Origin of the sequence: Polaribacter sp. Q13 (genome assembly GCF_016858305.2) — a bacterium.
Classification (GTDB): domain Bacteria; phylum Bacteroidota; class Bacteroidia; order Flavobacteriales; family Flavobacteriaceae; genus Polaribacter.
The window spans coordinates 1,980,832-2,442,204 of the sequence record NZ_CP074436.1 but is presented as its reverse complement, the minus strand read 5'-3'; the positions used below and the strand labels follow the sequence as shown (position 1 = coordinate 2,442,204).

Genomic DNA, 461,373 nt, shown 5'->3' with positions numbered 1-461,373 from the left:
GAATTTTGTTTCTTATCTTATATTTACGTTGATTGTAATTATAGCATTGTTTAATGTTATTGGTGCAATTATAATGATGATTATTGATAAAAAATCGAATTTAAAAACCCTGTTCAGTTTAGGCGCTTCTATAAAAGAGATTAAAAAAATATTTATTTTACAAGGTTTTCTTTTAACCTTTTTAGGAATGATTATCGGTTTAACATTGGGTATTATAATTGTTTTTATTCAGAAAGAATTTGGCATATTTATGATTACCCAAAACTTTGCTTACCCGGTAGAATTTAGATTTTCGAATCTTTTTGTTGTAATCGCTACTATTACGGTTTTAGGTTTTATTGCCTCTAAAATTGCCAGTAGTAGAATTTCTAAAGAGTTTGTAGAAAGATAAAAATTTTACCTGCAAGGTTTCAAAAACCTTGTAGGTATTTATTTAAAACTGCGGAATAATGGTATTCCCAAACTTAGCTTCCACTTCATCAAACGTAGCAAACACATCTTTTGCATCGTCAGAAGTTACCATTTTCATTCTGTATTCTTTAAAATGCGGAATTCCTTTAAAGTAATTAGTGTAATGTCTTCTAGTTTCAAAAACTCCTAAAACAGGTCCTTTCCAGTCAATGGCCATTTGCAAATGCCTTCTTGCCATTTCTACACGTTGTGCAATTGTTGGTTTTGCTAAATGTTCTCCAGTGTTAAAAAAATGTTTTACTTCGTTAAAAAACCAAGGATACCCAATAGCAGCTCTACCAATCATACAGCCGTCTAAACCGTAAGAATCTCTCATTTCCATCGCTTTTTCTGGAGAAGTTACATCTCCATTTCCAAAAACAGGAATGTGCATTCTTTGATTGTTTTTAACCTGGGCAATTGGTTTCCAATCTGCCTCACCTTTATACATTTGGGCACGTGTTCTACCATGAATAGAAATTGCTTTACAACCTACATCTTGCAAACGTTCTGCAACTTCTACAATTCTAATAGAATCATGATCCCAACCAAGGCGAGTTTTAACTGTAATAGGTAAATTAGTGTGTTTTACCATCGCTTCAGTTAATGAAACCATTAAATCTATGTCTTTTAAAATTCCTGCTCCTGCGCCTTTAGAAACTACTTTTTTAACAGGGCAACCAAAGTTGATGTCAATAATATCTGGCTTCGATTTTTCTACAATCTCGACTGTTTTTAACATCGATTCTAAATTGGCTCCAAAAATCTGAATTCCTACCGGACGTTCTTTTTCATAGATATCTAATTTCATAATGCTTTTTGCCGCATCACGAATCAATCCTTCAGAAGAAATAAACTCGGTATATACCACATCTGCTCCTTGTTCTTTGCATAAGGCTCTAAATGGTGGGTCCGATACATCCTCCATTGGAGCAAGTAATAAAGGAAAGTCTGGTAATTCTATGTTGCCAATTTTAATCAAAACGATTTAATTTTTTGCAAATTTAGTGATTTTTTCAACCTTTAAGATGAAAAATATTTTCTTCAATATTTGAACCAGAAAATAGCTTTTGTATTCATGCTGTTCATTTGCTCTTAGAAATATGAAAAGCGTTGTACTTTTAAAATAAAAATTATATATTACAGTATAAAAGAATCATTTTAAATTATGGGAGCAAAAGAAGATATTTTAAAAAAAATTAATTTTTTAATTACTGATAAATTTCAAAGTCCAGCAGAAGCTTTTCTTTTTTTTGATAAAGATAAAGACGGAAAATTAAACAAAGGTGAAGTAAAAGATTTACTAAAGGACGCTGATATCAGTGGTTTTTTTAGAGGAATTGTAGCCGGTGAATTGATAAAAGGATATGACAAATCTGGTGATGAATGTATAAGCCTAGATGAATTTAAGGTTGCCATTGCAGAATTAGAAAGAGATTTGTAAATATTTTCTAATTTTTTAGAGATACCCTAAAAGGATGCACTTAACAAGGTTTTAAAAAAGCTTTTCTTGTAAACTGCATAAAAATAGCTGTGAGCAGCAAAAATTAAGGCACTTATAGTTATTTAATTCACAAACTTATTTACCTATCTTTGTCAGTTGAACGCAGTTAGAAAACGAAGTATGAAAAACATTAGAAACTTTTGCATTATCGCACATATAGATCATGGTAAAAGTACGTTAGCAGATAGATTATTAGAGTACACAGGTGCTGTAACAGATCGTGAAAAGAAAGATCAGTTACTAGATAATATGGATTTAGAACGCGAACGCGGAATTACCATAAAATCGCACGCTATCCAAATGGATTATACCCATAATGGAGAACAATATGTCTTAAATTTAATTGACACTCCTGGTCACGTAGATTTCTCATACGAAGTTTCTAGATCAATTGCCGCTTGTGAAGGCGCATTGCTAATTGTAGATGCTGCACAAAGCATACAAGCACAAACAATTTCTAATTTATATCTAGCTTTAGAGAACGATTTAGAAATTATTCCTATTTTAAATAAAGTAGATTTACCTTCTGCAAATCCAGAAGAAGTAACAGACGATATTGTAGATCTATTAGGTTGCGACCCAGAAGAAGTGATTCACGCAAGTGGAAAAACAGGTTTTGGAGTCGAAAATATTTTAGCTGCAATTATTGATAGAGTTCCTGCTCCAAAAGGAGATCCAGATGCGCCTTTACAAGCCTTAATTTTCGATTCTGTTTACAATTCTTATCGTGGAATTGAAACTTATTTCCGTGTTTTAAACGGAGAAATTAAAAAAGGACAACAAATTAAGTTTATGGCTACGGGTAAAAATTATTTTGCCGATGAAGTTGGTACTTTAAAGCTAGAGCAAGTTGTAAGAAAATCTGTTAAAACAGGTGATGTAGGTTATTTAATAACAGGAATTAAAACAGCAAAAGAAGTAAAAGTAGGAGATACAATTACAGATGCAATAAACCCAACTCAAGAAATAATTGATGGTTTCGAAGATGTAAAACCAATGGTTTTTGCAGGGATTTATCCGGTAGACACAGAAGATTTTGAAGAATTGCGTTATTCTATGGAAAAACTGCAATTAAATGATGCTTCTTTGGTTTTTGTACCAGAAAGTTCTGCCGCTTTAGGTTTTGGTTTCCGTTGTGGATTCTTAGGAATGTTACACATGGAAATTATTCAAGAACGTTTAGAACGTGAGTTTAATATGACGGTTATTACAACCGTTCCCAACGTTTCTTACCATGCGTATACCAAGAAAAACCCGAACGAAATATTACTTTTAAATAATCCTACAGATTTACCAGATCCATCGAGATTAGATAGAGTAGAAGAGCCTTTTATTAAAGCAAGTATTATTACAAAGTCAGATTTTGTTGGACAAGTAATGAGTTTGTGTATCGAAAAACGTGGCGAAATTGTAAATCAGACCTACTTAACCACAGAAAGAGTAGAATTGATTTTCGATATGCCTTTGGCAGAAATTGTTTTCGATTTTTACGATCGTTTAAAAACGGTTTCTAAAGGATATGCTTCTTTCGATTATTCGCCAATTGGTATGAGAGAATCGAAATTAGTAAGAGTAGATATTTTATTAAACGGTTCTGGAGTAGATGCACTTTCTGCGTTATTACACGCAGATAATGCGTATACGATTGGTAAGAAAATTGTAGAGAAATTAAAAGAATTAATTCCTCGTCAACAGTTCGATATTCCTATTCAGGCAGCAATCGGAGCAAAAATTATTGCACGTGAAACTACCAAAGCATTACGTAAAGATGTTACTGCAAAATGTTATGGTGGAGATATTTCGCGTAAACGTAAGTTGTTAGAAAAGCAGAAAAAAGGTAAAAAGAGGATGCGTCAGGTTGGTAATGTAGAAATTCCACAAGAAGCATTTATGGCTGTTTTAAAGTTGAATGACTAAGTAAATAATAAGATTTTTAGAACTAAGAATCAAGACTAAATAAATAATATAGAAACCTTTTTGAGAAATCAAGAAGGTTTTTTTTTGAAGCTATTTCCAGCTTTTCACTATATCTTTTTTTCGTCTCTCAAAAAAAGGATAAAGCCTGTCTTGAGCGAAGTCGAAAGGTTTCAATCTAGGCTAAACTTGTTTGGAAAAATTCTTTCTAATTTTTAAAATTAGAGCATATCAATTAAGTCTAGATTCTAAAAATCTTGATTTTTTTAACTCTCCAACCATTTTCTAAAATCTGCAGTTGTAGAAGAGCTTGTCATTACTTTTTCTTTGTGTTGTTTTACAGAAATCAGCAATCGATTTTTAAAATGACTTTCTATTTTCTCTATAAAATCGATGTTTACAATTTCACTTCTATTAATTTTAAAGAACTTTTTAGGGTTTAATTGCAGATACATACTTCCTAAATTTTGTGATATTGTATGGCGTTTTCCATCTTTATCAATCACTAAGCAAAAATCACCAGAAGCAGAAACTAAAGCAATATCTATTGCATTTAACAATTGAATTCCAGATGCTTTTTTTATTACAAATCGTTTTTTATATGTTGTGTATTCTTCCTGTAAAGCAGATTTTAAAGCATCAATGGTACTGTTGTTTAAAGGATTGTAATCTCCTTTATTAAATAAAGATTGATATTTATGAATGGCTTTGTCAAAATCGGTTTGAGAATAAGGTTTTAAAATATATGCAATTCCGTTTGTGTTAAATGCCTGAAATAAATAATCGTCATGTGCAGAACAAAATATAATTGGCGCTTCAATTTTTGAATTATTAAATAAATCAAAAGAAGTACCATCTAACAACTGAATATCAGACAAAATAAAATCGTATGAATTTTCTTTTAGAAACTTTTTTCCATCTACAATAGATCTTCCCCAATCGTGAGTGATTTTTATATCAAAAAAACTGTTTAAACATTTTGTTAGTTTTTGATATGCCGGAATTTCGTCTTCCAAGATTAAAATATTCATGTTTAATGTTTTTTAGTTTCATTTCAACTATATATAGAAATACACAATAATAAATAAGTTATGAGATTTCTCAATCGCTGAAAAGGTTCATTTAGATATGACAACTACTTTAATTACTTAACTTAATGATGGGGATAAAAGCTTCAAACTTTGTTTCGATATCAGTAATTTTTATTTTTTCATCGGAAAGCAATTTATAGCGTGTTTTTAAGTTTTCTAAACCGGTACCAAAAGATTCTTCTTTAGAGTTTATTTTAGATTTAGAATTGGTAATAATTAACCAACCATCATTAATTTTAATTGTTGTTATTATCGGGTTGTTTCCGTCTGATTTGTTATGCTTTACAACGTTTTCTAATAAAGTTTGTATGGCTCCTGTTGGTATAAATTTATCAACCAAAGAAGTGTTTTCTTCAATAGTGAACTCATAATCATCACCAAATCTAGTATTTATTAAAAAAATGTAATTTTTTGCGAATTCAACTTCTGAAGAAAGTTCCATTACTTCGGCATCTTTCGTTTTTATTAAATATCTGTAAATTAAAGATAATCTATTAATGTATTCTTTTGCTTTTTCGGGATTACTATCAATTAAACTATCTAAAGTATTTAAATTATTGAATAAAAAATGAGGGTCTATTTGCGAACGTAATAATTTTAATTCGTTTTCTTTTTGTTGTTTTTCAATTTTTAAGTATTCGGTTTGACCTTCATAGAATTTTTTAGCTAGAAATAAAGCAAACGGAAATGCAGCTTGTTGCGTACCTAGACTTATTAATAGTAAAATTAAATTAATACCTTTTGGAAATTTATCCCAATTATTTGCGCCCGACCAAAAACCTATAACGTAATCGATTCCTGTTATAAAAATTAAAATTAGAAGTCCGTAAACTAAAAATAAAATATATTTTTTTTGTGCTACAACTTTTGGAATAAGCCAAAAAGTGAATAAAAAGATAATACTTGTAACGCTTATAATTTCTACAGGGAAATCTATAAAATATTCTCGTACTAAAGCGCCTCTATCTAAATACCCTTTTCCTTGAAGAATAAATGAGACAATAAAGTAAGAACTTAAAATTAAAAAATCAGATTTATTTAGTTTTGTATTCATCTTAAACAAAGATATTAATTATCATCACCAATTCTATTTTCTTCATCGTTATTAGAGTTTCTACTCTCTTTTTTCTTTCCAAATTTAGAACCAAAACTATACACCATCTTTAATTGAATGTTTTGTCTAGAACCATTGCTGTTAACAGCAGCTAGTCCATTTCCATAATCAATAGTCCCAATAAATCCTCTGTTTAGCATTTTGTTAAAACCTAGATTTACTTTTAGTTTATCGTCTAAGAACTTTTTACCGAAAGAAAAATCCAATCCAGCAAGCCAGTCTACTTCAATTGGACCTTCTAAGGCACCTGTTCCGTAATTTGCACTTAATTCAAAATTAACATCCCAAGGTAATTGATAATTAGCTTGTATAAACCAAATTAAATTCCATTTGTTTAAATCTACGCCGTAAGTAGAAGATTGATACTCTTTATTCGTAACAATAAAACCAGTATAACCTTCTAAGCCTTTTGTGAAATTTAAAGGAGCAAATAATCTAAAATTCCAGTTGTCACTGTTTTCTACATTTACGTCTTGTCTACGTATTTGTGCAGTTTTGTTATCTTGTTTTATCAATTTAAAAATAATATCATCTGTTTTGCTATAACCTATCGTAAAAAAAGGTTGTCCTTCATAGGTTAAATTAAATTGATAATTATTGGTGTAAGCTGGTGTTAAATTTGGGTTTCCTTCACCTGCAGAATAATGGTCTAAATATGTTTCAAAAGAGTTTAAACTACTGTAAGAAGGTCTTTGTATTCTATAACTATAAGATAAACTTGCTCCTAAGACTTCAGTCAGCTTTCTACTAACGGAAGCACTTGGAAATACTTTTTTAATTGGTCTTTTTTTAACGGTTATTATTTCTGTTCCGTTATCCATAAAGATGGAAGTACCATCTGTATTACTGTTTTCATAACGCAATCCTCCAGAAAAAGACCATTTTCCGGCAGTAGCATTTATTTTAGAATACAAAGCAAAAATGTTTTCATCAATTAAAAACTGACTACTTGTATCTTCATCAAATTCGAAAGTACCATTTGTATTGTTAAAAGATTGTAAATCATTATCAGTAGTTACATTAGCGTAACGTGTACCTGCACTTACTTTTAAGTTATCGGAAAATGTTTTTGTATAATCTGCTTTGTATGTTTTAATAGAATACTTTCCGTTTTGTATGTATTTTCTGTCGTCAAAAGAAATTGTACTTCCTGGGGTTTCAGATAATATATTGGCGTTGTCATTTGCATAATCTATATAATTAAAATCTATGACTAATTTATCAGTTTCTGTTTTGTACTGATAATAAGGATTGATATTAAAGTTTTTACGATTTGTATCAAAACTGTTTTCAGAAAACAATGTGTTGGTTGTAGTTGCATCTGTAATAATGGTTTTACTACTTGTAATTCTATCGGAATTTCTAGAACTTATTTGTGCTCCAAGGCCAAAAGAATGTTTATCGTTAATATAATAATCGATGCTACCGCCAAAGTTAAAACTCGTAGGATTGTTAGGTTCTATTGTTTCTTGATTGTAGGTTTCGTTTTCTACAGTTCTATCTAAAAATAAATCATCTCGCCAAGTTGGTTGAGAGTAATTTACATTTGTCTGCCAATTTAGTTTGTTTTTGTAACTAGCAATAGAAAAACCTGCTCCATACTCAAAGCCTTCATCTTCACCAACCCAAAGATTTGTACTTCCATGAGTTCCTAATTGTACATTTTTCTTTAAAATTATATTGATAATTGCACCAGTACCAGAAGCTTCGTATTCTGCGCCCGGTTGTTCTACCAATTCAATTTTAGATATATTATCTGCAGGAAAATCTCTTAATAACGTTTCAACATCCATATATTCTGTCGTTTTTCCGTTGATTAGAATTCTAACGCCACTATTTCCAGCTACAGAAATTCCGTTATTAGTTACCAAAACACCAGGCACTTTGCGCATAACGTCTTGTAAGCTGGTATTTACCATTTCAGATTTTTCTAAATCTACAATTAACTTTTCTGCAGTTTGTTTTATGATAGGTCTTTTGCTTTTTACAACAACTTCATTTAAAGTTTGAGATTCTTCTTTTAAAGTTCTGTTGAAGGTTTTATTAGAATTGAGATCAAATTCTTTAATGTTTTCAGTTTCGAAACCTAACATAGAAATTTCAATTCTATATTTTCCTGAAGAAATGTTTTCTAATTTATAGATTCCTTTATCGTTAGAAACTGCTCCTATTGGGCTTTTTTTACTTCCTGTTTCATATAAAACAATATTAGCATAAGGTAAAACTTGATGTTGTTGATCAACTATTTTTCCGCTTATTTTGTGTTGAGAAAAGCTAGGTAATATTCCGAAGAAAAAAAAGATGGTAATTTTTAAAGTTTTCATTGCAAGTAGTTTTTCATTAGACTTCAAAAATGCTTTTTTTGTTACAATTGTAAAATCAAAATTTGATGAACTGGGTTAAATTTCGGTTAAACAAGTATTTCGTGTCTAAAAATAAGATGTTAGAAATCAATAAAAAGTTTCCTGCAATAAAAAAAGCTCCTGAAAACAGAAGCTTTTTTTATAAAAATAAGATTACGGTGTGTGTAAAAAGCATCCGCGATGCTAATCTCTTCCTCCTAAAATTTGTAAACCCCAATATAATAAAGACGCTAAAGAACCTAAAGCGGCTACTAAATACGTTCTAGCAGCCCATTTTAAAGCATCTGTAGCACCAGCCAATTCTTCTTGAGAAACCATGTTGTTGTTTTCTAACCAAGCTAATGCTCTATTACTAGCATCATATTCTACAGGTAAAGTAATAAAACTAAAAAGTGTTGCAAAACCCATAAAAACTAAACCAGCAATGGCAATGTAAAAACCGATTCCGGTAGCTCCAGAAGCTGCTCCCATAATTAAACCACCAATTACCAACCATTGAGAGAATTTAGAAGTAACACTTACAATTGGTACTAACTGAGATCGCATTGTTAAATAACTATACGCTTTTGCATGTTGTACGGCGTGTCCGCACTCATGCGCAGCAACTGCAGCCGCAGCCGCATTTCTCTGGTTGTACACAGATTCACTTAAATTAACCGTTTTATCTGCAGGATTGTAATGGTCTGTTAATCTACCAGGAGTAGAAATTACTTTTACGTTAAAAATGCCGTTATCAGCCAACATTTTTGTGGCAATTTCTGCACCACTCATTCCGTTTCTAAGCTGAATTTTAGAATATTTCTTAAACTTGTTTTTTAAAGTGTTACTAACCAACCAACTTGCCAAAGCTATAGCGCCAATTAAAATATAGAATCCTATCATAAATTATATCGTTTAAAATTTTTATATCATTTTTGTTTGATAAATTTACAACATAAAGTATTCCAATTTATTGTTTATAGAATAAAAATGACAAAATGACAACAAAACCGAACATATTACTGATATATACAGGAGGAACAATTGGTATGATGAAAGACTATAAAACAAATGCATTAAAAGCATTTGATTTTAGTCAGATAGTAGAAAAGATACCCGAGTTGCAACAGTTAAATTGTAATATAGAAAGTATTTCTTTTGAAGAACCTATAGATTCATCAAACATGAATACTCGTTATTATATAGATATAGTAGAAATTATTGAAGAAAATTATAAGAAATTTGATGGTTTTGTAGTCTTGACAGGTTCCGATACAATGGCATACACATCTTCTGCTATCAGTTTTATGTTAGAGAATTTACAAAAGCCAATTATTTTTACAGGATCTCAATTGCCTATAGGAGATTTAAGAACCGATGCAAAAGAAAATTTAATTACTTCTATAGAGGTTGCATGTGCCTATAAAAATGGAAAGCCAATAGTTTCTGAAGTTTGTTTGTATTTCGAATATAAATTATATAGAGCCAATAGAACAACTAAAATAAGTTCAGAATTATTTGAAGCGTTTACTTCTCTAAATTTACCTCCATTAGCAGAAAGTGGCGTGCATCTTAAATTTAATGAGCATTTAATCCATCAATTAGAAACAGAAGAAACGGATTTAATTGTTAGAAAAAATTTAGTTGATGAGGTTGTTATTTTAAAATTATTTCCTGGAATATCAAATTTGGTAGTAGAAAGTATTTTAAATATACCTAATTTAAAAGGAGTAGTTTTAGAAACCTATGGTTCTGGAAATGCGCCAAATTCTGATAAATTTATAGCTTTACTTAAAGAAGCTATAGGTAAAGGAGTCAAAATTATAAATGTTACCCAATGTAAAAGTGGTAGAGTGATGATGGGACATTATGATACCAGTTTGTTGCTTAAGGAGATAGGTGTTATTAATGGTAGAGACATTACTACAGAGTCTGCTATAGGCAAGTTAATGTACTTATTAGATAAAAACTTATCAGCGAATGAGTTCAAACATTTTTTTGAAAAATCATTAAGAGGTGAATTAACTGATAATTATCATTTTTAAATATATTATTAGGTAAAATCACCTTTTTAACGATAAATAGATTGAATTTTTTTTTAAATGTTCAATAATTTTTTGTTACTTGGCAGTCTCAAAAGGATAGTGAAGATTAATTCTTTCTAATTATTTTAGTTAAATTGTCTTTGATATTATTTTTTTGAGATGAAAATCAATATCTTTAACCCGTTAACTATTAAAAATTAATTATAACAAAGATGAAAAAAGTAGTAAATGTCCTATCCGTAACAGGATTTATGTTTTTTGGAGCTATTCAATCAACTTTCGCACAAGAAGCAGCTGAAGAGTCAAAAACTTTCCACCAAGAATTAAAACAACGTTTTATTGAGGGTGGCCCAGAATTTATGGGAATTGTATTAGTAGCCTTAATATTAGGTTTAGCAATTGCAATTGAAAGAATTATTTATTTAAACATGGCAACAACGAATACTAAGAAATTAGTAGCAAGTGTAGATGATGCTTTAAGTTCTGGTGGTATAGAAGCTGCTAAAGAAGTTTGTAGAAACTCTAAAGGACCAGTTGCATCTATCTTTTATCAAGGTTTAGATAGAGTAGATGAAGGAGTAGATGCTGCAGAAAAAGCAGTAGTTTCTTATGGAGGTGTTCAAATGGGACTTTTAGAGAAAAATATTTCTTGGTTATCTTTATTTATTGCTTTAGCACCGATGCTTGGGTTTATGGGTACGGTAATTGGTATGATTCAGGCCTTTGATATGATTGCAGTAGCAAATGATATTTCTCCTGGTGTTGTAGCTGTAGGTATTAAAGTAGCTTTATTAACAACTGTATTTGGTTTAGTTGTGGCTATTATTCTTCAAATTTTTTATAATTATATCGTTTCTAAAATCGATAGTATTGTAAATAACATGGAAGATGCATCTATTCAATTGATAGATTTATTAGTGAAATATAAAAAATAAGATATATTATGAAAAATAATTTATCAAAAATTTTAAATATATTTATAGCTGTAATAGCTGTAATAGGAGCTTTTCTCTTCATCAGAATTTTTATGACTGATGAAGGAGATTCAGGAGCCTTAAGTGGGGCTGTGGGTAGTATTGTAACTTTTTCTACTATATTACTGTACTTTGCAGTTGGTGCAACTTTAATTCTTTCTTTAATTAGTCTTTTTACAAATATTGAAAATTTAAAAAAGACTTTATTAGGGCTAGCTGTTTTGGGTGTAGTATTAGTTTTTGCTTACTTTTTAGCAGATAATAATGCTGTTTTAGATACACAAGGTAAAGTATTAGAAGGTGGAGAAGCAGGAACATCATTAAACCAATGGGTTGGAACAGGTATCTGGTACAGCATTTGTTTAGGACTTGTTGCTAGTTTGTTTTTTGTATACGATTTACTAAAAGGATTAATAAAATCATAATAATATGGCAAGAAGAGAGAATCCAGAAATTAATGCAGGTTCTATGGCAGATATTGCCTTCTTGCTGTTAATCTTTTTCTTAGTAACAACAACAATGAATGTGGATTCAGGAGTTTCTAAAAAACTTTCTGAAAAGCCGCCAGCAGATTACGTACCACCGATTATTAAAGAGAAGAACATTTTTGAGGTAAACATTAATAGAAATAATGAGCTTTTAGTTGAAGGCGAAAGAATGGAAATTAAAGACCTTAAAGAAGCCGCTATCGATTTTATAGATAATGGTGGAGGTGAAGGTAAAGTTGAGAATGGTGTTGCTACTGGACCATGTAATTATTGTAAAGGTGAAAGAAGCGAGTCTTCTTCAGATCATCCTAACAAAGCAATTATTTCGGTGCAAAGTGATAGATTAACAGAGTATGGAACGTATTTAACAGTTCAAGATCAATTGTTAAAAGCATATAGTTTTTTAAGAAATAGGTTAAGTGTTGAGAAATATAAAGTACCTTTTGAAGAGCTTGAAAAAGAGTATAAAGACAATATGACTAACGAGAATTTGAAGAAAAAGGTTGAGTTTATTAAAACTGCTTATCCTCAAATTATATCAGATCAAGAACCAACAAAATAATTTTTAAAATTTAACCGTATGTCTAAATTTAGAAAAAAGAAAAAAGGAATGCCAGCAGTAAATACTGCTGCTTTACCAGATATTGTATTTATGTTGTTGTTCTTTTTCATGGTAACTACTACAATGAGAGAAACTTCTTTACAGATTGATGCTCCAAGGTTGCCTTCTGCTACAGAAGTAAAAAAATTGGAACATAAAAGTTTGGTAACTACCATTTACGTTGGTAAAGCAAAAGATACTAAATATGGAACCAGTTATAATAGAATTCAATTAAATGACAAAATTGGTTCTGCTGATGATGTTCCTGCTTTTATTATAAATGCAAGATCTAAGGTTTCTGAAGCAGAAGTGCCATTTATGACAACTTCTATTAAAGCAGATAAAGAATCTAGTGTAGGTACAATTACTGATATTAGATTAAAATTAAGAGACGTAGGTGCTCTTAAAATTAGTTATTCTGCTTCAAAAAAGACTGAGTAATCAATATAATATAACTTTACTAAAGGATAATTCATTTGAATTATCCTTTTTTTTTATCCTTTTTTTTAGAAAACAAAACTATTAATGAAATTTTGTATCTTTATGATACGTTTAATTTGTGTATGAAAACAACGCTTACTTTACTTTTATTGTTATTGAATGTAATTGGATCTTTTGCTCAGAAAGATTCCTTAGAACTAGGGAATAGATATGCAGATGATCAAATTTATGTTACAGTTTCTTACGCTCAGTTTTTTGACCAACCAACAGAAATTTCTAAAAGTAATTTTTCTTATTCACTATCTCTAGGGTTTCTAAAAGATGTAATTTTAAATAAACAAGGTAGTATATCTGTAGCTGCTGGTGTAGGGTATGGATTCGATTTTTTTAATCATAAGTTAAAAGTAACAGAAATAAATAATACGACAGCTTTTACTAGTGATGATGAGATTAGTGCAAATTTGTTTAAATCTCATAACTTAGAATTTCCGTTAGAATTAAGATGGAGAACTTCTACAGCGAATAAGTATAGTTTTTGGAGAGTATATGCAGGTATTAAATTCTTATATAATTTATCTAATACATTTCAATTTGAGGATGCTACAGGAACTACTTTTAAGTATTCAGATGTTTCTAATTACAATAAATTTCAGTACGGTTTAACACTTTCTACGGGCTATGATGAATTTAATATAAACCTATATTATGGTCTAACCCCAATTTTTAATAATAGTACTATTAACGGGGAAGTAATAAATTCTAAAGTATTAAAATTTGGTTTAATTTTTTATATTCTATAAAAAATAGAAGACTATTATAGGTGATAAGAAACCTAACAGAAATCCTAAATAAACTTCCTGTTGCGTATGTGCTTTTAAATGTAATCTTGCACTAGCAAGGATACCAGATAGTAGTAAAGAGCAGGCTATAACTATTATTAAATTTTGGTTATAGATAAGGTTTAATATAAAGAAGAAACCTGTAGTAATACCTAGCGACATTAAATGAATACTCGTTTTTATTTTAAATGCAAATAATATATAAATAAATACCAAACCTAATGTAGTAGCATAAAAAAGGATGCCTAAATCTCTTAAGTTCGTTACTCCGTATAATGTATTACCTAGTAAATAGAATAATACTATCATCATGGCAATTGGTATTTTTCTTTCCTGTATGCTATCGGCCTTAAAAGATTTTATAAGTTTAAACCTTTTAAAAAGAATGAGTATAAGTAATGGAATAAAATAAGTAGTTACAAAAATTAGACCTAATACTGCAAATTTTTGGTTACTGTTAAAATTACTTTGTATTAAAATAAAATATAAGAGTATTCCAATTGTAGGTATTACAATTGGGTGCAGTATTACAGATATAAATTTATGAAATTTCACTAAATTTCTTTTCTTAGTCGTGCTACAGGTAAACCTAACTGTTCTCTATACTTTGCAATAGTTCTTCTAGCAATAGGATATCCTTTTTCTTTTAAAATTGCAGCTAGTTTTTCGTCTGTTAGAGGTTTTTTCTTATTTTCTTCTAGTACTACAGTTTCCAGTATTTTCTTAATCTCTTTAGTAGAAACATCTTCTCCTTGGTCATTTTTCATAGATTCAGAGAAGAATTCTTTGATTAATTTTGTACCATAAGGTGTAGAAACATACTTACTATTGGCAACTCTAGATACGGTAGAAACATCCATATTAATTTTATCGGCAATATCTTTTAAAATCATAGGTTTTAACTTGCGCTCATCACCTGTTAAGAAATAGTCATACTGATACTGCATAATAGTATTCATAGTAACTAAAAGAGTTTGCTGACGTTGTTTAATAGCGTCAATAAACCATTTTGCAGAATCTAATTTTTGTTTGATAAAGAATACTGCATCTTTTTGAGATTTACTTTTAACAGTTGCTTCTTGATATCCTTTTAGCATATTATTATACTCTCTAGAAATATGCAATTCAGGTGCATTTCTAGAGTTTAAAACTAAATCTAATTCACCATCAACTAATTTTATAGAAAAGTCTGGAACTATTTGTTCTGCAATTTTGTTATTACCGGCATAAGAACTTCCGGGTTTTGGGTTTAATTTAGAAATTTCTTTATTTATTTCTTTTAATTCTTCTTCAGAAATATTAAACTTTTCTTGTAGTTTTTTATAGTGTTTTTTTACAAAATGATCAAAAGCCGTCTCTAAAATCTCAATAGCTAAGCTTCTAATTTTGTTACTTCCTTTTCTTTTAAGTTGTATAATTAAACATTCTTTTAAATCTCTGGCTCCAACACCAATAGGATCTAAAGTATGAACTACTCTTTTTAATATAGATATTACTTTTTCTTCTGTTGTAAATACATTTTCTGTAAAAGCTAAGTCGTCTACTAAGTCTATTATTTCTCTTCTAATATAACCACTGTCATCTATACTGCCAACCAAAAATTCTGCTATAGCAAGTTCTTCATCATTAAAGCTATAGGTGCTTAATTGATTTTTTAAGGATTGATGAAAACTTGTTCCTGCGGCATAAGGTACATTCTTTTCTTCATCATCTGCAGAGTAATTGTTAGCTTGAGTTTTGTAGCTAGGTATTTCATCATCACTCAAGTAATCATCAATATTTATGTCTTCTGCTTCAATTTTTTCTGTTCCAGCATCATCATATTCATTAGATAAATCATCATCTATGGTGTCAGATTCGTCTTTACCTGTATCTAAAGCAGGGTTTTCTTCTATTTCTTGCTTTAGGCGTTCCTCAAAAGCTTGCGTAGGCAATTGAATTAACTTCATCAACTGTATTTGTTGAGGAGATAATTTTTGTAATAGCTTGTATTGTAAACTTTGTTTCAGCATATATACAAATATATGAAATAGGTTAAAATAAAAAACGTCATTCTGTGAGGAATGACGTTTAGTTCTTTAAATTTATATAATTTATTTAAAATTCAGCATTTTGTGGAGTTCTAGGAAACGGAATTACATCTCTTATATTATTCATTCCTGTTGTAAATTGTACTAGTCTTTCAAAACCTAATCCAAAACCAGAGTGCACTGCTGTTCCAAATTTTCTTAAATCTAAATACCACCACAATTCTTTTTCTTCGATACCTAGAGCTTTCATTTTATCAACTAAAACATCATAACGCTCTTCTCTTTGAGATCCTCCAACTATTTCTCCAATTCCAGGAAATAATACATCCATAGCTCTTACTGTTTTACCGTCATCATTTAAACGCATGTAAAAAGCTTTGATGTCTGCAGGGTAATCAAACAATATAACAGGACATTTAAAGTGTTTTTCTACTAAGAAACGTTCGTGCTCAGACTGTAAATCTGCTCCCCATTCATTAATTGGGAACTGAAATTTTTTCTTTTTATTTGGTTTTGAATTACGTAAAATATCAATTGCCTCAGTATAAGAAACTCTTTTAAAGTTATTATCTACTACAAACTTTAATTTATCTAACAAACACATTTCGCTTCTTTGTGCTTGCGGCTTGCTTTTTTCTTCTTGTGTTAATCGTTGATCTAGAAAAGCTAAATCATCTTCACACTTATCTAAAACATAGTTGATAACATATTTAATAAAGTCTTCTGCTAAATCCATATTACCATCTAGATCCATAAAGGCAACCTCTGGTTCTATCATCCAAAACTCTGCTAAATGGCGAGTTGTGTTCGAGTTTTCTGCTCTAAATGTTGGTCCAAATGTATATGCTTTTCCTAATGCCATTGCAAAAGTTTCTGCTTCTAACTGACCAGAAACGGTTAGGTTGGTTTCCTTACCAAAAAAATCTTTAGTATAGTCAATTTTACCATCTTCTGTAACGGGTGCTTCATTGTCTTTAAATGTAGTAACTCTAAACATTTCTCCTGCTCCTTCCGCATCAGAACCCGTAACAATTGGAGTGTTTACGTAGTTAAAATCTCTCTCTTGAAAATACTGATGCACAGCAAAAGACAATTTAGAACGTACACGCATTACAGCGCTAAAAGTGTTTGTTCTTACACGTAAGTGTGCATTTTCTCTTAAAAATTCGAAACTGTGTTTTTTAGGCTGAATTGGGTATTCATCTGGATTAGAATCTCCCAAAATTTCAATTTCTGAAACCTGAATTTCTACAGACTGACCTTTACCTTGGCTTGCTGCCAAAGTACCTTTTATACAAATAGCGGCACCAGTTGTAATTCTTTTTAGTGTTTCTTCATCTGTGTTTTCAAAATCGATAACACATTGTATATTGTTAATAGTAGTACCATCGTTTAGTGCAATAAAACGATTGCTTCTAAAAGTTCTTACCCATCCTTTTAGTTGTACTTCTTGTAGTAATAATCCTTCCGACTTTAAAAGCTCGGCAACGTTGCTGTTTATCATATTCTTATAAATAAAAGTGATATAAATATATGTTAATAATTAATTGTATAACCTTGATTTTTAGTCTTTTAAAAAAACTAATTATAAAGTAAAAATCTTTTTTTGGTATATCTTTTAAAAAACTACATTCTTATTCATAGAATGAATTTAGAATATACAAAACTATTTTTATTAAAGAGTAAAGATACTTTTTTGATATAAGATGAGCAATGAATTTTTAAGTAGTTTATTTTTGATTTTTAGGAAGTTCTCTGTAAAATAGTGTAATTTTTTTATTATAAAATCAATATAAAATTAGGGCTATTTTCTTTTACTAAAAATCGGATGTAATATAACATCCGATTTTTAAATAGGGTAAAGATCTTATAAATCTAAATACTTACTCATCTATTTTATCCTCCTCTGGAGGAATAATTCTTATTGATGGTTCTTTAAATACTTTTTTGTTGGCTATTTTCTTTTCAAAAGTTAATAACAAAGAAGGTAATAATAACAAGTTAGAAACCATTGCTAATAATAATGTGATAGAAACCAAACCTCCTAATGCAATGGTACCTCCAAAACTAGAAAGCGTAAAAGTTAAAAACCCAAAAAATAAAACAATAGAAGTATAGAACATACTTACTCCTGTTTCTCTAAGAGCCGCATAAACAGAATGTTTTACACGCCAGTTATTAGCTATTAATTCTTGACGATATTTGGCTAAAAAGTGGATGGTATCATCTACAGAAATACCAAAAGCAATACTAAATACTAAAATAGTTGATGGTTTAATAGGAATACCAATGAAACCCATTAATCCAGCCGTAATAAGTAATGGTAATATATTTGGTATTAAAGATATAAGGATCATTGGTGGAGATCTAAACATCCAAGCCATAAAAATGGCAATTAAGAAAATTGCTAAGGATAATGAAATAACTAGATTATGTATTAAATAATTGGTTCCTTTTATAAAAACTAAGGCTTTTCCGGTAATGGAAACATCATATTTGTCTGATGGAAATTCTTTAGCAATAACGTCTTTTAAACGTTCTTGAATTACGTTCATCTTTTCTGTACCAATATCTTTCATAAAAGTAGTTATTCTAGCATAACGCCCTGTAGAATCTACAAAGTTTTTAAGCATGCCAGCTTCACTATTTGAGTTTTTTGTATAGGCTAAAATGTAACTTTGCTCTTGACTTGTTGGTAATTGATAATACTTCGGATTTCCGTTGTAGTACGCTTGTTTAGAGTACTTTACTACATTAGTGATAGAAATTGGTTTAGAAAGCTCCGGAAAAGTTTCTATGGCTTCGTTTATCTTTTCCATCTTTTTTAAGGTGGATAAATTCATAACGCCTTTTTCTTTTTTAGTATCCACTAAAATTTCTAAAGGCATGATACCTCCAAACTCAGTTTCAAAGAATTTTATATCTTGATAAAATTCTAAACTTTTGGGCATATCTTCAATTAAACTACCAGATACCTTTATCTTATAAACGCCTATAATTGCAGTAATTATAACAATAACTGTGGCAAAATAAATAGTAATTCTTTTGTTTTTCACTGTTTTTTCCATCCAATTCACTACATTTTCAATCCACTTGGTTTCAAGATGATTTAAATGTTTCTTCTTAGGAAGTGGCATAAAACTATACAAAATAGGTATAATTAATAAGGCCAAAATAAAAATACTAATGATGTTTACAGAGGCTAAGATTCCGAATTCGCGAAGCAAACTACTTTTTACAAAAACAAAGGTAGCAAAACCAGATGCAGTTGTAATATTGGTCATTAAGGTAGCATTACCTACTTTAGAAATTACACGTTGTAATGCTTTTGCCTGTTGACCGTGTTTTTTTATTTCTTGTTGATATTTATTAATTAAAAATACTGCATTAGGTACTCCAATTACAATAATTAATGGAGGTATTAATGCAGACAATACTGTTATTTCATAACCGAACCATCCTATAAAACCAAAGGCCCAAACAACACCAATCATCACTACCAATAGTGTAATAAAAGTAGCTCTAAAAGAACGGAAGAAAAAGAAGAAAATAATAGCGGTAATACCTAAGGCACCAGCTACAAAGAGTAAAATTTCATCTTGTATATTTTGAGCATTTAGTGTTCTAATATAGGGCATTCCAGAAACACGTACGTCTAGGTTATTTTCTTTCTCAAATTTTTTAATTGTGGGTACTAAAATATTAAAAATGAAATCTCTACGTTTGGGTGTATTTATAATAGATTTCTTTATATAAATAGCGGTTTGTAGTGTACCTGTTTCTTTGTTATATAGTAGATTATCGTAGAAAGGTAGTTTTTCGAAAAGCTGTTTTTTTATGTTGTTAACTTCTTCTTTGGTAGTAGGTTCGGTTTCGTATAAAGGCTCTAATATAAATTTTCTTTTTTTTCTATCTGCTTTTAATTTTTTAATATCTGCAATAGAAATGGTGAAATCTATTTCGTCTAAACTATCAAATTGTTGTACTAAGTTATTCCAAGCATTAAACTTTTTTGGAGTAAAAACAGTAGCGTCTTTAACTCCTAAAATAACTAAGTTACCTTCTTCACCAAAAATTTTTAGAAACTTATTGTATTGTAAATTGGCTTCATGATCTTCGGGTAATAAATTGGCTTCTGTATATGAGAATTTCATATACTTCATTTGTGATGCTAATAAGCCTGTAATGATTGCAATACCTAGTAAAACTATATAACGGTTTCTTAAGATAAGGCCAGCAACTTTTGTCCAAAAATTCATTTAGTAAAATTTACGAAAATGTAGTTAAATTGTATATTGTTGTAAATAAAAAGAGAGTGCTAAGAAACACTCTCTTTTTATTGGTTAGGTTTTTTTTAAACCTTCATTATTTCTACTTCTTTAACAGCTAGTTTTTCTTCTATCTGTTTAACAAAAGTATTAGTTAGGTTTTGGATATCATCTTCAGATACTTTTTTTAAATCATCAGAAACATCAGTTTTTTTGATGTCATTATTAGCATCTTTACGAGCATTTCTAATACCAACTTTAGCATGTTCTGCCTCGGCTTTTGCTTGTTTTGCTAAACCGATTCTTCTTTCTTCTGTTAACGGTGGTACATTAATCATAATAATGTCTCCATTGTTCATTGGGTTAAAACCAAGATTAGCAACCATTATGGCTTTCTCTATAGGTTGTAACATGTTTTTTTCCCAAGGTTGTACAGCTATTGTTCTTGGATCTGGTGTAGTAACATTTGCAATTTGACTTAATGGAGTTTGAGCTCCATAATAATCTACCATTACATTTGCTAACATTGCAGGTGTAGCCTTACCAGCTCTAATAGTACGTAATTCTTTAACTAAATGCTCAATAGCATTATTCATCGCTTCTTTAGCGCTATCAAGAATAAATTCAATTTCTTCGTTCATGGTCAGTAAATATTTAAAAAATGCTATTATTGAGTATTAACTATCGTACCAATTTTTTCACCAGAAACTAATTTTAATAGGTTTCCGTATGTATTCATATCAAAAACAATTATTGGTAATTTATTTTCTTCACTTAATGTAAATGCTGTCATATCCATTACTTTAAGGCCTTTTTTAATGACATCTTTAAATGTAATATTTTCAAATTTGATAGCATCTTTATTTTTTTCTGGATCTACATCATAGATTCCGTCTACACGGGTTCCTTTTAAGATAGCATCTGCGTCTATTTCTATAGCTCTAAGAACTGCAGCTGTATCTGTTGTAAAGTATGGGTTTCCTGTTCCGGCTCCAAAGATTACAACTCTTCCTTTTTCTAAGTGACGAATTGCTTTTCTTTTAATATAAGGTTCTGCAACTTCTTTAATTTCTAAAGCTGTTTGCAAACGCGTATGAACATCTTCATCTTCTAAGGCACTTTGCAAGGCTAAGCCGTTAATACAGGTTGCTAACATACCCATGTGGTCTCCTTGTACGCGATCCATACCATTTGCAGCACCAGCAACACCTCTAAAGATATTTCCACCGCCAATTACAATGGCAACTTCTATTCCTTTTTGTACTACTTCTTTAATTTCTTTTGCGTATTCAGCTAAACGTTTAGGATCAATTCCGTATTGTCTGTCGCCCATTAAAGCTTCTCCACTTAATTTTAAAAGAATTCTTTTGTATTGCATAGTTTATTTTGAAAGTTGTGCAAAATTAAGCTTTTTTTTTGAGTTTTGTTTTTTTGAGATACAAAAAAACCTCGCAATTCTAAAATTATAGAATGCGAGGTTTTAAATATTTAAATTCTTGTCTTCACAAGAATATTAGATAAATGTTTATCCTAAAGTAACTCTTTTGAATCCACTTACTTCAACATCACCATATGTTTTAACATATTGTGCAACATTTTTCTTTTCATCTTTAATAAAAGCTTGGTCTAAAAGACATTGCTCTAAATCTAAAGTTGTGTTATCAGAAATGAATCTTTCCATTTTTCCAGGTAAAATTCTATCCCAGATTTTTTCTGGTTTTCCTTCTGCAGCTAATTCTGCTTTTGCAGCTTCTTCAGCTTTTGCTAAAACTTCTTCAGATAATTGAGACATAGAAATAAATTGAGGAACGTTTTTCAACGTTTTTCCTAATCTTCCTAATTCAATATTATCTTTTTCAATCACAGCAATTCTTGCTTCTGTTTCAGCAGCAACAAATGCAGGATCAAAATCTTTGTAAGATAGAGATGTTGCACCCATAGAAGCTACTTGCATAGCTACGTCTTTAGATAAAACATCTGCATTATCTACAGCAGCAGTTAAACCAACTAAAGCAGCAATTTTACCAATGTGAGTATAAGCACCAACATAAGCAGCTTCGATTTTCTCAAAAGCTGTTATCTCTAACTTTTCTCCAATAACACCAGTTTGCTCAATTAATTTATCAGCAACAGTCATTCCACCAAAATCAGCAGCTAAAAAAGCTTCTTTATCTACGCAGTTTAATGCGATTTCAGCAAATTGAGCTCCTAAAGCTACAAAAGCATCGTTTTTACCAACAAAATCAGTTTCACAAGCTAATACAATTGCTACACCAGCAGTATTATCAGCATTGATTTTAGTTACTGCAACACCTTCGCTAGATTCTCTATCTGCTCTTTTTGCAGCAATTTTTTGACCTTTTTTACGTAAAATATCAATTGCTTTATCAAAATCACCAACAGACTCTACTAATGCCTTTTTACAGTCCATCATTCCAGCTCCAGTTGCTTCTCTTAATTTTTTAACATCAGCAGCACTAATCTTTACTGTTTCCATGTTATTTATATTTTTAAGTTATACTTATTTTTTTTCTTCAGCAGGAGTTTCAGTAACTTCAGCTTTCGCTTCTTCAACTACAGGAGCTGCTTTTTCTGCCTTTGGAGCTGCAACTTCTTTAGTTTCTTTTACTTTCTCTTTGTCTGCTTTTCTATCTGATAAACCTTCTGCAATTGCATCAGTTACAAAAGATAATACTTTGTCTATAGACTTAGAAGCATCATCATTTGCTGGAATGATAAAATCTACTAATCTAGGATCAGAGTTTGTATCAACCATTGCAAAAATTGGAATGCTTAATTTTTGAGCTTCTGCTACAGCAATGTGCTCTTTTTTAATATCTACTACAAATAATGCACCAGGTAAACGAGTCATATCAGAAATAGAACCTAAATTCTTTTCTAATTTTTCTCTCTGACGATTGATTTGTAATTTTTCTCTTTTAGATAATGCATCAAAAGAACCATCTAACTTCATTCTATCAATATGAGCCATTTTCTTAACAGCTTTTCTAATAGTTACAAAGTTAGTTAACATACCACCTGGCCATCTTTCTGTAATGAAAGGCATGTTTACTGCTTTTGCTTTTTCTGCAACAATATCTTTTGCTTGCTTTTTAGTAGCTACAAATAAAATTTTACGTCCAGAGTTAGCGATCTTTTTTAAAGCTTCTGAAGTTTCTTCTATTTTTGCTGCTGTTTTATACAAATCGATGATGTGTACACCATTACGTTCTGTATAAATGTATGGAGCCATGTTTGGGTTCCATTTTCTAGTTAAGTGTCCAAAGTGTACACCACTATCTAATAATTCTTGAATGTTTACGTTTGCCATTTTCTTAAATGTGTTTACTTTCTGTTTTGAAATCAATAGTTAGGTAGTCTTTCGAGTCCTAACTATTTAGATGCTAAACTGTTTAATATTAAAATATAATAACAGTTCTCGATATAATATAGTCCAGAATAAATTCTGAATAATATTAACGTTTCGAGAATTGGAATTTTTTACGTGCTTTTTTCTGACCGAATTTCTTACGTTCAACCATTCTTGGATCACGAGTTAATAAACCTTCTGGTTTCAATACTAACCTGTGCTCTGCATCAATATGAACTAAAGCTCTTGTAATTGCTAAACGAATAGCTTCTGCTTGTCCTGTTACACCACCACCGTAAACATTAACTTTGATATCATAAGATTCTAAGTTTTCTGTTAACATTAAAGGTTGTTGTACTTTATACTGTAAAGTTCCAGTAGTAAAGTAGCTTTTGTAATCTTTTTTGTTTACTGTAATGTTTCCTGTTCCTTCAGAAAGGTAAATACGAGCAACAGCTGTTTTTCTTCTACCGATTTTATGTACTATATCCATTATTTAAGATCGTTAAGGTTAATAGCTTTAGGTGCTTGACCTGCGTGTTTGTGCTCTGTACCTGCATATACATACAAGTTTCTGTAAAGTGCTGCTCCTAAAATATTTTTAGGTAACATTCCTTTTACTGCTTTTTCGATTAATCTTGTAGGATCTTTCTCAAACATTTCTGTTGCAGTTAACGATCTTTGTCCTCCTGGATACCCTGTGTGACGAATGTAAGATTTGTCTCTCCATTTGTTACCAGTTAAAACAATTTTTTCTGCGTTGATGATAACCACGTTATCTCCACAATCTACGTGAGGAGTAAAATTTGGTTTGTTTTTACCTCTAATTAGCTTTGCTACTTTAGAAGCTAGACGACCCAACGTTTGCCCGTCTGCATCAACTAAAACCCACTCCTTGTTTACGGTAGCGCTGTTTGCTGATACTGTTTTGTAACTTAATGTGTTCATAATTACACTATTAGTTTTTGTTTATTAATAATTTAATTTTCCTTAAAAAAGGAGTGCAAATGTACTGTATTTTATTTGATTGACAAATAGTGCTTTAGATTTATTTTAAGATTGTTATATCTTACTAAAATAAGTTTTAGTTTTTTTGATAATATAAAAGCTAAGTAATTGGTTTTAAAGTTTGTAATTGTCCTCTTTAATTGTTCCTTTAAAACCTGTTCCTTTTGAATTTTTCTCTCTCTAAATTTTCTTTTTTTTTGACGTGTAAAGAAGATGGAAAAAGCAAATATTGGTATGAAGTATTAATAGTTTAAGCGTAGTATTGATGGATAAAAAAAAGCATCAAAATTAATTGATGCTTTGGTGTTTTCTGTTTTTAAGTTTAAATTGGTACTAATGGCCAACTGTTTACTAAATCATCACTCTCCATCCGTAAGGATCTTTCGCTTTGTTTGTTTGAATATCTGTAATAGCCTTTTTTAGAGTTTCTGCAAAAGAAGTCTCTAATTCAGGTAAATCATAATCGGTACCTTGGTAACCAAAAGTAGAAATTGGAGAAATAACAGCAGCAGTTCCTGCTCCAAACATTTCTTTTAAACGACCACTTTGCGCTGCGGCAATTACTTCAGAAACAGTAATTTTTCTAACTTCAACATCAATATTCATGTCTTCAGCAATTTGAATAACACTTTTACGTGTAATTCCATTTAAAATTCTATCGCTAGTAGGACTTGTAATTAAAGTGTCATTTATTCTGATAAAAATATTCATCGCGCCAGCTTCTTCAATATATTCGTGCGTATTGTCATCCGTCCAAATTACTTGATTATAACCTTTGTCTATAGCTAATTGTGTAGGGTAAAACTGTGCGGCATAATTACCTCCAGCTTTTGCAAAACCAACACCTCCATTTGCTGCACGAGCATATTTTTCTTCAATTAAAACCTTTACTTTACCAGAAAAGTACGCACCAGAAGGAGCTGTACAAATTATAAATTTGTAAGCATCAGCAGGTGACGCATGAAATCCTATTCCAGAAGCAAACATAAAAGGTCTAATATATAGAGAGCTACCTTCGTTTGTTGGTATCCATTTATTATCAACTTCTAATAATTTCTTTAAACCATCCATAAAAATGTCTTCTGGAATATTTGGAATGACCAAACGTTCTGCGGATTTATTTAAACGCTTACAGTTCTCTAAAGGTCTAAATAACATGGTGTTTCCTTCTGCATCTTTGTAAGCTTTCATGCCTTCAAAAATGGATTGTCCATAATGGAAAATCTTTGCTGACGGATCTAAAGATATGGGAGCATATGGTTTAATAACTGGTGTTTGCCATTCGCCATTTATAAAATCACATTCTAACATGTGGTCAGAATATACACTACCAAATGGTAGATTATTAAAATCTACAGAATCGATCTTCGATTTTTCTATACGTTGAATTTCTATATTAGATTTCATTCTATTTTAATTGAATTGAAACACAAATGTACATAAAATATTCATCGGACAATATAACTAATCATTGCTTTTGCTCATTATAATATGTACTTTTGTTGAATTCACAATTAATTTTGAATTTATGAAATATTTGATACAATTTTTTTTAGTTATTTTGTTTGTATTTACGGCGTGTAAAGACGGAAAAAAACCAGCGAATAAAATAGCAGAACAAAAACAAGAAGTTAATTATGATTCTTTTGGCACCAAAATAGATTTAGACAATGCAATTAGTTCAGAACAATTACTAGCTAAATTTAAAACCATGAAAACTGGTGATACAATTAATGTAAAATTTGGTTCTACCATTAAAGAAGTTTGTTCTAAGAAAGGATGTTGGATGAAGTTGCCTTTAGATAAAGAAGCAGAAACTATGGTACGTTTTAAAGACTACGGTTTTTTTATGCCATTAGATGCTAAAGGAAGAGAAGTGGTTTTAAATGGTAAAGCATTTGTACAAGAAACTTCTGTTAAAGAATTACAGCATTATGCAGAAGATGCAGGAAAAAGTAAAGAAGAAATAGCAAAAATTACCCAACCTAAAAAAGAATTTACTTTTGAGGCAGATGGTGTTTTAATAAAAAAATCAATCTAAATATTTTGAAAAGAGAAATTTTAATAACTTCAGATGGTTCATCTACCATTCATTTACCAGATTGGAATGAGCAATATCATTCTAAAAACGGGTCTATTAATGAAACCTATCATGTTTTTATAAACAGCGGATTAAGCCAAGTTACAGAAGACAAGGTTGCTATTTTAGAAATTGGTTTTGGTACAGGTTTAAATTGTTTTATTACCTATTTAGAAGCTAGAAAAGACATCGATTATGTTGGTGTAGAAGCGTATCCTGTTACGCCAGAAGAAGTAGAAAAAATGAATTTTATAGCTGTCTTAGAGGCAGAAAAGGAAAGTGAAACCTTTAAAAAAATGCATACCGTTTCTTGGGAAGAAAAACATCAAATTTCAGACACATTTTCATTAACCAAAAGAAAACAATTCTTTGAAGATATTGAAGATAAAGACGCCTTTAACTTAATTTATTTTGATGCTTTTGGTGCTCGTGTACAACCGCAATTATGGACGGTAGAGATTTTTCAGAAAATGTATGACTCACTAAAAGAAAACGGAATTTTAGTAACCTATTCTGCAAAAGGAAGTGTTAGAAGAGCTATGCAAGAAGTCGGGTTTGTTGTAGAGCGTTTGCCAGGACCTCCTGGAAAAAGAGAAATGCTAAGAGCAACAAAAATTACCAATAAAAACTAACCACTTAAAATTTATTTTCAAATGCAATTTAAAAGAAAATTTGGAAGGCAAAAGCAAACCAAACCAACAAAAGGACTTTTTTTAATTGTGGTTTTAGCCTTCGTTTTAATCCTTTGGTTTAAAGCAGAAGATATTATGAATGCTTTGTTTTAGATACAATTTTTTAGCAGCTATTTCCTGCTTTCACTGCTCGCTTTTTTTATCCTGAAAAAGGATAAAAAAGAGCTCAAACAAATAGCCTGTCTTGAGCGAAGTCGAAAGGTTCAATCAGGGCTAAACTTGTTTGCACTCTAAATTCATTTACCTGAAATAGAAATTATTTTTTAAAACGTCTTCCTTTCCAATGATATTTAAAAAAGAGCGATTTGAAAATAACAAGAAGGCTAAAAAAGGGATATAAAAAACTAGCAAAAATGTACCATTTATAAAAATTACTTTTTATCTTAAAAAACTGAATTGTTGGCAAGAATAAAAACAAATCAATAATTATTTTTAACACAAAGGGAATAAAAAGCATTTTTAGGCTTCCAAACAATAAATAATAAACAACAACAAAGTTGGTAAGTAAAACTAACAAACCAATTAATTTTACCTTTAAAGAACTAAAATTACCTGTCTTTGCAGCCCATCTTGTTCTTTGGTTTATTAAGTCAATCCAAGTTTTTACAGGGAACGTAGTTACAATGGCGTCAGAAGATTTTAAATAACCAACACTTTTTTTATCAGCTTTTATAAACTTTTCAAATAGAAAAATATCATCTCCGCTGGCAATATTGTTATTGCCATTAAAGCCATTAAGTAGTATAAAATCTTCTTTTTTATAAGCTAAGTTTGCTCCGTTACATAAAAAAGGAAAACCCATACCAAAACCACCAATAGTAGTTCCTTGCATGCTCATAAAATCTAATAATTGAAACTGCTCTAAAAAGTTGTTTTTAGCTTTATAATTAACAGGAGCAACTACCATTTTGGGGTTTGTGTTTTGAATAAAGCTATCTATGCTTTGTAACCAATTTTCAGGTAAAATACAATCTGCATCCGTAGTAACAATCCAGTTGTATTTTGCGACCGAAATTGCGGTTGTAATAGCGTCTTTTTTTGGAGAGTTAGAAGTTCTTATATTTTTTAAGACAGAAAACCTTTGAGGTTTCTGTATAAACTTATTAATTATTTCAACCGAATTATCTGTAGAAGCATCATCAACCAAAATAAATTCTACCAATTCTTTTGGGTAGTTTAACTCTGCGATTGATTTTAATAAAATAGGTAGGTTTTCAACTTCATTTCTAAAAGGAATAATTACTGAAAATGAGGTTTTATTTACTGTTACTATTTCCTTAAATGTATCAACCTTTTTAAATCCAACTGCCAACCAAACAATTAGAATAGCATAAAAAGTAACTATAAAAATGAGCAACCAAATCATTTTGCAAAACTAGGTTTAAAAGTTAACACAAAATAACTGCCAATAATTGCAGGTAATACAAAATTTAAAATCCACATTAAGGTGGTTGTAGATAAAATGATAAGAGGTTCTATATTGAAAAAAGAAAATACCCAAATAGCTACAGATCCTTTTAAAACAACATCAAATAAAGATAACATTGGTATTATAGAAGCAATTAAATAGATAGAAGTAATGGCAGAAATAGCGTCTATATAAGAAATATCAACTTTAAAAATGAGTAATAAAAAGTAAAACTGATGCGAGAAAAATACAAACCGAAGCATTGATAAAACACCTACTTTTACGTTTAAATTTAACGGAATTTTCTTGATAAAATTACTGGCTTTATCAAAAGTGAATCCCTTAACATTTATTTTTTTTAGTACCAAAAATAGAATAGAAATTATACTGATTCCAATGAGTAAAACTTTTAAGGTACCATAAAAATCAATTTCAATCCTATGATAAAACACAAAATAACTGAAACCTATACAGCCAAAAAATAGGGTCATAAACATCTGATAAAAGTTTCCTACTAAATTTAAACCTAATATTTGCTTTCTATGGTTCTTGTTAAAATACAGTGCTTTTGCTCCGTATTCTCCAATTCTATTGGGTGTAATTAAAGAAGTTGTTAAAGAAGCTAAGGATTGCTTTGTAGCCTCAAAAAATGAAATTTGTTTTACAAAACCGACAAGAGATTTCCATTTTATAATTTCTAAAAGCCAGTTTAAAAATGTAAAAAGTAGCAGAAATAAGAGGTTTTTGATTGAAAAAACTTCATTTTTAACTAAATTATCATAAAAAACAGAAAATTTTAGTTGTTCATTATCAATCAGTTTTGTGTAAATAAAATATCCGCAACCAATTACAATCGATAGTTTTATTATCAACCAAAAGAATTGTTTAGATTTGTATGAAAGCGAATTATACATGGTTTGCAAAGTAACAAATAATCATCAGTATATTTGATGATGTATACAAAAACAATCTACCACTTTGGCGATAGAAAAAATTATTTTAGGCATTGATCCAGGAACCACTATTATGGGTTTTGGATTGATAAAAGTTGTTGGTAAAAAGATGGAATTTATTCAAATGAATGAATTAATGTTAAAAAAATACGACGACCATTATCTGAAATTAAAACTCATTTTTGAACGAACAATTGAACTAATTGATACTTATCACCCAGATGAAATTGCTATTGAAGCACCTTTTTTTGGGAAGAATGTGCAGTCTATGTTAAAGTTAGGGAGGGCGCAAGGAGTTGCCATGGCAGCAGGTTTATCTAGAGAAATTCCGATTACAGAATATTTACCAAAGAAAATAAAAATGGCGGTTACCGGAAGCGGAAGTGCCAGTAAAGAACAAGTTGCTTTGATGTTAAAATCTCTTTTAAACTTAAAAACATTGCCAAAAAACTTAGATGCAACAGATGGTTTAGCCGCTGCAGTTTGTCATTTCTATAATTCAGGGAAAGTAGTTGGAGGGAAAAATTATACAGGTTGGGCTAGTTTTGTGAAACAGAATCCTAAAAAAATCAAATAATTTTTTTTAATTGTCATTTAACAATAAACAATTATCAATAATATGAAGTTGAAAAATAATCCATTACAGAACAAAAGTTATGATTTGGCTTTATTAATTGTTAAATTGAGTAAAAGGTTAATAAAAGAAAATAAAGAGTATGTTTTGTCAAAACAAATTTTAAGAAGTGGAACTTCTGTAGGAGCAAATATAATTGAAGCTAATGGTGCAATTTCAAAAGCAGATTTTTCGGCTAAAATGTCTATTGCTTATAAAGAATGTTTAGAAACTAAATATTGGTTGCACTTGTTAAAAGATAGTGGAGATTTAGATATAGACAGTTTTAATGACCTTTTTGAAAAGGCAGATGAAATAGGAAGAATTTTATTCTCTATTTTAAAAACTAGAAGAATAAACAAGTAGTTGCGATAATTGATAACCGATAATTGATAATTTATTTTGGCAGGAATCTACATTCACATACCATTTTGTAAACAAGCATGTTTTTATTGCGATTTTCATTTTTCTACTTCTTTAAAGAAGAAAGAGGATATGATTTCATCACTTGTAAAAGAGATAGAAATTAGAAAAGATGAGTTAGAAAACACCGTTATAGAAACTATTTATTTTGGTGGTGGCACGCCCTCTGTTTTAAATACAGATGAAATTCAATTATTGATTGATGCTGTTTATCAAAATCATACGGTTGTTGAGAATCCAGAAATTACGTTAGAGGCAAATCCAGATGATTTATCTGAAGAAAAAATAATAGAGCTTTCTAAAACTCCCATCAATAGATTAAGTATTGGAGTGCAATCTTTTTTTGAGAAAGATTTAAAACTGATGAATCGTGCGCATAATTCGTCGGAAGCAAAAAACTGCCTATCTATAGCGATTCGCCACTTTAGTAATATTTCTGTCGATTTAATTTACGGAATTCCAGATTGTACAAATGAGGAATGGAGAGATAATATACAAACTGCATTGAGTTTTGGAATTCCTCATATATCTAGTTATGCGTTAACGGTAGAGCCAAAAACGGCATTAGCGACGTTGATAAAAAAAGGGAAAATTAAAAATGTTGATGATGAAAAAGCAGAGGAGCAATTCCATATTTTAATAGAAGAATTAAAAAAGGTAGATTTTGTGCATTATGAGTTGTCTAACTTTGGTAAAGAAGGTTTTTTTAGTCAAAATAATTCTTCTTATTGGTTAGGAAAATCGTATTTAGGTATTGGGCCTTCTGCACATTCCTTTAATGGTATCCAACGAAGTTGGAATGTGAGAAATAATGCAATATATATAAAAGCTATTCAAGAAAATACACTTCCTATAGAAAGAGAGACTTTAACAAAAACAGATGGTTATAATGAGTATATTATGACAGGTTTACGAACCATTTGGGGTGTTTCCTTAGAAAAGATTGAAAAGGATTTTGGAGAAAAACATCTATGGTATCTTAAAAAACAAGCCGAAAAATATTTAGAACAAGAACTGTTAATCATCGAAAATAGAATTTTAAGGACCACAGAAAAAGGAAAGTTTTTATCAGATGGTATTTCTTCAGATTTATTTATGGTCAACTAGTTTTAGGGCTGTTAATTGTTGTTAAATATAAAGATTGAACAACCTAAAAATAGAGAAAACAAATTTAAAAACTTATATTTGAGTCTGTGGTAAAAACTAAAATTTACTGAAATAAGTAAGGCAAATATGAAAGCGGTTATAGAATACAATTCAAGAAAAATAGAGATAAATGTATCGGAACCTATAGATATTTCTATTCCTATAGATGTTACAAAAAATAATATAAATGCTTGGGGAATTGAAGACCCTAAAATAGGACCAGCATCTTTTGATGGTTACGAAGTTAGTGTGGCTAATGGTGCAGTGGTTAATTTTAATAATATTCAATTTAACCCACATTCTCATATTACACATACAGAATGTGTTGGTCATATTACCAAAAAAGTGCATTCTGTGAATCAGAATTTAAAACATTATTTCTTTGTGGCAGAATTGGTTACGGTTGCTCCTGAAAAAATAGGAAGTGATTTTGTGATTTCTGAAAAACAGTTAAAAACAGCGTTAAGAAATAAAAAGAGAGACGCTATTGTAATTAGAACTTTACCAAATTTATCAGACAAAAAAGAAACGAGATATTTTAATACCAATCCGGCGTATTTATCTAATGAAGCGGCTAGTTATTTAGTAGAAAAAGGGATTAGACATTTGTTAATCGATTTGCCTTCGGTAGATAAAGAAAAAGATGATGGTAAATTAGAAGTTCATAACATATTTTGGAATACTTCAGGGAAATTAAGAATGCATGCAACCATTACAGAATTTATTTTTGTACCAAATGATGTTGCTGATGGTGAGTATTTATTAAATTTAATGATTGCACCTTTTGAAAATGATGCTACTCCAAGTAAGCCAATTTTGTATAAAATTATAAAGTAGATTTAGATATATGTTGAGAAGTTTTTAAATGAAAAAAGTTAATTTAAAACTTGTTAAGGTTTTAGGATTGTCATTACTGTCATTGGTTTTCTATTTTCTATTGGAACATTCTAATAAGATAAATTCAATTATAAATACATTACAGAAAAGTGATTCTAGTAAAGGTTTTGGAATTTATTTAACTATCAATTTGGTGAAATGGTTTTTGTTGATATTTGGTGCTATGGCCTTAATTGTTGTAATTTGTGACCTTTTAAAAGAAAGGTAATCTAAAACCACTTTTTACGTTTAAAATACCATACAGAAAAAATGGTGATTACAACCATTGCAGCTAATAAAATAAAGTAGCTATATTCATATTTTAACTCAGGGATATTTTCAAAGTTCATTCCGTAAATTCCTGCTAAAAAAGTAAGAGGAATAAAAACGACGGATAAAATAGTTAAGGTTTTCATTACCTCATTTAATCGATGTCCTTGAATACTGAAAATTAAGTTTATTTTACTTTCTAATTCTTGTAGTTCAAAATCTATATTAGAAATTAAATTATTGGATTGTTCTTTTAATTCGCTAAAATACTTTATGTTAAAACCTTCAATATGTACTTTTTCCAATTTTATAATAGTGTCTCTTAAGGTAAGTGTTGCTTTTTTAAAATTGAATAATTCTTGTTTCCTTTTTTCAACCAATGATGTAAATTCTGGTGTTGGTTTTATATTCGAAGAACTTAATTTGTCTGAGCTTAATTCTGCATTTTCTAAATAAGTGTCTTGGTAATTGTCTACAATAGATTCCAAGATTAAAAAGAGTAAATAATCTGCATTCTTTTTTCTAACAATACCTTTATTACCTTCCAGACGTTCTCGAATCCATCCAAAATAATCTCCAGACCTTTCTTGAATAGACCATAAAAAATCTGGCGAAACTATAAAAATCATTTGTTCAGAATCTAACTTATTATCAGTTGTAATTAATACGCGTGTAGTTAAAAATAAGATATTTTCTAGTATAATTACTTTGTTAGGATGGTCTGAATCACTCAATAATTTAATTAAAAAATCATCTAAATTATTCTGACTAATTACCTTTTTACATTCGTTTTCGTAATGAATTCCATAGGTATTTACCCATTCTATAATTTCTGTTCCTTGTGTTAATTTAATTTGAGAAATGTCAGAAAAATCAGATTTTTCATAAGTATTACTAGAATACTTAATTACATTGGTATTGTCTAAAAAATCATTTTCCTCCATATAAAATAGTTGTAAATTTGGTTTATAAAGATACTTTTTAAATTGTAATAATATCAATTTTAAAATAAAGAGTTTATGCATATAGAACAATTAAGAGATTATTGTATTTCTAAAAAAGGAGTTACGGAACATTTTCCTTTTGATGATGTAACGTTGGTTTTTAAAGTGATGAACAAAATGTTTTTATTAACAGGTTTAACTTCTTGGGAAAAAAGTGAGGCTAAAGTCAATTTAAAATGTAACCCAGAAAAAGCAGAAGAATTACGTGAAGAATACGAAGGTATTTCTGCAGGTTTTCATATGAATAAAAAACATTGGAATACTGTTTTACTAAATTCTAGTGATGTTTCAGATGATTTGGCAAAAGAATTGATAGATCATTCTTACGATTTGGTGGTGAGTGGTTTAACTAAAAAAATAAAAGAAGAACTGACTAGTTTATGATAATCAATAAAAATGAAATTGTAAAAAAGCATTGCTATACAAAACTCGTTTATGGACGGATCAATAAAAAATTAAAAAGCAATTTTTCTAATGAGGAGAGTGAGGCACTCATCAAAAAAGTACTAGAAGAAAGTCCTTTAGAAAATTACATAAAAAAAGGAAAGAATTTTTATATTTCTAACGAGGAACATCATATAAAAATCACCATTAATTCAAGTACTTTTAGCGTAATCACGGTAGATAAATTATAAAAAGTATTTCACTTTTTTTTAGGAAGATATATATTTAAAACATTTTTAATTCATGAAAAAGCAAGACCTTAGAGTTCGTTATAAGCAAAAACGCCAAGATTTAACGGGAAATCAAATTCAGAAATTTCAAGAAAATATCTATCAACAAGTTTATGATTTGGATATCTCTAAAGTTAAGAATGTGCATTTATTTCTATCTTTAAAAAAGTTTAAAGAAATAGATACAAAACCATTAATTGCCTATTTTAGAAATAAAAATAAACGAGTTGTTGTTAGTAAATGTAATTTTAAAGACAATACCTTATCTCATTTTTATTTAGAAGAAAACACCATATTAGAACTGAATAAATTTGGCGTTCCAGAACCTATTAATGCACAAGAAGTTTTAGAAAAGGAGCTAGATTTAGTTTTTGTACCCATGTTAATTTCTGATACAAAAAATTACCGAGTAGGTTACGGAAAGGGTTATTATGATCGTTTTTTAGCTAATTGTAGAAAGGATGTAAAATTAATGGGTTTAAACTTTTTTAAGCCAATCGATATCATTCAGGATGTAGATAAATATGATATTGCTTTAGATAAAGTAATGTATCCAAAGCAATAGTTTTTTAGAAATAACAGCATTAATATATTTCTGTAATGCAGTTATTTAATTAGTTATAATTGCACAAACTTATAGATTAGCAGACCCCAACCTATTATTAAGAATAAACCTCCTAATGGTGTAATTGGACCTAAAAATTTTAGTTTTTTATTATTGGCAGATGAAATTACCAAGCCATAAATAGAAAATGAAAATAAAAGGATTCCAATAATAAATGTATAAACGATGTAGTTGTCAATGGTAAGTTTATGGTTTAATTGAAAACCTAAAACGAGCAATACAATGGCATGATACATTTGGTATTTTACACCAGTTTCAAAACTTTGTAGTTGGTCTGTTGATAATTTTTTCTTTAATAAATGAGCCCCAAATGCGCCAAATATTACGGCTGTTAATCCAAATATTGCTCCTGAAATTAATGCTATTTTATCCATATTTATTAAAAGTTGAATCCTAAATTAACGGTTGCTCTTACTCCATCATTACTGTTAAACACAGCCACGTTTGCAACTAACATATTTGCCGCATTAAAGAAAACGCCACCACCAATAGACGTATTAAATTTAGTGTTGTTAAACGTAGTATTTTGTTGCCCCCAAACAGTTCCGTAATCAAAACCACCATACATACCAATGCTTAAAGGAACAATACTTGTTTTAATTTTTGTTAAAAGTAGGCGTATGTCTGTAGATTGATATAAAGAATTTTTGCCTGTAAATCGTTGATTTCTATATCCTCTTAAACCATCATTTCCTCCAACGCTTGCAGCTTGATAAAATTCATAAGAATCACCAAAATTAAAATGACCTTTTACTTTAGTTGCAAATACTAATTTTTCGCTAGAAATTAATTTATGATTAAATGAAATAGCCGGAATTAAATACCCGAAATTATTGCTGTTGTTTAAGTTTGAAGTATATCCTACTTTCAATGATGTGTTCATTCCTATTGTAGGGAATGCTGCATTATCGGTGTTTTCGAATTGGTAACCTGCTTCTGTATTAATAAATTGTTGGTTGTTAAAAATAGTACTGTTTGTAACCAATGGTTTACTTACAATTCTATCAGGTGTTTTTTCTACTTTATAGTTTTGAAAATTTACTCCTACTTTAAACTTGGCGTCTAAATCTCCTTTCCAATGAACAAAAGAACCTACGGTAACTTCTTTTATTCGGACTCTATTATATTCTTCTTCTTTTTCATTATTATGCTTATTTGGGTCAATAGTGTAATTGCCTAACCCAAAATAGTTCATTGCAAAATTAGGACTTGTAAAGCGTGCTTTTACTCCTAAATTCCAACTTTTAAAAACGTTTGCAAATTCACTAGTGTAATTCAGTTCAAAACCATTGGTTTCAAAGTAGTAAGCAGCGTTTAAAATATGTTGTGCACTAAATGGGTTTCTCTCAAAACCATAGACAGTGTATACATTAGAAACCCCAACTTTTACCCCATCATCTGGGTTGAAACCTAATGTTGGTGCTATCATAAACTGATTGTTTTTTAGCTTTTTATAATCATACACATTGGTTTCGTAATGATCCGTTAATTTCTTAAGTCCTTTATTAGTTGTAAAAGTGTTTTTCTTTGATTTAAAGTCGTATAATTTCACCTTTTTACCATTTAAAATACTATAAGTATCATTGTTTTGTCCACCAATAATTCTCACTTTAATAAGGTCTTTATCTGCTCCTTTAACAACAAAAGTATCTTCATCATCTAAACCATAAATCCAAATTTCTTTGGTTATAGATTTGTTGTAAGTTCGTTCATGAAAAACAGTACCTTTTTCACCTTTTATTATACGATACCCTGTAACTTTTGTGTTTCCGTTAGGTAATCTTTCAATATCAAACCAATCGTCTTTATTAGTTCCTTTTATAACTTGAAATTTATTTATATGATGAAAATAAGAATCAGAAATTTTCTGTAAATTTCGTCTTCTACCTTGTAATTTTATTTTTATTTCAGAGATGGTTTTGTCTTTAACTTCTTTCGGAAAATTAGTAAAAGCATCATCTATCACCGCATCTGTAAGTTGTGTTGTTATTAAGTTTACTTGTGCATCCCAAACACTTTTATTAGCAGTTGTAATTAATGCCATATCTAAAGGATACGGTTCTAAATTAAACCATTTTGGGCTATTTAATTCTTGTTCGTAAGATTGCATTAAACGTAAGGTTGGAATTATCCTTGTGGCTATATTTAGTAAAAATCCATCTGCAAAAACTGAAAAGGCTTGGTCTCTATCTCTAGGAACTGGTCTGTAAATTGTTTCTTTTCCTTCTTTAAAAACGGCCCATCTCCATTGGTCTTCATGTCTATCCCAATCACCAATTAGCATGTCAAACAAACGTGCTCTAATGTATGCCTTTTCATCTAAAACATGATTTTCGTTTTTACTTAAACTCTTTAATAAGTCGTCTGTGCTAATTATTTTGTTTGCAAAACCAAAACTTTTTTTGTCTCCATGACCAGAAGCCGCTCGTTCTTCAATCATATACAATTCATCACCAAATTCATTATTAAAACTTCCTAAACTATTCTGCTTAGGAATGTAATATAAAACAGGGTTTGTGTGATAAACACCAACAGCGTCAGACAATTTTCCAATAGTAAATGGCGCGTAAGGGTGAGAGCCTGTAAATACATCGCTTAATAAATCTTCGGTAGCCGTATCATTAAATTGTCCTTCTATATATTGGTCTTGAAAAGCAACGGCTTGTAAATATTGAACGGCATTTTTTCGCAAGGCACGCATTACGTATTCGCGTCCTTTTTTATCTTCTAGTCTTAACGATTTAGATTGATGTCCACCACCTTTTCTTACCGGTCTTAATCCTCCAAAAAGGGTATCTAAATCTACAGTTGGCGCATTTACTTCTGTACCAAAATATTTTCTGTAACGCTCTCCCCATAAAAATCGGTAAACCCCATTTTTTGTAACCTCTTTTTTAGTGTAGATAGGTGCTTTCTTTTCGGTAATTGTAAGTTTAGGGTACGTGGTGAAATTTTTATTTTTATTAGCAGGTAGAACTTCCGTTTCATAAACAACTTTATCATCTTTTACACTATAAAAACGCACGTTAGACGAACCATCTTTATATACGTCTAATTTAGTAAAACCTTGAGTTCCATAAGTAAACTTTGCATTTCCGGTTAATTTTGTTGGTGTGGTTTTAGAACCAGAACCACTAACTATTTGTGGTAGGTTGTCTTCTACAATATATTGTAAATTATGATCGTGACCTGATACAAAAATTGTTTTATCATTCTCTTGAGATAATGTTATAATGCGTTTTCTAAGTTCGTTGTATTTTTTATTTTGGATGTCTGTATTTGATAATCCAGATGTTTCTCTAATTAAGTTTTTTAGAGAACCTAAAATAGGTAAAGGATTCATGTGGCTCTTTAAAGAATATTTTCCGCCATGAGAACCATTTGTAAACATTGGGTGATGCAGTGCCACAATAGTTGTTTTTCCGCGCGCTTTTTTTATCAAACCTTCAAACTCGTCTAAGAATTTAGTTCTTGTTTTAATCTCACATTCATCATTAATTGTTGGGTGGTTGTCCCAATTTGTTAAGTACCAATGTGTGTCTACAATAATTAAAACAATGTCATCAGATATGTTTACTTTCTCTAACGGACAGCCATTATTCGGTAAAAAAGATGATTTCCCTAATGCTTTTTCTACTAATTTTTCTTCTCTTTTTAAGCCATCTAAACCATGGTACCAATCATGATTTCCAGGAATAAATATTGAGTTTCCTTTAAATTGTTTGGCAACATCTGTCTGCGCTTCAATTCTTCTTTTTGCTAAAGGATATTTTTTTGATTTTTTCTTCGGAATTCCAGTTTCATATACATTGTCTCCTAAAAAAAGTAAAGTAGAGTTTTCTGAAGCATTTTTAATTTGATTCTTTAAATACTTTAAAGCGGCAGAATCTTCTGTAAGAGATGAGTTTCCTGCATCTCCTATTAAATAAAAAGTATGTTCAATTTTAGTACTATCTTTTTTTATTACATTGGGTTGATTATCTGCAATTTGCTTCTTTATGGTCGCGCAAGCAGAAATCAATAAGAATAGTAAAGTGAATACTGAGTATTTGAATAGTTTCATAGGCACGAAAATAGCTATTTTAAAATTGAATTTTTATACCGATGCAAATCTTCTTTCGTATCGATGTCAAAAAAATTGGTAGTTTCTTTAGGGCAAAGCACTTCTTTTTTCTTTTTATTGATGAATTCTTTTGCGCCCTTGTCTCCTTTTATCAATAGTAAATCTGAAAAATATTTTTTAGGAAAAATAGCAGGAACACCTAATTTTTCTCCATAGTTAGATGCGATAATCCTATCCTTATTTTGTTGAAACAGATGAAGCATGGCTTCTAAATAGGTAACATCAATAGCTGGTTGATCTGCCAGTAAAATAAAAATACCCTCAAAATTTAACTCCTTTTCTTTAAAATAATTGATTCCCGCAATGATGCTTGAACTTAATCCGTCTTCAAAATTAGTGTTCTCAATAAATTGGATGTTTTCTAAAGGTGTTTCCGATTTAATTTTATCCGCATTTGCTCCTAAAACACAAAAGATAGTTGAAGAAGAAATGGTTTGTACTTTCTCTAAAGTAAGCTCTAAAAGTGTTTTATTATTGATTTTTTCTAGCTGTTTTATACCATTCATTCTCGATGATTTTCCAGCAGCTAAAACTAAAAATGCAATATTTCTCATCAACTTAATTATTGATTTTTCCTGTAAGGTTTCTCAAAGAAAAGGGTTCTTTTTTTCTGATAACAGATAGAATTTCGGCAACAATAGAAACCGCAATTTCTTCTGGAGTTTGTGCACCAATATGCAAACCTGCTGGCGTGTAAATGTTGTCTAAAAATTCGTCGGAAAGATCTGGGACAAACTCAAAAAGCTCATTAAACAAACGCTCTCTTCTGTTTGGTGCGCCTAGAATACCAATATATTTAGGTCTGTATTCAGATAATTTTATAACATATTTTAAATCTTGCACGTAACTATGATTCATAATTACAATAGCCGTGTTTTCTTCAATATTTTTAAACTGAATGGATTCTGGAGAATCACCATTTACCGAATTTGCTCCCGGAAAATCTTTTATTTGTTTACTATCTTTTACGCAAGTAATCACATCAATTTCCCAACCTAAGGTAGCGGCTACTTTACAGAGTTTAACAGCATCATGTTCGCCTCCAATTATAATCAACCTAAAACTAGGTTGTATTATTTGAGAAAAAATGGCAACCTCATTTTTCTGCTGATAATTGAAGAAGTCTGAAAATATAAATTGTTCTTTGTTCTCAAAAGTTATTACAGAACCAAAATTACCAAAAGCTTCATTTTCGGCTGTAAAATAACTTTCTATTTTTATAGTTTCTCTGTTATCATTTACTTTAGAAAAGTGATTTAGAAACGCATCAGAAACTAAAAAGGGTTCAATTAAAACATATAAAATGCCTTCGCAGCCTAATTTGTATCTACCATCGTAGGTAATCATTTTTGGTTTGTTATCAGCAAAAACACTTTTTGCTCTGTGTATAATTTCTTTTTCTACACAACCACCACTTACGGCACCAACAGAATTTAAATCTTCAGAAATTAACATTCTAACACCTGGTTTTCTGTAAGAAGATCCTTTTAAATGTACTACAGTAGCCAAAACATTTTTCAACCCCTTTTGCTGATTGATGGCTGCTTGATTGATGATTTCTTTGAGTTCGTGATTCATTGATAAAAACTAATTTGGAAATTTAAATATAAAACTTTTAACCAACCTATTTTTGGTGATTCTAAAAAGAATACCCAATGGCAAAGTTTAAAACGGGTTCGTCTGCTCTAAAATCCCAACGTTTTCCTTCTTCTAAAGAAGGATCATGAAAAGGAGCCGCTAAATCGAAACGGATAACAAAACCTTGCACATCTACCCGCAAACCAAAACCTGCACCCATACCTAATTCATTTATAAAGTTCGACGTAAATTTATCTGTAATATTACCATCATCATCATTAAAATCGGCATTTGAAACAGTATTCCAAACATTTCCTGCATCTGCAAAAACAGCACCTTTTAGAATAGAATATATGGGAAAACGATATTCTAAATTTGCTTCTAATCGGACATTACCTGTTTTATCAAAAAAAGAACTATCATCATCTGTATTATTACCGTCATAAGTCCCAGGGCCTAGAGACCTAGTACTAAAGGCTCTTACACTATAAGGTCCGCCAGAATAATATTGTTTTACAAACGGAATAACATCAGAATTGCCGTAAGCATACCCATAGCCAGCAAAGAATCTGGAAGCAATGGTTTGTTCTTTTTTAGAACCAAAATTATAATGATACCTTACATCTAGATCTGCTTTTGCATATTGTGCATATTCTAAACCCAAAAATGTATTCGTTTCAGCTGTTTTTTTATCAAACAAACTAATAGAATTACCAGCAACATCTAATGTAGTTTGTAAATAAAATTGATGCTCTTTTGCCGCACTCAGCATTTCATTATAGGTAAAAGAAAAGGTAAGTCCGCTTATAAATTGCTGTTCAAAACTGCTTTCTAAATACGAGTTGTTGTCTAAGATTTCTTGAAATGCATCGGTAGTATTTGATAAACGAGTATAACTTACCGAAATAGGATTAAACTCGTAGGTGATGTATTTATTTGCATTCCAAGTATACCCAAAAAGACCTGTACCAGATAACAGTGTATACAAATCGCTTCTGTTTAAATACGTGGCACTTAAACTCATTTTAGTTTTCGGAATAGAATAATCAAAATAATCTTTATTTATAGAAAAAGGAGCGATCACTCTAGGGAAAATGAGTTCACCTTTTAGTCCCAATTCTAAACTAGTTAATCCAGAACTACTGCTAAATATTTGCGTTTCATAACCAATATTTGTGCTAATGTTTAAAGTTTCACCGCCTTTAAATAAATTTCTATTACTATAGGTAAGGGATAACTCTGGGCCAGCAAAATTGTTAGATTTAGAAACCGCTTGTAGTTCTGCACGTATGGCGCGTTTTGTTAATGGAGATAAAAATATATTAGCTTCTAAACTACCTAGGTTTGTTAGGGAGTCTGTTATTTCTTTGTATTGTATGTTTACAAATTTATATACACCAATGGAAGAGAGTTTTCTAGCAGTATTTTTAGAAGTTAATGGATTAAATAAATCACCTTCTTTTAAAGTGATAAATTCATCTAAATATTTTGGTTCAAAAAACACTGTATCCTGATGATATGTTTTTTCTTGAAAACGATTGTTTTTTACATCTGTAGAATCATTTAAATTATAATTCGGATAAACATTGATGCTTTTAATTTGATAAGGAATGGTAGCTTTTTTAGGAACGTTGGCTTTTAATTTTAAAAATAAATCGAATTTTTTACTTTTATATCTATTCGTATCAGCTTCAAAAAGTAGAAATTCCGAATTAAAATTATAGTATCCTTTGTTTTTTAATTCGGTATCTAATCGTTGTCGTTCTAATTTTAAACTTCCCAAATCGAAGCGCGAATCGTTTTTGATAGGAGAGGAGGTCGTTAAATTTTTTACCTCTTCATAAATTGGCGAAACCATACTGTCTATTTTGTAAGTAGCCATTTTATAAGGTTTCGGTATTTTTAAACGATATATTATAGATGCTTCTTTTTCCTTTTCCTTAAATGTAGAATTAATAGTACTGTAGAAAAAGCCATAATTTTCTAATTTATTTCTTAAAATGTCTTTATTCTCTAACTGATTTATATCCGATTGATAGACCGGGTTTTGTCCGAATTTTTTAAACAACCATCTATTTAGAAAGTTGGTTTTTTCTTGCTGATTTTTATAGAAATAATACAACCCCAGGTGCATGCCAAGGAATTTTGTATTCGGTTGCTGACTTAATACAGAAGATAAATCTTGTTGTAATTCAGATATTTTCTGTACCGTAGAATCTGCTTTAATTTCTATAGAAGCACCCGTGTATAAACGTTTATTTTCTGGTATGTAATTTTTAATACCACAACCGTAAATAAACACGAATAGTACTAATAAAATGCTATATTTTTTATAGGATGCTTTCAAAATTTAGTTACTTTTTATTTTCTAAATTATCAACGTTACTCGTTTTTTGGCGCTGTTTTGTTTTCCTTTTTATTTGTGTTCTCTTTTTCCTTTTTCGAACGTAAAATAGAATTCCAAAGTTGTTGAAATTCATTAAATTCTTTGGTGAAAATTAAGGCAATTCCGTTTACAATTATTTGTCCGTCTATTACATTTTCAAATTCACTTTTTCTAAAACCTTTAAGTCTATATCTTCCGTCTTCAGTAATTTTGTACTCTAAACTCACGTTACCAATTAATGGAGATTTCTCTTCCGTAGAACTACTTCCTTGTATGTCTACTTCGCTACCAACTCTTACGGTTAAACGATCATTAAATAATTTTTTCTGAGCAGCAACATCTAATTGCGTTCTATCTGTTGGCGCGTCCCCTTGGTAATCTGTAAAACTATTTAATCCAAAATCTAATTCGATACCAGAACCTCCGAGAATTTTATCAGAAAAAGCATTTAATTGCCCCGAAACAGCATCATTTAAATTGTTTCTAGCAATCGTAGCAAAACCACCCGAACTACCATCACTACTCGTATCTGGGTAAAACCTACTTAAAACTAGTAAAGAAAAAACTTGCTTATTTAACTCGTCTTCTTGTTGATTAACTTGTTGCACACGTTCGTAAACCTGACCGCCAATGGCACCCTGCTGCTCTTCTGGCATGTCTAAATTAAAAGATATTTTTGGTTGTAACAATTCGCCACCAATATTTAAATACACATTAAAAGGCAATACTTGTTTGTACTTATTTTTTGTTGATGAATCTTCCCCTGAAATTTGTGAGGCCATTAAATCAGACGCTGAGGTTTTTAAAGTATACGTTGTACGAATATCTAACTTGGCATCAAAAGGATCTCCGGACCAAGAAATTCTACTTCCAGGAACTAAAACAAATTTTCTATCAACAACATTGTATAAGTTAAGTTCATAGTGTCCGCTTGCAACTTCATAAGCACCTGTTAAAGACAAACGCCCATTTGGCGTCATTTGAAAGATGAAATCACCATCACCAGAAACCTTAAAGTTGTCGCCAGTATTTTTATCAATGATAACTTTAACGGCTGCTTTTTTATCAATTTTCAGGAATGCTTTTACATCAAAACCAGTAATGGTTGCAGTTTGTTCTTCTTTTTGTGTTAAAATGGCATCAGGATTCTCTCTATTTACAAAAGCAACAACACCATCTCTTTCTTCTATATTTGTATAGCTAGATGGCAACACATAGGTAACATCTGTATCTGAACCAACTACTAATTTTGCATTTAATTTAGGGACTTGCAAATTTCCAGTTAGTTTTGCATCCACATTAAAAGATACTTTTCCGTAAAGAGATTCGTTGTCTTCTTTTGTAGCATTTAGCACTCTAAATTTATTTGCTTTAATCTCTAAATTAAATGTAGGGTTTATAAAACTCTTGGTTTTAATGTCTCCAGAAACTACGAGTGCGTTTTTTTCTGCATCTAATATGGTAAAATTAGACATGTTAAAACCACTGTTATCTACCTGTAAAGTTTCATCCTTTAAATTGAATTTTGCATTTAATTTGGCAACTTTAAAAGCTGCATTTGTAAAATGTAAACTTCCTTTATATTTTGGGTCGGATGTTTTTCCGGTTACTTTAAAATCTCCAGAAAAACTGCCAGAAGTTTCTTTAATTTCGCCTAATGAAAATGTGTTTAAAGCTTTCATTTTAAAATCGTTAATTAGTAAATCTAAATTTAAACTAGCATCATTATTTTCTACCAAATAGTCACCTTTTAAATCTAAATCTACTGTTCCTTCTTTTAAGGATGCGTTAAAATCATATTTTCCGTTTTCTAAAGACTTTGCATCTACACTTAATTTACCAAAGTCTGTTTTTAAAACTTGTAGTTTACTAATGCTTAGATTGGCAATAATACCAGTATCACCAAAAGGTTGTTCTAAAATAAAATCGCCATTTAAAACTCCGGTTGTAATTTCTTTTTCGGGACTTAAATAATTGAAAACTTCATTGATCTCAAAGTTTTTATAATTGATGGCAATATGATCATTAGCAATACGCGGAATTTTATCTGTAATTTCTATAGATTGATTTCCAAGATTTATTTTAAAATCGTAAAATGTTAGTTTATCATTCTCAAAAATAATGGCATTGGTTTTAGGGATTTTCCAATTATTGCTATTCAATAATAAACTGTCTTTGTCTATGGTAAACTTTAATTTATCGCTATTTCCAGTGATGGACGTGTTTACATTCATCAATTTTTCTCCCTTATAAAAACCTAAAAAATTAAGAGATAATTCGTTGTCTTTTTGGGTTCCGGTAATTATAGTTTTTGGCACATTTAAAGGGCCTGCGGTAATTTCCTTAAATCCTAAATTAAAGTTGAAATCCTCTTTATCTGTATGCATAGAAAAAGCCAAACTGTCTAGTTCATTATCGCTAAAATTAATGTGAGGAGCCGTAATATTAGCAATCAGTTTTCTTTCTTTCTCTTTAAAATCCACATCAATATTTATGGTGTCTAAATCTTTTAAATTAACCAAGAAGACATCTCTTAAAAGTGGCGTTTGAGAAATTTTTGCTTTTAATTTTAAATTTACAGGGCTTTTAATAGTGTCAGAAACAGTAACATTTCTATAAAAATAACTAGCAACATGACGTTGTAAAGCGGTGCTAAAAGTTTGTGGGTCTGTGTTTGATTCTAAATTTAAATCAATCATCTTATTTTTGATAGAAACAGCTGTTGTGTCTTTGTCTACAAAGGCATTTGCAGTGAAGTCTCCTACCAAAAAGGTGCTATTATTATAGACGGCCACACCATTTTTTATATTGCTTTTTAGCGTGTAACTTTCGGCGTTTCCTTTAAAATCTAAAGAAAGTTTTAATCCGGTCTTTACCTTACGCTGCATGATACCAAGCGCCTCTAAATCTGCACCAATTAGATTTAGATTTACAGTTGCTTTGGTGTTTATAGAATCTAAATTTACATTCGCATTTAGGTCTAAGTTTAAATTATCATCTTTATAGTTGGAAGAAAATGTTCCTTTACCGTTTTTTAATTCGCCTTCTATATTTAGGTCTTTAAGGGGATAGTTTTCTAATTGAAACTTAGAAATAGTCGTTTTTAAAGTGGCGTCCAAATCCTGAATATTCTTACCACTTCCTTTAGAGTTTAGGGTAATGCTTAATTCACCAAACTTAGGGTTCATTAAAAGAGTACCAACATTGTAATTTTCAATTTGGATATCGGTAGTATAGTTGATTTTAGTTCCGTTTTTAAAGATTCCTTTAATTGTAGCAATACCTTGCGATGTCTTTATTTGTGTATTAGTACTAATATTACTTAAAGTACCATTGATGTTGCTCGTTATTAAAATGTCTTCCGGTAAATGAATACCTAATGCTTTTTCATCTACAATTTGTAAAAGATCATTTCGTTTTGTCTTTGCTTTAAAGTTAGAAATGTTCAGTTGTAATTTATCTGTATCGGTAACGTTTTTAAAGTTTCCGTCTAAAGAAATTTTTGTGGAATTTCCCCAATTAATATTGGTGTTAGAAATGTTTACATCAGCCAAAGAACCATCAATATTTACAGTTCCGGTAAGGCTTCTTTTACTTAGTTTATTAATGTATTCGTTCTCTTTTAATGTTGGTTGAAACTTAAAAAGAGTTTCTAACCAAAGACTAAACGATGGTATTTTTAATTGAATATTTGTTTTTTCTGGTGATGAAATTAATTGCGAAATTGATTTGTAATTTGCTTTTGCAAAACCAGAGATTTTATTTTTATCAATCTGAATATTTATATCTGAAACTTCAAATTCGTTGTCACTAAGTTTTGTGTTTAATGCGAATTCTTTTAAATTGAATCCAGATTTTTCTTCAAAATTAAATGCATTTAATTGTAAACCTGCTTTTTTGTCTTTTAAGAAAATATCAGCAACTTTTAGTGTCAAGTTTTCTAAAACAATCGCATTCGGATTAAAAGTGTTTTTAACAACCTTTTCATTATTTACAAAATACTGAATCTTGTTGTTTTCTATATTAATATCGTCTATTTGAACCTCAAAATCTGGCCAAACAAAATCATTGTTGACATTTGTTGTTTCTGTAACAGCTGAATTCGTTGAAGTTGTTTTTAAGAGAATATCAGAATTTTTAAGCTGAAGAGTGGTAAGGTTAATTATGTTTTTTGATAAATTAATTTCAGGGATTTCTGTATAAAACTCAGCAATCTTTACATCTGCTATTAATTGATCTTGCGGGTTTTCAAAATAAGCTTCAACCTTGTTTAAAGTAAATTTGTTTACAGATAAAGTTGGTAAATCAGATTCTGTAGTTGGCGTATTTGAAATTACAGGCTTTTGAATAAGTCTAATATTTGTGTTAGAAAGTGAAATTTCATCAGCATTAAAAATCATTTTTTGCAAATCAACTTTATCCATATTGGCAGTTAGATTTCCAATTTTAAAATGACTGTCAATTCCAAGAACATCATCTTTAAAAACAACATTAATATTTGATAAATCAATATTTCCAAGAACAATATCTATAGGCTCCGAGGTTGTTTCTTCAACAACAAGAGTTGGTTCTTCTGATGCAAATGCATCTATTAAAAACTGAAAGTTATATCCAGAAAGACTGTCTTTTCTTATAATATTGGCACGTAAACCATTCCATTTTAAGTTATCTACACCAACGGCACCTCCTTTAATCATTCCCCAAAGAGGTAGGTTTGCTTCTAAAGATTTAGAATACACCAACGTATCTCCTTTGGTGTCTTCTAAATACAAACCATCTAATTGCAAACCACCTTTAAAAGTTAAAAATAGTTTGTCTACAGTAATTTTAGTGTTTGTTTTACCCGTAACATAGTTTACCGCTTTATCAACAATAATATTTTGTCCCCACGGACTTCTAATCATTAGAATCAATAGCGTAATAAAAATAAAAAAGCCTGAAAGGACTCGCAAGAATCTTCTTAAAAAGCGATATTTTTTATTCTTTATTTTTTTAGACACTGTTACATACAATTTTAGTTGAGCAAATGTAACTTGCTATTTCTATTCAAATTATCCTTATATCATAAACTTTTAACTCTTTTGCTAAAATTTAACGATTATAGGTCTTTTAAAACGGTGGTAATATATTTTAACCTGCTATTTATAGCCAATTTTACAAGTTTCACACTGATACGTGTCTTTATTTATAATAATGCCACTAATATTATTTTCTACAATTTTATTGATAAAATTATTATAGGTTTGATCATCTCCTAGTAATTTGTTTCCTTTATTTTGCTTGTAGAATTCTCCTTCCCATTCTTGTTTTCCCCAACAATTTGGGCAAAGACCAACAGGTGCTTTTTTTGCAGTATTTCCTTCCGCTTTATCGTTAAAGTAATTTTTAATATTTGTTAGAATGCTCATAAATTGTGGTTTTTGGTTATACGATTTCTGTTTCTATAATAATATCACTTAACAAGGTTTTATGAACAGGGCATTTAGCAGCAATCTCTTTTAAACGTTGCTTTTGTTTATCATCTAGATTGCCAACAAACTTTAATTTCTTCTTTAAATGATCAAAATGAGTTGGTTTTTCTACATCAATATTTAAATCGTCACTATGTTTTTTAGAATAGGTGATATAAACAAAAACCTCTTGTAAATCCCATTTTTTACGTTCGGCATACATTTTTAAGGTCATTACTGTACAAGCAGCCAAACCTGCACTTAAAAAGTCATACGGAGAAGGACCAAAATCATCACCACCAACACTTGCAGGTTCATCAGCAATAAACGAGTGTTTTTTAGTCTGAATAGAAGTGGTAAAATTGTCTTCTAACAAGTTTAAATGACCAACTAATTGCTCACCCTCCGTAGAAATCATGTTATTTTCTTCAGGTTCAAAATAACGCTCCACCCAAGTACCAATCATATTACCCACATAAATGCTATCTGAAGGTTTTGACAATAAATGATCTGCATCGTCTAAACTTATAAAACTCTTTGGATGCATGGCATTATGGTAAATTTCATGCGCATTTTCTATTCCGACTACTTTATCGAAAGGAGCGTGCATTACCAAAATTGGCTTGCGTAAGTCTTTTATGATTTTTGGTAAATCGGTTTTGCCAAAATCGTTTACAAAATCTTGATTTATTTTAAAAGGACGACCTCCAATTTTTACTTCAACATCTCCTTTTTCTGGAATTTCTTCTGTTCCATGTGAAAATAAATGGGTTACATGCCCAACAGTTGCAGGTGCGCCAACAGTGGCAACCGCTTTTATGTTTGCTAATTTTGAAGCTGCTACAATAACAGCTGCTCCACCCAAAGAATGACCGACTAATAAAGAAGGTGCTTTATAGTTTTTTTCTAAAAAATCATTCACCGCTAATAAGTCTTCTACATTGGCAGAAAAGTGACTTTCAGCAAATTCGCCTTCACTTCTTCCTAGTCCTGTAAAATCGAAACGTAAAACGCCAAAACCATGATTAGACAAAGAACGACTGATATTTTTTACGGCATTAAAATTACTATTGCAAGAAAAACAATGTGCAAAAATGGCAAATTGATTCGGTTTTTCATTTGCAGGTAATTCTAAATACGCTTGTAATTTTAAGCCTTTTTTATTTTCAATTTCTAATCTAATAGTGTTCATGCTTCTGTTTTTTAGGTAGTCGGAATAAGGTGACTAACTTTACGTTTGTCTATGTTTTGTGAAAATTGCTGTAATAAAAATGTCAACTTAGGGTTGATGTAATTCTGACAAAAAGGTTTATCAGGATTTGATTGGTAATAATTCTGAAATTCTTCTGTATTCGGTTTAAACTCTTTAAAGGTTAATACTTTTGTAATTATTTTATCTTTAAAACTGACTTGTAATTCTTTAATTATTTTTAAACAATCTTCTTTTTGTTGATGTGTGAAATAATAAATAGCAGAACGGTATTTTGTTCTCATAGAATGATTACTCGTACTTTTATGTGTGAATAAATGAATTTCTATCAATGTTTTTAAATTGATTTTATCAGTATTAAAAGACACAATAACGGCTTCAGAAAACGTGTTATTTTTTTCTGTGGATGCAATCCAACCTTGTTCCACTTTATTTACGCCAACTAAGGTTTGAAAAACGGCTTCTGTACACCAATGACAACAACCACCAAAAGCAATTTTGGTTAATTCCATGTCAGTTGTTTCCTTTCTGACCAATAAGATTCTGGATCAACTTTTAAAGTATTTAAGACTTCAATTTCATCAGCAGACAAGGTAAAATAATTCAGTTTTAGATTTTCTTTTAGTTGTTCTGTTGTTCTTGCTCCACTTAAAACAATACTTTTCGGAATTGTTTGCTCGCAATATTTTAGAGAAATAGCATCTACACCTACGTTGTGTTTTTTAGCTAATTTTTCTAAAGTAGCATACATTTTATTGTAATTCGGATAGCTTTCATTCTTAAAAACTCGTCCATTAGCCAAAGCTTCTTTAATGACAATCGATTTATTCTGACGAGTTAATTCGGCAATTACTTCTTGTAAACTTTGGTCTAAGAAATTATAAGTTACTTGGAATACATCAAATACTTGCTCTCCATCAACCAAAACATTCAGTGCTTTTTTAATTACTTCAACCTGGTTGGTTCCTGTGGTGGTCAATCCTATTTTTAGGTTGAATTCTTTTTTTAAATAAGCTAAATATTCTAAGACTTCTTTATTTTCTAAAACACCAGTTTCTAAAGTTGCAGAATGAATTTGATACACTTTTAAATAGGGCAGGAGTTGTTTAGAAAAATCCCATTGCTCATTTAACTTAGACAAACTATGTTCTTTTACTTCATGAACCGTTGCGTTAACATCAAAATTGGCCGTGTAGGTATAGCCCCATTTTGTGGCGATTTCAATAGTGTTGTCGTTTTTAGTTTGCACCCATTCTAATAATAATTCTTCTGCCAAACCATAACCAGGAGCGGTATCAAAATATCGAATTCCTAAATTATACGCTTCTTCTAATACAGAAAAACTGTGTTTTCTAAATTCAGCTAAGTTGGAGTTGTCACAGCTTTCTGTTCGGACATTAATGTATTGTGGTCTTCCTAAAGCTGCGGTTCCTAATCCTAATTTCATATTTGTATTATTTTAAGAGACCTCACAGGTTTTTAAAACCTGTGAGGTCTTAATTGTATATAGTTTTAAGAGCTACAAGATAACATAGAGCAACCTACTTTGTTTCTCGCCCATTCTGGTCTTTTTGCAAACCATTTTTCGTTTGCTGGCTGCTCTGAATATGGTTTCTTTAATAGTTGAAATAATTCATCAATTAAAGTATAATTTCCTTTATCCGCTTCATCAATTGCCATTTGAGACATGTAATTTCTAAGCACATATTTAGGATTTACCAAATTCATTTGTTCTTTTCTTTCTTCGGATGAAAGGCGTTCTATAGCAAGTCTATCAGCATATTTTTTAAACCAAGTATTCCATCTGTTTTCTACTTCTTCAGAAATATTTTCTAAATCGTAAAAAGCATTTTCTATCAATTTGAAACCTGATTTCTCCTCCGTAAAATCACTTAAATTTCTAAAGAAAATAGTCATGTCTGTTTCTACCAATTGCAAAGTATCTTCTAATTCTTGTATCAATTTTAAATCGTCTTCATCGGAAGAAATCAAGCCTAACTTCGATTTCATCATCTGTAAAGATTGCTTTTCAAAATCGATTTTATATTGCTCTAAGATTGCATTTAACGGTGCTATTTCTTCAATGATCGGATACAATGCATTTGCCAATTGATACAAGTTCCATAAACCTATATTTGGCTGATTTCCGTAACGGTAGCGTTTGTGTTGACTATCGGTTGTATTTGGTGTCCAGCCAAAATCGAAACCTTCTAACCATCCGTAAGGTCCAAAATCTATGGTTAAACCTAAGATAGACATATTGTCCGTATTCATTACTCCGTGTACAAAACCCACACGTTGCCAGTCGATAATCATTTTTAAAGTACGCTCAGAAACTTCCTTAAAAAAGTTGATATAACTTTCTTTTGATGTAGCTCCTAAATGCGGAAAATGATGTTTGATAGTATAATCAACTAACTTCTTTAAATTCTCGGTGTCTTTTCTAGCTGCAAAAATCTCAAAACTACCAAAACGTAAAAAACTCGGAGCAATTCTAGAAACAATGGCACCTTTTTCATACGCGGGATTTCCATCATATAAAACATCACGTAAAACTTGATCTCCAGATAAACTTAGAGACAGAGATCTTGTAGTTGGCACGTTTAAATGGAACATGGCTTCTGCGCACAAATATTCTCTTACGGATGATCGTAAAACCGCCAAACCATCTGCAGTTCTAGAATACGGAGTTTCGCCTGCACCTTTTAATTGTACTTTCCAGTTCTTATTTTGATGTTCAACTTCAAATAAATTAATGGCTCTTCCATCGCCTAATTGTCCTGCCCAATTGCCAAATTGATGTCCGCCATAACACATAGCAAATGGTTTTGTTTCTGGATAAATTTCGTTACCGGTAACAATGTTTTTAAAAAATTGTGATTTTAAATCTTCTTCAGAAATATTTAATTCAGCAGCCATTTCAGGAGAAACATGTAAAACTTTTGGTTTTGCAGTTTTCTTAGGGTTAGCAAAAGAATAAGCTGCGTTTTCTACTTGTCTTCTTGAGTTCTCTAAATTAGAATCTGAAGGCAATTCTGTGGTAAAAGTTTCTTTTATATTTAGTTTTATCATAATGTATCAATCCATTTCAAAAGATTTTTATCAGAAGGATTTCTTAATTTTTTATCCTTAATAGTAATTGTAGGGGAATTTAGTTTTCTATTTTCATACAAGTTACGTAATTCTTCTGCAAAAAGTTCATTCTTTTTTACATCTAAAAACGCGTAATCTAAATTACGCGTTTCTAAAAATGTTTTATAATATTGGGTTTTATGGCAGCTTTCTGTGCCAAATAGCTTTATCATTTTATTTACTGAAAAAGGATTCCTGCTTGCGCAGAAATGATAATATCACTTCAATTTATCGGCATGTAATTTTCTCAATTTAGCCAATTTGGGTTCAATTACAAAACTACAGTATCCTTGTTGTGTGTTTTCTCTATAATAATTTTGATGCGCTTCTTCAGCTTCATAAAATATAGGTAATGCAGTTAATTCAGTAACAATAGTATCTGTATAATACGGTTGAATTTGTTTCAACACTTCTGTTGCAATTTTTTGCTGATTTTCATCATGATAATAAATCACAGAACGATATTGAGTTCCTCTATCTGCACCTTGCTGGTTCATTGTAGTAGGATCATGCGTAGTCATAAAAACGACCAAAATATCCTCGTAAGAAATGATGTCTGCATCAAAAGTAATTTGAATAACTTCTGCATGACCTGTTAAACCAGAACAAATTTCTCTATACGTAGGTTTGCCCGGAGCAGTGCCACCAGCATAACCAGAAACCACTTTTTCTACGCCTTTTACTTCTTGGAATACAGCTTCTGTACACCAAAAACATCCACCACCTACAGTGGCTATTTGTAAATTTTTATTCATTTATATGTTCCTTGTTATTTAGACGATACCAATAATCTCGATGATTGTGAGATTCCTCTTCGTTTAGAATGACCTTAGATTATTTTTTAAATTAAATTATTTTTTATCAATAACCATCGATTCAGAGTTAATACAATAGCGCAAACCGCTTGGTTCTGGACCATCAGGAAAAACGTGTCCTAAATGTCCATCGCACGTATTGCACATCACTTCAACTCTAACCATACCAAAAGAAACATCTTTATGATATTTTATGGCATTTTCTTTAATAGGTTGCGTAAAACTTGGCCATCCAGAACTAGAATTGAACTTTATAGTAGAATCAAATAAAGGCGTATTACAACAAACACAGTTATATTGGCCTTCATCATAAATACTACACAGAGCACCAGAATTTGGTCTTTCTGTTCCTTTTTGTCTTGTAATTCTAAATTGTTCTGCCGTTAATTTAGCTCTCCATTCCTTTTCGGATTTCTCAACTTTTTTATCTGGAGTTGGATTTCCTTTTACACTAAAGTTGATAATTTCTTTCCAAGTAAGCATATTTGTTTCCTTTCTTTTTAAATTAATACTATAATGCTATCGGTTTTTTTAGACATAAAAACACTTGTTACCTTACAAATAATTGTTAATTTGTGAGCCGTTGAAAGCAAAACATAAATTTACGACCAATAATGATAAAGTAGCAGAACGAATGATCATTTCTTCCTATTTATTTATAAAATAATTTTACAATGAAAACATTAATTGTTGCTGCAGAAAAGCACGTTTTTAATTTATTAAACAAAGAGTTAGATGCTGCTTATGTGTATCATAATATTACACATACGCAAAATGTTGTTGCTTATGCGATAGAGCTTGCAGAAAACTTAGAGGTTGATGAAGTTTCTAAAGAGAATTTACAACTTGCAGCATTGTTTCATGATACTGGTTTTATAAAAGGAGCTACAAATCATGAAGAAGAAAGTGTGAAAATTCTTACACACTTTTTAAAAGATAAAAATATTGAAGCAGAAAGGGTAAGGGTGATTTCTAAGCTGATATTAGCTACTAAAATGGGGTATAAACCTGATAATGATTTAGAGCGAATTATGATGGATGCAGATTGTGCTCATTTAGGCAGTAAAGGTTTTGAAGACAAATTAGAGTTGTTAAGAAAAGAATGGGAAAATATAGAAAATAAGAAGTTTTCGGATACAAAATGGATTACATTAAATGTCGATTTTTTAACTCAAGGACATCGTTATTATACAGCCTATGCATTAAAAAAATGGAGTAAAGGAAAAGAGAAAAATCTATCAAAATTATTAAAAAAACAACATAAAGTAAAAGACGATTTAGTAAAGTTTAAACAGAAAAAAGAGGCTTTAAAAATTAAAAAAAATAAAAGTGAAGTGCCCGAAAGAGGCGTGGAAACGATGTTTAGAGTTGCTTTAAAAAACCATATGACGTTAAGTAATATTGCAGATACAAAAGCCAATATTTTACTTTCTGTAAATGCTATTATTATTTCTTTAGCAATGTCTAATTTAATACCAAAATTAGATAAACCATCTAACAGTTATTTAATTATACCTACTATTATATTTGTTCTTTTTACAGTGGTTTCTATTGTATTGTCTATTTTAGCGACAAGACCAAATGTAACAAGAGGTAAGTTTACCAAAGAAGATGTTGCTAATAAGAAAGTAAATCTTTTGTTTTTTGGAAATTTTCATCAAATGAAATTGCCCGATTTTGAATGGGGAATTCAAGAGATGATGCAAGATAGAGAGTATTTGTATAGTTCTTTAACGAAAGATTTATACTTTTTAGGACTTGTTTTAAATAGAAAATATAAAATTTTAAGAATTACGTATGCTGTTTTTATGACAGGTATTATAGTAACTGTAATTGCATTTGCCATTTCTTTTAAAATGCAAGCAGCATAGTGTTATTGTTTAATTTTATGTCAGAAAATAATGGAAAATAAGACGTTTTATTACAATTGTTTCAAATGTATAAAATGTCTTATCGTGTTAAAATTAAGCTTCTATTTCTTTAATTAAATCATTAAAAGTAATTGTTTTGTTTTGGTTAAAATCTTTTTGATATTTAACTTCTACACGTAATGCTTTTAATCCGGAGGCACCTTGCAAATCTTCTAATTCTAAAAATTCTATTTTACCTAACTGATTTTTAGATTGTAAATAGTTGATGTATTTAATGTACTCTAGTGCATCTTTATCTTGAGAATATACAATGGCAATTTTTCCAGGAACCGTTAAACGATCGTTTGTTCCTTTTAGGTTTGCTTTGTCAATTCGCTTTTTAATAATTTCGTATCTAATATTGTAAGCACCATCTACATCAAACTGCTTTTCATCCATTCTAAATTTGATAGCCATTGCGTTGCTATGTACCAGAATTAAAGATGCAACTTGTAAATCATGTTTCATGTTTTTACGCTCATAAAATGCTATATTTTCCATTTCATAAGTAGTTTGCAATTGCCATAAACGAAGGTTGTACAGGTACAAATCGTCAAAAGTTTTACTCTTTGTTATAGATTGTCCAATATACATATTGTACTCTACACCATCTGTTTTGTATCGCTCAAAATAATGAGGAAACATCTCTTGTGCTTGCTTTTGTTTGTTGTCTAAGAACTGAGCTAATTTATCATTTAAGAGGGTTACACTGTTTTCGTACTCTTTTCTTTTCTCATAAACCACCTTTAGGTTTTTATCTAAACGATTCATATATACACTTACTTTCTGAGAAAGTTCTGTACTAATATTATTAATATGATTAAAAACAGGGTATATTTCTCTACTTAAAAAATCTAAAATACTTACTTCATCACCAGCATTTAAACCTTTTTTCACATCGTTTAAATAAGATGCTACTCTAAACATTAACTCATTATAAATGGGTAATTTTTCTGTTTTACAAGCGTCTTTTAGTACCGTAATTGCTAAGGTTAGTTGCGTGGTTAAATCTTCTTGAATTGCTTTATTTCTAGCAATAGAAGATCCTTTAATATCACTTTGACCAAACAATGGATATACGTTATTAAACACAATTTGATCTAATTTTGCGTCTCTATTTGTTTGTCTTTCTGCATGGTATTTTTCTGCAGCTTCATAAAAACGCCATTTTACAGAACTATGTATAGAGGTATAGTTCTCTTGGATAGTAGCTTCTAAAACATTCTGACGCTCTTCTGAAGTTCTTTTTACAGCAGCTTCAAAAACAGGAATAATATCCTTTAATTTATTGATGTTTACAGAGTTTAAATCGTAGGCTCTTGGAGATGCAATTTCTAACAATGCTAAATCTCCATTGTCTGTCGCTTTGATGGGAATTAGTATAATACTCTGAATTCCATTTTCTTGAAGGTTCTTAGAAAAAAGATTATGATTTGTTTTTACTCCATAATCGGCTACATCAGAAATAATAAAAGTTTCATGGTTTTTAAAAACTTTTTGCATTATTGTGTTGCAAAAGTAACCTGAATCACAATTAATTTCTGAACTATGATTTAATATTAAACTGTGAGATTTATTTACCTTAGTTTCACAAACTTTGGTATTAATATTGTCAAAAAAAGAATAGCCTAGCTTTAAATCTTTTATACTATAAAAATCTCTTAAGTTGCTTTGTAGTTTTGGTATTAAATCTTGCCCACCTTCTAATAGATTTGCTTTTATTGATGAAAGCATTTCTTCGGAAGTAACATCGAACAAACTAATAATACCAAAGCCTTTAAAAATATAGCTATTTGGAGGGAATTTTTCTTTCCATAAGTCTATATTATCAAAATTATTAAGTAATTCTTTAAAATCTTGTTTTGTTATTTTTGGTGCATTTTCTGTAGCTTTAACTTCAGAAAAATCTGCATTAAAAGTAGTTCTGTAATATTTTATTGTTCCGGTTGTATTGTCTGGGATGTCAAAATAAAAGGGTCTTTTTACATCTACATTAAAATCATAAACGTAGCTTAAAATAAATGTACATGCCATAATATACATACCGCCATCCTCAAAATTACGAACATTTAATTCGAAATTTTCACCTGCATTCTTAATAATTTTTTCAAAACGATCTGTAAATTTAAAAGAAGTAAAAGAGAAAGGAATACTTGCTGCTTTTATTTCATTTAACAATAAAGGTTCTGGAAATAAAGGGTTTAGTAGTAAGTCTATTTGCTCTTTATATTTTTCTAATAAAGTATAGTCTGAAAAACCATCCTTTAATTCTGGATGCTTGTTAATAAGTTGTACCATTTCTTTAGCAGAACTATGGTACGGATGTTTTGCATATTCTATATCCGCATACTTTTTAAACAAATTAAAAACCTTGTTAAAAGATACGTTTAGTTGTAATGGTAATTCAGTTTCAGAAACTAACCTCGATTTAATAATTTTCATGCCTTATAAAAGAAAAATATATTACAATATTACTAATCAATTAGACGTATAAAGGTAACAAAAGTTACAGTATATTTCTATTTCTGTCTAAAATATATAGTAATTGGTACTCCAGAAAAATCGTAAATGTCTCTTAATTTGTTTTCAAGAAAACGTCTGTACGAATCTTTTACATATTGCGGTAGGTTACAGAAAAATACAAATTGTGGTGTTTGTGTAGGCAATTGTAAACAATATTTAATTTTAACAAACTTTCCTTTTATGGCAGGAGGTGGAGATGTTTTAATAATCTCTAACATTGTTTCATTAAACTTACTTGTTTGTATTTTAGTCTTTCTTTTTTGAAAAACTTCTACAGCTGTTTCTATTGCTTTAAACAAACGTTGTTTTGTTAAAGCAGAAATAAATACAATTGGCACGTCTGTAAATGGTTCAATTTGTTTTCTAACCATAGCTTCAAAATCTCGCATGGTGTTGGTTTCTTTCTCAACTAAATCCCATTTGTTAATTAAGATAACAATCCCTTTTCTGTTTTTCTCTGCCAACCAAAATATATTTTGATCCTGACCTTCAAAACCACGAGTAGCATCGACCACTAAAACAATCACATCAGAATATTCTATGGTACGTACTGCACGCATTACAGAATAAAATTCTAAATCTTCTTTTACACGAGATTTTTTACGAATCCCGGCAGTATCTACTAAATTAAAATCGAAACCAAAACGATTGTATTTTGTATCAATTGAATCTCTTGTTGTACCCGCGATATTGGTTACAATATTTCTATCTTGACCAATTAAAGCGTTTATAAAAGATGATTTTCCTGCGTTAGGTCTTCCAACAACAGCAAATCTTGGTAAAGCTACTTCTTCTAAATCTACTTCTTCTGGAGCTGGCATTTTTTCTGCTAACGCATCTAATAATTCTCCAGTTCCACTTCCATTAATAGAAGCAATTGTATAGTATTCTCCTAAACCTAAGTTATAGAATTCTATAGCGTCTGGTTCACGCATTGCATTATCTACTTTATTAACTACCGTAAAAATTGGTTTTTTAACCTTGCGTAAAAGTTTCGCAACTTCCGCATCCATAGGTGTAATTCCGTCTTCTACATTTACTACAAAAACAATTAAATCTGCTTCTTCTATGGCAAGATTTACTTGTTTTCTAATTTCACCTTCAAAGATATCATCAGAACCCGTAATATATCCACCAGTGTCTATCACAGAAAATTCTTTTCCATTCCAGTCAGATTTTCCATAATGTCTATCTCTTGTAACTCCGCTTACAGAATCTACAATGGCTTCTCTTCTTTGCACCAATCTATTAAAAAGCGTTGACTTTCCTACATTTGGTCTTCCTACAATGGCAACAATACTGTTCATCTCTATTGAAAATTTTTGCAAAGATACAATTTAAGGTTGTAAGAAAGATGCTAAAAACAAAGTCTTTAAAACAGCAAAAACCAGCAAATTGCTTTGCTGGTTTAATTTTTTAAAAATTAATTGGTAATTAGTTGTTTTCAAAAATAGTTATAGTACCACTATCTTCATTAGAAACTACTAATAAATCTTTACCTGTAGGGCTATCATCTGCAGAAATAACTAACAATCCTTCTGGAGCTTCATCACCAGAATGAGAAAGGATTTGTAAGAATTGAGGAGCCGTTGGGTTGGTAATGTCATAGACTAAAACTTGATCGTTTCTTTCTAAACCTACAAATAAAATGTAACGTTGGTTGCCAAGGTTTAATACTTCTACGCTTTCTGGTTCTGCTCCTTTATCATCACTTCTTTTATCACCATCATTAAATCTATCTGGAGTTTGGGCTAAAGTTTCTGTTGCAATGCTATTTCCACTATCATATACTAAACTTCCGTTTGCAGACCAAATACTAAAAGAACGGGCTCCATAACTAAATAATTCTTCTACTTTACCATCATTATTTGCATCTCCTAAAGTGGTAGTCGTTTTTAATCTACCTAAATTTATTTTGTTTAAATAATCATTAGATGCAGGAAAAACGGTTTCATCTAAAACTAAATCATCCATTCTAACTTCTTCGCTAAAACCATCATAGTCTCTAGAATCTCCTTCGTTTGCAGAAATCACATACTCTGCACCATTAATTTTTACTGACACAATTGCATCTGGCATATAAATACCTTTTACTGGCCAGTTTTTTAGTTCTGTAACATCATCTTTATCACTTGCATCTATAGAATTGTTTGCTAAAGAATAATCTTTATAACCTAAGGGATAAATTTCTTCTATGGTTTTTGTTTGAAGATTTATTTTTGCAATTCCGTTGTTTTCTTGTAACGAAACCCAAGCGGTTTTAGAATCTTCTGAGATAGCAACATATTCTGGTTCTACGTCTTTAGCCAAGTCTGCGCCAGGGCCAAAAACTCTAAATCCTTTACTTTCTAAAGCTGCTTCTTGATTGTTAAAACTAGTAAATCCTAAAGTAGTTACGGTATTGTTTTCTAAATTAATGATACTTACACTTCCTTCCGGATCGTTTGTGTAATCATCACTAGGCTCTCCTTCATTTGCAGAAACAATTGTTTTTCCGTCAGGAGAAAACTTAACCATATCTGGCAAAGCACCAACTGTATATTGGTTTAATAAAGAGTTATCTGCAGTACTGAAAACTAATACTTTTCCAGGATTTTGTTTTATGTGATCTTCTACAGCAACCGCTAATTTTCCTTCGGAAATGGCAACACTGTTTGGAGAACCATAAGAACTTAAATCTATAGATGTTTCTCTTATCGGTGCGCTTAAATTACTAATGTTGTTTACAGAAATCTCATCCGATTCTACATTAACAGTAAAAAGTTTTTTTGATACTTTATCAAAGGCAGTAATTTCTGAAGCACCTTCGCCACCTACATTTATAGTCGTTTTATGTGTAAAATTAACAGACGTGTCTACGGGTGATAAATTTGGTTCTGAATTATTTTGGCAACTTACTATTATTGATAATAAAGTTACTAAAATAAGTTTTTGTAAAATTTTCATTATTTGGTTTTTATTTTTGTGCAAAAATGCTTCCAAATATTGAAATTAATGTTAAGCTAATTATAAGTAAATATTAGTGTTTTAGTCTATTTGTAAAGAAATAGGTTGTTTATTAGGTGAAATTTGATTGATTTGTTAACAAAACGTAATTTTTGATTACATTTAAAAAATAATACCAAACTAATGAATGTTCAAGAAAAAAGAAATAGTGATTTTTTTTTACGTCCAAGATTTTCTATTGATATAAAAGAGAATCCTGATGAATTACTACAAAGAATTACAACGTATCTAAAAAGTGATGCTTGTATATATAGAAGTAGAGTAGCAGAAAGACATGTTTTTATTGATATTCCAGTAAAGAAGAGTCATTTTTGGTCGCCTCAATTGCATTTTGAGGTAGAAGAGGTTGATGAAAATTCGTCTACGTTAAAAGGATTATTTGGTCCAAAACCACAAGTTTGGACTCTTTTTATGTTTGTCCATTTTGTGGTGGCAACGTTGTTTTTAGGTTTTGCAGTTTTTGCTTATGTAAAACATCGTTTAGGAGAAAGTTTAATCTTTCCTATTGCAATTTTGGTGGCGCTTCCTTTAATATGGTTATTGTTGTACTTTTTAGGAAGTATAGGGAAAGAAACCGGAAAAGGTCAGATGAAAGAATTACACGATTTATTAATAACTATTATTGAGCAATAAAAAATTAGTTTAAATTCCCGTTACTTATTAAAGTAGAATATAAGTAGCGGGAATGATAATTTTAATAGCAATCTTTATGCTATATAAAGGAGTGTTCTTTTATTAACTTTGATTATATCCAAATCGTTTTAATTGCGTTTTATCGCTACGCCAGTTTTTGTTGACTTTTACATACAATTCTATAAAGACTTTTTTCTCAAAGAATTTTTCTAAATCTTTTCTTGCCTCAGCACCAACACGTTTTAGGGCAGATCCTTTATGACCAATAATAATACCTTTCTGAGTTTCTCTTTCTACCATTATAATAGAACGAATTCTTACAATGTTTTCTTCTTCTGTAAATTCTTCTGTTTCTACTTCTACAGAATATGGAATTTCTTTTTTGTAATGCATTAGAATTTTTTCTCTAATTTTTTCATTTACAAAGAAACGTTCTGGTTTGTCCGTTAATTGGTCTTTCGGATAAAAGGCTGGTCCTTCTGGCAATAATTCTTTTATTTTTTCGAAAACTGCAGGTACATTAAATTTTTCTAGTGCAGAAATTACAAAGACTTCTGCATTGGGTACTTTATTTCTCCAGTACTCGATTTTTTCTTCAACTTCATCTTGCGAAGACTTATCAATCTTATTCAATAATAAAATAACAGGAATTTCACTATGGATGATTCTTTTAAAGAAAGCTTCATTTTTTAATTCTTTCTCGCCAATTTCTACCATATAGATTAGTATATCTGCGTCTTCGAAGGCAGATTTTACAAAATCCATCATAGAAGATTGCAGTTCGTAGGCAGGTTTTAGAATACCAGGAGTATCTGAAAAGACTATTTGAAAGTCGTCTTCATTTACTATTCCTAAGATTCTATGCCTCGTTGTCTGTGCTTTAGATGTGATAATAGATAATTTTTCACCTACTAAGGCATTCATCAATGTTGATTTACCTACGTTAGGATTTCCGATAATATTTACAAAACCTGCTTTATGCGTCATGATGCAAAGGTAATTCCTTTTTATATTTGATTAGAATTTAGTGTATTAAAAAATAATTAAAAAAAAGATCTAAAATAATTTGGTCAGTACTTTAAATAAGTCGTATATTTGCACCCGGAAATAACGGGTCGAGTTTATGAGTCGAAAGTTAAAAGCTAAGAAGTTATTTTTGAAATTACAACGCGGGATAGAGCAGTAGGTAGCTCGTCGGGCTCATAACCCGAAGGTCACTGGTTCGAGTCCAGTTCCCGCTACTAAGTATAGCAAGGCTTCACAGAAATGTGAAGCCTTTTTTTATTACAATAGGTACAGAATTAGTTGATTTTCAAAACTGAATTACTGCCGCTAATAAATACTTGCATTTGGTTTTAAGTTAAATTATTTTCAAAGCATCTCTAAAAAAGATATTGGACTGGACGCATCAACACAAAAAGTTTTTAAGTAAAACAGCAGAAGAAAGGTTTTGGATCAAACATTATTTCTGGGGAGCGTTAAAAATTATGCATATAATTTAGTTAGTCTATAGAGGAAGAATTTGACATCTCTTACACCTCTAAATTGTGTTCTAAATTCCTTTATTTTAGCATTAAAAGATTCAGCAGAAGCATTTGTACTTCTATTATTAAAGTAGTTTAGTATTGCATCATAATGTATTTGTATAGATTTAGCTATGGTGTTGAAGGATTTAAATTCTGATTTATGTACCTTATCATACCAATGTGCTAATTTTAATCTAGCTACATTTTTATCTGAATTTGTTTCAAAAATATATCTTAATCCCTGTGAGAGATTATATGCTTTCTCAATGGTTGGATATAACTGAAATAGTATTTCTGCTCTTTCAATTTGTCTTGGTGTCCACTTAGTTTTGGATTTAAATAATAAATACCTACTTCTAGCGAGCAACTGTCTATGAGTATCTCCGTTTCTAAGAAGTTCTGGTTGATAGTGTTTATCTGTTTTTTGAGCTTCTGATATTGCTTTATTTTCCTGATCTATGATTTCCCATCTTAAACGAATACGTTCTTCTTGCACCGCTTCTGAGGCTAGTTTTTGAACATGAAATCTATCAGTTACAATGTCTGTTTTCGTGAAACATATTTTAGCAATTAAATTCATATTTCCAGCCATATCTACAGTAACTTCTTTAACCATGTTTTGTCTTTCTCTTGAAATTTTATGAATCACATCAATGACATCCTGAGCTTTGGTACCCTTTACAATAGCGACTATACTTCCTTTTTTACCGTTGGCATTTTTATTGGTTAAAATAGTATAAAGCTCACCATTGGATAGAGAGGTCTCATCTAAGCTTAAATATTTACCTAAATTCTTTGGGTATAGTAACCAATTTTCTGCGTGGTCTTTTTGAGTCCAATCATTGAAATCACTTAGATGGTTTTTGTATTGATGTTGTAAGGTTTTACTGTTAATTCTGTAGTAATCTCCAAAGCGCTTAGAGCTCACAGCATGATTATTAAGAGAGTTCTTTTAAAAAAGAGGCAAACTCCTTAGTTATACGAGTGCCTTTAGCTACTAAATTCCAATCTCTTTTTATGATTTTACCGGTATCAATAAGTGTCCAACGTCTTCTTTTTATATGGAGTAGTACCGGTTTGCCTCGAAGGGGGAAATCTTCTATGGTTATTTCAGATAAGAAACCTTTTGATTGTGCTATTTCAGAACGGTATTCTTGTGGAAGCATGTTTTTTTCTTCTAAATAGAAGTGGGTTTGATTATCAGTGGTAATATCTGCTACAATATCAAAATATTCTAATAGCCCTTCGGGCAACAAATAACGGGCTAATTCTGTATTCAAAATCTAATTACTTTTTTTCCAAAGATAAGATTCTCCCCAACAATTATTCTTGATCCGAAGAACTTTGACTTTAATTAATTCTATTTAACAGTGGCATTTTTTTGGAACTATGTTTTTTACTGTCTAAATAGAAGTGAGTTTAATTATAGGTAGTATTATCTGCTACAATATCAAAATATTCTAATAGCCCTTCGGGCAATAAATAACCGGTTAATTCTGTATTCAAAATCTAATTACTTTTTTTCCAAGAGAATATTCTCCCTAGGTTTTATTCTTGATCTAGAAGGCTAAAAGATCTACTAAATTTATAGCAGAAAAGCCTAAAAGTATTTTCATTGAAAGGAATGAAATAAGAGAGCATTTCGTTGCTCATAAAATCAATAGAAAATTGAATTATTAAGGGTGTAAAGTTCACCTAAATAATCGTTTTAGTTTTTCTGATTTTTTAATCTACTTCCTGTCTATTATAAGAGATAATCTGAAATTTCTCTTTATTAATAGGGACATTTGCATATTCTATAATACATCATGCACGTTTTTTGTTAGTAGCTTATTGTGTTTAAAAGTAATTTTATTACTCGATAAAAGGCTTCAGAATTATAAACTGTGTTAAGCCATTTTTTTTAACTTAAAACAAGAAGGTTTGTATTATTTAGGATTAGACATTGGGAGTTCTTCTATAAAAGCGGCTTTAGTAGAAGTAGTAACAGGAAAAAGTTTAGGAGTTGTACAAGAACCAAAAGAAGAAATGGGCATGTTTGCTCAAAAAAATGGATGGGCAGAACAAAAACCAAACGATTGGTGGCTACATATTTGTAACGCAATCACGAAGCTGAAAAAAGAATACAATATAAGTAGAACCCAAATAAAAGGAATCGGTATTTCATATCAAATGCATGGTTTGGTGTTGGTTGATAAAAAGGGAAATCCGCTTCGTAAAAGTATTATTTGGTGCGATAGTAGAGCTGTAGAAACAGGTAATAAAGCTTTTGATGAAATAGGCGAAGAAAAATGTGCTTCCAATTTATTAAACTCTCCAGCCAATTTTACCGCATCAAAATTAAAATGGGTTAAAGAAAATGAGCCGGAGATTTACAGTCAGATTCATAAATTTATGTTACCCGGAGATTATGTAGCTTATAAATTTTCAAACAAAATAAATACTACTATTTCAGGATTATCAGAAGGAATCTTTTGGGATTTTAAGAACGATACCATTGCGGATTTTCTTTTAGAATATTATGGAATTGACAAATCTTTAGTGCCAGATATTGTAGACACCTTCGGAATTCAATCTTTAGTAGATGATAAAGGAGAAGCAGAAAGTGGTATTGCTGCAGGAACTCCAATTTATTATAGAGCAGGAGATCAACCTAATAATGCCTTGTCTTTAAACGTATTTAATCCTGGAGAAGTTGCGGCAACAGGAGGAACATCAGGAGTGGTATATGCCGTTACCGATAGTTTATCAGCCAAAGAAAGCTCAAGAGTAAATAATTTTGCGCACGTAAATTATCAAAAAGGAGCAGCCCCAAGAATTGGTAAATTATTGTGTATCAATGGAGCCGGAATTCAATACAGATGGCTACTAAATAACTTGGCAGTGGATTCTTATGAAGAGATGAATAATTTGGCTTCCGAAATTCCAGTAGGTTCAGATGGTGTTTGCTTAATTCCTTTTGGAAATGGAGCTGAAAGAATGTTGAATAATAAAGAAATTGGGACTCGTATTGTAAACATGAACCTTAACAATCACCATATAGGACATTTATGTAGAGCAGCCCTAGAAGGTATTGCGTTCTCTTTTGTGTACGGAATGGAGATTCTAAAATCAGACGGAATTAAACCTAGTGTTATTAGAGCGGGTAATGATAACTTATTTCGTTCAGAAATTTTTGCAAATACAGTGGCCACTTTAATAGAACAAGAAATAGAAATCTATAATACAACAGGTGCTATTGGAGCAGCGAGAGCGGCAGATTTACATAAAGGCGATTTTGAAGCTTTTGGAAAAGCAATTATGGACAATGATCACGTAATGACATTTATGCCTTTTAAAGATAAAAAACCATATCAAGAAGCTTATAATAATTGGAAAAAAGAATTAGAACTCGTATTAAATAAATAGTATTTGGGCGTTCCCTAAAAAGGTCGGGCTTTTCATTCCAATCTTTTTATTCGTACCTCAAAAAAAGGATTTCCACTGCAATCCCTAACGCAAAAGCAGTATAGAATACAATTACACGATTAAACACATAAACAATTAAACAATTTTAAAATGGCAAGTAAAGAATATTTTAAAGGAATCAACAAAATTCAATTCGAAGGTAAAGAATCAGACAATCCGTTAGCATTTAAATACTACAACCCAGATCAGGTAGTTGCAGGAAAAACAATGCGTGAGCATTTTAAATTCGCTATTGCATACTGGCATACATTCTGCGGACAAGGTGGAGATCCTTTCGGACCAGGAACACAAAATTTTGCATGGGATCAGGCAGCAGACCCAATTCAAGCAGCAAAAGACAAAGCAGATGCCGCTTTTGAGTTTATTAACAAAATGGGTTTTGATTATTTCTGTTTTCATGATGCCGATTTAGTGCAAGAAGGCGCAACCTTTGCAGAATCAGAAAAAAGATTAGATACCATTACAGATTACATTAAAGGAAAAAAAGCAGAAAGTGGCGTAAAATTATTATGGGGAACAGCTAACTGTTTTTCAAATCCACGTTACATGAATGGAGCTTCTACCAATCCAGATTTTGATGTTGTTGCAAGAGCTGGTGGTCAAGTAAAATTGGCGATAGATGCAACCATTAAATTAGGTGGAGAAAATTACGTTTTTTGGGGAGGAAGAGAAGGTTACATGTCTTTATTAAACACAGATATGGGACGTGAATTAGACCACATGGGTCAATTCTTAACCATGGCAAGAGATTATGCAAGAGCACAAGGTTTTAAAGGAACGTTCTTTATTGAACCAAAACCAATGGAGCCAATGAAACATCAATATGATTTTGATTCAGCTACAGCAATTGGTTTCTTAAAAGAATACGGTTTAGACAAAGATTTTAAATTGAATATTGAAGTAAACCACGCTACTTTAGCACAACATACTATGCAACACGAAATGGCAGTTGCAGCCAAAGCAGGAATGCTAGGAAGTATCGATGCAAACAGAGGAGATTACCAAAATGGTTGGGATACAGATCAATTTCCAAACAACGTTCAAGAAGCAACAGAAGCAATGCTAGTTTTCTTACAAGCAGGAGGTTTACAAGGAGGTGGAGTTAATTTTGATGCAAAAATCAGAAGAAACTCAACAGATATGGACGATGTTTTCCATGCACATATTGGAGGAGCAGATACATTTGCTAGAGCATTAATTACTGCAGATAAGATTTTACAATCTTCTTCGTATAATTCACTAAGAGAAAAAAGATACAGCTCTTTTGATGGCGGAAAAGGAAAAGATTTTGAAGCAGGGAAATTAGAATTAAAAGACCTATATAACATTGCTCAAGAAAATGGAGAATTAACATTACAAAGTGGTAAACAAGAGTTGTTTGAGAATATTATCAATCAATATATCTAAAATAAAAAAAAACCTTTCAGATTTAAAAATCTGGAAGGTTTTTTTATAGAATTAAATTTTGAAAAAAATGAACAAAAAAATAGACCAACAATCAGCAGATAATATTAGAGCATTATGTGTTGCCATGGTAGAAAAAGCAAATTCTGGACATCCAGGAGGACCAATGGGAGGTGCAGATTTTATGCACATCTTATATTCAGAATTCTTTAATTTTGACCCTTCAGATATGACTTGGGCTTTTAGAGATCGTTTCTTTATGGATGCAGGGCATTTATCAACCTTAATGTACGCACAATATTATCTTTTAGGGAACTATGAAAAAGACGATGTTGCCAACTTTAGACAATGGGGTTCAATCACTCCTGGTCACCCAGAAGTGGATGTAAAAAGAGGAATTGAAAATACCTCAGGACCTTTAGGACAAGGACATACTATGGGTGTGGGTGCAGCAATTGCAGCAAACTTTTTAAAAGCACGTTTTGGAAATTGGATGGATCATAAAATTTATGGTTTTATTTCTGATGGTGGAGTTCAAGAAGAAATTTCTCAAGGAGCAGGAAGAATTGCAGGGCATTTAGGCCTAAGTAATTTTATCATGTTCTATGATTCTAATGACATTCAATTATCTACACCTACAGATGAGGTTACTTCGGAAGATACGGAGATGAAGTATAAAGCTTGGGGTTGGAATGTTGTTACTATTGATGGTCATAACCATGATGAAATAAGAAAAGCCTTAAAAGATGCAAATGCCGAAACAGAAAAACCAACACTTATTATTGGAAAAACAATAATGGGTAAAGGTTGTGTTACTGCAGATGATAAAACTTTTGAAGGTGAATGTGAATTACACGGTCAGCCAATTGGAGCAACAGGAGCAGATTACACAAAAACCTTGTTACATTTAGGTGCAAATCCAGAAAATCCTTTTGATATTTATGAAGACGTAAGTGTTTTTTACAAAGATTTATTAGATAGAAAAATAGTAGAAGCAAGAGATAAAAAAGCAGATATTTCTATTTGGAGAGAAGCAAACCCTGAATTAGCAACAAAATTAGATTTCTTTTTATCAGGAGAATTACCAGAATTAGATTTTGAAGGAATTGAACATAAAGCGGGCTTAGCAACAAGAGCCGCTTCTTCCGGAGTTTTAGGATATTTAGCAGAAAAGGTAGAAAACATGATTGTTTCTTCTGCAGATTTATCAAATTCAGACAAAACAGATGGATTCTTAAAGAAAACACATGCACTTAAAAAAGGTGATTTTTCAGGATCCTTTTTACAAGCAGGTGTTGCAGAATTAACGATGTCTTGTATTGCAAACGGAATTGCATTACACGGAGGAATTATTCCTGTAGTGGCAACTTTCTTTGTGTTTTCAGACTATATGAAACCAGCAATTCGTTTGAGTGGAATTCAAGAATTAGGTGTAAAATATGTGTGGACACATGATGCTTTTAGAGTTGGAGAAGACGGACCAACGCATCAACCTGTAGAGCAAGAAGCGCAAATTAGATTGTTAGAAAAATTGAAAAACCATAGCGGAAATCCTAGTTTCATGGCTTTACGTCCTGCAGATTCTGCAGAAACAAGCGTTGCTTGGAAAATGGCGTTAGAAAATAAAAACACACCAACAGGTTTAATTTTATCTAGACAAGGAATTAAAGATTTACCAACAAAAGGAGCATCATCAAGATATCAAGAAGCATTAGCTTCTGAAAAAGGAGGTTATTTGGTAAAAGAAGTAGCAAATCCAGATGTTGTTTTAGTTGCAAATGGTTCAGAAGTAGCAACTTTAGTAGCTGCAGCAGAAATTTTAGAAGCTAAAAATGGCTTAAAAGTAAACATTGCTTCGGTAATTTCTGAAGGAGTTTTTAGATTACAATCTAAAGAATATCAACAAAGTGTTATTCCTAAAAACAAACCATTATTCGGCTTAACAGCAGGTTTACCAGTAAACTTAGAGGGTTTGGTTGGAGATGCAGGTAAAGTGTTTGGATTAGACCATTTTGGCTATTCAGCGCCAGCAACCGTATTAGACGAAAAATTTGGATTTACCGGAGAAAAAGTAAGTCAACAAGTATTAGCATATTTAAAAACAGTATAAAATTAAAGACAAATGAAATTTTTTATAGATACCGCAAATTTGAATGATATTGCCGAAGCAGAAGCTTTAGGAGTTTTAGATGGTGTAACTACCAATCCATCTTTAATGGCAAAAGAAGGAATTACAGGAGCAGCAAATATTTTAAATCATTATAAAAAAATATGTGACCTTGTAGAAGGAGATGTTTCTGCAGAAGTAATTGCAACAGAGTATGATGGAATGATTCAGCAAGGAGAAGAGTTAGCTGCTTTACATCCACAAATTGTAGTAAAATTACCAATGATTGCAGATGGAGTAAAAGCGTGTAAATATTTTTCTGATAAAGGGATTAAAACAAACATGACACTTATTTTTTCTGCAGGACAAGCATTATTAGCAGCCAAAGCAGGAGCAACGTATGTTTCTCCTTTTTTAGGAAGATTGGATGATATTTCTACAGATGGATTAAATTTAATTTCAGAAATGAGATTAATTTATGATAACTACGGATTTAAATCACAAATTTTAGCAGCCTCTGTACGTAATACAATGCATGTTATTAACTGTGCAAAATTAGGATCTGATGTAATGACTGGACCTTTATCATCTATTACAGGATTGTTAAAACATCCATTAACAGATAGTGGATTGGCACAATTTTTAGCTGATTATAAGAAGGGAAATTAGTATTGGAATTATTGTTATAAAGAAGAGAAAAAGGTAAATTCTATTTAGAGTTTACCTTTTTTTTATGCAATAATAATTACAGTAAAATTCTCGTACATTCTAAGTCAATAGTACTTTTTGATCAATCTATAACACTTCATGCACGATTTTTGTTATCTATATATTATGTTTAAGCGTATTTTTATTCTTTTAATAAGTTCTATCAACTCAAAATTTTATGGCCATAAATAAAAGAAGCTTTAGTCTCTATTTTTTACTACTCATTTTTAATTTCACTTTTTTTTCTCAAGGAAAAATTGAAGGAAAATTAGAGAAATGGAACAAAATAACCATTCATTTTAATTATGAAGAATTTAGTGAAAACGATGAAGACAATCCATTCTTAAATTATAGGTTAAATGTTACTTTTAAAAATGGAAATGAAGAAATAACGATTCCTGGTTTTTTTGCTACAGACGGAAATGCTGCAGAAACAAGTTCTAAAAAAGGTGTTGTTTGGCAGGTGCGTTTTATGCCCAATAAAATTGGAAAATGGACCTACAAAGCTTCTTTTAAAAAAGGAAATGAAATAGCCATAAATGATGATGAAAAAACTGGAGAATCGGTTGGTTTTGACGGGACTTCTGGAAGTTTTATAATCAAAGAAAGTAAAAATAGAACGGAAGGAAGATTAGTTTACAAGAACGAACGTTATTTACAATATTCTGAATCTAATAAACCATTTTTAAAAGGTGGTGCAAATAGTCCAGAAACCTTTTTGGCATATTATGAATTTGATGAAACACCAGCAACTCATAAATATCAACCGCATTTTAAAGATTGGACAAAAGGAGACCCAACTTGGCAAAACGGAAAAGGGAAAAATATTATTGGAGCACTCAATTATTTGGCTTCTACAGGAATGAATTCTGTCTTTTTTTTAACAATGAATGTACAAGGAGATGGAGATGATGTTTGGCCTTGGGCTACTAAAAATGACCGAACTCGTTTTGATACAAGTAAACTAGATCAATGGGAAATTGTCTTTGATCACATGGATAATTTAGGTTTAATGTTGCATATTGTTACGCAAGAAACAGAAAACGAATTACTATTAGATATTGGCGAGTTAAAAACGCAACGTAAATTATATTACAGAGAGTTAATTGCAAGATTTGCACATCACTTAGCAATTACATGGAATTTAGGTGAAGAAAATGGACCTGTTCATTGGTCTCCAAAAGGACAAAACGATGCTGATAGAAAAGCAATGGCGAAGTATATTAAAACACATGATCCTTATCATAATTTTGTGGCTTTACATACACACTCTATACCAAAAGAGCAAGATTTGTATTTAGAGCCTTTATTAGGATATGAGTATTTAGATGGGCCTTCTATGCAAACAGCAAACCCTAATTTAATTCATAATATCACAAAAAAATGGGTGAATGAATCTCAATTAACAGGGAAAAACTGGGTGGTTTCTCAAGATGAAATTGGGCCTGCGGATGCAGGAGCAAAACCAGATGCAGATGATCCAAATCATGATGCTATTAGAAAGGAAGTTTTATGGGGGAACTTTATGGCTGGTGGTGCCGGAGTAGAATGGTATTTTGGTTATAAATTTGCGCATAACGATTTAAATTGTGAAGATTGGAGGTCTAGAGAAAACGTTTGGAATCAAACAAAATATGCATTAAACTTTTTTAATAAGTACTTACCTTTTAATAAAATGCATGCTGCAGATGGTTTAACAGATAATTTAGACGATTATGTTTTTGCAGAAAATGATAACACGTATGCTATTTATGTACCAGAGGTAAAAGAAACTAAAATTAATTTATTTGGTTCAACAAAAAAGTACATTATTAAATGGTATAACCCAAGAACTGGAGGAGAATTGGTAAATGGTACTGTTAAAAAAATTACAGGTGGAGGTGAAAAATCTATTGGTTTTCCACCAAATAAAGATAAAGATTGGGTTGCACTTATTAAATCAACCAAAAAGGAAAAAGAAAGTTCTCAAGAAAAGGAACAAAAAATTATCAGTTTAAATGCTATTCAAGATTTCGATTTATTAGAAAAGGATGGTTTGTCTTATTACAAGGATTTTCCAAACAACGTATTGGCAATTAATGCATCCGAAGAAAATAATAGAAACAAGTTTGCAACTGCAATTGCTAAATTTAAAGGAGTTACAGGTGTTTATAATTTTACTTTTGTAACCACTGCAGAAAATGATGGAGAATCTGAATATGTTATTAAAATTAATGGGACTACTTTAGATACTATTAAAAACGCTAGAGTTTCTGAGTCTTTTAAAAGTATTAGACATCAGGTTAATGCTGTTTTTTTACATGTAAATGATATCATCGAAATAACCTCTAAAGCAGTGACCAATGGTTTAATTCCTGAAGGAAATGAAACGGCTTGGTCTAGAGGGAGATGGAATTCTATCACTTTTACGCCTAAAGATTATTCGTTGCTAAAAATATTAGCAGATACAAAACCTTTTGAAGAAAAAGACGGAATGTTAGAAATTGAAGCAGAAAATTATCATTATAAGAGTAATAATAGCACCAAGAGAAATTGGGTTGTAAGATCTTTAGATGATAAAATAAGTGCAACAAACTATAGTAAATCTGCTCATAAAAATAGCTATATCCAAGCATTACCAGATACAAGGGTTACACATGAAGATACACTTATTTTAGGTGAAAATTTCTTTCCAGTTTCTGGTACTGGAGGTGTTATTTCTTATAAAATAATAATAAATAATCCAGGAAAATATTATATTTGGGTCAATGCACTTTCTACAGGTACAGAAGATAATGGGGTACATGTTGGTTTTAATGAAAATTGGCAAGAAAGTGGCGCAAGAATGCAATGGTGCGATGGTAAAAATAAATGGACTTGGTCTTCTGCACAAAGAATGCCTGACAATCACTGTGGTAAGGAAAAAACAATTTATTTAAACTTCGATAAAACAGGTGAATACGTTTTGTCCTTTTCGATGAGAGAAGATGGTTTTAAAATGGATCGTTTTATTCTAACAAAAAACAGTAATTTTAGTCCTAATTAAAATCCCAAATTATGCAACTTAAATGGTGTCTTACTTTTATTTTGTCTTTATGCACATTGTTTTGTGCACCTATTGAGGCACAAAATAAAACGCAAAATTTTAATTTTGAAACGATAAAAGAGGGGATTTCTAAAGTTGGTATTTATACCATTATTCAAGATAATTACGGTTTTATTTGGATAGGAACCAATGGGGCTGGTTTGTATAAGTTTGATGGTCTTGATTATACTTCTTATAAATTTAAGCAAGAAGATGCAACGTCTATAAGTAGTGACTTGGTGTTTTCTTCCTATTTAGATAAAAATAATAATCTTTGGATTGGTACAGAAGATGGTTTAAATCTTTATGATAGAGATTTAGATCAGTTTAAAAAAATATCTGTAGGTCTATTAGAGAATGCTAATATATCTGTTTTGAGTATATTAGAATGTAGAGGTAACCTTTATATTGGCACAAGGTTAAATGGTTTATTTAAGCTTAATCTAAAAACCAATAAAATACAAAGAATAGCTTGTAAAGATGCTAGTAAACCTGCTATAAATAGTATACAAAAGAATAAAAATGGTACAATATTTCTTGGTACAAGTTTAGGGTTAAGAAAACTAGATACGCTAAACTCTGTAATTTTAAAACCAAAAAAAATAGAGGGTGCTACTATTTTAAATTTTGATACGCCTATTCAAACTTTGTTGGTAGATACTAATAATAATTTATGGGCAGGAAGCTACACAAAAGGTGTTTTTAAGTATCAACTTAAAGACAATAATATTGTTAGTTTCTCGCAATTTCCGATAACCGAAAAACGCATATTATCTTTAGTGGAATTAGCCGATAAAACCTTTTTGTTTGGTTCTGAGAATGATGGTCTTTTTCACATGGATTCTAATGGAGTTTTAATAAAAAACTATCGCTATAATAAAAAAGACAAAAATAGTATTCGTTCAAATTCAATTTGGTCATTATTTGTTGATAATAATCAGCGAATATGGATGGGATATTACAATAGTGGTGTTGTTGTTAGTGATCATTTATTTGATAAATTCGATAACATAGAAAGCGTAGAAAATAACCCGAATTCTTTGCAGATAGGGTCAGTTACTGGTATCGTAAAAGATGCCAATGATAAATTATGGATAACGATGGATGGTGGTGGTATTGATGTTTTTGACATCAAAACCTCTAAAATAGACCATATCAATAAAGCTAATGATAAAACATATTCAGGGCTTACAAGTAATCACATTCAAACTATTTTTATTGATAGTAAAAAGAATATTTGGGCAGGAAGTTGGGATAATGGGATTTACGTCTTAAAAGATGGATTTAAAAATATTACAAATATTAATATCGAAAACTCAAATGGAAAATTATTATCTAATGCCATTTTAAGTTTTGCAGAAGATAAAGACGGTATTATTTGGATAGGGACTTTTTACACAGGTGTTTGTAGTTTTAATCCAAAGACACATGTTTTAACACACCATAATTCACAAGAATTTTCAAAATATGGTATAAATACAAGTGATGTTAGAAAAATATTGGTAGATAGTGATGGTGCTATTTGGTTAGGAACAACTATTGGCCTTTTTAAGATAAACAATAATCAAGGCGTATTAAGTGTAAAATCTTTTGTGAAGCCAATGGCTAATTCTAACAATAATCAAAGAAGTTCAACACATATATTATCCTTATATGAAAGTACAGATAATTATCTTTGGATTGGTACAAGAGGTGCTGGATTGTGTAGGTATGATAAAAAAACAGACGAATTTAAATGGTTTAATAAGTCTTTTGGGCTAGAAGAAGAAAATATTGCAAGTATCATTGAAGATAATAAAGGGGATATTTGGGTAAGTGGAAATTCGGGAATTACAAAACTAGATTTAAAAACAAATGAAGTTGTTAATTATACCATGAATGATGGTTTGTTGTCTGATGATTTTAATTTTAATGCAGTATTAAAAGATGAAGAAGGAAAACTTTATTTTGGAAATTATAAAGGAGTAGATTTTTTTAACCCAAAAGACTTAAGTACAAATTCTAGCGTACCTTCTCTATATTTAACTGGGTTAAAAATATTTAACAAAGACGTGGTTCCTAATGAAGAAAACTCGCCACTTACAAAAACCATAACAGAAACACCAAGTATAGAGTTTAATCATAAACAGTCTGTATTTACTATAAATTATACAGGGATTAACTATACAAGACCAGAGAAAAATCAATATGCTTATTATTTAGAAGGTTTAGAAAAATCTTGGAATTATGTAGGCAATCAAAGAAGTGCTACTTATACCAATTTAGATTACGGAGACTACATTTTTAAATTAAAGGCAGCAAATAATGATGGTCTTTGGAACGAAAAACCATTAGAATTAAAAATAACAATCTTACCACCTTGGTGGAAATCTAACTTGGCTTTGATTATTTATGCGCTACTTTTTGGGTTAGGAGTTTACCTTTTAAATAAAATAACACAAAATAGGTTAAAAGAAAAAGAACTCATTAAAAACGAGAGAACTCAAAGACTTCAACAAGAGGATTTAAATAAAAAGAAGTTACAATTTTTTACAAATATTTCTCACGAATTTAGAACTCCTTTAACGTTGATCTTAAATCCTTTAAAGGATATGATGAGGGATGAAACTTTAAACTTACCAGAAAAAGTTAAATCTAAACATAGTACTATTTATAGAAATTCTGATAGGTTATTTAGGCTTATAAATGAGCTAATGGATTTAAGAAAGTTAGAATTTGATAAATTAAAAGTAAGAGCATCAGAATTAAATTTGGTAGATTTTACCAAGAATATTGTGCTGTTCTTTAAAGAAGAAGCTGCAAATAGAAATATATTTTTGACTTTAGATACAGAAATGTCGTTGATAAAAACATGGGCAGATCAAAATATGCTCGAAAAAATTATCTTCAATATTTTGTCAAATGCAATGAAAGTAACTCCAGATAATGGAGTGATTAATGTAAATTTAATAGACAATGATGAAGACTATATTTTACCACTTATTTCATCAACCAAAGCAGTAAAAGTAGTAGAAATTGTAATATCTGATACAGGAAAAGGGCTTGAGGAAGATCAGGTAGATAAAATATTTGAAAGATTTTATCAAGTAGAAAGTCTTAATAAAACTTACTATGGTGGTACAGGTATTGGACTGGAAGTAGTTAGTAGTTTTGTTAATTTACACAAAGGTAAGATTGAAGTAACAAGTAAAATAAATGAAGGAACTACGTTTAGAATAATTTTACCAAAAGGGAAAGAACATTTTTCTGCAGATGAAATTAAGAGTTTTAAATTAGAGGCAGATCTTCCTAAAAAAGAAATAAACTTTATTCCAGAAAATAAAATTTCAGGAACAGAAGAAAATGAAGAAATCGAAAAAATAGCCTCTAAAAAATATACTATTTTAGTTGTAGAGGATAATACAGAGTTAAGAAATTATTTAAAAACGGAATTAAGTAAAACATACAAGGTTTTATCTGCTATTAATGGTGTGGAAGGTTTAAAGATTGCTGAAAAATCTTTTCCAGATGTTATTTTAACAGATGTTATTATGCCAGAAATGGATGGTTTTGAGTTTTGTAGACGTATTAAAACAGATATTAAAACAAGTCATATTCCTTTATTAATGCTTACTGCAAAGGCTAGAATTGATGATCGTATTGAAGGAATAGAACATGGTTCTGATGCTTATATGACCAAACCATTTGATATGCGTTTGCTTACTTTAAGACTAAATCAATTAATTACCAGTAGAAAATTAATTTTTGATAAATACTTTAGTGAAGTTAGTGGCGCAAAAGAGAACACGAATGCTACCTCTATAGACAAAGAGTTTATTAATAAAGTTTTGGCATACATAGGAGAAAACATTAGCAATTCTAGTTTAAGTGTAGAGGAATTGGCTAATGAATTAAACCTAAGTAAAAGTCAATCATACAGAAAAATAAAATCTCTAACAGGACAAACTCCAAACGAACTGTTAAGAAGAATTAGATTAGAAAGAGCATATCAAATATTAGAAACGGGTTCTGCATTTATAAGCGAAGTTGGTTTTAAAGTAGGTTTCTCTTCTGCATCTTATTTTACAAAATGTTTCAAAGCACATTTTGGAAAACTTCCAACCGAGGTTGTTATCAAAGAAAAGTAATAACTCTTTCCCTTTTTATTTCTTGAATGTAAAATTAGCTACCAAAAGCTAATAGAGATAGTGTATTTGTACTATTTTACCTTAAAAAGAGCCAAAATTAACATCTAATGCATTCTTTTTTTTACTCAAAAGTGCAACAACTTTCTATATTTGGATAGTAGTATGAGTTAATTATGCAGAAAAAATATCCAATAAGAAATATCATTATAGAAATCTTAATCGTAGGTGTTTTAATACTGTTACTAGTTTTAATCTTTAATTAATGACCTTGAATAAAAGTAAAATAAATATCGAAAAACTAAAATCTAATGTTGCATTTAAAATCTGCTTCATTTCGTTATTTCTTGTTTTCTCATGCAGTAAAAAAGAGACTGAATTTAAATTTCAAAATCAATCTTTATCAACAGAAGAAAGAGTAGTAGATTTAATTAGTTTAATGACATTGAAAGAAAAAATATCTCAAATGAGATATGATGCACCTGCAATAGAAAGATTAGGTGTGCCAGAATATAATTGGTGGAACGAATGTTTGCATGGCGTTGCAAGAGCTGGTGAAGCAACTGTTTTTCCGCAAGCAATAGGAATGGGTGCAACCTGGAACCCAGACTTAATTTTTAATATGGGAACTGTTGTTTCTGATGAAGCTAGAGCAAAATATCATCAATTTATTAGTAAAGGACAAAGAAGAATGGGACAAGGTCTAACTTTCTGGACTCCGAACATTAATATTTTTAGAGATCCACGTTGGGGAAGAGGACAAGAAACGTATGGAGAAGATCCTTATTTAACAAGTAGAATAGGAGTAAACTATATAAAAGGTTTACAAGGTGATAACGAAAAGTATTTAAAAGTTGTTGCTACTGCAAAACATTTTGCTGTTCATAGTGGTCCAGAAAAATCGAGACATCAAGATAATTATGTAACAACTAAAAAAGATTTATACGAAACCTATTTACCTGCTTTTGAAGCTGCTGTTAAAGAGGCTAAAGTCCATTCTGTAATGTGTGCATATAATAGATATAATGGTAAACCTTGTTGTGGAAGTGAAATGTTACTTCAAAAAATATTAAGAGAAGATTGGGGTTTTAGTGGTTATGTAGTTTCCGACTGTTGGGCAATAAATGATTTTTGGGAAGAAGATAAACATGCAGTTGTAGAAACACCTGAAGAAGCTGGTGCTTTAGCTGTAATGAGTGGTACAGATTTAAATTGTGGTAGTGTTTATGACCCTAATTTAAATGAGGCAGTTTTAAAAGAATTAATAGATGAAAAACAACTAGATGTTGCTTTAATCAGATTGTTTACAGCTCGTTTTAAGTTAGGTATGTTTGATGATCAGAAGGATGTTGAATGGTCTAAAATACCATATGATGTTGTTGCAAGTGAGAAACATTACAAATTGTCTGAACTAATTGCCAAAGAATCTATGGTGTTGTTAAAAAATGACAATAATATTTTGCCTTTAAGTAAGAGTATTAAATCGATAGCGGTAATTGGTCCGAATGCAGATTCTAAACAAGCATTGTTAGGTAATTATCATGGAACACCAAATAACTTTATTACACCGTTAAAAGGATTGCAAGAGAAATTGCCAAACACAACTATTAATTATGCTTTAGGTTCATACATTGCAAAAGAATGGCCAACCTTAAAAGCAATTCCTAAAGAGGTTTTAAAAAATGAAAAAGGTGCAGGTCTTAAAGCTGAATATTACAACAACAGTAATTTAGAAGGAGAACCAGTATTTACAAAAAGTGATGCAACTGTAAACTTTATTTGGACACCTGTTAGACCTATAAAAGATTTAAAATCTGATGATTTTTCAGTAAGATGGTCAGGAGAAATCGTACCAGAAGAAGCTGGAGAATATAGAATTGGTTTAAAAGCAAGTAGCTATGCAAAGCTTTATATCAATGATTCTTTAAAGTTTGAATACAGTGCAGATTATGAACCAAAATTAGAATATTTTGATGTAAAATTAAAAGCAAAAGAAGCTTATAAAGTAAGAATAGAATATAGTAATACACTTTCAGACCCTCAAGCACATTTAGTTTGGGCAAAATTAAATGAAGACTTATTATTGCCAGCTATAGAAGCTGCAAAAAAATCTGAAGTTGTAATTCTTTGTTTAGGATTATCACCAGAAGTAGAGGGTGAAGAAATGCCTGTAGTTATAGAAGGTTTTGATAAAGGAGATAGATCTATAATTACATTACCAAAAACACAATTAGAATTAGTTAAAAAGATTCAGAAGTTGGGTAAACCAACAGTGGTTGTTTTAATGAACGGAAGTGCTTTGGCTATTAATTGGACTGCAGAAAATATTCCTGCAATTCTAGAAGCATGGTATCCTGGTGAATTTGGTGGTAATGCAATTGCAGATATTCTTTTTGGTGATTATAATCCGTCAGGAAAATTACCAGTCACTTTTTATAAGTCTGTAAAAGACCTTCCCGATTTTAAAAATTACGACATGGAAAACAGAACTTATAAATACTTTAAAGGAGAACCACTATTTCCTTTTGGTCATGGTTTAAGTTATGCTAAATTCGAGTATTCAAATTTAAAAATATCAAATAAGATTGCAAAGAATGAGGATATCGTTATTTCTGTTGATGTAAAAAATAACAGTAAATATTCAGGAAAAGAAGTTGTACAATGTTATGTTACGCATGAGAATGATACCATTAAAAACAATCCAATAAGAAGTTTGGTAGACTTTAAGAAAGTACTTGTAAAACCGAACGAAACTAAAACAGTAACATTTAAAATTCCGTCTAAAAAATATGCAAGAATATCTGAAGAAGGAAAAAAAGTAATAGAATCTGGTATCATAAATATAAGTATTGGTGGTAAACAACCAGATAAGTCGGTTACACCAGAAGATAGCGTTTTAATTACAAAAGTTCAAATTCAATAAATAAGTAAAAACAAACAAATTCAATTAATTAAAATTACTCAAAATGATAAAAATGAAAATCGCAATCATAGCATTGGTTATGATATGTTCTCAGAGTATGTTTTCGCAATCCAAGACCGTTAGCGGTTCTGTGAAAGATAATACAGGAGAATTATTACCAGGAGTTAGTGTAGTTATAAAGGGTACACAAAAAGGTGTACAAACAGATTTTGACGGTCTATTTAAGATTGAGAATATTTTGCCTACAGATGAGTTAGTCTTTTCTTACATTGGTATGACAGGTAAAACAGTTCTTGTAGGTACAAGTACAAAAATTGATGTTGTTCTAATGGAATCATCAGAAAGTCTTGACGAAATCGTTATTGTAGGTTATGGAAAACAAAGTAGAACAACAGTAACAGGTGCAATAGCTACGGTGAAGTCTGAAGATATTTCTACATTACCAGTAACAAATGCAGAATCTGCTTTACAAGGTAGAGCAGCGGGTCTTACAATTACTAATAGTGGTTCGCCAGGATCTTCACCATCTGTATTAATTAGAGGGTTAGGTTCAGTGGGTAATAATAGTCCATTATATGTAATTGATGGTGTTATTGTAGGAAACTTGTCTGGTATTAGTCCTAATGATATAGAGTCAGTTTCTGTATTAAAAGATGCTTCTACTACAGCGGTCTATGGAGCACAAGGATCTAATGGTGTAGTGGTTGTTACTACAAAACAAGGTAAAAATGGAAAAGGAAAATTAAGTTTTAATACATATACCGGTTTTCAAACAGTAACACAAAGATATGATGTATTAGAAACCATAGATTATTTAAAATATGCAGGTGAATTAGGTGTGTTTCCTAATAGACCTTTATCTACTTACAAAACCAATACAAATTGGCAAGATGAAATCTTTAGAGTAGGTATAATTCAAGATTATAATTTAAGTTATTCTGGAGGTACAGAAAATTCAACACATCTTTTTTCTGGTGAATATTTAAAACAAGAAGGAACTATAATTGATTCAGGTTATGAAAGATATTCTTTTAGAGCAAATAGTAGTGCTAAATTTGGGAAAGTTAAAGTAGGAGAATCTATGTCTATTTCTTTCGGAAAGCAAAACCCAGAAAGAGATGAAGAAGGTAGATCACTTATAGAGCACGCCATTAAATCGGCTCCTTATTTATCTGTATATAATGCAAGTAACTTAGGTGGTTTTCAAGGGCCTTCTTCATCAGCAGATGGACAAGATGCTGTAAACCCAGTAAGAGCTCAAACAATTGGTAATGCAATAAATAAATCATTAGGAATTATAGGTAATGTGTATGCAGAAGTAGAAATTATGGATGGATTAAATTTTAAATCTCAAGTAGGTTTAGATTATTACACATACGATAATAGTAGTTTTAAACCTTCATACAGTGATGATAGTGTAGAAGGAAGTACAACACACGCTCAAAACTACGCAGCAATTACACGTAATACAGGTAGTGGTCAAACAATTATATTTGATAATAGTTTAACCTACAATACAACTATTGCTGATAAACATAATATTGAAGCATTACTATTGGTTGAAAAATATCAAGGTCAGAATAAAAATCTAAATGCTAGTAGTAGAAATGCTGTTACAGATGAAGTAAATCAAATTTCTAATGAAGACTCAAGTGTTAGTTCAGGTTCTTCAGAATTAAATAAAATTGGATACTTAGGGCGTATCAATTACAATTATGATGGTAAATACATTGCATCTGCATCTTATAGACGTGATGCTTCAGCAAGATTTGGATCAAACAAACGTTGGGCTAACTTTTACTCAGCATCTGCTGGTTGGAATATTGCAAAAGAATCTTTTATGCAAGATTCTCACTTCAGTAACTTAAAATTAAGAGGAAGTTACGGTACTGTAGGTAGTGATGCTATTAATAATTATGCATATGCACCTTCTCTAGTTCAGAATTTTGAATATCCTATAGGTGGTGAAAACGCAATTGGTGTAACAGCCGACGGAGGTTCAAATCAAGATTTACAATGGGAAAGCAAAGAAATTATAAATATTGGTTTAGACGCAGGTTTATTTAATGAAAAATTTACAGCCTCTTTAGAGTACTATCAAAATACTAGTGATAATTTATTAATTAATATACCTACTGTATTATCAAGTGGTATTAATGCGGGTGTTTTACCTGTAAATGCTGGTTCTGTAGAAACTAAAGGTTTTGAATTAGTATTAGGATTTAATGATTATGATGGAGACTTTACTTGGTCTGCAAACTTAAATTTAGGAACTTCAAAAAACGAAGTATTAAGTTTAGGAGCTAGAGATGAAATTACAGGGTCTCAGTACAAATTAGGTGGAGCAGATGTTACACGTACAATTGTAGGAGAACCATTATTTCATTTTTATGGTTTAGAATCTGATGGAATTTACCAAAATCAAGATGAGGTAAATGCAGTGTTTACCGCAAACCCAAATCAAGTTATTGTGAAGCCAGGTGATATTCGTTTTAAAGATTTAAATGGTGATGGAACTATTAATTCTGATGATAGAACTATTATTGGTAATCCATTTCCAGATGTAACATATGGTTTAAATTTAGACGCTAAATATAAAAACTTTGATATGAGTCTATTCATTACAGGTGTTGCAGGAAACGAAATTTTTAATACAAATACATTCGATTTAGTAGGTGGATCAAATAGATTATTTAATGTAAGTCAATCTTATTACAATAATAAATGGTCTGCAGCAAACCCAACAGGTACAGAGCCTAGAATTTTAGGAGCACCTCAAAATAACGGAATTTCAGATCGTTTTGTAGAAGATGGATCATACACCAGGTTAAAAAATGTTTCTTTAGGGTATACGTTGCCAAGTGAAATGTTTGAAAAATATTTTTCAAAATTACGTGTGTATGTTAGTGGTACCAACTTACTAACTATAAGTGATTATTCTGGTTTAGATCCAGAAATTGGAGGTGGTGAATATGGAATTGATAGAGGTAATTATCCACAACCTAAATCTATTTTGTTAGGAGTTCAAGTTTCATTTTAAAAATTAAACAATTATGAAAAAATATATATTAATACTTATAGCGTTTTTAGGAGTTTTTACAATAAACTCTTGTTCTGAAGATGATTTAGAACTATCAAACCCAAGTACATTATCGCCAGATACTTTTTTCTCTACTGAAAATCAAGTAGAATCATCAGTAAATGCAGCGTATGCAAATTTACAACCATTCGGATTGTATGGTAGATTAGTATTTTACATGATGGACAACATGTCTCACGAAAATTCTGGCAACGGACAACAAGAAGGAGATAAAGTAACCTTTGCAGATTTTTCTTTTGATTCAAGTCTTCCTTCTATTAAAGATTATTGGGATGGATGTTTTAGAGGAATTAACAAAGCAAATTTTGTAATTTCTAATTCTGAAAAAATTAATGCATTGCCAGAGGGTACATTAACCGCAGCTAAAAAAGCAAAATTTATTGGTGAAGCACGTTTTTTAAGAGCATATTATTACTCGCTTTTAGTAAATCGTTTTGGAGGAGTTCCTATTTATTTAGGAGATGGAACCGACAATGTAGAAGGCCAACCAAGAAGCACAAAAGCTGCAGTGCTTGAATTAATTATAGACGATTTAAAATATGCGGCTACTAATCTATATGATAAAAGTGCAGAAACTACGGGTAGAGCAACAAAAGGAGCAGCGCAAGCTTTGTTAGGAAAAGTATATTTATACCAAGAATCTTATGGTTTAGCTTTAGCAGAGTTTAATAAATTATCTGGTTACGCTCTTGAAACAAATTACTATGATAATTTTATGGAAGAAACAGAGCATGGTGTAGAATCAATTTTTGAAGTTGAATACGATATCGCTTTAGGAACTGAGCAATTCTGGTGGTCTCCAGTTAATGGTACAGGTCCAATTAATGCAACTAAGAGAGGGCAAGATTATGGCGTTTTAGATTGGTTTAATGTGTATCCATCAGACGATTTAGTGGCTGAGTTTGAAACAGGAGATAAAAGATTTGCTGGTAGTTTTTACGTAGCAGGAGACACCTATAACAATGGAGATAATACGTTTGTTGAATCGGATTTTGCTGAAAACGGAGGTAATATTAGACCCGCAGCTTGGAAAAAATACCAAAATTATTACAAACAACCTTCAGAAAATGGAGAATCTGGAATTAATGTGAAAGTACTTCGTTATTCAGATGTGTTATTAATGATGGCAGAATGTGAAAATGAAGTTGGTTCTCAAGCATCAGCAATTGGTTATATAAATAAAGTAAGAACAAGAGCAGGATTAGCTGATTTAGATGTAAGTTTATCTAAAGATGCTGTATTTAAAGCTATTGTTCATGAACGTAAAGTAGAGCTTGCAGGAGAACAAGTAAGATTTGATGATATGCTTAGATGGGGTATTGCAGCTACTGAATTAGCAGGTACTAATTTTCAAGTAGGTAAAAATGAATTATGGCCAATACCAGATGCTGAAATTAGTTCAAATATTAATATTAATTCAGAAGATCAAAACCCAGGTTTTTAATACTTGAGTTCATGTAAATTAAGTTTAGTTTTAATAATGGTGTGTAACAAGGCACACTGTTATTAAACTATTTAAAGTTAGTTGTTTATAAAGTAGATTGTAGAGTATTTGGTTGTAAGGAAGAAAGCATTTATAGCAACTTGCAATTTTATTTTACAGGATTAAAATAATTATAATAAAAATACAATTATGAAAAAATATAAAATATTAGGTTTATTATGTTTGTTCATGGCTTTTTGTTCATGTACAAATAACGATGATGATGTTGCTGCATTAACGCAACCAACATTTACAGTAACAGAATCTGCTGAAAATCCAGGTGTTTATTCTTTTGAAAATACAACGCCAAATAAAGGTGAGTTTTATAGCTATTGGGAGTTTGAAGTTGCAGGAAATAAAGTAGCTGATAAAGCAGGTGCTGTAGAATACAAATACAAAGAGTCTGGAAGCAAATTTGTAACACTTACAATGGTTAGTGTAGGAGATGCTTTACAAACGTCTCAAACTATTGATGTAATTGTACCAGTAGCGGAAGTAATCGTAACAAATCCAGAAAATTTACTATTAAACGGATATTTAGTTGAAGGTGATGGCGATGACTTTACAAACTGGAGCGCATATAATGGAGGCGATAATATTTTTGCTACAACAGATGCACTTATTGGAGGTAGAGCAGCTACAATATCAAATTCTGCAGATGCAGATCCTTGGAGTGTTCAATTTGTAAGTGATGCTATTGAAACAGTAGTAGGAGATCAATATACTGTTTCGTTTTGGGGTAAAGGAAATGGAGAAGTAGTTCGTTTTTCAACAAAACCAGATGCATCTGCTCAATATGGGCCAGATTATACATTAACATCAGAATGGCAACAATACACTTGGACAATTACTGCAAATGAAGCAGCCACTAATATCTCTTTAGATATGGGTAAATCTGCAGGTACATTTGTAATAGATGTTATTGAAGTTGTAAAAGGAGACACAGCACCAGCACTTCCTTCTGATACTAGTTTAATTTTAAACGGTGGTTTTGAAGATGGTTCTGGTAATGATTTTACAAATTGGGGAAAATACAATGGAGGAGATTTTATTGTTGAAGAAACAAGTGATGTTTTATCAGGTGCTAGAGCCGTTAAAGTATCAAACTCTGCAGCTGGAGATCCTTGGAGTGTACAATTTGTAAGTGATGCCATAGAAACAGAAATAGATGCAGAATATGAAGTTACTTTATGGGCAAAAGGAGACCCTGCTGTAATTCGTTATTCAACAAAACCAGATGCAACGGCAAAATATGGACCTGACTATACAATTACTGCAGATTGGGCAAAATATACTTGGACTTTTGTAGCGAATGAAGCAAATACAAATATATCTTTAGATATGGGTGCATCAGCAGGTACATTCATTATTGATGATTTAAAAGTAGAAAAAAAATAATAGTAAAACCTTAATTAACGAAATATAGATTTTATGAAAATAAATAAATTAATAATATTATTAATCTCAACGCTATTCTTATTCTCTTGTTCAGAAGAGGATGAGAGTATCATGGGGGCTGAAGGTGAAACACCAATTTCAGTTAAAGCTTCTTTTAGTTATACAGTTTCAACAGCAGATCCTTATGTAGCAGTTTTACAAAGTACTACAGAAAGTTCCGTTGAATATCAAAGTTTTTGGGACTATGGTTTAGGAGGTGGAATTGTAAGTGATAACGCAGGTATTGCTGAGGTGAGATATAATGATGCAGGAGAATATGTTGTGAAATACTATGTTATTTACGATGGACTTACAACAATAGCAACTCAAACAATTAGGGTTGATGAAAATGGAGTTTGTCCAGATGGATTATGTGGCTCAACAAGTAATATAAGTTTAAAAGATGCTGCAACTACTTTTTCAGTAGGTACAATCACTAGAGCATCTTGGGTAAAAGCAGGAGGAAAACATACAGAAATCTTAAAAAAGGAGTTTAATAATATAACTTCAGAATATGAGATGAAAATGAATGTGATGTATCCATCGCAAGGAAACTACGATTTTAGTGCAGCAGATGCTATGGTAGATTTTGCGCAAGCAAATGGTATGAATGTTCACGGACATGCATTAATTTGGCACAATGCAACACCTTCTTGGGTTGAAAATTTTGCAGGAACCAATGCTGAATTTGAAGTAATGGTGAAAGATTATATTACAACCACTTTAACAAGATTCAAAGGTAAAGTTCGTTCTTGGGATGTGGTAAATGAAGCTTTTGAAGATGGATCAGGTCATCCACTTAGAAATTCTGTTTTTAGACAAAAAATGGGTGATGACTATATTAAAAAATGTTTTCAATTTGCAAGAGACGCAGATCCAGATGTATTGCTTTTTTATAACGATTATAACATGGCTTCTAGTACAACAAAAAGAGCAGCAATGTTTAAAATGGTCGATGAGCTAGGTGATTTAATTGATGGTGTTGGAGCTCAAATGCATATTTCTTATGAAGGTCCTTCAAAATCTAATATTGAAGCAGTGGCAGATGGTACTGTATCTAGAGGTTTAAAATTACACTTTGCTGAGTTAGATATTAGAGCAAATCCAAACAAGGATATAACTACTTTAACAGATGATAGAGCTCAAGAACAAAGAGCAAAATATAAAGAAGTAGTTCAAATATACAATTCTATTCCTTTAGCAAATAAATTCGCCCTAACAATTTGGGGAGTAAGAGATAATGAATCTTGGCTGATAGATTTTTGGGGAAATGCAGATTGGCCTTTATTGTTTGATTCAAATTATAATAAAAAAGCTGCTTATTTCGGTTTTTTAGAAGGATTACAATAAATAAGTTATTTGTTAAGTGTAATTTGAATTTAGAATCAGTTAAACTTTTCTGCGAAGTTTAACTGATTTTTTTTTTAGAATAATAACCAGTTAATTTTTTATATATCATACGATGAAAACAAAAAATCTTATAAAACTAGCTTATATATTGGTGATTTTTACAAGTGTTATTGCGTGTAATAATTCAAAAGAAAAGAAGGAAGTAATAGGTTTAAAAAATGCGGCAACTTTTCCAATTGGTACGGCAATAAATATCAATAGGTTATTAAATGATGCGAAGCTTCAAAAATTACAAATTGAAAATTTCAACAGTATTACTGCCACTAGTGATATGAAAATGCAGTCCATTTTGCCAGTTGAAAATCAGTATAACTGGAAAACTTCCGATACTATTTTACAGTACGCTACAAAACACAATCAAAGGTTATTTGGACATAATTTAATTTGGCATAGTTCTACACCAAAATGGGTAGAGGAGAAAGGTGAAAAAGATCGTATTTGGTTGGGTGATTTTATGCAAGAGTATATAAAAACCTACGTAGGAAGATATAAAGGAAAAGTAGCAGCTTGGGATGTAGTTAATGAAGCTTTTGAATCTAGTGGAGCAAATTATAGAGAATCATTTTGGTATAAAAAACTAGGCAAAAGTTATATAGAAAAAGCATTTCAATATGCTCATGAAGCAGACCCAGAAGCTATTTTATTTTATAATGATTTTAATATTGAAAGAGATACAGTAAAGTTAAACGCCGTATTAAATATGGTAAATGAGTTTAAATCTAAAGGAGTTCCAATTTCTGGTATTGGTTTTCAAATGCACATAAGAATGGATATTCCTGACGAAATTATAGCGTTTGCATTAAAAAAAGCTGCGGAAACAGGTTTGCAAATTCATCTATCTGAAGTTGATATTATTTTTAATACTCATAATGATGAACGGTTAGGTGGTATTCAGAATTATAGCGTTTTAACCGATGAAATGAAACAAGCGCAAGCCGAGAAGTATAAAAATTTGATTAAAATGTATAAAGAGATAGTACCTAGAGAGCAACAATTTGGAATTACGTTTTGGGATTTTACAGATAGAGATTCTTGGATTAAAGGCTTCTTTAATTTGAAAGATTGGCCGTGTATATATGATGATAATTTACAACCAAAGCCGGCCTATTTTGGTGTGTTAGATGGTTTAAAAGAGTAAAAATATATCGTATGAAAAAATGTGCAATAGCAATGTTATTTGTAATTGCCGTAATTGGCTGTACAAATAAAAAAGAACAAATTAAAGCAGTTAAAAAACAGCTAAATACATTTTCAAACCCAATTTTACAGGGTTTTTATCCAGATCCAAGTATTTGTAAAGTAGATGATAGTTATTACCTTATAAATTCAACATTTGCTTATTTTCCAGGAATACCTGTTTTTAAAAGTGATGATTTAGTAAACTGGAAACAAATAGGAAACGCTTTAAACAGAGCAGAACAATTAGATTTAGAAGGTTTAGAAGTTTCTCAAGGCGTTTTTGCTCCTGCAATTTCTTATCATAATGGAGTGTTTTATATTATTAACACGATTGTTGGTGGTAAAAATAATTTTATTATTTCCGCTTCAGATCCTGCCGGACCTTGGTCTAACCCAACTTGGTTGCCAAAAGTAGAAGGTATAGATCCATCTATGTTTTTTGATAAAGAAGATAAAACGTATGTTGTTTTTAATAGTAATCCTCCTAATAATTCACCAGAATATGATGGGCACAGAACTATTAAAATTATAGAATTAGATGTTAAGAATCTAAAAACAGTTGGTGAAGCTAAAATAATTATAAATAAAGGAGCAAAACCAGAAGACAAACCTATTTGGATTGAAGGTCCGCATATTTATAATAGAAACGGGTTTTACTATGTAATGGCTGCAGAAGGTGGTACCGCAGAAGAGCATTCTGAAGTTGTGTTTAGAAGTAAAAATATTTTAGGTCCTTATAAAAGTTATAAAAATAACCCGATTTTAACGCAACGAAATTTAGACGTTAATAGACAAAATCCAATAACGTCAACAGGTCACGCAGATATTATTAAAGATATCAATGGTAATTGGTGGGGCGTTTTTTTAGGATGTAGACCTTATAATAAAAATTATTTTAACACTGGTAGAGAAACTTTTATGGCACCTGTAAAATGGAAAAATGATTGGCCAGTTTTTGATTTGGAAGGAGATGTTGTAAAAGATCGCTATCAAATAACATTAAAGAAACCTCTTGCTAATGTACAGTCTGTTAACGCCGATTTTATCGATGAATTTAATACAGATACTTTAGCGTTTGATTGGCTTTTTTTAAGAACTCCTAAAGAAAAATGGTATTCACTTTTAAACGGAGAATTAACAATAAAAACTCGTCCAGAAACTACTTCAGGGACATCAAACCCAAGTTTTATTGGGTATAGACAAAAACATCTATTAGGTCAGGTAACTACAAACCTATCTTTTAAACCAGTTTCAGAGAATGAAAAAGCAGGCTTAATTGCTTTTCAAAATGAAACGCATTATTATTACTTATGTAAAAGCTTAAAAGATAATATGCCTGTTGTTCAGTTATTAAAATCAACAGAAAACGGAACAGAAGAAATCGCCTTTACATCAATAAAAGAGAGCGATAAAATATCTTTTAAGATTCAAGCAAAAGGAACATATTACAATTTCTACTACTCAATAAATAATACAGATTGGCAAGTTTTAAATAAAAATGTAGATGCTCGTTTTTTAAGCACCAAACAAGCCGGTGGATTTGTAGGAACTATTTACGGAATGTACACAACTTCATCAGGTATTAAAAGCAAAAACAAAGCTGTTTATCATTGGTTTAAAAACAAGAATATAAATTAATAGTAATCTGTAAACTAGTGCGTAAAAAAGGCAAATATTGCTAATATTTATGTTGATTTTTAAATGCTATTTACAAAAAATTTTAAAAAATGATAAAATTAATAGGTTCATTATTTTTAGGTAAGTTAAGTTTAATTATTCTATTGTTGTTTTTGCAAAATGGATTTAGCCAAGAGGTAAAACCTCGTTTTAATTACAATGCTAAATACGAACCAGAAAAAGGAATTTATCACGGTGCTGGTCAAGATAAAAATGGGTTTCACGATTATGTAAATGCTGTAGGACAAGATAAAATGCCTGCAATTTATATGACGTATGTTAATATAACTTCACCGGTAAAAAGGATTGAGCGTTGGGGAAAAAGTTTAAAACAGGTTTTAGATAGTTTGCCCAAAGGGATAATGCCTCAAATTGGTTTAGGGTTTACTGGCGGTAAGGATACTGGAGCAGGTTTGGATAAAGAAGTCGCTGATGGAAAATATAACAAACAATTACAAGCATTTTATAAAGTGCTTTTAGATTTAGACAGACCCTCTTTTACTAGAATTGGTTATGAGTTTGAAGGCGATTGGAACGGCTATTCACCTGAAAGTTTTAAAAAAGTGTTCATCACTATTTCAAAGGCATTTAAAGAAAAGAATATAAAATCGGCTACGGTTTGGTGCTCAGGTGGGGGCTCTGCAGATTTTATAAGTCTTGATAAGTTGATGGAATACTATCCTGGTGATGAATATGTAGATTGGTGGGGTATCGATATTTTTAGTCCTGAAGAATTTGATCATATTGGTTTACAAAACTTTTTTGATGCAGCGCATATTCATAAAAGACCCGTTATGATTGGCGAGTGTACTCCACGATTTGTAGGTGTTTTAGATGGTGAAACTTCTTGGGGAAAATGGTTCAAACCTTTTTTTAGAATGTTACATGATACCCCAGGAATAAAAGCATTTTGCTACATCAATTGGGATTGGGAATATTGGTCTAACAGAAATGGTTTTCCATGGCATGATTGGAAAGATGCACGTATCGAAAAAAATCCATTTGTATTAGAGGCTTATAAAAAAGAAATGGAGAAGCCATTATTTATTCACCTTAATAATAAATAAGTAAAGATGAAAAAGGTTATATTTTTAGTTATTTTTCTAATGACATTTATCGGTTTTGCTCAAGAAAACTACAGTATTACTTCTCAAAAAGAGAGACTAAGACAATATTCTGGTCAGTGGGTAAGTGCTATGAATCCGAGCACTGATAGTGTTGCAAAATTTCCTGAGATAAAAATGAGTAGTTTGAGTAATTTCAATAATCATTCGCTCACAGTTAAAGTTTTACAAAAAGACAGCGCCAACCAATACAATTCGATACTTCAAGAAATTATTGGTTATGATAGTGTTACTGATACTATTTTTGCTGCAGGTCATAATGCACAAGGCGCATTTTTCACTGGAAAAGGAAGTTTTGCTTCAGAAAAAAAATGGACGATGCAAGACAAAGACCTTAATGGAAATAAAACAATGAAGGTTGATTTTAACTTTCAAAATTATACGGATGTTATATTAGAAGGGTTTGATACTAATGAAAAGAGTTTATGGAAAACCAGATATATTAAAAACAATCCTAAAGACAAAAATATTGGTATTCAGCTCGTTTCTGTTCACAAAGAAATGCTTAAAAACCCGGAACAAACCTTAATTCAGTTAGGCAGAATGGGGTATAGCTATGTGGAGACCTTTGTATATAAAAACGGTAGTTTTTACGGTCAAAGTCCAACGCAGTTTAAGACTATGGTTGAAAAAGCAGGTATGAAATTTTTGGGTTCTATGACTTTTTTCGATCCTGAAGATAAAAATGATGATGCCGCAATATATGCATGGTGGAATAAAACGATACAAGACCATAAAAAAGCGGGTGTAGCATATCTATCTACTTCAAATAGTAAATTAAAAGGCATCAAGACGATTAAAGAACTTCAAGAGTATTGTAATTATTATGATAAAGTTGGAAAACTATGTAAAGAGAACGGACTTAAATTTGTGTATCATAATCATGCTGATGAATTTCTAAAGGTAGAAGGTGTAACCATTTATGATTATTTTCTTCAAAACACCAACCCAGAATATGTCTATTTTCAATCTGATGTATATTGGATGCAAGTGGGCGGTGTAAATCCTGTTCATTATTTTAAAACCTATCCTAAACGATTTATTAGTTGGCATGTAAAAGACTATAAAGAATTAGGCGAAAGTGGTAAAATAGATTTCAAGGATATTTTCAACTATCAAGAAATAGCTGGAGTTCAATACATTTTATCTGAAGTAGAAGAGTATAGTTTTCCACCATTGTATAGTGTTGGTTTAGCTTGGGAATATATTTATTATGAATTATTAAAATAAACGTTTGATTATGAAACCTTTTACAATGAAGTATCTTTTATTAACTATATTTTTCTTTACAATGATTAAAACCAATGCGCAAGACCAGTTTCGTGTTTTATTGTTTACCCAACATGATACTTGGCATTACAATACCATTCCTGTTGCTGTTGAAGCATTTAAGGAAATGGCAGCTGAAAATCAGTTTAAGTTTGATTGGACGCAAAGACCAGATGATCTTATAACTAAATTACCAGAATATGATGTTGTCATATTTATGAACGCCAATGCCAATTTTTTGACTACAAAACATATGGATGCTTTAAAAGCATTTATGAAACGAGGCGGAGGCTTTGTAGGCATACACGGAACAGCAGATGGTGAAAACGACAATGCTTGGTTTGATGGTCTTGTAGGGGCAAAATTTGTGAATCATCCAAAATTACAAGCAGCAATTGTAAACGTTGAGAATAGTGATTTTCCGGCAACATGGCATCTGCCAAAAAAATGGCTTCGTAGTGATGAGTGGTATAATTTTGAAAATATGAATTTAGAGAAACTAAATATTCTATTGAATGTTGATGAAGCTTCTTATGATTTTACTGCGGGTTATGATGGCATTCCGTTAAAAGGTATGGGAGCGGAACATCCCATTTCATGGTATCAAGAATATGAAGGTGGAAGATCCTTTTACACGGCTTTAGGTCATAAACCAGAATCGTTTAAAGACAGAAACTTTTTGAATCACATTTTTGGTGGTATTTACTGGACATCTAATAAATAGGTTTTTCACAAACTTTTTAGCACTTATTTGCAGAAACCAATGCATTAAATTTTTTATAATATGACTATTTAGTTTTATCAAAAAATTTCAATTAATGATATCTTTACTTTAAAATATTTAGTCAAAAAAACTCAACAAACAATAAACACTACCTAACTAGAAAACCATTTGTTTAAGAAAAAAATAAATTTAAAATAAATAAGACATGATTAAAAATATGATGATAATTTCAATGGCCTTGTTTTGTGCTATTGGATATGGACAAACGAAACAAAATGCAAAATATGTATTTCTGTTTATTGGAGATGGTATGGGAGTAAGTCAAGTTTATACAACCGAAATGTATTTAAATGCAAAACCCAACGAGATTAAAACTGAAAAACTATTAATGAGTAGTTTTCCGGTTAATTCGAATATGACGAATTATTCAGCTAGTTCTTATGTTACTACCTCTTGTTCAGCAGCAACAGCAATGTCAACAGGATTTAAAACGGCTAATGGTATTATAGGAAAATCGCCTGACAAAAAAATAGCGTATGAAAACATATCTCAAAAAGTAAAAAAAGCAGGTTTTAAAGTAGGTATATTGTCTAGTGTAATGATAGATCACGCTACTCCTGCTTCCTTTTATGCACATCAAGATTCTCGTAATATGTATTACGAAATTAGCATGGAGCTACCCAATTATAATATTGATTATTTTGGAGGAGGAGGCTTCCATCATCCTAAAGGAAAAAAAGGAGATCAACCAGATTCATTTGAAAATGCTATTAAAAAGGGCTATACCATAGCAGACTCTCATGAGGAATTTAATAAACTGAAAAATGGCGATGAAAAAATAATTGCCATAAACCCTGAAAAGTATCCTACAGGAGAATTTTACTGGGCTATTGATAAAAAAGAAGACGCGCTTTCTCTTGCCGATTTTACAAAAAAAGGGATTGAAGTGATTGATAATGATAAAGGTTTTTTTATGATGGTAGAAGGCGGTAAAATTGATTGGGCGTGTCATGGAAACGATGGTGTATCTATGGTGCATGAAGTACTTGCTTTTAATGATGCTATTAAAGAAGCTTTTGAGTTTTACAAAAAACGACCAGATGAAACATTAATAATAGTTACTGCAGACCATGAAACAGGGGCCTTATCTACTGGGATAAATTATGTCACAAATCCTGAATTGTTGAAATACCAAATAATTTCAGTTCAAGAGTTTAAAAGAAAAATGACAGAACTTAAAAATACAGATCCAAAAGTCTCTTTCAATACTATTTTAGAGTTAGTACAGGCAGATTTTGGCTTAGGAAACAAGGATATCGGTTTGTCTTTAGATGATAAAGAATTGACCTTATTAAAATCTGCCTACAACAAACAGTTTAAAGGACATAAGGAAGTAAACGCAGATGCCGATTATTTAAGTAAAACTAAGACAAAATCCATTGCAGAAACAGCAGCCTACATTTTGAATAAAAAGGCAGGAATAAGATGGGGTTCTGGTGATCATTCTGGTACACCGGTTCCTGTTAGAGTTATAGGTAAAGGTCAAGAAGAGTTCTCAGAATATTTCGATAATACCGATTTACCAAAAAAAATTCTGAAACTTATGGGTATTTAAATGAATCATTTTTAGATGAAATTCTTTTAAAAATATCCTCAATTAATAGGGTGAAAAAAGGAATAATATTCCATAATCGAATTTCCACCTTACTTTTTGTCAGCAAACATAACAAGAAGCATTAACTTTATAAAAACACCATAGATCTAAAATTTATAAAATATGAAATACTCATTATTACTCGCGCTATTCTTAATACAATTCATTGGTTATTCGCAATCGACTGATGTAAAAACCGGTTCTGAAAAAGGTGAAGACAAGTTGTTATTAACAGTTTTTCTTAAACATGATCAAAGTATGAATTTAAATGAAATTGAAAAGATAAGAACCGATCAAGGGTTTTATGAAAATTTCCCACCAGAAGGCGTTTCTGTAGTTAATTGGTTTGTAGTTATGGGAATTGGTCAAATGGTTGTTTTGGAACTGCCTGCTTCAAAATTATCAGCAGTAAACCTTGCTATTGAAAGAACAGCATGGAAAGCTTTTAAATCAGAGATGTATCCAACCTATGATTTATACCCTATTATGGAAAAAAAGTTAAAGAATAAGTCGAAGGTTACTTATTAGTACTTTAGCTGTAGAATTGCGTTATCTTAATAACTCTTTTTTAATGCGAATAAAATAAACTATTAATAAGGTATCACTAAAAATAAATATATGAAACGTAAAATAATATTATTAACTATAAGTTTAATTTGTTTTCTTGCTGTAGATGCACAAAACATTGTTTATGTATATGGAGATGTTGCTGCGGATGGCACGCTACCATCGGGAAGTAAAAAACCATTTCACCAAATGCGTTTGAATGATGAAGGAGCTTTAGGAATGAGTGGTTTTAAAAAAGCATTAGATGCTGTTGGGTTTACGGTAAACGAAGTTTACGATCAAGAAATTGTAATTAATGCCGAATTTTTAAAGTCGATTGATGTTTTAATTTTAGGCTCAAATCAGCGAGTTTTTAACAAAGCTGAAGCTAAAGCCTTAAAGCGTTGGGTGAAAAAAGGTGGCGGAGTAATTGCTTGGTCAGATAGTGGATTTGGTGGTGAGTATAGCATTGTAGGTGTGGATAATGAAGTAGGGAGAATTTCTGACAATGCTTTAATGGAGCAATTTGGTATGTATTTTTTGACTGATAATGGTGCTGGAAACTATTTGGTGAATGAGTATACACAAGATCACTTTATTAATAAAAAAAATAAACATAAAGGCGTTGCTTTTAGGGGAGAAGGCGTAAGTTTTATTCGTGTTTCTAAACCGGCAGTAATTTTAGCGAAAGCGCAAGAAGGCGGATTAGGCGGTAGGTTAGTTGTAAATTCTAATGATGGTAAATTTAATGAAAATACCGATGTAGCTTTAGCAATAGCTGAAATAGGTAAAGGTAGAGTAATAGGTGTTTTTGATCGTAATTTGTTTTGGAATGCTGGGGCTGGTACCCGTTTAAGTCATTCCGATAATAGAGTGTTTGCACAACGAATTGCACTTTGGGCAGCAGGTCTCGAGGATGAGCAACGTTTTGCAAATGACACCAATGCTATAGTTTCTGCAATAAATACACCACCCACTATTACTATCGATTATACGTATTCAAAAACAGATAACAGTCTTGCAATTACAACTGTGATTACTGACGAGGATAAAGATGATATTAGCCCAGAAATAGTATGGAAGCAAGTAAAAGGTCCTGCCGATTGTGCGTTCGAAAATAATAACCCAAATACTATAACACCACGTGTTTTTATTCCCAAAGCAGGTAAATATGTTTTTAAAGCAACTGTTTTAGATGGTGAGTTTAAAATTAATAAATTCTTAAACTATACAAGGGAGTAAAAATTATTTAAATGAAAATAAATATAAAATTGTTTAAAACCTTTTTAGGTTTTAAACATATCATTTTCTTTATAGTATTATGCACCTCATGTAATGCTCAAAACAAAAAGAGCAATCAAATTATAGGCGATGGTGCAGAATTGGTCTTAATTTCAAATGATTTTGAATTTACGGAAGGGCCAGCAACAGATAAAGAAGGGAATGTTTTTTTTACCGACCAACCCAATGACAGAATTTTAAAATGGGATGCAAAAACCAATTTAGTATCTGAGTATATGAAACCCTCAGGTCGTTCAAATGGGCTTTATTTTGATAATAATGGTAACCTATTGTCTGCCGCAGATAAAAAAAACGAATTATGGCGTATTAAACCAAATAAAGAGGTAACTGTACTTGTAGATAACTATGAGCATAAAAAACTTAACGGCCCAAATGATCTTTGGGTTAATGCTACAGGAGGTATTTATTTTACAGACCCTTATTATCAACGTGATTGGTGGTCTCATAAAAAGCCACAACAAAAAGAAAATAGAGTCTATTATTTAGCCCCAAATACAGATAAACCTATTATTGTATCTAATGATAATTACGTACAGCCCAATGGTATTATTGGTTCTAAAGATGGTAGAAAATTGTATGTAGCAGACCAAGCAGACAATAAAACCTTTGTTTTTGATGTGCAAGAAAACGGAAATTTAACGAATAGAAAATTATTTACAACTATGGGATCTGATGGAATGACGATAGATAATAAGGGAAATATTTATTTATCAGGAACTGATGGTGTTACAGTTTTTAATGTTGATAGTGAAAAAATTCAACAAATTGCAGTGCCGCAGGGTTGGACTGCGAATGTAACTTTTGGTGGGAAAAATCAAAAAAAACTTTTTATAACAGCGATGAGTTCAGTGTATACTTTAGAGATGAATGTACAAGGTGTTCGATATGGGAATTAAGATAGTTTAGAAATCAAATTTTATGAAAAAAACAAAATTCACTTTTATGCTAATTGGTATTTTAATGCTTGCAATTACTGCATGTAATAATGATAAAACACCAAAAGAAACTAGTAATAATTTATCTGTATCTAAATCTAACGAGGATATGGCACTAAAACACGCTTTTGAAAAACGTTTTTTATTAGGTAGTGCAATAAACGATGATATTGTTTCTGGAAAAGAGAATGTTTTAAACCAAATTGTAAAAAAGGAGTTCAATACAATTACACCAGAAAATTGTATGAAAGCAGAATCTGTAAATCCAGCTCCTGGAGTTTATAATTTTAAAGCTGCAGATGAATTTGTTGCTTTTGGAAAAGAAAATAACATGTTTATTGTTGGACACACTTTAATATGGCATAACCAAACACCTGCTTGGTTTTTTACCAATAAAAAAGGAGAGGCTAATACTCCTAAAGAGCAAAAGGAGCAGTTACGAACCTACATTAAAACAGTTGCAGGTAGATATGCAGGAAAAGTACAAGCTTGGGATGTGGTAAATGAGGTAATGGATAATGATGGTTCATACAGACCAACAATATGGGTAAATAGTATTGGTGACGGTGATGAAATGGTAAAACTAGCCTTTAAATATGCAAGTGAATATGCACCAGATACAGAACTGTATTATAATGATTTTAATGCTTGGCGACCAGAAAAGAGAGAAGGTATAGTACGCATGGTAAAAATGCTTCAAAAAGAAGGAATTCGTATAGATGGAGTTGGTATTCAAGCACACTGGGGTCTTAATTTCCCTAAAAACGAATACATTCAGCAAGCTATTGATGCATATTCTGCACTTGGGATAAAAGTAATGATTACGGAGTTAGATGTTGATGTTTTGCCTTTAACAAAAGAAGGGCAAATTATTGGAAAAAGTATGATGGAACCTCAATTTCAATTGGAAGAATTTAAAACTTTTTTTGATCCTTATAAAAACGGTTTGCCAGAAGATGTGGAAAAACAATTGGCAAATAGATATAAAGAAATATTTGAGATTTTCTTAAAAAATAAAGATAAAATAGACAGAGTAACTTTTTGGGGTGTTCATGATGGAATGTCTTGGAAGAATGACTATCCTATACCAAATAGAACAAATTATCCTCTTTTGTATGATAGAAATATACAACCTAAATTGGCCAGAGAAGCTATTTTGGAAACAGTATTAAATTGGATTAATTGATATCGTAATCATTCTAAATACCGGTAAAAAGATAACTTATCTTTTACATAATTAGGCAAGTTATCTTTATATTTAATTACAAATACGAAATATAAGTATTGATAAGGGTAGATGACAAAGCATGTAATATGATGTTGCATTTATCTTTTAAACTTACAAATTCATAAAAATAATCGCTATTTGTATTCCATTTGAGAGCAACATTATTAGAAATTAAGCAACATAGAATTATAACTATCTTGAACAGATTGAATAAAATAAGACTTATCTGAATTCAAACCCTCTATATCGTTTATTTTATTAAATTCTCGCATATTAGTATCGCCCCACAAACTGAATTCAACGATTATTGGAGTTAATCGAATTCCTTTTTCGGTTAACAAATAAATATTCTCTTTTTTATTTTCAGGTATTTTTGTCTTGGATATTAATTTATAAGATTCCAATAACTTTAATCGTGCAGACAAAATACTTGGAGCAATCCTTTCGTCTGAATCAGATATTTCTTTGAATGTTTTTTTATGTTTAATTAACATATCTCGGATAATTAACAAAGACCATTTATCACCTACAACATCTAATGCAGAAGAGATTGGACAGCCAGAGCGAAATTCTTTTATCATCTTTAATTAATTATTACTATTAATTCGATAGTAATTATTACTTTTGCTATCGAATTGAAAGCAAAAATACAAAAATTATGTTAGCAGGTCATTTTACTACCGCATTAATAGCGAAACAAAAATTCCCAAAAGGAACATTACTTTATTTTTTAATTATATCACAATTACAGGATTTATTGTGGTTTACTTTTCATTATTTAGGACTTGAACGTACTGACCCAAGTGATGCCTTTGATGCCACTTTAAGTAATATGGCAGTTGATATGTTATATAGTCATGATTTAGCCCCTTTATTACTCTGGTTAGCTATTGCATTTGTAATTGGAAAATTATTATTTAAAAGCACGAAAATAGGATTAGTAAGTATGGCTTTAGTCTTTATACACTTTGTATTAGATTTCTTTTCTGGTCATATGCATCATCTGTTTGGGGCGGGTACAATGGAAGCTGGTCTTGGTCTGTACGCTTCCAATGTATATTTAGCCATTTTCATAGAAGTAATATTCATGATTGGAGCACTTTGGTATTTCTTTAGAGGAGAGGTAAAAAAAGGAATTATACGAACTACTAAAAATAAAGTAGCTATTATTTCTGTTTTCGCTTATGGAATTGTTTTTATGTCACTAATTGCAACACGTTCTTTTAGAGAGCTTCTAAGTATTCCTGAATTTAATTTAGGATTTAACACCAATATGCCTACCTTGATTTTTACTTATGGTGCAATGTTGTATTGTTTAATTTTTTTTGTTCCAAAATACAAGGTTGAATAAAAAATAGAACTATGATTGAAGGAATTATCAGCTTTATAAAAGAATTGAAACTTCGTAACGAGTACTTATTTTATTTTGGCCTGTTATGTTTAATTCTTTCCATAATTTGTATGGTTCTTACCAAAACAACATCGACACAGATTCACGGGGTAAATGCCTGGGTCAAGCCTTTCAAATTTGCTGTATCAATAGGCTTATATTCTTGGACTATGGCTTGGTACTGCCATTATCTTTCAGATTTTAATGGAACACCTTTTAATTGGACAGTAATTACGTTGTTCGGTTTTGAACTTTTATATATTATTTTTCAAGCATCAAAAGGACTATTATCTCATTTCAATATTAGCACACCAACGTATTCACTTCTATATTCGTTAATGGGTTTAATAGCAGTAGTTGTTACACTATATACTGCTTATATTGGCTTGTTATTTTTCACACAGTCTTTTCCAAATTTACCGAGTTATTACGTTTGGTCAATTCGTTTGGGAATCTTTATTTTTGTTATTTTTTCATTTGAAGGAGGTTTAATGGGGTCTCGTATGAACCACAGTGTTGGAGCTATCAATGATAATTCGAATTGGTGGATTCTAGGTTGGAGTAAAATTGTAGGAGATTTAAGAGTCTCGCACTTTATTGGTATGCACGCTTTACAAGTACTACCATTACTTTCTTTTTACATTTTTAAAAACACAAAAGCAACAATAGTTATTTCATTACTTTATGGACTTCTTGCAACATCAACTTTAGTTCAGGCATTAAAGGGCAAACCTATTATTTCTCAAAAGAAGGTAAAAGAATTGGAATGAAAAACGGCATCCAACGATGTATCAAAGCACTAGTGGTTTAGGTTTTAACTCGAACCGTTTTTCTTTTTTTTAAGTATATTTCGATACGAAAGCTAATGCGTTTTAATCCGCTACTGTTCTTATACTAAACGATGTATCATTGCTTACAAAAGAAGGGCAAATTATTGGCAGAAGTATGATGGAATCTCAATTTTAATTAGAAGAATTTGAAACCTTTTTTGACCCTTATAAAAATGGTTTGCCACAAGATGTAGAAAAACAATTGGCAAATAGATACAAGGAATTATTGGAGATTTTCTTAAAGAACAAACATAAAATAGACAGAGTAACTTTTTGAGGTGTGTATGATGGCATATCTTGTAAAAATGGTTACCCAATACCAAACAGAACAAATTATCCTCTTTTATATAATAGAAATTTACAAACTAAACTTGTTAGAAAAGCTATTTTAGAAACTGTAAAATAAACCCATTAACTTTGATTATAAAGGTTTTTATAAAGTAGATAAAAATCAAATCCTCTTCTATAAAGTCATTACTTGAGCAAAATTATAGTGCTACCAAGTATTTATAAATTTTATGTAGTATTTAATCATTTGCTAAAGAATTTTTTTTTCAGTTGTTCAAATAACAAAACGAATGCAATAATTGTTTTACTCAAAGCACTATTTGTCTTACAGTATTTTAGCGATTATAATTAATTTTAAAATTGAAATTACTAAATTTTAATCTGTCAAATAATAAATTTAATTTTTTAAAGTTTGACAAAAATAAAACACCTTAAAATATTGGAAAGAAAATCTTTTATTAAACAACTTTTAGCGGGGTCTACAGGTATAACACTATTTGCATTGCAAATGCAAATGTTACAAGGTTGTACAACTTCTGATAAAACTAAAAAATTAGGCATAGCTTTAGTTGGCTTGGGTTCTTATTCCACAACACAATTAGCACCAGCTTTATTAGAAACAAAGCACTCTTATCTGTCTGCAATTGTTACTGGTACCAAAGAAAAAGAAGGTGTTTGGGCAAAAAAATACAACATCAAAAAAGAAAATATTTACAACTATACTAATTTTGATGAAATTGTAAATAATGATGCTATAGATATCGTATATATTGTCTTACCAAATAGTATGCATGCAGAATTTACTATTAGAGCAGCAAAGGCAGGTAAACATGTTATTTGTGAAAAACCGATGGCAACTTCTGTGGAAGATTGTCAAAGAATGATCGCTAGTTGTAAAAAAGAAAATGTAAAACTATCTATAGGTTACAGATTACATTTCGATCCTATTAATGGCTATTTGATGGAACTTGGGCAAAATAAAGTTTTTGGCAAAATGAATACTGAAGCTGGTTTTGCGTTTACTTTAAAAAATCCTAAAAAATGGAGATTGCAAAAATCTTTATCTGGTGGAGGACCTTTAATGGATTTAGGAATTTATGTATTACAATCTGCGATCTATATGTTTGGTGAATTACCAACATCTTTATGGGCAAAAGACACAACTAAAGACATTACCTTTTTTAACAAACAAAATATTGAAGGAAGTTTAGAATGGGAAATGACATTTCCATCAGGAAAAGCCTTGTGCAAAACTTCATATGAAGAAGATTTTTATTGTTATATAACTGCATCCACAGAAAAAGGAGAAATAGAATTAAATCCTTCATTTACTTATGGTGGTTTAGAAGGTAAAACCCCAAATGGCCCTATAGAAATTGAAAACGTAAATCAACAAGCACTTCAAATTGATGCTTTTGCATTAAATATTTTAAATGATACTAAAAGTATCGTTCCTGGTGAAATGGGGTTACGTGATATGTATATCATTGAAAAGATTTATGAATCAGCAAATGAAAATAGCAAGGAAGTTTTTTTAGATGAAATTCCTAATATTCTAGACTTAAGAAAAAGAGGTGATTAAAAATCGCTCCAAATTTGACTATTTCAGATAAAGATGATACAAGTATTGCTATTTTATTTGTTTAGATACCTACAAGGTTAAAATATCTAATTGCAGAAGTAGAAGATTACACCTATCCAAGAATTACAATTGTGGGTTTAGCATAGGAATATATGTATTATTAAAATAAACGTTTTATGATGAAATCTTTTACAATTAAATATCTGTTATTAACTATAAGTTTCTTGACAATGATGAAAACAAATGCGCAAGACCAGTTTAGTGTTCTATTGTATACCCAACATGATACTTGGCATTACAATAACATACCTGTTGCTATTCAGGCTTTTGAAGAAATGGCAAAAGAACATCAATTTAAGTTTAATTGGACACAAAGACCAAATGATCTTATAACGAAATTACCAAAACATGATGTAGTAATATTTATGAACGCTAATGCTGATTCTTTAAAGACAAAACATATGATTGCTTTAAAAGTATTTATGAAAAGAGGCGGAGGCTTTGTTGGTATACATGGAACATCAGATGGTAAAAACGATAATTCTTGGTTTGATGGTCTTGTTGGAGCGAAATTTGTGAATCATCCAAAATTGCAAGCCGCAATTGTAAAAGTTGAAAATAATGATTTTCCAGCAACATGGCATTTGCCAAATAAATGGCTACGAAGTGATGAATGGTATAACTTTAAAAATATAAATTTAGAGAGACTAAATATTCTATTGACTGTTGATGAAGCTTCTTATGATTTTACTGCGGGTTATGATAACATTCCGTTAAAAGGTATGGGAGAGAAACACCCCATCTCATGGAATCAAGAGTATCAAGGAGGAAGATCTTTTTATACAGCTTTAGGCCATAAACCAGAATCATATAAAGACAAAAATTTCTTAAATCACATTTTTGGAGGCATATACTGGGTTTTAAATAAAAATAAGCAATACTGAACTAAAATGATAAAATTAATAGATGCTAATAATTTTTCAAAAGATTTTGAAAAACAGGGGATTCAATTATTTACATTAAAAAATAAAAATGGAATTGTATCTCAAATAACCAATTATGGGGGTAGAGTTGTAAATCTATTTGTTCCTGATAAAAATGGTGTATTTGAAGATGTTGTTTTAGGCTACGATTCTGCAAAAAATTATTTAGAAAAGCCAGATCATTTTTTTGGGGCTATTATTGGTCGATATGGTAATAGAATTGCAAATGGTAAATTTAGTATAGATAATAATGAATTTTTATTAGAGAAAAATGAAGAGGAAAACCAATTACATGGAGGTGAAAAAGGTTTTCATGCAGTTGTTTGGCAAGCAAAACAAATATCCGAATCCGTTTTAGAATTAACTCATTTTTCAAAACACTTAGATCAAGGATTTCCTGGTAATTTAGAAGTGAAAGTAGAGTATACGTTAACCGATGAAAATGAATTACAAATAAAATATTTTGCAGTTTCAGATGCAAAAACCGTTATAAACTTAACAAATCATTCTTATTTTAATTTATCGGGTAATTTTAATAAATCAATAGAAAATCATTTATTTCAGATAAAGGCAGATTATTATTTACCTGTAAATGATAAAATGGTTCCTGTAGGGATTTTAGAAAATGTTGCCAATTCTCCTTTCGATTTCAGAAAATTAAAAACACTGAAGCAAGCTCTAAATAAACAACATAAACAAATAGATTTAGGTAGTGGTTTTGACCATAATTTTGTTTTAGATGATGTGAATACAGGTTTTGTAGCAAAAGTAATTGATGAAAATTCTGGGAGAAGTTTAGAGGTTTTTACTACTGAACCTGGCATACAATTTTATTCAGGAAATCATCTAAATAACTTAGAAGGCAAAAACGATGTTTTATATCAAAAAAGAGCCGCGTTTTGTTTAGAAACGCAACATTTTCCAAATAGTCCTAATCAAACCAATTTTCCATCAACCTTATTACTATCTGGAGAAAAATATTTTTCAAGAACTATTTATAAGTTTAGTGTTTATAAGTGATTGCTAGAATTTAGTAACACTTTTAAAATAGAATTAAATTCTTATAATGCAAGAATTGTTCTACTAAAAGCAGTATTTGTTTTACAGCAATCTACATATTACAGTTAATTTTAAACCAATATTAAGTGCTATTTTTTTAAACTACTTATTGGTCGGTTTATATAAAAAAAAACTCACTTAATAGCAGTAAGTGATATTCATAGAGATTTACAAATAAATACAATATAGATATGTTTAATAAAATAAATACAACTTTACTCTTATTATCAATTTGCTTTTTAAGCTGTAAAGAGACAAAAAAAGAAGCTGTTAAAGAAACACCTCAAAACAAAACTTCTTTGAAAGATAGTTTTAAAGAAGACTTTTTAATAGGTACGGCACTTAATACAGGGCAGATTAAAGAAGTAAATGCGGAGCAAACAGCTTTAATAACTAGAGAGTTTAATGCGATTTCTCCAGAGAACGATTTAAAATGGGAGCAAATTCACCCTAAAAAAGATACTTATAATTTCGATGTCTCGGATGCTTATGTTGCTTTTGGTCAGAAAAATAATATGCATATCGTTGGTCATACCTTGCTTTGGCATAGTCAATTGGCACCTTGGGTTCATGAAATTACAAATAAGGATACTTTAGTAAATAACATTACAAAACACATTAATACCATTGCAGGTAGATATAAAGGAAAAATTGATTCTTGGGATGTTGTAAATGAAGCTTTAAATGAAGATGGGTCTCCAAGAGAATCTATGTTTTATAAAATTTTTGGCGATGAAAGTTATTTAGAATTGGCCTTTAAACTTGCTGAAAAAGCAGCACCAGATGCAGATCTAGTTTACAACGATTACAATCTTTGGAAACCAGCAAAAAGAGAAGGAGTTATTAGAATTGTAAAAAATTTACAAGCAAAAGGTATTAGAATTGATGGTGTTGGTATGCAAGCACATTGGAGTTTAGAGGGGCCATCTTTAGAAGATATTGAAAATAGTATAATTGCGTATTCAGAATTAGGAGTAAAAGTTATGTTTACAGAATTAGACATTACCGTTCTGCCAAATCCTTGGGAACTGGATGGAGCTGCGGTAGAGCAAAGCTATGAAAGATACGAGAATGATCCTAAAATGAATCCTTATCCAAATGGATTAACGGAAGACATTAAACTAAAAATAGCAAAACGGTATGAAGATATTTTTAATCTTTTCTTAAAACACAAAGATAAAATTAGTCGTGTAACTTTTTGGGGAGTTAACGATGGGCAATCTTGGTTAAATGATTGGCCAATAAAAGGACGTACAAATTATCCTTTACTTTTTGGAAGAGATGATAAACCAAAAGAAGTATACAATAATGTAATTGCGCTTAAAAATAAGGCAAACTAATACCTCCTAAAAATGACAACTATTTCACACAAATTATCAGTAAAAGAAAAAGTAGGTTATGCTCTTGGAGATTTAGCAGCCAATTTAGTTTTTCAAACTTTAGTAACCTATCTCTCTTATTTTTATACAGATATTTATGGCTTAAAGCCAGAAGATGCCGCATTAGTAACCTTAACCGTTGGTCTTATAGCTGCGTTTGGTTTTAACCCAATAGTGGGTGCTTTGGCAGATAGAACAAATACTAAAATGGGTAAATTTAGACCCTGGATTTTATGGACTGCAATACCTCTAGGGCTAGCTGCATTATTAGCTTTTTCTACGCCAGATTTTGAGTATCAAGGAAAGGTTATTTATGCTGTAATTACCTATTCTTTATTGCTCTTATTATACTCAGCAAATAATTTACCGTATGCTGCTTTAAGTGGTGTTATTACAGGAGATATGAAAGAGCGTAATAGCTTATCTGCATATCGATTTGTGGGTGTTTTAGGAGCACAGTTTTTTGTACAAGTTTTTATGTACGATTTAATTTTAAAAGCAGGTGATGGTAACAAAGCAGCAGGTATGGAAACTGTAATGACCTATTTGGCAATTATCGGAACCATAATGTTAATGATTACATTTTTTACAACAAAAGAAAGAGTAATACCTAAGCCAGAACAAAAATCTAGTTTAAAAGAAGATTTATCAGATTTGTTTAAAAATAAACCTTGGGTAATTATGTTGGTGCTTACCACTCTAATATTTATCACATTAGCAATGAAAGGGGGTTCTTATGTTTATTATTTCGAAAACTTTGTAAATGAAGATAAACTAAGAGTGTTTTTAGATCCATATAAATCAATATTACCCACATTTGAAAATGAAACCTCTTTTGGTTTAGGAGTGTTTAACGGAATTGGAATTTTAGTTGGGTTAATAGGAATCGTTCTTTCTAAACGTTTGGCAGATAAATATGGAAAACGAAATGTTTTAGGTATTTCGCTCTTTATTTCAACCTTATTTATCATTGCTTTTTATTTTTATCAACCAGAATCTATAGGACTCATATTTGGTACTCAGATTTTACACATGTTTTTTTACGGAATTGGTACTCCAATTCTTTGGACGATGATTGCCGATGTAGCTGATTATTCTGAATGGAAAACAAACAGAAGAGCCACTGCTATTATTTTTTCTGCAATGATGGTTGGTTTAAAAGGAGGTATAAGTATTGGTAGTGCTTTAGTTTCATCAATTTTAGGAGGCTATGGATATGATTCTCATTTAGAAATACAAAGTGAAGCAGCCATTAATGGTACAAAGTTATTAATTAGTGTGTATGCTGCAGTTCCATTTTTAATAGGAGTAGGACTATTATATTTTTATGAAATTGATAAAAAAATGGAATTAAAAATAGAAAAAGAGTTAAAAGAAAGAAGAGCAATTTAAAAAAGAATACCATGCCAGAAAAAAGTATAGAACACATCAATTTTGATGAATTAAATAAAAAAGCCATTTCGCAACCATTAGTTTCTCACATTTATACCGCAGATCCATCTGCACATGTCTTTGATGGTAAGATATATATATATCCATCTCATGATATTGATGCAGGAGAAGCTTTTGACGATTTAGGTAGCCATTTTGCTATGGAAGATTATCATGTATTATCTATGGATAGTATAGATAGTAAGGCTGTAGATAATGGTTTGGCTTTGCATGTAAAAGATGTGCCATGGGCAAAACAACAAATGTGGGCGCCAGATGCAAATGAAAAAGATGGGACTTACTATTTGTTTTTTCCAGCAAAAGCACATGATGATATTTTTAGAATTGGGGTGGCTACAAGCACCTCACCAACAGGTCCGTTTAAAGCAGAACCAGAAGCAATTAAAGGTAGTTTTTCTATAGATCCAGCAGTTTTTAAAGATGATGATGGAAGTTGCTTTATGTATTTTGGAGGTCTTTGGGGGGGACAATTGCAACGTTGGAGAACTGGCGAGTTTAATGCAAGCCAACCAGAAAGCCCTACAGCATTTCTTCCTGAAGGAGATGAGCCTGCATTATTGCCATATATTGCAAAAATGACGGATGATTTATTAGAGTTTGATGAAAAGCCAAAAGAAATTGAAATTGTTGATGAAAATGGAGATTTATTAGTAGCAAATGATACTGATAGACGATTTTTTGAAGCTGCATGGTTACATAAACATAACGGAAAATATTATTTCTCATACTCTACAGGCGATACGCATTTTATTTGTTATGGAATAAGTGATAGTCCTTATGGGCCATTTACGTATGGTGGTAGAATTTTAGAACCAGTTGTAGGTTGGACATCTCATCATTCTGTTTGTAATGTAGAAGGAAAAGATTATTTGTTTTATCATGATTCTAGTTTATCAAAAGGAGTAACACATTTACGTTCTGTAAAAGTTATAGAAATTAATTATAACGAGGATGGAACAATACAAACAATAGAACCTTATAGGGATTAGTTTTTGCAAGTTGCAATTTGTTGATTGACAAACATCCCTACAAGATATGAAATAGATAAAAAGGCAACGAGAACTGTTCAAGCTCAATTAAAAGTTGATATTAATGGTTTAGACGGATAAAAGTAAGTATATCGAATTTTTTTAGTGTTATTTATAATGAATGAATTAAAATTATAGCACAATTATTGTAAAATCTGGATTTAAGGAAGATATTTTAAATATGCTGAAAGCCGTTACCGATGTGAAACGGAAAGAGGAAGGTAATATCTCATATACATCAGCTCAAAGGTTGTGATTTTGGAAGAATGGCAAGCTCAGGAAGCGATCGACATTAATAACCAAACAGCTCATTTTTTAATATTAAAGACCCAAATAGGGAAAAAGGCTGATAGTTTAACGATAGATATAATAAGAGAGTTTTATTAATTTTAAATGTATATGAAAATAGATGAAACGGCAGTAGATTTAAGGTTTTTGACTCATCTCAAACTTTGTACTTACTCGAAATCGTCTACTTTTCATATACTAACCGTTAGCACCAACAGTTGCAATTTCCGGCATTAAAACATACTAGATCTCTATTAAATTACAGTTCGTATCAATTTATTGACTTAGGTCAAATAGTTTGGCTTGAAACAAGATTAGTTTTGCTAATTCAAAAATTAAATTAGTAGAATTAGATACGATACAAACAACTAGTACCGAAAGTTAGGAAATCTTTTAAAATAGAAATTTATCCTATGTAAGATTTATATCTCCTGTTAGAAGATAAGTTGAAGAATACATCAAAAGTAACTTACTATGTTTTTGATAGTCGTAAATAGTTATATAAGATCTATTTTTAAGTCGTAAATAAGACATAAAAAAAACTAAGATTTCACAAACAAACATATGGACTTAAGACTTTAATAAAACAACAAATAACTATGGCTATTTACGCAATTGGAGACATACATGGTTGTCTAAATGCTTTAAAAACCATTTTTCAACAAGGCATAATTAAAGAGCAAGATAAAGTAGTTTTTCTGGGAGACTATGTTGATAAAGGAGCTGACAGTAAGGGAGTACTGGATTGGTTATTAGAAAAAAGAAAAGTATTCGACTTTGAATTTATACTTGGTAATCATGAAATAATGATGACAGCTGCCAAATCTTCACCACAAAAATATGCTGAATGGGTCCAAAATTATGGAGGCTTCCATACTTTATATTCGTATAAAATGGCAGATAACCTAAACTGGATGAACCACGTAGATAAAAAGTATTGGGACTTTATCGATTCTTGCTTGCCATATTTGGAAATAGAAGAGTTCATTTTCGTTCATGCGGGCCTTGAAAGCAATAAGCATCTAGACGTACAGAATGAGCATCATTTATTTCATAAGAAATATGAAACCCCTGTAATTTATAATCTAGGAAAAACTGTAATTTGCGGACATACTGCTCGTAAAAATGGAGAAATAGCCGATTTTGGTCATACTATTTGTATTGATACTTTCGCACACGGTGGCATGTGGTTGACTTGTTTGAACGTTGAAACAGGTGAGTTTTTAAAAGCGAATGAAAAGGGACAAATAAAAAAAGGAAAACTAAAACGATTTTCTAACACTATGCAAAACGTAATAAAACGCTTCTTTCACTAATCGCTACCGGTTTTTATATAAAATAAAAAAGTTAAACGATTAAATACGAGTTATTTAATTTTAGGCCAATGGTCTAGTATCAAAAAAGAAAGTATATTTTAAAAATTAATTTTACTACTATTTATTATGAGCAAATTAAAAATTATAGCTACAATTATTGTAAAACCCGGATTTAAGGAAGATGTTTTAAATATGTTGCAAACCGTAACTGATGCAACACGGAAAGAGGAAGGTAATATCTCCTATATATTACATGAAGATATTAATAACAGCTCAAAGGTTATAATTTTGGAAGTATGGAAATCACAGGAAGCGATTGACTTTCATAACCAAACAGAACATTTTTTATTATTAAAGACCGAACTAGGGAATAAGGCTGATAGTTTAACAATAGATATAATAAGAGAGTCTTATTAGTTTTATAATTTAAAATTTTATACAAAATGAAACGTTCAATTTTAATAGTATTCTGTCTTACAGTATCTTTTTTAGCAAACTCACAATCAAACTCTAAACTTTACACTTACAAGCAGTTTGGTAACACGTATGTTGTAAGTATTCAAAACCATTCTGAAATTACAAAAGCAATCACTGCATTTGTGAAAAAGCTAGATATAAAAGCAGGAACAATTTCTGGTCTTGGAGCTGTAAATGAAGCTACATTAAGAATTTTGGATCCAGCTACTAAAAAATTTGTAGATAAAACTTTCACCGAACAAATGGAAATTACCAACATAACAGGTAATATATCTCAACAAAATGATAAGCATTACATACACATGCATGTAACACTTGGACGAGGTGATTACACAGCATTAGCAGGACACTTACTTACAGCTAAAATTAATGGAGCTGGAGAATTTGTTATAGAAAGTTTTGAAGGAACCGTTAATCGTTATTCTGATGAGGACACCGGTTTAAACTTGTATAAGTTTTAGAAGTATAGAAAAGAAAATCGGTAATAAATATAGACAAATTACTGCCTCAGTAGATTACTAGTATTTCAGTGATTATAAATCGTTAAAAAACAGAATAAAACAGTTGGGAAACTATAAAACGCAATAGATGAAATCGAGAAAATTATTAATGATACCTGGTCCAATAGAATTTGAAAGTGAAGTTATGCAATGTATGGCAGTACCAACTCCTAGCCATGTTTCCCCGGGTTTTATAGACCTCTTTGCCAATAGTTTAAAACTAATGAAAGAGGTTTGGAAATGCCCATCTGGTCAGGCATTTATAGTGGCAGGAACAGGTACGCTTGCTATGGATATGGCTGCTGTAAACCTAATAGAAACCGGTGATAAAGCACTTGTAATATCTACAGGCTACTTTGGTTTACGTTATGCCGAAATCTTAAAACGATATGGAGCTCAAGTAGATATTCTTGAAGCTGAAGTAGGTAACATTGTACCCTTAGAGCTTATAGAACAACAACTAAAATCTAAAAGCTATAAACTTTTAACCTTTACACACGTTGACACATCAACAGCTGTTTTAAATGATGCTAAAAGTATTGGTGCTTTAGGTAAAAAGTACAACGTATTAACCATTCTTGACGGTGTTTGCTCTGTTGCGGGCGAAGAAATTAAACAAGAAGATTGGGGAATTGATGTTGTACTTACAGCTTCCCAAAAAGCAATAGGAGTTCCTCCAGGACTTGCTCTTTTAGTTGCTTCTAAAAATGCGATGCAAACATTTGAACAACGAACAAGTCCTGTTGCTAATTACTATGGAGATTGGACTAATTGGTTACCAATAATGAAAGCTTATGAAAATAGACAAGCCTCATATTTTGGAACACCTGCCGTTAATCTTGTAATTGCTCTAGAAAAAAGTTTACAACTCATTTTAAAGGAAGGTTTAGACAGTCGTTTCGACCGACACAGAAGAGCAGGAAAAGCCATGCGAGCTGCAATCAAAGCTTTAGGCTTAGACTTATTATCAAAAAACGAACAAGTTTCTGCAAATACCTTATCAGCGCCTTTATATCCAAACCAAATGGACACAGCCTCTTTTTTAAAGGCCGTAAATCAAGAAGGAGTTATACTGGCTGGAGGTCTTTTGCCTCAATTAAAAAATAGTTATTTTAGAATTGGACACATGGGGTCGGTAAACAAGAATGATTTACTCGCAACGGTTGGAGCCATTGAATCAGCGTTGAAGAACAATGGGTATTCACATGAATTAGGATTAGGAACAGCTCAAATATTGAAATACTTCTAACTAGAATAAAGAAACCATTACATTGTCATTATACCTATTTAAGGTAGAAATAATTTAAGTGTGAAAGTTTTTAATTTTATCTTACTCAATGATAATTGTGTTAATAGAGCATCTATTTTAAAAAAAGGAAAACCAAAATAAATAGATATTTTGGTTTTCCTTAATTCCTTAAAATGATGTAGAATTATTTTATGTCTAAGAATATTCCTCCAGAGAAAGAAGGGCTAGCGGCTATTATTCTACCAGAAAAAGCAGAATCGAAGCCAAGTGAAACGCCTAGTTTTTTAGTAATATAGTAAGCCGTTTCAAAACCAAAACTACTGTATTCAATATCATTTGCAAAAATACTTCCATTACTATTGGTAGCATTTAACGACCCGTTTTTAAAAGATTTTACAACATTTAATCTTGTAATAAGCCATAGCTTATTGTTTATTAAATTGATTCCTGCTTCTAAGCCAGTTCTAAATTCATCAGAAAAACCTTCACTTCTATTGTTGTACCCTAAATAAGATTTTAAATAAACAGGTTTGTCTTTATAAGATGTAGAATAACCTAGAGATGATGATATAATCTGATTAAACTCTCCATCTCCGTTTTGAAAACTACCATCGCTACCACCATTATTATCACCTGTTGGTAAGCCTAATATTAGTTTTATATCAGCAGCCCAATTTCCTTTTTTGTATAAACCATATCTAAAACCTAAATCTACATCTCCAAATGAATTGATAGTTTCTCCTTGGCTAATAGTTTCTCCTGTGGTTCCTGAAATTTGATTGTTTTGAGAAGAGCTAGCAAAGAACGGTACGTATGCAATAACATCAAACTTATTACCTACCCCATATTCTGCATACAAACTAGTGTTAAATAAAGTTCTAGTTCTATTAGGGTCTTTTGCTCCTGTATCTGTATAATGCTCATCATACTGTAATTGCCAACCTGCAAGTTTGTAATATCCCTTTCCTTTTCCTTTAGTCCATTGCGCAAAACCAATGTTACTTGCTAATACTATTAAAAGTAATGTAATTATATGCTTTTTCATATTTCCTTTATTTAATTTCTCCATTTCCTACATCTACACCAAAGGGTTTGCACCAATATAATAAATGCGAAAAATCATTAATACCTGTATTTTTTATAATGTATGTATGGGCTCCTTTAAAAACAGTAACTTTTTCTATTTCTTTAGCATTTGCTACTGTATTAATATTATTGGTAAAGTATAAATATAAACCAGGTAGTCTGTCTGATGCTTTGTAGTTTTCATCAATTGTTAATTCTAAATCATTAGTATTTGGTATTTCTTTTAAAGTAAAACCTCCTTTAAGTTCATAACTGCTAGATGTTTTTAACGTTCCTGTTTTTTCTTGAGTTGTATTGCCAATAACGGTTACTGTATCTTGTATTGTAAGCGTATTATTAGAAGAACTTACTGTTGCAGTAATAACAGCTTCTCCCGGTGCAATTGCAGTTATTAACCCCGTATTAGTAACAGTTATTACGTTTGTGTTAGAACTTTGCCAAGTTATAGTAGTGTTCTCTGTTTCTCCACTACTGTTTGTGTATGTTGTGGTATACTGATGAGTATTGTTAATGTTTAACTCTTCTATTGGGTTGTTAATACTTATACGTTCGTTTATATTTACTACCGTTACGGTATCTTCTGTGTTAATTATTTCTCCGTTTGCTGTTGTAATACTTGCTGTAACGGTTGCTGAACCTTCACTAAGCGCAGTAATTAAGCCCTCGTTAGAAACTGTAATAATAGAGGGGTTAGAGCTATTCCATGACGTTTTTAAATCTTCGATCTCTCCAAGTTCATTTGTAAAAGATGCAGTGTATTGGTGTGTGTTAGAAATAATTATTTCTTCAATAACATTATCTATTGTTAGTTTTTTATCAACAGCTATAACTTCTATATTGTTTTCGTTTGTAATAATACTTCCATTTTCGTTTGTTACAGAAGCTGTAATTACAGATTCTCCAATGGATAGTGCTGTAAGTAATCCAGCGTTAGAAACAGATATAATGTTAGAATTGCTGCTATCCCAATTAATTTTAGGAGTTGTTACTTCTCCAATATTATTGGTGTATTTAGTGCTGTATAGATGTGTGTTTTTTATACCAAGTTCTGTGATTGTATTGTTAAAACTTAATATTTCTATTTGGTTGTCTGCGATAATATCATCTTCAATACAGCTATTAAAAGTGAGTGAAAGGAATAGAATAAATTGTAAATATCTCATTAGTGTTATTTTTAAATTCTAAAAACTTGGTCGTAGAAAAAAATGATTGTTTACAACCATCACTAGAATAGTCGACTTTTTTTTAAAAAAGTAGTTAAGAATATGGAAACCCGTATAAAAACTATAAAATGATAAATTAAATTTGAAATTAAATTAGTGATAAGTTTTAAAGTAACTTTTCATTTTAAAAGATAAAAATGTTTAAAAAAGTTCTAGTTGCAGAAGATTTTGATGTTATTAATAACGGAATTAAAATGGCATTAAAAGAAATTGGAGTTCAAGAAATAGATTCTATTTCTTATTGTGATGAAGCGTATGCTAAAATTAAAAGTGCTTCTTTAAACAATGAGCCTTACGATTTAATTATTTCTGATTTGTCTTTTGAAAATGATGGAACTCCACAAGAATTAAAATCTGGAGAAGAATTGATAGAGAAAATTAGCAATGAATTTTTAGATTTAAAAATTATTGTTTTTTCTATTGAGGACAAACCGTATATAATTCAGCATTTATATAAGAACCTAAAAATAGATGGGTATGTTTGGAAGAACAGAAATGGATTAAAAGAATTAAAGAAAGCAATTCATACAATTTCAACGTCAAAACAGTTTTATATTTCACCCGGTTTAAATAGTGCAATACAGTCCAAGCAAGCAGTAGAAATTACAGCTTTCGATGTCTTTTTGATTGAAGAACTCTCTAAAGGACTACTTCAGGAAGATATTAGTAAAAAGTTAAAAGAAAAAGAGATTTCTCCTTCTAGTACGAGTGCTATAGAAAAAAGATTAAGATTTTTAAAAGAACATTTTAATGCCAATAATCCAGCACACTTAGTGGCTATAGCTAAATATTTTGGATTGATTTAAGAAAATAATTAAAACAAATAAAGCCGATTACGGAAACCCGTAATATTTTATGGTTTTATTAGTATACTTTTGAAAAGTAGTTCTAAAAAGAACCTATTGAAAAGGAAAGAATGCTAATACCAGGCCTTACGGATTTTCGTAAGGCTTTTTTTAGGAATGTTTTTTTTTGTTTGTTTCTTAGGTTTTTTGAATGATTTAGATCATTTTTTGAAGCCGATAATTATATTGAATAAGGGGGTTGAGGTAGAGTAGAGTGATTTAGAAATAAATTGTTATTTAAATAAATTTATTACAACTTCATTTATTATGATTTTTTATTCGAGATAGTGTTGGGGAGTATTATTTGAATGATTAAATTATTTCATTTGGAGTTGTTTTTCTATATAAAATAAATTAGTACTGAAAAGGATACTAAATGATAGAAATCTTCAAATTAGTGAGTTTATTGGTATTAAATTATAAATAAACTTACTAGATATTAAATTCTAAAAATACTGGTAAATGATCAGAAATCATTCTGGCATTTATTAAGTTGTTGCAATTGTCTACAAAATCTACAACTCCAGTATTTATTGCATTAACTTTATTGGCATTATAGTAAATATTATCAATAGCATGGTTTGTGTAGTTGCCGTTTTTACATTTCTTTTTTAAGGTGGTTGCCGTATTTTTTATGGCAGGCTTAAAGCCCATTTTGTAGAGTGGATTCCATACATTATGCTTTTCATTCAAGTTAAAATCGCCTAAAATAAAAAGATGGTCCGTTTCTAGTTTTTTAGGATATTTTTTAAAATGTGCTATTTCCATTTCTGGATGTTTATTGTAAATACGAGCATGTATATTGATGAAATAAAAAGTGGTGTTACTTTTTTTGATTTCAAATTTTGCTAAGTAGGGTTCTCTTTCAATTATGTTTTCTAAAGAAACGTCTAAAGTAGCTTTTTTTACAAGTCTTAATTTAGAAGTTTTCCAAATGTAGGCATAACGTTCGCTTATATAACTAGAGGGACTTTTGGTTGGGTTGCTTATAGTGTAATTCCATTTGTTACCTAATCTATTTAACGCACTTACAATTTTAGCAACTGCCTGCGCACCTTTTGGATCTTTGGCAACAACTTCTTGAATAGCAATTACATCGTAGTTTTTTATGGTATTAGCTATAAAATTTAGCTCTTCATTATTTTTTGTTCTTCCTAGGTTTTGAATATTCCATGTAAGAATTTTTAAAGTTGTCTTTTTCTCTGAGTTTCTTTCTACTGCAGTATCCTTGTTTTTATTATTTTCTTTGTCGGAATTATATGGGTTTGTAAAACTGTAAAACAATATAATCAAACATAAAAACAAGTTATTTCTCATAAGGTGTATTTTTTTTCAAATTTAGAAAAAAGGTACACATTTATATCTATCTAATGCTCTAATGTTTATTTCAAAATCATAAGAAATGGAAAACTCATGAATACCACTTGTGTGTATCAGTTCTTAGTTGCCAAAACAATAAGAATACCCAAAATGAAAGCCTTTCTAAATTTGTATACGTATTTAAAAATATATTAAATATTAATAAGAAAGAGATGCCATAGGTTTTAGGCCTATAGTTAAAAGATTGTAGTTTTTTAATTTTCATGCTTGTTTACTGAAATTAGCATATAATATTTATTTATAAAATAGTTGGATTCTAAATTAGAGAGGGAAGTTTTTAAATTTCTTAGGTGGCCAAGGATAGTAAAACCTGTGTATAAATATTTTTTTAATCGTTGATTTATTGATTAAAATTGTGAGTATAAGAGATCATATTTATTGGGTAAAAGCAAAAAGCTTCTCATAACGAGAAGCTTTTTAAATTTCTATAAGTTTGTAAATGCTACAAACAGTCTTTGATCATTTTTACCGCTTGTTCTGCCGTAATATCTCTTTGTGGGGTTCCAAACATTTCGTAACCTACCATAAATTTCTTTACAGATGCGCTTCTTAATAAAGGTGGATAAAAACTCATGTGGAAATGCCAATGTTTGTTTTCATTACCATCTGTTGGCGCTTGATGAATTCCGCTAGAATATGGAAAAGAAGTATTAAAAATCTTATCGTATGCTTTTGTTAATACAGAAATTGCTTCTCCGTATTGTAACGTTTCTGCTTCCGTCATTTCTAAGATGTTAGCCAAAGGTCTTTTAGGAACAATCATAGCTTCGAAAGGCCAAATAGCCCAGAAAGGAACTAAAACAACAAAACCATCATTTTCAAAAATAATACGTTCTTGTTTTTCTAATTCTTGCGCTAAATAATCGCCCAATAAACTACTGTTATTGTTATTGTAGTAGTTTAATTGTTGTGTATTTTTTTTATCAACTTCATTAGGTAAAGAAGATTGACTCCAAATTTGACCGTGAGGATGCGGATTACTACAACCCATTACTGCACCTTTGTTCTCAAATATTTGAACGTAGTTAATGTTAGGGTTTTCAGACAATTCTTTAAATTCTTTTTGCCATGCAAAAACAACCTTTTGAATTTCCGTTGCAGACATATCAGCCAAACTTTTTGAGTGATCCGGGCTAAAACAAATTACCTTACAAATACCCGTTTCACTTTGTGCTTTTAAAAGTCCGTCGTTTACACTAAACGTTGGCGAATCATTTTGTAATGCAGCAAAATCGTTTGTAAAAACAAAAACATCTTTATAATCTGGGTTTACTTCTCCGTTAATTCTAGTGTTTCCAGCACACAAATAACAAGAATCGTCATGTGTTGGTCTTTTTTCGTTATTAACAGCTTCATTTTGTCCTTGCCAAGGTCTTTTAGCTCTATGTGGTGAAACTAACACCCATTCTCCTGTAAGAATATTAAATCGCTTGTGCGAATAATCTTGTAAATTTGTATTGCTCATTTTCTTGTGTTGTAATTATTGTTTTACGATATGTGTTCCTTCAGAAAGTTCAATAAAATAGACTGAACATTCGTTGTTAAATTTATTTTTATAAGCTTTGGCTGCCGTTTCAGCAAATGCTTTTGCTTCGCTTTTGTCAATTAAATTAATGGTACAACCACCAAAACCTCCACCCATCATTCTTGCCCCAAGAACGTGTTTGTTTTTCTTTGCTTGTGCAACTAAAAAGTCTAATTCATCACAACTCACTTTGTATTGGTTAGATAAACCTTCGTGAGATTGGTAAATTAATGAACCTAACAATTCTAAATCATTATTTTCAATAGCATGTGCAGCTTTTATAGTTCTATTATTTTCTTGAATTACAAATAATGCCTTTTGATAATTAGCAGGCGTAACTTTGTCTACAATCGTTTCTAGATCTGCTTCAGTAGCGTCTCTTAAAGCTTTTATGTTTAATAATTCAGAAACGCTTTCGCAAGCAGAACGTCTGTCGTTATAGGCACTGTCAGATAAACTGTGTTTAACGTTGGTGTTTATCAACATTAATTGATGATTTTCGAAATCTATTTTATAAGGCTTAGATTCTACAGTTCTACAATCTAAATGTAATGCATGGTCTTTAATACCGAACATACTTGCATATTGGTCCATAATACCACAATTTACACCCACATAATTATGCTCTGCTTTTTGTGATATTAAAATCATTTCGTGTTTGGTTAACCCTAAATCAAACAATTCATTTAAACCAAAAACAACACTATTTTCTAAAGCTGCAGAAGAAGACATACCAGCTCCACCAGGAATATTTCCTTTAAACACAATGTTAAAATCGCCAATTACTTTGTTTTTATTTTGTATTTCTGCTACAACACCAAAAACATAGTTTTCCCAACTACCTTCCTTAGACGGTTTTATTTTATCTAATTCAAATTTTATGGTACTGTCTAAATCTAAAGCGATGGCTGTAGAGCAGCCAGAATCACTTTTTTGAATAGCTGCTGCAATTCCTTTATTTACAGCTGCAGGAAAAACAAAACCATCATTATAATCTGTGTGTTCTCCAATAATATTTATTCTTCCAGGAGAAAAAATTAATAAAGGTTCCGTTTTAAATTTTTTGATGAATGTATCTTTGACATCCTTAATTAGTGTTGCACTCATAATTTGCTTAGTTAATTGTTAATTATGTTTATTTTCCAAACAATGGAATATTTTTCGTGAGGTTTTAATGTTTGTAAGCCAATTTTATTATTAAAGCTATTAGAAACACCTGTTGTAGGCTCAATAGCTATCGTATTTAATCTTGGTGGAGTGTATGTTTGTAAATAAATGTCTTTACCCGATGATTGAAAATTTAATTGATATTTAGGAGTCTTAAATGTAACTTTGTCAGAATTTAATCCCCAGCAATCATCTAATTGTTTATTTTCAATAGCTAAATTGATCATTGACTTTACATCTTCTGATCCGGTAGTAATATTTCTATCTCCAATAATTAATTTTTGATCACAATCAAAATTTAATGAACTTTCCGCTAAATTATCACTGATAAAATAGGGATGCCATCCTAAAGTAAATGGAAAAACTTTAGTGTCGGTGTTTTTAACGGCAAGAGTCAAATCTAAACCATCGTTTGTAAAAGTATAAGTTACTTGAATAGCATACGTATACGGAAAACCAGCGTTTCGTGTTTTTTCAATATATTCTAAAGTTATTTTTGCGGTATCTGCGGATACTTTTTTATCAATTACTTTAAAAGTTTTATTATACACAAAACCATGTAGTGCATTTTGCTCTTCTTCTTGATTTTTTTCTAGTTGAAAATCTTCATTGTTAAAAGAATATTTTCCATCTTTAATTCTGTTTGCAAACGGAAATAAAATGGAGGATGCAAATGTAGAATCGTATGTTAATGGATTCAAATCTTGAATGATGGCATTTCCGCCTAAGGTTAATTCTTGCAAACTAGCTCCTTTATTTAGGTAAATTTTACCAAAAACGGTGTTTTCAGTATTTGTTACTTCTAAAGTATTTTTTTCGGTGTTTTGGTTTATAGTATACAATGTGTTGTTAAATTGAGTTTCTAATAATTAATTTATTCGGGTTTTCTATTTTTCCCTGTTCTTTGTTCAAAATCATTTTAGCCAATCTTTTCCCCATTTCATTAAAGTCTGTAGTAATGGTTGTAATGCCTCCTTCAACTATTTCTTTTAATAACGTGTCATTATAAGAAATTACGCCAATATCATTCACTAAAGTCATATTCTGACTCTTCATTTTCTTGATAATTCTAAGTAGGCTTATATCATCTAGCAATACGTAGAGTTCTCCTTTTATTAAGGGAGCTGTTTTTACTTTACTTAATACTTTAAAAGGTATTGTGTTTTGTTCGCAGAAGCGTGTAAATCCTTTAAGTATACCTCTAGGTTGTTTTTGCTCTGAAAAGATAAGATTTATTTTGCTATATTTTGAAATAAATTTTAATGCTTTATTTAAATTATCATAGATAGTATTTTCGAAATTTTGATATATGGATGGATAATCTTTGAGATCTTTGGGTACTTGATCTAAAATGTATACTTTTTCTTTGGGTAAAAGTTGAACAGTTTTAAAAGTATCTCTAAAATTTGCCGGCATAATTATGTAATAATTATAAGCACCAGCATTGTCTTTTATTAGTTTCTGAAAAATAGTTTCATTAAAATGATGAAAGAAAATATCTACTTGAATAGTTTCGTCTAGATTTTTTAAAAATGAATTATATAAATCTTCTTTAAATGAATTTAATTCATCAAAAAGTAAAAATATTTTTTGTAGAACATTGATGTCTTCATTTAAAACATAATACCCTTTGCCAACAATAGATTCTATAATGCCTCTATTTTTTAATTCATTAAAAGCCATTAAAACGGTATCTCTAGATAACTTGTTTTCGCTTTTTAATGTATTAATTGATGGAAGTTGATCTCCTTTTTTTAAAGAACTATTAGAAATAGCATTTTCTATAGCAATAATTATTTGCTTGTATTTAGGAATGCCAGATTTGTTTTTTATAGAAATCATGAGTACAACAAATTTATAACTTTTTTATATACTAACCAACTAGTAGGGTCTAGTATGTTTTTTTTTAATATTTTATTGATTTTAGTATTGAAAATAATATTATTTTTTCCATCTTTGTTCGTGATTTTTTCTAAATTATCTCTTAAAAGGTGCAGATAAACGTCTTATTTGTAGAAAACCAACATTTGAGTTAGTAAAAAAGCTATTTGTTTCATCTTTTTACTAAAAAAGACATTTAATTTACGGATGTAAACATTTTTTAAAAAGAAAAAATCAATATTTACATATTAAATAATTAACTAAACAAAAATAACAATTATGAAAGCAGGATTTGAAATGTGGGACTATGTAGTCTTCATTGCGTATGCCATTTTAATTTTAGGTGTAGGTTTATGGGTATCTCGAGATAAGAAGGGACACCAAAAAAATGCAGAAGATTACTTCTTAGCAAGTAAATCTTTGCCTTGGTGGGCAATTGGTACTTCTTTAATTGCAGCAAATATTTCTGCAGAGCAATTTATAGGAATGTCTGGTTCTGGTTTTGCTTTAGGTATTGCAATTGCATCTTACGAGTGGATGGCAGCCTTAACGTTAATAATTGTTGGTAAATATTTCTTACCTATTTTTATAGAAAAAGGATTGTATACCATTCCTGAATTTGTTGAAAAACGTTTTTCTACCAACCTTAAAACAATCTTAGCCGTATTTTGGTTAGGTTTATACATATTTGTTAATCTTGCTTCTGTTTTATATTTAGGAGGATTAGCTATTGAAACCATTATGGGTGTAGATATGATGTATGCCATTATTGGTTTGGCACTATTTGCAGCTGCATACTCTTTATATGGTGGTTTATCTGCCGTAGCATGGACAGATGTTATACAAGTAGTCTTTTTAGTGTTAGGTGGTTTGGTAACTACTTATTTAGCTTTAAATACGGTTTCTGGAGGAGAAGGAATGTTGGCTGGTTTTTCTAAAGTATTGGATGCAGCACCAGAAAAGTTTCATATGATATTGGATGAATCTAATGATAACTATGTAAACTTACCTGGTATTTGGGTATTAGTTGGTGGTTTATGGGTTGCCAACTTATATTATTGGGGTTTCAATCAATATATTATTCAAAGAACTTTAGCCGCTAAATCTTTAAAAGAATCTCAGAAAGGTATTTTGTTAGCTGCATTTTTAAAATTAATTATTCCTTTAATTGTTGTAATTCCTGGAATTGCGGCTTATGTAATGGTGAATGATCCGTCTATTATGGCTAATTTAGGATCAGTAGGTCAGTTAAACATGCCTTCTGCCGGACAAGCAGATAAAGCGTATCCTTGGTTGTTGCAATTTTTACCTACAGGTCTTAAAGGTGTTGCTTTTGCTGCTTTAGCTGCTGCAATTGTTTCTTCTTTAGCTTCTATGTTAAACTCTACATCTACCATTTTTACAATGGATATTTATAAGCAATATATCAACAAAAATGCAGATGATAAAACAACAGTAAATGTGGGAAGAATTTCTGCAGCAGTTGCTTTAATAATTGCTGTTATTGTGGCTCCACTTTTAGGGGGTATCGATCAAGCATTTCAATTTATTCAAGAATACACAGGTATTGTAAGTCCAGGTATTTTAGCGGTATTTATCTTAGGTTTGTTTTATAAGAAAACAACGAATAATGCAGCTATTTGGGGAGCCATTTTATCTATTCCAATTGCATTAGCCTTAAAATTCATTCCAATAGCAGCATTTGAGCCTTGGATGCATCAAATGGGAATTACAGCTGTCTTAACGCTTATTATCATTATGGTAATGAGTAATATTCAAAACAAAGGGAAGGATGATCCTAAAGGGATTGATTTTGGAACAGATTTATTTAAAACTACACCGTTGTTTAACTTAGGTTCTATTGCCGTTTGTATTTTAGTAACTGTGCTATATTGTTTATTCTGGTAAGAAATTAGCAATAGGTAATAAGGTTGTCTAAAAAGTACATCCTTGTTATACTAAACTTGTTTCAGTATCTAAGTTTACTGAAATAAATTCTGATTAACATAAAAAATCGTCTAAAGAAATTTAGACGATTTTTTTTATAAATTATTTTAGTTGATAGCTGATTAAGAAAATAAGCTGCAGAAACAAGTTCTGCATGACAAGATTTAAACGATTAGTTTCTTGTTAGAACTATTTCTTCAAAGGCATCACTTTTTTCTGCAATATCAAACAAATGTTTCGCTTCTTCTGGAGGCGTAGTTAGTTTTCGTTTTGTTAAATCTATCCAAGCTCCATACACTTTTATAACTGCGGAAAGTTGGCCAGCTTCATTAAAAACCTGATGTGTAATTTTCCATCGTTCTCCGTTTTTAGATAAACCAGATAGTTTTAAATCTACGGTGATATTTTCTCCTAAATGAATTTCTTTTCTAAAGGAGGTTTCTTCGGTAAATAAAATAGGACCAATATTATGTCTTGTAAATTCTTCTATAGAAAAATTTTGATCTCTAAAATACCGAACTCTTACTTCTGCAGCATAATCATTATACGCTGTATGGCGCATGTGTCTGTTTGGGTCAAAGTCTGACCATTTAGTGTGAAATGTTACTTTAAAACTCATGTTAGCTCTTTTTTTAAACCATAAACCTGATAACATTAGATAATATTATCAGGCTTGTAGTTATTTAATATTTGGTAATTATTGTTTTACTATTTCGTTTTTTGGATTCATTTTTAGTTCACTTAAAACATTTATAGCTTCAAAAACATATACATCTTTAGAAAGGTTTTTATGCCATGCTATTCTTTTATCGGCTAATGCTGTATCTTTTTTAATTAATGAAAGTTCATAAGTAGGAGAATTAAAAGTTAAATCTGATTTATAATCAAAAACAGATTTGAATTTTTCGGCATCTTTTTCATTCGCAACATTTACTTCATCAAATAGTTTGTAATTTAGAGAGTATGAAGTGTCATCTTGCTTCTGTTTTAACCATTTTGCATATTCATTTATCAACTTAAACTTAGAATCGGCAGCAATTCTTTGTTTGCTTTTATTAATTACATCAGAAAAGTTTTCATAAGAATTTGTTTGTACATAATCTGCTTGTTTTACTTTGTCCCAAACTAATGCATTATCTAGATCTCTTTCACCAAATTTCATATAACTATATCTGTCTGGCATTGCAATATCAGAATATACACCTTCAATTTGAGTAGAACCGCCATTAATTCTGTAGAATTTTTGAATGGTCATTTTTAAAGCTCCTAAATCTTTATCGTATTTTGTAAATTGATTAATAGGTAACACACTTTGTACTGTTCCTTTACCATATGTTTGGTTTCCACCCATTATAACCGCTCTTTTATAATCTTGCATTGCAGCTGCAAAAATTTCTGATGCAGAGGCAGAAAATTCATTTACAAGGACAACTACAGCACCATCCCATTGAATTTTAGGATCAATATCTTTTTTTATGATTGGGTCTTCACCTCTATATTTTACCTGTACAATTGGGCCTTCGTTTATAAACAACCCGCTAATTTCAATGGCTGTTTTTAAAGAACCACCTCCATTATTTCTTAAATCTACAATTAAACCAGTAACTCCTTCGCTTTTTAATCGTGCAATTTCTTTCTCCATGTCTTTTGCGGAGTCTCTATAGTTTTGTTCATCAAAATCTATATAAAATTTAGGTAAATCTATAATTCCGAATTTCTTACCATCTTTTTCTACAATGCTAGATTTTACAAAAGTTTCTTCTAGTTCTACAACATCTCTAGTAATAGAAATTACTTTGGTAGAACCGTCTAGTTTTTTCTTAACCGTCAATCTCACTTCAGTACCTTTTTTACCTTTTATAAATTTAATGGCGTCATCTAAACGCATACCTACAATATCTAAAGGTTCTTTAGATCCTTGTGCAACTTCTAAAATAATATCACCAGGTTCTAAGTTTCCTTCTTTCCATGCAGGACCTCCAGAGACTAATTCAAAAATTTCTGTATAAATACCTTTTTTTACCAAACGAGCTCCAATTCCTTCTAATTTACCAGACATATCTTGGTCAAAACGTTCTTTTATACTTGGCGCCATATACGTTGTATGCGGGTCAAAAGCACCAACAACAGTGTTTAAAAAAGTAGAAAACCAGTCTTCATGCTCTAATTCTTCAATTCTAACATATAAATCGTCCATGTTTTTAAGAACTTCTGCACGCGCTTCTTTTTCTAACTCGTCAAAGCTTTTAGTTTTAAAGTTTTTGTCTTTGAGTACGTCTGCTTTTTGTTTTTCTAATTTAGCTTCAATTCTAATTAAAGTGCTTAATTTAAGTTGTTTGCGCCAATAGTCAATCAGTTCGTTTTCGTTTTTAGCAAACGGAACTTTTTCGTAATCTACATCTATCGTTTCTTTTTTCTTAAAGTTAAAAGGGTGTTCTAATAAACTACCATAGTAAGATTTTGCATTTTTAATCTTGTTAGAAAAACGTTCATATACCAAGTTGTAAAAAGAAATATCTTCTTTTAAAAGTTGATTATCTATATCATATTTATATTTAGAAAAATCTTTAATGTCTTGTTGTGTAAAATATCTTTTATTTGGGTCTAAGCCATCAATAAATTCGGTAAATACATATTCAGAAAAATCATCATTCATATCTTTAACTACAAAATGACTTCTGGTAAGGATATTTCTAAGAATATAAATTAAAATTTTATCTTTTTCAGGATCTGATTTTGTGCCTATATTAGCAGCGTTTGCTTGTAAACTAGTTGCAAATAATAGCATTGCTAATAAAAAGGTGGTGATTTTATATTTAGTTTTCATGTTGTCTTTTGTCGTTGTTTTAATGCTGATATTACTCCTTGTGCTTTGCTAAACTACTAAAATAATGCCAAAATTATTGAGTATGCAATTACCTTGCTGTTTTTTAGAACGTTTTAAGTCCTATTCAGAAATAACATTTTGTCTTAATTTATTATTCTTTAACTTTAAAATACAGCTTTGTATACTACAATATTACATAAAAAAGAGAAAATTTATTCTTTACAAAATGTTAAAAAGGAAATCGTAATAAAATCAATTATCTTTGCTTAAAATAATTCGAAATTTAAAGTTCAATATTTAAATTGAAAACTACCTCAAATTTTGAATTTTAAATTCAGAAAATCAAACTAAAAAGATGCAAGACAAGCCTTTAATTTTACTTACAAATGATGATGGAATTACAGCTCCTGGTTTAAGAGCTTTAATTGGAATAATGAATAAAATTGGTGAAGTTGTTGTAGTTGCACCTGATAGTCCACAAAGTGGAATGGGACACGCAATTACGGTAGATAATGTTTTAACCTGCAATGCAATTACGGTTGATGAGGGCCCGCAATTAGAATATACTTGTTCTGGTACGCCTGCAGATTGTGTAAAAATGGCGGTGAATGAAATTTTAAATAGAAAACCAGATTTATGTGTTTCTGGTATTAACCATGGTTCTAATGCGTCCATTAGTGTTATTTACTCTGGTACTATGAGTGCTGCAATAGAAGCAGGAATAGAAGGAATACCAGCAATTGGTTTTTCTTTATTAGATTTTAAATGGCATGCCGATTTTAAACCAGCGGAAGAATATATAAAAAATATTACATTAAATGCTTTGTTAAACGGTATACCAGAAGGTATTGTGTTAAACGTAAATATTCCAAAATTAAAAAAAGAAGAAATAAAAGGTGTTAAAATTTGTAGACAAGCAAATGGGTATTGGAAAGAGATTTTTGATAAACGAAAAAATCCAATGGGTAAAGAATATTACTGGCTTTCTGGTGAGTTTGTAAATAAAGATAAAGGCCAAGATACAGATCTTTATGCCTTAGAAAATGGGTATGTTTCTGTTGTGCCTGTTCAGTTTGATATGACGGCACATCACATGATTCAAAAATTAAACGCTTGGGAACTGTAAAAAAACATATTTTAATAGGAGTCTTGGTTTCGTTATTTGCCACTTTTGGAGGCATATTCTTATATTTAGAATATATTTCAAAATTCGGATTTTATGAAACTATCGATTTAATTAAAGAAGGAGAATTATACGGAAAAGTGTTGTCTTTGGCAGCAATTCCTAATTTATTTGTCTTCTTTATTTTTATCAAAAAGAAACAAGATAACAAAGCAAAAGGAGTTTTGTTAGCAACTATTTTAATTGCATTAACTACTTTGGTTTTAAAATTTTTCTAATAGAGATAATGGCTCCTCGAGCGCAGTCGAGAGGTTTTATTAAGGTCTCGACTGCGCTCGACCTGACAATTTAATACTATGAAATATTACATTATTGCTGGTGAAGCTTCGGGCGACTTACATGGTTCTAACCTAATGAAAGCATTGTATAAAGAAGATGCAAATGCAGACATTCGGTTTTGGGGTGGAGATTTAATGCAAAATGTTGGCGGAACATTGGTAAGCCATTATAAAGAGCGCGCTTTTATGGGCTTCTTTGAGGTGATTATGAACCTTTCTAAAGTACTAGGATTTATTAAGTTTTGTAAAAAAGACATTGCTCAATTTAATCCAGATGTCCTTATTTTGATTGATAATTCTGGCTTTAATTTACGCGTTGCAAAATGGGCAAAAGAGCAAGGTTTTAAAACTAATTATTATATTTCTCCACAAGTGTGGGCAAGTAGAGCAAGCAGGGTAAAAGACATTAAAAGAGATATCGATAAAATGTTTGTAATTCTTCCTTTTGAAAAGGAGTTTTATAAAAAATACGATTATAATGTTGAGTTTGTTGGGCACCCTTTAATTGATGGAATTGCAGGTAGAAAACAAGTAAGTGAAATTGATTTTAGAAAAGAGTACAACTTAACGGATAAACCAATTATAGCACTATTACCGGGTAGTAGAAAGCAAGAAATCACCAAAATGTTGTCTGTAATGTTGTCTTTAATAGATGATTTTTCTAAGTATCAGTTTGTAATTGCAGGTGCGCCAAGTCAAGATTTAAGTTTCTATCAAAATATTATAGGTAACAGAAAGGTGGCTTTTATCAGTAATAAAACCTATGATTTGTTAAGTGTTTCTTATGTTGCAATTGTTGGGTCTGGTACAGCAACTTTAGAAACCGCCTTATTTAAAGTGCCGCAAGTGGTTTGTTACAAAGGTGGAAATATTTCTTATCAGATAGCCAAAAGAATCATCACCTTAAAATTTATTTCTTTGGTGAATTTAATCATGGATAGAGAAGTGGTAAAAGAGTTGATTCAGAATGATTTTAATAAGAAGAATTTAAAAATAGAATTGACAAAGATTTTAGATGATGAATATCGAGAAAAATTGTTTTTAGAGTATTTTGAATTAGAAAAGAAATTGGGAGGAAAAGGAGCTTCAGAAAAAGTAGCTAAAGCTATTGTAAACGATTTTAAAAAGAGTTAGTTTGAAAAAAGTAATGTTTTTAATGGTGGTTTTTTCATTGATAATGAGTTCTTGCTCATCCACTAAAAGTGTTGTAAAAAAAACACCTAAACCAACAACTAAAGTAGATAGAATAGTAGCTAATGCATTAGAGTATAAAGGTGTTCGATATAAATTTGGAGGAATTACTAACAGAGGAATGGATTGCTCTGGAATAGTGTATGTTGCTTTTGATAGCGAAAACGTACAATTGCCTAGAATTTCTAGAGATATGGCGAAAAGAGGACAGAAAATTGCTCTTAGTAAAGTTAAAAAAGGGGATTTATTATTCTTTAAAACAAAAAAAAATAGACGAGGAGATATCAATCATGTTGGTTTGGTGGTTTCTCATATAAAAAGACAAATTAAGTTTGTGCATGCCACTACTTCTAGAGGAGTAATTGTTTCTGCATTGTCAGAAAAATACTGGAAAAATGCCTTCGTAAAAGCAACAACAATCTTATAATTAGTAGTTAACGTTTTTTTTAGTAACTTTAACTTGCTATGAAAAGGTTGTACAATTACATACCCTTGCACTTTGTTGTGCTTGTAATTCTTGGAATTTGTTTCCAATTTTTTACGCATTTTTGGGTTTTCAGTTTTCTAAAAATATTCTTGTTTTTAGGTGTTTTAATCCTGCTTTTTTTTCTGATAAAGCATAAAATACTAAGAACTTGTGTCTCTTTTATATTATTCTTTTTTATTGGAGTTGCTGTTGTTTATATTAATGATGATAGAAATTACGATTCTTTTTACAAACATCATATAGAAGAAAATGCTACGGTAATTTTACAGATTCATAAAATATTAAAACCTGGTAATTATTATCAGAAATATGAAGCTAATCTTATTAATGTTAATAATCGCAAAACAAAAGGAACCGTTCTCTTAAATGTTAAAAAAGATAGTTTTATAAGTTCTTTACATGTTGATGATCAGTTGCTATTGAAACCTGTTTTAAAAGAGTTAATTCCGCCTTTAAATCCGCATCAGTTTAATTACAAATCTTATTTAGCCAAACAAGGTGTTTATCATCAGGTATTTATAACAAAAAATCAGTTTTTAAAGTTGAATTCTAAAACAACAACTTTATTTGGATTATCAGCTAAATTTAGAAATATAATTCAAGAAGCGTTAGAGAAATATCATTTTAAGCCAGACGAATTAGCGGTTATTAATGCATTGTTATTAGGGCAACGACAAGATATCTCTAAAGAATTGATTGTAGACTATCAAAGAGCAGGAGCCATCCATATTTTGGCAGTATCTGGTTTGCATGTTGGGGTTATTTTATGGATTTTATTTTTTATATTTAAACCTGTAGAAAGAATTAAATACGGAAAGTTTATAAAAACAATTGTCATCATTTTTTTACTTTGGCTATTTGCTTTTGTCGCAGGTCTTTCTGCATCTGTGGTTAGAGCTGTAACCATGTTTACTTTTTTAGCCATTGGGTTATCTTTTCAAAGAAAAAATGTAGTTGAGTTCTCCTTTATTTCTTCCATGCTTTTTTTATTATTGATAAAACCCATGTTTCTGTTCGATGTTGGTTTTCAACTTAGTTATTTGGCTGTTTTTGGTATTCTTTGGGTACAACCAAAGTTGTATGGAACTTATAAACCAAAATTTTTTATTGACAAAAAAATATGGCAATTGTTTACCGTTTCAATAGCTGCGCAAATAGGAATTTTACCTTTAAGTATTTATTATTTTCAACAATTTCCAGGATTATTTTTAGCCTCTAACTTAGTGATAATTCCTTTTTTAGGAGCCGTTTTAATAGGTGGAATTTTAGTCATTATTACAGCGGTTTTAAATATTTTACCACCATTTTTAGCAGCTATTTATGGGTTTGTTATTTCTTGGATGAATCGTTTTGTAAGTTGGATTTCTCATCAAGAAACCTTTTTGTTTAAAGAAATTTCTATTTCGTTTATTGCCATGTTATTTTGGTATATATTTCTCTTTTTAGGAGTGTATTTCTTTATGAAAAAGTCGTCTAAAAGACTCGTTTACTTTTTAATTTCAATAGTATCTCTACAAACTATTTTTCTATTAGAATCGAATACTAATAAAGTAAAAGAAGAGTTAATTGTATTTCATAAAAGTAGATTTTCAATTATAGGAGAAAGGATAGGTGAGCAGCTTTTTTTACAGCACAATCTAGATAGTACAAGGTTTAAAAATGAAAATAGTATTAAAACGTATAGCGTTTCAGAAGGTATTGATGAGGTTAAAGAAACCAATTTTAAAAATTTTATTCAATTTTCTAACAAAGACATTTTATTGATAGATAGTCTGGGTGTTTACATGGTTTCCGGAATGCGTAAACCAATTGTTGTGTTGCAATATTCTCCAAAAATAAATTTAACAAGATTGATAAAGATTATAAAACCTTCACAAATTATTGCAGATGGTTCTAATTATAAAAGTGATGTAAATCGTTGGGAAAAGACGTGTTTAAATAATAAAATTCCTTTTCATTATACAGGTCAAAAAGGTGCGTTTATTATTCAGTAGGTTTTCTATTAAGTTTTATAAAACTAGAAATTAAAAGTTGCAGTATTGTCTTCTTTTTCTAAGAGATTCTCGTTAAAAAGAAACACATTTATAGATTTATTATTTTTCATGGAATAAAAAAAAGAGTTCTATTTTAGATTCAATGATTAAAATAAGAATGATAAACAAATGATAAAAGGATATGGTAATTTTTCTTTGTAAATTTGCTTTAGAAATAGAAAGCAATGATTGTACAAGGAAACATAGTAGATATACAAAATAAACGAATTTTTAAGGGAGAAGTTGAGGTTGAAAATGGAAAGATTCTAGAAATTAGAGAAGTAAATCACCAACAAGAAAATTATATTTTACCCGGTTTTATAGATGCGCATATTCATATAGAAAGCTCTATGTTAGTACCTTCTGAATTTGCTAAAATTGCTGTAAAACATGGTACAGTTGCAACTGTTTCCGACCCGCATGAAATTGCCAATGTTTTAGGTGTAAAAGGTGTCGATTTTATGATAGAAAACGGAAAGAAAGTTCCGTTTAAATTTAATTTTGGAGCACCAAGTTGTGTGCCTGCAACTTCTTTTGAAAGTGCCGGAGCAATTATCGATTCTGAAGATATTAAATTGATGATGGAAAATCCGGATATTAAATATCTAGCAGAAATGATGAATTATCCCGGAGTTTTATTTGATGACGCTGAGGTTTTAGCTAAGATTCAACACGCAAAAAATAACAACAAACCAGTTGATGGTCACGCGCCAGGTTTAAGAGGCGCTGATGCTACCAAATATATTGCAGCCGGTATTTCTACAGATCACGAATGTTTTTCTTTTGATGAAGCTTTAGAGAAACTTCAAAAAGGCATGAAGGTAATTATTAGAGAAGGTTCTGCAGCCAAAAACTTCGAAGCGTTAATAGATTTATTGCCAGAACATTTTGAGAATATGATGTTTTGTTCAGACGATAAACATCCAGACGATTTGTTGTTAGGGCACATTAATCAATTATGTGAAAGAGCTGTTGCTAAAGGAATCGATGTATTTAAGGTATTGCAAGCGGCATGTATAAATCCTATAAAACATTATAATTTAGATGTTGGGTTTTTACAAAAAGGAGACGATGCCGATTTTATTTTAGTAGAAGATTTAAAGAAATTCAAGGTTTTAGAAACGTATATTAATGGAGAATTGGTTGCTAAAAACGGAGTTTCTTTTGTGAAATCTGTTCCTTTTGAAGTATTGAATAACTTTGATACAGATAAAAAGAAAGCTTCCGATTTTAGATTTGAATCTACATCAGAAAAAATTAGAGTCATTGAAGCTTTAGATGGCGAATTAGTAACCAATCAGATTGAAGCAAATGCTTTAATTGTTGATGGAAACTTAGTGTCAAACACAGAAACTGATATTTTAAAAATGACAGTTGTTAATCGTTATCAAAATGATGTACCAGCAATTGCTTTTATTAAAAACTTTGGAATTAAAGAAGGAGCAATAGCAAGTTCTGTTGGGCACGATTCTCATAATATTATAGCGGTTGGAGTTTCGGACGAAGCCATTTGTAAAGCTGTAAACCTTATTATAGAAAATAGAGGGGGAGTTTGTGCGGTAAACGCAACTGAAGAAAAAATAGTTTCTTTACCCGTTGCCGGAATAATGTCTGATAAACCAGCTGAGATTATTGGAAAAGCGTATGCAGAGTTAGATGAAATGGCGAAACAAATGGGTAGCAAATTAAGAGCGCCTTACATGAGTTTATCTTTTATGGCGTTGTTGGTAATTCCATCTTTAAAATTGTCAGACAAAGGTTTGTTTGATGGAACTTCGTTTCAATTTACTTCTTTAGAGGTTTTTTAGGGCTTTAAAAGTAACAAAGTAACAAAGTAACAAAGTTTCAAAGTTTCAAAGATTCAAAGTGTCAAAGGTTTTAAGCCTAATTGTCATTGCGAGTTTACGAAGCAATCTCATTTTATATTTAGCGGTTATGCATCTGTATGAAATGAGATTTCTCAATCACTAAAAAAGCTCATTTCGAAATAACAAAAAGCTAGCAAACAAGTTTAGCCCTGATTAACTCTGCTTTTATCTTTTCTGGAATCGTTGAATGCTCCGCATTTGAGCGGTTTGTTTGAGCTCTTTTTTATTTCCTTTTTAGGAATAAAAAAAGCGAGTAGTGAAAGCAGGAAATAGCTTCTAGTTAAAATTTTGTCAAATTCTTAATTTAATGCACACTTCTTTAGGTAATAATTAGCATCTTTCATATAAAAATGTACTTTTGCATAATTAAATAAAAAATTATGAGTTTACAACAAGATTTAGAAAACAGAAGTGGAAATCAATGCGAATTATGTGCATCAAAAGATAATTTATCAATTTATGATGTAAAACCAACCATAACTGGTGGTGGTGGAGTAGATGGAAGCATTCTTGCTTGTGAAACTTGTATTACTCAAATAGATAATCCGGAAGAAACAGATGCAAATCACTGGCGTTGTTTAAATGACTCTATGTGGAGTGAATATAGAGGTGTAAAAGTAGTTGCTTGGAGAATGTTGTCTCGTTTAAGAGCAGAAGGATGGCCGCAAGATTTGTTAGACATGATGTATTTAGAAGATGACGATTTACGTTTTGCTAAAGAATCTGGAGATCATTTAGATGATAGCGAAAAAATTATTCACAGAGATGCAAACGGCGCTATTTTAGAAGCAGGAGACTCTGTAGTTTTAATTAAAGATTTAAAAGTAAAAGGATCTAGTATGGTTGCTAAACAAGGAACTGCGGTGCGTAGAATTTCTTTAGATCATGAAAACGCAAAATATATTGAAGGTAAAGTTGGTCCAACGCAAATTGTAATTATTACAGATTACGTTAAAAAAATGGCAGAAAAAGAGTAGGTTTTTAACATAGATCATTTCGAGTGATTTTCTGAAAGAAAATTGTATCGAGAAGTTGGGAGTTCCCTTACAGGTCGCGCTTTCCGCACTCGCTTTTTTTCTGAAAAAGAAAAAAGAGCTCAAACAAATGCTACAATCGCTAACGCGCTAGTTGGCTAATAAATCGCATTAAAGTTTAGTTTAAGGCTGATTAAAAAGCATAAAAAAACCTCGAAATTTCGAGGTTTTTTTATGCTTATATTTTAGAGTTTCTTCTTATTACGACTCTTAAGTTCTTCAAATAAATATCAAAATAATAAATTAAATTCGTTTCTGTTCTATCACTAACAGATGGTTTAATATAAGATAGAACCATAATTATGGCTATGATTAGATTTTCTATTTCATATTCAGAAAAAGTAATTCAAATTGATTCTCAACTATTATAAAATTCATTTGTATAAGAGTTGTTTAGCATCCTAAGTTTTGTTTCTGTATTAATTTGATAAAAAAAATAAAGGAAGTACTAACTTTTGTATATAAAAAAAACAACCATCAACAATTAAATTGTTGATGGTTGTTCTATTATTATAATAAAGAATAACGAACTCTTATTATTTTTGAACTCTAATAGCTACTCTTCTTGCTAATTGTCTAGCACTAGAAGTTGCAGTAGTATCTTCACCTACACCTTTGTAAGATAATTTGTTAGCGCTTACACCTGCATCAATTAAAATATTGTATACAGTTTTAGCTCTTTTTTCAGATAAAAATTTGTTGTACCCTTCTGGTCCAGTTTCATCAGCATAACCAATTAATTCAGCTTTTGCAGAAGAATTGTTCTGTAAGTATTGTTTTAAGAAGTTAATTGCACTAGTAGATCCAGTTTGAACGTTAGCTCTGTCAACATCAAAATAAACATTTACATAACCATTGTCAATTAATTGCTTAGCAAAATCGATGTTACCTGTAGTACCTGCTTTTGCATATCTGTTGTCTAATTCAGTAACTAATTTATTTTTATTTAATCCTTTAGCTTTTAATTCAGTAATTTCTTTTTCAGCTCCTTTTAAACGTTTGTCTAAAGTAGCAAAATCTTCTGCTGATACAACTTCAGGTACTTCTGCGTAATACCAGTCTGCATGTTGCTCTTTATTACCTAAAGCAATGTTAACACCTACAGAATAGTTTACAAGTCCTCCACTGATACCATTTCTAGAAGTAGTAGCTGCACCATCAAAAGTATAGCTTTGGTAAAAATTACTGATACCAGATACGTCTAAAAATAAAGAAACTCTATTAGACAATTTATATTGTGGTGTAATACCTGCCATTACATGTAACATTTTATCTACATTTCTATCTATTGGCTCATTAGCGTATAATCTAGATATACCTGCACCACCATGTACTAAAACATTAAAACTGTTTGTCCAGCTTTTAAAGTTTAAAAGGTTACCAGCATTAATAACTCCTTCTAATGTACCTCTATAGTAGTTAGATTTAAAAGGTGTACTACCGTCATCTTCACTAATGTTGTTGTAACCAAAATCTAAACGTAAACCAAACTTTTCATTAATCATGTATCTCGCACCTATGTTCGCTTGCCAGAAATCTGGGTTATGTGTTCCATATCCAGAAGCTCCTGGGAATACAATTGTCTGTACACCAGCTCCAAGATCTATAGACCATTTGTTGAATTCTTGTGCACTTAATTGAAAAATAGAACCTATAAATAAAGCCCCTAAAATTAATTTTTTCATCTTTTAAATTTTTTAAATGTGATTTAAGCCACAAAAATACAATATTTTTTGTATATACAAACAATACTTTCTGTTTAAAAAAATACATTAATCAACTTAAAAATTATTTTTTTTTAGACTTGTTATATATTGTTACAGAATCGTCATAGTTGTTTAATATTTAACGTTTTATTTTAGTTGGTTTTTTCTTTACTATGTCTAATTTTAGAGACTATTTAGCCTGTTAATCACTATAAGTGATGTAAGGTTTTGAATACATCCTAAATCTTTACAATAAATGCGCTAATAAATAGGGATTGAAACATTATTCTATTCAGTAAAAGGGAGATTGTTTTCTCCGAAAAAAGGAACAGATAATAGATTTTATGCAAAAACCTTATATTTTAAAATAGTTAGTAATTATTTAATCTATTTCTTTATGGTAAACATAAAAATTTACATCTACCTTTAAGATGGATTTTTCATTTGATAATTTTAATGTTTGCCATTTCTCTGTTGGATAAATCCAATGGTTTTTAGTATTTACACCTACTTTTAAAGGCATTTTAAAGTTAGCGACTACGTTTGCCCATCGGTATTTTAATTGCTTATTTTTAATAGAATACTCTAAAGTTGGAATTTTAATATCTCTTAAGTATTGGTTGAAAAAGGCTGTTAAATTAATTCCTGTTTCTGTAATTAAAAAACTTTCAATTTGCGCTGTTGTTACTGTTTGATGATAAAAGGTTTTGTTCATTTTTCTTAGAATAGAACGCCATTTTTCGTCATTATCAACCAATTGTCGTAACGTGTGCAACATGTTTCCACCTTTGTTATACATGTCTCCAGAACCTTCGTTGTTTACATTATATTGCCCAATAATTGTACTTTTGTTACCAATTGTTTTTCTTAAACCAATAACATATTCTGCCGCCGCTTTTTTGCCGTAATAATATTCAACAAAAAGACTTTCTGAGTAATTGGTAAAGCTTTCGTGAATCCACATGTCTGCAATATCTTTATTGGTAATGTTGTTGGCAAACCATTCATGTCCAGATTCGTGAATAATGATAAAATCGAATTTTAAACCCCAACCAGTTCCAGATAAATCTCGTCCTAAATAGCCTTGCATATACTTGTTTCCATACGTTACCGAACTTTGATGTTCCATACCTAAATAAGGTACTTCTACTAATTTATAGCCATCTTCATAAAAAGGATACGGTCCAAACCAATATTCAAACGCTTTCATCATTTTAGGAGCGTCTTTAAATTGTTTTTTGGCTTTTTCTAAGTTGTCTTTTAATACGTAATAATCCATCTTTAAAGGGCCTTTTTCACCTTTATAAATTTCAGAAAAATGAGTGTAATCTCCAATATTTACGTTTACTCCGTAATTATTGATAGGATTATTTACAAACCAATTATAGGTTTTTGTAGTTCCATGATCTTCTACACTTTCTAAGGTGCCATTAGAAACATCCATAAGGTTTGAAGGAACTGTTACGCTAATTCTCATGTTTTCTACTTCGTCGTACATGTGGTCTTTACAGGGCCACCAAAGACTTGCACCTACACCTTGACAAGAAGTGGCTACAAAATCGTTTCCGTTTGAATCTTTTTTCCAAGAAAAACCACCGTCCCAAGGAGCTTTTATTGCTTCTTTTGGGTTTCCTTTATAATAAACAACAACGCTTTCTGAGTTGCCTATTTTTTGATCTTTTATAAGCTGCACAAAATGGGCATTACCATCATGTATTACCTTTAATTCTTTATCATCTTGTGTAACTTTGGTTATTTTTAATGGCGCTTGTAAATCTATTTGCATAGAATTATTAGCATTTAAAACGGTGTATTTAATAGTGTTTTTACCTGAAATATATTTTTTACTTGGATTTACTTCTATATCTAAATGATAATAAGTTAAGTCCCACCAAGCTCTCTCTGGGGTTATAGATCCTCTCAAAGTATCTAGTCGGGTAAAACTGTTTTTCTCACTTAATAACCCTTGGGGTTTTACTTTACATGCGCAAATTAAAACAAAAAAGACAAGTATATAAAGGGGGTATTTCATTCGGTTTTATTTAGGTGAAAACTTTTTATGGTTTTAAATTATGGATAAAAAAACTGTTACTTTTTTCTGATTAAAAATCATAAAATTAATTATTTTGTCAAAAAAAAATAACAGTCTTATTGTTTAGCAACTAATCAGTGTTATTCTATTATTTACAATAATCGCAGAGAGGCAAAGAAAAGGGCAAAGTTCTCAAAGAAATAAATAGTAAATGCTTTGCTTTCTTTCCGCAAACCTTTGTGTTTAAATAACCATACTGATTAGTTAGATGGTCTTATTTAGATAATTCTGTAAAGTTTTTATAAAAATACGGAATTGTTTCAATTCCTTTTAAGTAATTGAAAACGCCAAAATGTTCGTTTGGAGAATGAATTGCATCAGAATCTAAACCAAAGCCCATTAGTATTGTTTTACTTTTTAAATGTTCTTCAAATAGAGCTACAATAGGTATACTTCCTCCACTTCTTTGTGGAATTGGCGTTTTACCAAACGTAGTTTCATACGCTTTACTAGCTGCCTGGTATGCAATATTATTTGTTGGAGTTACATAACCTTGCCCTCCGTGATGCGGTTTTACAACTACAGTTACAGATTTAGGTGCAATACTTTCAAAATGTATTTTAAATAATTCTGTAATGTTTTTCCAATCTTGGTTTGGTACTAAACGCATAGAGATTTTAGCAAATGCTTTGCTTGCAATAACTGTTTTTGCGCCTTCACCCGTGTAACCTCCCCAAATTCCGTTTACATCTAATGTTGGACGAATAGCATTACGCTCGTTAGTAGAGTAACCTTTTTCTCCGTACACTTCATCAATTTTTAAAGCGTCTTTATATTTCTCTAAAGAAAAAGGTACTTTTGCCATTTCTGCTCTTTCTTCTGTAGATAATTCTTCTACCTTATCATAAAAACCAGGAATAGTAATATGATTATTTTCATCGTGTAAAGAAGCAATCATTTTTGTTAAAATATTGATAGGATTTGCAACTGCTCCTCCGTATAAACCAGAATGTAAATCTCTATTTGGCCCAGTAACTTCTACTTCTACATAACTTAAACCACGTAAACCTGTTGTTATAGAAGGAATATCGTTGGCAATCATTCCTGTATCAGAAATTAAGATTACGTCATTTGCTAATTTTTCTGTATTTCTTGGTACAAACCAAGCTAAACTTTCCGATCCGACTTCTTCTTCACCTTCAATCATAAATTTTACATTACAAGGCAAGTTCCCAGTAGAGGTCATGTATTCTAATGCTTTTACGTGCATATACATTTGACCTTTATCATCACAAGCACCTCTTGCAAAAATTGCTCCCTCTGGGTGATTTTCTGTTTTTTTGATGACTGGCTCAAATGGAGGAGAGGTCCAAAGTTCTATTGGATCTGCCGGTTGTACATCATAATGACCGTAAACTAATACGGTTGGTAAGTTCTTATCGATGATTTTTTCTCCGTAAATAATAGGATATCCTGGAGTTTCACACATTTCTACGTTGTCGCATCCTGCTTTTTTTAAACTTTCTAAAACAAAATCTGCTGTTAGTAAAACATCTTTTTTATATGCCGAATCTGCACTAACAGAAGGGATTTTAAGGAGTTCTACGAGTTCATTTAAGAAGCGTTGTTTGTTGTCTTTTATATAAGATTGTATGCTATTCATAAGATATAATTTTATTTCTTCATCAAAAGTAGAAAAATTATTATGAACTGCTTTGCAGTTTGCAAGGATTGTTTATATTTGCAGCCCAATTATATTGGAAAAGTTGCAGGCGTGGTGGAATTGGTAGACACGCTAGACTTAGGATCTAGTGCCGCGAGGTGTGAGAGTTCGAGTCTCTCCGCCTGTACAATAAGAGAAAGCTGACTTTTTAAGTCAGCTTTTTTTTTGCACATAACACAACTTAATGTGATGGTAACACTTATTTTATGATCAAAAAAAAACAGATCAAGTCCAAAAGTTGAGGGATTTAGAAGTTAGGCATAAATATTTGAGAGTCTAAAAAGGAAAAATTTGATGTTTCTAACACCTCTAAATTGTGCTCTAAAGGCTTTAATTTTAGCTATAAAAGATTCTGCAGAAGTATTTGTGCTTCTATGGTCAAAAATAGTGGAGTATATTCTGATAATGTATAACCATTTTTGAAGGATTCTAATAATATCTTCTCCTTTAGTGTCTTTAATCATGGCAAGTAAAGTACCTTTCTTTCCATTGGCATTTTTATTTGTAATGATAGAATATAAATCTCCATTAGAAAATGCTGTTTCGTCTATTGAAAGATAGTTTCCGATATTTTTAGAAAAAAACAACCATTGTTCGGTACGAGATTTTTGTTCCCATAGCTTAAAATTACTTAAATAATCTTTGTATTGCTTCAGTAAGATTCTTGGGTTAAATCAGTGAAAATTAACGTATTCAAATTAATAAAAATAACTATATAGAAAAGGGGGGTAGCCGGTGGGGATGGTTAGAAATTACAATAAGAGTTAAAATATTTCTTTAAAAAAAAACTCTTAATAACCTTTTCTATATAGTTTTCTGTGGAAGTAACTACGCGATGATTTTTTATTTAATTACAACTTTTTTACTTAAGGTACCTTTATTGGTATTCATTTTTACAATATACACACCTGTTATAGTTTGTTTTTTAATGTCTAATTGGTATGTAGCTTTTTGTTCATTAATATTCCAAGTACTTATTTTTTTACCAAGTATATCGAATAATTCTACTTTTTGAATGTTTACTTCTTGATTTTTAGAGATTACAATAGTGCTATTGTCGTTATCTGCATAAATAGTAGTTTTTCCAGCAAATATATCTTCCTCTACACCAAGTACTGAACCTTCTGCGGCCTCAAAAGCTAAAACAAATCTGTCGGTGTACGTACCTTTAGGTAATTGATAAGCGGCACTTTTTTTGTTAATTTGCTGTGTTTTACCTGTTAATTTGTCTTTGATATATACATTTTGATTGATGTTGTTTATTTCATCAATACCAATTGTAATAATACTGTTTTCACTTACAATAACTTCTAGTGGCACTTCTAATGCGTTTGTTATTTCTTGAACTCCAGAAATTACATAGTTATCTGAATTATTTGGAAACTTCCAATAGAAATCTGTAGGATTTAGATCATACATTTCAGAGTCATATCCTTTTTCATAACCAAAAGAGTTAGATTGATTAAAAGAAATACCAATTTGGCGATGTAAATTTCTACCTTCATCATTAGAGTAGCTCATTCCTAATTTTAATATAGGTAGGCTACTATTCGTGGTTTTTACTGCTGTTTTCTGATCACTTTTTAGGAATATAGAAGTACCATTTCCTTCTGTTTTATATTCTCTTTGACTATTGTTAAATTTAATTTGTCCGGTACCAATACCTTCTACAAAGAATCCTTGACCGATGGCAACATAAGGTTCTGGAGTTTTGTATAAGCTTGCATATGCAGCTTCTCCTGAGTTAGCAACACAAGGTATAAGGCCGTCATCATCTTGAAATATTAGTTTATCTATAGAAAGCGCACCCTCGTCGTTTGTTGCGGTTATAGTAATATCACTACCTGCTGGTATGCATAAATTAAATGTTACATCATTATAAAATAGATTGGTAGAAGGAAAAGTAAAATCTCCTTTATCTACATTATCAATTTTTATATTAAATTTCTTAGTTAAACTTGATGCGTAGTTTATTTTTAAGTTTTCTACCCCTCTAGGAATATTTGAAAATTTAATATAATCTTGATTATTTAAAGAGACTACTGTGCCTAAAATATTTGAAATGAGTTGTTTATGGCTATTTGTATCTGCATCAGGCACATGCTCCGCTTCAAGCGTGAAGTCAACAGGTCCTGTTTCTCCTGTTTTTACAGCTGTTGCCATACTTACGTTCTGAGCAGCATATCCACCAATATAACCTCCAAAGTTATGACCAGCAGTTCCAGAAGCATTTGTTTCTGCTACATGTTGCCAAAAATAAAGTGTTGATATTAAAGCGTTATTGTCATCTAAAAATTTTCTTGCATTTAAGGCAGAAGGGAAGGGATTTCCTATTAAATAAGATTGTCCTTTAGTTATCTTTTTGGTTTTAAATTCACCATCATTAGGGGTACCAACAAATGTGTAGTTTTGTTTTCTTCCCGGTCCTTTAAAAGTATATCCATCACCTCTGTTTATGGTTCCATTTTTATATTTATGTAACCAATTAGCTCTTCCATCACTAGCAGGAGCATACGTGTATACCCAATAATCTGCTAAGGAAATGCCAGTTCCTGTAAATGAACCATCATATCCACCAACAAAAGTAATCGCTTTAGCTGTGTTTGCTGTTGTACCATCTCTAAGAACAGACTCTAAAGTATAGGTATCTGTATTTAAAGTTGTAACTGGTGAACTCATGTAGTTATAACGATACAAACTAGGTACTTCTGAGTTTTGATCTACAAATAATTGTCCATTACCAGAAACTGTACTAGCATCTGTGTGTGTTTGTATTAGTTGAGCAGAAGAACCAGATAAACGAATGTCTCCATTTAATTCAATATCATTTGTAACCACTAATAATTGATCTGTTACTCTTAATTCATTGTTCTTAGCAACCTTTAATTTTCTTGCACTTAATCGATTGTTTATATGATTGTAATCTTGATCTACTATCACATAACGAGATCTGTCTGGAAAACCATTATCCCAAGTACCATCCTTATTTGTGGTAGTTTCCTTAATTCTGTGTAAACCTAACAATGTATTTGCTTGTTTATCGGAATTTTTTATTTCTGAGATTAATGGATCTTCAGGATGTCTTTTAGTATTACTATCTGCTGTGACATATCCCGATTGATACGTCTCTATTGCGTCATCTATAAATACTACCCATTCCTTAGCATCATATTCTTTATTAGGTGCTGTTACTTTATCTATTCTAACAAATGAAGTATTGTCTGTAATATTAGAAACGATATCATATCTATTTGCCCATGCATAATTTCCTATAGCAGATGAAAGTGTAATAATGTCATTTGCTCCATTAATATCCGTTAATGCGCTGTTTTGTATAATTGTTGCACCTCCTAAATTTGTTATATCAGAAGTTTTTTTGTTTTTAAACAAGATAGATTTACCTACTTTTAGTTCAGAATCTACTATTACTTCAGTAGTTGGTGTTGCTATTGTTAACGCATCAACTTCGGCAATAGTTTTATCTTTATACAATTGAATTTTTATTGTATTCGCAGGAATATCAGTTGTACCAATATTTGTTATCTCTATCCATCTTTCTTTACCAAATTGATAGACTTGCGTAATCATAGCGTCTGCAGCTTCTGGAATATCTCTATAGTCTAGATTACCTTCAGCTGGGTTCTTTGGATCAAAATTACCATCTGTATCTCCAAAAGAGTTTTCTAAAGTAGTTAAAGATGTTATTTTGTTGTTAGGGGTTGTTCCTCCATCATTTACGGTAAAACCAATAGTAGGGTTGTCTGTATTATCATCAAAAGCATCATCTAAACCATCACCGTCTGTATCTTTTCCTGCAAGTGTGTTCCGTGGGGCTCCATTTTCTGCAATGTCAAGAATACCATCATTGTCTGAATCTGCATCTAAATAATCTGGTATTTTATCACCATCGGTATCTACAGGTATAAAAACTTTACCACCTACTTCGTAAACATCATCGATACCGTTATTATTGGTGTCTGTAATGGCAGTACCAATACCACTTGGAGGAATATAACCTGCTGTAGTTTGTACTTCTATATTATCTGGTATACCATCATTGTCTGCATCAATATCTATATAGTCTGGTATTCCGTCTCCGTCTGATGATGTTAGCGAGTTACCTGTATCTGCACTACTTGGAATTCCGTTAGTTGATGGTGTTTTACCAATAACTCCATCTGCCATTCCATCATGATTCTCGTCTTTACCTCCAGTTTCTATAACATCTGGAATACCATCGTTGTCTGAATCTAAATCTAATCGATTTGGGATGCCATCTCCGTCTGAATCTGTATTACATAATTGTCTTACTATAATGTCATCAATAGCTAAATCGTTTCCAAATGTTGCTTTTGTATTGTTTCTGATTACAACAGTAATGTCGCTGTTATTTAATGTAGTTAAAGGAGCATTTGTACCGTAATATTTCCATGCATCTTTACTGCCTGCTTTTTCTCTAACAATGTTTCCTGTATTTACAGAAGGGCCTAAAAGTTTTCCGTTTTGCCAAAGTTCTATTTGTATGTTTGGTAAAACTCTAAGAGGATCATCATTAAGGTTATTGTCAACATCTAAATTTAATACCCAAAAAGATACGTCTAAAAGAGCACCTGCTGTAACACCTTTTATTGTTTTTTTATAAATAATGTCAAGAGTTTCACCTGCATTTACCATTAACATATTGTCATTTGTATGTGTTAAGCTACCACTTGTGTGATCTCCTACGGTTTGCCATCTATCATTTGCCCAACTTGCAGAGTTAGGTATGTTATTAAATACTGCGTAAAGATCATCTTGTAAATCACGACTATAATCATTACTACGTGGATTTTTTAATTCTTTATATGTATAATTTGTAATTATATCATTAGATAGTGGTGTACTCGTAGTGGCATTACTAGATCCAAAATTTTCATAAAGTAGAGGGGTTCCATAGTTTCCACATATATCTTCATCAACATCTAAAATACCATCATTGTCATCATCTAAATCACAAATATCACTAATACCATCTCCGTCTGTATCTAAGTTGCCAGAAGAAGCTGCATCACAACGATTCCCTACAGTAATATCTTCATCATTAGAATCTCCCGAGTCATAATTTGTAATTACGGTATCATTTGGAGTTGTTACTTTAGCTGTTACTCCGTTTTGATAGGTGCCTAATTTTTGGTTTTCAGGTACTGCTATATCAAAGATAATGGTTACACTTCCTTTACCATTAATATTAAATTCCCCCCAATTAAGCGTAGTATCTCCAACTTGTGGTTTTGTTGTAGAAGTTTGTTGAGCATCTTTTAATATAATATTAGCGCCAGATGCATAGGTGAAACCTGCTGGTAGAATATCTTTAGCTGTTACTCCTTTTAAATTTACATTGGTAGCATTTGTTAAAGTTATTTCGTAGGTACCGTTTTCGCCAATATTAACATTAGGTGTGGTTGTTTTTTTAGTTACAACTAAACCTCCTGTTGGAATTTTTAATACAATTAAATCTAACATAATAAGGTCTTGCCAAGAACCTGCATGTAGATTTAAACTAGTTGAACCTGGCGTAAAGTTACTATTTACAACATCTATATCCCAAGCTCCATAAGGGCTACCTGTAGAAGCATTATTACCAGGAGCTGGGTCTGAAACCCCTCCTGAATTTGCGAAATCTTTAGGGAAGTCTGCAAAGGCATTATCTGAAACTTTAATGCTTTCTCCAGCTATAGAAGCATCTCCTTGTAAAGAAGCTACAGATATACTGCCTGCTACATCACCCGAATATACTTTGTAACCTGTTACAGGAACAGTAATGTCTCCATATACAAAACCTTTTAAGCCATCATACACATATACTTGATTAATCCCAGTTTCATCAGTTGGTGATTTGTAGACTACCAACATTTGCCATGCTCTTACATTTTCTTGAGAGTAGGCGCAGGCTGAATTGAATCTTAATTGAACAGTACTATTTGGAGATGTTGAAATCACATCTGCAGTATAAGTTCCAGAAGGATTAGGCTGTGCTAAAACTTCTGTAGTAATATCAGCTAAAAAACCTTCGTATATAGGGTTATAACTACTAAATGGTACCGTTTCTCTATAACTTTTATCTTTTGTTATAGTTTTTGTGGTTCCGTTAGGAAACGTAATAGGAATGGTAGTAGATAAAGGATTATATGATGTTAAACCAGATCTGCCATGTTTAACAAGCGCAAACCATTGTACATATACAGCTTGTATAACTGCATCTGCAGGTATTGATAAATTAGCACTTGTAGCTGCCCCGTTACCTTTAGTACAAGTATAGGTTGTTCCACTTGTATTGTATTTAACCTCACTATTCCCTATTTGTTTATAGGTAAGGTTTGCACCAGAAAATTTCTTGTAAAATTGAATATTATCATTGGTGTCGGGTCCTGGTCCTTGCGCACTCATAGAAAAGGAAGTGGCAAATAATAATACGGTAAGTATTGTTAAGCTTTTTAAGCTGTTTTTAAATAGGTGTTGAATTTCCCCAAATTCACATACCTGAAAAGTAGTATCCTTCATAGTTTCTTTTAAAAAAAATGTTTTTTGTGGGGGAGTCGATAAAATGTAGGGAGTATCAAGATATCACTATCTTAATCTTTGCAAATGTACAAATAAATTGTTTTGTACAAAAAAATAACAAACTTATTTTTCTATTAATTGTGAGTCATTTTTTATTTACAACAGTATCCTATAAGACCTCTAAAAATTACGTTTATTTAATTTAAAATGCTACTCTTTTGTTAAAATTAAAGTTTCAATAAACGTAGTCTTCTTGAATTATTTATATTTGATGATTGAAAGAAATTAAAATAGGTAATCTCTTATTTAATCACTCTTTTAGCTATTAGTTTTACCTTATGAAAAACATATTTATTTTTTTATTCCTAACAATTAGTTTAGGAATGTTCTCTCAAATAGAAGATCCTATTAAATGGTCTGCCTCTGTAGAAAAAGTTTCTGATACCGAATTTATTTTAGTATCTACAGCAACCATAGAAAAAGGATGGCATTTGTATTCTCAAAATGTGCCAGAAGATGGGCCAATACCCACAACATTTACCTATAATAATTCACAAAATAATTTTTCTTTAGAAGATAAAACATCCGAAGAAAAAGGACATACAATAGATGATCCTGTTTTTGAAATGAAAATTAAGTTTTTTGAAAACAGTGCTGTATTTAAACAAAAGGTAAAAATAACTTCAGACATCAATACTATTAAAGGAGTTGTAGAATTTATGGTTTGTGACGATTCTAAATGTTTACCTCCTACGGAAATAGATTTAATATTTGAAATCCCTAATAAAACGAATAATAAATTTGATACTCAAGATAGTTTCTTAAATCCTATAAAATGGAAAACATCTGTAGAAAAAATTTCTGAAGATGAATATGATTTAGTTATAAATGCAGAAATAGAAGAAGATTGGCATGTGTATTCTCAATATTCTGCAGACGGTGGTTCCTTGCCGATTATCATTACCAAAGCAAATAAAAATGATGATTATGTATTAAAAGGAAAAGCTGTAGAAAGTGATACTATCAAAAAATTTAGTACAATTTTTAATGTAGAAGAAACTTATTTTGATAAGAAAGCTACTTTAAAGCAAAGAATAAAATTAAATAATAGAGATGTTTCTACGGTTGCTTTAAATTTAACCGGTCAGGTTTGTAAAGAAGCATGCATACAAATAGATGAGGATTTTACTTTTTCTTTAAATGGTGAAAATGAAAGTACCAATGCTGTAAATACGCCTATAGTAGATAATAAAGTTACAAATAGCCTTTTGTATGGTATAAATACAGAAGATGTATCTTTTTCAACTGTAAAATGCGACACAGAAGTAAGTAGTAACTCTAACGAAATACAAAAAGGAGGAAAGTCTTTATGGAGTATTTTTGGACTCGGTTTTTTAGGCGGATTATTAGCCTTACTAACGCCTTGTGTTTTTCCGATGATTCCTTTAACGGTTAGTTTTTTTACAAAGAAAAACGGTAAAAATAAAGGAGAAGGAGTTTCTAAAGCTTTATTATATGGCTTCTTTATTTTTGCAGTTTACATTATTTTAAGTATTCCTTTTCATTTATTAGATTCTGTAAATCCAGATATTTTGAATGAAATTTCTACCAACATTTGGTTAAATAGTATCTTCTTTATCGTTTTTGTGTTTTTTGCATTTTCTTTCTTCGGATATTATGAGTTAACATTACCGTCTAGTTGGACATCAAAAACTACGGAGGCAGAAAGTTCTGGTGGTATTATCGGTATCTTTTTTATGGCATTAACTTTAGCAATTGTCTCTTTTTCTTGTACCGGTCCAATTTTAGGGTCGCTTTTAGCAGGCTCTTTAACAGGAGATGGTGGCGCATGGCAATTAACTGCGGGTATGGCAGGTTTTGGTGTTTCCTTAGGATTACCTTTTGCTTTGTTTGCAATGTTTCCGAATATGATGAATGCCTTGCCAAAATCTGGTGGATGGTTAAATACAACCAAAGTAATCTTAGGGTTTTTAGAATTTGCTTTAGCGTTTAAATTCTTATCAAATGCAGATTTAGTAGCCCATTGGGGAATTTTAAAAATAGAACCTTTCTTAGGACTTTGGATTATAATTTTTGCAGGTTTAGCCTTATACTTATTGGGGAAAATAAAATTTCCGCATGATTCTCCCATTAAAAAATTATCATTTTCTAGAATTGCAGGAGGTGTTTTAGTGACTGCTTTTGTTATTTATTTAGCATCAGGATTTATGGTGAATAAAGAAACAAAAACATTTACTCCTCTAATGCTATTAAGTGGTTTAGCGCCACCCGTTGGATATAGTTTTTTATACCCGAATGAATGCCCTAATAATTTAGATTGTTTTAAAGATTTAAAAACAGGAATTGCGTATGCTAAAAAAGTTAACAAACCAATTATCTTAGATTTTACTGGTTATGCGTGTGTAAATTGCAGAAAAATGGAAGAACATGTTTGGCCAAATCCAGAGATTGATAATTATTTAAGAAACGAATATGTTTTAATATCTCTTTATGTTGATGATAAAAAAACACTGCCAAAAGAAGAACAAATTTTAGTGAATCGTATTAATGGAGGAACTAGAAAACTAGATAATTACGGACACAAATGGGCGAATTTTCAAACGCAGTTTTTTAAAACTAATTCGCAACCCTATTATGTGTTATTAAATGCTGATGGAACAAAAATATTAAATCAGGCAGTTGGGTATACGCCAGATGAAAACGAGTATGCACAGTTTTTAGAATGCGGATTAGAAGTGTTTAAAAAGCAGTAATTAAAAATAAGGATGAAACTCTTGTAAGTTGTAATTTTATCAAAATAAAATATGGAAAAGTCAGATTTAGAACATTATTTTTATCCATTTAGAGAAAATATTGTAGGTATCAATCAGACCTTTTTATCTCCTTATGGAGAACAGAAATTAATTTATACGGATTGGACCGCAAGTGGAAGATTATATGCACCAATTGAAGATAAAATATTACATCAATTTGGACCTTTTGTAGCAAATACCCATACAGAAACCTCTACTTCTGGTGCGGCAATGACATTGGCGTATCATGAAGCTAGAAACATTATTAAACATCATGTAAATGCAACCGATCATGATGTTTTAATTACTACAGGTACCGGAATGACAGGTGCTGTCAATAAATTTCAACGTATTTTAGGTTTAAAAGTATCTGAAAACTTAAAGAATTACACAACCATTCCGCAAGATTTAAAACCCATTGTTTTTGTTAGCCACATGGAGCATCACTCTAACCAAACATCTTGGTTAGAAACGATTGCAGATGTTGAGGTTGTGCCGTGTAATAAGGAAGGATTGTTGTGTATAGAAGAGTTTGAAAAATGTATTTTAAAACATCAACATAGAAAAATAAAAATTGTTTCTATAACATCATGCTCTAATGTAACAGGTATAGAAACTCCATATCATGAAGTTGCAAAATTAATTCATAGTTATAACGGCTTGTGTTTTGTTGATTTTGCCTGTTGTGCGCCTTATGTTGATATAAATATGCATCCAGAAAATGAAGAAGAGTATTTAGATGCCATTTTCTTTTCTCCGCACAAATTTTTAGGAGGTCCGGGAACTTCTGGAGTCTTAATTTTTAATAAAAAACTATATAAAAACACCATTCCAGATAATCCAGGAGGTGGTACTGTTAGTTATACAAATCCTTGGGGACAACATGATTATTTTAATGATGTAGAAACAAGAGAAGATGGTGGTACTCCAGGTTTTTTACAAACGATTAGAATAGCACTTTCTATTCAGTTAAAAGAAAAAATGGGTGTTGCAAACATCAAAAAAAGAGAAGAAGAAATTAATAAAGTTGTATTTAAAACGTTAGAAAGTTTACCAGAAGTAAAAATTTTAGCACCAAACCAAAAAGAACGATTAAGCATCTTTTCCTTCTATTTTGAAAAATATCATTTTAACCTTGTTGTAAAATTATTGAATGATAGATTTGGAATACAAACCAGAGGAGGATGTTCTTGCGCAGGAACGTATGGGCATTTTTTATTAAATGTAGACCACGCAACTTCCGATAGAATTAAGGAAGAAATTTTACATGGCTGTAATATCCAAAAACCAGGTTGGGTGCGTTTGTCTGTGCATCCAACAATTACAGCCGAAGAACTAGATTTTATCTGTAACTCTTTAAAAGAACTTGCAGAAAACATTAAAGAGTGGTCTAAAGACTATATTTATGAGGCAATTAAAAATGATTATAGCCATAAAACAGTAGCGCCAATAGAAAAAGAATTAGTAACAGCATGGTTTAAAATTTAGAATACTGTTCCGAATTCCTTTTTAGTTGAAGAAATTCATAATGGCAGCCATTTTATTTATGTAGTTTTTAATAATTTATCAATTTTTTTATAAAAAATGCTATTTAGTTTGTTTGTTTCAATTTAATCTTTAGATTTGTTCCTTCAAACAAAGAGAATACAAATGTTAAACAACACTTTTACTCGTTTCTATTTTTACTTTTACTTTTTTAGTAAGAGAGGAGACTTTGTAACATGTTGTTAAGTAACATTCATATCATATAAAGTCTCGAAATTATTTCGAGGCTTTTTTTTTGACATTATTTTTAATTAATGAATAAGATTATTGCTATACAGGGAGCTGAAGGCTCAAACCACCATAAAGTTGCACGCAATTTTTATGGAACCACTATACAATTAAAAGAATGTATGTCTTTTGATGAGTTGGTAGACAGTTTGTTAGATCATACCGCAGATTTGGGTGTTATGGCTTTAGAGAATACTATTGCGGGTTCTATAATTCCTAATTACGCCTTAATTGATAAATATAATTTACACATAACGGATGAAGAGTATTTAAATATTCATCATCATTTAATGGCATTAAAAGGTCAGAAAATAGAAGATATTAAAGAAGTTTGGTCGCACCCAATGGCATTGTTACAATGCAAGGAGTTTTTTAAAAAACATCCGCATATAAAATTGGTAGAAGATGTAGATACAGCAGAAGTTGCCAAAAGAATTTCGAAAGAAAATTTAGTAGGTATTGCAGCCATTGCACCAAAAATTGCAGCTGAAATATTTAATTTAGAAGTAATTGAAGATAAACTTCAAACCATAAAAGAAAACGCTACACGTTTTGTAATTGTACAAACTGATGAGCCAGAAGTTGATGTAGAGGTAAATAAAGCTTCTTTAAAATTTCAATTGAATCATAAAAGAGGTAGTCTGGCAGCAATTTTAAATGTGTTGAGTGATTGTAAAATGAACTTAACCAAAATACAGTCTTTACCAGTGATAGAAACTCCTTGGAAATATTCTTTTTTTGTGGATGTAACTTTTGAAGAATATAAAGAGTACGAAAAAGCGAAAGCGATTTTAGAAATAATGGCAGAAGAATTCAAGATTTTAGGAACTTATAAAAACGGAAGGCTATAGCCTTTCCTGAATTTATTTCAGGATCTTTATTATAAAAAGAGATGATACAACCAGCTAAAAGATTAGACACAGTGCAAGAATACTATTTCTCTAAAAAATTAAGAGAAGTTAGAGGATTAGCAGCGGCAGGAAAACCAATTATCAATATGGGAATTGGGTCTCCAGATTTGCAACCACCAATAGAAGTTTTAGAAGCAATTTCTAATAGTTTGGGAGATGCTAGTGCGCATAAATATCAATCGTATCAGGGCTTACCAGAACTAAGAACTGCCATTTCTAAATTCTATAAAAACAAGTTTTCTGTAGATGCAAATCCAGAAAATGAGATTTTACCTTTAATGGGAAGTAAAGAAGGAATTATGCATATTTCTATGGCTTTTTTAAACGAAGGCGATAAAGTATTAATTCCGAATCCTGGGTATCCAACCTATACATCAGTAACGAAGTTAGTAGGTGCAGAACCATTATTTTATAATTTAAGTGATGCTACAGATTGGCAACCAGATTTTGAAGCTTTAGAAGCGCAAGATTTAAGTGATGTAAAAATTATGTGGGTCAATTATCCGCACATGCCAACAGGTACAAATGCAACTTTAAAAACATTTGAAAAATTAGTTGCTTTTGGTAAAAAACACCATATTTTAATTATAAATGACAATCCGTATAGTTTTATTTTAAATGATAAACCTATCAGTATTTTACAAGTAGAAGGCGCAAAAGACATTGCTTTAGAATTAAATTCTTTAAGTAAGACTTTTAATATGGCCGGTTGGCGCGTTGGTATGTTGTTAGGAAAAGCAACGTACATTAACGAAGTTTTAAAAGTAAAATCTAATATGGATTCTGGTATGTTCTACGGAATTCAAAAAGGAGCTATAGAAGCTTTACAATTGTCTGATGACTGGTTTTTAGCTCAAAATAAAATTTACGAAGAACGTAGAAGTTTAATTTGGCAATTGGCAGATAAATTGGATGCAGTTTATGATAAAAACTCTACAGGATTGTTTGTTTGGGCAAAAATACCCGAAGGAAAAAAGTCTGAAGAAGTAACAGATGCTGTTTTGTATGATAACGATATTTTTATTACTCCAGGAACCATTTTTGGCTCTCAAGGAGAAGGATATATCCGTTTTTCATTATGTGTAACAACAGATATTATAAAAGAAGCAATTTCAAGGCTATAAGCTATTGGCCTCTAGCTTTGCGCAAACAGCTAAAAGCAAAAAAGAAACAAAATGAAGAATATATACATGATTGGTATTGGTTTAATTGGCGGTAGTTTTGCTATCGACATTAAAAAGAACCATCCAGACGCCGTAATTCATGGAATTAGTAGAAAAGATGAAACCTTAAACAAGGCTTTAGAATTGAACCTAATTGACAAGAAAGCAACTTTAGACGATATTGAAAATGCAGACTTGGTAATTATATCAATTCCGGTAGATGCAACGGTAAAATTATTACCAACAATTTTAGATAAAATATCTGATGACGGTTTAGTGTTTGACGCTGGATCCACAAAAGAAGCAATTTGTAAAGTGGTTGAACATCATCCCAAAAGAAGAAATTTTTTAGCATGTCATCCAATTGCCGGAACAGAAAATTCTGGACCAACAGCAGCTATATCCGGCTTATACGTTGGAAAAACCAATATTATTTGCGAAGTAGAAAAGACAACTTTTAAGCTTCAAGAAAAAGCATTAAAGCTTTTTATGGATATTGGAATGCGTATTCGTTACATGGACCCGGTTTCTCATGACAAGCATATTGCGTATGTTTCGCACTTGTCTCACATAAGTTCATTTATGTTAGGAAAAACGGTTATAGATAAAGCAAAAAATGAACGCGATATTTTTGATATGGCGGGTTCTGGATTTGCATCCACAGTTCGTTTGGCAAAAAGTAGTCCAGCAATGTGGACACCAATATTTAAACAGAATAAAGAAAACGTAATAGAAACATTAGAAGAATACATCAATAATTTACAACAGTTTAAAGAGTTGATGCAAAAAGATGATTTCTCTGAAATTTTTAACGAAATGGAGAGCACAAATCACATAAAACAAATTTTAAACGGCATAAAATAATAAGCCAAAACAAGTAGAAAAATGGAGAATACTAAAGAATTGAGAACATGGTTGGACGATATGAAATTAAATCATCCACTAGTAATAGCAGGGCCTTGTAGTGCAGAAACCGAAGAACAGGTTTTAAAGATTGCACACGAACTAAAAGATTCTGATGTAAGCTATTTTAGAGCAGGAATATGGAAACCAAGAACAAGACCAGGAATGTTTGAAGGTGTTGGTGAAATTGGTTTACACTGGTTAAAGAAAGTAAAAGAAGAAACAGGTATGAAAACCTGTACAGAAGTTGCAAATGCAGCCCACGTAAAGTTAGCTTTAGAGCATGACGTAGATTTATTATGGATTGGTGCACGTTCTACAGTATCACCTTTTATCATGCAAGAAATTGCAGATGCTTTGGCAGGAACAGACAAAATTGTATTGGTTAAAAACCCAGTAAATCCAGATTTAGCTTTATGGTTAGGTGGTATTGAAAGATTATATACTGCAGGAATTAAAAACTTAGGAGCAATTCATAGAGGATTTTCTACATATGAAAAATCTAAATACAGAAATACTCCAGAATGGCAATTAGCGATTGAGTTTCAAAATAAATTTCCAGATTTACCATTAATCAACGATCCATCTCATATTACTGGTAAGAGAGACATGATTTTTGATGTTTGTCAAACAGCTTTAGATTTAAACTTCGATGGTTTAATGATTGAGACTCACTTTGACCCAGAAAACGCTTGGTCTGATGCTGCGCAACAAGTTACTCCTGATGCTTTAAAGCAAATAATGCAAGACTTAAAAGTGAAGAAAGAAACTGAAACAGCGGTTAGTTACAGAGAACCTTTAGAAAACTTAAGAGCTCAAATTAACGTTGTAGACGATCAATTAATTGAGTTGTTAGGTAAAAGAATGCAAGTTGCCGACAAAATTGGTCAATTAAAGAAAGACGAAAACGTTGCTGTTTTACAATCACGTCGTTGGAACGAGATTTTAGGAAACATGGTTATGGAAGGTAGCGGTAAAGGTTTAAGTGAAGAATTTGTTTTAAAAATGTTTAAAGCAATTCACCAAGAATCTATCGTTCATCAAGAAAAAATTATCAACGGATAATAATCTAAGAAGATTATGCTGAACTTGTTTCAGTATCTGTTATCATTTTATATTTTAAATACCTTCAAGTTTTATAATTTGAAGGTATTTTTTTTGGGCGTTACCAAGCAAAAAAGCTTGGTCAGGCTTTCACACTCGCTTTTTTTGTTAAAAAAACAAAAAAGAGCTCAAACAATTGCTCAATCCTTAACGCTTAGTGAGAACCTAAAAGTGAGTTTCTTTAAGATTACTAGTCGGCTATTCAGACCTCACAGGTTTTTAAAACCTGTGAGGTCTTTTTTTAATATGCGATAAATTACAACAATTGTCACTTTTTAAGTGTAGTTAAGTGACTTAAATACAGTAATATAACGATAATATTTGCAGGCGTGTCATTTCGACCCAGCTAGTGCTCGTTTGCAACGAGTACCGAAGCTAATATTCTATATGTTATTGGCACTCTTTACAAACGAGCGCGAGCAAAGTAGGAGAAACAACATTTAGCTAACAAAAAAGACCGCCAATAGGCAGTCTTTTATCTAAATAATAATATTTAATTATTACGTTATTTTGTATACGGAATTCTTCTAGACACCTTTCTCATTAAAACATTAATTAAATCTTGAGCATCAGAACCAAGACTTCCTTTTATTTTTTTATGGTAATTAACCACTAATTCATCATCAACAGTGCTGGTAAAATCCATATTCATAGTTGCGCTATTTGTAGCAAACATTCCGCCAGTTAAAACAGCAAGTCCAATTGCAGCTCCATTAGACATTGGTTTAGAAGTTTCGTAAGTACCAGTAATTATTGCTTCTACGCCTAATATTTTCCCTAATTCACTTGGTAGGTATTCATCATATGAATGAATATCTATTCCATTCTTTTTTAATAAAGCATTTGTTCTTGTAGGGTTTTGAACACCAACTAATAAAGTGCCTCTTTTTTTTCTAGTTAAAAACCAAGTATGCATCGCTTTTTGTATATCTAAAGCTTCATTTTTACCCATATCAATAATTTGTTCAGGACTAAAATCTTTTAATTGTTTTGGTCTTAATTTAACTTGAACATGTAAAGGAAGAATTGCTATTGTTTTTGTGTTTTCAACATACGTTTCAGCATCATCATGTACATACAATTTTGTTTGTGCATTTGTTACTGTTATACAAATTACAAGTGCAAATAGGGAAATAATTTTTTTCATAATAAATTTTAAAATTTAAAAACGAATATAAGGGGAACTTTAACAATTATTTTAAGATTTAGTTTATTTTTTAACTGGCCTATTGAAAAAACTATTGAATTTGTTACATTAATTCAGCATCTTTGTAGTAATGAAAGGAATCGTATATAAATCTACTGGAAGTTGGTATCAAGTAAAAGCTGATAACGGAGAATTTTACAAATGTAGAATTAAAGGGAAATTCAGAATAAAAGACATCAAAAGCACCAACCCAATTGCGGTTGGAGACAAAGTTGTGTTCGATTTAGAGAAAAAGAATGATGAAGAAACAGGTGTAATCAAAAAAATTATAGATAGAGATAATTTTATTGTGCGTAAATCTGTAAACCTTTCTAAGCAAATACACATTATTGCGTCTAATATAGATCAGGTTTTTTTATTGATTACTATTAATAATCCGCCAACATTTACCACCTTTATAGATCGTTTTTTAGTAGCAACTAGAGCTTATAGAATTGATACTATTTTGGTGTTTAATAAGGTAGATTCTTATGCCATTGAAGAACGAGCTGAGATTTTATACTTAAAAGATATTTACGAAGCTATTGGTTATCGTTGTGTTGAGGTTTCATCAACCCAAAATAAAAATGTAGATACTATTAAAGAAATGATGACCGGTAAAACCTCTATGTTTGTTGGGCATTCTGGTGTTGGTAAATCTACATTAGTAAATGCTATAGAACCTTCTTTAAATTTAAAAACTAAAGAAATTTCAGATCAACATAATCAAGGTAAACACACTACTACTTTTGCGGAAATGTTCGATTTAAGTTTCGATGCAAGAATAATAGACACACCAGGTATTAAAGGTTTTGGTGTTGTAGATATTGACAAATATGAATTAGGAGATTATTTTCCTGAGTTTTTTGCTTTAAAACAAAATTGTAAATTCAATAATTGTATTCATACCAAAGAACCACAATGTGCTGTAAAAGAAGCCTTAGAAAAAGAAGAAGTTTCTTGGTCTCGTTATAAAAGTTACCTGCAAATTTTAAGTGGAGATGAGGACAAAGAACATTTTAGAACAGATGTTTGGAATGAAGAAGATAATGAGTAAACTATGAAAATTGTAATTCAAAGAGTATCGGAAGCCAGTGTAACTATAGATGATCATAAAGTTGCAGAAATAAAAAACGGACTTTTAGTATTATTAGGTATTGTAAATGAGGATACTGAAGAAGATATTAATTACTTGGTTCGAAAAACGGCCAATCTTCGCATTTTTAATGATGAAAACGAAGTGATGAACAAATCTCTGATAGACATTGATGGCGAAGTAATTGTTGTGAGTCAGTTTACGTTACAAGCGGCTACTAAAAAAGGAAACAGACCTAGTTATATTAAAGCAGCAAGACCAGAAGTGGCAATTCCGTTGTATGAGAATTTTGTAGAAACGTTAGAAAAAGAAGTTGGTAAAAAAGTGCCAACAGGTCAGTTTGGTGCAGATATGAAAGTAGCTTTGGTAAATGATGGTCCGGTTACAATTATTATAGATTCTAAAAATAAAGAGTAATTTTTATGCTTTTTTTTGATGTGCATACACATAGCATGTGTGCTGACCAGCATGTGTTTTCGATTTTAAATAAATATCCAAATGCTACTAATTTTTCTAAACCTTTTTCAATAGGAATTCATCCTTGGTATATCAAAGAAGAAACAGTAGAACAGGATCTTTTAATTGTTTCGTTACAACTTCAACATAAAAACTGTTTAGCGCTTGGTGAGTGTGGTTTAGATAAAATTTCAGAAACTAATTTTGAACTTCAAAAAGCTATTTTTAAAAAACAAGTGCTACTTTCAGAGAAATATAAAAAACCTTTAATAATTCATTGTGTAAAAGCACATCAAGTAATTATAGAAATTAAAAAAGAATTAAAACCAACTCAAACTTGGGTACTTCATGGTTTTAATAAGAATATTGAAATAGCAAAAAGTCTCCTTAAAAACGGAGTTGTTTTATCTATTGGAGCTGCTATTATCAAAAATAATAAGTTACAAAAAGTAATTTCCGAAATTTCACTTTCATCTTTCGTATTAGAAACAGATGCCGCAGAAATAGAGATTCAAGAAGTGTATCAGAAAATTGCAACAATAAGAAATATAGAAATAGAGGAACTTGTATCTATAATGAATAAAAATTTTAAAGAGATATTTATAAAATGAGTTGGTTAGAGCGTACGGAATTATTAGTGCAAAAAGAGGGCTTAGAAAAATTGCAAAAAGCCAATATTTTGTTAGTTGGTTTGGGTGGTGTAGGCTCTTATGCCGCAGAATTTATAGCGAGAGCAGGTGTACAAAAAATTACAATTGTAGATGGAGATGTTTTTGATGAAACCAATAAAAATCGTCAATTAACAGCATTAGATTCTACCATTGGTAAATCGAAAGCAAGAGTGTTGGCAGAAAGGTTAAAAGAGATAAATTCGGAAATTGAATTGACTGTTTTAGAAGAATTTTTATCACCAGAAAGAGCTTATGAGATTGTAACCAATGAATATAATTATGTTCTAGATTGCATTGATAGTATTACACCAAAAGTGAATTTAATTGTAGCAGCCAAAAGAAAAAAAGTAAAAATTATATCTTCTATGGGTGCAGGTGGTAAATTAGATGCCACCAAAGTAAAAATAAAAGACATAGGCAATACTAAGAATTGCACAATGGCTCGTGTGTTAAGAAAAAGATTAAAAGAACGTAAAGTAGATAAAGGTGTAAAAGCCGTATATTCTGAGGAAGTGCAAATTTCTAACAGTGTAAAAATAACAGATGGTACCAATTTTAAAAAATCTTATTACGGCACAATAAGCTATATGCCAGCACTTTTTGGCTTGCAAGCGGCGGCTTATGTTGTTAATTTCATCATAAAACAAAAATAATATTTTCCAAGGGAAATAAATTATGTATATTTGCCATGGAAAATAAAACAAAAATCAATCTAAATTAAATTTAAAATGAAGAAAATAATTTTATCATTAGTAGTAGTGGCATCAGTTTTAACTGCATGTAAAGGAGAAAAGAAGGAGAAAGTAGAAGCTAAAGAAGCTGTAAAAGTTACCGTTAATGTTGCTGAATTAAATAATGTTGATACTTCTGTATCAGTTTTAAACTGGGAAGGAACAAAACCAGGAGGCGCACATAATGGAACTGTAGCTTTAAAAAGTGGAGGTTTATTAATAGAAGATGGTAAACTTACTAATGGCGAGTTTGTAATTGATATGAGTAGCGTTACAAATGTTGATATGAAAGGAGCTGAAGGAGCAGGGAAAATTGAAGGTCATTTAAAAAGTGCAGACTTTTTTGATGTAGCTGTTTATCCTATTTCAAAATTTGTAATTACTAAAGTAGAAGAAGTTGATGGTAAATTAGCCGTTACAGGAAATTTACAAATTAAAGATGTAACAAAAAGTATTACAATACCTGCAACTATCTCTACAGAAAATGGTGTAACAGTTTTTAAAAGTGAATCTTTTAATGTGGATAGAGCAGATTTTAATGTAAAATATGGTTCTAAAAAATTCTTTGAAGAATTAAAAGATAAATTTATAGATGATATTATGACTTTCTCTTTTGTTGTAAAAACGAAAGCGTAAATTAGATTAATTCAAATTCAATTTTAGAGGCCAAAAACGTATGTTTTTGGCCTCTTTTTTTTTGGTTTTAAGAAGGGAATCCCAACATACTTCCCATACCCACAGTAAATAACCAACAACCATAAATACTGTGTTCAATAGAAACTAGCAGTGTAGATTTTGTGTTTTTAAAGGTAATAGCAAAAAGAATTCCACCAATAAAAGTAAGTAATAATACCAAAGTGTTTTTAAAAAACAAATGTGCTAAAGAAAATAAAAGTGCATTTAAAAGTATAAATAGGGTTTCATTTTTAAAAAGATTTTTATAGCGTTTAAAAAAGAACGTTCTGTACATTACTTCTTGCGGATATACCGAAAACAACGAATAAAATAGTAAGATAAGAACCCATAGTTTTGGTTTGTTTAACATTACAGTAAAGAGACTTTTAGAATCTGTAAACCAAACATAAACTAAAGTTAACACTGCAATAATTACAAGTTTAATTAATGTTGTTATCCAAAATTTTTTCCTGTTGATTTTTTTATCAATTTTAAATTTCAAATTTTCAACTTTAAAAAGCACATAAATAATATAGGTAAACCCTGCAACACCAATAATTAACTTTAAAATTGGCGAGTAAGTAAAGGCAAAGCTTATCGGAATTAATACAAAGATGAATAACAGTTCAAGAAACTTATAGCGTGTAGATTGCATATTTTATAGTTTTATAGCGGTGGTGTTTTTTACTTGTTCAATGGTAAATATACTATGTGTACTGCCAATATATTTGATTGCCGTTAATTTTGTAACCATAAAATTACGATATGCATCCATATCTTTTACGTAGATTTTTAGAATATAATCATAATCTCCACTAACATGAAAACATTCTGATACTTCTTCTAATTTTAAAACTTCACGCTCAAAAGTGGTTACATATTCTTTAGAATGTTGAATCAATTTTATATGGCAGAAAACTAAAAAAGACTTCTCAATTTTATTTTTATTGATGATGGCCACATACTTTTTAATCACTTTCTGATTTTCTAACTTTTTTACACGCTCATAAACAGCCGTAACAGATAAATTTAAATGAAGTGACAATTGTTTAGTAGTTTGTTTACAGTTTTCTTGTAATAAGTTGATGAGTTTTTTATCGATAGTATCTAACATGTAAATTTTCTAAAAAATGAATTTTAAACAACGTTTTGTAGTTTTTTAAATTGGTAATTAAATCAAATTAAGTAAAATAATCTATACTTTACGCATAGTGTTGATTTATTTTCTAATTCATCGTTTTTTTGTAAATAATATATAACTATAGAAACTACAGAAAATCAATACAATTATGGCTTTTAAACCCGCAGATAAAATTCAAGATTTACAATACTTTGGCGAATTCGGAGGCGTTAATCCGTCAATATCCGATTCATCAACCTATACATTTATATCAGCAAAAACCATGTTCGATACTTTTGAAGGAAATGCAGATGGCTGTTATTTATATTCTCGTCATTCATCACCTTCAAATTTATATTTAGGAGAAGCTTTGGCAGCCATGGAAGGTACAGAAACAGCCAATGTTTCTGCTTCTGGAATGGGGGCAATTACACCTGTTTTAATGCAGTTGTGCAATGCCGGAGAGCATATTGTTTCTAGTAGAACAGTTTACGGAGGTACCTATGCTTTCTTAAAGAATTTTATTTCTAAATTTAATATTAAAACCACTTTTGTAGATATTACAGATTTAGATGTTGTAGAAGCCGCTATTACCAAAAATACCAAAGTTTTGTATTGTGAGGCTGTAAGTAATCCGCTTTTAGAGGTAGCAGATATAAAAGGTTTATCCGCTTTAGCGAAAAAGCATAATTTAAAATTAGTGGTAGATAATACCTTTTCTCCATTGTCAATTTCCCCAGCAAAGTATGGTGCTGATATTGTAATTCATAGTTTAACAAAATTTATAAATGGGTCTTCAGATACAGTTGGAGGTGTAGTGTGCGGAACTCAGGAATTTATCAACGATTTACGAAATGTAAATAGTGGTGCAAGTATGTTGTTAGGAGCTACCATGGATAGCTTAAGAGCTGCATCAGTTTTAAAAAACATGAGAACCTTGCACATTAGAATGAAACAACACAGTTTTAATGCGGGGTTTTTAGCAGACAAATTTGAAGCTGATGGATTGAAAACCGTGTATCCAGGTTTGGTGTCTCATCCTTCTCACCTGTTGTTTAAAAGTATGATGAATGCAGAATATGGTTTTGGAGGCATACTGACTATTGATGCTGGCACGTTAGAAAAAGCCAATGAATTAATGGAGTTGATGCAACATGAAAATTTAGGAAATTTGGCGGTAAGTTTAGGTTTTTATAAGACGTTGTTTTCTTCTCCCGGAAGTTCTACATCATCAGAAATACCAGCAAAAGAACAAAAAGAAATGGGACTTTCAGATGGATTAATACGTTTTTCTATTGGTTTAGATAATGATATTGAGAGAACTTACCATAGAATGAAATCTTGTATGGTTAAAGTAGGTGTTTTAAGTTAATTTAAAAATAGAAAAACCATTTTATGTATTTTAAAATGGATAAAAATTAATTAGAGTAGTATATTTTTCATTTTTGTTAAAAATAATTGTTCAGAAGTATTCAATTTGCATAACTTCTTGTAAAATCGTAACATTACACAAACAAAATGATACGCATGCCAGAGGACAAGAATCTTTCAGAAATAAACATAGAAGACCAATTAATTATAGAAAATAAGGAGTTAAGTCTTTTAGAATCTTTAATTCCTGTAGTAGTTTTAATGGGGTTATTGGCATATAATATCTTTTTTGTGGATGATCAAGAATGGTTTGGCGGGTATACAAATCAGTTTATTTTATTAATCGGAGGTGGAGTTGCCGCTGCCGTTGGTTTTTTTAACAAAGTTTCTCTTACGGTAATGATTGCAGAGGTTTGGGAAAACTGGAAAAGTGTTTTTGTGCCAATTATGATTCTTTTTTTAGTAGGCGCTTTAGCAGGTACTTGGTTAGTTAGTGGCGTAATACCTGCCATGGTATATTACGGGTTACAAGTTTTAAGTCCGGGTATATTTTTACCGGCATCTGTAGTTATTGCCGCAATAATTTCTATTGCAACAGGTAGTTCTTGGACTACTTCTGCAACGGTTGGTATTGCTTTGGTAGGTATTGGTAGTGCTTTGGGAATTCCAACAGGAATGATTGCCGGAGCCGTAATTTCCGGAGCCTATTTTGGAGATAAAATGTCGCCACTTTCCGATACTACAAATTTAGCACCAGCAATGGCAGGGACAGATTTGTTTACGCATATAAAATACATGACTATTACTACGGTACCAACAATTATAGTAACCTTAATAGTGTTTGCTATTTTAAGTGCTACTATAGATACCACAGGTACTGCAGATATTAGTGATTTACTGGCAACTATAGATAACACATTTCATATTTCACCATGGTTATTTTTAGTTCCTGGTATTGTTATCGCAATGATTTTAATGAAAACAAAACCTTTAATTGCTTTGGTAACAGGTGTCGTGTTAGCAGCTGTTTTTGCGTTTATTTTTCAAAGTGATGTTTTAGATAGTTTATCAGATTCTAAATTTCAATCAATAATAAATGCCATTTTAACAGACACTAATATTAAAACAGATGATGCTAAATTATCAGAACTTTTTTCTTCTGGAGGAATGAATGGAATGATTTGGACCATTTTATTAATTGTTTGCGCCATGGTTTTTGGAGGAATTATGGATGCCATTGGGGCACTAGCAAAAATTACAAAAGGGTTATTGTCTATAGCAACTTCCGTTTTTGGATTATTTGCCAGTACCGTACTAAGTTGTTTAGGATTAAATATAATTGCTTCAGACCAATATTTGGCAATTGTAATTCCGGGTAAAATGTTTAAAAAAGCGTATGAAGATAAAGGTTTAGCACCAGAAAATTTAAGTAGAACTTTAGAAGATTCTGGTACGGTAACTTCAGCTTTAATTCCATGGAATACCTGTGGAGCATATCAATCTACTGTATTGGGCGTTTCAGTGGCAGATTATGCCGTTTATGCTATTTTTAATTATTTAAGTCCAATTACATCCTTATTGTTTGCCGCTTTAAATATTAAAATTAGACAGTTAGTAAAAAAATAATATGATAGTTTCTGCGCTTATTTCTGATGCAAAAATACTTACAGAAGTTGCTTTAAAATCGAAAGCTTATTGGGGGTATTCTAGTAAATTGATAGAAGGTTGGAGAGCAGACTTAACTGTTACCCCTGAAACCATAGAAACTTGCAACGTATATAAACTTATGGTTGATGACGTGGCTGTTGGTTTTTATGTATTGAATAATCCTAAAGAAGATCTAGTTAAATTAGAAATGTTGTTTGTTTTACCTCTTTTTATTGGTAAAGGCATCGGAAAAAAGTTGGTAGTACATGCGTTAAAAAAAGCAATAAAGGCTAATGCGACAACAATAGAATTAGTGGCTGACCCAAACGCAATCCCTTTTTATAAATCTCAGGGGTTTCTAGAAAAGGGTAAGATAGGTAGTGCTGTATTGGGACGTTTTTTGTCTTTAATGCAAAAAGATCTGAATTAAAAAAAAACGACTTTTAAAAATGATATTTAAAAGCAACTAAATATTCATTATTAGCACTATTAAAAGTAAGTTCCATGTGCTCTTGTTGATATTCTGTAGTGAATAATAAATTACTTCCCAATCCTATTGCTGCTCCAGCTAGTACATCCAGAATGTCATGTTTATTAGAATCGATTCTACTCGCCGCAGTAAAACCAGCAATTAAATAAGCAGGAATACTATATTTAAAACCATAGCGTCTATGTATAAAACCAGCACTATGAAATGTAGTAGAGGTATGACCTGATGGAAATGAGTTGTTATTACTTAAATCCGGACGTTGTTTATTAACTCCAATTTTTAAACCGTAGGTAACTGCATTAGTAATTAAAAGGCCTTTTGTAAATTGCCAAGTTCCTTTTTTATCACCTATAATAAAAGTAGAGCTTAAAGTAGCCAATGGTAAAGCAAAGAGCGCTATATCTCCTATTTGTTGTGTTGTTCCGGATTTTTCTTTAGCGACACTAGCATCTTGAGCTAAAATTGTTGAACATGTGAAAAATAATACAATAAAAGGCAGTAAAATAAATTTTGTATGTTTTGGGTTCATTACTTTTAAAAATTAAATTTTTAAAAGTAATGAAGAATTCTAAAGAAAATTTAAAGATAAATGGTGTATTAACTTAAGTTAGTATGTATAAAGATCTTTCCTTTACAGAAATGAAAAGTAATTCTTCTTCAATCTTAGCAAGTTCTCCATCTATTTGTGCTTCAAAAATAGGGCCTCTTTTTCTTGTTAATTTTATTTCCCTTTCTTGAAAATATTTTACTTCCTTTAATAAATTGGGTTTTTTAATAAATACACAAAAACCAAAAAAAAGCATCTTTAATTTGCCTATTTTGGGAACAATTATCACGTCTAAAAGTCCGTCTTTTAGAGATGCTTTAGGTGTTAAGCTAAAGTGATACCCCAATTCATTTGAATTAGAAATAAATATTAAAAAAGGATTTAAGACTTCTGAATCGTCATTAATAGTGATGCTAATTTCCGCTCGTTTATCAAATTCACGGAAAGATTTTAAAGAAGATTTTATATAAGAAAGAAGTGTTCTTTTTAATGAAGCTTCATAGTTTTCTATAACATTTGCAGTAAAGCCAAAACCTGTATTACTAAAAAAATAACGATCATTTACACAACCAACATCTATGGATGTTTTCTTATTATTTTTTATGGTGTAAAAAGCTTGCAGTATATTTTTTGGAATACTCAAATTAGAAGCCAAACCGTTACCAGAACCAATGGGTACAATTCCTAAAGGAATAGTTGTTCCTACAAGTGTAGACGCCACTTCGTTTATAGTTCCGTCTCCACCACATGCTACAATAATTGCAGCTTTATCAAGAATAGATTCTTTAGTGAGGTTTATGGCATGTCCTTTAAAATTAGACGTTTTAATGGTAATTTTATAGGTGTCTACTTCAAAATATTGTTGAAGAAATGTTTTAGAAAAACGATGTTTTCCAGAACCTGCAATAGGGTTTACGATAAAATGAATAGCTATCAAACTTGTTACTCTTTTATTTTTAATCCGTTAGTTCTATACAAATCATCTGCAACTTCATAAAAAGAAATAGCTTTGTTTTTAAATTTTTTATCTGTAGGAACGAGTTTTAAACTGTTGTCAGAAGGATTCCAAGAATAGAAATTGGCGTTTTTTTGTTCGTCTAATATCAATACTTTTTTATCTTTTAGATACCCTAATTTTCTATAATTACCAATAAAAGCTCTTTCTTTATTCGGTAGCATAGTTAAAATGTTTTGGCCAAAGAGGTTAGAGGTGTAATCCCAATTAAAGGTAGCAAACAATGTAGGAAATACATCTATTTGTGAGGCAAGTTTGTCTATCTTTTTTGGTTGCTGATTGGGTAAATTAAATATAATTGCAGGTATATGGTAATTTTTCACGTCTAATTCCCAACGTCCGGCACTGCTAGCACAATGATCACTCATAATCACAAAAACAGTATTGTGAAACCAAGGTTTTTGTTTTGCTTTTTTTATGAATTGTGCAATAGCATAGTCTGTATACTTTACAGCTCCATTTCTTCCTGTTCCCGAAGGAATGTCTATTTTACCTGTCGGATACGTATATGGTTTGTGGTTTGATGTTGTCATTACAAAATCGAAAAAAGGTTTGCTAGAATTGTGCGCTTTGTCTGCTTCTTTTATTACTTTATTATAAAGATCCATATCACAAACTCCCCAAGCATTTTCAAAAGTAACTTCGGCATCTTCAATGTTGGTTCTTGTAGTTGAAATGCTTTTGTCTAATAAAAATCCACGACCCCTATCTACAATATTAAACCCATTTCCTCCAAAAAAAGTATTCATGTTATCAAAATATCCATCACCTCCATAGAAGAAATTACGCTCGTATCCTTTTTGTTTAAACACTTCACCAATTGTAAATAGCTCTTGATTTTCTTTTCGTTTTACAATACTTCTTCCCGCTGTTGGCGGAATGGATAAAGTTATAGCCTCCATACCTCTTACAGTTCGTGTTCCCGTAGCAAAGAGGTTTTTAAAAAACAAACTATTATTTGCTAAAGAATCTATAGTTGGTGTAATGTTGTTTGTGTTTCCAAATTCTTTTAAAAAATTAGCACTTAAACTTTCGATACAAATAAAAATTACATTGGGTTTAATGGCTTTTGATATACTATCAGAATTTAAAATTGTTCTATAAATAGCATTTTTATTTGGGTTTATAAATGTATTGTTTGAATCCAGCAGGCTAGCTTTTACCGATTTGTATGCTGCTTCTTTCGGAATAATTTTATAGAATTCATTATAGGGTAATTCGTTGTTTCTAAATGCCGCAAAGAAAGAGTAAATCCCTGCTTTTGCCAATTCATTATTATATCTATTATTAGAGAAGTCAGCTTGTTTGTTTGTAATAAATAAGGTGCTTATTGCTACAATTATAAACCAAGGAATGGTAGCAATTAATTTTGATGTAAAATTAGTTTCACTGGTAAAAACTTTGCCAAAATAGCCTAATTTATAAACCAAAACAATACTAATTAAAACCAATGCTAACATTGCCGAAATAAGAATAGGCAAAGGGTACGATTCATTTATATTTTCAACAACTTCATAAGTATAAATTAAATAATCTACTGCAATAAAATTATAGCGTCTCTGAAATTCTTCCCAGAATGTAAATTCACCAAAAAAAGAAAAGAATAGTATGAGCACCCCTAAAGAGAAACCAAAATAGGTGATAATTTTATCTATTATAGAACCATAAAAATGCTTTGGAAAAAGAAGTAAGTAGATAAGATATGGTATTGTAAAAAATGAAATTGTGGCAACATCAAATAAAAAGCCAATTAGAAAAGTTTTTCCTAATGTAAAACCACTTTTGTCTAGTTCAGAAAAGTTCCAAATTAAGAAACTCAATCTAATAATAAATGATAGTATAAGAAACAAGCTAATGTAAGCTTTTAGCAACGCAAAACGAGAAGGGAAAATTTTGTTCATTCGTAATAGATTCTATATTAAATATGTCAAAATTAATTTATAATTCTAAAGTAATTTTAAAGGAAACCTTAAGGAAATCTAAAGCGTATTGTAGCTGTTTTTTATGATATAATTATTTATTTTCATAATTGATATCGATTTTAATTATAACTATAAAACGAATCATCAATTTTAAAGGAAACCTTAAGACAATTAAGTAGGATTAAAACTTATAAGTATACCCTAAACGAATTACTTGAGTTTCATAATAATTATTACTAGTGTAGCTAAAACCTTTCCCTTCAACTGTTTTTTTAATTACCATGGTGTTTAATAAATCTGTAGCATTAAAAAAGAGTTCTCCTTTTCCTTTCTGAATTGATTTTTTAAGTCCTAGATCTAAAGAGAACATAGATTCCCTTCTACCTTGCGGAATAATATCTGGGGCTAAATAGCTTGCCGTTAATTGTGCGTCTAACTTATTTGAAAAATGAAAGGTGTTGTTTAGTTTTAACGTTCCGGAAGTTATTTTTTGTTGATCCGCAGAAAAAATATTTTCACTTGGATATAAATTTACAACAGAAAAAGCATCTATTTTATTTTGATAGATGTTTCCATTTAAGTTAAATGAATAGCTATCGGAAACCTCTTGCTCATAAACCATTTCTAGACCACTATTAGAACTTTTACCTGCATTTTGAAAAATGGCATAAATTAAAGGATCATTGCCAATAGAACTAGAAATTCTTGTGATGGTTCCGTCTGCAAAACGATGATAAATGGCACTGTATAAACTACCAGAATTCCAACTGGTTTTATAACCGAATTCTAATAAGTTGGTAAACTGCGGACGTAAATTAGGGTTTCCTACTTTAATGATTTCTGCATCATCATATTTTGGAAAAATACGAATATCAACTTCATTGGGTCTGTCTACACGTCGGTTATAGAAAATAGAAATTTTATTGTTTTCATCAATTTTTTTAGCAAATCGAACATTTGGGAACGGCTCAAAATAATCATAACCACCATTTTTGTATGTGTTATGATCTGGGTTTACGTTATAGTTTAAATCTACATATTCTACACGCAAACCTATTTCTGCTTCGTAATTTTCATTCTCAAAAATATAGTTTCCATACACAGCAGGAATCAATTCTTTGTATTCTGCTTCGCCACCTGCTTCAATATCAAGAGGTGTGTTGGTTCCTGGGAAAAACTGCATGTTAATAGGAATATTTCTTTTTCTGAATTTTAAACCTGTTTCCATTTTACCATATTTTAATGGCTTTGCATAGTCGATATTAAAATCATACACTTGCTCATCAGAAAGTAATTTAAATGAGTTTTCACTTACGGGTTCGTTTGGTAAAATATTATCGAAAAAATATTTTTCATCTTCTCTATGAAAGGTATAATTGAAACCAAGCGTTAAATTATGTCCGGCTTCTTTAAATTTATGTACAAAGTTAGCGGTTGCCATTGCAGTAATTTTTACTTCATCTTCTAGAAATTGCCAAAGTCTTAAACGATTGCTTAAGTCTTCATTAAAAAATGGTTGGTCTCCATTGTCAATAATTACTTCAGTACCGTATAAACCAGAAAAAGTGAAACTGTTTTTATCATCTATATTCCAATCTATACCTGATTTTAAGGTTGAAAAATGTGTGTCCCTATTTCGTTTAGATTGTTGCTTAATAATAGTTCCATCATCATACGTACGAGTAACAAACTCGTTTTTATTCAGCGTTTCGGTGTATAAATAATCACCTTGAAAAAAAACATTGATATTGTTTTTTCTGTAATTTAAAGATAACGATGGATTAATTTTTGGAGTTGCCGAATATTGAGGTCTTATACTTGGTAAGTTTTCTTTGCGTTCCCACAAAGCGCCTAAACCTCCCGTAAAACCTACTTTACCATTAAAACCTTGTACTTTGTTTTTTTTGTAAATAATGTTGATAATCCCTCCATTTCCATTGGCATCATATTTAGAAGACGGATTGTTAATCACCTCAATTCTATCAATAGCAGAAGAAGGAATATTGTCTAAACCAGCTTGATTTCCAAAACCAGTAAGCGCAGTTTGTTTGCCATCAATAAGTACAATTACTTTATCATTTCCACGTAATTTTACCTTACCATCTAAAACACTTACACTTGGTAAATTTTGCATGGCTTGTAAAACGGAACCACCACTTTGATTAATGTTATCTTTTAAGGAATAGGTTTTCTTATCCATTTTCGCACTAATTTCATCTTGTTTCGTGTCAATTACAATTTCACTCAAACTGGTAACGTCTGGGGTAAGTTGAATGGTTTTTAAATTGATGAAATTAGATAAGGTTCCTATGTAAATGGCTTCTTTGTAGGTAAGATAACCTATGCTAGAAATTTCTAAAAAGTAGTTTCCAGATGTTACGTTGCTTATGGTAAAAAAACCATTATCGTTTGTTGCGGTTCCAACTATAAAGGCTTTCTGTGTTTTCGATTTCAGAACTACATTTGCGTATGCAATTGCATTATCATTATTATTTTCTTTTACGTTTCCAGAAATAGTAACTTTATTTTGAGAAAACAAGGGTGTAGAAAATGAAAGTACTACAACAAATAATAATATTTTTTTGAGCATTATTTTAAGATTTCCTGCAATAATAAGGCTCAAATCTTAAGTTTTTCTTAAGTTTTGATAACTTAATTATACCAAATGAATTTTGATGTTTATTTGGTACTATTTAAAACGAACAGAGAAAATATGTTGATGCTCTTTAAAAGAATAGGATGGAGTAAATCCATAAAAATCGCAAATCTTTTTTACAATGGCTAAACCCAATCCTGTTGAATGTTTTCTATTGGATTCTTTATAAAAACGTAAAAATATATTTTCAGGATTTACCAGTGCTTTGTCTCCAAAATTAGAAATACTTAAAATAGAACCATTGGTGTAAACTGTAATTTCTTCTTCCTTTTTACTATGTTTTATAGCGTTGGAAATTAAATTGTTTATAAGAATATCTGCCAAGTAAGAATCCATAGAAATGGTTAATTCTTTTTCTATGTTGAGAGAAAGGTGTACTTGTTTTAATTCTTTAAAGTTCTCTATTTTTTCATTGATAAGTTTCGTGAGATTTACAACTTCAAGATTTATAAACTGATGGTTGTCTATTTTGGTAAGTATTGTTATTTTTTTATTCAGTTGTTTTAAACGTTGAATATCTTTTTGAATGGAAGTTACTTGTACAAACTGTTTGTCATTTATGCCATGCTCATTTATGAGATTGTCAATTTTAGCTTGAATAATAGCTAAAGGAGTTTGCATTTCATGCGATACATTTTCAGAGAATTGTTTTAAATTCTCGTAATCTGTTTTTACTTTTTCCGTAAGCAATATAATTTCATTTTTTAATTCAGAAAACTCTAAAACATCGCTATCTATAAGGGCTATTGGTTCTTTAGAAGTTAGAGAAAAATGTTTCATTTGCTCTAAGTTTTTAAAAAAAGGATGCCATAATTTTAGATTTCTTTTTCTATTAAAATAAAAAAGAAACATAAAGGTTGCAACCAATATCAGGATATTAGAAATAACGATTGCCACCAAAAAACTTTCGGACTCTACCACCAAATTCCGCACCGTTATTTTATAGTTTTTTCCATTAATTTTTTTGAAAGTAGATAACTCTCTAAATAGTTCCATTTCATCTTGTGAAGGGTCGTAAATTAAGGTGTCTTTTAATACTTTACTTTTTAAGTGGTCTGTTATAATTACTTCGGTAACTGGAGGAAGTGATAAGCTGGTACTTCCATTTTTTAAAGCATTAATCACTCGTGCTTCGGTGGAATAAAGTTCTTCTTCTATTTCACTTTTTAAAAGATTTTTTGTGTAAAAATATAAGATTACAGCGCTTAAAAAAGCCAAAATAAACCCAGTTAAAAGGAATGTTTTAGATGTCTTTTTTAGAAGCGTTACTTTTTTTGACATGTGTTTAATCCTCTATAAATTTATAACCGCTTCCGTAAGCAGTCTTAATATATTTAGCGCCTTCTATTGTTAGTTTTTTACGTAAATTATTGATATGAACATAAATAAAATCAAAATTATCTAGTAAATCACTATTATCTCCCCAAAGATGTTCCGCTATAATTTCTTTGGATAAAACACGTCCTTTATTAGAAATGAAAAAGACTAATAAATCGTATTCTTTGCGGGTTAACGATATTGGTTTTCCTTCAATATGAGTGGTTCTGGCGTTGGTGTTAATTTGTATTTCATGAAACGTTATAATTTCATCGCCGCCATATTTACCTCTTCTAAGTACTGCGTTAATTCTGGCGTTAAGCTCTGCTAAATGAAACGGTTTTGTAATATAATCATCTGCTCCTAAATCTAAACCTTCTAATTTGTCTGATAATGAGTTGTTGGCAGAAATGATAATTACACCCGCCTTTTTCTTATTTTGTTTCAATGATTTTAGTACTTCTAAACCGCTGCCCGAAACCAAATTAATGTCTAAAATAATAATATCATAATCATATATGGCGGTTTTTTCGGAAGCTTCATAAAAATCTGATGCTACTTCACAAATATTTCCATCGCGTTGCAAGTAAGTTACGATAGATTGTTGTAAATCTAGTTCATCTTCAGCTATTAGATATTTCATGCCTATAAATTTAAAACAATAAAATTAGTATTCGATTCTAAATTTAATCTAAAGAGAAGGTTTTTTAATTTATGTTAAGAGAAAGGTAAGAGTTCTATTGTTTCTTATGGTTGTTTCCTTGTAAAGAAAAAAGATTTAAAACAATAGAAATGATTAAAAGCAACCACGGACTTCCGTGTAGCAAAACATCAAACCAATCTTGAGGTTGCATGGCGTGTTCCCCAGAAAAAGCTCCTCCACCTAAAATCCATTGAAGTTTACCCAAAATATGTGGCGGATTAAAAGGCGCAAGCCCTAATGTTAAACTTGCCATTAAAAAGAGTTTCCAGTTATCTTTAAGTTGTTTTATCATTTTTCCTTAATTTAAAATTTTTGTAAATTGAAAATATAAAAATTATAGCTGATTGAAGGGTTGTATACGTTAGAATTCTAAAGTAGAAACCAAAATTATAGTTGTTATTTGTAAAATACATCAAAGTAATATAAATAATGATTATTGATATATTTAGTAAAATAAAAGTTGCTAAATTTTTCCATTTGAATAAGAGTATTAAACTAAGAACACTTGTTGTTATTAGAATTAAAACTAAAGAAAGAATCAAAATCATAATAAAATTAATTTATGAGCAAACTAGCTAAAAGTCCTTCCCTTCGGGAAGGATTTAGGATGGGCTTATATAAACCAGTTCCAAACCAATCCAAAACGAATGGTAAAATCTCTATATGGATAATTAGGTGCAGAGTAATAGTTTTTTTCTGTAAAGCTAGAAGTTACATTCTCTATTTTTAAAAACAAACGCGTTCTTCGTACTTGTGCGTTAAAGAAAACATCTATAGAAGGAAAGCCAATTTCTTGGTCATTTTGCAAGGTGAATTCTGCCAATAACGGATTATAAGCATTCATTTTATACTTTGTAAAGTAGTTAAAAGTTGCTCCCATATTTACCAACATTGGTTTTCCTTTAAACCAGTAATCTTGGTAATAGAATGTGTTTCTGGTAACCAATTCTGGTACTCTAAAAACAGAACTTCCGCTACTTACGTTTTGGTACATTATGGTATTGTCTAAAGCAAACTTTTTATAGCGAAACTCTCTACTAACTTTTACTTTTAAATAGGTAATTTGGTTATTAAATTGTTGCGGTTTGTTATCGGCATCAAAATACGTGTAATTATCTATGTTGGTAAAATTAACCGAAGCATTTAACCATTTAGAACTTAAATCGAACCCTAAATCTCTGGTGTTTACAGAGCTAAAGTCGTTATACCAGTTATAAGCATCGTATTTACTTTGGTGTAGTAAGGTGTTAAAATTTGGCGACTTAGAACTAATTAACAAGCTTCCTTTTATTGCAAAAACGCTATCCTTTTTATACAAAGCCTCTCCTTGTAAAAAGTTACCAGACAATCTACCACTTCCTGGAGATAAATTACCCGTAGCATTTAAATGAAAGTTTTTAATCTTAGCATTCCAATCTGCACCAACAGAGATGGCACTACCTTCTAATTTTATTTTAGAAATGTTACTATTTGAGTTTAAAATAGAGTCATATCCGTAAGAATAATTTATAATATTTACTTTCGCTTTAAATTTACCCAGTACGTATTTAGAATTAAATTCTAAGTTTAACTCATTATTAGTAATGGTATTTTTAGCTTGGTTATTGCTTGCTCCAGAATCATTAGAATCACCAAAAAACTCTGTAGTTATTGTAGGTTGCGTAAAACTATATTCTTTGGTTTCTGTCGTAAAAACATGTCCAACTTTTAAGTTGCTAAAATCTTTTTTATGGACGCTGTCTTTATTTGATATCAGTTTATAACTATGCTCTAAATAAAGCCTTCTACCTTCAAAATTATTTTCTGCATCATCTAAATTTACATCTAAATAAGACCTTGTAGTATAGTCTGGATCATTACTTTCAAACTTCTCAATTTCCGCTTGTGGCAATCCACCACTTTCTTCGTTAAAGAAATCTTGAGATGTTAAGTGACCACGAATTTCATATTGGTTTTCTTTAGTTCTGTAATGAAAAGCACCTCTAAAATTACCATGACTTGCTAAAGATCTTCTGTAAGCACCTAAAGAACGAATCCCTTTATAAGAAAGAGATACGTTTAATCTCGGAGAAAAGTTTGCCGTAAAAATAGCGTCTAGAATTTGCCCTTGTTGCAAACCAGTTCTGTATGTAATTTCTGTTGTTGGTGTAGGAACCTCGTAATATTTTATTTCATCAACATCTAAATAACTAAACTGTTTTGCGGTAAAACCAATATCTGGTAATAATTTTAGATTATTAAAATCATACCCTAAATTGGTGAAAGTTTGTCCTTGATTATGAAAAGCCAATAACTCAAAGTTATCAGTTCTTAAATAATTAAACTTATAGTCTTTTTGTATCGATAAAGTAGTATCTATATAGGTAGTATCTCTATCGTGAGAAAATATTTTGTAGTCCGTATACTTTGTTTTACCAGATAACTTTACCTTAATTTCTCCCGTATTTCTAAGGGTGTCATTTTGTGTGGTATTATAACCGTTTTCTTGAACTGGGTTAAAAGTTCTTTGAGAAAACAAGGTGTTTGTTATAAAGAGAACAAAAATTGATAAGAAAAATAACGATTTATTCATAGACTGTTTGTGCAATGGCAAATGTAAAATAATTAAACGAAAATAATTGTTAATAATTATTATGAAATCTGTTAATTAAGGCATGTTTCTTCAAATGTATTTAAACTTTTCTTTTCTTTGCAAAATGTTAGCATCAAATTATAGTGGTTTTTCTTTAGAAGCCGGCACAGATGAAGCCGGTAGAGGTTGCCTATGTGGGCCTGTTGTGGCAGCTGCGGTAATTTTACCAAAAGATTTTACACATCCTTTTTTAAACGACTCTAAGCAATTGTCCGAAAAAAAGAGGGATCAATTGCGTCCGTTTATAGAAGAAAATGCCATTGCTTTTGGAGTTTCTTTTGTTTGGCAAGAAGAAGTAGATCAAATAAATGTGTTGCAAGCCTCTATTACAGGCATGCATCGTTCTATCGAAATGCTTAAAATTCAGCCAGAATTTATTATTGTAGACGGAAATAAATTTAGAGATTACAAAGATATTCCGCATGAAACTATTGTAAAAGGTGATGCTAAATATCTAAGTATTGCCGCCGCTTCTGTATTGGCAAAAACCTATAGAGATGAGTATATGGCAAAGATTCATCAAGAATTCCCAATGTATAATTGGGCAAAAAATAAAGGATATCCAACTAAAGAACACAGAAACGGAATTAGAGAATTTGGCGCAACAAAGTACCACAGAAAAACGTTTAAGTTGTTGCCAGAACAGACAAAATTAAAGTTATAAATTGTTTTTTAGAAGCTATTTCCTGGTTTCACTACTCGCTTTTTTACTTCTGTTCTCGATACAAATTTGCTCATTCTTCACAAATTCACTCGAACTGACAGTAAAAAAGAGCTCAAAAAAATAGCCTGTCTTGAGCGCAGACGAAAGGTTCAATCAGGGCTAAGCCATTTTGCTAACTTTTAGAAAATCTCATACAATTATTTCCTTTTTATTTAAAAACTTCAACTATTTTTACGCTCCAAAAATTTAAGTAATGATTAGAAAAACCAAAGCAGAAATTACCAAATGTATTTTACATAAAGTAGCCAATAAATTTAATAGCGGACAAAATGTTTTTTCTGAAGACTTAATTCGTTTCGATCAAGAAAGTTACGATTTAATGAAAGGTTTTTTATTAAAGCCATTCGGAAATTTAACTCAAAGTTACCGTTTTACAAAACATGAAGACGTACGTTTAAACGAGGTAAATAAATTTGCTTCAGAGGTTTTTACAGACGAAGAAAGTTTTGTAGAATACTCTAAAAGCATTGTAAACCATTTATTTGAACAATCTAATTCAGCACAAATAAAAACTGGTGATGTTTTGGTGGTTTATATAGAAGGTATCGAGTATAAAGATGTTTTAACAGAAGCAATTGGAGTTTTTAAAATAGAAAATAAAGTAGATTTCTTTCAGACTTATTTAGACGATAACGAAAGTTTTGATATTGTTGTACAAAAAGGAATTTCTACAAAAAGAATAGATAAAGGATGTTTGGTTTTAAACACCTCAGATGAAGAAGGTACCGTTGTATTGTCTGTAGATAATAATAATTACGATGCACAATATTGGGTTAAGAACTTCTTATCTGTAAAACTAGCAGACGATTATAATTCACATACACAAAACTATTTAGAAATGTGTAAAGAATTTTCTGAAGAAGTAATTCAGCCAGAATTAGGCATGCACGAAAAAGGAAACTTCTTAGCAAGTACAGTAGATTATTTTAAAGAAAATGAAGCTGTAGATTACGCTACTTTTAAAGATGAGGTTTTTGATGATGAGAAACATAAAGAAAAATTTGACGAGTATAAAAATCACTTCGAGAAGTTAAACGATGTGTTAATCAGAAATAATTTTGATGTTTCTGGAGTTGTTTTAAAGAAGGAAAAAAACAAACTAAAAACAGAAATTAAGTTAGATACCAACATCAACATAAAACTAGATGTAGATGCACCAGAAGCGGCATCAGAATATTTAGAAAGAGGATATGATGAAGAAAAGAAAATGAAATACTATAAAGTGTATTTTAACGAAGAGAAATAGATTTAAGAATTTAGAAACAAGATTCTAGAAACAAATAGACACAGACTTCAGTCTGTGTTTTTTTGTTTTAGAAAGCGATAAAGGCTTTAGCCAAATTCTAAGATTCAATAAATGCTTCCACTTCAAAAAGCACTTTAAAATGCTTTAAAATTTTAGCTTTTACTTCCTCTACATCTACTTTTCTATTGAGTTCTGCTTCCATAGAAGTGACCGCTTTTCCTTTAATTCCACAAGGAATAATATTATCAAAATAACCAAGGTTTACGTTTGCATTCAAAGCAAAACCATGCATGGTAACCCAACGAGAAGAACGAATTCCCATAGCGCAAATCTTACGAGCAAATGGTGTTCCAACATCTAACCAAACACCTGTTTCACCAACGCTTCTTTCTGCTTTTATACCATATTCTGCAATGGTTAAAATAATAGCTTCTTCTAAAAAGCGTAAGTATTTATGTATGTCTGTAAAGAAGTTTTCTAAATCTAGAATTGGGTATCCAACAATTTGACCAGGACCATGATAGGTAATATCTCCACCACGATTTATTTTATAAAAAGTAGCCCCTTTTTCTGCCAACTGCTTTTCATTTAGTAATAAGTTACTCATATGTCCACTTTTACCTAAGGTGTAAACGTGCGGATGCTCTACAAATAAAAAGTAATTTTTGGTAGGGTTTTTGTTTTCACTTTTACGATTATCAATCTTAACATCTACAATTTCTTGTAATAATTCAGTTTGGTAATCCCAAGTTTCTTTGTAATCTTTTACGGATAAGTCCTTTAATAGTATGTTTCTATTCATAATGTCGACTACAAAGATAATTATTTCATTATATTTGATAACAATTTTATATAAATTACTGCTTTATGAATACAAGATTTTCTGTATTATTTATTTTTATAATATCTTTTTCTTCTATAGGTGTTGTAAATGCTCAGAATTTTTTAAAAAAGATTGATAAAAATAGTTATACAATTAAGGAAGACAAAGTTTATCAAAAGAAAAATTTTCCTAAAGCATATGATCTAGTCTCAATAGATGTAAATAGCTTTAATACAGTATTAAAATCAAAATCTAAAAGGGCACAAAAAACAATACAACTGCCAAATGCTAAAGGAGGCTTCTCTAATTTTTTAATTAAAGAAGATTCAAATTTTGAAACGAAGTTATCAGAAAAATTTTCAATGATTAAGTCGTATTCTGCTCAGGGGATAGAAGATCCTACGGCAGTAGCAAAAATTAGTGTTGGTACAGATGGTTTTCATGCGGTAGTGTATTCTGGTGTAGAAAAAACAGTATATATAGATCCTTATTCTAAAGATAATAAATCTTTAATAGTTTACAAAAGAAGTGATTTAGAACCAGATAAAGATGGTTTTACGTGTCATGTAGAAGAGGTTTCAAGAAGAGTTATTACGCAAGTAAATGCTTCTAAAAATGCTAATGACGGAAAATTAAGAACTTTTAGGTTAGCTTTAGTCTGTAGTGGAGAATACGCTCAATTTCATTTAACCAATCAAAATATATCAACTGCAGCAACAGATGAAGTAAAAAAAGCAGCAGTGTTATCTGCAATGAATACGACCATGACAAGAGTAAATGGTGTTTATGAAAGAGATTTATCTGTAAAGATGGTTATTGTTGGAGATAATGATAAAGTGATTTTTTTAGATGCGGCTACAGATAATATTACCGATGGAGATCCTGATACAATGCTTAACGAAGTACAAACAATCTGTGACGCAGAAATTGGAAATGCCAATTATGATATAGGACATGTTTTTAGTATTGGAGGAGATGGTTTAGCAGGTGGGGGCATAGTTTGTATAACGGGAAGTAAAGCACGCGGTGTAACAGGAAGAAGTCAGCCTATTGGAGATGCTTATGATATAGATTATGTGGCACATGAAATGGGACATCAATTTGGCGCAAATCATACACAGAATAATGATGATTGTAATAGAAATAACGGAACAGCAGTAGAACCAGGAAGTGCTTCTACTATAATGGGGTATGCCGGTATTTGTTCGCCAAATGTACAATCTAAAAGTGATGATTATTTTCACGCAGTTAGCATTGCGGAAATGTGGAGTACCATTCAATCTTCTGCAAGTTGTGCTGTGTTAACAGATGCAAATAATTCAGCTCCCACTGCAAATGCAGGGTTAGATTATAGTATTCCAAAATCTACACCTTTTTTATTAAAAGGAATTGGGACGGATGCAGACGGAACCGCTAGTTTAACCTATAATTGGGAGCAAACAGATAATGAGGTAGCAACAATGCCTCCTGTTGCAACAAATTCAGGAGGGCCAATGTTTAGATCTTTACCTTCTGCAACGAGTTCAGAAAGATACATGCCAGAATTAGCAACTGTGGTTGCAGGTAGTATTGCTTCAACTTGGGAAGTGTTGCCTTCTGTAGCAAGAGATTTAAATTTTTCTTTTCTAGTAAGAGATAATCATGCGGGTGGGGGAAGTACCGCAAGAGATAATATGAAAGTGACCGTAGAAGACGCAGATGCTTTTACCGTTTTAACACCAAGTACTCCGGTTACTTGGTATGGTGGTTCAACTCAAGCAATAACTTGGAATAAAGGAACCACGGATGTTACTCCTATTAATTGCCAAAATGTAACGATTAAATTGTCTATAGATGGCGGATTAACTTTTCCTATTATTTTAAAAGAAAACACACCAAATGATGGTACTGAAGATGTTGAAATTCCAGAGAATCCAACAACGTCTGCAAGAATTATGGTGGAAGCGGCAGATAATATTTTTTATAATGTAAATGCAACAAACTTTACAATAAACTCATCAACGCCAACTTTTGAAATGACGAACACAAGTGGAACACAGTTTGCTTGTAATACAGGAAATCAATCTGTAAGTTATCTTTTAAATTTTGATTTTGTAAACGGATTTTCGGAGGCGGTGTCTTTTACTGCAACGGGGCAACCAGCAGGAGCTATAGTGTCTTTTAATCCAACTACTATAAGTGGCGATGGCAATGTTACAGTGAACATAACGGGTTTAAATGGTGTAACTCCGCAAGCTTATACCATAAATGTAATAGGGAATTCTTCGAGTATAAATAACAATATAGATCTAGGACTAAATATAACAACTGTTAGTTTTGGCGCTTTAACCTTAACATCTCCAGCTAATAATACAGATGAAATAGATTTAAGTACAACCTTAAATTGGGTTGCAGATTCAAACGCCAGTAATTACGATGTGCAAGTGGCTGCTGACAGTGGTTTTACGAATATAATAACCAGTGAAAACGTAACTTTAAATGAGTATTCTTTATCAGGACTAGCTGTAAATACTTCTTATTATTGGAGGGTAAAAGCTAAAAATAGTTGTGGAGAAGGAAGTTTTTCGAATGTATTTCAATTTAAAACCTTAACACCTACGTATTGTGCTTCTAACTTTACAGACGATGTTAAAGGGACAGAATTTATTACGAATGTAACATTTAATACCATTAATAATGATTCTGGAAATGCAGCTGTTAATGGATATGAAGATTTTAAAACGATTGAAACCACTGTTAAAAGAGGAGATGAACATCAAGTATCTGTAACTTTAGATACAGGAGGATATCAAGATCATGTGTATGTATTTGTAGATTGGAATCAAGATTTTGTTTTTGATAAAACTTCGGAAAGATATGATTTGGGGACTGAGTTAGCAGATATTGGAACTAAAACTTTTATGATTACAGTTCCTACTGATGCCAAATTTGGAAGCACAACAATGAGAGTTGTTATAGAATATGATGATTCTACAGGAGGTTATGGAGATGGAGCCTGTGATTCTGATCATTTAACGGAATGGGGCGAAACCGAAGATTATACTGTAGTTGTAGATAATACGGCTTCTATTGATAAGGTTGCTTTTGAAGGTTTTAATTTATATCCAAACCCAACAAAAGGAGAATTTACACTGAATCTTCAGTTAGTGAATACAGATAAAGTATCTGTACAATTATTTGATGTTAGAGGAAGATTGATTGATGAAAAAAAATATTATAATACTGTAACCAATTTTTCTAAAAGAGTGTTTTTTGAAAAAGCTGCTTCAGGCTTGTATTTGTTAAAAGTTACTAATGGATATAAACAAACAACAAGAAAGTTGATTATAAAATAGATATTAATAACCGGTTGAGTTTTCGTTTGGATGAGATTTCTCAATCGTTTAAAAAAGCTCATTTCGAAAAGACAATACAGTATGTCAGTTCGAGTTAAATTTCTCTTTCAGAAATTTTGTATCGAGAACTAATTTAGAAGCTAAAATTCATATTCTTAATAAAAATTTCAATATTAAAACCTTCTAGATAGTTGAAATTTCAATAAAATATACAATACACTAGGTAAAAACAGTGCTATAACCACATCTTTAAAAGTGATGTTTTTTTTTATGGTTAACTACCAAAAAAGAAAGTGTGTAAAAATCTACCCGGAGTTAAAGTAAATCCGCCAGCAATAACGATGGCTCCAAAATAAAGGAATATCATTTTTAGGTTGTGTTTTTTAATTTGTCCTTTTTTTACGGCAATTATAGCCGTTGGTACACTATAGATTGTTAGAAAACTGAATAAATGAATATACCCAAAGTGATTCAATAATTGTGGACCTACGTAAGCGGGCATAAATAATGTAATGATTGCGGTAATCATCATTAAAGACATGTAGATTTTTCCTAGTAACTTATGAAACGGAGTTCCTTTTCTTAAAGCTAATAGATAAGCACCCATAAAAATACAAGGAATAACTGTTATTAAATGCGAGTACATTAGGTATTTGTATTCCATAGTTTATTATTTTATTTCTCTAAAATAAGAGAAATAAAAAGCCCCATCAAATTTGATGGGGCTTTTTTTATAAAATGATATTTTTGACTATCCTAAGAAAGGATATTTATAATCTGTAGGTGTTACAAAAGTTTCTTTGATCAATCTAACAGACGTCCAACGTAATAAGTTTTGTGCAGAACCCGCTTTATCATTTGTTCCAGAAGCTCTTGCTCCTCCAAATGGTTGCTGACCAACAACAGCTCCAGATGGCTTGTCGTTAATATAAAAGTTTCCTGCAGCATTTTCTAATGCTTTAGAAGCTTTTTCTACAATGTATCTATCTGTAGAAAAGATTGCTCCTGTTAATCCGTATTCTGTAGATTCATCAACTAATTTTAATGAAGCTTCCCACTCAGCATCTTCATATACATAAACCGTCATAACTGGGCCAAATAACTCAGTTACCATCGTTGCGTATTTTGGAGATTGACTAACAATTACCGTTGGCTCTATAAAGTAACCAACAGATTTATCATGATTTCCACCAATAATTATTTCTGCATCTTTATCTGTTTTTGCAGCATCTATATAACCTGCAATTTTATCAAAAGAACCTTCGTGAATAACTGCATTTACAAAGTTAGAAGTATCTTCTGGAGATCCCATTTTTAACTCGCTAGCTTGTGCAATTAAGTGTTTCTTAACTTCTGGCCAAAGAGACGCAGGAATGTAAGAACGTGAAGCAGCAGAACATTTTTGACCTTGGTACTCAAAAGCACCTCTTGTCATTGCGGTTGCAATTTGTAAAGGATTTGCTGAATTGTGTGCCCAGATAAAATCTTTTCCACCTGTTTCTCCTACAATTCTTGGATATGTTTTGTAAGTATGAATATTGTTACCAATTTGTTTCCATAATTCTTTAAAAACATGAGTAGAACCTGTAAAGTGTAATCCAGAGAAATCTGGAGAACTTAAAACGGTATCAGAAATCATAACAGGATCTCCGTAAACTACGTTTATAACACCATCTGGCAAACCAGCTTCTTTAAATAAATCTACAATTACTTGTGCAGAATATGCTTGGTGATCAGAAGGTTTCCAAACAACAACATTTCCCATTAAAGCAGCAGATGCAGGTAAGTTTGCAGCAATAGAAGTAAAGTTAAAAGGAGAAATTGCATATACAAATCCTTCTAAAGGTCTGTACTCAACTCGGTTCCATACTCCTGGAGATGATGCTGGCTGATCTTTAAAAATATCAGTCATATATTCTACATTAAAACGGAAGAAATCAATCATTTCGCAAGCAGCATCAATTTCTGCTTGAAATACGTTTTTAGATTGTGCAATCATTGTTGCCGCATTCATTCTTGCTCTATAAGGACCCGCTAATAATTCTGCAGCCTTTAAGAAAATAGCAGCTCTTTCCATCCAACTTACATTAGACCAAGCTTCTCTAGCAGCCAAAGCTGTAGAAATAGCGGCGTCTACATGTGTTTTATCTGCTGTATGATATTGCCCAACTACATGTTTATGATCATGAGGAGGTGTAATATTTTTGGTGTTTCCGGTTCTAACTTCTTCACCATTAATGTGCATTGGCACATCAATATTGCTGTTAAACATTGTTTTATAAGTAGCTAATAATTCCGCTCTTTCTGGAGAGCCCGGAGCATACCCTTTTACAGGTTCATTTACTGCTTTTGGAACATTAAAAAATCCTCTTGCCATTTTGTATGTTTTTTAAATTTTAATCGACTAATTTTGAGTTTCAAAGTTACAATTTTTGTTTCAATAATTTTAGTCAGATTTTAATGTCTTTTGTTAAGGAATATATAAAGATATCGTCTAAACGTAAAGTTTATCATAAATAATTAAAAGATATATGTGTACAGTAACCTATCTGCCCTTAGAAGGTGATAATTTTATTCTTACATCTAATAGAGATGAGGCTCCTTTAAGAAATACAATTTCACCAAAAAGATATATAGAAAATGGGGTTGAGTTAACCTATCCTAAAGATGAATTAGCTGGTGGAACTTGGATTGGTTTAAGTGATAAAAAACGATTGGTTTGCCTTTTAAATGGTGGTTTTGAAATACATATAAGAAAGAGTTTTTATAAAATGAGTAGAGGGGTTATTGTAAAAAATATTTTAACAGCTACTGATGGCGTTTCTTTTATTAATAATTATGATTTTAGCGACATTGAACCTTTTACTTTAATTTTAGTTGATTGGCAAAATCAATTAGAAATCTATGAGTTGGTTTGGGATGGTACTACAAAACATTTTAATAAATTACCACAAGAACCTAAAATTTGGTCTTCCTCTACCTTGTATACAAAAGAAATGAAAGAGATGAGAGAAGAATGGTTTGCGAATTGGTTATTAGAAAATGATGAATTTCATCAAGAAAATATATTAGAATTTCATCAAAATGAAAACTTAGGGACTTTGGGTACTTCTCCTAAAATGAAACGTAAATCAGTGGAAACGGTTAGTATTACTTCGGTGGTTAAAGTAAATTTAGAAGTTAAAATGCACTATTTAGATTTTGTAAATACATCTAAAATAATGCAAAAGCAATAAATGAAATAAAAACAACACCAAGCGAAGTGAAAATCATAAACAAAACATTTGCCAATAGGTATTTAAAAAAAGTTTTAATAAAACCTTGTTCATAGAAATTCTTCATTGCTAGAAATAAATATAATAAGAAAACTAATAAAAATAAACCTGCGTAACTGTCTGTTTCTATAAAGAAATTTAGAATATAAAAAATTGAAAGCAATAGAAAAAAGACAGTTTGAGTATGGAAAACAAATATTAGATGTTCTACGTACGTAAACTTTCTTCGGATGTAAATAAACCTTAAAAAGAGTGTAAATAAAGGTAATAATATAAATAGTGCAACGGTAGAGTAAGAAAGTAGCTGTTTTCTTAATTTTTTAGAAACAGCGCTATCTGTTAAAATATTGTTGAGTAATTTAGATCTTGAATACCAAAATTTGTTTGAAAAACTTTTATTTATTTTTAAACTGTCTAAAGCGTCGTCCACATAAATTTCAGGATGTTTTTTCTGAAAATTTAGCATTTTGATAATCTTTATTTCTTTGCCAGCAACTTTAAGAAATGGCTTTTTAAAAATAGTATCTTTAAGAGCTGTTCTTAAAGAATCTATTTCTTTTAAGTTTAGAATAGAATCCTTTTTATGGTCTTTTTTAAAATTAAGATTAATGCCAGGGAATAAATTATTACTCGATTTTTTTCCATTTCTAAAATTGTTGAAATCATTATAACTATCCGTAAGCCCCACAATTAAAAAGAAGAGGACAGAAACGGTTAGGTAAAATTGAAAAGGACTTGAATAGCGTTGCCTTTTACCAGCAATGTAATTTTTAGATACTTCTCCTGGTTTTGTTAAAAGTGGAATTAAGGTTTTCCAAAACTTTGCATCAAAATTAAATAAGCCACTAAACAGTTCATGAATAAAACTTGAAAAAGTAATCTTGTTTCCTTTGTTTTTCTGCCCACAATCCGGACAAAATTTTTCTTGTCCGTTAAAAGGGTGTCCGCAATTTAAACATGCAGGATCTTTTATGGTAATTGCTTTCTTTTTAGATTTAGCTAGTTTAATGTTGCTTGGGTTGTTAGTTGAAAAGTTGGTATAATTACTTTAAATTGCTCAAAAGTCTCTAGGTTTATCATGGTGTAAAAACCTTTCATGGCACCTATGTTAGATTCTAAAAAACATCCAGAACTATAGGTGTATGTGTCATTTGGTTTTAAAGTGGGGGTTTGTCCTACTACACCTTCTCCGCTAACAATTTCTGTATTATTAAGTGTGTCAAAAATGGTCCAAAATCTATCTGTAAGTTTTACCGTTTCGGTAGATTTATTTTCAATCGTAATTATATACCCAAAAATATGGTGCAGTCTGTTGTTTCTATAGTTTGTGCCTTTGTATTTGGTGTCAACAGAAATTTTTATGCCTTTTGTAATTTGGTTTATCATTGCTAGTAAAAGTAGTTTTTTTGATAATAAATTACAAATGATTTTTCACTTCATTTATATTTTTTTGAAATGTGTAATGAGAATTGATGGATTTTCTTACTACAAATTCTAAATATTTATAAAAGCTACTAGTTGTGTATTCATGTAATTTTGATTTAGGTTCTCATCTCGTTTTGTATGAATATACTTTTTAAAATAAAGTGGGTGCTATTTTATATTGAGTAAAAGTTACTCAATCAGATGATTCATTACACGTGTTTTACACGAGTTATAGATACTGAAATAAAATAAAAAAAACTTAAACAATTGTTTTTTAGCGCTTTAGTTTGTTTTTTGCAATGCTAGTTCTTTGCGGCATATTTATTTCTATATACTAATCGTAAATAATAATAACCTTAAAACTTAAATTATGAAAAAATTAATTTTAACAGTAGCAGTAGCAATCTTATCTAGTGGAATTTCAATCTCTGCAGCAAACATTAACAACAACATCAATTCAGGCGAAGTAATTGTGATGACAATTAATGAAGACTTTAAAGAAGTTGCTTTAGAAGATTTACCAGAAGCAGTAAGTAATGCAATTTTAAAAGATTATGCAACGGCTATTATTGGTAAAGCCTATGTAAACGGAAGTGAACAATATAAAATTGAACTTACTATTGATGAAACAGAAACGGTAGTTTATGCAGACAAAGAAGGTAATTGGTTAAAAGAAGAAGATGTTCTTGCTAAAAAAGTAGACTAAATTTTAGGTCTAAGTATTTTTTAACTCAATTTTAAAAATCCCCAAACAATAATAATATTAAAACATATAATCATGAAGAAATTAATTTTAACAGTAACCGTAGCGCTTTTAACAAGTGGAGTATCCGTATTTGCAGCAAACAATATCAATACTAACAATGCAGATGAAATTGTTGTGGTAGTAAATAATGATGATTTTAAAGAAATTACAGCAAAGGAATTACCAGAAGCAGTTTCTAACGCAATTGTAAAAGATTACACAGAAGCTACAATTACTAAAGTATATGTAAATACAAGTGAGCAGTATAAAATTATACTTACTGCAAATGGCACTGAAAATGTAGTTTATGCGGATAAAGAGGGTAATTGGTTAAAAGAAACAGCTGTTATTACAGTAAAAGAAGGAGAAAACGTTAGTGAAGAGGAGTAGATTCGTTCTAATATGTAAAGATTTTTAATCCCCTAATTTTTCAATAGGAAGACATTTTTTAATTAAAATGTCTTTTTTTTTATAACAATCAATTTATCTTAATATTTTTGTAAGAAATGTGTAAGCTTTATGAAGGAGATTTTATTAGTTGAAGACGATGTGGCTTTCTCAGAAATGTTGAAGCAATTTCTTAAACGACATCACTATGTTGTTGAGGTAAGTTATAATTTAAAAAATGCTTTGCAGCAAATAGAAAAGAAAAACTATGATTTAGTTTTTACAGACTTACGTCTTCCGGATGGAGATGGCATTGCCTTGCTAAAAAAAATAAAACTGAGTAAACAAGTTGTTCCTGTGGTTTTAATGACTAGTTACGCAGAGGTTTCTACGGCTGTACAGGCCATGAAACAAGGTGCTTTTGATTATATTTCGAAACCTTTTAACCCAAGTGAAGTTTTAGAAGTTATTAGCAATGCTTTAGAAGAAAAAAAAGATGATATTATTGTTCATCAAGAAAAACAAAAAAAAGGAACACAAGAAAGTAGCACCACTACAACAGATTTTGTAAAAGGAATAAGTAATTCTTCAAAAACTTTAGATGAATATATTTGTTTAGTGGCTCCCATAAATATGTCTGTACTTATTACTGGAGAAAGTGGTACAGGAAAAGAAGTAGTAGCTAAAACAATTCACTTACAAAGCCCTAGGCACAATAAACCATTTATTGCTGTAGATTGCGGTGCAATACCTAGAGAAATTGCTTCGAGTGAGTTTTTTGGTCATAAAAAAGGTTCTTTTACAGGTGCTAATGAAGATAAAATAGGGCATTTTGAAGCTGCAAATGGAGGGACACTTTTTTTAGATGAAGTTGGTAACTTAACGTATGAAAACCAAATTCAACTATTACGAGCTTTACAAGAAAGAAAAATTAAACCTATTGGAAGTAGCAAAGAAATTAAGGTTGATATTCGTTTAATTACAGCAACCAATGAAGATTTACTTTTGGCTGTAGAAAAAGGTGATTTTAGAGAAGATTTGTATCATCGTTTAAATGAGTTTTCTATTAAAGTGCCTAATCTAAAAGATAGAAAAGACGATTTAATCTTATATGCCGATTTCTTTTTAAACAAGGCAAACCAACAGTTGAATAAATCTGTAATTGGTTTTTCCAAAAAAGTATTAACTATTTTTCAAAATTATCAGTGGCCAGGTAATTTAAGAGAGCTGTCTAATGTTATAAAAAGGGCTTGTTTATTAACAAAATCAGAAGTTATTGATGTAGATGTGTTACCTAGCGAATTAATGAAAGTAAAAGAAAATACTATTTCATTAAATAAATTTTCTACCAAAGAAAACGAAAAAGTACTTATTATAAGTGCGCTAGAAGAAGCAGGAAATAATAAAACGCAAGCGGCAAAATTATTAAATATTACTAGAAAAACGCTTTATAACAAGATGAAAGAGTATGACCTTAATTAAGGTACTCTTTTAAAGTTGTTATAAAAATATTTAACTGTTTCTCAAAATTAATAAAATCTGTATTATCAATAGATTTAGTGGTTTCAAATACCTCTAAATAAGGGATAACGGCTTTTACTTCTAGCTGCTTAAACATGCTAAGCATTTTATGACTTATCTTATTTAGGGTCTTAACATCAGTGTCCTCTTTGGCCTTTTTTAATGTTAAGTGATTCTTTTTAGTGTCTTCTAAAAAAATATGTAAGGTGTTTTCTATAGCAGCAATATCATTACCTAAAAAAGATTGTAAAGATTTGATACTAAAACCTGTAGTTACTTTTTCTGGACTGTTTGCTTTTTTAGATTTAAGAGGTATGCTATTCGACTTAAAAAATAGCTGTAAAATATCTTGCAGTTGGTTGGAGTTGAATGGTTTTATCAATATTTCTGCAAAGCCAATTTTTAAATACTCTTCTCTAGAAATATTTGCACGCCCGGTCATAGCAATAATCGGTTGGTTTTTGTAAAGCTTATGGTTTTTAAGGATTTCCATAAAATGGATACCATTCATCTTTGGAAGTTGAATGTCTGTTATCACAAAATTATATGAAATTTTATCAATAGCTTTAATGGCATTTTGTGCATTCTCAAAGGTGAATACTTTAATATTAAATTGTTTTAAAAAATCATTTAAAAGTAAGCGGACAGATGCGTCGTCTTCTACAACCACAGCCGTTAAGTTAAAATCGGTAGAGGTGTTTTTAATTTCTTCAATTTTTATAATTGGTTTGTCAGATAATTTTACCGGTATTTTTAAGGTAAAAGTACTGCCTATGTTTAGTTTACTCTCTAAAGTTAGTTTTCCTCCTAAAAGTTCTGCTAGTTTTTTAGAGATGGTTAAACCCAAGCCAAAACCCTTTAAATTGTTGTCGCTTGCATTTTCTGCCTGATTAAAAGCTTTAAAAATAGTGGCTTTTTGGTCTTTACTAATCCCGATTCCAGTATCAGTTATTAAAATTTCTAAGGTGCTTTTGTGGTCTTGTTGCTTTATAGAACTTTTAATGGTAATAGTGCCTTCGTTTGTAAATTTACATGCATTTACAATTAAATTGTATAAAATTTGCTTAATTCTAAACGGATCACTAATAATAAGACTGTTAATGGAATCGTCTTGTTGCACCACAAAACGTACAGGTTTATCTTGAATAATATTTTTTGAATTTAGAATAATTTCATGAATATAATTTTCTAAATTAAAAGGAATCGATTCTATGGCTATACTGCCATTTTCTAGTTTAGAGAACTCTAAAAGATCATCTACCAATTGCCCCATATAAGTGGATGCACTTCTAATATGGTCTAAGTAATTTTTGTCTTTTGTGCTTTCTGTAGATTTTTGAAGCAGTTCACTAAAGCCAGAAATAGTACTAAGTGGTGTCCTTAAATCATGACTTACCATAGAAATTAGCTGTTCTCTACTTTTTAAAAGCGACTTTGTAGTGCTATTCGCTTTTTCTAATTGCATACGGTAGCGTTGTGTTTTCCAGAAATCACTTAAAATAATGATAGAGAAAATGATAATGATTATAAAACTAATACCTGCAGCAAATATAATAATCGTTCTACTATGATTTAAGGTTTCCTCTCTTTGTTGATCCATATTACTCGTATAAAAGAGAATATCTTTTTCTAGGTTTTCTATTAGCTCCTGTAATTTTCTAGAAATGGTTAAATCATTTTTAATAAGTTCGTTTTGTTTTTTTCTAAGATAAAAACGTTGGCTATTGTTTTTGTTTTGAGCCTCTTTTAGCATTTTTCTAGAAATAGAGACTAACGAGTCTATTTGTTTTTGCTCAATATTATTAATAGAATCTTTGGGTACATATTGGCTTAGAGCTAATGCGAAATTTTCTAATTTAGAACTAGATTCATTATCAAAATATAGGGGGTTTTTAATAAAATCATTTATTGTAATTTTTAAAAGAAGAGAATCTATAGAACCTAGTTTATTAATAGCTTCGTTTATGGGTTTGTTAGAATCATAGTTGGTATTTAATTCTTTTAAATCGATAATGTTTTTTAGTTTTTTATCAATAATTAATTTAATACTATCTAAAATAAATTCTTGAGAATTCTTAGCAACAATAATACTAAGTGAATCTATTTTTGATATTAGTTTTTTATTTTCATCTAGGTATTCCTTAAATTTTGTAGGCGAATTGAATTGTAGCGCAGCTCTAGCCATGCTTTCATTTTTATAAATATTGGCTATTAAAGTTCCTGTTTTAACAATTATATTCCTGTCTGATACATCTTGTTTTTGTGAATCTGTAAATGTTTTTACTTCAGATAGCACTAAAAAACCAGCAATGGTAGCTAAAAGGCCCAGCATTATGTAGCCTATTAAAACTTTAAAAGTGAATTTATTTTTTAATGATTGCATAAAATTAAGGCTATAATTATTTTTTTTCCTAGCGGTTTAAGTTGATGAAAATAATAAATAAGATGCTTATTTTTAAGTAAATAAACAAGTGTTTGTTTACCTATTCTGATTAAAATACCCTGATCCAACACCAATTACACGCTCATAAAAACTGCCAAAAGGTTTGTAATAGACAATAACTGTATATTCATTTTCTGTTTCATAAAATGTACCCAATACATCATTTGTATTTACTTTACCTTCTGTGCCTATAGTAGCAAATGTATAATTGTAAAAACCTTGTTTTAAAAGGATGTTTGCGGTGTAGTATTTTTCTTTGGCATTATACTGCATTTTGTTTTCATCGCTAATATCAAAATCATTAAAGGCGCCATAAACATATAGGTCTTTATCTGTAAAAGGTTCATCAACTAAAACAGAAAAATGCATCATGGCGTAATCGGCTTCCGTTTCAGCATCATTGGCTTCTAGAGTTCTTACAACAAATTGACCATTAATGTCTGGGCTGTATTTGTATTCGCTGTAGGGTTTATAAGTAAAAGGGTATAAATAATTATGATAGATATCTTCCTTAATCACTTTTACAATATTTAAACTATTATTTCTGACAATTTTATTATCGAAGTATAGATACTCGTTTCCTCCCCAAAAGTTGGTTTTGTTGGTATACGTATATAATAACTGATTTGGTTTAAAAAAAGTTGGTTGTAAGTTGGTTATTTTCTCGTTCCAATTATTGTTTTTTAAGATAACCACATTTATTTCTTGACCAGGGTTATTGATGGTAATATTAGGATGATTTACAGAAAACTGTACCGTTTGTTGGGTGTTTAATGTTTTTGTATTTCTACTTCTTTCTACAGATACGCCAATGGTGGTTGCTCTTTCATACAAAACAAAACGCCTTGTAAACATAGGCTCATCATAACTATTTAAAACGGTTAGAAGGTAATTTCCGCTTTTGGTAATTACGGTATTTATATTAGGTATTTGAACAGAATAATGAGAATAGCTTTGTAATGTGTTAAAAGAATTGGTGACCTCAATAATAGTGTTTTGGTCAAAACCATCTATGTATTGGCTAGATGATAATCGGCTAGATTGCCAATCATGCGTCATGTGTTCAATTTTATATTGATAATCTTTGCTATCTGCATCTAAATCATCAAAAGATAACTCTAAAACAGTGCCTAAAGGAACAATCGAAGAAAAGCTGTTTTCTTGCAAAGGTCTTAATTGTATCGATTTTAAGTTTTGCGAAAAAGAGTTTAGGCAAAACAGGATAGAAATAGTAATTAGATGCTTTTTATACATATTACAAAAATAGTGTTCATTTATTTTAATTATCAATATTTAAGCCAAAATTTATTACTACAACGTTTTCATTTATTTCTACTATTTAGAGTTGTTATAAATAAGAATATTTATCTAAGATAAAAGTTAAAATATTTCCATGATACATAGCAAAAAGCCTAAATTTGCTTGATTTTTTAAGATAACTAACAATTCCAATTTACTATGTCAAAAGACATTCGTATTAAAAAAGGCTTAGATATTAAGCTTGTTGGCGCTGCAGAAAAAACAACTACAAGGAGTGTTCTTAGTAGTGTTTATGCAATAAAGCCAGAAGATTTTCATGGAATTATACCTAAACTTGTTGCCAAAGAAGGAGCAGAAGTAAAAGCGGGAGATACACTTTTTTATTCAAAAAGTGACGAACGTATTTTATTTCCAAGTCCGGTTTCTGGTAAAGTTGTAGAGATAATTCGTGGAGCAAGAAGAAAGGTGTTAGCAATGAAAATTGCAGCAAATTCAACACAAGAATATAAAGATTTTGGCACTAAAGATGCGGCAAAAATGTCTGCAGAAGAGGTAAAGAATCATTTATTTGCTTCGGGTTGTTGGCCATTTGTAAAACAGCGTCCGTATGACGTGGTTGCAAATCCTAACCAAACACCAAAAGCAATTTTTGTATCTGCTTACGCAAGTGCACCTTTAGCAGCAGATCTAGATTTTACTTTAGCAGGTAAAGAAGCCGAATTGCAAGCAGCAATTACAGCGGTTTCTAAACTTACCGAAGGTAAAGTACATGTTTCTGTTGGCGCAAATTCTAATTCGCCTTTAGCTAAAGTAAGCGGCGTAGAGTTGCATAAAGTTTCTGGCCCACATCCATCAGGGAATGTGAGTACTCAAATTGCAAACATAGATCCTATTAATAAAGGAGAAGTTGTTTGGGTAATTACACCACAAGATTTAGTTATAATTGGTGAGTTACTTTTAACAGGTAAGTTTAATGCAACAAGAACGGTAGCTTTAACAGGTTCTAAATTTAGCAAGCCGCAATATGTAACTGCTATTGCAGGAGCAATTATTGCAGATGTAACGGCTAAAAATTTAGTAAACGATAATACAAGAATCATCAGTGGAAACGTACTTTCTGGAAAGCAAGTAAAAGAAGATGAATTCTTAGGGTATTATGACAATCAAATTACGGCAATTCCAGAAGGAGACGATTATGAGTTTTTAGGATGGACAGCGCCAGTTTTTAATAAAATTTCAACTTCAAGAGCGTTGACTTTTTCTTGGTTAACTCCAAAGAAAAAATACGATTTAAATACCAATACAAACGGAGAGCATAGAGCATTTGTGGTTACTGGTTCTTACGAAGAGGTTTTTCCTTTAGATATTTATCCAATGCAATTGTTAAAAGCATTTATGTATAAAGATTTAGATGAAATGGAAGCTTTAGGAGGTTATGAAATAGCTCCAGAAGATTTTGCACTAACAGAATTTATTTGTGTATCTAAACAACCTCACCAAAGTATAATACGTGAAGGTTTAGATTTAATGAGAGAAGAATTAGGATAAGATTATGGGCTTAAAACAAAATTTACATAATTTAAAAGAGAAATATAAAGGAACTAAAATGGCACCTGCGTTTAATGCAATCCATACCTTTTTATATTTACCAAATGATGTTACTCACGGAGGAACACATATAAAAGCAGCAGACGATTTAAAGCGTACCATGAACACGGTAATATTGGCTTTAATTCCTTGTTTGATTTTTGGAATGTTTAATGCAGGTTTTCAACACTACGCGGCTATAGATAGTTCTTTAAGAACAGATGTCTTAGCTAACTTTTTTACGTTTGATAATCTTTGGATTGGAATTATAAAAGTATTACCATTAGTAATTGTTTCTTATGCAATTGGTCTAGGAGTAGAATTTATTTTTGCTATTATTAAAGGTCATGAAGTAGAAGAAGGATACTTAGTAACAGGAATGTTAGTTCCTTTAATTGTGCCAATTGATACTCCGTTATGGATGTTATCTATTGCTGTAATTTTTGGAGTTATAATTGGTAAAGAAGTTTTTGGAGGAACTGGGATGAATATCTTAAACCCTGCATTAACTATTAGAGCATTCTTATTCTTTGCATATCCTACATGGATGTCTGGAGATAAAGTTTGGGTATATGACGCTGTTAATAAAGCAGGAACTGCAGATGCAATATCTGGAGAAACTATTTTAGGAGCGTATGCTCAAAATCATGAAGTAGTCTATACTATTTGGGATAAATTCTTCGGATTTATACCCGGTTCTATTGGAGAAACATCAACGTTTTTAATTCTTTTAGGAGCAGCCTTTCTGATTTTTACAAAAATTGGAAGTTGGAGAATAATTGTATCAACATTTTTAGGAGCCGCGGTAATGGGGTTCATTTTTAATCAAATTGTTGCAGCAGGGATTATTACAGATTCTAGTAAGTTTTACGGTTTAATGAATACTGTTTGGTATGAGCAATTACTAATAGGAGGTTTGGCATTTGGAGCTGTGTTTATGGCTACAGATCCTGTTACGGCAGCACAAACAACCAAAGGAAAATGGATTTACGGTTTCTTAGCCGGTTTTATGGCTATTATGATTCGTGTATTTAATCCGGCATATCCAGAAGGGGTAATGTTGGCCATCTTATTGATGAATGTTTTTGCACCAACCATAGATCACTACGTAGTTCAAGGAAACATAAAGAAAAGATTAAAACGTACTAAAGTTAAAACTGCCTAATTATGAGTAAGAGAACAGATAGTAATGTATATACAATAGTTTTTGCTGTTGTAATGGTAGTAATTGTGGGGTCATTGTTAGCTACGGTTTTTTCACTAACCAAGCCAACAATTACAACCAACCAAAAGATAGAGAAGCAACAAAACATCCTTTATGCAATGGGTGTTAATGATAATGATGAAACAAATGCAAACTTTGTTTCAACTAAAGTTGCTCAAACAGAATTTTCTAAATACATCAAAAAACAACTTGTTATAGAAGGTGATAAAATTACCGAAAATGACAAAGCGTATTTAATTGATGTTAAAAAAGAACAATCTAAAGCAAAAGAAGGGAAAACTAGACGTTTGCCACTTTTTATTGGAGAGAAAGATGGAAAAACATTTTACGTTGCCCCAATTAGAGGTAAAGGTTTATGGGATGCCATTTGGGGGTATGTTTCTATGGATAAAAATATGGTAGTACAAGGTGCCTATTTTGATCATAAAGGAGAAACACCAGGTTTAGGAGCAAACATTAAACAACGTTTTTTTATGGACGATTTTATTGGAGAGCATTTATTAAAAGATGATGGAAGCTTTGCAGGAATTACTGTAGCCAAAGGAAATAACGATCCAAAGAACGAAGATAAGACAGATAATGAGGTAGATGCAATTGCAGGAGCAACCATTACAGGTAATGGAGTATCTGCAATGATTAAAACTGATTTAAATCTTTATGTACCTTATTTTAAAACTTTAAAAAAATAATTTATGGGACTTTTATCAAAAAAAGACGCAGCATTAATCACAGATCCATTATTGGATAATAACCCAATTACTATTCAAGTATTAGGTATTTGTTCTGCACTGGCAATTACAGCAGAGTTAAAAGCTTCTATTGTAATGGCATTATCAGTAATGGCAGTTTTAGCTATTGGTAACGTTGTTATTTCTTTAATGCGTAACATCATTCCTTCTAAAATTAGAATTATTGTACAACTGGTTGTTGTTGCTGCTTTAGTAATTATTGTAGATTTAGTGTTAAAGGCATTTGCTTATGAACTAAGTAAAACATTATCGGTTTTTGTAGGTTTAATTATTACAAACTGTATTATTATGGGACGTTTTGAAGCTTTTGCTTTAGCAAACGGACCTTGGAAATCTTTCTTAGACGGACTAGGTAATGCAGCAGGTTATGGTTTAATCTTAGTTATTGTAGGTTTCTTTAGAGAGCTTTTAGGTTCTGGTACTTTATTAGGATTTAAAGTTTTAGGAGATCCAATAGAAAAAACAGGATTGTATGCAATAGGATATGAAAATAACGGATTTATGTTATTATCGCCAATGGCATTAATTGTTTTAGGTATCATTATCTGGATTCAACGTAGTAGAAATACATCATTAATAGAAGAGAACTAAACACAATTATCAGTGTTCACTTATCAATGAACAAAAACATTGAAAACTGATTACTGATAACTGATAATTGAAAAAAATATGGAACATTTAGAATTATTTTTCAAATCGATATTTATAGATAACATGGTATTTGCAACCTTCTTAGGAATGTGTTCTTACCTTGCCGTATCTAAAAAAGTATCCACTGCCGTAGGATTAGGAGCTGCTGTAATTTTTGTATTAGCGGTAACTGTACCTTTAAACTGGTTATTAGATCAGTATATTTTAAAAGAAGGTGCTTTAGTTTGGTTAGATGCTAAATATGGAGTAGACGGAGCAGAAACATTAGATTTAAGTTTCTTATCATTTATTATGTTTATTGCAACTATTGCAACCATGGTACAATTGGTAGAAATTATTGTAGAGAAGTTTTCACCATCGTTATACAACTCGTTAGGTATTTTCTTACCGTTGATAGCAGTAAACTGTGCCATCTTAGGAGGAAGTTTATTTATGCAATCAAGAGAAATTCCTTCTTTAGGTTTGGCTTTAACGTACGGTGTAGGTTCTGGAATAGGATGGTTTTTAGCAATTTTGGCAATTGCTGCTATTCGTGAAAAAATTAGATACTCAAGCGTTCCACCGGCATTAAGAGGCTTAGGAATTACCTTTATCATTACAGGTTTAATGGCAATAGGGTTTATGAGTTTTGGAGGTATGTTAACTGGTGGTGATGAAAAGAAAGAAGAGGCTCCGAAGGTAGAAGCTAAAGCTGATAAAAAAGACCTTTTAAAGAAAGAAGATGCTAAAGAAATTATAGCAGAAAATACTAAAATAAATAAGTAGTAAGATGATATTAGCAGCAGGTACAACAGGAACCATTATTGCGACAGTAACAGCTTTTTTAATAATAACACTGTTATTAGTGGCATTATTATTATTTGTAAAGCAAAAATTATCGCCATCTGGTCCGGTAACAATTACTATTAATGGTGAACGTAAAATAGAAGTTGGTTCAGGTAATTCACTTTTAACAACATTAGGTAACGAGAAAATATTTTTACCATCTGCTTGTGGTGGTGGTGGAACTTGTATTCAATGTGAGTGTCACGTAAATTCTGGTGGAGGTGAAGCTTTGCCAACAGAAATACCTAACTTTACTCGTAAAGAATTAAAAGAAGGAATTCGTTTAGCTTGTCAAGTAAAAGTAAAACAAGATATGGATATTTCTATTCCAGAAGAAATCTTTGGAATTAAGAAATTCGATGCCGTTGTTGTTCGAAATTACAACGTAGCTACATTTATTAAGGAGTTTGTAGTTGAAATTCCAGAAGATATGGGATACAAAGCAGGTGGGTATATTCAAATTGAAATTCCAGCTTGTGAAGTAAAGTATGCTGATATGGATATTACAGCACATCCAGAAGAGCACGATACACCAGATAAGTTTGAAGCAGAATGGGATAAGTTTAACTTAAGACCATTGGTAATGAAAAATACTGAAACTGTAGAAAGAGCATATTCTATGGCTTCTTATCCTGCAGAGGGAAGAGAAATTATGTTAAATGTACGTATTGCAACACCTCCTTTTGATAGAGTGAAAGGTGGATGGATGGATGTAAATCCTGGTATTGCGTCATCATATATTTTTAACCTTAAAAAAGGAGATAAATGTGTTATTTCTGGACCTTATGGAGAATTCTTTATTAATGAATCTGATGCAGAAATGTTATATGTAGGTGGTGGAGCAGGTATGGCACCTATGCGTTCTCACTTATATCACTTATTCAGAACTTTAAAAACTGGAAGAAAAGTAACATATTGGTATGGTGGTCGTTCTAAAGCAGAATTATTCTATATCGAACACTTTAGAGCTTTAGAAAAAGATTTTCCAAACTTTAAGTTTTATATTGCTTTATCTGATCCAACAGAAGCAGATAATTGGACAAAGAAAAAAGACATTAATGATGAAGCTGGAGATGGTTTTGTAGGTTTTATTCACAACTGTGTAATTGAAAACTACTTAAATCACCATGATTCACCAGAAGATTTAGAATTATATTTCTGTGGCCCACCTTTAATGAACAACGCAGTTCAAAAAATGGGTGAAGACTTTGGTCTTGCTGATGAAAATATTCGTTTTGATGACTTTGGAGGATAGACAGTAATGTTATACTGAACTTGTTTCAGTATCTTTCATCAATATAAATAGTATTATTAAAACCGATTCAGAAATGAATCGGTTTTTTTATTCCCTTAAAAGAAGTAGTTTTGTGTAAAGTTTCTAAACAAAATGTATGTATTATTAATCTTAGGATGCCTTTTTGTATTCGTTGCTATTGTCATTTTTAGCTTTCAAGAAAAATTTATTTTTTTAAATGGAGATCAACTAGATCAAAACTATCCATTTAAATTTACTAACAAGTTTAAAGAAATCTTTATAAAAACGGATAAGGACACTCAAATTAATGCACTACACTTTCAATTACCAAACCCAAAAGGAGTTGTTTTGTTTTGCCATGGTAACAAAGGGAATTTAACAAAGTGGGGTGATAGAGTTGCTTACTTTTTAGATTACAATTATGAAGTTTTGGTGTATGATTATCGGAATTATGGAAAGAGTATAGGTAGATATAATGAAACCGCTATGTACAATGATGGTTTGTCTGTTTACACGCACCTAAAAGAGCTCTTTAAAGAGGATGAAATTGTAATTTATGGCTTTTCTATAGGTGGTACTTTTGCAACAAAAATAGCTTCTTTAAATAAGCCTAAGGAATTAATTTTAGAAGCTCCATTTTATAATTTTAAAAAGGCGGCTCAATATAAATCTATATTTGCTCCAACTTTTTTATTAAAGTATCAATTTAGGTCTGATAAGGACATTTCTAAAGTAACTTGTCCTATTACCATTTTTCATGGAAATAAAGACAGTACCACATCCTATATACAATCTAGAAGGTTATTGGAACTCAACGCATCAACTCAAAATAAATATATTGAAATTGATGGAGGAACGCATCATAACCTTAGGGAGTTTACAATATATAAAGAGAATCTGAAAGAAATTTTAGAACGATAGTACTTCTTAAAATTTATAAATCGTATTTTTGATATCTTCAAAGAATAATAAATGAGTAGTATTGAGAAAATTTTAAAGAAGAAGAAATTCGTTAAAATAAAATTAAAGAGAATTGCCACCAATCATTTAGAGTTGAAAGCAATTATTAATGGTGTAAAAGGACGTTTTATTTTAGATACAGGCGCTTCTAACTCTTGTGTAGGATTAGACATGATCACTCATTTTAATTTGGAAGCTGAAGAAAGTGAAACCAAAGCGGCTGGGGCAGGAGCAACGGATATGGAAACTTTGCAATCAGATAACAATTCTCTAAAAATAGGAGATTGGAAAACTAAGAAATGCCATTTGGTATTGTTTGATTTATCTCATGTAAATACGGCTTTAACACAGCACAAGGCTAAAGAAGTACACGGTATTATTGGCGCAGATGTGTTACAAAAAGGAAAAGCATTTATAGATTATCATCAGAAAGTTTTATACTTAAAAAAAACGAAAAAATAATTAATTAAAAATAAAATACAATGAGTTTGCAAAAACAAGTAATGGATAAAATGAAAGAAGCAATGAAAGCAAAAGATACTGTTGCTTTACAGGCTTTAAGAGCAGTAAAATCTGCCTTTTTATTAGCGAAAACAGAAACAGGTGTTCAAGCAGAAATTACAGAAGAGCAAGAAATTAAAATTATTCAGAAGCAAGTTAAACAAAGAAAAGACAGTGCTGCTATTTTTATAGAACAAGGAAGACAAGATTTGGCAGATCCTGAATTGGAAGAACTTGCTGTTTTAGAACAGTTTTTACCAGAAGCTTTATCCGAAGAAAAGGTAGAAGAAGTGGTGGTTGCAGCTATTAAAAAATTAGGAGCTGCTGGTATGAAAGATATGGGAAAAGTTATGGGAGTTGTTTCTAAAGAATTAGCAGGACAAGCAGATGGTAAAGTTATTTCTACTTTGGTGAAAAAGAATTTAATGTAAAAAATATTTTTTGTTTTCCTTTATAGAAAACAAAATGGCTGCGTAGTTCAACTGGATAGAATATCAGATTTCGGCTCTGAGGGTTGGGGGTTCGAATCCCTTCGCGGTCACAAAAAAAAGGCTAAGAATTACATTGTGTAATTCTTAGCCTTTTTTAATTTATAGAATTAAAGTGGTTTTCTAATAAAGGAGTTTCATGTCTTTCCGAATTTATTTTAGATGCTTATGAAGGTTTAACTTCATAAGGTTAAGGTTTTTAAACAAGTTCAGGATGACAATTTTCAATAATTTATTTTTAATTTATGATAATAAAAAACCAGCGAAAATGAATTCGCTGGTTTAAATTTAATAATTGTTCTGCTATTTTTAGTACTTCTTTAAAGCACTATTCAATAATAACTTTTTTACTTATGGTACCTTTATTGGTATTCATTTTTACAATATAGACACCCGTTATTATTTGTTTTTTAATGTCTAATTGGTATGTAGGTTTTTGTTCATTAATATTCCAAGTACTTACTTTTTTACCAAGGATATCGAATAACTCTACTTTTTGAATGTTTACTTCTTGATTTTTAGAGATGATAATATTGTTATTATCATTGTCTGCATAAATACTTGTTTGTGCAGATAAAATATCTTCATTTAAACCAAGTACTGTAGCTTCTTTAAAGGCAAGTACAAAACGATCTGTATACACACCTTTAGCTAAAGTTAAAGTAGCTTTCTTATCTTTAACGTTATAAGAAGTTCCTGTAAGTTTATCTGTAATGTAAATGTCTCTAGAAACATTCTGAATTTGATCTACCATTAGATTTACTTGACCTGTATAGTCCATTGTAAGTTCTAAAGGCACTTCTAATTCATTAGAGATTTCTTGTACACCTGCAATTACATAATTGTTATCATCTGAAGGGAATTTCCAGTAAAGGTCTGTTTTACCAGTTTCATATACTTTAGAATCATATCCGTTATCAAAATCAAAAGAATTTACTTTATCAAAAGAAATTGCTATTTGATGGTGTAAGAATAAGTCTTCAGCATTTTTATATTCGAAACCTAATTTGATAATAGGTAATAAATTGCTTTTAGTTTCAGTTTTACTGCTTTTTGCATTTGTTTTAAAGAATACAGATTCTGCATTTATACCTCCTTCTTCGGTTACATAAGCTCTTTGACTATTATCAAATTTTATAACTCCACCAGTTCCGTTTCCTTCTACAAAGAAACCTTGTGCCATAGCAATATATGGTTTAGGTTCATTATATTTAGCAGTACCTAAACCAGAAGTTCCGTTATCTTTATTACTAGGGATAGAACTATCTGCAGCTGTTCCTGTTGCTAAGTTAAGTGTTGCATATCCACCAATGTATCCACCAAATATGTGTCCATCGATTCCTTTTCCTTCACCGATAGCACTTTTGTGATGTTCCCAGAAATATAGTGTTTGATTAATAGAACTAACATTGTCTTCCATAAACTTTCTGGCATTCATAGCAGAAGGGAAAGGGTTTCCAATTAAATAATCGTCATTAGCACCAATTTCGGCTACAGTATTAAATTCCCCATCATTAGGTGTACCTATAAATGTGTAATTTTGCACTGCACCTGGCCCTTTAAAAATAAAGCCATCTCCACGATTTATTGCTTTATCTTCATATTTATGTGTCCAATTAGATCTACCGTCAGAGGCAGGAGAATAGGTGTATATCCAGTAATCTGCAAGTGAAATAGGATCTGTTTTAGCACCATCATACCCAGCAACAAATTTAATGTTTTTAGCTACTGTTTTTCCTAATGGAGAAGTGGCATCTAATGGAGTAGTACCATCTTTTAAAACATCTTTTATGGTATAAGTGAAACCTGTATGGTTTACAGGAGAACTCATGTAACCATATCGATATTTACTATCTATCTCTGAGTTCTGCTCTACTAATAGTTTTCCAACACCAGATATTTGAGTTGTTTTTGTGTGCGTTTGTACTAGTTGAGAAGTACCTACTAAACGAATATTTCCTTCTAAAGTAATATCATTGGTAACTACTAATAACTGATTTGTTACTGCTAGTTTTTTAGCTGTGGCTACTTCTAGTTTTCTAGCGCTTAATCTACTTCCTGTATGTTCAAAATCTTCATCAACTACTACGTAACGAGATCTGTCTGGAAAACCGTTGTCCCAAGTACCATCAGATTTTGTTGTGGTTTTCTTAATTCTATGTAAACCTAATAACGTATTCGCATCTGTACTAGATTCTTTTATTTCTGAGATTAAAGGATCTTGAGGATGTCTTACAATAGCTGTTATGTCTTCTTTTTCAGTACCTACCGGTTGATAAGGAGTAATTGCATCATCAATAAATACCACCCATTCACTTGGTGTGTATGTAGTGTTAGTTGTTAGTGTTTCATCTATTCTTACCACTGATGTTTTATTAGTAATATTGGAAATCACATCATATCTATTGGCCCAAGAATAAATACCAGAGGCAGATGAAAGTGTAATAATATCATTAGCACCATATAATTTCGTTAAATCGTTATTAATGATTACTGTTGCATCGGCTGCTATCTCACTCGTAGAAATAATACTATTTGTACTCTTTTTGAATAATACAGATTTACCAGCTTTTAGTACTGTACCAACAATATAAGAAGCATCTGGAGTTACACCTGTTTGATCACCAGTTTTATCTTTGTACAATTGAATTTTAATAGTGTTTGCAGGAATATCAGTTGTACCAATATTGGTTATTTCTATCCATCTTTCTGCACCAAATTGATACACTTGCGTAATCATAACGTTTGCTGCGTCTGGTTTATCTCTATAATCTAAATCTCCTCCCGTATTAATGTCTAGATCTGCATCTCCAAAGGCATCTTGTAAAGAAGTGTCTAAAGTACCCGTATTGGTTACTTTATCCTCATTACCTAAACCGTCATTTACTGTAGATCCTGCAATAGCCGAATCATCATTATCATCAAAGGCATCGTCTAAACCGTCTTTGTCTAGGTCATTACCTGAAGCAACATTATCAGTATCTCCGTTTTCTACAATATCTAAAACACCATCATTGTCAGAATCATCATCTAAATAATCAGGATTATCTGTACCATCTGTATTTTCTGGAATAACACCAAAACCATCATGTCCTCCTATAGTTTCATAGGTATCATCTACACCATTTTTGTTAGTGTCAGTTATACCAGAAACTCCGCTACCAATACCTGTAGGTGCTTTATAGCCTGCAGTTGTTTGTCCTTCTACATTATCTGGAATACCATCATTGTCTGCATCAATATCTAAGAAGTTAGGGATATTGTCTGTGTCTGTATCTCCTTTAGTATATGAATTTGGTTTACCATTGTTGTCTGTATCCCCTCCTGTAATAATTAAAGGAGTACTTGAGCTTAAAGAACCATCTACAACATCATCAAAACCATCATTATCTGTGTCTGTTGTTAATTTACCTGTAGCATCAATATTATCTACTTTTCCGTCTCTATTAGCATCGGTTCCTCCGGCTTCAATAATATCTACGATACCATCGTTGTCTGAGTCTAGGTCTAAATGATTAAGTATTCCGTCTCCGTCTGTATCACCAGTTTTGTAAGAGTTTGGTTTACCATTGTTATCTGTGTCACTACCAGTAACAATTAGCACATTTGCTGTGTTTTCTGAAACACCATCTTGACCAACATCTCCATCTACTTTGTCGTTAAAACCATCGTTGTCTGTATCTATAAAACCATCTGCAATACCATCTCCGTTAGTATCTGTACCACCTGCTTCTATAACATCTGGAATACCATCGTTGTCTGCATCTAAATCTAAAAGATCTAATATTCCGTCTTCATCTTTATCGCCATTAGGGTACGAGTCTGGTTTACCATCTTTATTGTTATCTGATCCTGTAGTTATTAGTGGATTTGTATTAACAACAATAGTGTCTGTACCACTTGTTAAGTTGTTTCCAATATCACCATCTACAGTATCATCTAGACCATCATTGTCGGTATCGTTTTTAAGTGTACCATCTTTGTTTATGTTGTCTACTTTTCCGTTTCCGTCTGTATCTACACCACCAGCTTCTACTATATCTGCAATACCATCATTGTCTGCATCTAAATCTAAGTGATTTGGAATACCATCATTATCTGTGTCTCCACTAGTGTATGAGTCTGGTTTACCATCATTGTTACCATCATTAGCAGTAACTACTAAAGCATTTGCTGTATTTGCAGAGGTACCATCTTGACCAACGTCTCCATCTACATTATCATTAAAACCGTCATTGTCTGTGTCAATAAAATTATCTGCAATACCATCTCCATTAACATCTGTACCACCAGCTTCTATAACGTCTGGAATACCATCGTTGTCTGCATCTAAGTCTTTTGCATCAGAAATACCATCACCGTCAGTATCTGGGTTTGTAATTGTATTGGTATTTGTACCACTATTTACATCATAAAAATCGTCTAAACCATCTCTGTCTAAATCATTTACAAGTGTACCGTCTGCATTAATATCGTCTATTTTTCCATTTCCATCTGTGTCAATTCCACCAGCTTCTACAATATCCGAAATACCGTCATTGTCTGAGTCTAGGTCTAATGCATCTGCAATACCATCACCATCTGTATCTGGGTTTGTAATAGCAGTTCCGTTAGTTCCACCTGTAACGTCCGCATCATAAAGGTCATCTAAACCATCTTTATCAACATCGTTTATTAGTGTACCGTCTGTATTGATATTATCTACTAAACCATCATTATTAGTATCTACACCACCAGCTTCAATAATATCTGTTATACCATCGTTATCTGCATCTAAATCGAAATGATTTGGAACACCATCTCCGTCTGTATCGTATACATCTGGAATACCATTATTATCCGTATCTGTATAATCTGTTGTGCTTCCGTCTCCAGTAGTACCTTTGGTATTTTCTGTGTCTTTGTAATTAGGAATACCATCACCGTCGGCATCACCATCAGGATTGTTTCCTCCATTTTCTACTAAATCTGGAATACCATCATTATCATCATCTAAATCTACAGCATCTGCAATACCATCGTTATCGTTGTCTTTTATATCTCTATAATCAAGATTACCGGTAGCAGGATTTGCTGGGTCAAAGTCATTATCTTCATCTTTAAAAGAGTTTTCTAAAGTAGTTAGCGTAGTAACTGTATTATTACCATTTGCTCCGTCGTTAACAGTTGCTCCGTTTGTACTAGAGTCGTCATTATCATCAAAAATATCAAACAATCCATCACCGTCAGTATCAGCTCCTGAAATTACATTGTGTGTTGTATTACCATTTTCTGCAATATCTAAAACACCATCATTGTCAGAATCGTTGTCTAAATAATCTGGGGTATCTGCACCATCAGTATTTTCTGGAACGATACCTAAGCCATCATATCCTCCGATAGTTTCGTAAACATCATCTATACCATTGTTGTTTGTATCTGCAATAGTAGTTCCTGTTGGAGGAGTATATCCAGCAGTACTTTGTCCTTCTATATTATCTGGAATACCATCGTTATCTGCATCGATGTCTAAAAAGGTTGGTTTACCATCGTTATCTGCATCACCTCTAAGGTAAGAAGTTGGTCTACCATCTGGACTAGTTGGGTTTGTAGGGTCTTTATCTAAGCCTGTAATTATTAAAGCATTTGCTGTATTTGTACCATCAGCATCTTTATTAGTTGTTAAAGGCAATGCATTTGTAGGATCTGCGTCTACTGCATCTAAAAAACCATCATTATCTACATCTAAGAAAGTATCTGCTACATTATCGCCATTGGCGTCAATATCTGCTTTTCCGTCTCTATTGATGTCTGTACCACCTGCTTCTATAACGTCTGTGATACCATCGTTGTCTGAATCTAAGTCTAAATAATCTCTTATTCCATCTCCGTCAGTATCTCCTGTTGTTATAGTGTCTGGTTTACCGTCATTGTTGCTGTCTACACCAGTAGTAAGCAATGGATTTGCACCAGAAACTAATGTGTCTATTCCGTTAATTAATGAGTTTGTAGGGTCTCCATCTATAACATCGTTAAAACCGTCTTTATCTGTATCTTTAAAGTTATCTGCTCTACCATCTCCATTAGAATCTGTACCACCTGCTTCTATAACATCTGGTATACCATCATTATCTGCATCTAAATCTAGTAAATCTAATATTTGGTCTCCATCTGAATCTCCATTAGGATAACTATTTGGTTTTCCGTCATTATCATTATCAGCCCCAGTTATAATTAAAGGATTTGCATTTGTTACTAAAGTATCGTCGTTAAAAACTAAAGTATTAGTAGGATCTCCGTCTACTTTATCATTAAAACCATCTTTATCTACATCTATAAAACCATCTGCTTTACCATCTCCATTAACATCTGTACCACCTGCTTCTATAACATCTGGTATGCCATCATTATCTGCATCTAAATCTAGGTGATTAGGAATGTTATCTTTATCTGAATCTCCTTTTATGTAAGAGTTTGGTTTACCGTCTGGTGTAGTATTTGTAGGATCTGTATCACTACCTGTTAATATTAAAGCATTTGCTGTATTTTCTGATGTTCCGTCTTGTCCAACATCACCATCTACTTTATCATTAAAACCATCGTTATCAGTATCTACAAAACCATCTGCTTTACCATCTCCATTTGTATCTGTACCACCTGCTTCTATAACATCTGGTATACCATCATTATCTGCATCTAAATCTAATGTGTCTGGTATGCCATCTCCATCTGTATCTGGATTTGTAATAGCATTTCCATTAGTACCACCTGTTACATTTGTATCGTAAAGGTCATCTAAACCGTCTTTATCTTTATCGTTTACAAGAGTACCATTTGTATTAATACTATCTATTACTCCATTTCCGTCTGTGTCAATTCCGCCAGCTTCTACTAAATCTGGAATACCATCATTGTCTGAATCTAAATCAAAAGAATTAGGAATACCATCTCCATCTGTATCTGCACAATTATTTGCAAAAACACTTACTAAATCTAGTGAAGCACCAATACCTATAGAACCAGGTACAGGAGGAGATGCTTGAAACTCTATTGAAGTTTCTGTAGTTGTAGCTATAAAAACAGTAGTAAAGCTATACCATTTTTTTGGACCAACAATTCCGTTAATTGTACCTTCTGCTTTTGCTTTTAATGTTTGATCATAAATAGTAGAACTACCTGCATCTTTTACTTTTACATTTAAAGTAACATCTTGACCTGTTCCATGACCAATATCTTCTCCCCAATAAAAAGAAAGTGTATATGTATTTCCTGGTACTGTAGTAAAAGTTTGTGAAAGAATATTGCTTACACCTCCATCGCTTTTATCGTTATTACCAAGAACGTCTATGTATTGCTTTCCATTATAAGCGTTTGCATATGTATTAGGAGACCAACTTGGAGATTGTCCTCCAACCCATCCGTCTAGGTTCTGTGTATAATTCCAACCTGTTAAAGTGTTTGTGTTTAATGTTTTTCCTATAAATGTACCAGAACTATTTGTTCCTCCGTTTGGAAATTCAGATGTACTAGAAAAATCTTGAAGTTCGAAATCACCATTTATAATTAAGTTACCACAGCCTTCATCTGTATCTAAAATTCCGTCATTATCATCATCTAAATCAAAGAAGTCTGATACTCCATCACCATCATTATCTTTAAAATCTCTATAATCTACATCTCCACCTGAATCTAAATCTGAATCTTCATCTCCTAAATTACTTGCATTTGGTGTATCTATTTCATCATTTACGTCATAAGGATCATTCTTATTTGAACCTTCAAAATTATCATCTAAACCATCTCCATCGGTATCTATACCAGACAAACTGTTACTCTCATTTCCATTTTCGGCAATATCTGCAATACCATCATTGTCTGAATCTGAGTCTAAATAATCTGGGCTATCTGTATTGTCTGTATTTGTTGGAGTAATACCTACGGTACCTACTTCATATTTATCGTCGATACCATTATTATTTGCGTCAGCCATAGCTGTACCAACACCACTTGGAGCAATATAATCTGCTGTAGTTTGTGCTTCTATATTGTCTGGAATACCATCATTATCTGCATCGATGTCTAAAAAGTTAGGTAGATTGTCTGTATCAGCATTACCTTTTGTGTAAGTGTCTGCTATTCCATCAGTATTCGTATCTGTACCTGTTGTAATTAAAGCATTACTTGAGTTGTCTGTTCCGTTTACATTACCATCTACAACATCATCAAAACCATCATTATCTGTGTCTGTTGTTAATTTACCTGTAGCATCAATATTATCTACTTTTCCGTCTCTATTAGCATCGGTTCCTCCGGCTTCAATAATATCTACAATACCATCGTTGTCTGAGTCTAAGTCTAAATGATTCGGAATACCATCACCATCGGTGTCAATAGTATTATTATTGCCACCTACCATAGTACCAGTCGCATCTGTTTTTACAAGTGCATTACCGTTTGTACCATTAGTTCCTGGACCGTCTGAAGCATTTGTATCATAAATGTCTGCCAAACCATCGTTGTCTGTATCTGTATCTTCATCTACACGTCCGTCTCCATTAGTATCTACTCCGCCAGCTTCTATTAAATCTGGAATACCATCGTTGTCTGCATCTAAGTCTTTACTGTCTAATAAGCCGTCTCCGTCTGTATCTCCATTCGGATAACTGTCTGGAACACCATCATTATTACCATCTTCACCTGTAATAATTAGTGCTTTTGTATCGTCTGTAGTTCCATTTACATCTCCATCTACAGAATCTGCAAATCCGTCGTTATCATTGTCTGTTGTATCATCTATTCTACCATCTATTCTACCATCTCCATTTGCATCTATACCACCAGCTTCTACAACATCTGGAATACCATCGTTGTCTGAGTCTAAGTCTTGTGCATCTGAAATACCATCTCCATCTGAATCTGGATTAGCAATAGGTGTTCCATTAGTTCCACCTGTTACATTGTTATCATAGATATCTGCTAAACCATCATTATCTGCATCTACCATTGATGTTGGATCTCCATCAGTTGGGTTATCGATTACACCATCTCCATTAGTATCTACACCACCTGCTTCTACAATATCTGCAATACCATCGTTGTCTCCGTCTAAATCTAAATGATTAGCAATGCCGTCTCCGTCTGTATCGTATACATCCGGAATACCATTTCCATCAGCATCTGTATAATTTGTTGCACTACTATCTCCGGTATTACCATTGTCTGTAGTGTCTTTGTAGTTAGGAATTCCGTCTCCATCTTCATCTCCATCAGGGTTGTTTCCTCCGCTTTCTAAAATGTCTGGAATACCATCATTATCATCATCTAAATCTATGTCATCTGTAACCCCATCATAATCAGAATCACCTTGTTTAACAATAATTGTTACTGTTGCTGTATCACAAAGAGAAGTATTTGGCGCAGGTAAACATACTTGGTATTCAAAAGTATCAATTCCTGTAAAATTATCATTTGGTGTATATGTATAAGTACCGTCTGCATTAAACTCTAAAACTCCATTACTAGGGCCAGAACCAACATTGCTGTAAGTAGAACCTACTGGTACCTGATTATTATCTGTAACATTACCATTTATAAAAGGTTGGTTCCAGATAATTTTTGTCTGTGAGTTTGTTGCGTAAGATTGAACAATAAAAAACTTTCCATCACCATGATCGCTTGATGCTGCAGTTAATTGAACTCTAGTAATTTTAGAACCCGTAGGCGCTATTTCGTTTAAATAAAATAAGGCGATACCTAGAGTTCCACCTGTATCTACAACACGGTCTGATAACCAATAGTCAGAACCATCACTTGGTTTTGTTACTGCTCCAGAAACTCCTGTTCCTCCTGGACCAAATTTAGCAGAACCATATGGTTTTACAAAAGTTTCTCCTAAAGAGTGCTCTGTGTTATTAGTGTTAGTTGTACCAAAAACTTCAATATGATAACAGTTGTTAGCGTTTCGTTCTGTAATTGCTACAATTGCTCCTTGGTTAGAAGGAATTGCCGGACTGTATAATAATGATTGTCTTTGCGTTTTTGTATTTATATCTTCTTCCAGAGTAAAATTATCACAAATATCTGCTCCGTTTGGTTTGGCCGTAAAATAATGGTTTAAGTTTTTATCTTGAAAAGCGGCTAAGGCTGCTGTATTCCAAGCAGCACTTCCGTAACCATTTACTGTAGAGGCAGGAGTAGGACCACTATTCTTTATTTGTTTGGCACCATTTAGATTAATGGCATTTTTACTATGACCATCTGGACCTAATTCCGTTAATTGATAACCAGAAGGAGCTACGAATAAATCGTATTCTTCACCATTTATAATAATACTTTCTATAATAGCGGGATGTTTTCTTGTAGGTTGATCAACTGTCCATTTAAAACTTGCACCTGTTTTAATACTCGTTGCATTTGTCTGTGCTTGAGTATTTGTAATAAAAAATAAAAGGAAACTACAGGTAATTAATCCTTTTATAAATAAGTATTTATTTCTCATGTTTTTTTACTTTGATAAATATTTTTTTTACGTTTTTAATGTACAGTGCATTTTATTGCAGACTGCTTTATTTAATCATTTAAGAAAGTTTTAGCAGCTTGTGCATCGTTTTTATGAACGAGTACCAAGTTTAAGACCTTTTTAAAATAGAAAAGTCACTTTTATTTCTAAAGATTAAAGTTATTTATTATTTTATAAGTATTAGTTGTTTTTTTGTGGCTAATTCTTGTCCAATTGCTATTTCATGCTTGAGCGCACGAATAGGCTTGTTTAAACTTTTAAGTATTAAAAACAAGGAAGTTTCTACTTGATTTAAAGTTTTTTTTATTTTTTGAACAAAATAGATGGGGACCTGTATTGTAAAATGAAATATTCCCCCAAATATTTTCATTCCAATTATGAGCTTGGTCATTAAAAAGAAATTTTTAAGTTGCAAAAGTAGTAATTATTAATCATATAGTTTGTACAGCAAACGATTAAGTTTAAAAAATTACGATTTATTTTTTAAATTTTAGATTCAGAAATAACTTTAGCATGACAAATTTTACCCATTTATGTTGCATTTATGATCACAAAAAAAACCAGCGAAAATGAATTCGCTGGTTTAAATTTAATAATTGTTCTGCTATTTTAAGTACTTCTCTAAAGCATTATTCAATAACTACTTTCTTGTTTATTGAACCTTTATTGGTATTCATTTTTACAATGTAGACACCTGTTGGTATTTGTTTGTTGATGTCTAATTGGTACGTGGTTTTTTGCTCTTTAATATTCCAAAGACTCACTTTTTTACCAAGTATGTCATACAACTCAACTTTATTAATTGCTACTTCATTGTTTTTAGAAATTACAATTTGATGGTTTTCGTTGTCTGCATAGATATTAGTATATGCAGCTAAGATATCTTCATCTAAACCAAGTACAGAAGTTTCTTTAAAAGCGAATACAAAACGATCTGTATATGTACCTTTCTCTAGGTCTAAAGTAATTATATCACTAGTAATGTTATAAGAAATTCCTGTAAGCTTATCTGTAATGTAAATGTCTCTAGATACATTCTGAATTTCATCTACCATTAGATTTACTTGACCTGTATAGTCCATTGCAAGTTCTAAAGGCACTTCTAATTCATTAGAGATTTCTTGTACACCTGCAATTACATAATTGTTATCATCTGAAGGGAATTTCCAGTATAGGTCTGTTTTACCAGTTTCGTATACTTCAGAGTCATATCCGTTATCAAAATCAAAAGAATTTACTTGATCAAAAGAAATTGCTATTTGATGGTGTAAGAATAAGTCTTCAGCATTTTTATATTCGAAACCTAATTTAATAATAGGTAATAAATTGCTTTTAGTTTCAGTTTTACTGCTTTTTGCATTTGTTTTAAAGAATACAGATTCTGCATTTATACCACCTTCTTCGGTTACATAAGCTCTTTGACTATTATCAAATTTTATAACTCCACCAGTTCCGTTTCCTTCTACAAAGAAACCTTGTGCCATAGCAATATATGGTTTAGGTTCATTATATTTAGCAGTACCTAAACCAGAAGTTCCGTTATCTTTATTACTAGGGATAGAACTATCTGCAGCTGTTCCTGTTGCTAAGTTAAGTGTTGCATATCCACCAATGTATCCACCAAATATGTGTCCATCGATTCCGTTTCCTTCACCGATAGCACTTTTGTGATGTTCCCAGAAATATAGTGTTTGATTAATAGAACTAACATTGTCTTCCATAAACTTTCTAGCATTCATAGCAGAAGGAAAAGGGTTACCAACTAAATAATCTTCACCAGCACCAATAGGAAGTGCTGTATTAAAGTTACCATCATTAGGAATACCTATAAAAGTATAATTTTGTTCTTTTCCAGGTCCTTTAAAAATAAACCCATCACCTCTATCTATTGTTCCCGCTCTCCACTTATGTACCCAATTAGCTCTTCCTGTAGATCCTGGAGCGTATGTGTATATCCAGTAATCTGCTAAAGAAATAGCCACGGTATTTGTAGTTTCGTCATAAGTACCATCATATCCACTAACAAAAGTAATATCTTTTGCTATGGTAGTTCCTACTACAGAGGTAGCATCTAATGGTATAGTACCATCTTTAAGAACATCTTCTATGGAGTATGTAGAGCCAGATGAATTAACTGGGGAGCTCATGTACCCATATCTATATAAACTTGGTATTGTAGAATTTTGATCTACTAAAAGATTCCCCATAACACCTGCAGTTGTACTTGTAATTGTACTAGTACCTGTGTGTGTTTGTACTAATTGAGATGTACCAGCTAAACGGATATTACCATCTAAAATAATATCATTAGTAACTACTAACAATTGATCTGTTACTGTTAACGTGAAAGTAGCAGCTACTTCTAGTTTTCTAGCACTTAATCTATTACCAGTATGTTCAAAATCTTGGTCTATTACTACGTGACGAGATCTGTCTGGGAATCCATTTGTCCAAGTGTTACTGCTAGAATTAGAAGTTGTAATATTAACTCTATGTAAACCTAACAAAGTATTTGCCTCTAAACTAGACTTTTTTATTTCAGAGATTAAAGCATCTTGAGGATGTCTTACAATAGCTGTTATGTCAGCTGTTTCAGTACCTACCGGTTGATAAGGAGTAATTGCATCATCAATAAATACTACCCAATCAGAACTTATATAGTCTTTTATAGGTCCAAATGTATTATCACCTCTGTCATCAATTCTTACAACTGAAGTGTTGTTTGCGATGTCTTTAACAACATCATATCTATTGGCCCATGAAGTAGTACCTGTAGCGGTAGAAAGTGTAATTATATCATTTCCTCCTTCAAGATCTGTTAAGTCATCTTTTTCAACAACTGTTGCCGTACTTCTTAAATTCACAATTCCGTTTGCAGAGTTTTTAAACAATACAGATTCACCAGCTTCTAATAAAGTTGTAATTGTATAAGAAACGTTTGGCGCTTCTGTAGGATCCGTTGTTTGATCTTTATACAATTGTACTATAATAGTATTTGCAAGAATATCTGTTGTCCCAATATTTGTAATTTCAATCCATCTTTCTGTACCAACTTGATATACTTGTGTAATCATTGCATCTGCAGCAATTATTTTAGGAATCGAAGTCAAATACAAAGTAGCTTGGTCACAAGCTTGTGGAGTTGCATTATCACATACGTTGTATATTACCGGAACAGTTCCAGCAAAATCAGATTCAGGAACAAAAGTATAAGAACCATCGGTTGCTATGGTTACTGTACCAATATTTGGAATAACATTTGTTTGTGCTGTAACTGTTTGCGTATTTCCTTCAGGATCATTATCGTTACTCAATACATTACCGGAGATTTCTTCTCCTTGTGGAGCAGAGTTGGCATCATCATTTGCAAAAGTATTATTTCCTAAATTGTCAATAACATCTATGCTAAGAATTGCGGTGTCTGTACCACCGTTTCCATCAGAAATTGTGTAGGTAATATCGTCTACAGTTCCTGTAAAATCAGTAGCAGGAATAAACTCATAAGTTCCATTCGTATTTAATTGAAGAGTACCTGCATTTGCAACTACAACTCCATTTTTATCTTTACCAGTAACTTGTGTTGCAGTATCAATAGTTAATCCATTAGCAGCGGTTACTGTTAAAGTATCTCCATCAAGATCAGAATCATTAGAAAGTACCGTTGCGTTTGTAATTGTTGTATTAACTTCCGTAGTATTAACATCGTTTTGCGCCGTTGGCGGATTGCTATTTGGCTGCACATTCGGAATTACTTCAATAGACAATATTGCTGTATCCGTAGCAGTACCATCACCTTTACCAGTATAGGTTATCGGATCGATAGTTCCTGTAAAACCAGCGGTAGGTTCAAAAGAGTAAGTTCCGTCAGATTTAATAGTAATTGTACCAGCATTTGTAACTAGATTTCCGTTTTCATCTACACCGGGTACGTTTGTAATTACTATACTACCTGGAGTTCCTCCAGTTGCTGTAGGAACAGTATAATCAGTAGTTCCTACTTTTACAGTAGTTACACTATCAACACCTTCATCATTTGTTAATAAAGCACCGTCCACAGGTGTGTCTTGTGGCGTTTGATTGATATCATTTTCAGCCGTAATATCTACAGGAATCGAAGTCAAATACAAAGTAGCTTGGTCACAAGCAGGAGTCGTTGCGTCATCACATGCTGTGTAAGTAACAGGCAAAGTACCAACAAAAGTAGATTCTGGTTTAAAGGTGTATGCACCTGTTTCAGGATTTACATCAATTGTACCAACTTTCACTCCATCTTCATAAACATTTATTGGAGTTCCAGCAACTGGAGTAACCGAAGTTGCTATTCCGTCTCCATTTGTGTCTACTAAAATACTTGTAATATCTTGGTCGTTACCTTCTGGGTCATTATCGTTCGCCAATAAGTTTCCAGTCATATCTGTTCCTTGTGGAGCAGAGTTGGCATCATCATTAGCAAAAGTGTTATTTCCTAAATTGTCAATAACATCTATGCTAAGAATTGCGGTGTCTGTACCACCGTTTCCATCAGAAATTGTGTAGGTAATATCGTCTACAGTTCCTGTAAAATCAGTAGCAGGAATAAACTCATAAGTTCCATTCGTATTTAATTGAAGAGTACCTGCATTTGCAACTACAACTCCATTTTTATCTTTACCAGTAACTTGTGTTGCAGTATCAATAGTTAATCCATTAGCAGCGGTTACTGTTAAAGTATCTCCATCAAGATCAGAATCATTAGAAAGTACCGTTGCGTTTGTAATTGTTGTATTAACTTCCGTAGTATTAACATCGTTTTGCGCCGTTGGCGGATTGCTATTTGGCTGCACATTCGGAATTACTTCAATAGACAATATTGCTGTATCCGTAGCAGTACCATCACCTTTACCAGTATAGGTTATCGGATCGATAGTTCCTGTAAAACCAGCGGTAGGTTCAAAAGAGTAAGTTCCGTCAGATTTAATAGTAATTGTACCAGCATTTGTAACTAGATTTCCGTTTTCATCTACACCGGGTACGTTTGTAATTACTATACTACCTGGAGTTCCTCCAGTTGCTGTAGGAACAGTATAATCAGTAGTTCCTACTTTTACAGTAGTTACACTATCAACACCTTCATCATTTGTTAATAAAGCACCGTCCACAGGTGTGTCTTGTGGCGTTTGATTGATATCATTTTCAGCCGTAATATCTACAGGAATCGAAGTCAAATACAAAGTAGCTTGGTCACAAGCAGGAGTCGTTGCGTCATCACATGCTGTGTAAGTAACAGGCAAAGTACCAACAAAAGTAGATTCTGGTTTAAAGGTGTATGCACCTGTTTCAGGATTTACATCAATTGTACCAACTTTCACTCCATCTTCATAAACATTTATTGGAGTTCCAGCAACTGGAGTAACCGAAGTTGCTATTCCGTCTCCATTTGTGTCTACTAAAATACTTGTAATATCTTGGTCGTTACCTTCTGGGTCATTATCGTTCGCCAATAAGTTTCCAGTCATATCTGTTCCTTGTGGAGCAGAGTTGGCATCATCATTAGCAAAAGTGTTATTTCCTAAATTGTCAATAACATCTATGCTAAGAATTGCGGTGTCTGTACCACCGTTTCCATCAGAAATTGTGTAGGTAATATCGTCTACAGTTCCTGTAAAATCAGTAGCAGGAATAAACTCATAAGTTCCATTCGTATTTAATTGAAGAGTACCTGCATTTGCAACTACAACTCCATTTTTATCTTTACCAGTAACTTGTGTTGCAGTATCAATAGTTAATCCATTAGCAGCGGTTACTGTTAAAGTATCTCCATCAAGATCAGAATCATTAGAAAGTACCGTTGCGTTTGTAATTGTTGTATTAACTTCCGTAGTATTAACATCGTTTTGCGCCGTTGGCGGATTGCTATTTGGCTGCACATTCGGAATTACTTCAATAGACAATATTGCTGTATCCGTAGCAGTACCATCACCTTTACCAGTATAGGTTATCGGATCGATAGTTCCTGTAAAACCAGCGGTAGGTTCAAAAGAGTAAGTTCCGTCAGATTTAATAGTAATTGTACCAGCATTTGTAACTAGATTTCCGTTTTCATCTACACCGGGTACGTTTGTAATTACTATACTACCTGGAGTTCCTCCAGTTGCTGTAGGAACAGTATAATCAGTAGTTCCTACTTTTACAGTAGTTACACTATCAACACCTTCATCATTTGTTAATAAAGCACCGTCCACAGGTGTGTCTTGTGGCGTTTGATTGATATCATTTTCAGCCGTAATATCTACAGGAATCGAAGTCAAATACAAAGTAGCTTGGTCACAAGCAGGAGTCGTTGCGTCATCACATGCTGTGTAAGTAACAGGCAAAGTACCAACAAAAGTAGATTCTGGTTTAAAGGTGTATGCACCTGTTTCAGGATTTACATCAATTGTACCAACTTTCACTCCATCTTCATAAACATTTATTGGAGTTCCAGCAACTGGAGTAACCGAAGTTGCTATTCCGTCTCCATTTGTGTCTACTAAAATACTTGTAATATCTTGGTCGTTACCTTCTGGGTCATTATCGTTCGCCAATAAGTTTCCAGTCATATCTGTTCCTTGTGGAGCAGAGTTGGCATCATCATTAGCAAAAGTGTTATTTCCTAAATTGTCAATAACATCTATGCTAAGAATTGCGGTGTCTGTACCACCGTTTCCATCAGAAATTGTGTAGGTAATATCGTCTACAGTTCCTGTAAAATCAGTAGCAGGAATAAACTCATAAGTTCCATTCGTATTTAATTGAAGAGTACCTGCATTTGCAACTACAACTCCATTTTTATCTTTACCAGTAACTTGTGTTGCAGTATCAATAGTTAATCCATTAGCAGCGGTTACTGTTAAAGTATCTCCATCAAGATCAGAATCATTAGAAAGTACCGTTGCGTTTGTAATTGTTGTATTAACTTCCGTAGTATTAACATCGTTTTGCGCCGTTGGCGGATTGCTATTTGGCTGCACATTCGGAATTACTTCAATAGACAATATTGCTGTATCCGTAGCAGTACCATCACCTTTACCAGTATAGGTTATCGGATCGATAGTTCCTGTAAAACCAGCGGTAGGTTCAAAAGAGTAAGTTCCGTCAGATTTAATAGTAATTGTACCAGCATTTGTAACTAGATTTCCGTTTTCATCTACACCGGGTACGTTTGTAATTACTATACTACCTGGAGTTCCTCCAGTTGCTGTAGGAACAGTATAATCAGTAGTTCCTACTTTTACAGTAGTTACACTATCAACACCTTCATCATTTGTTAATAAAGCACCGTCCACAGGTGTGTCTTGTGGCGTTTGATTGATATCATTTTCAGCCGTAATATCTACAGGAATCGAAGTCAAATACAAAGTAGCTTGGTCACAAGCAGGAGTCGTTGCGTCATCACATGCTGTGTAAGTAACAGGCAAAGTACCAACAAAAGTAGATTCTGGTTTAAAGGTGTATGCACCTGTTTCAGGATTTACATCAATTGTACCAACTTTCACTCCATCTTCATAAACATTTATTGGAGTTCCAGCAACTGGAGTAACCGAAGTTGCTGTTCCGTCTCCATTTGTGTCTACTAAAATACTAGTAATATCTTGGTCATTACCTTCTGGGTCATTATCGTTCGCCAATAAGTTTCCAGTCATATCTGTTCCTTGCGGCGCAGAGTTTGCATCATCATTTGTAAAAGTATTGTTGCCAAAATTAGCAATTACATCTATACTAAGAATTGCGGTATCTTTTAAACCATCAGGATCAGTTATGGTGTATGTAATATCATTAATGGTACCTGTAAAGTCTGTAGAAGGAACAAACGTATAGGTTCCGTCAGCATTTAAAGTAAGATCACCAGCATCTGTAACATCATTTCCGTCTTTATCTTTTCCAGAAACTTGAGTTGCAGTACCGGTAGTAACCTGCGTAGAAGAAACTGTCAATTCAGCATTTGTATTATCTGTATCAGAATCATTAGCCAATACAGTTGAGCCTGTAATTGTTGTATTAACTTCCGTAGTATTAACATCGTTTTGCGCCGTTGGCGGATTGCTATTTGGCTGCACATTCAGAATTACTTCAATAGATAATATTGCTGTATCTGTAGCAGTACCATCACCTTTACCAGTATAGGTTATCGGATCGATAGTTCCTGTAAAACCAGCGGTAGGTTCAAAAGAGTAAGTTCCGTCAGATTTAATAGTTATTGAACCTGCATTTGTAACTAGATTTCCGTTTTCATCTACACCGGGTACGTTTGTAATTACTACACTTCCTGGAGTTCCAGTAGTTCCTGCAGGAACAGTATAATCAGTAGTTCCTACTTTTACAGTAGTTACGCTATCAACACCTTCATCATTTGTTAATAAAGCACCGTCCACAGGTGTGTCTTGTGGCGTTTGATTGATATCGTTTTCTGCCGTAATATCTACAGGAATCGAAGTCAAATACAAAGTAGCTTGGTCACAAGCAGGAGTCGTTGCGTCATCACATGCTGTGTAAGTAACAGGCAAAGTACCAACAAAAGTAGATTCTGGTTTAAAGGTGTATGCACCTGTTTCAGGATTTACATCAATTGTACCAACTTTCACTCCATCTTCATAAACATTTATTGGAGTTCCAGCAACTGGAGTAACCGAAGTTGCTGTTCCGTCTCCATTTGTGTCTACTAAAATACTAGTAATATCTTGGTCATTACCTTCTGGGTCATTATCGTTCGCCAATAAGTTTCCAGTCATATCTGTTCCTTGCGGCGCAGAGTTTGCATCATCATTTGTAAAAGTATTGTTGCCAAAATTAGCAATTACATTTAAGTTAAGAATTGCGGTATCAGTTCCACCATTTCCATCAGAAACAGTGTAGGTAATATCATTTACAGTACCTGTAAAACCTGTAGCCGGAATAAATGTATACGTTCCATCGGTATTTAATTGAACAGTACCCGCATTTACAGTAGCTCCATTTTCATCTACACCGCTAACAGAAGAAGCAGAACCAATAGTTAAACCTGTTGCAGATGTTACTGTAAGAGGATTACTATCTGGATCACTATCATTATTAAGTACGGTACCGTTTACCGTTGTATTTAACTCTGTAGTATTTACATCGTTTTGCGCTGTTGGCGGATTATTTCCAACTGGCTGAATGTTTGGAATTACTTCAATGGATAAAGTAGCTGTATCTGTTTCATTATCTGCTCCCTCACCTGTATAGGTTATCGGATCGATAGTTCCTGTAAAACCAGGAGTAGGAGTAAAGGTATACGTTCCGTCTTCTTTGATTGTAATTGTACCAGCATTAGGAACTGCAACATTGTTTTCATCTACACCAGGAATATTATTAATAGTTACTCCTGCAGTAGTAACAGCAGTTGTAGTACCATTTATAATAACCGAAGTTACACTTGTTACATTTTCGTCATTAGTTAATAATGCGCCATCAACAGATGTATTTATGGGAGTTTGATTGATGTCATTTACTGTGTTTACAGCTGTATTACATTCTGAACTTTGAATGTCTTTGTCGGTAGAAGTACCAGCACCCTGGCCTTGACCACCGGCACTTACAGCAGTAGGAACTCCATCTGAATCTACGGTTCCGGTTATTGCACCTGTGCTTGTTAATTGAGAAGCTGTAATTGTTTCTGCACCTTCTAAGGCATCAAAACAACCGTCTCCATCACTATCTAAATCTAAGTGATTTGAAATTCCGTCGCCGTCTGTATCTTGAGAACTACAATTTAAAGTTATAGTAGCTTCTACCCATTCAGTTCTACCACCACTTCTAGCAACCATATCTACTTGTACATATTGTGTAGCACTTTCTAGAGTATAACTATAGTCTGCTAAAGTATCTACACCAACAGCATTTGTTTGTGAATTTATTAAATTAGTAGTTGAATAGGTGCCTAAAGGGATTTCTGATGTTACGACTGTTCTTGTACTTGTGTTATTTCCCCAAATATCAAACTTAATTGTAGTTCCTGATTCATATACTTGACCTAAATCTAAAATAAAATAATGACTAGTATTATTCATAGCAAACCCGTCGTCTGCAACAACATCCCCATCATTTATAGATGTAGTAGAAGCAAAACCTTGAGAATCAGTTATACCATCTGTAGCAGTAGAAGCTGAAAGACAATTTAATTCGTCAGTGTCTAAAATACCATCGTTATCATCATCTAAATCTTCAAAATCTGCTATTCCATCATTATCGTTATCTTCACAAGTATTTGCAGTAGCATTTAAATAATAAGTATTTGGAGTGCTATATGAAGCAGAAGTTACCTTACCATTACTACTGTTAACGGTTGGAGTACCAGTACCATAAGTACCATTATTGTCTCCGTCTGCATTATTAACGGTACCGTAATATGCTTCATCAGCATCGCTACAACCATCATTATCACTATCTGTATCTAAATAATCTGGTATGCCATCATTGTCTGTATCTGCAGGAACACAGAAAGACAAATCTCCTATTGCAGTTGCCTGGTTTCCAGAAGCACTGTTTGCTACTTGTTTATAGTGAATTACTAACTTATCTACGGGAACCGAAAAATTGATTTGTAAATTTTCATCTGTACCTGCACCTGTAAAAGTATTATCAGAAGAATTGGTAATACTTCCGCTGAACGTATAATCTGAGGGTGTCATTATATAAGAAGATCCTTGTGATATAACCTCAAAATAAATTTCATCGATAAACGATATAGCAGCATCTACGTCATAAACCGTAAAAGACAAATCATTAACCGATCTAGAAAATTGGAATGTATTTATAGTTTCTCCATATGATATCGATTCTTGTCGCCAAACGTATGCGTATGTTGTAGAATAAGAGTTTTCAATTTTCCAATTTCCAGTTGTATTAGTTGTTCTTGAAACAGTTACATCTACACCATCAAAACTTAAAGTTGGACTAGCGGTAGCAGTTGTAGGATCATCTCCAGTACTTGGACTAGTTCCTTCATTAAAATGATCGCTCCAAACTAAATTTTGAGGAGAACAATTATATTCAGTTGTATCTAAAATACCATCATTATCATCATCTAAGTCTAAATAATCATCTACACCATCATTATCATTATCACAAGATACCGTTCCTGTAACTGTAAATGTTAAATTACAATCTGGGTCATCTACATCTGTAATAGTAATAGTTCTGTCGTTACTATCTGCACCGCCAGTTATAATAAAAACAGTAGATGTACCGTATGAACCTGTACTTACTGTAGTGTCTGAAATTGTATATGATCCTCCTGTTTTACCGTTTCCTGTTAAATTTAATGTAAATTGTAAGTCAGAACCGTTTATACAAGAGCCATTTAGTGTGCCAGGATCATTTAAAGCACAAGGTATTGTACCGTCTAAATTAGCACAGACTTCTGTGGTATCCATTGGGTTATTACAACTACCATTATCAGCACAATTATATGTAACTGATGGGTCTATTTTTGTACTTTGTATTGGTACACCTGTAGTAAATGTGTATGAGAAATCTAGATTTGGGCCAACTGTTCCACTAATATTTGATTGACCACCAATTTTAATATAACCTGTTTTAGATTCTGATGTTGGAGGACCTGTTACATTTCCACCACCTTGTATCCTTGATTTAATATCTGCAAACCCTTCGTTATAAAACTCTCCAGTTAGATTTATATCTCCGTTTACAGAAAAACTACCAAAATTTTTAAATACCGATGTATTTTGTCCTATTTCTACTGACCCATTATTAATATTAAAAGTACCTGTATTAACAACCAATCCTTTGTTGTTAAAAGAGTTATCAGATGTAAATTCTGCACAGTTAACAAAAGTTGTTTCAGAACTTATTTGAAAATTATTACCAACAACCATTATATTCTGGTTTCTAAAATGACTTAAACCAGTACCTTGAGCATTTATTTCACCACCAACAGTTAGTGTGCCTATATTGTCAATTTCATTTTTAGAACCTGATCCAAATTGTAATGATTGACTAACATTTAGTTTTCCTTCATTATATATTTCATTTTTACCACCGTTAAAACTAATTGTGTTTAAAGCTGTAAATGTTCCTGTTTTACTTATTTTTACTTTTACATTAGCATCAAATTGTGGGTTTTGGTTAAAAATCAATTCGCCACCTTCTATTATAAAAGAGATACTTCCTGCAGAAGAAGAAGAATTTGAAATTGTTAAAGAATTTCCTTCCGAAATACAAATCACTGCTCCATCATTAAAAGTAGCAGTTGAATTATAAATACGAATTGCACCTTCAATTTTAGTAACACCTGCTAAAAAAGTATAGTTACTGCTTTGGTCACTATCTAGAGTGAAATTAGGACTATCACATTGTGCATTTGTATTTATTAAAGAAAACAACACAAATACAATGAATAAATGTAAAGGAGTTTTAAATTTAAAACGAATTATTCCCCCAAATAGTTTCGTTTTTAGTAGATATTTAATCATGTAAGAAAATTTTTTAAAAAGTGCAAAAAAATGTTATTATTAATAAGCCATCAAGGTTAAGACCCTTTTAGAATTAAAAAGTCACTTTAATTATTATTTAAATTTTTTATTTCAAACTATTTTAGAAATACGTATAGTTTTTCAGTTTTATATAGTTTTAAAATGTCAGTATTCTTTTATAGAGTTTGGTTCATCAATTGGGCCTCTATGAGAGTTTTAGTTAGAATTAGCATTTTTAATTTCTAAAGGGTACATAGTTTTTTGTTAATTAACTTAGTTTTTTACCAAGAATGTTAAACAATTCTACAGTTTCTATGTTTACTTTGCTGTTTTTAACTATTATAATACGCTGATTATCATAGTTCTCGTAAAAACTAGCTAAACCAGAAAATTCATCATCGTTTACACTTAATACAGTATTGGCTTCAGTCTTAAAAGCTAATTAAAATCTATCTGTGTATGTGTCTGTTTTTAATAGATAAATTTCACCAGACTTATTTATTTGCTATGTTGTACCCGTTAATTTGTCTTTGATGTATATTGATTGATGTTCTTTATTTTATCAATGTTAATAACACTGTTTTCAATTATAGAGCAATAATTCTTTATTGAACTTAAATGTTTTGTTGTTATTAATCTTTGAAAGAAGAGGAAGTAATCATTTAATATAGAACGAATTATTACCACAAATAAATTCGTATCTTTTAAATGTAATAGCATAATAAGAAATTTTAGATTACAAATATCGTTATTCTTTTGTTAGTTAGTTAGTTATGTTGGGGTAAATTTTATAAAATACTAAATAATTATGTTTTTTAAACTTATTGTAGTGTTAAAGTCTTTGGATATGGAGCTATCCTCTTTTTAAAAAGGATAGAAAGGAGTTTAGCTATTAGGGGACGTAACTAAGAATTACAATAAAAGAAGAAACATTTTTCTTAAAAACTTCTTATTATCAATCCTTTCTATTTTAAGTGTTTATAATAATGTGGCTTCTTGTTCTTTAAAAGCAAGAAGTCATATTATTACTCAATTACAATTTTCTTATTCATTGTACCTTTGTCTGTATCTATTTTTACAATATAAATACCTGTAAGTATTTTATTTTTAATCTCTAATTGATACGTATTTTTTTGTTCTGTAATTTCCCAAAGATTTACCTTTTTACCAAGGATGTCAAATAACTCCACATTGGTAATGTTTACTTCGTTGTTTTTAGAAATTACAATTTGATGATTCTCATTATCTGCATAAATATTGGTGTACATAGATAAGCTATCTTCTTCTATACTTAGTGCACTATTTGTAGCAAAAGCAAGCACAAAACGATCTGTATATACTCCTTTATCTAGAGTTAATGTAATTTTACCATCTGTAATATTATAAGATTCACTGGTAAGTTTATCTGTAAGAAATAGGTGATTAGAAACATTCTGAATTTCATCTACCATTATATCTACCGTTCCAGAATAGCCCATTGTAATTTCTAAAGGAACTTCTAAATGATCTGAAATAGCTTGTACCCCAGCAATTACATACTTGGTGTCATTATTAGGGAATTTCCAATATACAGCTGTTTCATTAGTTTCATAAAGTTCAGAGTCATATCCTCTATCAAAATTAAAAGAATTTGTTTTATCAAAAGAAATACCAATTTGATGGTGTAGCAATAAGTCGTCCTTGTTTTTATAATCCAAACCTAATTTAATAATAGGTAATAAATTACTCGTATTTACGGTTGCTGTCTTACTGCTTTTTGTATTTGTTTTATAAAACACAGATTCACCATCCGCTAAAGGAACATAAGCTCTTTGGCTGTTGTTAAAGTTAATTGCACCACCTGTACCTCCTTCTATAAAGAAACCTTGCCCAACGGCTATATATGCTTCTGGTTTTGTATAAGTATCATTGCCTAAGCCAGAAGTTCCGTTATTTACATTACTAGAAATTGTAGCGTCTGCAGCTTTTAATCCCATAGATAAGTTTACGGTTGCATAGCCACCAACATAGCCACCAAATATATGTCCGTTTATTCCCGTTACTTCACCAAGTTTACTTTCATGATGTTCCCAGAAATAAAGCGTTCCGGTGATGGTGCTATTATCTTCAATAAATTTTCTAGCATTCATTGCAGAAGGAAAGGGGTTTCCTATTAAATAATCTTGTCCCGCACCTATAGGAAGCGCAGTGTCAAAATCACCATCATTTGGGGTTCCTATAAAGGTATAATTTTGACCTAATAATTTTCCGGGTCCTTTAAAAATATAACCGTCACCTTTTTTAATAGGAAGATTATCATATTGATGTTCCCAATTAGATCTTCCGTTAGTGGCAGGAGAGTAGGTGTATATCCAGTATTTTGCTAAAGAAATAGGGTCTGTAGTGGCACCATCATAACCCTCCTTAAAATTAATTATTTTAGGGTTGTCTATATCAGTGCCATCTCTAAGTACGTCTTTTAAAGTATAGGTGTTAGTCCCAGAAGTAACTGGTGAACTCATATAATTATAACGATACAAACTAGGTACCATAGATTTTTGGTCTATAAGCAATTTACCAGTACCAGAAATCATACTCGTACTCGAGTGTGTTTGTACTAATTGAGATAAAGGACCTTTTAAACGAATGTTTCCATTTAAAGTTATATTATTAGTAACCACTAACAATTGGTCTGTTACTGTTAATGTTTTATTTGTTGATATTTCTAGTGTTCTTGCACTTAGTCTATCTACAGAATGTTCAAAATTCTGATCAATTACAACAGAACGAGATCTGTCAGGGAAACCATTATCCCAAGTACCATCAATATTTGTAGTTGTTTCTTTTAACTTATGTAGTCCTAATAATGTATTTGCTTCAGAATTAGAGTCTTCAATTTCAGAAATTAAGGGGTCTTGAGAGTGTCTTTTAGTTCCAGTAACATCGGTTTCCCCCACTGTTTGGTATGGAGTTATATCGTCATCAATAAATTCTACCCATTCTGCAGAATTATAATTTTTGTTGGGAGCCATGGTTTCATCTATTCTTACTAGAGAAGTGTTGTTTTTTATATAAGAAACTACGTCATACCTGTTTTCCCAAGCTGTGTTATCTGTTTTTTTTGTAGTTATAATGATGTCATCACCATCACCAAAATCTGTAATTTGAGTTTCTTCTATGGTTATACCTGTTGAAGTAAAGGTGGAAGTTGGTTTTTTAATTAAAACAGTTGCACCAGGTGCTATCTCTGAGTTTATAAAAAAAGTTGAAGAAGGCGTAACTCCTGTCTGATCTCCAGACACGTTTTTAAATAAAGCCAAAGCAACTTTATTAGCGGGTATTGTTTCTGTTAGATTTGTGTTTGTAACTTCTATCCATCTGTCTGTTTCATTGTAGTTAAGTACTTGTGTAATCATTGCGGACTCAAAAGCTGTATTGTCTATTGGGCCTATATATATGTCATAATCTTCAATTTCTCCTATTTGACTATCAAAATTACAAGCAGTTGAAGGAGTAGCATTGTGTTTAATGCTAACACGCAATCTTGTTTTTCCTAATGCAGCAGTTTCTGGTACTAAAATATTTGTAAGTGCTATGTTAAAAACACTATTTATATCCGCAGGATTGGCGGCACTAAAAATTTCATCTTCCGGGTCTGAGAAATCACCGTTGTTATTATAATCTATCCAGACAGTTACAAATGTATTATTATAAGTGTCTCTAGTATAAGTTAATTCTCCAGAAAATGTTTCTCCTGCTACGATATTTGTCGAAACGTTTTTATAATATTTGTAGACATCTGCATTACTGTCACTAGAGTTGTTGATATTTCCAATATGAACATTAGAAATATAATATTTATTGTTTTTCTCAATATCTACATTGTCATCACAATATTCTACGTCTACAGTGTTAAAAGTAGCGGTTCCAGTATAACTATCATCGCATGTAGATGCTGTTTTAACTTGTACATCATATTCTAAACCGTCGTCTAAACCTGTTATTTTTACATATTTTAAGGTAGAAGTTATTTCATTCCACGCTGTAGTGCCGTTTAAACGATATTGTACTATAAAAGAGTCTGTATCCTCAGATTCCCAACGAACTATTGCAGTAGTTTCACTAATATTTGTTATTGAAATAGTAGGTAAAGTAGGTGTTTGTATTGTAATGTTTTGTGTACTCGTTTTTGTGGTTGTTCCATTATCAAATACCCAATCTATAGTGTAAGAACCTGGGGAGTTAAAAGTTGTATCGTCTGTTGTTGTAGCTGTAATTTCTTGTGTGCAATTAAGGTTCATTACGGGAGTAGCAGCGGTATATGAACAATATTCTTTTATATCTTCTAAAGTTGGAGCTACAAAATTACCAGTATAAGATGTAACGTTTACGGTTGATGTACAGGTGGATGATAAGCCATCGGAATCGACAACGGTTAAAGTAACGGTTGTGGGAGTTGAAACATTTTGGCAACTAAAGTTATACTTGTCTAATGATAAATGTAAATCTAGTCCATTTGGAGTGTCGTAAGCATCGTAAGAACCGTTGTTAATATCTTCTGCTGTTATAGATGCATTTCCTAGTGCATCCAAACTAATATTAATAGAACCAACACAGTTTGCAATGGGGGCTACAACCTCGTCTTTTATGTAAATATCATAATCTTCCATTTCACCTGCTTGATGTTCAGCATTACAAGCATTACTTATATTCTTTCTATTTATGGCTACACGCATTCTAGTTTTTCCAGTAGTTGCAGTTGTGGGGATATTTATTTGAAAATCTTTTTGAACCCCGTCTTCACTAAAAGGTTCGGTTACTGTGTTGGTATACACTTCTTCTCCGGAGTCAGAAAAATCACCATCCTTATTGAAATCTATCCATACTTTTAATGTGCTTGTATTATAGTTTGGTGCACGATAACTAATAGAAGCAGGATAATCTTGCCCTAAATTAACATCTGTATGTGTGGATAAAGTATTGTAATACTCGTAAACAGATGCCGTATTATCTGAGTTTTGAAAAATGTCACCAAAACTTACTTTACTTATAAAAAACGTATTATTACTCTTAGAATTTATAGGCGTACAATATGAAGATTGAGCATATGTATTATTTATAACACAGCTAAATAATATTATTATAAAGAGAATATTATTTTTTAAGTTAAACATTTTTCAGTTATTTTGGAGGATGATTATTATGTTTTTTTTTAATAGTTATCTTGTAATTAGGGTTTTAACTATGAGCAGATTCTACTTATAAGACACACTTTTATTTTGTAAGTCACATTTGTGAACGTTTCTTGTTGCTATTTATTGTAGGTAGTTATTGATTTCATAGTATACGGATATTTAACCTTTGTATATCTTAGGCCCTAATTAGTAATTTTTTTTAAAATCTATTACAACTTACATCGGGGGCCTGTGTATTGTATGTATTCAATAGTACTAAAATACTATTTTTTTTTAAAATATCATTTATTCCTTGGAAACCAGAGTTATAGATGTGATTTTTATTGTGAAATGATACTTGTTAATTAACGATTTGGTTATTGTTTTAAGTGTTTTTCTTTAAGTGTTTCTTAATACTATTTGATTAGCAGAAGTTAAATATTTCATTAATTTTTTAAAACTGATATAAATCATCTTTTAAGGTTGGTTTTATTCAGAAATTTGCTTTTATATTTAAAAGGGAAATTATGAGAAGAGACGAACCTATTTCAACTATAATGGCAACAAATTTAGTTACATTAAATGTTGATGGAGATTTAGTAACCGCAGAAAAAATGTTTATAGAACATAAAATAAAACATATTCCTGTAGTTCGTGATAAGGAAATTATAGGGATGTTAAGTTACTCTGATATACAAAAAGTTAGTGAATCTCGTTTAAATGAAGATGGAACTTCTGTAAATAGTTTTGTAAATAATACATTTACAATAAAACAGGTTATGGATAAAAATATTACAGCAATTCCGCCTTATACATCTATTAAAGATGCAGCAGAATTATTAACAACAAAAGGATTTCACGCTTTACCAGTAGTTGAAGATTCTGAACTAGTAGGAATAGTTACTACAAGGGATTTAGTAAAATATTTGGTAGCGAAATTATAGTGGTTTTTATATTGGTTAGTTAGTAAGAAAGAGGCTTTTTTAAAGCCTCTTTTTTTATTTAAAAGATTCTAAAAATAATTATTTTGGGTTAAAAGAAGGGTTAATAATAATCGTTATTTATTTAGTAATATCATTATTATCAGTACTTTGTTTTTTTAAATAAGAAGCAATTATTCTCTGAATATCTCTATTGTCTTTTTTAGGTTCTACAAAAAACTGGTAATCTTCTGGGTTTTCTAATTGTTCAGATTGCTGCAAATCTACATAACCAAAACCTTGATAAATTCCATCTAAAATTAAGGCAAAACCAACTTCATTCTCCGTTCTACCAGTTTCTTTAATAACTATGTTTTCTGCGCCAATGCCAACAGATTTAATAGCTTCTTTTACACGTTTATTATAATCAACTACGGCTTCTTTATCACAACAAATACCTTTACATTCTTTAAGTTGATAATGGAAACAACTCGCAACATTGGTTTGCAGGTGGCAATATTTTGGACATAATACATATTCTTTGCAAAGAAGTTCTAAGTGGTTTCTAGCTTCGGCAACAGTGTAATATTTCATCATTGGATTGGGTACCAATTTTAACCGATTGTAAGCTAAATGCATAATGCCTTTTTGGTCTTCGTAAGAAAATAAACCAATAGCTTCTCCAGACCGTCTTTGTGTTCTATTAAATTTAGGGTAAATTTGTTTTATTTCTGCAGATTCATGTAAAAGAGCCAGCAATTCGCTACCTGTTTTTGTATAAGAAATATCGGCAGTTTCCATACACATGGTTTGCTCTTTTTTCTTTTTGTCATAAAAATGACTGATGACACGTTGCTTTATATTATTGGCTTTACCCACATAAATAACTTCTTTATCAATGTTTTTAAAGTAGTAAACGCCAAAAGTTTCGGGTAAATTATCGACAACTTTTTTGTCTAAAAGAGGCGGTAAGGTGGCTTGTCTAGATTTTGGGTTTAAAAAAGAATTGATGGTAAAATTATCATCTCTTTCTATTAATCTTCTAAATAATTCTGTGGTTGCTTCTGCATCTCCTTTTGCTCTGTGTCTGCCAACAATAGGAATATTTTCAATAGTACAAATATTACCTAGACTATAAGAATTTAAACCCGGAATTATCTTTCTTGATAAACGAACGGTACAGAGTTTTTTTCGTTTAAAAGAGAATCCTAAATTTTTAAATTCTTCGTGAATAATATTATAATCGAAGTTGACATTGTGTGCTACAAAAATGGTGTCTTCCGTAATTTCTGCTACCTTTTTTGCAATTTCATAAAACTTAGGAGCATTTCTTACCATTGCATTTGTAATGCCTGTAAGATTGGTAATAAAAGCGGGAATGTTTTGCTCTGGATTTACCAAAGTAGTAAACTCATCAACAATCACTTTTCCGTCAAATACTAAAATGGATATTTCGGTTATTTTAGAACCTTTATATCCATTTCCTGTGGTTTCTATGTCTACTACTGTGTATAACAATTATTCGATCGTCTTTTTTAAGTCGGCAATAGTTTGTGTAGGGTTTTCAGCTCCAAAAACAAAGCTACCTGCCACTAAAACATTTGCTCCAGCTTCAATTAATGCATTTGCATTATAAGAGGTAACGCCTCCATCAATCTCTATTAAACATTCAGATTCTGTAAAATCTATTAAGTGTTTTAATTGACTTACTTTTTTAAACGTGTTTTCTATAAATGATTGTCCGCCAAAACCAGGGTTTACACTCATTATACAAACCATATCTAAATCTTCAATTACATCTTCTAAAACGGCAATCGGTGTATGAGGGTTTAAAGCAACTCCGGCTTTCATTCCTGCTGCTTTTATGGCTTGTATTGTTCTGTGTAAATGAGTACAAGCTTCATAGTGTACGGTTAAAATATCTGCACCTAAATCTGCAAATGTTTGTATGTACTGATCTGGGTTTACAATCATTAAATGTACGTCAATTGTTTTTGTAGCGTGTTTTGTAATTGCTTTTAAAACCGGCATTCCAAAAGAAATGTTTGGTACAAAAACACCGTCCATAATATCAATATGAAACCAATCGGCCTCACTATTGTTTACCATTTCGATGTCTCTTTGTAGGTTTGCAAAATCTGCTGCTAAAATTGAAGGTGCAAGTAAATTACTCATTTATTTGTTGTTGTGTTGTTATTTTATTTTGCAAAGGTAATTAATTCGTTAATGCGATAAAGAATGAAGAAGTAATCTTTTTATTATTTAAATTTTCTGATTGATAAATTAAACACATAGTCACATAGAAAACATAGCGTTGGGTTTTCTATGTGACTACGTGGTAAAAGGTTTTTAAAAAGAAGCAAATGTTAGTGTTTAATAAATTTGAATTTTAATAGGTTTAGCCCTGATTGAACGGTTTGTTTGAGCTCTTTTTTATTCCTTTTTAGGATAAAAAAAGCGAGTAGTGAAAGCAGGAAATAGCTTCAAAAAAAAACTCCCAAAAATGAATTTGAGAGTTTTAAGTTTTATATACTTTTTAAGATTGTAAGTGAAATACCTAATGCAATCTGCGATTGCTAACCTAAGTAAGTCATTAAGATTTTAGATCTAGAAGTGTGTTTTAATCTTCTAATTGCTTTTTCTTTAATCTGACGAACACGCTCACGAGTTAAATCGAAAGTTTCACCAATTTCTTCTAAAGTCATTGGTTGGTGTTCTCCTAAACCAAAGTATAATTTTACAACATCAGCTTCACGTGGAGTTAATGTTTCTAAAGCTCTATTAATTTCTATTCTTAGAGATTCGTGTAATAATTTTCTATCAGGATTTGGAGATTCTCCAGAGTTTAAAACGTCGTATAAATTAGAATCTTCACCTTCAATTAAAGGAGCATCCATAGATACGTGACGACCAGAATTTTTCATAGATTCTTTTACGTCATTCACAGTCATATCTAATTTCTTAGCAATTTCTTCTGGACTTGGAGGTCTTTCGTTTTCTTGCTCTAAGAAAGCGTACATTTTGTTAATTTTATTGATAGAACCAATTTTATTTAACGGTAAACGTACAATTCTAGATTGTTCTGCTAAGGCTTGTAAGATAGATTGACGAATCCACCAAACGGCATATGATATAAATTTAAAACCTCTTGTTTCATCAAAACGTTTTGCTGCTTTAATTAAACCTAAGTTTCCTTCGTTAATTAAATCTGGTAACGTTAATCCTTGATTTTGGTATTGTTTTGCAACAGATACAACGAAACGTAAATTTGCTTTTGTTAATTTCTCTAATGCTCTTTGGTCACCAGCTTTAATAAGCTGTGCCAATTCTACTTCTTCATCAGCAGTAATTAAGTCTACTTTACCTATTTCTTGTAAGTATTTATCTAACGATGCAGTTTCTCTATTAGTAACCTGCTTGGTAATTTTTAGTTGTCTCATCTAATTCTCTATTGCTTTTTAAAGGATTAATGTATTGCTACATTTTATTATACGTATGAATCTAACTTTATGTTACAAAAAGTTTCATGTTTTTTTTTAAAAGTAGGTTTCTTGCCATTCACCGACATTAAAGGGTGCTTAAACTTTTTATTTATTTTAAATGTGACTTCTTTTATTTCTTTGTGTCAAAATAATAACTGAATTGAAAACGATAGATGTTAAAGCTTTAAGCGACGAAGAATTAGTCTTTAAAATAGTAGAAACAAATAACTCACAATTGTTTGCTGTATTATATGATAGATTTTCTAAGGTAGTTTATAATAAGTGTTATGGTTTTTCCAAAAACAAGGAAGAAGCAGAAGATTTAACACATGACGTTTTTATCAGGTTATTTGTAAAAATAAAAACCTTTAAGGGTAATTCTAAGTTTTCTACTTGGTTGTATTCTTTTACTTATAATTTCTGTGTAAATTACGTGCAAAGAAATGATTTTAAAAAGAAGGAAAAAGTTACGGTTGTTACAGATAATATAAAAGAAGAAGATGATTTTCAAGAAATTGATGATGTAACTCTGTTTGAGTTGAAATCAGAGAAATTGGCAAAAGCATTAACTTTAATTGATCCAACAGAAAAGATGATTCTTTTAATGAAATATCAAGATGATATGACGATTAAAGAGATTCAAGAATCTTTAAGTATTGGTGAAAGCGCTGTTAAAATGAGAATTAAAAGAGCGAAACAAAAACTTGTAAGAACATATGAAGAATTATAAATATGAGCAATCCTTTTAAGAGAATTATACATCACCACAGTGTGCCTAAAGTTCTAAAAGAAAAAGTTTTAAGCGATATTTCGATGATTAAACTCACTCTAGATATCGCTGATTTATTTTTAGTGAAATATCCGAATACAATTGGAGACTTGTTAAACAATGGTAACAATAAATCGAATTATAAAAGCTAATAATAATGACAAATAAATTACTACTTGCGCTAAAATCTGATGTAGATTTTAGTTTTCTAGAAACACTTTGGACTAATTTTACTGATTTTTTACCGCAATTATTAAAAGGAATTGGCTTTTTAATAATAGGTTGGTTATTAATAAAATTTCTGTTATATATTATAAAAAAAGCCTTAGGCTATACCAAAATAGATAACTTACCAGAAAAACTACATGTAGATGAAATTTTTGGAGAGTCTTCTTTAAAAATTCAACCAACAAAAATAATTATTACAGCTATTAAGTGGGTTTTAATTTTAATCTTTATAATAGTTGGCTCAGAATTATTAGGTTTAAGAATGGTTTCTGAACAATTAAGTAATTTAATTGGGTACCTACCAAGACTAATTAGTGCACTTGTTATTTTTGCAGTGGGTATTTATGTAGCTAATTTGGTTAAAAAAGCTTTAACCGCTATGTTTAAATCTTTAGAGTTAACCGGAGGTAATTTAGTTGGTAATATTGCCTTTTATTTAATTGCTATTGTAGTTACCGTAACAGCATTAAACCAAGCAGGTGTTAATACAGATTTAATTACAAGTAATCTTTCTATAATTCTAGGAGCAATTCTAGCATCATTTACCATTGCATTTGGGCTAGGTTCTAGAGATGTAATTAAAAGATTATTATTTGGTTATTATACTAGAAAAAATATTAAAGAAGGAGATAAAGTTATTATTAATGGTTTAGAAGGAACTGTTGGTTTAATAGATAATATATGCGTGGTATTAATCACCGAAAAAGGAAAAGTAATTATTCCGATTAAAGATATAGTAGACAATCAAATTGAAGTAATCGATTAATTTTCTATAAGATTTGATAGAACGTTGGGAGACGTACTATCATAGTTGTGATTTATCACAAAAACAAGAGACCGTGAAAACGGTCTCTTTTCTATTTATATAAGTTTTACAAGGCTTTCTTTAGCTAGGGTTTCTGTTAAATTAACATTCCTTTTAAAAAAGAAATCTGAAATTCTGTATTTCTAAAATAGCCCATTTATTTGAGCATCTATCCTATCTATAATATAACCTAAATCTTCTTGGTTATCAACAAAATCTAAATTATCAACATCAATTATAAGTAATTTTCCTTTTGTATAGGTAGATATCCAAGCTTCATAACGCTCATTTAACCTACTTAAATAATCGATACTTATAGAGTTTTCATAATCTCTACCACGTTTATGAATTTGACCCACTAAGGTAGAAATATCTGCACGTAAGTATATTAATAAGTCTGGTGGTGTTACCAAGTTTTCCATTAATTCAAATAAAGAACTATAATTACCATAGTCTCTATTAGTCATTAAACCCATTGCATGTAAATTTGGAGCAAAAATATGTGCATCTTCATAAATGGTTCTATCCTGAATAATATTTTTACCAGATTCTCTCAATTCTAAAATCTGACGAAAACGACTATTTAAAAAATAGACCTGAAGGTTAAAAGACCAACGTTCCATTTCTGTATAAAAATCGTCTAAATACGGATTTTCATCCACAGACTCAAAATGAGGTTTCCATTTATAATGTTTGGCTAATAATTTGGTTAGCGTGGTTTTACCTGCGCCAATATTTCCTGCAATTGCAACGTGCATAAATTATATTCTAATAAGATTAAAAGTGATGCTAAAATAGTAAAAATTATAAATAGAATAGGTTAACAATCTAATTTATAACCAAATTTCTAATGTCTATAAAAAAACATTTATTATTACAATTAAACTTTTAGGTTTTTTTTAAGTCTTAATAATTATAATTGGATTTATTTTACAAAAATTAAAATTTTACAGATGAAATCATTATTTACACTTATTCTAACACTTGTTTCAATTATTACTTTTGGGCAAAAAGATTTTCAAGGGAAGGCTATTTATATGTCTAAAACCTCTGTAAACTTAGACAACTTTGCACGAGGTGGAGAACAACTTTCTGAAGCAAGAAAAAAACAGCTTCAAGAAAGAATGAAATCTCAATTAGAAAAAACCTTTATTTTAAATTTTGATAAAAGCTCGTCTCTTTATAAAGAAGATGCAAAGTTAGAGGCACCAACAGCAGGTGGAGGAGGAAGAGGTCCGAGGTTTGGAGGTTTTTCTAGTGGAGGAACAAAATATAAAAATACTAAAGAAAAAAAAGCTTTAGAGTCTACCGAATTTTTTGGTAAAAAGTTTTTAATTTCTGACGAAATGGAGCAACCACAATGGGAGTTAGGCGGAGAAACTAAACAAATAGGTAGTTACCTTTGTTATAAAGCAACATTACTTAAAGATGCAAACCCTTTAGATTTTTCTAATTTTAGAAGACCCAATTCTGAGGATAATAAAGAAGAAAAAGAAGTAAAACAAATTTTAGTTACAGCTTGGTATACACCACAGATTCCTGTTAGTAATGGTCCTGGAGCATATTGGGGATTGCCGGGTTTAATTTTAGAAATAAATGAAGGAGCTACCACTATTTTATGTACAGAAATAGTATTAAATCCTTCAGAAAAGGCTTCTATTGAAGCTCCATCAAAAGGAAAAAAAATTACTAGAGAAAAATATACCAAAACTGTTACAAAGAAAATGGAAGAGCTAAGACAAAATTTTCAAAATAGAGGTAGAGGTGGTAATCGTGGAGGCGGATTTCATTAAACAATAAAGGAATAATTACACAAAAATGAAAAAATTACTACTACTAACCGTTTTTATGGTTTCGCTTTTTACCAACGCTCAGGTAAAATTAACAGGAGTTGTTAAAGATAGTGTTGGAGAACCTTTAGAAATGGCAAATGTATTAGCTATTAATAAGGTTACTAATAAAATTGCTTCTTATGGTTTTACAGATACCAAGGGTTTTTATAAATTAAATGTAGATAAAAACGCAACTATTTTGTTGAAAATTAGTTACGTAGGTATGAAATCTTCCGATTTTACAATAGAAACAAAGTCAGCAGAAATTGTTACAAATGTTATGTTAGCTTTTGATAATGCTTTAGATGGTATAAATATTGTTTCTAAAATGCCTGTTACGGTAAAAGGAGATACCATTGTTTATAATGCAGATTCTTTTCAAAATGGTTCAGAAAGAAAACTAGAAGATGTTTTAAAGAAATTACCAGGTGTAGAAATTAATGATAATGGAGAAATTGAAGTAGAAGGTAAAACAGTAGAAAAAGTAATGATAGACGGTAAAGATTTCTTTGATGGAGATACAAAACTGGCTGCTAAAAATATTCCTTCTAATGCTTTAGATAAAATAGAAGTTTTAAGAAATTACGCAGATGTTAGTCAGCTTAGTGGTGTACAAAACAATGAAGATAGAGTTGCTATAAATATTAAACTAAAAGAAGGGAAAAAGAATTTCTGGTTTGGAGATATAACTGCTGGAGCAGGAAATGCGCCAGATGAAACCTTATATTTATTACAACCAAAATTATTTTATTACTCTCCAAAATACACCATTAACGTTATTGGTGATGTTAACAATATGGGAGAAGTTGTTTTAGATAGAGGAGATATTAGAAGTTTTAGCGGTGGTTTTAGAAGTCAAAGTCCGTCTAACGGAACAAATTTAAGTTTAGCGAGTGCTGGTATTGGTTTTTTAACTGCAAATGCTAGAAATGCAAACAGAATAGAGACTAAGTTAACGGCTATGAATTTTAGTTATTCACCAAATGCTAAACTAGATTTAAGTGGGTTTTTAATTTTTTCTAGTAATAGCAACGGACAACAAAATAATGTAGCTACAGATTATATAGATCCTCTTACACCAGATGAGAATACAGAGAGTACAACAGACCAAACAAGTAATACAGGTTTGTTTAAATTTAGTGCAGATTATAAGCAGAATGCAAGAAAGCAATTTAATTATGATTTAATCGGGCGTTTTACAAACGAATATAGAACAGATGATGTTGCATCGGATGTTTTAAGTAATATTACAGAAAAAGAGAACGCTACACCTTATACCATCAATCAAAATTTTAGTTATTTCTATACGGCAAATGAAAAAAATATCTTTGCCTTAGAAGCGAAACATTTATTACAAGATGAAGATCCGTTTTATGTTGCTTCTTTAGAAAAAGATAGCTATGTAGATGAAGCGGAAACTTTAGGTTTAGATAAAGAACCAAGTTCAAGTAACTTATTGTACACATTAGAACAAGACAGACGTGTAAAATCGAATCAATTAGATGTAAAATTAGATTATTATAATATTTTAAATGATAAGAGTAACTTAAATTTTGTAGTTGGTACCATACAAAGTAAGCAAAATTTTGATTCTAAATTTTTCCAAATTTTAGATGATGGAAGTGAATCTATTCCAACCGGAACTATTCCAGAGGAAGATGCTAGAGCGTTTACAAACGATACAGAGTACGGTTTTTCTGATCTTTATGCAGGATTAAGGTATCGTTTAAAAGCAGGTATATTTACTTTTACTCCAGGTTTTACATTGCATGCGTATGATGTTAAAAATACACAATACGAAACAGAAATTTTTAAAGATCAATTTCAAAAATTCTTTCCAGAATTATCTATAATAGCACAATTTAAACAAAGTGAATCTTTACAATTTTCTTATAAACAAGAAGTTAATTTTACAGATGTAAATAAACTTGCTAGAGGTATTGTAGCAAATAGTTATAATTCTTTTTATTATGGTAATCACGAGTTAGACAATGCACATTTGCATAATGTGAACTTAAATTATTCTAGCTTTAATTTATTTAATTACACAAACGTATTTGCGAGGCTTAATTACAAAAAAACGATAGATCAAATTAACTCAAACATAATTTTTGAGCCAGGATCTGTAGTTTCTACAAGTACTTCATTAAATTCACCTTTTGATAATGAGAGTTTTACAGGTTCTGCAAGAGTTGGTAAAACGTTTAATAAGATTAAAACATCTTTAGGAGCTAATTTAGGTTACAGTAAAACATACCAGTCTTTAAATAATGCTTTTAATACCAATAAATTATTTTCTCAGGGTTATAACGCAAGTGTTAGTACAAACTTTAACAAAGCACCAAATGTATCATTGGGGTATAAATTAAGTTTTTCAGATCAAGATAATAGTGCTAGAGAAGCCGTTGTAAAAGGTATTACAAATGCACCTTCTATTAGTTTTGATGCATATGTTTGGAACTCGTTAACTATTCGATCAGATTTTTCTTACAACGAAGTAAAACAAGATGGAGTAGTTGCAAATTCGTTTAAAAGTTTAGATGCTTCTTTTTCATACAGAAAAGGTAAAGATGCAAAATGGGAATATGAGTTAGTAGGAAGTAATCTTTTAGCTTCTGGTTCTAGAGCATCTGTAAATACAACTAATATTGCTTTTACAATTAATGAAACTTTTATTTTACCAAGATTTGTAAGTCTTAGAGTAAAATATCAATTGTAATTAAATCTTTAAATAAAAAAGCTCAATTTATTGGGCTTTTTTTATAGCCTAAATTTAAAATAAGAAACAATATCTTTGCAAGATAATAATTAATGAAGTTATGTGATCTTGTCAATAAATTCAAAATTATAATTCTGAGTTATTTATTATTATTTGTATTCATAAAATTTTAAAAGGAGTTAAGTATAATGAGAAAATTTGATGTAGCAGTAATTGGTAGTGGACCTTCTGGAGCTTCGGCAGCTTTAAAATTAGCAGAAAATGGAGTTTCTGTTGTTTTAATAGAAAAAGAAGTGTTACCAAGATATAAAACTTGCGGTGGAGGTTTTGTCTATAGAGGAAGAAGAAATATGCCTTTTGATATTAGTTCTGTTGTAGAAAGAGAGTTTAAGAAAATTGACATTTATTTTGATAAAGCTGGTATTCATTTAACATCAGAAAGAGAAGAACCTATTATTAGCATGATCATGCGCGATGATTTTGATAACTTTATTGTTGAAAAAGCAAAAAAAGCAGGCATTGTATTATTACAAGACCATAAATTAAAGAATATACTTTTTGAAGATAAAATTACATTACAAACTTCTAAAGAAGATGTAGAAGTTAAGTTTGTAATTGCTGCAGACGGAGCGTTAAGTACAACCGCAAAGTTAGCAGGTTGGGAAGAAACTAGACATTTAATACCTGCTTTAGAATATGAAGTAGAGGTTAGTAAAGAAGATTTTGATAGACTATCTAAAGAAGTTCGTTTCGATTTTGATGCGGTTCCTTTAGGATATGGATGGAGTTTTCCAAAAGAAAACCACTTGTCTATTGGTGTAGCCTCTACCAAAAGAACAAAATTAGATTTAAAAAAGCATTATAAAGAATACTTAGTAACTTTAGGAATTAACGAAGTGGTTAGCGAAGCTTTTCATGGTTTTCAAATACCAGTTTCACCTAGAACAGATGGGTTTTTTAGAAAAAATGTTTTTTTAGTAGGGGATGCAGCAGGATTTGCAGATCCTATAACCGCTGAAGGAATCTCTAATGCAATTCTTTCTGGTGTTATTGCTGCAGACGCAATCATAGAAAGTAAATTAGAAAGTAAGTTGGCCGAAGAATTATACGATACAAAATTAAACAAGGTTTTAATTCCAGAATTAAAAACAGGAGTGTACTTATCTAAACTTTTCTATGAAAATGAAAAAGTAAGACATTTTTTAATGAAAAAGTATGGAGATCGTTTTTGTGAAGCAATGACAGATATATTTATGGGAGAACGTTCTTATCCTGTAGATATAAAGAAAAAATTGAAACAAAAGTTAAAAAATGTAATTTTTAAAAACTAAAGATACTCTTGTTATTTTTTATAAACTAATTTAAAAATAGGTTCGTTATTTAAAGTAAGTAAACTACACGCACACAATGTCTATTAAAGTAACATCGGTTTCTAAAATTTATAAAACGCAAAAAGCATTAAATAACGTTTCTTTTTCTGCGGATAAAGGCCAGATAATTGGTTTTTTAGGTCCAAATGGAGCAGGGAAATCTACTATGATGAAAATACTTTCGGGGTTTATAAAACCCCATGAAGGTGAAGTTTTTGTTGATGAAATAAATGTTTTGGATAATCCATTAGAAGCACAAAAAACAATTGGGTATTTGCCAGAGCACAACCCTTTGTATAAAGAGATGTATGTGCGTGAATATTTACAATTTAATGCTGCTATTTTTAAGGTTGATAAAAGCCAAATAGAAGCGTGTATTGAAAAAGTTGGACTAACAACTGAGGCGCACAAAAAAATAAGTCAATTATCTAAAGGATATCAACAAAGAGTTGGTTTAGCCGCAGCTATTTTGCACAACCCAAAAGTGTTAATTTTAGATGAACCAACAACAGGTTTAGATCCTAATCAATTAGTAGAAATAAGAGCGTTGATTAAAGAATTAGGAAAAGACAAAACGGTTTTGTTTTCTACACATATTATGCAAGAAGTAGAAGCCGTTTGCGATCGTGTCATCATCATAAAAAAAGGAGAACTTTTAATTGATAAAAAACTAGAGGATCTCAAAGAAAATAACCAACAAATTATAGCAGTTACTTTTGATTATAAGGTTGAAGAGCAATTTATAAAAAGATTAGCAAACGTGGTTTCTTATAAAAATAATTACGACTATACTTGGTTTATCACTTTTGAAAGTGAAGAAGATATGCGACCAAAAGTATTCGATTTTGCCCAAGAAAATGGTTTAAAAATCCTTAGTTTAAATACTCAGAATAAAAATTTAGAAACGCTTTTTAGAGAAGTTACAGCTTAATTTTTCTCTATAAAAATAATAATACTTATTGATTTACGGAAAACATAATAAATATGTCAACAAATAATTGTTTAGATCAAATAGCAAACATAGATATTTATCTTTTAGATCAAATTACAAAAGGACGTTATAATAAGGCTGATAAAATTTTGGATGCAGGTTGTGGAAGCGGCAGAAATTTAAAATGGTTTTATGAAAATGCTTATACTTTTTATGGTGTCGATAATGATGCAGAGAGACTTAATGTAGCAAAAGAATTATATCCAAATAAAAAAGAAAACTTTAGTGTTTCTAATGTAGAAAATTTACCATTTACATCGGAATCTTTTCAACATATAATTTGTAATGCAGTATTACATTTTGCAAAGAATACAGCACATTTTGAGGATATGTTTTCAGAACTAGTGCGTGTTTTAAAACCAAAAGGGACATTGTTTATTAGAATGACCTCAGATATTGGAATAGAAAAATTCGTTAAAATGACTCCTACAGGAATTGCTAAATTACCTGATTTATCAGAGCGTTTTTTATTAACGCGTACATTACTTGAAGATATAATGGCTACTAACAATTTATCCTTTTTAGTTCCTCTAAAAACGGTTAATGTTAATGATTTGAGAGCTATGACAACACTTGTACTTCTTAAAAACTAGTTTCACTTATAAAGAACAGTGTGTGAATTTTTATCACTGATTTTAAAATTAAAATAAGGCTAATTTGTTAAATAATGAAAAGCTTCTAACAAAGTAGGAAAAACCAAAATACTTCCTGCTTCTTTTAATTCCTCTTCTGTATATTGTGTAGTAATTCCAATTGCAACCATTCCTGCAGCTTTTGCCGCTTTTGTGCCGGTTAAGCTGTCTTCAAAAACCCAAATATCTTTAAAATCTTCTTCTTTAAAACCTAAGGTTTCTGCCAATAGAATATAAGCTTCTGGTGCAGGTTTTGGTTTTACATAGTCTTGCACGCCAAAAACAGTAGTAAAGTTTAAATCTAAATGATGAACACTATTTTTTAAAAACTGTTTTGTTGCGTTACTAGCAATTCCGTAAGGAATTTTTTCTTTGGTTAAAAGTGTTGTAAATTCTCTAACTCCAGGTAATAATTTAGGAACTTTAAAACGTGTTTTTATGTGTTCGTCTTTTAAAAAATACAATTCTTCCGTTTGTGCCTCTTTACCAATTACAGCACAAAAATATTCGGCAATAATCATGGGAGATTTTCCTGCGTTGAATTTAGGAAACGGAGCTATTTCTTGGTTAAATAATTCTTTAAAAGCAGAAGTCCAAGCAGAATAATGACTCTCAAAACTATCTACAATTACGCCATCAAAATCAAATAAAAATCCTTTAGGTAATACCATTAATTGGTTGTTTTTTCGTTGAATATTTCCGTTAAATACGGGTTTAAAAATTTATTTGTTGGATCTAATTCTCTTCTTAAAAATTTAAAATCTTCCCATTTGGAATATACTTTAGAAAGCTCTGCATCTTTAGCTGTAAAACGTTTTGCCCAATGCGGTTTTCCTCCGTGTTTTAAGAATATTTTTTCAATACTTTTAAAAGCTTCATAGGTATCTGCTGTAGCGGCGTTTCTAGACACACATCCCATAGTAACCGTATCTTTACCGTATGCATAACTCAACCAGGTTTTATCTTTATAAACAAAACGAACATCCATAGGAATATGGATAAAAGATTTATTACTCCATTTATTAATTTCTGTTTTTAGTTCTTCAAAAACTGTAGGAAAAACATCTAAACCAATGGTCCATTCTGCCAATTCTAAAGTAGAACCTCTAGATTTTGTAACCGTAGCTTGGTATAAAGAACCTTTATGTTCTTTTGTTGAACTAAAAAAACCTCTGTATAAAAGTTTATTTGCAATGGCTGTTATCCAAGGAAAAACATGTGTGTATTTGTATAATATTTTAGAGGCAGTTCTTCTATGTTTTAAATATTTAGGACCCAAATCTTCTATAATTTCTGTGTTTGGGTCTATTTTGTCACCTGTAATCACATACCCTTTATCGGTATGAGGAAGCCATAAGATTCTTAGAAAATCATGTTTTTTTAGGCGTTCATTGATTTTAGGCAACCAAACACTATCGTCTTCCGGAGCTTCTTTTACATGTAAAGTATAGATAGGTTCACATTGAAAAGTGATTTCAGAAAGTACCCCTAAAACTCCTAAAGAAACTCTAACGGCATCAATTAATTTGTCTTTTTCTGTTATGGTTTTCACAGAACCATCAGCCAAAATAAGAGTACATTTTGTAATATATTCAGATAATAGTTTTCCGCTTGTTCCGTGAGTTCCTGTTGCCAAAGCACCACCAATAGTAATGGTGTTAATATCTGGTAAACAAGGAATGCACCAACCTTTTGCTTCTACGGCTTCTAATAAATCGCCTAGAATTACACCAGATTGAACTGTAATTGTATGTTCAGTATCATTAGAAGATATAATTTTATTATAAGTTCTAATATCAATTAAAGTAGCTACACCAGAAGCAATATCTGCAGAGGATTGTTTGTTTCCAAAAACTCTAATTTTTTCTGAATTAGCAATTACTTCTTGTAATTCTTTTTCAGAAGTAATTTTATAAAGCGATTTGTAATTGTGAGTTAGATTCTCGTTCCAACTTACCCAAGTACCATTTTTATTTTGTTTCATTTATTTTTTAAAAGATTAAACAAAATTAAGCATTAATATTTTTTTATCGTGCTTGTTTTTGTTTTTTTCTGTTAATTAGAATCAATTCAATTTATAAGCAATTTGTTGTTTATCTAAATCAGCTAACAACTCGTTGGTAATATGAACTTTTGTATTTCTACTAGGTAAACTAATTTCTAGTTTTTCCTTTTCGTCCCAAATAGTGAAATTTAAATTTTGTTTACCAGGTGTCTTTTTTAATATGTTTTCTAAAGTGGAAATAGATTCTTCTTTAATTTCACTTAAAGGAAGTTGAATGGTTACTTTTTTACAGAGTTCATCCATAATATCATGTAACAATTTCATTTCTAGAAACTTTAGTCTTGGTTCGCCAACAACTCCTGTTTCTTTATTGGTCCAACCAGGTTGTACGGTTGTACGTATAAATAAAAACTGATTAGGTACTAAGAAATGTTGCATTCTTAGGTAATCTTCCCCAAAAATTCTAAATTCATTACTATCTCCATAATCTTCAACGGTAAACATTGCCCAACCTTTACCGGCTTTAGAAACTCTGTGTTGTACATCGGTAACAATTCCTGCAAAAGCTAAATTCATGTTTACAAACTTTGCAAGATCTGCTTTAAAGTATTTTAAAGATGCGTTGCAAAATTTTATTTCGTTTTTAAAATCATCTAAAGGATGTGCAGAAATATATATTCCAATAACTTCTTTTTCTTGTTGTAATAACTCCATGGTTCCCCAAGTTTCACATTCTGGAATATCGGGTTCTGGAAATTGAACGGTAGAAGCTTCGCCAAACATAGAAACTTGCGCAGAGTTTTCGTTTTCTTGATATTTATGCCCAAACTTCATGGCGCGCTCTAAAAAGGTCATTCCTTTTTCATCTGTGGCAAAATATTGAGCTCGGTGTGTATCTGTAAAAGAATCGAAAGCACCTGCTTTTATCAAACTATCAAAAGATTTTTTATTGGCAGCTCTTAAATCTACACGTTTAGATAAATCAAAAATTGAGTTGTAATTTCCATTTTCTTCTCGTTCTTTAATAATAGCTCTCACGGCTCCGGCACCAACACCTTTTACGGCTGCCATTCCAAAACGGACAGCACCTTCATTATTTACGGAGAATTTTAAATATGATTCATTTAAATCCGGACCAAAAACTTGTAATTCCATTCGTTTACATTCTTCCATAAAGAAAGAAACCGATTTAATATCGTTCATATTATTGGAAAGTACAGAAGCCATATACTCGGCCGGATAATGCGCTTTTAAATACGCTGTTTGATATGCTATCCAAGCATAACAGGTAGAGTGAGATTTGTTAAAGGCATAACTTGCAAAGGCTTCCCAGTCTTTCCAGATTTTCTCTAATTTTTCTGGATCATGACCTTTAGCTGCAGCTTGTTCCACAAATTTTGGTTTCATTTTATCTAGCACCGCAATCTGTTTTTTACCCATTGCTTTACGTAAAACATCGGCTTCACCTTTGGTGAAATCTGCCAATTTTTGCGATAAAAGCATTACCTGCTCTTGGTAAACTGTAATTCCGTAGGTCTCTGCCAAATATTCTTCCATGGCAGGTAAATCGTATTCTATATCTTCGGTTCCATGTTTTCTATTAATAAAAGACGGAATGTATTCCATTGGTCCAGGTCTGTACAAGGCGTTCATTGCTATTAAATCGGCAAATACGGTTGGTTTTAAAGAGCGCATGTGTTTTTGCATTCCGGGAGATTCATACTGGAAAACACCAACGGTTTCTCCTCTTTGGAATAATTCATACGTTTTTACATCTTCTAAAGAAAAATTCTCTGGATCTAGTGTGATGCCATGTCTTGCTTTTACAATTTTAACGGTGTCTTTAATTAAAGTTAGCGTTTTTAATCCCAAGAAATCCATTTTCAATAAACCTGCAGTTTCTACTACAGAGTTATCAAATTGGGTAACGTACATGTCGGAATCCTTTGCCAAAGCAACAGGTACGTAGTTGGTAATATCTCCAGGAGTAATAATTACACCACAGGCATGAATTCCGGTATTTCTAACAGAACCTTCTAATATTGTTGCTTTATTTATCGTTTCGGAAACCAAATCGGTTCCGTAAGACATTTGTTTTAATTCTTCTACAAGTACTTTTTCTTCTGCACGTAAACCATCAACTTTACCTTTACTTTTTGCATCATCGCCAAAAATATTTTTCAGCTTAATTCCCGGAATTAATTTGGCAATTCTATCGGCTTCAAAAAGTGGTAAATCTAAAACTCTGGCAGTATCTCTAATAGAAGATTTTGCAGCCATGGTACCGTACGTAATAATTTGTGCTACTTGGTTTGCACCATATTTATCAATTACATAATCCATTACACGCCCACGACCTTCATCATCAAAATCAATATCAATATCGGGCATGGATACACGTTCTGGATTTAAGAAACGCTCAAAAAGTAAATCGTATTTAATTGGGTCAATATTTGTAATCCACAGACAGTAGGCAACTACAGAACCTGCCGCAGAACCACGCCCGGGACCAACGGCAACATCCATTTTTCTTGCTGCTCTAATAAAATCTTCTACAATTAAGAAGTATCCTGGATATCCTGTTTTTTCAATAACTTCTAACTCAAAATCTAAACGTTCTTTAATGGATTCTGTAATTTCTCCATATCGTTTTTTAGCACCTTCAAAAGTTAAATGTTTTAGGAAGTTATTCTCTCCACGTTTTCCGTTATCTTTTTCATCTTCCGGATCTTTAAATTCATCACCAATATTAAAAGCAGGTAATAGTACATCTCTTGCAAGCGTAAAAATTTCAATTTTATCTACAATTTCTTGAATGTTGCTAATTGCTTCAGGAATATCAGCAAACAACTTTTTCATTTCGTCGGTAGACTTAAAATAATACTCTTGGTTTGGTAAACCATATCTATAACCACGTCCTTTACCAATAGGAGTAGCTTGCTTTTCGCCATCTTTTACACACAATAAAATATCATGTGCATTTGCATCTTTCTTCTCTAAATAGAAGGTGTTGTTAGTGGCAATAATTTTTACCTCATGCTTTTTAGAAAACTTTAGCAAAGTTTCGTTTACAATTCTTTCGTCTTCCTGATCATGACGCATCAACTCGATATACAAATCGTCGTTAAATTGTTCTTTCCACCAAATTAACGCTTCTTCAGCTTGTTTCTCTCCTAAATTTAGAATTTTACTAGGTACTTCACCATATAAATTCCCTGTTAAAACAATAATGTCTTCTTTGTATTGTTCTACGAGTGCTCTATCAATTCTAGGAACATAGTAAAAACCATCTACAAATGCAGCAGAAGACATTTTTGCTAAATTGTGATACCCGTTTTTATTTTTTGCTAGTAAAACAACCTGATAACCGTTGTCTTTTTGCGATTTATTTTTATGATCTTCACAGATATTAAACTCACAACCAATAATTGGCTTCATGGGAGTTTCTGCGTTTTTATTATGACTTAAAACAGCATTCACAAAGTGAAAAGCACCCATCATATTCGCTGTATCTGTCATAGCAACCGCAGGCATATTGTCTTTTGCTGCGGCTTTTACAATATTACCCAATTGCATGGTACTTTGTAAAACAGAATATTGCGTATGATTATGTAAGTGCGAAAATTGAACATTTTCTAATTCGGCTAAACCTTCAGAAGTAGATTTAGTTTCTTTAACGCCTTTTAATTTCTCTAAACGTTTACGAATTATTTCGCTTTCCTTTTTTAGATTGATGTGTTTTAAACCAATTACCTCAATTGGTTTTGGGTTTGCTTCAGAATAATTTTTAAAATAATCATCATCTACATCTAATTGCTCTTTGGTATATTCTCTTAAACGAATTAGTTCTAGAAAACAACGAGTGGTTGCCTCCACATCGGCAGTTGCGTTGTGTGCTTCGCCAAAACCAACTCCAAATAAATGATTGTGCAATTCCGTTAACGTTGGTAATTTAAATTTACCACCACGACCACCAGGAATCTGACACATAGTAGCCGTTTTTTCGGTACACGTATCCAGAATAGGGAGTGAGGTTAAATTACTTTCTATACCTAATCTATGGAATTCACATCCCATAATATTTAAATCGAAATTTAAATTCTGACCAACAATAAACTTCGTTTTTGCCAATGCTTCGTTAAACAAAACCAAACCTTCGTTTAAAGAAATTCCTTGTTCTGCGGCTAATTCCGTAGAAATTCCGTGAATTCTTTCTGCATCATACGGAATATTAAAGTTGTCTGGTTGTATTAGAAAATCGTTGTGTTCTAACACTTTCCCCATCTCATCATGCAGCTGCCAAGCAATCTGTATACACCTTGGCCAGTTGTCTGTGTCTGTCATTGGAGCATTCCAACTTTTTGGTAAACCGGTAGTTTCAGTATCAAAAATTAAGTACATAAATCTGTGTAAATGTTGAAGCGTTTAACTGTTTAAAAGAACATGTAAAAATAGAAATTTGTTCTTACAAATGATGGATGAGTTGTTTTCTTTTATCAACAAATTTTCTCTTAGATTAGTGCTGATTGTTAACGAGTATCATACCAGAAATTAGTATTTGATTACACTAAGCGTAAACGAAAGTAAGCTTGCGTATGTTTTTGGGCGTGCCCATTTTTAAAATCATTTAGATAGTAGCATTAAGTTTTTGTTTTAAAAATGGTCAGGCTATCCGTTGCAAGTCCTCGTTCGTACCTCACTGTGGGCTTGGAATTAATCTTGAGCGAAGTCGAAAGGCTACTATCCTTCACGCGGAAGAATCATTTAGTTTGTCATTTTGAATGTAGAGAGAAATCTCATATAGATGCTCAGGTTTATTTTAATTGCATTATGCGGCTAATAATTGTACTCGTTTGTAATCGATGATTTTGAAAATTAAATAAAAAGCCAATCCAATAAAGGATTGACTTTTTATAGTGTTATGTGAAATTAGTTTTAAGTTTACTAATGTTTTATTTTAGGCTAATTCTTCTTTTACCATTAATAAATTAACGGCACCTTGAATTTTCTGTTTCTGCATTTCTATCATCTTTCTAGTTGATGGTGCAAATTCATTATCTTTATCTAGAATTTCAGTATATTCTTCTAAACTAGTTCTTTCTCCTCTAATGGTTTCTTCTAAAATTGCCTCTTCATCATTTGAGCTAAATAATGATTTTAATGTCATCCAGTTTCTATGCGCCGCTCCTTTTAATGTGCCATTATCTTCTGGTATTTGCCCATAAGATAAAATTTCTGTTCTAAGTTCTTTTGCAAACTGACTTCTCTCGCTAGCTCTCTTTTTAAAGAAAATTTTTAATTTAGGGTTATCTACATTTTCTGCAGCGTTTAAATACCCTTTTTCGGCATCATAATTTTTTTCTAATAATTCGTTTAATTTGTTCGAAATTTTTTCTGTGTACTTCATACTATCGTTTTCATTTTAAATTTCAATAGATTATTTTAAGATGTGTATTGTTTCACATCTGGTACAAAATTAGAAAACAACAGGCTTTGTCTTTAGTGCATAAGATTTAGATTTTAACTCATATACTATTGTTTAAATATTAAGAAATGTTTTCAACTCTAAAATTTGATAAATACTTGTTGATTTGTATAAGTTTAATGAGTGTTTTATGCTAAAAGATGATGGCTATAATCGCTTTTTTCAATATTAAGAAACGTTTAAATTAAGATTAAATCTAAATCAATGTTAATACTTAACATTAATGATTGTCTTGCTAAGTATAGTTTTGGTGCTTATTAAAACTAATCTAACTTATGAAATTATCAGTAGTAAAAAATCGCTTAACCATTAGTATGATGATTACTTTTGGGCTATTATTTTTTAACATTCATCAATCTTTGGGGCAAGCAACAAATGCAACCGTAAAAGGAATAATAACAGACAAAAGTGGAGAGCCTTTAATGGGCGCTACCGTAATTGTTAAAAATACTTCTACAGGATTTAGTTCTGGAGCAACAACTAGTGAAACTGGAAGGTACAAAATTCAACAATTACCTTTAGGAGGTCCTTATTCTGTAACTGCAAAATATTTAGGTTTTACAGAATTAGCTCAAAAAGGTTTTTTATTAAACTTAAATGATGCATTAACTGTTGATTTTGTATTACAAGAATCTGCTACTTCTTTAGATGAGATTGTTATTTCTTCTAATGGTTTAACAAAACGTATTCAGCAAATGGGAGCTTCAACAAAAATTGGAGAAGTTCAAATTAAAAACTTACCATCTGAAGGAAGAAATTTCACAAGACTTACTAGTTTGTCTCCGTTGCAAGGAGCCGGAAGTCTAAATTTAGGAGGTCAAAGAAGTACGTCTACAAATGTAACTATCGATGGTGTTAATTTTAGAAACACTTTAACAGCTGGCGAGGTTGGTAGAGGTCCTTATACGATTTCTCAAGAAGCCATTAGAGAATTTGAAGTTTCTACAAATGATTATGATGTAAGTCAAGGTCGCCAGGGTGGAGGTTCAATTACTTCTGTAACAAAATCGGGTACAAATGAGTTTGAGGGAAGTGCTTTCTTTTACCATAGAGCAGATAACCTTCAAAGTCAATATACCATACAAGGACAAGATAGAGAAGCAGATTTTTATAACTCTCAATCTGGTTTTAGTTTAGGAGGTCCAATAATTAAAGATAAGTTGCATTTTTTCTTAGTTTATGAAAGACAAGATGCAGGAGATCCTCAATTTATTGCAAACATACAAAGTGATAATGATGCAAATAATTTACAAATTTCAGAAGAAAGTTTAAATCGTTTTTTACAAATAGGTAGAGATCAATATGGTTTAAGTGATTCTAAACAAGTAGGGCAATTTGATAGAGTAACAGAAGCAAATAACTTATTTTTTAGATTAGATTGGCAAATTAACGCTAAGCACAGACTAACATTTAGAAACTTATATAATAAATGGGACAATCCTTTAAGTGTAAGTGATAATTCTAATATAGAAGTTGCCGAGTCTTATTCTGATTTTGAATCAAAAGAAAATAGTATGTTTCTGTCATTACGTTCTGCTTTTTCATCGAGCGTAACGAATGAGTTTAAAGTTCAATACCAACATGCAGAACGTGTTTTTGGACCTAATTCAGAATTGCCATCACAAAATATACCAAGAGCAATTGTACAAGTAGAATCTGTTTTGCCAAATGGTAATAGCAGTAGTAGAAGTGTACAATTAGGAGGACAACGTTATTCGCCAGAAACTAATTTAGAAAATCAACTTCAGATATCAAATACAACATATCTTAGCGCAGGTAAATTTAACTTTACGTTTGGTACAGATAACTTAATTACCTACTTAGAAACGCAATTATCTAATGAGCAAAATGGTCGTTTTTTCTTTGATTCTTTAGATGATTTCGAAAACTTAAACGCTTCTAGATATGCAAGAGAAGTACCTTTACAGGGATCTTCTTTAGTGAAACAAACTGTTTTAGATTTATCGCTTTTTGCTCAAGTAGAATTTGATATAAATCCTAATTTAAATATTGCAGCAGGTATCCGTTATGATGCAACAGCATTTTTAGATGATGCAGAATATAATCCTTTAGTTGATCAAGAATTAGGAATTCGTACAGATGTAAAACCAGAAGATTTTGATAATATTCAACCAAGAGTTCAATTAACGTGGAATATTGAAGGAAATGATACTGATATTTTGAAAATTGGTGGAGGTGTCTTTACTTCTCAACCCCATTATTATGCACAAGTTAATAACATTCAAAATAGTGGAACTTTATTAGGAGCTATTGATGTTACAGGTGCAAATGTACCAACACCAGATTTTGAAGGATATAGAAATGACCCAAGTACTGCACCCGGTGTTCCAGCAGGAGTAACTCCATTTTCTACTATAAATGCGGTCAGTCCAGATTTTGAAGTACCAACTATTTATAAAGCAAACGTAAATTATACGCACTTTTTTGGAGATAGATATAGTTTAGGAGTAAATGCTGTTTTTAGTCATACTAAAAACAACTATGTATACCAGGAAGCAAATTTAGTAGCAGAACCTTATTTTGTAACGCCACAAGGTAGAGAGGTTTTTGTACCTGCAAACACAATTTCTTCAAATGGGAATACAGACTGGACGGAGTCTAGAAAATCTGATTTAGTAGGTAGAACTTTAGTGTTAACTTCTGATGGAATTTTAGATAATCTTGCTTTAGTGGTAGATGGTTCTGCTAGAATAGGAAAAGATGGTTATGTAAATGCAAGTTTTACTGTAAATCGTTCTAAAGACAATTCTTCTTACAACTGTTGTGTTGCTAATACGTCTACTTTTTTACCTGTTAAAGGAGATCCAAGAGATTTAAATTATGGTTATTCAGATAATCATTTTGACACTAAAATTGTTGTAAACGGAGCAACACCAACTTGGAAAGGATTTACCTTAGGTGCAACAATTGTGGGGACAGGAGGTACAAGGTATTCTCTTAAATCTGGCGGTAATAGAAGTGCAAATGGAGACTTTAATTTAAGTAATGAAATTGCATATATTTTTAATCCAAATGATGCAAGTACGCCTCAATATATTAAAGATAGTTATAATCAAGTTTTAAATGATCCAGAAACTTCTCAAGGTTTTAAAGATTATTTAAAAGAAAGTTATGGTAGTTTTGCACAAAGAAACGGAGGGAAAAATCCTTTTAGTGCAACAGTAGATCTTCGTCTTGTAAAGAAGTTTAGTTTTTTAAACCCTAAACATGCTTTAGAAATATCTGCAGACGTTTTTAACTTTATGAACTTATTAAATAAAGAGTGGGGACGCAGTCATAATTTTGGAAACAGAAATTTTATGAATATTAACGGATTTGATCAAACAACAAATAGCTACGAATACAATATACAAACAGGTGCTGGTACAGAGCCAATAAACGGAACTCCTTGGAGATTGCAGTTTGGTGTAAGGTATTCGTTTAATTAAAAAAAAATAGTTTGTTTATTTGAGGGTTTGATATTTCTCTGTCAAACCCTTTTTTTAATAGTATAATTTATGAAAAATAGTATTTACATTTTAGTTTTTTTAATTTTAATAAGCTGCGGAGGTTCAAAGAATTTAATAGAAAAAGATGCTTCTTTTTCTGAAAAAAGTTATGTAGGAAAAGAAAATGGAGAAGTAATTCCTTCTGGTTACATTTTTCCTGAAAAAGATAGTTTTAAAGTCCTTTCTTGGAACGTAGAGCATTTTGTAGATTCTTTTAATGATCCTTATATAGATTCTAAAAGGGAAAATAAACCCGATTCTTTAATGTATAATAAAGTAGCAAATTTAGTAACTGCTTTAAAGAAAATAGATGCAGATGTAGTTGTATTGCAAGAATTTGAAAGTGCAAAATTTTTAAGAAGTATTGCTGATGAAAATTTGCCAAACATGGGGTATACCTATTTTGCAGATGTGCCTAGCCAGGGTTGGTATATGAATGTAGTGGTTATGAGTAGGTTTCCGTTAGGTATTATTTATGGATACGGAAATGTAACAACTCCACTTTTAGAGTATAAAAATGAAGAAGGACAATTAGAAACACAAAACACTTTAAATACTAGAATGTGGTCTATAGAAGTATATCCTACTAAAGATTATAATTTTTTACTTACCGGAGTTCATTTAAAAGCAGGTAGAGGAGAACGAAATATAGCAATGAGAAAAGGGCAGATTAACTTTCTGAAACAACAGTATAAGCGATTCTTAAAAGAAGACAAGAACAAAAATATTTTAGTAGTCGGAGATTTTAATAGTGTACAAGGTAGCGAAGAAATTAATCTATTTCTAAATGAAAAAGTAAAGAGAGAAAAATTTATAGATCCATTACCAAAAATAGTAATGACACATACTTCAGATGACCCAAAAAGAAGGTTAGATTATATGTTGATGAATACCAATATGTATAAAGAATATAAAGAAAATTCTGCTGAAGTACCTCAGCTTTTTGCACCGCAAAAAATGAGAGAAATTAGTGATCATTTACCAGTAACCACAACATTTATAATTAAATAAAAAGTTTAAAAAATGAAAAAAATTATTATAGTACTTCTTGTTTTTACAGTTTTGTCTTGTAAAACAACTTCTAAATCAAGTGAAGATAAAGCTTATTCTAAGCAGTCTACAAAAGAAAAAACAGCAGATTTTGTACTTACTTTTGGCTCTTGTAATAAACCTAATCAAAAGAATCTGTTATGGGATGATATTGCTCAATTGAACCCAGATGTTTGGTTATGGGGAGGAGATATTATTTATGCAGACACGGAGAATATGGATAAAATGGAAGCCGATTATAATCTTCAAAAAAAGCAAAAAGGATATGCAAATCTTTTAAAAGAAACGAAGGTTTTGGGAACTTGGGATGATCATGATTTTGGAGCCAATGATGCAGGCGCTGAATATCCTAAAAAAGAAAAAAGTCAGGAACTATTGTTGAATTTTTTGGGAGTTGATAAAAATTCTCCTAGAAGAAAAAGAGAAGGGGTGTATAATTCTGAAGTTATCGAAACAGCTAAAGGATCTGTAAAAATTATTTTGTTAGATACTCGTTATTTTAGAACAATTATTAACAAAAAAAGTGTAAAAGGTGATCAAGATAATCGTACTATTTTAGGTGAACAACAATGGGCTTGGTTAGAAAGTGAGTTGGTTAATTCATCTGCAAAATTTAATATTATTGTAAGTAGTGTGCAGGTAATTGCAGAAAAACATCCTTATGAAAAGTGGGCAAACTTTCCGTTAGAACGTAAAAAACTACTTGATGTAATTGTATCTTCAAAAGCTAATAATGTTATTCTATTGTCTGGAGATCGTCATATATCGGAGTTTTCTAAAGAAGAAGTAAATGGCTTAACTTACCCTTTAATTGATTTTACATCTAGTGGAATGACACACGCAAGTGAGAACTTTACTAAAGAATACAATCCTGCAAGAGTAGGTAAAGTTATTTCTACAAAAAGTTTTGGGGTGTTAAAAATTAATTTTGATAAAAAAGAGGTTGTGATGGAAATGCGTGGAGATGGCACGCTACAACAAAAAATTGTACAAACTTATCCTATATAATAATTTATAAAGGGTTTTAAGTAATATGCCCTTTGCATAAAACTCTTATAAATAGAATTTTTTATCTAGAACACGAAATCTATGATGTTACTTATTTTAAGTCTAAAGGTGGTATTTTGTTTCCAGGGATTTTAAAAAATTAATTGCTTTTCTTTCTGTATTATAGAAGCAACAGTTTGACGGGTGACCCCGATAAGGTCACCCATATCCTGTTTTGTTAATAGGCTAAATAAAATATAAGGTTTGCCATTTGCGTCTTCGATAGGCACACTATAATGGTTTTGAAGAGAAGCTATTCTTTCTTCAATCTGTTTTTCTTTAATGTTTTTTAATTTTACTTCTGCAGCACACCATCGTTTTACTATATAAGAAATAAACCAGTTAGAAATAAATGGAGTTGTTAGCACAGTTGCTTTAAAAAAATCTAAATTGTATACTCTAATTTTACAGTCTACTATTGCTTTTGCGTATTCTTGAAACTGACCATTAAGATATTTGAAATTACCAAAAAACTCTGTATGAGGCAAAACTTCATAAACAAAACTTTCTCCATTGTCTGAGTATCCGCCAAGTTTTACAGCACCTTGTATTATCTCGTAGATGTAGTTTTCTTTGTTTGATGGCAAATATATATATCTATTTTTTTTTACGTTTATTTCAAGTATATGTTCTTCACAAAATTGTATGTTTGAATTATTTATTTCAGAAAATAGGTCAAAATTTTCATAACCGTTATTATTTGGTCTAGGGATGGGAAACATGTAAAAAGGGTTTAATAGATAAAAATAAATGTTTAATTAAGTAGCTGTGTTAAGTTATCATTATTTAACATGTTAAGTTTTTTCTGGAAATATAATTTTTAATAAAATATTTGAGGATTGCGTTAGGGATTGAGCGGTTTGTTTGAGCTCTCCCACATTTTTTTGTGGGAAGCGAGTAGTGAAAGCCCGACCCTTGTGGTAACGCCCTAAAAAATATTGATATTTAGCGTTTTAGTTTGAAAAAGGTTTTGTACTTTTGCGCCCACTTACTACGAGATAGTAAGATTTTTAATAATCAAGGTCGAGAACCTTAACAAATTAACAAATTATGTCTGTAAAGATTAGATTACAAAGACACGGTAAAAAAGGGAAACCATTCTATTGGATCGTTGCCGCTGATGCTCGTGCAAAAAGAGATGGTAAATACTTAGAAAAAATAGGTACTTACAATCCAAACGTTAACCCTGCAGTTATTGATTTAGATGTAGATTTAGCTGTAACTTGGTTACAAAATGGTGCACAACCAACTGATACTGCAAAAAACATTTTATCTTACAAAGGTGCTATGTTAAAGAATCATTTAGCTGGTGGTGTAAGAAAAGGTGCTTTAACTCAAGAGCAAGCAGATGCAAAATTTGCAGCGTGGGTAGAAGCAAAAGCGACTAAGATTTCGGATAAAGAAGCTGGTTTATCTAAAGCACAATCTGATGCAAAAGCAGCAGCATTCGCAGCAGAAAAAGCAGTTAATGAAGCAAGAATTGAAGCAGCTAAACCAGTTGTTGAAGAGGTTGTAGAAGCAGCAGCAGAAACTGAAGCAGAAGAAGTTGCTCCAGATACTATTGATGAAGCTCAAGCAAAATCAGCAGAATAAATTATAAATTTATACGAAGATGCGTAAAGAAGATTGTTTTTATTTAGGCAAAATCGTTACAAAATATAGTTTTAAGGGTGAAGTGGTTATCAAATTAGATACCGACGAGCCTGAGTTGTACACAGAAATGGAATCAGTTTATGTCGAATTCGGGACAAACTTGGTTCCATTTTTTATTGATAAAAGTTCACTACATAAAGGGAATCAGTTACGCGTTCAGTTTGAAGATATTTATTCTGATGAAGAAGCCGATTCTATTTTAAAATGTGGTGTTTATTTACCAAATACAATGTTGCCAAAATTAACTGGCGATAAGTTTTACTATCATGAAGTAATTGGTTTTACCGTTGTGGATGCTAATTTTGGAGAAGTGGGGCAGATTGTTCATATAAATGACAAAGCTGCACAACCTCTTTTTGAAATTGACAGAGATGGAACGGAAATTTTTATTCCGATGGTAGATGAATTTATTAAAAAAGTAGATAGAGAAAACAAAACAATTCAAGTGGATACTCCGCAAGGGTTGATAGATTTGTATTTGTCTTAAAATAAAGAGAGGTGTCTGAGTGGTCGAAAGAGCTACCTTGGAAAGGTAGTGTACTGGTAACGGTACCGAGGGTTCGAATCCCTTCCTCTCTACAAAGGGTTTTAAAATTCAATTTTTAAAATTCCAAATTCCAATTGTTGTGGAGAAAAAAGTATACAATTTAGAAGAAAGAACATACTTATTTGCGAGAGATTGCAGGTTTCTATTGAAAAAATTGGTTAGAAACACTTCCAATAATGAGGATATTAGACAACTTGTTAAGTCTTCTGGATCTATTGCAGCGAATTACATTGAAGCAAATGAAAAGCTTGGAGATAAGGATTTTATTTTTAGATATAAAAATATCTAGAAAAGAAGCAAAAGAGTCCATTCTTTGGTTACGTCTTTTAAGAGATATGAATCAAGAGTTTACTACTGAATTCGAAAAAATGATTCAAGAATGCGACGAATTAAGAAAAATTTTATCTGCAATTATTAATAAAGCCTGATTTTTTGGAATTTGGTGCTTAAAAATTGAAATTTACATTTTGAAACCATTCAAATTTAAAGAGTTTACCATTCATCAAGATAAAACGGCTATGAAGGTGGGTACTGATGGTGTTTTATTAGGTGCCTGGTGTTCTGTAGATGAGTATCCGGATACAATTTTAGACATCGGATCTGGAACTGGTGTTATTTCTTTAATGATTGCGCAACGTTCTGACGCCATGACAATTGATGCTGTTGAGGTTGATGAAAATGCCTATGAACAAACCGTAGCTAATTTTGAAGAATCTGATTGGGGAGATCGCTTGTATTGTTACAATGCTACTTTTACTGAATTTGCAGATGAAATAGCAGAGGAGGAGGAAACCTATGATTTAATTGTTTCGAATCCGCCATTTTATACAGCTGATTTTGAAACTGAAGATACTGCTAGAAATATGGCTCGTTTTACATCTTCTCTTTCTTTTGAAGAGTTGATTGTTGGTGTTTCTAAAATATTATCAGAAAACGGGAAATTTTGTGTCGTTATTCCTTTTAAGGAGGAAGAAGGTTTTATCAACCTAGCAAAAGAAAAGACATTGTTTTTAAACAGAATTTGTAGGGTTCAAGGCAATAAAACATCAGAAGTAAAAAGATGTTTATTAGAGTTTTCTTTTAATGAAACTGAAATACAAGAAGAAAGTTTAATTATAGAAATTGAACGTCATCAATATACAGAAGATTATATTAATCTGACAAAGGATTTTTATTTAAAGATGTAGTTTTTTGTCGTTGAGAGGCATGAAGCAATCTTTTAATTAATATGACGGTATTGTATCTCTTTCTAATAATTAAAGAGATTTTATAGGAGGCTTAGAATACATTACTTTTGCTAAAATCGATTTAAAATGTTTAAAAATTTAGTTATTACATGCGTTTTAGGAATGTTAGCCATTGTTTTAGGTGCTTTTGGGGCACATGCTTTAAAAGAAATTTTGACAGCTTCAGAATTGTCTAGTTTTGAAACGGCGGTACGTTATCAAATGTATCATGTTATTGTCTTGTTATTTGTTAATATTTATGATGGTTTTACTACTTCACAAAAAAATAAGATTAGCTATGTTTTCTTTTTTGGGATTCTGCTTTTTTCGGGCTCTATTTATGCGATTCATTTAACTTCTATCACAGCAAAATCTATTTGGTTTGTTACTCCTTTAGGAGGTTTAACATTGATGATTGGTTGGGTTTTAATGATTATGATATTCTTAAAAAAACATCGTAAAAGTAAATAATTTGATAATTTTTTGTCAATATATATTGCTGTTTGAAATTATTGTGTAATTTTGTCCGCAGTTAATCTATAAATAATTAAATATATTGATATGGTAGATACAAATACGAAATCGATTTCGTTAAATAGTCTAGGAATCAAAAATGCAACAGTTCGCTATCAATTAAGTTCAGATGAATTGCATGAAGAAACACTTAAAAAGGGGCAGGGAGTAGTTTCTTCTTTAGGAGCAATTGCAGTGAATACAGGAGAGTTTACAGGACGCTCGCCTAAAGATCGTTTTATAGTGAAAGATGAAGTAACCAAAGATGAGGTTTGGTGGAGTGATGTCAACATTCCGTTTGAGTCTGAAAAGTTTGATGCTTAGTATGCTAAAGTTGTAGATTATTTATCTGAAAAGGAAATTTTTGTCAGAGATAGTTATGCCTGTGCAGATGAAAACTACCAATTAAATATTAGAGTTGTTAATGAGCATCCTTGGAGCAATATGTTTGCTTACAATATGTTTTTACGTCCTACAGAAAAAGAATTAGAAGATTTTACTGCAGAATGGACTGTAATTAATGCGCCTGGTTTTATGGCAAATCCGGTTGTAGATGGCACTCGTCAACATAATTTTGCTATTTTAAATTTCAGTAAAAAAATAGCACTAATTGGGGGAACAGGATATACTGGTGAAATTAAAAAAGGAATCTTTTCTGCGCTAAACTTTATTTTACCAGTTTATAGAAATACGTTACCCATGCATTGTTCTGCAAACGTTGGTAAAGATGGAGATACTGCAATTTTCTTCGGATTATCTGGTACGGGAAAAACAACCTTATCTACAGATCCGGATAGAAGTTTAATTGGTGATGATGAACATGGTTGGACGGCAGAAAATACGGTGTTCAATTTTGAAGGTGGCTGTTATGCAAAAGTGATTAATTTATCCGCAGAACAAGAACCAGAAATTTTTGCAGCGATTAAAAAAGGAGCAATCTTAGAGAACGTGGTTATGGATGATCAAGGTGTTGTAGATTTTTCGGATACTTCTATTACTCAAAATACAAGGGTGAGTTACCCAATTCATCATATAGAAAATATACAAGTACCATCCATAGGGAAAAATTCAAAGAATATTTTCTTTTTAACTGCGGATGCATTTGGCGTTTTACCTCCAATTTCTAAGTTAACGCCTAACCAAGCAGCGTATCATTTTATATCTGGTTATACTGCAAAAGTAGCAGGTACAGAAGCAGGAGTTACAGAACCAACTCCGAGTTTTTCAGCTTGTTTTGGAGCACCTTTTATGCCATTGCATCCTACAAGATATGCAGAAATGCTAAGTAAAAAAATGAAAGATGCGGGTGTAAATGTATGGTTGATAAATACAGGTTGGTCTGGCGGACAATATGGAGTTGGTAGAAGAATGCCTTTAAAATATACCAGAGCAATGATTACGGCTGTTTTAAATGGCGATTTAGGTAGTTATAGATATGAAGATTACCATATACATTCTGTTTTTGGAGTGGCGCAACCAAGAAGTTGTCCTGGAGTTCCTACAGATTTATTAAGCCCAAGAGCAACTTGGAACAATGATGAAGCTTATTATAAAACTGCTTTTAAGTTATCTAATGCTTTTAGACATAATTTTACGCAATTTGAAGAAGTTGCAAGCGAAGACATTCGAAGAGGTGGACCGCAACGGTATGCATTTTAGTGATTTTTAGTTTTTTTTAGTTAAACACCTCAATTTGAGGTGTTTTTTTTTGTTTGAGCTAATATTTAAATTTATTGAGTTAATGCTTAGGTTGTTTTTATTGTACTTTTGTATAAGTGATACACACTAAATTTATTTAACCTTAAATACAATTAAAATTATGAGTAATAATAGCAATACAGTAGTAGGATTATTAGCAGGAACCGTAATAGGAGCAACATTAGGAATATTATTTGCACCAGATAAAGGAGTGAAAACTAGAAAGAGAATTTCTGAAGAAGCGTTGGCAGCTAAAGATAAAATAGTTGATACTGCAAGTGATTTAACAGAGAAGGTTTCTTCATCAGTTTCAAGTAAAAAAGAAACATTAGATGATCAATTAGAAGAGGTGGTTTCTAACGTTAGTCATAAAGCAGAAGATGTTATTTCTACATTAGAAAAAAAATTAAAGGAGTTGAAAGAGAAAAATAAAAAATTACAAAAATCTGCCTAATAGATGAACGTTTTAGACAATATAAAAAATACGGCAGATAAAGGCTCTGATGCTAGTAAAGAGTATGTTTCTAAAAGTTTAGACTATGCAAAGTTAAAGGCTTTTCAAGTAACAGCCTTAACACTAAGTACCATTGTAAAATTTTTTATTATTGGTAGTTTGGCGGTTTTAGGCTTTGTGTTTTTGGCGTTTTCTTCTGCAATTGCTTTAGGAGAATTTCTAGAAAATACAGCTTTAGGGTATTTGTTTGTGGGATTATTTTTTCTAATTATTTCTTTGCTAATTTATTTTCTAAAGGGTTCTTTTGATAAAAAAGTAATATCTAAAGTTTCGAAAATATTTTATGATTAGTAAACAAACCTTTAAAAAATAGGAAATGAAAACATATAAAAGTTTTAAAGAAATAAATAATCATTTAAGACAACTTTCTCTTGAAAAGCAAATTGCTTTGGAAGAACTTAAAATGGTAAAAAATGACTTTGAGGAAAGTATAAAGCCTATTAGTATTATTAGTAATGTTGTCTCTGCTTTTGGCAAGTTTGGAACATTAATGTTTATAAAGAAAATTTTTAAATAGCAGGTAATTTAAACTACGGCTAATAGTTTCTTTTTAAATCCGTTTGGAGTAATGCCATATTTTTCTCTAAAAATTTTAGAAAAATAACTTCTGCTGCTAAATCCAATACTGTATACAATTTGAGAGATATTTAAATCGGTGTTTTTTAGCAAATCTCTAGCAGATTCTAAACGAATATGTCTGATGTATTCGGTAACAGTTCTATTGTATAAAAATTTAAAACCATCTTGCAGCTTTGCTTGTGTTAGGCCAGAATCTAAAGAAAGGTTTTCTAAAGTGTAATTTTTTGCAGGATTTTTTACGATTAACTTTCCGAATTTACGAACTATTTTTAGTTCATTTTTGGTAAGTGATTTAGGTAAAGTTACACCATCTAAAAGTCTGTTGTGTTGCTGTATGTGCATTGATAAAACCTCATAAACTCTAGCTTCAATTTTAAGAATGCGTAACATTCCTTTTCCTTTTACATTTTTTATTTGGGAAATTATATCTGCCATTTTTAAATTAAGAGTTCCGTAATTTATAAATCGATAATCATGATCTGTATCTACAAAAACTTCGTATAATTTTTCATTTAAAGTAGAAACATTTGTAGTTCTTTTTTTTAAAAACTTCTTTCTTACTATTTCAATTAGATTAATTTCTACTTTTTCATTTTTTGGCAAATGAATATAATTATAGCCGCCAGTTTTGTTCGTAAAAATTAAGGATTGAAATTGGTCAATTTTACTTTCTTTATTGTCGATACCAAAGCGATGTTTAAAAAAGCCAAGAGAAGAGTACATGAACCGAAGAGGATTAAATTCTGGTACAGCCTGAATTTTAAAAATAAACTCTTTGTGCAACTTAATATCAAAATCTAACAAGTTTACTCCCCAATCAAAAGGGATAAAACGAATACTACCAGTTGCATTTTCATTATTAATTGTAAGTACATTTTCACTCCAATTACTAGTTATAGAGCCTCCTATTTTTTTAGCAATTTGCTGAAGTAAATCTTTGTCACTATCAGCAATTATTTCAATATCAATCATGGGTGCAAAGAATTTAAAAGTACAATTTATAGATGCTCTATAGAAAGTTTAAAAATAGTTTAAATTTTAATAAAAAGAATGTCTTTTTTATCATTAGTTAAAGTATCAATTAAAACTTGATAGAGGATTAGAACTTTAATGAGTTAAGATTTAAAGTATATGCATTCAAAAGAATGTTACTATTTCTATATTTTTACATAAAAGAAATTAAGTATAGTAAAGATGTACATCGTTTGGCATCTTAAAAGGAAACAAACGTTCATTTAAAAATTTAAAATTATGTTACGTTGGACAATCACTTTTATAATAATTGCATTAATAGCAGGTGTTTTAGGATTTGGAGGAATTGCAGGAGCTGCAGCAGGAATTGCTAAAATAATTTTTGTAATATTCATTATCCTTTTCTTATTATCTCTAATTACTGGAAGAAAAAAAATATAGTATTAAGATTAAATTTCAATTTATATATTGTTGTTTCATCTTTCTTATAAAAATAAAAAGCATCCAATCCCGAAAATTTCGGAAGGATGCTTTTTTATGAATTTAAATATGAATTTTTACTATTTAATACTTGCTTGTTTCTTGTTTTTAATAACATTTACAGAAACAATATTTCCAGCTTCTTTCGCTTTCTTTTCAATTTCAGCAACTGTTCCTTCTATTTTTTGAATATCTTCAGAAACAACTCCATCAATGGTTTTTGTCGTAGTAATTGTAGCCATGGCTAAATCTCCAGAAGTTTGAGTAATCTCTACTTTTACTTCTTTCTTAGTATTGTAATCTGACATTGCAGTACTATTTAAAGCAATACTAGGAGCAATAACTAAAGCCACTACAGACATTAATTTTAAAAGAATATTTAAAGAAGGTCCAGAAGTGTCTTTAAATGGATCTCCAACAGTATCTCCTACAACAGCAGCTTTGTGAGCATCCGATCCTTTTTCACCTTGTTCTTCAATTGTTTTTTTAGCATTATCCCAAGCACCACCTGCGTTAGATTGAAAGATTGCCATTAAAACACCACAAGTTGTAACACCTGCTAATAAACCTCCTAACATTTCGGCACCACCAATAAAACCAACAGCAACAGGAACAACTATAGCTAATAAACCAGGTAACACCATCTCTCTAATTGATGCTTTTGTAGAAATATCAATACATTTTCCATAATCAGCCACACCATCAGCAGCATCAAAAATAGCTCTATCTTCTTTAGAAGCTTTTGTCATATCAGAATCATACTTACGCATCACTTCTAAGGCCGCTTTTAATTTTGGAATATCTCTAAATTGTCTACGAACTTCTTCAATCATAGCCATTGCAGCTCTACCCACAGCATTCATAGATAATGCAGAAAATACAAATGGTAGCATACCACCAACTAATAAACCAGCCATAATTTTAGGCTGTGAAACATCAATAGCAACAACATTAGCAGTTTTCATAAAGGCAGCAAATAAAGCCAAAGCCGTTAATGCAGCAGAAGCAATTGCAAATCCTTTACCTACAGCTGCAGTAGTGTTACCAACAGCATCTAATTTATCAGTACGTTCTCTAACTTCTTTTGGTAATTCTGCCATTTCAGCAATACCACCGGCGTTATCGCAAATTGGTCCGTAAGCATCTACTGCTAACTGAATTCCTGTATTTGCCAACATACCAACAGCTGCAATTGCAATTCCGTATAAGCCTGCGTAATAATGAGAAACAATAATAGCAGCAGCAATTAAAAGAATAGGGATCATTGTAGACATCATACCTACACCTAAACCAGCAATAATGTTGGTTGCCGCTCCTGTTTCTGATTGTTTTACAATAGACATAACAGGTTTTTTACCTGTAGCTGTATAATATTCTGTTATTTTACCTACACCCAAACCAGCTACTAAACCGGCTAATGTTGCTTTAAAAACACCCATAGCTCCAAAAGGTAAACCCTGTATAGATTCTGGAATTAAAGCGGTGATTATAAAATAAGAAGCTACAACCATTAAACCTGCAGAACCAAATTCTCCAATATTTAAGGCAGTTTGAGGATTTCCCCCATCTTTTACTTTTACAAAAAATGTACCTAAAATAGACATTAAGATACCCACGGCTCCAAGAACTAAAGGTAAATAAACGGCTCCTAAGCCATCAAAACTTGGTGTTAAGATGAATGCACCTAATACCATTGTACCAATGATTGAGCCAACATAAGATTCAAATAAATCTGCTCCCATACCAGCTACATCACCTACATTATCACCAACATTATCTGCAATAGTTGCAGGGTTTAATGGATGGTCTTCTGGGATACCCGCTTCTACTTTACCTACTAAATCTGCACCAACATCAGCAGCTTTTGTATAAATACCACCGCCAACACGTGCAAATAATGCAATTGAGGAAGCGCCTAATGAAAATCCTGAAAGTACATTTAATACCATAGATAAATTTTCTGCTCCAGGCCACATGCTTTGGTAGAACATAAATAAGCCACTTAAGCCTAAAATTCCTAAACCAACAACACCTAAACCCATTACAGCTCCACCAGCAAAAGCAACTTCTAATGCTTTTCCTAATGATATTTTTGCGGCTTCTGTAGTTCTTACATTTGCTTTTGTAGCTACTTTCATTCCTATGAAACCTGCTAAAGCGGAACAAATTGCTCCAATGATAAAAGAAATTGCAACCATTCCGTTAGAGCCTACTTCTGTGTTTCCTTTAAAGAAAAGCAAGATAGCTACTGCTATCACAAAAATGGCTAAAACTTTGTATTCAGCTTTTAAAAAAGCCATTGCTCCATCTGCGATGTTTTTAGCAATTCGTGCCATTTTTTCATCACCAACTTCTTGTTTGGATACCCAACCGCTTTTTAGAAAAACGAATATTAATGCTACCACACCAAATAGTGGTAAAAATTTTACTATTAATTCCATATTAGTTAGTTCATTTAAATTATTAATTTTTTTAATACTGTTAAAAATAGTTAAATTAAATTGATAAAAAAAGCCTATATAAATTAAAGATTATATATTTAATTGGGGCTTAAATTATATTATCTATACTATGACTTATGTCATCTTTATTGGTGAGCTCTATCGAATTTGGATATTCTTATACTTTTTTTAATAGGTTTAATCGATATTAGATAGCATTAATTTTTTAAATTTCAATCAAAAAAAAACACCTTAAATTTTAAGGTGTTTTTTACTTTTATGGTTATTTACTAGATTGTAAATGTTCTTTTTTTCTTGTGTTCGCTTTCGTCATAACGTTTTACACATTCATCATAAATTTTAATGGCTGCTGTAGCATCTCCCCAACCACCGGTATCAACTTTTTTCTTTTCTAAGTCTTTATAAACTTGAAAGAAATGTTCTATTTCTTTTAATCTGTGTGGGTTTAAATCTGCAATATCTTCTTTGTTACTCCAGATAGGGTCAGAAACAGGCACACAAATTACTTTTTCATCTGGTCCTTTTTCATCAGTCATATAAAAAACACCAATTGGTCTAACTTCCATTACCACCATTGGGTAAGTAGGTTGATGTCCTAAAACTAATACATCTAATGGATCAGAGTCTAAAGCTAATGTTTCAGGGATAAAACCATAATCACCAGGATACATCATAGAAGAAAAAAGCATTCTGTCGAATCTAATTTTATGAAGTGTAAAGTCATATTCGTATTTATTTCTACTTCCTTTAGGTATTTCTATAAGTACATCAAAAGTTACTTGTTTTTTTGGTTCTTTACTCATTGTCTTAGGTTCTTTCATTTTTTGGTTTTACACAAAAATAGTTATAAATTAAATTTTATTTTATGTTTTACGGCATAAATTTACGCAAAGGTTTTCGATTAAGATAAATTAAAAATAAGTATTTGTTTTTAATTTTTTAAAAATTAAACCTTATACCTGCGGTTATTCCAAATTTTCGAGCTTCTGTATTATCAAAGTAATTTCCTCTAAAGTTAAAGTCTACACGTAACAATTTAAAAATATTAGCAACCCCAACACTATATTCGTAATACGGGTCTTGAGACGGTGCTGTTAAAGTTGTTTCTGCACTATTACCAGTTGTATTAAGTGCTACGTTTTTGTCTGAGATGGCTCCTAAAAAAGTCTTAAATCCTATAACTGTTCTCAATTTGGTCTTTTTTAATAAAGGAATTCTAGAAAATATTCTTCCATTAAAATTATGCTCTAAATGAAAGGAAGCGTATTTATCTGTTACAAATTCATAAAAATTTAATAGGTTAAAGGTATTGTTAAATATAAAATAAGTTTGATTTCCTGGAGCAACACTTAATAAGCCTAAAGGAACTTCTCCAAAAGTTTGTCCTATTTCTAAAGAGGTTTTTAATCGACCAAGTCCGCCTATTTCCCATAGTTTAAATAAAGAAACTTGAACTTTAGTATAATCAAAATCACTACCAAAAATATCTTTACTTCCCTTGGATATTTGCGTAAAATATTGGGTGTAATTAGTATTTGCAGGTTCTCTTTGCACTCCAAAACCAGACATTTTTCTTTTAGGGTAGTAGCCTATGGAAAATACGGTTTCTAATTGTCTTATTTTTGATGAAATTCCTGATGATGCAGTAACATCATTGTAGTCTAAACTAAATGTATCTGAAGCAGAACTTAGTGTTTTGTAATTTGCAGAAAGCTTCAAGATTAAATTTGGGGTTGGTTCAATTTCTCCTGTAAGCGTAGTAATGTTAATGTTTGTTAATTTATCATTGGTACCTGTTCCTATTAAAGATGAAGAACCATCACTTCTTCCTAAAACATCTGTATTTGCTGTTAAAGTAGCTCCAATTTGTTCTATATCATGCTTTTTACCACTAGTAATTATAAGTCTATTTTTTTTGTTTAGAAGCCATTTTGCCTGAAATCCATATTTTAGATTTTCATCTTTTAAGCCATAAGCCGTATATGCTTCTAGTCTAAACAAATCATTTGTAGATTTATAGGTTCTACCACCAACTCTTATTCGTAATCCTTCTACATCATTATAACCAAAAGTAGAAAAAATAGGACCATAATCTATATTTAAGGCATCAATTTCAAAATATCCAGAATACATGGTCTGAACAGCTTTATTAATGTTTTTAAATTTTTTAACCGTTTTTAAGGTATCTATTAATTTATAGATTCCTTTTTCATTTTTATTTAGTGCTTCTAATCTATTTTTATCCCAAAATGTTCTAGACATACTGTAGGTAGAGTCGTTATTTTGGTTAAAAACTTTTTTATCATAAAAGCTTTCATCTTTTAAAGGTTGATTAAAAACATAATCTTTATAAATAGTAGTTTTTTTACCATATACACCTCTAGATTTGTCTTTTTTACTAAGTGCAAAATCTGATAATAAAAAGTCTCGCTTTAAAACAAAAATAGAATCGTTTAGCAGCTCAAACTCTTGTTCTATATATACATCTTTAACCCAATTTATATTGGCGTTTTTTACTACTTGTAAATTTATTTCCTTTACAGCAAAAGTAGAATCATTAACCCAAAAATTACCTTTAAAAGTAAGTTCGTTTTTTCTTCTAGGGTAATAAATAATATTGTAGCACCATTTTTTGTCTATAAAAGAGCTATCCGCTAAAACGTAATTGTAATTGTTGATTCCGGTTTTTGATAATGGGCTCACAAAGCTTTTATCAAAAATTTTTAAATAATTATCATAGATATTGTATTCAGAATATAGATCATCTACATAATCGATAAGTTGCTGTTCTGTACTAAAACCAGAGTTTTGATTGGCTATTAAAACTTCTTTTTCTTTGTTTAGAATATTATCACCATAAACTTCAGAAAGGCCTTCGTTTAAAAAAACGGGTAAAAAAGTTTTTCCTGTTACGCTAGAAGTGTCTACATCTTTAAAAACGAATTCTAGCCCTTTAAATATTTTTTTCTTCTTTAATTTATCATCAATAGTATTTAAATCAAATTCTACTTTTTCATATTTTTTATATTTATATTGATTAAAATGACTTAATCCGTTTTTACGCTTTTGCGCCCAAATTTTTCTAAGAATATCAATTGCAGGATTGTTTTTTTTAGGTTGTTTTCCTGTTACTATTATAATTTCTTTTAAAGCGTCTGTCTCTTCTTCTAGCGTAAGTTTTAAATTGTAGTTAATTCTTTGTTCTAAAGTTACTATTAATGTTTTAAAACCAATAAAAGAGATCTCTATTTCTTTCCAATTATCTTTAGATTCTAAATAAAAACCACCGTTTTCATTACTTGTAGTTCCTTCTGTAGAACCATTAAATTGTATACTACAATAAGGAAGCGGTATATTATTTGTGTCTGTAATAATCCCTTTTACTTTTGTTTGTGCTAGTAATGAGATAGATACAAAAAGGGTGCAAATTAGTATAAATTTGTATTTCATGTTTAAAAATAATTCTTGTTGTTTTAAGAAATTAAATAACGCATTAGTTTATAAATTATTCTTTAGTCGGTGTGTTATTTAGTTTCTTACTTAATAAAATAATATTCGGATTGAATATAGTGAAATAGAGAATAGGGGAGATTTTAATTTTGTAATAATATGGATTGTTTCTATTATCTATGACAATTTAAAAAGTTTTAAAAAACAAAAATATAAAACAGAACCATAACCTTAGTTATGATTCTGTTTTATATTAAAATATATCTACCAGATGACTGATTTTAATGAAAAAAATGAATTTAATTTTTCGTTCCTAAGAAATTATAATTTTTAGAATAGAATAACATTTGTTCTTCAAAGCTTTTAGGCTGTGTTACTTTAACGTCTAAAATTTGTCCGTTTTTATCTACATCTGGTACTAAAACAGGGTTTACAAAACCACTATAAGGAGCCGATTTAAATTGTGCATTTCTTTCTAAAACTTCCTTATGTAGATTTTGATCTACTTTTACTCCGTAGCCTTCAACTAGTTTCTTAGCAGCTTCAAAATCACCTTCAGATTTTATACGTTGTGCTTCTTTTAGTAAACTTCCAAAAATTTCTCTTAATTTATTGTAATCATTTATATTAAAATAGGTTTTACCATCTCTTACAATTTTTTCTATTACGTTGTCTTTCTTTCCATGCTCAAAAGCCCAAGCAGAAACCCATTGTCTGTTTACCATGTGGTCTTCTTCTAAATCATCACCTAAATTAATTCTTATTAATTGCGCCATTAATCCGTTTCTAATATAACCATCATAGGCAGCCATTCCTGTTTCTTTCCAATTATCTGTTAAACCTAATTCTTGAATTTTAGGATCCATTAAATAATACAAACCAACTAAATCTGCACGCCCTTCTTCCATTGTAGAAGCATAATTTTGCAATGTTTCCTTAGGTTGACCAATACCAGCATTTATTTTACCAGAAGCGTGCCCTACAACTTCATGTAAAGCTGTATGTAATTTATCGGCAATCTGTCCGTATTTTTCTTCCAATCTAATTTCTTCTTCATCATTTGCAAATTCTTTTAAACGTCCTGTTCCGCCTGCATTATTATAGGCTCCGATTATATTTCCTAAAGAAACAGATTTAGAACCATGTTGTTGACGAATCCAGTTGTTGTTTGGTAAGTTCACTCCAATTGGAGTACTAGGCGATGAATCTCCTGCTTCACCAGCAACATTTACAGTTTTATAAGAAACTCCAACCACATTTTCTTTTTTATGTTTTGGGTCTAGTGGAGCATTATCTTCAAACCATTGTGCATTGTCAGATAAAACTTTCATTTTACGAGACATATCAAAATCTTTAATTTGAACCACTGTTTCATAAGAACCTCTATATCCTTTTGGGTCGTTATATACTTCTATAAAACCGTTAATCCAATCGATATTTCCTTCTGTAGATGTTGCCCAAGCAATACAATATTGATCCCAGACATCTAAACTACCTGTTTTGTAATATTTTATTAACAAACCTAAAGCATTTGCTTGTTTATCATTTTCTGCAACGGCTTGCGCTTTTTCTAACCAACCAATAATATGGTCTATTGCAGCACCATACATTCCGCCAGATTTCCAAACTTTTTCTACCAACTTTCCGTTCTCTCTTACTAATTTAGAGTTTAAACCGGCTTCAATTGGTTGATCTTTTGGCCCTTTATAAGCCGTTTTATAAAAATCAGCTACTTCTTTATCTGTAATATCAGATTGGTAAAAATTAATGGCAGAAGATAAAATATTATCAATTCCAGCTTTTTTAGTCACTTTTTTATCCTCTTCATCATTAAACAAAATAGTTACAATTTCTGATGATAAATTAGTGTTTGAATTTTTTAATAAATCATTTGTAAAATAAGATTGTGAAAATTCTGGTTTAATTTTATCATTAGAATAATGATGATGAATTCCGTTAGAAAACCAAACTCTTTTTAAATACGTTTTAAAGGCTATAAAGTCTTTACTTTCTCTATCTCCAGTATAATTTTTATTGATACTTTCTAAAGCTTTTCTAACACTTAAGTTATAACGATAGTTTTGATCCCACATAATATCTCTACCAGATAAACCTGCTTGTGTTAAGTAATAAACAAGTTTTTTTTCTTTTAAAGTAAGTTCTTTAAAACCTGGTATTTTGTAACGCAATACTTTAATATCTGCAAATTGTTCTACAAAATGATTAAATTCAGTTGTTACCTCTACTGCTTCACTCTTCTTTTCTGATGAACAAGAAGCTAATAGAATAGCTACTGAAAAGGCATAAATTATTTGTTTTATTTTCATTTTACTTCATTTATAATTGAAGTATAAATGTACGAATTTTATGCCTGATTTCTTTGAATGTTTTTTAACCGATTCCATGCAATTTTATGGCGTTGTGTATAAATAAGAAAACAACCAATATCTAATAAAAAGTAGAGTAAACTAATTCCTATTGGTGGATTATTACTTGGTAAAAACTTAAAAACTCCAAATGCAGTATCTGGCCATTCCCAACACCCAAAAGCTGTTCCGCCAATTTCTAGAATAACAACTAAAATATACATCGAAAAGAAAAACAATCTATCTTTTGGTTTTTTCCAAAGCAATAAAAAAATACAAATTGTCATTACAAACCCAAAAACATCGTTAAAGAAAATTAAAGAAGTAATTGCTAAAATCGAAATACAAACTGCAAAAAATTGTACAATACTTTTATCATATTTTCTAACAACAGACGATTTAGTAAACATAAAAATTCTTCCATATAAAGCTGCATGACCTAAAGGAACATATAATGGTACATTTTCTAATCTGTAAGTGTACATATGCAAACCACGAGAAAAAAAATATTCGCCAATAAAACCTAAAATTACTGCGTAAATCATCAGTTCTTTAGTTCTTGGATTTGACCTAAAATACATTTTAAAAAACCCTGCAACCATTAAAATATTAATCAATATTTGCGAATTTGTTACATTTTCAGCAAAATAAATACTGTCAAAAAACAAGAGAAAAACAAAAAATACAAACCGACCAATTTCTCGATTAAAGATGTTAGTTATTTTTTTAAAATCTGATTTTGGAATTGAAAAAACGTTCATTAATTTATATATTTAAAACAATCTATTGTGTGATCATTTACCAAACCTGTGGCTTGTAAAAAGGCGTATATAACAGTAGATCCCACAAATTTAAATCCACGTTTTTTTAGGTCTTTAGAAATTTTGTCTGAAAGTTCTGTCGTTGCAGGAACATCTTCTTTCTTTTCAAATTTATTGATAATAGGTTTCTCATTTACATAAGACCAAATAAACTTTGAAAAAGAACCATATTCTTGCTGAACTTCTATAAATAATTGAGCATTTGTTATGGTACTTCGTATTTTTAATTTATTTCTTATGATACCTGTATCTTGCAATAAAGATTCATACTTAGTTTCTGGATATTTTGAAATCTTTTTATAATCGAAATTATCAAAAGCTTTTCTAAAGTTTTCTCTTTTATTTAGAATTGTTATCCAACTTAAACCCGCTTGAAAAGTTTCTAAGATCAAAAATTCAAATAACGTTTTATCATCGTAAACGGGTGTACCCCATTCTTCATCATGATATTTTTTATACAATTCACTATTTGTTACCCAAAAGCATCTTTGTTTCATTCTTTTATTATTAAGGTTGAAAAATAATATTAAATCAATTAAAAATCAATTATCTGTGAAATAATTTTTGATTTAAAATTCACGTTAACTAACTAAAAGAAGGGTTTTACTCATTCTTGTTTTTTTAACTGAAATAACACAACTACTTTTGAGTAACAGTTCATGCAAATGGTGAAATATTCATTATCAATCATGAAAAACTTATATAATTTTAATATATTTAGATATTATGAAACTTATTAAACAATTAATCTTATTATTTTCTATCGGAATCTTTTTTTGGGCTTGTGGTTCATCACCTATAAAAAAGAATACTTCACAAACAGAAGAACCTGTTGTTATTGCTAATGATAGTTTAGAGTACGAAGTAATTATAATAGACCCTGGTTTTACGTTGTTTTTAAATTCTGTAGCACAACCAGAAGGATATTATTCTCAATCTTACCTAGAAGCTAGAAATAGAGTTTGGGTTTTAGAATGGAATAACAGAGCTAGAAACTTAAATCAATATAACTCTAGTATTTATGAAAACATAATTGATTATCAATCAACTATAGACTATGGTTATGATGTAAATTATAAACTTTTTAATTACTTTTTATTTGCCCAAAAAAAGTATAAAATGAATTTAGGTGGTGGTTTTAGGACTGGAAGAATTAGATAAGTTTTTTTATTGTACTACCAATTTAATCTTAATAAAAGCGATAATTTACTGAAAGGTTATCTGGTTAAATTGGTATAAGTTACAAAACTATAATCAAATTTATTTTTATCATCTGCTGTAAAATCTTCTCTGTTTGTTTCTTTCCAAATTTTTAAATCTATTTCCGGAAAATAAACATCTGCTTCAAATTCTTTATGCACTAAAGTGATATCTAATTGATCTGCCAATCCTTTTTGTAGGGTTTCTTTATAAATTTGAGCGCCACCAATTATAAAAACATCATCTTTATTTTCCACTAACGTTATAGCTTCTTCTATACTATTTGCAATTAAACAACCATCTTTAAAATAGTTTTTATTTCTGGTAATTATAATGGTAGTTCTATTTGGCAAAGGTTTTCCTATAGACTCAAAAGTATTTCTACCCATTAAAATGTAATGTCCGGTAGTTATTTTTTTAAATCGTTTTAAATCAGCAGGTAAATGCCAAATTAAATCATTGTCTTTACCTAAAGCATTATTCTTTGCAATAGCCGCTATAATTGTAATCATAGAATCTTATTTTTTAAACGAAAATAAAGTAATTCTCTTTAGAATTGATGTTTTAAGGGCACTTTAAGTGAAATTTATTCATTGACGAATACGATTTCGATGCGAAATAACTGAAAATCAAGCAAAAAGGAAAACCTCTTTTTTTATATAAACAACAATTTAAATTCCCTTTTATTTGGAATTATCAATAATTCATATATTCATTTTATAAAACTGATAATTATTTCATATTCTTACAATTTTATGATGCTTATAAGTATATACTTATATATTTTTACTTAAAATTTTGAATAGAATAATTATGGCAATTAAAAAACAATTTTTGAAAAGTAAACCAGTTTGTAAAGTAACTTTTACTGTACCAGCTGAAGAAGCTAAAAAAGTATCAGTAGTAGGATGCTTTAACGAGTGGAATGAAAAAGCAACTCCTTTAAAGAAATTGAAAAATGGCTCTTTTAAAGGTACTGTAGATTTAGAATCTGGAAAGTCTTACGAGTTTAAATACTTAATAGACGGTGCTTACACAAACGAACAAGAAGCAGATGGACTTGCATGGAATGACTTTGCAGGAGCAGAAAATAGCGTGTTAAATTTATAATAGCAACGTTACGGATATAAAAAAAAAGAGCTTTCAATTAATTAATTGAAAGCTCTTTTTTTTTATCTACATTATCTTTTTTTTAGTTTATACAGCAACTTTACCTTTAATATGAGGGTGAGGGGTATAATCTAACAGCTCAAAATCTTCGAAAGTAAAATCTTCAATATTATTTATTGCTGGGTTTATTTTCATTTTTGGTAAAGGTCTAATATCTCTAGCTAACTGAATATCAAATTGTTCTTTATGGTTGTTATAGATATGTGCATCTCCAAAAGTATGAATAAATTCTCCAGCCTCATAACCACAAACTTGTGCAATCATCATAGTAAATAGGGCATAAGAGGCAATGTTAAAAGGAACTCCTAAAAAGATATCTGCACTTCTTTGATATAACTGACAAGATAATTTACCATCTGCAACGTAAAACTGAAAAAATGCATGACAAGGAGGTAAAGCTGCTTTTCCATTTGCTACATTTTCCGAAAAAGAAACAGAGGTATCTGGCATCACAGACGGATTCCAAGCAGAAACCATCATTCTTCTAGAATTAGGGTTATTTTTTAAAGTGGAAATTACATCTTTTAATTGATCGATCTCATCACTATTCCAATTACGCCATTGATGTCCATAAACCGGACCTAAATCTCCATTTTCGTCTGCCCAATCATTCCAAATTCTTACACCATTTTCTTGTAAGTATTTAATATTTGTATCGCCTTTTATAAACCAAAGCAATTCATATATAATAGATTTTAAGTGTAATTTCTTGGTTGTTACCATTGGGAAACCTTTACTTAAATCAAAACGCATTTGATAGCCAAAAACACTTTTTGTTCCGGTACCTGTTCTATCTCCTTTTTCGTTTCCGTTTTCTAAAACGTGTTTTACTAAGTCGTGATATTGATGCATTGTTTAATCGTTTAATTGTTTAGTTGTGTAATTGTTTAGTTGAGCTACGTGTAAACGTTTAAACAATTACAACTTTTTTACCCAATAATCATACCTGCAATTGTTGCAGACATTAAAGAAGCTATGGTACCACCAATTAAGGCTTTCATTCCAAATTCTGATAAAACTTTTCGTTGACCTGGAGCAAGAGAACCAATTCCTCCAATCTGTATACCTATAGAAGCAAAATTGGCAAAACCGCACAACATATACGTTGCCATAATAACAGATTTATTAAAAGTTAAATGCGTTGCATTTGCTACGTTTTTTAATTCTGCTAATTGTATATATCCCACAAACTCACTAGCAGCTAATTTTATTCCTAGTAACTGTCCCATAAGTGCCATATCTTCTACAGCAACACCAATTAACCACATTAAAGGCGCAAATATATATCCTAAAATAAACTCTAAGGTTAACTCCTTATAAGCAGTGTTTTGTACAATCCAATCATTAATACCAGTTACACTACCTAAAGATGTAAAACCATAGTTTATCATTGCTATAAAAGCAACAAAAACTAACAACATAGCACCAACATTTACTGCCAAACGCAAACCTTCTGTTGTACCGTTTGCAATTGCATCTAAAATATTAGCTCCAATTTTATCTGAAGACACTTCTACATCAGTATTAATGCTCTCTGTTTGAGGATATAATATTTTTGAAATAATTATTGCTCCAGGTGCCGCCATTACAGATGCTGCTAATAAATGTTTAGCATACTGTAATCTTAAAACGGGGTCATCACCACCTAAAAATCCTATGTAAGCAGCTAATACAGCACCTGCTACAGTTGCCATACCACCAATCATTACTAATAGCATTTCTGACTTATTCATTTTTTCTAAATAAGCTTTTATTAGTAAAGGAGCTTCTGTTTGACCTAAAAAAATATTTCCTGCAACAGACAGACTTTCTGCTCCAGAAATTTTTAATACTTTAGATAATACAATACCAAAACCTTTTACAATAACTTGAATAATTCCTAAATAAAATAAAAGAGATGTAAGTGCAGAAAAAAAGATAATTGTTGGTAAAACTTGAAAAGCAAAAATGAATCCAAATTTATTCATATCACCTACCATACCTGCAAATAAAAACTCACTTCCAGCTCTTGTAAAATCTAAAACTTTAACAAAAATACCTCCTACAAATTCAAAACCATGTTGAATAAAACTTACCTTTAAAACACCTATTGCAATTATTAATTGAAAAGCCAATCCTAAACCAACAGTTTTCCAGTCGATTGCTTTTTTATTTGCGCTAAATAAGAATGATATAATTATTAATGACACGATTCCTAAAATTCCTCTCCACAAACTTTCTAAAGAAAAACCTTGACTAGGTAATATTTCTGTTACAGCGGAAACTGTTTCTGTATTTTGAGAAAAAATTGAAATTGAAAACAAGCAGAAAACGGCAATAAATATTTTTTTCATAATGTGTACTAATAATATTAAGAGCGTTTACTAATTTCGTCTCTAATTTTTGCAGCTAATTCGTAATTTTCATCAGAAACTGCACTATCTAATTGTTCATGAAGCTCTTTTAAACTTACAGCAGAAAAAGAAGCTTCTTTTTTAATGATTAACGCATCTAAATCTAAAGAGTCTTCTTCAGATTCTAAAGTATCTTCAATACCAAATTCTTCTTCTATCTTTAGAAAAATACCTGCTTTTTCTAAAATATTTTCATAAGTATATATTGGTGCCTGAAAACGAACAGCTATAGCAATTGCATCTGATGTTCTTGCATCTAAGATTTCTTCTACACCGTCTTTTTCACAAACTAAGCTAGAAAAAAATACACCATCTACTAATTTATGGATAATTACTTCTTTTACTTTGACAGAAAAACGGTCTGAAAATGTTTTAAATAAATCGTGTGTAAGTGGTCTTGGAGGTCTAATTTCTGTTTCTAAAGCAATGGCAATAGATTGTGCTTCGAAGGCTCCAATAATAATAGGTAAAGTTCTTGTACCTTCCATTTCGCTTAAAACCAACGCATAAGCACCGCTTTGAGTTTGACTGTAAGAAATACCTTTTATAGTTAATTGTATTAAACTCATAAATTTATTTACGTAAATCTAAAAAAAAATGTAAAATTTTTTGAAGTTATTTTTACAAACTTTTTAGAGGGCACAATTTAATAAAAATAATAGGTTAATACTGATATTTCTTTAAAAAGTGACAATTACTATTGCGTGAAGGATTGAAGCAACTGTTTGAGCTCTTTTTATTTTTCTTTTAAAATAAAAAAGCGAGTGCGAAAAGCCTGACGAAATTATTTTGGTTTTGATAAAAGTTGATAAAAAAAACTTATCAAAATTTTACTTCTGATAAGTTTCTAAGAATATACTTTAAATAATTTGGGCACGCCCAAAAGATTTTAAGACGCTTTAAAAGCTTTTAATTTTTCGATTAGTTTTGGTACAACTTCAAAAGCATCACCAACAATACCATAATCTGCCGCTTTAAAAAACGGTGCTTCTGGGTCTGTGTTAATTACAACTTTTACCTTGGATGCGTTGATTCCTGCCAAATGCTGAATTGCTCCAGAAATACCAATGGCAATATATAAATTGGCTGCTACAGGTTTACCTGTTTGCCCAACGTGTTCTGAGTGTGGACGCCATCCTAAATCTGAAACGGGTTTAGAACATGCTGTTGCAGCACCTAAAATACTGGCTAATTCTTCTATCATGCCCCAGTTTTCTGGTCCTTTTAAACCTCTACCGCCAGAAACAACAATATCTGCATCTGCAATGGTTACTTTGCCAGTAACTCTTTCTACTTTTTCTGATTTTACTTTAGATGCTACAATCGTAGCTTCAAAAGTTTCTGTAGTACCTGCAACAACATTTTCATGAATTCCAAAAGAATTTTTTGCAAGTCCGATAACCTTATGATCCGTAGAAATTACGGTGTTTGAAAGGGCTTTGTTAGAAAAAGTTTTTCTTTTTACAGTAAACGGATTGGTGTTTGATGGTGCAGCTACAACATTAGAAACACAACCTGCCTCTAAGTTTACAGCTACAATTGGTGCTATATACAAACCATCTATACTAGAATCTACAACTACAACTGTTGCATTTTGTGCTTTTGCTACTTCTGTAACTACAGCTGCATATTGTTTTGCGTTAAATGTATTTAAAGCATCGTTAGTTACGGAAACTACTTTTTCTGCTCCGTAGGTATATAATTCTGATGAATCGCTTGCGTTTATTGTTAATGCAACAACATTAGTACCTAATTGTTCTGCAACTTTTTTTCCATATGAAACTACTTCTAAAGCAGTTTTCTTAAATTTTCCTTCCGATGATTCGGCAAAAACTAAAACAGACATATTATATATAGTTTTTAGTTGTTAGTATATAGTTTTTAGTTTCCTATACCAACAAATTATTTTTTTTAAAATTGTTTAAATGTGTATTTGTTTAATCGTGTAATTGTTGGATTGTAACTTTTACAGTTACACAATTCAACGCTTAAACAGTTACACTTTTTTTTATAGATTCTGAAACAAGTTCAGAATGATTTAATCTCTGATTAAATCACTTTTGCTTCATTATGTAATAAGCTAATTAACTCATCTACATTGTCTGCGTCTACTAATTTTACGGCTCCTTTTGGTGCTAATTTTTCAAAAGATTGAATAGTTGTGGATGCTTCTGCACCAACAGCTTCTATAACTTGTAAAGGTTTTTTACGAGCCATCATAATTCCACGCATATTTGGTATGCGCAAATCTTTTTCTTCTACAACTCCTTTTTGACCTCCAATAACTAAAGGTAAATTGGTAGATAAAGTTTCGTTACCTCCATCAATTTCTCTTTGTACAGAAACATTTGTGCCGTCTACTTCTATACCAACACAACCGTTTATAAAATTAAAATCGGTTAAAGTTGCTAACATTCCTGGAACCATTTGACCATTATAATCTGCAGATTCTTTTCCTGCCAATACTAAATCATACGCGCCACTTTTTACAACGGCAGCTAATTCTTTTGCTACTTGAAACCCGTCTGTAGGATTTACATTTACTCGAATTGCATTATCTGCTCCTATTGCTAAGGCTTTACGCAATGTAGGTTCTGTTTCTGCCCCACCAACATTTACAATTGTTACAGAAGCTCCTTGTTTTTCTTTAAACCACATGGCTCTAGTTAAGCAAAACTCATCATAAGGGTTAATTACAAACTGAACTCCATTTGTATCAAACTTTGTATCGTTTTCTGCAAAATTAATTTTAGATGTGGTATCAGGAACGTGACTAATACAAACCAATATTTTCATAAAATTTTATTTTTATACTTTTTATCGGGAACGAAAATACGTAATTTTTTTAAAAAATACTATGCATGCATAGTATTTTTTTTAATTATTTAACTTTTAGTTTAATTTTATATTTTGATATTCTTCCATTAAATAAAAAAGGATAAACGGTAGCACAATTGAAAGATAGGAGAGGTCGAACAAGTTTCCATAAATATTTTGATCAAAACCTTCTTCTATGCAATTAAGAATAAAAGAAATACCCACCAGTCCACCTAAAATGTATATGGTATATAGAAAAACATCGCTTGTTTTGCTTATTTTAAAAGATAAAATAAAAGGTATTATTAATGCTGTAATTATTAAAAATTGAGGAGCATATCTTGTTTGATGATTAAACGGATTGTGTTCAATTATAAAATCAAAATTTGGTAAGTTTATAAAAATAGGTAAAGAAATTAATACTAGAGATATTATAAAAACTGAAGAAAATAATACTTTTTTATAGGTTGTTGTTTTTATAAATGATGAAAATAAAAATAACGTTAGTGGAATGATTACAGTACCTCTTGTTGATACAAAAAAAGCAGAAATAATTGCTAAGAATATTCCTTTTTTAAAAATATCTTTTCCAAATTTACTGCTCCAGGTTGAAATAAATAATAAGAGTAAAATGCTATTACTCATAAAATCACTTTTTACAATTATTTCCCAATAATATGCTGGAGCAAATAATAACAAAGCTAGTACAATAACTTTTTGGTAATTTTCTATTTTTAGTCTAAACAAAAAAAATAATAATAGTAACAAAGTAAAGGGTTGTAGTAGGCCTACGTCTCCTAAAAGATAAAATGGAAGTCCTAAGTAGAATAGGCCAGGGAAATTAGATGTGGTATTACCTAAATGATCTAAAACGGCATATGGGTATTTGCCTTCTAGTAAGCTTTTTATACCAATTTCCATTGCAGACCATCTGTCTACATTTAATGAATATCCATCAATACTTAAGTTGATGAAAAGGAGAAAAAGAAAAATAAATACAGAAAAGAATATAAAATAACTATTAAATTTTTTTAGCTTATTAAAATATAATTTTAGTTTATGAATTCCTATAAAAACAGACATACAAACAAGCGCATATAAGAAACATAATAGATAGTTAGAAATATAAGAAAGTCTAGCGCCATATTTTAGTACAAACAGCGTGTTAACAAGTAAATAAACAAATAATAATAACTTTTGTTTACCACAGAAAAAAGATATTTTGACCAAAATAGTAAATTATTTTAATTTGCAATAAAAGTACATTTATTTTACTCATAATTTCCTTACTTTTGCGTCTATAATTATTAATTACAATTAATACTAGATGAAAACAGTTCAATTCAGAGAGGCAATTTGTGAGGCAATGAGTGAAGAAATGCGCAGAGATGAAAGCATTTATTTAATGGGCGAAGAAGTTGCAGAATATAATGGTGCTTACAAAGCATCTAAAGGTATGTTAGATGAGTTTGGTGCAAAACGTGTTATAGATACACCTATTGCTGAACTTGGTTTTGCTGGAGTTGCAGTAGGTTCTGCTATGAATGGTCTTAGGCCAATTGTAGAGTATATGACTTTTAATTTCTCTTTGGTTGGTATTGATCAAATTATAAATAATGCTGCAAAAATTAGACAAATGTCTGGCGGACAATTTAATTGTCCTATTGTTTTTAGAGGTCCAACGGGTTCTGCTGGTCAATTAGGAGCAACACACTCACAAGCATTTGAAAACTGGTTTGCAAACACACCAGGTTTAAAAGTAGTTATACCTTCTAATCCTTATGATGCAAAAGGTTTATTAAAAGCGGCAATTAGAGATGACGATCCGGTTATTTTTATGGAGTCTGAACAAATGTATGGAGACAAGATGGAAATCCCAGAAGGAGAATATATTATCCCTATTGGAGTTGCAGACATAAAAAGAGTTGGAACAGATGTAACTATTGTTTCTTTCGGAAAAATTATAAAAGAAGCTTATACTGCTGCAGATGAATTAGCCAAAGAAAATATTTCTGTTGAAATTATTGATTTAAGAACAGTGCGTCCTATGGATCATGCTGCTATTATAACTTCAGTAAAAAAGACTAACAGATTAATTATCTTAGAAGAATCTTGGCCATTTGCAAGTATTTCTACAGAAATTACATACAGAGTGCAAGATGAAGCTTTTGATTATTTAGATGCTCCAATAAAAAGAATTACAACAGCAGATACACCTGCTCCATATTCTCCTGTATTATTAGAAACTTGGATACCTAATTACAAAGACGTAATAAAAGCAGTAAAAGAAGTATTGTATATAAAGTAAAAAAATTACTTCTATAAAATTTTAAAAAAAGAGGCTGTCTAAAAAGACCGTCTCTTTTTTTTTGTGATTATAATTTTTTTTAAAAAAAAAAGTATTGATTTGGGGTTTTATGGGTGTGAAAAGTCAGGTTATTTAGAAAATCTATCGTTAGTATCTATAGAGTCTTCTCTCTTTAGGTATGATTATTTTGCTCTAGGGAAGCATTCTGTTCGTCTCTTTACTGTGTTTTACATTAGACAGATAATTGGTCTTTAGAGGATTTCTAATAAGTAGAGTGGAACTTCAAATTATCAACCAATAGAATTTGTTGATAATTTTAATCAAAGGTAGATATCCAAGGGTTTAATTCCTGTAGGCTTTTCTATAAGTGAAAATAGGTGTTTAGAAAGCTTATCTGGTGCTCTTAGTTTGAGGTTGTTGATTCATAATCTAAAAATAATAAAAAAATAAAAGGTCGTCTAAAAATAATTTAGACGACCTCTTTATATTTTACTAAAAGTAGTAAGATTATTTAACTGGTTTTACAGTTTTAATAATTCTTGCAGCAACTTTATATGGATCTGCGTTTGAAGATGGTCTTCTATCTTCTAGCCATCCTTTGTATCCTTTTTCTACAACGATAATTGGAATACGGATTGATGCTCCTCTATCAGAAACACCCCAAGAGAAATCAGTGATTGCAGCAGTTTCATGCTTACCAGTTAAACGTTGGTCGTTAAACTCACCATAAATTTCAATGTGTTCTTTTACTACTGGACGGAAAGCTTCACAAATTTCGATGTACTTATCTTTAGAACCACATTCTCTTAATATTGAATTAGAGAAGTTAGCATGCATTCCAGATCCATTCCAATCAGTGTCTCCTAATGGTTTTGGATGGTACTCAATGTACATTCCTCTACCTTCAGTTAAACGGTCTAATAGGTATCTAGAAATCCAAATCTCATCTCCTGCCTTTTTAGCTCCTTTTGCAAACAATTGGTATTCCCATTGTCCAGATGCAACTTCTTGGTTAATTCCTTCAAAGTTTAAACCAGCATCAATACATATATCTGCATGCTCTTCTACGAAATCACGTCCGTGAGTATTTTTACCACCAACAGAACAATAGTACATTCCTTGTGGAGCTGGGTAACCACCTCTTGGGAAACCTAATGGTAAATCTGTACTTGTATCCATTATAAAGTATTCTTGTTCAAAACCGAACCAGAAATCGTTATCATCATCTTCAATAGTAGCACGTGCGTTAGACTCGTGTGGAGTTCCATCAGCATTCATTACTTCATTCATAACCAAATATCCATTTCTTCTTTGTGGATCTGGATAGATAGCAACTGGTTTTAAAATACAGTCAGAAGCACCTCCTGAAGCTTGTTTTGTAGATGAACCATCAAATGACCAAAGGCCTAATTCTTCAATAGTCCCTTTAAAGTCTTCATGTTCTTCAACTTTCGTTTTACTTCTAAGGTTTTGAGTAGGAAAATACCCATCTAACCAAATGTATTCTAATTTAATCTTTGCCATAATATTTTAGTGTTTATGTGATGTTTCTTTTACAAAAATCAATTATTTTCATCAGATATCAAAAAAAAGAGGGGTAAAATGTTTAAAATCAATAAAGAATAATTTTATCCCTAATTTTTAAAGGGTATATTTGTTTAAAGTTAAAAATAAGCAGAAAATTTTCATAATATGTCAAGGATTAGATTTAGTGCTTTGCAAGAAACCTTGCATAGAAGTCCATTAAAAATACTTCAAGTTGAAAAAAGATCAACACTATTTGGTCAAAATGTATTTAATAAATACGCTATGCAACAGTACCTTACGAACGCAGCTTACCAAAGTGTAATGAATGCAATTGATGTTGGAACTAAAATAGATCGTAAAATTGCAGACCAGGTTGCGGTTAGTATGAAAGATTGGGCAATGTCTAAAGGAGCAACGCATTATACGCATTGGTTTCAGCCTCTTACAGGTGCAACGGCAGAAAAACACGATGCTTTTTTTGAATGTATCAACGGAGGTTTGGCTATGGAAAAATTTGATGGAGAACAGTTGGTTCAGCAAGAACCAGGTGCTTCTAGTTTTCCTAATGGTGGAATAAGAAACACGTTTGAGGCAAGAGGTTACACGGCTTGGGATCCAACATCACCCGCTTTTGTTTACGAATCTACACTTTGTATTCCTACGATATTTGTAGCGTATACAGGGGAAGCCTTAGATAATAAAACGCCATTATTAAGAGCTTTGCAAGCTATAGATACACATGCAACTGCAGTTTGTAAATATTTTGATAAAAATGCGAATAAAGTAAATGCAACCTTAGGTTGGGAGCAAGAATTCTTTTTAATAGATGATGCTTTAATACTATCTAGACCAGATTTACAATTTACAGGCAGAACTTTAATTGGGCACACACCAGCAAAAGGGCAACAATTAGGAGATCATTATTTTGGAACTATTCCTGCTAGAGCAATGAGTTTTATGCAAGATTTAGAACAAGAATGTATGTTATTGGGCATTCCTGTAAAAACAAGACATAATGAGGTTGCACCAAATCAGTTCGAAATTGCACCCATTTTTGAAGAAGCAAATTTAGCGGTAGATCACAATTCTTTGCTTATGGATGTGATGGGAAAAGTGTCACGAAGACACAGATTTAAAGTTTTGTTTCATGAAAAACCTTTTAAAGATATTAATGGTTCGGGTAAACATAATAACTGGTCTTTAACCTCAGACAACGGAACAAATTTGTTAAGTCCGGGTAAAACACCCATGAAAAATTTGCAATTCTTAACCTTTTTTGTAAACACAATAAAGGCTGTTTACACGTATGAAGAATTGTTAATGTCTTCCGTAGCAACCGCTAGTAATGATTATAGGTTAGGAGCTAAAGAAGCACCACCAACAATCATGTCCGTTTTTGTTGGTAAACAATTATCGGCCGTTTTAGATGAGTTAGAGAACGTAACCAAAGGGAAACTTTCTCCACAAGAAAAAACAGATTTAAAACTGAATATTATTGGTAAAATACCAGAAATATTATTAGACAATACAGATAGAAACAGAACATCACCATTTGCATTTACAGGAAATAAATTCGAATTTAGAGCTGTAGGTTCTTGGGCAAATTGTGCCAAACCAATGACGGTTTTAAATACCATTGTTGCAAATCAATTAAAAGAATTTAAAATTGAAGTAGATGCTTTAATAGATGAAAAAGGTCTTAAAAAAGACGAAGCTATATTTAATATTTTAAGAGAATATATTAAAGATTCTAAATTAATTCGTTTTGAAGGCGATGGTTATGGCGAAGCTTGGGAAAAAGAAGCCAAAAAAAGAGGATTAAGTAATAACAAAACAACACCAGAAGCTTTAAAAGTAAGAATTACCAAAAAAGTAATTGATCTCTTTGAAGAAATGAAGGTGATGAATAGTATAGAGCTAGAAGCTAGATACGAAATAGATTTAGAAGATTATACCAAAAAAATTCAAATAGAAAGTAGAATTTTGGGAGATATGGCAAAAAATAGTGTAGTGCCAACAGCAATTATTTATCAAAATACCTTACTAGAAAATACTAAAAATTTAAAAGAAATATTTGGAGGCGATTACAAAAACATTGCAAAAGAACAAATTGAGTTAATTATGATTATTTCCAATCATATTACCGAAATTAATTCTTTGGTAAACAAAATGGTAGACGAGCGCAGAAAAGCAAACAAGCTTAAAGGCTTAAAAAGTGCCGAACATTATTGTAAAAAAGTAAAACCATTTTTCGAGCAAATACGCTATAATTGCGATAAGTTAGAAACTATGGTAGACGATAATTTATGGCCACTTAATAAATATAGAGAGTTGCTATTTACTAAATAAATAGCAACTAAATTATTCATCTATTAAAAAGTATGGGTTTAAATTGAGAATTATTCATTTTTAAACCTGTTTTTATAGGTGTTTTCATCCTTTTTTAATTTTTAGTTTACTGATTTACAGATTATTGTGTTTTATTTTCTTTAAGAGCTTTATTTATTCTAGGAATTAGATTGATAATTTCTTATATTTACAATGTTATAACAAGTAGAAGATTAAACTATATAGTTTGCCACAACTCTTAATTGAGCTGACTGAAAATGAAAAGTTATTTTTTAATGACAGAACATTTTACCCCCTAATAATTTTAATTACCCCTAAAAATTTTTAAGAGTACCTCAATATTCAATTCATCTTGAATAGAGATTGATGTGCTAAATTTTTAACTAACGTATTTTAAATTATTTATCATGAAAAAATTAGTAATTATGGCTATGTGTTTAGCTACCGGAGCGTTTTTTGCGCAAACACCACAAGCAAATTGTAACGATTGTTCTTTTACACAAATGACGTCTGGCCCAAGAGGAGCTGTGGATAATACGAGTGATATAACCCAAAATGGTATTTCAAATGAGGCAAATGCCTATCAAGTAGGAAATGGGAATTACTCTATAGTAGACCAAGATGGTAAAAATATGGGTACAGGTAATGGTGGAGATAGTAATAAAGCTAGAATCTATCAAGATGGTGCTCTAAATCATTCAGATGTTAAGCAAGATGGAGACCGTAACACAGGTGTGGTTGAGCAAAGAGGAATTGCAAATTATGCTAAACAAGATGTAGGTGTTGGGTATTCAGAAGATAATACTACAAGTGCTTTTCAAACAGGAACGTTAAATACTTCTTTCCAAAAACAACGTTATGATAATAACACAGCAACTGTAACGCAAGTAGGTACTGGTTTCTTAGGTTTAGGAGCAAACTATGCAGAACAAGATCAAGACAGTGGAGCTAACGGTGTTGCTGGTAGTGTTGCAGAAATAGACCAAACAGGTTCATTTAACGAGGCAAAACAAATGCAAAGAGGTAGTAATAATAATGCGTATTCTCTTCAAAATGGAACAGGTAATACATCTGCTGAAGATCAAACATCTGTTGCAGGAAGTACTTATTCTAATACTTCTACAGTAAGTCAAACTTTTGTTGGAACTCCATGGTTGGGTAGTAACTTAGCTTGTGTAACACAAAATTCAGTTGCAGGAAATAACACTAGTGCAATTACGCAAACTAATGTAGCGGGTGCAAATACTTGGACTCCTGGAAACAAAGCGACTGTTACTCAAACAGCTAACTTATCTAGTAATATGAGTACTGTTATGCAAAGCGGTGGTGCTAATAAAGCTTGTGTTGAGCAAATTGGTAACTAAAAGTAATAAATTATTAAATTAATTTAATAAGTAAGGAGAAATTTTTCTCCTTACTTATTCTTCTAATACCTTCTACTATGAAAAAAATTAAAAACATATGGTATTTTCTTCTATTTTTCTTGTGTAGTTTACATGTTAATGGGGTTTTTGCACAACAAGAAAAATTACCTACTTATTTTTCAAATAACGTATCTGAGATAAATCCAAATAATGCTTCTTTGCTTTTAAATAGTAATAACTTATTGGTTAATAGTGTTAGTCAAAATAATTTATTTCAACAACAGGCAGGGAATATAAATAGTGTGGTGCTTAATCAAGTTGGATTTGAAAATATTGCAGATATAAAGAGTTCCAACCAAACTTCTCAAAATGTAAATCAAGTTGGAAATAAAAATTATTATAGTTTTATTAACTATTATAATAGTAATCCTATAAACTTTGGTGTTCTACAACAAGGTAATTCTAATTCATTACAAATTTACGGTACAAATTCAATGATGAATGGAGCTGTTATTAATCAAAAAACTGATAATCAAGGTGTTAATTATCAGTCACTTATTATTAAAAACTATTAAATGCATTTTTTTAAAATTGTTTTTTTTATTTTATATTTAAACTGTAATGTTGGTTTCAGTCAATCTGAAAATGATGTTTACGGGAAAATTAATGTTGATAAAAAAGATAGTTTTATTACTTTAAAAGCAGAAATAAATAATGATGGGTTATTGCATATAGATAAATTGTTTTATAATTTAATAGCACTAAAAAAAGGGAAAAGTGGAAACTATTCTAATAATAAACAGTCTGGAGAGTTTTCTATAAAGCCGAATGAAAAAATGGAAGTTTCTTCTATTAGAGTTAACTTAAATGAAGATGAAGAATTAAAGGTTTATTTATTTGTTAAATATCGCGAAAAATTAATCTCTAAAGACTCAGTTTGGATACTACCTAAAAAGAAACAGCAAGAGATTGCAGTAAAAACAGAAGAGAAAGATTTTTTTCTTAAAGGAATAGTTGTAGATGAAGCAATAACTAAGCTTGGTAAAGATTATCATGACTATTTTTATCAAATGTATTTATTATCGGGAATAAAGTATCCTTTTATAATAAAAATAAAAGAAAAGCCCGGTATGGGTAGAACAAGTATTATTGTAGTTGAAGCAGAAGATATTAAAATACATGAGTTTTTTTCAAGACCAGATGAAGAGTATTTAAAATCGAATGTTAGAGTGGCGTTAGAACGCTTGTATTTTTATGCTAAACAAAGAGAAGAACTTAGGAAAAAAAGTAAAATGTAAAAGTAAAATGTTATGAGAAAAAAAACAATATTATTCGTTTTATTTGTTTGTGTTACAGGTTTTTCATTTTCACAACAGTTAGTGTACAAATCAATAAGTCCATTTTTTGGAGGAGGAGATTCTTTTGCGTATCAACAATTATTAGCTTCCGCAAATGCGCAAAATGATTTTAAAGAAGAAAGTTCAAGTCAGTTTAGTCAATCTTCAGAAATAGAGAATTTTACAGAAAGCTTAAACAGACAATTATTAAATTCACTCTCTCAAGGATTGTTTCAAGAACAATTTGGTAATCAAGGATTGTCAGAGGGAACGTATGTTTATGGTTCTTTAGTTGTAGAAGTTACTCCGGGAGTTGGCGGGTTAAGTGTAAGTATTTTAAATACATCTACAGGAGAACAAACGCAAATAACAATTCCTAACTAATTAATTAAAATCTATGAAAAGAAAGCACTTTAATCTATGTTATTTTCTAGTAGCAATGTTTTTTTCTAGTTGTGGAGCTTATTTTAATCAACCTTTAACTCAATCAAGGGCTAGGCTTGGAGAAAATACATCACCAGAAATGGTTATAAAGCGGTTTTTACCAAAACATAAAACAGTAGTTGGGGTGTATAAATTTAGAGATCAGACTGGGCAGTATAAACCCGTAGAAAATGGTTCTACTTTTAGCACAGCTGTTACGCAAGGAGGTACTTCTATTCTATTAAAATCATTAGAAGAATCTAATTGGTTTACGCCAATTGAAAGAGAAAATATAGGTAATTTATTAAATGAAAGACAAATAATTAGAAATACTCGGCAAGAATATGCGGGAGGCAATAAACCTGTAAAAATGCCACCTTTATTATTTGCTAATTATATTATAGAAGGTGGTGTTGTATCTTACGATTCTAATATTATTACAGGTGGTTCTGGTTTGCGTTACTTTGGTGTTGGTGCTTCCGGAGAATATCGCCAAGATAGAATTACAGTGTATTTAAGAGTTGTTTCTACATCAACGGGGCAAATTCTTAAAAATGTATATGTTTCTAAAACTATTTTATCACAAGGTATATCTGCTAATTTATTTAAATATGTATCTTTAAGAAGGCTGTTAGAAGTGGAGACAGGAATCACCAAAAATGAACCGGCTCAATTAGCTGTTAAAGAGGCTATTGATAAAGCTGTAGAGCTATTAATTACAGAAGGTATTATTGATGGTATATGGGAGCCAGAAGGTGGTAGTAAAGTTGTAGATTTTGTAAAAAAGAATTACAAAAAAGAGCAAGATGAAGTAGAGTTAACAGATTTGTTTAATAGAAAACAAGAGTCAAGAAGAGGAGAAATGGCTATTAGTGCTGCAGGTGGATTGTCTAAAATTGTAGGTGATTACTCAGATGCAGAATTTAATATGGGGGCAGACCTACGGATTAAATACTTTCTAAAAAATCCTAAATATGCATTTTCTTTAGGAGTTGGTTCTACAACGCTTTCTAATAAAAATATCTTTAAAGAATCAATTTTTGATTCTAATGTTAATTTTGAATACTATTTACTACCTAATGATAGGTTAACACCTTATGCGTATGTTGGTTTAGGTTCTGTCTCAAATAAAAACTTAAATGTTACTTACTTTAAATTTCAATATGGTGTTGGTTTAGAGTATTTAGTAACCAATAAATTAGGATTGATACTTAGAGGAGAGCAAAATATTTTAGCATCAGACAATTTAGAAGGGTTAGTAAGAGGAGAAAGAGATGATAAGATTTGGAATGTTAGAGCGGGAATTAATTTCTATTTTTAAAAAAAAAATTAGTATGAAAATCTTACAAAAAATATTAATTCTTATAAGCGTCAGCCTATTTTTAAGCTGCGGGGAAGATAGTACTATTAGTGGTGTAGAATTTGGAAAAATTACAGGAAAAGTTGTAAAAGCAAGTACTTTTGAGCCTATTGAAAATGCAAAAATAACATTGTCGCCTACAAATAATACAACATTTACAGATGTTAATGGAGAGTTTTTATATGAAGAAGCACCTATAAATGAATATTCTGTAGAAGCTTCTAAAGATGGTTTTTTAGCTAGTTTCGAACCTGTGTCTTTAGAGGAAGGAGCAACAGTAAATGTTGTTTTTGAAATGCAGGTAGAAACGGGGCTTAATAGTCCTCCGATAACTCCAGAATTATTATTACCAATTGATGGTGCAGTAGATACGGAAAATACAGTTGAATTAGTTTGGTCTTCCTCTAGTGTAGATGATGATGAGCTAACTTATAGATTAGATATTAAAAATGATTTTAATAATGATGTGATTACAGTTCAAAGCCTTTCTGATACTACTTATGTGGTTTCTAATTTAAAGTTTGGAGGTAAATATTTTTGGCAAGTAGCTGTAACTGATAATATAAATTCAGAAGTACTAAGTGCTTCAAATTCATTTACAGTAAAAGAAAATACAGAGAATAGGTATATGTATGTTAAAGTTGAAGGAGGGAATAATGTAATTTATTCATCAAGTTTAAATGAAGATTCTGATACATTTAACACTGTTCAATTAACTGAATCTAACTCAAACTCTTGGAGGCCTAGAAAAAATAATACTGTAAATTTAATTGCTTTTTTAAGGATGTATAATAATAAGGCACATATTTTTACAATGAAGCCAGATGGTTCTGATGTAAAAAGAGTAACTTCAGATACACCAGTTAGTACTTTTGATTTAAATGAAGTAGATTTTTCTTGGTCAACAACGGGTGATAAATTTATCTATCCAAGTTTTGATAAATTGTATATGATTAATAAAGATGGTAGTGGTCTTCAATTAATATATAAAACAACAAATGGCCATTTAATTACTGAATGTGATTGGAGTAGTGACGGAACAAGAATAGTTCTAAGAACAAATAATTCTGATGGTTATGATGGTTCTATTTATACAATTGATATGAGTGGAACAGTAATAAACACAGTAGTGTCTGCAAATATTGGTGCTTTAGGAGGTTTAAATTTATCTGTTGATGGTAATTTGTTAATCTATACTAAAGATGTAAGTGATTTTCAATCATCTAATTATAGAAGGTTAGATAATAAAATTTTTAAATATAATTTAGCTACAATGACAGAAACAGAAATACTTATTGCAAAGCCAAGCGGAAGTAATGATTTAGATCCCCGACTTTCTCCAAATGAAGCAGAAATAATATACGTAAATACATCTAACGATGGTATTTCGGATACTAAAATATTTGTATCACCAATTGATGGAAGTAATAGTCGTCAAGAAGTGTTTCAAAGTGCAATTATGCCAGATTGGGAATAATTTTACTTAAAACATGAGATATTAAAATCCAAATGACAAAAATCATTTGGTTTTTTTATGATGCCACATAAAAGAAAGTTAAATTTGCAATCAACAACAACACAACAACATGAGTAAAGAAGTTTCTAAAAGATACGCGCAAAGAGGTGTTTCGGCATCAAAAGAAGATGTACACAATGCAATTAAGAATATAGACAAAGGTTTATTTCCAAAAGCATTCTGTAAAATTGTTCCAGATTATTTAACAAATGATGAAGATTATTGTTTAATCATGCATGCAGATGGGGCGGGTACAAAATCTTCTTTAGCATATATGTATTGGAAAGAAACCGGCGATATTTCTGTTTGGAAAGGCATTGCACAAGATGCTTTAATTATGAATATTGATGATTTATTGTGTGTTGGTGCAACAGATAATATTATGTTGTCTTCTACTATTGGTAGAAATAAAAGTAAGATTCCTGGAGAAGTTTTATCAGCCATTATAAACGGTACAGAAGAGTTAATTGAAGACTTAAAAGGATTTGGAGTAACCATTCATTCAACCGGAGGTGAAACTGCAGATGTAGGCGATTTAGTGCGTACCATTATTGTAGATTCTACAGTAACTGCACGTATGAAACGTACAGATGTTGTTGACAATGCAAACATAAAAGCAGGAGATGTAATTGTTGGTTTAGAGTCTTTTGGACAAGCAAGTTACGAGACTGAATATAATGGAGGTATGGGGTCTAACGGATTAACATCTGCAAGACACGATGTGTTTCATAAATATTTAGCCGAAAAATATCCAGAAAGCTTTGATGCTGCTGTTCCTGAGGAACTAGTGTATTCTGGTAATACAAAATTGACGGATTCAGTAGCCGATTCTCCTATTGATGCTGGTAAATTGGTGTTGTCTCCAACAAGAACATATGCACCAATTATAAAAAAGATTTTATCTAATTTTTCTTCGGATAAAGTGCACGGTATGATTCATTGTTCTGGAGGTGCGCAAACAAAAATATTACACTTTGTAGATAATTTACATATTGTAAAAGACAACATGTTTCCAATTCCACCATTATTTAAATTGATACAAGAGCAATCTAAAACGGATTGGAAAGAAATGTATCAGGTTTTTAACTGCGGACACAGAATGGAAATTTATGTAACTCCAGAAATTGCAGAAGATATTATTGCTATTTCTAAATCTTTTAATGTAGATGCTAAAATTGTAGGTAGAGTAGAAGCTTCAGAAACTAAAAAATTAACAATTACAAGTGAGTATGGCGTTTTTGAATATTAAAAAGCCAAGTCATTCTTAAATTATATTAAAACTAAAACTCCAACTGCTTCTATAAGTAGTTGGAGTTTTTTGTTTTGTTTAGCGAATGTGTTTTTGATAGCTCGTTATTCTATTTCGTTTTTAGATAACCTCTTTTTTTGTTTTTAATTTCTACCAGCCATAACACCACCATCGGTATCCCAAATAGCACCTGTTACCCAAGACGCTTTGTCTGATAATAAGAAGATGATACTATTGGCAATATCTTCAGATTCACCAAAACGACCTATTGGGTGAAAACCATTAAAGCCAACCAATGCTTCTTTTGCAGCTTCTTCACCTCCAAAAACACCATGATACACAGGCGTGTTTACTAAAGCTGGCGACACCGCATTTACACGAATGTTATCGTCTGCTAATTCCATAGCCAAATGTTGAGTTAACGAATGTAAACCTGCTTTTTGCATAGAATATGCCGTAGAAGGTGTAGCTTTTACAGCTTGTTTTGCCCACATAGAACCTACATTTACAATAGCACCTCCATTGGTAGCTTTCATTTTTTTAGCGGCACTTTGTGTGATGAAAAAGAACCCTCTATTTAAATCTAAATAAGAATTATAATCTTCCATTGTATGATCTAAAAATGGTTTTGGGCCAAAAATTCCTGAAGCATTTACCAAATAATCTAAGTTATCTAAACCATCAATTTCAGCTATTAAAGCATCAACTTCTGTTGTGTTAGATATGTTTGCTGTGTGTTTAATTAAGTTGGTTGCATCGGCAATTTTATCCGTATTTCTTCCTACAACATGTACTGTTGCTCCTCCTTCTAATAATGCATTTGTTGTTGCGTTACCAATACCACTTGTTCCGCCAATTACTAAGGCTACTTTATTTGTAAATTCTTTCATTTTATTTATTATTTTATGATTAATTAATTCCAATTTGGTTTTTTCTCTATTAAGTATCCGTCAGAAATGTTGCTTCCTTTAAATGAATTCTCTTTGGCTTGTATTACGATAAAAGAGAAAAGTGCGTCCGAATTATTTCTGATTGCTCTTTCTGTATCTGTTGCAACTCTTACAATTGTTCCTTCTTTTAGATCTAAATAATTATCATTAAGAAGTAATTGTCCTTTCCCTTTAACGGCTATATATATTTCTTCGTTTTCTTTGTGTTTATGAAGTAGTGGAATTGCCGTGTGTGGTACCATTGTATTAAACGATATTTCTGAACTGGTTAGTCCTAACTCATCTTTTACAAACTTTTTACCATCTAATTTAAAATCTGGACTTGGTTGAAATACATTTTCAGTCAGATTGGAGAATTCGCCTAATTCTAGTTTTGAATAATCGCTTGATGTGTTGTTTTCTTTCATAATAAATTGTTACTTAAAAAAAGACAGACAAGTCTGTCTTTTTTGGGTTAAATTTTTTTTAGGTTATTATTTTTTCACATAAATTTTTAGCCTCTATAATAGGCCAATCTTGCTGGTGTAAGTGACTTTCTCCTACTGCACTTTCGTAAAGTAAATAGATTTGTCTTGCTAATGAACTTACTTGCTCGCTTTTTAGGTGTTCAAGATTGTTGGCAGTCAGTCTGGTGATAAGTGCAATCAATTCGTTTTTTTGAGACTGAATTTCATTTCTAATAATCACATTGTCTTTTGGTATTTCTGAAACCGTTTTAATACACCAACACCCATTAAAATCTTTATCTTGATAAAATAATCGAAGAAAATCGAATACGGCTAAGACTTGATCTGTTCCTTTTGGTTTTGATGTGGTGAACTTTTCAAAATCTTCAATAAAATTGATATTCTTATATTGAAGATAGGCCAAACAAATCTCTTCTTTAGATTTAAAATGATTATAAAGTGTAGCCTTAGCAATACCAGCTTCTGCAATAATCTGGTTTATACCTGTAGAATTATACCCATTCTTATAAAATAAAAAGGAGGCTGTTTCAGTAATTCTATTTTTTACTTCACCATGTTTCATATTGCAAATATATAATAAAATATTTAAAACAGACAAGTCTGTCTGTTTTGTTTAATAATTTAATTTGGGCTACTATTTATAAGTAAATAGATTGCTTTTTAAATTAGGTGTAGGTATTATAAAAGATGATCCTTGTTTATAATCATTATAAAAACACAAAACTTTATGGTTTTCTGTAGTTTAAAAAAGTGTCTCGTAAAAAGTTGAAAAATGGTATTATTTAAGTCTTTTTTTATCCCAAAAAGTCCTTTATTTTTTATACAAACGGTCTAAATAAATTTTAAAATGCTGATATTTAGCGATGTTGTTTTACGCAATAATATTTTAATAAAAATTAAATTATTTGTTAACTTTTCTGTGTTCATAAGTTTTATTTAATTGATTTTAAGTGTGTTAATTTATTTTCTTGTAAACTTTATGATAATTGTCATCTTTTAGGTTGTACATTTGTGGGATATTTATCGAACAAAAAATAATCTAATTGCTATATCATACAATGAAATCTTCAACAATACTTATTCCAACAAAAACATATTCTAGAGACGAAGCTTTAAAAGCTGCTCTTAACTATTTTAAAGGCGATGAATTAGCTGCATCTGTATGGCTAAACAAATATGCTTTAAAAGATTCTGCAGATAATATTTACGAAAGCACTCCAGATGAAATGCATCAGAGAATTGCATCAGAAATAGCAAGAGTAGAGCAAAAATATAGCAATCCATTAACAGAGTCAGAAATTTTTGATGCTATTAAAGATTTTAAATATATAGTACCTCAAGGAAGTCCGATGGCAGGAATTGGAAATCCTTTTCAGATAGCTTCTTTGTCTAACTGTTTTGTAATTGGTAACAATGGCGAATCCGATTCTTACGGAGGAATCATGAAGATAGATCAAGAACAAGTACAGTTAATGAAACGTAGAGGTGGTGTTGGGCACGATTTATCTCACATCCGTCCTAAAGGATCTCCTGTAAAAAATTCAGCATTAACATCAACCGGAATTGTTCCGTTTATGGAGCGTTATTCTAATTCTACAAGAGAAGTTGCACAAGATGGTAGAAGAGGCGCTTTAATGTTGTCTGTTTCTATCAATCATCCAGATGCAGAAGATTTTATTGATGCAAAACTAGAGCAAGGAAAAGTTACCGGAGCAAATGTTTCTGTAAGAATTGATGATGCGTTTATGAAATCTGTAAAAAGTGACGGTAAATACACGCAAAAATATCCAACATTTAGTAAGGATCCTGTGTATACCAAAGAAATAGAAGCGACTAAAATTTGGAAAAAAATTGTACACAATGCATGGAAATCAGCAGAACCAGGAATTTTATTTTGGGACACCATTATTAATGAATCTGTGCCAGATTGTTATGCAGATTTAGGTTACAAAACGGTTTCTACAAATCCTTGTGGTGAAATTCCTTTATGTCCGTATGATTCTTGTAGATTGTTAGCTATGAACTTGTTTTCTTATGTAGAAAACCCGTTTACAAAAAAGGCAGCATTCAATTTTGAATTATTCAAAAAGCATATTGTAATCGCTCAAAGAATGATGGATGACATTATTGATTTAGAGTTAGAAAAAATTGATGGAATTTTAGCAAAAATAGATGCAGATCCAGAAGAAGAAGTTGTAAAAGCTACAGAAAGAAACCTGTGGATGAATATTAAACATAAAGCAGAAGAGGGTAGAAGAACCGGTATTGGTATTACTGCAGAAGGAGATATGTTAGCGGCTTTAAATATTCGTTATGGTAGTGAAGAAGGAAATGTTTTTTCTACAGAAGTACATAAAGTTTTAGGAGTAGAAACGTACAGAGCTTCTGTAAACTTAGCAAAAGAAAGAGGTGCATTTGCTATTTTTGATGCAGACAGAGAAAAAGAGAATCCTTTTATTTTAAGAATAAAAGAAGCAGATAGTAAACTGTATTATGATATGTTAGAGCATGGTCGTAGAAATATTGCCTTGTTAACCATTGCGCCTACAGGAACTACCAGTTTAATGACGCAAACATCATCTGGAATTGAGCCTGTGTTTATGCCGGTGTATAAGCGTAGAAAAAAGGTGAATCCGAATGATAAAGATGCACGTATCGATTTTGTGGATGAGGTTGGAGATTCTTGGGAAGAATATGTAGTTTTTCACCATCGTTTTAAACAATGGATGGAAGTAAATAACATCGATTCTTCTAAGAATTTTACACAAGAAGAAATAGACGAGTTGGTAAAACAATCTCCATATTACAAAGCAACGTCTAATGATATTGATTGGAATAGCAAAGTAGAAATGCAAGGCGCTATCCAAAAATGGGTAGATCATTCTATTAGCGTTACCGTTAATTTACCAAACGATGTAACAGAAGAATTGGTTGGCGAATTGTATTTAAAAGCATGGGAAGTTGGCTGTAAAGGAGTAACTGTTTATAGAGATGGTTCTCGTTCTGGAGTTTTAATTTCTGCGGATGAAAAGAAAGAGGTTACAACAACTAATTTTTCTAAGAAACGTCCACAAACTTTAGAAGCAGATGTAGTTCGTTTTCAAAATCAAAAAGAAAAATGGATTGCCTTTGTTGGTTTGGTAGACGGAAGACCTTATGAAGTATTTACAGGGTTGGCAGATGATGAAGACGGAATTCTAATTCCGCGTTGGGTAGATAAAGGATTTATTATTAAGAATAAAAATGAAAAAGGAACTACCCGATACGATTTTCAATATCAAAATAAAAGAGGGTATAAAACTACTATTGAAGGTTTATCTCATAAATTTAATCCTGAATTTTGGAACTATGCAAAACTAATTTCTGGAACCATACGTCATGGAATGCCAATTGATAAAATTGTAGAATTAATACAAAGTTTACAATTCGATTCTGAATCTATTAGTTCTTGGAAAAACGGTGTACAACGTGCTTTAAAACGTTATGTAGAAGATGGTACCGAAGTAAAAGGACATACCTGCGATAATTGTAATTCTACAAACTTAATTTATCAAGAAGGTTGTTTAACTTGTAAAGATTGTGGTTCTTCTAAATGTGGATAGACTCGTTTATATGAAATGAAAATGCCAGATACTTTTTTAAGTATTTGGCGTTTTTTATAGTCGTAACCTTTACGGATATCACAAGTTTTAATTTATTGTATAAGACGTTGCCAATAATTATGAAAAAAATATGCTAGAAGATAAAAGAGTAGTTAGATTAAAAAAAATCATCAAAGATTCTTTTAGAATTAGACCAAACCATAACCCGAAATATATTGATGTAGAAGGACATTTAGAAAGACTTGGTTCAAAGCAACAACAAGTTATTTTTGGTAGACGAGGCTCGGGTAAGTCGTGCTTATTAGTTCACTATAAAAATGATATTGGGAAAAGCGAAAAAACACTCTCAATTTACATCTCTACAGATGAAATTAAAAGACTAGGTTATCCTGACGTACTAATTCGACTTTTACTACAAATAATGGAAAATTTACCATCTTCGAAACAGAAATGGCGAAAATTTTTTTTTCAAGAAACTATAGTCCAAAAACATATTAAAGATTTAAGAAAGCTACTGAATCAAGCAGAGACGAAAAAAGTAAAACAGGAAGATAGACAGGAAACAAAAGTTGGAGGAAGTGGAGGTTATATAGGAGTTAATTTAAATACTAATCGCTCAAAAACATCAGGCACTCTTAGTGAATTTGAAGAAAGTAAGCTTGATACTTTAGAGAGGTATTTGACTGATTATAAAACAGCTATTGAAGAAGAGATAAAAAAATCAAAATTCGACTCGTGTTTTATACTATTAGATGACTATTATCTAATAAAAAGGGACAAACAACCAGACGTATTAGACTATTTACATAGACTTTTTAGAGGTACGGAGTTTTATTTAAAAGTTGCATCTATTAGACATAGAACGGATTTAATTAGACACGATAATCAGACTATAGGATTAGAATTAACCCAAGATGTGGAGGAAATCAATTTAGATAGAACCTTAGAAAATCTCTCTTCACCAAGTGAATATTTGGGTAGAATTTTAAATTTTATGGGCAAAAATGTTCTTTTAGATAATGCATCTGAGGTTTTGTTCAATCATAATGCATTTGAAAGTCTTGTGATTGCATCAGGTGGTGTTCCTCGGGATTTTTTAACAATATTTGTAAATGCTATAGACCAAGCAATATCAAAAGGGCATACGAAACATTTAACATCTACTAATATTTGGAAAGCAGCAAGTAGTTTTTCTTATCAATCTAAATTAAAGGCATTAAGAAATGATGTCAATATTGAAGCTACAAATTTAGAAGCGATCTTTAGGGATTTAATGACCTTTTGTATCAAAGAAAAGAAAAGGACTTGCTTTCTAATTTCTCAAGAGGATGCTCAAATACATTCTAAGGCTCACGAATTGATATTGCAATTGATGGATTTTAAATTGATTCACGTAATTGAGGCAGATACATCTGCTGCATCCGGAAGAAAAGGTAGATATGAAGCTTACACTTTGGATTTCTCTTTATTTATGGAGCCCAGAAAGAGAGGTATTGAAATAGTAGAATTTTGGAAATTTGATGATGGAAGAAGAAGAATTGGAGTTAGAGAATCTCCTACTTATCCTTTAGAAAGGGTTGCTAATGCTCAAGCTCAGACTTCTCTAAATGTTACTGAAGATTTTATTAGTGATATCGACAATTAGTACGGAAAATAACTACTGGTATTATCGTATAAAATTAATTGATGGTTTTAGCCAATTTACGAAAGTCCTCGCGAAGTTTCTTGGTCGTTAAATATTTACTAAATTAGATACTAAAACACACTACAAAACAGTCTAAAAAACGTTCTACTTTTTATTTAGTTACTAAATGCGTGCTATTTTTAGTCTTATTGAACTTAAAAATATAAGATTTCTCAATCGTCTAAAAAGACTCATTTCGAAATGATATGTTGGTTTTTTAACCTGTGTATGTCATTCCGAATTCCGAGAATAAAGAATTATAAGCGGAAATGATGACGTACAGTTTTGTCATTTCGGCCCTAAGGGAGAAATCACATAATCTTTCTCAATTTTGCGTTCTCCTCTTTATGAGACTTCTCCGAAAAGGTCGAAGTGACAAATTTGTGGAGTTTTTTTGTAATTTGAAAAACGGAATAATTAGTTAATGTACAGTTACTTGTAAAAGACATTAATGTTAGTTAAGTACGACGAGGAATCTCATAATATATGTTTTTTATACAGAGATTTCCCAATCGTCCGAAAAGACTCATTTCGAAATGACAGTATGAACTTTTATTCTTTTAGTTCACAAATTGCTTTGTATAGATCTTCTTTAAGTTGTAAATTCATGATGTTGTTTTTAGAGAATTTCTGATTGATTTCAATTTCAATTCCTACATAGTTTTTTGTAAAAATCTTTCTTAAATACGTTGTAAATCCGTCGGCTTTACCCAAATACGGATAGTTAAAACGCACATGCCATTTTGGGTTTATGCTATGCAAAGCAGCTTTAAGTTGTATGGCTATTTTTTTTTCATGTGGTTTTGATGAATCGTATAAAAAGCCAATATCACAGTTTCTAACTTTGGTTTGTAAAATAGGTGTAAACGAGTGTATAGAAAGGTGAACAACCGTATTATTGGTTGTAATTAGTGTTTTTATCTTATTTTTTACTTCCTTTCTATAAACAGTATAATGTGTATTAATAATGTCTTCTTTTTCTGAAATAGCTAAGTTTTTAGTGAATTCAGAAAACAAATTTTTATGCCAAAGGGATCTATTTAACTCTATGAATAGTCTGCTTGTTTTACTGAAATTTAAGTAGGTTGCTAACGGCTTTAGAAAATTAAAAACATCTAATGCGCCTAAGTCGTACCCTTTGTGCGTGTTTAATATTTCTTTATCGGTAAAAAGAACCCTATGTTTTTCAGGAATTTCATTTCCACCATGTTCGCAAGTTATTACCAGTTTCATTTCTGAATATTCGGAATAAAAAGCGTATTGGTCTCTAAGCAATCTGATAAATGGGAGTAGGTATCTATAATCTTTTTTTCTGACGGATGATTTCCAAGAGCAGTTTCAATTCTGGTAGCCAATGTTCCGTGCGAAAAAATGATCTGTAAAGCATCTTTGTAATTGTCCGAAATATTTTCTTTTACCAATTCAAACAAATGCTTCCAAATTCCTTTTACCGTACTTATTTTAGGTAAATTAAAAATTTCTAAATATTTTTTATCTGTAACTGTGTAGTTTTCACCTTCTTTAATAATCGCATTTAAAAACGGAAACAAGTCTTTTTCGTGCCAACTTTTTTGAGTTTCTAAACGAGCTAGTTTCCCGTTTACAAGCTGTTTTAAAACTTCAATAATGAATACACAAATAGCAATATCTGCTTTCGGACATTCTTGTATGTCTACCAATCTAATTTCTATGGAATTTCTATCAAAACGGGCAATAGTTCCTCTGGAGTTTAGAAAATGATGGTCTAAAATATTTTCTGTATCGTGTTTTTTTATTTTTGTTTTAATAGGATCAAAAATAGTTTTATGATAGGCTTCTTTAGAAAAAACTTGTTCCGGAATCACCATTCCTGTCATTTCCGGAATCTCTTTTTGGTTAGATTTGTAGTGTTCTAATCGGGTGTCTTTAAAACCAGTAAATTTACCTTCTAAAATTGGAGAACTTGCGCACAAACCAGGAATTAAAGGTAAAATAACACGAATGGCAGCATGCAGTTTTTCAAACTCTTTATCATCATAAAAAGGTAAATTAATATGCGTGCTTTGTACGTTAGACCAACCATGACCTTTGCAATCAAAAATACGATTGTACAATTCATAAACTTCGCTATAACTATGTTTCCATAGTTGTGTGTCTTGCAAAGGATTCATTAAAGGATGGCACGCTGTTGGTAATAACTTGGTGTTTAGAGGTTTTAAAATCGTATTAATTTCTACGATGTTTTTATGAAATTCATCAGCTAAATTAGTTAGGTCTGCTGTAGGACCATTGGTTTTTATTTCTACCACATGTGCAACCAATTCGTTACTCCAAGCAATTGCTCCATTATCTATATCAGAAGTTAATTCTCCGTTTTTTTTGGTTAACAAGCTATCTACAATTGGCGCAACTTTAAAGGAAGTATTATTAATTAGCATGTATTCTAATTCGATGCCAAATACTTCAAATAATTTATATTTTTTAGCCATTTTATTCTAAACGTTTTTTTAATGCTGAAAGAATTTCGGTGTACACTAAATCGCCATAAAAAAGATCTTCTACTCCAAAATCTACATTTGGGTTGTCGTTAATTTCGATAACCATTGGTTTGTTATTTACTACCTTTATGTCGATTCCATAAAGTCCTTTTCCCATAATTTTAGCCGACTTTAGCGCCATGTCTAAAACTTTCTTAGGCACTTTTTCTATGGGTAAACAATCTGCATCACCATCTTGTTCGTTTTTCTTTTTTGCATTCCAATTGTATATTTGCCAATGTCCTTTTGCCATGTAATATTTACAAGCAAAAAACGGTTTATCATCAAGTATACCAATTCTCCAATCGTAATCAGAAGGGCAAAACTCTTGGGCAATAATTAAATCAGATTCTTTTAGCATCTCATTTACCAAAGAATAATATTCGCTTTCTGTTTTTGCTTTTTTTACGCCAAAAGAAAATGTAGAATCTGGAGCCTTAAGTACACAAGGCAAACCAACTTTATCAATAACAGTATCTATGTTGTCTTGGTGTACAATAATTGTTTTTGGAGTGGCAATATTAGCATTGTTTAAAGCCTCTGCCATAAAAACTTTATTGCAACATTTTAAAATAGCATCTGGGTAATCTATAATGGCAATTCCTTCTTGCTGTGCTTTGCGAGCAAATGCATACGCTTCATTATTAACTTCTGTACTTTGGCGGATAAATAATGCGTCGAAAGACGATAATCGGCTAAGGTCTTTTGGATGAATTATTTCGGCATAAATATTCATCTTTTCTGCAATATCCACAAACTTTTTTAGGGCTTTTGCATTGCTTGGTGGGGCAGGATCGTTCGGGTCTACTAATATGGCTAAATCAAAATCTGAAGTGGCTAATTTGGGCGTGTCATAACGTTTCTTAGAAAAGTACTGATTCGCAAATTCATAGACACATTCTAAATGTTCTATAGGTATTTCAGATTCAGAAATAGCCTCAATACTTTGTATGTTCCATTTGTTATTAAAGTTAAAATGAACGCGTAAAAAAGGGACTTGAAAATGTTTGTAAAACAAACTACTTAATCCTTTATATTTTTGCGCTACATTTTGACCGAAATAAATGCTTAAAGTAAAAGCTCTCGATTTAATATTTTTTAAACTTTGCTGAATTTCATCATCAAACTCTTCAGAAACAATTTTTACAAGTTTCAATGTTTTTAAATCTACAATGTTTTTTACAGTAGGTATTGCTAAATGTCCTCTGGCTTCAGCTAAAAGAGAAACATAGTACCCTTTAGATTGGTAACTATAGTTTTTGCAAAGGTTAAATATTCTAGCTTTTTTTAAAGAAGCATACTTTGGGTTGGTAAGGTATTCTTGTGAGGAAATTACCGTAATATTATCAATAGAAAAAAGCCATTTTTCTGGTTGATTGGCAACAATGTATTTGTTCATTTATGGAGCATAATCGCGATATGAATTTTAAGTAAAATTATACTATTTTTCGATTGAAATTACATTCGTATAAAAATATATTTATTTTTTTTAAAACTCAATATTTGGTGTTAACTTACTCATTAATAAGTGTTAATATCAGTGTTTTTAGTCTTGTTTGAAAAACATAATTATTAGGAAGATAAAAATATCTTCGTTTTTATTTGAGTTTTCTCATGTTTTAAAAGAATAAAGTATCTAATTTGTTTTAGAGCGATATTTGTTTGGTTTTTTGCCCTAATTAACCAATTACTCTATTGTTATTTTAATTGGCGTTATTCGGCTATAGCTTCTTTAGAATAATATGGCTGATAAATCCTGTTTTTAGAAAGTTGAAATTATTTCTTTAAAGAGCACTTTCTTTAATTTTTTGAATTTTATTGTTTTTTTAGCACTCAATTTTTAAGGTAAAAGATTAATTTGAAGAAATTTTGAGTGTTTTTTAGAAATAAAAGAGGTTAAGTTGTCGTTTTAATTTTAAAAAGCAAAGATTATGTAGGTAACAAAATAATATCTGTTATTTTTGCGGTAACAAATTCTTAACATTGAGTAACACAAACAATACTTTTTTCGAGAGTGAATTTATCGCTCAAAACCAACAAGTTTTTCTCCCAATCTTAGAAGAAAAAAATATAGAGCTCTTTATAAAAAGAGAAGATTTAATACACCCTTTTGTATCAGGGAATAAATTTAGAAAATTAAAATACAATTTACTAGAAGCTAAAAAACTTAAAAAGAAGGCGGTCCTTACTTTTGGAGGTGCGTATTCTAATCATATTGTTGCAACTGCAGTTGCAGGTAAAATGGAAGGTCTAAAAACTTTTGGTATTATTAGAGGCGAGGAATTGGGTAAAAATCTAGAACAAACTTTAGAAGAAAATCCTACATTAAAGGTGGCACATGATCACGGAATGAAATTCCATTTTGTTTCTAGAGAATTATACAGACAAAAAACATCGTTTGGTTTCATTGAAAAAATGAAAAATAAATGGGGCGATTTTTATTTAATTCCGGAAGGTGGAACAAATTTTTTGGCAGTTAATGGTTGTGAAGAAATTTTAACAAAAGAAGATGCTCAATTTAATTATGTTTGTGCTGCAGTGGGTACTGGAGGTACGTTAGCGGGTTTGATAAAGTCTTTAAAAAGGAAACAAAAAGTATTAGGTTTTCCTGCGTTAAAAGGAAATTTTTTATCCGAAGAAATAAAAAAATATACCATTAAAAATGATAATTGGAAATTACAAAAAGGGTATCATTTTGGTGGCTATGCAAAATATGACGAGAATTTAATTTCTTTTATCAACGATTTTACAGATAAAACAGGTATTTTATTAGATCCTATTTATACAGGAAAAATGGTGTTTGGTATTGTAGATTTAATTAAAAAAGACTTTTTTGCAGAAGGGACTAAGATTTTAGCAATTCATACTGGAGGAATTCAGGGAATAGCGGGTTTTAACCAGATGTTAGAAAAGAAAAATGAGCAGATAATTAAAAGTGTATGAAATTAAGAGTAGTATTTTTTTGTGTTAGTGTATTAATTTTATCAAGTTGTGGTTCTAGTAAAAAAGCGAGTCAGAGTAAAACTAAAAAAAGCACTGGTGTAGTTTTAAATGAATCAAAACCAGAGAAGTTACCTTCTGTAAATGAAAAAGAACTCACAAAAAAATTATTAAATAAAAACTCTAGTTTAAATAAACAGACATTAGCCTATATTAGAAAATATGCACCCATTTCTGTGAAAGAAATGCATGAAAATAAAATTCCTGCAAGTATTACTTTAGCGCAAGGAATTTTAGAATCTGGTAGAGGAAGAAGTGAGTTAGCTTTAAAATCAAATAATCATTTTGGTATAAAATGTCATACACAATGGCAGGGAGAACGCGTATATCATGATGATGATGAAAAAGGAGAGTGTTTTAGAAAATACCAATTTGTAGAAACGTCTTATGATGATCATTCTGCATTTTTAACAGAAAGAAAAAGATATTCTTTCTTATTTAATTATGGGGCTAAGGATTATAAAAGATGGGCAAAAGGCTTAAAAAAAGCGGGTTATGCTACAGATAAACAATATCCAAATAAGCTTATAAGAATTATTGAGGATTATAAGTTATATGAATTTGATAAGGTAAAAAAGAAAGACTTTAAATTAGATGACAAAGCTACAGAAGTTGTAGAAAAGGAGGTGAGCTCTAAAAATAGTATTGCAAAATATTATGAAGTTACAAAAGGAGATACGCTATATTCTATAGCTAGAAAATTTAATACAACTGTTGCCTTAATTAAAGAAGTTAATGGCTTAAAAGATAATGTTATTTCTATAGGACAACACTTGTTAATACAATAATTCTATTATTTAGAGTTTGGTTTAATTAATAAAACATTTCCCATTCAAGAATTTAAGAGAAGTCCTAATTAAATAAAGAATACTGTCTAATAAATATTTTTAAATGGAAGCACATAAAAAAATGAATATTGCAGTTGTTTTTATTTTATTGATATTAGGTCTATTTATATTATTGGTTATTAATGATAACCCCATATCTTGGAAAATTCCAGAAACTTTTATTTTGGGACTACCCATATTATTCCTAATATCTCTAGTACTATCTATAATTTCATTCCGGATTAATAAAAATAAAACGGCTATTGTAACTGGCGTAATTTCAAGTATATTTCTGACCTTAACACTATTAGTTACCATATATTTAATGAGCTATACTTACAGTCACTAAGTATTTTAAATTTGAAAATAAGTTAAATTATTGATTTTCTATAATTCAAAAATAACTAAAGCCAACATAATATAAAAGATAGGGTAAATCTAGGTTTAATTGAAAAGCCCGTACTTATTTATATTTAGCTAAGTTAGAAACTGAAACAATAGTGCTTATAACCTGCCTTACGTTTTTTATACAAATCGCTAGTTTTCTACCAATTGCTTTAGTATTTTTTCTACACCAAAATTATCATTGCTATCTGTAGCGTAATTAGCAATTTCGGTAATGTCTTTATGTGCATTTTTCATAGAAAAACTAAAGTCGGCCTCTTTTAGCATTTCTATATCATTATGGTAATCACCAAAAACCATGGTTTCTTCTTTAGTGATGTTTAAAATTTGTTGTACCTTTTTTAAAGCATTTCCTTTATTTGCTTTTTTATCAGAAATATCTAACCAGTTTTTTCCGGAAATTTTAATTAATAAATCGCTATCAAAATCCTTTATGATTGGGTAAATATATTTTTCTGAAGAAGTAAAATGATAAATGGCTATTTTTAAGAAGTCTTCTTTGTCTACAATGCTAGATAAATCATCAACAATTGTGTATTTATTATAATATTCTTGAAATAAATCAATGAATTTTTGATCTTTAGTATCTATAAAAGCACCATTTTTTCCACACAAAACAACGTGAGAATTATCTATACTTTGTAGTAGTGGAAGTATTTTTTTAATTTTATCTGCAGAAAGTAAATTTAAGACTAATAAGTCGTCGTTTTTTTTAGCAATACCACCGTTTTCTGCAATTATAAAAATATCTTTTTTAATGGCATCTAATTTAGAAACGATACTATTGTATTGTCTTCCGCTTGCGGCACAAAAAATAATATTTTTCTTTTTTAGTTGTTCAAATAATTCAAAGAATAAATTGCTTACTTCTCCTTTGGAGTTTAGTAGTGTTCCGTCCATGTCAGAAACTACTAATTTTACTTTAGATAAATTCATTATACTCTAAATGGGTGTGAAATTTATAAGATTTTTTTAGTAGAATTTCTTTCAACCAAATCTGTTTTTATAATAACAGTTTCATGTTTTTTCTTAACTTTAGACTTGTCTTCTAATCTATTGATAAGCATTTCTGCAGCAGTAGCTCCCATAATTTCTCCATGTTGGCTAACAGTAGTCATTCTTGGGCTAGAGTGTCTGGCTAAGATTCCGTTAGAAAAAGAAATAACAGAAAACTTTTCTGGAATTTTATGCCCTAGTTTTATAGCTACTTTCATAGCAGCAATAGCAGAAGCTTCATCTGTGGCGATAACACTGTCTATGGTGTTGTTTTTAAAAATAGGAGTTAAAATTTCTTCATAATTTTTATAGTTGTCGTCTATGTTTATGATTAGATTCTTTTCTGCTTTAATATTGTAATCTTCTAAACCTTTTAAATATCCTAATTGTCTTCTTCTTCCAATTTCTAAATTATTCATCGTAGAAATAAAGGCAATGTTTTTATGGCCAGATTTCACTAAATAAGAAACAGTACTTCTAGCACTATCAAAATTATCAGTTACTACTTTGTCACACTTTAATTTATCTGCAACTCTGTCAAACATTACAATTGGTGTGTCATTATTTAATACTTCTTGAAAATGTTTAAAATCTCCTTTAGAAATAGTTTCTTCTGCAAGAGACAAGATAAAACCATCTATACTTCCGTTAGAAAGCATTTCTATAGTTTCTACTTCTTTCTTAAAAGATTCGTTAGAAATACATGATATTATTTTGTACCCTCTATCGTTTGCAACTTTTTCTATTCCGTTAAAAACTTGTGCAAAGAAATAGTTTAACATATTTGGAATTATAATTCCAATCGTTTTTGTCTGTCTGTTTTTTAAACTAAGTGCATTAAAGTTGGGTTTGTAATTTTTTTCTTTAGCGTATTTTTGAATTTTTTCTTTAGTACTTACGCTAATTTCGTAACTGTCATTAAGAGCCTTAGAAACAGTAGAAATTGAAACATTAAATTCTTTAGCAATGTCTTTTATGGTAAGTCTTTTCATATATATATCAAAAAAATTAATGACTAAAATACAAAATTCTCGGAATATAAAGGCAAAAATTGATTATTTTACAATTTTATAATGTTTAAAGTTTTTACGAAGCTCAAAAACAAGGAATATATAAAGTATAAGGTACTCTAAACCAACAAACCATAAATTTTCTTTCCAAGGAGTATTTGCGTACGCTTGATAACTGAAAATGATTACTAGAGTCCATATAATTGGAAAACGATATCTAGTAAATACGGATAAAATTAATGGTGTTGCTAAGTACCAAGGGTGCACTGTTGTTGCTGTAAAATAATAAAAACACAAGCCAAATAATAATGCTGTTATTAATTGAATCATTGATTTGTTTTTTCTAAAAAAAGTAATAATTACAAGAAATAAAATGGTAAGAATTGGTGTTATTTTACCAATAATTGCAATCTCATTATACCCTCTAAATAAGTAACCAATTTCTCTAAAAATGAAATAAAAGCTTGCGTTAAATTCAAAGTTTTTGAACCATAAACCTACAGAATTTGCATAGTTTTCAATAAATTCTGATGAATAAAAAGGGAGAAATAAAAGGATAATGGTTGTAAATGTGATAGCGTAAAAACCTATTAATTTAGTGATTCCAGTGAAGGCAGAATTCCATTTGTTCTTTCTTTGCTCATAAGATTGCTTCATTTTGTTGGTAATGCCATTATAATCTACAAACCATTGAAAAAATAAAGGTAAAAATAAAAGCGGAATTAATTTTACGGAAACGGAACAAGCTAAAAGTATAGCTGCCAAAACCCATTTTTGTTGCTGTAACTTATATAGACTCCAAATTAAGAAAAATAACATCACAGGTTCAAAATGTAAATTCCCAGTCATTTCTATAATGATAAAAGGATTTAGAGCGTACCAAAAAATGTTTTTAACAGGTAGATTTAATTGTGCTAATAATTTTTTACCGAAGTAAAGAATCCCAAGATCAGCAAGAATTATAATCAATCTTAAAACAACTACAGAACCAAATATACTTTTATTAGCAAATAATGCAGCAATTAAAAAACAAAGCTGATTTATTGGAGGATAATTGGTGTAATGACCTCCGTTCATTTCTCCCATTCCAGCATATAAGTTAGTTGTTTCTGCTATAGGATGAAGGCCTTGTTGAATATACGTTTCGGGTAAGGATAAATAGGGATTAAAACCTTCTAGAATCATGCGTCCATCCCAAATAAAACGATAAAAATCTTGAGATAAATTAGGGATAGCGAAGAGGAAAATCAACCTAAAAAGAATAACTAATCCAATTAAAGTTGAGGTGTTTATGGTTTTGCTTTTTATCAATAAGTAAGAACATCCAAAAAGAGAAAACCATAAAAAGAGAAGGTTGTTAAATGCTGTTCTTTCTAAAAAATAGGCAAAAATAAAATATAATAGTGCGCTAATTAAAATTAGTAAAACATCTTTGTATTTTGTAAAAAACGACATTAAGCTTTAGAAAATATAGATTTAAAAAAGACGTAACTAAAACCTATAAAAAGCATAAAATGAAAAGGAAATAAACCAAAATCTCCACCTTGGTTTCCAACAACAAATGCACTGTACATACCAAAGACAAAATAAATTGCTAATAAACCTTCTAAAATAACATGGAAAGAGGGTTTTTTAGAAATGTATTTATTGCTTTTCCATTCTCCTTTTATTCCACCAATATTGAATTTTGGAGTTCTTATAAATTCACTTTTTTTACCTAAATGACCTTCTAAAACAGCAATTGTATTGTGTAATGAAAATCCCATTGCAACAGAAAAGAAAGTGAAGAATGATCCAATGTATTTTATAAATTTGACAAATCCTCCGCCATAAATAGCTTTGAACATAAACCAATAGCAAACAAAAAAGATTAAAGAGCTTATTACAAAAAAGCTCATTACATAGAAATAAACCTTTAAGTGTTCATATTCATTTTTTATGTACAACATTGGTACGCTTAAAACAGCAACCAAAAAAATACACGTAAACATAGAGCTGTTTAATAAATGCAATAAACTATGAATTTTAGTTTTAAAAGAAACGTTTTTGCTTTTAATAACACGTTTCATCATTTTCTGAAAATTCTCTGCGCCACCTTTGTTCCATCTAAATTGTTGAGACCTTGCAGCACTAATAACTACCGGTAACTCTGCAGGTGTAACTACATTTTCTAAGTATTTAAATTTCCAATTTTTTAGTTGTGCTCTGTAGCTTAAATCTAAGTCTTCTGTAAGCGTGTCTCCCTGCCAATTACCAGCATCGTAAATACACTCTTTTCTCCATACGCCAGCTGTACCGTTAAAGTTGATAAAATGACCTTGACTATTTCTACCCACTTGCTCTAAGGTAAAGTGTGCATCTAAAGCAAAAGCTTGAATTTTTGTAAGTGTAGAATAATTTCTGTTGATATGACCCCAACGAGTTTGAACCACTCCAATTTTTGGGTCTTTAAAATACGGAACCGTTTGGTATAACCAATCTGGTTGTGGTAAAAAATCTGCATCAAAAATAGCGATGAATTCTCCTTTGGCAATTTTTAAACCTTCTTTTAAGGCGCCTGCTTTAAAACCTTGTCTATTGGTTCTTTTGATATGCTGAATATCTAATCCTTGTGCTTGAATTTCTTTGATTAGTTTTGCGGTAATTTCTACAGATTCATCTGTAGAATCATCTAAAACTTGAATTTCTAGCTTTTCTCTTGGATACTCTATTTTTGCAATGTTTTTTAACAATCGATCCATTACATACAATTCGTTATAAACGGGCAATTGTATGGTTATAAACGGAATTTCTTTTGAATTTGAAAAGTCGAATTTTTCTGAACTATCTTCTTTTTTTCTAGCTTTTAAGTAGTTAAACAGCAGGTTTAATTGCGCTAAAGCGTACATGAAAATAAGCAATAACGAAATTGAATAAATCACTATAATTATGTATTCTATAACCACTATTTAAAACTGTATTTAAAAATCCAACCTAATATTTTTACTCCTGCAAAGATACTTCCTTTTACCGTACCAGATACTTTAGAAATGCCTATTCTGTTTCTATATTTAACAGGAATTTCTACATAACTTAATTTTTGTTTTAATGCTTTTAACTGCATTTCAACGGTCCATCCATAAGTTTTATCTTCCATGTTTAAAGCCAATAATTTATCATATTTAATAGCTCTAAAAGGACCTAAATCTGTAAATTTTGCACCGAAAAATAACTTCATTAAAAAAGTAGCCAACCAATTACCAAAAATTTGTTGAGGCGTCATAGAACCATGTTCTCTTAATTCTTTAACCCGAGAACCAATTACAAAATCGATATTGTCATTTACAATAGGGTAAATAATTTCTGTTAATTGTGCTGGGTAATCGGAATAATCTCCGTCTAAAAAAACAATAATTTCTGGTGTTGTTTTTTGTTGATGAATATATTCCATTCCTTTTAAACAGGCATAGCCGTATCCTTTTCTGTTTTCAGTTAAAACAGTAGCTCCTGCATTTTTTGCATTTATTTCTGTATTATCTGTAGAATTGTTACTAATAACAATAACCTCATCTACTATTTTAGGTATGTCGTTAATAACATTTACTATAGAATCTTGCTCGTTATAAGCAGGAATAATAACTTTTATTATAGGTTTTATCATCTTAAATCATTGAGACTGTTTTCATTCCTAAAGGATGAAAAGTCTGTCCATTCTTTTATTTTTTTATTGTTTTTGTACTTTGATGCTTTTATCAGTTTTCGATTTTTATAGATCAAACAAAAACCGTTTTTTTGATTATTTTTAAGTTGACATTTATGGTTTATTTGTCCTTTTTTATCGTAAAATAACCACCAATCGTTTTTAATTCCTTTTGTAAAATGTCCTTCTTTTTCTTTTGATAAATTTTCGCTGTAAAAATACCAATAATTGGTTTCTAAATTATTAGTAAAATGCCCTTCTTTCTTGATATTTCCGTTTTTATAATAAAATTTCCAAAAGGCAGTTTTTTGATCATTTAAAACCCAACCTTCTTCTTTTAGTATTCCGTTTTTGAAATATTCTTTCATATATTTTTTCTGACCAAAAAGCATCAACGAAAAAAAGAGAAAAGAAAGAATAGGTAAATTTTTCATTTTGTTAAGTTATTGCGCAGAGATTCGCGGAGTTTTCTCAGAGATTCACAGAGTTATATCGATTAAAAAAAATGATGAATTGGTTAATGTAAACTGAGATTACCAACTGAATACTGTTTTTACGGACTACTTATTTTTGATTCACTAAATCCATTAAATCAACATCATTACCTAATAAAATTTCTGTCGGATTAATTCTACCGTCTTCTGGTCCGTTTTCTAATTTTAGAACGCCTCTTGGACAAACTGCAGAACAAACTCCACAACCTACACAACTAGAACGGACAATGTTTTCTCCTTTTTGCGCATAAGATCTAACATCAATTCCTTGTTCACAATAGGTAGAGCAGTTTCCACAAGAAATACATTGTCCACCATTTGTGGTAATTCTAAATCTCGATTTAAAACGTTGAATAAAACCTAAATATGCTGCTAAAGGACAACCAAAACGACACCAAACTCTGTTACCGAAAATAGGATAGAAGCCAGTACCAATTACACCCGCAAAAATAGCACCGATTAAAAAGCCATAAATATCTTGAATAGTTTGTGTTTTAATTCCTAAAACAGTGTCTGCACCAGAGAAAAAGGTGTACAAAGCAAAACCAGTCATCACTAAAACAAAAACTAAAACAGAATGAATAATAATACGTTCTGCTCTCCAAGAAAGCAGTGTTTTACTAGAGTTTTGTCTGTAAGGATCTCCTAATGTTTCTGCCAAACCACCACAGCCACAAACCCAAGAACAGTACCATCTTTTTCCGAAGAAATAAACCATTACAGGCACAACTACAATAGTTAATACTACTCCCCAAACTAGAATAAATAAACCAAAACCTCCACTAGCAAGCAGTTCGTCTAAGTTCCATTTAAAGAAGAAATCGTAATCTAATGGAAACGCATTTTTAAAATCGTACCAAGGTTTTTCGAAACGGACTAAAATTTCCGGAATTAAAAAAGCAAACACAATTTGAAAAAATAAAACAGAAGTAGTTCTTAATATTTGGTATTTATTATGACGATATTTTATATACATTCTTACAGCCATCACAGTCATAACCACACAGTATAAATAACCATATAAAAACCATTGACCCGCAGGATTTCCACTAAGAGATTTACTAATTGGATCTACTAAATACACCCAGTTTACAATAAAATCTGGATAAAAATAAAGTAGAATATAAAAAGTTACTAAAAAGATAAACGTAAACCAACCAATCCAACCGCGGTTGGTCGCTGCATTTAAGAAGATTCCATCATTTTTGATACCTGGTTTTCCTAGTAAAATAACATCAGGAACAATAAATAGCAGAGCACCGATAATACCTAAACCAAATGTTAGAAACCAAGCCAATCCTGTATTATCTGCGGCAAAACCTTTTCCAGACCTTTTAGCGAGTTCAAAACTGATACTATGTGGTTTTCCAAAGATTTTATATTGAAATTGTTTTCCTTTTTCGTCCCAATTTTTTGCTGCATCAAATTTTGCAATCAATGCATCATAATGGTTGTTAGAGGTTTCAATAGCATTTATAACACCACTAGAAAATTCGAAAATGTTTAAGTTGTCTTCAGTAACAATAGCTTTAGAAAGTTCGTCTTTTATAATTTCGCTTTTATAACCTTTTTCTTTAATAAAGGTATCTAATTCTGTTTGTGTTGTATTAAAAGAGCCAGTAAAAACGGTAGCTATAAAGAAGGTTAATCCTGCTAAGAAGATAATTAAACCAGATTGTTTTATGAGTTTCATTTAGTTTTGTGTTTCCCGCAAGGTTTCAAAGACCTTGTAGTATTAGTTATTATTGTGCTTTAGAAAATTACAAAGTTTTAAAAACCTTGCAGGTTGATGTGTTTAAACTTTAGCGAAAATACGTTTCCAACTTTTCTTTTTTAGTTGAATATTGGTGTTATTTTCGTTGTTGAATTTGGCTAAAATTTCAGCTTCATGTAGTTTAAAAAATTCAGGATCAAAATTAGCATCGGCTAAAAACTCTAATACATGTTCTATAGATTTGTTTTCGGTTAACCATTTGTCAAAAATTTCATGACGCATTCTAATTCCGAAGGTATTGATGCCTAAAAAGTTATTAGTGTTTTTATCAAAAGAAATGGTAATACATTTATTTTCTGTAGGATGTTGCCATTGAAAATACGCTTCGTTTTCTTGTTTCCCTTTTTCACTAAAAACCCAACCGTAGGTTTGATATTCGATGTCTAAAAACTTTGCAGAGTTAAACCAATGTCCTGGTTTATAGGCTGTTTTATTATTACAGATGGTTTGTGCTAAAGTTTCTCCCATCATTCTTCCTGTATACCAAACGGCTTCAATATTTCTACGTTGTCCTATTGCTTCGTGCTGTTCTGCACAATCGCCTATGGCATAAATGTCTTTTATATTGGTTTCTAAAAAACGATTTACTTTTACACCTCTTCCTAATTCTATTCCAGATTCTTTTAGTAAATCGATATTAGGTGTAACCCCAGCGGTTAATCCCACTACGTTACAAGGAATTTCTTCACCCGTTTCTTCAATAATAATAGATTTTACACGTCCGTTTTCATCCGATTTAATTTCTTTTAAATTGGTGCTTAAGCGCAAATCTATATGATGTTCTTTAATGTGCTTGTTAATCATTTCAGATTCTTGTGCAGGTAAAACACCGTTCCAAAAACTATCTTCTCTTACTAAAAAAGTAACAGGTATTTTTCTGCTTCTTAGCATTTCTGCCAATTCAATACCAATTAATCCTCCACCAACAATTACAGCACGTTTACACGTTTTATTATCGGGAGCATATTTTTCTAATTTTTCTAAATCTTGTTTATGGTACATACCCAATGTGCCATCTAGATCTTGACCAGGCCATCCAAACTTATTTGGTTTAGAGCCCGTTGCAATAATTAATTGATCGTAAGAAAGAGTAGAAGAATCTTTAAATTCCAATTCTTTTTTATCAGTATCTACCTTACTAACGAAACCTTCTCTAAGTTCAATTCTGTTTTTTTTCCAAAACCAATTTTCATAAGGTTGTGTGTGTTCAAACTTCATGTGTCCCATATACACATACATTAGTGCTGTTCTAGAAAAGAAATATTTTGTTTCTGCAGAAACAATAGTTATTTTATTGTCAGAGTTTTTTCTGATGTGTCTTGCTGCAGTAACTCCAGAAATTCCGTTACCAATTATTACAATATGTTTCATAGGATGATTAATTCTTGGGGGTTAAGTCGAAGCTAAAGTTAAGAACTTAAATAGAAAGATTAATTTAGAATGGATATAAATAAGTTTTTTAAGGTTTACAAAAAAACATCATGATTTTTAAGAGAGAATGGAAACATACTTTATACAAAGTTTTAACATTGGTTTAAGAGCATTGTTTTTATAAAAAACTATTTTCGGGGCTTTATGAAAACATATAAATTCCTTTTTTTATTGCTGATATTTATTCAGCTATCTTGTAATAGTCAGCAAAAAAAAATAAACGGATTAAGTTTTGTTGCATCAAGAGATCAGATAGATACAACACATACTAATTCTGTTTTAAAAGCACAAAGCAATTATGTTGCATTGATGCCTTTTGGTTTTATAAGAGATTTATCATCACCAGAAGTAATTCACAATACAAGCAGACAATGGTTTGGAGAAACTAAAAATGGCTTGTTACAATATGCAAATGAATTTAAAAAGAAAAATGTAAAGGTGATGGTGAAACCCCAGCTTTGGGTTGGTCGTGGACAATTTACGGGACATATAGAAATGAATTCTGAAGAAAAATGGACTATTTTAGAAAAATCATATTCAGAATTTATATTAGCGTATGCAAAATCTGCACAACAAATTAATGCAGGAATACTTTGTATTGGTACAGAATTAGGTAAGTTTGTAATAAACAGGCCAGAATATTGGAGAAAACTTATTAAAGAAATAAGAAAAATTTATACAGGTAAATTAACCTATGCTGCAAATTGGGACGAATATAAACATATTGATATCTGGAAAGATTTAGACTTTATTGGTATAGATGCCTATTTTCCTTTAAGCGATAAAAAAACACCTTCTATTAAAGATTTCGAAATAGGTTGGGAACCTCATAAAAAAGAAATTTCACAGGTTCAAAAGCAATTTAATATCCCCGTTTTATTTACAGAATTTGGGTATAGAAGTGTAGATTTTACAGGGAAAGAACCTTGGGATGCAAATAGAGTAGAGGGGCAGGTAAATTTAGATGCACAAGTAAACGGTTTGCAAGCAATACATAATGAGTTTTGGAAAGAAGATTGGTTTGCTGGTGGTTTTGTTTGGAAATGGTTTCACGCTTATGATAAAGTGGGAGGAGAAAAAGATAATAGATTTACACCTCAAAATAAACCAGCACAAGCTGTTCTTAGAAAACTATATCAACAAAAATAGAATTTTAAAACATGACCAATATCTTATATAATTCTTTAATTAGTTGTTAAATTTGTATTTTTAACCGATATATCCACCACTATCATGAAAAAAATAATTGTACCCATAGATTTTTCTAAATATTCTGAGTTTGCTTTAAAAACAGCAGCATTACTAGCTAAAAAATACAATGCAACTGTGTATGCAATGCACATGTTAGATATGCAAGAGGTTTCTTTAACAGAAAGTGAAGACAATCAACAAGAAAAAGCCATATTTTTCTTAAAATTAGCAGAAAAAAAGTTTAAAGATTTTCTTAAAAAAGATTATTTAGAAGGAATAAAAATTATTCCTATTATAAAACATTTTAAAGTATTTAGTGAGATAAATGAAATAGCAGAAGAAATAAAAGCAGATCTTATTATTATGGGCTCTCAGGGTACTGGAGGGGTAAAAGGATTTTTTATAGGTTCTAATACAGAAAAAGTGGTAAGATTTTCTAATTTGCCGGTTTTGGTGATTAAAAATGAAATGGTAAATGCCGATTTTTCTGATATTGTTGTGGCAACAGATTTCTCTGAAGAAAGTATACCTGCATTTAATAGAATGCTAAAAGCATTAGATTTTTTAAATGCTCAAAAACATATCTTATACGTGAATTTGCCAAATGAAGAGTTTAAAACAACTACAGAAATGGAAAGAATGGCAAATAATTTTTTACTAAAAGCAGAAGGAGATGTGCATAGAATGATTAATGTAAACTATGTTTGCGATAGAACTATTGAAAAAGGAATTCTTAGTTTTTCGAATGCTGTAGGTGCAGATTTAATTTCTGTAATTACACATGGTAGACAAGGATTATCGCATATTTTTGCAGGAAGTGTTGCCGAGGATGTTGCAAATCATTCTACCTTGCCAATTATTACTATTAAAATTTAAATATAGATGACCATTAAAAATTTCCTGATTACAGTTTTTATTCCCTTTTTTCTCTTTTCATGTACAGAAGATAATGACATTACTGTTCCAAGAAATTTACAGGAATATATAGAGGCCGCGTCAAATACAGATTCAGGAGACTTTTTTGCATATGCGGCAAGTGCTAGCGGTAGCACAAGTACTACTTATATTTATACAGCACCAGAAACAGGTGCCACAGATATTAGATATTATGAGGCAGATATCCCAGAGGTAGGTCAACCAGACCTTTCTAATTACAGAAGACAGAACCTAACTGCAAAGGATGTTTTTGAAGGAGAATTGAAGCGTTTTACAAGATCAGATTCCGAAGAAAAATGGTGCTTAGTTACCTATATGTTAGATGGTGAATTGCATAAATCGAATCCAATTCGTTTAAAAAATGTAACAAACCCAACAAGTTGGACGGATGAAGTTTCTATTGAATTTCCAACTACATTAAATCCAAAATTCACTTGGTCAGATTTTGGAGTGGATGACAATACAATTTATTTTGAATCAATTTCTGAAGTAGATGATGATACTTTTGTGTCAGGTACATATACTTTAGATAAAACGTTTCAGTATTTTGATACTTCTAATGTAGAGAGCTCTCTAAATACTTCTAAAACTCCGGATGATTTGGTAGAAGATACTGAGTATCTTTTTACAATGATGGCAATTAGTGATGATTATTGGGTAAATACCGTAATTTTAGAAACATTTGTACCAAGAAATTTAGAAGAATATGTAGCTTTAAATTCATCAAAAACAATTGAAAGTGCATTGGCTTTTGCGGCTAGTAGTAGTGGTTCTAAAAGTCTTTCTTATATTTATTATGATTTCTTAACAGGTTCTTCTGCCATGAGATATTATGAAACAGACAATACCTTGGTAGGTAAAAATGATTTTTCTAATTATAGAAGAAAAATGCTGAAAGATGAAGCTGTTTATGGAGGAAAACTAAGAAGGTACAATAGAACAGATGATGCAGAAAGTTGGTGTATTATTACGTATGTTATTGGTGAAACATTGCATATTTCTAATCCAGTAAAAATTAAAAATCAAAATAGGCCTACAGAATGGTTTACGGATCTTACCATAGATGCTTCGGAATCATTAATGCCGAAATTTACATGGGCAGATGGATCTTATAAAGAAAATGTTCAATATTTAGAAATAGTTACAGATTCTGATAGTGATCTTTTATCAGGTACTTTTACAGAAGATAAAATGTTTCAGTATTATGATACTTCTAATGTAACTTCAAAAATAAATTTAGAGACTCCAGCGGCATTAATTTTAAATGAAGATTATAAAATTACTGTAATGGGTTTAAGTGATGATTTTTGGGTGAATTTGATGATTCAAGAAAACTTTACTGCAGAATAGTTGAGTTTAAAAGATTTCTAAAAGTTAAGATTGATAAATAGTAATCTAAATTTAATCTAACAATTCTTGTTTTTTTATAAAAACACTTAGTTTTGCCAAAAACAAAATTAAGATGAGAACTTTTGCAATTGGAGATATTCATGGAGGCTTAAAAGCATTAATTCAGGTATTAAATAAACTTGAATTAAAAGATGGTGATAAAATCATTTTCATGGGAGATTATGTAGATGGTTGGAGTCAATCTGCACAAGTTGTACAGCTATTATTAGAATTAGCTCAAAAATTCGAGTGTGTTTTTATCAAAGGAAATCATGATGTTTGGTGCCAGAATTGGTTAAAAAATGAGAAGGATGTAAATCCTACTTGGTTTTTACACGGAGGTAAAGAAACCATGGAAAGTTATGCCGATTTTTCATCCGAAGAAAAAAAACAACACTTAACTTTTTTCGAGAATTTACCATTATATCATATAGATACAGAAAATAGATTGTTTTTACATGCCGGTTTTACTTCTTTACACGGTGTAGAAAAAGAGCAGTTTCAAGAGCTGTTTTATTTAGATAGATCTTTGTGGGAGATGCTTTTAGCCTTAGATTCTAGAATAGAGAAAAATTCTTTATTTTATCCTAAAAGAATACAACATTATAAGGAAATTTACATAGGTCATACACCTACCACAAACTATAATGAGTCAAACCCAATAAACATTGCAAATGTTTGGAATATTGATACCGGTGCTGCTTTTAAAGGAAAAGTGACTGGTTTAAATATTGATACCAAAGAGTTTGTACAAAGTGATGATTTGCCAAGTTTGTACCCTAATGAAAAAGGTAGGAATAAGTAATTTTTATGTTGCTTGTGGTTTAGCTTGTCCTTCCGAATGAGGAACGACTTTGAAATCCTTTATTTGGTATTGTTATTTAGTAACAAGAATACACTGATTTTTCAACACAAAAAAAGGTTTAAGAAACATTCATTTTCATGTTTCTTAAACCTTTTTTAATACTTAATATATACTTTAATTATTTATTTTTCTTCGGATGTACTAATGTCATTTCATCAATTAAATGAGTTGCTCCGGCATATTTATCAACAATAAATAATACATATCTCACATCTACCATGATGTTTCTACAAATCTCAGGATCGTAGTTCATATCACTCATGGTTCCTTCCCAAACTCTGTCAAAATTTAAACCAATTAAGTTTCCTTCCGCATCTATTGCAGGGCTTCCAGAGTTTCCACCTGTGGTGTGATTTGTACCTAAAAAACAAACGGGAACTTTACCTTTTTTATCTGCATACTGTCCGTAATCTTTCGTTTTGTATAATTCACGTAATTTCTTTGGAACATCAAACTCATAATCTCCAGGAATATATTTTTCTATAACTCCATCTAAATAACTCACCGGATTGTAGTACACCGCATCTCTTGGAGCGTAGCCTCTAACTTGTCCGTACGTTACACGTAAAGTACTGTTTGCATCCGGAAAATAGCGTGCGTTTGGCAACGCTTCCATCAATGCTTTCATATAGGTTTTTTGCAAGGCTAAAATGGGTTCATTTTTTTGTTGATACTCTTTGTTAATAGCATTGTAAAATGCTTCAATCATTGGTTTTGCATATTGATAAGCAGCATCTTTATTTAATTTTTTAAGCACCTTTTTGGCATTTCCATCAAACAATTTTAAAGAAGTATCTAAGTTTGTGAAAGCCGTTTTTTCATAAATACTAGCATCAACATTTTTGTTGTAAAAAGGCATCACATTTTTAAAAACACCTTTATCTACGCCAACATCATAATTTTTATGAATCCTTTTTAAAGTGTTTTCTATGGCAACTTTAGCTTTGTCAAAAGAAGTAGGATCTTTTTTAACAGCTTGTTCAAATTGATACGCTCTAAAGGTCATTGACATTAATTCATTGGTAACTAAAAAGACCTCAATAAAGTTTCTTCTTTTAATATTTATAGGCCCAAAATCTTTATACAAACGATCAAATTCAGGGAGAATATTACCATACTTTTCAGTTAAGTTTTTTTCTGCCAACGCTTTTGTAAATGTAGCTTCAAAGTCTTGTCTTTTTTCTACGGCATTACTTTTTTGAATTCCTAAATTTTCTCCAATCCATTTTTTCCAATAATTTGCTATTCTAGCTTGTTTAGAAGCATATTTGATACGAATTTCATCACTCGTTTTCATTTTTGCGTCAATTACTTTTAAAGCAGCTTCTCTAATGGCAATATTTGTTGGGTTGTATTCTTGTGTAATATGCTTAACGGCAACAGCAGGTAAATATTCATCTGTACTACCAGGAAAACCAAATACTAAGGTAAAATCTCCTTCTTCTACACCGTCTAAAGAAACGGGTAAAAAGTGTTTTGGTTTGTATGGCACATTATCTTTGCTATATTTTGCAGGATGATTATTTGCATCAGCATAAATTCTGAACATCGAAAAATCACCAGTATGTCTAGGGAAAACCCAATTATCTGTGTCGCTACCAAATTTACCGATACTTGTTGGAGGTGCACCTACTAAACGAATATCGTTAAAACGTTCTGTGACAAACAAAAAGAATTGATTTCCTTTAAAGAATGATTTTATTTTGGTATGTTGCCAAGGCTCTTTGGTAATTGTCTTTTGTAAAGCATTGCCATTTTTTGTGATGATAGCTTGTTTTTCTTTTTCCGTTAACGAATCATTAATACCTTGGAGAACAGTATCTGTTACGTCTTCAATTTTAACAATAAACTCAATATATAAACCTGGGTTTGGTAATTCTTCTTCTAAATTCATCGCCCAAAAACCATCTTTTAAATAATCATTTTCTAAAGTAGAATGCGCTTGAATTTGCCCAAAACCACAATGATGATTGGTTAAAACTAAACCTTTTGGAGAAATAATTTCACTAGTACAACCTCCATTAAAATGCCCAATAGCATCTTTTAAACTAGAATTGTTGACGTCGTAAATGTCTTTTGCTGTTAATTTACTTCCTAAAGAAGTCATTTCTTGCTCATTCATTCCTTCTAAAAGAGACGGAATCCACATACCTCCTTGTTGTGCAGAAACTTGTACAAATAGGAATAAAAACAGTATTTTAATATATTTCATATTGATAAAAATTAAGAACGATAAAGATACAAAAAGGGTTACTTTTTACCTAGAGGATATATTTCTTGATGTATAAAATCTTCAGGAAATTGGTTTTCATCATCAAAGCCTAATTCGATATCTCTACCAGAATACGGAATGTAATTTGTTTTAAAAATGTAATCCCAAATACTTAATGTAATTCCGAAGTTAACACCGTTTTTTCTGTCTTCTGGTAGTTCTTTTACATGATGCCAAATATGCATTTTCGGGTTGTTTAAAATATATTTTAACCAACCGTAATCCCAATTAATATTTGCATGATTTAAATGCCCTATGGTAATATTAAAAAAATGAACAAAAACAACATCTTGAGCAGAAAATCCTCCAATAATAGCCAACGGAATGTATTTTAAAGAATTGTAAACCACAGGCTCCATCCAATGATAACGTAAGTGTGCCGCAAAGCCCATTTCTTTTACAGAGTGATGCACTTTATGGAAATTCCAAAGAAACTCAAAAGTATGTAATAGTCTGTGCGTCCACCATTGTACAAAATCTACCACAATAAAAAAGATAAAAATTCTAGCCCAAAATGGAAGGTTGTTAATTTCTATCAATTGAAAATTGGTAATAGACAAACCTACAATTCCTAAAAGATCATCAAACAATTGTGCTGCAGAGTTAGATAGTGCAATCAATACAATCAAATTCAATAAAAAGAAATTGAAAAACATGTAAAAGGTATCCAGCCAAAAGTCTTTTCTAAAAATAGACTGATTTTTTCGCCAAGGAAAAATAATTTCTAAACCCCAAACAACCAATGAAATAATAATCAATCCATAGAAATAGTTCTCCCAGTTGAGTTCCATTAAAACAGATTGTTTTACGTAATTCCAATAATCGGAATAAGAGTTTTTTATGATGTCTAGGTATTTGTTCATTTGTTAGAGATAAAGATTTTTCAGGCTTTTAAATCTGAATGGGTTGGTCATGAATTAATATTAATACTTACAGTTAAACGTTATCTTTACAAAGATAAAATTTCAGTTAGATTTAAGTTTGATGGCCTTTTTTTATTATAATAAACAGCAAAAAATGTTATTTATAACAAGGCAAAAATACTCAACTAAGTTAGGTATTTTGTAATAAAGAAAAAAAGAATATAGTAAGTCTTAAGACAAAATAAAGCAATAACCCCATGTATAACATACATATAGAAGACAGTTCTGGAGTTTTAAGTACATTGACTTTTGAACCCAACGAAACACAAAATTTAATGGTCTTTATTGTGGATGCTTTGGCAGAAGATATTGGCGATTGTAGAGGAAGAGCTTGGTGCGGTACTTGTATGGTACAGCAATTAAAAGGTGCTTGTAAAATCAATAAAATAGGGGATGAGCAGACTATATTAAACAAATACCCAGAATATTTTAATACGCGTTTGGCATGTCAAATTTTTCTAAACGCAGACTTACATGAAACTACCTGGAAGGTTTTAGATTCTAGACAATTTATGTAGCCTGCTTTTATATAACATAGAAGTTAAAGTTCTTTAATAACTTCCTTAAACAATGCAATCATTTTAGGTTCTGCTTTACCGGCAATCGCTATAATTTCTTCAATATCTACAGGTTGTAAATTTTTAGGGTCGCACTCATCCGTTAACACAGAAATAGCTGCACAAGGCAAGTTCAGTTGTTTTGCAACAATTACTTCTGGCACAGTACTCATGCCAACAGCATCCGTTTCTAAAATTTGTAACATTCTGTATTCGGCTCTCGTTTCTAATTGCGGACCTAATAAACTTGTATAAACTCCTTGATGTAGTAAAATGTTTTGTTCTTTAGCAATGGCACTAATTTTGGCATTAATATCTTTTGAGTATGGCTCTAACATATCTGCAAAAATGTTACCAAAAGTATTGGCTCTTTGAAAAGCTAAAGGAGAGCTTCCTTGTAAATTAATGTGATCTTCAATCAGCATTAAATCTCCTCTTTTATAGTTGAGGTTTATTGCTCCTGCAGCGTTAGATATTAGTAGGTTTTGAATGCCTAAACCGTGCATGGTTCTAATTCCGTAAGTTACTTCCCACGGATTATAACCTTCGTATAAATGAAAACGTCCTGCCATTACAAGTACCTTTTTACCAGATAATTCTCCGTAAATTAATTTACCAGAATGAGACTCTACAGTGGCTACCGGAAAATTTGGAATATCGGAATACGAAATTTCTTTTTCTATTGAAATTTCGTCCACTAGTTTTCCTAATCCTGTTCCTAAAACAATTCCTATTTCTGGATTTGTAATTCCGTTTGATTTTAAAAAATCGATGGTTTCTTGTAATTGTTGTTTTTTCATTTATGCTGAATTTAGTTCAGTATCTGTTGTCTGGTCGAGTGTAGTAGAGAACTGAATAATGTTACCTCTCGCCCGCACTCGAGGGAAATTTTGTTATTTTAAAAATTGTGCAAATGCAGGATGATGCTCGATGTCTTCAAAAACATCAACATCATTTAATGTTGGTAACAAAAATACTGCTTTATCTTGTAAATCTGCTAAGGTATCTTTTCTAACTGAAGCCGTCCCCCAATCTTTGTTTTTAAAGATGTTTTCTTGCAAAGCATTCATACCTAAAAGATAATAACCACCATCTTCTGCAGGTCCTAAAACCACATCATTAGAGTTTAGTTGGTCGAATGCATTTTCTATGTTTTCTGATGTTATATCATATAAATCGCTGCCAATAATCATTACTTTTTTATAACCAGCATCAAAACTATTTTTAAAAGCATTTAACATTCTAATGCCTAAATCTTCTCCAACTTGTTGGTGTTTTTGATAGCTATTTGCATCCCAAATATCGTTTTCTCTAATTTTTACAGAATAATAAACCGCTTTATCTGATGTTACTTTAGAAGTTACTTCTTTCGTTTTATCTAATAAGAATTTATAGATTTCTAAGGCAGTTTTATCACCAACTATTTTAGCTAAACGTGTTTTTGCTTTGCCTAACTCCGGATTTCTGGTGAAGATTAATAATAAATTTTCACTATTTGATTTTTTTAACATGATTAAATAAAGATAATATTGTCGTTGAAAAATTACCACAGAATTACTTATCCTATGTTTCTATGTGATAAGAATTTTTTATAGTGTTGTTAACACAAGAGTGATCACTGAAAACTGTTACTGTACACTGCAAACTTATTTAAAATACACAACAGTGATCACTGAAAACTGCAACTGTCTACTGCAGACTTATTCATAAACCTTTTCTCCTTTAAAAAGCCATTTGCTCCATTTTTTATTAAAAGTATGGATTTTCTCTGTGGTATTCCCTAAAGTATCAAGGACCTGATAATTATTGTTTTTCCACTCAAAAATTCCGCCATATAAATTAAAAACGTTTGTATACCCTTTTTCAATTAATTGATGTGCAATAATTTCAGAACGGATACCTAATGAACAATACACTACAATTTTTGCGCTTTTGTCTTCTGGTAGTTTTTCTAAAGTTTTATGGATATTAAAATGATTAAAACCTACAAGAATAGCGTTTTTTAAATGACTGACTTTATATTCTTTTTCTTCTCTAGCATCTAAAAGAATAGCATTTCTAGTTGCTAATGTATCTACAGAAATATAAGGAACATTGTTTTTGTTGAATTTGTTCAATAATTTATCCAACTTCTTTTGTGCAGATAATGTTGATGTTATCAGTAGAAAAAGAATTAAAATTTTCTTCATTTTATACTTATTTGTTCCTTTGGTAGATGTTATTTGAATTTAATTTCTAGAGCTATTTTTTTTAGAGTTTTCTGAAAAGGTAAGCAGCTTGTATTAATTTATAAAGTTAAAGTTTTTTTATTTTATACAATTGTAAAATCTTTTTTATAACACGCAACAAAGAACTTGAGAACAAGTTCTTTGTTGCGTGTTATAATGTTTTTTATGAAAAATAAAAATACTATTTTCCGTTTAAAGTCCAATCATATTTTAAATAACTAATTTTAGCTTTTGGGCTGATTTTAGTTTCTGAATACGTATTTAAAAAATCGATAATTGAACCGTTTTTTATAAAATCTTCTTTAAACCAATTGAAAATAGAAGATATTTGAATGTTGTTTTCTGTAATTTTATTTCTCGAAGTATCGTTTACAAAACCTTTCATTAAAAGCGTTAATTCTGCTTCTACATTTTGTTCTGTAAATGCTTTGTTCCCTAATTTTGGACAAGAACCAGAAGCACAATTTACACCAACATGTATTTTTGGATCTGAGAATTGTTTTCTTAAAATGGTATGTTCTATATGATCTAAAGTGTAGGTTTTTCCGCCAACTTTAGCAAACGGAATTTTCCAAGCTATGAGCCCGTTTTGTTTGATGTCTGTAATACTTTTTAAAGGATAATTGTCTAAAATTATTTTAATAGTATAGGCATTGTAGGCATTAATCCAAAAGGCTTTTTGTTTGTTTTTTGACCATGAATTATCTGGAGTCGTTTTTTCTAAATAAGAGAGATAATTGTTTAATTCTGATGAATTTTGTTTCAGAGATTTGTAATCTACAATTCCGTTTTTGGTAACATTTTTTTGCAATAAATCGTTAAATATTGATGTTTGCGCATTTGTATTGGATAATGTAAAAAGAGTAACTATTACTAAAAGAATTTTTTTCATTGTTTTGTGTTTTCTAAATATATAGACGAATTTTTTTTAAGTTGATTACAAATAATAACTGAAAATTTGGTTATTTGGTATTGCTTTTAAGATATTTTCTTAATACTTATTTGCTACCTTTTAAATACAAATAGTTTGCATACAAGTTTAGCCCCGATTGCAGTACTTCGACTACGCTCAGTATAAACTAATGTTTGAGCTCTTTTTTATGCTGTTTCTGAATAAAAAAAGCGAGTGCCTTTCGACGGCGCTCAAGATAAACTCCTAGCGGGATTAGCTTCTAATAAAAATGATTATTTTTGCAAACAATTAAACGAATAAACAACTACACAAAAATACAATTTATGAAAGCATATATTTTTCCGGGTCAAGGAGCGCAATTTACAGGAATGGGATTGGATTTATACGAAAAGTCTGCATTGGCGCAAGAATACTTTGAAAAAGCAAACAAGATTTTAGGGTTCTCGATTACAGATATTATGTTTGAAGGAACGGCGGAACAGTTGAAAGAAACGAAAGTTACGCAGCCGGCAATCTTTTTACACTCGGTAATTTTAGCAAAAGTTTTAGGCGATTCTTTTCAGCCAGAAATGGTTGCAGGACATTCTTTGGGAGAATTATCTGCCTTGGTTGCAAACGGAGTTTTAACTTTTGAAGATGGTTTAAAATTGGTTTCTAAACGTGCTTTGGCAATGCAAAAAGCATGTGAAGCAGCCCCAAGTACCATGGCGGCAGTTTTAGGATTGGCAGATGATGTAGTTGAAGACACCTGTGCAGAAATTGATGGAGTAGTGGTGGCAGCAAATTACAATTGCCCAGGACAGTTAGTAATTTCTGGAGAAGTTGCTGCAGTACAAAAAGCTTGTGAAGTTTTAACGGAAAAAGGAGCAAGAAGAGCGTTGTTATTACCTGTTGGGGGTGCATTTCATTCGCCAATGATGGAGCCTGCAAGAGCAGAATTAGCTGCGGCAATTGAAGCGACTGTATTTAGCAAACCTACTTGTGCTGTATACCAAAATGTGGTTGCGAAGGCGGTTACGAGTCCGGATGAAATTAAAGAAAACTTAATTGCACAGTTAACGGCGCCAGTAAAATGGACGCAATGTATACAAGCAATGATTGCTGATGGTGGAACGGAATTTATTGAAGTTGGACCTGGTAAAGTGTTACAGGGTTTAATGCGTAAAATTGATAGATCTGTGGCTGCTTCTGGAGCGGCTTTGGCTGAGTAGATTTTAACGAAATATTTTATATTAAAAAAACGAACTTGTGAGAGTTCGTTTTTTTTTGTGATTATTGGTTTCGTTAACTGGGTATAATAACCAAAGTTGCGGTTTTGAAACCGTAATTTTCCGATGTTTAAATTTAATATTATTTTGTTTTAGAAACATTCTAATTTATTGAATTAAGCAATTTTTAGACATTGTTGGCTTTTAGTGCTTTTCAATCAAATCGGTTTGTAATTTTAGTTCAGATTTCGTTCTTTTAATATTATTTTAAGCTCGTTATTCTTTTTTGAATTACTTATTAATTTATAAATAAAATAGATAGGAAATAGTAAAGGAATGATCACTATAATATTATTTGAAATAATAGATGAAACAATTCCTATCACGACTATACTGGCAAGAAATCCTATCATTAAAGCACTTATAAATTCAGACTTTTTTAATTTCTTTTTTTCAATTAATAGTTGTTCGTTGGTTAATTCAGAAATATTATTTTTTCCCATAAGTTAATTTTAGATTTCGTTTTGGTATTAAATAAAATTGTTATACATTTTTGTCTGTCGTATTTTGATCCTTTCTATGATTGTCAAAAATTTCAACTTCAGTTTTCAAAAATCCAATAAGTCCAATTCCTAAAGTTATAGCTCCAAAAGATAATTCCTTAAGATTTTCATTACTTATTATGAATAAACCAAAAATCCCATAGGCTAATATCTAAAAAGTAGTCAAGGAAATCGTAATTATTATAATTTTTCCCTTTCTTGGGTTTTCCCATATTTTCTTCTCGAAATTAAGAGATGTTTTAGTTGTGTCTTGAAGTGTTGAAAAGCTAATTGCTAATCCTGTAAAAATTAAAAAAGAATTTAAATTTTCAAATAGAATATTAATGTTTTGAGTTAAGTATTTCATTCCATTAAAATACGGTTTAACTGAAAAATACATAGCAATTATTTTATTGATTTAATTTCTTTTCATTTATAAACTCTTTTTTTTCTATTAACTGCATTAAAGCTAACTCTAACGGTATTAAATCGTTTCAATCTTTTATATCAGAAGTTAACGAAAATAGTTTTTTAAAGATTTAGAAACAAATTAAATTAGTTCTTTTATGGTTGTTTTTAAAACTACATTTTTCCTTGATCGTTTTTAAACAAGTAAATGTTTTTTATTAGCACTTTATTTAGTGTTCTAAAAAGAAAAAACCCTATAAACAATACGTTTATAGGGTTTTTAAGTGGTACCTCCAGGAATCGAACCAGGGACACAAGGATTTTCAGTCCTTTGCTCTACCAACTGAGCTAAGGTACCATTGGTTTAGAAGTTAAATTAACATCTTTGCCTTAGCGGTGGCAAATATACAACCTTTTTTAAGTTGTGCAAGTATAAAATTAAAAAAATCTATTGTATTTTTGATTTTCATATAAAATTAAAGATGAACTTAATAATTGATGCAGGCAATACAAGGATAAAAGTAGCTGTTTTTGAGAATGATACAATTTTTGATATGGTTGTTGTTGATAGAAAAAAAATTTTATCAGAAATAAAAAAAATTTTAAAAAAATATAAAATTAGCCATGGAATTTTGTCTTCCGTGAGTTTTATATCAGAAACAACGATAGAAAAACTACAAAATTTAGTCCATTTAATGGTTTTATCATCATCTACAAATGTTCCTTTTGTTAATTTATATAAAACGCCAAATACTTTAGGAGTTGATAGAATTGCTTTGGTGGCTGGTGCGGTAAATGAATTTCCTAATAAAAATATACTAATTATAGATGCAGGAACTTGTATTACATTCGATTTTGTTAATAAGCAATCGGAATATTTAGGAGGTGCAATCTCTCCCGGAATAAAAATGAGGTTTCTTTCGTTGAATCATTTTACAGCCAACTTACCTTTATTAGAAAAAGAAGAAATGAGTAACGTTATAGGGCGCAACACAAAAGAGAGTATGAATTCTGGAGTTGTAAATGGAGTAATTCAAGAAATTGAAGGCATAATTAATCAATATAAAAAAAAATATATGGATTTAACAGTGGTTTTAACAGGAGGAGACACAAAATTCTTGTCAAAGCAATTAAAAAGTAGCATATTTGCCAATCAAAATTTTCTTCTTCAAGGATTAAATAGAATATTGATATTTAATATAGACAAATGATTAGACATATATTATTAGTTTTTTTACTAATAAGTTCTTTAACTATTACGGCTCAAAGAACAGGATCTTCGCCATATTCTTTTTTTGGTATAGGTGATGAATTTAACCCAATTACAGTAGAACAAAGTGCAATGGGAGGCATTGGAGTTGCCTTTAGCCATTATAAGTATTTAAACTTTACAAATCCCGCTTCGTATGCTAGTTTAAGGTATACAACGTATTCTTTTGGTTTGTTAAATAATAAGTTATCGATAGATAATAAAGGAGAAACACAGTCTTCTAATTCTACAAGTTTAAGTTATTTTACATTGGCATTTCCTCTTGGTCATAAAGCAGGTATGTCTTTTGGTATACAACCGATTTCTTCTGTAGGGTACTCTTTATCTAATTCTATTTTAGATGATAGTGGTGTAATTATAGAGAATACAGCTTTTTCTGGGGATGGTGGTGTAAGTAGAGTTTACTCTAGCTTCGGTATAAAAGTATATAAAGAATTATCTTTAGGTATAGAAGTAGATTATAAATTTGGAAGTATAGATAAGAGTATTACGAGTCAAAGGTTAGGTGTTTCTTTAGCAACTAAATATAAAGAAGCTACCGTTGTTAGAGGTGGTTCTGTAACTCTTGGAGCACAATATAAAAAGGCTCTTAAAAATAAGATGATTCTAAGTGGTGGAGCTACTCTAAAAATGGGGAATGATTTAAAAGTTACTGGAGATGATTATTTATACTCTCTTACTTTTACAGGTTCTGGTTCAGAATTTGGTAGAGATACTATTTCTCAAAATGGTATAACTGGAAATTATAAGTTGCCTTTAAAAACAATTTTGGGAGCAGGTTTAGGGAAAGATGATAAATGGTATGTTGGTTTAGAATACGAAAATCAAGATGCAATAGAAACTACTGGTTTTTTAAATACACCTAATAATGCTTATAAATATGGTAAATCAAATAGAGTTTCTTTAGGTGGTTATTATTTGCCTAAAATAAATTCGATTTCTAGTTATTGGGAAAGAGTTACGTATAGAGGTGGTGTTCGTTTTAAAAAGACTGGTTTATTGGTGGATGGTTCTTCTCCTCATACAAATTATACGTCTGTAGATGACTTTGGCATATCTTTTGGTTTAGGTTTACCATTGAAACAATTATCCTCTCTAAATATGGGGTTTGAATTTGGTAAAAGAGGAACAACCAGTAATAATTTAATTAAAGAAAATTATTTTAATTTTAGATTAAGTTTATCTTTGACAGACACTAATTGGTTTCAGAAAAGAAAAATAGATTAACAAAAAACTAACAAAATGAAGAAAATTACGTTTTTACTAGCTGCAATGTTATTATTAGCATCAGCAAAAACAAATGCGCAAGACGATGCAAAAAGAGAATGTACAATTAAATACAATCTTTTTAAAGGAGATTTCCAATCAAAAAAGTATGAAGAAGCTTTTAAAGATTGGTCTTATTTAATGGATAACTGTAAAGATTTATCGGTAAACATTTATAAATTTGGATCAACTTTAGCAGAAGATGTTAGAAAAGATCCTGTGTTAGCAAAAAGAGTTTACGAACAAAGGCTTCAGTATTACCCAACAGATAATCCTGCAAAAGTACATAGTGATTATGCTACTTATTTGTTAGATAATAAATTAGCTTCTGATGATGAGGTTTTTGCAATTTTAGAAAAAGGATATAGTATAGATCCTACTAAAATGGGCGTAAAGAACTTATATATTTATTTTCAGGGAGTTACAGATAGAAATAAAGATACAAACCCTCAAAAAGTATTTGATACTTATGATGATGTTTTAGAATCTGTAAGTGAAAAATTAGAAGTTTATGCTAAGAAATTAGTAAAATACCAAGATACTACACAAGTTTTAGATAAAAGAGATAAAAGTTTAAAAAGAGCTTATACAATTAACTCTAAAGCATTGGGTACTGTAGAAGGTGGTTTAGATGCTATTATTTCTGAAATTGCTACCTGTGAAAGATTAGTGCCATTATACAGAAGAGATTTTGAAGCAAATAGATCTAATGCTGTTTGGTTAAAAAGATCAGTTTCTAGAATGTTTAACAAAGGTTGTGAATCAGATCCTTTGTATCAAGAGTTAGTAAGAGCTTATGCAGAAGCATCTCCTTCTCCTGAAGCATATTCATTCTTAGCGAGTGTTTTAGAAGATAATGGAGATACAACTGGAGCAAATTCAATGAGAGAAAAATCATTTAATTTAGAAACAGACCCTTTAAAGAAAGCAAAATATAAATTAAAGTTTGCACATGCAGCTAAATCTAGAGGACAGTTAAGTAAAGCTAGAAGTTTAGCTAGAGAGGCTTTAAGTTATAATCCTAATTTAGGTAAAGCATATTTATTTATTGGAAGTTTATATGCTTCTAGTGTAAATAATTGTGGTAGTGATGAATTTGAAAAAAGAATGGTATATGTTGCTGCTTTAAACCAAGTGCAAAGAGCTGCCTCTGTAGATCCAAGTATTTCATCAACAGCAAGTTCATATATTAGAAGTTATAGAGGAAATGTACCAAGTAAAAAAGTTATTTTTACTGCAGGTGTAAATCCAGGTAGTAGTTATACAATAAAGTGTTGGATAGGAGAAACTGTAAGAGTTCCTAATTAATCTTTTGTGAATAATTATAAAAAAATATTATATAAAAGCATTGCTGTACTATTTGTTACAGTAATGCTTTTTTCTTGCTCTAACAACACCAAAGAAGTTAGAGATTTTTTGGCATCTAAAAACTTACCAGTTAGTATCGCAAAAAATGCATTTCATGTATATAAAGATTCAGGTAGAATTACTTCAAAATTAATAACACCTTTATTGTACGATTTTAGTAATAGAAAACAACACCCTTATAATGAATTTCCGAAAGGAATAGAAATTGTAAATTTTGAAGGAAAGGATTCTGTTACCATTACAGGCGATTATGCTTTGTCATATTCAAAGACGCTAATCTCTGAAATTAAGGGCAATGTGGTTGTTGTAAACCCTAAAGAACACTCTAAATTAAAAACAGAGCAATTGTTTTGGGATCAAAAGACCAATTACTTTTTTTCTGAAAAAGCATTTACATTAACTACTTTAAAAGATACTATTTATGGTGTTGGTTTTGAATGTAAAGAAAATTTAAGCAAATATTTAGCTAAGAAAACAACAGGAAGGTTAGTAACTTCAGAAAAAGAATAAAATGAATACAGTTTGGAAAATATTTCAATATGGCTATTTAGTAGTAGCTATAATATGTTTAATAGAAGGCATTGTTAGATGGAGTGAGGAAAGAGAAAAAGCATATTTGTTTCTTGGAGCTTCTATTTTTATTACCTTAGTTTTTTTCTTTAAAAGACATTTTAGAAAAAAAGTAGAAACAAGAAATAACCAAAACCAATAGATTATAAATTTCTTGATGGAAATTGAAGTCATAATTATACTAATCTCAATTATTCTTTCCGCATTCTTTTCGGGAATGGAGATTGCATTTGTATCCGCCAATAAACTACATATAGAGTTAGAAAAAAAAAGAGAAGGTTTTATTCCTAGACTTCTTAACAAAATTACCCAAAAGCCATCAAAATTTATTACTACCATGCTAGTTGGTAATAATATTTCTTTAGTAATTTATAGTTACTACATGGGGGAAGTCTTAATTAGCATTCTACCTAATGATATTTTTAATGAATTTTCTACCCTTCTTATACAAACTATTATTTCCACAATAATCATATTAATTACGGCAGAATTTTTACCAAAAGCAATTTTTAGAATTTATGCAAATGAAGTATTAAAGATCTTTGCTTTACCAGCTTATATTTTTTATGTTTTATTTCACTTCTTTTCTGAAGTGATTACTTTGATATCAGATTTTTTCCTTCGTGTTTTTTTTAAAACAAATGCAGAAGAACAGCAAACGGAGTTTAGTAAAGAAGAATTAGGGTATTATATTACCGAACAATTAGAAACGGGTAATAATGATGATGAAGTAGATTCTGAAATTCAAATTTTTCAAAATGCACTCGATTTTCATAATGTAAAAGCAAGAGAGGTTATGGTTCCTAGAACCGAAATTGTTGCTGTAGAATTACACGAAAAAGTAAGCAATTTAAAAAACATTTTTATAGATTCTGGTTTGTCTAAAGTATTAGTTTATAAAACATCTTTAGATGATGTAATAGGGTATATAAATGCCTTTGAACTCTTTAAAAAACCAAAAACTATTAAATCTATTTTATTACCTGTAGAGATTGTGCCAGAATCTATGATGATCAACAATATTTTAAATAGTTTAATGAAAAAACGAAAAAGTGTTGCTGTTGTGGTTGATGAATATGGTGGGACATCTGGAATGATAACTGTAGAAGATATTGTAGAAGAATTATTTGGGGAAATTGAAGACGAACATGATAGTCAGGAATTTTTAGAAAAGAAAATATCTGAAACTGAATTTAACTTTTCGGCAAGATTAGAGGTAGATTATTTAAATGAAGAATATAATTTAAATATACCAAAATCTGAGGCTTATGAAACTTTAGGAGGTTTTATTATAGAACAAACAGAAAATATTCCTACCGAAAATGAAGTGGTTGATATTGAAGATTTTGAGATTAAAATCTTAAAAATGAGCAGTGCTAAAATAGAAGAAGTTCGTTTAAAAAAAGTAGATGAAGATGCTTAGAATGTCTCTTTATTTTTAGAACTATTTAGTTACTACTAATAAGTATAAAATCGGTTGCAATATTAAAACCCAAATCGTATATTCGCAAACTGAAATTAAATAAATTCGTATGGCAATTTTATCAAAAATTAGAGAACGTTCAATGTTCTTAATCATTATAATTGGTTTAGCACTTTTTGCTTTTGTATTAGATCCATCTACTTTAGGTGATTTTTTCAATTCAAGTAAAGTAAATAAAGTAGGTGAAATAAATGGAGAGTCTATCTCTAGACAAGAGTTTTCTGCAGAATTAGAAGCGTATAAACAACAAGTAGGAAATGGTGTTACAGAAATGCAAGCATCTAAAAATGTTTGGGATAATATTGTTAGAAAAAAAATCTATCAAAATCAATTATCAGAAGCAGGAATTACGGTTGGTGAAGCAGATGTGTGGAATGAAGTAATTAATGCTCCTTCAGTTAAAGATAACCCTCAATTTCAAAATGCAGCAGGCTTATTTGATGAAGCAAAATTCAAGCAATTTTTAGCAGACACAAAAGAGAATAATCCAGATATGTGGAGAGCTTGGTCTAATTATATGACTCAAATTAGAGATAATGGAGAGAGAAATACATATAATAATTTAGTTACTGCAGGTCTTGGTGCTTCTTTAAAAGAAGGAGAAGCTCAGTATTTTGTAGACAATACAAAATTATCTTCTCAGTTTGTATTTGTACCTTATACATCAATTGCAGATAGTTTAATTAACGTATCTAAAGGAGAAATAGAATCTTATATCAAAGCAAATGCAAATAACTTTAAAGTAGATGAATCTAGAGATATATCTTACGTAAAGTTTGATATTACTGCTTCATTAGAAGATGAAAACAATATTAAAGCTAGTGTTGCCGAATTAATTGAAGATTTTAAAAGCGCTACAAATGATACTGAGTTTTTAAGTGAAAATGATTCTGATACAAGTATTGATAATAATTTTAAATTTCAAAAAGAGATTAATGCAACAGTAGCTTCAGAAATTTTTAAAGGAACAAAAGGAGATGTTTTTGGTCCATATAAAGAACAAGGATATTTTAAAATATCAAAAATTACTGCTGTTACTAATATGCCAGACTCGGCTAGAGCAAGTCATATTTTAATTCCATTTATTGGAGCTCAAAGAGTTGCGCCAAATGTTACAAGAACTCAAGACGAAGCTAAAATTTTAGCAGATAGTATTTTAACGGTAGTAAAAAGGAATAAAAATAAATTTGCAGATTTAGCTAAAACCTTATCTTCAGATATCGGTTCAGGAGCAAAAGAAGGAGATTTAGGTTGGTTTACTTATAATAGAATGACTCCTAAATTTAGAGATTTTGTTTTTGAAGGGAGTAAAGGAGATATTGGAGTTGTAGAAACACCATTTGGTTTCCATGTTATTAGAATTGATGGTCAAAAAAATAATCAGAAAGCATTAAAATTAGCAACTTATAGTAGACAAATAATTGCTTCTGAAGCTACTGAAAATGAGATTTTTCAAAAAGCAGAACAGTTTGCTTTAGCAACATCAAAAGATAAAAAGTTTTTTGAAATAGCCAAAGAAAATAAATATATAACAAGACCTGCTATTGGTTTAAAAGTTTTAGATGAGAATGTACCTGGTTTAGGTAATCAAAGACAAATTATTTCTTGGGCTTTTGGTAAGGATACAAAACCTGGAGATTTTAAACGTTTTGATTTAGAAGGAAGTCATGTAGTTGCTTTTGTTACTGCTAAAACAGAAAAAGGATTAATGTCTGCTGCTAAGGCAACAAACACTGTTAAGCCTATTTTGATAAACCAAAAGAAAGCAAAATTAATTGCAGACAAATTTAATGGAAGTACTTTAGCGGATATTGCTAAAGAGAATAATACAAACGTTAGAAATGCAAGCGGTATTAATTTAAAAAGTCCAACTTTATCAGGTGCAGGTTCTGAGCCTAAAGTAGTAGGAGCAATGTTTAATGCAGAATTAAACAAAGTATACAAAAACATTGAAGGTAATAAAGGTGTGTATGCTTTTGCAGTAATTAATAAACAGTTGCCAACTACTTTACCTAATTATGAAGTTGCTAGAAAAAGTATTGCAGAGGCAAGAAAAGCAAAAACTTTTACAATGTACGAGGCTCTTAAAAAAGCTTCTGATGTAGAGGATAACAGATCAAACCTATACGTAGGTAACTAAGTTTCCTTTTATATAAAATATAAAATCCGTTCAAATTTTTGAACGGATTTTTTTGTTATATAAAGACTTTATGTTCACATAACTATATTATACCAAAAATAGCTTTAGAACATTATATTTAAGATAATAACATGGCTTAAATAGGTGGTTTACGTAAGGTTGGTGCTGTTCTAGTGTTACTATGTAGTTTGGGTTTGATAAGTTATTTTATATGTCCTAAAACAGTTGTTTTGTATAACAACTTTAAAGAGATGTTTTTTAATAGAAGTAGGGCAATTATAGAAAACTATTTTAAATAAAAAACCTTTCTGATTTCTCAAAAAGGTTTTCCATATCTAATAAGTCAAATGGCTCGACTTTATTTCATCTTGTTTCAAAAGGAACCTACATTTCTAAAGCTTTTGAAGGATTGTTATCCATCAATAATTCAATAGGGTTTTCTAAAGCTTCTTTAACGGCTACTAAGAAACCAACAGATTCTCTACCATCTACAATTCTATGATCGTAAGATAAAGCAACATACATAATTGGTTGAATTACAATTCCGCCATTTACTGCCATTGGTCTGTTAACAATGTTGTGCATTCCTAAAATTCCACTCTGAGGAGGGTTTAAAATAGGAGTAGACAACATAGAACCAAATACACCACCATTGGTAATTGTAAATGTTCCACCAGTCATTTCATCAATAGTAATTTGACCATCTCTTGCTCTAATTGCTAAACGTTTTACTTCACTTTCTACTCCTCTAAAAGATAAGTTTTCTGCATTTCTAATTACAGGAACCATTAAACCTTTTGGTCCGGATACTGCAATAGAAATATCTTGAAAATCGTTCTTTATTTGGTAATCTCCATCAATCATAGAGTTTACATCAGGGAATAATTTTAAAGCTCTAACAACTGCTAAAGTAAAGAAAGACATAAAGCCTAATCCAACTCCGTGTCTTGCTTTAAAAGCTTCTTTATACTCTGTACGTAAATCAAAAATTGGTTGCATGTTTACTTCGTTAAAAGTAGTTAACATAGCCGTTTCGCTTTTTACAGCTACTAAACGTTCCGCAACTTTTCTACGTAACATAGACATTTTTTTGCGCTCTGTTCCTCTAGACCCATTTGCAGGTTGAGTTCCCATAGAAGGTACTGCTTTTACAGCATCGTCTTTGGTAATTCTACCATCTTTTCCACTACCTTTTACAGTAGAAGGAGCAATTCCTTTCTCAGCTAAAACTTTTTTGGCCGCAGGAGAAGCTGTTCCGGTTGCATAAGTAGCAGCTTTTGGCGCTTCTTTTACTTCAACTTTCTTTTCTTCTTTTGGGGCTTCTGTTTTTGCAGGTGTATCTCCTTCTGGTTTTGCTGCGCTTGTATCAATTAAGCAAACTACTGCACCAACTGCTACAGCATCGCCTTCCTCTGCTTTTAAAGTAATAATTCCACTTTCTTCAGCAGGCAATTCTAAGGTTGCCTTGTCAGAATCTACTTCTGCAATAGGTTGATCTTTTTCTACGTAATCACCATCTTCAACTAACCAAGTTGCAATTTCTACTTCTGTAATTGATTCTCCCGGAGAAGGAACTTTCATTTCTAAAACACTCATGCTTTCTTAATTTATTAATACCAAACTTAATACGGTACGCTATTTAATTATTTTTTTATATTTATTTTGGCGTTTTAACAGGCTTTCCATTATATCTTTTTATTTTTCCTTTACAGTCAAAATAAAAAGGATGTCATTTCAATCCTTAACGCGACTTACTCAGTATCAAAAACACTGTCTATAACAGCTTTATGACGTTTTTTAAATCTTGTACTAGAACCAGCAGCAGGCACTGCATAGTATTTACGAGAACGAACTGTTAATTTGACTAACTCAAAACGTTCTAACATATAACTCCATGCTCCCATGTTTCTAGGTTCTTCTTGTGCCCAAATATATTCTTCAATATTAGGGTATCTATCAATTACTTTCTGAATTTTCTCTAAATGTAAAGGAAACAACTGCTCAATCCTTACCAAAGCAATATCATCTCTATCTAAATTTTCTCTTTCTTCCAATAAATCATAATAGAATTTACCCATACAGAAAACTAATTTCTTTACTTTTTTAGGGTTTATTGTATCATCTATTACCTCTTGAAAATCATTAGTTGCCAATTCTTGAATAGTACTCACTGCTTTTGGGTGACGTAATAAACTTTTAGGTGTAAATACAACTAAAGGTTTTCTATACGTACGTTTCATGTGTCTACGTAATAAATGGTAGAAATTTGCAGGAGTTGTACAATTGGCAACAGTCATATTATCTATAGCACATAATTGTAAGTAACGTTCTATCCTTGCTGATGAATGTTCAGAACCTTGTCCTTCATAACCATGAGGTAATAAAACAACAATTCCGTTTTGTAATTTCCATTTATCTTCGGCAGCAGAAATATACTGGTCAAACATTATTTGTGCTCCATTAGAGAAATCTCCAAACTGCGCTTCCCAGATAGTTAAGCAGTTTGGGTTAGCCATGGCATAACCATAATCAAAACCAAGCACACCGTATTCAGATAATAACGAGTTGTAAATCGTCATCTGTCCTTTATTATTTGGGTTTGTATTTAGTAAGTTGATACGTTCTTCTGTAATTTCATCACGTAAGATAGCGTGTCTGTGAGAAAATGTACCTCTTTCTACATCTTGTCCAGAAATTCTTACGTTATATCCTTCTTCCATTAAAGTTCCGTAGGCAAGCGTTTCTGCCATTCCCCAGTCTAATTTATTAGTTTCAAAAGCCATTTTAGCTCTTCCAGCTAAAATACGTTCAGCTTTTCTAACAAAGTTTGCTCCTTCCGGAACTGTAGAAACTACTTTTGCAATTTCTTTTAATTTTACTTCGTCATATTTTGTATCATCCGTAAGTAACATTGCAGATAAATCTTGGCGTTCAAACCCTTCCCAGGTAGATTGCATAAATTCTCTAACAATAGATTTTTCTACTTTTTTAGCTTCATCAAATTCTCTTTCAAGCATTTGTTTAAACTCAGTAGTAATTTCTTTTAAATAAGAATTATCTATTGTACCTTCAGCTAGCAATTGTGCTGCATAAATATCTTTTGGATTTTTATGTTTAGAGATTGCTTTATATAGTTTTGGTTGTGTAAAACGAGGTTCGTCACCTTCATTATGGCCATATTTTCTGTAGCCTAATAAGTCGATAAAAATATCTTGTTTAAACTTCATTCTAAACTCTAATGCCATTTCCATTGCATGACAAACAGCTTCTGTATCATCTGCATTCACATGTAATACTGGTGATAAAGTTACTTTTGCAACATCTGTACAGTATGTACTAGAACGTGCATCTAAATAATTGGTTGTAAAACCAATTTGGTTATTTACAACAATATGGATTGTTCCACCTGTTTTATAACCATTTAATTTTGCCATTTGAGTTACCTCATACGCAATACCTTGACCTGCAATTGCAGCATCACCGTGAATTATAATTGGCAATATTTTACTTTCATCACCATCGTACTTTCTATCAATCTTAGCTCTTGTAATTCCCTCTGCTACGGCGGCTACCGTTTCTAAGTGAGATGGATTAGGAACTAGATTCATTTTAATTTCGTTACCATCTCTATAGGTTTTACTTAAAGTTAAACCTAAATGGTATTTTACATCTCCATCGATATCTTCATCTTCGAAATCTTTCCCTTCAAATTCACTAAATAAATCTCTAACAGGTTTTTTAAAGATATTTACTAAGGTGTTTAAACGACCTCTATGCGCCATTCCTATCACACATTCCTTTACGCCGTATATTTCCGCGGCATCTCTTAAGATAACGCTCATTCCCGGAATTAAGGTTTCTCCTCCTTCTAAAGAAAAGCGTTTTTGACCTACGTATTTAGTTTGTAAAAAACTCTCAAACGTTACTGCTTGGTTTAATTTACCTAAAATATATTTTTTAGCCTCTATAGAATAGCTTGGGTGGTTGTCGTTTTTGTTAAAACGTTCATGCCACCATTTTAATTTTTCAGGGTTACGCATATACATGTATTCTACACCAATAGAATTACAATAAATACGTTGTAAGTTTTTTATAATTTCAGAAAGTGTTGCTTTACCCAAGCCTAAAACTTCACCAGCAGAGAACTCTGTCTCTAAATCGATTTCGGAAAGTCCAAAATTTTCGATATCTAAAGTAGGTGAATATTGTCTTCTGTCTCTAACCGGATTTGTTTTTGTAAATAAGTGACCACGTGTTCTGTAGCCATTAATTAAATCTACAACAAAGAATTCTTTACGAACTTCTTGAGGTATTTCTGATGAAACTTCTTCTTCTTCCTCTTTTAAAGAATAATTCTCATTAGCTAAATCATATCCCTGAAAGAAGCTTCTCCAGCTTGGTTCTACGGCATCTGGGTTTATTAAATACTTATCATATAAATCAGCTATAAAGCCTGTGTGTGCTGCGTTTAAAAACGAAAATTTATCCATATTATAGTTTCTACTTTTTTAAAGTATGTAATGCAGAATCAAAAATACAAATTTTGTATTAAACGTGTATTTATTTAACAATAATAATACAAAATACTTTTTCTTGTTTTTTTTTAATCTTTTTTTTAAAAATGTTTGGAGAAGTTAAAAAAGGGTGTATATTTGCACTCGCAAAACGCATTTATGTGTCGCAAACTCCTTCTTAGCTCAGTTGGTTAGAGCATCTGACTGTTAATCAGAGGGTCCTAGGTTCGAGTCCTAGAGAGGGAGCAAAAAAAGTCTTATCTTAATTGATAAGGCTTTTTTTTATGACTAAAAATTATTTGGTTCTATAAATTATTGATTCTAGTTTAATACAAAAAGTTATGTGTTTTTTTAAGGATCAAGGGATCAAGTCCAAAAGTTATGTGTTTTTTTAATTAGGTTTTAAATTTTTGGTTGTTGATTATTAGTGCTTTAGAATAGTGCTCGTCTTTCTTGTAAAAAAAAGTTGCATAGGTTATAAAAAAATGTATATTTGCACTCGCAAAACACATTTTATGTGTCGCAAACTCCTTCTTAGCTCAGTTGGTTAGAGCATCTGACTGTTAATCAGAGGGTCCTAGGTTCGAGTCCTAGAGAGGGAGCAAAAAAAGTCTTATCTTAATTGATAAGGCTTTTTTTTATGGATATGATTTATTTGTTAAATTGTAGGCTGTTTAGGAGTTAGATGATTGTGCTTCCTGTTGGTGTTAAACTGATACAATTTGTAATGGTAACTATTTTTTGTTTTATAGTATTTGTTCTTTTATGTATGTTGGTTATAAGAAGGTGCTCTGTAAAACCAAAAGAACTAGAAGTTGATGAAGATCAAGCTAAGCATGCTGTAATAAGGACTTGTGAAGTGTTAGAAGAGAAATATAATATACCGTTAGATAATATGTATATAAGAGATATTGAGGTAGAAGTAGAAGATGTTTTGGTAAAAATAGATACACCAACTAAAAACAAATGGTTGAATCCGACTGATAGTTTTGGTAAATTTAAAAAAGGGACTGAAGCGTAAAAGGAGTGCTGTTAAAGAAGGCGATTTATATTAATAATTGCTAGTTTCTGTAGTGGAGTCTTATTCGTTTTTCTATAGAGTTCGTTTGTATTTAATTCAATTACTTTTATTTACTTTATTTTATAGAGTATCATCTTTGCGTGAAGGATAGTAATGAAAAGCCCACAGTGAGGTACGAACGAGGACTTGTAATGGATAGCCTGACCATTTTTAATCTAAATGGTTATTGTTTTAAATGATGTTTTTAAAAAATGGGCACGCCCAAATGATAAAGATTTTTAGGGTAAAAAAAACTCATCAATAATTAAATTGATGAGTTTTTATATGTTCTCGATACAATTCCGAAAAAAAACGGAATTACTCGAACTGAAAGTTTGAATAAATTACATGGCAACTAAATCGCCAGAAACATCTTTTGTAGGTAATTCTGTTTTACCCATTAAAAATAAATCTACTTGTCTTGCAGCTTCTCTACCTTCTGATATTGCCCAAACAATTAAAGATTGTCCACGACGCATATCTCCGGCAGTAAAGATGTTTTTCACATTGGTTTGATATTTACCGTATGCTGCTTTGTAGTTAGATCGTCCATCTTTCTCTAGACCTAATTTGTCTGCTAAAGTGCTTTCTGGTCCTGTAAAACCTAAAGCTAATAAAGCTAAATTACATGGCCAAGTTTTTTCTGTACCTGCTATTTCAATTAATTGAGGTCTTTCTCCTGGTACCATTTTCCATTCTACATTAATTGTTTTTAAAGCAATTAATTTCCCGTTTTCGTCTTTAACAAATTCTTTGGTGTTAATTAGCCAATTACGTTCTACACCTTCTTTATGAGAAGAAGAGGTTTTTAATTGTAAAGGCCAGAAAGGCCATGGAGTTGTTGGGGAACGGTGTCCTGGAGGTTTTGGCATAATTTCAAAGTTTACCACAGATTTTGCTCCGTGTCTGTTTGAAGTACCAATACAATCTGAACCTGTATCTCCACCACCAATTACAATAACATCTTTATCGGTAGCTAATATTTGGTCTTTTACTTCTTTACCAAGTACTACTTTTGTTTGTTGTGTTAAGAAATCCATTGCTTGTACAACACCATCGGCATCAATACCAGGTGTTGGTAAGCTACGTCTTTCTGTTGCTCCTCCACAAAGAACAATACTATCAAAAGCTTTAAGGTCTTTTACATCATAATTAACCCCAACATTTACGTTTGTTTTAAAAATAATTCCTTCAGCTTTTAGGATGGCAACTCTTCTATCGATAACTCCTTTTTCCATTTTAAAATTAGGAATTCCGTAACGTAATAAACCACCAACTTCATCATCTCTTTCAAATACAGTAACGGTATGACCGGCTCTGTTTAATTGTTGAGCTGTTGCTAAACCAGCTGGTCCAGAACCAACAATGGCAATCGTTTTTCCAGTTCTACTTTTTGGAGGTTGTGGTTTTATCCAGCCTTCTTTAAAAGCACGTTCTACAATGTTTTTTTCAATATTTTCAATAGCAATAGGGTCTTCTATAATACCTAATACACATGCTTGTTCGCATGGAGCAGGGCATAAGCGACCTGTAAATTCTGGAAAATTATTTGTAGAATGTAGTATCCATGATGCTTTTTGCCATTCACCTTGATGTACCATGTGATTGAAATCTGGAATTAGATTTCCTAATGGGCAACCACTGTGACAAAAAGGAATACCACAATCCATACAACGTGAACCCTGTTTTGTTTTTTCTTCTTCTGAAAGAGGAACTGTAAATTCTTTATAATTTTTTACACGATCTTTTACAGAAGTATATGTTTCATCTTGTCTTTCAAATTCTTTAAATCCTGTTATTTTTCCCATGACATTATGCTATTGTTAGTTCTTCGAACATTGGTTCTTCTGTTTCTAAACGCTTTAAAGCTTTTTTGTATTCAGTTGGCATTACTTTTACAAAGTTTTTTAAACTTGTATCCCAATCTGCTAACAATGCAGCACCTCTGCTACTATTAGTGTATAAAACGTGTTTTTCTATAGATGCTTTTAATTCTGCAGCAACTTCTTCAGAAATATCTTCGAATTCTATAGTTTCAGTATTACAGAGTCCGTTTATAAATTTGTTTTCTGGGTCGTATACATAAGCAATACCACCACTCATACCTGCGGCAAAATTTCTTCCTGTTCTACCTAATACTACTACTTTTCCACCTGTCATGTATTCACAACAGTGATCTCCAACACCTTCTACAACTGCTGTTGCACCAGAGTTACGAACTGCAAAACGCTCACCAGCAATTCCGTTTATATATGCTTCACCGGCTACGGCACCAAACATACAAACGTTACCAACAATGATGTTGTTTTCTGCTAAGAAGTCTGCTTTCGCTGGTTTTTTAACAATCAATTTTGCGCCAGATAAGCCTTTACCTAAATAATCATTAGTATTACCATCTAAAATAAATGTTAGTCCGTGTGCAGCAAATGCGCCAAAACTTTGACCTGCAGAACCTGTAAAGTTAATGTTTAGCGTGTCTTCTGGTAAACCTAAGTGTCCGTAAATTTTAGAAATTTCATTACTCACAATAGCTCCAACAGTACGGTTTGTATTTTTGATTGGATATGCTAAGTTCATTTTTTCTTTTCTATATAAAGCTCTGTGAGAATCTTTTAATATAGTAAAGTCTAAAACTCCTTCTAAATTATGGTCTTGTTTTTCTGTATTTTTAACAATCATGCTTCTGTAGGCAGTTGGTCTGTGTAAAATACTAGATAAATCTAACCCTTTTGCTTTGTAATGTTTAATAGCATGATTTGCATTAATTTTATGAGTTTGACCAACCATTTCTGCTAAGGTTCTAAAACCAAGTTGTGCCATAATTCCTCTTAATTCTTCAGCAATATAAAAGAAGAAATTAATTACGTGTTCTGGTGTTCCTTTAAAGTTTTTACGCAACTCTTTATCTTGAGTTGCAATACCAACCGGACATGTATTTAAGTGACACTTACGCATCATAATACAACCAGAAGCTACTAAAGGAGCGGTTGCGAAACCAAATTCTTCTGCACCCAATAAAGCTGCAATAGCAACATCACGACCAGTTTTTAATTGACCATCACATTCTACAACAATTCTACTTCTTAAATCATTCATTACCAAAGTTTGCTGAGCTTCGGCTAAGCCAAGTTCCCAGGGTAAGCCTGCGTGCTTTAATGATGTAAGAGGAGAGGCTCCTGTACCACCATCATAACCAGATATTAAAACAACATCTGCTTTTGCTTTAGCAACACCAGCAGCAATTGTACCTACACCAACTTCAGAAACTAATTTTACATTAATTCTAGCTTCTCTGTTTGCGTTTTTTAAATCGTAGATTAATTGTGCTAAATCTTCAATTGAATAAATATCGTGATGTGGAGGAGGGGAAATCAATCCAACAAAAGGAGTTGAGTTTCTTGCTGCTGCTATCCAAGGTAAAACCTTTGCACCAGGTAATTGACCACCTTCACCAGGTTTGGCTCCTTGAGCCATTTTAATTTGTATTTCTTTTGCGCTTGATAGGTAATGAGAAGTTACTCCAAATCTACCAGATGCTACTTGTTTAATGGCAGAGTTTCTACTGTCTCCATTAATATCTTTTTGAAAACGTTTTCTGTCTTCACCACCTTCACCAGAATTAGATTTTCCTCCAATTCTATTCATGGCAATCGCTAAATTTTCATGTGCTTCTCTAGAGATAGATCCATAAGACATTGCACCTGTTTTAAAACGCTTTACAATTTCTGTCCAGTCTTCTACTTCTTCTAATGGAATTGGATCTAGGTTATCAAACTGAAATAAACCACGGATGGTCATTAAGCTTTCTGATTGTTCGTTTATAGTTTTAGCATAAACATCGTAACTTTTTTGATCACTTAATCTTACTGCTTGTTGTAATTTTGCAACTGTCGTTGGATTAAATAAGTGGCGTTCTCCGTTTCTTCTCCATCTATAATCTCCTCCAACATTTAACGCTAAGTTTTTATCAATATGTTTTTCTGGATATGCTTGTTTGTAGCGTTGATCAATTTCTTTTTCAACTTCATATAAGCCAATACCTTCAATTCTTGACGCAGTATAAGGGAAGTATTTTTGTACAAATTGTGAGTTAAAACCTACAATTTCGAAAATTTGAGAACCTCTATAAGAATGTAATGTAGAGATACCAATTTTGTTCATTACTTTTAAGATACCTTTTCCAATAGCTTTGTTGAAGTTATCAACCGCTCCTTGTTCATCCATACCAGTAATGAAACCTTCTTTAACTTGCATTCTAATAATTTCGTTAACCATATATGGGTTTACGGCACTTGCGCCATAACCAAATAAAGTTGCAAAATGATGTGGTTCACGAGGTTCTGCAGATTCAATAATAATATCGAAATGAGAACGCTTACGTAAACGATTTAATTGATGATTTACAAAAGAACAAGCTAATAAAGCAGGTATAGGAGCAAGCTCTTTGTTTACACCTCTATCGGAAAGAATAATAATGTTATTCTTTTTGTCTAATGCTTTTTCAATTTTAACAACAATAGCATCTAAAGCGTCTTCTAAACCGTTTAAACCTTGTGCTTTTGGATATAGCATTTGAATAGTTTCTGCTTTGAAGCTTTCAATATCTATATTTCTAATTTTTTCTAAATCTGCATTAGAGATAACAGGGTTTTGAATTCTTAGTTTTCTACACTGTCTGTCTGTAATGCTAAAAATATTTCTATCTTTTCCTAAATTTAAACTGATATCTGTTACAATTTCTTCACGAATTCCATCTAAAGGAGGGTTTGTAACCTGGGCAAATAATTGTTTAAAGTAATTAGAAATTAATTGAGGTCTGTCTGATAAAACAGCTAGAGGTGTGTCAATTCCCATCGATCCTAGCGCTTCTTTACCAACAATTGCCATTGGAGTAATTACTTCTTGAATATCTTCAAAAGTGTAATTAAATAAACTTAAGCGCGTTTTTATATCAATAGATTCTATAGGGCAAGTTTCGCCATTGTAAGGAACATCTTTTAAGTGTAAACGAGAGTTATCTAACCATTCTTGGTAAGGTCTTTCAGAAACAATTTTACTTTTTATTTCTTCATCCTCAATAATTCTACCTTCATTCATGTCTACCAAGAACATTTTTCCTGGTTCTAATCTACCATGTTCTTTTACGTCTTCTGGCGCAACATCTACCACACCAATTTCAGATGACATAATTAAACTACCACTTTTGGTAATAGTATATCTAGAAGGTCTTAATCCGTTTCTATCTAATAAGGCACCGATATAATCTCCGTCTGTAAAAGGTACAGATGCAGGTCCATCCCAAGGTTCCATGATACAACCATTGTATTCATAAAAAGCTTTGCGCTCTTTAGACATTGTTGCATGTTTTTCCCAGGCTTCTGGTATCATCATCATCATAATTTCTGGTAATGAACGACCGGTGTGAGTTAATAGCTCAACCACCATATCCATAGAAGCAGAATCTGATTTTCCTGGTAATATAATTGGGAATAATTTGTCTATTTGTGGACCGAATACATCACTTTTCATGATTTCTTCTCGTACACGCATTCTACTAACATTACCACGTAACGTGTTAATTTCACCATTCTGACACATGTGTCTAAAAGGTTGTGCTAACTCCCAAGTTGGCATCGTGTTGGTAGAAAAACGTTGGTGTACTAAAGCCAAACGTGTAACTAAGTCTATTTCTTGTAAATCTTTATAATAAGGTCCAATATCTTCTGGCATAATAATACCTTTATAGATAATAGTAGTTAAAGATAAACTAGGAATGTAAAAATATTTGCTTTCAGAAATTTTAGATTTTCTGATAGCATGTTCTGCTATTTTTCTTGCAGCATATAGTTTTGCTTTGAAGGTAGCTTCGTTAATTTCTTCTGTTTTACCAATAAAGAGTTGTTCTATATTTGGTTCAGATGCTAACGCAATTTCTCCTAATTGAAAAGAATCTACAGGTACTTCTCTCCATCCTAAGATTTCAAGGCCTTGTTCTTTTATTTCGTTTTCAAATGTAGTTTTACAAAAGTCATATTGATTGGTAACTTTTGGAAGAAACACCATTCCAACAGCATATTCTCTCTGTTCTGGAATAGGAAAATCACACACTCTTTTAAAGTAATCATGAGGGATGTCTATCAATATTCCGGCGCCATCTCCTGTTTTTCCATCTGCACTAACACCCCCTCTATGTTCTAGTTTTTCTAGAATTTCTAGGGCATCATGTATAATTTGATTCGTTTTTTCTCCATTCAAATTACAGATAAAACCGGCACCGCAATTTTCGTGTTCAAACTCTGGTAAGTATAATCCTTGTTTCTCCATATTGTATTCAATTATATATACAAATCTATGTATTTTATTGAAAAGGACTCAGTATTCTTACTCTTTTAATGTGATTTTTATGATGAAACCAATAAAAAGGTGTAAAAATGATGCTTATGGCAATCTAATGGATTTTTATTGCCATATTCATAAAAACAAAAAAAGTCTGTAAATATTTAAATTTACAGACTTTAAAATCACTGAATTAAAATTTTTAGTGCTCGTTTAAACGAAAGTCTGGATAAGCATCCATACCGTGTTCATGTACGTCTAGGCCTTCTATTTCTTCTTTTTCACTAACTCTTATACCCATTGTTTTCTTTAGTGTGTATATGATAATAAATGAAGTTACTATACAAAAAACTGCATAAGCGGCAACACCTATTAATTGGCTAATAAATTGATCTACACCTGCAAGGTTACCAAATAAACCAACAGCTAAAGTTCCCCAGATACCGCACACAAGGTGTACTGCAATAGCACCAACAGGGTCGTCTAATTTTAATTTATCAATTAGGCTAACTGCAAATACAATAACTGCACCTGCAATTGCACCAATTATAATAGCGTCTGTAGGAGACATTTGATCTGCTCCTGCAGTAATACCAACTAATCCTCCTAAAATTCCATTTAAGAACATTGTTAAATCTAAGTTTTTATACATTATTGTAGAAACAATTGCAGCAACAACTCCACCTGCAGCAGCAGATAAACAAGTGGTTACTAATGTAAGTGAGGTTAATTCTGGGTCTGCAGATAAAACAGAACCTCCGTTAAAACCAAACCATCCTAACCATAAAATTAAAACACCAGCAGTTGCAAATGGTATGTTGTGACCAGGTATTGCTTGTATTTTTCCATTTTTGAATTTTCCTATTCTGGCTCCTAAAAGGCAAACAGCAACAAGAGCTGCCCATCCACCAACAGAGTGTACTAAAGTAGAACCTGCAAAATCATAGAAAGGAGTTTCTAGGGTTTGTAAAAATCCACCACCCCATTTCCAAGAACCAGCAATTGGGTATACAAACCCAACGTAGATCACTGCAAATATCATAAACGGAAGAATTTTCATTCTTTCGGCAACAGCACCAGATACAATGGTTGCAGCAGTTGCAGCAAACATTCCTTGAAATAAGAAATCTGTCCAATAGGTGTAGCCTTGGTTGTAGGCTAAATCTAAAGTACCTTCAGCAGTTAATGGAGATGATAATCCAAACCCAGCAAAACCAAAAATTCCAGATGATCCATCTGCAAAACCAGGGTACATTAAGTTAAAACCAACTAAAGCATATAACAATAGTCCGATAGTAACGATAAATATATTTTTAAATAATATGTTAAGTGTATTTTTTTGTCTTGTTAAACCAATTTCTAAAAATGCAAAACCTGTATGCATAAAGAAAACTAGTGCTGTACAGATCATCATCCATACATTGTTAATTGTTAATAATTCCATGTTTTTTTATTTAGATTTTTTCTTTAAAGTTTCACCGCCTTTTTCTCCTGTTCGTATTCTGTATACTTCGGTTATGTCTGATACGAAAATTTTACCATCACCAACATCTCCTGTAACAGCCGATTTAAGTAATGCATCTATGGTGATTTTTTCAAAATCATCATTTACTAATATTGATAAATGTCTACGTTGTATATCACTTGTACTGTAGCTTATGCCTCTGTACACGTGTCCTTCTTTTTCGTTACCTATACCGGTAACATCCCAATAAGAGAAAAAATTTACGTCAACTGCCTGTAATGCTTCTTTTACGGCACTGAATTTAGATTTTCTGATAATTGCTTCTATTTTTTTCATGATAAAATGAATTGTTAATTGTTAATTGTTTGTTTTTATTTATTTCATGTGAAAATCACACAACTTAGGTTAGTAAGTTATGTGATTTTTTTTTAAAAAGAATAATAACTAAACTTTTTTGATATTTTATTTATCGTCAAATTCTCTTTGTCTTACACCAGGGTAAGCAATAGAACCATGTTCGTGTACGTCTAATCCTTCGATTTCTATTTCTTTAGAAACACGTAATCCCATAGTCTTTTTTAAGATTGTAAAGACAATAAATGATAAACTGATAGACCATACTGCGTATGCTAAAACTCCAGTTGCTTGCACACCTAGTTGAGATGCTCCTCCACCATTAAATAATCCAATAGCAGTATCTCCATCTACACCCCATAAACCAATAGCTAAAGTACCAAAAGCACCTGCTACTCCGTGTACAGACGCTGCACCAACGGCATCATCAATTTTTAATTTCTTTTCAATAAATTCAATAGAGAATACTACTAAAATACCTCCTATTAATCCGGTTAAAACAGCTCCTTCAGTAGTCATGTTTCCACAACCTGCAGTAATACTTACTAAACCAGCTAATGTTCCGTTTAATGTTTGTCCTAAGTTTGGTTTACCATACCAGATCCAAGTTGTAATTAAAGCTCCAAGTCCACCAGCAGCAGCTGCTAAATTTGTAACTAAAACAGCACTTGAAGCTGCGATAGAATCGGCTCCACCCCAAGCTAGTTGAGATCCACCGTTAAAACCAAACCATCCAAACCAAAGGATAAAAACCCCTAAAGTTGCTAATACTTGGTTATGACCAGCGATCGGTAAAACTTTACCGTCAACATATTTTCCAATTCTAGGTCCTACCATAAATGCACCAACTAAAGCAGCCCATCCACCAACAGAGTGTACAATAGAAGATCCAGCAAAGTCGATGAAACCTAATTTGGTTAACCATCCTTCACCTTGCCATTGCCATCCACCTGCAATTGGGTAAATAATTGCTGTCATTACAATAGAGAAAATAATATATGTTGTATATTTTGTTCTTCCTGCTATTGCTCCAGATACAATTGTTGCAGCGGTTGCAGCAAACATGGTTTGGAAAAATAAATCTGCTCCATCACCTTTAAATAAGCCGCCCCAGAAAAACCATCCATTAGAAGTGTCTCCGTACATTAACGAATAACCTACTAACCAAAAAATTAAAGACCCTACACAAATATCTAGTAAGTTTTTCATTGCAATGTTAACTGCATTTTTAGATCTTGTCATACCAGATTCTACTAAGGTGAATCCTGCTTGCATTAAGAATACTAAGATACCTGCAATCAGCATCCATAGCATTCCCATATCTCCATTTATTTGTTCAACAGCTGCTGTAACTTCTGTTGCTGGAGTATCTTGAAATAATGTTAAAAATAAACTCATGTATATAAAGTTTTAGTTAGTACTAATGTTTTGTTTCTCTTTTCTTGTTTCTTTCTTTTTCTTAGAAAGAGTATACTGCAGCTATTGTTAATGTAGATACACTTTTTTCAGTTGGAAAAGCTTCGATAATATAATCATCAGAATTGTCAAATCTTAAATCTGTGATTAATTTTAAGTTGTCAGTTAAAGATGTGTTAGCTGTTAATGTAAATGCAGTTACAGAAGCATCAGAAGATCCGTTTGCTTGAAAAAATTCAGGTCTTAAACCTAAAGCAAAAGTATCTGAAAAAGAATTTTGTAAGTATAATGCAACACCTTGGTAACCAGCATCAGCATCCGATGAGTTTGCGTAAGCAGCATTTATACCTAAGAAAAAAGTGTCAGATAAATCAAAGCCTCCTGTGTAATCAATAAAAATGTTGTCAGTAATACCACTTCCATCAACTCCTCCGTAGATTAAATTTAAATATTGACCTTTGTAACCTACTTGACCACCAATTTGCATTTCACCACTTGTATTACCGTCTGAACTAGATATACCGTGTGAATTTGTAAGTGCTAACATAAAAGATAAATCTTCTGAAGCAGCATAATCCATTTTTATACCTGTATGAGAGAAAGGACCTGCGTTAAATAAATAAGAAACTGTGTAGTTGAAGTTTACTGAAGGATTGATAACTTCATATCCTAAAAAAGTATTAAACTGTCCTGCTGTAAAAGTTACTTTATCATTTAAATTATAGTAAGCATATAATTGATTGATTGCACCTGCCATGTTAGCATCGTCTGCTCTTGGTCCAAAAGCAATATCTGCTACAACACCCGCTTTTCCTTTTTCGTAAGCAAAAACTGTATTAGCAGAACCTAATCCAAATCCGTTTGCGTTTTCTGGAGCTGCAATTAATATTCCAGGAGTTCCTGATCCGTCTGCAAAATTAGCAGTACCATATACATCTACTGTTCCGCTTAATGTAAAAGTTCCTTTTTCGTCTTTTTCTTGAGCTGTAGCTATTAAGCTAGTTGCTAATAATAATGTAAAAATTACTTTTTTCATAATGTTTGTTCTTTTAGTGTTTAATGATTTTATATTAATTGAACTGGGTCAAAAGTAAATATTAAATTGAAACTGGCAAGGGGTGTATTTTTAAAAACAGCCTTTTTAAAAGGTAAACCCTCAAAAAAATAGGGTTTAATTTAAGATTAATTCATTTTTTAGTTTTTGAAGGGTGCAAAATGGTGGGTATGTAAAAATGGGTATCGTAATTTTAGGATATCCATAAAAATGCACCTTTTGTAAAAAAAAATGTAATTATTGTACATTTGCACCTATGAAATATTCATTTTCTTATATAGTTAGGTTACAATTTCTCGGTTTTCGGTTTTCTGGATGGCAAAAACAAACAAATGCTAAAACATTGCATGATATGGTAGATAAAACCTTGTCTTTTGTTTTTGAGGATGTTCACTATAAAACGATTGGAGTAGGTAGAACAGATGCTAAGGTTTCTGCAAATACGTACTATATTCAAATGTTTACAGATGTGTTGGTTGATGAAGATTCTTTTATAGATTCTTTAAATGCTAATTTTTCGCCAGATTTTAAAGCAATTTCTATACAACAGGTAGAAAGAGGTTTTAATGTTATTAATTCACCAAAGATTAAAGAGTATCATTATTATTTTTCTTTTGGAGAGAAGAATCACCCTTTTGCTGCGCCTTTTATTGTAAATGTTGATGAAATACTTGGTTTAGAAACCATGCAGCAAGCAGCGAAGTTGTTTAAGGGTGAACATTATTTTCATAAGTATTGTACCAGACCTTCAGAGAAAACTATTTTTAAACGAATCATTGATTCTTGCGAAATTGTAGAAAATAATATTTTAACGGCTAATTTTTTTCCAGAGAAGTCCTATATATTAAAAGTGAGGGGGAAAGGTTTTTTACGATATCAGATTCGATTGATGATGGCAACTTTATTTGAAGTTGGTAAAGGAAATCTAGATTTGCAGTTTATTGAAGCTTCTTTAAAAGAAGATAACGATAGAAAGTATATGAGAAACAATGCGCCATCTTCTGGTTTGCAATTGTATGATATTGAGTTGGATTTATAAACAATATGGTAACATGGAGCATAAACTTTTGTTTGTTTTGTTGAATTGACTTATTTCTCTGGTTTGGAATTGTATGATTTTGGGTTAAAAGTTTAAACCATATAGCAACATAGAAAGCATAGTTTTTTTTGAATTGGTACAGACTTTAGTCTGTGTTATAGTTAATGAGGTAGAAAATGGCTTTAGCCGAACTGTAGAGATTTTAAATCTTTTTGAGGGGTGACTTAAGAGTTAAATACATTTTAAAAGAAAGTAATTAGCTGTTAATAAAAGGGAAACATCAAAAAGATGGATTAAATTCGTTTTTTTTTATATAAAATGGAACTATAGCTAAGGCTATGATTGGGTTTTCTATTTTATATTAAAAAAAAAATAAAATTTATCATCAATCATTATAAAATTTATTTGGTATCAGTGGGCTTGCGTGAGCGATTGATACCTTTCGACTGCGCTCAAGACAGGCTTTATCCTTTTTGCTTTTTATGCAAAAAGATATAGTGGAAAGCGCGGTTTTTGTTTTTTACCAAAATACGTCCAAAAAAAATCCTACAAGGTGTTAGAAACCTTGCAGGAAAGATGAGTTTTTATACCTTATATATAAGGAGTGTATTATCCTTTGATGATTCCGCGTGAAATTACTATTTTTTGAATCTCTGAAGTGCCTTCGTAGATTTGTGTAATTTTTGCATCTCGCATTAAGCGTTCTACGTGGTAATCTTTCACAAAACCGTTTCCTCCATGAATTTGCACTGCTTCTACAGTGTGTTCCATGGCAACCTTGCTTGCATAGAGTTTAGCCATTGCGCTAGACATGTCGTAATTGTTACCTTGGTCTTTGTCCCATGCGGCTTTTGTTACTAGCATTCTTGCTGCTTCTATTTCTGTATGCATGTCTGCTAATTTAAACGCAATTGCTTGATGATTGCAAATCTCGGTACCAAATGCTTTACGTTGTTTGGCGTATTTTAAAGCCAATTCATAAGCGCCTGCTGCAATACCTAAAGCTTGTGCGGCAATACCTATTCTTCCGCCAGAAAGTGTTTTCATGGCAAACTTAAACCCAAAACCATCTTCTCCAATTCTATTTTCTTTGGGCACTTTTACATCGTTAAATTGTAATGTATGGGTGTCTGAACCTCTAATTCCTAATTTATCTTCTTTTGGGCCTACGTGAAAACCTTCAGTTCCTTTTTCTACGATAAAAGCATTGATACCTCTGTGACCTTTTTCTCTATGTGTTTGTGCAATTACCAAATAAACGTCTGCACGTCCACCGCTGGTAATCCAGTTTTTAGTACCGTTAATTATATAATGGTCTCCTTTGTCTTCTGCAGTAGTTGCTTGCGATGTTGCGTCAGAGCCTGCTTCTGGCTCGCTTAAACAGAAAGCGCCTATATATTCTCCTGTTGCTAATTTGGTTAAATATTTTTGTTTTTGCTCTTCAGATGCGTAGGATTCTAATCCGTAACAAACTAAAGAGTTATTTACAGAAACAATAACAGAGGCGGAAGCATCAATTTTAGAAAGTTCTTCCATAATTAGTATGTAAGAGATAGTATCCATTCCACTTCCTCCGTATTTTGGGTCTACCATAATGCCTAAAAAGCCTAAATCTCCCATTTTTTTTACTAATTCATTTGGGAATTCTTGCTTATTGTCTCTTTCTATAACTCCAGGTAGTAATTCTGTTTGCGCAAAGTCTCTTGCAGCATCGCGAATCATGATGTGTTCTTCTGTTAAACTAAAATCCATCTGTATATGTATTTGTTATATTCGTAAAATTTGAACTCAAAGATATCGATTTCGTAACATATTATCAATAGAGTTTTGTTAATTTTACAGATATGAATAAAAGTGAAGTTTTTGCGATTGGTTTAATGTCTGGGACGTCTTTAGATGGAATAGATTTGGTGTATGTTAAGTTTGATAAAAATAACTATCAAGAATTCGATATTTTACACTCGGAGACAGTTTCGTATTCGAAAAAATGGAAGTCAACTTTACAGGAAGCTATCCATTTTTCTTCGGATGTTTTAAAAGAGTTGAATCTTAATTATGGTATTCTATTAGGAGAAGTGATTAATGATTTTATTGATAAATTTCAGATTCAAAACATCGATTTTATTGCATCTCATGGTCATACGGTTTTACATCAACCACATAATAGCATTACGCTTCAGGTGGGAGATGGCCAAACAATTGCAAATAGTACACATCAAAAAGTTATTTGCGATTTTAGAACACAAGATGTTAAGTTGGGCGGGCAAGGAGCGCCTTTAGTACCAATTGGAGATGAATTGTTGTTTGCAGATTACGATTACTGTTTAAATTTGGGAGGTTTTTCTAATATTTCCTACAATAAGGAAGGAAAAAGAATTGCGTATGATATTTGTCCGGTAAATATTGTTTTAAACAAGTATGCGAAAGAATTGGGTTTTGAGTATGATGATAAAGGGCAAATTGCAGCGAACGGAACTTCTTTAATACAATTAGAAGCAGATTTAAGGGCGTTGGATTATTATCAACAAAAACCTCCAAAATCTTTAGGGTTAGAATGGGTTCAAAAAGAAATTTTTCCAAGATTGGAATCGTCAAAAAGAAAACCAGAAGATTTATTGAGAACATTTACAGATCATATTGCATGGGCAATTGCAAAAGTATTGCCTAAAAATGCGAAGGTTTTGGTTACAGGTGGCGGTGCTTTTAATGCGTATTTAATTTGCGAGATACAACGACAGAAAAAGGTGAACCTTGTTATTCCAGATCATAAGTTAATCAACTTTAAAGAAGCGCTTATTTTTGCTTTTTTGGGCTTGTTAAGAAATGAAGATAAGATAAATTGTTTAAGTTCTGTAACTGGTGCGAGTAGAGATCATTCGTCTGGCGATATTTTTTATCCGAAGTTTTAGTTTTTAGGTTTTATTAGAATGTTTGATTTCTGTAAAAAAGGAATTAGAATTTGAATAAATTCTTTTAGAATAAAAAAAATTTGAACACTCATTTTTTTACTGTAAGTTTGTAAGGTATCAACTAAAATAATAATATTATATTTTTTTTAAAATGAATCAACTTTAACTTTTTTCCTTTGGGCAATTTTTATTGGAAAATTAAAATTACCTAAAAAGCAAAAAGGAAATTTAATTTATTTAAAAATTTTAGATGAAATAATTTAAGGTATAGAGTGATAAAAGTCATAAAAAACAGCAATTATTTTTCTGATATTTCGGAAAATTTTATGGTAGTATATAAGTGACTTTAAAAGTAACTTCTTTCGGAGCAAATGTGTCTTTTGTTTCTAAAGATTTTTTTTTAATCTATTATGTAAGACACAAGTAAAGAGTAAGTAGAACTCTATATTTTATTTCTGGTTGTAAAATGGTAATAGTTTTTGCTTGTTTTATGAAAGGAATTGTAAGAATAATAGGTGAAGTTATTTTAAAAAATATTTAATACCATAAAAAAAGTACTTTAAAGAATGTTTGTTAAAAGTGTATTAAAAACTAAAATAAGTGAAACAGCGTTTGAGATAGCGCTAAAAGAATAAATGTAAATTAAAAGGAATCAGTTTAGATTAAGTTTTTTTAATGCCTAATTTTAATTGATATTTGTAAACAGGCATTTTCTAAGCCAAAAAAGTAATGTAAAACAAAAGTAAATTATGGAAACTCTTATTATTTTAATTTTTATAGTTGGTTATTTAGCTATTGCGTTAGAGCACAATTTAAAGCTAGATAAACTAATACCAGCATTGGCAATGATGGCAATTCTTTGGGCGTTAGTAGCATTTGGTATAGATGCTTTTCCTAATTGGTTTGATTCTAGTGCGCATAAATTAATAGAAGGGTTTGCTAATTTTACTGGTGAAGAAAAACATCATTTATTAGAAGAAACTTTATTACATCATTTAGGTAAAACGGCAGAAATACTATTCTTTTTATTAGGTGCAATGACAATTGTAGAAATGATAGACTATTTTGATGGTTTTGCAACTTTTAAAGGGTATATAAAAACTAAAAAGAAGAAAACACTTTTATGGATTTTTGTTGGTTTAGCATTTTTCTTGTCAGCGGTTATAGATAACTTAACAGCTACAATTGTATTGATTTCGATACTTCAAAAAATTATAAAAGACAGAAATACACGTTTATGGTTTGCTGGTTTAATTATTATTTCGGCGAATGCAGGTGGGGCGTTTTCTCCTATTGGAGATGTTACAACTACCATGTTATGGATTGGTGGTAAAGTAACCGCAGATAAATTAATAGAACATTTACTAATACCATCTATTTTATGTGCTGTAATTCCAACGATTATAGCTTCTAGAAAAAAAGTATTTCAGGGTGAAATTGATGTGGAGCTTGATGCGGATAAAGAAGAAGTTAATGAGTATTCTGCAAGAATGTTATATATTGGATTGGCAGCTATTTTGTTTGTTCCTTTTTTTAAAACCATTACGCATTTACCGCCTTATGTGGGTATGATGCTTTCTCTTTCTGTGGTCGGAATTTTTGCTGAAATTTATAGTAGATCAAAATTCAGTGTTTCTCATGTTATTGATGAAAGTGGCGACGATTCAGAAGGGTTTCATAGTCCGGTACATTCGTCCTTATCAAAAATTGAAATGCCAAGTGTTTTGTTTTTCTTCGGAATTTTAATGGCAGTCGCTGCCTTAGAATCTTTAGGTTTGTTATTTATTGGGTCAGAAGCTTTGGCAGAAATTATACCTAATGAAGACATTGTAGTGATGTTATTAGGATTTGGTTCTGCGGTGGTAGATAATGTGCCATTGGTAGCAGCAAGTATGGGTATGTTTCAAGATCCACAAAATGCACCAGTTTGGCATTTTATTGCTTTTTCTGCAGGTACAGGAGGAAGTATGTTGATTATTGGTTCTGCAGCAGGTGTGGTTGCAATGGGAATGGAAAAAATAAACTTTATGTGGTATTTAAAAAATATTGCTTGGTTAGCTGCTATTGGTTTTTTAATAGGTTGTGCGGTTTTTGTAGCTACAGAAAACTTGTTTTAGTGGTTAAATAATAAATATAAAAATGTCATTTTGAGTTTTTTCTTAAAATGGCATTTTTTTTGATATAAAATTATGCCAATTCTTTTTGGTTGAAACAATTTAAAAAAAGAATGGTCGTTACTTAATTAGAACTTAAAAATAGAATAAAATGTTGTCATTTTTTCAAGAGAATAAAGAGGTTTTAGAAGGAGTTGTTTCAGAAGAAAAAACACTCTCTATCTATAAATTAATTATGGATGGTGGTTTAGGCGGGCAAATAATTATAGCGTTGCTTTTTGTGTTGTTAGCAGTGGGTTTGTATATTTATTTTGAGCGTTTCTTTGCTATAAAAGCAGCATCGAAAATAGATGAAAACTTTATGAATCAAATTAAAGATTTTGTTTCAAACGGAAAATTAGAAGCTGCAGATGCTTTGTGTAAAAGTAAAAATACCCCAACTGCAAGATTAATTAGTAAAGGAATCTCTAGAATAGGGAAACCTTTAGATGATATAAATACGGCAATTGAAACCGCAGGAAAGTTAGAGGTTTATCAACTAGAAAAAAACGTGAGTGTTTTAGCAACGATTGCTGGTGCAGCACCTATGATTGGTTTTTTAGGAACTGTAATTGGTATGATTGTAGCAATTCATGAAATTGCAAATGCAGGTGGTCAAATAGATATAAAGCTACTTTCAGATGGTTTGTATACAGCAATGACAACTACGGTTGCTGGTTTAATTGTAGGTATTATTGCATACGTAACCTATAATCATTTAGTAGTAAGAACTGATAAAGTAATTTATCAAATGGAAGCAAAATCTGTTGAGTTTTTAGATTTATTAAACGAACCAGTATAAAGAATTCAAAATTATTTGTATGAATTTACGTGGAAGAAATAAAGTAGATCCAACATTCAATATGTCGTCAATGACAGATATTGTTTTTTTATTGTTGATATTTTTCATGCTAACATCAACCTTAGTAACGGTTAGTGCTATTGATGTTTTATTACCAAAAGCAGGAGGTAAAACAGAAAATAATAAATCGGTAGCAGTATCAATAACAAATGAATCCTTATTTTATATTGATAAAACAAAAGTGAGTGCATCTCGTTTAGAAAGTGAAATACTGAAAAGTGTTGGAGCAGATAAAAAGAAAACCATTATTATAAGAGGTGATAAAGATGCGCCTTACAAAAATGTGATGAAAGTAATTGATATCGCAAATAAGAATAAACTGAAAATGATTTTAGCTGTAAAAGGCAAATAAGTTTCTTATCGGAATTTAAAATTTCTTTAGTAGAATATATAAGAATGCAAATCTTAAACACAACATATAAGCGTAAATCAGCTGTAATTACAGCGGTTATTCTGATGCTTTTAATCTTCGGGATTTTTAATTACGGAATGCATTATTTAGATCCTCCAGAAGAATATGGAGTTGCTATAAACTTTGGAACATCAGAAGTTGGAAGTGGAGTGCCTGTTGAAAATACAAAGAAAATTGCTGCACCAAAAGTAGTAGAAGAGCAAAAGGTTGTTGAAGAAGAAGTTGTAAAAGAAACGCCTAAAGAAATTGTTAAAGAAGATATTATTACAGAAGAGACTACGAAAGAGGTGCCTGTAGTAGAAAAAGTTAAAGAAGTAAAGAAAGAGCCCGTTAAAAAGGTTGTAGAAAAGAAAAAAGAAGTTAAGGAAGTTGTTAAAAAAGAAGTTCCTAAAGAAAAACCAAAACCTAAACCATCAAAAGCAAACCAAGACGCTTTAAATAGTTTATTAAACGGAAATTCTTCTGACGGAAAACCTCAAGGAGAAGGAGATGATGATAAGCCAGGTGTAAAAGGAAAAGAAAATGGAGATCCGACTTCTTCTAAATACTATGGAAATACAGGCAGTGGTGATGGAGATGGTTATGATTTGAAGGGTAGAAAAGCGCTTTCTAAACCCAAAGTACAACCAGATTGTCAAGAAGAAGGTACTGTTGTGGTGCAAATTCAAGTAGATAAAAATGGGAAAGTAGTTTTTGCAAAACCAGGCTATAAAGGGAGTACAAATACAGCTTCTTGTTTACTAAAAGCAGCAAAAGAAGCGGCGTTAAGAACAAAATGGAATTCTGATGAAAAAGCGCCTGCAAATCAGGTAGGAACTATTATTTATAAATTTTCTTTGTCTAAATAATCACGTATTTTTGTCGTATGAATTATCAACAAACATTAGATTGGATGTTTGCACAATTACCGATGTACCAAAGAGAAGGTAAAACAGCATTCAAAAAAGATTTAACCAATACTTTAGCGCTTTCAGAAGAATTGGGTTTTCCAGAAAAAAAGTTTAAATCAATTCATGTTGGTGGTACCAACGGAAAAGGTTCTACCAGTCATATGTTAGCTTCAATTTTACAAGAAGCGGGTTATAAAGTTGGGTTGTATACATCTCCTCACTTAAAAAATTTTACAGAAAGAATTAGAATTAATGGAGCTGAAATTCCAGAAACAAAGGTTTCATCTTTTATCAAACAACATAAAAATTTTTTAGAAAAACAAAAGCTGTCTTTTTTTGAAATGACGGTAGGTTTGGCTTTTGATTATTTTGCAGAAGAAAAAGTAGACATTGCTATTATTGAAGTCGGTTTAGGAGGAAGATTAGATTCTACCAACATAATTACACCAGAAGTTTCTGTAATTACAAATATCAGTTTAGATCATACGCAGTTTTTAGGAGAAACCTTACCTGAAATTGCTTTTGAGAAAGCAGGGATTATTAAGAATAATATTCCTGTTGTAATCGGAGAAGAGCAAGTAGAGGTTAAAGGGGTTTTTATCGCGAAAGCGGAAGAATGCAAAGCGCCTATTTCTTTTGCTTCGGATGATGATAAAAGTTACCAAACAGATATGTTGGGAGATTATCAAAAGAAAAATACCAAAACAGCTGTAGCGGCAATTAAAAAATTAACGGGCTTTAAAATAGCAACAAAAAACATAGAAATAGGATTGCTGAATGTAGTAAACAATACAAACCTTAAAGGTAGGTGGCAAGTTTTACAAGAGCAACCAAAAGTAATTTGCGATACTGCTCATAATAAAGATGGTTTAAGTATTGTGTTGCAACAATTAGAAACAGTACCATTTAAAAAGATTTATTTTGTTTTAGGAGTTGTTTCTGATAAGAAATTAGAAGAGGTTTTACCACTATTTCCAAAAGAGGCATCTTATTATTTTTGCAAACCCAATATTCCAAGAGGTATGTCTGAAGCAATTTTACAAGAAAAAGCAAAAGAGTTTGGTTTGCTTGGGGAAAAATATTCTTCAGTAAAAGAAGCTTTTGATGCTGCGTTACTTTTTGCAAATCAGGAAGATATCATTTATGTAGGAGGAAGTACTTTTGTTGTAGCAGAAATTATCTAAAGAAAATTTCATTTTTACTTGGTAGAACTAAAATAAGTGTTATATTTGCAACCGCTTTAGGGCAATTAGCTCAGTTGGTTCAGAGCATCTCGTTTACACCGAGAGGGTCGGGGGTTCGAATCCCTCATTGCCCACCAAAGTAAAATCCTTCACAATTTTGTGAAGGATTTTTTGTTTTAGATCTTTTTTAATTTAAAAATAAAATTATTTATGTTTTTATTTGGTATATCTAAAAAAGATTATATATTTGCAGCCGCTTAGGGCAATTAGCTCAGTTGGTTCAGAGCATCTCGTTTACACCGAGAGGGTCGGGGGTTCGAATCCCTCATTGCCCACCAAAGTAAAAATCCTTCACATTTTGTGAAGGATTTTTTGTTTTTAATGGTTTTTGGTAAAGAGGCCAATGATTCTTTTATTATATTTGTTTCTTTAAAAAAATACCTAAAATTATTTCTTAATGGATATTAAATTGTCGGGAAAAAAGGTTCTTGTTACAGGAGGTGCTGGTTTTATCGGTTCTAATCTGTGTGAGGCTTTACTCGCAAAAAAAAATACAGTAATCTGTTTAGATAATTTCTCTACAGGTAAAAGAGAAAATATTGCCGCGCTTATAGATAATACGAACTTTACATTAATAGAAGGAGATATAAGAAATCTAGAAGATTGTATGTTGGCCGCTTCTGGTGTAGATTATATTTTGCATCAAGCTGCATTAGGTTCTGTGCCAAGATCTATTAAAGATCCTATTACAACAAATGATGTAAATGTTGCGGGTTTTCTTAATATGTTAGTAGCAGCAAGAGACAGCAATGTAAAAAGATTTGTATATGCTGCGAGTTCTTCTACGTATGGCGATTCTGAATCGTTACCTAAAGTAGAAGATGTAATCGGTAAACCGTTATCACCCTACGCAGTAACTAAATATGTAAATGAATTGTATGCAGATGTTTTTGGGAAAACGTATGGTTTAGAAACAATTGGTTTAAGGTATTTTAATGTTTTTGGTAGAAAGCAAGATGCAAATGGAGCGTATGCAGCTGTAATTCCTAAATTTGTAAATCAATTTATGAGTTTAGAGTCTCCTGTGGTTAATGGAGATGGAACTTATTCTAGAGATTTTACCTATATCGATAATGTGATTCAAGCAAATTTGTTGAGTCTAATTGCAGATAAAGAAGCGGCAAATGAAATATATAATGTAGCTTTTGGAGATCGAAATACCTTAGTAGATTTGTGTGATTATTTAAAGGAGTATTTGTCGAAATACAATTCCAAAATTAATGATGTATCCGTAGTTTTTGGGCCAAATAGAATTGGAGACATTCCACATTCTCATGCAGATATATCAAAGGCTAGAAAGTTATTAAATTATAATCCGGAGTTTTCATTAAAAGAAGGGTTAAAGGAGTCTATAAATTGGTATTGGAAAAACTTAAAGAATGAGTAAAATTAAAATAGGTATTATTGGTTTAGGATATGTGGGTTTGCCATTAGCAAGACTTTTTGCAACAAAGTATGCTGTTGTTGGTTTTGATATCAATCAGCCTAGAATAGAAGAATTAAAATTAGGACAAGACAAAACTAGAGAGGTTTCTAAAGATTTATTACTAGATGTAATAGTTGAAGAGAATTCTGGAGAAAAAGGATTGTTTTTTGCATCTAATTTAGAAGAGTTAAAAGATTGTAATTATTTTGTAATTACAGTGCCTACGCCAGTAGATAAAAATAACAGACCCGTTTTAACTCCTTTAATAAAGGCAAGCGAAACCGTTGGTAGTGTTATTAAAAAAGGAGATATCGTAATTTATGAATCTACGGTTTATCCTGGAGCTACAGAAGAAGATTGTGTGCCTATTTTAGAAAGAGTTTCAGGTTTAACATTTAATAAAGACTTTTTTGTAGGGTATTCTCCGGAAAGAATTAATCCAGGTGATAAAAAACATACCGTAGAAAAAATATTAAAAGTTACTTCTGGTTCAACCAAAGAAGTAGGAGAAAAAGTGAATAACTTGTATGCATCTGTAATTATTGCAGGGACTCATTTGGCTCCTACAATTAAAGTTGCTGAAGCTGCAAAAGTGATTGAAAATTCTCAAAGAGATATCAATATTGCCTTTGTAAATGAATTGGCTAAGATATTTGGGTTGATGGGTATCAATACGCAAGATGTTTTAGAAGCTGCGGGAACAAAATGGAATTTTTTACCATTTAAACCAGGTTTGGTTGGTGGGCATTGTATTGGAGTAGATCCTTATTATTTGGCTCAAAAAGCACAGGAATATGGGTATCATCCAGAAATTATTTTGGCAGGTAGGCGTGTAAATGATGGTATGGGCAAATATGTAGCTTCTGAAGTTGCTAAATTGATGATTCAGCGTGATATTGAAGTAAAAGGAGCTGAAATATTGGTTTTAGGAATTACTTTTAAAGAGAACTGTCCGGATGTTAGAAACACAAAAGCGGTAGATCTTATTTATGAGTTACAAGAATATGGAGCAAACGTAACCATTTTTGATCCATATGCAAATGCAAACGAAGTTCAAAAAGAATACCAGTTAGATTCGAGTACCGTTTTACCTAAAAAGAAATTCGATGCCGTTATTTTAGTGGTAGCGCATAAAGAATTTCAAGACTTGAATTTTGTAGAAATTAAAAAAGAAAAATCAATTGTATATGATGTTAAGAATTTTTTAGATTCTAAGCATGTAGATAAATCACTATAAAAAATGAAGAATTTTGCATTAATAGGTGCTGCAGGGTACATTGCGCCAAGACATTTAAGAGCTATTAAGGATACTAATAACCAACTAATAGCAGCTTTAGATAAGTTTGATAGTGTTGGGGTTATGGATAGTTTTTTTCCGAAAGCAGATTTTTTTGTGGAGTTTGAAAGATTTGATCGTCATATAGAAAAACTGAAAAGAGGAGGCACTCATTTGGATTATGTAAGTATTTGTACGCCAAATTATTTACACGATTCTCATATTAGAATGGCTTTAAGAAGAGGTGCGGACGCTATCTGTGAGAAACCTTTAGTTTTAAATCCTTGGAATATTGATGCTTTAAAGGATATCGAAAAAGAATCTGGTCAGAAAATTAATACAATTCTACAATTAAGACTGCACCCAAGTATTATTGCCTTAAAAAACAAAGTAGCTTCAGAAAACAAAAATGGAAAATATGATGTAGATTTAACATACATAACTTCTAGAGGAAGATGGTATGATATTTCTTGGAAAGGAGATGAAAGTAAATCTGGAGGAATCGCTACAAATATAGGAGTTCATTTTTACGATATGCTTTCTTGGATTTTTGGAGAGGTTCAAGAGAATGTAGTTCATGTAAGAGAAAAAGATAAATCGGCTGGGTATTTAGAGTTTAAAAATGCTAGAGTACGCTGGTTTTTATCAATTAATGAAGAAGATTTACCTCAGGAAATAAAAGAAAAAGGACAAAGAACTTTTAGATCTATTACTATAGATACTGAAGAGTTAGAGTTTAGTGCAGGTTTTACAGATTTGCACACTATAAGTTATCAAGAAATATTAAAAGGAAATGGTTTTGGACTTAAAGATTCTGAGGATTCTATTAAGATTGTTCATAATATTAGAAATGCGTCGATTAGTAAACTAGGAGAAAAACACCTATTTGTTAAGTAATAGTTGTTTTTTTAGAGGCTTAAAAAAGGTTGATCTAATTAATGTTGTTGCTTTTGTTTTAGCGAGATTCTCTTGATTTTTTATTATTATTATTATAACTTTAGATAGGTTTGAGCGAAGCGTAGAAGGAACAGTGTCTTTGTTTATTAAAAATTTAATATATATTTGCTAAAAAAGAAATTTATGAAAGTAGGAATTACCTTTAGTTCTTTTGATTTATTTCATGCAGGTCATGTAAAAATGTTAGAAGAAGCTAAACTAGAATGTGATTATTTAATTTGTGGATTGCAAACAAATCCAACCTTAGATCGTCCAGAAAAAAATATGCCAGTGCAATCTGTCGTTGAAAGATACATTCAACTAAAAGGATGTAAGCATGTAGATGAGATTGTTCCTTATGCAACAGAACAAGATTTAGAAGATATTTTAAGATCTTTTAAAGTTGATGTTAGAATTATAGGGGATGAATATGCTAGTAAGCAATTTACAGGCAGAAAGTATTGTGAAGAAAAAGGTATTGACCTATACTTCAATAAAAGAGAACACCGTTTTTCTAGCAGTGGCTTACGTAAAGAAGTTCATGAAAAAGAGAATTTAAAAAAGAAAGAGAAATAAAGGGGCGTCTATAATAATCTATGAACACTTTGTTGTTTGTAGATTATTTTTAAGGAAACCACTTTTTTTCTATGGAAGAATTAATTACATATTAGTCAAAAAAAGAATATATGAAGAAACTAATTATAGTATCAGGATATTTCAACCCAATTCACAAAGGACACCTTGAATATTTTAACAATGCAAAAGCATTGGCAGATGAATTGTTTGTTATTGTGAATAGCGATCTTCAAAGAGGTTTAAAAGGTTCTAAAGAATTTCAAAAAGAAGAAGAACGTTTGTTTATTGTAGAAAATATTAAATCTGTAGATAAAGCAATGATTTCTGTTGATAAAGACAGAACTGTTTGTGCTTCTATACGTGCTATTTATGAAAAGTATGGCAAAGAGTATCAAATAGGTTTTGCCAATGGAGGTGATCAAGATAATAACTCAATTCCAGAAGCACCGGTTTGTCAAGAATTAAATATTGATTTGATTGATGGTTTGGGTGATAAAATACAATCATCATCTTGGTTGTTGAAAAATAATTAAGTTTTAAATAAGCACTTATTTTAAGTGTTTTTTTATTGCGATATCTTTAAAAAAAAATAGAAAATTAAAAATTAAAAAGAATTATGAATATTGCTGTAATTGGGTCTGGTTATGTTGGTTTAGTGTCTGGAACTTGTTTCGCCGAAATGGGAAATAAGGTAACTTGTGTAGATATCGATCAGAAGAAAATTCAAAAATTAGAAGAAGGAATTTTACCGATTTTTGAACCTGGCTTAGAACAAATGGTTTTAAAGAATGTAAAAAATAAAAATTTACTTTTTACAACGAATTTAGGAGAAGCTATCAGCGATGCAGAAATTGTTTTTATAGCTGTTGGGACACCAATGGGAGATGATGGTTCTGCCGATTTACAATATGTTTTAGCGGTAGCGAAGTCTATTGGAGAAACCATGCAGAAAAGATTGATTGTAGTAGATAAATCTACTGTGCCAATTGGTACAGCAGATAAGGTAAAAGCTACTATTCAAGCAGAATTAGATAAAAGAGGTGAAGAGATTGAGTTTAGTGTTGTCTCTAATCCTGAATTTTTAAAAGAAGGTGCTGCGATAGACGATTTTATGAAACCGGATAGAGTTGTTATTGGTGCAGATTCTGAATATGCATTTGAGTTAATGAAGCAATTATATTCGCCTTTCTTTAGAACGCATGATCGTTTTATTACTATGGACATCCGTTCTGCGGAAATGACCAAATATGCGGCTAATACTATGTTGGCTACAAAAATTTCATTTATGAATGAGATTGCAAATATTTGTGAAAGAGTAGGTGCAGATGCTAATATGGTACGTATAGGAATTGGTTCTGATAAAAGAATTGGGTATAGTTTTATTTATCCAGGTGCGGGTTATGGTGGTTCTTGTTTTCCTAAAGATGTAAAAGCTTTAAAGAAAATAGCCGAAGAAAACGGGTATAAAGCAAATTTAATTGAATCTGTAGAGAATGTAAATGATGCTCAGAAATTGGTGATTGCCAATAAAATTGTAAAACGTTTTGGAGAAGATTTATCTGGAATGACTTTTGGTTTATGGGGATTGGCTTTTAAACCAGGTACAGATGATATGAGAGAAGCACCAGCTATTTATATTGTAAAAGAATTAGAGAAAAGAGGCGCAAAAGTAAAAGCATATGACCCTAAAGCAGTAGAAGAAGCAAAAGAGTTTTATTTAAAAGAGGCTAAAAATGTTACGTATTGTACTTCTAAGTATGAAGTCTTACAAGATGCGGATGCATTAATATTATTAACGGAATGGAAAGAATTTCGTTCTCCAGATTTTGTGGAAATCAAACAGCAGTTAAAGAATCCTATTATTTTTGATGGTAGAAATCAATATAATGCTTTTAATTTAGAAGAAAAAGGATTTGAGTATTTTCAAATAGGGAAATAAAACCGATTTCCGATGTTCGATATTCGTTTACCGCTTAAACGAATATCGAAAAACGAAAAACGAAAAACGAAAAACGAAAAACGAACATCGAACAACGAGACATCAGATAAGAAAAAAAATGATGAAAAAAGATACTAAAATTTATATTGCAGGCCATAGAGGTATGGTGGGTTCTGCAGTATGGAGAACATTAGAAAAAAAAGGGTACACTAACCTAATTGGTAAAACGAGTAAAGAGTTAGACTTAAAAAAACAAGAAGCAGTTCTTGATTTTTATAAAAAGGAGAAACCTGAAGTTGTAATTGATGCAGCTGCAAAAGTTGGTGGAATATTAGCAAATAACGATTTTCCGTATCAATTTTTGATGGAAAATATGCAAATTCAAAACAATTTAATTGATAGTGCTTTAAAGTCGGGTATTGAGAAATTTATATTTTTAGGGAGTTCTTGTATTTACCCTAAGTTTGCTCCGCAACCTTTAAAAGAAGAGCATTTGTTGACAAGTTCTTTAGAACCAACAAATGAAGGGTATGCGATTGCAAAAATAACAGGTGTAAAAGCATGTCAAGCAATTAGAAAGCAATTTCAGAAAGATTATGTAAGCTTAATGCCTACCAATTTATATGGAACACATGATAATTTTGATTTAAAATCATCACATGTGTTGCCTGCTATGATTCGTAAATTTCATGATGCTAAAAATAATAATTCGGATGTTGTTTTATGGGGAACTGGAACGCCAATGCGCGAATTTTTATTTGTAGATGATATGGCGGAAGCTGTGGTGTATGCTTTAGAAAATGAATTGCCAGAATATTTATACAATATTGGTTCAGGAAAAGACATTACCATTAAAGCATTAGCAGAGACCATTCAAAAAGTAATAGGACATCAGGGACAAATTGTTTGGGATTCTGAAAAACCAGATGGAACGCCAAGAAAATTGATGGATGTCTCGAAAATGAAAGAGATAGGGTGGCAATATTCTACAGAATTGGAAGATGGAATAGAAAAAACCTATACTTGGTTTTTAGAGAATATAGAAAACTTTAAAGAAGTCAAGCTTTAAAAATCGTCTATCGTTTATCGACCAACGAAAATCGAGTAACGAAAATCGTCTATCGTTTGCCGTTTACCGTCCATCGAACAACGAACAACGAGTAACGAAACACGACCAACGAACAACGAAAATCGAACAAAAAAATGGAATGTAAACTACAAGTTTGGAAACTAGCGCATCAATTAACTCTTGATGTATACCAGGTTTCAAATAACTTTCCTTCCTCAGAAAAATTTGGGTTAACCAATCAAGTAAGAAGAAGTTCTAGTAGTGTTCCAACAAATATAATAGAAGGGCAAGGGAGGCAGTATAAAAAGGAGTTTATTCAATTTTTATATATTGCGAAAGGCTCTTTAGAAGAAGCTAATTATCAATTATTTTTGGCAAAAGATTTAGGGTATATTTCTAATGATGAGTATACGAAATTATTAGATCTTTGTACAAGAATTAAGATGATGCTGTATAAATTAATAAAATCACTAAAGTGAAAAATCGTCCATCGTTTATCGTCCAACGAGTAACGAAACACGGTCATCGAAAATCGAACCACGAACCACGAACCACAAACAACGAACAACGAACCACGAACAACGAACAACGAAAAACGATATGAAAGTAGCATTAATCACAGGAATTACAGGACAGGATGGCTCATATTTAGCTGAGTTATTATTAGAAAAAGGATATGAAGTACATGGTATTAAAAGAAGATCTTCTCTTTTTAATACCAACAGAATTGATCATTTATACCAAGATCCACATGATCCAAATCAAAGATTAAAATTGCATTATGGAGATTTAACAGATGCGATGAATTTAACGCGTATCATTCAAGAATGTCAACCAGATGAAATTTATAACTTAGGGGCAATGTCTCACGTTGCTGTTTCTTTTGATACTCCAGAATACGTAGGTAATGTTGATGGATTAGGAACTTTAAGAATTTTAGAAGCAGTACGTATTTTAGGATTAGAAAAGAAAACAAGAATTTACCAAGCTTCTACTTCAGAATTATATGGAGGGATGCCAGAGAATAAAAATGAAAGAGGTTTCTATGATGAATTGTCTCCTTTTTATCCTCGTTCTCCTTATGGAGTAGCTAAAATATATGGCTTTTGGATAACTAAAAACTACCGTGAAGCGTATAATATGTTTGCGTGTAATGGTATTTTATTTAACCATGAATCACCAAGAAGAGGGGAAACTTTTGTAACTAGAAAAATTACGCGTGCCGTAGCAAAAATAGCTTTAGGCTTGCAAGAAAAAGTGTTTTTAGGAAACTTAGAAGCAAAACGTGATTGGGGACATGCAAAAGACTATGTTCGCATGATGTGGATGATTTTACAAGCAGATGCACCAGAAGATTGGGTTATTGCTACGGGTGTAACTACCACAGTGCGTGATTTTGTACGTATGGCATTTAGTGAAGTAGGTATTGACGTTGAATTTAAAGGAGAAGGCGTAGCAGAGAAAGCATACGTTGTTGCATGTAATAATAAAGAATTTCAAGTAGCAATAGGGAAAGAAGTGTTGTCTGTAGATCCTTCTTATTTCCGTCCAACAGAAGTAGATTTATTAATTGGAGATCCTTCTAAAGCGAAAAACAAATTAGGATGGGTGCCAGAGCATGATTTAGCTTCTTTGGTAAAAGATATGATGAAAGGTGATGTGGAAATCATGAAAAAAGATGTTGTTCTGTTAAAAGCGGGTCATGAAATTTTGAAGCAGGCGGAGTAATAGGGTTTTAGTATAGGTTTATTGTGTGTTAAAATATTTTAATTAAGGTGGTTTTTCCATTTTTAGTAGTAAAAAATAAATAATTATGAAAATTCTTGACTGTACTATAAGGGACGGTGGGTATTACACAAATTGGGACTTTGATCAAAGTTTGATAACTGAATATTGTAAATCTATGGAAGAGCTTCCTATAGAGTATATTGAAGTTGGTTATAGAAGTATACTTTTAAAAGGGTATCTAGGAAAGTATTTTTACTGTCCAATATATGTTTTAGATGAATTAAAAAGATTAATGCCTTCTAAAAAATTAGTGATTATTCTAAATGAGAAAGACATTAGACCAGAACATTTAGAAGTATTATTGACTCCAATAAAACCTTACATAACCTTAATTAGAATGGCTGTAGATCCTAAAAACTTCGAACGGGCTATTAAATTAGCAAAAGCAGTAAAAGCTTTAGGTTTTGAGGTTGCTTTTAACGTGATGTATATGTCTAACTGGAAACAAGATCCATCTTTTTTAGACTTACTAGAAGGATTAGATGAAACATTAGATTATTTCTATATGGTTGATTCTTTTGGAGGTGTTTTACCAAATGAAGTAAAAGAAATCATACAATTAGTAAAATCTAAAACAAAGGTAAGTCTAGGTTTTCATGGACATGATAATCTTAATATGGGGCTTATTAATACCATTACAGCTTTAGAACAAGGGTGTGATATTGTTGATGCAACAATTACAGGAATGGGAAGAGGAGCTGGGAATTTAAAAACCGAGTTATTATTAACTTATTTAAAAAGTCAGAATAAAGTTAATTTTGATTTTGATTTATTAGGGGGTGTTGTAGCTAGTTTCGAGGAATTGAAAAAAGAATATGGTAATTGGGGTACAAGTTTACCTTATATGTTCTCTGGAGCTCATTCTTTACCTCAAAAAGATGTAATGGAATGGGTAGGTATGAATAGGTATTCCCTAAGTTCAATATTAAATGCTTTAAATAATAAAAAATTAACCGTAGAAGATAATATTAAGTTACCAGTTTTAGCTAAAGAAAAAAGCTTTAAAACAGCGATTATTTTAGGTGGAGGGAAATCCGTTTATTCGCATAAAGAAGCTATTGTAAAATATGCAGAATCAAATGATGATTTTTGTTTAATACATGCAGGTATAAAAAATGTGTTACAATTTAAAGATTTAAATTGTAAACAATCAATCTCCCTAGTTGGGGTAGAAGATGAGGGTGTTTTAGATCAAATAGATGTTTCAGAAAGAACAAATTCTATGTTTATACTTCCTCCATATCCGAGAAAAATGGGAGTTTCTCTTCCTTCTCGAATAAAGTTAATAGCGAAAGAATTAGGGGAGATTGAGTTTACAAATTCTTCGTTAGATTCACCTTTTGTAGTTGCTTTGCAAACTGCATTAGACCTTGGTGTAACAGAATTGTTTTTGGTAGGATTTGATGGATATGATATAGATTTAAATAAAAATCAATTTGTATTAGCTCAGGAGAATCAAAATATTATTAATGATGCTTTAAAAATAGGAGGCTTTTCCGTAAAATCGATAAGCCCTACTAAATATGAGAATATAGAATTAACTTCAATATATAGTTTGATATAATGAGAATAGTAGGAGTAATACCAGCAAGATATAAATCTTCAAGATTTCCAGGTAAACCTTTAATTAGATTAAACGGTATACCAATGATAATTAGGGTGGCTCAGATAGTTGAAAAAGCGTTAGGTAGGGAAAATACTTATGTTGCTACTGATGACCTTCAAATTAAAAACTTAGTTGAGAGTTTTGGTTTCAATGTTACAATGACATCAGAGGACTGTTTAACGGGGACAGATAGAGTTTACGATTTTTCTAAGAAAGTTGATGCAGATATTTATGTTAATATTCAAGGAGATGAACCTCTTTTAGATTTTAATGAGATAGTAAAAATAGCAAATGTTAAAAAAAATAATTTTGATTTTGTTATTAATGGAATGTGTGGTTTTACAGATAAAGAGGATCCAAACAATGTAAATATTCCTAAAGTTATTGTAAATAAATCTAATAAATTAATCTACATGTCAAGACTGCCAGTTCCAGGCAGTAAAACTGTTGACTCTGCGGATGCTAAAGATTTTAAAAAACAAGTTTGTATTTATGCATTTAATAAAAAAGAATTGAGAGTTTTTGGAGAACAAACCGAAAAATCAGAGATAGAAAAACATGAGGATATTGAGATTCTGAGGTTTTTTGATTTAAATATTCCTATTTTAATGGTCGAAACAAAAGAAAGTTCGTTGGCAGTTGATGTTATTGAAGATGTTGCTAAGGTTGAAGAGGTTCTTAAGAAAGTTGAAAACTAATGATTAAGAATATACTTTGGGATTTTGATGGTGTTATTTTGGATTCCATGAAAATTAGAGATTGGGGTTTTAGAGAAATATTTAAATCTTTTAAAAAAGTACATGTAGATAAATTGTTAGAATATCATAATTTAAATGGTGGTTTGTCACGTTATGTTAAAATTAGATATTTTTACGAAGAAATTTTAGAGAAAAAAATAACAGAAGATGAAGTTTTGAAATATGCAAAATATTTTTCTATATTAATGAAAAAAGAATTAGTGAATCCAAATAATCTTATTTTGGATTCCGTTAATTTCATTAAAGATAATTATAAAAATTACAATTTTCATATTGTTTCTGGTTCTGATCAAAATGAACTTAGGTTTTTGTGTGTTCAATTGAATTTAGATTCTTGTTTTTTATCTATTCATGGTTCTCCAACTCCAAAAAAACAATTAGTTACTACCTTATTAAAAGATTATAAGTACAATTTAGAAGATTGCTGTTTAATAGGTGATTCTATTAACGACTATGAAGCGGCTGATTATAATTCTATTAAATTTTACGGTTACAACAACATTAAATTAAAAGAACTAAATAATTATTATATAAGAAATTTTAGTAGTCAATTTTTTTAATACTACTTAAAAATCCAAAAAAAAATTTTTTAATTTTTTTTTGGATTATGCCAATAGATGTTTTAATTCTTTTAAAAAAGAAAAAGTTTAGATATATGTTGTTTTTTATTAATATCAAAAGTGATTTAGTATGAGGAAAAAAAAGATGGAGGTTTTATCAGATATAGAAAAAAATAATGATGTTTACTCCTTAAAATATAAAAAGACAGATGTTTGGCCAATATTCAAAACTAGTCTATTTTTCTTTAATCACAAAAATAGTGATGCTCCAATTAAGCCTGTATTTTATATAAAAATTCTCAAAAAAACAGGCAAATTTTTGTTTCTTAATTTTTTTTATTCCTTTATTCTTAGGATAAGAGTATTAAATTCTTTGAAAAAAACTGATTATATTTTTGCTGGTTATCATGCACATAGAACTTTTTATGAAAATAAATCAATGAATAAGTTTTTTGATCCAATTATGGATTTTTTAGAAAATGAAATGTCAGCTAAAACTATTTCTTTTGAACACGAGTTTTCAGGGATTCAAAAATTGTATTACAAAAAAAAACGTGTACTAAATGTCTCAAGACTAATTTCTTATTATAGAACTTTAGTGAAAAAAGATAAGTTTGAAAGTAATATATTAGATGGTGCAATTGATATTTATTCAAAAAAAACTAATCTTAATAAAATAGACTTAAAAGAAAAAATAGATTTAGATTTAAATGAAATTTTCTTTTGGAAAAATTTATGGATTGATATTTTGGATAAAACTAATCCAAAAGCTGTTTTTACATTATGCTATTATAATCCAAAACTTTTTGGACTTATACTTGCAGCCAATGAAAAAAATATATGTACAGTTGATATTCAACATGGGAGCCAAGGTAAATATCAACCCTGTTATTCGTTTTCGAATTATAAGAAATCAAATTCATTACCTAATGTTTTTTGGGTATGGGATTCAACCTCTAAACTCTCTTTAGAAAACATATTTAAAGAAAAAGAACAAAAGGTTATTGTAGGAGGAAATCCATGGATTGATTTTTTAAGTCAAAATAGTAATGAACAATTAACGGAGACAAGAAAAATAATACTTCATTCACTCCAGCCTGGTTTAGATATAATACTTTCCGAGACTATTCTTCAGTCAATAAAAAGTACGGACGAAGATTATGTTTGGTATTTACGCTTACATCCTAGGATGACTAAACGAGAATTAAATGTAATAAAGAAATTAGTAATAGATAATAATATTCAACATAAAGTAGTAATTGATTTAGCAACTAGTTTACCTTTGCCTTTAATCTTAAGAAGTACTTTTGCCCTTGTTTCACATTATTCAGGTGTTTTAATAGAAGCGTATCTTTGTGGTGTCCCAATTAATATCGTTATAGACCTTATGGGGGCTCAAACTTATTCAGAATATTTGGACGATGGTAAAATGGAATATTTAGATTTAGATTTAGATTTGAATTATTTTAATGAAATAAAAAAAATAGAAGATAAAAAATGTTTTTCTGTTCAATCTAATTCTAATGAAGATAAAGATTATTTTTCAGGTTTAGTTCAATTATTTAATAGTCTTTAAGAACAAATTAATATTACTTGGTGAAAAAATTATTATCACATACCGCAATTTATGGTCTAGCTCCTCAGTTACCTAAAATATTAGGACTTGTAATTCTTCCAATAATAACAAAAGATTTAACTGCTAATGATTATGGAGTATATGGAGTAATACTTGCTTATACATCTGCATTTTCAGTTTTATCACTATTAGGTATTAGAATAGTATTATTAAATAGCTTTTATCATTATGGTCATCGATATAAAATTTTGTGGAGGCAATTATTTGGGTTTTTACATATTTGGAATATTATTTATGGTTTTTTATTGGGACTATTAATATATTATATATTACCGGTAGGAGCTGAAAGGTATAGGTTTACGATTATAATACTTACCATACTTCCATATATTATATTTGGCCCTTTATCTATTATTTCTCTTACTTATTTTCAAGTGAATCAAAAGCCCCAACAATTGGCTTATCGGAATATAATAGGGGGAGTTGTTACTGTATTGTTACAATTGTTATTTATTTCTAAGTTTAAAATGGGCTTCATGGGGTGGATTTATGCCTCTTTTATAGGTGTTACAGTTACAAATTTATCTTTTGTTCATATTATTTATTTTAAGAGTGAATTGTTTCCTATTTTTAATTTTAAGATTAACACCATAAAGCGCTCATTAAAAGAATCATTACCAATGGTTCCTCATTTTTATTCAGCCTTTTTGTTAGATTCATCGGATAAAATTGTAATGGATTATCAAAAAGTTGATTCGTCTGGAATTGGAAAATATAACTTGGCTTATTCAGTATCCTCACCTTTTCAAACGTTGGTAAATTCATTGTCCACTGCAATTACACCACTGGCATATGAATTTTATAAAAAAAAGGATGAGTTAGAAGTTCGAAAATTAATTTTTGTATCTCAATTAGGTGTATCTATTTTTACTTTTCTGAGTTGTATTTGGATGAAAGAATTATTTCAGATTTTGATTAAAAATAATGAGTTAAAAAGCATGTATGGTTTGGCTATAATTATAATTATGGCCTATAACTATAGACCTATTTATTTAGGTGCAGTGTTAAAACTAAATTATTTGGGCAAGAATACTAATCTTTGGAAAATTTCACTCTTAGCAGGTGTTCTAAACATTATTATTAATTTAATATTTATTCCTTTTTATGGATATAAAGTTGCTGCCTATTCTACATTTATAGCTTTTATGGGTATGGCGATTTTTAGCTATTTATTAAAGGAATACAAAGAAATTAAATCAATCAATTATTATCAATATTATTGGATATTTTTTAATATTATCTTAACTATTATTGCATACTTTTTGGTGGAATATTTGTTTTTTTATAAATTGGGTATAACGGTAGTTTTGATAACTCTATCTTTAATGATTTATTTTTTTTTAAAAAAGAAAATCATTATATAAATTTATAATTTCAAATTAGTGATTGAAAGCAAATATAGATCAAACTAAGTTAATATTTAAACTCATTTAACAATATGAAGAAGTTTATACAAAAAATAAAATTTTACGTTTATTATAGGTTTTTACGAATAAATTTTATTTCAATTACTAAGACATCTTATATAGCTTCTACAGCCAAATTAAATAAAGTTTTAATTTCAGGGAATGTTGAAATAAACGATAAGGCAATATTACAAGCTGGTGTAACTATGAATTGTAGTTCAGGAATACAGGTGGGAAGATACACTGTTATTAATGGACCAAACACTGATTTTTACTCAGATATCCATTCCATAAATATTGGTTCGTTTTGTAGCATAGCTAGAAATGTTTCTTTTCAGGAATTTAGCCACTACTCAGATAGAATAACAACGCACCTTATCTTAAAACATGTCTTTAAACAACAAAAAAAAGATACTTTTTCTAAAGGACCAATTCAAGTTGGAAATGATGTTTGGATTGGAGCACACTCAGTTATTCTCTCGGGAGTTAAGATTGGAAACGGAGCTATAATAGGAAGTAATAGTGTGGTTAATAAAGATGTACCTCCATATGCAATAGTAGCAGGTTCTCCCGCAAAAATAATCAAGTATAGGTTTGATGATGATGTTATTAGGTTGTTGGAAGATATGAAATGGTGGGATTGGGATATAGAAAAAATTTTAAAAAACGAACAGTTATTCGATAAAAAGTTGTCTAAGGGTCTTTTGAATACAGTAGTTAATTAATTATATATGTTTAAAGAATTTAAATGAAAGTTAATATGAAAAAAAAAGTATTATATATTCATCATTCTGGTGCTATGGGAGGAGCTCCAAGAAGCTTGGCTTTTTTAATAAATGAATTAGATAAATCAATTTATGAACCTATCGTATGGATGATGAGAGATGGTGTTGCAAGAGATTTATTTATTGAAGCAGGTGCCGAAGTTATTTTTAATAAAAGTAAGTTTCTACAACCTTTTCACGGGACAACTGTTTCTGGTATGAACTTTGTTTTGTTTTTGAAAAATATAATAGGATATTTTCCTACTTATTTTGAAGGGAAAAAGGTAATTAAGAAAATAAAACCAGATATTATTCATCTTTCTACAACATGTTTGTTTCAATTTGCAAAAGCTGCTTTTAAGATTAATAAAAAGATTAAGGTAATCTCACATGTTAGAGAGCCTCTCTTACCTAATTTCTTTGGGAAAATATTACTTAAGCAAAATCAAAAATACGTTGATCAGTTTGTTGCAATAAGCAAAAATGATGCAAAACCTTTTTTGTCAACAAAAGACAATGTAGCTGTAATATATAATTTTGTAAATATCAATAAATATAATTTCAATGAGCTTACTCGAAATAGTTATAGAAGTAAATTAAATATTAGTAATGATAATATTTTATTAATTTCTTATTTTGCAAGAGTCTCTGAAGAAAACGGTGTTTCAAATATATTGAAAATAGCTAAGGACTTAGAAGAGTATAATGATATAAAGTTTGCCATTTTCGGTTTTAAGAATGAAACGAACTATGAAAAAGAAATAGGTGAAAATATAACAGATAATGTATTTTTAATCCCCATGGTTAACGATGTTAAAGAGTACCTTTGTGCTAGTGATGTTTTATTAAGTCCTTTTATTGAGCCTCATTTTGCAAGAGCTATTGTGGAAGCTTCCGCTATTGGTATACCATCAATTGTTTCAAATGTTGATAGTCAAAATGAATTAATAAAAAATAATAATACAGGTATATTATATAATACTATTGATGAAGCAAAAGAGGCTATTCTATTCTTTTATAAAGATAGACATATTATGAAAAAATATGGTAATAATGCACGATTATTTGCAGAAGAAGTGTTTTCTGCAAAATTAAACTCTCAAAGAACAACTAGTCTTTATGATTAAAAGAATAATAACATTTTTTAGATTTATTTTTGGACTTTTTAATACTTTATTTAATTTTATTATGTTAAAAGTAAATAAGGTACATTATAGTTCTTATATTATTCGTGGACGAATACAAATTAGGAATAAAGGAAATTTAAAAATAGGTAAAAACTTTATAGCTCATTCTGGAAATATGATGAATCCAATTGGTGGGGATACATGTTTGAGATTAATATGTTCTACAAATGGGGAATTAGATATTGCTGATAATGTAGGGATTTCTAACACAACAATTGTTTGCTGGGAAAAAATAATAATAAAAGAGAATGTATTTATTGGAGGCGGGTGTAAGATATGGGATACCAATTTTCATTCTATTGATAGTAATGAAAGATGTTTTAATGGGGATTTATTTGTGGCTACAAAACCTATTGAAATTAGAGAATGTTCTTTTATTGGGGCAAATTCTATTATATTGAAAGGAGTTACAATAGGGGAAAATTCTATTATTGCAGCTGGTAGTGTTGTATCAAAAGATATTCCAAGTAATCAAATATGGGGAGGAAATCCAGCTAGGTTTATAAAAAACCTATAATACAACATTTATACAAATTATGGAACAAAATACATTTAAACCTATAATAACAATAATAACTTCTACATATAATGCGGTTACGGACTTAGAAAAAACAATTGTTTCTATTCGGAACCAAAGTTATAAACATATACAATGGATAATTATTGATGGTAATTCTAAAGATGGAACAGTAGAATTAATAAAGAAAAATAAAGATATTATTGAATTTTGGTTAAGCGAAAAAGATACGGGTATATACGATGCTTGGAATAAAGGAACAAAACATATTAAAGGAGATTGGGTTTTATTTTTAGGAGCAGGTGACGTTTTGTATTCAAACAAAGTGCTTAGTGATATATCTTTTTATCTTATAGATGCCTTTCCTAAATATAATTTAGTCTATGGTAAAGTTGACGTTGTAAATGACGATGATGTTTCAGTTGCAGATTGGGGAGAACCTTGGGAGTTGTTAAAAAATAAAACAGAATCTATAAGGATTGCATTACCTCCTCATCCGGGTAGCTTTTTACACGCTTCTTTTTTTAATGAAGAAAAATATTTATTTCCTACTAATTTAAAAATTGCTGGAGATACTCATTCATTAATGAAAGCTGTAAAAGAAAAATCACCTTTATTTTTACCAATATACATAGATAAAATGCTCTTTGGTGGGGTGTCTACTACAGGTAAAAACTTATTATTGATTATTAAGGAATTAAAACTAATCAACCAAGAATTTAATGTAAAACTACCTTTTTTTATTTATTATTGGAATCTTAGTAAAATTTATATAAAGGCATGGGTAAATATAATTTTTCCTGAAAAAATAATTGGTTCTTTATATAATATTTTTTTGAAAGTTAAATACAAGTTCAAATACTAGCTTAATGAAAGATATAAAACTACATACAAGATGTAAGCTTATTGATAAATATAGAAAAATACCATTATTGGTTTTTTTTCTATTATTTTCTATTCCTCCTATATTTATTGGTTTATTTAATTCAAGTTCTTATGCAGAAGGGATAATAGTTTTTGACTTGTTGTTTTTAGTATATGCTTTATCAAATTTAAAGAGAAAAATAGATTTAAATTATAAAAAAAAATATATTGGTATTGCTATAATTTTAATATTTAGTTTTATCTTTTGTCATTCTGCATATATCATGTTGGTATTAGACTATCCTTTTAATTTAACTAAATTTTTTGTTACTTATATTGGCCTAATAATAACATTCTTATCTGCATGGTTTTTTGGTAATATTATTATAACTCAATCTGAGGAAAGTATAAATAAGATTGTACTTTTTTTAATATTTTTTTTTATCCTAAACATACTTTTTTCTTATATTGGGCTTAATTTAGGTGATGGCTGGTCACCGGTTGGTTTATTTCAAGAACCATCTCATGTCGCTATATTTTTGGCTCCATTATTAATTTATTCTTCTAGAAAAAAATTAAAAGGAAATATAGTTTATTTGCTTGTTTTTTTATTTTGGGGAGCTATAGGTAAAAACTTAACAATTATATTAGTTGTTGTATTCTCCTCGCTATTTTATATAGTTAAGTTAAGAGATTTTATTTTGTCTATTGTTTTATTTATTTTTTTAGGTATTTTAACATTACCTTTTATGGATACAGAATATTTTACCAGTCGAATTAATTTAAGTTCAGATACTACAAGTGGTTCTAGTTTGGTTTTTTTAAAAGGTTGGGATAATGCAATTGAATCTTTTACAGTAACTGATGGTGTTGGCATTGGATATCAGCAACTTGGTTATTCAAGTGTTCTTAAAAATAATGGTAGTGCTTTTCAAGCACTATCTATTTTAAATCTAGAGGAGTTAAATAAATATGATGGAGGAAGTGTTTCTCCTAAAATAATTGCAGAATTTGGTGTTTTTGGTATTTTTTTTATTCTTTTATATGTGATAGGCTTTATACAGTTAATACTAAATTTGAAAAACAAAGAAAAAAGATCTGGAGTAGTTTTTTTACAATGCTGTTATCTTGGTTTGTTTTTTGAATTGTTTTTTAGAGGAGCTGGATATTTTACTATTGGAACGTTTCTATTTATAGCAGCCGTAACTAATTTAAAATTTTCAATAAATAGTAGTAATAAATTTAAATAATTAAAATGAGTGACATTCAAATACACGCAACAAACATTAATGGACTAGGAGCTATTCAAGTAGTAAAATCATTTTTAGATGCTTTTGAGGATTTTGAAGAGTATAGAGAGTCAGAAGTTTACGTATCTGATAAAGGAGAATTGTCTAAATATGAATCAAGTTTTTTAAATATAAAAGTATATCGTAGAATTCTTCCAAAAGCATTATCTAGAGTTTTTGAATCTGTTTTTTCTTTTTTTCTTTTTAAAAATGTTCCTACCATTGTTTTAGGAGATATTCCTTTAAGAGGGATTAAAGAACAAGTAGTTCTTGTACATTACCCGTATATGGCTTATCCAAGGGTTAATAAATTTTCAAGTAAAAGTTTAAGTGCTAGAGTTGTACGGTTTCTTTTTTCTGCAAATTTAAAATACACAAAAACTATCATTGTCCAAACAGGTGCCATGGCAAATGATTTAATAGAGTCATATCCTGAAATTAAAAATAAATTAGTTATATGTCCACAACCAGCACCAAATTGGTTAAAAACTCATCAAAAAACGAATAAAATTAAAGTTTCAAGTAAAAAGCATTTATTCTATCCTGCAACTTATAGCCCATATAAAAATCATGACTTTTTATTAAAGTTAAATGATTACGTTATTAAAAATAACATTAATATTTCGAACATTGAAATTCAATTAACATTAAGAGAGAAGGAGTTTGAAAAATATAAATCTATTAATTTCGTAAAAAATTTGGGTAGACTGAATACTGATGAGATGAATTTTCAGTATGAAAAAGCAGATGCTTTATTATTTATGTCTTCTATTGAAACATATGGGCTTCCAATTGTAGAATCATTAACAATAAATTTGCCTATATTAATAGCTGACTTTAATTATTCTAGATGGATATGTAATGATAAAGCATATTACTTTCAACATAATAGTGAAGAAAGTTTTTTTAAAACCTTAAATAGATTACTAAATGATTTAAATGTTGGAAAAGTAATGGATTACAGCAATGTTTTAAAAAAATTTCCTGTTTCTTGGGATACTGTAGTCGATGTTTTTATAAAACAATTAACTAAATAATTATGAAAATATTAATAACAGGAGGATCTGGTTTTATAGGGACTAATTTAATAGATAAATTTTTAATCGACGGTTTTGAGGTTCTAAATATTGATTTTAAAGAACCAAAAAGGGAGAAACATTTTAAATGTTGGAAAAATATAGATATTACTAATTTTGAAAATCTTAAAAAAGAGGTTATATTTTTTGAACCTAATTATATTGTTCACTTAGCTGCTCGAACAGATTTAGGAGGTGAGACATTAAATGATTATCAAGCAAATACGATAGGTGTTGAGAATTTAATGAGTGTGGTTAAAAATCTAAAATCTTTAATAAAAGTTATTATTACTTCTTCAATGCTTGTTTGTAAAGCAAATTATCATCCAAAAAATCAATTTGACTACGCACCAAATACCGTTTATGGAGAAAGTAAAGTTAAAACTGAAAATAATGTTTGGGCAGATACTCCATCTTGTGATTGGGCAATAATAAGGCCTACATCCATATGGGGAGAATGGTTTGATGTACCATATAAAAACTTTTTTGATATGGTTATAGATAAGAAGTATTTTCATATAGGAAATAAAGGTTGTACAAAAACATATGGATATATAGGAAATGCTATTTATCAAATAGAACAAATTCTTTTCACTGAGACAAAGGATGAGTCAAATAAAGTGTTTTATATTGGAGATTACGACCCTACGAATATTGAGGTTTGGGCAAATGAAATTTCAAATGAATTAGGATATTCTGTAAAAAAAATACCTTATTTTCTAATAAAGATTATAGCTATTGGAGGTGATGTTTTAAAAAGTTTAGGAGTAAGTTTTCCTATGACATCTTTTAGATTAAATAATATGACAACTAATAATATTGTTGACTTGTCTAGAACTATGAAAGTTGCCCCAACATTACCATTTAATAGACAAAAAGGGATTGTCAAAACATTAAAATGGTTGCGTAAAATTAAATAAATGAAAATTTCCATAATAACAGTCTGTTACAATAGCGAAAAAACTATTGAAAAAACATTTAAATCTGTACAGGCACAAACATACAAGAATATAGAATACATTATAGTAGATGGAGGTTCTAAAGATAGTACTATAGATTTAGTAAAGAAATACGAGTCAATGGTGTCTCAATGGGTTTCTGAACCAGACAAAGGGTTGTATGATGCCATGAATAAGGGGGTTGAAATGGCTACAGGAGATATTGTAGGGGTTTTAAATTCGGATGATATTTTTACAGATGAAAAAGTGCTAGAAAATGTAGCTAATTTTCATTTAAAAAATAAAAATATTGATGCTTCTGTAGGTAATATTTTACAATTTAATGAAGAAGGAAAAACGGTAAGAAAGTATTCTGCTAAAAATTGGAACCCAGAGAAGCTGAAAATAGGCTTTATGCCTGCGCATCCAGCGATATTTTTTAAAAGAGATTTGTTTAAAAAATATGGACTTTACCATTTAGATTTTACGATTGGTGCAGATTATGAATTAATTACTCGGTTTTTCTTACAACATAAGATCACTTGGAAATTTTCTGACATTACAACTACGTCTATGTTAATAGGTGGTGTAAGTAGTTCTGGTTTTAGTAGTTATCAATTAATTTCAAAAGAAATAAAAAAAGCATTGACCAGAAATAATATAAAGTTTAGTTATTTAAAAGTACAGTTAAGAGGTTTCTGGAAAATAATTGGGTTTTTAAATAAAAAGTAATTTGAATACGAACTTACACATAATTACGGGGAATAAAGGTTTTGTAGGTCTTAATTTGGTAGACTACTTTGCAAGAGAGAAAAAAGAGACTGTAGGAGTTTCTAGAAATCCAAAGTCAAACGAGCTTAGTTATAAAACTTTAAGTTTAGAAAAGCTTAATCAAGCTAAGAGTTTTATTCATTTAGCAGGGAAAGCGCACGATTTAAAAAAAACATCTGAAGACGCAGCATATTTTGAGGTAAATACCGAGCTAACAAAAACACTTTTCAATCAATTTTTAGAAAGTGATTGTGAAGTTTTTATATACATGAGTTCTGTAAAAGCTGCTGCAGATGATGTAGAAGGTGTTTTAACCGAAGAGGTAACGCCAAATCCAGTTACGGTGTACGGCAAATCTAAGTTAGCTGCAGAAGCGTTTATTTTATCACAAGAAATTCCACAAAATAAAAGAGTGTATATTTTAAGACCCTGTATGATTCATGGTCCTAATAATAAAGGAAATTTAAATTTACTGTACAGCTTTGTATCTAAAGGTATTCCGTACCCTTTTGGGAAGTATAAAAATGCAAGATCTTTTGTTTCTGTAGAAAATTTATGTTTTGTAATTAATGAATTGATAGAAAATAAAAATATAAAATCTGGGATATACAATGTTGCCGATGATGCTTCTTTATCTACAACAGCATTAGTAAAAACTATAGGAGATGTTATCGAAAAACCAGCCAAGGTTTTAAATATACCAAAGGTTTTTGTAAATATTTTGGCTAAATTAGGAGATGTATTGCCGATTCCTATCAATTCTGAGAGATTGCAAAAACTCACAGAAAATTATGAGGTTTCTAATTCAAAAATAAAAAAAGCACTTCAAAAAGAATTACCTTTATCAGTAAAAGAAGGTATCGAAAAAACAATCGCATCATTTTAAATTTATGGAGAAAAATATAATTGTTTTATGTATATTGATTGTTGCCTCTTTTGTGTATTTAAAGTTGGCCAATAAATTTAATATTGTAGACAAACCCAATGAGAGAAGTTCTCATACGAAAGTAACCATAAGAGGAGGAGGAATTATTTTTCCGATTGCAATTTTACTATTTTTCTTTTTAAATGATTTTCAATATCCCTTTTTTGTTTTGGGGCTTATTTTAATTTCTTTTGTTAGTTTTTTAGATGATATCTATACCTTAAGTTCTAGAATTCGGTTTCCTTTTCAAATAATAGCAGTTTTATTAATTCTGTACCAAGTAGATTGTCCAATTGTGCCATTGTATTACTCCATACCGCTATTAGTGCTAGGTGTTGGGTTCATAAATATGTTTAATTTTATGGATGGTATCAACGGAATAACAGGTATTTATAGTTTGGTTGTTTTGTCTGGTATGTATTTTGTCAATTTAAATGAGCAAATTGTTAGTAATGATTTAATCGTTTTTTCTGGATTGTCACTTTTGGTATTTGGATTTTATAACTTCAGAAAAAAAGCATTGTTTTTTGCGGGAGATATTGGTAGTATCGCTATTGGAATGTTAATTTTTTTTATAGGTGTTTTATTTACTTTACATTTAGAATCACCCATTTTTTTATTGTTGGTTTTAATTTATGGTGTAGATACAGCGTGCACCATGTTGTATAGAATACTTTATACGAATGAAAGTATTTTAGATCCTCATAGGCATCATATCTATCAAAAATTGGTTGATGTATACAAAATATCACATTTAAAAGTTTCCATGATTTTTGGTGGGCTTCAATTAGTGGTAAATTTCATCATTTTAAAAACGTATAAATTAGATGTATCAATTCAGCTACTGGTGTCTTTTGGGTTAATTCTCTTTTTTGCCATACTGTATGTTTTCCTTTTTAAATTGATTGAGAAAAAAGTAAAAGTGAACAATGCAAAATAAAATTCCTTTATCTGAGTCTATTATAAATATTGATTTAAAAACTAATTTTTCATCAATAGGTACAGATGATGTTAAAAATTTCGAAAATTCTTTAGAAGCTTATTATGAGCACCAAAAGAGAGTGGTTGCAGTAAACTCTGGCACCTCTGCGATACATTTGGCTTTAATTTTAAGTGGCGTAGAAAAGGGAGATGAGGTCTTGTGCCAATCGCTGACATATATTGCTACTGCAAGCCCTATTTTATATCAAAAAGCAATTCCTATTTTTATTGATAGTGAAAAAGAAACCTGGAACATGTGTCCGGATCAATTAGAACTTGCTATAAAAGATAGAATTTTAAAAGGAAAAAAACCAAAAGCTATTATTTTTGTCCATCTCTACGGAATGCCCGCAAAGGTTGATGAAATAGTACGTATTTCTCGTAAATACAATATAACGTTGATTGAAGATGCCGCAGAAGCTTTGGGAGCTGAATATAAGGGAAAGAAATGTGGTACTTTTGGAGATTTTGGAATCCTTTCTTTTAATAATAATAAAATTGTATCTACATTAGGCGGTGGAGCTTTAATCTGTAATACAGAGAAAGAAAAGGAAAAAGCTTTTTTTTACGCCACCCAAGCTAAAGAAAAAGAAAATTATTACGAGCATAAGGTTTTAGGGTATAATTATAGAATGAATTCTTTAGGGGCACGTTTAGGCGTTTCGCAACTAAAAAAATTGCCAGAATACTTAAAAAAAAGACGTGCCATCAATGATTTTTATAAGGATTATTTTAAGCGTTTTTTTAGAGTTCAATTATTAAAGGAACCTTCAGCATCTTTTGTTTCTAATTATTGGTTAAGTTGTATTCTATTTGAATTAGAAGGAGTTGGAGATAGTACAACTAAAATTATGACCTTGCTACGAGAGAATAATATAGAATCTCGACTTTTATGGAAACCGATGCACTTGCAACCACTTTTTAAAAATCATCCATATTATGGAGGTAAAGTAGCCGAAAATTTATTTAAGAAAGGGCTCTGTTTACCATCTGGTTCTAACTTAGAGAAAAATGATTTATTGAGAATTTCAGAATCCATTAAGAATTTTTTGTAGATTTGTTAATAAATAGCACCCCAAATAATGATAAGAAATTTTATTTTAAGAACATTAGATAAGTATGCGTCTAAATGGATTGTATTTTTTGTAGATCTATTTTTAGTTTTTGTTTCATTTTTTATCGCTTATTTTATACGATTCAATGTTAGTTTTAACTTTAATGTCAATAACTTACTAAACCAAATACCTTTTGTGTTGTTTTTTGCGGTTGTAAGTTTTTTAACAGTAGGTTCTTATAAAAGTATTATTAGACATACGGGTATTAGAGATGCTTTTAACGTGTTTATTGCAAGTTCATTATTATGCGTACTTCTTCTTTTAGCAGTTACTTTTAATGTTTTTTTTAAAGTTATAGATTCTTTTTACATACCAAAGTCAATACTTATTATTCATTATTTAGTAACCACTTTAGTGCTTATATTAAGTAGATTTATTTTTAAATCTTTTTATGACGTTCTTTCTATAGAATTAGAATCGATTCATAATGTTTTAATATATGGAGCTGGAGAATCGGGTATTATATCTTTTGGTGCCTTAAATAGAGATAAAAAAAATAATTACGACGTTATTGGCTTTATAGATGATAACAAAAATAAAATTGGAAAAAAAATAGATAGAGTAAAGATTTATAATCCAAAGTTGATTACAAAAGAATTTATTAAAAAGTATGCTGTTGATGAAGTAATTATTTCAATTCAAAAAATAAAACCCAATCGATTATTAGCGATAACAGATAAATTTATAGGGTTAGGTATTGATGTTAAAATTGTACCAGCTTTATCTAAATGGATTGATGGCGATTTTAATGCAAACCAAATTAGACAAGTTAAGATTGAAGATTTGCTAGACAGAGCACCAATTATTATAGACAATCCAATTGTGCAAAGAGAAGTTAATAATAAAGTGGTGTTGGTTTCTGGTGCAGCTGGTTCTATTGGGAGTGAGATTTCTAGACAATTAAGTTTGTATAATTGTAAATTAATAGTACTAATAGATCAGGCAGAATCTCCTTTGTATGATTTACAACAGGAGTTAATTCAAAAAGGAATTACCAATTTTGTAGCGATTGTGTCTGACGTAAGAGATCGGTTTAAAGTAGAACGAATCTTTAAGAAATACAAACCTCAAAGAGTTTTTCATGCAGCAGCATACAAACATGTTCCTTTAATGGAAAAATCTCCTTATGAAGCCATTAAGGTAAATGTGTTAGGAACAAAAAATATAGCAGATTTGTCTAATGAATATGGCATAGAACGGTTTGTGATGATTTCTACGGATAAAGCTGTAAACCCAACCAATGTGATGGGGGCTTCTAAAAGGATTGCAGAATTATACATTGGTTGTGTAAGTAAAGCTTCTAAAAAAACGAAATTTACCATTACGAGATTTGGGAATGTTTTGGGGTCTAATGGTTCTGTAATACCATTATTTAAAAGACAAATTGAAAACGGAGGTCCTTTAACAGTAACTCATAAAAAAATTACTAGGTATTTTATGACCATTCCTGAAGCGTGTAGCTTAGTGTTAGAAGCCGGTACTATGGGGAAAGGTGGAGAGATTTATATTTTTGATATGGGGAAATCTGTTAAGATTTTTGAAATAGCAAAAAGGATGATTTATTTATCTGGTTTACGGTATCCTGAAGATATAGATATAAAAGTTACGGGTTTAAGACCTGGAGAAAAATTATATGAAGAATTATTGGCAGATGGTGAGAATACGACTAAAACGTATCATGATAAAATAATGATTGCGAAAACTCATGAGATAGATAATTCCGTAGTTAAAATAAAAATTGATGACTTATCACTTAATTTTGATAAATTGAATAATAGAGAACTTGTAAAATTAATGAAAACATTAGTTCCTGAATATGTGTCAAATAATTCTGAGTTTGAAATATTAGATGTAAGACCTAAGGAAGTCAATATTAAATAGTATTTTTGCAAAAAAAGAAGAAAATATGATTAAAGTTAAGATAACCATACTTTTAATGGTTTTAGGGATGTCCTCTTGTGTTTCTAATAAGGATATTGCTTATTTTCAGTTTGATGAAATTGATCAAAGTAAGGTCAGTAATAAGTTTGAGACCGTTTTTAAACCAGATGATTTATTACAAATAACCATTTCTTCAGATGATATAGAGGCTACTAAACCTTTTAATTTACCGGCGGTAACCTTTGGTACTACTACTGGTTCGGCTTCAGGAACGCCTAAACAGCAGAGCTATTTAATAGATAGTAAAGGGGAAATTGATTTTCCTATATTAGGGAAATTAAAATTAGGAGGCCTCTCTAGAGAAGCTGCTTTGCAATTGTTAAAAGGGATGTTGTCTCCAGATTATGTTGCCAATCCAACGATAAATATAAGCATTGCTAATTTTAAAGTGACGGTGTATGGAGATGTTAAAAAACCAGGGACTTTTACCATACCAAATGAAAGAGTGAGTATCTTAGATGCTATAGGTTTGGCAGGTGATTTAAATATATCAGGAAAAAGAGATAATGTGTTGGTGATTAGAGAGGAAAATAATAAGAAAGTTAAATATAGAGTCAATTTGTTATCTAATAAAACCTTAACCTCACCTGTATTTTATTTACAACAAAATGATGTGGTATATGTAGAACATAACAAAGCAAGGATTCAATCTGCTTCTTCAAACTCTAATACAAGTCTATTTATATCTATTACAGGATTAATTATAACTGTAGCAACATTTTTAACAAGATAAATAATGCAAATACAAAAAGGAAACACTAATTTTAAAGGTAGTGAAGAGGCAGAAACTCTTAATATTAGAGAAGAGTTAGAAAAGTACCTATTTCATTGGAAATGGTTTGTTTTAGGAGGTTTTCTTTCTGTTGCATTGGCTTTTTTGTATTTACGATATAGTACATCTCAATACAGTGCATCTACTTCTATTATGATAAAAGACAATCAAAAGTCTGGTATTTCAAAAGAATTAGAGGCTTTTAAAGACATGGGGATTGTAGGAGGTGGTTCTTCTAATAATACAGATAATGAGATAGAGATTTTAAAGTCTAGAAAGATTATTGGAGCTGTGGTAGATTCTTTAAACTTAACAACCCTTTATTTTGAGCAAGGAAGAATAAAGAAAACAGAGGTGTATGGTAATAATCCCATTCAAATTGTTTTTGATACTAATAATACATTCTTTTTACAACAAAAAAAAGACACTTCTTTTACCGTTAACATTTTATCAGAAAGTAAATATGAGTTGAAAGATATTGAAGATAATTTTATCTCGTCACATGGTTTTAATAAAACGGTTAACTCTGGTATTGGTAATTTCAAAGTATTAAAAACAGATAAATTTGATTTTAAAGAAGAAAATAAATTTTATATAACGCTCCTAAAAAGAAGTAAAGTTATAGATGTATATAAAAATAAATTAGATATTACTACTGTAAGTAAAAATTCAAGTGTTTTAACCTTATCTTTTAAGCATCCTGTTAAGGAAAAGGCAGAAGATTTTTTAAATGAATTGGTAAAACAGTACAATTTAGATGCTATTAAGGATAAAAGTGAAGTCTCTAGAAAAACAAAAAAATTTATAGATGATCGTTTAAAAGCCATTGGTAAAGATTTAAACGCTATTCAAGATAGAGTGAAGAACTTTAAAACGGATAATAAGATTACAGGATTATCTGCAGAAGGTGAATTGGCTTTGACTACGGCTTCTAAAAATAACGAAAAACTGATAGAAATAAAAACGCAGTTAAATATAGCAGAAGGTGTTTTAGAAAATATCAAGAAGCAATCGAATACAGACGAAACCTTACCTCAAAATTTAGGTTTTTCGGAGGGGGCTATTTCTGAATCTATTAAATCGTATAATGAATTAGTGGTTTATAAAAATCGGTTAAGTGTAAATGCTGGAGATAAGAACCCACAAATAATACAGTACCAAATAGAAATTAATGCTTTAAAAAGAAATTTAAAGAATAGTATAACGAATTTAATTTCTTCATTAGAAACGGAGTACAATCAAATTAATAGTGAGGCTAATAGAATAAACTCTAAAGTATCTGCGATTCCAGTTTTAGAAAGAGGTTACATAAATATAGGTAGAGAGCAAGAAATAATTTCTGGTTTGTATTCTTATTTATTAAAGAAAAAGGAAGAAACAGCAATTTCATTGGCGGTAACCGTGCCAAATGCAAAAATTATTGATGTTGCGTATAGTGATGGTATTCCAGTTTCACCTAAAAGGAAAATTATCTTTTTAGCTGCATTATTATTAGGGGTATTAATTCCTTTTATAATCATTTACCTTAAAAACTTATTAGATACCAAAATTCACACGAGAAAGGATATCGAGGAGTTAACAACGGTGCCTTTTATTGGAGATGTACCGCATTCTGAAACGAATGAGAAGATTGTTATTGGTAATGATGCTAGAACGAGTACAGCAGAAGCCTTTCGTTTAATTAGAACTAATTTAGACTTTATGTTGTCTAATAGAGAGGGGAGTGAAGGTAAAACAATCTTTATTACCTCTACGACCAGTGGAGAAGGAAAATCATTTATCTCTATTAACCTTGCTGCAGCACTTTCTTTATCTAATAAAAAAGTATTGCTAATGGGTATGGATCTTAGAGCTCCAAAAGTTACTGAGTATCTAGGAATCCCAGAACGAAAAGGAATAACCAATTTTATTACAAACGATAGTATTTCTTTGGATGATCTAAAATTTTCGATCCCTGAAATTAAGGGATTAGATATTATTGCATCTGGAGTGATACCTCCAAATCCGGCAGAACTTTTATTGAGTTCTAAAATTAAAGATATATTTGAAGAGGTTAAAAAGGATTATGATTATATTATAGTGGATACTGCACCCGTTAATTTAGTTACGGATACGTTATTAGTAGCCAAGTATGCAGACATGTTTTTATATGTGTCAAGAGCTAATTATTTAGACAAGCGTATGCTAAATATTGTACAGACGTTGTATAATGAAAAGAAATTGCCTAATATGGCTATCGTTCTTAACGATACGGACATGACACGAGGTTATGGTTATGGGTACGGCTATGGTTATGGTTATGGAAACGGTTATGTGGAGGAAGTAAAGAAACCTTGGTACAAAAGAATATTAAAGTAATAAAAAAAGCATCCATTTGGATGCTTTTTTTATTTATAAGAACTTTTTATTATTATCTAAAAGGTGTTTAATTTTTTCTAAATTCTTTTTAGTTCCAATTTTTTTAAGCAATTCTAAATGGTTACTATGGTGGGTATCGCTACCTACAAAATCATATAAATTTTCTTTTAAAATCTTTTCAGAAACTTTTTGCACTCCTTTTCCGTATTGTTCCGTTAAGGATAATAAATTTAATTGAAATAAACAGCCAGCTTTTTTTAATTTATAATAATGGTTAAAATCATTGTGAAAAAAACCATACCGCTCTGGGTGAGCTAAAACGGGTTTGTATCCTTTAACTTGTATTTCAAAGAGAATGTCATATAAGTTTATGGGCGCACTGAAATAAGACATTTCAACAAGAATATAATTGTCTTTTAAAGTAAGAATATCATTGTTTTCTAATAGTTCAGAAAACTGTTCATCCATCATGTATTCTGCAGCAGCATTTATAGATATATCGGTAATATTTCTTTTTTGAAGTGCAGCTTTTACTTCTTCAAGCTTTTCCTTTATAGTTTGTGAAGAATTTGGATAAACATCTCCTAAAACATGAGGTGTGGTTATAAAATTTTTAATTCCGTAAGAACGCATCTTAGAAATTAATGCGATGGATTTGTCTAAATTTTTAGCGCCATCATCGATTCCTGGGAGTAAATGAGAATGAATATCTATAAAATCTTTAGGAAAGAAATCGATTAATGGAATTACTTTCTTTTTAAAAAAGAGCATGTTATTTATGTTTATTACAAATTTACAATAATTAAATACAGTTTTTAAATCTTATTGGTATTCAGATTAAATTTTTTAATACGAAAACGATTGAAAATTGATTTCCTATTGTATATGAGTTTTACTTGTAATATCTTTGGTTAAAACAAAATAATTATGATTTTAATTGCAGATGGTGGCTCTACTAAAGCAGATTGGATTGCTATAGATAAAAATAAAAAAGAAGCTTTTAGAACTAGGACTTTAGGTTTAAATCCTGCTATTGTGCCAGAAGAAGAGCTTTATAACAGAATAATTAATATGTTTCAATTAATTAATGTTAAAGACGAAGTAGAGGAAATTCATTTTTATGGAGCGGGTTGTGGAACTCCAAAACCTATTCAAATTTTAAAAACTATTTTAGAATCTATTTTTGTAAATGCAAAAATATGTATAGCGGAAGATATGTTAGCGGCTGTGTATGCAGCAACAGGTAAAGAACCAGCTTTAGTTTGTATTTTAGGAACCGGATCTAATAGCTGTTATTATGATGGTGAAAAGATGGAGATGTTAGTGGCTTCTCTGGGATATATTTTAATGGATGAAGCTAGTGGTAATTACTTTGGTAAAAAGTTGATTATTGATTACTTCTATAATACAATGCCTAGTGATATTGCTAAGAAGTTTAAGGAAGAGTTTGATCTTGATCCAGATTATATTAAGAGAAATTTATACAGAGAACCAAATCCTAATATGTATTTAGCTTCTTTTGCCAAATTTATGTTTGATTTTAAAGAAGAAAAATATATTAAGAAAATTATAAAGAATGGATTTCAAGAATTCTTTAAATATAGAATTTTACCATATAATAAAACGGCAGAAACTCCAATTTACTTTATAGGATCGATAGCATATTATTTTAGAGACATTTTAGAAGAAATGGCTAAAAAGAATAATTTAGTAATTACAGATGTAATACAAAGACCTATTGATAAGTTACTTGAATATCATATAAATAATATTAGTTAATTATTAGTTATCTATTATTTTTTGATAGATTGATAAACCTTTTTTTATAAAGCAATTTAGTGGGTTCTTTAAATGATACACTTATTTTGTTGAAATAATTTTATTGTGAAAAGGCAGACTAATTTTAGTTTAAATTACATCTATTTATGATGCCGTTAGAGTCAAGTCTTGGTTCTAATAGTGAGTCAGGCTTAGGTCTATTATCGAACCATAATATCAATTAATAATTTCTAACAGTCTTTCTAAACGCATTCCTCTTGAACCTTTAATCAAAATTGATTGCTGTTTAAGAGGATTGTTTTTTAGATGAAGCAGTAGCTCTTCAAACGTTTTATACGCGTTGTTCTTTGTTTTTGTTTGATAAAAATTCTCACCAACAAAAAAACAATTATTAAAATGTAGTTGCGCTACTAAATCTACAATATTTTGATGTTCTTCTATACTTGTTTTTCCTAGCTCAAACATATCACCCAAAATTACAGTTTTGTTTTCTTCTTTAATAGCTTCAAAATTTTCTAAAGCAGCTTTCATGCTTGTAGGATTTGCGTTATATGCATCTAAAATAACTTTGTTCACCGTTTTTAGGATGATTTGAGAACGATTGTTTTCTGGAGTATAGTTTTCTATACCATCCTTTATATCGGTGTCAGAAACCTTAAAATAGCTTCCAATAGTGCAGGCAGCGGCTATGTTTGTGTAATTATATTTTCCGATAAGATTGCTTTGAACAGATTTAGAATTTAAAGATAGTTTTACAAACGGATTTACCTCTAAAAACTGTAAGTTATTGTTAAAAGAAATGGATTTTATATTGATAGTTTTTTCTACTTGTACAGCATCTTGTGGGTTTATAAATGCAATTTTACCGTTTTCTTTTAGGTAGGTATATAGTTCACTTTTAGCTTCAATAACACCCTTAATTCCTCCAAAACCTTCTAAGTGGGCTTTTCCAAAATTGGTAATATATCCAAAATCTGGTTCACAAAGTGTACAAAGAAATTCTATTTCTTTTTTATGATTTGCACCCATTTCTACAATTCCAATTTCAGTTTCAGGAGTCATAGAAAGTAGGGTAAGAGGTACGCCAATATGATTGTTTAGATTCCCTTTGGTTGCTGTAGTTTTATATTTTGTTTTTAAAACAGCATTTATTAATTCTTTGGTAGTTGTTTTTCCATTGCTACCTGTTAACCCAATAATTGGTATGTTTAAAACCTTTCTGTGGTGGTTTGCTAGTTTTTGGAGCGTTTCTAAAACATCATCAACTAAAATAATATTGGGTTCATGGCTATGTGATTCTTCGTCTACAATGGCGTAATCGGCACCTTGCTTTAAAGCTTCTTTTGTAAAATTATTTCCATTAAAATTATCGCCTTTTAGGGCGAAAAATAAAGTATGGTTTCTAATAGTTCTTGTGTCTGTATCTACAAGAAAATGTTTGGTATATAATTGGTAAATTTCTTCGATTTTCATCCTTTAAAAATAAAAAAACCTCACTGTAAATCTTACAGTGAGGTTATATTTTTTAATAAATATTTTATTATCTAACTGAGTTTCTAGCCTTTTTTTTCTTAGAAGACATTGGCCCTACTTTATCCGTTACACATCTAAAACCAATAAAATTGGTAGCCATATATTCTGGTAAATATCTTCTTTGAGCTGGGTCTAACCAATATTCTCCATCAGACCATGCACCACCTTTGTATACTCTTGTTCTATTACTTATTAAGGTAGTTCTTTTTTTAGCATCATTTACTAATATTTCTCTACCTGTTTCTGGGTCTATTTCTTTTGTAGGGTTTCTTGGCGAGTTGTACATACTTGGTTTAGATCCAAATTGATCTTCTTCTTCTTCATAAAATCTAGAAGAATTTAAGTCACCATCACCAATATCTGTATTGTCAGAAACAGAAAAATTTCTTCTTAAGGTAGCATCATCTTTAGTAATAGGAATGTATTTAATAGTACCAGGGAATTGTTTAGGAGTAATAACACCATTTGGTAGCGTATCGTATTCTACTTCTGCTGCGCTAGAGCTATTCACTATCACAACTTTCCCGTCTTTATCAATCATCTTTTTAGTAAAAATATTACCTCTAAAGTAATTAAAATCATTTGCTTCATTATCTATAATAGGTCTGTAAACATCTGCAACCCATTCTGCCACATTTCCAGACATGTCGTATAATCCGAATGCATTTGGAGGGTAAGACTTTACTATAATAGGAATGTCAGAACCATCAGTACTCCAACCAGACAAACCACTATAGTTTCCTTCACCTTGTTTAAAGTTAGCCATTTGATCTCCTCTATGTCTTTTTTTTGTTTCTCTAGAATATTTACCATTCCAAGCATATTTCTTTCTACCTCTAATGTTATTGTATTCTCTGTTTTCTATATTCGCTTTAGCTGCAAATTCCCATTCTGCTTCTGTTGGTAGTCTGTATTTCTGACTTAAAACGCCGTCTGCTTGGGTAATTTTTCTTCCTTGAAAAGAACCTTTATTATTTTTAATAGGACCTCTAGATCTTATTCCTCTTTTGTAAACAGTAGTATCTCCATCAAAAAGATTATCAGAATCTGCTAAGAAAACATCGGTATCAAAGAAGTTTCTAATACTGTCGTTTTCAAAAATATTTTTAATGTACCCTTTGTCTATTAATTTCTTTAAGTTTACTGCATTTGTACGCCATTTACAGTATTGGTTTGCTTGTAACCAGCTAACTCCCACTACAGGATAATCTGAATAAGCAGGATGTCTTAAGTAATTTTCAGATAAAATATCAGTATTACCTAAACTTTTTCTCCATACTAAAGTGTCTGGTAAAACGGAATTATAAATGTGTTTGTATTTTTCTTCTGATGGAGGAAAAACATCTTTTATATTTTGAATATATAAAAAGTATTCAGAGTTGGTAACCTCCGTTTCATCCATGTAAAATGAACGAATATGCATTTTTTTAGGGGTTGTATTCCAGTCAAACATAACGTCATCTTGTACTTGTCCCATTGTAAAAGAACCACCTTCAATAGCAACCATTCCTAAAGGAATTTCTTGTCCGGCTGTTTCATTTCCTCTTATATAATTACCATACTTAGGATTGTTAAAAGGCAATCCTGTAAGTGTCGATTTTCCTGAAGTTGATTTACTACAACTAGCCAATGTTAAGACAGATAGTAGAACTAAGGATGTTTTTAATACGTTTCTCATTTCCTAATTAAAAATTAGTTAAGGGTTTTTATTATAGCGATGCAATTTACAATAATTCTACAGTCATACAAGTAAAACGGAAAATTTAACGCTTCATTTTTCTTCTCTTATCTGTTTAAACGACTGTTTTTTAAATTTAGTATAATTTATCTTTGTAAGTACTAAAATATCTATAATTTATTTGCGTTATTTGAATATTATTATGAGAAAACAATTTTTAACGCTTTTTTTTATTTGTTTCATTCACTTAATTTCCGCTCAGAGCAGTAATTCTGTGCTTTCTTCCGGAGACTGGTTTAAGTTTTCTGTTGATACTACTGGAGTTTTTAAAATTAATAAAAGCCTATTGCAGCAAATAGGAATTTCTACAAATGGCTTAAATCCTAAGAAAATTCGCATTTATGGTAATGGAGGAAGTCTTTTGCCCGTTTTAAATGCGGATGAAAGATTTAAAGACTTACAAGAGAATGCCATATACATAGAAGGAGAAGCCGATGGCTCTTTTGATAATGATGATTATATTTTGTTTTATGCAAAAGGGCCACACGATTGGAAAGGTACAACTGCTAGTAACATAAAACATAGGCAAAATATTTATTCTGATAAGGCATATTACTTTATTACTGTGTCTAGTGTAGATGGAAAAAGAATACAACAAAAAGCACCAATAACTACTGCAACTACGGCACTATTTGATACTTTTGACGATTATACTTTTTACGAAAAAGACGAAAAAAACTTAATTGCTGCAGGCACACAATGGTTTTTTAATCAGGATTTTAATATAGAAAACACACAGAATTTTAAAATACCTTTTAATAATGCAGTTCCAAATACAGATGTTAAAGTTTTAGTTAGAGGTGTTTCTACCTCTATCAATTCTTCCTCTATGGCTATTAATGTAAATGGTGCATCTGCTGCTACTTTAAATTTCTCTGGAGCAAGTGGAGCAACAAAGGCAAATACAGGTGAAGTATCTGTAAGTTTTATAAACTCAGCAAATCTATTAGATTTTTCTATTACCTATAATAATGGAGGAAATCCTTCTGCCACCGCTTTTTTAGATTATATTGAAATTGTTGGTAAAAAACAATTGATTGCAGCCGGAAAGCAATTTTCTTTTAGAAGTTTTGAGCAAGCAAATACTATAGGTACAGTAGAATATCAAATTCAAAATAGTACAAATATTTTTCAAGTTTGGGATGTTTCAAATTCCATAGAACCACAAAATATACAGAATGAAATTACGGGAAGTAGCTTTAATTTTAAAGATAATGGTGGTTTATATATAAATGGGAATTTAAAAGAATATATCGTTTTAAACGAAAATGATTACTACACGCCAAAAGCATTACAAAATGGACGCGTTGCTAACCAAAATTTACATGCCTTAAAAGAGCTTAATTATATTGTTATTACAAATGATGACCTTTCTAGTGAAGCACAAAGGTTAGCAGATTATCATCAACAAAACTCAGGGTTATCTACAAAAGTAGTTTTGTTAAATGAAATTTATAACGAGTTCTCCTCTGGATCAAAAGATATTACCGGAATTAGAGATTTTCTAAGACATCTTTATCTGACATATTCATCCGAAGAAACAAAACTAAAATATGTGTGCTTTTTTGGAGATGCTTCTTACGATTATAAAGATAGAATTACAGGGAATAATAATATTGTACCCGTAAAATTGTCAGATATAAGTTTCAATTTAGCAAGTTCTTGGGTTACAGATGATTTTTATGTGATGTTAGGTGAAACTGCCGGAGGTATGAGCTCTAGTGATAAAATTGATGTTGCATCAAGTAGAATTCCGGTTTCCACAGGTACTGAAGCAAAAGATGTGGTTGATAAAATTTTATCTTATTATAATAAAAATGCATTTGGTGATTGGAGAAATACAATAACCATGTTGGCAGACGATATAGATGAAAGTGGAGAGGAAGTTTTACAACAAGGAGTAGAGTCTATTGCAGATGAGATTAAAGTTAATAAACCAATTTTTAATATTAGTAAAATCTATTTAAATAACTATGTACAAGAAAATTCTTCTGGAGGAGAACGTTATCCAGAAGTTAATGAGGCAATTACTAATGCTATAGAAAAAGGAACTTTAGTTTTTGATTATTTTGGACATGGAAGTGAAGACGGATTTGCTTCAGAAAAAATATTGACAAAATCACAAATTCAGGGTTTTAATAATCCTAGTACGTTGCCGCTTTTGATTACTGTTACTTGTGATTTTTCTAGATTCGATAACCCCAATAGAATTACTGCTGGTGAACTTACATTATTAAATGCAAATGGAGGGGCTGCAAGTATGATAACCACTACAAGAGAGGTTTATATTTTTACAGGGCAAAAGTTTAATGAAGAATTAATTCGGGTTTTACTTGAGTTTAAAGATGAAGACTTATCAATTGCGCAATCTTTAATGGAAACAAAGAATAGTTTTACTAGCACTCAAAAATTCTTTATTTTTCATTTTGGAGATCCTGCTATGAAATTGGCAATACCAAAACCAAAAGTAAGCATTACAGAAATGAATGGTAAAGATATTTCTCAATTAGACACCTTAAAAGCTTTGTCTAAAGTTCGTTTTAAAGGAGAAATTTTAGATGATACTAATGTCTTGTTATCAGATTTTAATGGAACTTTATCAACTACAGTTTTTGATAAAATAATTGATAAAACGACTTTAGATAATGATGGTTTTGGAATAACAATGCCTTTTGATACGCAAGATAGTAAGTTGTTTAAAGGAAAAGCTACGGTAAAAAATGGCGTATTTGAATTTGATTTTATTGTACCAAAAGACATTAAAATAGCATACGGAGAAGGTAAATTAAGTTTTTATGCAGAAAACGGAACTATAGATAAAGCAGGTTATAATGTAGATATTGTTGTTGGTGGTATTGATAAAAATGCGCCAGAGGATACGGTTGGTCCAGAAATAAAACTATTTATGAATGATGAGTCTTTTATTGATGGAGGAAATACCAATGCGTCGCCTAATTTAGTGGCAGTTTTATCCGACACTAGCGGAATTAATACGTCCATTACTGCGGTAGATCATGATATTGTAGCGGTTTTAGATGGCGATAACACCAACCCAATTATATTAAATGACTTTTATGAAACCGAATTAGACGATTTTACTAACGGTAAAGTCACTTATAAATTAAGAGATTTAGAGGTTGGGCCACATACTATAAAAATAAAAGCTTGGGATACGTATAATAATTCATCTGAACTTACGTTAAACTTTGTGGTTGTTAGTGATGCTATACTAAATTTAGAAAACGTATTAAATTACCCAAACCCTTTTGTAAATTATACAGAATTTTGGTTTAACCATAACAAACCGAACGAAAGTTTAGAGGTACAGATACAAATTTTTACGGTTTCAGGTAAATTAGTAAAAACAATCAACCAAAATATACCAAACGCAGAAACCTTAGTAAGAAGTGTTACTTGGAATGGTTTAGATGATTTTGGTAATAAAATAGGTAAAGGAGTTTATGTCTATAAATTAAGAGTAAAAGCTACAGCAAGCGGTCTAGTTTCAGAGAAATATGAAAAATTAGTAATACTTCAATAAAAATTAGATATTTGTCAAATAAAAATCAGAATAAAGAAATCAAATGAAGAAATTAACAATCTATTTTATATTATGTGCGTTTGTTACGATTAGGACAACGGCACAAACTGAAATAAACACAGATAATATTGGAGGAATTACCACAGCGGTACCATTTTTATTAATTACACCAGATGCAAGAGCAGGTGGTATGGGAGATGTTGGGGTTGCAACTTCTGCAGATGCCTTTTCTCTTTTTCATAATGCTGCAAAAATGACGTTTAGTAATAGACAAGTGAAAGCAGGTATTACCTATTCTCCTTGGTTGCGTAATTTAACAGATGATATTTTTACGGGAAGCGCTTCTTACATGAATCGTTTTAGCGAAAATGCTGCTTGGGGAGCAGATTTAAAGTATTTTTCTTTAGGTCAAATAGATTTAACAACATCCGATGGAACTGATAACGGTTCTATTAACCCAAATGAATTGGCCTTTACAGGGGCATATTCTTTAAAATTAAGCGAAACTTTTTCTATGGGAGTTGGTTTAAAGTATGTGCGTTCTAACTTAACTTTTAATGGAACAAACAGTACTTTAAGACCAATAAATTCTTTTGCAGTAGATATTTCTGGATATTACCAATCTTTCGAAGAAAACTATGGAAATTTTAACGGACGTTATAGATTAGGATTTAATATTGCTAATATTGGTCCGAAGGTTTCTTACAGCCCAGGGAGTGATGACTTTATTCCAACTAATTTAAAATTAGGGGGTGGTTTCGATTTTATTTTAGACGATTATAACACTATTTCTACCACATTAGAATTCACAAAATTATTAGTACCAACTCCACCAATTAGAGATACGGATGGAACTATTTTAGAGGGAGAAGATGATAATGTTGGTTGGGTAAGTGGTATTTTTCAATCTTTTGGAGATGCTCCAGGAGGTTTTAGCGAAGAAATAAAAGAATTTACATACGCTTTTGGTGCAGAGTATTTATACAATAATGCCTTTGCTTTAAGAGGTGGATATTTTCATGAAAGTGCAGATAAAGGAAATAGACAATATTTTACGTTAGGTGGTGGGTTTAAAACCAACGCTTTAAATGTAGATTTATCTTATTTAATTAATTCTTCAGACGTAAATAATCCATTAGAAAACTCGTTGCGTTTTTCATTATCATTTGATTTAGGTGAAGTTTTTGATGACTATTAAAAGTCAATTATTTTTAGTAATTTTATAACAATATTTAAAAGCAGTCAAATAAGGCTGCTTTTTTTTGACGAATAGATTTTTATGAGAAAAATTGAAGTTTCAACATCCGCAACTGTTTATAAAGATATTTCAGAACTTTCTGTAGAAGACCAAAAGTTAATGCAAAAAGCAATTGAAGCTAGAAAAAAAGCCTATGCTCCGTATTCTAAGTTTCATGTTGGTGCAGCTTTGTTATTAGATAATGGAGAAATTGTTTTAGGAAACAATCAAGAAAGTGCGGCGTATCCTTCTGGTATGTGTGCAGAAAGAGTTGCTATTTGGAAAGCAGGATCTACCTATCCGAACATGAAAATAAAAAAGTTAGCAATTACAGCTAGTTCATCAATTACTAAAGTAAACAAGCCAATTGGACCTTGTGGCGCCTGTAGACAAACATTATCAGAATACGAAATCAATCAAAAAACACCATTTCAGGTGCTGTTTATGGGAGAAGTAGGTGAAGTTGTCGTTACAGAATCGCTACTTTCACTATTGCCTTTTTCTTTTGATAGTACCTATTTATAATATTTTTTAGGGCGTTTTAACGGGCTTGGAATTTATCTTGAGCGTAGTCTAAAGGCTATATCTTTTTGCTAAAAAAGCAAAAAGGATGTCGTTTCAATCCCTAACGCAAACAAATAGTAAATTTGTAAACACTTGTAATATTTAAAGAACTTTTTAGAAGCTCAAAATAATAAAAAATGAACCCAGATATTTTATCAAGAAAAGACATAAAATTTATCATCACAAAATTTTATAACTTATTATTGGCAGATCATAAAATGATTCCTTTTTTTGAGGATATTGTTGCGCAAAATCAATTAGAAGAACATTTAGATGTTATTTCTGATTTTTGGAACGATATTCTTTTTGATACAAATACCTACTCGAACAATGTAATGAAAAAGCACGTAGATAAAAACGTATTTGTAGCCTTTAAGAAAGAGCATTTTGCCATTTGGATGTCGTATTTTTTTGAAACTATTGACGCCAATTTTGATGGTGAAAATGCGGATAATATGAAGAACAGAGCTAGGTCTATAGCCACTGTTATGGAGTTAAAACTAGATTTATATAAATAAAATAAACCCAATTTTCTCTATTTTGTAGTTTGTTTAAAATAGTAGTTTTGAATATCATTTTTTGTAAGATATTTTAATTCTATTTGTAGCGAAATGTGTACTTTAGAGGGCTAATATTTTTTTAGCAAAATAATATATTAATATCAATTATGATTTCATCAAAAATAACAGGAACAGGTACTTTTATCCCCTCTATAACTAAAGAAAACAAAGATTTTTTAAACGAAAACTTCTTAAATGAAGATGGTTCAACTTTTGATTCTGATAACGATGTAATTATAGAGAAATTTAAAGCGATTACCGGTATAGAAGAAAGAAGATATGCAAAACTAGATTACACTTCTTCGGATTTAGCTTTCTTTGCGGCTCAAAAAGCAATTGAAGATGCTAATATTAATCAAGAAGATTTAGATTATATTATTATAGCTCATAATTTTGGAGATGTTAAAGCAAGTGGAAATCAAAGTGATTTATTACCAAGTTTAGCTACAAGAGTAAAGCATAAATTAGGTATAGAAAACCCTAATTGTGTTGCTTATGATATTCTTTTTGGTTGTCCAGGTTGGATAGAAGCAACCATACAAGCACATGCATTTATAAAGGCCGGTATGGCAAAAAAATGTTTGGTAATTGGTTCGGAAACATTATCTAGAGTGGTAGATAAACATGATAGAGATTCTATGATTTTTAGTGATGGTGCTGGAGCTTGTATTTTAGAAGCTACGGAAGAAACTGGTGTGGGTATTTTAAGTCATGGAACCCAAACTTTTACAAAAGACGAAGCGTATTATTTACATTATGGAAGTTCTTTTAATAAAGAAGCAGACCAAGATGTTAAATATATAAAAATGTTAGGAAGAAAAATTTATGAATTTGCTTTGATTCATGTTCCTGCAGCAATGAAATTTGCTTTAGATAAAAGTGGTGTTGAAATAGATGATGTTAAAAAGATATTCATTCATCAAGCCAACGAAAAAATGGACGAAGCTATTATAAAACGTTTCTTTAGATTGTTTAAAAAGAAAGTTCCAGAAGGGGTTATGCCTTTAAGTATTACTAAGTTAGGTAATAGTTCTGTAGCAACGGTACCTACACTTTTAGATTTGGTATTAAAAGGTAAAATAGAAAACCAAGAAGTAAATAAAGGAGATGTAGTTATTTTTGCTTCTGTAGGAGCAGGAATGAATATAAATGCGATAGTTTATAAGTTTTAAAAAGTAAAATAATAAACAAATACAATAAGTTATAGCGCGTTTAGTATGCTATTACTAACTTTAGAAAAGGAATAAAATAAGACTCAAGAAAACATTTTTCTTGAGTTTTTTTATGCTTTTTATTTTATGAAAAGCAAGTATACTTTAAGAAGTACTCGTAATTAATATTTCTTTGTAATCTTAGTAAAAAATCTTTACAAACTTTGTGTTCAGTTTCAATTCAAAATATTATTTTTGCGCATGCAACAACACAACGTACTTATTTTAGATTTCGGATCGCAATACACACAACTAATTGCAAGAAGAGTAAGAGAATTAAACATTTACTGTGAAATTCATCCATATAATCATCTACCAAAAAACCATGCTGAATTTAAGGCAGTTATCTTATCAGGTAGCCCAAACTCTGTAAGAGGAGAAAATGTTTTACATCCAGATTTAGCAGAAATTAGAGGAAAAAAACCTGTTTTAGCAGTTTGTTACGGAGCGCAATATTTAGCACACTATGCAGGCGGACAAGTAGCTCCTTCTAATACTAGAGAGTATGGTAGAGCAAATTTATCTTACATAAAAAGTAATGAAACTTTCTTTGAAAATATTTCAGTAGGTAGCCAGGTTTGGATGAGTCATTCAGACACTATAAAAGAATTGCCAACTAATGGAGAGTTATTGGCAAGTACAAAAGACGTAACAAATGCGGCTTATAAAATTAAAGGAGAAGAAACTTTTGCTATTCAATTTCACCCAGAAGTATATCATTCTAAAGATGGTAAACAACTTTTAGAAAACTTTTTAGTTAAAATTGCAGGTGTTGCTCAAACATGGACACCAGATTCTTTTGTAGAAAGTACTGTAGCAGCAATTAAAGAAAAAGTTGGTAATGATAAAGTAGTTTTAGGTCTTTCTGGAGGTGTAGATTCTTCCGTAGCAGCTGTTTTATTAAACAAAGCAATTGGAGAAAATCTATATTGTATTTTTGTTAATAATGGACTTTTACGTAAAAATGAGTTCGAAACCGTATTGAAGAGATACGAAGGTATGGGATTAAACGTTAAAGGTGTAGATGCATCGGCACGTTTTTTGAAAGCCTTAGAAGGTTTAACAGATCCAGAGAAGAAAAGAAAAGCAATAGGTAACGCTTTTATTGAAGTTTTTGATGATGAAGCACATCAAATTACAGATGTAACTTGGTTAGCACAAGGAACAATTTACCCAGATGTTATTGAGTCTGTTTCTGTAAATGGAGGTCCATCTGCAACCATTAAAAGTCATCATAATGTGGGAGGTTTACCAGATTATATGAAATTGAAAATTGTAGAACCTTTAAAAATGATTTTTAAAGATGAAGTAAGAAGAGTGGGGGCTTCTATGGGAATAGATCCAGAGTTATTAGGACGCCATCCTTTTCCAGGACCCGGTTTAGGAATTCGTATTTTGGGAGACATTACCGCAGAAAAAGTAAGAATTTTACAAGAAGTAGATGCTATTTTTGTAAATGGATTAAAAGAAGACGGTTTGTATGATAAAGTTTGGCAAGCAGGTGCTATGCTACTGCCCGTAAACTCTGTAGGAGTAATGGGAGATGAAAGGACGTACGAAAAAGTAGTGGCTTTAAGAGCAGTAGAAAGTACAGATGGAATGACAGCAGATTGGGTAAATTTACCTTATGAATTTTTGCAAAAAACATCTAATAAAATTATAAATCAAGTAAAAGGTGTAAACAGAGTTGTGTATGATATTAGCTCTAAACCACCTGCAACTATAGAATGGGAATAATGTATATGAAACATGTAAAATTTTTTGTTTTTCTATGTATTTTAACGTTTACCGTATCGTGCGGTCAACAAAAAAAATACGTTCAGTATAAGGTTAAAGAAGGTGAAACAATGAGAGGGATTGCCCAGAGATTGGACATGAAGACTAAAGATTTGCTTCGCTTAAACCCGGATGTTGGAAGAAACCCTGGAGTGAATTCAGTAATCGTAATACCGAATAAAAAAATAAAAGCAGAAACTACTACCAAAGGTAGTAAAGCAGATGAAGTTGTAAAAACAACTGCTGATAAAGCTTCCGCTTTAAAAGATAAAAAGGATAAAGATATAGCAGCGCTTAAAAAGAACTTTGTGGTTTATGAAGTTAAAAAAGGGGATACTTTCTATAGTTTAACTCGTTTTTATAATGTAACGCAAGAAGAATTGATAACGCTGAATCCTGTTTTATCAGAAGGATTAAAAGTAGGTCAGGTTATAAAGATTAAAGGCATAGAAGAAGGAGAAGAAGTGCTAGAAAATCATATCTATGAAGATGTAATTGAAGAAGATATTTCTTTAAAAGTTGCTTTATTATTACCTTTTAAAGCGCAAGAATACAATACGGTTGATGCTAAAGATATTTTTCAGAAAAGTAAATTAGCAAATATGGTAACAGATTTTTATTTAGGTGCCAAAATTGCTGTAGACTCTATTAGAAAACAGGGAATTCAAGTAGATTTAAATGTTTTTGACACGCAAAAAAATGGTACAGAGATTAGAACTATTTTAGCTCAAAATGATCTGAATAAAAATGATGTAATTATTGGCCCTTTGTATTCAGAAGAAGCAGAAATAGTTGCACATAAGGTAAAGGTGCCGGTTGTTTTTCCTTTTTATTCTACGAAGCAGTCTAAATTTAGTGCGTCTAGTTTAATAAAAACATCACCAGAGAAAAAAGTGTTTAGAGAGGAATTAACATCTTATATCAAAGAGAACTTTACAAAAGGAAATTTAATTCTAGTAGGAGACGGAAAAGCAGATTCTAACATTTCTAATGCTGTAATTAAACAATCCTTACAATCTCATGATTCTATTTCTGTAGTTCATATTTTAAAACCAACTAAAGGGTATATAGCTAAAAAACGTTTCCTAGAAATTTTGAAACCAAATGAAGATAATTGGATAATTTTAACCTCAGGTAACACGGTTTTAGTGGCAGATGCTATTAATAGTTTAATTAGTTTGCCAGAAAAAACAAGTGTTCAGGTTTTTACTTTTAATAAAGGTGCTGCATTCGATAAAATAGCAAATTTAAAGTTGGCTAAAATAAATTTAACCTATGTTAGTGATGAATATGTAAATGAGGCTTCTGCATCTACCCAGTTATTTAATAAGCAGTATTTTAGTAAAAACAATGCGATGCCTTCTTTTTATGCTACCAAGGGTTTTGATATTACGTATGATATTTTAATTCGATTAGCATCTGGAGATGATTTAAAAAATACTTTTAAAGAAGGTGCTTCTTTTAGAATAGAAAGTAAGTTTGATTATACCGATAAGTCTACAGGGATTTCAGAAAATAAAGGATTATTTATTGTTAAATATAATAATGATTTAAGCTTAACAAGGTTAAAGTAAAAAGGTAGTAGCGTAAGTTAGATTAAGTAGAATGTTTTTTAGAAGCTATTTTCTGCTTTTACTACTCGCTTTTTTATCCGATAAACATCAGAACAAAAAAGAGCTCAAAAAATATCCTGTCTTGAGCTTAACGGAAGGTAAGGCTTTATAAGAGCTAAGGAATTTTGTTAGCTTAATGCTTAAAGAGTAGTATAAGTTATAATTAAGGAAATATAAGTCATAAAAAAATCCGCTGAAAAGCGGATTTTTTTTATATCAGTAAAAATGAAAAAACTAGATTTTCTTCATTTGATCTTTCATCATTTTCATTTGATCTTTTAACATTCCATGTTTATCTAATTTTTTAGCTTCTGCCATTAAATTAGTTGCTTCACGTTTACGTCTTTTTGTCATAGCAATACCCGCCAACTGTAATTTTGCCATGGCTAAGTCATGATCCATAGGTAGACCTATTTTGACAGCCTTACGCAAATACTTTTCTGCTTGTGTAATGTTTGTTTGGCTTAATATAATTCCGTGTAAATAATTAAAATAACCTTGTTGTTTTACAATTAAAGCAGCTTCTGGGTTTTTAATATACCCCAACCATTTTTTAGTTCCTTCAAAATTTTGTTTACGCAGTTGTAAAAATGCCAGTAAAATAAATTCGTTTTTAAAATAAAATAAAACAAAAATTCCTGCTAAAAGCAATATTGAAATTCCGTTCATTATATTTCCTTGACTAAATTGATAAACAGCCCAAACTGAAATTAAACCAGCTAAAATTAATTTTATATTTTTATGAAACATATTGTTTTTTATTGTTAATAAATCAATTGCAAAAGTACATTTTCTTGCTAAATTATGTGGCTACTTTTTAAAGTATTTCTTGTATTTAAACGATGCTATAATGGTTAGTAAAATTAATGCCCCAATATAAACATAAGCTTCTCTTGGCGTTACTGCTTTATCTCCACTAGCATAAGAATGCAAACCAGATAAGTAGAAGTTTACACCAAAATAGGTCATCATAATAGATAAATAAGCAAATGCAGAAGCAAAATTAAATGCGAGTCTACCACGTAAACCCGGTATTAAACGCATGTGTAAAACAAAAGCATAAATCATAATAGAAATTAAAGCCCAAGTTTCTTTTGGATCCCAACCCCAATAACGGCCCCAACTTTCATTAGCCCACATTCCACCAAGAAAATTACCAACCGTTAACATAACCAAACCAACAGTAAGCGCCATTTCATTAATAATGGTTAACTCTTTAATATTGATATCCATTCTTTTTTTATTCTTATCTGTAGTAAATACAATAAGTATTAAAGAAACAATACCTAAAATCATACCTAAAGAAAAAGGACCATAACTAGCTACAATAATAGATACGTGTACCATTAACCACCAAGAGTTTAATACAGGTTGTAAGTTGGCAATGGCTGGATCTAACCAGTTTTGATGTGCAAAGACTAGTATAATGGCTGCTAAAAAAGTAGTTGCTCCAATGGTTAGTGTAGATTTTTTTCCTAAAAACAAACCAAATAACATCGTTGCCCAAGCAACATAGATAATAGATTCGTACGCATTACTCCAAGGTGCGTTACCGCTAATGTACCATCTAGCAGCTAACCCGAAAGTATGAAATAGAAAACTTAAAATGGTTAATACAATTAACCCTTTAACAATGTAGCTTAGTGTTTTAGATTTATAATAAAATATTTTTAAAATTTCAATAAAGATTAATAACAATCCTAAAATCATATAAAAGATAGAAGTCTTTGTGAAAATTTCCCACTTATTATACATGATTTCTAAATCAATTTTATTTTCGGAAGGATATACTTCTGCTCCAAATTTCTTTTGAAACTTTTTAATTCCGTCTAAAATCTGATTTGCTTTTGTATAATCTTTGGTTTTTTTAGCTTCTTGTAAAAGTTGTATGTAAACGGGTAAAGATTGACGTACAAAAACAGAATCTGTAGCTTTAAAACCTGCTGTAGAGGTTTCTGGTTGAGAAACCCAAGTATTATTATCATCATTAGGAATTGGATAAATACGTAAAATACCTCCGCCAATAGCACTATACAATAAGCCTACTCGTTTATCAATTTTAATTAAATCTTTTTCAAATTTATTTTTTACATTTTTTTTCTGTGCTTCTGCTACGGCATCTTTTATTTTATACGCCCCATTAGGCATAATAAAATCTGATAAACGAGCATATTTTGCGGTGTTAGGTAAACTTAAAATCTCTCTAATTTTAGAGTTTCCTTTTTCTAAATAAATTACAGGAACCTCAAACCAAAAGCGAGGGTTTTCTATAATAGATAATAAAACCTGACTTGGTTGCATGCCATTAAACGTCTCTGTTTTACTAACTTTTCGGACCAATTCAGACGCAAAGGTATCTGCGGGTTTCATACGGCCACCAGCATCTTGAATCACTAGTTTATTAAAACTTTCGGCATGTTTAATATCAACTGCATTTGCTTTTAATATAGAGTCTATTTGTTGATTAGTGATGTTGTTTTCTTGATGCTCTGTATGTTGTCCAAAACTAATAGTAGAAATGAATAATGCAGTCACCATAGACATTGTCATTTTTTTCTTTTTAATTTTTTTCAAACCTTTTTTTAAGTCATTAAAATGTGTGTTTTTATCAAAAAGCATACTAATTAAACCAGTATATAATAGGGAATATCCTAAGTATGTAATAAATGTTCCTAAAAAATCATGGTTTACAGAAAGGTGTGTTTCTTCTCTTGGGCCAGATAAATCGTAACTAGATTGAAAAAATTTGTAGCCTTTATAATCTAAAATATGATTCATAAAAATTCGATAGTCAAATGTTTCTTTTGCATCTATAACAGTAACTTCGCTAGCATAAGATGCGGCACTTTCGGAGCCAGGGTATTTTTCTAGTTGAAAATCATTTAATTTTACTGAAAAAGGAGTTTCTAATATTTTTGAACCATATAATACTCTAAAATTTAAATTACCTACAGTAACTTCTTTAGAACCTTGAGCATTGTATTTACCTCCGGTTAATTCTATTCTTTCTGTTTTGTTATCAGTTTTAATATCTAAAACAATAATATCTAAATTTTTACTATCTTTTTTACCGCTAATGGTTTTCATAATCCCTTTTTCGGCAGGTTTAGGAATCACAAATTGTAATCCTGCTATATTATTTAAAGTTAAATATTGAAAATTCTGAATGGAGTCTTTCGTGATTTTTCCTCTTTTTTGATCAGCCATTCTAAACCAATCACCTTCATCTTTAGAAACCATTTTTAAGTTTCCTCCTTTATTTGTAAAGTTGATAGAAGCATTGTTATTTGGAGCATCAAAACCAACTAATACTCCATGAATATTTTGGATAGTTCCTTTTTCAATCCAATGTTCATGGCGAGTTCCGTCTGATGATTCTACAAAAAACAAGTGTTCAACTCCGTTTTCGTCTTCTATTAATTTTTTTTCAGCCTTAGGGATATAATCAACAAGCTCAAAACTAAAATGTTGGGTTTTATCTTCGTTTTTAAAATTGTCTGAGTAAGACCATGAGTTTTTACCCCAAGCAGATAATAATATAGGTTTGTTAATTTCAGGTTTTTGAACCTTACCATTATCAACAATTATGTTTAGATAGGTAGTTTCGGATAAATATTTATTTACAGTTTCTCCTTCCTTAATCATCATAGTACCTTCGTAACCAATATACCTAGTTACGCCTGCTCCAATTATGATAAAAAGGAAAGCTAAATGAAACATTAAAACGGCCCATTTTTCTTTTTTGTACAATCTGTATCTAAAAATATTTCCAAAGAAATTAATAACAAAAAAGACCATAATAGCCTCAAACCACCATGTGTTATATACAAGTGCTTTAGAAGTTTGTGTGCCAAAATCATTTTCTATAAACGTGGCAACTCCCATTGCAACCGCAAAAAGGATAAATAAAAATGCCATTAATCTGGTAGAGTAGAGTATATTAAGAATTTTTTTCATTCTATTTTAGTAGTTTTTAAAGTGTGGCAAATTTAAGGATAAAAGAAATACTAAGACATCTTGAAAAGTTCTTTTTTCTTGTTAAAGTTTGTTAAAAGAGGTCGCTTATTTCATTAAGATTCAATAAGAATAATAATTTCTGTATTGATGTTAATTCAAATGAAAGTCTAGTTTTTTATAGATATATCTTATCCTAGTTTGGATGAAATAATTTTCGGAATCTTTCTTTTAAATTTTAAAATTCTGATGCTTTGTAATAAACTGTTTAATGAACAGCTTTATATCTTCCAAAAACAGCTTCTAATGCATTAGAAATTTCACCTAATGTAGCTCTGTTTTTGGCTGCTTTTACTGCTAATTCTAATAAGTTTTCTTTTCCTGTTCTTGCAGCTTCTGTTAAAGCTTTAAGAGACTTTTTAACTTCAGTATTGTTTCTAGAAGCTTTTAATTGATGTAGTCTTTTAATTTGAGAATTACGTACAGTTTCATAATCAACCTCTAAGATTTGTAAAGGATCTTCTTTTTTTAATTGATATCTATTAACTCCTATAATTACCTCTTTTTCGGTATCTATTTTAGCTTGTTTAATAGCTGCAGCTTCTTCAATGCGTATTTTAGGGGTTTCATTTTCAATGGCTTTTGTCATGCCTCCAAGTTCTTCTATCTCACTAATTAGCTCCCAAGCTTTGTTAGCAATATCTTCTGTTAGTTTTTCTAGGTGATAACTTCCTGCCCAAGGGTCTATAGTTTTGGTAATATGAGTTTCTTTTTGTAAATAGATTTGCGTATTTCTTGCAATTCTAGCAGAAAAATCTGTTGGTAAAGTAACGGCTGCATCTAAAGCATTGGTGTGTAAACTTTGTGTTCCGCCAAAAGCAGCTGCCATGGCTTCTATAGTTGTTCTTGTTATATTATTGAAAGGGTCCTGTGCTGTTAAAGACCAATCACTTGTTTGGCAATGTGTTCTTAAAGCTAAAGATTTTGGGTTTTTGGGGTTAAATTCTTTTACAATTTTAGCCCACAACATTCTTGCAGCTCTTAACTTTGCGATTTCTGTAAAATGATTCATTCCAATAGCCCAAAAGAAAGACACTCTTGGAGCAAAAGAATCTATTTCCATACCAGCTTCAATTCCATTTCTTATATATTCTAATCCATTTGCAAGTGTATATGCTAATTCCATTTCTGCAGTTGCACCCGCTTTTTGCAAGTCAAATCCAGAAATAGAAATAGCATTAAATTTTTGTATTTTATTGCTAGTATATTTAAAAATATCTGCAATAATCTTCATGGATGGAGAAATAGGGTAGATGTACGTGTTTCTTGCCATAAAATCAGTGAGAATATCATTCTGTATTGTACCATGTAAGTTTTCTATAGAAATACCTTGCTCTTCTGCCGCAACAATATAAAATGCAAAAATGGGTAAGACAGCACCATTAATTGGCATAGAAACAGATACTTTATCTAACGGAATTTTGTTAAATAAAATCTTCATATCTTCTACAGAATCTATGGCTACACCCGCTTTACCAACATCACCTTGTACAAGTTCATGATCAGAATCGTACCCTTTATGCGTTGCTAAATCAAAAGCAACAGATAATTCTTTTTGTCCTGCTTCTAAAAGTTTTCTATAAAAAGCATTGGTTTCTTCGGAAGTAGAAAAACTTGCATTTTGTCTTATGGTCCAGGGTCTTTTAACATACATGGTGGCATAGGTACCTCGTAAATTCGGTGCAATACCAGCAACAAAACCTTCTTGGTTAAAAGAAGGTCTTGGTTTTTTGTGATTTTTTGTAAGTTTTATATGTTGTAATTCTTTTCTATTCATTTTTGGGTTCTACTTCTAGCTTCTGAAGTTTGTATAATTTGATTCCAATTTCATTTATTTCTTTTTCTTTTTTCCTTATTTTAAAGGAACTAGTTAAAATTAAAAATATAGAAAAAACGACTAAAATTATAACAGCAGTAAAAATGAAATTGGCGTTATTTCCAAAAAAATGATAAAATTTATCTTCTAAGAAATAAAGGCTGACTGCAATAAAAAAAATAAATCCAATTATAATAGAAGGTAGTTTTTTCTTCAATTTTTGTATTTCTTCTTTTAATTTATTTTGTCTTTTTTGTTCAATGAGAATTTCTTCTTTTTTTTCCATTTTCAGGTTTTATGAACCTTTTTCAGCGTTTAATCGTTCTTTTTCTAACGATTCTGAAAGTCGGTTTCTGGTTAATGGGGAAACTATTGTTTTTATATTTCTTTGCTTAACAAAGGGGTATAATTCCAACGCTTGTTGCATTTTTTCCTCTTTGTTTTGTAGAGAATTTGTACCTAAAAGTATCACTTCTTTTTCTAAGAAACCATTTTCTTCTTTTTTAGCACTTTCTTTAATTTTTTTCTGAATGATGCCACTTTTTAGTTGTTTTAAAAAGCCGCCACTTTTTTCTATTTGCTTAAAAAGCGTTAAAGCATTTTCTGCTAATTGTTCTGTTATAGATTCTATATAATAAGAACCTTCTGCAACGTTTTTACCTTTTTGAAGGGAGCTTTCTTGCTGAAATATTAATAATTGATTTCTAGAAATACGATTCCCAAATTCATTAGATTTATGAAAAATAGCATCATAAGAAACATTAGAAATAGTATTAGCGCCACCTAAAATAGCACTCATACATTCTGATGTTGTTCTTAATAAGTTTACGTTATAATCATAAATTGTTTTGTTTCTTAAACTGGGTTGTACAAAAAGATGGGCTTCTAAATCCTCTGCCTCATATTCTTTTATAACTAAAGACCATAAAATTCTAAAAGCTTTTAATTTTGCAATTTCAAAAAAATAATTACTTCCTACAGAAAAAGAAAAAGTTATTTTTTTAGCTACATTACTTCCGTATTTATTTAAGTATTCATTTGCATGTGCTAAAGTATATGCAAGTTGCTGTGTAATGGTAGCGCCACAATTTTGATATAAATCTGCCGAAACAGCAATAGAATTTGTAGTATTTCTTTGAATTCGCTCTAATTTTATAAAATCTTCTTTTAAATTAAAGAACCAATTACCGGTTTCTGCTAAGTTTCCAATAATATCCGTTTGAAAATAAGTTTTGTCTGAATTTATAAATTTTGATATTTCAAGTTGGAAAGAATCGTCTAAAAATGAAAATTTAAAGTAAATGAAAACTGATTTCACATTTATGTTACCAAGTAGTTTTCTGTAATCAAATGTTTTTTTTGCTATAAATTGAATTGAATTCGCTCCTCTTTTTAAAGCATTTATGGCTAATGAGTTTGCTATTTTTTCATCATCAATAAAAATAGTTTCACAAATGTTAAATTCTGTTTTTGGGTTTTCTATTTTTAGATTTGTTCTGTCTTCTGCTGTGTAAAAAGGTTTTACAACAATTCCTTCTTGAGTTCTCCAAAGTAATGTGTCATTATAATCTGCACCTCTTAAATCTACCTGGATTTTATTTTTCCAAGCAGCAGGTGTAGTTTTTAAAAAATTATCAAACAAAGGAGTATTCATTTATTTTTTCAGGGTATCAAATTCTATTAAATAAATATCTTCATTTTCTTTTTTCATTAAATATTTTTCTCGAGCAAATCGTTCTAACTGAATTGAATCTTGAAGCTTTTTTATGGTAGCTTTGTCTTCCTTTATTTTCTTTTCATAAAATGAAATTGTACTTTCTAAATCTGTAATTTCATTATCAAACTTTCTGTGTACCAGGTAAGAGTTTTCATCAAAAAAGAACATCCAAATTAAAAATGGAATTAAGATTAAAACAAAAACGTTTGTTAAAATTTTTACGGCTCTTATGTTTTTAAACTTATTAAAAGTCATAATCTTTATAAACGATCGTTAATTACTGTTCTTACAACATCAATGGCCACTAAATTATGCTTATTATTTGGGATAATTATATCTGCAAAATTTTTGGTAGGTTCTATAAATTGTAGGTGCATTGGTTTTAAAGTATCTTGATATCTGTTTAAAACTTCATCAATATCTCTTCCTCTTTCAGTAATATCTCTTCTAATTCTTCTTATTAAACGTTCATCCGTATCGGCGTGTACAAATATTTTAATATCAAATAAATCTCTAAGAGCTTTGTTATTTAAGATTAAAATACCTTCTACAATCACTACTTTTCTAGGGTGCGTTTTTACGGTATCTGTTGTTCTGTTATGCGTAACAAAAGAATATACAGGTTGTTCAATTGTTTTTCCCGATTTTAATTTTTTTAAATGTGTAACAATTAAATCAAAATCGATAGCTCTTGGATGATCAAAATTAATTTTGGTTCTTTCTTCATAAGATAAGTTAAACGTTTCGTTGTAGTACGAATCTTGTGATATTACACAAACTTCATCTGTAGGTAGTTGTTTAATTATTTGATTTACAACCGTAGTTTTTCCACTTCCTGTACCTCCGGCAATTCCAATAATGAGCATATAATTATGTTTAGGATAATTAATCGTCTAAAATAATAAAGATTTTGCAATAACTTATGGTTTTTTTAATCTTAAATCGGTTCTTTTGAAGAGGGGAACAGTGAAAGATTATTAAACTTTAAAAAGAAAGTTGTAAAATATATTTGTAATTAAATTAGTGTTTTTCATAAAAAAAAGTCTCAAAAAATATTATTTTGAGACTTTTTTAATTTGAGCCGATAGAGGGACTCGAACCCACGACCTGCTGATTACAAATCAGCTGCTCTAGCCAGCTGAGCTACATCGGCTTTTGTTTTTGAGAGCGCAAATTAAAAGCAATTTTTAGTTTCTACCAAATAAAATTACATTTATTTTTAATAAAAAGAGCTTCAATCTAGATTGAAGCTCTTAGAACAAGAATAATTTCACATAAAATAGAATAATTTGAAAGGTTATTTTTCTATTTATACTTAAAAAACGTAATTTTATTTTATTTGTTGCCTTTATTAGTTTTTAAATATTGTTAGTTAAAAGTCTACTAAAGCTTTTTTATATGTGGATAAACAGCGTTCTCTAGCTAGTTTATGTTCTACAATTGGAGTAGGGTAGGTGAGCTCTTGAAAATTAGGTACCCATTTTTTGATGTAATTTAAGTCTTTGTCAAATTTTTTAATTTGAGTAGTGGGGTTAAAAATTCTAAAATAAGGAGAAGCATCTACACCGGTTCCGGCAACCCATTGCCAGTTACCAATATTACTTGCTTGTTCATAATCGTGTAATTTTTCAGCAAAATACGCTTCTCCCCATCTCCAATCTATTAATAAATGTTTGCAAAGAAAGCTACCAACCAACATTCTAATTCTATTGTGCATAAAACCTGTTTTATTTAATTCTTTCATGCCAGCATCTACTAATGGATAGCCTGTTTCGCCGTTACACCAAGCTTTGAATTCTTCTTCGTTATTTCTCCAGAGAATCTTATCGTATTTGGGTTTAAAGCTGTCTTTAACAGTGTGAGGAAAATGCCATAAAATTTGCATAAAAAACTCACGCCAAATTAATTCTTTTAAGAAAGTACTATTATTGCTTTTTGATGCTTTGTCAACCATTTTGCGAATACTGACGGTTCCGAAACGTAAATGTGTGCCTAATTTAGAGGTACTGTCTTTTGCAGGGAAGTTTCTGGTTTCTTCGTAAGTGTCAATTAATTGAGAAGATACTTTGTAAGAAGTAACTTTTATTTCAGATTTTATAAAACCAATAGTTTCTAGTTTTAAAATAGGTTGGTTTTTACTTTTGATAAAATTTTCTAACAGTGTTTCTGAAGGATAAAATTGAATTCCTTTATAATGAAAAGCTTCTAACCATTTTTTAGAATAGGGTGTGTAAACTTTATACGGTGTTCCATCTTTTTTTACAATTTCATTTCTTTCAAAAATTACTTGGTCCTTGAACGTTGTAAAATTGATATTTTTTGATGTTAGGAATTGCTTGATTTCTAAATCTCTTTTTATAGCATAAGGTTCATAATCATGATTTGTAAAAACAGTGTCAATGTTGTGTTTTTCTGATAATGAATTGAATATTTCTATTGGTTTTCCGTAAAGTACTTCAAAAGCACTTCCTATTTCGAGTAGTTTTTTATGAATATGTTCTATTTCTTGATAAATAAAGGAAACACGTGCATCTTCTTTATTTAATTTACTTAAAATTTCTTCATCAAAAATAAAAATTGGAAGTACTTTTTTGCCTGATTTTAATGCCTGATATAATCCGCAATTATCTTCTAAACGTAAATCTCTTCTAAACCAAAAAATATGTATAACTGTCTTCATTTATTATCGTTGTCTAATTTCTATAAACCAAAAATCTATTTAATTGGTGGGTAATATTGTCCAAAAAGTTCAATTAATTTTTTTTGTCTGTATTCAAAAATTTCTTCTAATTTGGGTTTTACCAGTATGGGGTGCACCATTTGACCTAAAATTCCCATAGGAACTTTATAATCTATAATATCTTCCATTTCTACGCCACCTTCAATTTTTTTAATAAAATGTTTATGATGCCATAAAGCATAGGGGCCAAAACGTTGCTCGTCTACAAAATATTCATTTTCCTTTACATGTGTAATTTCGGTAACCCATTTTGTTTTTATCCCAAGAATTGGAGTTACAATATATTGTATAATTTGACCTGCAAACATTGGTTTTTCTGCTCCAGAAAGAATATCGAAACTCATGTAAGAAGGAGTAATGGTTTTTAAGTTTTTAGGGCTCGATAAAAACTCCCAAGCTTTTTCTAATGTAATTGGTAATTTTTGCTTTCTGTGGAATGTGTAGATTTTCATGTTAATTATGAATTAAAATGTAGAGGTTTAGTGATGTTGCAATGCAAAGCCAAATTATGTATGGCAATAGTAAATATTGATAATATTTAGTTTTATTACTGAGTTTAAAAAAGAAATAAAACAAGGTAGAGGTGAGTAATACAATTGTTATGAAGCCGATTAAGACTAAGTGTTGATTAAAGAAAATGTAGTTCCAACTTACGTTTAGAATAAATTGAATTATAAAAACAGAGCGTATTTTTGAGTTGTAATTGGTTGTAAATAATTTACCTAAATAAATAGAGAAACAAATCATAATTAAGGTCCAGGCAATTCCAAAAACAATTCCAGGAGGTGTCCAAGGTGCTTGGTTTAAGTTGGTATACCAATCAGTAAGTGGGCCGTTATTCATTAACCATCTTCCAATGGCTAATCCTCCAAAATTGATAACTAAAAATAATAGTGTAAGTTTTACTTGTTTCATAAATGCATTATTTATATTCTAAAGGCTCATTTTTTTTAAAATGTTATCTGCTTCTAGCTATTTTTGATTGCTATAGGTTCTATTGATGGCTTGTAATTTAAAAGCTTCTTCCTTTATTTTATTGCAAGCTTCTTGCAGCTTTTCTATTTCACTTTCTATTTAAATAAGCCAAACATAACTTTATTATATTAGGTGTTTTGTTATTTTTGAACTCAATGGATTTGTAATTGAAAAATAGTAATCAACGAATTCTCCTTTTGGGGAAACTAAATATTTTTGAAAATTCCATTTTACAGATGAGCTTTTTTTATGATTTAACTTCTTTGATGTTAGCCAAGTATATAAAAGGTGTTGGTTTTCTCCTTTCACATCAATTTTTTCTGTAATTAAAAATGAAACGCCATAATTTACTTCACAAAATTCTTGAATCTCAGAAGAGGATCCAGGTTCTTGTTTCCCAAACTGATTACAGGGAACTCCTATTACAACTATTTTGTCATTATATGTTTTATGTAATTCTTCTAAATATTTGTATTGTGGTGTAAATCCGCACTTAGAAGCAACGTTTACAAAAAGAATATATTTACCTTTAAAATCTGACAAAAGAATAGGGGTATTCTGGAGACTATTAATCTCTATATCGTAAATATTCATATAATTTTGATTTATTTATATTTTAAAACTGACAATTCCGCAGTCTAACTCAAAAATTTGACCAGATATAGCACTCGCTTTTTCAGAAATTAAAAAAGAAGCCATATCTGCAACTTCTTTTGGTGCTAGATATTTTTTTAGAGGATGACGCTCTTTTATGTTTTCAATCATCCGTTCATTACGTAATAGTTTAGAAGCCAAATCTGTGTCTGTTACAGTAGGTGCAATTGCGTTTACACGAATTAAAGGAGCTAATTCTGCTCCTAAGGATTTAGTTAAACCTTCTACGGCAGATTTAGCTGAAGCTACACTGGCATGAAAAGGCATCCCTAATTTTGCGGCAACTGTACTAAATAATAAAATAGAGGGTTTGTTTCCTTTTTTTAAAGAAGGTAGGTAATGCTGAATTGCTTTAACAGCGCCAATAACGTTAATTTCAAAGTCTTCTCTGAAATCATTTAGCTTTAGTCTAGAAATTGGTTTTAAATTGATGCTTCCTGGGCAGTAGATTAAGGTGTCTATTGCTTCTATGTTAGGTAATTCATCTGTAAGAATATCACAAGTATAGTGATTGAGATTAGTGTGGGCAAGTAAAGGGTTTGTTCTACTAATATTTATAATAGAATTTTCATCAATTAAATTTGCAATAATTGCTTTTCCAATTCCTTTACTTCCTCCAATAACTAAAATTTTATTCATTTGCTTTTAAGGTCTTCCTTTCAAGCGCTTTTCAATTTTTTGTTTAACTGCTGTAAGGCGCTTCATTTGATCCATTATTTCAAGATCTTTTTCTACTTTATATACTTCATTTAGTTCTAGTATTAAGGCTTTTACCTCTCTAGAAGCAACAATTCTATCACTAGTTGTTTTAAATGAGAATTTTCTATGTTCAAATTCTTCCGCTCTTTCTAATAAATTCATTCTATATTTCTCTATTTTATTCTATAATTTGTGAATATAATTATAAAATTTAGAAAAACAAGAGAAACCTGTAATTATTACGCAGTAAGTGGTTTTCCTTTTAAACGTCTTTCTATTCTTTGCTTTATAACGGTTAAACGTTTCATGATATCCATAATTTCAGAATCTTTATTCTCTTTATAGATTTCATTTAAGCTTAAAATTAAAGATTTTGCTTCTCTAGCTGCCAATACTCGATCACTGGTAGTTGGGAATCTCATTTTTCTAGTTTCAAATTCTAATGCTTTTTTTATTAACTCCATAATTTAATTTCTGTATTTTACATTTAAATATTCCTTTTTGGAAACTTATAAACTTTAAATGTTTGTTTCGTCTTTTATTCTATTGCTATTATATAATCAATAGTTGTGCCGTTTAATTGATTTAAATATAGATTTATCTTATAGCATTATAGAGTAAATTTTAGTAGTTTTTAATATGTTTATAACATTTAACTACGATAAATATATTAAAATAAAAATTATCTTTTTCTATTATCAAAAAATATGAATAGAAATTAGGGGCTTTATTTTTTATTAACAGTTATTTATATTTCAAATATAATAAATGTTTAATTAATTCGCAAAATAATTAAACAAAATTTATTTTTTAAATTGATATGTTTTTATTTTGATACTAATTTGTAATAGCTTTTTAAAGCTAAATAATACCAATTTCATTTTGTTATGTCACTAAAATAATTGAAAATCTAAATGTCTTCCTGAGTTTGTTGGAGGGTATTCTGTAGTTTAAATAGGGTTTTCGACTGAGCAAATGTGAAGTGATCAGAGAGTCGTATCTTTTTTTTAATTAGAATAGTCAAAAACCAATAATGAATTTTAAAGCTTCTTTAAGTAGTTAAATTGGAATAATTCAATTATTTTTTAATAATGAGCCTTCTAAATAAGCTGTTTTTGTGTTTTTTAAACTAAAAAGAGGTAGAGATGTTTTTATGTATTATAGATAGAAGGAGTGTGTATTAAACACAGATGTTTGTTAAGAGTCTTTGTTTATATTGTTAATCATTCCGTTAAAAACAAACCAATGAAAAGGCATAACGGCATACCAATAGATTCTGCCGGCTAAACCATGAGGTCTAAAAGTAGCTGTTTGGTGTAATTGGTCATCTTTAATTTTAAATTCTAACCAAGCTTCACCGGGCATTATCATTTCTGCGTAGAGTAGTAGTTTTCCTTTTTCCTTATCAGCATATATTACACGCCAAAAGTCTAAAGCATCACCAACATTCAACTCTGTAGGATGTCTTCTCCCTCTTCGTAAACCAGCTCCACCAAAAAATTGATCTAAAAATCCTCTAATTTTCCAAAGAAAAGTGCCATAATACCAGCCAGTTTCTCCACCAATTGCCCAAATTCTGTTTAGTGTTCTTTTTTTGTTTTTTACAATTCTTGTTTTGTGGTCTTTAAAGCAGCCATACTCTGGAACATTTACAAATTCATGTACAAAGTTTTTTAGTTTTCCGCTACTTATATAAGAGTCTTTCCAGCTGGAAACAATGCTGTTTTGTTCAATTTTTTTAAAAGCTAATTTTACCGCTTCTTTGTAAGGCATTGGCTGTACGTCTAAAATAGTATTGATGTCGCTTTTATTACCAATTACTTCTACACCCATAGAATTAACTAAAGAACTTGCTAATTTATATGATGTAGAGGTTACAAAATAGAGCCAGTAAGAGGATAGTTTTGGTGTCATAACAGGTACTGTTAAAATCCACCTTTTTAGTTTTCTTACTTCTGCAAATTGCAACAACATTTCTTTATAAGTTAGTATTTCTGGGCCAAAAATATCATGAGAAGTATTAAATAATTCTTTTCTGTCGAGTGCTTTGTGTAAAAAAGACAAGACATCTCTAATTGCTAAAGGTTGTGTTTTTGTGTTCAACCATTTAGGCGCAATCATTGCAGGTAATTTTTCTACTAGGTCTCTTATGATTTCAAAAGAAGAACTTCCGGACCCTACAATTATTCCTGCTTTAAAAGTGGTTAAGGCATATGTGTTTGATGCTAATGTATTTTCAACATTTTTTCTTGATAATAAATGCTTAGAGAGCTTGGTGTCGTTGGTTATGCCACTTAAATAAATAACTTGTTTTATTGTGGTCGTTTCAGCATATTTTTTAAAGTTTAAGGCGCATTTTTCTTCTAAAACATGAAATTCTTTAGCAGAATTAGACATAGAGTGAATTAAATAATAGGCCGCATCAATATCTTTACGGAGGTGAGTTAAGCTTTCATAGTCTAAAAAATCAGCTTCAACTAATTGAATGTTTTTTTGATTTTTGTAATAGCTTTCTGCTCTTATTTTATCTCTAACAGGACAAATAACGGTGTGTCCGTCATTTAATAATAACGGAATTAAACGTTTGCCAATATATCCGGTTGCTCCTGTTACAAGAATTTTCATAGAAGTTATGCTGTGTTTTTAGTTCTTTGATAAGGTAATTTTTTTTTAGTAATTCAACCTTTACATATAACTTTTTAATTTGAACTACGGTAGGCATTTCATATTACAAACTTATAAATTGGCAGATTTAAAACTAGAGCACTTACTTATAAGGTTTATCTTATAAAGATGCTCTAGATCTTTCATTTTTTTATTCTTAAAATGACTTTAAAGCGTTTTAAAATTATTTATTTTTATGTCTTTTGCTTTTAAGTCATGCATTAAATTATACAAACCAAAAAAAGTTCTGTTAATGTAAATAAAGTGCTTAGAACCTCTGTTTCCATTCATGTTTTTTAGTTCTGTGCTTTTGGCATATTTCTGACCCAAATCAGAGAGCTTGCCAAAGAAAACTTTGTCAGAAAAATCAAAAACTTCTTGATGCAAGGGTTGTGTAAATAAAGTTAACATTTCATGAAACATGGCTCTAAAAAAGTCTAATTCTTCTTTAGAATCATCTGCTCTTAGAATTTCTAATTCATATAATTTCTGTTCAAAAATAACAGGATCACTAATACTTTCTGGTTTTGCTAATTCAAAATAAGGAACATAAAACTCCATAGGAATCGTTTTCATGCAACCAAAATCAATGACAATTAATTCGTTTTCTGGTGATATTAAAAAGTTTCCGGGATGCGGATCTGCATGTACTTTTTTTAAGTTATGCATCTGAAACATATAAAAATCCCACAAAGCTTGTCCTAATTTATTAGAAACTTCTTGGTTGTTTGTAGAAAATTCAGATAAATGTACGCCGTGCATCCAATCCATTGTAATAATTCTGTCTGATGATAAATCAGCATAATATTCAGGGAAATTAAGATTCGGAATGTGTTTACAAGCAGCTACAATTTCTTTACTTTGTTCAACTTCTAATATGTAATTTGTTTCCTCAACTAATTTATTTTCTACTTCTTTAAAATATTTATCAGAATCTTTTCCTCTAATATTAAACATTTTAATAGCAATAGGTTTTACCAAAGCTAAATCTGATGAAATACTTTGTGCCACACCAGGATATTGAATTTTTACAGCCAATTCTTTTCCATCTTTTTCTGCTTTATGAACCTGACCGATACTTGCGGCGTTTACAGAAACGGTATTAAATTTGTCGTAAATTTCATTCGGATCTTTTCCAAAATATTTTTTAAAAGTTTTGGTAACCAAAGCAGGAGAAAGTGGAGGTACAGAGAATTGAGAAAGCGAAAATTTTTCTACATAAGCCTGCGGTAAAATACTTTTTTCCATACTCAACATCTGAGCTACTTTTAAAGCACTTCCTTTTAAGGTTTTTAAACCGTCGTAAATATCTTCCGCATTATTTTCGTTTAGCTTAGCCTTGGCTTCTTCTTCTGTTTTGGTTATTTTATCTCCGTAATATTTAAGATAATTTACACCTATTTTTGCGCCAGTAGTAACTAATTTAGAAGCTCTCTGAATCTTAGAAGTTGGTATAGAATCTATTGTTTTCATAGGCTATTTAATTGAAGTTTACTTTTTCTTTTAAAATGAATTTTCCAAAATCGATAATGCTTTGTAAAGGTTTAATGTCCATTAAATCAAAACGAGCATTTATAGATTTTTCAATAAAAATATCTGTTTTTTCAAAGGATGGAGAAACATCATCTAGCCAAAACTTCATTGTTACCAATAAGTGAAACCAAGATGATTCTTGAATTGATTTATCTTGGATTTTTTCTAATTTTTCGTGTTTTAAATCTAATTTTTCTATGCCAATATTCTTAACATAGTTGAGATAATTTTCTCGCAGTTTTTTAAGAGACTTTAGTTTTTTAAAATTTTTTTGGCTATTTTCTAAAGCGTATACAACATAACTTCTGTTTGCTGTTAGTATTTCGAAAAATGTAAAATAAAAACTGAGTAATTTGTTTCTTGCATCAAAGTTTTCGTAGTCATCACTTTTGGCTAAAACGGTAATAGTGTGATTAAAAAATTCGGTAAAAACAGCTTCTTCAATAGTTTCAAAAGAACTATAGAATTTATAAAAATCAGCTTCGTCAAAATTATTTTCTTTCGCAAAACTATATACAGATTTTGGTTGATGGTTGTTTTCTAATATAAATTCCATATACCAGGATATTAAATTGTCTTTTGTAATATTTTTCTTTCTAGCCATAATCTTTTGATATTTATGTAAATATACGATTGTTTAACTAATTATCTATTTTGTTAAACAATAATTTTTTGTTAAAATAAATTGATGCTTTTAAATTAAAAGAATAAACATCAATATATTATCTATATTTGCTTGTAATCTTAATTTATTATAGATGAATTTTAATGTGAAAACAGTATTAATTGCAGTAGTATTAGCAACAACTCTTTTTAGTAGTTGTGATAAAAAACAATCAGAAAAGGATAAAAAAACAATCGTACAAAATGAAGTTTTAACGGAAGAGGTTAAGGCGCCAGAAGATATGGTGTGGGTTTCTGGAAAAACTTTTTTAATGGGGGCAAAAGTAGAGGATCAATATGCGATGCCGCGTGAAAAACCTGCGCATAAGGTTTCTGTTGATGGATTTTTTATTGACACACATGAAGTTACTAACAAACAATTTAAGAAATTTGTGGATGCAACTAAATATGTTACTGTTGCAGAAAGACCAATAGATTGGGATGAAATTAAAAAAGATTTACCTGCCGGTACAGAAAAACCAGCAGATTCAATATTACAACCAGGAAGTTTAATTTTTAATAAACATGCTAAAGGAGTTGTATCTATGGATAATTATGGACAGTGGTGGAAATGGCAAATTGGTGCAGATTGGAAGCATCCTGAAGGGCCAAAAAGTTCTATTGAAGGTCTAGATAATTATCCTGTTGTACATATGGCACAAGAAGATGCTTTGGCTTATTGCAAATGGGCTAATAGAAGGTTGCCTACTGAAGCGGAATGGGAGTCTGCAGCACAAGGTAAATTTGAAGATAATATTTATACTTGGGGAAATAAGTATGAAGACTTAAATGCGAATGCAAACACTTGGCAAGGTAAATTTCCAACAGAAAATATTTCTGAAGATGGGTTTGATTACATTTCTCCAGTAGCATCGTACCCAGCAAATAATATTGGATTGTATGATATGGCTGGTAATGTTTGGGAAATGACTTCTGATTTGTTTAATGTAAATTATTATCAAAGTATAGATCCATCAGTGGTACTTGCAAATCCTATAGGAGCAGAAAAATCATACACGCCTAGTAATCCGTATCAAGTGGAGTATGTTATGAAAGGTGGTTCTTTTTTATGCCATGAGTCTTATTGTGCTAGTTTTAGAATTTCCGCAAGAATGGGAATGGAGCCTAATTCTGGTTCAGATCATATTGGTTTTAGAACCGTTGCTACCAAAGAAATGTTAGTGAAATAATTTATTTTTTAGCTAGACGTTTTATTTTACCTAGTTATTTAAGTTTATCGGAATGACTTTTTATAGTACTATTAATTTTTTATTAATAGTACTATTTTTTTTGTGTAGCCTTTAAAATGTTCCTTTAAAAATTATCTTATTGATATCTTTTATAGCTCAGGTATTATGCGGATTCTTGGTCGGAAATAGAGGTATATATACCTACTGACGGATGTAATGGTTGTTTAAATGTTGGTTGAATTCAATATGCGCACGCATGTCAAACTCCAAATTTAGATTTTACAACGGTTTACCTAGTGTATTAGATAGGAATAAATTCTTCTAAATTTAATATTATTTTAAAAGCAAAAAACCTTGATAAATTTTATCAAGGTTTTTTGCTTTTATGTCTCTTAGTGTATTTGTTACAAGACTATATATTAAGGAATAGTGATTGCAATTTAACTAAAAGATTAGTAATTAAAATCGTTTTCCAATACCAATTCCAATGGCCCAAGTATCTAAATTGTTTGCGCGATAGTCATATAAAACAGTAGGAGAAACATCCCAATTGTTTCCAAATTCTATTTCATATTCTAGACCTGCTCTAACAATAAAAAGATTTTCTTGTTTTTCTAACTCAACACCTGCTCCTAAAACTAAAACCCAGTTTTCATGAAACTTATGAAGTGCATCAAGAGTTAAAACGACAGGATGCTCTTTTTCAACAAAAATTTCATGTTCTTTTTCTATTTCAAAAGTTTCAAGTTCTAGATCATTATGTAGGCCTAATCCCCATTTTTCATTAATCCAATATTCTAAATCCAATCCAAAGGAGGGAACAATAACAACTTTATCCCCATCGCTTGTAGAGGTAGGAATGAATGTGTGACTTAAAACAGGGCTAACTCTAAAATGTTTAAAATTTTCTTCTTGTGCAGTAGCAATAAAGCTAATAAAAGTTAATACGATTATTAAGGTGTTTTTTTTCAAAATAATTTTTATTGAATATTATTAAGCAAGCAAAAGTATATATTTATTTTATTTTCAAACATGATAAATGTTATTTTTTACTTCTAAGTAAGTCTTAGGGAATATTAAATTATTTGAAGTCCTTGATTTATGTTTTCAATATTAGGACTTATTGACTTGTTCTGTGTAGTAATTAATATAGGTAGGTGAAATTGTGATGGGATTTTTTGGATCAACACAAAAAGTTGTGGAGTAAACTAAAAAAGAAGAACTTTGACTTTTAAATTCTTTCTATTTTGGATACTTCAATTGAACTTGCTAAATTATTACTACCAGAAATACTTATAGACTATTTTAAACTCACTAAACATGAAGTTAAAAATGGAGAACTACATTTCTATTTCACCGAATTGAATACGATTCCAGAAGAATTTAAAGGATTAAAATTAAGTTCTAAAGGCTTTTTTCCTGAAGCGACTATTCAAGATTTTCCAATCCGAGGTAAAAACGTTTTTCTACATGTTATTAGACGACGTTGGGTGGAAGAAAGTTCTAAGAAAGTAGTTGTAAGAGATTGGCAATTAGTAGCAAAAGGCACTAGGATTACTAGTGAATTTGCTGCTTTTTTAAAACAAATCAGTCAACAATAACGCCACAAGCACAAGTATCGTCGCTAACTTTTACGGAGTTAACCCAAGGAGCTTACAGAGACAATACAAAGATTATTTAAGTGATTTTAAGCTATGGAACCAAAAACCGCATGCTGAACAATGGTTGCTTTTTCCTAAAAATATTGGAAGTTATCTTTCCATAGATGAAACAGCATTTTCTAATGGAGATTTATATACTATCGTGACTAATAAAAATGCGAACGGAAAGAAAGGTGCTTTACTCGCTATGATTAAAGGTACTAAAGCTGAAGATGTTATTAGAATTCTTCATAAAATAGCTTTAAAACAACGGAAAAAAGTAATCGAAGTAACCTTAGACATGGCAGGAAACATGGGGTTAATCGTTAAAAAATCATTTCCAAAAGCTGTATTAGTTATAGATCGCTTTCATGTACAAAAATTAGCTTTAGATGCTTTGCAAGAAATAAGAATTAAACATCGTTGGGAAGCAATAGATAAAGAAAACGACGCCATAGAAAACGCTAAAAACAACTCCTTAAAATATGTTCCTGAACTACTACCAAATGGAGATACTCTAAAACAATTATTAGCTAGGAGTAGATATCTATTATATAAATCTAGTAACAAGTGGACTAACACCCAACAGGAAAGAGCTGAAATACTTTTTAAAAATTATCCAGATATAGAAAAGGCATATAATTTATGTCAAAACTTATCCTGGATTTATAATCAAACAAAAGATAAAACTGTTGCCTTAATTAGACTTGCTAAATGGGATGAAAAGGTAAGACAAGCAAAGTTTAAAAGCTTTAATAGCATTGCTAGAACAATGTCTGTACATTATCAGAATATACTCAACTATTTTGACAATAGAAGCACAAATGCTTCTGCAGAATCTTTTAATGCTAAAATTAAAGCCTTTAGAGCACAATTTAGAGGTGTTAGAAACATCAAATTTTTCCTTTTTAGACTCTCAAATATTTATGCCTAATTTCTAAATCCCACAACTTTTTGTGTTGATCCATGAAAAGGTAAGACAAGCAAAGTTTAAAAGCTTTAATAGCATTGCTAGAACAATGTCTGTACATTATCAGAATATACTCAACTATTTTGACAATAGAAGCACAAATGCTTCTGCAGAATCTTTTAATGCTAAAATTAAAGCCTTTAGAGCACAATTTAGAGGTGTTAGAAACATCAAATTTTTCCTTTTTAGACTCTCAAATATTTATGCCTAATTTCTAAATCCCACAACTTTTTGACTTGATCCGATTTTTTCCTTTTTGCTAAGAAGTTTTAAGGCGTATGAATTTTGAAATTGATCACAGAATATAAAAAAAAACAAGGTTTTTTGTAAAATAAAAAAAGCTGAATATTTTAAAAAATATTCAGCTTTTAGTCGGGGTGGCAGGATTCGAACCTGCGACCTCCTCGTCCCAAACGAGGCGCGATGACCGGGCTACGCTACACCCCGAAAATGATAGTTCATTTAAGGACTGCAAAGATACACTCTTTTTACAAATAACAATCATTTTTAATAATTATTTTTCATTACATATTGTTAATTTACTTTAATTATGTTTTCATTATTAAAATTTATAAACATTTGTATTTATAAGTATCAAAATATGATACTTTTACACTTCTAAAATTGATACAGAATATTATGTCAGATACAATAGAAAAAATTAAATGTTTAATAATTGGTTCAGGGCCTGCAGGATATACTGCGGCAATTTATGCAGCAAGAGCAGACATGAAACCTATTATGTATACAGGAATGCAAATGGGAGGTCAATTAACAACTACAACTGAAGTTGATAATTTTCCAGGGTATCCAGAAGGTACAGATGGAACGGCAATGATGACCGATTTACAAAAGCAAGCAGAACGTTTTGGTACAGAAGTTCGTTTTGGATTGGTAACTAGTGTAGAATTAAGTGATAAAGTGGGTGGAATTCATAAAGTTGTTGTGGATGAGACGAAACAAATTGAAGCAGAAACTATTATTATTTCTACAGGAGCAACTGCAAAATATTTAGGATTAGAAAGTGAACAACGTCTAATTGGTGGAGGTGTTTCTGCTTGTGCTACTTGTGATGGGTTTTTCTACAAAGGACAAGATGTTGTAGTGGTTGGAGCAGGAGATACGGCTGCAGAAGAAGCTACTTATTTATCTAATATTTGTAATAAAGTTACAATTTTGGTTCGTAAAGATTTTATGAGAGCTTCTAAAGCGATGCAACATAGAGTTCAAAAGACTAAGAACATTGAAGTTTTATACAATACAGAAATAGATGAGGTTTTAGGATCTAATGTTGTAGAAGGTGTTAGAGCCATCAATAACCAAACAAAAGAAACTACAAATATTCCTGTAACAGGTGTATTTATAGCTATTGGACATACGCCAAATTCAGATTTATTTAAAGGTGTTTTAGATATGGATGAAACAGGTTATTTAATTACCAAAGGGAAATCTACAAAAACAAACTTACCAGGAGTTTTTGCTGCTGGAGATATTCAGGATAAAGAATACAGACAAGCGGTAACTGCTGCAGGTACAGGATGTATGGCTGCTTTAGATGCAGAACGTTATTTAGGTGCTCTAGAATAAGCAACGCAATTGTATTTTATATATAAAAAAAGAGATTACTGTTAAAGTAATCTCTTTTTTGTTGTTTCATTGCGTACAACGAAGTAATCTTTATATTCTATGTATGGACTCCTGCTTTAGCAGGAATAACAAATTCTTAAACTTCTACAGAAGCTTTCATAGATTTTCTGTAAGTAAAAGAATTAAATATATTTCTTTTACCAAAATTGTTCATTGATTTTGCGTTTACAAATTTTCCGAAAAGTATTTTACTAACACCAAAGTATTCGTATTTATTTCCATCAGTAAAAGTAACCTCTAATAACATACTTTTATGGTGCCAATCTGCAACCTGAAATTCTGTTATTGTTGTTTTATAAGCATCTAAATTAGCCGCTTTCGTTTCTGGAGCTATACTTACTAAGAAATGATACCCATCAATAATTTGAGTACTCATTACATCTGCTTCATCCTTTTTTTCTTGATCTTGAAATTTATCTGGGTGCCACTCTTTCACTAAACCTCTGTAAGATTTTTTTAAATCCTTTAAATCAATAGATCCTTCTACTTTAAAAAGTTTTTTATATTCTTTTATACGCTTCATTTCGTTATTTTCAAATTGCGTGCAAAACTACTGATATTAAATGGATTGTGATGCACCAAATTATTATTATATTATAAACATCTATTTTAAGTCAGATTTTTAATTGTTTAAATTGTTTTTTTACTGATTTATATCATTCTTTTTTGGTGTTTAATTTTGCAACTTTAAGCATAGTTCTAAAGCCTTTTATTATGAAAACGCACATTTCTTATTACGAAAATAAATATGAGTTTCGCTTGTTTGTTCAAAAGTCCTTTTCTACTTTATTAAAGCTAAAACAAGAAAAAGATCAGACTTCCTTTAATAATTTGGTCTTAAAAATATTGCCAGAAATTCGAAAATATGTAAATAAAAGATTAAATGCTGCTATAAAAACAGGTCATTTTTCTAAAAAGAAATATAAAGCTGATGATATTATTGACCAGCTCTTTATAGCTATTTATGATGCTATTGAAGCTGTAGAAAATGAAGACAATTTCTATGTATGGTTGTTTAAAAAAACAAATGATTTGTTAGATGATGTTATTGTAGAAGAAGAGTTTAATGAATTGTTTTTTAAAAATATAGATGATTATACCAAACCAGAATGGGATGAAATGCAAGAGAAATTTAGTACTGATGGAGGAGGAGATTTATTAATGATTGAAGAACTAGATGATTTTACATACAATCATAACGATTATAGTTTAGAGGATGTTTTTGTGGAAGATGATGAGAAAGCATTAGCTGAAACATTAGATAAAAAATTAGGAGAAGATAAAGTTAATGAACATATAGAATTAGTAGTGCACAATATGCCTGCGGAAATGCGAATTGTTTTCTATTTATGTACCAATCAAAAGTTACAAATAGAGGAAATTGCAGAAATACAAAAAAAATCAATCCCTGAAGTTGAAAAACTTTTAAGCGATGCAAAAAAAGTAATTCAAAGAAGTCTCTTTAATAGATACGCCGCAGAGAATTAAGGTTTTAAATTTGGGTTAGAAATCACTTTTTATAAGTTAGCTAAAAATCTACTTAATAAGAAGTGATTTTTTTATGACGAATAGAATCTTTTTGATCATTAGTCCAATTATATTTTCCCTCATAAATACCTTTTGTTTCCCAGTCTCCATACATTGGGTTTGGTAATACTATGTACTTATTACCAAAAGAGGTATGTAAGCTATCTGTATTTTTATTTCTTTGAGTTGTAGTGCTATTTTCAAATATCGATGAAAAATCAGATAAATTATCACCCAAAAGTAATACTATTTCATGGGTTTTGTTGACAATACTTCTTCTAGAACCTTTTCCGCTACTATTGGTTTTTAAAAGTACGTGAGTTTCATCCGCAAAAGGAAAATCTTTTAATTGTAGATTTTTAATAGTCTCTTTTGTTTGTTCTGCAGATCTGTTAGAAATGTAAAATACGGTTACATTTTTACGCTTAGCGTACTTAAAAAAAGCGAGCGCTCCTGGTATGGCATTTGCTTTTTTCTGTGCAACCCATTCTGCCCATCTTTCTGAAGTATAATTTTCGTCTAATTTAATTTGTTTACCAGAATACGGACTGTTGTCTAAAAGAGTTTCGTCTATATCGGTAACAATAGCAATTGGTTTTTTAGATGTATTATTAGCTAAAATTTCATCTAATCGAAGCTGTGCTAAATTGTAGGCTTGATAAGTTAACGCTTTGTATTCTGCTGCATTTTGAACCCACAATAAAGATTGTATGGTATGTTCCTTAATTGGAGTCTTATTTATAGTTTGTTGTTTTATAGTAGTAATTTGAGTTTTACAACCGAAAAAAATGAATGCTGTAAAAAGAGAAAAAAATATTTTATTTTTCATTATGGTTTCTATTTTAGGAAATACGAATGTGCTTCAAAATTAATATAATTTTAATTATATTATGAATATTTAGCATATAAAAAAAACCATCATTTTTAATGATGGTTTTTACAACAAACAACTAATTTAATCTAAAAGTTAGATTAAATTTTTACTATATTTTGATTGTCAGTTGAGTTTGAAGAAGAGTTTAAAAATTTCAACAAACTCAATTTGACATCAAGAGATTTTTAGAAGCAGTATTTATTTTCTGCTTTTACTTTTTCTGCTATTTCGTTACGTAAATCAACAATATCTGGGTAGTTTTGGTATTTTGTAAAACGTTTTAAGCCCATTAACATCATACGTTGCTCATCTCCTTCTGCAAAAGAAATAATACTTTCTTTTCCTTTTTCTTCAATAATATCTACTGCGTGATATAAATATAATTTAGACATTGCAATTTGAACAGATTGTTCTTTTTCGTTGGTGCGTTTTACATTCTTTTCTGTTCTTAGAATGGCAGATTCTGCCATGTATATTTCAATTAAAATATCTGAAGCTGCAATTAATAATTGTTGATGTTTTTCTATCTCAGGACCATATTTTTGAAGCGCTGCACCTGCAACCATTAAAAATGTTTTCTTTAATTTAGAGATCATTAGTTTTTCTTCAGAAAATAATTCTGAAAAATCAGGAGTATCAAAAGAAGGAATACCCATTAAGCTATTTGCAACTTCTGTTGCTGGGCCTAATAAATCTACATGCCCTTTCATGGCTTTTTTAATCAACATTCCTACAGAAAGCATTCTGTTAATTTCATTTGTTCCTTCGTAAATACGTGCAATTCTTGCATCTCTCCAGGCAGATTCCATAGGAGTTTCTTCAGAGAATCCCATTCCTCCAAAAATCTGAATTCCTTCATCGGCACAACTTTGTATGTCTTCGGAAACGGCCACTTTTAAAATAGAACATTCAATAGCATATTCTTCTACACCTTTTAATTCTGCTTCTTGATGTGTGTTTCCTGCTGCAACTCTTAATGCAATTCTGTCTTCAATATCTTTAGAAGCTCTATAGGTTGCTGATTCGCCAACATAAGAATTCGTTGACATTTCTGCTAATTTTACTTTAATGGCACCAAAATCTGCAATAGGAGTTTTAAACTGCTTGCGCTCATTTGCATATTTTACAGCATGTGTAATCACCCTTCTTTGAGAATCTAAACAAGCGGCGGCTAATTTAATTCGCCCAACATTTAAAGCATTCATTGCAATTTTAAAACCTTCTCCACGACCAGCTAACATGTTTTCTGCTGGTACTACCGTATCATTAAAAAATACTTGTCTTGTTGATGAAGCTCTAATTCCTAATTTATGTTCTTCTTCTCCTAAAGTAATTCCATTCTGATTTTCTTTATCAAATTCAACGATAAAACCTGTTATGTTTTTATCACCTTCTATACGAGCAAAAACGATCATTAAACGACAAAAACCTGCGTTCGAAATCCACATTTTTTGTCCGTTAATTTTGTATGATTTTCCATCAGCAGACAATTCTGCAGTTGTTTTTCCTGAATTTGCATCAGAGCCAGCACCTGGTTCTGTTAAACAATATGCACCAAACCACTCACCTGTAGCTAGTTTAGGAACATATTTTTGTTTTTGTTCTTCCGTTCCGTATAAAGTAATTGGCATAGTTCCAATACCAGTATGCGCACCAAAAGCAGTACTAAAAGAACCTGTTCCGCTTGAAATATAATCGCAAGTTAAAACGGTAGAAACAAATCCCATTCCTAATCCTCCATAAGCTTCAGGCACTGCAACTCCTAGAAACCCTAATTCACCAGCTTTTACCATTACTTCTTCAGTAAGCGCATAGTCTTTAGCTTCAAAACGTGCTTTATGCGGAATGATTTCTCTGTCGTTAAATTCCATAACCGCTTCCTTCATCATCTGTTGCTCCTCAGAAAAATCTTCTGGAGTAAATACATCTTCACAGTTTGTTTCTTTTACAAGAAATTGTCCACCTCTTAAAAGTTCTTTATTAGTTGTTTCCATATTTTTATTGACTTATGATGGTAAGACTGATGACATAAGACGTCAATTGAATTACCAGATTTTGTTAGTTATATAATTTTTTTATTGAATTTAAGTCTTACGTCTTAAGTTCATTTAGTCTTATGTCGTTTAAGACAAAAACTCAAACACACCTGCAGCACCTTGTCCAGTACCAACACACATGGTTACCATTCCGTATTTGTTCTTCATGTTACGTTTGCGCATTTCATCGAATAATTGCACAGATAATTTTGCACCAGTACAACCTAATGGATGTCCTAATGCAATGGCGCCACCATTTACATTTACAATGTCTTGGTTTAGGTCTAGCTCACGCATTACTGCTAAAGATTGAGAAGCAAAAGCTTCATTCAATTCAATTAGTTCAATATCTTTTTGTTGTAAACCTGCTTGTTTTAAAACCTTAGGTATTGCAGCTACAGGACCAATTCCCATAATTCTTGGTTCTACACCTGCAGCAGCATAATTTACTACTCTTGCAATAGGTTCTAGATTTAATTCTTTTACCATTTCTTCACTCATCACCATAACAAAAGCAGCACCATCACTCATTTGAGATGAGTTACCAGCTGTTACACTTCCACCTGCCGCAAAAACTGCGCGTAATTTATTTAAAACTTCAATAGAAGTCCCTTTTCTAGGTCCTTCATCTTTAGTTACTGTATATTTTCTTGTTGCTTTTTTTCCGTTTGCATCTAAAAAGGTTTCTTCAACTTCAATAGGAACTATTTGATCTTGAAAACGGTTTTCTGCTTGCGCTTTTAAAGCTTTCATGTGAGAATTAAATGCAAATTCATCTTGATCCTTTCTAGAAACATTAAATTGGTTTGCAACTGCTTCTGCAGTGTTTCCCATTCCCCAATAATAATTAGCATGACCAGATTTAACAGTATCATAATTCAATTCTGGTTTAAAACCAGTCATTGGTACAGAGCTCATGCTTTCTGCTCCACCTGCAATAATACAACTTGCCATTCCTGCATTAATTTTAGCTGCTGCCATGGCAATTGTTTCTATTCCAGAAGAACAGAAACGGTTTACGGTAACACCAGGAACATCCACTGAGTTTAATCCTATTAAGGAAATAAATCGTGCCATGTTTAACCCTTGTGCTCCTTCTGGCATTGCATTACCAACCATTACATCATCGATGCGTTTTACATCCAAATTTGGGATTTCTTTCATCATGTGCTGAATGGTTTCTGCACCTAATTCGTCTGCTCGTTTAAAGCGAAAAACACCTTTTGGAGCTTTTGCAACTGCTGTTCTATATGCTTTTACTATATATGCTGTTTTCATTTTTTCTTGATTTTTAGATTATTGGATTTTCAGATATTTAGATTTCTAACAATCGAGAAATCTAACGTTCTAATAATCTAATTTCTTAATGGTTTTCCAGTTTTTAACATTGCTTGAATTCTTTCTAACGTTTTACGTTCTGTACATAAACTCAAAAATGCTTCTCTCTCTAGATCTAATAAATACTGTTCTGTAACCAATGTTGGTTCAGATAAATCACCTCCAGCCATTACATATGCTAATTTATTGGCAATTTTCATGTCATGTTCACTAATGTATTTAGAGTCTTTCATAGAATCTGTACCTACCAAAAACATTCCTAAAGCTTGTTTTCCTAAAACGGTAACATCAGTACGTTTTGCGGGTTGTGTATATCCACTTTCCGCCATTAGTTTTGCATGTGCTTTTGCAGTTGCAATTTGTCGGTCTTTATTAACAACTACAACATCTTTTCCTTTTTGAAGTAACCCTAAATCGAAAGCTTCATAAGCAGAAGTAGATACTTTTGCCATACCTATGGTTAAGAAGTTTTCTTGTAAAACGTTTAATTCTACGTCTCCTTTCTTAAAAGAATCTGATGCTCTTAAAGCCATTTCTTTAGAACCACCACCACCAGGAATTACACCAACTCCAAATTCTACTAATCCCATATACGTTTCTGCTGCTGCAACCACTTTATCGGCATGTAAAGAAATTTCACAACCACCACCTAAAGCCATTCCGTGTGGAGCAGAAATAGTTGGTATAGATGAATAGCGCATACGCATCATCGTGTCTTGAAAATATTTAATGGCATAATTTAATTCATCATATTCTTGCTCTACAGCCATCATAAAAATCATTCCAATATTTGCCCCAACAGAAAAATTTGCTGCTTGGTTACCAACCACTAGACCTTGAAAATCTTTTTCTGCTAAATCAATACCTTTATTAATTCCTGCTAAAACGTCTCCACCAATGGTGTTCATTTTAGATTGGAATTCTATATTTAAAATTCCGTCTCCAATATCTTCTATAACAACACCAGAATTTTTAAAAACTTCGTTTGATTTTCTAATGTTATCTAAAATAATAAAACCATCCTGACCCGGTTTTTTAGTTTGAGATTTAGAAGGAATGTCATAAAAATAAGTAGCTCCTTCTTTTACTGAATAGAACGATTTAGAACCAGAAGCTAACATTTCTGTTACCCAAGTTGCAGGTTCTTTACCTTCGGCTTTCATTAGTTCGATTCCTTTTTCTACACCAACGGCATCCCAAATTTCGAAAGGACCATTTTCCCAACCGAATCCTGCTTTCATGGCATCATCAATCTTATACAATTCATCAGAAATTTCTGGAATTCTATTTTGGACGTATGCAAACATGGCTGCGAAGTTCTTTCTATAGAATTCACCAGCTTTATCTTTTCCACCAATCAATACTTTAAATCGGTCAATTGGCTTATCAATCGTTTTCGTAAGTTCTAAAGTTGCAAATTTTGCTCTTTTAGAAGAACGATATTCTAAAGTATCTAAGTCTAAAGTTAAAATTTCTTTTTTTCCTTCAGCATTTACTGTTTTTTTGTAGAAACCTTGTCCAGTTTTACTTCCCAACCATTTGTTTTCCATCATTTGGTTGATGAAACTAGGAAGCTTAAATAAATCGTGAGCTTCATCATCAGGACAGTTTTCATAGATTCCGTTAGCAACGTGTACTAGCGTATCTAAACCAACAACATCTACGGTTCTAAAGGTTGCAGATTTTGGACGACCAATTACTGGTCCTGTCAATTTATCTACTTCTTCAACTGTTAAGCCTAATTCTTTTACTTGATGAAATAAAGACTGAATTCCGAAAATTCCAACTCTATTACCTATAAACGCAGGTGTATCTTTTGCTAAAACAGAAGTTTTTCCTAAGAATTTTTCACCATACATCATTAAGAAATCTGTAACTTCTTGTTTACAATCTGGTCCAGGAACAACTTCGAAAAGTTTTAAATATCTTGGAGGATTAAAAAAGTGAGTGACAGCAAAATGCTTTTGGAAGTCTTCACTTCTTCCTTCATTCATAAATTGAATAGGAATACCAGAAGTGTTTGAAGAAATAATTGTTCCTGGAGTTCTGTATTTTTCTAGTTTTTCAAAAACTATTTTTTTTATATCTAGTCTTTCTACAACAACTTCCATAATCCAATCTACATCAGCAACTTTTGCAATATCATCATCTAAATTACCAGTAGTAATTCTGTTCGCAAATTTTTGATTATAAATAGGAGAAGGCTTAGATTTAAGGGAAGCTGTAAGTGCATCATTTACTAAACGATTTCGTACAACTTTGTCTTCGAGGGTTAATCCTTTAGCTTTTTCTTTGGCGTTTAATTCTCTTGGCACAATGTCCAATAATAGAACTTCAACGCCAATGTTTGCAAAATGACAAGCAATTCCGCTTCCCATAATTCCAGAGCCAACTATTGCTACTTTTTTAATTCTTCTATTCATTAGTTAATTGTTTTTTATACTTTATTACTAACAGTACCATAAATATGTTTGTCAGCAATTAATTTGTTAATTGTTGATGTTACTTTAAAAAAACCTGCTAACTCTTTATCAGAAACATTTTCTCTTATAGTTTCATTAAATTGTATTACATAGGCTTTAGATATTTTACGCATTTCTATGCCGTAATCTGTTAATTTAATTAGAATGCTTCTACCGTCATCGGGGTTTTTTTCTCGGCAAATAGCACCTTTATCTTCCATCGTTTTTAAAATTCTAGAAAGACTTGTCGGTTCCATACCCATTAAAGGTCCTAAAGCCGTAGATGGTGTTCCGTTTTGTTTATCGATATTTAATAACACAAAAGCAGTAGCCATTGTACTATCATGCTTTACTGCTTGCTCATTATACACTTTTGCAACTGCTTGCCAAGTTGCTCTAAGCTCATGATCTATTGATTGTAATTTATCCATTACGTCAAATATAACAAATTTTACTATGCATGCATAGTAAATAAATGAAAAAGTTATGCGTGCATAATAAATTTAACAAAAAATAAACTTATTTGAGTTTTTACAGGGTAATTATGATTTGATATATTTGAGTAAAATAAATTAGCGATGAAAACTCCAGAAATATTAAAATTAGAAAATGAGTTAGGTGTTAACTTAAAACAACTAGAAGTAGGTGGGGTTTTTGATTCTAAAAACAGAAATTCATATTTATTAAATGATAATCAAGAAATAATGTTTCTTAATCTGCATAAAAATAAATTGAAAGATATTAGTGCATTATCTTCTTTAAATAGCCTAATTATTTTAGATCTAGGAGAAAATCAAATCACAGATATTAGCCCCTTGTTTTATTTGAAGAGTTTATTTGCTTTAAATTTAAGTTCAAATCAATTAACAGACATTAATCCCTTATTTTCTTTAATTAATTTAAGTAATTTAAATTTATCAAGTAATAACCTAAATGATGTTAATCCTCTATCTAATTTAACATCTTTGATTCATTTGGATTTGAATTTCAATAAAATTACAAATATTAATCCTTTATCTACTTTAAGGTCTTTGACTAATTTGAGTTTGAGTTCTAATCAAATTACAGATATTAGTTCTTTATCATATTTAACTAAATTAACTTCTTTATCTACGGGGTATAATCAATTGATAGATATTAATCCTTTGTCTACTTTAATATTTTTGATAAATTTAGATTTAAGGAAAAATCAAATCACAGACATTAGTTCACTATCTTCTTTAACAAATCTTACTTTGTTACTCTTATCCGAAAACAGATTGGTAAGTATTGAATCCTTAAGTTCATTAACAAATCTCACAAGATTAAATCTAGGATATAATAGATTATCTAATATTAATGAGGTGTCTAATTTATTTAAAATAAAAACATTAGCTATAGAAAGAAATCAATTAACAGATATAGAATCTTTACGTCCACTAACTAGTTTAGAGAGTTTAACTTTAAGTTTTAATAATTTGAGTAGTATTGAACCATTGTCTTCTTTAGTTGAGTTGACTAATTTATCTTTAGAATACAATGAATTAAAAGATGTTACTCATTTGTCTCATTTGAGAAATTTGGTTTCTTTATGTTTGGGTAATAATAAATTAACAAATATTGATTCACTATCGTCTCTAACAAAATTAAGTAATTTGGAATTAGATTCTAATAGGATTATTAATGTTAAGAGTATTCAAAATATAGTTAATAATCTTTCTTTGCTTAGAGTAATAAATATTAGAAATAATTTATTAGATATACCTTACAATTTATTAAATGATGCAAATGGTTTAATAGCTTATTTTAAAGATATTAAATTAGGAGTCACAAATAAAAGAAATACAAAATTATTGTTTTTAGGTGATGGTTGTGTAGGTAAAAGTACTTTGTTAGCACATTTAAAAACATTGAAACCTCCAACTGAAATTCCAATAAATAAACGAACAGAAGGAGTACAATTGGGGGTTTGGAAAGATGTATTACCAGATGTTAAAGTGAATGTATGGGATTTTGGTGGACAAGAGGTCTTGCATAGCACACACCGTCTGTTCTTGGGAGAGGAGGCAGTATATGTACTAGTTTGGTGTAAAGAAAGCAAGAAGAAATGTTCTAAAGAAGAAACTCATAATTTACAATATTGGTTAGACTTTATTGCGGATTATGGTAGGAAAAGTATTGTATTATTAGTAGAGAATGTAATTGACGGTGAGTTTGAAAGTAAAGAGCTTCCTGATGATTTAGAATTAGCAACACTTGTAACAAATTACAGAAATAAGCAAATTGAATTGATCCCTACACAATACCGTTTTGATTGCAAAAACAATACTGAAGAAGTAGAAAGTTTTCGTGATGTTATTAAAAATAAAATTAAAAGTTTACATAAGAGATACCCTATTAAGTATTATCCTGAAAGCTGGCATGTATTTCAAGAACGTTTGGAAAAAGAAAAAGAAACACATAAAATAATTTCTTTAGAACGTTATGAAGAGTTAGGGAAGGAATCTAAAGTTTCTGAACCGAAAGCATTACTTTCTTTTTTTGATAAATCAGGAGTGATTGGTTATTATGAAAGGTTGGCAGATGATATTATTATCTTACAAATGGATTGGGTTTTAGATCCAGTGTATAAAACAATACAATTAAAAGATAATACATTAGCAAGAACTCAAGGTAAATTGAATGATGAAGATTTAGATTTTATATGGAATAAATATCAACCAGAAGAAAGACGACTATTTAAAGAGTATATGTTAAAAAGTAATTTATTGTCAGAACCAAAGAGATACCCTGATTCATTAAATAGAAGTTATAAATATTTGTGTCCATCATTATTTGATGATAAAAGTATAGATACAATTCAATGGGAAGAAAAAGAAAGATACGTAATTGTTAAATTTAATTTTGTTTTCTTAGCCATAATACAACAACTTCAAGTTCAAATTTTAAACCATTGTAATTTTGATGATAAGGAAATCTTTTACAAGAATTATATTTGTTTTAAAGACAAAGAAGGTTCATTAGTTTGGATAGAACTTTACAAAAATGAAAAAGAATTGCGGATTTTCAGTGAAAATGAAAATACCATACAAGTAGTTTTGAGTGAGCTTAATCTAATTTATCCTATAGATAGAACACTAGTCAGGTTAAGAAAAAAAGATCTAAGTGAAGAAGATTATTTATATAAAAATACAGATAATTTTTTTCATTCTAAAAATGAAATTAAAGATTATAAAATAATGGAAGAAGAAATGGATAAAGAAAAAAAAGCCAAAAAAATATTTATATCTTATAGTAGAAAGGATTATAAGTTTAAAGATGAGTTAAAAAGTCATCTATCACTTTTAGCACGATATAATTTAATTAATGCTTGGTCTTGTGATGAAATGAAACCAGGAAAATGGAATTCACAAATACAATCAGAATTAGCAGCAGCAGATATTATTGTCTATATGGTTTCTCATAATTTTTTAGACTCGAATTATATAATGGACGAAGAGGTTAAAAAAGGAATTGAACTAATCGAAGAAGATCCAAATAAAAAAATTATCAATGTTTTGGTAAGAGATTGTCTTTGGGATCAATGGTCAAAAATAGAAGAACTTGTAAAAAAAAGAACTAAAAATTTTTCAGAAATGAGTTTAGATCATTATCAATTTTTACCTTATCATCAAGATGATGGTGTAGAAAAATTATTACCTCTTGAAGAATGGAATGTAAATAGAGGACAAAGTGTTAATACAGCTTATAAACAAATAGCAAAAAGAATTTTATCCGAAATAATTTAAACCATTTAACTTGTAACGTTTGGGGGTATTTAAATACTAATACATAGAAAATATGTAAGTTTGTAATTACTGAGAACTTTTCAGAAAAATTATTAAAAGGCAGATGAAAAATTTACTAGAAGTTAACAATGTTGTAAAAAACTATGGCGATTTTAGAGCATTAAATAATGTTTCATTACATATTCCTAAAGGATGTGTTTTTGGATTATTAGGCCCAAATGGAGCCGGAAAAACATCTTTAATTAGAATTATCAACCAAATAACAATGCCAGATAGTGGTTCTATTATTTTAGATGGAGAAGTATTAGCACCGCATCATACAGCACAAATTGGCTATTTACCAGAAGAACGTGGTTTGTATAAATCTATGAAAGTAGGAGAGCAGGCTTTGTATTTAGCGCAATTAAAAGGATTGAGTAAAGCCGAAGCTAAAAAACGTTTGAAATATTGGTTTGATAAATTTGATATTTCTGCTTGGTGGAACAAGAAAATTGAAGAACTATCTAAAGGAATGGCGCAAAAAGTGCAATTTATTGTAACGGTAATGCACAATCCTAAATTATTAATTTTTGATGAGCCTTTCTCTGGGTTCGATCCTATTAATGCGCAATTAATTGCCAAAGAAATTTTACAACTTAGAGATGAGGGAGCAACCATTATTTTTTCTACGCATAGAATGGAATCTGTAGAAGAAATGTGTGATGAAATAGCCTTAATAGATAAATCGAACAAGATTTTAGATGGAAAGTTAGATGATATCAAACGTCAGTTTAGAACTCATACTTTTCAAGTGGGGCTTCATGCGGATCATCCTAAAGAAGTGGAAGCAAAATTAAAAGAGCGCTTTGAAGTTTTTCCATCCAACTTTAAATTATTGAATGATAGTTTAACTATGAATGTAAAATTAACGGAAGGAAATTCTGCAAACGATTTGTTGTCTTTTTTAACAAGTAGCGGAGAAGTGCAACATTTTGTAGAATTGATACCAAGTGCAAACGATATTTTTATTCAGGCAATAAATAAAAACAGTTTATAAAATGAGCAAGTTAAAACTAATTATACATAGAGAATTTATTGCTAAGGTTCGTAATAAATCATTTATAATGATGACTTTTTTAAGTCCCTTATTAATGTTAGGTATGGGTGCTTTGGTTTATTTTCTGATGCAAAAAAATGAAGAAAAAGTTAAAGAAGTTGTCTATGTAGATAATTCAGGCTTGTTTTCTAAAGAAGATTTTAAAGATTCTAAAACCATTCATTATAAAGATTATACTGCTTTAGGGATTGAAGAAACAAAAAAGAAAGTAGAAGAAGGCAATTATTATGGAGCCTTGATTATCCCAAAACAAGATAGTTTAGAATTGCTAGCAAAATCTATAGAGTTTTATTCTACAGATTCTCCAGGGATGTCTGTAATAGGTTCTTTAGAAAATAAAATAGAGACTAAGATAAGACATGAAAAACTAAATAATTTTGGTATTGATTTAGAAAAAATAGAAGCTTCTAAAATTAATACAGATATAAAAATGTTTAATTTTTCTGGAGAAGAATCTTCAAAATTAATAAACGGATTAAAAATAGGCCTTGGTGCAATGGCTGGTTATCTGTTAATGATGTTTGTTATTATATATGGTAACTCAGTAATGCGTAGTGTTATTGAAGAGAAAACAAGCAGAATTATAGAAATTATAGTATCATCTGTAAAACCTTTTCAATTAATGCTAGGTAAAATTATAGGAAATGCTTCTGCTGGGTTATTACAATTCTTTATTTGGGGAATTATACTATTTGTGCTAACAACCGTTGCATCTTCTGTTTTTGGGGTTGATGTTGTAGGTATGCAATCGGCTAGAGTACCTGCAGAACAAATGGAAGCAATGAAATCTGCAGTTGGTGGAGGGGAGATGCAAGTAGTGGTACAGGAAATTTTAAAATTACCAATTTTAAAAATGTTTATTTTATTCATATTTTATTTTCTAGGTGGTTTTATGTTATACAGTTCTTTGTTTGCAGCAGTTGGTGCAGCGGTAGATAATGAAACAGATACGCAACAATTTATGTTGCCAATTATGTTGCCTTTAATGTTAGGTATTTATGTTGGTTTTGCAACCGTTATAAATGATCCTCATGGTTCTATTGCGGTACTGTTTTCTTACATTCCATTTACAAGTCCTATTGTTATGTTAATGAGAGTTCCTTTTGGAGTTTCTTGGTATGAGTTGGCCATTTCTATGACGTTATTATTGGTTACATTTGTGTTTATGGTATGGTTGGCAGCAAAGATTTATCGCGTAGGTATTTTAATGTATGGTAAAAAACCTACTTATAAAGATTTATATAAATGGTTGAAGTATAAAGGGTAAATGCAAGATAACGTACAGGAAGTTACTGGTGATATTATAGAGAAAGCAAATTCTATATTAGATTATACTATTCATTTTTCTAATGAAATTAGTGTAAGTCTTAGAGGGCTGTTGTATATAATTTTTGCTTTATTTTTAACTTCAATTCTTCTTAAATTAATTAGAAGAATAGTTACAAAAAAATTGCCTGAAAATGATAAACATAAATTTGGAACCGTCTTTAGTTACCTTAGATGGTTTGTTTATTTAATTATTTTCTTGGTGGCAATGCATGTTTCTGGTGTAAATGTAACAGCTGTATTTGCTGCATCTGCGGCTCTTTTAATAGGTGTTGGTTTGGCATTACAAACGTTGTTTCAGGATATTCTTTCTGGAATCTTTATTTTAGTAGATCAATCCGTGCATGTGGGAGATATTATTGAGTTAGAAGGAAAAGTAGGTAGAGTTTTAGAAATTCGTTTAAGAACCACAAGGGCAGTTACTATAGATAATAAAGTATTGGTAATTCCTAATCACTTATATTTAACCAATATTTTATTTAATTGGACTGAAAACGGCATTGAAACTAGAGAATCTGTAACCGTTGGTGTTGCTTATGGAAGCGATGTAGATTTGGTAAAACAAATTTTATTAGACACTGCAAAAAACCATCGTAAAATTTTAAAAAGACCAGAGCCAAATGTCTTATTTACAGATTTTGCAGATAGTTCACTAAATTTCAAACTAGTGTTTTCGTTAAATGATAGTTTTGAAACAAGATTTGTACAAAGTGATTTGCGTTTCGAAATTAATAAGAAGTTTAAAGAGCACAATATTTCAATTCCATATCCACAAAGAGATGTACATGTTTACTCTAATACACAACCATTAGTTTAATAAGTATAAAATGAAAAGATCTTTAATTATTCTAGTATTGTTTGCAAGCTTTATAGCAAATGCACAATTAACAGATTTAGCAAGAATAGAATATTCTTTTATTCCTCAAAAAAAATCTGATGATCAATATACTAGAATTAGAGCGTTGTTTAATTATCCAATTAAAATAAAAGAAGGTAGTTATTTAATTATAGGTTCAGAATTTAATAGGATATTTTTAAATTTAAAAGATCAATATCCTTTTAATACAGCACTACTAGAAAATATTAATGTTATTGATTTAAATTTAGCATACACTCATAAAATAAGCGATTATTGGAGAGTTGCTTATAGTTTTACGCCTAGGTTAGCTGCAACCTTAACCCACAAAATAACGAATGAAGATTTTTTTATTAACGGAGGTCTTTTTTTTATAAAAGATAGAACAAAAGATAAAAACTTAGCAAAGCCATATCGTTTAACTTTGGGGTTAACCTATAATACAACTGCAGGTGTTCCTTTTCCGTTACCTTTAATAAATTACTTTAGGCAAGTAGATGAGAAATGGTCTTATACAGTTGGTGTACCTAAAATGAATTTAAAATATAAAATAAACCCAGTAAACAGTTTACAATCTTTTGTAGGTTTAGATGGTTATTTTGCACATTTAAAGACGCCAATAATTATAGATAATAAAGAAGCAGACAATATATCTTTATCTGTATTGGTGGCCGGTTTAGGCTATAACTATCAATTTACAAAGCATTTAGTGTGGTTTGCCTATAGTGGTTACACTATTAGATTGAGTAATGTTTTAAGAGATAAAGACAGAAAGAATGTATATACTTTAGATAAAGTAAATGCGTTTTATTTAAGAACAGGTATTAAATTTAAAATATAATGTCAAAGATTTTAATAATAGAAGATGAAGCCGCCATTAGAAGAGTTTTAACAAAGATTATTTCTGAAGAAAATGAAGCTTACCATGTAGAAGAGGCAGAAGATGGTTTGTTAGGAATTGAAATGATTAAAAATAATGATTACGATTTGGTTTTGTGTGATATTAAAATGCCAAAAATGGACGGTGTTGAAGTATTAGAGAAAGCAAAAAAAATAAAACCAGAAATTCCGATTGTAATGATTTCAGGGCATGGAGATTTAGATACTGCAGTAAACACAATGCGTTTAGGCGCGTTTGATTATATTTCTAAACCACCAGATTTAAACAGACTTTTAAATACAGTTAGAAATGCTTTAGATAAAAAAGTATTAACTGTAGAGAATAAAAGGTTAAAGAAAAAGGTTAGTAAAAACTACCAAATGATTGGTGAAAGTGCTGCAATCTCTCATATAAAAGAGATGATTGAAAAAGTAGCACCAACAGATGCAAGAGTTTTAGTTACAGGACCTAATGGAACAGGAAAGGAGTTGGTTGCGCATTGGTTGCACGAAAAATCAGATAGATCTAAAGGTTCTTTAATTGAGGTAAATTGTGCTGCAATTCCATCAGAATTAATAGAAAGCGAATTATTTGGTCATGTAAAAGGTTCTTTTACTGGTGCAAATAAAGACAGAGCAGGTAAGTTTGAAGCAGCAAATGGAGGAACTATTTTCTTAGATGAAATAGGAGATATGAGTTTGTCTGCACAAGCAAAAGTATTACGTGCTTTGCAAGAAAATAAAATTCAGCGTGTTGGTTCTGATAGAGACATTAAAGTAAATGTTAGAATTGTTGCAGCAACTAATAAAAACTTAAAGGAAGAAATTGCAGAAGGTAGATTTAGAGAAGATCTATATCACAGATTAGCCGTTATTTTAATTGAAGTTCCGTCTTTAAATGATAGAAGAGAAGACATTCCGTTATTGGTAGACTTTTTTACTGGAAAAATTTCTGTAGAACAAGGCACTCCTAAAAAAGCATTTTCTGCTGCTGCAATTAAATTATTACAAGAATATGATTGGACGGGAAACATCCGTGAATTAAGAAATGTAGTAGAACGTTTAATTATTTTGGGAGAAAAAGAAGTCTCTGCAAACGATATTAAAATGTTTGCAAGTAAGTAGCTTCTTTAGTTTCTAGTATGCTGATTATTTCTGTAAATTCTTTAGCTTTTGCATAATCTAAGGCAGATTTGTTTTCTTTATCTTTAAGAGATAAATCTGCATTTTGTTCCAATAAAAATGCCACCATTTTTAGTTGATTGTACATAGTTGCAAAAATTAAAGGTGTATAACCAAGATTGTTTTGCACATTCATATTTGCATTATTCTTTAAAAGAAGTTTTGCGATATCAACATTACCTTTAAAAGCGACACCTAATAAAGCGGTGTTTCCTTTAGCATCTCTATGATTTACATTTGCATTGTGATTTATTAAAGTTTCTGCAATTTCTATTTTATCAAAATAGGTAGCAAAAACTAAGGGCGTAAAACCTCTTTTATCTTGTGCGTTTGCCAATTTAGGAAACCTTTTTAATAGTGTTTCTATTACATTGATGTTCACAGATTGAATTGCATCAAAAAAAGTATTTAAAATATTCATAAGTAGTTTGTTTATTAAAAGGATAAGCTTTCACAAAAAAGCTTATCCTTTTTTTTATTAATTATTTGACATCAAATCTATCAGCATTCATCACTTTTGTCCAAGTTTTTACAAATGCATTCACAAATTTTTCTTTATTGTCATCTTGTGCAAAAACTTCTGCATAAGAGCGTAAAATAGAATTAGAACCAAATACTAAATCTACACTTGTTGCAGACCATTTAAAAGCACCCGTTTTACGATCTCTAATTTCATATAAACCTTCACCAACTGAATTCCATGTATTCCCCATATCAGTTAAGTTTACAAAGAAATCATTGGTTAAAGCACCTTCGTTATCTGTAAAAACTCCATGTTTAGTTCCTGCATAATTAGTGCCCAATACTCTCATTCCTCCAATTAAAATTGTCATTTCTGGAGCAGTTAAGCCTAAAAGTTGTGTTTTATCTAACATCAATTCTTCCGGACTAACAATATATTCTTGTTTTAACCAATTTCTATATCCGTCTGCAATTGGCTCTAAAGGTTCAAAAGAAGCCGCATCAGTCATTTCGTCCGTAGCATCTCCTCGACCAGCGGTAAAAGGAACAGTTGTGTTGAAACCTGCATTTTTAATTGCTTTTTCTACACCAACATTACCCGCTAAAACAATGGTATCAGCAATACTAATTCCAAATTCCGTAGCAATAGGAGTTAGAATATCTAATACTTTGTTTAATCTCTCTGGTTCGTTACCAGCCCAATCTTTTTGAGGAGCTAAACGAATACGAGCACCATTTGCTCCTCCACGCATATCAGAACCCCTATAAGTTCTGGCGCTATCCCAAGCAGTAGCAACTAATTCTGCAATTGTTAAATCTGTACTCGAAATTTTTGCTTTAACAAGGTTTACATCATATTCTTTATTTCCTTCAGGAATTGGATCTTGCCATATTAATTCTTCAGTAGGTACATCTGGGCCATAATATCTAGCCTTTGGTCCCATATCACGGTGTGTTAATTTGTACCAAGCACGTGCAAAAGTTTCTGAAAAATATTGGTGATCGTTACTAAATTTTTCACAGATTTCACGATAAATAGGATCTACTTTCATCGCCATATCAGCATCTGTCATCATAGGATTTAAACGAATAGATGGATCTTCTACATCTACAGGTTTGTCTTCTTCTTTGATGTTGATAGGTGCCCATTGTGTAGCTCCTGCAGGACTTTTCGTAAGTTCCCATTCATATCCAAATAAAAGATCGAAAAATCCATTATCCCATTTTGTAGGTTCAGTGGTCCATGCACCTTCTATACCACTTGTTACCGTATCTCTACCAACACCTGTTCCAGTAGGATTAGACCACCCTAAACCTTGGTTTTCAGTAGGGGCAGCTTCTGGTTCTGGGCCTAATTTACTAGCATCTCCATTTCCGTGCGCTTTACCAACTGTATGACCTCCTGCAGTTAATGCCGCAGTTTCTTCATCATTCATTGCCATACGAGCAAACGTTTCTCTAATATGTAAAGCCGTTTTTGCAGGGTCAGATTTACCGTTAACACCTTCTGGGTTTACGTAAATTAATCCCATTTGTACGGCTGCTAACGGATTTTCCATTGTGCTAGGATCTTCCACGTCATTATAACGTTCATCACTTGGCGCAAGCCATTCTTTTTCATCTCCCCAATACGTATCTTTTTCTGGTTGCCAAATATCTGTTCTACCAAATGCAAAACCATACGTTTTTAAGCCCATAGATTCATAAGCAATGGTACCCGCTAAAATGATTAAATCTGCCCAACTTAATTTGTCCCCATATTTTTTCTTAATGGGCCAAAGTAATCGTCTTGCTTTGTCTAAACTAGCATTGTCTGGCCAAGAATTTAAAGGTGCAAAACGTTGGTTTCCGGTTCCACCACCACCACGGCCATCACTAGTTCTATAAGAACCTGCGGAGTGCCAAGACAAACGAATCATTAATCCGCCGTAGTGGCCCCAATCTGCAGGCCACCAATCTTGACTATCGGTCATTAATTTTGTTACATCTTCTTTTAAAGCTTCAATATTTAAGCTTTTTAGCGCTTCGTGGTAATTAAACTCTTCACCAAGTGGGTTTACTTTTGTGTCATGTTGATGTAAAATATCTAAATTTAAAGAATTTGGCCACCAGTCATTATTTGTTTCATTAGTTGTGTTTCCTCCATGAAACGGACATTTTGTGATGTCACCAGAACCGTGTTTTAAGTTTTCCATTATATATGTTTTTAAATGTTATGTTTTAATTTTTGACAAACCTACAATATGTTTTTAAATAATTTTTATCTATTGTTTTTATTTTGTAATAGTTTAAAACAATAGATGATGATATTTCTTTAAAAATAAGAATTTACTTTTCTGTATCTATGTAAATAGCTAAAATCTATTTGTTTTTATTTTTATTATAATTAAAAACTATAGTAATATCAAAAGTTACCATTAAAATAATTACTTTCTTTTTGCTTTCTTTTTATCTTTGCATCAGTGAAAATTGAATATTAATAATTATAAAACTTATATAAAATGGCAACAGCAGTTGGAAAAAAATTCCCAAATTTAAATGTAGATGCAATGAACGAAATGGGAGATACGTTCAAAGTAAATGTATTAGAAGAAGCAATTAAAAATAAAAAGAAAGTATTGTTATTTTGGTACCCAAAAGATTTTACATTTGTTTGCCCTACAGAATTACATGCTTTTCAAGCGGCTTTAGGAGAATTTGAAAAAAGAAATACCGTTGTAATTGGTGCTTCTTGTGATACTCCAGAAGTTCATTTTGCTTGGTTAAGTACTTCTAAAGATAATGGTGGAATTGAAGGTGTTACCTACCCAATTTTAGCAGATACTAACAGAAACTTGTCTTCTATTTTAGGTATTTTAGATATTACAAACGAAACTTTTGATGAAGCTTCACAAACAATTCAAGTAGAAGGAGATAATGTTACTTATAGAGCAACTTATTTAATTGATGAAGAAGGAACTGTTTTTCATGAAGGAATTAACCACATGCCAGTTGGTAGAAATGTAAATGAATTTTTACGTTTAATTGATGCTTATGCACACGTTCAATCTCATGGAGAGGTTTGTCCAGCAAACTGGGAAGAAGGTAAAGATGCAATGTCTCCAGATGCAAAAGGAACTGCAGCTTATTTAGCTTCTCACTAAAAAATAAATTGTGAAAAGGGAAAAGTTCGTGTGAGTTTGGGGGAATAAGCACGGACTCCTTTTCTATTATATATTAAATTATGGTACAAGAATTAAGTCAAGATAATTTAGCAAATATAGTTGCTGACAATAAGAAAGTAGTAGTACAGTATGCTGCCACTTGGTGTGGAAACTGTAGAATTATGAAACCAAAATTTAAAAAATTATCTTCAGAAAATGAAGAGATGGTTTTTGTAATAGCAGATGCAGAGAAATTTCCTGAAAGCAGAAAATTAGCAGATGTTAGTAATTTACCAACATTTGCCACTTTTGTAGATGGTAAATTAGTAAATCAAACGCAAACAAATAAGTTTGAAGTTTTAAAGGATTTAGTAAACGAAGTTGTCTAATTATGAAACTACCTGTAATAAAACATTTAACTAATTTTATCGAAGAAAACGATCAAGATTATGTTTTGGAAACTATTGAAACTCTAGAAGCTTTAACAGAAGTTCCGTCTTTAAAAGACGAAGAATTAGATGTTATAGGCGAGTTAATTTCTAATATGTATGGTGCTCTTGAAGTTGATAAAATGGTAAAAGACGGTACACCAAAGAAAGAGGCGTTAAATACTTTTATGAAACGCGTTTTAGGTTCTATTGATAAATAGATAGAAACAATTATACGATGCAAAACCTCAAGCGAAAGCTTGAGGTTTTTTATTTATTGAAATTTATTTTTCAATGCTTCTACAATTTGATTTCCTCTATAAATTGCACCTTCCATATAACCTCCATAATTTGATGATGTTTCTGAACCAGCAATTATAAATTTACCTTTTAAAAATTCTTTCTGATAAACTGAATGTCCATTATTAAAATGTGGATGGATAAACTTGTTATTGTCAAAATTTAAAAGTTCTTCTTCCTTCCATACTTTTTCTTCATATGAAAGATAGTTTTTTCCATTTTTTCCAAAGAATTTAAAAAGTTGTTCTTTTATTTTTCTCTCTCTGCTATCTCTTGATTCGTTTATCAAATCACCATTTAAAAATCCCATTAAAGCAAAACGGTTATACTCAAAATTAGAATGATCATACATTTCTGTAAACGGACCAATATTGCTAAAAGCTACACCAGACAAACCTTGTTCTTTCCAAAAAGGAGTTTTATAAACGATTGCAAATTTTATAGAATCTTTCATCCACGTATGTGTGTTACTTGCAATCTGTATAAGGTTTGGATCTAATTTAGAAGAAAATGAAACTGAATTTACCAATAGCTGAGGAGGAATGGTAGAGATAACAATATCCGCAATAAATACTGTTTTTTCTGTACTTACTTTTAAAGAAGTTCCAATATCATCTATCTCTAAAACCTTATGATTTAATAGAATTTCATCTTCAGAAAAATCTTTAGTTAATTCTTTTAAGATTGTTGCAGTTCCACCAACAACTCTATAACTAATTTCTTGGTTTTGGGGTGTTTTAAAACGTTGAGGTAAGTTATTTTCGGTAGCTTCAAATAAAGCGTCACCATCCATATCTTGCTCAAATAAAGAGATGTTTAGTTCTTTACAAATTTTTAATAATTCTTCATTATATCTCCAAAGCCAAGTGGCTCCTAATTCAACTTTTGTATCATTTACTTTTTTAGTGTAAATTCGACCACCAATTCTATCGTTCGCTTCTAAAATTTGAATTGAAAAGCCAGCTTTCTTTAATTGATACCCTAAATAGATACCAGAAAGTCCTGCGCCAAGAATAATAATTTTTTTCTTCATTTTGATAAAAGAGAATCTTACTTATTTAATTTCCATTTAATAAAATTCCCCATTTCTTCTCCCCAAATTTTATAAGTCAATTTGGATGGATGAACGCCGTCACTAAAATAAGTTTTAGAATTATTAGTAGGTAAACCATGTTTTTTACTCCAATTTTCTAGCGTGATAACTTCATTAAAATAGAAAACGTTCTTTTTATCTTTAGTTATTGTTTGTAATCTTTCTCCTAAAATCTCTACCAAATTACCAATTACAAACTTTATTGGTTTTGTAAAGGCAGGAAATTCTTTAATAGGAGGCATGTTTGTAAAGAATAAAGGAGTACCAGGAAATTTGTTTTGTAATAAATTGATGAGGTTTTCTATTGCTGAATCCCAATTTTTTGGGGAATTTAATGTAAAAGCATCATTGCCTCCCATTCCTATAACAATAATATCTGCAGAATTTTCCTCTATTTTAGGTATTATTTTTTTACAAACTTGAGCTACGGTATAACCACTTCTAGCATACACACGCCAATTTACATTGCTTTTTAAATTGGTAGAAAGTATATTAGATAAGGAGCCTGTAAACCCATTTTTATGATAATCTACACCAACTCCTGCTATGGTACTTTCACCTATAGTAAGTAGGTTTAGCGTTTTGTTAAAATTACCATTAACAATGCCTTTAGGTTCTTTTGCTTCCGGAAGTTTCGGGACTTTTTTTCTAATATTTTTTCCTTGAAAGTATAAAAAGGGTAACAACGGAACAGAAATAATTGCACCTAAAAAGTATTTTAGTTTATTGTTCATCCTTTTTTGCATCGTTGACTTTTTTAATAATAGCTTTTAAACGTTCTTTATTTAGTTGTTTTTCTAGTTTTACCTTATTAATTTTTTGATTCATTAATTTGGTGTGTTTTGCTTTATTAACGGAGTTTTTTGCTTTTCCTTTCCCTTTTTTTGGCATGTTGATAAATTATAGGTTTATTATTTTCTACAGAATAACCACCAATTCATATCTCTAGTTAATTTGAATCCTAATTTCTCATATAGAGGAATTGCGGTGTTTCCTTTATTGGTATGCAATATAGGTAGTTTTTTTTCTTTTAAAATTTCTTTAGTTGTATGATAAATTAATTGTTTTGCAAAACCCTGTCTGGTATAGTCAGGATGTGTAACTACTGAGCTAATTTCAATAAAATCATCAGTTTGCATTCTTTGACCAGATATGGCAACTAGTTTATTGTCTTTATAAATACCGAAAAATTTACCCATTTCAAAACCTCTCTTTTTATAAAAATCAGGCATTACTAACCAAATTAGGTCATATACTTCGTTAATATTTTCTTTGGTTAATAATATAATTTTTTCCTTTATTTCTACCTCCACTAAATGGTCTAAAACCATTTGACAACCATTAAACTTTTTCTTTAATACTACTTTTGATGTGTCTATGGTTGGTGTGTCTTTTTCTACTACTAAAAAGAAGCTTTCGGCTATTTTAGAATGTTTATTTAATGCGTTGGCTGTTTTAGTGGCATCTTTAAAAGCACCAAAAGAACAGATGTCTGTTTGGTAAAATTGTACACCTTCATACTTTATTAATAAAGGATTGTGTGTTTCATTTAAAGAGTACCAAACAGGATTTTTAAGTTTTTCTTCTAAGTTTTTCATCAGAATAAATATATAAAAAAAGCTCACAAATTGCGAGCTTTTTTCTTAGTTTTAAAGATGTATTACAATTCTTTTTTAAATAGTTTAGCGCTTTCCGTAAACTCAGTTAAAACTATTTTAGCGTTTCCGTATACTTCTGTTTGACTTTTATCTGATGCTTCTATAGTAATATTTTCTGAGGCATTTATAGTAATAGCAGCCGAATTTTTTATAATACTAGTACAAGTATTGGTACTTAGTTTTTCTCCGTTTAACTCTGAGTCTTCTAATGTAATGGCATTAAATAAATTAGCAGTTCCTTCAATATTTAAACCAGAATTACCAATCATTCTTGTGTTTAAATTTTCTGCTTTAATAATCATGTCTACCTTACAAGACTCGCTTAAATCTAAATCTACATCTTTACTTTCTATATTTAATTTGCTTTTAGATCTCAATTGAATTCGTGATTTATTATTATTTAAGAGCTTAAATTTATCAGATTTTATCTTTAAATCAGCTATTCCATAATCATTTATTTTAAGTAGCATATTGGTTGTTTTTATGGTACCTAAAGATGTTATTTCTGCATCATCATTTAAAGTTATTTCATTTAATGCATTTTTATAATTTACAGCAATATTTAATTTTTTTGCTTTTAACTTTTTGTCTGTAGTTATAGTTAATACAGAATCTTTAACGCTAAAATTGATATGTTTGTGTAGGTTTTTGTCGGTTTCTATTTCTATCGATGAAGAAATATTTGAGATTACCAACTTAACTTTAAAATCATCGTTTATAACGATAGCATGGAAAGGAGCTAAATCTGTGCTTATTTTTGATATTAATTTATTTCCCTTTATTTTTTCTTGACTAAAGGTTGTATTAAATAAAGCAAATACTAATACGATTAATAATGTAGTTTTCTTTTTCATAATTTTTTGTTGTTATAAAAAATAAAAACCATTTCAAAAAGATATTGAAATGGTTTTTATTGTATTATTTAAGGTAAACCTTAAGCTAACATGGTAACTGGGTTTTCTATAAACGTTTTTAATGTTTGTAAAAATTGAGCTCCAACAGCACCATCAACTGTTCTATGGTCTGATGTTAAAGTCAAATTCATTGTATTACCAACTACTATTTGCCCGTCTTTAACTACTGGTTTTTGAACAATTGCACCAACAGATAAAATAGCAGAGTTAGGTTGGTTGATGATAGAGTTAAAACTACCAATACCAAACATACCTAAGTTAGAAACCGTAAAAGTACTTCCTTGCATTTCTGCAGGAGTTAATTTTTTGTTTCTAGCTTTACCTGCTAAATCTCTTACACCAGCACCAATTTGAGTTAAACTCAATCCGTCTGTATGTTTAATTACAGGTACTAATAAACCATCATCTACAGCAACAGCTACACCTACGTGAATGTGACTGTGATAAATAGTGTTTGCTTCTGTCCAAGAAGTATTTACTTGTGGATGTTTTTTTAATGCCATTGCACATGCTTTAACTACCATATCATTAAAAGATATTTTAGTGTCTGGAATTGCATTTATAATTTTTCTAGAAGCCATTGCGTTGTCCATATCAACTTCAATATTTAAACTGAAATCTGGAGCGGAGAATTTAGAGTTACCTAAAGACTTCGCAATAGCTTTACGCATTTGAGAATTTTTAACTTCTTCTGAGCTTTCTACACCACTAGCAGTAATACTTGCAGCGGCTGGAGCAGCTTCTACTTTAGCAGCAGGAGTATAGTTTTCTACATCTTTTTTAATGATTCTTCCGTTTTCACCAGAACCACTAACATCTGCTATGTTAATTCCTTTATCAGAAGCAATTTTCTTAGCTAAAGGAGATGCGAATACACGTCCGTTAGAAGTATTGTTTACTACAACTGGTTTTGCTTCTTCAACTTTAGCAGCAGGTTTTGGTGCCGCTTTTTCTGGAGTTTTCGGAGCTTCAGCTTTTTCTGCAGCAGCAGGAGCGGCAGCATCTAAATTACCACCATTAGCAACCAAAGCAGAAACATCTGTTCCGGCAGGGCCAATAATAGTTAATAAACTGTCTACAGGAGCCGTTTCTCCTTCTTGCACACCAATGTATAAGATAGTTCCTTCATAGAAACATTCAAATTCCATTGTTGCTTTGTCTGTTTCAATTTCAGCAAGCATATCACCTTCAGAAACAACATCACCAACTTTCTTTAACCATGTTGCCACAGTTCCATCAGTCATGGTA

At 30.9% G+C, this 461,373-nt stretch carries 366 protein-coding genes, 11 tRNA genes and 2 pseudogenes (2 of these 379 cut by a window edge); 211 read left to right on the top strand and 168 right to left on the bottom strand.

The features are described from left to right. A protein-coding gene (locus tag JOP69_RS10210; RefSeq protein WP_203394264.1) for an ABC transporter permease crosses the window boundary here: on the top strand, nucleotides 1-391 show its final stretch. 812 nt of this gene lie to the left of the window's left edge; 391 of the gene's 1,203 nt are visible here — the last part of the coding sequence; its start codon lies off the left edge, out of view; its stop codon occupies nucleotides 389-391. A gap of 42 nt (nucleotides 392-433) precedes the next feature. Here the strand turns inward: JOP69_RS10210 and dusB are convergent, their stop codons facing one another. Next, nucleotides 434-1,432, bottom strand: coding sequence for a tRNA dihydrouridine synthase DusB (gene dusB / locus JOP69_RS10205; RefSeq protein WP_203394265.1), 999 nt, complete (start codon nucleotides 1,430-1,432; stop codon nucleotides 434-436). A gap of 186 nt (nucleotides 1,433-1,618) precedes the next feature. Here dusB and JOP69_RS10200 point away from each other — a divergent pair, with 186 nt between their 5' ends. Together JOP69_RS10200 and lepA are read left to right on the top strand one after the other, a co-directional pair. Further along, entirely contained in the window at nucleotides 1,619-1,894 is a 276-nt protein-coding gene (locus JOP69_RS10200) for an EF-hand domain-containing protein (RefSeq protein ID WP_203394266.1), read from the top strand. Nucleotides 1,895-2,074: 180 nt separating this feature from the next. Then, nucleotides 2,075-3,871 carry a translation elongation factor 4 gene (gene lepA / locus JOP69_RS10195; RefSeq protein ID WP_203394267.1) on the top strand — a complete coding sequence of 599 codons (1,797 nt, stop codon included), beginning with the start codon at nucleotides 2,075-2,077 and terminating at the stop codon, nucleotides 3,869-3,871. 263 nt (nucleotides 3,872-4,134) lie between these two features. Here lepA and JOP69_RS10190 read toward each other — a convergent pair whose 3' ends face one another. The 4 genes from JOP69_RS10190 to JOP69_RS10175 form a co-directional block, all read right to left on the bottom strand. Continuing rightward, nucleotides 4,135-4,899, bottom strand: a complete 765-nt coding sequence (locus tag JOP69_RS10190) for a LytTR family DNA-binding domain-containing protein (RefSeq protein ID WP_203394268.1) — start codon at nucleotides 4,897-4,899, stop codon at nucleotides 4,135-4,137. A 109-nt stretch (nucleotides 4,900-5,008) separates the two neighbouring features. Continuing rightward, nucleotides 5,009-6,013 (bottom strand): sensor histidine kinase, encoded by a 1,005-nt coding sequence (locus JOP69_RS10185; protein ID WP_203394269.1) that lies wholly within the window; start codon nucleotides 6,011-6,013, stop codon nucleotides 5,009-5,011. 14 nt (nucleotides 6,014-6,027) lie between these two features. After that, on the bottom strand, nucleotides 6,028-8,397 hold the full coding sequence (locus tag JOP69_RS10180) for a TonB-dependent receptor (RefSeq protein WP_203394270.1): 2,370 nt from the start codon (nucleotides 8,395-8,397) through the stop codon (nucleotides 6,028-6,030). Nucleotides 8,398-8,619: 222 nt separating this feature from the next. Then, nucleotides 8,620-9,318 carry a zinc metallopeptidase gene (locus JOP69_RS10175; protein ID WP_203394271.1) on the bottom strand — a complete coding sequence of 233 codons (699 nt, stop codon included), beginning with the start codon at nucleotides 9,316-9,318 and terminating at the stop codon, nucleotides 8,620-8,622. A gap of 95 nt (nucleotides 9,319-9,413) precedes the next feature. On the opposite strand from JOP69_RS10175, the gene JOP69_RS10170 reads away from it, so the two are divergent. The 6 genes from JOP69_RS10170 to JOP69_RS10145 all read left to right on the top strand — a co-directional run bounded on the left by JOP69_RS10170 (nucleotide 9,414) and on the right by JOP69_RS10145 (nucleotide 13,764). Next, nucleotides 9,414-10,460 carry an asparaginase gene (locus JOP69_RS10170; protein ID WP_203394272.1) on the top strand — a complete coding sequence of 349 codons (1,047 nt, stop codon included), beginning with the start codon at nucleotides 9,414-9,416 and terminating at the stop codon, nucleotides 10,458-10,460. A gap of 212 nt (nucleotides 10,461-10,672) precedes the next feature. After that, nucleotides 10,673-11,395: a MotA/TolQ/ExbB proton channel family protein gene (locus tag JOP69_RS10165; protein ID WP_203394273.1), complete on the top strand. Its 723-nt coding sequence runs from the start codon at nucleotides 10,673-10,675 to the stop codon at nucleotides 11,393-11,395. A gap of 8 nt (nucleotides 11,396-11,403) precedes the next feature. Continuing rightward, complete coding sequence (locus JOP69_RS10160; RefSeq protein WP_203394274.1) at nucleotides 11,404-11,859, top strand: hypothetical protein; 456 nt, start codon at nucleotides 11,404-11,406, stop codon at nucleotides 11,857-11,859. 4 nt (nucleotides 11,860-11,863) lie between these two features. Next, nucleotides 11,864-12,484: a biopolymer transporter ExbD gene (locus JOP69_RS10155; RefSeq protein ID WP_203394275.1), complete on the top strand. Its 621-nt coding sequence runs from the start codon at nucleotides 11,864-11,866 to the stop codon at nucleotides 12,482-12,484. Between the two features lie 18 nt (nucleotides 12,485-12,502). Next, a complete protein-coding gene (locus JOP69_RS10150; protein WP_203394276.1) occupies nucleotides 12,503-12,964 on the top strand; it encodes a biopolymer transporter ExbD in 462 nt (153 codons plus the stop codon). Nucleotides 12,965-13,086: 122 nt separating this feature from the next. Further along, nucleotides 13,087-13,764 carry a porin family protein gene (locus JOP69_RS10145; RefSeq protein WP_203394277.1) on the top strand — a complete coding sequence of 226 codons (678 nt, stop codon included), beginning with the start codon at nucleotides 13,087-13,089 and terminating at the stop codon, nucleotides 13,762-13,764. On the opposite strand, the gene JOP69_RS18680 is transcribed toward JOP69_RS10145, so the two are convergent. From JOP69_RS18680 to JOP69_RS10090, 11 genes are all read right to left on the bottom strand, one after another. Next, nucleotides 13,759-14,115 carry a hypothetical protein gene (locus tag JOP69_RS18680; protein WP_252191104.1) on the bottom strand — a complete coding sequence of 119 codons (357 nt, stop codon included), beginning with the start codon at nucleotides 14,113-14,115 and terminating at the stop codon, nucleotides 13,759-13,761. The genes JOP69_RS10145 and JOP69_RS18680 overlap by 6 nt on opposite strands. A gap of 242 nt (nucleotides 14,116-14,357) precedes the next feature. After that, entirely contained in the window at nucleotides 14,358-15,815 is a 1,458-nt protein-coding gene (rpoN, locus tag JOP69_RS10135; RefSeq protein ID WP_203394279.1) for an RNA polymerase factor sigma-54, read from the bottom strand. An 85-nt stretch (nucleotides 15,816-15,900) separates the two neighbouring features. After that, entirely contained in the window at nucleotides 15,901-17,337 is a 1,437-nt protein-coding gene (gene asnS / locus JOP69_RS10130) for an asparagine--tRNA ligase (protein WP_203394280.1), read from the bottom strand. 379 nt (nucleotides 17,338-17,716) lie between these two features. After that, nucleotides 17,717-20,092, bottom strand: coding sequence for an RND family transporter (locus JOP69_RS10125; protein ID WP_203394281.1), 2,376 nt, complete (start codon nucleotides 20,090-20,092; stop codon nucleotides 17,717-17,719). A 95-nt stretch (nucleotides 20,093-20,187) separates the two neighbouring features. Then, a complete protein-coding gene (gene frr / locus JOP69_RS10120; protein WP_203394282.1) occupies nucleotides 20,188-20,742 on the bottom strand; it encodes a ribosome recycling factor in 555 nt (184 codons plus the stop codon). A gap of 26 nt (nucleotides 20,743-20,768) precedes the next feature. After that, nucleotides 20,769-21,479 carry a UMP kinase gene (gene pyrH, locus JOP69_RS10115; protein WP_203394283.1) on the bottom strand — a complete coding sequence of 237 codons (711 nt, stop codon included), beginning with the start codon at nucleotides 21,477-21,479 and terminating at the stop codon, nucleotides 20,769-20,771. Nucleotides 21,480-21,626: 147 nt separating this feature from the next. Then, entirely contained in the window at nucleotides 21,627-22,598 is a 972-nt protein-coding gene (tsf, locus tag JOP69_RS10110; protein ID WP_203394284.1) for a translation elongation factor Ts, read from the bottom strand. Between the two features lie 24 nt (nucleotides 22,599-22,622). Beyond that, nucleotides 22,623-23,432: a 30S ribosomal protein S2 gene (rpsB, locus tag JOP69_RS10105; RefSeq protein ID WP_203394285.1), complete on the bottom strand. Its 810-nt coding sequence runs from the start codon at nucleotides 23,430-23,432 to the stop codon at nucleotides 22,623-22,625. A gap of 145 nt (nucleotides 23,433-23,577) precedes the next feature. Continuing rightward, the gene (rpsI, locus tag JOP69_RS10100) at nucleotides 23,578-23,964 is read right to left on the bottom strand and encodes a 30S ribosomal protein S9 (protein WP_203394286.1); all 387 of its coding nucleotides are present in this window, start codon (nucleotides 23,962-23,964) and stop codon (nucleotides 23,578-23,580) included. Further along, on the bottom strand, nucleotides 23,964-24,419 hold the full coding sequence (gene rplM, locus JOP69_RS10095) for a 50S ribosomal protein L13 (protein ID WP_203394287.1): 456 nt from the start codon (nucleotides 24,417-24,419) through the stop codon (nucleotides 23,964-23,966). The genes rpsI and rplM overlap by 1 nt, the downstream gene beginning before the upstream one ends. Before the next feature lie 411 nt (nucleotides 24,420-24,830). Further along, complete coding sequence (locus JOP69_RS10090; protein ID WP_203394288.1) at nucleotides 24,831-25,886, bottom strand: branched-chain amino acid aminotransferase; 1,056 nt, start codon at nucleotides 25,884-25,886, stop codon at nucleotides 24,831-24,833. Between the two features lie 121 nt (nucleotides 25,887-26,007). Here JOP69_RS10090 and JOP69_RS10085 point away from each other — a divergent pair, with 121 nt between their 5' ends. Genes JOP69_RS10085 through JOP69_RS18725 form a run of 3 tightly spaced genes read left to right on the top strand, consistent with a single transcriptional unit; the run spans nucleotide 26,008 to nucleotide 27,344 of the window. After that, complete coding sequence (locus JOP69_RS10085; protein WP_203394289.1) at nucleotides 26,008-26,520, top strand: DUF4920 domain-containing protein; 513 nt, start codon at nucleotides 26,008-26,010, stop codon at nucleotides 26,518-26,520. Between the two features lie 5 nt (nucleotides 26,521-26,525). Continuing rightward, nucleotides 26,526-27,191 (top strand): tRNA (5-methylaminomethyl-2-thiouridine)(34)-methyltransferase MnmD, encoded by a 666-nt coding sequence (mnmD, locus tag JOP69_RS10080; RefSeq protein WP_203394290.1) that lies wholly within the window; start codon nucleotides 26,526-26,528, stop codon nucleotides 27,189-27,191. Between the two features lie 21 nt (nucleotides 27,192-27,212). Next, on the top strand, nucleotides 27,213-27,344 hold the full coding sequence (locus tag JOP69_RS18725) for a hypothetical protein (protein ID WP_284041359.1): 132 nt from the start codon (nucleotides 27,213-27,215) through the stop codon (nucleotides 27,342-27,344). A gap of 163 nt (nucleotides 27,345-27,507) precedes the next feature. Here JOP69_RS18725 and JOP69_RS10075 read toward each other — a convergent pair whose 3' ends face one another. Both JOP69_RS10075 and JOP69_RS10070 read right to left on the bottom strand, forming a co-directional pair. Beyond that, entirely contained in the window at nucleotides 27,508-28,617 is a 1,110-nt protein-coding gene (locus tag JOP69_RS10075; RefSeq protein ID WP_203394291.1) for a glycosyltransferase, read from the bottom strand. Next, nucleotides 28,614-29,531 (bottom strand): hypothetical protein, encoded by a 918-nt coding sequence (locus JOP69_RS10070; RefSeq protein WP_252191103.1) that lies wholly within the window; start codon nucleotides 29,529-29,531, stop codon nucleotides 28,614-28,616. Before JOP69_RS10070 ends, JOP69_RS10075 begins: the two co-directional genes overlap by 4 nt. Nucleotides 29,532-29,637: 106 nt before the next feature. Here JOP69_RS10070 and ruvC point away from each other — a divergent pair, with 106 nt between their 5' ends. The 5 genes from ruvC (at nucleotide 29,638) to JOP69_RS10045 (ending at nucleotide 32,899) form a co-directional block, all read left to right on the top strand. Then, nucleotides 29,638-30,189 carry a crossover junction endodeoxyribonuclease RuvC gene (ruvC, locus tag JOP69_RS10065; RefSeq protein ID WP_203394293.1) on the top strand — a complete coding sequence of 184 codons (552 nt, stop codon included), beginning with the start codon at nucleotides 29,638-29,640 and terminating at the stop codon, nucleotides 30,187-30,189. Nucleotides 30,190-30,231: 42 nt separating this feature from the next. Next, nucleotides 30,232-30,591: a four helix bundle protein gene (locus tag JOP69_RS10060; protein ID WP_203394294.1), complete on the top strand. Its 360-nt coding sequence runs from the start codon at nucleotides 30,232-30,234 to the stop codon at nucleotides 30,589-30,591. Between the two features lie 36 nt (nucleotides 30,592-30,627). Beyond that, the gene (gene hemW, locus JOP69_RS10055; protein ID WP_203394295.1) at nucleotides 30,628-31,755 is read left to right on the top strand and encodes a radical SAM family heme chaperone HemW; all 1,128 of its coding nucleotides are present in this window, start codon (nucleotides 30,628-30,630) and stop codon (nucleotides 31,753-31,755) included. A gap of 126 nt (nucleotides 31,756-31,881) precedes the next feature. Further along, entirely contained in the window at nucleotides 31,882-32,631 is a 750-nt protein-coding gene (locus JOP69_RS10050; protein ID WP_203394296.1) for a cyclase family protein, read from the top strand. Between the two features lie 28 nt (nucleotides 32,632-32,659). Continuing rightward, on the top strand, nucleotides 32,660-32,899 hold the full coding sequence (locus tag JOP69_RS10045; protein WP_203394297.1) for a hypothetical protein: 240 nt from the start codon (nucleotides 32,660-32,662) through the stop codon (nucleotides 32,897-32,899). 1 nt (nucleotide 32,900) lies between these two features. Here JOP69_RS10045 and JOP69_RS10040 read toward each other — a convergent pair whose 3' ends face one another. Then, a complete protein-coding gene (locus JOP69_RS10040) occupies nucleotides 32,901-33,884 on the bottom strand; it encodes a CorA family divalent cation transporter (protein WP_203394298.1) in 984 nt (327 codons plus the stop codon). Nucleotides 33,885-33,959: 75 nt separating this feature from the next. On the opposite strand from JOP69_RS10040, the gene JOP69_RS10035 reads away from it, so the two are divergent. From JOP69_RS10035 to JOP69_RS10025, 3 genes are read left to right on the top strand one after another with little or no spacing between them, the layout of a single operon-like run. Beyond that, a complete protein-coding gene (locus JOP69_RS10035) occupies nucleotides 33,960-34,328 on the top strand; it encodes an MmcQ/YjbR family DNA-binding protein (protein WP_203394299.1) in 369 nt (122 codons plus the stop codon). Then, on the top strand, nucleotides 34,325-34,579 hold the full coding sequence (locus JOP69_RS10030; protein WP_203394300.1) for a DUF3781 domain-containing protein: 255 nt from the start codon (nucleotides 34,325-34,327) through the stop codon (nucleotides 34,577-34,579). Before JOP69_RS10035 ends, JOP69_RS10030 begins: the two co-directional genes overlap by 4 nt. A gap of 52 nt (nucleotides 34,580-34,631) precedes the next feature. After that, nucleotides 34,632-35,183: a 5-formyltetrahydrofolate cyclo-ligase gene (locus JOP69_RS10025; RefSeq protein WP_203394301.1), complete on the top strand. Its 552-nt coding sequence runs from the start codon at nucleotides 34,632-34,634 to the stop codon at nucleotides 35,181-35,183. Nucleotides 35,184-35,236: 53 nt separating this feature from the next. Here JOP69_RS10025 and JOP69_RS10020 read toward each other — a convergent pair whose 3' ends face one another. The 14 genes from JOP69_RS10020 to msrB form a co-directional block, all read right to left on the bottom strand. Next, the gene (locus JOP69_RS10020; protein WP_203394302.1) at nucleotides 35,237-35,617 is read right to left on the bottom strand and encodes a DUF423 domain-containing protein; all 381 of its coding nucleotides are present in this window, start codon (nucleotides 35,615-35,617) and stop codon (nucleotides 35,237-35,239) included. 5 nt (nucleotides 35,618-35,622) lie between these two features. Next, nucleotides 35,623-39,306, bottom strand: coding sequence for a metallophosphoesterase (locus JOP69_RS10015; RefSeq protein ID WP_203394303.1), 3,684 nt, complete (start codon nucleotides 39,304-39,306; stop codon nucleotides 35,623-35,625). Nucleotides 39,307-39,320: 14 nt separating this feature from the next. Then, nucleotides 39,321-39,920: an NTP transferase domain-containing protein gene (locus tag JOP69_RS10010; RefSeq protein ID WP_203394304.1), complete on the bottom strand. Its 600-nt coding sequence runs from the start codon at nucleotides 39,918-39,920 to the stop codon at nucleotides 39,321-39,323. A gap of 4 nt (nucleotides 39,921-39,924) precedes the next feature. Next, nucleotides 39,925-40,944: an XdhC family protein gene (locus JOP69_RS10005; protein WP_203394305.1), complete on the bottom strand. Its 1,020-nt coding sequence runs from the start codon at nucleotides 40,942-40,944 to the stop codon at nucleotides 39,925-39,927. Nucleotides 40,945-41,005: 61 nt separating this feature from the next. Then, nucleotides 41,006-43,291 carry a BamA/TamA family outer membrane protein gene (locus JOP69_RS10000; RefSeq protein ID WP_203394306.1) on the bottom strand — a complete coding sequence of 762 codons (2,286 nt, stop codon included), beginning with the start codon at nucleotides 43,289-43,291 and terminating at the stop codon, nucleotides 41,006-41,008. A 35-nt stretch (nucleotides 43,292-43,326) separates the two neighbouring features. Then, nucleotides 43,327-48,234: a translocation/assembly module TamB domain-containing protein gene (locus JOP69_RS09995; RefSeq protein ID WP_203394307.1), complete on the bottom strand. Its 4,908-nt coding sequence runs from the start codon at nucleotides 48,232-48,234 to the stop codon at nucleotides 43,327-43,329. Nucleotides 48,235-48,468: 234 nt separating this feature from the next. Beyond that, nucleotides 48,469-48,738: a hypothetical protein gene (locus JOP69_RS09990; RefSeq protein ID WP_203394308.1), complete on the bottom strand. Its 270-nt coding sequence runs from the start codon at nucleotides 48,736-48,738 to the stop codon at nucleotides 48,469-48,471. Nucleotides 48,739-48,754: 16 nt separating this feature from the next. Further along, a complete protein-coding gene (locus tag JOP69_RS09985) occupies nucleotides 48,755-49,972 on the bottom strand; it encodes a bifunctional alpha/beta hydrolase/OsmC family protein (protein ID WP_203394309.1) in 1,218 nt (405 codons plus the stop codon). Between the two features lie 11 nt (nucleotides 49,973-49,983). Then, nucleotides 49,984-50,502, bottom strand: a complete 519-nt coding sequence (locus JOP69_RS09980) for a peptide-methionine (S)-S-oxide reductase (protein WP_203394310.1) — start codon at nucleotides 50,500-50,502, stop codon at nucleotides 49,984-49,986. After that, a complete protein-coding gene (locus JOP69_RS09975) occupies nucleotides 50,493-51,437 on the bottom strand; it encodes an aldo/keto reductase (protein WP_203394311.1) in 945 nt (314 codons plus the stop codon). Before JOP69_RS09975 ends, JOP69_RS09980 begins: the two co-directional genes overlap by 10 nt. Before the next feature lie 65 nt (nucleotides 51,438-51,502). Next, nucleotides 51,503-53,059, bottom strand: a complete 1,557-nt coding sequence (locus tag JOP69_RS09970) for a YdiU family protein (protein ID WP_203394323.1) — start codon at nucleotides 53,057-53,059, stop codon at nucleotides 51,503-51,505. Further along, nucleotides 53,059-53,295, bottom strand: a complete 237-nt coding sequence (locus tag JOP69_RS09965; protein WP_203394312.1) for a glutaredoxin domain-containing protein — start codon at nucleotides 53,293-53,295, stop codon at nucleotides 53,059-53,061. Before JOP69_RS09965 ends, JOP69_RS09970 begins: the two co-directional genes overlap by 1 nt. 45 nt (nucleotides 53,296-53,340) lie before the next feature. Then, on the bottom strand, nucleotides 53,341-53,877 hold the full coding sequence (gene msrA, locus JOP69_RS09960; RefSeq protein ID WP_203394313.1) for a peptide-methionine (S)-S-oxide reductase MsrA: 537 nt from the start codon (nucleotides 53,875-53,877) through the stop codon (nucleotides 53,341-53,343). Nucleotides 53,878-53,973: 96 nt separating this feature from the next. After that, the gene (msrB, locus tag JOP69_RS09955; RefSeq protein ID WP_203394314.1) at nucleotides 53,974-54,420 is read right to left on the bottom strand and encodes a peptide-methionine (R)-S-oxide reductase MsrB; all 447 of its coding nucleotides are present in this window, start codon (nucleotides 54,418-54,420) and stop codon (nucleotides 53,974-53,976) included. 191 nt (nucleotides 54,421-54,611) lie between these two features. Here msrB and JOP69_RS09950 point away from each other — a divergent pair, with 191 nt between their 5' ends. Further along, nucleotides 54,612-55,808, top strand: a complete 1,197-nt coding sequence (locus tag JOP69_RS09950; RefSeq protein ID WP_203394315.1) for a Pycsar system effector family protein — start codon at nucleotides 54,612-54,614, stop codon at nucleotides 55,806-55,808. A gap of 93 nt (nucleotides 55,809-55,901) precedes the next feature. On the opposite strand, the gene JOP69_RS09945 is transcribed toward JOP69_RS09950, so the two are convergent. From JOP69_RS09945 to JOP69_RS09935, 3 genes are all read right to left on the bottom strand, one after another. Further along, a complete protein-coding gene (locus tag JOP69_RS09945; RefSeq protein WP_203394316.1) occupies nucleotides 55,902-58,289 on the bottom strand; it encodes a GAF domain-containing protein in 2,388 nt (795 codons plus the stop codon). A gap of 77 nt (nucleotides 58,290-58,366) precedes the next feature. Next, nucleotides 58,367-59,677 (bottom strand): ribosome biogenesis GTPase Der, encoded by a 1,311-nt coding sequence (gene der, locus JOP69_RS09940; protein ID WP_203394317.1) that lies wholly within the window; start codon nucleotides 59,675-59,677, stop codon nucleotides 58,367-58,369. Between the two features lie 127 nt (nucleotides 59,678-59,804). Then, the gene (locus tag JOP69_RS09935; RefSeq protein WP_203394318.1) at nucleotides 59,805-61,316 is read right to left on the bottom strand and encodes a choice-of-anchor I family protein; all 1,512 of its coding nucleotides are present in this window, start codon (nucleotides 61,314-61,316) and stop codon (nucleotides 59,805-59,807) included. A gap of 183 nt (nucleotides 61,317-61,499) precedes the next feature. On the opposite strand from JOP69_RS09935, the gene JOP69_RS09930 reads away from it, so the two are divergent. Then, complete coding sequence (locus JOP69_RS09930; RefSeq protein ID WP_203394319.1) at nucleotides 61,500-62,009, top strand: GTP-binding protein; 510 nt, start codon at nucleotides 61,500-61,502, stop codon at nucleotides 62,007-62,009. Nucleotides 62,010-62,111: 102 nt separating this feature from the next. Here the strand turns inward: JOP69_RS09930 and era are convergent, their stop codons facing one another. After that, on the bottom strand, nucleotides 62,112-62,996 hold the full coding sequence (gene era, locus JOP69_RS09925) for a GTPase Era (RefSeq protein WP_203394320.1): 885 nt from the start codon (nucleotides 62,994-62,996) through the stop codon (nucleotides 62,112-62,114). A gap of 181 nt (nucleotides 62,997-63,177) precedes the next feature. Between era and JOP69_RS09920 the strand changes: the two genes are divergently transcribed. Then, nucleotides 63,178-63,250 (top strand) — tRNA-Met (locus tag JOP69_RS09920). Nucleotides 63,251-63,494: 244 nt separating this feature from the next. Here the strand turns inward: JOP69_RS09920 and JOP69_RS09915 are convergent. Together JOP69_RS09915 and JOP69_RS09910 are read right to left on the bottom strand one after the other, a co-directional pair. Next, nucleotides 63,495-64,463, bottom strand: a complete 969-nt coding sequence (locus JOP69_RS09915) for a transposase (RefSeq protein WP_252191102.1) — start codon at nucleotides 64,461-64,463, stop codon at nucleotides 63,495-63,497. Nucleotides 64,464-64,473: 10 nt separating this feature from the next. Then, nucleotides 64,474-64,815, bottom strand: a complete 342-nt coding sequence (locus tag JOP69_RS09910) for a transposase (protein ID WP_203394321.1) — start codon at nucleotides 64,813-64,815, stop codon at nucleotides 64,474-64,476. A gap of 643 nt (nucleotides 64,816-65,458) precedes the next feature. Between JOP69_RS09910 and JOP69_RS09905 the strand changes: the two genes are divergently transcribed. The 21 genes from JOP69_RS09905 (at nucleotide 65,459) to JOP69_RS09805 (ending at nucleotide 100,359) form a co-directional block, all read left to right on the top strand. Further along, complete coding sequence (locus JOP69_RS09905; RefSeq protein WP_203394322.1) at nucleotides 65,459-66,943, top strand: xylulokinase; 1,485 nt, start codon at nucleotides 65,459-65,461, stop codon at nucleotides 66,941-66,943. Nucleotides 66,944-67,093: 150 nt separating this feature from the next. After that, nucleotides 67,094-68,410, top strand: coding sequence for a xylose isomerase (xylA, locus tag JOP69_RS09900; RefSeq protein WP_215602577.1), 1,317 nt, complete (start codon nucleotides 67,094-67,096; stop codon nucleotides 68,408-68,410). Between the two features lie 67 nt (nucleotides 68,411-68,477). Beyond that, nucleotides 68,478-70,517 (top strand): transketolase, encoded by a 2,040-nt coding sequence (locus JOP69_RS09895; RefSeq protein WP_203394789.1) that lies wholly within the window; start codon nucleotides 68,478-68,480, stop codon nucleotides 70,515-70,517. Between the two features lie 12 nt (nucleotides 70,518-70,529). Further along, nucleotides 70,530-71,183: a fructose-6-phosphate aldolase gene (gene fsa, locus JOP69_RS09890; RefSeq protein WP_203394788.1), complete on the top strand. Its 654-nt coding sequence runs from the start codon at nucleotides 70,530-70,532 to the stop codon at nucleotides 71,181-71,183. 217 nt (nucleotides 71,184-71,400) lie between these two features. Continuing rightward, the gene (locus tag JOP69_RS09885) at nucleotides 71,401-74,247 is read left to right on the top strand and encodes a DUF5060 domain-containing protein (protein ID WP_203394787.1); all 2,847 of its coding nucleotides are present in this window, start codon (nucleotides 71,401-71,403) and stop codon (nucleotides 74,245-74,247) included. Nucleotides 74,248-74,258: 11 nt separating this feature from the next. After that, nucleotides 74,259-78,413: a hybrid sensor histidine kinase/response regulator transcription factor gene (locus JOP69_RS09880; RefSeq protein WP_203394786.1), complete on the top strand. Its 4,155-nt coding sequence runs from the start codon at nucleotides 74,259-74,261 to the stop codon at nucleotides 78,411-78,413. 262 nt (nucleotides 78,414-78,675) lie between these two features. Beyond that, on the top strand, nucleotides 78,676-81,333 hold the full coding sequence (locus JOP69_RS09875; protein ID WP_203394785.1) for a glycoside hydrolase family 3 protein: 2,658 nt from the start codon (nucleotides 78,676-78,678) through the stop codon (nucleotides 81,331-81,333). Nucleotides 81,334-81,385: 52 nt separating this feature from the next. Next, a complete protein-coding gene (locus JOP69_RS09870; protein ID WP_252191101.1) occupies nucleotides 81,386-84,373 on the top strand; it encodes a TonB-dependent receptor in 2,988 nt (995 codons plus the stop codon). Between the two features lie 13 nt (nucleotides 84,374-84,386). Beyond that, a complete protein-coding gene (locus JOP69_RS09865) occupies nucleotides 84,387-85,877 on the top strand; it encodes a RagB/SusD family nutrient uptake outer membrane protein (protein WP_203394783.1) in 1,491 nt (496 codons plus the stop codon). 189 nt (nucleotides 85,878-86,066) lie between these two features. Continuing rightward, nucleotides 86,067-87,314: a carbohydrate binding domain-containing protein gene (locus JOP69_RS09860; RefSeq protein WP_203394782.1), complete on the top strand. Its 1,248-nt coding sequence runs from the start codon at nucleotides 86,067-86,069 to the stop codon at nucleotides 87,312-87,314. A gap of 33 nt (nucleotides 87,315-87,347) precedes the next feature. Beyond that, a complete protein-coding gene (locus JOP69_RS09855; RefSeq protein WP_203394781.1) occupies nucleotides 87,348-88,703 on the top strand; it encodes an endo-1,4-beta-xylanase in 1,356 nt (451 codons plus the stop codon). A gap of 112 nt (nucleotides 88,704-88,815) precedes the next feature. Beyond that, entirely contained in the window at nucleotides 88,816-89,901 is a 1,086-nt protein-coding gene (locus JOP69_RS09850; RefSeq protein WP_203394780.1) for an endo-1,4-beta-xylanase, read from the top strand. An 11-nt stretch (nucleotides 89,902-89,912) separates the two neighbouring features. Next, on the top strand, nucleotides 89,913-91,580 hold the full coding sequence (locus JOP69_RS09845; protein WP_203394779.1) for a glycoside hydrolase family 43 protein: 1,668 nt from the start codon (nucleotides 89,913-89,915) through the stop codon (nucleotides 91,578-91,580). Between the two features lie 89 nt (nucleotides 91,581-91,669). Beyond that, nucleotides 91,670-92,686 (top strand): glycosyl hydrolase, encoded by a 1,017-nt coding sequence (locus tag JOP69_RS09840; protein WP_203394778.1) that lies wholly within the window; start codon nucleotides 91,670-91,672, stop codon nucleotides 92,684-92,686. 6 nt (nucleotides 92,687-92,692) lie between these two features. After that, nucleotides 92,693-93,973 (top strand): sugar phosphate isomerase/epimerase, encoded by a 1,281-nt coding sequence (locus JOP69_RS09835; protein WP_203394777.1) that lies wholly within the window; start codon nucleotides 92,693-92,695, stop codon nucleotides 93,971-93,973. A gap of 25 nt (nucleotides 93,974-93,998) precedes the next feature. Beyond that, on the top strand, nucleotides 93,999-94,736 hold the full coding sequence (locus JOP69_RS09830; protein ID WP_252191100.1) for a ThuA domain-containing protein: 738 nt from the start codon (nucleotides 93,999-94,001) through the stop codon (nucleotides 94,734-94,736). Nucleotides 94,737-94,953: 217 nt separating this feature from the next. Next, the gene (locus JOP69_RS09825) at nucleotides 94,954-96,351 is read left to right on the top strand and encodes an alkaline phosphatase (RefSeq protein ID WP_203394775.1); all 1,398 of its coding nucleotides are present in this window, start codon (nucleotides 94,954-94,956) and stop codon (nucleotides 96,349-96,351) included. A gap of 162 nt (nucleotides 96,352-96,513) precedes the next feature. After that, nucleotides 96,514-96,918: a hypothetical protein gene (locus JOP69_RS09820; RefSeq protein WP_203394774.1), complete on the top strand. Its 405-nt coding sequence runs from the start codon at nucleotides 96,514-96,516 to the stop codon at nucleotides 96,916-96,918. Between the two features lie 90 nt (nucleotides 96,919-97,008). Next, the gene (locus JOP69_RS09815) at nucleotides 97,009-98,178 is read left to right on the top strand and encodes a hypothetical protein (RefSeq protein WP_203394773.1); all 1,170 of its coding nucleotides are present in this window, start codon (nucleotides 97,009-97,011) and stop codon (nucleotides 98,176-98,178) included. 11 nt (nucleotides 98,179-98,189) lie between these two features. After that, on the top strand, nucleotides 98,190-99,134 hold the full coding sequence (locus tag JOP69_RS09810) for an SMP-30/gluconolactonase/LRE family protein (protein ID WP_203394772.1): 945 nt from the start codon (nucleotides 98,190-98,192) through the stop codon (nucleotides 99,132-99,134). Between the two features lie 22 nt (nucleotides 99,135-99,156). After that, nucleotides 99,157-100,359 (top strand): endo-1,4-beta-xylanase, encoded by a 1,203-nt coding sequence (locus JOP69_RS09805; protein ID WP_203394771.1) that lies wholly within the window; start codon nucleotides 99,157-99,159, stop codon nucleotides 100,357-100,359. A gap of 206 nt (nucleotides 100,360-100,565) precedes the next feature. Here JOP69_RS09805 and JOP69_RS09800 read toward each other — a convergent pair whose 3' ends face one another. Then, the gene (locus JOP69_RS09800; RefSeq protein WP_203394770.1) at nucleotides 100,566-100,982 is read right to left on the bottom strand and encodes a helix-turn-helix domain-containing protein; all 417 of its coding nucleotides are present in this window, start codon (nucleotides 100,980-100,982) and stop codon (nucleotides 100,566-100,568) included. Nucleotides 100,983-101,059: 77 nt separating this feature from the next. On the opposite strand from JOP69_RS09800, the gene JOP69_RS09795 reads away from it, so the two are divergent. The 12 genes from JOP69_RS09795 to JOP69_RS09740 all read left to right on the top strand — a co-directional run bounded on the left by JOP69_RS09795 (nucleotide 101,060) and on the right by JOP69_RS09740 (nucleotide 114,222). After that, the gene (locus JOP69_RS09795) at nucleotides 101,060-101,752 is read left to right on the top strand and encodes a hypothetical protein (protein ID WP_203394769.1); all 693 of its coding nucleotides are present in this window, start codon (nucleotides 101,060-101,062) and stop codon (nucleotides 101,750-101,752) included. 209 nt (nucleotides 101,753-101,961) lie between these two features. Next, nucleotides 101,962-102,561: a hypothetical protein gene (locus tag JOP69_RS09790; RefSeq protein WP_252191099.1), complete on the top strand. Its 600-nt coding sequence runs from the start codon at nucleotides 101,962-101,964 to the stop codon at nucleotides 102,559-102,561. A 787-nt stretch (nucleotides 102,562-103,348) separates the two neighbouring features. Continuing rightward, the gene (locus tag JOP69_RS09785; RefSeq protein ID WP_249988932.1) at nucleotides 103,349-104,491 is read left to right on the top strand and encodes a Gfo/Idh/MocA family protein; all 1,143 of its coding nucleotides are present in this window, start codon (nucleotides 103,349-103,351) and stop codon (nucleotides 104,489-104,491) included. Between the two features lie 176 nt (nucleotides 104,492-104,667). Further along, a complete protein-coding gene (locus JOP69_RS09780; protein WP_252191098.1) occupies nucleotides 104,668-105,435 on the top strand; it encodes a ThuA domain-containing protein in 768 nt (255 codons plus the stop codon). Nucleotides 105,436-105,441: 6 nt separating this feature from the next. Then, nucleotides 105,442-106,494, top strand: a complete 1,053-nt coding sequence (locus JOP69_RS09775; protein WP_203394767.1) for an aldose epimerase family protein — start codon at nucleotides 105,442-105,444, stop codon at nucleotides 106,492-106,494. Between the two features lie 230 nt (nucleotides 106,495-106,724). After that, nucleotides 106,725-107,873: an endo-1,4-beta-xylanase gene (locus JOP69_RS09770; RefSeq protein WP_203394766.1), complete on the top strand. Its 1,149-nt coding sequence runs from the start codon at nucleotides 106,725-106,727 to the stop codon at nucleotides 107,871-107,873. 12 nt (nucleotides 107,874-107,885) lie between these two features. Continuing rightward, on the top strand, nucleotides 107,886-109,304 hold the full coding sequence (locus tag JOP69_RS09765; RefSeq protein ID WP_203394765.1) for an MFS transporter: 1,419 nt from the start codon (nucleotides 107,886-107,888) through the stop codon (nucleotides 109,302-109,304). A gap of 11 nt (nucleotides 109,305-109,315) precedes the next feature. After that, complete coding sequence (locus JOP69_RS09760; RefSeq protein ID WP_203394764.1) at nucleotides 109,316-110,353, top strand: glycoside hydrolase family 43 protein; 1,038 nt, start codon at nucleotides 109,316-109,318, stop codon at nucleotides 110,351-110,353. Between the two features lie 926 nt (nucleotides 110,354-111,279). Further along, a complete protein-coding gene (locus JOP69_RS09755; RefSeq protein ID WP_203394763.1) occupies nucleotides 111,280-111,996 on the top strand; it encodes a metallophosphoesterase family protein in 717 nt (238 codons plus the stop codon). A gap of 126 nt (nucleotides 111,997-112,122) precedes the next feature. After that, nucleotides 112,123-112,413 carry a putative quinol monooxygenase gene (locus JOP69_RS09750; protein WP_203394762.1) on the top strand — a complete coding sequence of 97 codons (291 nt, stop codon included), beginning with the start codon at nucleotides 112,123-112,125 and terminating at the stop codon, nucleotides 112,411-112,413. A gap of 26 nt (nucleotides 112,414-112,439) precedes the next feature. Further along, complete coding sequence (locus JOP69_RS09745) at nucleotides 112,440-112,934, top strand: PPC domain-containing DNA-binding protein (protein ID WP_203394761.1); 495 nt, start codon at nucleotides 112,440-112,442, stop codon at nucleotides 112,932-112,934. Nucleotides 112,935-113,061: 127 nt separating this feature from the next. Next, a complete protein-coding gene (locus JOP69_RS09740) occupies nucleotides 113,062-114,222 on the top strand; it encodes an alanine--glyoxylate aminotransferase family protein (RefSeq protein ID WP_203394760.1) in 1,161 nt (386 codons plus the stop codon). Nucleotides 114,223-114,406: 184 nt separating this feature from the next. Here JOP69_RS09740 and JOP69_RS09735 read toward each other — a convergent pair whose 3' ends face one another. Then, a complete protein-coding gene (locus tag JOP69_RS09735) occupies nucleotides 114,407-115,267 on the bottom strand; it encodes a hypothetical protein (protein WP_203394759.1) in 861 nt (286 codons plus the stop codon). 7 nt (nucleotides 115,268-115,274) lie between these two features. After that, entirely contained in the window at nucleotides 115,275-116,471 is a 1,197-nt protein-coding gene (locus JOP69_RS09730; protein WP_203394758.1) for an Ig-like domain-containing protein, read from the bottom strand. 197 nt (nucleotides 116,472-116,668) lie between these two features. Here JOP69_RS09730 and JOP69_RS09725 point away from each other — a divergent pair, with 197 nt between their 5' ends. Further along, nucleotides 116,669-117,337 (top strand): response regulator, encoded by a 669-nt coding sequence (locus tag JOP69_RS09725; protein ID WP_203394757.1) that lies wholly within the window; start codon nucleotides 116,669-116,671, stop codon nucleotides 117,335-117,337. A gap of 471 nt (nucleotides 117,338-117,808) precedes the next feature. On the opposite strand, the gene JOP69_RS09720 is transcribed toward JOP69_RS09725, so the two are convergent. The 5 genes from JOP69_RS09720 to JOP69_RS09700 form a co-directional block, all read right to left on the bottom strand. Next, a complete protein-coding gene (locus JOP69_RS09720; RefSeq protein WP_203394756.1) occupies nucleotides 117,809-118,693 on the bottom strand; it encodes an endonuclease/exonuclease/phosphatase family protein in 885 nt (294 codons plus the stop codon). Nucleotides 118,694-119,198: 505 nt separating this feature from the next. Then, nucleotides 119,199-120,221, bottom strand: a complete 1,023-nt coding sequence (locus tag JOP69_RS09715; protein ID WP_203394755.1) for a UDP-glucose--hexose-1-phosphate uridylyltransferase — start codon at nucleotides 120,219-120,221, stop codon at nucleotides 119,199-119,201. A gap of 15 nt (nucleotides 120,222-120,236) precedes the next feature. Further along, entirely contained in the window at nucleotides 120,237-121,388 is a 1,152-nt protein-coding gene (gene galK / locus JOP69_RS09710) for a galactokinase (RefSeq protein ID WP_203394754.1), read from the bottom strand. Between the two features lie 11 nt (nucleotides 121,389-121,399). Continuing rightward, nucleotides 121,400-122,290, bottom strand: a complete 891-nt coding sequence (locus JOP69_RS09705; protein WP_203394753.1) for an aldose 1-epimerase — start codon at nucleotides 122,288-122,290, stop codon at nucleotides 121,400-121,402. A gap of 7 nt (nucleotides 122,291-122,297) precedes the next feature. After that, nucleotides 122,298-123,290: a GntR family transcriptional regulator gene (locus JOP69_RS09700; RefSeq protein ID WP_203394752.1), complete on the bottom strand. Its 993-nt coding sequence runs from the start codon at nucleotides 123,288-123,290 to the stop codon at nucleotides 122,298-122,300. Between the two features lie 318 nt (nucleotides 123,291-123,608). On the opposite strand from JOP69_RS09700, the gene JOP69_RS09695 reads away from it, so the two are divergent. Next, nucleotides 123,609-125,237: a sodium/sugar symporter gene (locus JOP69_RS09695; RefSeq protein WP_203394751.1), complete on the top strand. Its 1,629-nt coding sequence runs from the start codon at nucleotides 123,609-123,611 to the stop codon at nucleotides 125,235-125,237. A gap of 211 nt (nucleotides 125,238-125,448) precedes the next feature. Here JOP69_RS09695 and JOP69_RS09690 read toward each other — a convergent pair whose 3' ends face one another. Both JOP69_RS09690 and JOP69_RS09685 read right to left on the bottom strand, forming a co-directional pair. Continuing rightward, nucleotides 125,449-125,895: a thioesterase family protein gene (locus JOP69_RS09690; protein ID WP_203394750.1), complete on the bottom strand. Its 447-nt coding sequence runs from the start codon at nucleotides 125,893-125,895 to the stop codon at nucleotides 125,449-125,451. A 78-nt stretch (nucleotides 125,896-125,973) separates the two neighbouring features. Continuing rightward, nucleotides 125,974-128,103, bottom strand: a complete 2,130-nt coding sequence (locus tag JOP69_RS09685) for a carboxy terminal-processing peptidase (RefSeq protein WP_203394749.1) — start codon at nucleotides 128,101-128,103, stop codon at nucleotides 125,974-125,976. Nucleotides 128,104-128,458: 355 nt separating this feature from the next. Between JOP69_RS09685 and surE the strand changes: the two genes are divergently transcribed. The 7 genes from surE (at nucleotide 128,459) to JOP69_RS09650 (ending at nucleotide 136,120) form a co-directional block, all read left to right on the top strand. Further along, nucleotides 128,459-129,229: a 5'/3'-nucleotidase SurE gene (surE, locus tag JOP69_RS09680; RefSeq protein WP_203394748.1), complete on the top strand. Its 771-nt coding sequence runs from the start codon at nucleotides 128,459-128,461 to the stop codon at nucleotides 129,227-129,229. Next, nucleotides 129,217-129,504: a hypothetical protein gene (locus JOP69_RS09675; RefSeq protein ID WP_165733801.1), complete on the top strand. Its 288-nt coding sequence runs from the start codon at nucleotides 129,217-129,219 to the stop codon at nucleotides 129,502-129,504. The genes surE and JOP69_RS09675 overlap by 13 nt, the downstream gene beginning before the upstream one ends. Before the next feature lie 78 nt (nucleotides 129,505-129,582). Continuing rightward, nucleotides 129,583-130,698 carry a lipid-A-disaccharide synthase gene (lpxB, locus tag JOP69_RS09670; protein ID WP_203394747.1) on the top strand — a complete coding sequence of 372 codons (1,116 nt, stop codon included), beginning with the start codon at nucleotides 129,583-129,585 and terminating at the stop codon, nucleotides 130,696-130,698. A gap of 1 nt (nucleotide 130,699) precedes the next feature. Continuing rightward, nucleotides 130,700-131,182, top strand: coding sequence for a C40 family peptidase (locus JOP69_RS09665; protein ID WP_252191097.1), 483 nt, complete (start codon nucleotides 130,700-130,702; stop codon nucleotides 131,180-131,182). Nucleotides 131,183-131,331: 149 nt separating this feature from the next. Then, complete coding sequence (locus JOP69_RS09660) at nucleotides 131,332-133,236, top strand: ComEC/Rec2 family competence protein (protein WP_252191096.1); 1,905 nt, start codon at nucleotides 131,332-131,334, stop codon at nucleotides 133,234-133,236. Nucleotides 133,237-133,460: 224 nt separating this feature from the next. Next, nucleotides 133,461-135,083 carry an adenine deaminase gene (ade, locus tag JOP69_RS09655; RefSeq protein WP_203394745.1) on the top strand — a complete coding sequence of 541 codons (1,623 nt, stop codon included), beginning with the start codon at nucleotides 133,461-133,463 and terminating at the stop codon, nucleotides 135,081-135,083. A 440-nt stretch (nucleotides 135,084-135,523) separates the two neighbouring features. Beyond that, nucleotides 135,524-136,120: an alkylphosphonate utilization protein gene (locus tag JOP69_RS09650; RefSeq protein ID WP_203394744.1), complete on the top strand. Its 597-nt coding sequence runs from the start codon at nucleotides 135,524-135,526 to the stop codon at nucleotides 136,118-136,120. A gap of 593 nt (nucleotides 136,121-136,713) precedes the next feature. Here JOP69_RS09650 and JOP69_RS09645 read toward each other — a convergent pair. The 3 genes from JOP69_RS09645 to JOP69_RS09635 all read right to left on the bottom strand — a co-directional run bounded on the left by JOP69_RS09645 (nucleotide 136,714) and on the right by JOP69_RS09635 (nucleotide 141,578). Then, a complete protein-coding gene (locus tag JOP69_RS09645; protein WP_203394743.1) occupies nucleotides 136,714-137,862 on the bottom strand; it encodes an OmpA family protein in 1,149 nt (382 codons plus the stop codon). A gap of 403 nt (nucleotides 137,863-138,265) precedes the next feature. Further along, nucleotides 138,266-139,915, bottom strand: coding sequence for a M1 family metallopeptidase (locus JOP69_RS09640; RefSeq protein WP_203394742.1), 1,650 nt, complete (start codon nucleotides 139,913-139,915; stop codon nucleotides 138,266-138,268). A 274-nt stretch (nucleotides 139,916-140,189) separates the two neighbouring features. Next, complete coding sequence (locus JOP69_RS09635; RefSeq protein ID WP_203394741.1) at nucleotides 140,190-141,578, bottom strand: dipeptidase; 1,389 nt, start codon at nucleotides 141,576-141,578, stop codon at nucleotides 140,190-140,192. A 105-nt stretch (nucleotides 141,579-141,683) separates the two neighbouring features. Between JOP69_RS09635 and JOP69_RS09630 the strand changes: the two genes are divergently transcribed. Then, nucleotides 141,684-141,765 (top strand) — tRNA-Leu (locus JOP69_RS09630). Between the two features lie 127 nt (nucleotides 141,766-141,892). Here JOP69_RS09630 and JOP69_RS09625 read toward each other — a convergent pair. Both JOP69_RS09625 and JOP69_RS09620 read right to left on the bottom strand, forming a co-directional pair. Next, complete coding sequence (locus JOP69_RS09625) at nucleotides 141,893-142,225, bottom strand: transposase (RefSeq protein ID WP_252191095.1); 333 nt, start codon at nucleotides 142,223-142,225, stop codon at nucleotides 141,893-141,895. 256 nt (nucleotides 142,226-142,481) lie between these two features. Continuing rightward, on the bottom strand, nucleotides 142,482-148,178 hold the full coding sequence (locus JOP69_RS09620) for a T9SS type A sorting domain-containing protein (protein WP_203394897.1): 5,697 nt from the start codon (nucleotides 148,176-148,178) through the stop codon (nucleotides 142,482-142,484). Between the two features lie 338 nt (nucleotides 148,179-148,516). On the opposite strand from JOP69_RS09620, the gene JOP69_RS09615 reads away from it, so the two are divergent. The 6 genes from JOP69_RS09615 (at nucleotide 148,517) to JOP69_RS09590 (ending at nucleotide 156,806) form a co-directional block, all read left to right on the top strand. Beyond that, nucleotides 148,517-150,952: a thioredoxin family protein gene (locus JOP69_RS09615; RefSeq protein WP_252191094.1), complete on the top strand. Its 2,436-nt coding sequence runs from the start codon at nucleotides 148,517-148,519 to the stop codon at nucleotides 150,950-150,952. A gap of 51 nt (nucleotides 150,953-151,003) precedes the next feature. Next, a complete protein-coding gene (locus JOP69_RS09610; RefSeq protein ID WP_203394896.1) occupies nucleotides 151,004-152,479 on the top strand; it encodes an aminotransferase class V-fold PLP-dependent enzyme in 1,476 nt (491 codons plus the stop codon). Nucleotides 152,480-152,790: 311 nt separating this feature from the next. Then, the gene (locus JOP69_RS09605; protein ID WP_203394895.1) at nucleotides 152,791-153,615 is read left to right on the top strand and encodes a prephenate dehydratase; all 825 of its coding nucleotides are present in this window, start codon (nucleotides 152,791-152,793) and stop codon (nucleotides 153,613-153,615) included. A 41-nt stretch (nucleotides 153,616-153,656) separates the two neighbouring features. Further along, nucleotides 153,657-154,799, top strand: a complete 1,143-nt coding sequence (locus JOP69_RS09600; RefSeq protein ID WP_203394894.1) for a pyridoxal phosphate-dependent aminotransferase — start codon at nucleotides 153,657-153,659, stop codon at nucleotides 154,797-154,799. A gap of 51 nt (nucleotides 154,800-154,850) precedes the next feature. Next, nucleotides 154,851-155,702 (top strand): prephenate dehydrogenase, encoded by an 852-nt coding sequence (locus JOP69_RS09595; RefSeq protein WP_203394893.1) that lies wholly within the window; start codon nucleotides 154,851-154,853, stop codon nucleotides 155,700-155,702. A gap of 21 nt (nucleotides 155,703-155,723) precedes the next feature. Continuing rightward, nucleotides 155,724-156,806, top strand: a complete 1,083-nt coding sequence (locus JOP69_RS09590) for a bifunctional 3-deoxy-7-phosphoheptulonate synthase/chorismate mutase type II (protein ID WP_203394892.1) — start codon at nucleotides 155,724-155,726, stop codon at nucleotides 156,804-156,806. A gap of 544 nt (nucleotides 156,807-157,350) precedes the next feature. Here the strand turns inward: JOP69_RS09590 and JOP69_RS09585 are convergent. After that, nucleotides 157,351-157,992: a hypothetical protein gene (locus JOP69_RS09585; protein ID WP_203394891.1), complete on the bottom strand. Its 642-nt coding sequence runs from the start codon at nucleotides 157,990-157,992 to the stop codon at nucleotides 157,351-157,353. Nucleotides 157,993-158,122: 130 nt separating this feature from the next. On the opposite strand from JOP69_RS09585, the gene rsgA reads away from it, so the two are divergent. From rsgA to JOP69_RS09560, 5 genes are all read left to right on the top strand, one after another. Continuing rightward, nucleotides 158,123-159,088, top strand: a complete 966-nt coding sequence (gene rsgA, locus JOP69_RS09580; RefSeq protein ID WP_203394890.1) for a ribosome small subunit-dependent GTPase A — start codon at nucleotides 158,123-158,125, stop codon at nucleotides 159,086-159,088. 3 nt (nucleotides 159,089-159,091) lie between these two features. Then, the gene (gene dtd, locus JOP69_RS09575) at nucleotides 159,092-159,544 is read left to right on the top strand and encodes a D-aminoacyl-tRNA deacylase (RefSeq protein ID WP_203394889.1); all 453 of its coding nucleotides are present in this window, start codon (nucleotides 159,092-159,094) and stop codon (nucleotides 159,542-159,544) included. Between the two features lie 5 nt (nucleotides 159,545-159,549). Beyond that, a complete protein-coding gene (locus tag JOP69_RS09570) occupies nucleotides 159,550-160,194 on the top strand; it encodes a TatD family hydrolase (protein ID WP_203394888.1) in 645 nt (214 codons plus the stop codon). Continuing rightward, nucleotides 160,191-160,907 (top strand): ThiF family adenylyltransferase, encoded by a 717-nt coding sequence (locus tag JOP69_RS09565; RefSeq protein ID WP_203394887.1) that lies wholly within the window; start codon nucleotides 160,191-160,193, stop codon nucleotides 160,905-160,907. The genes JOP69_RS09570 and JOP69_RS09565 overlap by 4 nt, the downstream gene beginning before the upstream one ends. Nucleotides 160,908-160,982: 75 nt before the next feature. Continuing rightward, nucleotides 160,983-161,621 (top strand): YceI family protein, encoded by a 639-nt coding sequence (locus JOP69_RS09560; protein ID WP_203394886.1) that lies wholly within the window; start codon nucleotides 160,983-160,985, stop codon nucleotides 161,619-161,621. A 67-nt stretch (nucleotides 161,622-161,688) separates the two neighbouring features. Here JOP69_RS09560 and JOP69_RS09555 read toward each other — a convergent pair whose 3' ends face one another. Beyond that, nucleotides 161,689-162,315 carry a CPBP family intramembrane glutamic endopeptidase gene (locus tag JOP69_RS09555; protein WP_203394885.1) on the bottom strand — a complete coding sequence of 209 codons (627 nt, stop codon included), beginning with the start codon at nucleotides 162,313-162,315 and terminating at the stop codon, nucleotides 161,689-161,691. Nucleotides 162,316-162,318: 3 nt separating this feature from the next. Next, on the bottom strand, nucleotides 162,319-162,774 hold the full coding sequence (locus JOP69_RS09550) for an Lrp/AsnC family transcriptional regulator (RefSeq protein WP_203394884.1): 456 nt from the start codon (nucleotides 162,772-162,774) through the stop codon (nucleotides 162,319-162,321). A gap of 175 nt (nucleotides 162,775-162,949) precedes the next feature. On the opposite strand from JOP69_RS09550, the gene JOP69_RS09545 reads away from it, so the two are divergent. The 3 genes from JOP69_RS09545 (at nucleotide 162,950) to JOP69_RS09535 (ending at nucleotide 166,228) form a co-directional block, all read left to right on the top strand. After that, nucleotides 162,950-164,152 (top strand): aminotransferase class I/II-fold pyridoxal phosphate-dependent enzyme, encoded by a 1,203-nt coding sequence (locus tag JOP69_RS09545; RefSeq protein WP_203394883.1) that lies wholly within the window; start codon nucleotides 162,950-162,952, stop codon nucleotides 164,150-164,152. A gap of 155 nt (nucleotides 164,153-164,307) precedes the next feature. After that, a complete protein-coding gene (locus tag JOP69_RS09540) occupies nucleotides 164,308-165,777 on the top strand; it encodes a Na+/H+ antiporter NhaC family protein (RefSeq protein WP_203394882.1) in 1,470 nt (489 codons plus the stop codon). A gap of 1 nt (nucleotide 165,778) precedes the next feature. Beyond that, nucleotides 165,779-166,228: a GNAT family N-acetyltransferase gene (locus JOP69_RS09535; protein WP_203394881.1), complete on the top strand. Its 450-nt coding sequence runs from the start codon at nucleotides 165,779-165,781 to the stop codon at nucleotides 166,226-166,228. Nucleotides 166,229-166,241: 13 nt separating this feature from the next. Here the strand turns inward: JOP69_RS09535 and JOP69_RS09530 are convergent, their stop codons facing one another. From JOP69_RS09530 to JOP69_RS09495, 8 genes are all read right to left on the bottom strand, one after another. After that, a complete protein-coding gene (locus JOP69_RS09530; protein ID WP_203394880.1) occupies nucleotides 166,242-166,817 on the bottom strand; it encodes a phosphatase PAP2 family protein in 576 nt (191 codons plus the stop codon). A 73-nt stretch (nucleotides 166,818-166,890) separates the two neighbouring features. Beyond that, entirely contained in the window at nucleotides 166,891-167,772 is an 882-nt protein-coding gene (locus JOP69_RS09525; protein WP_203394879.1) for a diacylglycerol kinase family protein, read from the bottom strand. Nucleotides 167,773-167,777: 5 nt separating this feature from the next. Continuing rightward, nucleotides 167,778-169,751: an LTA synthase family protein gene (locus JOP69_RS09520; RefSeq protein WP_203394878.1), complete on the bottom strand. Its 1,974-nt coding sequence runs from the start codon at nucleotides 169,749-169,751 to the stop codon at nucleotides 167,778-167,780. 202 nt (nucleotides 169,752-169,953) lie between these two features. Further along, nucleotides 169,954-172,362, bottom strand: coding sequence for an outer membrane beta-barrel family protein (locus JOP69_RS09515; protein WP_203394877.1), 2,409 nt, complete (start codon nucleotides 172,360-172,362; stop codon nucleotides 169,954-169,956). 99 nt (nucleotides 172,363-172,461) lie between these two features. Further along, nucleotides 172,462-173,709 (bottom strand): HAMP domain-containing sensor histidine kinase, encoded by a 1,248-nt coding sequence (locus JOP69_RS09510; RefSeq protein ID WP_203394876.1) that lies wholly within the window; start codon nucleotides 173,707-173,709, stop codon nucleotides 172,462-172,464. A gap of 4 nt (nucleotides 173,710-173,713) precedes the next feature. Continuing rightward, nucleotides 173,714-174,388 (bottom strand): response regulator transcription factor, encoded by a 675-nt coding sequence (locus tag JOP69_RS09505; protein WP_203394875.1) that lies wholly within the window; start codon nucleotides 174,386-174,388, stop codon nucleotides 173,714-173,716. 94 nt (nucleotides 174,389-174,482) lie between these two features. Further along, on the bottom strand, nucleotides 174,483-174,740 hold the full coding sequence (locus JOP69_RS09500) for a hypothetical protein (RefSeq protein WP_203394874.1): 258 nt from the start codon (nucleotides 174,738-174,740) through the stop codon (nucleotides 174,483-174,485). A 321-nt stretch (nucleotides 174,741-175,061) separates the two neighbouring features. Next, entirely contained in the window at nucleotides 175,062-177,020 is a 1,959-nt protein-coding gene (locus tag JOP69_RS09495; protein WP_203394873.1) for a putative porin, read from the bottom strand. Between the two features lie 124 nt (nucleotides 177,021-177,144). Between JOP69_RS09495 and JOP69_RS09490 the strand changes: the two genes are divergently transcribed. Both JOP69_RS09490 and JOP69_RS09485 read left to right on the top strand, forming a co-directional pair. Beyond that, nucleotides 177,145-177,744: a ribonuclease HII gene (locus tag JOP69_RS09490; RefSeq protein WP_203394872.1), complete on the top strand. Its 600-nt coding sequence runs from the start codon at nucleotides 177,145-177,147 to the stop codon at nucleotides 177,742-177,744. Between the two features lie 253 nt (nucleotides 177,745-177,997). Beyond that, complete coding sequence (locus tag JOP69_RS09485) at nucleotides 177,998-179,050, top strand: nucleoid-associated protein (RefSeq protein ID WP_203394871.1); 1,053 nt, start codon at nucleotides 177,998-178,000, stop codon at nucleotides 179,048-179,050. Nucleotides 179,051-179,147: 97 nt separating this feature from the next. On the opposite strand, the gene lipB is transcribed toward JOP69_RS09485, so the two are convergent. Next, nucleotides 179,148-179,852, bottom strand: coding sequence for a lipoyl(octanoyl) transferase LipB (gene lipB, locus JOP69_RS09480; RefSeq protein ID WP_203394870.1), 705 nt, complete (start codon nucleotides 179,850-179,852; stop codon nucleotides 179,148-179,150). 65 nt (nucleotides 179,853-179,917) lie between these two features. On the opposite strand from lipB, the gene JOP69_RS09475 reads away from it, so the two are divergent. After that, on the top strand, nucleotides 179,918-183,208 hold the full coding sequence (locus JOP69_RS09475) for a zinc-dependent metalloprotease family protein (protein ID WP_203394869.1): 3,291 nt from the start codon (nucleotides 179,918-179,920) through the stop codon (nucleotides 183,206-183,208). A gap of 274 nt (nucleotides 183,209-183,482) precedes the next feature. On the opposite strand, the gene JOP69_RS09470 is transcribed toward JOP69_RS09475, so the two are convergent. Then, nucleotides 183,483-183,872, bottom strand: a complete 390-nt coding sequence (locus tag JOP69_RS09470) for a DUF2306 domain-containing protein (protein ID WP_203394868.1) — start codon at nucleotides 183,870-183,872, stop codon at nucleotides 183,483-183,485. Nucleotides 183,873-183,959: 87 nt separating this feature from the next. Next, the gene (gene pruA / locus JOP69_RS09465; RefSeq protein ID WP_203394867.1) at nucleotides 183,960-185,585 is read right to left on the bottom strand and encodes an L-glutamate gamma-semialdehyde dehydrogenase; all 1,626 of its coding nucleotides are present in this window, start codon (nucleotides 185,583-185,585) and stop codon (nucleotides 183,960-183,962) included. 154 nt (nucleotides 185,586-185,739) lie between these two features. Between pruA and JOP69_RS09460 the strand changes: the two genes are divergently transcribed. Next, the gene (locus tag JOP69_RS09460; protein ID WP_203394866.1) at nucleotides 185,740-186,444 is read left to right on the top strand and encodes an NRDE family protein; all 705 of its coding nucleotides are present in this window, start codon (nucleotides 185,740-185,742) and stop codon (nucleotides 186,442-186,444) included. Here JOP69_RS09460 and JOP69_RS09455 read toward each other — a convergent pair. The 3 genes and pseudogenes from JOP69_RS09455 to apaG all read right to left on the bottom strand — a co-directional run bounded on the left by JOP69_RS09455 (nucleotide 186,422) and on the right by apaG (nucleotide 187,869). Beyond that, nucleotides 186,422-187,171: a hypothetical protein gene (locus JOP69_RS09455; protein WP_252191093.1), complete on the bottom strand. Its 750-nt coding sequence runs from the start codon at nucleotides 187,169-187,171 to the stop codon at nucleotides 186,422-186,424. The genes JOP69_RS09460 and JOP69_RS09455 overlap by 23 nt on opposite strands. 18 nt (nucleotides 187,172-187,189) lie before the next feature. Beyond that, nucleotides 187,190-187,336: pseudogene (locus tag JOP69_RS18820) on the bottom strand (DUF3667 domain-containing protein); the annotation flags it as partial. Between the two features lie 146 nt (nucleotides 187,337-187,482). Further along, nucleotides 187,483-187,869 carry a Co2+/Mg2+ efflux protein ApaG gene (gene apaG, locus JOP69_RS09450; protein WP_203394865.1) on the bottom strand — a complete coding sequence of 129 codons (387 nt, stop codon included), beginning with the start codon at nucleotides 187,867-187,869 and terminating at the stop codon, nucleotides 187,483-187,485. A gap of 409 nt (nucleotides 187,870-188,278) precedes the next feature. On the opposite strand from apaG, the gene JOP69_RS09445 reads away from it, so the two are divergent. The 3 genes from JOP69_RS09445 to JOP69_RS09435 all read left to right on the top strand — a co-directional run bounded on the left by JOP69_RS09445 (nucleotide 188,279) and on the right by JOP69_RS09435 (nucleotide 190,522). After that, complete coding sequence (locus tag JOP69_RS09445; RefSeq protein ID WP_203394864.1) at nucleotides 188,279-188,614, top strand: hypothetical protein; 336 nt, start codon at nucleotides 188,279-188,281, stop codon at nucleotides 188,612-188,614. A 72-nt stretch (nucleotides 188,615-188,686) separates the two neighbouring features. Next, on the top strand, nucleotides 188,687-189,043 hold the full coding sequence (locus JOP69_RS09440; protein WP_203394863.1) for a hypothetical protein: 357 nt from the start codon (nucleotides 188,687-188,689) through the stop codon (nucleotides 189,041-189,043). A 129-nt stretch (nucleotides 189,044-189,172) separates the two neighbouring features. Further along, nucleotides 189,173-190,522 (top strand): sigma-54 dependent transcriptional regulator, encoded by a 1,350-nt coding sequence (locus JOP69_RS09435; protein WP_203394862.1) that lies wholly within the window; start codon nucleotides 189,173-189,175, stop codon nucleotides 190,520-190,522. On the opposite strand, the gene JOP69_RS09430 is transcribed toward JOP69_RS09435, so the two are convergent. Beyond that, on the bottom strand, nucleotides 190,515-192,944 hold the full coding sequence (locus JOP69_RS09430; RefSeq protein ID WP_203394861.1) for an ATP-binding protein: 2,430 nt from the start codon (nucleotides 192,942-192,944) through the stop codon (nucleotides 190,515-190,517). The two genes, JOP69_RS09435 and JOP69_RS09430, sit on opposite strands and share 8 nt — an antisense overlap. Nucleotides 192,945-193,040: 96 nt before the next feature. After that, the gene (locus JOP69_RS09425; protein ID WP_203394860.1) at nucleotides 193,041-194,258 is read right to left on the bottom strand and encodes a DUF5103 domain-containing protein; all 1,218 of its coding nucleotides are present in this window, start codon (nucleotides 194,256-194,258) and stop codon (nucleotides 193,041-193,043) included. A gap of 204 nt (nucleotides 194,259-194,462) precedes the next feature. On the opposite strand from JOP69_RS09425, the gene JOP69_RS09420 reads away from it, so the two are divergent. The 10 genes from JOP69_RS09420 (at nucleotide 194,463) to JOP69_RS09375 (ending at nucleotide 202,558) form a co-directional block, all read left to right on the top strand. Next, nucleotides 194,463-195,812, top strand: coding sequence for a Na(+)-translocating NADH-quinone reductase subunit A (locus JOP69_RS09420; RefSeq protein ID WP_203394859.1), 1,350 nt, complete (start codon nucleotides 194,463-194,465; stop codon nucleotides 195,810-195,812). Between the two features lie 4 nt (nucleotides 195,813-195,816). Next, the gene (locus tag JOP69_RS09415; RefSeq protein ID WP_203394858.1) at nucleotides 195,817-197,016 is read left to right on the top strand and encodes an NADH:ubiquinone reductase (Na(+)-transporting) subunit B; all 1,200 of its coding nucleotides are present in this window, start codon (nucleotides 195,817-195,819) and stop codon (nucleotides 197,014-197,016) included. 2 nt (nucleotides 197,017-197,018) lie between these two features. Further along, complete coding sequence (locus tag JOP69_RS09410) at nucleotides 197,019-197,765, top strand: Na(+)-translocating NADH-quinone reductase subunit C (RefSeq protein WP_203394857.1); 747 nt, start codon at nucleotides 197,019-197,021, stop codon at nucleotides 197,763-197,765. A gap of 3 nt (nucleotides 197,766-197,768) precedes the next feature. Beyond that, entirely contained in the window at nucleotides 197,769-198,416 is a 648-nt protein-coding gene (locus tag JOP69_RS09405; RefSeq protein ID WP_203394856.1) for an NADH:ubiquinone reductase (Na(+)-transporting) subunit D, read from the top strand. Between the two features lie 78 nt (nucleotides 198,417-198,494). Further along, nucleotides 198,495-199,241: an NADH:ubiquinone reductase (Na(+)-transporting) subunit E gene (gene nqrE / locus JOP69_RS09400; protein ID WP_203394855.1), complete on the top strand. Its 747-nt coding sequence runs from the start codon at nucleotides 198,495-198,497 to the stop codon at nucleotides 199,239-199,241. Nucleotides 199,242-199,245: 4 nt separating this feature from the next. Then, nucleotides 199,246-200,556, top strand: a complete 1,311-nt coding sequence (gene nqrF / locus JOP69_RS09395) for an NADH:ubiquinone reductase (Na(+)-transporting) subunit F (RefSeq protein ID WP_203394854.1) — start codon at nucleotides 199,246-199,248, stop codon at nucleotides 200,554-200,556. Between the two features lie 132 nt (nucleotides 200,557-200,688). Next, complete coding sequence (locus JOP69_RS09390; protein WP_203394853.1) at nucleotides 200,689-201,477, top strand: alpha/beta hydrolase; 789 nt, start codon at nucleotides 200,689-200,691, stop codon at nucleotides 201,475-201,477. 51 nt (nucleotides 201,478-201,528) lie between these two features. Further along, nucleotides 201,529-201,978 carry a retropepsin-like aspartic protease gene (locus tag JOP69_RS09385; RefSeq protein ID WP_203394852.1) on the top strand — a complete coding sequence of 150 codons (450 nt, stop codon included), beginning with the start codon at nucleotides 201,529-201,531 and terminating at the stop codon, nucleotides 201,976-201,978. 20 nt (nucleotides 201,979-201,998) lie between these two features. Beyond that, nucleotides 201,999-202,448, top strand: a complete 450-nt coding sequence (locus tag JOP69_RS09380; RefSeq protein ID WP_203394851.1) for a GatB/YqeY domain-containing protein — start codon at nucleotides 201,999-202,001, stop codon at nucleotides 202,446-202,448. Between the two features lie 36 nt (nucleotides 202,449-202,484). Beyond that, a tRNA-Arg gene (locus JOP69_RS09375) sits at nucleotides 202,485-202,558 on the top strand. Nucleotides 202,559-202,833: 275 nt separating this feature from the next. On the opposite strand, the gene JOP69_RS09370 is transcribed toward JOP69_RS09375, so the two are convergent. From JOP69_RS09370 to JOP69_RS09360, 3 genes are all read right to left on the bottom strand, one after another. Continuing rightward, complete coding sequence (locus JOP69_RS09370; RefSeq protein ID WP_215602574.1) at nucleotides 202,834-212,982, bottom strand: T9SS type A sorting domain-containing protein; 10,149 nt, start codon at nucleotides 212,980-212,982, stop codon at nucleotides 202,834-202,836. A 650-nt stretch (nucleotides 212,983-213,632) separates the two neighbouring features. Beyond that, complete coding sequence (locus JOP69_RS09365; protein WP_215602571.1) at nucleotides 213,633-225,473, bottom strand: cadherin-like domain-containing protein; 11,841 nt, start codon at nucleotides 225,471-225,473, stop codon at nucleotides 213,633-213,635. A gap of 1,025 nt (nucleotides 225,474-226,498) precedes the next feature. Then, nucleotides 226,499-230,626, bottom strand: coding sequence for a GEVED domain-containing protein (locus tag JOP69_RS09360; RefSeq protein WP_203394219.1), 4,128 nt, complete (start codon nucleotides 230,624-230,626; stop codon nucleotides 226,499-226,501). Nucleotides 230,627-231,153: 527 nt separating this feature from the next. Between JOP69_RS09360 and JOP69_RS09355 the strand changes: the two genes are divergently transcribed. Next, nucleotides 231,154-231,570, top strand: a complete 417-nt coding sequence (locus JOP69_RS09355) for a CBS domain-containing protein (RefSeq protein ID WP_203394218.1) — start codon at nucleotides 231,154-231,156, stop codon at nucleotides 231,568-231,570. Nucleotides 231,571-231,687: 117 nt separating this feature from the next. Here JOP69_RS09355 and JOP69_RS09350 read toward each other — a convergent pair whose 3' ends face one another. The 3 genes from JOP69_RS09350 to JOP69_RS09340 form a co-directional block, all read right to left on the bottom strand. Continuing rightward, entirely contained in the window at nucleotides 231,688-233,064 is a 1,377-nt protein-coding gene (locus JOP69_RS09350) for an exonuclease domain-containing protein (RefSeq protein ID WP_203394217.1), read from the bottom strand. After that, nucleotides 233,065-233,721 carry a ribulose-phosphate 3-epimerase gene (gene rpe, locus JOP69_RS09345; RefSeq protein WP_203394216.1) on the bottom strand — a complete coding sequence of 219 codons (657 nt, stop codon included), beginning with the start codon at nucleotides 233,719-233,721 and terminating at the stop codon, nucleotides 233,065-233,067. Between the two features lie 401 nt (nucleotides 233,722-234,122). Then, nucleotides 234,123-234,986: an RNA polymerase sigma factor RpoD/SigA gene (locus JOP69_RS09340; RefSeq protein ID WP_087520936.1), complete on the bottom strand. Its 864-nt coding sequence runs from the start codon at nucleotides 234,984-234,986 to the stop codon at nucleotides 234,123-234,125. Nucleotides 234,987-235,188: 202 nt separating this feature from the next. Here JOP69_RS09340 and JOP69_RS09335 point away from each other — a divergent pair, with 202 nt between their 5' ends. Further along, nucleotides 235,189-235,758, top strand: a complete 570-nt coding sequence (locus JOP69_RS09335) for an RNA polymerase sigma factor (protein ID WP_203394215.1) — start codon at nucleotides 235,189-235,191, stop codon at nucleotides 235,756-235,758. Between the two features lie 196 nt (nucleotides 235,759-235,954). After that, the gene (locus JOP69_RS09330) at nucleotides 235,955-236,791 is read left to right on the top strand and encodes a small-conductance mechanosensitive channel (RefSeq protein ID WP_203394214.1); all 837 of its coding nucleotides are present in this window, start codon (nucleotides 235,955-235,957) and stop codon (nucleotides 236,789-236,791) included. A 182-nt stretch (nucleotides 236,792-236,973) separates the two neighbouring features. Here JOP69_RS09330 and JOP69_RS09325 read toward each other — a convergent pair whose 3' ends face one another. Continuing rightward, a complete protein-coding gene (locus tag JOP69_RS09325) occupies nucleotides 236,974-237,588 on the bottom strand; it encodes a deoxynucleoside kinase (protein WP_158839063.1) in 615 nt (204 codons plus the stop codon). Nucleotides 237,589-237,783: 195 nt separating this feature from the next. On the opposite strand from JOP69_RS09325, the gene JOP69_RS09320 reads away from it, so the two are divergent. From JOP69_RS09320 to JOP69_RS09300, 5 genes are all read left to right on the top strand, one after another. After that, nucleotides 237,784-238,623 carry a GLPGLI family protein gene (locus tag JOP69_RS09320; RefSeq protein WP_203394213.1) on the top strand — a complete coding sequence of 280 codons (840 nt, stop codon included), beginning with the start codon at nucleotides 237,784-237,786 and terminating at the stop codon, nucleotides 238,621-238,623. 25 nt (nucleotides 238,624-238,648) lie between these two features. Beyond that, on the top strand, nucleotides 238,649-241,381 hold the full coding sequence (locus JOP69_RS09315) for an outer membrane beta-barrel protein (RefSeq protein ID WP_203394212.1): 2,733 nt from the start codon (nucleotides 238,649-238,651) through the stop codon (nucleotides 241,379-241,381). 188 nt (nucleotides 241,382-241,569) lie between these two features. After that, entirely contained in the window at nucleotides 241,570-242,712 is a 1,143-nt protein-coding gene (locus JOP69_RS09310; RefSeq protein WP_203394211.1) for a geranylgeranyl reductase family protein, read from the top strand. A gap of 76 nt (nucleotides 242,713-242,788) precedes the next feature. Then, entirely contained in the window at nucleotides 242,789-243,682 is an 894-nt protein-coding gene (gldA, locus tag JOP69_RS09305) for a gliding motility-associated ABC transporter ATP-binding subunit GldA (protein ID WP_203394210.1), read from the top strand. A gap of 53 nt (nucleotides 243,683-243,735) precedes the next feature. Continuing rightward, nucleotides 243,736-244,335 carry a class I SAM-dependent methyltransferase gene (locus JOP69_RS09300; protein ID WP_203394209.1) on the top strand — a complete coding sequence of 200 codons (600 nt, stop codon included), beginning with the start codon at nucleotides 243,736-243,738 and terminating at the stop codon, nucleotides 244,333-244,335. 59 nt (nucleotides 244,336-244,394) lie between these two features. Here JOP69_RS09300 and JOP69_RS09295 read toward each other — a convergent pair whose 3' ends face one another. The 4 genes from JOP69_RS09295 to JOP69_RS09280 form a co-directional block, all read right to left on the bottom strand. Then, on the bottom strand, nucleotides 244,395-245,045 hold the full coding sequence (locus JOP69_RS09295; protein WP_203394208.1) for an HAD family phosphatase: 651 nt from the start codon (nucleotides 245,043-245,045) through the stop codon (nucleotides 244,395-244,397). Then, on the bottom strand, nucleotides 245,045-246,358 hold the full coding sequence (locus tag JOP69_RS09290) for a D-arabinono-1,4-lactone oxidase (protein ID WP_203394207.1): 1,314 nt from the start codon (nucleotides 246,356-246,358) through the stop codon (nucleotides 245,045-245,047). Before JOP69_RS09290 ends, JOP69_RS09295 begins: the two co-directional genes overlap by 1 nt. Nucleotides 246,359-246,439: 81 nt before the next feature. Then, on the bottom strand, nucleotides 246,440-250,780 hold the full coding sequence (dnaE, locus tag JOP69_RS09285) for a DNA polymerase III subunit alpha (RefSeq protein ID WP_203394206.1): 4,341 nt from the start codon (nucleotides 250,778-250,780) through the stop codon (nucleotides 246,440-246,442). 556 nt (nucleotides 250,781-251,336) lie between these two features. After that, entirely contained in the window at nucleotides 251,337-251,786 is a 450-nt protein-coding gene (locus JOP69_RS09280; protein ID WP_203394205.1) for a PA2169 family four-helix-bundle protein, read from the bottom strand. 353 nt (nucleotides 251,787-252,139) lie between these two features. Here JOP69_RS09280 and JOP69_RS09275 point away from each other — a divergent pair, with 353 nt between their 5' ends. From JOP69_RS09275 to JOP69_RS09265, 3 genes are all read left to right on the top strand, one after another. Further along, complete coding sequence (locus JOP69_RS09275) at nucleotides 252,140-255,313, top strand: TonB-dependent receptor (RefSeq protein ID WP_203394204.1); 3,174 nt, start codon at nucleotides 252,140-252,142, stop codon at nucleotides 255,311-255,313. A gap of 69 nt (nucleotides 255,314-255,382) precedes the next feature. Next, on the top strand, nucleotides 255,383-256,384 hold the full coding sequence (locus JOP69_RS09270; RefSeq protein ID WP_252191218.1) for an endonuclease/exonuclease/phosphatase family protein: 1,002 nt from the start codon (nucleotides 255,383-255,385) through the stop codon (nucleotides 256,382-256,384). Nucleotides 256,385-256,396: 12 nt separating this feature from the next. Next, complete coding sequence (locus tag JOP69_RS09265; protein ID WP_203394203.1) at nucleotides 256,397-257,431, top strand: alkaline phosphatase D family protein; 1,035 nt, start codon at nucleotides 256,397-256,399, stop codon at nucleotides 257,429-257,431. Nucleotides 257,432-257,562: 131 nt separating this feature from the next. On the opposite strand, the gene JOP69_RS09260 is transcribed toward JOP69_RS09265, so the two are convergent. After that, on the bottom strand, nucleotides 257,563-258,192 hold the full coding sequence (locus JOP69_RS09260; RefSeq protein ID WP_203394202.1) for a Crp/Fnr family transcriptional regulator: 630 nt from the start codon (nucleotides 258,190-258,192) through the stop codon (nucleotides 257,563-257,565). A 328-nt stretch (nucleotides 258,193-258,520) separates the two neighbouring features. On the opposite strand from JOP69_RS09260, the gene JOP69_RS09255 reads away from it, so the two are divergent. From JOP69_RS09255 to JOP69_RS09210, 11 genes and pseudogenes are all read left to right on the top strand, one after another. After that, nucleotides 258,521-259,063 carry a 30S ribosomal protein S16 gene (locus JOP69_RS09255; RefSeq protein WP_203394201.1) on the top strand — a complete coding sequence of 181 codons (543 nt, stop codon included), beginning with the start codon at nucleotides 258,521-258,523 and terminating at the stop codon, nucleotides 259,061-259,063. A gap of 19 nt (nucleotides 259,064-259,082) precedes the next feature. Then, nucleotides 259,083-259,610 (top strand): ribosome maturation factor RimM, encoded by a 528-nt coding sequence (rimM, locus tag JOP69_RS09250; RefSeq protein WP_203394200.1) that lies wholly within the window; start codon nucleotides 259,083-259,085, stop codon nucleotides 259,608-259,610. 5 nt (nucleotides 259,611-259,615) lie between these two features. Beyond that, nucleotides 259,616-259,702 (top strand) — tRNA-Ser (locus JOP69_RS09245). Nucleotides 259,703-259,749: 47 nt separating this feature from the next. Then, a complete protein-coding gene (locus JOP69_RS18815; protein ID WP_368378382.1) occupies nucleotides 259,750-259,959 on the top strand; it encodes a four helix bundle protein in 210 nt (69 codons plus the stop codon). Next, nucleotides 259,910-260,098, top strand: a complete 189-nt coding sequence (locus JOP69_RS09240; RefSeq protein WP_203394199.1) for a four helix bundle protein — start codon at nucleotides 259,910-259,912, stop codon at nucleotides 260,096-260,098. Before JOP69_RS18815 ends, JOP69_RS09240 begins: the two co-directional genes overlap by 50 nt. A gap of 36 nt (nucleotides 260,099-260,134) precedes the next feature. Then, a complete protein-coding gene (locus tag JOP69_RS09235; protein WP_252191229.1) occupies nucleotides 260,135-260,857 on the top strand; it encodes a tRNA1(Val) (adenine(37)-N6)-methyltransferase in 723 nt (240 codons plus the stop codon). Nucleotides 260,858-260,983: 126 nt separating this feature from the next. Next, entirely contained in the window at nucleotides 260,984-261,367 is a 384-nt protein-coding gene (locus JOP69_RS09230; RefSeq protein ID WP_203394198.1) for a DUF423 domain-containing protein, read from the top strand. A gap of 90 nt (nucleotides 261,368-261,457) precedes the next feature. Then, nucleotides 261,458-263,068: pseudogene (gene pckA / locus JOP69_RS09225) on the top strand (phosphoenolpyruvate carboxykinase (ATP)). Between the two features lie 160 nt (nucleotides 263,069-263,228). Continuing rightward, nucleotides 263,229-263,561: a YtxH domain-containing protein gene (locus JOP69_RS09220; RefSeq protein ID WP_203394197.1), complete on the top strand. Its 333-nt coding sequence runs from the start codon at nucleotides 263,229-263,231 to the stop codon at nucleotides 263,559-263,561. A gap of 3 nt (nucleotides 263,562-263,564) precedes the next feature. Next, nucleotides 263,565-263,912, top strand: a complete 348-nt coding sequence (locus tag JOP69_RS09215; protein WP_203394196.1) for a hypothetical protein — start codon at nucleotides 263,565-263,567, stop codon at nucleotides 263,910-263,912. Nucleotides 263,913-263,937: 25 nt separating this feature from the next. Continuing rightward, nucleotides 263,938-264,138, top strand: a complete 201-nt coding sequence (locus JOP69_RS09210; RefSeq protein ID WP_203394195.1) for a DUF6327 family protein — start codon at nucleotides 263,938-263,940, stop codon at nucleotides 264,136-264,138. An 8-nt stretch (nucleotides 264,139-264,146) separates the two neighbouring features. On the opposite strand, the gene JOP69_RS09205 is transcribed toward JOP69_RS09210, so the two are convergent. Next, complete coding sequence (locus JOP69_RS09205) at nucleotides 264,147-265,172, bottom strand: AraC family transcriptional regulator (protein WP_203394194.1); 1,026 nt, start codon at nucleotides 265,170-265,172, stop codon at nucleotides 264,147-264,149. A gap of 279 nt (nucleotides 265,173-265,451) precedes the next feature. Here JOP69_RS09205 and JOP69_RS09200 point away from each other — a divergent pair, with 279 nt between their 5' ends. Beyond that, a complete protein-coding gene (locus JOP69_RS09200) occupies nucleotides 265,452-265,613 on the top strand; it encodes a DUF1328 family protein (RefSeq protein WP_203394193.1) in 162 nt (53 codons plus the stop codon). A gap of 119 nt (nucleotides 265,614-265,732) precedes the next feature. Here the strand turns inward: JOP69_RS09200 and JOP69_RS09195 are convergent, their stop codons facing one another. The 6 genes from JOP69_RS09195 to JOP69_RS09170 all read right to left on the bottom strand — a co-directional run bounded on the left by JOP69_RS09195 (nucleotide 265,733) and on the right by JOP69_RS09170 (nucleotide 275,248). Then, nucleotides 265,733-268,093: a sodium-translocating pyrophosphatase gene (locus tag JOP69_RS09195; protein WP_203394192.1), complete on the bottom strand. Its 2,361-nt coding sequence runs from the start codon at nucleotides 268,091-268,093 to the stop codon at nucleotides 265,733-265,735. 290 nt (nucleotides 268,094-268,383) lie between these two features. After that, the gene (locus JOP69_RS09190; RefSeq protein ID WP_203394225.1) at nucleotides 268,384-268,917 is read right to left on the bottom strand and encodes an inorganic diphosphatase; all 534 of its coding nucleotides are present in this window, start codon (nucleotides 268,915-268,917) and stop codon (nucleotides 268,384-268,386) included. 136 nt (nucleotides 268,918-269,053) lie between these two features. Beyond that, complete coding sequence (locus JOP69_RS09185; protein WP_203394191.1) at nucleotides 269,054-271,564, bottom strand: DUF5686 family protein; 2,511 nt, start codon at nucleotides 271,562-271,564, stop codon at nucleotides 269,054-269,056. A gap of 299 nt (nucleotides 271,565-271,863) precedes the next feature. After that, nucleotides 271,864-273,891 (bottom strand): dihydrofolate reductase, encoded by a 2,028-nt coding sequence (locus JOP69_RS09180; RefSeq protein WP_203394190.1) that lies wholly within the window; start codon nucleotides 273,889-273,891, stop codon nucleotides 271,864-271,866. Nucleotides 273,892-273,929: 38 nt separating this feature from the next. Beyond that, nucleotides 273,930-274,691, bottom strand: a complete 762-nt coding sequence (locus tag JOP69_RS09175) for a hypothetical protein (protein WP_203394189.1) — start codon at nucleotides 274,689-274,691, stop codon at nucleotides 273,930-273,932. Then, entirely contained in the window at nucleotides 274,691-275,248 is a 558-nt protein-coding gene (locus tag JOP69_RS09170; RefSeq protein WP_203394188.1) for a DNA-3-methyladenine glycosylase I, read from the bottom strand. The genes JOP69_RS09175 and JOP69_RS09170 overlap by 1 nt, the downstream gene beginning before the upstream one ends. 229 nt (nucleotides 275,249-275,477) lie before the next feature. Here JOP69_RS09170 and JOP69_RS09165 point away from each other — a divergent pair, with 229 nt between their 5' ends. Next, the gene (locus tag JOP69_RS09165) at nucleotides 275,478-275,912 is read left to right on the top strand and encodes a DUF6146 family protein (RefSeq protein WP_203394187.1); all 435 of its coding nucleotides are present in this window, start codon (nucleotides 275,478-275,480) and stop codon (nucleotides 275,910-275,912) included. A gap of 56 nt (nucleotides 275,913-275,968) precedes the next feature. On the opposite strand, the gene JOP69_RS09160 is transcribed toward JOP69_RS09165, so the two are convergent. Beyond that, nucleotides 275,969-276,463, bottom strand: coding sequence for a dihydrofolate reductase (locus JOP69_RS09160; RefSeq protein ID WP_203394186.1), 495 nt, complete (start codon nucleotides 276,461-276,463; stop codon nucleotides 275,969-275,971). Nucleotides 276,464-276,764: 301 nt separating this feature from the next. On the opposite strand from JOP69_RS09160, the gene JOP69_RS09155 reads away from it, so the two are divergent. Next, nucleotides 276,765-277,061 carry an isoamylase early set domain-containing protein gene (locus tag JOP69_RS09155; RefSeq protein WP_203394185.1) on the top strand — a complete coding sequence of 99 codons (297 nt, stop codon included), beginning with the start codon at nucleotides 276,765-276,767 and terminating at the stop codon, nucleotides 277,059-277,061. Nucleotides 277,062-277,148: 87 nt separating this feature from the next. Here the strand turns inward: JOP69_RS09155 and JOP69_RS09150 are convergent, their stop codons facing one another. From JOP69_RS09150 to JOP69_RS09125, 6 genes are all read right to left on the bottom strand, one after another. Further along, a complete protein-coding gene (locus tag JOP69_RS09150) occupies nucleotides 277,149-277,973 on the bottom strand; it encodes a thymidylate synthase (RefSeq protein ID WP_203394184.1) in 825 nt (274 codons plus the stop codon). Nucleotides 277,974-278,050: 77 nt separating this feature from the next. Continuing rightward, nucleotides 278,051-279,454, bottom strand: a complete 1,404-nt coding sequence (locus JOP69_RS09145) for a NupC/NupG family nucleoside CNT transporter (protein ID WP_203394183.1) — start codon at nucleotides 279,452-279,454, stop codon at nucleotides 278,051-278,053. 17 nt (nucleotides 279,455-279,471) lie between these two features. Further along, nucleotides 279,472-280,083 carry a bifunctional nuclease family protein gene (locus tag JOP69_RS09140; RefSeq protein WP_203394182.1) on the bottom strand — a complete coding sequence of 204 codons (612 nt, stop codon included), beginning with the start codon at nucleotides 280,081-280,083 and terminating at the stop codon, nucleotides 279,472-279,474. A gap of 320 nt (nucleotides 280,084-280,403) precedes the next feature. Then, nucleotides 280,404-281,360, bottom strand: a complete 957-nt coding sequence (locus tag JOP69_RS09135) for an electron transfer flavoprotein subunit alpha/FixB family protein (protein ID WP_203394181.1) — start codon at nucleotides 281,358-281,360, stop codon at nucleotides 280,404-280,406. A gap of 203 nt (nucleotides 281,361-281,563) precedes the next feature. Beyond that, nucleotides 281,564-282,310: an electron transfer flavoprotein subunit beta/FixA family protein gene (locus JOP69_RS09130; RefSeq protein WP_203394180.1), complete on the bottom strand. Its 747-nt coding sequence runs from the start codon at nucleotides 282,308-282,310 to the stop codon at nucleotides 281,564-281,566. Between the two features lie 96 nt (nucleotides 282,311-282,406). Next, nucleotides 282,407-283,414: a hypothetical protein gene (locus tag JOP69_RS09125; RefSeq protein WP_203394179.1), complete on the bottom strand. Its 1,008-nt coding sequence runs from the start codon at nucleotides 283,412-283,414 to the stop codon at nucleotides 282,407-282,409. 244 nt (nucleotides 283,415-283,658) lie between these two features. On the opposite strand from JOP69_RS09125, the gene JOP69_RS09120 reads away from it, so the two are divergent. Continuing rightward, nucleotides 283,659-284,639 carry a pyruvate dehydrogenase complex E1 component subunit beta gene (locus tag JOP69_RS09120; RefSeq protein ID WP_203394178.1) on the top strand — a complete coding sequence of 327 codons (981 nt, stop codon included), beginning with the start codon at nucleotides 283,659-283,661 and terminating at the stop codon, nucleotides 284,637-284,639. Between the two features lie 507 nt (nucleotides 284,640-285,146). On the opposite strand, the gene JOP69_RS09115 is transcribed toward JOP69_RS09120, so the two are convergent. After that, nucleotides 285,147-286,163, bottom strand: a complete 1,017-nt coding sequence (locus JOP69_RS09115) for a glutamine synthetase beta-grasp domain-containing protein (protein WP_203394177.1) — start codon at nucleotides 286,161-286,163, stop codon at nucleotides 285,147-285,149. Nucleotides 286,164-286,331: 168 nt separating this feature from the next. On the opposite strand from JOP69_RS09115, the gene JOP69_RS09110 reads away from it, so the two are divergent. The 8 genes from JOP69_RS09110 to JOP69_RS09075 all read left to right on the top strand — a co-directional run bounded on the left by JOP69_RS09110 (nucleotide 286,332) and on the right by JOP69_RS09075 (nucleotide 295,764). Then, the gene (locus JOP69_RS09110) at nucleotides 286,332-288,515 is read left to right on the top strand and encodes a glutamine synthetase III (RefSeq protein ID WP_203394176.1); all 2,184 of its coding nucleotides are present in this window, start codon (nucleotides 286,332-286,334) and stop codon (nucleotides 288,513-288,515) included. 407 nt (nucleotides 288,516-288,922) lie between these two features. After that, the gene (locus JOP69_RS09105; RefSeq protein ID WP_203394175.1) at nucleotides 288,923-289,879 is read left to right on the top strand and encodes a hypothetical protein; all 957 of its coding nucleotides are present in this window, start codon (nucleotides 288,923-288,925) and stop codon (nucleotides 289,877-289,879) included. A gap of 77 nt (nucleotides 289,880-289,956) precedes the next feature. Beyond that, nucleotides 289,957-290,454 (top strand): hypothetical protein, encoded by a 498-nt coding sequence (locus JOP69_RS09100; RefSeq protein WP_203394174.1) that lies wholly within the window; start codon nucleotides 289,957-289,959, stop codon nucleotides 290,452-290,454. After that, nucleotides 290,455-291,177: a CsgE family curli-type amyloid fiber assembly protein gene (locus JOP69_RS09095; RefSeq protein WP_203394173.1), complete on the top strand. Its 723-nt coding sequence runs from the start codon at nucleotides 290,455-290,457 to the stop codon at nucleotides 291,175-291,177. It begins immediately after the preceding gene. 12 nt (nucleotides 291,178-291,189) lie between these two features. After that, nucleotides 291,190-291,600 (top strand): curli assembly protein CsgF, encoded by a 411-nt coding sequence (locus JOP69_RS09090; protein WP_203394172.1) that lies wholly within the window; start codon nucleotides 291,190-291,192, stop codon nucleotides 291,598-291,600. A gap of 13 nt (nucleotides 291,601-291,613) precedes the next feature. Next, nucleotides 291,614-292,960, top strand: coding sequence for a CsgG/HfaB family protein (locus JOP69_RS09085; RefSeq protein WP_203394171.1), 1,347 nt, complete (start codon nucleotides 291,614-291,616; stop codon nucleotides 292,958-292,960). 13 nt (nucleotides 292,961-292,973) lie between these two features. Continuing rightward, nucleotides 292,974-294,476, top strand: coding sequence for a carboxypeptidase regulatory-like domain-containing protein (locus JOP69_RS09080; RefSeq protein WP_203394170.1), 1,503 nt, complete (start codon nucleotides 292,974-292,976; stop codon nucleotides 294,474-294,476). A gap of 109 nt (nucleotides 294,477-294,585) precedes the next feature. Next, complete coding sequence (locus JOP69_RS09075; protein ID WP_203394169.1) at nucleotides 294,586-295,764, top strand: AIR synthase related protein; 1,179 nt, start codon at nucleotides 294,586-294,588, stop codon at nucleotides 295,762-295,764. 143 nt (nucleotides 295,765-295,907) lie between these two features. On the opposite strand, the gene JOP69_RS09070 is transcribed toward JOP69_RS09075, so the two are convergent. The 3 genes from JOP69_RS09070 to JOP69_RS09060 are packed head-to-tail and all read right to left on the bottom strand — an operon-like array spanning nucleotide 295,908 to nucleotide 297,743. Further along, complete coding sequence (locus tag JOP69_RS09070; RefSeq protein WP_203394168.1) at nucleotides 295,908-296,654, bottom strand: SDR family NAD(P)-dependent oxidoreductase; 747 nt, start codon at nucleotides 296,652-296,654, stop codon at nucleotides 295,908-295,910. 23 nt (nucleotides 296,655-296,677) lie between these two features. After that, complete coding sequence (locus JOP69_RS09065) at nucleotides 296,678-297,121, bottom strand: cupin domain-containing protein (protein WP_203394167.1); 444 nt, start codon at nucleotides 297,119-297,121, stop codon at nucleotides 296,678-296,680. A gap of 58 nt (nucleotides 297,122-297,179) precedes the next feature. Next, nucleotides 297,180-297,743 (bottom strand): TetR/AcrR family transcriptional regulator, encoded by a 564-nt coding sequence (locus tag JOP69_RS09060; protein WP_203394166.1) that lies wholly within the window; start codon nucleotides 297,741-297,743, stop codon nucleotides 297,180-297,182. Between the two features lie 496 nt (nucleotides 297,744-298,239). On the opposite strand from JOP69_RS09060, the gene JOP69_RS09055 reads away from it, so the two are divergent. Then, nucleotides 298,240-300,783: an adenosylcobalamin-dependent ribonucleoside-diphosphate reductase gene (locus JOP69_RS09055; RefSeq protein WP_203394165.1), complete on the top strand. Its 2,544-nt coding sequence runs from the start codon at nucleotides 298,240-298,242 to the stop codon at nucleotides 300,781-300,783. Between the two features lie 130 nt (nucleotides 300,784-300,913). Next, complete coding sequence (locus JOP69_RS09050; RefSeq protein ID WP_203394164.1) at nucleotides 300,914-302,428, top strand: hypothetical protein; 1,515 nt, start codon at nucleotides 300,914-300,916, stop codon at nucleotides 302,426-302,428. A 591-nt stretch (nucleotides 302,429-303,019) separates the two neighbouring features. On the opposite strand, the gene JOP69_RS09045 is transcribed toward JOP69_RS09050, so the two are convergent. From JOP69_RS09045 to JOP69_RS09035, 3 genes are read right to left on the bottom strand one after another with little or no spacing between them, the layout of a single operon-like run. After that, nucleotides 303,020-303,700 carry an N-formylglutamate amidohydrolase gene (locus JOP69_RS09045; RefSeq protein ID WP_203394163.1) on the bottom strand — a complete coding sequence of 227 codons (681 nt, stop codon included), beginning with the start codon at nucleotides 303,698-303,700 and terminating at the stop codon, nucleotides 303,020-303,022. Then, nucleotides 303,697-304,935, bottom strand: a complete 1,239-nt coding sequence (locus JOP69_RS09040) for a glutamate-cysteine ligase family protein (protein ID WP_203394162.1) — start codon at nucleotides 304,933-304,935, stop codon at nucleotides 303,697-303,699. The genes JOP69_RS09045 and JOP69_RS09040 overlap by 4 nt, the downstream gene beginning before the upstream one ends. Before the next feature lies 1 nt (nucleotide 304,936). Next, nucleotides 304,937-306,382 carry a RimK family protein gene (locus JOP69_RS09035; RefSeq protein WP_203394161.1) on the bottom strand — a complete coding sequence of 482 codons (1,446 nt, stop codon included), beginning with the start codon at nucleotides 306,380-306,382 and terminating at the stop codon, nucleotides 304,937-304,939. A 623-nt stretch (nucleotides 306,383-307,005) separates the two neighbouring features. Between JOP69_RS09035 and JOP69_RS09030 the strand changes: the two genes are divergently transcribed. Further along, the gene (locus tag JOP69_RS09030; protein ID WP_249988633.1) at nucleotides 307,006-307,926 is read left to right on the top strand and encodes a 1-aminocyclopropane-1-carboxylate deaminase/D-cysteine desulfhydrase; all 921 of its coding nucleotides are present in this window, start codon (nucleotides 307,006-307,008) and stop codon (nucleotides 307,924-307,926) included. Further along, nucleotides 307,923-308,771: a glucosaminidase domain-containing protein gene (locus JOP69_RS09025; RefSeq protein ID WP_203394159.1), complete on the top strand. Its 849-nt coding sequence runs from the start codon at nucleotides 307,923-307,925 to the stop codon at nucleotides 308,769-308,771. Before JOP69_RS09030 ends, JOP69_RS09025 begins: the two co-directional genes overlap by 4 nt. 576 nt (nucleotides 308,772-309,347) lie before the next feature. On the opposite strand, the gene JOP69_RS09020 is transcribed toward JOP69_RS09025, so the two are convergent. The 8 genes from JOP69_RS09020 to JOP69_RS08985 all read right to left on the bottom strand — a co-directional run bounded on the left by JOP69_RS09020 (nucleotide 309,348) and on the right by JOP69_RS08985 (nucleotide 318,539). Continuing rightward, entirely contained in the window at nucleotides 309,348-310,151 is an 804-nt protein-coding gene (locus JOP69_RS09020) for an HAD family hydrolase (RefSeq protein WP_203394158.1), read from the bottom strand. A 23-nt stretch (nucleotides 310,152-310,174) separates the two neighbouring features. After that, entirely contained in the window at nucleotides 310,175-311,203 is a 1,029-nt protein-coding gene (locus tag JOP69_RS09015) for a LacI family DNA-binding transcriptional regulator (protein ID WP_203394157.1), read from the bottom strand. Nucleotides 311,204-311,266: 63 nt separating this feature from the next. Then, nucleotides 311,267-312,676: a mannosyltransferase gene (locus JOP69_RS09010; RefSeq protein ID WP_203394156.1), complete on the bottom strand. Its 1,410-nt coding sequence runs from the start codon at nucleotides 312,674-312,676 to the stop codon at nucleotides 311,267-311,269. Continuing rightward, on the bottom strand, nucleotides 312,676-314,166 hold the full coding sequence (locus JOP69_RS09005; RefSeq protein ID WP_203394155.1) for a cellulose synthase family protein: 1,491 nt from the start codon (nucleotides 314,164-314,166) through the stop codon (nucleotides 312,676-312,678). The genes JOP69_RS09010 and JOP69_RS09005 overlap by 1 nt, the downstream gene beginning before the upstream one ends. Beyond that, nucleotides 314,166-314,861 carry a glycosyltransferase family 2 protein gene (locus tag JOP69_RS09000; protein ID WP_203394154.1) on the bottom strand — a complete coding sequence of 232 codons (696 nt, stop codon included), beginning with the start codon at nucleotides 314,859-314,861 and terminating at the stop codon, nucleotides 314,166-314,168. Before JOP69_RS09000 ends, JOP69_RS09005 begins: the two co-directional genes overlap by 1 nt. After that, a complete protein-coding gene (locus tag JOP69_RS08995) occupies nucleotides 314,858-315,334 on the bottom strand; it encodes a toxin-antitoxin system YwqK family antitoxin (protein ID WP_203394153.1) in 477 nt (158 codons plus the stop codon). Before JOP69_RS08995 ends, JOP69_RS09000 begins: the two co-directional genes overlap by 4 nt. 130 nt (nucleotides 315,335-315,464) lie before the next feature. Continuing rightward, nucleotides 315,465-317,087, bottom strand: a complete 1,623-nt coding sequence (locus tag JOP69_RS08990; RefSeq protein ID WP_203394152.1) for a 4Fe-4S dicluster domain-containing protein — start codon at nucleotides 317,085-317,087, stop codon at nucleotides 315,465-315,467. A 102-nt stretch (nucleotides 317,088-317,189) separates the two neighbouring features. Beyond that, a complete protein-coding gene (locus JOP69_RS08985) occupies nucleotides 317,190-318,539 on the bottom strand; it encodes an NAD(P)/FAD-dependent oxidoreductase (RefSeq protein ID WP_203394151.1) in 1,350 nt (449 codons plus the stop codon). 204 nt (nucleotides 318,540-318,743) lie between these two features. On the opposite strand from JOP69_RS08985, the gene JOP69_RS08980 reads away from it, so the two are divergent. From JOP69_RS08980 to JOP69_RS08965, 4 genes are all read left to right on the top strand, one after another. After that, nucleotides 318,744-319,748: a glycoside hydrolase gene (locus tag JOP69_RS08980; RefSeq protein ID WP_203394150.1), complete on the top strand. Its 1,005-nt coding sequence runs from the start codon at nucleotides 318,744-318,746 to the stop codon at nucleotides 319,746-319,748. Nucleotides 319,749-319,832: 84 nt separating this feature from the next. Then, complete coding sequence (locus tag JOP69_RS08975; protein WP_203394149.1) at nucleotides 319,833-320,666, top strand: universal stress protein; 834 nt, start codon at nucleotides 319,833-319,835, stop codon at nucleotides 320,664-320,666. Nucleotides 320,667-320,672: 6 nt separating this feature from the next. Then, nucleotides 320,673-322,076, top strand: coding sequence for a hypothetical protein (locus JOP69_RS08970; RefSeq protein ID WP_203394148.1), 1,404 nt, complete (start codon nucleotides 320,673-320,675; stop codon nucleotides 322,074-322,076). Nucleotides 322,077-322,188: 112 nt separating this feature from the next. Further along, nucleotides 322,189-322,920 carry a metallophosphoesterase family protein gene (locus tag JOP69_RS08965; protein WP_203394147.1) on the top strand — a complete coding sequence of 244 codons (732 nt, stop codon included), beginning with the start codon at nucleotides 322,189-322,191 and terminating at the stop codon, nucleotides 322,918-322,920. Nucleotides 322,921-323,098: 178 nt separating this feature from the next. On the opposite strand, the gene JOP69_RS08960 is transcribed toward JOP69_RS08965, so the two are convergent. Together JOP69_RS08960 and JOP69_RS08955 are read right to left on the bottom strand one after the other, a co-directional pair. After that, complete coding sequence (locus tag JOP69_RS08960; protein WP_203394146.1) at nucleotides 323,099-325,192, bottom strand: S46 family peptidase; 2,094 nt, start codon at nucleotides 325,190-325,192, stop codon at nucleotides 323,099-323,101. Between the two features lie 38 nt (nucleotides 325,193-325,230). Then, complete coding sequence (locus tag JOP69_RS08955; RefSeq protein ID WP_203394145.1) at nucleotides 325,231-326,115, bottom strand: sterol desaturase family protein; 885 nt, start codon at nucleotides 326,113-326,115, stop codon at nucleotides 325,231-325,233. 257 nt (nucleotides 326,116-326,372) lie between these two features. Between JOP69_RS08955 and JOP69_RS08950 the strand changes: the two genes are divergently transcribed. Beyond that, nucleotides 326,373-326,693 (top strand): 2Fe-2S iron-sulfur cluster-binding protein, encoded by a 321-nt coding sequence (locus tag JOP69_RS08950; protein ID WP_203394144.1) that lies wholly within the window; start codon nucleotides 326,373-326,375, stop codon nucleotides 326,691-326,693. A gap of 23 nt (nucleotides 326,694-326,716) precedes the next feature. Here the strand turns inward: JOP69_RS08950 and JOP69_RS08945 are convergent, their stop codons facing one another. The 4 genes from JOP69_RS08945 to JOP69_RS08930 all read right to left on the bottom strand — a co-directional run bounded on the left by JOP69_RS08945 (nucleotide 326,717) and on the right by JOP69_RS08930 (nucleotide 329,852). After that, complete coding sequence (locus JOP69_RS08945) at nucleotides 326,717-327,532, bottom strand: purine-nucleoside phosphorylase (protein WP_203394143.1); 816 nt, start codon at nucleotides 327,530-327,532, stop codon at nucleotides 326,717-326,719. Between the two features lie 93 nt (nucleotides 327,533-327,625). Then, nucleotides 327,626-328,243 carry a TIGR04282 family arsenosugar biosynthesis glycosyltransferase gene (locus JOP69_RS08940; protein WP_203394142.1) on the bottom strand — a complete coding sequence of 206 codons (618 nt, stop codon included), beginning with the start codon at nucleotides 328,241-328,243 and terminating at the stop codon, nucleotides 327,626-327,628. 189 nt (nucleotides 328,244-328,432) lie between these two features. Then, nucleotides 328,433-328,921 (bottom strand): rhodanese-like domain-containing protein, encoded by a 489-nt coding sequence (locus JOP69_RS08935; protein ID WP_203394141.1) that lies wholly within the window; start codon nucleotides 328,919-328,921, stop codon nucleotides 328,433-328,435. A 220-nt stretch (nucleotides 328,922-329,141) separates the two neighbouring features. Then, nucleotides 329,142-329,852: a DUF547 domain-containing protein gene (locus JOP69_RS08930; RefSeq protein WP_203394140.1), complete on the bottom strand. Its 711-nt coding sequence runs from the start codon at nucleotides 329,850-329,852 to the stop codon at nucleotides 329,142-329,144. Nucleotides 329,853-330,196: 344 nt separating this feature from the next. Here JOP69_RS08930 and fabD point away from each other — a divergent pair, with 344 nt between their 5' ends. Further along, nucleotides 330,197-331,084 (top strand): ACP S-malonyltransferase, encoded by an 888-nt coding sequence (gene fabD / locus JOP69_RS08925; RefSeq protein WP_203394139.1) that lies wholly within the window; start codon nucleotides 330,197-330,199, stop codon nucleotides 331,082-331,084. Nucleotides 331,085-331,317: 233 nt separating this feature from the next. Here the strand turns inward: fabD and JOP69_RS08920 are convergent, their stop codons facing one another. Continuing rightward, nucleotides 331,318-331,584, bottom strand: coding sequence for a hypothetical protein (locus JOP69_RS08920; RefSeq protein ID WP_203394138.1), 267 nt, complete (start codon nucleotides 331,582-331,584; stop codon nucleotides 331,318-331,320). Between the two features lie 732 nt (nucleotides 331,585-332,316). Continuing rightward, a tRNA-Phe gene (locus JOP69_RS08915) sits at nucleotides 332,317-332,389 on the bottom strand. A gap of 124 nt (nucleotides 332,390-332,513) precedes the next feature. Here JOP69_RS08915 and JOP69_RS08910 point away from each other — a divergent pair. The 7 genes from JOP69_RS08910 to JOP69_RS08880 all read left to right on the top strand — a co-directional run bounded on the left by JOP69_RS08910 (nucleotide 332,514) and on the right by JOP69_RS08880 (nucleotide 340,128). Further along, nucleotides 332,514-333,242: a type III pantothenate kinase gene (locus tag JOP69_RS08910; protein ID WP_203394137.1), complete on the top strand. Its 729-nt coding sequence runs from the start codon at nucleotides 332,514-332,516 to the stop codon at nucleotides 333,240-333,242. Further along, complete coding sequence (locus JOP69_RS08905; protein WP_203394136.1) at nucleotides 333,239-334,528, top strand: hypothetical protein; 1,290 nt, start codon at nucleotides 333,239-333,241, stop codon at nucleotides 334,526-334,528. Before JOP69_RS08910 ends, JOP69_RS08905 begins: the two co-directional genes overlap by 4 nt. A gap of 15 nt (nucleotides 334,529-334,543) precedes the next feature. Further along, nucleotides 334,544-335,875, top strand: coding sequence for a lipopolysaccharide assembly protein LapB (locus tag JOP69_RS08900; RefSeq protein ID WP_203394135.1), 1,332 nt, complete (start codon nucleotides 334,544-334,546; stop codon nucleotides 335,873-335,875). Nucleotides 335,876-335,881: 6 nt separating this feature from the next. Further along, nucleotides 335,882-336,445 carry an LPS export ABC transporter periplasmic protein LptC gene (gene lptC / locus JOP69_RS08895; RefSeq protein ID WP_203394134.1) on the top strand — a complete coding sequence of 188 codons (564 nt, stop codon included), beginning with the start codon at nucleotides 335,882-335,884 and terminating at the stop codon, nucleotides 336,443-336,445. 1 nt (nucleotide 336,446) lies between these two features. Next, nucleotides 336,447-336,647 (top strand): hypothetical protein, encoded by a 201-nt coding sequence (locus JOP69_RS08890; protein WP_203394133.1) that lies wholly within the window; start codon nucleotides 336,447-336,449, stop codon nucleotides 336,645-336,647. A 15-nt stretch (nucleotides 336,648-336,662) separates the two neighbouring features. After that, nucleotides 336,663-337,928: a hemolysin family protein gene (locus JOP69_RS08885; RefSeq protein WP_203394132.1), complete on the top strand. Its 1,266-nt coding sequence runs from the start codon at nucleotides 336,663-336,665 to the stop codon at nucleotides 337,926-337,928. A gap of 109 nt (nucleotides 337,929-338,037) precedes the next feature. Beyond that, nucleotides 338,038-340,128, top strand: a complete 2,091-nt coding sequence (locus JOP69_RS08880; RefSeq protein ID WP_203394131.1) for a peptidylprolyl isomerase — start codon at nucleotides 338,038-338,040, stop codon at nucleotides 340,126-340,128. Between the two features lie 384 nt (nucleotides 340,129-340,512). On the opposite strand, the gene odhB is transcribed toward JOP69_RS08880, so the two are convergent. Both odhB and JOP69_RS08870 read right to left on the bottom strand, forming a co-directional pair. Next, the gene (gene odhB, locus JOP69_RS08875; RefSeq protein WP_203394130.1) at nucleotides 340,513-341,724 is read right to left on the bottom strand and encodes a 2-oxoglutarate dehydrogenase complex dihydrolipoyllysine-residue succinyltransferase; all 1,212 of its coding nucleotides are present in this window, start codon (nucleotides 341,722-341,724) and stop codon (nucleotides 340,513-340,515) included. A gap of 155 nt (nucleotides 341,725-341,879) precedes the next feature. Continuing rightward, nucleotides 341,880-344,618, bottom strand: a complete 2,739-nt coding sequence (locus JOP69_RS08870; protein WP_203394129.1) for a 2-oxoglutarate dehydrogenase E1 component — start codon at nucleotides 344,616-344,618, stop codon at nucleotides 341,880-341,882. A gap of 196 nt (nucleotides 344,619-344,814) precedes the next feature. Here JOP69_RS08870 and JOP69_RS08865 point away from each other — a divergent pair. The 3 genes from JOP69_RS08865 to JOP69_RS08855 all read left to right on the top strand — a co-directional run bounded on the left by JOP69_RS08865 (nucleotide 344,815) and on the right by JOP69_RS08855 (nucleotide 345,663). Continuing rightward, nucleotides 344,815-344,888, top strand: a tRNA-Asn gene (locus tag JOP69_RS08865). Between the two features lie 282 nt (nucleotides 344,889-345,170). Further along, nucleotides 345,171-345,244: transfer RNA gene (locus JOP69_RS08860), tRNA-Asn, on the top strand. Nucleotides 345,245-345,369: 125 nt separating this feature from the next. Then, nucleotides 345,370-345,663: a hypothetical protein gene (locus JOP69_RS08855; protein WP_203394128.1), complete on the top strand. Its 294-nt coding sequence runs from the start codon at nucleotides 345,370-345,372 to the stop codon at nucleotides 345,661-345,663. Nucleotides 345,664-346,046: 383 nt separating this feature from the next. Here the strand turns inward: JOP69_RS08855 and JOP69_RS08850 are convergent, their stop codons facing one another. The 6 genes from JOP69_RS08850 to JOP69_RS08825 form a co-directional block, all read right to left on the bottom strand. After that, complete coding sequence (locus tag JOP69_RS08850) at nucleotides 346,047-347,510, bottom strand: glutamate synthase subunit beta (RefSeq protein ID WP_203394127.1); 1,464 nt, start codon at nucleotides 347,508-347,510, stop codon at nucleotides 346,047-346,049. Nucleotides 347,511-347,514: 4 nt separating this feature from the next. Continuing rightward, nucleotides 347,515-352,026, bottom strand: a complete 4,512-nt coding sequence (gene gltB / locus JOP69_RS08845) for a glutamate synthase large subunit (RefSeq protein WP_203394126.1) — start codon at nucleotides 352,024-352,026, stop codon at nucleotides 347,515-347,517. A gap of 214 nt (nucleotides 352,027-352,240) precedes the next feature. Next, the gene (locus JOP69_RS08840; protein WP_203394125.1) at nucleotides 352,241-353,482 is read right to left on the bottom strand and encodes an ammonium transporter; all 1,242 of its coding nucleotides are present in this window, start codon (nucleotides 353,480-353,482) and stop codon (nucleotides 352,241-352,243) included. 6 nt (nucleotides 353,483-353,488) lie between these two features. After that, complete coding sequence (locus tag JOP69_RS08835; protein WP_203394124.1) at nucleotides 353,489-353,839, bottom strand: P-II family nitrogen regulator; 351 nt, start codon at nucleotides 353,837-353,839, stop codon at nucleotides 353,489-353,491. Between the two features lie 126 nt (nucleotides 353,840-353,965). After that, the gene (locus JOP69_RS08830; protein WP_203394123.1) at nucleotides 353,966-355,255 is read right to left on the bottom strand and encodes an ammonium transporter; all 1,290 of its coding nucleotides are present in this window, start codon (nucleotides 355,253-355,255) and stop codon (nucleotides 353,966-353,968) included. Nucleotides 355,256-355,316: 61 nt separating this feature from the next. Next, nucleotides 355,317-356,309, bottom strand: coding sequence for an outer membrane beta-barrel protein (locus tag JOP69_RS08825; protein ID WP_203394122.1), 993 nt, complete (start codon nucleotides 356,307-356,309; stop codon nucleotides 355,317-355,319). A gap of 274 nt (nucleotides 356,310-356,583) precedes the next feature. On the opposite strand from JOP69_RS08825, the gene JOP69_RS08820 reads away from it, so the two are divergent. Further along, entirely contained in the window at nucleotides 356,584-357,366 is a 783-nt protein-coding gene (locus JOP69_RS08820) for a tRNA pseudouridine(38-40) synthase TruA (RefSeq protein WP_203394121.1), read from the top strand. Nucleotides 357,367-357,975: 609 nt separating this feature from the next. Here the strand turns inward: JOP69_RS08820 and JOP69_RS08815 are convergent. Beyond that, nucleotides 357,976-359,118 (bottom strand): acyl-CoA dehydrogenase, encoded by a 1,143-nt coding sequence (locus tag JOP69_RS08815; RefSeq protein ID WP_203394120.1) that lies wholly within the window; start codon nucleotides 359,116-359,118, stop codon nucleotides 357,976-357,978. A 92-nt stretch (nucleotides 359,119-359,210) separates the two neighbouring features. Between JOP69_RS08815 and JOP69_RS08810 the strand changes: the two genes are divergently transcribed. The 36 genes from JOP69_RS08810 (at nucleotide 359,211) to JOP69_RS08635 (ending at nucleotide 396,310) form a co-directional block, all read left to right on the top strand. Next, nucleotides 359,211-360,275 carry an anhydro-N-acetylmuramic acid kinase gene (locus JOP69_RS08810; RefSeq protein ID WP_203394119.1) on the top strand — a complete coding sequence of 355 codons (1,065 nt, stop codon included), beginning with the start codon at nucleotides 359,211-359,213 and terminating at the stop codon, nucleotides 360,273-360,275. 749 nt (nucleotides 360,276-361,024) lie between these two features. Continuing rightward, nucleotides 361,025-362,392: a sodium:proton antiporter NhaD gene (nhaD, locus tag JOP69_RS08805; protein WP_203394118.1), complete on the top strand. Its 1,368-nt coding sequence runs from the start codon at nucleotides 361,025-361,027 to the stop codon at nucleotides 362,390-362,392. Between the two features lie 148 nt (nucleotides 362,393-362,540). Then, complete coding sequence (locus tag JOP69_RS08800; protein ID WP_203394117.1) at nucleotides 362,541-363,230, top strand: MotA/TolQ/ExbB proton channel family protein; 690 nt, start codon at nucleotides 362,541-362,543, stop codon at nucleotides 363,228-363,230. 19 nt (nucleotides 363,231-363,249) lie between these two features. Next, a complete protein-coding gene (locus tag JOP69_RS08795) occupies nucleotides 363,250-363,642 on the top strand; it encodes a biopolymer transporter ExbD (RefSeq protein ID WP_203394116.1) in 393 nt (130 codons plus the stop codon). Between the two features lie 44 nt (nucleotides 363,643-363,686). Beyond that, complete coding sequence (locus tag JOP69_RS08790; RefSeq protein WP_203394115.1) at nucleotides 363,687-364,550, top strand: energy transducer TonB; 864 nt, start codon at nucleotides 363,687-363,689, stop codon at nucleotides 364,548-364,550. A gap of 17 nt (nucleotides 364,551-364,567) precedes the next feature. Continuing rightward, nucleotides 364,568-365,776, top strand: coding sequence for a folylpolyglutamate synthase/dihydrofolate synthase family protein (locus JOP69_RS08785; RefSeq protein ID WP_203394114.1), 1,209 nt, complete (start codon nucleotides 364,568-364,570; stop codon nucleotides 365,774-365,776). Nucleotides 365,777-365,835: 59 nt separating this feature from the next. After that, nucleotides 365,836-365,913 (top strand) — tRNA-Val (locus JOP69_RS08780). A gap of 123 nt (nucleotides 365,914-366,036) precedes the next feature. Continuing rightward, nucleotides 366,037-366,114, top strand: a tRNA-Val gene (locus tag JOP69_RS08775). Between the two features lie 119 nt (nucleotides 366,115-366,233). After that, complete coding sequence (locus tag JOP69_RS08770; protein ID WP_203394113.1) at nucleotides 366,234-367,223, top strand: SDR family oxidoreductase; 990 nt, start codon at nucleotides 366,234-366,236, stop codon at nucleotides 367,221-367,223. Next, a complete protein-coding gene (locus JOP69_RS08765; RefSeq protein WP_203394112.1) occupies nucleotides 367,216-368,499 on the top strand; it encodes a nucleotide sugar dehydrogenase in 1,284 nt (427 codons plus the stop codon). Before JOP69_RS08770 ends, JOP69_RS08765 begins: the two co-directional genes overlap by 8 nt. 3 nt (nucleotides 368,500-368,502) lie before the next feature. Next, nucleotides 368,503-369,435, top strand: coding sequence for a Gfo/Idh/MocA family protein (locus JOP69_RS08760; protein WP_203394111.1), 933 nt, complete (start codon nucleotides 368,503-368,505; stop codon nucleotides 369,433-369,435). Nucleotides 369,436-369,618: 183 nt separating this feature from the next. After that, nucleotides 369,619-370,050, top strand: coding sequence for an adenylyltransferase/cytidyltransferase family protein (locus JOP69_RS08755; RefSeq protein WP_203394110.1), 432 nt, complete (start codon nucleotides 369,619-369,621; stop codon nucleotides 370,048-370,050). Nucleotides 370,051-370,160: 110 nt separating this feature from the next. Continuing rightward, nucleotides 370,161-370,583, top strand: coding sequence for an adenylyltransferase/cytidyltransferase family protein (locus tag JOP69_RS08750; protein ID WP_203394109.1), 423 nt, complete (start codon nucleotides 370,161-370,163; stop codon nucleotides 370,581-370,583). Between the two features lie 83 nt (nucleotides 370,584-370,666). Further along, nucleotides 370,667-371,989, top strand: coding sequence for a UDP-glucose/GDP-mannose dehydrogenase family protein (locus tag JOP69_RS08745; protein WP_203394108.1), 1,323 nt, complete (start codon nucleotides 370,667-370,669; stop codon nucleotides 371,987-371,989). A gap of 121 nt (nucleotides 371,990-372,110) precedes the next feature. Next, nucleotides 372,111-373,058, top strand: a complete 948-nt coding sequence (locus JOP69_RS08740; protein WP_203394224.1) for a GDP-L-fucose synthase — start codon at nucleotides 372,111-372,113, stop codon at nucleotides 373,056-373,058. Between the two features lie 134 nt (nucleotides 373,059-373,192). Beyond that, nucleotides 373,193-373,537 carry a four helix bundle protein gene (locus JOP69_RS08735; RefSeq protein WP_203394107.1) on the top strand — a complete coding sequence of 115 codons (345 nt, stop codon included), beginning with the start codon at nucleotides 373,193-373,195 and terminating at the stop codon, nucleotides 373,535-373,537. A gap of 121 nt (nucleotides 373,538-373,658) precedes the next feature. Then, on the top strand, nucleotides 373,659-374,786 hold the full coding sequence (gene gmd, locus JOP69_RS08730; RefSeq protein WP_203394106.1) for a GDP-mannose 4,6-dehydratase: 1,128 nt from the start codon (nucleotides 373,659-373,661) through the stop codon (nucleotides 374,784-374,786). Nucleotides 374,787-374,871: 85 nt separating this feature from the next. Beyond that, on the top strand, nucleotides 374,872-376,410 hold the full coding sequence (locus tag JOP69_RS08725; protein ID WP_203394105.1) for an aldolase catalytic domain-containing protein: 1,539 nt from the start codon (nucleotides 374,872-374,874) through the stop codon (nucleotides 376,408-376,410). Further along, complete coding sequence (locus JOP69_RS08720; RefSeq protein ID WP_203394104.1) at nucleotides 376,410-377,150, top strand: 3-deoxy-manno-octulosonate cytidylyltransferase; 741 nt, start codon at nucleotides 376,410-376,412, stop codon at nucleotides 377,148-377,150. The genes JOP69_RS08725 and JOP69_RS08720 overlap by 1 nt, the downstream gene beginning before the upstream one ends. Then, a complete protein-coding gene (locus JOP69_RS08715; RefSeq protein WP_203394103.1) occupies nucleotides 377,150-377,770 on the top strand; it encodes an HAD family hydrolase in 621 nt (206 codons plus the stop codon). The genes JOP69_RS08720 and JOP69_RS08715 overlap by 1 nt, the downstream gene beginning before the upstream one ends. A 130-nt stretch (nucleotides 377,771-377,900) precedes the next feature. Further along, entirely contained in the window at nucleotides 377,901-379,346 is a 1,446-nt protein-coding gene (locus tag JOP69_RS08710; protein WP_203394102.1) for a hypothetical protein, read from the top strand. Between the two features lie 20 nt (nucleotides 379,347-379,366). Next, nucleotides 379,367-380,770, top strand: a complete 1,404-nt coding sequence (locus JOP69_RS08705; RefSeq protein ID WP_203394101.1) for a lipopolysaccharide biosynthesis protein — start codon at nucleotides 379,367-379,369, stop codon at nucleotides 380,768-380,770. Between the two features lie 74 nt (nucleotides 380,771-380,844). Continuing rightward, on the top strand, nucleotides 380,845-381,537 hold the full coding sequence (locus tag JOP69_RS08700) for a CatB-related O-acetyltransferase (RefSeq protein ID WP_252191217.1): 693 nt from the start codon (nucleotides 380,845-380,847) through the stop codon (nucleotides 381,535-381,537). Between the two features lie 35 nt (nucleotides 381,538-381,572). Further along, entirely contained in the window at nucleotides 381,573-382,703 is a 1,131-nt protein-coding gene (locus tag JOP69_RS08695; protein WP_203394100.1) for a glycosyltransferase, read from the top strand. Continuing rightward, nucleotides 382,696-383,280, top strand: a complete 585-nt coding sequence (locus JOP69_RS08690) for a DapH/DapD/GlmU-related protein (protein ID WP_252191216.1) — start codon at nucleotides 382,696-382,698, stop codon at nucleotides 383,278-383,280. The genes JOP69_RS08695 and JOP69_RS08690 overlap by 8 nt, the downstream gene beginning before the upstream one ends. 19 nt (nucleotides 383,281-383,299) lie before the next feature. After that, nucleotides 383,300-384,145 carry a glycosyltransferase family 2 protein gene (locus tag JOP69_RS08685; RefSeq protein WP_203394099.1) on the top strand — a complete coding sequence of 282 codons (846 nt, stop codon included), beginning with the start codon at nucleotides 383,300-383,302 and terminating at the stop codon, nucleotides 384,143-384,145. Nucleotides 384,146-384,149: 4 nt separating this feature from the next. Continuing rightward, on the top strand, nucleotides 384,150-385,394 hold the full coding sequence (locus tag JOP69_RS08680; RefSeq protein WP_203394098.1) for a hypothetical protein: 1,245 nt from the start codon (nucleotides 384,150-384,152) through the stop codon (nucleotides 385,392-385,394). Between the two features lie 5 nt (nucleotides 385,395-385,399). After that, nucleotides 385,400-386,470 carry a glycosyltransferase gene (locus JOP69_RS08675; protein WP_203394097.1) on the top strand — a complete coding sequence of 357 codons (1,071 nt, stop codon included), beginning with the start codon at nucleotides 385,400-385,402 and terminating at the stop codon, nucleotides 386,468-386,470. 2 nt (nucleotides 386,471-386,472) lie between these two features. Further along, on the top strand, nucleotides 386,473-387,429 hold the full coding sequence (locus JOP69_RS08670; RefSeq protein ID WP_203394096.1) for an NAD(P)-dependent oxidoreductase: 957 nt from the start codon (nucleotides 386,473-386,475) through the stop codon (nucleotides 387,427-387,429). Further along, the gene (locus tag JOP69_RS08665; RefSeq protein ID WP_203394095.1) at nucleotides 387,430-388,179 is read left to right on the top strand and encodes a glycosyltransferase family 2 protein; all 750 of its coding nucleotides are present in this window, start codon (nucleotides 387,430-387,432) and stop codon (nucleotides 388,177-388,179) included. Nucleotide 388,180: 1 nt separating this feature from the next. Beyond that, nucleotides 388,181-389,104 carry an NAD-dependent epimerase/dehydratase family protein gene (locus JOP69_RS08660; protein ID WP_203394094.1) on the top strand — a complete coding sequence of 308 codons (924 nt, stop codon included), beginning with the start codon at nucleotides 388,181-388,183 and terminating at the stop codon, nucleotides 389,102-389,104. A gap of 4 nt (nucleotides 389,105-389,108) precedes the next feature. Continuing rightward, complete coding sequence (locus JOP69_RS08655; RefSeq protein WP_203394093.1) at nucleotides 389,109-390,083, top strand: glycosyltransferase family 4 protein; 975 nt, start codon at nucleotides 389,109-389,111, stop codon at nucleotides 390,081-390,083. Continuing rightward, nucleotides 390,073-391,179 (top strand): aminotransferase class I/II-fold pyridoxal phosphate-dependent enzyme, encoded by a 1,107-nt coding sequence (locus JOP69_RS08650; RefSeq protein WP_203394092.1) that lies wholly within the window; start codon nucleotides 390,073-390,075, stop codon nucleotides 391,177-391,179. Before JOP69_RS08655 ends, JOP69_RS08650 begins: the two co-directional genes overlap by 11 nt. A 27-nt stretch (nucleotides 391,180-391,206) precedes the next feature. After that, nucleotides 391,207-393,120, top strand: a complete 1,914-nt coding sequence (locus tag JOP69_RS08645) for a nucleoside-diphosphate sugar epimerase/dehydratase (protein WP_203394091.1) — start codon at nucleotides 391,207-391,209, stop codon at nucleotides 393,118-393,120. Between the two features lie 25 nt (nucleotides 393,121-393,145). Next, a complete protein-coding gene (locus tag JOP69_RS08640) occupies nucleotides 393,146-393,913 on the top strand; it encodes a polysaccharide biosynthesis/export family protein (RefSeq protein ID WP_203394090.1) in 768 nt (255 codons plus the stop codon). Nucleotides 393,914-393,916: 3 nt separating this feature from the next. Beyond that, nucleotides 393,917-396,310, top strand: coding sequence for a polysaccharide biosynthesis tyrosine autokinase (locus tag JOP69_RS08635; RefSeq protein WP_203394089.1), 2,394 nt, complete (start codon nucleotides 393,917-393,919; stop codon nucleotides 396,308-396,310). A gap of 33 nt (nucleotides 396,311-396,343) precedes the next feature. On the opposite strand, the gene JOP69_RS08630 is transcribed toward JOP69_RS08635, so the two are convergent. Next, entirely contained in the window at nucleotides 396,344-397,081 is a 738-nt protein-coding gene (locus JOP69_RS08630; protein WP_203394088.1) for a tyrosine-protein phosphatase, read from the bottom strand. Between the two features lie 156 nt (nucleotides 397,082-397,237). On the opposite strand from JOP69_RS08630, the gene JOP69_RS08625 reads away from it, so the two are divergent. Next, nucleotides 397,238-398,089, top strand: a complete 852-nt coding sequence (locus JOP69_RS08625) for an N-acetylglucosamine kinase (protein ID WP_203394087.1) — start codon at nucleotides 397,238-397,240, stop codon at nucleotides 398,087-398,089. Between the two features lie 216 nt (nucleotides 398,090-398,305). Here JOP69_RS08625 and murF read toward each other — a convergent pair whose 3' ends face one another. Then, nucleotides 398,306-399,562, bottom strand: a complete 1,257-nt coding sequence (gene murF / locus JOP69_RS08620; RefSeq protein ID WP_203394086.1) for a UDP-N-acetylmuramoyl-tripeptide--D-alanyl-D-alanine ligase — start codon at nucleotides 399,560-399,562, stop codon at nucleotides 398,306-398,308. 67 nt (nucleotides 399,563-399,629) lie between these two features. Continuing rightward, the gene (gene gldJ, locus JOP69_RS08615) at nucleotides 399,630-401,300 is read right to left on the bottom strand and encodes a gliding motility lipoprotein GldJ (protein WP_203394085.1); all 1,671 of its coding nucleotides are present in this window, start codon (nucleotides 401,298-401,300) and stop codon (nucleotides 399,630-399,632) included. 202 nt (nucleotides 401,301-401,502) lie between these two features. Here gldJ and porU point away from each other — a divergent pair, with 202 nt between their 5' ends. The 7 genes from porU (at nucleotide 401,503) to JOP69_RS08580 (ending at nucleotide 411,823) form a co-directional block, all read left to right on the top strand. After that, complete coding sequence (gene porU / locus JOP69_RS08610) at nucleotides 401,503-404,901, top strand: type IX secretion system sortase PorU (protein ID WP_203394084.1); 3,399 nt, start codon at nucleotides 401,503-401,505, stop codon at nucleotides 404,899-404,901. 43 nt (nucleotides 404,902-404,944) lie between these two features. Next, on the top strand, nucleotides 404,945-406,099 hold the full coding sequence (gene porV, locus JOP69_RS08605; protein WP_203394083.1) for a type IX secretion system outer membrane channel protein PorV: 1,155 nt from the start codon (nucleotides 404,945-404,947) through the stop codon (nucleotides 406,097-406,099). A gap of 81 nt (nucleotides 406,100-406,180) precedes the next feature. Next, complete coding sequence (cdd, locus tag JOP69_RS08600; protein ID WP_203394082.1) at nucleotides 406,181-406,663, top strand: cytidine deaminase; 483 nt, start codon at nucleotides 406,181-406,183, stop codon at nucleotides 406,661-406,663. A 176-nt stretch (nucleotides 406,664-406,839) separates the two neighbouring features. After that, nucleotides 406,840-407,220, top strand: coding sequence for a group III truncated hemoglobin (locus JOP69_RS08595; protein WP_203394081.1), 381 nt, complete (start codon nucleotides 406,840-406,842; stop codon nucleotides 407,218-407,220). Between the two features lie 149 nt (nucleotides 407,221-407,369). After that, nucleotides 407,370-408,434, top strand: a complete 1,065-nt coding sequence (locus JOP69_RS08590; RefSeq protein WP_203394080.1) for a 3-oxoacyl-ACP synthase III family protein — start codon at nucleotides 407,370-407,372, stop codon at nucleotides 408,432-408,434. A 240-nt stretch (nucleotides 408,435-408,674) separates the two neighbouring features. Further along, on the top strand, nucleotides 408,675-410,210 hold the full coding sequence (guaA, locus tag JOP69_RS08585; protein ID WP_203394079.1) for a glutamine-hydrolyzing GMP synthase: 1,536 nt from the start codon (nucleotides 408,675-408,677) through the stop codon (nucleotides 410,208-410,210). After that, nucleotides 410,201-411,823 carry a LysM peptidoglycan-binding domain-containing protein gene (locus tag JOP69_RS08580; RefSeq protein ID WP_203394078.1) on the top strand — a complete coding sequence of 541 codons (1,623 nt, stop codon included), beginning with the start codon at nucleotides 410,201-410,203 and terminating at the stop codon, nucleotides 411,821-411,823. Before guaA ends, JOP69_RS08580 begins: the two co-directional genes overlap by 10 nt. 273 nt (nucleotides 411,824-412,096) lie before the next feature. On the opposite strand, the gene JOP69_RS08575 is transcribed toward JOP69_RS08580, so the two are convergent. The 18 genes from JOP69_RS08575 to JOP69_RS08490 all read right to left on the bottom strand — a co-directional run bounded on the left by JOP69_RS08575 (nucleotide 412,097) and on the right by JOP69_RS08490 (nucleotide 429,278). Continuing rightward, a complete protein-coding gene (locus JOP69_RS08575; protein ID WP_203394077.1) occupies nucleotides 412,097-412,612 on the bottom strand; it encodes a DUF2892 domain-containing protein in 516 nt (171 codons plus the stop codon). Nucleotides 412,613-412,672: 60 nt separating this feature from the next. Beyond that, nucleotides 412,673-415,819: a cytochrome c biogenesis protein CcsA gene (ccsA, locus tag JOP69_RS08570; protein WP_203394076.1), complete on the bottom strand. Its 3,147-nt coding sequence runs from the start codon at nucleotides 415,817-415,819 to the stop codon at nucleotides 412,673-412,675. A 265-nt stretch (nucleotides 415,820-416,084) separates the two neighbouring features. Continuing rightward, a complete protein-coding gene (gene scpA / locus JOP69_RS08565; protein WP_203394075.1) occupies nucleotides 416,085-417,653 on the bottom strand; it encodes a methylmalonyl-CoA mutase in 1,569 nt (522 codons plus the stop codon). Beyond that, a complete protein-coding gene (locus JOP69_RS08560; RefSeq protein WP_203394074.1) occupies nucleotides 417,646-417,978 on the bottom strand; it encodes a hypothetical protein in 333 nt (110 codons plus the stop codon). Before JOP69_RS08560 ends, scpA begins: the two co-directional genes overlap by 8 nt. 9 nt (nucleotides 417,979-417,987) lie before the next feature. Further along, nucleotides 417,988-419,346 carry a methylmalonyl-CoA mutase subunit beta gene (locus JOP69_RS08555; RefSeq protein WP_203394073.1) on the bottom strand — a complete coding sequence of 453 codons (1,359 nt, stop codon included), beginning with the start codon at nucleotides 419,344-419,346 and terminating at the stop codon, nucleotides 417,988-417,990. Beyond that, nucleotides 419,347-419,664, bottom strand: a complete 318-nt coding sequence (locus JOP69_RS08550) for a septum formation initiator family protein (protein ID WP_203394072.1) — start codon at nucleotides 419,662-419,664, stop codon at nucleotides 419,347-419,349. 5 nt (nucleotides 419,665-419,669) lie between these two features. After that, complete coding sequence (udk, locus tag JOP69_RS08545) at nucleotides 419,670-420,275, bottom strand: uridine kinase (RefSeq protein WP_203394071.1); 606 nt, start codon at nucleotides 420,273-420,275, stop codon at nucleotides 419,670-419,672. 213 nt (nucleotides 420,276-420,488) lie between these two features. After that, nucleotides 420,489-420,562: transfer RNA gene (locus tag JOP69_RS08540), tRNA-Thr, on the bottom strand. A 219-nt stretch (nucleotides 420,563-420,781) separates the two neighbouring features. Further along, complete coding sequence (locus tag JOP69_RS08535; protein ID WP_203394070.1) at nucleotides 420,782-422,089, bottom strand: deoxyribodipyrimidine photo-lyase; 1,308 nt, start codon at nucleotides 422,087-422,089, stop codon at nucleotides 420,782-420,784. Between the two features lie 35 nt (nucleotides 422,090-422,124). Beyond that, nucleotides 422,125-422,601: an SRPBCC family protein gene (locus JOP69_RS08530; RefSeq protein WP_203394069.1), complete on the bottom strand. Its 477-nt coding sequence runs from the start codon at nucleotides 422,599-422,601 to the stop codon at nucleotides 422,125-422,127. A 1-nt stretch (nucleotide 422,602) separates the two neighbouring features. Continuing rightward, nucleotides 422,603-423,064 carry a TspO/MBR family protein gene (locus JOP69_RS08525; RefSeq protein WP_203394068.1) on the bottom strand — a complete coding sequence of 154 codons (462 nt, stop codon included), beginning with the start codon at nucleotides 423,062-423,064 and terminating at the stop codon, nucleotides 422,603-422,605. Between the two features lie 183 nt (nucleotides 423,065-423,247). After that, the gene (locus JOP69_RS08520) at nucleotides 423,248-423,718 is read right to left on the bottom strand and encodes a glutathione peroxidase (protein WP_203394067.1); all 471 of its coding nucleotides are present in this window, start codon (nucleotides 423,716-423,718) and stop codon (nucleotides 423,248-423,250) included. 15 nt (nucleotides 423,719-423,733) lie between these two features. Continuing rightward, the gene (locus tag JOP69_RS08515) at nucleotides 423,734-424,417 is read right to left on the bottom strand and encodes an SDR family NAD(P)-dependent oxidoreductase (RefSeq protein ID WP_203394066.1); all 684 of its coding nucleotides are present in this window, start codon (nucleotides 424,415-424,417) and stop codon (nucleotides 423,734-423,736) included. Between the two features lie 6 nt (nucleotides 424,418-424,423). Beyond that, complete coding sequence (locus JOP69_RS08510) at nucleotides 424,424-424,639, bottom strand: hypothetical protein (protein ID WP_087520715.1); 216 nt, start codon at nucleotides 424,637-424,639, stop codon at nucleotides 424,424-424,426. A 77-nt stretch (nucleotides 424,640-424,716) separates the two neighbouring features. Continuing rightward, nucleotides 424,717-424,941 carry a hypothetical protein gene (locus JOP69_RS08505; protein ID WP_203394065.1) on the bottom strand — a complete coding sequence of 75 codons (225 nt, stop codon included), beginning with the start codon at nucleotides 424,939-424,941 and terminating at the stop codon, nucleotides 424,717-424,719. Nucleotides 424,942-425,674: 733 nt separating this feature from the next. Continuing rightward, nucleotides 425,675-427,102, bottom strand: a complete 1,428-nt coding sequence (locus tag JOP69_RS08500; RefSeq protein ID WP_203394064.1) for an SDR family oxidoreductase — start codon at nucleotides 427,100-427,102, stop codon at nucleotides 425,675-425,677. A 207-nt stretch (nucleotides 427,103-427,309) separates the two neighbouring features. Continuing rightward, on the bottom strand, nucleotides 427,310-428,614 hold the full coding sequence (locus tag JOP69_RS08495) for an AarF/ABC1/UbiB kinase family protein (RefSeq protein ID WP_203394063.1): 1,305 nt from the start codon (nucleotides 428,612-428,614) through the stop codon (nucleotides 427,310-427,312). Between the two features lie 7 nt (nucleotides 428,615-428,621). Further along, nucleotides 428,622-429,278 (bottom strand): TetR family transcriptional regulator C-terminal domain-containing protein, encoded by a 657-nt coding sequence (locus JOP69_RS08490; RefSeq protein ID WP_203394062.1) that lies wholly within the window; start codon nucleotides 429,276-429,278, stop codon nucleotides 428,622-428,624. A 166-nt stretch (nucleotides 429,279-429,444) separates the two neighbouring features. Here JOP69_RS08490 and JOP69_RS08485 point away from each other — a divergent pair, with 166 nt between their 5' ends. Beyond that, nucleotides 429,445-430,527, top strand: a complete 1,083-nt coding sequence (locus JOP69_RS08485; protein ID WP_252191214.1) for a formylglycine-generating enzyme family protein — start codon at nucleotides 429,445-429,447, stop codon at nucleotides 430,525-430,527. 459 nt (nucleotides 430,528-430,986) lie between these two features. On the opposite strand, the gene JOP69_RS08480 is transcribed toward JOP69_RS08485, so the two are convergent. Continuing rightward, a complete protein-coding gene (locus JOP69_RS08480) occupies nucleotides 430,987-431,499 on the bottom strand; it encodes a hypothetical protein (RefSeq protein WP_203394060.1) in 513 nt (170 codons plus the stop codon). A 275-nt stretch (nucleotides 431,500-431,774) separates the two neighbouring features. Between JOP69_RS08480 and JOP69_RS08475 the strand changes: the two genes are divergently transcribed. From JOP69_RS08475 to JOP69_RS08465, 3 genes are all read left to right on the top strand, one after another. Then, a complete protein-coding gene (locus JOP69_RS08475; RefSeq protein WP_203394059.1) occupies nucleotides 431,775-432,128 on the top strand; it encodes a transposase in 354 nt (117 codons plus the stop codon). Nucleotides 432,129-432,252: 124 nt separating this feature from the next. Next, nucleotides 432,253-433,101, top strand: a complete 849-nt coding sequence (locus JOP69_RS08470; protein WP_368377975.1) for a transposase — start codon at nucleotides 432,253-432,255, stop codon at nucleotides 433,099-433,101. A gap of 22 nt (nucleotides 433,102-433,123) precedes the next feature. Then, complete coding sequence (locus JOP69_RS08465) at nucleotides 433,124-433,348, top strand: transposase (protein ID WP_203393863.1); 225 nt, start codon at nucleotides 433,124-433,126, stop codon at nucleotides 433,346-433,348. A gap of 161 nt (nucleotides 433,349-433,509) precedes the next feature. Here JOP69_RS08465 and JOP69_RS08460 read toward each other — a convergent pair. Continuing rightward, nucleotides 433,510-433,584, bottom strand: a tRNA-Pro gene (locus JOP69_RS08460). 192 nt (nucleotides 433,585-433,776) lie between these two features. Here JOP69_RS08460 and trxB point away from each other — a divergent pair. Then, nucleotides 433,777-434,724 (top strand): thioredoxin-disulfide reductase, encoded by a 948-nt coding sequence (gene trxB, locus JOP69_RS08455; protein WP_203393864.1) that lies wholly within the window; start codon nucleotides 433,777-433,779, stop codon nucleotides 434,722-434,724. 136 nt (nucleotides 434,725-434,860) lie between these two features. On the opposite strand, the gene JOP69_RS08450 is transcribed toward trxB, so the two are convergent. Beyond that, nucleotides 434,861-435,307, bottom strand: a complete 447-nt coding sequence (locus tag JOP69_RS08450; protein ID WP_203393865.1) for a KTSC domain-containing protein — start codon at nucleotides 435,305-435,307, stop codon at nucleotides 434,861-434,863. 191 nt (nucleotides 435,308-435,498) lie between these two features. Between JOP69_RS08450 and JOP69_RS08445 the strand changes: the two genes are divergently transcribed. After that, nucleotides 435,499-436,272 carry an RNA polymerase sigma factor gene (locus JOP69_RS08445; RefSeq protein ID WP_203393866.1) on the top strand — a complete coding sequence of 258 codons (774 nt, stop codon included), beginning with the start codon at nucleotides 435,499-435,501 and terminating at the stop codon, nucleotides 436,270-436,272. A 52-nt stretch (nucleotides 436,273-436,324) separates the two neighbouring features. Here JOP69_RS08445 and JOP69_RS08440 read toward each other — a convergent pair whose 3' ends face one another. The 5 genes from JOP69_RS08440 to JOP69_RS08420 all read right to left on the bottom strand — a co-directional run bounded on the left by JOP69_RS08440 (nucleotide 436,325) and on the right by JOP69_RS08420 (nucleotide 443,452). After that, nucleotides 436,325-437,140 carry a 5'-nucleotidase, lipoprotein e(P4) family gene (locus JOP69_RS08440; RefSeq protein WP_203393867.1) on the bottom strand — a complete coding sequence of 272 codons (816 nt, stop codon included), beginning with the start codon at nucleotides 437,138-437,140 and terminating at the stop codon, nucleotides 436,325-436,327. Nucleotides 437,141-437,370: 230 nt separating this feature from the next. Beyond that, entirely contained in the window at nucleotides 437,371-439,179 is a 1,809-nt protein-coding gene (locus JOP69_RS08435) for an acyl-CoA dehydrogenase family protein (RefSeq protein ID WP_203393868.1), read from the bottom strand. Between the two features lie 129 nt (nucleotides 439,180-439,308). Next, nucleotides 439,309-440,499, bottom strand: a complete 1,191-nt coding sequence (locus JOP69_RS08430) for an acetyl-CoA C-acyltransferase (protein ID WP_203393869.1) — start codon at nucleotides 440,497-440,499, stop codon at nucleotides 439,309-439,311. A 77-nt stretch (nucleotides 440,500-440,576) separates the two neighbouring features. Beyond that, on the bottom strand, nucleotides 440,577-442,982 hold the full coding sequence (locus JOP69_RS08425) for a 3-hydroxyacyl-CoA dehydrogenase/enoyl-CoA hydratase family protein (protein ID WP_203393870.1): 2,406 nt from the start codon (nucleotides 442,980-442,982) through the stop codon (nucleotides 440,577-440,579). A 14-nt stretch (nucleotides 442,983-442,996) separates the two neighbouring features. Next, a complete protein-coding gene (locus JOP69_RS08420) occupies nucleotides 442,997-443,452 on the bottom strand; it encodes a MarR family winged helix-turn-helix transcriptional regulator (RefSeq protein WP_203393871.1) in 456 nt (151 codons plus the stop codon). A 147-nt stretch (nucleotides 443,453-443,599) separates the two neighbouring features. Here JOP69_RS08420 and JOP69_RS08415 point away from each other — a divergent pair, with 147 nt between their 5' ends. The 6 genes from JOP69_RS08415 to JOP69_RS08390 all read left to right on the top strand — a co-directional run bounded on the left by JOP69_RS08415 (nucleotide 443,600) and on the right by JOP69_RS08390 (nucleotide 452,070). After that, nucleotides 443,600-446,788 (top strand): leucine-rich repeat domain-containing protein, encoded by a 3,189-nt coding sequence (locus tag JOP69_RS08415; RefSeq protein ID WP_203393872.1) that lies wholly within the window; start codon nucleotides 443,600-443,602, stop codon nucleotides 446,786-446,788. A 103-nt stretch (nucleotides 446,789-446,891) separates the two neighbouring features. Next, on the top strand, nucleotides 446,892-447,824 hold the full coding sequence (locus JOP69_RS08410) for an ABC transporter ATP-binding protein (RefSeq protein ID WP_203393873.1): 933 nt from the start codon (nucleotides 446,892-446,894) through the stop codon (nucleotides 447,822-447,824). Nucleotide 447,825: 1 nt separating this feature from the next. Beyond that, nucleotides 447,826-449,151 (top strand): ABC transporter permease, encoded by a 1,326-nt coding sequence (locus JOP69_RS08405; RefSeq protein ID WP_203393874.1) that lies wholly within the window; start codon nucleotides 447,826-447,828, stop codon nucleotides 449,149-449,151. Beyond that, complete coding sequence (locus tag JOP69_RS08400) at nucleotides 449,152-450,027, top strand: mechanosensitive ion channel family protein (protein ID WP_203393875.1); 876 nt, start codon at nucleotides 449,152-449,154, stop codon at nucleotides 450,025-450,027. A 10-nt stretch (nucleotides 450,028-450,037) separates the two neighbouring features. Then, a complete protein-coding gene (locus JOP69_RS08395) occupies nucleotides 450,038-450,907 on the top strand; it encodes a DUF6268 family outer membrane beta-barrel protein (protein ID WP_203393876.1) in 870 nt (289 codons plus the stop codon). Then, nucleotides 450,907-452,070, top strand: a complete 1,164-nt coding sequence (locus tag JOP69_RS08390) for a sigma-54 dependent transcriptional regulator (protein ID WP_203393877.1) — start codon at nucleotides 450,907-450,909, stop codon at nucleotides 452,068-452,070. Before JOP69_RS08395 ends, JOP69_RS08390 begins: the two co-directional genes overlap by 1 nt. On the opposite strand, the gene JOP69_RS08385 is transcribed toward JOP69_RS08390, so the two are convergent. Both JOP69_RS08385 and katG read right to left on the bottom strand, forming a co-directional pair. After that, nucleotides 452,048-452,548: an ankyrin repeat domain-containing protein gene (locus tag JOP69_RS08385; protein WP_203393878.1), complete on the bottom strand. Its 501-nt coding sequence runs from the start codon at nucleotides 452,546-452,548 to the stop codon at nucleotides 452,048-452,050. The two genes, JOP69_RS08390 and JOP69_RS08385, sit on opposite strands and share 23 nt — an antisense overlap. Before the next feature lie 61 nt (nucleotides 452,549-452,609). Continuing rightward, nucleotides 452,610-454,784 (bottom strand): catalase/peroxidase HPI, encoded by a 2,175-nt coding sequence (gene katG / locus JOP69_RS08380; RefSeq protein WP_203393879.1) that lies wholly within the window; start codon nucleotides 454,782-454,784, stop codon nucleotides 452,610-452,612. A 306-nt stretch (nucleotides 454,785-455,090) separates the two neighbouring features. Here katG and JOP69_RS08375 point away from each other — a divergent pair, with 306 nt between their 5' ends. From JOP69_RS08375 to JOP69_RS08365, 3 genes are all read left to right on the top strand, one after another. After that, nucleotides 455,091-455,732, top strand: coding sequence for a peroxiredoxin (locus tag JOP69_RS08375; RefSeq protein WP_203393880.1), 642 nt, complete (start codon nucleotides 455,091-455,093; stop codon nucleotides 455,730-455,732). Between the two features lie 80 nt (nucleotides 455,733-455,812). Then, entirely contained in the window at nucleotides 455,813-456,121 is a 309-nt protein-coding gene (locus JOP69_RS08370) for a co-chaperone YbbN (protein ID WP_203393881.1), read from the top strand. 2 nt (nucleotides 456,122-456,123) lie between these two features. Then, nucleotides 456,124-456,381, top strand: a complete 258-nt coding sequence (locus tag JOP69_RS08365; RefSeq protein ID WP_203393882.1) for a hypothetical protein — start codon at nucleotides 456,124-456,126, stop codon at nucleotides 456,379-456,381. Between the two features lie 53 nt (nucleotides 456,382-456,434). On the opposite strand, the gene JOP69_RS08360 is transcribed toward JOP69_RS08365, so the two are convergent. The 6 genes from JOP69_RS08360 to JOP69_RS08335 all read right to left on the bottom strand — a co-directional run. Next, a complete protein-coding gene (locus JOP69_RS08360; RefSeq protein WP_203393883.1) occupies nucleotides 456,435-457,493 on the bottom strand; it encodes an FAD-dependent oxidoreductase in 1,059 nt (352 codons plus the stop codon). 17 nt (nucleotides 457,494-457,510) lie between these two features. Then, nucleotides 457,511-458,287, bottom strand: coding sequence for an SGNH/GDSL hydrolase family protein (locus JOP69_RS08355; protein ID WP_203393884.1), 777 nt, complete (start codon nucleotides 458,285-458,287; stop codon nucleotides 457,511-457,513). Continuing rightward, complete coding sequence (locus JOP69_RS08350) at nucleotides 458,277-458,444, bottom strand: hypothetical protein (protein WP_203393885.1); 168 nt, start codon at nucleotides 458,442-458,444, stop codon at nucleotides 458,277-458,279. Before JOP69_RS08350 ends, JOP69_RS08355 begins: the two co-directional genes overlap by 11 nt. Before the next feature lie 20 nt (nucleotides 458,445-458,464). Further along, on the bottom strand, nucleotides 458,465-459,151 hold the full coding sequence (locus JOP69_RS08345; protein ID WP_203393886.1) for a GNAT family N-acetyltransferase: 687 nt from the start codon (nucleotides 459,149-459,151) through the stop codon (nucleotides 458,465-458,467). Between the two features lie 62 nt (nucleotides 459,152-459,213). After that, complete coding sequence (locus JOP69_RS08340) at nucleotides 459,214-460,065, bottom strand: DUF2807 domain-containing protein (RefSeq protein WP_203393887.1); 852 nt, start codon at nucleotides 460,063-460,065, stop codon at nucleotides 459,214-459,216. A gap of 80 nt (nucleotides 460,066-460,145) precedes the next feature. Next, a protein-coding gene (locus tag JOP69_RS08335) for a pyruvate dehydrogenase complex dihydrolipoamide acetyltransferase (protein WP_203393888.1) crosses the window boundary here: on the bottom strand, nucleotides 460,146-461,373 show its 3' portion. 398 nt of this gene lie beyond the right edge of the window; 1,228 of the gene's 1,626 nt are visible here — the last part of the coding sequence; its start codon lies beyond the right edge, outside the window; its stop codon occupies nucleotides 460,146-460,148.

Excerpts from the sequence above, each read along its gene's own strand:
- JOP69_RS10200 (WP_203394266.1), top strand. The coding sequence starts at position 1,619 with ATGGGAGCAAAAGAAGATATTTTAAAAAAAATTAATTTTTTAATTACT.
- lepA (WP_203394267.1), top strand. The coding sequence starts at position 2,075 with ATGAAAAACATTAGAAACTTTTGCATTATCGCACATATAGATCATGGT.
- JOP69_RS10190 (WP_203394268.1), bottom strand. The coding sequence starts at position 4,899 with ATGAATATTTTAATCTTGGAAGACGAAATTCCGGCATATCAAAAACTA.
- JOP69_RS10185 (WP_203394269.1), bottom strand. The coding sequence starts at position 6,013 with ATGAATACAAAACTAAATAAATCTGATTTTTTAATTTTAAGTTCTTAC.
- JOP69_RS10180 (WP_203394270.1), bottom strand. The coding sequence starts at position 8,397 with ATGAAAACTTTAAAAATTACCATCTTTTTTTTCTTCGGAATATTACCT.
- JOP69_RS10175 (WP_203394271.1), bottom strand. The coding sequence starts at position 9,318 with ATGATAGGATTCTATATTTTAATTGGCGCTATAGCTTTGGCAAGTTGG.
- JOP69_RS10170 (WP_203394272.1), top strand. The coding sequence starts at position 9,414 with ATGACAACAAAACCGAACATATTACTGATATATACAGGAGGAACAATT.
- JOP69_RS10165 (WP_203394273.1), top strand. The coding sequence starts at position 10,673 with ATGAAAAAAGTAGTAAATGTCCTATCCGTAACAGGATTTATGTTTTTT.
- JOP69_RS10160 (WP_203394274.1), top strand. The coding sequence starts at position 11,404 with ATGAAAAATAATTTATCAAAAATTTTAAATATATTTATAGCTGTAATA.
- JOP69_RS10155 (WP_203394275.1), top strand. The coding sequence starts at position 11,864 with ATGGCAAGAAGAGAGAATCCAGAAATTAATGCAGGTTCTATGGCAGAT.
- JOP69_RS10150 (WP_203394276.1), top strand. The coding sequence starts at position 12,503 with ATGTCTAAATTTAGAAAAAAGAAAAAAGGAATGCCAGCAGTAAATACT.
- JOP69_RS10145 (WP_203394277.1), top strand. The coding sequence starts at position 13,087 with ATGAAAACAACGCTTACTTTACTTTTATTGTTATTGAATGTAATTGGA.
- JOP69_RS18680 (WP_252191104.1), bottom strand. The coding sequence starts at position 14,115 with ATGATGATAGTATTATTCTATTTACTAGGTAATACATTATACGGAGTA.
- rpoN (WP_203394279.1), bottom strand. The coding sequence starts at position 15,815 with ATGCTGAAACAAAGTTTACAATACAAGCTATTACAAAAATTATCTCCT.
- asnS (WP_203394280.1), bottom strand. The coding sequence starts at position 17,337 with ATGATAAACAGCAACGTTGCCGAGCTTTTAAAGTCGGAAGGATTATTA.
- JOP69_RS10125 (WP_203394281.1), bottom strand. The coding sequence starts at position 20,092 with ATGAATTTTTGGACAAAAGTTGCTGGCCTTATCTTAAGAAACCGTTAT.
- frr (WP_203394282.1), bottom strand. The coding sequence starts at position 20,742 with ATGAACGAAGAAATTGAATTTATTCTTGATAGCGCTAAAGAAGCGATG.
- pyrH (WP_203394283.1), bottom strand. The coding sequence starts at position 21,479 with ATGCAATACAAAAGAATTCTTTTAAAATTAAGTGGAGAAGCTTTAATG.
- tsf (WP_203394284.1), bottom strand. The coding sequence starts at position 22,598 with ATGGAAACAGTAAAGATTAGTGCTGCTGATGTTAAAAAATTAAGAGAA.
- rpsB (WP_203394285.1), bottom strand. The coding sequence starts at position 23,432 with ATGGCAAACGTAAACATTCAAGAATTATTAGATAGTGGTGTACACTTT.
- rpsI (WP_203394286.1), bottom strand. The coding sequence starts at position 23,964 with ATGGATATAGTACATAAAATCGGTAGAAGAAAAACAGCTGTTGCTCGT.
- rplM (WP_203394287.1), bottom strand. The coding sequence starts at position 24,419 with ATGAACACATTAAGTTACAAAACAGTATCAGCAAACAGCGCTACCGTA.
- JOP69_RS10090 (WP_203394288.1), bottom strand. The coding sequence starts at position 25,886 with ATGAAATCTAATATAGAAATTCAACGTATAGAAAAATCGAAGATCGAT.
- JOP69_RS10085 (WP_203394289.1), top strand. The coding sequence starts at position 26,008 with ATGAAATATTTGATACAATTTTTTTTAGTTATTTTGTTTGTATTTACG.
- JOP69_RS18725 (WP_284041359.1), top strand. The coding sequence starts at position 27,213 with ATGCAATTTAAAAGAAAATTTGGAAGGCAAAAGCAAACCAAACCAACA.
- JOP69_RS10075 (WP_203394291.1), bottom strand. The coding sequence starts at position 28,617 with ATGATTTGGTTGCTCATTTTTATAGTTACTTTTTATGCTATTCTAATT.
- JOP69_RS10060 (WP_203394294.1), top strand. The coding sequence starts at position 30,232 with ATGAAGTTGAAAAATAATCCATTACAGAACAAAAGTTATGATTTGGCT.
- JOP69_RS10050 (WP_203394296.1), top strand. The coding sequence starts at position 31,882 with ATGAAAGCGGTTATAGAATACAATTCAAGAAAAATAGAGATAAATGTA.
- JOP69_RS10045 (WP_203394297.1), top strand. The coding sequence starts at position 32,660 with ATGAAAAAAGTTAATTTAAAACTTGTTAAGGTTTTAGGATTGTCATTA.
- JOP69_RS10040 (WP_203394298.1), bottom strand. The coding sequence starts at position 33,884 with ATGGAGGAAAATGATTTTTTAGACAATACCAATGTAATTAAGTATTCT.
- JOP69_RS10035 (WP_203394299.1), top strand. The coding sequence starts at position 33,960 with ATGCATATAGAACAATTAAGAGATTATTGTATTTCTAAAAAAGGAGTT.
- JOP69_RS10030 (WP_203394300.1), top strand. The coding sequence starts at position 34,325 with ATGATAATCAATAAAAATGAAATTGTAAAAAAGCATTGCTATACAAAA.
- JOP69_RS10025 (WP_203394301.1), top strand. The coding sequence starts at position 34,632 with ATGAAAAAGCAAGACCTTAGAGTTCGTTATAAGCAAAAACGCCAAGAT.
- JOP69_RS10020 (WP_203394302.1), bottom strand. The coding sequence starts at position 35,617 with ATGGATAAAATAGCATTAATTTCAGGAGCAATATTTGGATTAACAGCC.
- JOP69_RS10015 (WP_203394303.1), bottom strand. The coding sequence starts at position 39,306 with ATGAAACTATTCAAATACTCAGTATTCACTTTACTATTCTTATTGATT.
- JOP69_RS10010 (WP_203394304.1), bottom strand. The coding sequence starts at position 39,920 with ATGAGAAATATTGCATTTTTAGTTTTAGCTGCTGGAAAATCATCGAGA.
- JOP69_RS10005 (WP_203394305.1), bottom strand. The coding sequence starts at position 40,944 with ATGAATCACGAACTCAAAGAAATCATCAATCAAGCAGCCATCAATCAG.
- JOP69_RS09995 (WP_203394307.1), bottom strand. The coding sequence starts at position 48,234 with ATGATTAGAAGTCCGTGGGGACAAAATATTATTGTTGATAAAGCGGTA.
- JOP69_RS09990 (WP_203394308.1), bottom strand. The coding sequence starts at position 48,738 with ATGAGCATTCTAACAAATATTAAAAATTACTTTAACGATAAAGCGGAA.
- JOP69_RS09985 (WP_203394309.1), bottom strand. The coding sequence starts at position 49,972 with ATGAACACTATTAGATTAGAAATTGAAAATAAAAAAGGCTTAAAATTA.
- JOP69_RS09980 (WP_203394310.1), bottom strand. The coding sequence starts at position 50,502 with ATGGAATTAACCAAAATTGCTTTTGGTGGTTGTTGTCATTGGTGTACA.
- JOP69_RS09975 (WP_203394311.1), bottom strand. The coding sequence starts at position 51,437 with ATGAAATTAGGATTAGGAACCGCAGCTTTAGGAAGACCACAATACATT.
- JOP69_RS09965 (WP_203394312.1), bottom strand. The coding sequence starts at position 53,295 with ATGATAAAGCTATTTGGCACAGAAAGCTGCCATAAAACCCAATATTAT.
- msrA (WP_203394313.1), bottom strand. The coding sequence starts at position 53,877 with ATGAATAAAAATTTACAAATAGCCACTGTAGGTGGTGGATGTTTTTGG.
- msrB (WP_203394314.1), bottom strand. The coding sequence starts at position 54,420 with ATGCTTACTTGGAAAGAAATTATCAACTTTAGTGTAAAAGGAAATCCA.
- JOP69_RS09950 (WP_203394315.1), top strand. The coding sequence starts at position 54,612 with ATGAAAACATTAATTGTTGCTGCAGAAAAGCACGTTTTTAATTTATTA.
- JOP69_RS09945 (WP_203394316.1), bottom strand. The coding sequence starts at position 58,289 with ATGAAAATTATTAAATCGAGGTTAGTTTCTGAAACTGAATTACCATTA.
- der (WP_203394317.1), bottom strand. The coding sequence starts at position 59,677 with ATGAACAGTATTGTTGCCATTGTAGGAAGACCAAATGTAGGAAAGTCA.
- JOP69_RS09935 (WP_203394318.1), bottom strand. The coding sequence starts at position 61,316 with ATGAAAATTTTACAAAAACTTATTTTAGTAACTTTATTATCAATAATA.
- JOP69_RS09930 (WP_203394319.1), top strand. The coding sequence starts at position 61,500 with ATGAATGTTCAAGAAAAAAGAAATAGTGATTTTTTTTTACGTCCAAGA.
- era (WP_203394320.1), bottom strand. The coding sequence starts at position 62,996 with ATGACGCATAAAGCAGGTTTTGTAAATATTATCGGAAATCCTAACGTA.
- xylA (WP_215602577.1), top strand. The coding sequence starts at position 67,094 with ATGGCAAGTAAAGAATATTTTAAAGGAATCAACAAAATTCAATTCGAA.
- JOP69_RS09895 (WP_203394789.1), top strand. The coding sequence starts at position 68,478 with ATGAACAAAAAAATAGACCAACAATCAGCAGATAATATTAGAGCATTA.
- fsa (WP_203394788.1), top strand. The coding sequence starts at position 70,530 with ATGAAATTTTTTATAGATACCGCAAATTTGAATGATATTGCCGAAGCA.
- JOP69_RS09885 (WP_203394787.1), top strand. The coding sequence starts at position 71,401 with ATGGCCATAAATAAAAGAAGCTTTAGTCTCTATTTTTTACTACTCATT.
- JOP69_RS09880 (WP_203394786.1), top strand. The coding sequence starts at position 74,259 with ATGCAACTTAAATGGTGTCTTACTTTTATTTTGTCTTTATGCACATTG.
- JOP69_RS09875 (WP_203394785.1), top strand. The coding sequence starts at position 78,676 with ATGACCTTGAATAAAAGTAAAATAAATATCGAAAAACTAAAATCTAAT.
- JOP69_RS09870 (WP_252191101.1), top strand. The coding sequence starts at position 81,386 with ATGAAAATCGCAATCATAGCATTGGTTATGATATGTTCTCAGAGTATG.
- JOP69_RS09865 (WP_203394783.1), top strand. The coding sequence starts at position 84,387 with ATGAAAAAATATATATTAATACTTATAGCGTTTTTAGGAGTTTTTACA.
- JOP69_RS09860 (WP_203394782.1), top strand. The coding sequence starts at position 86,067 with ATGAAAAAATATAAAATATTAGGTTTATTATGTTTGTTCATGGCTTTT.
- JOP69_RS09855 (WP_203394781.1), top strand. The coding sequence starts at position 87,348 with ATGAAAATAAATAAATTAATAATATTATTAATCTCAACGCTATTCTTA.
- JOP69_RS09850 (WP_203394780.1), top strand. The coding sequence starts at position 88,816 with ATGAAAACAAAAAATCTTATAAAACTAGCTTATATATTGGTGATTTTT.
- JOP69_RS09845 (WP_203394779.1), top strand. The coding sequence starts at position 89,913 with ATGAAAAAATGTGCAATAGCAATGTTATTTGTAATTGCCGTAATTGGC.
- JOP69_RS09840 (WP_203394778.1), top strand. The coding sequence starts at position 91,670 with ATGATAAAATTAATAGGTTCATTATTTTTAGGTAAGTTAAGTTTAATT.
- JOP69_RS09835 (WP_203394777.1), top strand. The coding sequence starts at position 92,693 with ATGAAAAAGGTTATATTTTTAGTTATTTTTCTAATGACATTTATCGGT.
- JOP69_RS09830 (WP_252191100.1), top strand. The coding sequence starts at position 93,999 with ATGAAGTATCTTTTATTAACTATATTTTTCTTTACAATGATTAAAACC.
- JOP69_RS09825 (WP_203394775.1), top strand. The coding sequence starts at position 94,954 with ATGATGATAATTTCAATGGCCTTGTTTTGTGCTATTGGATATGGACAA.
- JOP69_RS09820 (WP_203394774.1), top strand. The coding sequence starts at position 96,514 with ATGAAATACTCATTATTACTCGCGCTATTCTTAATACAATTCATTGGT.
- JOP69_RS09815 (WP_203394773.1), top strand. The coding sequence starts at position 97,009 with ATGAAACGTAAAATAATATTATTAACTATAAGTTTAATTTGTTTTCTT.
- JOP69_RS09810 (WP_203394772.1), top strand. The coding sequence starts at position 98,190 with ATGAAAATAAATATAAAATTGTTTAAAACCTTTTTAGGTTTTAAACAT.
- JOP69_RS09805 (WP_203394771.1), top strand. The coding sequence starts at position 99,157 with ATGAAAAAAACAAAATTCACTTTTATGCTAATTGGTATTTTAATGCTT.
- JOP69_RS09800 (WP_203394770.1), bottom strand. The coding sequence starts at position 100,982 with ATGATAAAAGAATTTCGCTCTGGCTGTCCAATCTCTTCTGCATTAGAT.
- JOP69_RS09795 (WP_203394769.1), top strand. The coding sequence starts at position 101,060 with ATGTTAGCAGGTCATTTTACTACCGCATTAATAGCGAAACAAAAATTC.
- JOP69_RS09790 (WP_252191099.1), top strand. The coding sequence starts at position 101,962 with ATGGCTTGGTACTGCCATTATCTTTCAGATTTTAATGGAACACCTTTT.
- JOP69_RS09780 (WP_252191098.1), top strand. The coding sequence starts at position 104,668 with ATGATGAAATCTTTTACAATTAAATATCTGTTATTAACTATAAGTTTC.
- JOP69_RS09775 (WP_203394767.1), top strand. The coding sequence starts at position 105,442 with ATGATAAAATTAATAGATGCTAATAATTTTTCAAAAGATTTTGAAAAA.
- JOP69_RS09770 (WP_203394766.1), top strand. The coding sequence starts at position 106,725 with ATGTTTAATAAAATAAATACAACTTTACTCTTATTATCAATTTGCTTT.
- JOP69_RS09765 (WP_203394765.1), top strand. The coding sequence starts at position 107,886 with ATGACAACTATTTCACACAAATTATCAGTAAAAGAAAAAGTAGGTTAT.
- JOP69_RS09760 (WP_203394764.1), top strand. The coding sequence starts at position 109,316 with ATGCCAGAAAAAAGTATAGAACACATCAATTTTGATGAATTAAATAAA.
- JOP69_RS09755 (WP_203394763.1), top strand. The coding sequence starts at position 111,280 with ATGGCTATTTACGCAATTGGAGACATACATGGTTGTCTAAATGCTTTA.
- JOP69_RS09750 (WP_203394762.1), top strand. The coding sequence starts at position 112,123 with ATGAGCAAATTAAAAATTATAGCTACAATTATTGTAAAACCCGGATTT.
- JOP69_RS09745 (WP_203394761.1), top strand. The coding sequence starts at position 112,440 with ATGAAACGTTCAATTTTAATAGTATTCTGTCTTACAGTATCTTTTTTA.
- JOP69_RS09740 (WP_203394760.1), top strand. The coding sequence starts at position 113,062 with ATGAAATCGAGAAAATTATTAATGATACCTGGTCCAATAGAATTTGAA.
- JOP69_RS09735 (WP_203394759.1), bottom strand. The coding sequence starts at position 115,267 with ATGAAAAAGCATATAATTACATTACTTTTAATAGTATTAGCAAGTAAC.
- JOP69_RS09730 (WP_203394758.1), bottom strand. The coding sequence starts at position 116,471 with ATGAGATATTTACAATTTATTCTATTCCTTTCACTCACTTTTAATAGC.
- JOP69_RS09725 (WP_203394757.1), top strand. The coding sequence starts at position 116,669 with ATGTTTAAAAAAGTTCTAGTTGCAGAAGATTTTGATGTTATTAATAAC.
- JOP69_RS09720 (WP_203394756.1), bottom strand. The coding sequence starts at position 118,693 with ATGAGAAATAACTTGTTTTTATGTTTGATTATATTGTTTTACAGTTTT.
- JOP69_RS09715 (WP_203394755.1), bottom strand. The coding sequence starts at position 120,221 with ATGAGCAATACAAATTTACAAGATTATTCGCACAAGCGATTTAATATT.
- galK (WP_203394754.1), bottom strand. The coding sequence starts at position 121,388 with ATGAGTGCAACACTAATTAAGGATGTCAAAGATACATTCATCAAAAAA.
- JOP69_RS09700 (WP_203394752.1), bottom strand. The coding sequence starts at position 123,290 with ATGATTTCTATAAAAAACAAATCTGGCATTCCTAAATACAAGCAAATA.
- JOP69_RS09695 (WP_203394751.1), top strand. The coding sequence starts at position 123,609 with ATGAAAGCAGGATTTGAAATGTGGGACTATGTAGTCTTCATTGCGTAT.
- JOP69_RS09690 (WP_203394750.1), bottom strand. The coding sequence starts at position 125,895 with ATGAGTTTTAAAGTAACATTTCACACTAAATGGTCAGACTTTGACCCA.
- JOP69_RS09685 (WP_203394749.1), bottom strand. The coding sequence starts at position 128,103 with ATGAAAACTAAATATAAAATCACCACCTTTTTATTAGCAATGCTATTA.
- surE (WP_203394748.1), top strand. The coding sequence starts at position 128,459 with ATGCAAGACAAGCCTTTAATTTTACTTACAAATGATGATGGAATTACA.
- lpxB (WP_203394747.1), top strand. The coding sequence starts at position 129,583 with ATGAAATATTACATTATTGCTGGTGAAGCTTCGGGCGACTTACATGGT.
- ade (WP_203394745.1), top strand. The coding sequence starts at position 133,461 with ATGATTGTACAAGGAAACATAGTAGATATACAAAATAAACGAATTTTT.
- JOP69_RS09650 (WP_203394744.1), top strand. The coding sequence starts at position 135,524 with ATGAGTTTACAACAAGATTTAGAAAACAGAAGTGGAAATCAATGCGAA.
- JOP69_RS09645 (WP_203394743.1), bottom strand. The coding sequence starts at position 137,862 with ATGAAAAAATTAATTTTAGGGGCTTTATTTATAGGTTCTATTTTTCAA.
- JOP69_RS09640 (WP_203394742.1), bottom strand. The coding sequence starts at position 139,915 with ATGAAATACCCCCTTTATATACTTGTCTTTTTTGTTTTAATTTGCGCA.
- JOP69_RS09635 (WP_203394741.1), bottom strand. The coding sequence starts at position 141,578 with ATGAATAGCATACAATCTTATATAAAAGACAACAAACAACGCTTCTTA.
- JOP69_RS09620 (WP_203394897.1), bottom strand. The coding sequence starts at position 148,178 with ATGAAGGATACTACTTTTCAGGTATGTGAATTTGGGGAAATTCAACAC.
- JOP69_RS09615 (WP_252191094.1), top strand. The coding sequence starts at position 148,517 with ATGAAAAACATATTTATTTTTTTATTCCTAACAATTAGTTTAGGAATG.
- JOP69_RS09610 (WP_203394896.1), top strand. The coding sequence starts at position 151,004 with ATGGAAAAGTCAGATTTAGAACATTATTTTTATCCATTTAGAGAAAAT.
- JOP69_RS09605 (WP_203394895.1), top strand. The coding sequence starts at position 152,791 with ATGAATAAGATTATTGCTATACAGGGAGCTGAAGGCTCAAACCACCAT.
- JOP69_RS09600 (WP_203394894.1), top strand. The coding sequence starts at position 153,657 with ATGATACAACCAGCTAAAAGATTAGACACAGTGCAAGAATACTATTTC.
- JOP69_RS09595 (WP_203394893.1), top strand. The coding sequence starts at position 154,851 with ATGAAGAATATATACATGATTGGTATTGGTTTAATTGGCGGTAGTTTT.
- JOP69_RS09590 (WP_203394892.1), top strand. The coding sequence starts at position 155,724 with ATGGAGAATACTAAAGAATTGAGAACATGGTTGGACGATATGAAATTA.
- JOP69_RS09585 (WP_203394891.1), bottom strand. The coding sequence starts at position 157,992 with ATGAAAAAAATTATTTCCCTATTTGCACTTGTAATTTGTATAACAGTA.
- rsgA (WP_203394890.1), top strand. The coding sequence starts at position 158,123 with ATGAAAGGAATCGTATATAAATCTACTGGAAGTTGGTATCAAGTAAAA.
- dtd (WP_203394889.1), top strand. The coding sequence starts at position 159,092 with ATGAAAATTGTAATTCAAAGAGTATCGGAAGCCAGTGTAACTATAGAT.
- JOP69_RS09570 (WP_203394888.1), top strand. The coding sequence starts at position 159,550 with ATGCTTTTTTTTGATGTGCATACACATAGCATGTGTGCTGACCAGCAT.
- JOP69_RS09565 (WP_203394887.1), top strand. The coding sequence starts at position 160,191 with ATGAGTTGGTTAGAGCGTACGGAATTATTAGTGCAAAAAGAGGGCTTA.
- JOP69_RS09560 (WP_203394886.1), top strand. The coding sequence starts at position 160,983 with ATGAAGAAAATAATTTTATCATTAGTAGTAGTGGCATCAGTTTTAACT.
- JOP69_RS09555 (WP_203394885.1), bottom strand. The coding sequence starts at position 162,315 with ATGCAATCTACACGCTATAAGTTTCTTGAACTGTTATTCATCTTTGTA.
- JOP69_RS09550 (WP_203394884.1), bottom strand. The coding sequence starts at position 162,774 with ATGTTAGATACTATCGATAAAAAACTCATCAACTTATTACAAGAAAAC.
- JOP69_RS09545 (WP_203394883.1), top strand. The coding sequence starts at position 162,950 with ATGGCTTTTAAACCCGCAGATAAAATTCAAGATTTACAATACTTTGGC.
- JOP69_RS09540 (WP_203394882.1), top strand. The coding sequence starts at position 164,308 with ATGCCAGAGGACAAGAATCTTTCAGAAATAAACATAGAAGACCAATTA.
- JOP69_RS09535 (WP_203394881.1), top strand. The coding sequence starts at position 165,779 with ATGATAGTTTCTGCGCTTATTTCTGATGCAAAAATACTTACAGAAGTT.
- JOP69_RS09530 (WP_203394880.1), bottom strand. The coding sequence starts at position 166,817 with ATGAACCCAAAACATACAAAATTTATTTTACTGCCTTTTATTGTATTA.
- JOP69_RS09520 (WP_203394878.1), bottom strand. The coding sequence starts at position 169,751 with ATGAACAAAATTTTCCCTTCTCGTTTTGCGTTGCTAAAAGCTTACATT.
- JOP69_RS09515 (WP_203394877.1), bottom strand. The coding sequence starts at position 172,362 with ATGCTCAAAAAAATATTATTATTTGTTGTAGTACTTTCATTTTCTACA.
- JOP69_RS09510 (WP_203394876.1), bottom strand. The coding sequence starts at position 173,709 with ATGTCAAAAAAAGTAACGCTTCTAAAAAAGACATCTAAAACATTCCTT.
- JOP69_RS09505 (WP_203394875.1), bottom strand. The coding sequence starts at position 174,388 with ATGAAATATCTAATAGCTGAAGATGAACTAGATTTACAACAATCTATC.
- JOP69_RS09500 (WP_203394874.1), bottom strand. The coding sequence starts at position 174,740 with ATGATAAAACAACTTAAAGATAACTGGAAACTCTTTTTAATGGCAAGT.
- JOP69_RS09495 (WP_203394873.1), bottom strand. The coding sequence starts at position 177,020 with ATGAATAAATCGTTATTTTTCTTATCAATTTTTGTTCTCTTTATAACA.
- JOP69_RS09490 (WP_203394872.1), top strand. The coding sequence starts at position 177,145 with ATGTTAGCATCAAATTATAGTGGTTTTTCTTTAGAAGCCGGCACAGAT.
- JOP69_RS09485 (WP_203394871.1), top strand. The coding sequence starts at position 177,998 with ATGATTAGAAAAACCAAAGCAGAAATTACCAAATGTATTTTACATAAA.
- lipB (WP_203394870.1), bottom strand. The coding sequence starts at position 179,852 with ATGAATAGAAACATACTATTAAAGGACTTATCCGTAAAAGATTACAAA.
- JOP69_RS09475 (WP_203394869.1), top strand. The coding sequence starts at position 179,918 with ATGAATACAAGATTTTCTGTATTATTTATTTTTATAATATCTTTTTCT.
- JOP69_RS09470 (WP_203394868.1), bottom strand. The coding sequence starts at position 183,872 with ATGGAATACAAATACCTAATGTACTCGCATTTAATAACAGTTATTCCT.
- pruA (WP_203394867.1), bottom strand. The coding sequence starts at position 185,585 with ATGGCAAGAGGATTTTTTAATGTTCCAAAAGCAGTAAATGAACCTGTA.
- JOP69_RS09460 (WP_203394866.1), top strand. The coding sequence starts at position 185,740 with ATGTGTACAGTAACCTATCTGCCCTTAGAAGGTGATAATTTTATTCTT.
- apaG (WP_203394865.1), bottom strand. The coding sequence starts at position 187,869 with ATGATAAACCAAATTACAAAAGGCATAAAAATTTCTGTTGACACCAAA.
- JOP69_RS09445 (WP_203394864.1), top strand. The coding sequence starts at position 188,279 with ATGAAAAAATTAATTTTAACAGTAGCAGTAGCAATCTTATCTAGTGGA.
- JOP69_RS09440 (WP_203394863.1), top strand. The coding sequence starts at position 188,687 with ATGAAGAAATTAATTTTAACAGTAACCGTAGCGCTTTTAACAAGTGGA.
- JOP69_RS09435 (WP_203394862.1), top strand. The coding sequence starts at position 189,173 with ATGAAGGAGATTTTATTAGTTGAAGACGATGTGGCTTTCTCAGAAATG.
- JOP69_RS09430 (WP_203394861.1), bottom strand. The coding sequence starts at position 192,944 with ATGCAATCATTAAAAAATAAATTCACTTTTAAAGTTTTAATAGGCTAC.
- JOP69_RS09425 (WP_203394860.1), bottom strand. The coding sequence starts at position 194,258 with ATGTATAAAAAGCATCTAATTACTATTTCTATCCTGTTTTGCCTAAAC.
- JOP69_RS09420 (WP_203394859.1), top strand. The coding sequence starts at position 194,463 with ATGTCAAAAGACATTCGTATTAAAAAAGGCTTAGATATTAAGCTTGTT.
- JOP69_RS09415 (WP_203394858.1), top strand. The coding sequence starts at position 195,817 with ATGGGCTTAAAACAAAATTTACATAATTTAAAAGAGAAATATAAAGGA.
- JOP69_RS09410 (WP_203394857.1), top strand. The coding sequence starts at position 197,019 with ATGAGTAAGAGAACAGATAGTAATGTATATACAATAGTTTTTGCTGTT.
- JOP69_RS09405 (WP_203394856.1), top strand. The coding sequence starts at position 197,769 with ATGGGACTTTTATCAAAAAAAGACGCAGCATTAATCACAGATCCATTA.
- nqrE (WP_203394855.1), top strand. The coding sequence starts at position 198,495 with ATGGAACATTTAGAATTATTTTTCAAATCGATATTTATAGATAACATG.
- nqrF (WP_203394854.1), top strand. The coding sequence starts at position 199,246 with ATGATATTAGCAGCAGGTACAACAGGAACCATTATTGCGACAGTAACA.
- JOP69_RS09390 (WP_203394853.1), top strand. The coding sequence starts at position 200,689 with ATGTATGTATTATTAATCTTAGGATGCCTTTTTGTATTCGTTGCTATT.
- JOP69_RS09385 (WP_203394852.1), top strand. The coding sequence starts at position 201,529 with ATGAGTAGTATTGAGAAAATTTTAAAGAAGAAGAAATTCGTTAAAATA.
- JOP69_RS09380 (WP_203394851.1), top strand. The coding sequence starts at position 201,999 with ATGAGTTTGCAAAAACAAGTAATGGATAAAATGAAAGAAGCAATGAAA.
- JOP69_RS09370 (WP_215602574.1), bottom strand. The coding sequence starts at position 212,982 with ATGAGAAATAAATACTTATTTATAAAAGGATTAATTACCTGTAGTTTC.
- JOP69_RS09365 (WP_215602571.1), bottom strand. The coding sequence starts at position 225,473 with ATGATTAAATATCTACTAAAAACGAAACTATTTGGGGGAATAATTCGT.
- JOP69_RS09360 (WP_203394219.1), bottom strand. The coding sequence starts at position 230,626 with ATGTTTAACTTAAAAAATAATATTCTCTTTATAATAATATTATTTAGC.
- JOP69_RS09355 (WP_203394218.1), top strand. The coding sequence starts at position 231,154 with ATGAGAAGAGACGAACCTATTTCAACTATAATGGCAACAAATTTAGTT.
- rpe (WP_203394216.1), bottom strand. The coding sequence starts at position 233,721 with ATGAGTAATTTACTTGCACCTTCAATTTTAGCAGCAGATTTTGCAAAC.
- JOP69_RS09340 (WP_087520936.1), bottom strand. The coding sequence starts at position 234,986 with ATGAGACAACTAAAAATTACCAAGCAGGTTACTAATAGAGAAACTGCA.
- JOP69_RS09330 (WP_203394214.1), top strand. The coding sequence starts at position 235,955 with ATGACAAATAAATTACTACTTGCGCTAAAATCTGATGTAGATTTTAGT.
- JOP69_RS09325 (WP_158839063.1), bottom strand. The coding sequence starts at position 237,588 with ATGCACGTTGCAATTGCAGGAAATATTGGCGCAGGTAAAACCACGCTA.
- JOP69_RS09320 (WP_203394213.1), top strand. The coding sequence starts at position 237,784 with ATGAAATCATTATTTACACTTATTCTAACACTTGTTTCAATTATTACT.
- JOP69_RS09315 (WP_203394212.1), top strand. The coding sequence starts at position 238,649 with ATGAAAAAATTACTACTACTAACCGTTTTTATGGTTTCGCTTTTTACC.
- JOP69_RS09310 (WP_203394211.1), top strand. The coding sequence starts at position 241,570 with ATGAGAAAATTTGATGTAGCAGTAATTGGTAGTGGACCTTCTGGAGCT.
- gldA (WP_203394210.1), top strand. The coding sequence starts at position 242,789 with ATGTCTATTAAAGTAACATCGGTTTCTAAAATTTATAAAACGCAAAAA.
- JOP69_RS09300 (WP_203394209.1), top strand. The coding sequence starts at position 243,736 with ATGTCAACAAATAATTGTTTAGATCAAATAGCAAACATAGATATTTAT.
- JOP69_RS09295 (WP_203394208.1), bottom strand. The coding sequence starts at position 245,045 with ATGGTATTACCTAAAGGATTTTTATTTGATTTTGATGGCGTAATTGTA.
- JOP69_RS09290 (WP_203394207.1), bottom strand. The coding sequence starts at position 246,358 with ATGAAACAAAATAAAAATGGTACTTGGGTAAGTTGGAACGAGAATCTA.
- dnaE (WP_203394206.1), bottom strand. The coding sequence starts at position 250,780 with ATGTACTTAATTTTTGATACTGAAACTACCGGTTTACCAAAAAGTTGG.
- JOP69_RS09280 (WP_203394205.1), bottom strand. The coding sequence starts at position 251,786 with ATGAAGTACACAGAAAAAATTTCGAACAAATTAAACGAATTATTAGAA.
- JOP69_RS09275 (WP_203394204.1), top strand. The coding sequence starts at position 252,140 with ATGAAATTATCAGTAGTAAAAAATCGCTTAACCATTAGTATGATGATT.
- JOP69_RS09270 (WP_252191218.1), top strand. The coding sequence starts at position 255,383 with ATGAAAAATAGTATTTACATTTTAGTTTTTTTAATTTTAATAAGCTGC.
- JOP69_RS09265 (WP_203394203.1), top strand. The coding sequence starts at position 256,397 with ATGAAAAAAATTATTATAGTACTTCTTGTTTTTACAGTTTTGTCTTGT.
- JOP69_RS09260 (WP_203394202.1), bottom strand. The coding sequence starts at position 258,192 with ATGTTTCCCATCCCTAGACCAAATAATAACGGTTATGAAAATTTTGAC.
- JOP69_RS09255 (WP_203394201.1), top strand. The coding sequence starts at position 258,521 with ATGTCTGTAAAGATTAGATTACAAAGACACGGTAAAAAAGGGAAACCA.
- rimM (WP_203394200.1), top strand. The coding sequence starts at position 259,083 with ATGCGTAAAGAAGATTGTTTTTATTTAGGCAAAATCGTTACAAAATAT.
- JOP69_RS09240 (WP_203394199.1), top strand. The coding sequence starts at position 259,910 with ATGAAAAGCTTGGAGATAAGGATTTTATTTTTAGATATAAAAATATCT.
- JOP69_RS09230 (WP_203394198.1), top strand. The coding sequence starts at position 260,984 with ATGTTTAAAAATTTAGTTATTACATGCGTTTTAGGAATGTTAGCCATT.
- JOP69_RS09220 (WP_203394197.1), top strand. The coding sequence starts at position 263,229 with ATGAGTAATAATAGCAATACAGTAGTAGGATTATTAGCAGGAACCGTA.
- JOP69_RS09215 (WP_203394196.1), top strand. The coding sequence starts at position 263,565 with ATGAACGTTTTAGACAATATAAAAAATACGGCAGATAAAGGCTCTGAT.
- JOP69_RS09210 (WP_203394195.1), top strand. The coding sequence starts at position 263,938 with ATGAAAACATATAAAAGTTTTAAAGAAATAAATAATCATTTAAGACAA.
- JOP69_RS09205 (WP_203394194.1), bottom strand. The coding sequence starts at position 265,172 with ATGATTGATATTGAAATAATTGCTGATAGTGACAAAGATTTACTTCAG.
- JOP69_RS09200 (WP_203394193.1), top strand. The coding sequence starts at position 265,452 with ATGTTACGTTGGACAATCACTTTTATAATAATTGCATTAATAGCAGGT.
- JOP69_RS09195 (WP_203394192.1), bottom strand. The coding sequence starts at position 268,093 with ATGGAATTAATAGTAAAATTTTTACCACTATTTGGTGTGGTAGCATTA.
- JOP69_RS09190 (WP_203394225.1), bottom strand. The coding sequence starts at position 268,917 with ATGAGTAAAGAACCAAAAAAACAAGTAACTTTTGATGTACTTATAGAA.
- JOP69_RS09185 (WP_203394191.1), bottom strand. The coding sequence starts at position 271,564 with ATGAAATACAAATTTATACTAATTTGCACCCTTTTTGTATCTATCTCA.
- JOP69_RS09180 (WP_203394190.1), bottom strand. The coding sequence starts at position 273,891 with ATGAAAATAAAACAAATAATTTATGCCTTTTCAGTAGCTATTCTATTA.
- JOP69_RS09175 (WP_203394189.1), bottom strand. The coding sequence starts at position 274,691 with ATGAACGTTTTTTCAATTCCAAAATCAGATTTTAAAAAAATAACTAAC.
- JOP69_RS09170 (WP_203394188.1), bottom strand. The coding sequence starts at position 275,248 with ATGAAACAAAGATGCTTTTGGGTAACAAATAGTGAATTGTATAAAAAA.
- JOP69_RS09165 (WP_203394187.1), top strand. The coding sequence starts at position 275,478 with ATGAAACTTATTAAACAATTAATCTTATTATTTTCTATCGGAATCTTT.
- JOP69_RS09160 (WP_203394186.1), bottom strand. The coding sequence starts at position 276,463 with ATGATTACAATTATAGCGGCTATTGCAAAGAATAATGCTTTAGGTAAA.
- JOP69_RS09155 (WP_203394185.1), top strand. The coding sequence starts at position 276,765 with ATGGCAATTAAAAAACAATTTTTGAAAAGTAAACCAGTTTGTAAAGTA.
- JOP69_RS09150 (WP_203394184.1), bottom strand. The coding sequence starts at position 277,973 with ATGCATCAATATCACGACTTAGTAAAACACGTTTTAGAAAACGGAAAC.
- JOP69_RS09145 (WP_203394183.1), bottom strand. The coding sequence starts at position 279,454 with ATGAAAAAAATATTTATTGCCGTTTTCTGCTTGTTTTCAATTTCAATT.
- JOP69_RS09140 (WP_203394182.1), bottom strand. The coding sequence starts at position 280,083 with ATGAGTTTAATACAATTAACTATAAAAGGTATTTCTTACAGTCAAACT.
- JOP69_RS09135 (WP_203394181.1), bottom strand. The coding sequence starts at position 281,360 with ATGTCTGTTTTAGTTTTTGCCGAATCATCGGAAGGAAAATTTAAGAAA.
- JOP69_RS09130 (WP_203394180.1), bottom strand. The coding sequence starts at position 282,310 with ATGAAAATATTGGTTTGTATTAGTCACGTTCCTGATACCACATCTAAA.
- JOP69_RS09125 (WP_203394179.1), bottom strand. The coding sequence starts at position 283,414 with ATGTCTGTTTTTATAGGAATTCATAAACTAAAATTATATTTTAATAAG.
- JOP69_RS09120 (WP_203394178.1), top strand. The coding sequence starts at position 283,659 with ATGAAAACAGTTCAATTCAGAGAGGCAATTTGTGAGGCAATGAGTGAA.
- JOP69_RS09115 (WP_203394177.1), bottom strand. The coding sequence starts at position 286,163 with ATGGCAAAGATTAAATTAGAATACATTTGGTTAGATGGGTATTTTCCT.
- JOP69_RS09110 (WP_203394176.1), top strand. The coding sequence starts at position 286,332 with ATGTCAAGGATTAGATTTAGTGCTTTGCAAGAAACCTTGCATAGAAGT.
- JOP69_RS09105 (WP_203394175.1), top strand. The coding sequence starts at position 288,923 with ATGAAAAAATTAGTAATTATGGCTATGTGTTTAGCTACCGGAGCGTTT.
- JOP69_RS09100 (WP_203394174.1), top strand. The coding sequence starts at position 289,957 with ATGAAAAAAATTAAAAACATATGGTATTTTCTTCTATTTTTCTTGTGT.
- JOP69_RS09095 (WP_203394173.1), top strand. The coding sequence starts at position 290,455 with ATGCATTTTTTTAAAATTGTTTTTTTTATTTTATATTTAAACTGTAAT.
- JOP69_RS09090 (WP_203394172.1), top strand. The coding sequence starts at position 291,190 with ATGAGAAAAAAAACAATATTATTCGTTTTATTTGTTTGTGTTACAGGT.
- JOP69_RS09085 (WP_203394171.1), top strand. The coding sequence starts at position 291,614 with ATGAAAAGAAAGCACTTTAATCTATGTTATTTTCTAGTAGCAATGTTT.
- JOP69_RS09080 (WP_203394170.1), top strand. The coding sequence starts at position 292,974 with ATGAAAATCTTACAAAAAATATTAATTCTTATAAGCGTCAGCCTATTT.
- JOP69_RS09075 (WP_203394169.1), top strand. The coding sequence starts at position 294,586 with ATGAGTAAAGAAGTTTCTAAAAGATACGCGCAAAGAGGTGTTTCGGCA.
- JOP69_RS09070 (WP_203394168.1), bottom strand. The coding sequence starts at position 296,654 with ATGAAAGAATTTACAAATAAAGTAGCCTTAGTAATTGGCGGAACAAGT.
- JOP69_RS09065 (WP_203394167.1), bottom strand. The coding sequence starts at position 297,121 with ATGAAAGAAAACAACACATCAAGCGATTATTCAAAACTAGAATTAGGC.
- JOP69_RS09060 (WP_203394166.1), bottom strand. The coding sequence starts at position 297,743 with ATGAAACATGGTGAAGTAAAAAATAGAATTACTGAAACAGCCTCCTTT.
- JOP69_RS09055 (WP_203394165.1), top strand. The coding sequence starts at position 298,240 with ATGAAATCTTCAACAATACTTATTCCAACAAAAACATATTCTAGAGAC.
- JOP69_RS09050 (WP_203394164.1), top strand. The coding sequence starts at position 300,914 with ATGCTAGAAGATAAAAGAGTAGTTAGATTAAAAAAAATCATCAAAGAT.
- JOP69_RS09045 (WP_203394163.1), bottom strand. The coding sequence starts at position 303,700 with ATGAAACTGGTAATAACTTGCGAACATGGTGGAAATGAAATTCCTGAA.
- JOP69_RS09040 (WP_203394162.1), bottom strand. The coding sequence starts at position 304,935 with ATGGCTAAAAAATATAAATTATTTGAAGTATTTGGCATCGAATTAGAA.
- JOP69_RS09035 (WP_203394161.1), bottom strand. The coding sequence starts at position 306,382 with ATGAACAAATACATTGTTGCCAATCAACCAGAAAAATGGCTTTTTTCT.
- JOP69_RS09025 (WP_203394159.1), top strand. The coding sequence starts at position 307,923 with ATGAAATTAAGAGTAGTATTTTTTTGTGTTAGTGTATTAATTTTATCA.
- JOP69_RS09020 (WP_203394158.1), bottom strand. The coding sequence starts at position 310,151 with ATGAATTTATCTAAAGTAAAATTAGTAGTTTCTGACATGGACGGAACA.
- JOP69_RS09015 (WP_203394157.1), bottom strand. The coding sequence starts at position 311,203 with ATGAAAAGACTTACCATAAAAGACATTGCTAAAGAATTTAATGTTTCA.
- JOP69_RS09010 (WP_203394156.1), bottom strand. The coding sequence starts at position 312,676 with ATGTCGTTTTTTACAAAATACAAAGATGTTTTACTAATTTTAATTAGC.
- JOP69_RS09000 (WP_203394154.1), bottom strand. The coding sequence starts at position 314,861 with ATGATAAAACCTATAATAAAAGTTATTATTCCTGCTTATAACGAGCAA.
- JOP69_RS08995 (WP_203394153.1), bottom strand. The coding sequence starts at position 315,334 with ATGAAAAATTTACCTATTCTTTCTTTTCTCTTTTTTTCGTTGATGCTT.
- JOP69_RS08990 (WP_203394152.1), bottom strand. The coding sequence starts at position 317,087 with ATGAAACTCATAAAACAATCTGGTTTAATTATCTTCTTAGCAGGATTA.
- JOP69_RS08985 (WP_203394151.1), bottom strand. The coding sequence starts at position 318,539 with ATGAAACATATTGTAATAATTGGTAACGGAATTTCTGGAGTTACTGCA.
- JOP69_RS08980 (WP_203394150.1), top strand. The coding sequence starts at position 318,744 with ATGAAAACATATAAATTCCTTTTTTTATTGCTGATATTTATTCAGCTA.
- JOP69_RS08975 (WP_203394149.1), top strand. The coding sequence starts at position 319,833 with ATGAAAAAAATAATTGTACCCATAGATTTTTCTAAATATTCTGAGTTT.
- JOP69_RS08970 (WP_203394148.1), top strand. The coding sequence starts at position 320,673 with ATGACCATTAAAAATTTCCTGATTACAGTTTTTATTCCCTTTTTTCTC.
- JOP69_RS08965 (WP_203394147.1), top strand. The coding sequence starts at position 322,189 with ATGAGAACTTTTGCAATTGGAGATATTCATGGAGGCTTAAAAGCATTA.
- JOP69_RS08960 (WP_203394146.1), bottom strand. The coding sequence starts at position 325,192 with ATGAAATATATTAAAATACTGTTTTTATTCCTATTTGTACAAGTTTCT.
- JOP69_RS08955 (WP_203394145.1), bottom strand. The coding sequence starts at position 326,115 with ATGAACAAATACCTAGACATCATAAAAAACTCTTATTCCGATTATTGG.
- JOP69_RS08950 (WP_203394144.1), top strand. The coding sequence starts at position 326,373 with ATGTATAACATACATATAGAAGACAGTTCTGGAGTTTTAAGTACATTG.
- JOP69_RS08945 (WP_203394143.1), bottom strand. The coding sequence starts at position 327,532 with ATGAAAAAACAACAATTACAAGAAACCATCGATTTTTTAAAATCAAAC.
- JOP69_RS08940 (WP_203394142.1), bottom strand. The coding sequence starts at position 328,243 with ATGTTAAAAAAATCAAATAGTGAAAATTTATTATTAATCTTCACCAGA.
- JOP69_RS08935 (WP_203394141.1), bottom strand. The coding sequence starts at position 328,921 with ATGAAGAAAATTTTAATTCTTTTTCTACTGATAACATCAACATTATCT.
- JOP69_RS08930 (WP_203394140.1), bottom strand. The coding sequence starts at position 329,852 with ATGAAAAAAATTCTTTTAGTAATAGTTACTCTTTTTACATTATCCAAT.
- fabD (WP_203394139.1), top strand. The coding sequence starts at position 330,197 with ATGAAAGCATATATTTTTCCGGGTCAAGGAGCGCAATTTACAGGAATG.
- JOP69_RS08920 (WP_203394138.1), bottom strand. The coding sequence starts at position 331,584 with ATGGGAAAAAATAATATTTCTGAATTAACCAACGAACAACTATTAATT.
- JOP69_RS08910 (WP_203394137.1), top strand. The coding sequence starts at position 332,514 with ATGAACTTAATAATTGATGCAGGCAATACAAGGATAAAAGTAGCTGTT.
- JOP69_RS08905 (WP_203394136.1), top strand. The coding sequence starts at position 333,239 with ATGATTAGACATATATTATTAGTTTTTTTACTAATAAGTTCTTTAACT.
- JOP69_RS08900 (WP_203394135.1), top strand. The coding sequence starts at position 334,544 with ATGAAGAAAATTACGTTTTTACTAGCTGCAATGTTATTATTAGCATCA.
- JOP69_RS08890 (WP_203394133.1), top strand. The coding sequence starts at position 336,447 with ATGAATACAGTTTGGAAAATATTTCAATATGGCTATTTAGTAGTAGCT.
- JOP69_RS08885 (WP_203394132.1), top strand. The coding sequence starts at position 336,663 with ATGGAAATTGAAGTCATAATTATACTAATCTCAATTATTCTTTCCGCA.
- JOP69_RS08880 (WP_203394131.1), top strand. The coding sequence starts at position 338,038 with ATGGCAATTTTATCAAAAATTAGAGAACGTTCAATGTTCTTAATCATT.
- odhB (WP_203394130.1), bottom strand. The coding sequence starts at position 341,724 with ATGAGTGTTTTAGAAATGAAAGTTCCTTCTCCGGGAGAATCAATTACA.
- JOP69_RS08870 (WP_203394129.1), bottom strand. The coding sequence starts at position 344,618 with ATGGATAAATTTTCGTTTTTAAACGCAGCACACACAGGCTTTATAGCT.
- JOP69_RS08855 (WP_203394128.1), top strand. The coding sequence starts at position 345,370 with ATGGTAACTATTTTTTGTTTTATAGTATTTGTTCTTTTATGTATGTTG.
- JOP69_RS08850 (WP_203394127.1), bottom strand. The coding sequence starts at position 347,510 with ATGGGAAAAATAACAGGATTTAAAGAATTTGAAAGACAAGATGAAACA.
- gltB (WP_203394126.1), bottom strand. The coding sequence starts at position 352,026 with ATGGAGAAACAAGGATTATACTTACCAGAGTTTGAACACGAAAATTGC.
- JOP69_RS08840 (WP_203394125.1), bottom strand. The coding sequence starts at position 353,482 with ATGGAATTATTAACAATTAACAATGTATGGATGATGATCTGTACAGCA.
- JOP69_RS08835 (WP_203394124.1), bottom strand. The coding sequence starts at position 353,839 with ATGAAAAAAATAGAAGCAATTATCAGAAAATCTAAATTCAGTGCCGTA.
- JOP69_RS08830 (WP_203394123.1), bottom strand. The coding sequence starts at position 355,255 with ATGAGTTTATTTTTAACATTATTTCAAGATACTCCAGCAACAGAAGTT.
- JOP69_RS08825 (WP_203394122.1), bottom strand. The coding sequence starts at position 356,309 with ATGAAAAAAGTAATTTTTACATTATTATTAGCAACTAGCTTAATAGCT.
- JOP69_RS08820 (WP_203394121.1), top strand. The coding sequence starts at position 356,584 with ATGAAATATTCATTTTCTTATATAGTTAGGTTACAATTTCTCGGTTTT.
- JOP69_RS08815 (WP_203394120.1), bottom strand. The coding sequence starts at position 359,118 with ATGGATTTTAGTTTAACAGAAGAACACATCATGATTCGCGATGCTGCA.
- JOP69_RS08810 (WP_203394119.1), top strand. The coding sequence starts at position 359,211 with ATGAATAAAAGTGAAGTTTTTGCGATTGGTTTAATGTCTGGGACGTCT.
- nhaD (WP_203394118.1), top strand. The coding sequence starts at position 361,025 with ATGGAAACTCTTATTATTTTAATTTTTATAGTTGGTTATTTAGCTATT.
- JOP69_RS08800 (WP_203394117.1), top strand. The coding sequence starts at position 362,541 with ATGTTGTCATTTTTTCAAGAGAATAAAGAGGTTTTAGAAGGAGTTGTT.
- JOP69_RS08795 (WP_203394116.1), top strand. The coding sequence starts at position 363,250 with ATGAATTTACGTGGAAGAAATAAAGTAGATCCAACATTCAATATGTCG.
- JOP69_RS08790 (WP_203394115.1), top strand. The coding sequence starts at position 363,687 with ATGCAAATCTTAAACACAACATATAAGCGTAAATCAGCTGTAATTACA.
- JOP69_RS08785 (WP_203394114.1), top strand. The coding sequence starts at position 364,568 with ATGAATTATCAACAAACATTAGATTGGATGTTTGCACAATTACCGATG.
- JOP69_RS08770 (WP_203394113.1), top strand. The coding sequence starts at position 366,234 with ATGGATATTAAATTGTCGGGAAAAAAGGTTCTTGTTACAGGAGGTGCT.
- JOP69_RS08765 (WP_203394112.1), top strand. The coding sequence starts at position 367,216 with ATGAGTAAAATTAAAATAGGTATTATTGGTTTAGGATATGTGGGTTTG.
- JOP69_RS08760 (WP_203394111.1), top strand. The coding sequence starts at position 368,503 with ATGAAGAATTTTGCATTAATAGGTGCTGCAGGGTACATTGCGCCAAGA.
- JOP69_RS08755 (WP_203394110.1), top strand. The coding sequence starts at position 369,619 with ATGAAAGTAGGAATTACCTTTAGTTCTTTTGATTTATTTCATGCAGGT.
- JOP69_RS08750 (WP_203394109.1), top strand. The coding sequence starts at position 370,161 with ATGAAGAAACTAATTATAGTATCAGGATATTTCAACCCAATTCACAAA.
- JOP69_RS08745 (WP_203394108.1), top strand. The coding sequence starts at position 370,667 with ATGAATATTGCTGTAATTGGGTCTGGTTATGTTGGTTTAGTGTCTGGA.
- JOP69_RS08740 (WP_203394224.1), top strand. The coding sequence starts at position 372,111 with ATGAAAAAAGATACTAAAATTTATATTGCAGGCCATAGAGGTATGGTG.
- JOP69_RS08735 (WP_203394107.1), top strand. The coding sequence starts at position 373,193 with ATGGAATGTAAACTACAAGTTTGGAAACTAGCGCATCAATTAACTCTT.
- gmd (WP_203394106.1), top strand. The coding sequence starts at position 373,659 with ATGAAAGTAGCATTAATCACAGGAATTACAGGACAGGATGGCTCATAT.
- JOP69_RS08725 (WP_203394105.1), top strand. The coding sequence starts at position 374,872 with ATGAAAATTCTTGACTGTACTATAAGGGACGGTGGGTATTACACAAAT.
- JOP69_RS08720 (WP_203394104.1), top strand. The coding sequence starts at position 376,410 with ATGAGAATAGTAGGAGTAATACCAGCAAGATATAAATCTTCAAGATTT.
- JOP69_RS08715 (WP_203394103.1), top strand. The coding sequence starts at position 377,150 with ATGATTAAGAATATACTTTGGGATTTTGATGGTGTTATTTTGGATTCC.
- JOP69_RS08710 (WP_203394102.1), top strand. The coding sequence starts at position 377,901 with ATGAGGAAAAAAAAGATGGAGGTTTTATCAGATATAGAAAAAAATAAT.
- JOP69_RS08700 (WP_252191217.1), top strand. The coding sequence starts at position 380,845 with ATGAAGAAGTTTATACAAAAAATAAAATTTTACGTTTATTATAGGTTT.
- JOP69_RS08695 (WP_203394100.1), top strand. The coding sequence starts at position 381,573 with ATGAAAAAAAAAGTATTATATATTCATCATTCTGGTGCTATGGGAGGA.
- JOP69_RS08690 (WP_252191216.1), top strand. The coding sequence starts at position 382,696 with ATGATTAAAAGAATAATAACATTTTTTAGATTTATTTTTGGACTTTTT.
- JOP69_RS08685 (WP_203394099.1), top strand. The coding sequence starts at position 383,300 with ATGGAACAAAATACATTTAAACCTATAATAACAATAATAACTTCTACA.
- JOP69_RS08680 (WP_203394098.1), top strand. The coding sequence starts at position 384,150 with ATGAAAGATATAAAACTACATACAAGATGTAAGCTTATTGATAAATAT.
- JOP69_RS08675 (WP_203394097.1), top strand. The coding sequence starts at position 385,400 with ATGAGTGACATTCAAATACACGCAACAAACATTAATGGACTAGGAGCT.
- JOP69_RS08670 (WP_203394096.1), top strand. The coding sequence starts at position 386,473 with ATGAAAATATTAATAACAGGAGGATCTGGTTTTATAGGGACTAATTTA.
- JOP69_RS08665 (WP_203394095.1), top strand. The coding sequence starts at position 387,430 with ATGAAAATTTCCATAATAACAGTCTGTTACAATAGCGAAAAAACTATT.
- JOP69_RS08655 (WP_203394093.1), top strand. The coding sequence starts at position 389,109 with ATGGAGAAAAATATAATTGTTTTATGTATATTGATTGTTGCCTCTTTT.
- JOP69_RS08650 (WP_203394092.1), top strand. The coding sequence starts at position 390,073 with ATGCAAAATAAAATTCCTTTATCTGAGTCTATTATAAATATTGATTTA.
- JOP69_RS08645 (WP_203394091.1), top strand. The coding sequence starts at position 391,207 with ATGATAAGAAATTTTATTTTAAGAACATTAGATAAGTATGCGTCTAAA.
- JOP69_RS08640 (WP_203394090.1), top strand. The coding sequence starts at position 393,146 with ATGATTAAAGTTAAGATAACCATACTTTTAATGGTTTTAGGGATGTCC.
- JOP69_RS08635 (WP_203394089.1), top strand. The coding sequence starts at position 393,917 with ATGCAAATACAAAAAGGAAACACTAATTTTAAAGGTAGTGAAGAGGCA.
- JOP69_RS08630 (WP_203394088.1), bottom strand. The coding sequence starts at position 397,081 with ATGCTCTTTTTTAAAAAGAAAGTAATTCCATTAATCGATTTCTTTCCT.
- JOP69_RS08625 (WP_203394087.1), top strand. The coding sequence starts at position 397,238 with ATGATTTTAATTGCAGATGGTGGCTCTACTAAAGCAGATTGGATTGCT.
- murF (WP_203394086.1), bottom strand. The coding sequence starts at position 399,562 with ATGAAAATCGAAGAAATTTACCAATTATATACCAAACATTTTCTTGTA.
- gldJ (WP_203394085.1), bottom strand. The coding sequence starts at position 401,300 with ATGAGAAACGTATTAAAAACATCCTTAGTTCTACTATCTGTCTTAACA.
- porU (WP_203394084.1), top strand. The coding sequence starts at position 401,503 with ATGAGAAAACAATTTTTAACGCTTTTTTTTATTTGTTTCATTCACTTA.
- porV (WP_203394083.1), top strand. The coding sequence starts at position 404,945 with ATGAAGAAATTAACAATCTATTTTATATTATGTGCGTTTGTTACGATT.
- cdd (WP_203394082.1), top strand. The coding sequence starts at position 406,181 with ATGAGAAAAATTGAAGTTTCAACATCCGCAACTGTTTATAAAGATATT.
- JOP69_RS08595 (WP_203394081.1), top strand. The coding sequence starts at position 406,840 with ATGAACCCAGATATTTTATCAAGAAAAGACATAAAATTTATCATCACA.
- JOP69_RS08590 (WP_203394080.1), top strand. The coding sequence starts at position 407,370 with ATGATTTCATCAAAAATAACAGGAACAGGTACTTTTATCCCCTCTATA.
- guaA (WP_203394079.1), top strand. The coding sequence starts at position 408,675 with ATGCAACAACACAACGTACTTATTTTAGATTTCGGATCGCAATACACA.
- JOP69_RS08580 (WP_203394078.1), top strand. The coding sequence starts at position 410,201 with ATGGGAATAATGTATATGAAACATGTAAAATTTTTTGTTTTTCTATGT.
- JOP69_RS08575 (WP_203394077.1), bottom strand. The coding sequence starts at position 412,612 with ATGTTTCATAAAAATATAAAATTAATTTTAGCTGGTTTAATTTCAGTT.
- ccsA (WP_203394076.1), bottom strand. The coding sequence starts at position 415,819 with ATGAAAAAAATTCTTAATATACTCTACTCTACCAGATTAATGGCATTT.
- scpA (WP_203394075.1), bottom strand. The coding sequence starts at position 417,653 with ATGAATAGAAAAGAATTACAACATATAAAACTTACAAAAAATCACAAA.
- JOP69_RS08560 (WP_203394074.1), bottom strand. The coding sequence starts at position 417,978 with ATGGAAAAAAAAGAAGAAATTCTCATTGAACAAAAAAGACAAAATAAA.
- JOP69_RS08555 (WP_203394073.1), bottom strand. The coding sequence starts at position 419,346 with ATGAATACTCCTTTGTTTGATAATTTTTTAAAAACTACACCTGCTGCT.
- JOP69_RS08550 (WP_203394072.1), bottom strand. The coding sequence starts at position 419,664 with ATGACTTTTAATAAGTTTAAAAACATAAGAGCCGTAAAAATTTTAACA.
- udk (WP_203394071.1), bottom strand. The coding sequence starts at position 420,275 with ATGCTCATTATTGGAATTGCCGGAGGTACAGGAAGTGGAAAAACTACG.
- JOP69_RS08535 (WP_203394070.1), bottom strand. The coding sequence starts at position 422,089 with ATGAAGACAGTTATACATATTTTTTGGTTTAGAAGAGATTTACGTTTA.
- JOP69_RS08530 (WP_203394069.1), bottom strand. The coding sequence starts at position 422,601 with ATGAAAATCTACACATTCCACAGAAAGCAAAAATTACCAATTACATTA.
- JOP69_RS08525 (WP_203394068.1), bottom strand. The coding sequence starts at position 423,064 with ATGAAACAAGTAAAACTTACACTATTATTTTTAGTTATCAATTTTGGA.
- JOP69_RS08520 (WP_203394067.1), bottom strand. The coding sequence starts at position 423,718 with ATGAATATTTACGATATAGAGATTAATAGTCTCCAGAATACCCCTATT.
- JOP69_RS08515 (WP_203394066.1), bottom strand. The coding sequence starts at position 424,417 with ATGAATAAAATTTTAGTTATTGGAGGAAGTAAAGGAATTGGAAAAGCA.
- JOP69_RS08510 (WP_087520715.1), bottom strand. The coding sequence starts at position 424,639 with ATGAATTTATTAGAAAGAGCGGAAGAATTTGAACATAGAAAATTCTCA.
- JOP69_RS08505 (WP_203394065.1), bottom strand. The coding sequence starts at position 424,941 with ATGGAGTTAATAAAAAAAGCATTAGAATTTGAAACTAGAAAAATGAGA.
- JOP69_RS08500 (WP_203394064.1), bottom strand. The coding sequence starts at position 427,102 with ATGAAAATTCTTGTAACAGGAGCAACCGGATATATTGGCAAACGTTTA.
- JOP69_RS08495 (WP_203394063.1), bottom strand. The coding sequence starts at position 428,614 with ATGAAAACAATAGATTCTATACCAACTTCTAAGATTCAGAGAGCTTCT.
- JOP69_RS08490 (WP_203394062.1), bottom strand. The coding sequence starts at position 429,278 with ATGGCTAGAAAGAAAAATATTACAAAAGACAATTTAATATCCTGGTAT.
- trxB (WP_203393864.1), top strand. The coding sequence starts at position 433,777 with ATGTCAGATACAATAGAAAAAATTAAATGTTTAATAATTGGTTCAGGG.
- JOP69_RS08450 (WP_203393865.1), bottom strand. The coding sequence starts at position 435,307 with ATGAAGCGTATAAAAGAATATAAAAAACTTTTTAAAGTAGAAGGATCT.
- JOP69_RS08445 (WP_203393866.1), top strand. The coding sequence starts at position 435,499 with ATGAAAACGCACATTTCTTATTACGAAAATAAATATGAGTTTCGCTTG.
- JOP69_RS08440 (WP_203393867.1), bottom strand. The coding sequence starts at position 437,140 with ATGAAAAATAAAATATTTTTTTCTCTTTTTACAGCATTCATTTTTTTC.
- JOP69_RS08435 (WP_203393868.1), bottom strand. The coding sequence starts at position 439,179 with ATGGAAACAACTAATAAAGAACTTTTAAGAGGTGGACAATTTCTTGTA.
- JOP69_RS08430 (WP_203393869.1), bottom strand. The coding sequence starts at position 440,499 with ATGAAAACAGCATATATAGTAAAAGCATATAGAACAGCAGTTGCAAAA.
- JOP69_RS08425 (WP_203393870.1), bottom strand. The coding sequence starts at position 442,982 with ATGAATAGAAGAATTAAAAAAGTAGCAATAGTTGGCTCTGGAATTATG.
- JOP69_RS08420 (WP_203393871.1), bottom strand. The coding sequence starts at position 443,452 with ATGGATAAATTACAATCAATAGATCATGAGCTTAGAGCAACTTGGCAA.
- JOP69_RS08415 (WP_203393872.1), top strand. The coding sequence starts at position 443,600 with ATGAAAACTCCAGAAATATTAAAATTAGAAAATGAGTTAGGTGTTAAC.
- JOP69_RS08410 (WP_203393873.1), top strand. The coding sequence starts at position 446,892 with ATGAAAAATTTACTAGAAGTTAACAATGTTGTAAAAAACTATGGCGAT.
- JOP69_RS08405 (WP_203393874.1), top strand. The coding sequence starts at position 447,826 with ATGAGCAAGTTAAAACTAATTATACATAGAGAATTTATTGCTAAGGTT.
- JOP69_RS08400 (WP_203393875.1), top strand. The coding sequence starts at position 449,152 with ATGCAAGATAACGTACAGGAAGTTACTGGTGATATTATAGAGAAAGCA.
- JOP69_RS08395 (WP_203393876.1), top strand. The coding sequence starts at position 450,038 with ATGAAAAGATCTTTAATTATTCTAGTATTGTTTGCAAGCTTTATAGCA.
- JOP69_RS08390 (WP_203393877.1), top strand. The coding sequence starts at position 450,907 with ATGTCAAAGATTTTAATAATAGAAGATGAAGCCGCCATTAGAAGAGTT.
- JOP69_RS08385 (WP_203393878.1), bottom strand. The coding sequence starts at position 452,548 with ATGAATATTTTAAATACTTTTTTTGATGCAATTCAATCTGTGAACATC.
- katG (WP_203393879.1), bottom strand. The coding sequence starts at position 454,784 with ATGGAAAACTTAAAACACGGTTCTGGTGACATCACAAAATGTCCGTTT.
- JOP69_RS08375 (WP_203393880.1), top strand. The coding sequence starts at position 455,091 with ATGGCAACAGCAGTTGGAAAAAAATTCCCAAATTTAAATGTAGATGCA.
- JOP69_RS08370 (WP_203393881.1), top strand. The coding sequence starts at position 455,813 with ATGGTACAAGAATTAAGTCAAGATAATTTAGCAAATATAGTTGCTGAC.
- JOP69_RS08365 (WP_203393882.1), top strand. The coding sequence starts at position 456,124 with ATGAAACTACCTGTAATAAAACATTTAACTAATTTTATCGAAGAAAAC.
- JOP69_RS08360 (WP_203393883.1), bottom strand. The coding sequence starts at position 457,493 with ATGAAGAAAAAAATTATTATTCTTGGCGCAGGACTTTCTGGTATCTAT.
- JOP69_RS08355 (WP_203393884.1), bottom strand. The coding sequence starts at position 458,287 with ATGAACAATAAACTAAAATACTTTTTAGGTGCAATTATTTCTGTTCCG.
- JOP69_RS08350 (WP_203393885.1), bottom strand. The coding sequence starts at position 458,444 with ATGCCAAAAAAAGGGAAAGGAAAAGCAAAAAACTCCGTTAATAAAGCA.
- JOP69_RS08345 (WP_203393886.1), bottom strand. The coding sequence starts at position 459,151 with ATGAAAAACTTAGAAGAAAAACTTAAAAATCCTGTTTGGTACTCTTTA.
- JOP69_RS08340 (WP_203393887.1), bottom strand. The coding sequence starts at position 460,065 with ATGAAAAAGAAAACTACATTATTAATCGTATTAGTATTTGCTTTATTT.